Here is a 387396-nt window from a genome sequence, read left to right as displayed (position 1 = left end):
TTGGCTGTGCAACTGATCGCGCGGATGCGCCAGGTTGGTCTGGTCGCCGACGTACAGGCGCTGTTCGGCGAAACGTCGCTGTCGGGGCTCGCGCAACAGACCGTCTCGAGCCAACAGGCCGGCTCTATCGTGCCGGCAAACCGGATCGACCCGGCCGCCACGGTGATCACACCGGATATGTTGCCGCTGTTGAGCCTGAGCCAGGCGGAAATCGACCGGGTCGTCGCCACGGTCGAAGGCGGTGTTGCCAATGTGCAGGACATCTACCCGTTGGCGCCCTTGCAGGAGGGAGTTCTCTATCATCACCTGCAAGCCAGTGAAGGGGACCCTTACCTTGTGTGGACCACCCTGACGTTCGACAGTCGGGGCTTGCTGATGGCCTTCGTAGCGGCATTGCAGGAAGTGATCGACCGTCACGACAGCCTGCGCACAGGCGTAGTCTGGGAGGGGCTGCGCGCGCCGGTGCAGGTCGTCTGGCGCCGTGCCCGGCTGGAGGTCGGGCAGGTTCACCTGGCCGCCGAGGAAGGTCCTGCCGCGCAACAGCTGCAACGTCGCTTCGATCCACGGCACTATCGCCTGTCGCTGCAACAGGCGCCGTTGATGCAGGCCTGGATGGCGCAGGACGGTCAGAGTGACCGTTGGGTATTGCACTGGCTGCTCCATCACCTGGTGGATGACGCGGCCTCGGTGCGTCTGTTGATGCAGGAGATGAGCTGGATCATGGCGGGGCAACGGCAGCGGCTGCTGCAACCGATGCCGTACCGGAATTATGTGGCCCAGACCCGCCAGGCTGACAGCATCGAGGCCCATGAAGCGTTCTTCCGTGGCCTGCTGGGCGATGTGGACGAGCCGACCCTGCCGTATGGCCTGGCCGACGTGCAGGGTGATGGCTGCCAACCCGACGAGGCGCGCCTGCTGCTGTCGCCCGGGCTGAGCAAGCTCCTGCGCGATAGGGTGCGGGTACTGAAGGCCAGCCCTGCTGGCCTGTTCCACCTGGCCTGGGGGCTGGTGTTGGGTGCCGTCACGGGTGGCCGGGACGTGGTATTCGGTACCGTGTTGCTTGGCCGCATGCAATCGGGTGCTGACGCTGACCGCGCGCTGGGCATGTACATCAACACCTTGCCGCTGCGCCTGGCGCTTGACGATACCGGCGTGACCGCAGCCCTGCAGCGTACCCAGGCGCTACTGGCCGAGCTGGTCAAGCGTGAGCAGGCGCCATTGGTCCTGGCACAGCGTTGCAGTGGCGTGCGGGCGCCGTTGCCGCTGTTCGGTGCCATCCTCAACTACCGTCATGACGCCGAGCCGGCTGCGACCGACGAGGTGGATCCGCTCGCGGGCATCGAAGTACAAGTGGACGAAGGGAGGACGAACTATCCCCTGGCCCTGGGCGTGGATGACCTGGGTGAAGGCTTCGCACTGATGGTACAGGCCGCGTCCCCCATAGATGCCCAGCGCATCTGTGGCTATCTGCAACACACCTTGGAGGGGCTCGTCGAGGCGCTCGAGCGCACGCCACAGATGCCTTTGAACCAGTTTGACAGGTTGCCGCCCGACGAGCGCAAGCTGCTGCTGGAGGACTGGAATCAGACGCGGTTCGAACACCCGACGCAGGATTGCCTGCAGGATGCGTTCGAGGCCCAGGTGCTGCGCACCCCGGACGCGACGGCGCTGGTGTTTGGCGAGCAGCAGCTCAGCTACGCTGAGCTCAACGCACAGGCCAACCGTCTTGCCCGTCACCTGCGTGGGCTTGGCGTTCAGGCGGATACGCGTGTGGCGGTCTGTGTCGAGCCTTCGTTGGCGATGGTGGTGGGGCTGCTGGCCGTTCTCAAGGCCGGTGGTGCGTACCTGCCCATGGACCCCTCGTATCCGTTTGAGCGGCTGGCCTACCTGCTCGGTGACTGTGTGCCGATTGCGGTGCTGGCACACGCCGCGACCCGCGAGATATTGCCGGTGACGTCGTGCCCTGTGGTGGATCTGGACGTCGACGCTCCCCACTGGTGTCGCCTGCCCGACGACAATCCGCGCTTCGCCGGTCTGGGCCCACGGCACCTGGCCTACCTGATCTACACATCAGGCTCGACCGGGCAGCCCAAGGGCGTGATGGTAGAGCACCGCAACGTCGTCAACCAGAGCCGCTGTGTGGCCCGGCATTATGGCCTGGGGCAGGGCGACCGGGTGCTGCAGTTCGTTTCGTTCGCCTTCGACGTGGCGGTCGAGGATATCTTCGCCAGCCTGCTGTGTGGCGCCGCCGTGGTGCTCCGGCATTGGCCGCAGACGGACGTCGAGGCGTTCTTTGCCGGTTGCGCGCAGCAGCGCATCACGGCGGTCAACCTGCCGGCAGCATTCCTGCAGGGCCTGCTGCGTGGCGGGCGCTGGTCGAGCTGGCCGGGCCTGCGGCGGGTCACCATTGGCGGCGAGGCGGTCGATGCCTCGACGCTTGGACAGTGGTTCGCGCAACCCCAGGCCCCGGTGCTGTTCAACGCCTACGGCCCGACCGAGACGACCGTCTGCGCGACCTTGCAGCGGCTGTCTACCGGCGATGACAACCCGCTGGTTATCGGGCGGCCGATCGGCAATACGCACCTCTATGTGCTGGACACGCAGGGCAACCCGGCGCCCCTGGGGGTAACGGGCGAGTTGTGGATCGGTGGTGCGGGCGTGGCGCGTGGCTACCTGAACCGCGAGTCGTTGAGCGCAGAACGCTTCGTGGCGAGTCCGTTCATGACCAGCGACCGGCTCTACCGTACGGGCGACCTGGTTCGCTATCTGCCCGACGGGACGCTTGAGTACCGTGGGCGTGGCGATTTCCAGGTGAAGATCCGCGGGTTCCGCATCGAGCTGGGCGAGGTCGAGACGGTGCTACTGGAGCACGCCTGGATACGTGAGGCGGTGGCACTGGTGTGTGAGCCCGTGCCGGGTGACAAGCGCCTGGTTGCCTATGTGGTGCCGGCACCGGACGCTCCCCGGTCCTTCGTCGACAACCTGCGCCAGTATCTGCAGGCGCGTCTGCCGGCCCATATGGTGCCGGCGGCATTGATCAGCCTGACGGCATTGCCACTGACCTCCAATGGCAAGCTCGACCGCCGCGCACTGCCGGCGCCGGACGACAGTGCCCATCCACAGTGTGATTACCAGGCCCCGCAAGGTGACACTGAAATGCGGCTGGCGCGAATCTGGCAGGAGGTCCTGCAGGTGCCGCGACTGGGTCGTCACGACGACTTCTTCGAGGCAGGGGGGCATTCGCTGCTGATGATTCAAGTGGCGGGACGTGCCGTTTCCGAGGGCCTGGAACTGTCCATCAACGACTTGTTCACGCATCCGAACGTGGCGTCGCTGGCTGCCTGGTTGGACGATCCATGCAGGGCCCGGGGCAGCGAGGTGATCGCTGTGCGCAAAGACGGTACGTTGCCACCCTTGTTCCTGATCCATGAGGTGTCGGGCCTGGATGCCTACTACAGCCGTCTCGCCCGCAACATCGAGGCGCAGGTGCCGGTCTGGGGTCTGTTGGCGGTGCCTGAAGGCGAGCCGCAGCTGACTCGCATCGAGGTCATGGCCCGGCGACTGGTCGGCAATATCCGCGCGATCCAGGCCGAAGGCCCCTATCGCATCGCTGGCTATTCCTTTGGCGGAGTACTGGCCTACGAAGTGGCTCAGCAGTTGTCTGCGACCGGCCAGGGCATCGCCTTTCTCGGCCTGATCGATACGGTTGCGCCTGGTACGCCGGAGCGCCTCGCGCCCCAAACTTCTTTGAGCGATGGCCAGTACCTGGTGAGTCTCTGCCTGATGGAGCTCGAACGCGACAGCGGGACGTTGAACGGCCTCGACCTGGACGCCTGCGAGCAGATACGTCAACGCATGGGCCAACTGATGGTTGAGGGTGCCGAGTGGCCGTTCAACGAAGTGCTCGACGCGTTGCGCGCCATGCCCGTCCATTGGCAACTGCTAGCAGATAATGCGGCAAAACCGCTGCAACGCATCGTGGGACGCGTGCGTGTGCATGTCGAGGCTATCCCGGAGTACATTGCGGGGCCTGCACCGGCCGCTGTCACGCTGTTCGTCGCGAGGGACGCGGGGCATGGTGATCCATGGCTGGGGTGGGGGGCTGCGTGGCGCGATCAGCAGCACCGGCGTATCGAGGTCGCAGGCGACCACTATTCGATTATGAACGAGCACTGCACCGCGTTGGGCCAGGTGATTTCGCAGGCTTTGCGCAACGCTGCGGAGTAAGTGAAAGGAGAGGCATGATGGAAGCTGGAGCAACGATGGCGAACGACGCCGTCGCTGACAACGGTCCGGGCGCAGCGTGGCGGCTGCGTTTCTGGACGGTCTTCGTGGGGCAACGGTGTTCGCTGATCGGGGGCGCACTGGCACAGTTCGTCCTCTCCTGGTGGATTGCCGGCGACTCCGGCAGTACCGGGGCGCTGGCGGCGATGAGCGTTATGGCGATGTTGCCAGCGGCGCTTTTGGGGCCGTTGGGGGGGCTGCTGGCGGACCGCTACAACCGTCGCCTGATCATGATCAGTGCCGGTCTGATGCGCGCCCTTTGCATGGTGGTGCTGATGGCGCTGTTCTTCGCGCAGCTCGCCGAGCTGTGGCACGTCGGCCTGCTGTTGCTGATACGCGGGCTCATGAGTGTGCTCCAGCAGTCGGCCGCCTCGGCTAGCGTGTCGATGCTGGTACCACGGCGTTTTCTTGCCCGCGCGGCAGGTCTGGACCAAGTGATCGCCGGGGTCTCGATGATTGGTGCCGCACCGCTGGGCGCGTTGATGCTGAGCTTCATGCCGCTGGGCTACATACTCGGCGTCGACCTGTTGGTGACCTTGGTCGGTATCATCAGTGTGCTGGTATATAGAGTTCCGCAGGAGCCCGCGCCTTCCACTGTCGGAACTCATCCGTGGGGCCTGCTGCGTGAAGGGTTGCAGGTGATCTGGAGCGACCGGGGGTTGCGCCACCTCCACCTGCTGCTCGCGGCGGTGTCGATCTGCACGGTGCCGGCCTTCACCCTGATGTTGCTGCTGGTGAAGGAGCATTTCGCCGGTAGCGCCATTCAGGTCGCGCAATTCAGTAGCGCGAATAGCCTGGGGATGATTGCCGGAGGCTTACTGGTAGGCGTGTTGTCACCGCGCAAACGTGTCGGATGGGTGCTCGGTGGCTTCGCTGCATCGTGCTTGATGATGGGGTTGACCGCGCTGCTACCCCGCGAGCTGTTCTGGCTCGCGATCGGTTGCTGGTTGCTGTGCGGTGTGGCTTTTGCACTGAGTGATGCGTTGTTCGTGACACTGCTGCAACTGCGCGTGTCGAGTACTTTGCAGGGGCGGGTGCTATCGATCTTCAATACCCTTTTAGGCTTGGCTGGGCCCATCGGTCTGGCATTCGCGACCATTCTTGACGGCGTTATCGGTGTACGTTGGGTGTTCGTAGCGATGGGCTTGACCGGGACTCTTATAGTACTCCTAGGGTTGCATTCCAAGGCGATCAGCTCGCTGGAGTCATAGGCGCACTCGGAGCTGGATGGAGTACCTGCCGATTTCTATCGTATGCCACCGCGCCGTAAAGCTTAGGGTATCGCGTGCCTGCACACCGAACACTCCAGCATGATGGCGAATAGGTGTCCGTTGGGAGGCGAGTAGCTGTCGCTGCAGCAGTGCAAGGTGCGCGCCTGCTGAGCCGGGTCGCCGATTTGATCATCGAGCGTGCCCCTCAGCTGTCGGCTCAGCAAATGCGCGAAAACGGCAAACTGCTCAGTGAATGTACGTTTCAGGCTGCGGCAGCAGCAGGGGCTTTTCGCTACTTTGCGGGCATCTGCGAAACCATGGTCTCGGAAGTCGCGCCCTCACGTGGGCAATACCTGTCGACTGTGGTTTACGAACCCTTTGGTGTCCAGCGCAATCAGTGACGCTAGTTAAAAAAGGTATACTTAATGACACACTAATGGACAACAAGACGGCTAAATTTTTGGGCAGGAATAGCAATGGTCATGGAAGAAGAACCACACTCAACTCTCCGATCCTTCCGAGGATGGCGAGTACGGTATTGCAAAATGGCATGGAATCGCTTGAAAGTTTGATTTCAGATATTGGATCTGGAATTCTTTGTGTCGGCGCATGGGTTGGAGGCTCACAGGGAGAAACGTTCGTGCTACGACCCTGTTATGGACGGCTAATAATCGATGGGCTATTAACGGATGTTATATATAGAAGATTCGATCTGACAGGTGACAAATTTGATACATTAAGGCGTATTGATGGCGTTGGTGATGACTGCAAGATATTTTATCCCGCATTAGGGTGTGACAAGGACGGACAGAACCGACTCCCTATATCAATGGGCGCGCCACATTTACGACTCCGCGATGTATCTCTTAAGAGCTATTAAAATGATTCGAATCAGGATGTCGAAAGATCTTTTGTTTATCATGATTGTTTCTAGCGCGGTAATTCCAGGCATCATGTCCACGGCTATGCTTTCCTTAGCTTTTCCAGATGTAGCAAATTACTTTGGTATCAGCTATCAAACTTTGCAGTGGAGGAATGTTATTTTTTTTGGTGTTTTTTCAATTAGTATTCTTTATTTCGGCTCTACGGTGCGCAGATTCGGAGCTCGCCGATTAATTCTCTGTGCACAAATGATTTTTGTGATTTCAGCGATCGTATCCAGCTACACGTCCAGTTGGATTTTTTTCCTAATAGCGCAAAGTTTACAGGCTATCGCTGATGGAATTATGGTCCCGTCGCAGATGTCGTTGATACGTAACAAGATTGATAAGGAACGCTGGGGATGGGCTTTTGGTTGGTTTCATGGAACGTTTGCTATGGCTCCATTGATCGGGCCTATTTTAGGAGCCTATTTGATAAAAAATTACTCTTGGCAAGCCGTACCAGCGTTGGTCGGCCTACTACAATTCATCATTTTTGTGGCATGCCTAAGACTATTGCCTGAGGATCAGACCATAAATGAGCCGTTTTCACCGCCTCCAGTTAGAAGTGCCTTGACGCTTCTTGGAATTTTATGCCTTGGCCAGCTAACGCTGGGCTTTGCCGAGGAGGGGTCTTTTGGATACGTGAGTGTAGCTTCCGGGGGCCTAATAGGTTGCGTGGTTCTATTCTCTTTAATCGAACGCTTGCTCATCATGAAAAACAAGTTGTCCCTCGTTCCCTGGAGATCTTTCATGGAGGTAAAATTTACACTGGCTTTGTTTCGAATATTCTGTGTTTTTCTAGTATCCAACGCGTTGTCTCTACATTTGCCATCTGCGTTACTCGCTACATCTGATGTATCAATTAAGTCAATAGGAATTATCTTAACCGTTGCGGCGGTTCTTAATATAATATTCGAACCCGTGCTTGGGCGTTTGGCAGACCGTTGGGATAGTTTTTCTCTAAATGCAGGATTAGTCCTTATGCTGATATCTATTTCGGTGTATTTAGCTATGCCGTCGATTAGTACAACGACCATTTTTTTGTCTGCAACCGTCATGGGTGTTTTTGCCGCTGCGCTTTTTGGTCCCGCACAATTGCGTGATGTGTCACTCGCAGTGTGTGAGGCCGACCGAGACCGATTCATGGGGTTTTACATGTTTTGTCAGTTCGTTAGCGGGGCTTTTGCTGCGACCATCTTTGGTTCCGTGTTATTAGATAGTTCGACCGGACAAATATCAAACGCAACTTTTCATCAATATATTATATGGTGTTTGATTTTATTGACCGCCGCACTGTTTTCAGGCTTCGCGTCAACCACCCTAGGTTTAAAGCTCTTCCAAAAAGGTCAACCATCTGACTCGGCAAGCTAACATACTGTCATTAATATCTCTGAATATCTGATAAAAACGATGCACTGTGTACTCCGCAGTACTGTCATATATAGACTTGTTTGTAAGGCAATTACCTTAGTGGTCTTCTCGGTAAATCAGGTGGGTGTCGCAAATAAGACACCCGGATCACGCTCCTCAATAACCCGATAGAGCGCGTTTACATCGACGATGTCCATTGCGGGCTCTACTTTTCTGAACGAATTGGATAAACCAAAGCTAGAAGGGCACCGCTATGGTCGGCATAACTTTATTGGGACGTAAATCCGTACCGTTGTTTGAAGAGCATGGCGAAGTGCTTGCGCATTGCAGAAAAATACACTGTCATTACCTGCACTGGCTAAGGGCTTCAGAACAATTGGCCAGCAGTGGCCTGAGGCCCATTCAGTCAACGTGTGTAAATTGTCTGTGCGCAGAAAATAAGGTGTGGCTAACCCCGCCTCTTTAAGCGCGCAGGCCATTGCGTATTTATCTCGCCGAACACGCGACGTCTCCGTGGAGTTTCCCTCCACGCCGAGTTCGGCGGCTAGCAGATCCGCAAGTTCAATACCCGTTTCGGCGCCGGCCAAAACACAAATTGGCTTGATGCCGTTCAACCATCGATTCATTTCGACTAGGCATTCGGCCAAACCGTTAAATACCACGTTGGCGATAAAGTCGCCGGGCCTGAAATCGTTGATATAAAAATCAATGATGGGCGAGGCACTTTGAACGTGCAGGACCGCTACGCCCTCTGAATGAAACTTAGCGGCCAGTTTCGCGCCAGTGGAATACGCATCGACGATTACTGCAATGTTGTGAGTCATGGTCACATTCCAATCTATTTAGAGAGCCGCCGCAGTGCGTCAGCGTCAAGCGTTGTCCAAGCCACATAATTCGTGAGCCACTAAATCTTCATGAGTCTCACGAGCCCGTATTAACTTGGCATCGATTCCCTCAACTAGGACTTCGGGTGGGCGCCCACGGGAGTTGTATTGACTGGCCATACTCATGCCATACGCACCACATGAAAAAATCGCCAATACACTGCCATTGTCAAACGCCGGTAATGCTCGACCTAATGCAAAGTGATCGCCGGTCTCACAAATAGGCCCAACAATATCGGTCTCCTCCAGGTGAGTGACGTCGGACTGCTGAGCGCTCTGGGTTAACGCAGTCCAATGGCCAGAAAAATTGTCGAAATGGGTTGGCCAAATAACATGGTTGGCACCATACAGGGTGGGCCGCAGCAGTACGTTCATGCCCGCATCGACAATAGCGATCTTTCGATCCCAGCCTTGTTTAATGTATTCGACGGTGGTCAGCAAAATACCGGCATTTGCGCTGATCGAACGACCCGGTTCAATGATGAAGCGGATACCGCGCTGTTTCAGCCCTTGCAGACGCTGACAAATAAGTGCTCCCGTTTCAGTTAATGAGCCAACGGGATTGCTTTCGGTCCCGTACTGCGCTGGAAAACCTCCGCCAATGTTGACAAATTCGATCGCGCAATCAGCCGCCTTAAGTCGGTTGATCATGTCCTCGATCTTATCGATGGCAGACAAATAGGTCTGAGCCGATGGAATCGGCGATCCAAGGTGAATATGGATCCCAACGACATCGACGCTTGAGTAACGCTTCGGCTCGAAGAGTTCATAGGCGCGTTCCATCGGTATGCCAAATTTTGTCTGGCGGCCGCCTGTTGAGGTTTTCTCAGGGGTGCCAGCATCCGCCACATCCGGATTGATACGAATGGCCACTTTTATACGCTTACCGGCCGTCGTGGCGACCTCATCCAGACGCAGCAGCTCGCCTTCAGACTCCACATTAAAAAGGAAAACGCCAGCTTCAACCGCGTAGCGAATTTCTTCACGCGACTTGCCGACCCCGGCAAACACAATCTTGTCCGCAGTCACTCCCGCCATCAGTGCCCGGTAGAGCTCACCGCCACTGACCACATCCAGCCCTGATCCTTGATCGACCAAGAGCTTAAGGATGCTGAGATTACTGCAGCTTTTAACTGAGAAACAAATCAACGGCGAGAGGGCGGAAAAAGCATCTTTCAGCACGGTGTAGTGATTTTTCAGGGTGTGTGCTGAATAGACATACACGGGGCTTCCATGCTGTTCGACTATCTGACGAACATCAAGGTGCTCCACATGTAAATGACCGTCGACAAAATTAAAATGGTCCATCTTGCTTCCTCCAATTGATGAGCTTAACTGCGTGCACTGACATGCTCGCGGGATAAGCAGTCATCCGTTGATTCCAATAATAACCGACCCGTGCTGTACAAATAGTTGACAATCTTTTCAGCGCAAGCAATTGCGGTTTGAGTGTCAGTATTGATGATGAGTTCGGGATGTACCGGTGGTTCATACGGAGAATCAATGCCGGTAAACTCGGCGACCTGTTTCTCCCTGGCCTTTTTATAGAGCCCTTTTGGATCGCGTGCCTCGCACACATCAAAAGAGGCATTGATAAAGATTTCCACGTAATCACTGTCGCCAATCAGCGCTCTTACCAAGGCACGATCATGTCGAAAAGGAGAAATAAACGCGGTCAATACAATTAAGCCCGCGTCAGCAAGCAACTTGCTGACTTCACTCACCCGTCGAATATTTTCACTTCGCCCTTGGTGGGTGAAATCCAGGTCACGGCATAGCCCATGACGTACGTTATCCCCGTCCAACACGTAAGTCAGGTAACCTTTCTGGAATAACAGCGATTCTACAAGACCGGCCACGGTGCTCTTTCCAGCCCCACTCAAGCCCGTAAACCAAAGCACACAAGGTTTTTGTTTCAATCTAGCGCTGCGCATAGATTGTTCCACGGGAAATAATTGCCAGGTCAGGTCACAGGACACATCAGTTATATGCATTTCGTTCGTTACCCTAGGTCGCCAAGGTGCTTGTTTAGTACAGCCTCCCTTTCACGCTTCAAATACTCATAATGCGGCATATTTTCTAAGTAGAATTCATGCAGTACCGGGTGGTTGTCGACGCGCGTGCTGTATTGCTTTTTGATCGGCGCAATGCCTGTGCTGTTTGCTGCATCCAAGTGCCAATGCTGGGTTCGCTCCCACACATCCAAGTGTCCGCTCTGCCACTGGAGAGCAGAGGGCAGGTGCTGCAAGTTAGCATCCCTGCAAAAGTTCGAAATTGCACACTCAGGGCTCAGGATCATGTCGTCCGCATCAACGAACAATGGCGAATGTATCGACTCCGCCTTCACGGCATCATAGAGTTCAGCCAAGTGTTGGTGGCCCACCTCGCTGCAGGTAAGGTCTGGGTTAATATAGTAGTGTGAGTTAATAACCTTTTCCGGATTGCGCAACATGAACACATGTTGCGCTTCGCGCATATAAGACGTTCCCGTCAGTCGATGACGATAGTCAAACTCACAGGTGTCCTTGATGAACACAGCACGTTGCGCGCGCAATGCCTGTACATAATTGAAAAGCTCCGTTGAGTTTTTCAACGTCTGAGTTGAATGATCCGTCTGCGGATGGCTGTATATACCACGCGCCGACAGATCGCACAGAGGCTCATGCAAGATAGTGAAGTCACCACGCGCGGCGATCACACGTACAAGTGCGGTGGAAAGCGAGCGTGGAGGGGCCCACAAAACAATTAGTCTGTGCTGCATAGTTAACCTTTATTTCAACAATATGTGCAGGATGCCAGGACAGTCAGCCCCTCATGGCTTAAACGGATTCAGTAATCCACTTTTGCCCGCCATGAGCGAAACGGAATTGCTGTGCGGTAAAGCGCGACTTGGAGTATTCGCGTACGCGGTCAACCATGTAGTTGCCTTTATAAGCGATCACATCGACGGTGCCATTCGCCTGTTCAGTCAATACGGCTACGTTGGCCAATGCGGCCTGCGTGGCGGGGTCATACAAACGACCTGCATACGATTGACGTGCGATAAAGGGTGACAAAAACCGCAGGACCTCCCATGAGTCCTTGTCGACCGTTGCTTGCAGTAGATGTTTCGCTGCGATGCCGAGCATGTCCAGCCCCGGAGATTCGTATAAGCCACGGCCTTTAGTGCCGTTCATTCGGTTTTCCAATACGTTCTTCAAGACCACCCCATTGCGGCCCGCGATCCTGTTGGCTTCAGCGAGTGCTTGGTAGTAACTCACTGACTGACCATTAATCTCAACGGGAATACCTTGCTTAAAGGTGATACTGCAAGTCTCTGGCACGTCGGGCGCATCCATGACCTTGACGCCCATGATCGGGCTGATCATGTCGGGTGAATTTGAGAGCACCTCAACTTCGCGGTTCTCATGCGACACACCGCCGACGTTGGCATCAACGGAGTGATGGGCTTTCGTACGCATCATGGTTTCGTCGGCGTCGGCAACAAAGTCGCCCATGTCTACGCGGGTTCGAAAACGATCTGACGTGGTTGGGTCTTCCCAGGGAGAAAAGGGCGTGATCTCTGGCGCAAACATTTTCAGATAGTAATTGAAGCGGAATTCATCGTTGCCGCCATGAACGGCGCCATGGGCCAATACACTGCACTGACGGTCGCGCAATGCATTAACCAGGCCTTTAACAGTTACGGCTCTGGCTATGCCAGTCGTGTTCCAGTAGCCACCGTCGTACTGCGCCTGGGCACGTACAGCGTGGAGAAAGCTGAGCGCAATGTCTTCCTTCAAATCAATGACATTAACGGCCTGCATCAATTCGATGTTGTCTGCACAAAACTCGTGTGCTTCATCGCCCGGTTGACCAATGTCGACAATGAACTGTTCGACGTCAACGTGCTCCTCTTTCAAACGCTGCGCGATGAATAAGCTGACCAGGCCACCGGAGGCACAGATGCCAACTTTCTTACCTTTCAAGTCCGAGAATTTCACGCGGTAGTCCTTTAGAGAGTTGTTGTTATTAACAGTTTCGCTTCACGCCTGTTACTGCGACCACGCGGTCGGTTCACGGTCCCATCGGTGCTGTCGTAGTAGCGTCATTAACGCAGGCTCTATCTTGCCCTTGTCAGAACACGCCAAGTTCGCTTCGACATGTGGAATAGAGCGCATGCCAGGAATAGTCGTTGCGACGTTATCGTTGGACAGAATGAACCTCAGCGCGACGTCCGATAGCTGAGTATCGGGGGGAAGAGCCCGTCTCAAAGACTCGACCCGCGCCACCGTCGCTGCCAGGTTTTCTGGCACGAAATAGCTGCTTCTCCAATCACCGGCAGGCCACGTGGAGTCGATCGTTAAATTCCCCGTCAGAGAGCCTTCGTCGAAGGGCACCCTGGCGATGACGGCAATGTCCAGTTCGCGGCATAACGGAAGTAATTCATCGTCAGGCCCTTGATCAAAGACGTTATAAATCACCTGTACCGCGTCGATCATTCCTGTTTTCAGTGTGTCGAGTACGTTGGTGGGGCCCCAGCGATTGACACTGATGCCGATGCCGCGAATCAGGCGTTGCCGTTTGAGGTCATCTACCACGCGCATCCAGGATTCATCATGAGCCCACGCATCTTCCCAGACATGAAATTGCAGTAAATCCAGGGACGCCAAGCCTAGTGACTGCAAACTTTTCTCGACATATTCTTCAATATGGTCGGGCGGGAAAATTTGGTCTAAACGGTCACCCCGGTGAGAGGGCCACTCGCGGTTCTTGGGGGGAACTTTAGTGGCTACATATAAGGTTTTGCCTGGGTGGTTTCGTAATGCTTCCCCAAGCATTTTTTCGCTGTGGCCACGACCATAAATCCACGCGGTATCTTAAAAATTGCAGCCTAGTCGAATCGAATGTTCCAACGCCGCCATGCCGCTGACATCGGATGAGCCGGTCCAACCCCCTTCACCTCCCGCGACCCCCACATTCCATATCCAACTTCAGAAACATTCCATTCCAGTCGTCCAAATCGCCGGTATTTCATCGCCCGCTCGCTATAGGGTTATTTTATTCAGGACGCGATAAGCGCACTCATGTAGCGATCACCCCGATCATTAAAGTCTCGAGTACCTGGAAAGTATGCTCAGCAAAAAAACAAAGTAAAAATATCAATTTAGTGGCTGGCTATTCATTTCTGATATGGTATGGCTTGTTCGATTCATCGCGGGGTTGGCTCATGAATTTCAGTTTTCGCCATGTGGAAGTATTTTGGGCGGTAATGACGACAGGCAGCGCGACGGCTGCCGCTGAACTTCTGCATACCTCGCAGCCCACCATCAGCCGAGAGCTCAGCCGGTTCGAAGCGCTGACTCAGTTGACGTTGTTCAAGCGCGCGGGTGCAAAGTTGATTCCGACTGAGCATGGGCTGATGTTGTTCGATGAAGTTCAACGCAGCTATGTGGGGTTAGCCCGTGTGAAAAATGCCGTCGAGGCCATCAGGCATTTTCGGCAAGGGCAAATTTCGTTGACGTGCATACCGGCTTTCTCGAATGCCTTGTTGCCGCAGGTCTGCCAGGATTTCTGCAGTAAATTTCCTGGCGTCAGCATCAATATCACGCCCCAGGAATCGCCGGCCCTCGAGGAGTCGCTAACTGCTCAGCGTTATCACCTGGGGTTGACTGAAACCCTGGAAACCCCCCCGGGCACCTACATCGAAACACTCTTGAACCTCGACGTGGTGTGTGTTTTACCGTCTTATCACGAATTAAATGCGAAAACAGTCCTCACGCCACAAGACTTCGAGGGGCAAAATTTTGTTTACCTTGCGGCGGATGATCCCTACAGAAGAAAAACGGACGCCATCTTCCACCAGTCAGGCATTGAAAGACGGCTGGTGGTAGAGACACATAACGCGAGCGCCGTGTGTGCGACCGTTAACCTGGGGGTGGGCGTTGCCATTGTGAATCCGATCACCGCCCTCGACTATGTCGGGCGGGGTTTGCAGATTCGTCGCTTTTCACATTCAATTTCTTACTGTGTAAGTGTCGTACGGCCGTTGCACCGACCCGAATCGTCTACCGTGGAACATTTTGTTGATTCCCTTCGGGAAAATTGTCAGCAGATAAGTGCTCGGTTAGAGGGTTTAGACAAAATCAAGTGGTAAGCCGGCGAGCAAGCATGTGAGCCTCGGCCAGCCACACCCACGCCTCAATCACATCGAGTAGCCGATCATGGTGCATGATCAACCGTCTGGCTCGCTCATTCCAGGCATGGGCCCCCCCCGGTGTCAGGATAGTTGTCGCCTCTCCGATTTTTCCTGAAAAACATATCGGGTGCGGGAAGAGGCTGTTCGTGCCGTAATATTCACTTGAACGCAAAGCCGCACTACTCAAGATGATGCTTCCCCCCGACAACCAGGACAACTGACCGCCTTACCGGAACGGCTGTTGCTCGTGACCTAGTTAAGTGAAGCCAGGGTACGAGGCAAGTACTACTTCCTGTACCTGATCGAGGATGTTTACAGCCGCAAGGCCGTGGGCTGGGAGGTTTACGAAGAAGGCTGCGGCACTACTGCAACGTAGCGTGGTCAACGAGCAGTGTTTATACGACCCACTGGTGTCGCACTCGGACAATGGTGCACCGATGAAATCGCAGAAGCTGTTGAGCAAAATGCACGACCAAGGCATCACGCCGTCGCGTGGACGACAAAGGGTCAGCAACGACACCCCTTATCTCATCGGTGTGATGCTTCCTCGGTAGGCTGTCCTGTAGAGGCTTTGGTTCTCCGATTCGAGCCTCTGTAAACTTCATCATTTTGTGACAACCTTTATTTTTTGCAGCCGGCACTTCTTTTGGAGTGCATGGAAATTTGTGACAATCTTTATTTCTATGAACCTTCCCTTTATACCTTCAGAACCCGCAGAACCCGCGGAATCCGCGATACGCTGTGACAATCTTTATTCTTTCTCCACAATTTCTAATCATCACTGATAGCAACGCCGAATGCTCCAACTGGGTTGAACAGGAAGAGGGCGCTGACCTAGCAGAGAGCTACGGTGACTGGTATCCCAGAGAATGCCATTTACCCACCTCTCACGCTTACGTAGTAACCGAGGCAGACGGTGAAAATTTGTACCGTCAAATCCTCTCAGGTGGCGACTGGCACCAACTTGAAGGTAAAGAGTTGCTTCACACTTTTACCGACCAGATTTTGGCCGGTGCCGAACCTCACGCGGTTCTGTTACGGCTGCGCGCTCATGGACATTCGACCGCCGCGTCAAGTTGAGGGAAAAGAATCTCCGGCACCCCGCCACAAGTGCGAAACAGGACGTACAGGGGCGCCATGCGTACCCGAAACCGGTGACTGAAACTCCCCTGTTTTGTAAGGGAGACGGAGTGACCGCTTTTGGCCCAGAGTGTGTAAAAACGCCATAGGGTCATACTTGGTGGTTTTTCACCTGTCGAAAATCAATAAGCCTTGTGTCCCCGCACTCATATCGTCTTGACGTTAGCAGCCGCGCCGATGGAGCCTCTGGAAACAGATACGATGTAGTCGGCCGCTCTTTGGCAGAGGATGGCGTGCGATGAGCGGATTACCAGCGTAAGAGGCATGAGCGAGATTGGGTCAATGTCGAGGCGTTCTCCTGATGTGCCGCGAAGCGACAATGTCAGTTCCGTCCATTGGTGATCATCTGAACCTGTGCAGTCACCGTCAGAGTCAACATCGCATCCTGTTCCCCATAGATGTTCAGCAATGCAATAGAAGGCCGGCAATGGTCCCTCCGGCGTGATTTGAATGGAGTAGTGAGTAGACAAAATTTGTTGGCTTCGCCTATTAGGAGGGGAAAGGGTATCTCGGAGCCTGAGGCGTCAGCAATCAGATTCACTGCAACCCCCAGACCGTCTATATAGAGGACATCCATTGGTGTCCGCTATTGGCCCAGTGTATGTAGAAAAGACTCCGTGATCCCTTGCTATGATTTCTGAGGATTTTATCGCAGGGATAGCCCATGAAGCGCTTTATCCAAGGTGAACATCGAGGGCAAGGCACCTTACTTCCCGAAAGCCTCGACGACTACGTCAGCGATACCAATCCGGTGCGCGTAGTCGACGCTTTTGTCGACGAACTCAACCTGGTTTCCTTGGGTTTTGACGGTGCTATTCCGGCTGACACAGGCCGTCCCGCTTACCACCCCGCAGTCCTGTTGAAGATCTACATCTACGGCTATCTCAACCGCATTCAATCGAGCCGACGCCTGGAGCGAGAAGCCCAACGCAATGTCGAGTTGATGTGGCTGACCGGGCGTTTGACACCTGATTTCAAGACCATCGCCAACTTCCGAAAAATAGCAAGGCGATCCGAGGCGTCTGCCGTCAGTTCGTTGTGCTCTGTCAGGAGTTGGGACTGTTCGGAGAACATCTGGTCGCCATCGATGGCAGCAAATTTAAAGCCGTCAACAAAGAAGGCATGAAGGTCTTCGCTTCGATGAATCCGCTCCAGCGCATGGCCGATCCGGCGGAAATCGGAGCAGCGGCCGCGTTTCTCGCATCGCAGGACAGCAGCTTCATGACCGCCAGTGAGGTCGCCGTCGACGGCGGTCTGGCGCAAATCTGAATCGCTACGCCCGGCCGACCCCTCCATCGATATTCGGAGCCCGTTGGGCGTGCTAAAACCTGAGGAAAATATATGAGCTACGCAATTATCGGCTTTGGCAAACTCGGCCAGGCGCTGGGTAAAGGGCGGCCCTAGTCTGATTGAAGCGAGGTCGATGCCGGCGGTAAGCCGCGCTCCTCTCACTGAGTTTTGAGAAAAATTCAAACTTTTGGCAAATACGCAAGTCAGCTATGAAGAGCATTGATTCCGACGACGCTTGGATATGACCGATGACAAGCCCGTCTTTTGCGCTGAAATACTCCAGTGCTTCTACCGTTTTTTTGCCGTGAGGCACGCCAGTTATCTATTGGCGTGCAGCATAAGAATTTTGCAGGCGATTGTAGGCGTCTGCTGCGAGTTTCTCTCAGGCACAGTTGCTATTGCTGACCGACCTATCCAGTCAATTGTCGCTGTGTGACTCCGAAATACTTCAGGAGATATACGACCATGACCGACTCACCAACAAATCGCGCTGAAAAAATATTTACCTCGCCGTTCAAATTTGGACTCGGCGGCGTGGCTATAGGTAACGAATTCAACAAGGTGACAGACAAGGATGCGCAAGCGACTCTGGAAGCAGCCTGGGCGGTCGGCGTCCGCTACTTCGACGTAGCCCCGTGGTACGGATTAGGTCTTTCAGAGCGACGCTTCGGCCATTTCCTGCATAACAAAAATCGCGAGGACTACATTCTCTCCTCGAAGGTTGGCAAGCTCATGCGGGCGTCGAAGGCAAACCGGCATGAAGATACCTTCCCGCTATCGGACTCCCCCAACGATCCAGTCTATGACTATACCGCTTCAGGCGTGCGGCGATCGGTTGAGGACAGTTTGCAGCGTTTGGGAGTCGACAGCCTTGATGTGGTCTTCGTCCACGATATCTCTCCCGACTTTCCGTACTTCCCGACGCCTTGGGAGGAGCAGTTCGCCATTGCCCAGAAAGGTGCATTTCCTGAGCTAACTCGTATGAGGGAAGAAGGAATCATCAAGGCTTGGGGGATTGGTGTGAACCGCCCTGAACCGATCCTGCGCGCCCTGGAAGTGGCGGACCTGGATGTGTGTCTTTGCGCATCGCAATATTCACTCATCGATCATGCGACTACCGTTAGCGACGTACTGCCCGCCGTGCGTGCAAAGAACGTTTCGCTGATAATGGGATCGGCGCTGAACGCTGGCTTCATCTCTGGCAGCGCACGCTATAACTACGGCAAGGACAACTTCAAAATAGCCCGGGCAGCTACTGAGAAACTTGAGCGACTGCGTGCGATTGCTGCGAGTTACGGCGTCGATCTACGCACCGCAGCTCTCCAGTTCTCCGCTGCAGTCGATGTTGCTGTGGCGATCGTCGTTGGCGCGAGCACTGATCAACAGGTTTTGGCGAATTACAATTCGATGCAAGCCAAGATCCCAGTCGAATTTTGGGATGAATTAAAGGCTCAAGGCTTGGTCGAGCAAGCAGCGTCAACACCCATTCTGGACGCATAAAGGAACTTCGGATCTTATTAGTACATCTTTCTTGAATCAGTTGGCTCCTCCTATTAGGGACTTGGTTGTTAAGCGCGTTGAAGAAGGGGTTCTGGGATACTCGGTGCGGATCCCTGTCACACCTCTGATGCTGGAGAAGCTGGAGAGGAGCGCTTCTATGGATATGTTGGCCTGCTTGATATGGCTGTTGCGTGAATCAGCCGAGAGCAGAAGTGTCGATACCGTTCGGATTGGCCATGCTCTACACAACGTGTTGATCATAATGGCCTTGGAACTGTATTCGCTTAGGATTGCCTTGCCGTTATTGCAGTTGTTAATTCAATACATACTTCCGTTAGGGCTTCCACTTTATCATCGAATGGGTATGAGTTCGTTTGACTATTTGTCTGCATCTGGGCATCTTAATCGAATAGCATATGAATCGCTAAAAGCTCCAAAGCAGTCGCTTGAGTGGGGTGAAAGAGCAAAGATAATGCAGCAGTTGATAAATGGTAAATTTGGTGAGGATGTTCGGTTTGCTATGCTTCCTAAGTTTGAACTAGATGGTGCTGCTGGCGGGATACCTATCAACGTTCTCGAAGTGCACGAAAATGTCAGTCGGTTGAGTAAGTGGGGTTGGACGTGCGTGCTATCATACGAACGGTTGCCAGGTCCAGCTAATATGGGTGGCTGACATGCTGGAGTCGTATAATAGGTATGTGTCACCAATGTTTTTGCGCATGTTATGCACGAGATATTTATTTTCTTGGCATAGTTAGGTGGGTTTGTCAGTCGTGATTGAATTTGGATTCGCATTTTTCGGTTGTTGAAGTGCTTCTGGCACTTACGACCATTGAGCCCCCCTCGGTTATCGATAGATCATTATCTGCATGCTGTAATCTACCATAAATGAGGCATTACACATTGGCGCACTTGAGGGGAAGGTGTAGCAAAGTTTACACTCGACCAGTGGTGATCGTGATGGAATTCATGCGGTATGTTAAGATGCGCCAATTGTTTAGAGACGGGTAGGCGATGACGGTTTACAAACAAGCTGCTAACAGGATGGTAGTACTCGATACCGAAACCACCGGCATGCCGGTGACCGACGGCCACCGGATTATCGAAATCGGTTGTGTCGAGTTGATCGGTCGGCGCCTCACGGGCCGGCACTTCCACGTCTACCTGCAACCGGATCGCGAGAGTGATGAGGGCGCCATCGGCGTCCACGGCATCACCAACGAATTCCTGGTGGGCAAGCCGCGTTTCACCGAAGTGGCCGATGAGTTCTTCGAATTCATCAAGGGCGCGCAGCTGATCATCCATAACGCGGCGTTCGACGTTGGCTTCATCAACAACGAATTCGCGCTGATGGGCCAGCACGACCGTGCTGACATCACGCAGCACTGCTCGATCCTCGACACCCTGATGATGGCCCGGGAGCGTCACCCGGGGCAGCGCAACAGCCTCGATGCCTTGTGCAAACGTTATGGCGTCGACAACTCCGGCCGTGAACTGCACGGCGCCTTGCTCGACTCCGAGATTCTCGCCGACGTTTACCTGACCATGACCGGCGGCCAGACCAGCCTGTCCCTGGCGGGTAACGCGTCGGACGGCAACGGTTCGGGCGAAGGCGCGGACAACTCCGCCACTGAAATCCGTCGCCTGCCGGCCGATCGCAAGCCGACCCGGATCATCCGCGCCAGTGAAGATGATTTGGCGCAACACCTTGTGCGTCTTGACGCGGTGGCCAAATCCGCCGGTGCGCCAGCGTTGTGGCAGCAGTTGGTCGAGGCTGAGGCTCAGGCATAGTTTTCGCTAAAAGATCGCAGCCTCGTTTCACTCGTCAGCTCCTACACAGGAATGCGAAACCCTGTAGGAGCTGACGAGTGAAACGAGGCTGCGATCTTTTGATTTTTAATTAACCACGCCGCACCCGATGACCCATTTCAGTGCATCCGCACTCGCCACATCCGCCTCAACCCTCTACCCTGAGGGAATTGGCAGGCCACGGTCTGCCGCCTCAGGACACTGAGCCCCATGTATAAAGATTTGAAATTCCCGGTCCTGATCGTCCATCGCGATATCAAGGCCGACACGGTTGCCGGCGATCGCGTGCGAGGCATCGCCCGGGAGCTGGAGCAGGAAGGTTTCAGCATTCTCAGTGCGGTGGATTACACCGAAGGGCGGCTGGTCGCCTCGACCCATCACGGCCTCTCATGCATGTTGATCGCCGCCGAAGACGCCAGCGCCCATTCTCATTTGTTACACAATATGGCCGAGCTGATCGGTCTGGCGCGGGTGCGTGCGCCGGACTTGCCGATCTTCGCCCTGGGCGAGCAAGTCACCCTGGAAAACGCCCCGGCCGACGCCATGGCCGAGCTCAATCAACTGCGCGGCATTCTGTATCTGTTCGAAGACACCGTGCCGTTCCTCGCCCGCCAAGTCGCCCGCGCGGCGCGCAAGTACCTCGATGGTTTGCTGCCGCCGTTCTTCAAGGCGTTGGTGCAGCACACTGCCGATTCCAACTATTCCTGGCACACCCCCGGCCACGGTGGTGGTGTGGCGTATCACAAGAGTCCGGTGGGGCAGGCATTCCATCAGTTTTTCGGCGAAAACACTCTGCGTTCGGACCTCTCGGTGTCCGTCCCGGAACTCGGTTCGCTGCTCGATCACACCGGTCCCCTGGCCGAAGCCGAGGCTCGGGCCGCGCGCAATTTCGGCGCCGATCACACCTTTTTCGTGATCAATGGCACCTCAACGGCCAATAAAATTGTCTGGCACTCCATGGTGGCCCGGGATGACCTGGTGCTGGTGGATCGCAACTGCCACAAATCAGTGTTGCACTCGATCATCATGACTGGCGCCATCCCGCTGTACCTGTGCCCGGAGCGCAACGAGCTGGGGATTATCGGCCCGATCCCGCTGAGCGAATTCAGCCGTGAATCGATCCAGGCCAAGATCGATGCCAGTCCGCTGACCAACGGCCGCGCGCCGAAGGTGAAGTTGGCGGTGGTGACCAATTCAACTTATGACGGCCTCTGCTACAACGCCGAGCTGATCAAGCAGAGCCTGGGCAACAGCGTCGAGGTCTTGCACTTCGACGAGGCCTGGTACGCCTACGCGGCGTTTCACGAGTTCTTTGCCGGACGTTACGGCATGGGCACAACCCGTAGTGAAGACGGCCCGTTGGTGTTCTCCACCCATTCCACCCACAAGTTGCTGGCGGCGTTCAGCCAGGCGTCAATGATCCACGTGCAGGACTGTGGCGCGCGGCAACTGGATCGCGACCGTTTCAACGAAGCGTTCATGATGCACATCTCCACCTCGCCGCAATACAGCATCATCGCCTCGCTGGACGTGGCATCGGCCATGATGGAAGGCCCGGCCGGGCGTTCGTTGTTGCAGGAAATGTTCGACGAAGCCCTGAGTTTCCGCCGGGCGCTGGCCAATTTGCGCCAGCACATTGCGGCGGATGACTGGTGGTTTTCCATTTGGCAGCCGCCGTCGGTGGAAGGCATCACCCAAGTCATCACTGAAGATTGGCTGCTGCAACCCGACGCTGACTGGCACGGTTTCGGCGGCGTGACCGATGACTATGTGCTGCTCGATCCGATCAAGGTCACCCTGGTCATGCCGGGCCTGACCGCCGGCGGCGCCTTGAGCGAGCGCGGGATTCCGGCGGCGGTGGTCAGCAAATTCCTCTGGGAGCGTGGCCTGGTGGTCGAGAAGACCGGGCTGTATTCGTTTCTGGTGCTGTTTTCCATGGGTATCACCAAGGGCAAATGGAGCACGCTGTTGACCGAGTTGCTGGAGTTCAAGCGCAGTTACGACGCCAACACCAGTCTGGCCAGCTGCCTGCCGTGCGTGGCCCAGGAAAACCCTGTGCGTTATCAAGGCATGGGCCTGCGCGATCTGTGCGATCAACTGCACGCCTGTTACCGCAGCAATGCCACGGCCAAACATCTGAAACGCATGTACACCGTGCTCCCGGAAATCGCCATGAAGCCCGCCGACGCCTATGATCAATTGGTACGCGGTGAGGTTGAGGCGGTGTCGATCGATGCCCTGGATGGGCGCATCGCCGCCGTGATGCTGGTGCCGTACCCGCCGGGGATCCCGTTGATCATGCCCGGCGAGCGCTTCACCGAATCGACTCGATCGATCATCGATTACTTGTCATTCGCCCGTACCTTCGACAGCAGCTTCCCGGGATTTGTCGCCGATGTGCACGGATTGCAACACGAAGATGAGGGCAATGGGCGGTGTTACACCGTCGATTGCATCAAGGAATGAGGACCTTTCCCAGTATGCAACCGGTCATGAATCCGAAATACCCAGGGCTGTCGGTGCGCGTTGCCGACGATGGTTTTGCGGCCTACATCTGGGGCAGCGATTTCAGTTTTGAAGTCGCCGCCTACGGTGCCGCGCAAATTGGCAAGCCGGTGGCGCAGTGGCCGGTGACGCCAATCACCCCTTATCGAAAGTGCTACGGCATCGATCCGGAAGAGTTCAGCAGCTTCCGCGATGCCGCCGACAGTGCGATTTTCATGGCGTATCTGGACGACGAACCGGTGGGCCACCTGGTGATCAGCACCAACTGGAACGGCTTTGCCCATATCGACGAACTGGCGGTGCATGCGCCGGCCCGGCGGCATGGCGTGGCCAAGTCGCTGCTGGATGTGGCGCAGTTCTGGAGTCGCAAGAAGAAACTGCCGGGCGTCATGCTCGAAACCCAGAACAACAACCTCGGTGCTTGTCGGCTCTATGAGCGCTGTGGCTATGTGATTGGCGGGATCGATCACCTGCGTTATCGCGGCATTGACCCGAACACAGCCGAAGTGGCGCTGTTCTGGTATCGATTGTTCGATAACCCGCTGGAAAACCCGGTCAGCTCGCCAGCATCGCCACGGCTTGTTCCGTGATGATCGCCAGCAACGCCTGAACGGCGGGCGAGGGCTCGGCGTTCTTTAGGGTCAGGGCATAGAGGCTGATTGGCACCGCCGGCGCCAAGGGGCAGGCATCCAGCCCGGAGGATTTGGCGCCGAGGGCGGTGAAGGGGTCGACGATGGCCAAGCCTTCTCCGGCCTCGACCATGCTGCGCATCATTTGATGGGTCTGCACGCGAGTCTGGATCACCAGGGCAGGGCGCAATGCCTGCAGTTTGGTTTCCAGCGCCGGGCTCAACGGGTCATGACCGTCGAGGCCGACCATCGACTGCCCGGCCAAATCCTGCACCGACACATATTTCTGCTTGGGTTGCAGCCAGCCGTGGGGCGCCAGCAATTGGAGTTTGCCTTGGGCAATCACCTGGCAATCGATGTCGGCGTGGTCGGGGTCGTGCAGACTCAGGCCCAGATCGCTTTCGCGCAGCAACAGGCTGCGGACGATCTCGCGGGTCGGTTGACTGAGGAGGGTGCACGGCGCATCGGGAAAACGTCGGCGCAGGGCCGCGATGCTGTGGGGCAATAGCTGTTGGGCCAGCGGCGGGGTGCCGATAACGCGCAGCGGTGGTGCCAGGTATTGCTTGAGGCTGTTGGCCAATCGCTGGACCGGCTCGAGGGCTTCATAAACGTGGGCGATCTCGACCTGCAACTCCCGCGCCTCGCGCGTAGCCTGCAAGCGGCCGCGCACGCTGGAGAACAGCATGAAGCCCAACTGACCCTCGGCGTCGCGCAAAATCTCTTCGACCTCGGCCACCGGCAACTGCAGCCATTCGGCGGCGGTGCCCAGGTGACCGGTCTGCAAGAGCGCCTGGATCACTTCGATATGACGTAAACGCATGCGTGAAGTCCATGTTCAGCAGGTGAGGGAGTCAGTGGCTGAATCCTAACTCAAGTGCGCGCATATGACTTCTGCTCATAACACAGGGTTATGAGGCGACGGTGGTTTCCGGCAGGCTACCGATGTAAGTGTCCGGCTCGCGAGTGAGGGTGATATCGGACTGGATCAACTGGAACCGGTTGTCATCGAGCTTCTTCATGCGATCGCCGATGGCCAGTTTGTAGGTGGTGACAGGCTCCGTGCCTTCGACACCGTCTGCCGACGGGGTGGATTCCTGGAACTCATGCACCGAATAAACGCGGCCTTCCGCGTCTCTTGCATGGAACTGACCGACGAGTACTGCTGCCATCTGCTTAGAACCTCTGGAGATAAATCACTCAATTTGCGGTTCTGTAGACCGTGGTTGGGCGAAGTAAGTTTTCCTACAAGAAAAAAATAGTCAGGGGCGTCGATTTTCGCTCGCCCGCTGATCGAAACGTCATCTATAACTACAGGCTCTTCCCATCGGACAGTCGAGAATCTTCCATGAGCAACGTCTATACGATCGCCGTTGTGGTCGGCAGCTTGAGAAAAGAATCGATCAACCGCAAGGTCGCATTGGCCCTGGCTGATCTGGCGCCTGCCAATTTGAAATTGAACATCGTCGAAATTGGCGACTTGCCGCTCTACAACGAAGACATCGATGGCGCTTCACCGCCGGCAGCCTACAGCACTTTCCGACAACAAGTGAGCTCATCCGACGCAGTGCTGTTCGTGACCCCGGAATACAACCGTTCGGTGCCGGCCCCGCTGAAGAATGCGATTGACGTCGGGTCGCGTCCCTATGGCAAGAGCGCCTGGAGCGGTAAACCGGGGGGCGTGATCAGTGTGTCGCCGGGTGCTATCGGTGGTTTCGGCGCCAACCATCACTTGCGCCAGTCCATGGTGTTTCTCAATGTGCCATGCATGCAGCAGCCGGAAGCTTATCTTGGGGGCGCCGGGACAGCGTTCGATGAGGCGGGCAAGTTGAATGAATCAGTGAAGCCGTTCTTGCAGAGCTTTATCAATGCCTACGGGCAGTGGGTCGAACAACACAAAAAGCTCTGACACCCGACAAACCTTGTGGGAGCGGGCTTGCTCGCGAAGGCGGCGTGTCAGTCGACATTTGCATCGCCTGACACAACGTCTTCGCGAGCAAGCCCGCACAGGGGATTTGTGCCAATCGACACGTCCGCTTCCAAGGCGACCATCGCGGATGGACAATCCCGGCCGGGCAATTGGTTTACAGCTGTTTCGCCGGTTCCGCCCAGAGCACCGGACAGGCGCAGTTGAGCGCGATACCGGGCCGCAGCCGGTGAGGCTATGAAGCGGCGCAACGTGTAATATCGCGGCTGTTTCATGGGCAGGTTGCGCCGGTCGAGGGGCATGTCATCAAGTTGTAATTTCTGACCCAACAACAATCCCCTTGTGGGAGCGAGCTTGCTCGCGATAGCGGTGTATCAGTCAACAATAATGTCGTCTGACACGCCCTCATCGCGAGCAAGCTCGCTCCCACAGGGGGTTGTGGCGCGGGCAATATTTTATCTGCTGCGACGGAATTATCCCCCCGACCCTTCACTCTGTTGCATGTCCCCCAACCCGATTGTCCGTTCAAGGCTGCTGTGCATGCTCATTGCGTCGTTGATTTTCCTGCTGACCATTACCCTGGTGATCTGGCAACCCAAAGGCCTCGGCGTCGGCTGGAGCGCGGTGTTCGGCGCGGTGTTGGCGCTGCTTTTCGGGGTGGTGCACCTGAGTGATATTCCGCTGGTATGGCAGATTATCTGGAACGCCACCGGTACTTTTGTCGCGCTGATCATCATCAGTTTGCTGCTGGATGAGGCAGGATTCTTTGCCTGGGCGGCGCTGCACGTGGCGCGCTGGGGCAAGGGCAGCGGACGCAAACTATTTGCCTTTATGGTGTTGCTCGGGGCGCTGGTGTCGGCGTTGTTTGCCAACGATGGTGCGGCGCTGATCCTCACGCCGATCGTGATCTCGATGTTGCTGGCCCTGCGTTTCTCGCCCGCCGCGACCCTGGCCTTCGTGATGGGCGCGGGTTTCATCGCCGACACCGCGAGCCTGCCGCTGGTGGTGTCGAACCTGGTGAATATCGTCTCTGCCGACTTCTTCCATATCGGCTTCAACCGCTATGCGGCGGTGATGATTCCGGTCAACTTCGTCAGCGTCGCCGCCACGCTGGGTATGCTGATGTGGTTCTTCCGCAAGGACATTCCCAAGGCCTACGACCCGGAGCAACTGGAAGACCCGGCTACGGCGATCCACGACAAAGCCACGTTTTATGCCGGTTGGGCGGTGTTGGTGATTTTGCTGGTCGGTTGCTTTGCCCTCGAACCGTTGGGCATTCCGATCAGCGCGATTTCCGCGGTGTGCGCCGCGTTGCTGCTCGGAATCGCCGCTCGCGGTCACAAGATCTCCACGCGCAAGGTCATGAAAGAAGCGCCGTGGCAGATCGTGATTTTCTCCCTGGGCATGTACCTGGTGGTCTACGGCCTGCGCAATGCCGGGCTCACGGACTATCTGGCCGGTTGGCTCAACGGTTTTGCCGGTTATGGGGTCTGGGGCGCGGCCATGGGCACCGGGGTGCTGACGGCGCTGTTGTCGTCGATCATGAATAATTTGCCGACGGTGCTGATTGGTCTGCTATCGATCGACGCGAGCCAGGCCACAGGCGTGATCAAGGAAGCGATGATCTATGCCAACGTCATCGGCAGTGACCTCGGGCCGAAAATCACCCCGATCGGCAGTCTGGCGACGTTGCTGTGGCTGCATGTGCTGGAGCGCAAGAGCATCAAGATTGGCTGGGGGTATTACTTCAAGGTCGGGATTGTGCTGACGGTGCCGGTGTTGTTGGTGACGTTGGCGGCGTTGGCTTTGCGGTTATCCATTTAGGCCGAGTTGGCCCCATTCGCGGGCAAGCCCGCTCCCACATTGGATTTGTGTACGCCGCAAATCCCCTGTGGGAGCGGGCTTGCTCGCGAAGAGGCCAGACCTGACAACACAAATCCTCAACCTGTACCCGGCACATTCGGCCAAAGATCCGCCACCAAAAACAACCGCTCGGCCTCTTCCCATTCCCCACTGGCATTCTCGGTCAGCCGCACCATCAACTGCGCCGGCGCCAAGGGCTCTAATTCATCAAGCCAGGCCTCCAACTGTTCCGTGTTCCAGGTCTGCTCTGCTGGATAATGCGCCGGCGCCAGCCAGGCATGCCGGGGCAGGGGTTGCCAGCGACCGGGCGGCCGTTGCACGACAAAATCCGCCCAATCCTTCTGATGCAGCCAGCTACCACGCAGGTGCTGCGGATGCGCGCCGTTCGGCGACGCAGACTGTCCCGGCCACGGATACAGCAAGTAACCGCCCAGCCACAAATGCGCACTGAACTGCTGGATATCCAGCGCCGCCAGCACTTCGCGGCTTTCCGGCCGGGCGGAAATCGGCAATTGATGCTGGCTCAGGTGCGCCAGTTTACGGTCCAGTCGATCGTGGCAACCCGGGCCGAGCCACGTCGCCGTGTCATGGCCATCGCCGTTTTGCGGGCCGAGGTAGAGCTTGATCGCCAGTTCCAGGTGATGCACACCGTCGCGATCGCGCAGCAGCATGTCCAGCTCGCCCAAGGTGTGACCTTCGCGGCGGATCGGCAGATTGGCAGCGATCAACTCGATGCCCGGCGCATGCCGCACTGCGTATTGCCACAGGCGTTCGTAATACAGACCCAGGCGCCGGGTCCGCGACTGTGCGAGCCAGTGCAGCAAGTCATAGCTGTCGCGATCCAGTTCCCGCAACCAGCGCTCCAGGCCTTGCGGCGCCTGCACCCAGTCGCTGCCGGCCAGCGGATGACGCTGCGGCCAGGGCGGCTCGGCGAGCATCGGCGGCGCGAGGATGACCCAGGCCAGGTCGCGCACTTCGGGGTGGCGCAACTGGTGGGGTAACTGGAGCAAATCCGGGAATAAGATCATTCTGCGAGCATAGCCTCTTAAGTCGCGGCTTAAAGGATTTTGTCTATCCCGCGCTTTCGCCCATAATCGTCGCTTTAGCCCGACGCAGAACCTCGCAGGAGCCCCATGGAGCAATTTCGTAATATCGGCATCATCGGTCGCCTGGGCAGTTCGCAGGTGCTGGATACCGTCCGCCGACTGAAACGGTTTCTGCTCGATCGTCACCTGCACGTGATCCTCGAAGACACCATCGCCGAAGTCCTGCCGGGGCATGGCCTGCAAACCTCGTCGCGCAAGATGCTCGGCGAAGTGTGTGACATGGTGATTGTGGTCGGCGGTGACGGCAGCCTGCTCGGCGCCGCGCGCGCCCTGGCCCGACACAATATCCCGGTGCTGGGGATCAACCGTGGCAGCCTCGGTTTCCTGACCGACATTCGCCCCGATGAGCTGGAAGTCAAAGTCGCCGAAGTGCTCGACGGCCATTATCTGGTGGAAAACCGCTTCCTGTTGCAAGCCGAAGTCCGTCGCCACGCCGAGGCCATTGGCCAGGGCGATGCGCTGAACGACGTGGTGCTGCACCCCGGCAAATCCACGCGGATGATCGAATTCGAGCTGTACATCGACGGCCAGTTCGTCTGCAGCCAGAAGGCCGACGGCCTGATCGTCGCCACGCCGACCGGTTCGACCGCTTATGCGCTGTCGGCGGGCGGGCCGATCATGCATCCCAAGCTCGACGCTATTGTGATTGTGCCGATGTACCCCCATACCTTGTCAGGCCGGCCAATTGTGGTCGATGGCAACAGTGAGCTGAAAATCGTCGTGTCCAAGGATATGCAGATCTACCCGCAAGTCTCCTGTGATGGGCAGAACCATTTCACCTGCGCGCCGGGCGACACCATCACCATCAGTAAAAAAGCCCAGAAGTTGCGGCTGATTCACCCCCTCGACCACAACTACTACGAAGTGTGCCGGACCAAGCTCGGCTGGGGCAGTCGGTTGGGTGGTGGAGGCGACTGATGCTCGATCCCGCGCGTAGCTACGACCTGATCGGTGACGTGCACGGTTGCGCTCTGACCCTTGAGCACTTGCTCGACCGGCTCGGTTACCACAAACAGGGCGGTGTCTGGCGGCATCCGTCGCGTATGGCGGTGTTTGTCGGCGATATCATCGACCGCGGCCCGCGTATTCGCGAAGCGCTGCACATCGTCCACGACATGGTCGAGGCCGGCCAGGCGCTGTGCATCATGGGCAACCATGAATTCAACGCCCTCGGCTGGAGCACTCCGGCGCCACCCGGCAGCGGCAAGCAGTTTGTGCGCGAGCACACGCCGCGCCATGCCCGTCTGCTGGGGGAAACCCTGACCCAATTCGAAGACCATCCGGGCGATTGGCATGACTTCCAGCAATGGTTCTACGAACTGCCGTTGTTCGTCGATGCCGGGCGTTTTCGCGTGGTGCATGCCTGCTGGGATTCGGGCCTGATCGAGCCGTTGCGCGCGTTGTTTCCCGATGGTTGCGTCGATGAACACTTCCTCCAGGCCTCGGCCGTGCCGGGCAGTTTTGCCTGCACCGTGTTCGATCGCCTGCTGCGCGGCACCGACATGCGCCTGCCCGATGGCCAGACCATGACCAGCGGCGATGGCCTGACGCGTTCGTTCTTCCGCACCAAGTTCTGGGAAGACGACCCGCAAACCTACGGAGACATTGTGTTCCAGCCCGACGCCTTGCCGGAACCGGTGGCCCGTACGCCGCTGTCGTCCACCGAGAAAAACACCTTGTTGCGCTACGGCATCGACGAGCCCTTGCTGTTCGTCGGCCATTACTGGCGCAGTGGCAAACCGGCGCCGATCCGGCCGAACCTGGCCTGCCTGGATTACAGCGCGGTGCTCTACGGCAAACTGGTGGCTTATCGCCTGGACCAGGAAACCCGTCTCGACCCGCATAAATTTGTCTGGGTCGACGTCGAACGGCCGGAGGCCTTGCAATGAGTACGGTGGCGGTATTGCGTCTGCCCCTGGCGGTGGATTTGAGCGGCTTCGTCAAGTTGCTGCAACGCATGCAAGTGCCCCATCGCGTCAGCGAAGAGGCGGGCGAGCAGGTGCTGTGGGTGCCGGCCAACATCAGCGAGGACGTGCGCTCCCTATACGAACGCTTCCCGGCGGGTGATCCCGATCAGCAACTGGACATCCCGGTGGCGCAGACCATGCGGCGCCCGGGTTTCGTCGAGCAGTTGCGCCATAGCAAGGCGACCGCGGGCATTCTGTTGCTGTGCCTGATCGTCGGTGCCGTGACGGTGCTGGGGGAAAACCTCAACACCCTGCACTGGTTTACCTTCCTCGATTTCCGCGTGCTCGGCGACTACATCGAGTTCACGCCGCTGGACGAAGGCCTGGCGGCGGGGCAGTGGTGGCGTCTGGTGGCGCCGATGCTGATCCACTTCGGCTTCCTGCACCTGGCCATGAACGGCATGTGGTACTGGGAACTGGGGCGACGCATCGAGGCGCGCCAGGGCAGCATCAACCTGATCGGCCTGACCTTGCTGTTCAGCCTGGTTTCCAACTACGCCCAGTATTGGTTCAGCGGCGCGACGCTGTTTGGCGGCTTGTCCGGCGTGCTCTACGGCTTGCTCGGGCATTGTTGGATCTTCCAGTTGCTGTCGCCGAACCCGGCTTATCGTTTGCCTCGCGGTGTCCTGGTGATGATGCTGGTCTGGCTGGTGTTGTGCATGTCCGGGCTGATCTCGATGATCGGCTTCGGCGAAATTGCCAACGCGGCCCACGTCGGCGGGCTGCTCATCGGATGCTTCACCGGTTTGTTGGGCGGTTTGTACAACCGTCGTAAACTCGCCGTCTAAAACAGACATGTAAATAAAGAGCGCGGAGACCTTGATGTCCTCTTTTAACGAAATGATCAAAAACATCACCCCCGATATCTACCAGAGCCTGAAACTGGCGGTGGAAATCGGCAAATGGTCCGACGGTGGCAAACTTACCGCCGAACAACGCGAACTGTCCCTGCAAGCGATGATCGCCTGGGAAATCCAGAACCTGCCCGAAGAAGAGCGGACCGGCTACATGGGCCCGCAGGAATGCAGCTCCAAGTCGATCAGCGTGCCGAATATCCTGTTCAAGTCGGATGCCATCCATTGATTGAGATTGGCCGCGGTGCAATCAGCAAAATGTCGGCGCGCCTGGACGGGCCGAACGTGCAGTACGCTTTTCGTCTGGGCGACACCGAGGTGCCGGTCAATCCGTTGATCGGTACGACCGTGCGCCTGGAATACCTGGGGGCGATTTTCTGTTCCCATTGCGGACGCAAGACTAAAACCAGTTTCAGCCAGGGTTATTGCTATCCGTGCATGACCAAACTGGCCCAGTGCGACATCTGCATCATGAGCCCGGAGCGTTGCCACTTCGACGCCGGTACGTGCCGTGAGCCGGAGTGGGGCCAGAAGTTCTGTATGACCGATCACATCGTCTACCTGTCCAACTCGTCGGGGGTGAAAGTCGGGATTACCCGCGCCACCCAGTTGCCGACCCGCTGGATCGACCAGGGCGCCCGTCAGGCGTTGCCGATCATGCGCGTCTCGACCCGTCAGCAGTCGGGCTTCGTCGAAGACCTGTTCCGCAGCCAGGTGGCTGACAAGACCAATTGGCGTGCTTTACTCAAGGGCGACGCGGTGTCGGTGGACCTGGCCGAGGTTCGCGATCAACTGTTTGATAGCTGCGCCGAAGGTTTGCAAGGTTTGCAGGAACGATTTGGACTACAGGCAATCCAGACTATTGCCGATGTAGACGTCCTCGAAATCCGATACCCGATCGAGCAATACCCGGCCAAAATCGTCAGCTTCAACCTGGACAAGAACCCGATTGCCGAAGGCACGCTGCTGGGGATCAAGGGCCAGTACCTGATTTTCGACACCGGCGTGATCAATATTCGTAAATACACGGCCTATCAGCTCGCCGTGCATCAGTAAGGACTCCAGTATGCGCACCGAACAACCGAAGATGATCTACTTGAAGGACTATCAGGCGCCCGAGTACCTGATCGACGAGACGCACCTGACCTTCGAGTTGTTCGAGGACCACAGCCTGGTCCATGCGCAACTGGTGATGCGCCGCAATCCCGAGCGCGGCCCGGGCTTGCCGCCGCTGGTCCTCGATGGCCAGCAGCTTGAGCTGTTGACGGTGAACCTGGCCGATCGCGAACTGAGCGCCGACGACTACCTGTTGACCGAAAACCACCTGACGCTGCACCCGCAGAGCGAGCGCTTCACGGTCGACACCAGCGTGCGCATCCACCCGGAAACCAACACCGCGCTGGAAGGCTTGTACAAATCCAGCGGCATGTTCTGCACCCAGTGCGAGGCCGAAGGTTTCCGCAAGATCACCTATTACCTCGACCGCCCGGACGTGATGAGCAAGTTCACCACCACGGTGGTCGCCGAGCAGCACAGTTATCCGGTGCTGCTGTCCAACGGCAACCCGATTGCCTCGGGCCCTGGCGAAGACGGCCGGCACTGGGCGACCTGGGAAGACCCGTTCATGAAACCGGCGTACCTGTTCGCGCTGGTCGCCGGTGACTTGTGGTGCGTTGAAGACACCTTCACCACCATGACCGAGCGCTCCGTGGCGCTGCGCATCTACGTCGAGCCGGAAAACATCGACAAGTGCCAGCACGCCATGAACAGCCTGAAGAAGTCGATGCGCTGGGACGAAGAGGTCTACGGTCGGGAGTACGATCTGGACATCTTCATGATCGTCGCGGTCAACGACTTCAACATGGGCGCCATGGAGAACAAGGGCCTCAACATCTTCAACTCCAGCGCCGTGCTGGCCCGGGCCGAAACCGCCACCGACGCCGCGCACCAGCGGGTCGAGGCGATCGTCGCCCACGAATACTTCCACAACTGGTCGGGCAACCGCGTGACCTGCCGCGACTGGTTCCAGTTGTCGCTCAAGGAAGGCTTCACCGTGTTCCGCGATTCCGGCTTCTCCGCCGACATGAACTCGGCCACGGTCAAGCGCATCCAGGACGTCGCCTACCTGCGCACCCACCAGTTCGCCGAAGACGCCGGCCCGATGGCCCACGCCGTGCGCCCGGACAGCTTTATCGAAATCTCCAACTTCTACACCCTGACCGTGTACGAAAAGGGCTCGGAAGTGGTCGGCATGATCCACACCTTGCTTGGCGCCGAAGGTTTCCGTAAGGGCAGCGACCTGTACTTCGATCGCCACGACGGGCAGGCCGTGACTTGTGACGACTTTATCAAGGCCATGGAAGATGCCAACGGTGTCGACCTGACCCAGTTCAAACGCTGGTACAGCCAGGCCGGTACACCGCGATTGGCGGTGAGCGAGTCTTACGACGCGGCGGCGAAAACCTACAGCCTGACTTTCCGTCAGTCCTGCCCGGCCACCCCGGACAAGGTCGAGAAACTGCCGTTCGTGATTCCTGTGGAATTGGGCCTGCTGGACTCCAAAGGCGCGGCGATTGCGCTGCGACTGTCTGGCGAAGCTTCGGCGCAAGGCACTTCGCGGGTCATCTCGGTGACTGAAGCCGAGCAGACTTTCACTTTCGTTGACATCGCTGAACAGCCATTGCCTTCGTTGCTGCGTGGTTTCTCGGCGCCGGTGAAACTGAGTTTCCCGTACAACCGCGATCAACTGATGTTCCTGATGCAGCACGACAGCGACGGCTTCAATCGCTGGGATGCCGGTCAACAACTGTCGGTGCAGGTGCTGCAAGAACTGATCGCCCAGCAGCAGAAGGGCGAAAAACTGGTGCTGGATCAGCGACTGATTTCGGCATTGCAAACCGTGCTGAGCGACGAGACGCTGGACCAGGCCATGGTTGCGGAGATGCTTTCGCTGCCGGGCGAGGCGTACCTGACTGAAATCAGCGAAGTGGCTGACGTCGATGCGATCCACACCGCTCGTGAGTTTGTGCGCAAGCAGTTGGCGGACAACCTGTTCGAAGCATTGTGGCTGCGTTACCAGGCCAACCGCGACCTGTCGAAGAAAACCCCGTACGTGGCCGAGGCCGAACACTTCGCCCGTCGCGCATTGCAGAACATCGCGCTGTCGTACCTGATGCTCAGCGGCAAGCCGGAAGTGTTGGCAGCGACGCTGGAACAGTTCGAAACCAGCGACAACATGACCGAGCGTTTGACCGCTTTGGCGGTATTGGTCAATTCGTCGTTTGAAGACGAGAAAGCCACAGCGTTGGCCAGTTTCGCCGAGCACTTCAAGGACAATCCGCTGGTCATGGATCAGTGGTTCAGCGTTCAGGCCGGCAGCACGTTGCCGGGTGGTTTGGCGCGGGTGAAGGCGTTGATGGAGCATCCGGCGTTCAACATGAAGAACCCGAACAAGGTGCGGGCGCTGGTGGGGGCGTTTGCCGGGCAGAACCTGATCAACTTCCATGCGGCTGATGGTTCGGGGTATCGGTTCCTGGCGGATCTGGTGATCGAGTTGAACGGGTTTAACCCGCAGATTGCTTCGCGCCAACTGGCGCCGTTGACTCGCTGGCGCAAATACGATGACGCGCGTCAGGCATTGATGAAAGGGGAGCTGGAGCGGATTCGGGCTTCGGGTCAACTGTCCAGCGATGTGTTCGAAGTGGTCAGTAAAAGCCTGGCCTGATTTTGGCTCGCTCTCCCGGGGTTCACCCTGAACCCCTGTGGGAGCGGGCTTGCTCGCGAAGGCGGCCTGGTAGCCGACCTGGTATTTGTTGACTGGGTACATATCCATTCCTGCGGTAACGGCGACTTATGGTTTCGCCCTTACGGCGACTCACTTTTTTTCAAACGCCAAAAAAAAGTAAGCAAAAAAAGGCTCGCCCCGAGCGTCCGGCCCCTCGCTTAGGCTCGGCGTTCCTTCGTTCCGGAATCCATCTGGGGGCATTGCCCTCCGGTCTGCTTCGCTACGACCTACATGCAATGTGTTCGACTGCGTTGAACGGCGCTGCGCGCCAATCCCCAGATGAACACCTCCACTCAGCCTTCCGAAGGGGCGGGTAGATCAAGATCAAAAGCCAAAGCCAAAGCCAAAGCCAAAGCAAGGCAAAATCAAGATCAAAAGATCGCAGCCTTCGGCAGCTCTACGGGTGTACGCGCTGGCTTTAAGGAATCAGGCCGGCCGGCAGGCCGCCTCGCGGTGCGATACACGCCCCCTCGAGAGGCCGAGTGGAGGTTCTGCGCAGTGGGCAACCCGGCATGGATGCCGGGTTAGCCGCCCCCGGCCATGGATGGCCGATGGCGGCGGGTCCACGGAGCAGGACCGGAGCGAGGGCATGCCGAGCCTCAGCGAGGCACCGAACGAAAGGGGCAAAAGCGCTTTGGTTACTTTCGCGCTCTTCGAAAGTGACCCGCTGTAAGAGCGGAACCAATATCCGCCGTTACAAAAGAAACGGATATTCACACAAAACCCAGAACCCCCAATCACCCCACCTAATACCCAATCATTCACCCACAACCCCAAACCCCCAGGTTAACAAAACATAACGTGGCGTCGATTGTCAGACCTTTCCAAAGCCCGATAGGATAAGCCAGCTTCCGAAGGGGCTCTAGATTGCAGGTTTCAGGACTATGCTCCAACCAGTCAATCACCACGAGCACCCTTACGGCGCCCTGAAAGGTTGAACGACCTAACAATAATAATGGGGGAAGGTCTATGAGTGAGCCTGTCATGGGTGTGGGTATCTGCCGCCCGCCGGCACTACGCAAGTTCGCGTTGCTGGCTACAGCGCTCTCGCTGTTGGGCTGTGCCGTGTGGTCGGCACCGGTGATCGCCGCCGACGCGCCGGCTGCCGACGCGGTTTATTCCGTTGAATCCGCCAAGGCCGCCAAAAGCCTGATGCTTGATGTCGTCCACGCCGGCAAGCGCCTGGTGGCGGTCGGGGATCGTGGGCACATTCTGTATTCCGATGACCAGGGCGCAACCTGGACCCAGGCCAAGGTGCCGACCCGGCAACTGCTGACCGCCGTGTTTTTTGTCGATGACAAACACGGCTGGGCCGTCGGGCATGACGCGCAGATCCTCGCCAGCGAAGACGGCGGGGTCACCTGGACCAAACAATTCGAAGACCTGAAACGCGAATCGCCGCTGCTCGACGTCTGGTTCAAGGACGTCAACAGCGGCTTTGCCGTGGGCGCGTATGGCGCGTTGCTGGAAACCACCGACGGCGGCAAAACCTGGGAAGACGCCAGTGACCGCCTCGACAACGAAGACCAGTTCCACCTCAACGCCATCACGGCGGTCAAGGATGCCGGGCTGTTCATCGTCGGTGAGCAGGGCAGCATGTTCCGCTCCGCCGATGAGGGCCAGACCTGGGAAAAACTCGAAGGCCCCTATGAAGGCTCGCTGTTCGGCGTGATCGGTACGGCCCAACCCAACACGCTGCTGGCCTATGGGCTGCGCGGCAATCTCTACCGCTCCACGGATTTCGGCAGCACTTGGGAACAAGTTCAACTCCAGGCCGCACGCGGCACTCTGGAGTTCGGCCTCTCCGGCGCCACGCTGCTGGACGACGGCTCCATTGTGATCGTCGGCAACGGTGGCTCGGTGATCAGCAGCAGTGACAACGGCGAAACCTTCACCGTGTTCAACCGCCCGGACCGGATTTCCGTGTCGGCGGTCACTGCGGCAGGAAACGGCAATCTGATTCTGGCAGGACAGGGCGGCGTTCGCGCCACTTCGCCAACCGGCGCTGAGCTTGGCAAGTGAACCGGGCAAATAATAAGAAGGGCGAAGCTATGACATCATTGACCAGTCATCACCAAGACAAGGCGACGTTTCTAGAGCGCCTGATTTTCAACAATCGCCCGGCAGTGATCGTCATCTGCCTGCTGGTGAGCATCTTCCTGTTCTGGCAGGCGACGCTGATCCGGCCGTCCACCAGTTTCGAAAAAATGATCCCGCTGGAACATCCGTTCATTCAAAAGATGATGGAGCACCGCAACGATCTGGCGAACCTGGGTAACACCGTGCGGATCTCCGTCGAAGCGACTGACGGCGACATCTTCTCCAAGGAGTACATGGAGACCCTGCGCCAGATCAACGACGAAGTGTTCTACATCTCCGGCGTCGACCGTTCCGGCCTCAAGTCGCTGTGGAGCCCGAGCGTGCGCTGGACCGAGGTGACGGAGGAGGGCTTCGCCGGTGGTGAAGTGATCCCGCAGAGCTATAACGGCTCTCAGCAAAGTCTCGACCTGCTGCGCAATAACGTGCTCAAGTCCGGCCAGGTCGGGCGTCTGGTGTCCAACGACTTCAAGTCGAGCATCGTCGACATCCCGCTGCTAGAGTCCTACCCGGACCCGCAAGACCAGGGCAAGTTGCTGGCCCTGGACTACCGCAAGTTCTCCCACGAACTGGAAGACAAAATCCGCGACAAGTTTGAAAAACAGAACCCCAATGTGCAGATCCACATCGTCGGTTTCGCCAAGAAAGTCGGCGACCTGATCGATGGCTTGGTGATGGTGGTGATGTTCTTCGGCGTCGCCTTCGTCATTACCCTGATCCTGCTGTACTGGTTCACCAACTGCATGCGCAGCACCGTGGCGGTGTTGAGCACGACGCTGGTGGCGGTGGTCTGGCAACTGGGGTTGATGCACTTTTTCGGCTTCGGGCTCGATCCGTATTCGATGCTGGTGCCGTTCCTGATTTTCGCCATCGGTATTTCCCACGGCGTGCAGAAAATCAACGGGATCGCCTTGCAGTCCAGTGAGGCCGACAACGCCCTGACGGCGGCGCGGCGCACGTTCCGCCAACTGTTTCTGCCGGGGATGATCGCGATTCTCGCGGATGCGGTCGGCTTCATTACGCTGCTGATCATTGATATCGGCGTGATTCGCGAACTGGCCATCGGCGCGTCCATCGGCGTGGCGGTGATCGTGTTTACCAACCTGATCCTGCTGCCGGTCGCTATTTCCTATGTCGGGATCAGCAAACGTGCGGTCGAGCGCAGCAAGAAAGACGCGCACCGCGAACACCCGTTCTGGCGCCTGCTGTCGAACTTCGCCAGCCCGAAAGTCGCGCCGGTGTCGATTGCCCTGGCCCTGATCGCTTTCGGCGGCGGCCTCTGGTACAGCCAGAACCTGAAAATCGGTGACCTCGACCAGGGCGCGCCGGAATTGCGTCCGGACTCGCGCTACAACAAGGACAACAATTTCATCATCAGCAACTATTCCACCAGTTCCGACGTGTTGGTGGTGATGGTCAAGACCAAGCCTGAAGGCTGTTCGCGCTACGAAGCCATGGCGCCGATCGACGAATTGATGTGGAAGATGCAGAACACCGAGGGCGTGCAGTCGGCGATCTCGTTGGTGACCGTGTCCAAGCAGATGATCAAGGGCATGAACGAGGGCAACCTGAAATGGGAAACCCTGTCGCGCAACCCGGACGTGCTGAACAACTCCATCGCCCGGGCTGATGGCCTGTACAACAACAGCTGCTCCCTGGCGCCGGTGCTGGTGTTCCTCAACGACCACAAGGCCGCGACCCTCGACCGCGCGGTGCATGCGGTGCAGGACTTCGCCAAGGAAAACAACAAGGACGGCCTGGAATTCATCCTCGCCGCCGGTAACGCCGGGATCGAAGCGGCGACGAACGAAGTCATCAAGGAATCGGAGCTGACGATCCTGATCCTGGTGTACATCTGCGTCGCGACCATGTGCATGATCACCTTCCGTTCCTGGGCGGCGACCTTGTGCATCGTGTTGCCGCTGGTGCTGACCTCGGTGCTCGGCAACGCATTGATGGCGTTCATGGGCATCGGCGTGAAAGTCGCGACTCTGCCGGTGGTGGCGCTGGGCGTGGGGATTGGCGTGGACTACGGCATCTACATCTATAGCCGTCTTGAAAGCTTCCTGCGTGCCGGCCTGCCGTTGCAAGAGGCGTACTACCAGACGCTCAAATCCACCGGTAAAGCCGTGCTGTTCACCGGTCTGTGCCTGGCCATCGGCGTTTGCACCTGGATCTTCTCGGCGATCAAGTTCCAGGCCGACATGGGCCTGATGCTCACCTTCATGCTGCTGTGGAACATGTTCGGCGCGCTGTGGCTACTGCCGGCGCTGGCGCGGTTCCTGATCAAACCGGAGAAACTGGCGGGGCAGAAGGGCAATTCGTTGTTTGCTCACTAACCACCGCTGGCACTGAAAAAGCCGCAACCCAGGTTGCGGCTTTTTCATGGACGCCGGATCAGCTCGGCTCGAAAGGCAGTAAATACCGGTCGGCAACCGGTCTGCTGATCAGACCACGATAGATCTCGATCTTCTGCTTCGGCTCCTTGGCCTTGGCCAGCGCCGACTCATAGGTTTCGTAGCGCTGCGCTTTGGTTTTCAGGTGAGCGGTGGTGAAGTCGGCTTTGTTGTCCGCTAGTTCGGCGTAGTGGAAGTGCGCATACCACACGGCTTTCCTGCGGCTGTCCAGCAGGGCGTATTCCTGCATGAAATCCTTGCGTCCAGTACTCAACGGGGCGCGGCGGCCAACGGGCTCGACATGCAACACCTGTTTTTGCAGCAGGTATTCGATACCCTCATCTGTCGGTAGCCGGGTCAGGGTCATGTTCTGGCGCAAGTGCGTGGCTTTGCTTTCAAGGACACGCGCCTTGTCCCGTAGCGCGGTGATCAGTGTGACATCCTTGCCGCTGCCCCGCGGCGCCTGCTCGTGGGTGTCCAGCTTATCGGCATAGCGGGTAAGTTTCTGCGCTTCGCGTTGCAGTTGTTCTTCTATTTCCTTGGGCGAACTTGCCTTTTCGACATAGCTTTCGATCTTGCGGATCTGTTCATCGACCTTCGCCAGGGCTTTTCGCGCCTCACCCTTGATTTGCGGATAAGGCAATGCCGAGGGCTTGGGGGCGGATGCCTTGGCTTCGACGATCTCGACCCAGACATTGGGCTCGTGTTCATGGAAAGAGGCCAGGGGTTGGTCCTTCATCGGGTCCTTGATGTCGACGATGTCCCCGTCCTGATCGGCAACGCGCGGACGAACCTCGCCGATCAAGGTGCCTTTGGAGGTCTTGATGACCTTTCTCCGACTGTTCGAACTGAGCGGTTTTTTGCTTGGGCCGGGGACTTTGGAGGATCCGGCCACGGGCTCTGACGTGGAAGTCCCTGGCGCATCGGAGGGGGGTGGTTGATCCGGGACGAGCTGTTGAATCTCCTGAACCAGACGCTGCTCGGCATCCAGATGCAGTTGGTGGATGATCATCCGCAGGCGGTTGAAGGCCGGCATCTGCAATTCATCGGCACTGAAAATCGCAATACTGCCTAGGGCATCCTGTGCGTTGCTGTAATGGTCAACCAGGTTATTCAGCACGGCGATACGATCGCTGCGCTCATAGACATGACGGGTGTGTAATTCAGCATGTGACTGCGACAGCATCAGCAGAGGATCGATGGCTGTTTCCAGGGCCGTGGTGGTGTCGGTTCCCAGGCTCTTGACACTCAGGATCCGCAGCACGGTCAGTTGGAAGGACTTGAGTGCCAGAGCGGTCAGTTCATTTTCCGGTCGATCGTGATTCAACCTTTTGATGGCCTTTGCACCGAACAGAGGGATCTCGGCCAGTTCCTCCATCCGTTTGTTCACTTCCTCGTAGTCCTTGATCATGGACTCGTTGATTTCGCTGGTTTCGCGCATGTATTCGAAGTAGCGTTCCACCACGGCCATGCCTTCGGCTTGCATCGCGTCATGGATCTGTTGTTCGCCCTTATTGAAGTCGCTGTATTTTTTTTCTGCGGCAAGACGTTCCAGGTCGGCGATGACTACCCGCTTGCGGGTGTTTTTGATGATGAATTCCAGCAGGTCACTGATCAGCGAATGGTCCGGGGGGACGTCGGTCAATGCGCTCAGCTCCTTGAGTCCGGCAATGAGCGAGACGTAGGTTTGGGTCTGATTGTCGAGCTCAAGGCCAAACCGTTGCCTGGCCTCGTGACGCTGCTGTTGCGCGCTGGCAGGGTCTCGCTCTTTCAGTACCATCAGGTTGTCGGCGATGTCGACACGCTTTTGTACCCGGGCCTGCTGCTTGACGAACTCCTGGTGTTGCAGCACCAACTCTTGAACGCGCTCACGCCGGTTTTCCCGTGCCTCGGCCATCCGTTGTCTGCGACCGCCACCCACCAGTTGCAGACCCTGGTCCAGCGTCCAGTGACCCCGCCCGTTGGATTTCAGCTTGATGCCCGGGTTGTCCGGATGTTCCCGGGTTACCAGGAACACTTCACCGAAGCCCGGCACGATGCGCACTCGAAACAGCAGGCCGGCGATGCTGGTGTGCCATTGGCCGTTGATCCGGAACAGGCCTTGGAAAACGCCAGCTGAAACGGGTTCTGGCAACGGCGTCGGCCAAGGCACTCGAACCGGCTTGAGTTGTTCGATCAGCCGGGCGGTGGCTGAGTCGCGTGCGGTCGACAGGTTGAAGTCGAGCAAGGTGTGGCCGCTGCCGGGTGGTTCGGACGCCAATCCGGGGGGAGCCTCGGTGACGGGGCCTTCGGCGAACAGGTGAGGAAGTGCTGACGGCCGGCGTAGTGAGTCGAGCGCGACGGGAGTTGGCGGCGGTTCGCTGGCGTGCCGGATTTCGCCGCCGGAACCGCGGTTCTGCGCCACGTGCAACATGATCAGCCCAAGGTTCAGCAACACATCGACCCAGGCTTGTTGACGGGCTGTCGTGTCCGTGCTGTCCAAGGCAGGCAGGTCCTGAATCAGGCTGTGGGTGACCTGCACCAGCCAGCCCACCAGCATGGCCGGGCCGCTTAACATGGGCAACAAAAGGTTGTTGAAGAGCAGCCAGCCTCCTTCGAGGATGATCACCCAGCGACTTTCGATATTGGACACCGACTGCCGATCGCCCTGTTGCACCAGCGCCCGGGCATTGCTGTCGAACAGTCGTGCCAGCAACTGACCTTGTTGCAGGGCGGCGAGCCAGTCGGCGGCGGCTTCGTCGCCCACTAGCGTCGCCGGTGCTGGTGTGTCCGGGCGAGCGAATTCGTCGCCGGGAAGGAAACGCACGATGTGCGGTTCGTTGAAGCCGTTGTTGTCGTAGATCGGACGTGCGCGGTCCTCCAGCCAGGTCAGCACACTGGTTTGCAACGGACCTGCCTGGGCGATGGCCCTGAGCAGGGCTTGGCGGCTGGGGTATTGCTGCAGCGCCGGGGAATACAGCGGTCGATAGAGGATGCGCGGCCCGTCGGCCTTCAGGTCCCGAGGCTCAATGATGAACATGTTGCCGACCACGTCGCACTCGGCGCCGGTTTTTCGTTGGAAGGCCAACGGGCGCAGGACGATTTCCTGTCCGTTGACATGCCGTTCTGCGTTGGTCTTGTGCATCACGGCGGCGACGTAGCGATAACCCTGCCGCGTGAAACCCTGTTCGGCCTTGATCGAGTGTTCGAGCGCCAGCAGGGGCAGGCTGATGGCCAGCTCCTGGCCGAACAGGCGCGCCCGCTCATGGGCTTCCGGCGTGTCGGCCAGCAACGCGGTCTGGATCATTTCGGGATAATGCTTGCCGATGTCGACCTTGCTCACCAAGCCCAGCAGGTAGCTTTCGCTGGTCCAGTCCTGGATGAGCTGCTCCTCGGTGTGGCGGATGGTCATTCGGCCCTTGGGCCTGCCGGCCAGGTTTTTGATGGCCAGCTCCGTCAACGACATTTTGACCGGCTCCAGATAACCGCTGCCCAGGTCGCCGACCGGGACATGGAAGGTCAATTCCAGCTGGTCGGCGTCATAGCCAGGCGCCAGCGGCTGATCCTTCAGCATCTGCTCGTGCAGTGCTTTTTTCGCAAAGGTATGGAGGTCGTCAACGCCAGCCTGGAAGGTGCGCCTCAGGTTTTGTTGGGTAACGCTGGCGTACTCCACAACCTGCTTGCGGTAAGCCATGCGATCAACGGCGCTGGCGTTTTGCAGCCATGTTGGAGTGTTCGACTCCAAGTGCTGGAACAGCATTGGGCTAGGTGCCTGGTCGACGAACATGGCAGCTACATCGGTGATGGCGTCGTAGCGTTGTTCCAGGACGTCGAGGCGCTCGCTGGCGGGCAGCCTGACCGCGGTCAGGTCGTCCAGTTGCTGATTCAGCAACAGGGCGGCCTGGGTATCGAAGAAATTGCCGTCCGGCTCGAAGCGTTTCCAGGTGATCGCCTCGGTCATGAACACCTGCTGGAATCTCGCCGCCCAGGCTTCTTCGAAGGCCTCCCTGGACGCGAAGGCTTCAATGTTCCCGGTCACGCTGCACAACAACAGAGTTTCTCCATTGATCACCAACAGATCGGGACTCTGTAGCTTGAACGTACCTGCATCGCCGACCAAGGTCGTTTCAAGGGTATGCGCATGGATCACGCCGTTTGCCCACGGCGCCTGTTGACGTTGCTGTTTATCCGGGTGGCGGGTGAGTTCGATCAGCAGGTCGGACTGCTGTTTGTTTTGGCTCGCATGGCGTACGGCTGCGGTTTTCAGAACGCCATTGAGCAAATCACCCAGCCATTGCCAGCGGCTGGCGCCAGCGTCGATATCGGAGTTCCAGTAGTCGGCCAGCATTTCCTGAAAAGCGATGGGCACCAGGGCGGGCAGTTCACGGATGACCTCGGCGATCAGGCTCATGTCCTGCTCGCGGGCCGTAGTACTTCGCGTCAGTCGCGCCGGGGCTCTGTTGGTCAGGAAACATGACTGGCCAAATTGTTCGATGAGCGAGGGTGGCTTGCCGCTGGCCAGGTACTCCAGGGCCAAGTCCAGCAATAAACCGATACGCCAGCCGCCTTCAGGCAGGGGTTGGGCGATTCGCGTCATTTCGGGGTCGAACGCCAGCGGTGGGAGTGTGTCCAGCAGACGCTCCTTGAGCAGGCTGGCGGTGACTGAACGCAAGGTCGGACGGGTGCTGAACCGGGCACTGATGCTGCGGGCGATGACGTTCGGTTCGGCCGTCGCGGGACGGTTTGATGGGGGTACAGGCATGATGCAGTCCTTTGCATGGTGAGCTCGCGAACATAAAGCGTTGGTGCGTGGGACGTGCGGTATCGGGTTACCGCACGGGCGTCGATTGAATGGGGTAGGCGCGCGGGCGCAGAAACAAAAAAGCCGCGACCCGAGGGTGGCGGCTTTTCAAATTTATAGGATCAAAAGATCGCAGCCTTCGGCAGCTCCTACCGGGGATCACTTTCCAATGTAGGAGCTGCCGAAGGCTGCGATCTTTTGATTTTGCTCTATGACAAATCAGCGCCGAGCACCACATTCAGCGCACTGCGCGCATCGTCGAGCTGTACGAGGGTGGCATGCCGCGCGCCCAGCGCATCACGGTTTTCGATGGCGGTGAGGATCGCCTTGTGCCGGGGCAGTGCCAGTTCATGCAGGTTCGGCCGCTGGTTGGAGTGCTTCAACGCCTCGGCAATCGCCACCGAGAGCATGTTGCACAGGTTCGCCAGCAAGTCGTTGTGGGTTGCGTCGGCGATACGGCTGTGGAAGTCGAGGTCCGGTTGCAACAGCGCTTCCGGGGTCGGTGCGGCTTCCATCCGTTGGTAGGCTTCGCCGATGGAGGCGATGTCGGCGTCGGTGGCGTATTGCGCGGCGAGGGCGGCAGCGGCCGGTTCGATGATGCTGCGCACGCTGGTCAGCAGGCCGAAGAATTCATTCTGCGGACTGCTTTGCATCAACCAATGCAACACGTCCGGGTCGAGCATGTGCCATTCCTTGCGCGCCTTGACCACCGTGCCAACTCGCGGACGGGAATACACCAGCCCCTTGGCCACCAGTACCCGAGTGGCTTCGCGCAACACCGGCCGGCTGACCGCGTACTCTTCGCACAACAGGGCTTCGGCGGGCAGTTTGTCGTCGGGCTTGAAGCGTCCGGAGACGATCTGCATGCCCAGTTCCTGGACAATGCGCGAGTGCATGCTTTTGCGGTCGGAGGGTTTACGGTAATCCATGGGGAACGGCGCAATCCTGGGCGGGTGGGGGTGTGGCGCATGATAGCAGGCGTGGACACAGTCCTGAATCAGATGGAGAACCAATGTGGGAGCGGGCTTGCTCGCGAAAGCGGTCTATCAGCCAACTAATGTGTTGGATGTTAAGCCGCCTTCGCGAGCAAGCCCGCTCCCACAGGGGGGATGGGTGGGGTCAGTGGGAATGACGCGGCACTTCGGAACCGCGGCAACCGACCAGGAAGTCAAAATCGCAACCCTGATCTGCCTGCAACACATGGTCGATGTACAACTGACGATAGCCACCCACGATCAATTGTTTCGGCGGTTCCAGATCAGCCATGCGCGCCGCCAGTTCGGCGTCCGGAATGTCCAGGTGCAGACGCCCGCTGGCGCAGTCAAGCTCAATGAAATCACCTTCCTGCACCACCGCCAACGGCCCGCCAGCCGCCGCTTCTGGCGCCACGTGCAAAACCACCGTGCCGTACGCCGTGCCGCTCATGCGCGCATCGGAAATCCGCACCATGTCCGTCACGCCCTGGGCCAGCAGCTTGGCCGGCAAACCCATGTTGCCGACTTCAGCCATGCCCGGATAACCCTTCGGCCCGCAGTTTTTCATCACCAGAATCGAATTGGCATCCACGTCCAGTTCCGGGTCGTTGATCCGTGCCTTGTACATGTCGAAGTTCTCGAACACCACCGCGCGGCCACGGTGTTGCATCAGTTCGGCACTGGCGGCGGAGGGCTTGAGCACGGCACCGAGTGGCGCGAGGTTGCCGCGCAGCACGCAGATGCCGCCGTCGGCGCGGATCGGGTTGTCGAGGGTGCGGATCACTTCGTCCTGGCCGTAGATCGGCGCGTCCTTGGTGTTCTCGCCGAGGGTCTTGCCGTTGACGGTCAAGGCAGTCGGGTGCGGGATCAGGTTGGCTTCACCGAGGCGACGCAACACCGCCGGCAAACCACCGGCGTAGTAAAACTCTTCCATCAGGAAACGCCCGGACGGTTGCAGGTCGACGATGGTCGGCATGCCGCGACCGATGCGGGTCCAGTCGTCGAGCTCCAGCTCAACGCCGATGCGCCCGGCGATGGCTTTCAAGTGAATCACCGCGTTGGTCGAACCGCCAATCGCGGCGTTGACCCGAATCGCGTTTTCAAACGCTTCTTTGGTCAGGATTTTCGACAGCCGCAAGTCTTCGCGCACCATCTCCACCGCACGCATGCCGGACATGTGCGCCAACACATATCGCCGCGCATCCACCGCCGGAATCGCCGCGTTATGGGGCAGGGACGTGCCGAGAGCTTCCGCCATGCAAGCCATGGTCGACGCGGTGCCCATGGTGTTGCAGGTGCCAGCCGAGCGGGACATACCGCCCTCGGCCGCGAGGAAATCGTCAAGGGTGATGGTGCCGGCTTTCACTTGCTCGCTGAGCTGCCACACCACCGTGCCCGAGCCAATGTCCTGGCCTTTGTGCTTGCCGTTGAGCATCGGCCCGCCGGTGACGACGATGGCCGGCACGTCGCAACTGGCCGCGCCCATCAGCAGCGCCGGGGTGGTTTTGTCGCAACCGGTCAGCAGCACCACGCCATCAATTGGGTTGCCGCGAATGGCTTCTTCAACGTCCATGCTCGTCAGATTGCGGGTAAACATGGCGGTGGGGCGCAGGTTCGATTCACCGTTGGAGAACACCGGGAACTCGACCGGCCAGCCACCTGCCTCGATCACCCCGCGTTTGACGTGCTCGGCAATCTGCCGGAAGTGCGCGTTGCACGGGGTCAGTTCCGACCAGGTGTTGCAGATGCCGATGATCGGCTTGCCGTGGAACTGATGGTCGGCGATGCCCTGATTCTTCATCCAGCTGCGGTACATGAAGCCGTTCTTGTCGGCGGTGCCAAACCATTGGGCGGAGCGCAGGGTGGGTTTCTTATCAGACATGATCGATTCTCTTATTGTATGACTATATTGTTCTACTTGATGGATAACATAAGCGCAAAATCGACGCTTTGGAAGCGTTGTTGCTTAATTAGTAATACTATATAGTCGGTTTCAACGGAGGGATCGACCCTGGCGGTTTTCCGCGAGAGGTGTCCCCCGAGGTTCTATAAAAACAACAATCGGAGACCGATCTCATGAGCCAGGAACTGCGGCTTATTCGTCGCATCACGCTGAAACTGATTCCCTTCCTGATCCTGCTGTACCTGATCGCCTACGTGGATCGCTCCGCCGTCGGCTTCGCCAAGCTGCACATGGGCGCGGACATCGGCATCGGTGATGCGGCCTACGGCCTCGGTGCCGGGCTGTTCTTCATTGGTTACTTTCTGCTGGAAATCCCCAGCAACCTGATGCTAGAACGCTTCGGCGCACGGCGCTGGTTTGCGCGGATCATGGTCACCTGGGGCGCGATCACCATCGGCATGGCCTTCGTCCAGGGACCGCACAGCTTCTATGTGATGCGTTTCCTGCTCGGTGCCGCCGAAGCCGGGTTCTTCCCCGGCGTTCTGTACTACATCACCCAATGGTTCCCGGTGCGCCATCGCGGCAAGATCCTCGGGCTGTTCATCCTCTCCCAACCCATCGCGATGATGATCACCGGCCCGGTGTCCGGCGGTTTGCTCGGCATGGACGGCACCCTCGGCCTGCACGGCTGGCAGTGGTTGTTCATCGTCATCGGCACCCCGGCGATCCTGCTGACCTGGCCCGTTCTGCGCTGGCTGCCCGACGGTCCGAAACAAGTGACATGGATGGACCAGGCCGAAAAGGACTGGCTGACCGGCGAGCTGAAAAAAGACCTTGAGGCCTACGGCCAGACCCGCCACGGCAATCCGCTGCATGCGTTGAAAGACAAACGGGTTTTGCTGCTGGCGCTGTTCTATCTGCCGGTGACCTTGAGCATCTACGGCCTAGGCCTGTGGTTGCCGACGCTGATCAAACAATTCGGCGGCACGGACCTGGTGACCGGTTTCGTGTCATCGGTGCCATACATCTTCGGGATCATCGGTTTGCTGATCGTGCCGCGCAGTTCCGACCGCTTGAACGATCGCTACGGCCATTTGGCGGTGCTCTACGTGTTGGGTGCCATCGGCCTGTTTCTCAGCGCCTGGCTGACCCTGCCGGTGGCGCAACTGGCGGCGCTGTGTCTGGTGGCATTCGCGCTGTTTTCCTGCACGGCGGTGTTCTGGACCTTGCCGGGGCGGTTCTTTGCCGGCGCCAGTGCGGCGGCGGGGATTGCCCTGATCAACTCGGTGGGCAACCTCGGCGGCTATATCGGGCCGTTCGTGATCGGTGCGTTGAAGGAATACACCGGCAACCTGGCGTCGGGGTTGTACTTCCTGTCCGGGGTGATGGTGTTCGGGCTGGTGCTGACGGGAGTGGTGTATCGGTTGCTGGAGCGTAGGCATGTGTTGCCGGCTGACCAGTTTGCCGCTAGCGCTCGCTGAGGGTCGATCCCCGATCAACTGTGGGAGCGAGCTTGCTCGCGATAGCGGCCTGACATTCAACATTGATGGTGACTGACATTCCGCCATCGCGAGCAAGCTCGCTCCCACAGGGGGCCTGCGCTGAATTTGAGATCTGAGACAGGAGAAAATCATGCGTTTAGTTCAGTTCGAATTGATTAACGGCGAGCGCCGCATCGGCGTAGTCGAAGAGGGTCTGGTGCGTGAAGTACAGGACGCACGCACGGTCCGCGACCTGGCCCTGGCGGCGATCGAGGCCGGCGTCAATCTTGAGCAACAGGTGCAACACCTCGGCCTGGGCATCAGCCACGATTACGCGGAACTGCTGACCCAGCTGCGCATCCTGCCGCCGCTGGATCATCCGGACCCGGCGCACATGCTGGTCAGCGGCACGGGTCTGACCCACTTGGGCAGCGCCTCGGCCCGGGACAAAATGCACCAGCACGTCGGCGACGAAGCTGCCATGACCGACACCATGCGCATTTTCAAGTGGGGCGTGGAGGGCGGCAAACCGGCGGCGGGGCAGGCCGGTGTGCAACCGGAATGGTTCTACAAGGGCGACGGCAGCATTGTCGTTCGACCGGGCCAGTCGTTCCCGCTGCCACCGTTTGCCGAAGACGCCGGGGAAGAGCCGGAGCTCAGCGGCCTCTACGTCATCGGCCATGACGGCAAGCCGTATCGCCTCGGCTATGCAGTGGGCAACGAGTTCTCCGACCATGTGATGGAACGCAAGAATTACCTCTACCTCGCCCACTCTAAATTGCGCAGTTGCAGCTATGGCCCGGAACTTCGCGTCGGTGAGCTACCCCAACACTTGGCAGGCACCAGTCGCATCCTGCGTGACGGCGAGGTGCTGTGGCAGAACGAGTTCCTCAGTGGCGAGGCCAATATGTGCCACAGCCTCGAAAACCTCGAGTATCACCATTTCAAGTACAGCCAGTTCCTGCGACCGGGGGACGTGCACATTCACTTCTTCGGCACCGCGACCCTGTCCTTCGCCGATGGCATCCGCACCCAACCGGGTGATGTGTTCGAAATCAGCCAGGCCGAATTCGGCGCGCCGTTGATCAATGGCATTGCGCCGGTAGACGCGGCATTCGAACCCGGCACCGTCGGCACCCTTTAAGGAGAACCGCATGACCCAGATTCTTGGTCACAACTACATTGGCGGCCAGCGCAGCGCGGCCGGCCCAGTCAAACTGCAAAGCGTCGATGCGACGACCGGCGAGAACTTGCCTGGCGATTTTTACCAGGCGACCCCGGAAGAAGTCGACGCCGCCGCCAAGGCTGCCGCCGCTGCTTACCCGGCGTACCGCAGCTTGAGTGCGGAACGGCGGGCGCAGTTTCTCGACACGATTGCCGATGAACTCGATGCACTGGGTGATGAGTTTGTCGCCGTGGTTTGCCGCGAAACCGCGCTGCCGGCCGGGCGCATTCAGGGCGAACGCGGTCGCACCAGCGGTCAGATGCGCTTGTTCGCCAAAGTCCTGCGTCGCGGCGATTTCTATGGCGCGCGGATCGATCAAGCCTTGCCCGATCGCCAACCGTTGCCACGCCCGGATCTGCGCCAATACCGCATCGGCCTCGGCCCGGTAGCGGTGTTCGGTGCGAGCAACTTTCCGCTGGCGTTCTCCACGGCCGGTGGCGATACCGCCTCGGCACTGGCCGCCGGTTGCACGGTGGTGTTCAAGGCTCACAGCGGCCACATGGCCACCGCTGAACTCGTCGCCGATGCGATCATCCGCGCCGCAGAAAAAACTGAAATGCCGGCCGGTGTATTCAACATGATCTTCGGCGGCGGGGTCGGCGAAGCGCTGGTCAAGCACCCGGCGATTCAGGCTGTCGGCTTTACCGGTTCCCTCAAGGGCGGTCGCGCCTTGTGTGACATGGCCGCAGCACGTCCTCAACCGATCCCGGTGTTCGCCGAGATGTCGAGTATCAACCCGGTGATCGTGTTGCCTCAGGCATTGGCGGCTCGGGCGGAAACCGTGGCGCGTGACCTGACGGCGTCGGTGGTGCAGGGCTGTGGTCAGTTCTGTACCAATCCGGGGCTGGTGATCGGGATTCGTTCACCGCAGTTCAGCGCGTTCGTGCAGCAGGTAGCCGCATTGATCGCTGATCAACCGGCGCAAACCATGCTCAATGCCGGGACGTTGGGCAGCTATGGCAAGGGCCTGCAAAAGCTGCTGGCGCATCCGGGCATCGAGCATCTGGCCGGTCGCGAGCAACAGGGCAATCAGGCGCAACCGCAGTTGTTCAAGGCCGATGTCAGCCTGCTGATCGACGGCGATGAAGTGTTGCAGGAAGAAGTGTTTGGTCCGACTACGGTGTTCGTCGAAGTCGCGGATCAGGCGCAGCTCAGTGCAGCGTTGAATGGCCTGCACGGGCAACTGACGGCGACGATCATCGGCGAGCCGGCGGACTTCGAACAGTTCGGTGAATTGACCGCGTTGCTGGAACAAAAGGTTGGGCGGATCTTGCTCAATGGGTATCCGACCGGTGTGGAAGTCTGTGATTCGATGGTGCATGGCGGGCCATATCCGGCGACCTCCGATGCGCGCGGCACGTCGGTGGGCACCCTGGCCATCGACCGTTTCCTGCGCCCAGTGTGCTTCCAGAACTACCCCGACAACTTGCTGCCGGAAGCGCTGAAGAATGGCAATCCGCTGCGGATTCAGCGGTTGGTGGATGGCAAGCCGTCCCGCGATGCGCTCTAAAGGCTAAACACCACCCCTGTGGGAGCGGGCTTGCTCGCGAATGCTGAGTGTCAGGCGCTATTGATTTCGACTGACCCACCGCATTCGCGAGCAAGCCCGCTCCCACACTGGTTCGGTGTTGTGCATGAGTTTTGCGTTCGACGCTGGTCTCCCCTTGTGGGAGCGAGCCTGCTCGCGAAAGCGGTGGGTCAGCTTGCATTGATGTTGGTTGAGCCGCCGTCTTCGCGAGCAGGCTCGCTCCCACAGTTGTTCAGTGTTATGCACGAGTTCAGTGTCCGACGCTGGCCCCCTGTGGGAGCGAGCTTGCTCGCGATGGCGGTCTGCCAGTCGCCACGATGTTGAACGGGCCGCCCTCTTCGCGAGCAGGCTCGCTCCCACATTGAGCTATCATTGCGTCTTTCCATTTGAATGATTGATTGCCATGACTGCCGTAACCGACACCTTGCTCAACGCCCTCGAAAACTGCGACATGCTGGAAATCGATGGCTTGCACGCCTTCGATTTCTCCCTCGATGAAGACGATAACCTGCACATCGAATGCATGGACGGCCGTGCGGCCAAGCGCTGGGCGTTCAGCATGGCCCAGATTCAGGCAGCGACTTTCGATCCAACCCTGCAGAGCTGGCTCATTACCGGGGATTCCGGCGAGCATCGGCTGGTGTGCATGGCCGCCATCGGCGGGCATGACGACGAGGAAGAAGAGCATGAAGATGCGTAATTTCTGGCCACTGTTGATGGCGGGCAGCGTCGGCGCCATGGGCGTTCAGGCGGCGACCGTCGACGATTATCAATTGCTGGTCGGTTCCTACACCGCAGGTCAGAGTCAGGGGATTTATCGCCTGAACTTCGACAGCGCCACCGGGCAGATTGCCGCCAAGCCGCTGCAAGTGGTGAAGAGCGAAAACCCGTCCTGGCTGACGATCTCCAAGGACCAGCAGCACCTGTTCGTGGTCAACGAAAACGGCCCGGGACAAACCGATCCGGTGGGCAAGGTCAGCAGCTACGCGATCAACCCCAAGACCCATGAACTGAGCCTGATCAGTCAGGTCCAGAGCCTGGGCAACGAGCCGACCCATTCAAGCCTCAGTGGCGACGGCAGCCATTTGTTCGTCAGCAACTACTCGGTGCTCGAAGATCCGGGCGGCACCCTCGCGGTGTTGCCGGTGGGCGCGGACGGCAAGCTCAAGCCTGTGGTGCAACTGAGCAGCCACCCATCGAGCCGGGTCAACCCGCAGCGGCAGGCCTCGGCGCACGTGCACTCGACGATTTCCTCGCCGGATGGCCAATATGTGTTCTCCAATGACTTGGGCGCGGACAAGATCTTTGTCTACCGCTTCAATCCCAAGGCCAACCCGCTATTGCCGCTGACGCCTGCGACTCCGGCCTCGGTGGCGTTGCCGGCGGGCAGCGGGCCGCGTCATCTGCTGTTCAGCGCCGATGGCAAGCACGCCTGGCTGACCATGGAAATGAGCGCCCAGGTGGCGGTGTTCGACTATCAGGACGGCGCGCTCAAGCAAACGCAGATGGTCGATCTGGCGGCGGGGCAACCCACGTCCGACAAGGCCGGCGCCGCGCTGCATGCCTCGGCTGACGGCAAGTTCCTTTACGTCAGCAACCGTGGCACGGCCAATCAGTTGCTGGTATTTGCCATCGACCCGGCCACCGGTCAGCTCAAGGAAGTGCAGCGGCGCTCCGTCGAGGGCGATCACCCGCGCGAGTTCAGCCTTGATCCGAGCGGCAAGTTTCTGCTGATTGCCAACCAGAAAAGCAACGAGATTGTCGTCGTCGAGCGCGATGCCAAGACCGGTCTGCTAGGCAAAACCGTGCAGAAATTACCGATGGATGCCCCCAGCGACCTCAAGTTTCTGGTGCGTCAATAGGTGCGGCAATAGGCCGCAGGCCCCGGTTGATGGGGCCTGCGGCCTTCTATTAATGAGACTGATATCCGCTAATGCTACAAAGCATTTCAAGGCGCGGACCTCGGACGTTAAGTTTGCTCCACGGCCTAACCGGGCAAGCAAGCCAACTGACTCCGAGGAACACACCATGAACTTCAATCTCTTCTCCATCATCGCTGCATCCGCTATCTCTGCCACCGTTGCCCTGCCAGCCAGCGCCAACGTTGAAATCAACAGCAAAAAATCCCACACCCAGAGCTACACCCAGAAATACCTGCAACAAAGCGCCAACTTCTACGCCGCGCTGGATCACAAAACCCAAGCCTGAAAGCTAAGCCCTGCACCTTTTATGCAGGAGCGAAGTCACTTGTTTTGATCGACGCCAACGCCTCGAAAAACAATGAGTGATGTCGCTCCTGCATAACGCGTTTACGACAGCATCACATTGATATCAGTGTCCAGCTTGATATCAGGTAGCCATCAGTTTAAATTTGACGCTGATTTTTTGACTCCTTCATTAGAAAAGGATCGGCAGCATGGCGATGCGTCTGGCAGTGGTTCTTCTGTTTCTCTATTCCACCCCGATTCTCTCGGCTGCCCAGCCCGTTTTAGACGAGCCGGATGCGGCCCGCGAGCGTTTGATGAGTTTTATCGAGGACTGAATACGCTGGATCCATGATCAATAAAACTGATGGCTACTATGCATAAAGGTGGCTAGGTAACTTCGGTTTTTTGATCGATTCTGTGGGCACTGAAACATGCCTACGGAGAACACCATGGCCAGCGCAATCCTCACTTCTGCCAAACACGGCGCCTACCTGGCCATTGGAATCTACGTGGCCATGGTGCTCGTGGTGAGCCTTTCGGCTCAATCGCAACACGACCTTCAAGCGCCGATTCAGGTCGCTTATCCCGCCATCCAGTTCGAACACCGCGCGCAAAACGTCGTGGTGGATCACGACGATGTGTTGGGAGCTGTCGGCGCATGAAGGGACACAGACTCTGGGTCATCGCCTTTTTGGCGTTCATGACCAATGGTGCTTCGCTGCTGGGAATAGGGCAGGGCTCGGCGGGATCGGTGGCCCGGGCCATCGAATGCAACCACAACATCGCCCACAACATTCAGACGGCCAAGGCGTTGGGGTTGTTGGTGGGTAATCCGCCGCTGAAGGCGCGGGCCGGGTTCCTCGGACCGTTTCAGGTGGATTGCTCGGTGTTGGGGATGTGCTCGGTGCTGGCCTGACACCGCCGAACTCTGTAGGAGCATGGCTTGCCCGCAATGGCGTCCTTGAAACCGCCATCGCGAGCAAGCTTTGCTCCTACAGCGGTGTCTTGAGCATGATTGAGGTAAACAGGTCGGAATCGAGGAAGCGCTGCAGCCACACTTGCAATCGCCCATAAGACGTCTGCCCAAACCACTCCCGATCCACATGCGCAAACTGGCGCACAAACGGCATCAATGCCACGTCCGCCAAGCTCATGTGCCCGGCTAGCAAATAATCACGCCCCTCCAGCAACTCATCCAGCTTGCGCAAGAACACCTCACCCTCGGCCCGATAATGTTCCATCGGCTGCTCGGGATAGCGCTCGGCATATTTGTAGCGATTCAGATGCACCTTGAACGCCTGATCGTTTTCGTCGATCAGTTCCGCGATACGTTGTTGCCCCACAGGATCGTCCTTGAGCAACCAATCCTCGGGATCGTTCTGCGCCAAGGCCCAGCGCATGATCGCCAGGCTTTCATCAATCACCCGACCCTCAACCGCCAACACCGGCACCGTGCCCTTGCTCGACAGCGCAAGCATTTCGGCGGGTTTGGCCTTGAGGCTGACTTCGACAATCTGCACTTCAACCCCCGAGTAACGCAGGGCCATGCGGGCGCGCATGGCGTATGGGCAGCGGCGGAAGGAGTAGAGCGTGGTCATTTCACCTCCAGGGTGCTCAGGCCGTTGCCCTGGCGGCGGACCTGGATCTGCACCGGAATCCGCTCATGCATTTCCTGCACGTGGGAAATCACCGCGACCTTGCGGCCCTGGGCCTGCAGGCCGTCGAGGGCGTCCATGGCCAGTTGCAGGGATTCCGGATCGAGGCTGCCGAAGCCTTCGTCGATAAACAGCGATTCGATCTTCAGCGTGCTCGACGCCATCGACGCCAGACCTAGGGCCAGCGCCAGCGAGACCAGGAACGTTTCGCCGCCGGACAGCGAATGCACCGAGCGCAGTTCGTCGCCCATCTCCGTGTCCATCACCAGCAAACCGAGCATGCTGCCGCCGCGTTTCAGGCGATAACGGCGCACCAGTTGCCGCAGTTGCACGTTGGCGTGATGCACCAGCAGGTCGAGGTTGTAGGCCTGGGCGATCTTGCGGAAAGTGTCGCCGGTGGCCGAGCCGATCAAGGCACTCAAGCGCGCCCAGCGCTGGTACTCGGTGTAGGCGTCGGCGATTTGCTGGGCCAGGGCCTGATTGGCGTTCTGCCGGCGTTGATCCTCGGCCTGTTCGGCACGCAGTTCGGCGCAGCGGTGTTCGCTGGCGGCAAACAGGTTTTGCAGTTCCGTCAGCGCGGCGGCCAGTTGTTCGGCGTCGAGATTGCCGTTGTGCTGGGCTTGATGCTTGAGCAGACGCTCATCGCGCTCCTGCAACAACACCTTCGCCTGTTCGATGGCTTTTTCGCTGTGCTGCAACTGTTGGCGCAGGTCGCTGACCTGTTGATCGTCGACGCTCAGCAAAGCCTCCAGACCGCCGTCGTCCAGTTCCGGATGCCGCGCGCGCCAATCGCCGATCTTACTGCTCAACTCGCGATCTTCATGCTCCAGCGCCTGTGACCGTTCCTGCTGCGCCTTGAGTTCAGCCGCCAGTTGCACCAACCGCGTGCGCACGGTTTGCAGTTCCTGATTGGCCGTCGCTTCGGCATGCCGCGCTTGTTCGACGGCTTGATCGAGTTGCTGCTGCCACTGCTCGGCGCTGCTGTGTTCGCCGAGCAATTGCGCGAGTTTCTGTTGGCAAGCCTGTTGCTGCTCGGCCAGCACCGTGAACTGCTGTTGCGCGGTTTCCAGTTGTTGGACGCGGGTGAGCTGGCGATCCTGTTCTTTCTCCAGCGTCTGTTGGCGTTGTTGCTGCTCGCCGAGTTCGTCACGCTGCTGGTCGAGTTGTTCCAGGCGCTGGGCGATCTGCCGGTCGAGCTGCATAAAGGTCGCGGCCGGCTCGTTGCGCAAGGCTTCCAAGGTATCGGCCGGGAGCAACGAGCTGAACGCCGTCAGTTCTTCGTCGAGACGCTGGCGATCGCTGCTCAAGGCCTGCTGCTGAGTGCTCAGATGCTGGGTCGCTTGCTGGCTAGCGGTTTCGGCGCTACGCAGTTGTTGGGCGAGGCGCGCGGCGTCCTGTTGCAGGGTGAGCAGGGCGGTCTGGCGTTGTTCGTCCTGGGTGATGCTCTGGTTCAACTGACTGTTTTGTTGCGCGAGCCAGGCATCGCGTTTGGCGGCGTCCTGGTTCAGCAACTGCGCGGACAGCGGATGGGCTTCGAGGCTCGGTGTCAGGCCTTGTTGCTGGGTGGCGAGGTGTTCCTGCTGTTGCAGCAACTCTTTTTGCTGCGCGATTAGTCCACCGACTTCGGTGCGCAGATCGGTGAGTTTTTCCTTCAGCAGCTCAACGGCTTTCTGTGCGTTGGTCAGCTCGCTTTCGTCATGGCGACCGAGGCTTTGCAGCAGTGCTTCGGGCTGATGATAAGGATGATCCGGGCTACCACAGACCGGGCAGGGTTGGTCGTCCTGCAACTGCGCGCGCAGTTCTTCGACGCTTTCACTTCGGGCCAGGCGCTGGCGTTCCAGCAGTTCCCGGGTGACGCTCAAGGTCTGTTCGGCGACGGTCAGGTCGGCCTTGGTTTTCACGCCGTCCTGCGTCAGGCGCTCCCGTTCTTGCTGGGCTGCCAGTTGCCGTTGTTGAAGCTCGGCGCCGCGCTTGTCCAGTTCCTGCTGACTGGCCCACAGCCGTGTCAGCTCTTCGAAGGCCCGCAGTTGCTTGCGGTTGTCCTGCAACAACGTGCTCAACAACTGGATCTGCTCGGCCACGGCTTCGGGTTCGGCGCCGGCCTCTTTGTACAGGACTTCCAGATTCTGTTTTTGCGCAGCCAGTTCTTCCGCGGCGCGGGTGGCGCTTTGCTCTAAAGCGGCCAGTTCATCCTGGCCCTTATTCAGGCGATTGCCGATCAACATCAGTTGTTGCAGGCGATCGCGGTAGGCGTTCCAGGCATCGCTCAATGGCGCCAGATGGGCGCTTTGTTCAAGCTCCCCGGCGATACGCTGCAAACGTTCGGCGACCTGTTTCTGCTGGTCGAGCAAACCTTGAATCGTGGTCTGGCCTTGGCTGCTGGCCAGTTCCGCTTGTTGCTTGAGATCGGCACTCAGACTGGCCTCACGCACCAGACGGGCGAGGGTGCTTTGCTCTTCAAAGGCTTGACGCAGCAGCGGCGCGCCGGCGCTGTGCTGATTTTGCGCATCGGCCAACGCGGCATGGGCGCTGCTCAGGCTCTTTTCGAGTTGGGTCTGGCGTTCGGTCAGTTCCAGTTGCTGTTGTGTGTGCTGCTGAATCTGCGCGGCCAGCGGTGTGAGCTGGGCGGTGAGTTCAGTCTTGCGCGCGAACTGATGCCGCTGCGGCGCCAATTGCTCCAGGCGCGTCAACTTCAGCCGCTCACCGGCCAGGCTTTCCCAGTGTTGCTGGGCGGATTGCAGTTGCTCGGTGGCGCTCTGTTGTTCGTCCTGCAATTGGCGCAGGTTCTTCAGCCAAGTGTGTTGCTCCTCTAGCTGCTTGAGCTGCGCCTGCTGGGTCTTGAGTTGCTGCTGGGCTTCGTTGAAGCGCTCATCCAGTTCGGCGCGGGCTTCCGGGGACAGCGGCGTGACGCCGGTGGCCTGATCCTGCAGCAGTTTGTGCGCTTCCCGGGCCTCTCGGGTCTTGTCGTAAGCGCGACGGCCGAGGCGCGTATAGAGCGCAGTGTCAGTGAGTTTTTCCAACAGCTCGCTGCGGTCGTTATCGTCCGCCTTGAGAAACGCGCTGAACTCACTCTGGGCCAGCAACACGGCGCGGGTGAACTGTTCAAAGTTCAGGCCCAGCGCGGCTTCGAGCTGAGTCTTGTACTCGCCTTTCTGACTGGCCAGCAATTGATCCTGATCGATATCCCGCAGACTCTGACGACTGGCCTGCAACTTGCCGCCAGCCTTTTCCCGAGCGCGATTGGCTTCCCAACGGGCGCGGTAGCGACGCCCGTCGATGCCGACGAAATCCACTTCGGCATAACCTTCGCCGGTGCCGCGACGTAGCAACGTACGCGGGTCGCCGGTGCCGATTTCGCCATCGGCGTCTGGCACTTTGGCGTCGCGACCGGTGTTGTTCAGGCGCGGCACGGCGCCGAACAACGCCAGGCACAAAGCGTCGAGCAAGGTGCTTTTACCGGCGCCGGTCGGCCCGGTGATCGCGAACAATCCAGCGCTGGCCAGCGGCTCGGCAGTGAAGTCGATTTCAAACGGCCCGGCCAGGGACGCGAGGTTTTTCAGGCGGATCGCGAGGATCTTCATGGCTGTTCGCTCTCCATCTGCACGTCTTGCAGCAGCTCGGCAAAGTCCTTGAGGGTTTGCTCATCGACCTCGCTGCCATAGTTGTCTTGCCAGGCGCGGCTGAACAATTCCTGGGGCGAGAGTTGATCCAGTTCGATCAGGGCCGCGCCGTCGTCGGTTCCGTCCTGGCTGCCGTTGCCCGCGTACTCGGCGGCGATTCGCACCAGGCGCACGGCTTTGCCTTGCAGCGCGGTTTCCACTTGATAGCGAAGGTCCGGTTGCGGTTCGTCGAGACGTACTCGCACCTCCAGCCAAGGTTGGCGTTGCAGGTCTTCGAGCAAGTCGATATTCGGCAGGTCCGCCAGTTGCAGCAGAATCTCGGCCAGCGGAGCCGGGCCGATGCGTTGCAGGTTGACCGCGCGCGGGATCAGTTTCGGTTCGACGCTGATCAGGGTTTCGCCGTCGAGGGTGACGTCGAGAATCTGATGCTGATAGTTGATCTCGGAAAACGACAAGGGAATCGGCGAGCCGCTGTAGCGGATGCGTTCCTCACCGTTGACCTTCTGCGGCTTGTGCAAATGACCGAGGGCCACGTAACTGATGCTCGGCCCGAACAGGCTGGCGGGCAGGGCCTCGGCGTTGCCGATGATCAGGCTGCGCTCGGAATCTTCCGACACCGAACCGCCGGCCATATGCGCGTGGCTGATGGCGATCAAGGCTTGGCCCGGCGTGCGCTTGGCGTTGGCCGCTTCGATCAGCCATTCATGCACTTGACCAATACCGCGCAAATAGTTGTCGCCCAACTGCGCACCCGTCACTTCGGCGGGGCGCAGGAACGGCAGCGCCAGGCACCAACCGGCAATCTCGCCGCTGGCATCGGGCAGCGGCAACAACAGGCGTTCGGAATCGAGTTGCCCGTCGTCGAGCCACAACACTCGGCCCAGCGCATGAGTGCGCAAACGCCGCATCAACGGCGCCGGCAGTTCGATCCGTGAGCCGGAGTCATGGTTGCCGGCGATCATTACGATGGTCAGCAACGGTTGCTGCTCGTGGGCGCTGACGATGAAATCGTAGAGGCGTTCCTGAGCTTTGACTGGCGGGTTGACCGTGTCAAAGATATCGCCGGCGATCAGCAGCACGTCGGGCTGGTCCAGCTTCAACTGGCGCAACAGCCACTCAAGGAAACAACCGTGCTCGAAATCGCGGTCCTGGCCGTGCAGGTTCTGCCCAAGGTGCCAGTCGGAGGTGTGGAACAGACGCAAGGCGTACTCCGTGGGAAATAAGGTGATGGCCGCGTGGGAAATGATGAGCGGCTAAAGGGGAGGGAGTTTACTGGCAAACACGCAGTCTGTGGTCAGACACTGACTTTGTGGCAAGGGGGCTTGCCCCCGTTGGGGCGCGAAGCGGCCTGCTTTTTCCTTCAGATACACCGACGTATCCGGATTACGACTGCTTCGCAGCCGAATGGCGGCAAGCCCCCTCGCCACAAAAAGCTTCTTCAGCCGGTCATGCGCGACGTTTGTCTGTTGAATTCAACTGCCGCACCTCAGCAAAAATCTCGGTAATCGGTTTCCTGGGTTGGCGTTTATGCATCTGCCGAGCCTGCTCACTCATTCGCACAAGTTCTTCGCTGGGCTTGGCCCATTGTTCTTTCGGCAACGGCTCGGACCATTGCTGCATCACTTCGGGCATCGTTTGGGGGCCCAGCTTCTGGATGCGGCGGACTTCCCATTCGGTCAGGCGGTTGGGGATCGTCCACAGGGTCATCACGTGGTACAGGTACCAGAAAAACCCCGAGACCCGGTTGCGTGAGCCGTCGCGGATTTGCTGGTGCATGCGCGCTCGGGCGTTGTGGAAGGTGTGCAGGCCTTCGTGGGGCGGGTCGTTGGGGAGTTGCAGGTCTTCAAGGTCCTGGATGGCTTTGAGGTCGTGGATCTCATATTCCATGTAGCCGCGAATCGCTTCCCAATGGCTGATGGCGATGGGCAGGCCGAAGCAGGGGAATTCGACGCTGGTCAGGGTTTCGCCGTGCTGGAAACCGATGCCCATGCCGTATTGGCGCTGGATGCCGTATTGGGTGGCGCCCTGGGACTCGATGACCCAGGCGGAGAGGGACTCCCAAGGGACGAAGAGCGGTTCGGTGGCGCCTTCGGGCATGAAACAGACTTCGCGGCGTTGACGGTTGAAGCGGGTGGGGAAGATATGGAGGCGTTTTTTGTGGTTGTGGTGCCAGACGAAGAGGCCGATGAGCAACATCAAAAAGCCAGTCTGTAAAGCTAGGCCATAAGATTCATGGAAGATCCCTTCAATGGAGTCCCAAGTATCTTCCCAGCTGTATGCAAGCACGAGTCCAAGGAAGCCGCCAATGAGTGGAAATAGAAATGCAACAGAGAAGGCAACGCTGAATGCGCCACCTAATATTACCTGCCATGAAAATATCTGAGGCCACCCCAGTCCGAACTCCATGAACACATCATTTAATTCCCCAATGTGAGGACCATGCGGAGGCATCGGGGTCGGCAATGGCAATGGCGCGAGATAAGTGATTCTTCCACCGGGGAACGGTTCGACATCGCCTGCCTTGCGGGATTGCTTGAGGTGTGGGGGCGGCAGCAGGCTTTCAATCTTGGTGGGCATGGTCTGCCATCTCCAGCAAATGGGTTTCAACCAGCAACATCGGTGGGTGCTCGGTAACAACTTGAGAGGGCGATACAGGGAAATGGCCCTCGGCACGGGGGGGCAGGCATATGACACGATTGCGAGAAACCCACTCGCTGTTGGCACTCATGGTCAGCACGTAGTCGCCCAGACTGAACACTTCATGCACGTCGTTTGTCCGTCGGATTCAACCGCCGCACTTCAGCAAAAATCTCGGTGATCGGTTTCCTTGGTTGGCGTTTGTGCATCTGCCGAACCTGTTCGCTCATTCGCACGAGTTCTTCGCTGGGCTTGGCCCATTGTTCTTTCGGCAACGGCTCGGACCATTGCTGCATCACTTCGGGCATCGCTTGGGGGCCCAGTTTCTGGATGCGGCGGACTTCCCATTCGGTTAGGTAGTTGGGGATCATCCACAGGGTCATCACGTGGTACAGGTACCAGAAAAACCCCGAGATCCGGTCGCGGGAACCGTCGCGGATTTGCTGATGCATGCGCGCGCGGGCGTTGTGGAAGGTGTGCAGGCCTTCGTGGGGCGGGTCGTCGGGGCCTTGCAGGTCTTGCGGGTCCTGGATGGCTTTAAGGTCGTGGATTTCATATTCCATGTAGCCGCGAATCGCTTCCCAATGGCTGATGGCGATGGGCAGGCCGAAGCAGGGGAATTCGACGCTGGTCAGGGTTTCGCCGTGCTGGAAACCGATGCCCATGCCGTATTGGCGCTGGATGCCGTACTGGGTGGCGCCCTGGGACTCGATGACCCAGGCGGAGAGGGATTCCCAAGGGACGAAGACCGGTTCGGTGACGTCTTCGGGCATGAAACAGACTTCGCGGCGCTGGCGGTTGAAGCGGGTGGGGAAGATATGGAGGCGTTTTTTGTGGTTGTGGTGCCAAGTGCAGAGGCCGATGAGTAGAGAACAAAAGCCGGCTACAAGAGCGTAGCCATATGACACTAGAAAAACTCCCTGTATGGCGTCAGTAATATCTTCCCACCCCATTCCGAAAAGAAAAAACAGGATGCCGGCAAGTAGCGGGAACAGAAACATAACCATGAAGGTGCCGCTGAAAGGTCCGCCTAATATGACCTGCCATGAGAATACCTGCGGCCATCCCAACCCGAAGTCCATAAACACATCATTTAATTCCCCAATGTGAGGACCATGCGGGGGCATCGGTGTCGGTAATGGCAAGGGTGCCAGATAAGTGATCCTTCCACTTGGAAACAACTCGACATCACCAGCATTTCGGGAATGGTCAAGATGCGGGCCAGGGACGAAGCTATCAATCTTGGTGGGCATGATCGGCCAGCTCCAGCAAATGGGTTTCAACCAGCAACATCGGTGGGCGCTCGGTAACGGATTGAGAGGGCGACACAGGGAAGTGACCCTCACCACGGGGGTTGAGACGAATGACGCGATTGAGAGAAACCCACTCGCCGTTGGCGTTCAAGGTCTGTAGGCAGACCGTCAATTCCAGTGTTTCGGACGCGGGGGTAAATTCCGCATCAATGTCCAGTGGATATTGCAGGCACAACACCAACCGATCCGGTCCTGTTTCTACGATGCGCAGACTGATCGTCACTTCACTGCTAATGGCGTCCTTGCGCTCTCGCGGCGTTCCGCGACTGTGAAGGGGAACGGAAATGCGGTGGGCGCCAATTCCCAGGCGTCGTGCTGGTTGACCGTTCAAGGGAGGCTGAAAATCATTGAGTGTGAGCCCTGGCAGCACCAGATGAATGTCCTTGGGTTTGGCCTTTAACAGTAGGTTTTTCAGCCACGAATCATGTTCGTTCGGACCCAGTTGGGCATAAGGCGCATGAAGTAAAAAGACCAGATAGCTTTTGTATTCATCCAGCGTATGGTCGCCGCGCTCCTCCGCATCCAGGCTCCACGGCGTGGTTTTGAGCCATTTGTCGTGGGCGCTGATGTTGTAGCGGTTGTAAAGCCAAGTACCGCCTAGTTCCAGTACGGTGAACAACGCACCTGCCAAATTGAACCGAAAAAATACTGTAGAGAGGCGCGTGCCTGCCGCCGCCCAAGCGGCTGTTCGTGCTTCGGCACTCCGTGCAGTCAGAACTCTAAAAGTGGCATGGACGGTATGGCTTAAGCCGTAGGCATTAACGGTTGTCATCCCACCTGCGCCCAATGTGGCAAGCGCCGCGCTGTTCTGTGCCGAGCTATCTCCGCTGCGCGTCGCCCGCTGCCAATTCTGAAATTGGGAATTGAGGCTGAACAGTGACGATGTAAAACCTAAAAGGTAGGTAAAGAATCCCAACCCAACATGCATTTTCCCCATCTGGACGTGAACAGTTTGTAACGCGTGACGCTGAAGCCCCGCGACTAAGTCCGCGCTCCGCGCCTTCAAGGCTGTATCAGCCAAACTCTGAGCCGCAGTGAATCCCGCGGCTCCAGTAGCAGCCAGCGCACTGGCCAAAGGCATCCATGTTCGCTTGTTCCTCGATTGGTTGGTCAATTCTCTTATGACCGAAACCAAATTCACCCCCTGCACCAAAAACACCAACAACCCCATCCCCTCACTTTTAATCAACCCCGCATTCGGCACCGCCCCCACCCCTAACCGAATATTCCTCAGCAACCCTCGCACCTCCTGTTGCTGCGCCGGCGGAAACACCACTGTCACCCCCGCCCGAGCCTGCGTCGCGCCATAAAGCCGCACAGCCTGATCCGGCAACTCGGCAATCGGGCTCAATGCCCCGGCCAACCGTCCCTCAAGTTGCGTCAATTGCCCGCGCACGCGCGCGATTTCTCCCTGCAACTCAATCGCCCGTGGCGTCTTATGCCCCTGGCGGTTTTTGTTGTGGGTGATCTGGTTGCGTTCACGGGTCAAGGTCTTGAGGTAGTCACGCTCGCGGATCATTTCCTTGAGGTTGGTTTGCAGCGCCGCGTGTTCCGCCGGTGTGGCGACGGTAAACGTCACCCCGGTGGTTTTTGCCGCATCCAGCAGTCGCATGTGCAGCGCTTTGGGCAGTTGCCGGAACAGTTCGTCGAGGTCGGGGATTTTTTTCCCTGTCAGGTCGAACCCTTCCAGTGCCCGACTCAAGCCCAGGTTCAGCGCCGGGCTGAGGCTGTGCTGGGCCGCGTCAGCCACGGCGCGGGTGTGTTCGGGCAAGTCGTCGAGGGCCGGCAGGTGCGGTTGTTCGATTTTCTTCAGCTCGCCGAGCCAGTGCGGCAGGTTGTTGAACACGCCCATGCCGGCGTTGAACAACAGCGTGTATTGCACGGCCTGTTCTGGCTGAAGGCGCAGCGGCAAGGTGTAGAACAATGGCCGGGTCAGTTCCGGGTGTTCTTCCAGATAACCGAGCAGTTCCTTGCTCGCGTGGTCGCTGCGGCAGATGTCTTTGATACAGGCGTATTCAGCGCTGAACGCCTGGCCCAGCTGCATTGGTTCGTGCGCGTCGTAATACCACGCCGAGCGGTGGTAGCGCCCGGCACACACCAGTTGCGTGCGGTCGGCGGTAATGCGCTCGAGCAGGCGATTCCAGCGGCCAAGGTCGGCGCGGTACTGAAACAGTTCGTTGTCCATGGCCTGGCGATCAATGAGGTCGTTGACCCCGCGTTTGCCGCTGAGCAAAGGGCCGTCGAGCAGGTCCCGGATGCGTCGGTTGTTCTCCTTGCCGAGGTCGACCAGGGTCTGCAAGTGACGCTCGACGAAGTCGGCCGGGGCGACCGCGAAATGCTGGCGCGTGTAGTAACGAAGGTCCGCCTCATCACTGGCCCGGCGATAGGCCGTGGCATCCGGCGCGAGGCCGTCGAAGCGGTTCATCTCATACGCCTTGTCCACGGCCTCCCGACGGGTGTGCTCCAGTTCGGGCGACACCGGTGCGTCCGGCGGCACGACTTTGCCGCCTCTATTCAAGTAGTCGAGCAAGGCTTTGCGGGTCTGTTCCCCCTCCGGTTCGGGTAACTGTTCCAGATCGGTGAACAAGGCCTTGGTCCGTGGGTTGTCGCTGGCCTCGGCCAGCTTATCGACATCCGCCGGGCTGAGCTGGCTCAACGACTCGATGTAACACGCCAGCAAGTAATTGCGCTCGTTGTGCTCGGCATTGCTCCAGTCATCGACCCAGCCGACCACAGCGTCTTGATAGTCGGCGAGGTCGCGCAGCACGCCGAGGTCGTCCTGCACCACAAGGAACAGCGTGTCGTCCTGATACGCCGGGCGCACCCGCCCGAGAAACTCGCCGATATGGGCCTCGCGAAAGCGCTGGGGTTTTTCCCACAGATAAGGTTCAAGCTCATGGGCGGGGACGTTGCTGACCTGCACCGTCGACAGCAGCACGGCATCCGGTGACGCGTCTTTTTCATGTTCGGCGTGGTCCTTTTCGGCTTGGGCCTGCTGGGCCGGAACCGTCGCAATCTCCGCCAGCCACTGCCTGGCTTGCGCGACCGTCAACAAGTGTTCGCCACCGGTTTCGCAATTCACCGGGCCGAGGTCGACGGCTTGCATGAAGTGCTCGCGCTCCTCGCGGCTGTCGGTGACTTGAGCGCATTTGGCGGCGGTCCACTGCACTTCGGCGAAGCACACGTGCAAGGTGCTGCGCCGGGAAAACACCAGGGCCGGGCGTTCTTCGATGGCCGAGCGCTGATCCTCATCGACCTTCGCACCCTTGTGCAGCAAAGCGCTGACCACGCCGTTAAGCACGCGGTATTCATGCATGTCACCGGAAACGCTGTCGATCACGTACAGCCAACCGTCGCGCAGCATGCGAATGCCCAACGGTCGGGTCTGGAGGGCGTAGGGCAATTTCAATGTAGCGCTTGGGTCGACGGCTTTTTCCACCAGGCCATAACGCACGGGCAGGAGTTGCACGTGGGTTTGCATCAGAGGACAGGCACCGGGCGAGCCAAAGGCGGTTTTGGGGGCCGCGGCTGCGGCGAGGTTGGCGGGTGAAGTCATGGGCGGCCCCGTTGAATGGCCCATTGGTGGGCGAGGTCAGCGGCCAGCGCAACGCGCTCACCGGGAGATTGCAGTGACGGCGTATGCAGCAATCGGTGGATGTGCGGATGCTGATCGAGCGATGTGCCGTCCAGCGAAGCCATGACGTTGGCGTAATAAAACAGCTCGGATTGGCAACTCAAACCCAGCGCGCCAGCATCGGCTTCCAGCTGTTCAAGCATCGGCCAGCGCTCGGCCACGGTTGCGCCGTGTTGGCGTTCGGGGAAAAACCTCAGCAGATGAGCGTCGAGTTCCAGCAGAACGCGGCGCCGATCAGCGTGTTCCAGCGCCGAATTCTGTTCGGCGCTCAGGCGATAGGGCGTCGGCAAATCAGGGCACTCGGCCAGGCGAGTTTGATGACGCTGCCAATCAGCCTCGACGCCATCGGCCGTTACCACACAGGACAGCGGCCCAAACAAACGCTGATCGCCGCTGCCGAACAGGATTCTCGCCACGGCGGCGTCTGCCAGGCGCAGGAAGACCGGTAACCCCTCTGGCAACTCAACGGTCAGCAATTTTCGCAAGTGCTGGGCGACGTCGTGGGTCGAACTCGAGCCGAACAGCAACACGCCCCATTCCTCATGGGCGTGTTCCAGATAGAACTGAACAAGCGGCTCGTCAGGCTGTTGAACGGCAACCAACAGCGGTGATATATCCCGCAGCGAGTTGAACGACGAGCAGTCATACAGCGCGACGCTGTTGGAGCCTGGGCTCAAATTTTTCACGCGCTGCGGCAGATCGCTTAGGGTCGCGCCATCGAGCAACACAAAAGCTTGTTGCTCGTTCCACTGCAGGTCGGCGGGTAAAGAGGTCGAGAGTTTCATGCTTGGGCTGCCTCGCAAATCAGGCAACGCGAGCTGCGTGTTGAAACCAGTGCCCGACGCTGTTTTACGGCGTCGAACGTCACCTTCAACAAGGGCAATGCGCCCGGCATCAACGGCTCTGCCGGCAAACCGTCGGCCGGAACTCCGCCCTGCACAATCGGCACGCTGCTGAAAATGCCATCCGGCCCCAATGTCAGCCATTGCCCGCCAGCCTTGACCGTCAGATGTGCTCCGCCATCAATGACGACCTGTTGCCCGGCGCTGAGGTGAATTTGCTGTGTGGCGTTGAGTCGCTGACTGGTGACGCGGATGTGTTGGTCGCCCAGCACCAGCAGGTGATCGTCCTGTTTGAGTTCAGTCAGGCGATTGCCGTGGGTGAGGTGGTGTTCTTCGCTGCGCAGCTCGTGGCTGGCGATGCCGCCGACCACGACGGTGCGTTGGTTGTCGACCTGAATACGTTCGTCGTTGAGCACCAGCTGGACGAAATCCCGCTGGGCCCGCAGGGCGATTTCCTCCGAACCTTTACGGTCCTCAATGCGCAACTCGTTGTAACCGCCGCCGCCGGGGCTGCTCTGGCTGCGCAAAATGCTTTGTGTGTGCTGAGTGGGCAGATCCAGTGGCACGGGCGTCGCCGCATTCGGCAAGCAGCCAACTATCAACGGTTTGTCGGGGTCGCCTTCGCTGAAGCCCACCAGCACTTCCATACCGACTCGCGGGATCAGCACACTGCCGTAGCGGTCATTGGCCCAACCCGTGGCAACGCGTAGCCAGCAACTTGAGTGCTCGTTTTTTTGGCCGTCCCGGTCCCACGCCATATGGACTTTTACCCGGCCGTACTCATCGCAGTAGATCTCTTCACCGGGAGGTCCGGTCACCACAGCATGCTGACTGCCGATCATTCGCGGTTTGGGGTGTTCAAGGGGCGGTCGGAATATCACGTCCCATGGCGTTGCGACGAACTGGTTGCGGTAACCCTGGCTGAATCCGTCCTCCGGATGGCTGTCGATCATTGAGTCTTCCAGCACTTGAGGTTGTTTGCCGACATGCTCGACCTCGGTCAGCAGCCACAAACCATTCCAGTCGCGACGCGGGTGTTCGGTCAGGTGAACAAAGTGTCCGCTGCGCAAGGCACTTTGATCACCGCGCCCGCGGGCTTGCCGGTAATCGGCGCGATGGCGTTCCAGCGCTCGCCGGGCCAGATGCTTGCCGCGTTCGCGCTCGGTGAATTGCCCTGGGAATGCGTAATCCTCCAGATGAGGCAATTGCGGGGTCTTGCTGTCGCTATCGAGTGGCAGGCGCGGCTTTTCGAAGTTGTAATCGCGGCGACTGACGTGGGTGGTGCGGGTTTCCAGGCTGACTTGGAAGCGATCAATCACCGGGGCTTCGGCGACCATACCGCTGCCCTGGACATACGCCGTCGGACTCTTGGGTTTGGGGAATATCGTCTGATCATCGCCGAACACCAACACATGCCCGGAGGCACTGTGTTGAAAATGAAAATGCAGGCCTTCTTCCTCACACAGCCTTTGAATGAAGTGCCGGTCTGATTCGTTGTATTGCACGCAATAGAGCCGTGGCCGGTATTCTGCGCTGAGCTGGAAACGCCAGGTATCCGCTTGAATCCCGTGGTCCGTCAGAACTTTACCGATGATTTGCGGCACGCTCAGGTGCTGGAAAATACGTTGGTTGCGGCGATGCGCGAGATAGGCGAGGCGAGGTGCGAGGGTGATCTGATAGTGCGTCAGGCGTTTGCCCGAGTCGCCTTGCGCGACTCGATAGACATGGCCGTGAATCCCGGAGTTGTCGGGGCCGAACGTCAAAAAGGCCGGGCGATGCAGCAGCGACTCGAGGTCAATATCGGGCCGTTCGCTCACCAGTTCAAGATTGACCGCGTAGGCTCGGTTCAGCGCTTCCTTGGCGCGGAATTCGAGGACCTGAAGGTCGTAGGAAAACCCTGCAATGTCGAGTGTGAAAACAACGTCGTTGGCTGTAGAAAACATCCTCGCATCCCTGTGTCTTTTAAGGCACAGGACTCTGAGTGAATCTACAAGTTAGCGAAGTCAGTCGATTCGATATCAGTTGTAGGACATATCCGGGAAGCAGAACTTCAACACGGACAGTGACGTTTTCTGACAGCTACTTCGGATAAAGCGGCGGCAACCCGCTATCACCCACCGGATCCTGCACCCGCTCCGCCAGCGGAATCGCCCGGGTCGCGCGCCACAGGTCTTCGCCTTGCCAATGCTGGCCGGTTTCGCTGTACAGCGCGCCGTTCAAGCCGTCGAGGGCATCTGACAACGGCACAAACCGCGCCGCCATGTCGGCCAGGGTTTCCGGTTGTTGCCGGGCCCAGGCGTCGAGGGCCTGGCGGGTGGCGTGGGGGTCGTTGGCCTGGCAGGCGCGCTTGAGCTCGTCGAGCACGGTGCGCGGGCTCGGGCCGGTTTGCGCGGCACGCAGGATCGCCGGTTGCCAACGAGCGCGCCACCACAGGCCAAAGCCGAGCAGGGTGGTGCAGGCCAGAATCACTGTGCTGAGCTTCCACCACCACAGGGCTTCGCTGTCGGCGGCGTAATTCACTTGGGCGGTGCCTGCCGGGGTGTCGACCATCAGGCTCGGATTATTCGTCACTTGCAGCGTCCGGGCCGGCAGGCTGCTGCGTTCCAGGTGATCTTCGAAGGTGTTCCACCACACCACGTCCACCGTCGGCAATTCGATGGCGCCGCTGTGGGCGGGCACCAGCGCTTCACGGTCTTCGCGACTGCCGATCAGCCCGCGTTCGCTGTTCTGGTTGCCCAATACCGGTTGGTCCGGGTAGCGGCGCAAGCCGTTGATGTCGGTGGCGGGCAGCGGCGGCAACTGTGAACTGGCGAGGCCTTCGGCTTTCAGGGTCAGGCTGCGGGTCAGGGAATCACCGACCTGCGTGTGATTCGGCTCCGGGCTCCAACTTTCGCTCAGGCTTAGGCTGCGCGCTGGCAGCCACGGCGCGTCGGCCGGGTAGGTGGCGGGTTTGGCCTTGACCGTCAGCGGAATTTCGGCGGAGCTGACGCGCAGCAACTTGCCCGGTTTCGGCCCTTGGGAGGGCACGTCCGGGGACGGCTGCACGTCCACCAGCGTGGCGCTGAACGTCTGCGTGGGAATGCTCAATACGCCGCTGTGCTGGGGAAAGATCGCGTAGCGCATTTCGATCACGCCATGACGCAGGCCATTGATGACCTTTTCATAGGTGCGCGACTCGCCCAGTTGCTCGATGCGCGCGTCGGGGATCTGCAATGGCGTCAGGCTGCTGTCGTCGTACAGCGACACCGAATGGTAGATGCGCAACGTCAGGATCGCCTGGGCCTGCACGTACACGCTGGCCTGATCGAGACTGGCCTCGATAAATACCAGCGCCAGAGTGTTCTGGGTGTCCTGGGTTTCGCTTTCGATCACTTGAAGGGTAATCGGCTGACTGCGCACTTCGCCCAATTGCAGCGACGGGATCTCCACGCTGCCGTTTTGCTTGGGCAGCAGGGTGATGATCCAGCGCGTGGTCGCGCGGTTGTCGCCGTTGATCGTGGTCAACTGGTTGACCTGGCGGGTGCCGCGCACTTCGAACGCCGGTTCCAGCGGCGTCAGGTCGGGTTTGCCGAACAGCGTCACGTCGTTGGATTCCAGGGTCAGTTCGACGGTTTCGCCGGAACTCAGGCGGCTGCGATCGACACTGGCGACCAGGTCCGCAGCCTGGGCCTGAATTGTCCAGAAGAGCAGGGCGAGCAAGAGAGCGGTGAAGCGGGTCATCGAGTTTTTCCCTGATCCTGATGTTGTTGCTGTTCGTACCAGAATTTGCGCCGCAGCAGTTCACCCGGATCATCCGGGATCTTGCGCAGCCATTGCTCCAGCGCCTGGGCCTGTTCGCCTTCAAGGCTGTCGTTGGCCGGACGTCGCGGTGGCGTGGTGCTTTGTTCGTCCCCGAGTTCGCTGCCCGGCACTTCGTTGGCTCCCGGTTGCGGCGGGCTGGTGGACGGTAGTTCGGTGTCCGGCGCGTTGGGCTGGGCATCGGTTTTCGCTTCGCCACTGCTCGACGGCTGGGTCGCGTCGCCGGGAGCCGGGCTGTCGCTGGCGGTTCCAGGCTCGTCACCTTCGGATTTGTCCGGTTCAACCGCCGGTGGCGTGGCTTTCTGTTTGATCAGGCTTTCCACCAGCGCCTTGTTGGTCAGCGCCGGACGCAAATCCGGCTGCCGCTCCAGGGCTTGATCGTAGGCGTCCAGCGCGGCTTCCAGTTCGCCGCTCTTGGCCAGGGCGTTCCCCCGATTGTAGTGCGCTCGCGCATCATTGCCTTGGGCGAAGCGCTGGGCGGCGCCACTGTAGTCGCCGGCCTCGTACAGCGCCACGCCTTGCCATTGCGGGTCTTCGAAATGTTGCGCGGCCTCGGCCGGATGCTCCTGGTTGAGCAAATGCAGGCCCCGTTGATCGGGTCGCAGCCACAAGTCTTCAAAGTCGAAGGCGTAACTCGGTTGCGGCAGCAGGAACAACAGCGGCAGGCAGAACAACCAGCCCCGGCGCCCGGCAAAGGACGCCAGCAACAGGAGTGGCAACAACAGCCAGTAACCCTGATCGGCCCAAGTGTCGAGGCGCAGGGTCTGGCCGTCGTTGCGCAGGTTGCGTGGGCCATCGAGCAGGCCTAGGGCGCCCAGGTCGGCGTCGTCCAGTCGTGAAGCGTGATAGCGGCCGCCCAGATCAGTGGCGAAGGCTTTCAGGCCCGTATTGTCCAGGTGCGGCACCAGAATCGCGCCTTGGGCGTCCTTGAGGAAACTGCCGTCCTCCTGCGCCACCGGCGCGCCTTCGGGCGTGCCGACGCCGAGCATCAGAAACTCCGTGGACTTGCCGTTCAGCGCCCGCTCGATGCCGAAGCGTTCCTGCTCGGTCAGGGACGAACCGATCAGCAGGATCCGGCCCTGACCGAGCGCACCTTGATCCAACAGCGCCAAGGCTTTGATCACCGCCAGATCGGCGCGATGACCGACCTCGGGCATCAATGAAGGCTTGAGCGCGTCCAGCAGATTACGGCTGGTGGACAGGTCATCCGACAGCGGCACCAACGTGTGGGCGCTGCCGGCGTAGACGACAATCGCGGTCTGGGCATCGCTGCGACTTTGCAGCAGGTCGAACAGCTTGCGTCGCGCCTGTTCCAGTCGGGTCGGCGGGCTGTCGGTGGCGAGCATTTCCGGGGTCAGCTCCAGCAGCACCACCAACGGATCGGCGGGTTTCTGGCTGGTCTGTTCGACCCGCTCCCAACTCGGCCCGAGCAACGCACCAATGGTCAGCACCCAGGCCAGACCCAGTACCACCCACGGCAGTTTGCTGTCGTGACCTTTGCCGCCGCTCAGTAACGCGGCGTGGAAGGCTGGCGGCAGAATCATCTGCCAGCGCCCGGCGCGTTTCTGTCGATGCCAGAGTTGCCAGAGCAACCAACCGAGCACCGGCAACAGCAGCAGCCACCAGGGCCGGAACCAGTAAGGCCAGAGCGCGCTCATCGACGCCTCCGCAGGCGCAGGCGGTTCAGCCGTTGGCGCCAATCTGGCAGTTGGCTTTGCAAAAACAGGTCCTTGCTCAGGAAACGTTGCAGCGGATTGTCCGGCCAGCGCTCGCGCGCCACCAACAACATGCTCAACAGCAGCGCCATCGCCAGCGGCCAGTGATACAACGCCTGAGCCGGGCGGGCCTGGGTCGGTTGCTGGGTGACCGGTTCCAGTTTGTCGAGGGTGTCCTTGATCGCCTGCAACTCTTTGCCATCGCGGGCACGGAAATACTGGCCACCGGTGGCTTGGGCGATCACTTTCAGCGCCGGTTCGTCAAGGTCCAGGCTTGGATTGACGCCGAGGAAGCCCAACGTGCCGCTTTGCTCCGGGTCGGCGCCGATGCCGATCGGGTAGATTTTCACGCCTTCGCTGGCGGCCAGACGCGCGGCGGTCAGCGGGTCGATTTCGCCGCCGTTGTTGGCGCCGTCGGTGACCAGGATCAGCACGCGGCTTTGCGCCGGACGCATCCGCAAGCGCTTGAGGGCCAGGCCGATAGCGTCACCGATGGCGGTGTTCTTGCCGGCGATGCCGATTCGCGCTTCATCCAGCCACACGCGCACGGTGCGCCGGTCGAAGGTCAGCGGTGCTTGCAGATAGGCCTGACTGCCGAACAGGATCAGACCGACCCGGTCGCCTTCGCGGCTTTCCAGAAAGTCCCCGAGCAGATGCTGGACCAGCGACAAGCGACTGACGTCTTCGTCCTGCCATTGCATGTCGGGGAAATCCATCGAGCCGGACACGTCCACCGCCACCAGCAAGTCGCGGCCACTGGCGGCAATCGGCAGCGGTTCGCCGAGCCATTGCGGGCGCGCGGCGGCCATCAGCAGCAACAGCCACAGCAGAATGAACGGCGCTTGCTGCCGCCAGGCCGGCAGGTTGGCGCGGGCGCGGCGGCGGGCCAGGCCTTCGAGGTCGCTGAGAAAACTGACTTTGAGCGCCGGTTCGCCGCTGTCGGCCACCGGCAGCACCAGGCGCATCAGCCATGGCAGCGGCAGCAGGGCGAACATCCAAGGCCAGGCGAACTCAAACATGTTTGCGAATCCAGGTGTCGACGGCTTGGGTCAGGCCGGCAATGGCCTTGTCGTCGAGTTTGCATTCGGGCTTGTAGGCGCCTTCCACCAACACCATCCAGCGTGTCAGGCCGGCGGCCGGGCATCGGTTGTCGAGGAACGCCAGCCATTTGCGGCCATTAAGCGTGTGGCTCTGGCTGTAGGGGTAATGGTTGCGGCACAGGCGCTTGAGCAACCCGTTGAGCTGCTGCAACCAGGCACCGGCCGGGGCGCCGTCGTAGGGCTTGGGCATTTGCGCGAGTTCGGCCAGGGCGGCGAGGCGCACCGGGTCAAGCGGCTGTTCGGCGCGCACGATAGGGCGCTTGTCCGGAATCAGGTGCCAGACTTTCCACAAAGCGAAACCGATCAGCGGCAATAGCAGCAGCAACAGCCACCATCCCGGCGCCGGAGGCCAGAAACTGATCGGCGGCGGGATCATCAGCGGCTGCAGTTGTTCCAGGCTGCTCATCGACCTTTCCCCGGTTTCTGTGGGTTCAGGTATTCGCGCAACTGCTCCACCATCTCGCTCTGGGTGCTCAGGGGCATCAACAGTACCCGCAGCTTCTGCGCGAGCAGTTCCCAGCGCGCGATTCGTTCCTCAGCCTGGGCGCGGTAAGTCTGGCGCAGGTCGAAATTCAGCGTGTCGAGTTCCAGTTGCGCGCCACGTTCCGCGAAACGCAGAAGCCCAGCGGCGGGCAGGGCGTGGTCCAGCGGATCGGACAGCGGCAGCAACAACAGGTCGCAATGGCGTGACAACAGGCTCAGTTGCTGTTCAGAACCTTCGGTCAAGGCACGCTCGTCGCAGATCACGATCACCAGACTGCCGGGGCGCAACACTTCTCGGGCGCGGCGCAGGGCCATGTTCAGCGAATCGCGGTTCTGCTCGCTTTCGGTGTGCAGCGACTGGTTGACCCGCACCAGCCGGTTAAGCAATTGCAGCAGGCTTTGCTTGCTGCGCCGGGGTTTGATTTCGTAGTGCTCGTTATCGCCGAACACCAGCCCGCCAACCCGATCGTTGTGCCCGAGCGCCGCCCAGCCGATCAGGCTCGCAGCTTGCGCGGCCAGCACTGATTTGAACATCAGCCCCGAACCGAAAAACAGCCGACGGCTTTGCTCGACCATGATGAAAATCGGTCGCTCGCGTTCTTCGTGAAAGAGCTTGGTGTGCGGCTCCTGGGTGCGGGCGGTGACGCGCCAGTCGATGGTGCGCACGTCGTCGCCGGCCTGATAGACCCGCACCTGATCGAAATCGACGCCACGCCCGCGCAGTTTGGAGTGGTGCAGGCCGATCAGCGGGCTGCGCTGGCTCGGCGTGGAGAACAATTGCACTTCGCGTACCCGATGGCGCATCTCGATCAGCTCGGCGAGGCTGACACGGATGCCCGGCTCGGGCGGCAGGATGGCGTTCATCGGGGTCAAGCGACGGCTACGACGTCGAGAATCCGCTGGACCACCCGGTCCTGGTCGATGCCCGCCGCTTCGGCTTCAAAGGACAGGATGATGCGGTGGCGCAACACGTCGAACAGCACGGCCTGGATGTCTTCCGGGCTGACAAAGTCGCGACCGGCGAGCCAGGCGTGGGCCCGGGCGCAGCGGTCGAGGGCGATGGAGCCACGCGGGCTGGCGCCGTAGGCGATCCACTCGGCCATTTCCGGGTCGAACTTGGCCGGCGTGCGGGTGGCCATGACCAGTTGCACCAGGTATTCCTCCACGGCGTCGGCCATGTACAACCCGAGGATTTCCTTGCGCGCGGCGAAAATCGCCTGCTGGCTGACCCGGCGCTCGGGCTTGGTTTCGCCGTTGAGCGCTTCGCCGCGAGCCTGTTGCAGGATGCGCCGTTCGACGGCGGCGTCCGGGAAACCGATTTTCACGTGCATCAGGAAGCGGTCGAGCTGGGCTTCGGGCAGCGGATACGTGCCTTCCTGCTCGATCGGGTTTTGCGTGGCCATCACCAGGAACAGCGGCGACAACTCGTAAGTGCTGCGCCCGACACTGACCTGACGCTCGGCCATGGCTTCGAGCAGCGCCGATTGCACCTTGGCCGGGGCGCGGTTGATTTCGTCCGCCAGCACCAGGTTATGGAAGATCGGGCCTTGCTGGAACACGAAGCTGCCGGTTTCCGGGCGATAGATCTCGGTGCCGGTGATGTCGGCGGGCAACAGGTCGGGGGTGAACTGGATGCGATGGAATTGCGCTTCGATGCCTTCGGCGAGCTCTTTGATGGCCTTGGTCTTGGCCAGCCCCGGGGCGCCCTCGACCAGCATGTGGCCGTCGGCAAGCAAGGCGATGAGCAAGCGCTCGATGAGTTTTTCCTGGCCGAGAATCTGCGTTGAAAGAAAGGTTCGCAGCGCTAGCAGCGCTTCACGATGTTCCATCGATGACTGTTCCTGGAAAGGGTGACCGAAGACGTTCGAATAACGCCAGGGCTGGGGGCGTTACTTTAATGCATCGCAGGGGGTGGCGACTAACGGCATTTTGTAGAAATGTGCGGATCAGCGCTCGTTAACACGCCTTATGACCGATCGTTCCCACGCGTGGGAACGATCGAGGACAGTGGTGTTCTTTCGGACGCCTTCGCGGGCAAGCCTTGCTCCTACAGGTGACCGCGTCCTGTCAGGTGCATGCGGTCATTGTAGGAGCGAGGCTTGCCCGCGAAGAGGCCGGTACAGGCGCCGAAAATCACAGCTCGCTTATATAAGTGCCAATCCCCTCAAGAATGTTCTGCAACGTTTCTTCCACTTCCGGCAGGTCACTGGCATCAGTGCTGTGAATGATTTCCAGGGAGTCTTCGCCGTTCAGCGCATCGGCGTCAGTCGCCGCGATTTCGATCAGCAGGCGGGTAGCGCTCAGGGTGACTTTCACGCCGTCCAGCGCCGAAGGCTTGTCCTGAAAGATGATCTCCAGTTCGTCCTCGTCCGGGAAACGGCTCATCAGGAACAATTCGCCATCGTCGCTGGTGCAGCAGAGCATGGCCAGGTTGTCTTCTTCGTCATCGCACGGGTTGACGATCAACAGTTCGGTGGTGATTTGCATGGTTGATTCCTGGCTCGACGAGCATCGTGAAGACAAACAAAGGGCGATTCTGCCAGTCGCCGGGAATTTCTGCTCGCCTGAGTGTCAGAGGATGTGTCGTGAACATCCGGTGTGTTGCTGGTCATTTCGGGTACGGACGTGCCGCAAAACCGGGGTTAAACTCCCCGTCTTGCTGTGCGGCTGCTAGTGTTATTCGGTGCGCAAGGCGCAAGCTGCGTGCCGATGACCGAATATGTCGCAGCGCCGCAAGCAGGCACGTTGTCGCACTCGTTAAGCTGCGCATCGAATGGATACCCGTCAAGGCATTGTGCAATTCATCGTACAGTCGTTTTTGCAGATACCCATTCTTGGAAGGTGAATGTGACCTGAGTGTCTCGTCCAGCTTCACCCACCTGTCACCCTGTTTCCTCTGCCCGAGAATCAGGAACAGGGTGACGGATCGCCCCGAAAGGGGTTTTGCACGCGACGCTTCCATCAATAACAAGCCCAAGCGGAGTACCACAGATGGCGTTCTTCACCGCAGCCAGCAAAGCCGACTTCCAGCACCAACTGCAAGCGGCACTGGCGCAGCACATCAGTGAACAGGCACTGCCACAAGTGGCGCTGTTTGCTGAACAATTTTTCGGCATCATTTCCCTCGACGAGCTGACCCAGCGTCGGCTGTCCGACCTCGCTGGCTGTACCCTTTCTGCGTGGCGCCTGCTTGAGCGCTTCGATCACGCGCAACCGCAGGTGCGCGTCTACAACCCCGATTACGAACGCCACGGCTGGCAGTCGACCCACACCGCGGTCGAAGTGCTGCACCACGACTTGCCATTCCTCGTGGACTCGGTGCGTACCGAGCTGAACCGTCGCGGCTACAGCATCCACACCTTGCAAACCACTGTGCTGAGCGTGCGTCGCGGCAGCAAGGGCGAGCTGCTGGAAATCCTGGCCAAAGGCACCCAGGGCGAAGGCATCCTGCAAGAATCGCTGATGTACCTGGAAATCGACCGTTGCGCCAACGCGGCCGAACTGAATGTACTGAGCAAGGAACTGGAACAGGTTCTCGGCGAAGTCCGCGTCGCGGTCGCCGATTTCGAGCCGATGAAAGACAAGGTCCAGGAAATCCTGACCGGTCTGGACAACAGCCAGTTCAAGGTTGACCCGCAAGAAAAAGCCGAAATCAAAAGCTTCCTGGAATGGCTGGTGGGCAACCACTTCACCTTCCTGGGCTACGAAGAATTCGTGGTCAGCGACCAGGCCGACGGCGGCCACATCGAGTACGACCAGAGCTCTTTCCTGGGCCTGACCAAACTGCTGCGCACCGGCCTGACCTACGAAGACCTGCGCATCGAAGACTACGCCGTGAACTACCTGCGCGAACCGACCCTGCTGTCGTTCGCCAAGGCTGCGCACCCAAGCCGCGTACACCGTCCGGCGTACCCGGACTACGTGTCGATCCGTGAAATCGACGCCGACGGCAAAGTCATCAAGGAATGCCGCTTCATGGGCCTGTACACCTCCTCGGTGTATGGCGAGAGCGTGCGGGTCATCCCGTACATCCGCCGCAAGGTCGAAGAAATCGAACGCCGCTCCGGCTTCCAGGCCAAGGCTCACCTGGGCAAGGAACTGGCGCAGGTGGTCGAAGTACTGCCTCGCGACGATCTGTTCCAGACCCCGGTGGACGAGCTGTTCAGCACCGTGATGTCGATCGTGCAGATCCAGGAACGCAACAAGATCCGCGTGTTCCTGCGCAAAGACCCGTACGGCCGTTTCTGCTACTGCCTGGCCTACGTGCCGCGCGACATCTACTCCACCGAAGTGCGCCAGAAGATCCAGCAAGTGCTGATGGATCGCCTGAAAGCCTCGGATTGCGAGTTCTGGACGTTCTTCTCCGAGTCCGTACTGGCCCGTGTCCAGCTGATTCTGCGGGTTGATCCGAAGAACCGCCTGGACATCGACCCGGTCCTGCTGGAAAAAGAAGTGGTCCAGGCCTGCCGCAGTTGGCAGGACGACTACGCCAGCCTGGTAGTAGAAAGCTTCGGCGAAGCCCACGGCACCAACGTGCTGGCCGACTTCCCGAAAGGCTTCCCGGCCGGTTACCGCGAGCGTTTCGCGGCGCATTCGGCCGTGGTCGACATGCAGCACCTGTTGAGCCTGACCGAAAAAAACCCGCTGGTGATGAGCTTCTATCAGCCGCTGGGCCAGGTGTCCGGTCAGCGCGAGTTGCATTGCAAGCTGTATCACGCCGATACCCCGCTGGCCCTGTCCGACGTGTTGCCGATCCTGGAAAACCTCGGCCTGCGCGTGCTGGGTGAATTCCCGTATCGCCTGCGTCACAACAGCGGCCGTGAGTTCTGGATTCACGACTTCGCATTCACTGCCGCTGAAGGCCTGGAACTCGACATCCAGCAACTCAACGACACGCTGCAGGACGCGTTTGTCCACATTGTGCGTGGCGATGCCGAGAACGATGCGTTCAACCGTCTGGTGCTGACCGCCGGCCTGCCATGGCGTGATGTGGCGCTGCTGCGTGCCTACGCTCGCTACATGAAGCAGATTCGTCTGGGCTTCGACCTGGGCTACATCGCCACCACCCTGACCAACCACACCGACATCGCTCGCGAGTTGACCCGGTTGTTCAAGACCCGTTTCTACCTGGCGCGCAAGCTCGGTACCGACGACCTGGAAGACAAGCAGCAACGCCTGGAACACGCGATCCTGGCTGCGCTGGACGACGTTCAGGTGCTGAACGAAGACCGGATCCTGCGTCGTTACCTTGACCTGATCAAGGCAACCCTGCGGACCAACTTCTACCAGACCGATGCCCGTGGTCAGAACAAGTCCTACTTCAGTTTCAAGTTCAATCCGCACCAGATTCCCGAGCTGCCGAAGCCAGTACCGAAGTTCGAAATCTTCGTCTACTCGCCTCGCGTCGAAGGCGTGCACCTGCGCTTCGGTAACGTCGCGCGTGGCGGTCTGCGCTGGTCCGACCGTGAAGAAGACTACCGCACCGAAGTGCTGGGCCTGGTAAAAGCCCAGCAAGTGAAGAACTCGGTGATCGTGCCGGTCGGCGCCAAGGGCGGCTTCCTGCCGCGTCGCCTGCCACTGGGTGGCGGTCGCGACGAAATCGCGGCCGAGGGCATCGCCTGCTACCGCATCTTCATCTCGGGCCTGTTGGACATCACCGACAACCTGAAAGACGGCGCGCTGGTTCCGCCGGCCAACGTCGTGCGTCATGACGACGATGACCCGTACCTCGTCGTTGCCGCGGACAAGGGCACTGCGACCTTCTCCGACATCGCCAACGGCATCGCCATCGACTACGGTTTCTGGCTGGGTGACGCGTTCGCTTCCGGTGGTTCTGCCGGTTACGACCACAAGAAAATGGGCATCACCGCCAAAGGCGCGTGGGTCGGCGTACAACGCCACTTCCGCGAACGCGGCATCAATGTCCAGGAAGACAGCATCACTGTCGTGGGCGTCGGCGACATGGCCGGTGACGTGTTCGGTAACGGTTTGTTGATGTCCGACAAACTGCAACTGGTCGCAGCCTTCAACCACCTGCACATCTTCATCGACCCGAATCCGCAACCGGCCAACAGCTTCGTCGAGCGTCAGCGCCTGTTCGATCTGCCGCGTTCGGCCTGGACCGATTACGACACCAGCATCATGTCCGAAGGCGGCGGGATCTTCTCCCGCAGCGCGAAAAGCATCGCGATTTCCCCGCAGATGAAAGAGCGCTTCGACATCAAGGCTGACAAGCTGACCCCGACCGAACTGCTGAACGCCTTGCTCAAGGCCCCGGTAGACCTGTTGTGGAACGGTGGTATCGGTACTTACGTCAAAGCCAGCACCGAAAGCCACGCCGATGTCGGCGACAAGGCCAACGATGCACTGCGCGTGAACGGCAACGAACTGCGCTGCAAAGTCGTGGGCGAGGGCGGTAACCTCGGGATGACCCAACTGGGTCGCGTCGAATTCGGCCTCAATGGCGGCGGCTCCAACACCGACTTCATCGACAACGCCGGTGGCGTGGACTGCTCCGACCACGAAGTCAACATCAAGATCCTGCTGAACGAAGTGGTTCAGGCCGGTGACATGACCGACAAGCAACGTAACCAGTTGCTGGCGAGCATGACCGACGAAGTCGGCAATCTGGTGCTGGGCAACAACTACAAGCAGACTCAGGCCCTGTCCCTGGCGGCACGCCGCGCTTTCGTGCGGATCGCTGAGTACAAGCGCCTGATGAACGATCTGGAAGGCCGCGGCAAGCTGGATCGCGCCATCGAGTTCCTGCCGAACGAGGAAGTGCTGGCTGAACGCATCGCGGCGGGCCATGGCCTGACCCGTGCCGAACTGTCGGTGCTGATCTCGTACAGCAAGATCGACCTCAAGGAAGCGCTGCTCAACTCCCTGGTGCCGGACGACGATTACCTGACCCGCGACATGGAAACCGCTTTCCCGCCGAGTCTGGTGAGCAAGTTCTCCGAAGCCATGCGTCGTCACCGTCTGAAGCGCGAAATCGTCAGCACCCAGATCGCCAACGATCTGGTGAACCACATGGGCATCACCTTCGTTCAACGACTCAAAGAGTCGACCGGCATGAGCCCGGCGAACGTGGCGGGCGCCTACGTGATCGTGCGTGACATTTTCCATCTCCCGCATTGGTTCCGTCAGATTGAAGCCCTGGACTACCAGGTTTCCGCTGATGTGCAACTGGAGCTGATGGACGAGCTGATGCGTCTGGGCCGCCGGGCGACCCGCTGGTTCCTGCGCAGCCGTCGCAACGAGCAGAACGCTGCCCGTGACGTCGCGCACTTCGGTCCACATCTGGCAGCGCTGGGCCTCAAGCTCGACGAACTGCTGGAAGGCCCGACCCGCGAAGGCTGGCAGACCCGTTATCAGGCCTACGTCGCTGCTGGCGTGCCTGAGTTGCTGGCGCGCATGGTTGCAGGTACCACGCACCTGTACACCTTGCTGCCGATCATCGAAGCCGCCGACGTCACCGGTCAAAACCCGGCCGACGTGGCCAAGGCGTACTTCGCCGTGGGCAGCGCGCTGGACATCACCTGGTACCTGCAACAGATCAGCGCTCTGCCGGTTGAAAACAACTGGCAGGCCCTGGCCCGTGAAGCCTTCCGCGATGATGTGGACTGGCAGCAACGTGCAATCACCATCTCGGTCCTGCAACAGGGCGACGGCACCCAGGACGTGGAAACACGTCTGGCGCTGTGGATGGAAGAGCACGAAGGCATGATCGAACGCTGGCGCGCCATGCTGGTGGAAATCCGTGCCGCCAGCGGTACGGACTACGCCATGTATGCAGTGGCCAACCGTGAACTGCTGGACTTGGCGTTGAGCGGGCAGGCGGTTGTGCCTGCTGTTGCGGCGCTGGAGCTGGAGCCGGCGGCCTGATTTTAGGCGCTGAATGAAAAAACCCGCTTTGAAAGAAGCGGGTTTTTTTATGCACGACAACCAGGATCGTCAATGTTGATAGCGAACTACCGCACATTTTGGCCGCGTACCAACTTCAGCCTCCAGCAAGCCGCACGCCAGGATTTGTCCATTTTTTTGCAAGGCGACTCGGTTTATTTGACGATGGTCCGGTATTGGCACAATCCCCGTGATATCGCCGAAGGTTTCGTCAGGTTTGCCGTCTTTCAAAAAACGAGCAATCACTCCACGCATTTCATAGGTAGGTAAAGGTTGATAGTGTCCTACAGCGACTATTTTGCTGTCGGGCTGTTCTACCGCTGCCCACCATATCAGCGCATAGCCCTTATTGCTAAGTAGTGGCCTGCCACCATTGAACATCGCGTTGAAACTGCCCGTATGATTCAATTTTGCCAATAGGCCCTCGGTCGGAGCGCCTAACGGTGCTTTACATCCGACGAGCAAAACCTGATTGTTTTTTTGCAAGGGCAAATCCCATAGTTCTGCCTGAAGGTCAGGTTCAAACTGGACCCAGCCCTGCGACCCAAACCCGGGCTCAAGCATCCCATCTTCTTTGTAGCGCAGGCAAATCGGGTACGTTCTCCTGGTCCCTCCACCAGGGATCGAACGGAAACCACTGACAACAATGTGGTTTGCATCCTGCGCGTTGACACAGGTGAAATGGATACTATCGATGGGGTGATGCACGTTGGTGTAGCCCGTACCGTTGAAGGTTTTGTCGAGGCGGCCATCGCTGTTGAGTCGAATCACTGAGCCTCCGAGGTCGAAAAGCCAGTCATGGGCACACAGCACAATTTTTCCGTCCGCCAAAACCATGTGCTCGGATGCCCCGAAACCGGCCTGTTCGAGTAATTCGCGTGGTTCGGAGGGCTGGGCGGCTGGCTTGGGGGGAGGCAGCAACACCCGCCCGCGAAGGCCAAAGCTTTCATCCAGTTTTCCTTTGGCGTCATAGCGTGCCGCTCCTGGCCAGCGTATGAACTGATTCGCTATGCTGCGACCCTGTCCTGTGACCAAAATTTGGTTGCCGTCCTCCGAGACCGAAATGCCCGAGGGTATGGAGCGAAATGCTTTGTCGAACGTTTCGCTGACATATCCATGCAAACCAAATCGAGTATCGATCACGCCGTCGGGCGTCATGCGCGTGAGAATGAAGTTTCCTTCGTTATTCGAATGTGCTCCTGCAATGTAGACATAGCCATTGAGATCCTGTGCCATAGCCGATGGGGAAACCATGTGTTCAATCACGCAGCTGCCGCGCGTGCCGAAAGAAAAATCCCTTTCTCCCGGTGCGAGCGTTGTTTGAGTAGAGGATCTGCTCATTTTCAAGTCTCCTGCATGCATGATAATCGGACCAAGTCTAGGAACAACGCTGAGCCGAGAACTGCCTTGGACTTTCGAGTAAATGAGCTATTGCGTGGAATGTCTACTGTCAGAGTTGACAGTTGATTAATGGTGTCTTGAGGCAAACGGTGGGTATTTCTGAGTTCGTTGAGTGTTTGAGAGGGACGCTTCGCGGGCAAGCCTCGCTCCTACATTGGAATGCGATCAACTGTAGGAGCGAGGCTTGCCCGCGAAGAGACCATCCGCCTCAATACAACTTTTGATCTCTATTAACACTGATCATCGACACATTACTTGTCGGCCTGGCCAACAAATTACTGAGCGACTGGTCAAACTTCTGCAATGCCCGAACTTGCACATCCTGTTGCTGATTAATATCCGCGACAATCTCTTCGCTGCGTTTGAAGTCAGCCCAGACAGGACTTAGCGATTTGCCGTCGTGCCCCTTCGCTGTGCCGATGTAGTTGAACTTCGCATCATAGAAATCGGCACTGATATCAGCCTTGATATCCGAACTGCGCGACGTCATCAGTTGGCTGTGGGTGTCGACGATGGCGGCCACATCCGGCCGGGCGGCTTGCAAGCTTTGCAGGTCGGGATAGACCGTCACCGAGCCGAACTGGCGCTGCAGCGAGGCTTTGACCCCGTCCACGGCAAAGTCCGGATTGGACGTGGCCACGTAGGCGTCGCGGATCGGCTGCACCATCAGGCTCTGGCCGAAACCGGTGCCGGCGTTGGCCTGGTAGTGGCGCAGGTATTCACGGTTGGCCTGAGTGGAAGGGCTGAAGACGATGCCCAGGGAAACATCGCCGCCATTGGCCACGCGGGTGGCACTGGAACGGCCGACCGGTGCGCTGAACATCGTGTCCAGGGACGACACGGCGTTGGGGGCGGTGGGCACCGAGCAACCGGCTAATAGCGCGGCAATCGTCAACGTACTGACAAACGCAAGTTTCATGGTGTTTCTCCAGTGAAACAACTTGAGTCGAAAAGTTGATAGTTGCCGGTACTGGCCGGCAGTGGTTCCAGCCTAAACCCCTATGGCCTGAATGAAATCGTCCATGAATACACTTATAGACTGATCCATAGTTTTGTTTGATGTAAAAGTTTTCATCTAAGTGCTCGCGGTAATAAAAAGGCCCGAATCATCGATTCGAGCCTTTTTATTTATGGCTGATGCACTAGCGATCAGTTTTTCAAGGGGACCAATACTTTCTCGTCCGGCGACAACACCATGAACACCAGCAACTTGGCGGGTTTGGTGGCGCTGGCGTTTTTTGAGATCAAATGCTCGGAGCCGGCCGGTTCATACCAGAATTCACCGGTCTTGTAGGTGATCGCTTTCTGGCCCTTGACCTGGGAAGTGACCTGGCCTTGCAGCACGTAAGCCATGGCCGTGCCGTCATGTTTGTGGGCGATGGAGGATTGGCCCGGTTTGTAGTCGACCTCGATCATCATGGCTTTTTTACCGGGCACGTTTTGCAGCAGTTCGTCCTGCAATACCGTGACTTTTTCCGAGGGGTCGTGGGCGAAGGCCGAGGCAGAAACGCTCAGGGCGAGGGCGGCCAGTAAACGCAAAGCTTTCATGGTTGATCACCTGGGGTGGTTAGTCGTCAGGGACCACAGTAAGCCGCGGGTTCGGGCAATAAAACGGCCAATTTTCGGGAAGGTGAGGGGACCAATCAATGAAAGCAAAATCGATCCACGTAGCAGCTGTCGAGCAGCGCGAGGCAGCTGCTACGGGGCGGCGCACGGTTTAAACGATCGGGAAGCTGTTGAAGTCCACGGCATTGGCCAAACGGCTATCAATCAAACCAATAAAACCCTGCACTTCCGGGCAGTTGAAATGTGACTGCATCGCCGCTTCCGATTGCCAGCGGGCGCTGACGTTCCAGCGGTTGCTGTCCTCGGGGCAGCGGTCGACCATGTAGGAATCGCAGCCCGGAAGTTCGCGCAGGGTGTCTACAATCTTTTGCAGTTGCTTGCCCAGTTCTTCCGAGCGGCCGGCGGCGGCCTGCACCCTGACGGTATTGATCACTTCGTTGGACATTACTCACACTCCTGAATCAGGCCGGACGAATCCTGCTCATTGAGGGATAACGCCCCTGCAGAATAGGCCTGCGGGGCGGGACCGCCAATAGCCAATCGCCGGATAAACTCGCAGACCAATCGTCAGGCGACCTGCTGCAAAATGTCGCGCACGCGGTCCAGCGCGGTGTCGATGTCCAGGGTTTCAATCGCGCCAAACCCCATGAGCAGCCCGGCGCGCGGTGCTTGCTGATAGAAAAAGCCCTCAATCGAATAGAGCCCGACTTCGACTTTTTTCGCCAGTTCGATGACCAGCGCGACATCGATTGGCACCTTGCACAGCGCCACCATGTGAAACCCGGCGACCGTCGGCACGGCTTCCAGCCACGGTGACAGGTCACCGGCCATGCGCGCCAGGATCCGCTCGCGACGCCCGGCGTAGATGGTGTGGCAGCGGCGGATGTGCTTGAGCAGGCAGCCCTCGGCGATGAACTTGGCCAGCGCCCATTGCGGCAGGGTCGAGGTATGCAGGTCGGTGAGTTGCTTGGCGCGGATCACCGCTTCAAGGATCGCCGGCGGCAGGATCGCGTAACCGAGTCGTAGCTCCGGCAGCAGGGTTTTCGAGAAGGTGCCGACGTAGGCGACGATGCCGCGCTCGTCCATGCTTTGCAACGAATCGGTGGGCCGGCCTTCGTAGCGGAATTCGCTGTCGTAATCGTCCTCGATAATGATCGCGCCCAGCTCATAGGCTCGTTCCAGCAGGGCTTCACGGCGTGCCTGGCTCATGGGCATGCCCAGCGGGAACTGGTGGGACGGCGTGACATATATCAGCCGCGTCCCGTCCGGAATCAAATCGACCTGAATGCCTTCGGCGTCTACCGGCACCCCGACCACCGTGGCCCCGTGGCTGCCGAACAACAGACGCGCCGGCGGATAACCTGGGTCTTCCATTGCCACCAGACTGCCCGGCCGGATCAGCACCCGGCCAATCAGGTCCAGGGCTTGTTGCGCACCGTTGCACACCACCACGTCTTCATCCTGGCAATTGACCCCGCGGGAAAACGCGATGTGCCGGGCAATCGCATTACGCAGCGCCGGCAGGCCTTCGGGCAAGCTGTAGAACCCCTTGGAACCGGCTATCTGCCGCAACGCGTGGGAGGTGCAGCGCCGCCAGTCGTCTTGGGGGAATTGGCCCTTGCTGGTGGCGCCGCCGATAAAGTCATAGCGCAGCGAGCCTTCCAGCGTCGGGTGGCGCAGGAACACTGGCAGGTTGCGCCAAGACTCGATGACCTCGCTGCCGGCCAGTTCCGAATGGCTCTGCTTGCGCTGGATTTTTGCCGGCCGCGCGTTGACGTAGGTGCCTTTGCCGGTCACGCCAGTGAGGAAGTTTTCGTAAGTCAGTTGCGAGTACGTGTCGGAAATGGTCTTGCGTGAAATCCCCAGTTGTTCGGCCAGCAAACGGCTGGGCGGCAACTGCGTGCCGGCTGCCAGGCGACCGGTTTCGATGGCGCTGCGCAGTTGTTGGTACAACTGGCCTGCCAGGTCCTTGCGGCCGTTGATGACAACATGAAGTTCCATACCGGCGGGGCTCCTGGGGCGGTGAGGCGACTGTGGGTCGCGCCAGATTACCCTCATTGCGTCGCTGCATAGAAGTTGCGTGGGCAAAAAGCGCCGGATTGGTCTGTTGTCGGGTGGTCCATGGGTTTTTCGTGGAATTGGATCTGTAACGCGGCTGCATCAACGCCTACCTTGGCAAAACACATTCGCGCTTCGAGGCCACGCCATGAATCCCCGCCTGGACTACTACAGCGCCTCGCCCAAAGCGATGAAAGCCATGATTGCCATGGAAGCGCTGACCAGCAACCTGAGCATCGAGCCGGCGCTGTTGCACCTGATCAAAATCCGCGCCTCGCAACTCAACGGCTGCGCGTTTTGCACCGACATGCACTCGGTGGATGCGCGTCGTTTGGGCGAGACGGACCGGCGTTTGTATTCGATTGTGGTCTGGCGCGACAGCGGCTTCTTCAACCCTCGGGAGCGGGCGGCGCTGGCCTGGACGGAAGCGGTGACGTTGCTTGCCGAGAGTTATGTGCCGGACGAAGTTTATGCACTGGCGCGTGAGCAATTCAGTGAAGGTGAACTGGTGGATTTGACCATCGCCGTGACCACGATCAATAGCTGGAATCGGTTGGCGGTGAGCTTCCGCCAGACCCCCAGCGACTGAAAATCCAGTGCCAGGCACAAAACATTGTGGGAGCGGGCTTACTCGCGAATGCGGTGTATCAGTCACCATCAACGTCGCCTGACACTCCGCTTTCGCGAGCAAGCCCGCTCCCACAAGGGGATGATCATTTGCCAATGATTAGCGGTGAACCACCACCCGTAGCCGCCGGCCGCTGCGGCTTCACCGATGTTCCAAACGTATTGCCCATCCGCGTTCCGGTCGCCGCCGGCGTCGCTAACCCCAGCTGATTCGGTGGTCGCTTGTTCACCGGCACATTCATCGCTTCCTGATTCTTCTGCACCGCCGCCGCGCCTTCGGGATTGTTGCCCATCTGCTGGCTCAGGCAATTGTAGTCCGGCGCCTTGTAGCCGCCGACACTGACCTCGACACAACCCAGCGGTTCTTCAGCCAGCGCCGTGGTCGCGCCCACCGTCAGCAGCACGCCTGCCGTCACGTTCAATAGGTGTTTCATCACTGGCCTCCTGGCCGGCCCGGTCGGGCCGCTCTGGGGGTGAGTCTAGTGCATAGCGCTTGGCCATCCCGTGATGGTTTTTTTGCACCGGCCGTCACACCAGAGTCATATACAGCCCTCAGGATGACGGTTTTCAGGGGTACGTCAGCCGTGCAGCGAGGCAGAGCCAGGGACGGACGTCGAGATTCAGAAATGGGGGCTCGGGGCTTGTTGCGCGGTGCTGTGTGCCTGTGGCTGTTGATCTGGCTGCTGCCGGCCTGCGCGGACGTCGCGCCGCCCCAAGCCTGGAACACCTACGACATTTCGGCCCAGGAACTGAGCGGCGCCCTCGAAGCGTTCAGCCGCAGCAGTGGCATGGCGGTGCTGGTGGATCGCCAATTGACGCGCGGTCGGCGTTCGATCGGGGTGCAAGGCCGACTGACCGCCACTCAGGCCTTGAACACCTTGCTCGTCGGCACCGGATTGATGGCGCGTTACGCCCGGGCGGATGCATTCACCTTGCAGGTCGCGCAAGTTGCGCCGGTGCCGTTGCCACCGGGGATTTCGGCCGGTGGCAGCCAGGTCGGCAGTAGTTACGCACTGGCGATTCAATCGGCCATCGAGCGTCGTTTGTGCTCCTCACCCTTGACCCGGCCCGGTGATTACCGCGCGCTGCTGCAAGTGTGGATCGGCCGCGATGGCGCGGTGCAACACAGCCGCCTGGTCACCTCCAGTGGCGATACACAACGTGATGCAGCGCTGGTGGACAGCGTGCAACACCTCAGGATCGAACGGTCGCCGCCCAGCTCATTGCGCCAACCGGTGACCCTGCTTCTCGTACCGAACTTGTCAGGAAAACGCATGGAATGCACACAGCAGCAAGGAGCCTTCGGGGCATGAAAGACAGCGGACAGAGTTCGATGGTCAGGCTGTTTCTGACGTCCTACGACGATTTCAAGGTGCGCCTGCGACGCCGTCTCGGCTCCGAGGACCTGGCCAACGACGTGCTGCACGAAACCTACTTGCGGGTCGACCGCATGGAGACGCCGCCGAATATCGTGCAGCCCAACGCCTACCTCTATCGCATGGCCCTGAACATCGCCGCCGATCGGCGTCAGGCTGATGCTCGTTTGCTCACCGGCAGTGAAGTGGAGGAGCTGTTGCAGATGTCCGACGACGCCCAGGACCCGGCGCGGGTGGTGGGCGGGCAGAAAGAGATCCAGACCCTGCTCAAGGCCCTTTACGAACTGCCGGCGCGGCGGCGCAAAATCTTTATCGCCGCGCGGCTGGAAGAGGCGCCGCACCTGGAAATCTCCCAGCGTTTCGGCATTTCCACGCGCATGGTCGAGAAGGAAATCAAAGCCGCGTTGGGGCACTGCGCGGCACGTCTGGAAAGAAAAGTGATTCAGCGGTTCGGTCCCGGGGCAGGAAAACCGTCTTGAAAGTAGAGAATGAACTAATCCGTGAGTATCCCCGCGCTTGAACATCTTCCGTTTCCCATCGCCTGAGCCTTCACCCGAAGATCGCTTGCACTGCGAAGCCCGGGACTGGCTGATCCTGCTGACCTCCGGCCAAGCCACTGCCGCCGACGCCCGGGCCTTGCGTCAGTGGTGCGCGCAAAGCGCCGAACATGCCCAGGCGTTTGAGCGGGCCAAGGCGTTATGGCACGGCTTGAAACCGGCGGCCGAGGCCTTGCAGGCGCCGCGGCATTTCGGCCGTCGGGCGTTTCTCGGCGGTGCGGTAGCGGCCTCGGCGGCGTTCTTGCTGGTGCGATACAGCGTGCCGGGCGGTTTCTCCGGGATAGGCGCGGATTACATCACTGAAGTCGGCGAACAGCGCCGGTTTGACCTGGGCGACGGCGTCAGCCTCGAACTCAACACCCAGACCCGCGTCAGCCGCCGGACAATGGCCGACGGTGCACAAGGCATCGAGCTGTTGAGCGGCGAAGTCGAAGTGTTGGCGCGGCAGACCACACCGCTGAAAGTCCAGGCCGGGGCCGGTTGGTTGAGTGCCAGCCAGGCGCGTTTCAACCTGCGCAACACCGACCAGAGCGTGTGTGTGACCTGCCTCGACGGCACCTTGCAAGTGGACGTGCAAGGCCAGCGGATTCGCCTGGAATCAGGCCAGCAACTGACCTACACCGCCCAGCAAGTCAGCGCCCCGAAAACCGTCGACACCTCGGCGGTAATCGCCTGGCGTCAGCAAGTGCTGGTGTTCAACGACGCGACGCTGAGCCAGGTGATCGATGAGATCAACCGCTATCGGCCGGGGATGTTGCTGCTGCTCAACGCCGAGTTGGGTAAACGCAAGGTCCAGGCGCGGTTCAGCCTGGACCAACTGGCCGGAGTGGCGTTGTTGATCCGTGATGCGTATGGCGCGACGTGTACGGAATTGCCGGGTGGGGTGGTGGTGCTCAGTTGATTCTGTGCGGACTGAACTGACCCCTTCGCGAGCAAGCTTTGCTCCTACAGAGGTTTTGCGTCATACACAAAATTCTCATCCACCGCAGATCCCCTGTGGGAGCGGGCTTGCTCGCGAAAGCGATGGGCCAGTCACCATCCATCCTGCATGTGAAACCGTCTTCGCGAGCAAGCTTTGCTCCTACGGAGGTTTTGCGTCATACGAATATTTGCGTACACCGCAGATCCCCTGTGGGAGCGGGCTTGCTCGCGAAAGCGGTGGGTCAGTCACCATCCATCCTGAATGTGAAACCATCTTCGCGAGCAAGCTTTGCTCCTACAGGGGCGTGTGTAGCCCAAGCCTGAGATGAAGCTTTCATGACAAAAGTTCGGTAGCACATCGCCAGTCCGGTCATGCCTATGTGACGCGCTTGAGGGGGCCTTCGGGCCACTTTTTTAAGCCGAGGCGGGACGCCGGGAGTGAGGCAATGGGGACTATGGAACGCTACTCGAAAGTGGGCATGCAAGAGCTCGATCAACGCTTGTCGAAGATCGTCGAAGCGGCGCGCAAGAAGCCGGTTTCGGTGTATCGCTACGGCGCGCCGTGGGTCTGGATCGTGTCGCAGGATGACTGGCAGGGCGCTCTGAAAGAGGTGTCCAGCTACATTCCGCCAGGTCATTCCCTGGTGCTGCTGCGCCCACAAATCGATGACCTGCTCGATGACCATCGCGACGTGTTGGCCGGCCTCAACGCCGAGCCCGGCATGCTCATCGCCCCGCAAACAGTCATGCACATCCTGCTGTTGCAGCTGCTGTATTCGGTGCCCAGCGAGCAGCAACTCTACGAGCAGCTCAATTACAACCTGCTGTTCCGCTGGTTCGTCGGCCTGGACCTGAATCAAAAGGTCTGGAGCTTCAACGTGCTCAGTCACGACATCGCCACCCTGCTGAACAACCCGCGGGCGGTGCAACTGATCCAGAAAATCATTGGCGAAGTGTTCTGCGGTGCCTTGCTGCAAATGCCCGAGTTCTCCTTGAACTTCGCGCTGCTGCACACCTGGCTGGGCAAACACGCCGCGACATCGACAGCAAGCAATTGAGTGGGCCAAACGCCGGACAAACGGCGACGGTCATTTCGAATTCAGGGGGTGGTGTGGAGCATCTTTTCAAGACGCGGCTGGCGCTGTGGGGCTGGCTGCTGGTGACGGCGAGCGCGCAACCGGCATGGGCCGAGGACGCCGTGCCGGCCAAATTGGTCGATGTGAACGAGTACTTCGTGCGCGGCAACACCGTGCTCGATGCCCGGGCCATTGAAGAAGCGGTGTATCCGTTTCTCGGCCCGCAAAAAGCCCTGACCGATATCGAAGGCGCCCGCGAGGCCTTGCAAAAGGCCTATCAGGCGCGCGGCTATCAATCGGTATTCGTCGAATTGCCGGAGCAGAAAGTCGAGGACGGCATCGTCTACCTGCACGTCAGCGAAACCAAGGTCGGCCGTGTGCGCGTGGTCGGCGCCAAGCACTATTCGCCACTGGATATCCGCGAAGACGTGTCTGCATTGAAGGAAGGCGAGGTGCCGGATTTCAGCAAGGTCCAGGGCGAACTGGCGCAACTGAACAAGACCCCCGGCCGTCAGGTGATGCCACTTGTGCGTGAAGGCCAGCGCCCCGGGACCATGGACGTGGACTTGCAGGTCGAGGACCAGAGCCCGTGGCAGGCCAGCATCGGCCTGAACAACGACTACAGCGCCGACACCGAGAAGCTGCGCACCGTCACCAGCCTGGGCTACAACAACCTCTGGCAACTGGGGCACAGCATTTCCCTGACCTTCTTCACCGCACCCCAGGACACCGACAACGCCAAGGTCTGGTCCGGCTCCTACACCGCGCCATTGAACGAGCGCTGGAGCGTGCAGTTCTCCGGCTACCAGTCCGACAGCAACGTTGCCACCATCGGCGGCAGCAACGTGTTGGGCAAGGGCCATTCCTACGGCGTGTCGGCGATCTACACGCTGCCGTCCAGCGGCAACTGGTCCAACTCGCTGTCCGCCGGCATCGACTTCAAGGACTTCGACGAGCAACTGACCCTCGGCGGCGAAAGCGACAAGGTGCCGCTCAAATACGCGCCATTCACCTTCGCCTACAACGGCTTTCGCTACACCGAAAGCAGTCAGTTGGGACTCGGCCTGAGCCTGGTGGCCGGCACCCGCAGCCTGTTTGGCTACGGCAGTTCCGACGAAGATTTCGACTACAAGCGCTACCGCGCCAGCCCCAGTTTCGCCGTGCTCAAGGGCGACACCAATTACACCTACACCTTCGCCAGCGACTGGCAGACCGCGAGCAAAGCCGCGTTCCAGTTGGCCTCCGGGCCACTGGTTTCCAACGAGCAATTTTCTGCCGGTGGCGCGACTTCAGTGCGCGGTTACCTGGCCGCTGAACGCACCGGTGATGACGGCGTTTTGCTGAGTCAGGAGCTGCGCACGCCATCGCTGGCCAAGTACCTCGGTCCTTACGTTCAGGAGTGGCGCTTCTATGCCTTCGCCGAAGGCGCCCAGTTGTACCTGCGCGACGAACTGCCTGATCAGGACGCCGATTACGCCTTGGCCAGTGTCGGCCTGGGTACCCGCGCTAGCCTGAGCAAGTGGCTGTCCGGCAGCGTGGATTGGGGCTATCCGCTGCTCGAAGGGCCGAACACGCAAAAACACGATTCGCGCCTGCATTTCAACCTTCAGGCCACATTCTAAAAGGAGCATTTTCATGCAGCGCTTATTCATCGCTTTCTTCATCTGCCTGGGCTTCGTGCTCCCGGCCACCGCCCAGGCCTGGTGGCAGGACGACTGGCACTACCGCAAGCAGATAGCCGTGGACACCACGCCCCAGGGCGCGGCCATCAACGAAGCCCTGGGCCGCACGGCGCTGCTGGTGCGCCTGCACACCGGCAACTTCACCTTCGACGGAGTGAAGGAGGACGGCTCGGATCTGCGCTTCGTCGCTGCCGATGACAAGACCGTGCTCAACCACCAGATCGAAAGCTTCGACCCGTTGATGGGCATGGCGCTGATCTGGGTCGATGTGCCGAAAGTGGAGGGCGGCCAGCGCCAGGACATCTGGATGTACTACGGCAACCAGAAAGCCCCGGCCACCGGTAACGGTCAGTTGACCTTCGATCCGAATTACACCGCTCTCTACCACTTCGACGGCGCCAACGGCACCCCGGCCAAGGACACCACGGCCTACGGCAACACCGCGCAAAGCGCCACCGGCGCGAGCATCGACGGCGTGATCGGCCGCGCCTTGCAGTTCAGCGGCCAACCGTTGCTGCTGCCGGGCAGTCCATCGCTGCAACACAACGCCGGCAGTGCGTTCACCTTCAGTGCCTGGTTGCGCCTGGACCAGGCCAATGGCGAGCAGCTTGTGCTCGCAAGGCGTGAGGGCGCCAACAGCCTGCTGCTGGGGTTGAACCAAGGTATGGCGTTCGTGGAAATCGACGGTCAGCGCGCCGTCTCCACGCAACCGCTGAACCCCGGCCAATGGCAGCACTTGGCACTCACCGCCGAAGGCAGCAAAGTCTCGCTGTACGTCAATGGCCGCGAGATCGCGAGCCTCCCGGTGTCGATGCCGGCGTTCAATTCAGTCATGGCCATCGGCGCCGACCTGTCCGCCAGCGCTTACTTGCCGTTTGCCGGGGCCATGGATGAACTGCGGTTGTCCAAGGTCGCTCGTCCGGCGGCGTTGTTGTTGGCCGATGCCAACTCCCAGGGCGCCGAGTCGAAACTGGTGGCCTACGGCGTCGATGAAGAACAGTCGGGCTACGGCTTCGGCAGCCTCGGTTTCCTGCTCAACGCGGTGCCGCTGGACGCCTGGGTGATCATCGCCGTGCTGGTGCTGATGATGTTCCAGTCGTGGGTGATCATGATCCGCAAGAACCGCATGGTCAGCCGGGTCAGCGCTGCCAACGAAGGCTTTCGTGAGCAGTTCGCCAAGGTCGGCACGCGTCTGGAAATGTTCGCCGACGACCAGGAATTGGCCCAGCGCCTGCAGCATTCGTCGCTGTGGCGTTTGTATCTGGTGGCGGTGAAGGAAATCCGTACTCGCCGGGAGCAGGGCGCCGACACCTCGTCGGTTTCCGCCGCGACCATCGAAGCGATCCGCTGCTCCATGGACGGCGTGCGCACCCGCGAAAACCAGGCCCTCAGCTCGAAACTCTCGACCTTGTCCAACGCCATCGCCGGCGGGCCTTACATCGGCCTGCTCGGCACCGTGCTGGGGATCATGGTGGTGTTTCTCGGCACGGCGATGGCTGGCGACGTCAACATCAACGCCATCGCCCCCGGCATGGCCGCCGCGTTGCTCGCCACGGCCATGGGCCTGTTTGTCGCGATCCCGGCGCTGTTTGGCTACAACCGGCTGATCACCCGCAACAAGGAAGTCAGCGCCGACATGCGGGTGTTCGTCGATGAGTTCATCACTCGCCTGGCGGAGATGCACGGCGAGAGTCAGTTCAGCGAATCGGCCCATCGCCGTGGCAATCACACCAACGCGTCCGTACCGGCCTGAGGAGCAAAAAAAATGGCTTCCGTAAATGCCTCCCATGACGACGAAGACGACGCAGCGGTGGACACCATCAACATCACGCCCCTGGTGGACGTGCTGATGGTGGTGCTGGTGATGTTCATCCTCACCGCCACCGCCCAGGTCTCGGGTATCCAGATCAACCTGCCCAAGGCCAGTGCCTCGGTGTCGTTGTCCGAAGCCAAGACCAAGGCGATTTCGGTCAACGATGGCGGCCAGGTGTTCCTCGATGCCTACCCGGTGACGTTGGCCGAACTCGAAGATCGGCTGCGCATCGAGAAAGCCCTGAGCCCGGACTTCCCGGTGATCGTGCGCGGTGATGCCCAGGTGCAGTACCAGAAAGTCATTGAGGTGCTGGACCTGTTGCGGCGCCTGGAACTGTCCCAGGTCGGTCTCGTCACCGGCAAACCGAGCCAGGGCTGACCATGACCGCACAACAACCCTTCAAGCCGTTGCCGGTGAAAAGGCCGTCGCCCGTGCGCTTCGTCAAGTGGGGCGCCGGGCTGCTGCTCGGTGCCGTCGCGGCGTGGTTCCTGTGGCAATGGGCCAATGACATGAGCGGCATCCGTCGGGAAGCGCCGAAGGTGCCGACGATTATCCCGTTGCCGCCACCGCCACCACCGCCGCCGGAAAAACCGCCCGAGCCCGAGCCACCGGTGGAAGAAAAAATGGTCGAGCCGCAACCGACGCCAGAGCCCGAAGAGGTCAAGCCAGCCGAAGAAGCACCGCCATCCCCGGCGGATGATCTGGCCAACCCGATGCAAATGGACGGCGATGCGCAGTCCGGCAACGACGCCTTCAACATCGGCGCGGGCAAGGGCGGCGGCATGGCTGGGGCCGGCGGCGGTCGTTTGGGCAACGGCACCTACAGCCAGTTTTTGGCCTTCACCTTCCAGCGCTTGCTGCGGGATAACCCGGACCTGCGCAACCTGGCGTTTTCGCTGCAGGCCGACGTGTGGCTGAGCAGCGTCGGCGAAATCACCCGGGTCGAGTTGGTCAAGTCCAGCGGCAAGCCCGAGATCGACACCCAAGTACTCGCGGCCCTGCGCAACGCGCCGCACCTGAGCGAACGGCCACCGGCCTCCATGACTTTACCTGTACGCCTGTCCTTGCAAGGGCGGCGTCCGGGTTAACCGAATTCTTAACAGTTTGCCTAAAGGAGTTGTGTGCAGATGATTTCCAACGTGAATCGATTGTCCCTGGCGGTCGGCATGGTCATTGCGACCCTGGTCGGGCACGCAGCGGCAGCCCCTGCGCCCTCGGAAAACGCCACGATCAATCTGATCCGCTTGCTGGTGGAGCAGGGCATTTTGAAGCAGGACAAGGCCGACGCGCTGATCGCCCAGGCGCAGAACGAAGCGGCCCAGGCCCGGCAGGCGGCGAGTGCGCCAGCGGTGGTGGCGGCCGGTCCCGTCGCGGCACCGGGGGATGTGCGGGTGCAATACGTGCCGGCCGCTGTGCGCGATCAGATCCGTGATCAGGTCAAGGCCGAGGTCATGGCCACCGCCAAGCAAGAGAACTGGGCCCAGCCCAACACATTCCCGGACTGGGTGTCGCGCATCAGCTTCGACGGCGACATTCGCCTGCGGGATGAATCACGCTACTACTCCGGCACCAATAGCAACGAAATCGTCGACTTCGCCAAGCTCAACAACAATGGTCCGTACGACGTAAACCCCAACAGCAGCACCAACCTGCCGCCGTTGCTCAACACCCGGGAAGACCGCGAAAACCTGTTCCGCCTGCGCGCACGGCTGGGCATGAAAGCGGTGCTCGCGCCGGACTGGACCGCCGGCATCCGCATCGCCACCGGTTCCGACAACAACCCGGTGTCGACCACGCAAACCCTGGGCGGCGGCTTCGGCAAGAAAGACATCTGGCTCGATCAGGGTTACCTGACCTGGAAGGCGACGCAGGACGTGACATTGACCGGCGGGCGGATCGCCAATCCGTTTTTCTCCACCGACATGCTGTATTCCAACGACCTGAACTTCGATGGCATCGCGGCGATTTTCGACCACAAGCTCAGCCGCGACTGGGGCGTGTTCGGCACCGTCGGCGCGTTCCCGGTGGAGTACACCAACGACACCAGCACCAGCAATGGCCTGGACAAGGAAGACAGCGACAACAAGTGGCTGTATGGCGCGCAGATCGGCGCCAAATGGGCGATCAACAGCGACAACCGACTCAAGGGTGCCTTGGCCTACTACCGCTTCGACGACATCGAAGGCCAGCGCTCCAGCCCTTGCGAACCCTGGGCCGGCGCGCCGGGTTGCGACAGCGACGGCAGTCGCTCGGCGTTCATGCAGAAGGGCAACAGCGTGTTCCTGTTGCGGGACATCACGCCCAACCCACTCAACCCGGCCACCACGCCACAACCCCAATTCGTTGGCCTGGCCTCGGAGTTCAATCTGCTGGACCTGAACCTGGTGTGGGACGCCGATCTGCCCGAGGACTTCAAGTTACGCAGCCAGGGCAACTACATCCACAACCTCGGTTACGACGAAGGCGACATGCGCAAGCGCTCGGCGGGGCAGATCGTCAACAACCTCGACAGCAGCGGCGGCATCGAAAGTGGCGCCGACGCGTGGATGGTGCAATTCACCCTCGGCAATGCGCTGGAGCTGAAGAAGCAGGGCGACTGGAACTTCTTCGCCGGCTACAAATACATCCAGCCCGATGCCTTGCCGGACGGTTTCAACGATTCGTCGTTCCACCTGGGCGGGACCAACGCCAAGGGCTACTTCCTGGGCGGCAATTACGGCTTGGCCAAGAACGTCTACGCCACCGGCCGCTGGTTGAGTTCCGAAGCGGTGTACGGCGCGCCGTTCGACATCGATGTCTTGCAGCTGGAAATCAACACGCGCTTCTAGGGCGCAGGGAGGGCTTCATGAAATCACTATTTGCGCTGCTGACGCTGGGGCTGTTGATCGCCCAGGGCGCAAGCGCCGAAGGCATGGAAGAGCGTCTGCGCACCCAGTTGCGCAGCACCACCCAGCAACTGCAGGCCCTGCAAAGTCAGCAGGCCCAGGCCAGCGCCGCGCAACTGGCGGCTCAGGGCGAAGCGAAGGCTGCTCAGGCGCAGATCAAGCAATTGACGACCGAACTGACGAAGGCCAAAGGCATGGCCGAGCAACTGGCCGGCCAGCAAAGCAGCCTGCAAAGCCAGGCCCAGGCGCAGGTAGCGGCCAGCAGTGAGCAGATCGGCAAGTTCAAGAAAGCGTACGAGGAGTTGTTGGTCATGGCCCGTGCCAAAGAGGCAGAACGGGCTAAGCTCCAAGCGCAATTGGCTGAACGTGACACGCAAGTGCAGCAATGTTCAGTCAAGAATCAGCAGATGTATGGCGTGGCCAAGGAGATGCTCGCGGCCTACGAAAAAATCGACGTCGCCGAGGTGATGAAGATTCGCCAACCGTTCGCCGGCAGCGCCCGGGTCAAGTTCGAAGAACTGGCCCAGGGCTTTGGCGACGAGCTCTACAAGACGCAATACGACGCGCCCCAAGCGGCGCTCGCTCACTAATCCAAGGATGAACTTCATGACTCAATTGATCAGCCACGTATCGCCGCAATCCCTGACCGACGTGCTGCAAGCCGCCGGTTACCGGGTCAACCAGACCGAACAGAACGGCATCGTGCAACTGCTCAGCGCCAGCCAGGGCATCGGCTACGCCGTGCGTTTCGGCAACGTGGCGCCGGAGGCGGGCAGCTACGTCGACTTCACCTTCAGCTGCGCCTTGCGCGTGCAGGGCGAGTTGCCGGCCGGGCTGGCGGAAATCTGGAATGCCTCGCGCCGCTTTGCCCGGTTGTCGGTGCAGGGCGAGTTCCTGGTGATGGAAATGGACGTGGTGGTGGCCGCCGGTGTCAGCGCCGATCACCTGAAGGGCAACCTGGAGTTGTGGGATCGTTTGCTCCAGGAATTCATCGTCTACCTGCGAGAGTACAGCCAGAACGCGGCGAACTTGCAGGCCCAGGCGCAAACCGCCGAGACCACCGCAGACGAGGTTCCAGCGCTGTGAAAAAGCGAACGGCAATGGTCAGCGCCGGTGCGCTGACCGTGCTGGTGGTGGCTGTCGGGTTGGGCTTGCGACCGGGGAATGACCCGGTCGCCGCTCAACAGCCTGCGCCATCGGCAGTGAAGGTGGACGGGGCGGCGGTGGCGCGGTTGGGCAATCAACAGGTCACGCCGCAGGAGTTGAAGGATTTGCTCGCCACGGTGGCGCCTGAGGTTCGCAAACAATTGCGCGGTAATCGCGGGGCGCTGGAAAGCTGGATTCGTTCGCGTCTGGCCGAGAAGGCCGTGCTTGAACAGGCGGATGCCCAGGGCTGGCGCCAGCGGCCGGAAGTCGAGCAGCAAACCCGAGCGGCGACGGAGCAGATTGTCTTTCGCGACTATTTGCAGTCGGTCAGCCAGGTGCCAGCGGATTATCCCAGTACGGCGCAACTGCAGCAGGCGTATGACGCAGGGAAAGCGGGTTGGGTGACGCCAGCGCTGTATCGGGTGAGTCAGATTTTCCTGGCGGTGAATGATCCGCAGAACCTTGATAGCGTGCGCAAACAGGTCGTGGAACTGAGCAAAAAAGCCCAGGCCGCGCCGGGGGAATTTGCCGCGTTGGCGGGGGCGGGTGGCGTCAGCGATACCGGGCTGCAACCCTTGCAGCAATTGGTGCCCGAGGTGCGAGGCGCGGTGTCGCGGCTCAAGGTTGGCGCCGTCTCCGACCCGGTGCAAAGCGCAGCGGGTTTCCACATCATCAAACTCACCGAGCAACAACCGTCCCGCCTCGCCACCCTCGACGAACTGCGCGAACGCCTGACCTTCGCCCTGCGCGCACAACGCCAGGAACAGATCGCCAAGGCGTACCTGGAAGGCATGCTCAACACCGCGACGTTGAGTATCGATGGCGCGCAGGTGAACAAAGTGCTGGAGGAAAAACTTTAAACGGCCCGACACATCACCCCTGTGGCAGGGCATGGACATTGTGAACAGCGCAGAACCCCATGTGGGAGTGGGCTTGCTCGCGAAGGGGCCAGCACATTCAACATTGATGTTGCCTGACCCACCGCTTTCGCGAGCAAGCCCGCTCCCACAGGGGATTTGTGGCAGGGCACAAAAAAGGTAATCAACACCTATCCAATGCAGGAGCAAGGCTTGCCCGCGAAGAGGTCATCAGATCCAGCGTTGCCTGACCCACCGCTTTCGCGGGCAAGCCTTGCTCCTACAGGGGATATTGCCGGGTCAGTGGGAACGCAATCAAACAAAGATCGACAGGGAGTCATCGATGTCATTCACAGAAACCGCAGGACGCCAGGCCATCACCGAGTATCGTTCACCGCCGCCCACCTCCGAGTCCTGGCTGTCGCTGGCCGCCGGGATTGAGGATGAGGTGGCGCAGTACTTTCTGGTCAGCGCCCGGTGTGGTTGTTTCATGCAGGCGGCGCGCAGTCTGAATGTGCGGGCGACGTTGCTGCGCAAGCAATTGGCGCAACTGGAGGCGCGTTTGCAGCGGTCGTTGTTCAGCTTCCAGGGCAGCGCCCTGACGTTGAGCCGGGAAGGGCAGCAGTTGCACGCGCAGTTGAGCGTCCTGGCCCGCGAACGCCGCTTGCCGGTGGTCGAACAACCTTGCATCCGCCTGGCGGTGGCGGAATCACTGCTGCATGACATCCTCGGCCGCGACCTGATCTCGCTGCTGCGCCGCAACGCCAGCATCCGCCTGGAAATCATCTCCTTGGACAGCGAACTGGCCCTGCAAACCATCAGCGCCGATGTGGTGCTGTGGCTGGCCACCGGGGATAGGCCGCTGCCCGGCCCGACCTTCGCCACCACCGAGCCGCAGCACCTCGCGCAACTGAGCTACCTGCCGCACATTGCCAAACGCTATTCCCGGGTCACGGCCCGGCCGGACAGCGTCGATGACCTGGCGGATTTCATGTTGGTGCAATGGCAGCACGATCTGCAAATCGAGAGTTTCCGGCCCTGGAACAACCTGGTGGAGCAGCGCCTGGCCGGAGTGGTGAAGTTGCAATCCTATGAGCTGATGCTGGACATGATTCGTTGCAGCGCCTGCATCGGCCTGTTGCCCGCCTACATGACCCGCTACGACCGCAGCCTGATTGCCTTGCCGGGGCTGTTCCGCGAACCGATGCAACATCAGGTGTGGCTGGCGGTGAGTGCCGATGCCGATGAAGTGGCCGAGGTGCAGATGCTTGCCCGGTTGATCCGCAACACCTTTGCCGAGCGGCGGGATTGGTTTGAGTTGTAGGGGCAGGGGGTGTGGGCGATGGCGTTCTCAGGGACGCCTTCGCGAGCAGGCCCGCTCCCACAATGGATCTACGGCGTTCACAAAAAACCTGTGGGAGCGGGCTTGCTCGCGAAGGGGCCGTCACATTCAACATTGATGTCGGCTGGCACACCGCTTTCGCGAGCAAGCCCGCTCCCACATGGGTTTTATGTTGTTCACGATTTTCATGTCCAACACCAATCCCCTGTAGGAGCGAAGCTTGCTCGCGAAGGGGCCATCACATTCAGCATTGATGGGACTGACACACCGCTTTCGCGAGCAAGCTTCGCTCCTACAGGGGATGGGTCAGTCCAGTGGGCCCATGACTTGCCGGTATTTCTCGACGCCCTGCGGCGTCTTGCGGGTCAGGCTGATTTCGATGCCCTGGGGATTTTCCTTGCGGTTGCCGCTCAACTTGCGCCAGCCCTTGTCCACCTCCCAGACCCGCAAAGTCGCGTCACTGACGTCTGTCAATACCGCCACCCCCTCCGTTGGCGCGGGCAACGGGTATTGGCTGCGCGTCGGGGCAATTGCCCGGAACAGCACGTCACCCTTGAGCCACCAGCGCACCCGTTGTATACCGCCGCTGCCGTCCGCCGCCGCGCGAATGACATCCAGGCGAAAACCCTTGCCTTCGGTACTGCGTACGGTCAGCGCAGGCGGGGCGTTGACCGGTTCATCCTCGTTGCCCGGCCGCACCGGTTCCGCCAATTCGATGCTGGCGCGCAGGGCGACGTCGCGCTCCAGTTGATTCAGCGCCCGCAGCAGCACTTCGCTCTGTTCGGTGCTGGCCTGCAAATGCGCATCGGCGCGGGTCACGCTGTCGAGCCCGCGCCAGGCAATCAGGCTGACCACCGCCATCAGCATGATCGCGACCATCACTTCGATCAGGGTAAAACCTTGTTGAGCTTTCATTGCACGCTCACCTGGCCAGCCGCGTTGCGTTGCACGGCGATGCTGTTGAGGCCATCAGACAAGGTCAATTGAAGCGGCGGGTTGATCCACTCCGCGTTCAGCACGATTTTTTGCCGCACCTGCATCCCCGGGGTTTCCCAGGGCCGAGGCTTGAGTTGCGGATCATTGCCGAAGTGATCAAACCCCTTGCCGCTGTCATCACGCCGACTGAAACGAAACCCCTTGGCATCCGCCCGCCAGGTAATCGGCCGGCCATCGGCCCGGGCTTCGGCCTGGGCCACTTGCAGCAACTGCGCCACCCGCGCGGCGTCCTTGCGCAGCAAGTGCAGCGGGTCGGGTTTGATGCTCAGGCTGATCGCCGCGCTGGCGATGCCGATGATCACCAGCACCACCATCAACTCAATCAGGGTAAAGCCCTGTTGTCTGAAACCATTCATCCGCTGCGCGCTCCTTTGCGTCGATTTTCATCCTGCACGGTGAAGATGATGAGTGTGTGAAATAAAAACGTGAACATTGCGCTGTAGGCTCGGGGCAGGGACTACAAGGAGATTCAGCCCATGTCATTTATCGAACGCTTCAGCGCGCCGCAGTGGGTGCAATCCATTGCCTTGCTGGCGGCGCTGGCCGGTGTTGTCACCTGGTCGTCGCTGCTGCTGACTTCCGCCGAATCACGCACCCCGGACGCCGCCCCGCAACTGCTCGCAGCCCGCAGTGATAACCCGGCGTTGCAGTGGTTTTCCAACCAACCGGCGGCCGTCGAGATCAAGGTCAGCGGTGTCCTGGCCGGTAGCCGTGGCGCGGTGGCGATCCTCAGCCTCAATGGCGGCGCGCCGCGCAGTTTCCTGGTCGGAGAAAGCGTCAGTCATGGCGTCAAAGTCATCGCCATCGAAGGGAATGCGGTGGTGATCGAGCGGGGCGCGGAGAAGAGCCGCATAGAACTCGGCAAACTCCCCGACTTACCTTTCTTGCCGACACTCACAAAACCCCTGTAGCAGCTGTCGAGCGCAGCGAGGCAGCGTTCGGCGGCGAAGCCGTCGCACACCCGGCGATTGCGGCATATCAGGTACACCGCGTATACCGATTTCACGACGGCTTCGCCGCCGAACGCAGCCTCGCCGGGGCTCGGCAGCTGCTACGCGGTTATTTCGATGCAGGCCGACTCAACAAGGTATCGAGCCGCGCCAACGGCGGCGCCTCGCGGCTGCGATCAAATACCTGCAACCCGACCTGCAACAACCGCCCCTGTTGCGCGCTGCCAATGACCTGTTCGCAGCGCAGCAACAACCGCCCCTGATCGCATTCAACCGCCCGCGCACCCGAGGGCAAGCGCCCCTCAAGGCGCAGCTCGGCGAGGCGACTTTGCGCCGCCAGCAACGCGATCGACCGATCCCGCAGTAACCCGTTGCTCTGGGTCATCAACCCGGCCACGCGCACGGCGGCGGACATCGCCACGGCAATGATCGCCAGCGCCACCAGCACTTCGATCAGGGTAAAACCGGCTTGTCGGGGAGGGCGGCGCATCGGGCACTCGGGCACAGAGAAGAGGGTCGAGGCTAACCCCCCGGGCTTGACCGCTTGACGACCAAAGCTCCCGAGGATTTTCAACGTCACTGACATATCTTCTTGCAACACTGCGCGTCGAATCGAATCAAGCCAGGGAATGACGAGATGGATATCGCGCAGAGCAACGCCCCCAGACACAACCGCCGCCGGTCCCATGGACAGGCCGGTTTCACCCTGATCGAAATCATGGTCGTGGTGGTCATCCTCGGGATTCTCGCCGCCATGGTGGTGCCCAAGGTGCTGGACCGTCCGGACCAGGCCCGGGCCACGGCCGCCAAACAGGACATTGGCGGCTTGATGCAGGCCCTGAAGCTGTATCGCCTCGACCACGGCACCTACCCGAACATGACCCAGGGCCTGAAAGTATTGGTGGAACGTCCCGCCGATGCGAAAAACAGCAACTGGCGTTCGTACCTGGAACGCCTGCCCAACGACCCGTGGGGCCGGCCTTACAACTATCTGAATCCGGGCGCCAATGGCGAAGTCGACATTTTCTCCCTCGGTGCCGACGGCCAGCCTGACGGCGACGGCGTGAATGCCGATATCGGCTCCTGGCAGCTCTAAGGCCGGTCATGAAAACCTATTCGCTGAGAGCGGCGAAGCAGCGCGGCATGGCGATCATCAGCGCCTTGCTGATCGCGGCCGTGGTGGCGGTGATTGCCGGGGGCATGCTCACCCGCCAGACCGTGTTTACCCGCAGCCTCGAAGCCGAACAGGCGCGAGTGCAGGGCGCCTGGGTGCTGAACGGCGGGCTCGAAATCAGCCGCCAGTTGCTCTGGGATGCCCGCCAGCGCGACCCGCTGACCCGGCTGGATCAGCCATGGTCGCAGCCCATCGTGAGTCGCGTGGCGACGCGTACGTTCGACGGTCGCCTGGAAGACGAGCAAGGCAAGTTCAACCTGCGCAACCTGATCGCCAACGAGCGGATCGATGACGAGCAGTTGCGCAATTTTCAGCGTCTGTGTGAGCTGATCGGCGTGAGCTCGACCTTGAGCCAGCGCATCAGCCAACGGGTGATCGCGGCGTATCCGCGATTATTCAATCCAGGACTGGCAGACAACGCCCCGGCCAGCAGCGGCCTCAACAGTGGCCGCAGCACTTCACCGAATGCCGTGCGTAAACCCGAAACCGCCAAGCGCCCGATGTTGCGCAGTGTCGACGATTTGCGCGGTGTCGAGGGTGTGACCGAGGCGCTGCTGGTGAAGATCAGTCCCTTCATCACCATTCTGCCGGCCAACACCTGGCTCAACGGCAACACCGCCAGCGCCCCGGTGTTGGCGGCGTATGTGCCTGGGCTGTCGATCGAGCGTGCCCAGGCCCTGGTTGCCGAACGCGATGGCGGCCAGTGGTTTATCAATCGCGGGGATTTCGTCAATCGCCTGCGCATGCCTGAACTGGAGCTGACGACGATCAAGGTCGGCATCACCAGCGACTGGTTCCGCCTGCGCGGCCAGGCCCGCAGCGAACAAAAACGCGTCAGCCTCGACGCGTTGTTGCGGCGTACCGAGGACCGTTTGCCTCAGGTGATCTGGTCGCGGGTGGGCGTATGAGCCAGTTGCGCGTGGCGTTGCCGCCCCTGGCGCAACTGACGCTCGACAGCGCGGTGACGTTCGTCCGGCTCGACCGCCAGGGCCAGGTTTCTCGCGAGGGCCAGAGCACGCTGCTGCAACTGGGCCAGAGCGGTAAAACCCCGGCGATTACGTGCTTCCTGCATCCCCAGGACAGCCTGCTGGCGAGCATCGATCTGCCGCTGCTGCCCTCGGCAAAAACCGCTGCGGCGGTGCAGTGTGCAGCGCAGTCGCTGATCCTCGGCGCCAGCGAGCAGATGCACATCGCCCATAGCCCTCGGGATGCCCATGGGCGAGTGCATATCGCCTGGTTGTCGCGGCAATGGTTGGGCGAGTTCGGCCAGTTGTTGCGCCTGGCGGGATTGACCCTGCGCGGCGTGTACCCAGCAGCGTATGGGATGCCGGTCAACAGCGCGGGCCTTTACGAAGAACATTTGCTGGTGCGCCACAGCCTGGAACACGCCGTGGTGCATCCGCATTTCGACGAAGCCCTGAGCGATCTGTTGCTGGAAGCCGGCAGCGGTTTGCAATGGCTGGGCGACGCGGCTCCGGATGCTGTCGCTAACCGGTTGCCCGAGGCACAACGCTGGACCGGTCCTTTGCCCGGTTGGGGCTTGCACGCCGGCGTTCAGCAACGCAGCGCCAATCAGCAGGGCTGGGGCAGGGCGGCGGTGTGTTGCGCCGTGGCGCTGGCGGTCTGGACCCTGGGCCTGAACCTGTACGCCGCCCGGGAAGCAGCGCAAGGGCAGCAGCTCAAGGCGCAGATGAATCAACGGGTAAAACAGGCGTTCCCCGAATTGCCGGTGATCCTCAACCCGCTGCAACAGGCCCGTCAGCAACTCGCCGCCCGTCAGGCCAGCGCCGCCACCGACGCGACCCAGCGTTTCGCCAGTCTGGTGTTGCAGGCTGGCAGTGGCATGCCGTTCATGGCCGGCAGTGTGCAGAGCCTGGTGTTCGAAAACGGTGAGCTGCAACTAAGTCTTCTCGACGATGCGCGGCGCAACGCGACCGACAAAACCTGGCAAACCGCACTGACCCAGGCCGGCATCGCCGTCAGCGCTACTGATCAAGGCTGGGCGCTGAGTCCTGCCGCCGAATCCACCGCCAGCGAAGATGAAAAGAGCACCGGAGCCGAAGATGAATAAGCAATCGTTGAGCCTTTTCAGCGCTCGCGCCCGAGTGTTCTGGCAAGCCCTGGCCCTGCGGGAAAAGCGCATGGTCGCAGGCACGGCGCTGGCGCTCGGAGGCCTGTTGACCTGGCTGCTGCTGATTCAGCCACCGCTGAAGAAAATCGATTACTGGCAAGCCGAAACTCCCAAGCTGCGCTCGCAAAACGAAGCGCTGGAACTGCTGCTGCGGGAAGTGGCGACGCCGCCCGCCGGGCAGGGCCTCGAGCAATCCTTACGGCAAACCCTCGACGCCAGTGGCCTCGCTGGGCATTACCAGTTGCAGGCGATGGACGCGGCCTGGCAGTTGACGTTCGAAGAGGCCCCGGCCGATGCGGTGATCGGTTGGCTGCTGGGCAACCCGAGGCAATTTTCTCTGGACGTGATCGAGGCGCGTTTGCAGCGTGCTGGCGCGGCCAGGGTCGATGACACGGCAGGCACCCTGTCGGGAACCGTTCGCATGGATCAGGCGCTGGGCGCTAAGGAAGCTTCATGAAGTGGTCAGGTTCCAACTACGTACGCAAGTCGGCACGCACGGCCGCGCCGTTTCTGCTGCTGGCGCTCGGCGCGTGCAGCACCCCCCCGACGAATCAACCGCCGTTGCTGGTGGACAGTGAGCTCGGCCGGCCCCTGGCCAATACCCGGCAAAGCGGCGATTTGCTGGCGGAACGGCAGCGGGCCCAGGCACAAATCCAGCAGCAGCCACGACCACAGCACAAAGTCACCAACCCCGGCCGCAGTGGCACTTCAAGCCCCAGCAGCACCGTGGCGAGCAATCCCCTGGGCAACCAACCGGTGACGTTGAATTTTGTCGACGCCGACATCCAGGCCGTGGTGCGGGCGTTGTCCCATTCCACCGGGCAGCAGTTTCTGGTGGACCCTCGGGTCAAGGGCAACCTGACCCTGGTGTCCGAAGGCGAGGTGCCGGCGCATCAGGCCTACGACATGTTGCTGGCGGCGTTGCGCATGCAGGGTTTCAGCGTGGTCGATGTCGGCGGCGTGTCCCATGTGGTGCCGGAGGCCGACGCCAAGTTGCTTGGCGGGCCGATCTACAGCCCCGGCAAACCGGCGGGCAACGGCATGCTCACCCGCACCTTTCGCCTGCAATACGAAAACGCGGTGAACCTGATCCCGGTGTTGCGTCCGATCGTCTCGCCGAACAACCCGATCAACGCCTACCCCGGCAACAACACCATCGTCATCACCGACTACGCCGATAACCTGACACGGGTGGCGCAGATCATCCAAGGCATCGACACGCCGAATGCGATCGACACCGATGTGGTGCAGATCCAGAACGGCATCGCCGTGGACATCGCCGGCATGGTTTCGGAGCTGCTGGAACAACCCGGCAACGACCCGACCCAGAAAATCTCGGTGATCGGCGACCCGCGTTCCAACTCCATCATCATTCGTGCCGGCAGCCCGGAGCGCACGGAGCTGGCGCGCAACCTGATCTACAAACTCGACAACGCCCAAAGCAATCCGAGCAACCTGCACGTGGTGTACCTGCGCAACGCCCAGGCGGCCAAACTGGCCCAAGCCCTGCGCGGCTTGCTCACCGGGGAAAGTGACAGCGGCGGCAGCGACTCCGCCCGCTCGGTGCTCAGTGCCATGGGCGGTGGCAACGCCAACGGCGGGCAAAATGGCCAGAGCCAGGGCACCGGCAGCCAGACCTCGACCTCCGGCACCACCAACAGCGGCGGCACGGCTTACGGACAGGGCGCCAGCAATTCGGGTAGCCAAACCGGGGGCCAACAGGCGGACCAGAGCGTCGCCTTCAGTGCCGGCGGCGTGACCATCCAGGCCGACGCCACCACCAACACCTTGCTGATTTCCGCGCCAGACCCGCTGTACCGCAATCTGCGGGAGGTCATCGACATGCTCGACCAGCGCCGCGCCCAAGTGGTGATCGAAAGCCTGATCGTCGAAGTCGGCGAAGACGATGCCAATGAATTCGGCGTGCAGTGGCAGACCGGCAACCTGGCGGGCAACGGTGTGATCGGTGGGGCCAACCTCGGCGGTTCGGGGATCAACGTCAACGGCAAGACCAGCATCGACGTATTGCCCGGCGGCCTGAGCGTGGGCTTTCTCAACGGCACCGTGGACATCCCCGGCATTGGCAAGGTCATGGACCTGAAAGTGTTGGCCCACGCGCTCAAGAGCAAGGGCGGCACCAACGTGCTGTCAACGCCGAACCTGCTGACGCTGGACAACGAAGCGGCGAGCATTTTCGTTGGCCAGACTATCCCGTTTGTCAGCGGCAGCTACGTCACCGGGGGCGGCGGCACCAGCAACAACCCGTTCCAGACCGTGACCCGGGAGGAGGTCGGTTTGAAGCTCAATGTGCGGCCGCAGATTTCCGAGGGCGGCACGGTCAAGCTCGACATTTATCAGGAAGTCAGCAGCATCGACGAGCGCGCCTCCAACAGCGTGACCGCCGCCGGCATTGTCACCAACAAACGGGCAATCGACACCAGCATCCTGCTCGACGACGGGCAGATCATGGTCCTCGGCGGCCTGTTGCAGGACGGCTACAGCCAGAGCAACGACGCGGTGCCGTGGCTGTCGAGCATCCCCGGTCTGGGCGCGCTATTTCGCAACGAACGCCGGGCCACCACCAAGACCAACCTGATGGTGTTCCTGCGCCCCTACATCATCCGCGACAGCGCCGGGGGCCGGGCGATTACCCTCAACCGCTACGACTTCATGCGCCGCGCCCAGGGCGGACTGCAACCGGAACGCAGCTGGGCCATGCCGGACATGCAGGCGCCGCAATTGCCAGCGGCGGCGCAAGGCGTACCGGCGGTGAATGCGCTGCCACGGGCGACGATTCGGGCGGTGCCGATCCAATGAACACACCACTGGTAGCCGCTGGCGAAGCCTGCGTTCGGCTGCGAAGCAGTCGCAAAACCTTCATGTGCGGTGTGACAGATAAACCGCGTTCGCTGGTATTACGGCTGCTTCGCAGCCGAACGCAGCCTCGCAGGCTCGGCAGCTGCTACAGGGGCCGAGCGTCGAGCAGGGAGGAATGGTCATGAGCGCTTTGCCCTACGCCTGGGCCAAAGCCCAACGCATCCTCCTGCGCGATGGCGAGGAGGGCGCCGTGTTGACGGTGTGCCCCTCGACCCCCGGCTGGTCGATCAGCGAAGTCCATCGTCAGTTCGGCCCGGCACGGCTGGAGCGGGTGCGCGATGAAGAACTCGACGGTTTGCTCGCCAGTGCCTACGCCGATACCGGCAGCGCGGCAGCGGTGGTCGGGGCGGCGGAGAACGAGGTCGACCTCGACCGCTTGATGCAGGACATCCCGGAAATCACCGACCTGCTGGACACCCAGGACGGCGCGCCGGTGATCCGCATGATCAACGCGTTGCTCACCCAGGCTGCGCGGGACGAGGCCAGCGACATCCACATCGAACCCTATGAAAGCCATTCGGTGGTGCGCTACCGGGTCGATGGCACCCTGCGCGACGTGGTGTCGCCGCGCAAGGCGTTGCACGGCGCACTCGTGTCGCGGATCAAGATCATGGCGCAGCTCGACATCGCCGAAAAACGCCTGCCCCAAGACGGGCGCATCGCCTTGCGCGTGGCCGGGCGACCGATTGATATTCGCGTGTCCACGGTGCCCACCGGCCACGGCGAGCGGGTGGTGATGCGTCTTCTGGACAAACAGGCCGGGCGCCTGCAACTGGAAACCCTCGGCATGGATCCGCAGGTGCTGGCCAAGCTCGATACCTTGATCCGCCAGCCCCACGGCATCGTGCTGGTCACCGGCCCCACCGGCAGTGGCAAAACCACCAGCCTCTATGCGGCGCTGGCGCGACTGGATGCCAGCACGAGTAACATCCTTACCGTCGAAGACCCGGTGGAATACGACTTGCCGGGCATCAGCCAGATCCAGGTCAATGCCAAGATTGACATGACCTTCGCCCTGGCATTGCGGGCGATCCTGCGCCAGGACCCGGACATCATCATGATCGGCGAAATCCGCGACCTCGAAACCGCACAGATCGCCGTGCAGGCGTCGCTCACCGGACACCTGGTGCTGGCAACCCTGCACACCAACGACGCGGTGTCGGCGGTCAACCGCTTGATCGACATGGGCGTCGAGCCGTTTCTGCTGGCCTCGTCAATGCTCGGCGTACTCGCGCAACGGCTGGTGCGACGCCTGTGCAACCAGTGCAAACAGGAAGACCCGGCAACCCCGGGCACCTGGCGCCCGGTCGGCTGTACAGCGTGTAACCACACCGGCTACAGCGGCCGCACCGGTATTCATGAATTGTTCTGCATCGACGATGACATCCGCACCCTGATCCATCAGGGTGCGGGTGAACAGGCGTTGCGCACACAGGCGCGCGAGGCGGGCATGTTCAGCATGCGCGAGGACGGCGAGCGTTGGGTGCGCAGCGGGGCCACCGCGCCGGAAGAAATCCTTCGTGTCACACGGGACGCCTGATGAATCGCTACCGTTTCGAAGCCGCCGACGCCACGGGCAAGATCGAGGCCGGGCACCTGGAAGCCGACAGCCAGAGCGCGGCGTTCGGCGTGTTGCGCAGTCGCGGCTTGACCGCGTTGTTGGTGCAGATTGAAAACAACACGCCGGCCGGGTCGGGCGGTGGCCTGTTCAGTGCCAAGCTCTCGGACAACGACCTGGCCTGGGCCACCCGGCAACTGGCGAGCCTGCTCGGCGCCAGCCTGCCACTGGAGGCGGCGTTGAGCGCCACGGTGGAACAAGCGGAAAAAAAACACATCGCCCAGACCCTGAGCGCGGTGCGCGCCGACGTGCGCAGCGGCATGCGCCTGGCTGAAGCCCTGGCGGCGCGGCCCCGGGATTTTCCGGAAATCTACCGCGCGTTGATTGCCGCAGGGGAAGAGTCCGGCGACCTGGCCCAAGTGATGGAACGCCTGGCCGACTACATCGAAGAACGCAACAACCTGCGGGGCAAGATCCTCACGGCGTTTATCTACCCGGGCGTGGTCGGCCTGGTGTCGATCGCCATCGTAATCTTCCTCCTCAGCTATGTCGTACCCCAGGTGGTCAGCGCGTTTTCCCAGGCCCGCCAGGACTTGCCGGGGCTGACCCTGGCGATGCTCAATGCCAGTGACTTCATTCGCGGCTGGGGCTGGTTGTGTTTCAGCGTCATGGCCGGCAGTTTCTGGGGCTGGCGCCTGTACTTGCGCAACCCGGCGGCGCGCTTGAGCTGGCACAGCCGCATCCTGCGCCTGCCGTTGTTCGGGCGCTTTGTGCTGGGGCTGAACACCGCGCGGTTCGCCTCGACCCTGGCGATTCTCGGCGGCGCCGGAGTGCCGTTATTGCGCGCCCTGGAAGCGGCGCGTCAGACCTTGTCCAACGACCGCTTGAGCCTCAGCGTCAGCGACGCCACAGCCAAGGTCCGCGAAGGGGTCAACCTTGCCGCCGCGTTGCGCGTGGAGAAAGTCTTCCCGCCGGTGCTGATCCACCTGATTGCCAGCGGCGAGAAAACCGGCTCGCTGCCACCGATGCTCGAACGCGCTGCGCAAACCCTGTCCCGGGACATCGAACGCCGGGCCATGGGCATGACCGCGTTGCTTGAACCGCTGATGATCGTGGTCATGGGCGGGGTGGTGCTGGTGATCGTGATGGCGGTGTTGTTGCCGATCATCGAGATCAACCAGTTGGTGCAGTAAAAGCTTCGCGGGCAAGCCTCGCTCCTACAAGGGATCGATGGCGCTCACAAATCCTTTGTAGGAGCGAGGCTTGCCCGCGAAGACGCCCTCAAGAACACCATTTCCTACAAACTTTTTTCCCTCCATCGGAACATCACCCGAGCGATCCTCGGGTTCTCCATCCTGTCATGTTCAACGGCAAATCAACCCCTGCAGCCCACCTCCGTCAGATCTCGCGAAAACCCCGCCCCAGACGCCTGGAATCCAGGTGCAAACACCCGAGAATTTCGCCAGAAATCACGCGCTGGCTCCCGAGGTTTTTTCCTTTATCTGTCACTGGAAGCTGCGAACTTCTAACCCATGGCCTCACCCCGGACGACCTTCAAGGCAAGGCGAGGACTTGAGCGCCATGGCGTCATTAACGAGCACATCACCCCCACGTACGAACACGACGAAAGGAGCTTCTTCATGTTTAAGCGCACTATGATCGCAGCCTCGTTGGCTGTTGCCGCACTGGCCTCGGCCCAATCCATGGCCGCTGTTGTCGGTGGCGGTGCAACCCTGCCGGAAAACCTCTACAACGGTACCTCGACCCTGCCACGCCTGTTGCCAACCGACTTCAGCTACACCGGTGTCGGCAGCGGCGCTGGCAAAACGGCTTTCCTGACCAACGCTCCGGGCTCGATCAACCAGCCTGCCGGTACTCCGGTTGATTTCGCCGGTAGCGACTCGGTGTTGACCGCCACTGAACTGGCCAACTACAACGCCGCCAACGGCGCCACCTTCGGCAAGCTGATCCAGGTGCCAGCCGTGGGCACGTCGGTGACCATTCCGTACAAACGTACCGGCGTGACTACCTTGCAATTGACCGGCACACAGCTGTGCAACGTGTTCTCCGGCACCACGACCACTTGGGGCCAATTGCTGGGCACCGCTGACACCACCGCGATCAAAGTGATCTACCGTTCCGGTTCGAGCGGCACCACTGAACTGCTGTCGCGTTTCCTCAACGATTCGTGCCCGGCCAAGTTCAGCGTCAACGGCACTTTCACCACCGCCAACATCGGTGCCGAGCCTGCCAACTGGCAAGCCGTGGCCACCAGCGGCGACGTGGTTACCGCGGTCAACGCTAACGATGGCGCCATCGGCTACGTCAGCCCTGACTACGTCACCACCACCAGCAACGCTGTGGTTGCCCGCGTCAGCAAAAACGCAATGACTGCCGGCGCTGCACCGCTGCCAACCTTCGCCAACGCCCGTACCGCCTTGGGTACTGCTGTCGCGCCAGCCACGGCGACTGACCGTGCCAACCCACTGAAATGGGTACCGACTTTCGGTAGCAACACGGCTGCCGGCGACACTGCCATTCCAACCGCCGCCAACGCTTACCCAATCGTTGGTTACACCAACTTCCTCGTCGGTCAGTGCTACGCCACCGCCGCCGATGCCACCGCTGTGCGCAACTTCTTCAACGACCTGTACACCGGCGCCAAAGCCACCGTCGTGACCCAGCACTCCTTCGTCAGTCTGCCAGCCGCATTCGCTGCCGAAGTCAAGAAAACCTTCCTGGACAACACCTACGCCGACGGCTTGAACATCGCCAACGTCAGCGTCTGCAACGCTGTTGGTCGTCCATAAGGCAAGCGTCTGAAGTCACTTCGCCAAGGATCGGCGAAGGCAATAACGATCGGCAGCGGCCTGTAGGGCGCTGCCGATTTTTGCGTGGTACGGCGCGGCCTTACCCGACCTATATGAACTTTGCATGACAAGCGTTCGGTCCCGACCGACGCCAACCGCCTTATCCCATATCAGCAGCGCCCGCCGTTGCAGCAACCTGTTTCCGAGAATTGCAAAAGGAAGAGTAGTGATGCCTCGCGGTAAAACCACGCCTGATCTGAATGTCCCTGTGCGCTCGCTGGAGCCCCCCTTGTTGCGCTTGAAACCGCTGGCCCAGGCCATCGCGTTGCTGATGATCGCCGGCAGTGCCGAGGCGGCCACGGCCTTCAGTTCCGGTTGGTTCGCCGCCAAGGGCGCGGCCCAGGCCAGTGGTGCCGCACGCCCCGGCGCCCAGGTGCCTGGCGCGCCGCCGCCATTGGCCCAGCAGCAGCGGGTCAATCAGCAATTGCAGCGTTCGCTGGATAATCTGAACAACACCGTGGCGGCGATTGCCGCGCAACAGGCCGCACAAGCGGCGGGGCGCCAGTTCGCCCTGGGGCAACCCCAGAGCATTCCCAACGGCTTGGGTGAGGGCGGGCTCAAGGTCGATGACAACGCGCTGACCAAGGGCTGGATCAACGCCAACGCGCCGCAGCAGACCCAGGCCGACGGCAAGACCACCGTGCGCATCCAGCAGACCGCCGACAAGGCGATCCTCAACTGGGAGACCTTCAACGTTGGCCGCGACACCACGGTCGAATTCGCTCAACAGTCGAACTGGGCGGTGCTCAACCGCGTCAACGATCCCAACGCCCGCGCCAGCGTGATTGCCGGCCAGATCAACGCGCCGGGCACGGTGCTGCTGGTCAACCGCAACGGCATCCTGTTCAGCGGCAGCAGCCAGGTCAACGTGCGTAACCTGGTGGCCGCCGCTGGCAACATCAGCGATGATCAGTTCAGCAAGAACGGTCTGTACGTCGACCAGAATGGCACCCAGCCGACCTTCAGCGAAGCGTTCGGCAAGGTCGAGGTACAACGGGGCGCCGTGCTGCAAACCCTGCCGGCCGCGTCGTCAACGCAGTCCGGCGGCTATGCCTTGTTGCTCGGCAGCGAGGTGCACAACGACGGCTCGATCATCACGCCCAAAGGCCAGGCAACCCTGGCCGCTGGCGACAGCTTTTACATCCGCCGCGGCGCGGGCACCGAGGGCAACCAGCAATCGACCACGCGCGGCAATGAAGTGGCGACCAGCCTCAAGTCGGGCAGCACGGCGGGTACGGTGATCAACAGCGGCTTTATTCAAGCGGCCACCGGCGACATCACCCTGACCGGGCACCAGATCGAGCAAAACGGCGTGCTGCTGGCCAGTACTTCGGTGGACACTCGCGGCACGATTCACCTGCTCAACGCCGCCAGCGATGCTACCGGCAGCGTTACGCTTGGCCAGGGCAGCGTCAGTACGATCCTGCTGGAGCAGGGCGCGTCGGCGCTGGACAGCCAGCGTCAGGCCGCGATCAATAACCTCAACGGCGTGCTGCCGAACAACGCCACCGGGCGCTTCGACAACCTGAGCAAAGTCAGTGATCGCACCGATCAGTCGCGGGTGGAAATCGTCAGCGGCGGCACCGTGGATTTTGCGGGTGGCTCGATCGTGCTGGCCACCGGCGGCCAGGTCGCGGTCAGCGCCGGCAAGCGCAGCCTGGTGCAGGAGGGCACGATCATCGATGTGTCCGGCGCGGTCGGCGTCAAGGTGGCGATGGAAGCCAACAGCATCAAGGTCAACATCCAGGGCAACGAACAGCGCGATGCGTCGGGCAACCGTGACAAGGGCAGCCTCAATAGCACGGACGTGTGGGTCGATGTGCGGGATCTGGTGCACGTGGCCGCCGGGGTCAACGGCTATGCCACGGACCGTTGGTACACCGCCGGTGGCTTGCTGGAAGTCGGCGGTTACCTCGGCACCCGCAACCACAGCGTCGGCGAATGGATGGCCCAGGGTGGCAGCCTGACCTTTACCGGCAATGACCTGGTGACCCGCCAGGGTTCGCAGATCAACCTGTCCGGCGGCACCCTCGATGTGCAGGGCGGCGTGGTCCAGCAGAGCTGGCTCAAGGGTGCCGACGGTCGCTTGTATGAAGTGTCGAAAGCCCCCGGTGATCTGCTCTACACAGGCGTCTACAAGGGCTATGAAAACCACAGCCAGCGTTGGGGCCAGACCGACTATTTCTACAACCCGCTGATCGCGCCCCGTGAGCGTTACGAAAGTGGCTACAGCGTCGGCCGCGATGCCGGGCAACTGGTGGTCGCGACCAACAACGCCGTGCTTGACGGCGAACTGCTGGGCAAGACCTTCCAGGGCGACCGGCAAACCCAGGCGCCCCAGGCCGGGCTCGACGGTTACCAGCAAACCCAGAACAGCGCCGCCCGTGGCGCGCAGTTGATCGTCGGCAGCTACGTGCCGCGCTATCTGCCAAGTACCGGCACTCTGAATAATCAGTTGGGGGCGGTGCTGGACACGGTCAGCTTCAGCGACGAACAGACGCCGCTCGGTGACACCATCGCGCTGGACGACACGGTGGCCGCCGAACGCAAAGGCCACCTGACGTTGAACAGCCGTGTGCTGAATGACTTCGAACTGGGCGCAATCAAAGTCGCCGCCAAGGACCGGATTGTGGTCGATGGCGCGTTGCAGGTGGCCCCTGGTGGCGACATCACCCTGTACGGCCCAAGCATTGATGTGAACGCCGACCTGATGGCGCGCAGCGGCAGCATCCGCGTAGGCAACGTGCTCAATCAACTGAATCTCGACAAGATCGAAGACACGCAACTGAACGCACCGGCCGGCAGCAAAGCCGCGGTCGTCGTGGCCAAAGGCGTGCAACTGGATGCCAGCGGCTTGTGGCGCAATCAATCGTTGAGTGATGTGCAAAGCGACGGCCTGGCCTATCGCAACGGCGGCACGGTGTCGTTGCGCAGCAGTGGCGACGTGCTGTTGCAACAGGACAGCCGGATCGACGTGTCATCGGGCGCAACCTTGCTCAGCAACAATAAATTGCAGGGTGGTCGCGGTGGCGACATCACCCTGGCAGCGAATGCCAACAGCAGCGATTCCACCGGCCGATTGCTGATCGGTGCCGAGCTGCTGGGGTTCGGCGTCGATGGCGCCGGCACCCTGGATATCCAGGCTGGAAAAGTGCAAATCGGCAGCCCGCCAGCGGCTGTGGACGACGGCTCGCTGATCCTGGCTGCGGACTTTTTCAACAAGGGCTTCGGCCAGTATCGGGTAAGCGGCAACCAAGGCCTGACGGTGCTGGCGGACAGTCAGGTGAATGTCACCCGGCCGGTGTATCGCCTGCGCCCGGACGTGCAGGGCAACGACAGTTCCCAGACCGGGCAGTTGCTGGAAGTGTGGACCCCGGAGCTGTATCAGGAAGACCCGATCAAAGGCGTGCTCAGCCAACGGGCGGGCGCGGATTTAAGCCTGAGCGCCGGTACATTGCTGTCGCCATTGAGCGACCGGCCAAACGTCAGCCTGACCATTGAGAAAGGCGCGGTGCTGAACGTCGATCCGGGCCGCGCATTGAGCCTGGCGAGCATCGGCCAATTGACCGTCAACGGCCAGCTCAACGCCTGGGGTGGCTCGGTGAACCTGGGCCAGATCAACCCGGTGACGATCGCCAATGGCCTCGACGAGGCGGCGCACCAACGCTCGATTCGCCTGGGCAGCAGCGGTGTGATCGATGTGTCGGCGCGGGCAGTGACGGCCCTCGATGCCCAGGGCCGGCGTTACGGTCGGGTGGGCGCGGGCGGCAGTATCGTGATTGGCGGCGAGATCAACGCCGATCAGGGCACGGCCAAGGCGCCGGACCTGTTTGTGGTGTTGGAACAGGGTTCGCGGCTGCTGGCTGACGGTGCCCGGGCTGAGCTGGACATTCGTGACCAAGGCCCGCGCTCGATAGCCAGCGCCGGTGGCAAGATTGCCTTGAGTTCCAACAATGGCCTGGTGCTCGACGGCCAGCTCAGCGCGGCATCCGGTGGCGCAGGCGCGGCGGGAGGCAACTTGTCGGTGGCGCTGGAGACCGGGCTGTACCTCAAGCGCACCATCGACGATGGCGTGCGGGTGCCGCGGGAATTGATCCTGTCGCAGCAACCGGGGGCAAGTGCAGACCCGTCGGCGCCGCTGGCCTACGGTCAAGGGCGGCTGGACGTGGCGCGGATCGTCAACGGCGGTTTCGACAACCTGTCATTGCTGAGTAACGGCATCCTGTCCTTTGACGGCGATGTGAACCTGAGCCTGAAACAAAGCCTGAACCTGTACGCGGGCTCTCTGGCCCTGGCGGAAAACGCCGCACTGGACAGCCGTGTGTCGTTGCAGGCGCCCTACCTGCGCCTGGCCGGCGCGACGGCCACCGGCTCGACCACGGGTTCCGATGCGGCTGTGCGCCCGACGGTGCAGGGCGGCCTGTCCACCCGTGACAGTCAGGCGCAATTGCTGTTGAGCGCGAACCTGCTGGATGTGCGCGACAACGTCACGTTCGGCGCCCACGGCACCCTGGAGCAACATCAGGAAACGGGCTTGCTGGTGGACCGTCGAGGCTTTGCCCTCACCACGTTGCGCAGCGAAGGCGACCTGCGCTTGCTCGGTGCTACCGCCCTCAACGTTTCGGGCTTCACCCAACTGCAAAGCAATGCCGACCTCAGCCTGTTGGCGGCGCAACTGTCTCCGGTCACCGGGGCCAAGACGCGGATTCAGACCACTGCCGATTCCACCCTGACTATCGGCCGCACCACTGACAGCCTGCCCGCCGTTCCGTACTCGGCATTCGGCCAATTGAGCCTGGACGCCGGCACCATCAAGCAGGGCGGGGTGATTCGCGCGCCCCTGGGCAACCTGGCGCTCGGGGTCGACACTGCGCTGGTGCAGAACGTCGAGTTGTTGCCCGGCAGCGTGACCTCGGTCAGCGGCGCGGGTCTGTTGATGCCTTATGGCGGCACCGTCGATGGCTTGACGTACCAGTACAACGGCAAGACCGTCGAGCTCAAAGGCGTGGGCGGTGCCGATGCCAACAGTGTGCTCACCGTGGGCATTGGCTTGACCGGCCAGCACATCGACGTGCAGTCGGGCGCGGTCCTGGATTTGTCCGGCGGCGGCGAGTTGACCGGTGCCGGGTTTATCTCCGGGCGCGGCGGTTCCACCGATGCCCGTTACAACCCGTTGGTCCAGAACGGCGTGGATGGGCGGTTCACCTTGCCCGGCCTGGGCACCAACCCGGTGTACGCCATCGTGCCCGGCGATCCATCGGTTTACGCGCCGCTGGCGGGCGAAAGCGGTGTGCGAGATCCGGCGATCGGCCAGCGCATCACCCTCGATGCCGGGGTACCGGGTTTGCCGGCGGGCACCTACACCTTGATGCCGGCCAGTTATGCCTTGCTGCCCGGCGCGTTCCGGGTCGAACTCAACGGCCTGGCCAGCGCCGGCACCCAGGGCAAGAGCCTGGCCCTGCGCAACGGTTCGTGGGCGACCTCGGGCAGCCTGTCGATTGCCAACACCGGAATTCGCGACCCTCTGTCCAGTCAGTGGATCGTGACGTCGGCGGACGTGCTGCGTCGCTATTCGCAATACAACGAAACCGGTTACGCCGCGTTCGCCAAGGCCGACGCCGCGCTCAAGGGCGTGCCACGACCGATGATCGAAGCGGACGGCAAAACCCTGTTGCTCAACTTCACCGGTCCCGGCACCGACACCGACGCTTTTGCCCAGGCTTTCAACTTCAAGGGCCGGGCCAACTTTGCCCCGGTCGGCGAAGGTTTGGGCGGCAGCGTCGGGGTGCTCGCCCTGGGTGGCAGGCTGGAAGTGGTAGCCGCGGGCAACGCTGCCACGCCGGGCTTCAGCGGTGTGTCGATCCTGGACAGTGAACTCAATGCGCTACAGGCACCGCGACTGGCGATCGGTGGATTGCCGAGCGTGCAATACGGCCAGGGCGGCAATCTGGTGCGACTCGACGGGCGGCTCCAGGACCTTTACCTGCGCCAGGGCTCACAGCTCAAGGCAGGCGAAGTGTTCCTGGTGTCGAACGGGCAAGCCAGCGACGGCATCGTGGTCGAACAAGGGGCGGGGATCAATACCTTGGGGCAGGGCAAGGCGCCGTACGATTCACGTTCGGGGTTCATTTACGATCCGGGTAAGAACGGCGTGTTGGCCGTGTCCAACGGCTGGCTCGACATGTTGCCGCCAACCGCCGAGCCTTCGAGCCTGACCGGGCCGAGTCCGGTGCGCATCGGTCTGTGCACCACGTTGACGTGCACCGGCACCACCGAGCTGTATTCCGACGGTTCCATCACCGTGGCCACCGACAACACCTTCAGCCTCGATGACTCGGTGCGTTTCGGTACCCGCAACCTGGTGTTGGCGGTGGGCGGGGTGAACATCGGTTCGGCCCAAGCCCTGGCGGCCGCGCAGCAACGCAACGCCTTGCCCCAGGGCCTGACGCTCAATCAGCAGGTGCTCGATCGCCTGTTGCGGGGCGACACCGCCAAAGGCGCGCCGGCCCTGGAAAACCTGGTGCTGAACGCTCGGGATTCGGTGAACTTCTACGGCACCGCCGAACTCAGCACCCTCGATCAGAACGGCCAGTCGCGCCTGCAACGGCTGGTGCTCGGCACCCCGGCGATTTACGGCGATGGCGCGGCGGGTGATCGAGCGACGATCCGCACCGGCACCCTCGTCTGGAACGGTGCCAGCTCGACGCCGGTGACCCCGATTGCCCACGGCGCAGGCACCGGCAGCGGTGTGCTCGATATTCAGGTCGGCACCCTGGAATTCGGCTATGGGCCGAGCAGCCAGGCGCACAACAACGACAGCCAACGCCTGGCCCTGGGCTTCAATCAGGTCAATCTCACGGCGACCCAGCGCATCACGGCCAACCACACCGGTGGCCTGAAGGTCTATCAATCCCAAGGCGATTACGTGGCGGGAAGCGGCTTTACCTACAGCGGCGGCGACCTGCGGGTCAGCACGCCGCTGTGGACCGGCGAGGCCGGTTCGGTCAATCGTATCCAGGCCGGGGGCGACATCACGGTGTCCGGCATCGCGGGCCTCAACGCTGGCGCCGTGGATGCTTCAGCCCTGGGCGCGGAACTGGCCCTCGACGGCCAAAACGTGCGGCTCGACAGCACCGTGCGCCTGCCCAGCGGTAAGTTGACCCTGACCAGCAGCGGCGACCTGACCCTTGGCGATGCCGCACAAATCGATATGGCCGGTCGCGAGCTGCTGCTCAACGATGTGCGCAAATACAGCTGGGGCGGCGACCTGATCCTCAAGAGCGCAACCGGCAACATCCGCCAGGCCGCCGGGTCAGTCATCGACTTGAGTGCGCGCAATAACGACGCGGGCCAGTTGAGCGCCTATGCCCTGGATGAAACAGCGGGCCTGGTGGACTTGCAGGGGCAGATCCTCGGCAGTGCCAGCGGTGAGTACAACGCTGGCGGCACGCTGGTGCCTTACTTGGCGGGCGGGGTGGATATTCGTGCGCAGAGCGTCGGTGATTTTGCCGCGCTCAACCAGCGCCTGAATCGTGATCAGGTGTTTGGCTCGCGCAGCTTTCAGCTCAAGCGCGGCGATCTGGTGATCGGCAATGAATTGAAGGCCAACCAAATCAATGTCTCGGTGGACAACGGTAGCCTGACGGTGCTCGGCACGGTGGACGCCAGTGGTCGCAAGGTCGGCAGCATTCGTCTGGCGGGCAAGACCGGTTTGACCCTGGCGAGCACCGCGCTGCTGGATGCCCATGGCACGCAATTGCGGGTCGACAGCTACGGCAAGATCATCGATTCGCCGAACCGCGCGTCCATCGAATTGACCGCGCAGGACGGCCCGTTGGTGTTGGCGCAAGGTGCAAGGATCGACCTGCGCCACGGTACCGATGCGCCGCTGGGCAAGGCCGCCGGGCAAAACGATGGGCGCCAGCGCGGCACCCTCGAACTGAATGCCCGACGTCTGGGCGCGGATGACATCGATATCGATGCCCGGGGGCCGCTGATGATTCAGGGCGCGCGGGACATTACCCTCAATGCCGTGCAGCGCTACACCGACGCGCCGATGGGCAGTGGCAACAACGCCGACGGTCGTCCGTATCAGGTGATCGATCAGGCTTACCTCAATGGCAAACACGCCGAAAGCACTGCGTTCATCGACGCCGCGCTGGTCAACACCGCGTTGGTCCATGGCAAGCTCGCCGGGTTGAATAATGCGACCTACGCCGATGCCTTCCACTTGCGTCCGGGCGTGCAGATCGCCAGTGCCACCGCTGACGGCGACATGGTGATTTCCGGTGACGTCGACCTCTCCGGTTACCGCTACGCCAGCCTTAACCCGCACAGTCAGAAAACCGCTGTCTATGGTTCCGGCGAACCGGGCAGCCTGGTGATTCGTGCCGGGGGCAACCTGGATGTGTTCGGTAGCGTCACCGACGGCTTCATGCCCCCGGACGCAGCGGATGCCGAAGGGCGTACCGATGGCAACGGTTGGTTGCTGATTCCGGGCAAGCAACCGTTCGGCGGCGATGTGGTGGTGCCCCGTGGTGGCGTTGAACTGGCCGACGGCACCCAGTACCCGGCGGGCAGCGTGCTCAACTATGACCTGCCGTTCAAGGCCATGACCCTGAACGCCGGCACTCTGTTGCCGAACGCGCTGGTGCTGGATACCCCGCTGAACCTGGCGGCCGGCACCTTGCTCAACGCCGCCGTGCGTGACGCCAATGGCAACCTGTTATACGCCGCCGGGACGATCCTGCCCGAGGCGGTGACATTGCCAGCCGACACACGTTTGGACGCGGGCAGCCGCTTCAACGTGGCGGTTGCCGTGAAGTCCGGTGTCTGGCCCAAAGGTGTGGCGTTGCCGGACGTCGGCCTGGTGCAATCCGGCGCCAATACCTTGCCGATTGGCGGGGTGATCCCGGCCGAAACCGACGTCAAGTTGGCCGAGGGTACTGACCTGATCGAGTTGCGCCCCAGTGTCAACGGGCAACAGGGTCGCAACTGGGCGGTGGCGACGATGCTGCCGGACGGTTCGTTGTCGTGGTCGATGCGCCTGGTGGCGGGGGCCGATACCGAGGCGGCGGACACCCGCAGCACCCGGGTGACGGGCAGCGAAGGGCATCTGCGTCTGGCGGACGGGCATTACATGGCCAAGCGTGTGGTCACCGGGGATGATCCGGGGACCGGCATGGTGTGGGGGCCGGATAACCCGATCGGGATGGAACCGGGTACGCCGGTCGACCCCGCTGATATCGGGTTTTGTGATGTCGCGGGTTGGTGTGAGCCGGCGCCGCCCAAAGTCGTTTGGGTGTGGGGGCCGGATAACCCGATCGGCATGGAGCCGGGCTCGCCGGTCGATCCTGCGGATATCGATGCCGGGCTCTGTGGCATCCCGGATTGGTGCATCGCCATGCCGGTGCCGTCGGAACCCCAGCGCACCACGGTCACGCCAAGTACCCAGCTTTACAGCGTATTGCGCACCGGTACCGGCGACCTCGACTTGCTCAGCGCCGGCGACTTCAATATGCAGTCGCTGTTCGGTATCTACACGGCGGGCACTCAATCGGCGTCCCTCGTCAGCGATGGTCCTGACCCGTATCAGCAAGCCCGTGGGCACGGCGCCGACGGCACGGTATTGGGCGTCGATGCCAGCGCCTACGAACCCTTGACCCAGGGCGCGGCGTATCAGGCCTGGTACCCGGAGCAGGGCGGTAACCTGCGGTTGAATGCTGGCGGACAATTGCGCGGCGACACCCTCGGGCGCATGGCGGAGACCAATGGCGACGTGCGCCAGCAATTGGCATCCGCGGCAGTGGGCAACTGGTTGTGGCGCCAGGGCGATGGTTCGGCGATTCCGACGGCCTGGTGGATCAACTTCGGCACGTTCATCGGGCAGCCAAGCGGCGACCCGGCGCTGGTGGGCTTCACCGGTATTGGTACGCTGGGCGGTGGCAACCTCGACATCCGCGCGGGCGCGGACGCCGGTTTGTTGGGCTACAGCGGTACGCTGAATGGGGCCGACATCCAGCGCAGCCAGGGTGTCACGCTGGCCGTGGGCAGCACCGGCCGGGTGGCCAGTGACGGCAACCTGGTGTTGACCGGTGGCGGCGACATGCAGGTGCACATCGGTGGCCGGCTCAACCCGTCGGAGGCGGCCCGAGCGGCGGCCAACGACAGGACCACTGACCTTAAAGGCACCTTGGTCAACCTGCGCGGGGCCTTGCAACTTCAGGCCGGTGCCGTGGGTGCGCTGGACCTGACCTATGGCAGCGTGAGTTCGCAACAGGAGCCGAAAGAGTCCCGCGCCTATGACGCCTACACGGCGACCCTGGCCAATGCCCAGGGCGGCGTGAGCGTGGTGGCCGGTGATGCCGGCGTGCGCCTGAACAGTCGCGGCGACCTGGTGCTCGATGGCGTCGGTGACCCTGGCCGTCTGGAGATGCGCAACGCCACCGCTTTCACCGACGCGGACGGTGTCGAGCATGACGGTTTTGGCTACAGCGGCTTCTCGTTGTGGACGCCGAACACCGCCATCGATCTGTTCAGTGCGGGCGGCAACCTGACGCCGTTCTTGAAGAGTGAAATCCAGCCAAGCCTGAACACACCCGCCGTGGGTGGACGCATGTTCTACCCGTCGATCCTGCGCGCGGTGGCGGCCAATGGCAGCCTCTATTACGGTGCTTCGGCATCGGGTCGCAGTGGCAACTCATCGGCTTACTCGCTCATGACTGCGCCGTCGGCCAATGCCGAGCTGCAACTGATTGCCGGCGACTCGATCTACGCCGGCGGTTATGCGGTGACGCAATCCGGCGCCGACCCCGCGAGCATGCCCACGCCGTTCAACCCGGCTTTTGCCGGTACGAATGCCTTCGGCACCGTCCTCTATAGCAATCTCAGCGCGGACGTCTACAAAGAAGCCAACGCTTTCTCGTTGTTCACCTTCGGTGCCAACACCTTTACCCAACAGGCGTGGCCGGCTCGCCAACCCGTGCGTTTTTACGCCATCAACGGCGACATCATCGGCTTACGCACCGGTGAAATTCTGCGCTACCCAGGGTCGGGTAACGAAGTGCGCTACGAGGGCAGTGGCCCATTACGGGTCATGGCCGGGCGCGACATCGTTAATGCGGGCACGCCGTTGGCTACCTTCACCGACGTCCCTGCCAGTATCAATGGCCAGTCGTTTGGGCAGTCCACCGGCAACCTGATCGTGCACAGCCGGGCCGATGACATTTCCGTGGTGTCTGCCGGGCGCGATATTCGCCTGAGCACCTTCAACGTCGCCGGGCCGGGTCTGCTGGAAGTCAGCGCCGGGCGCAACCTGTACGGCGCCGGTTCGGGCGTGGGCCAGGTCTATCAGGAAGGCGGGTTTAACAGCATCGGCAACGTCGATGCGCGCTCTGCGGTGAACGAGGGCGGTGCGTCGATTTCGCTGATCGTCGGTGCCGGCGCCCAAGGGCCGAATTATCAAGGCTTGTTGGCGCGGTATCTGGGGCAGGGGGCGATCAAGAACTACAGCACCGACCTGAATCAGTGGCTGCGCGAGCGCTTCGGATTCAAGGGTGACGACACTCAGGCGCAGGCGTACTTCGCGGCACTGCCGGCCGAGCAACAACGGGTGTTCGCCCGCAAGATTTACTTCGCTGAGTTGAAGGCTGGCGGTCGCGAATACAACACCGTCGGCGCCACCCGCAGCGGCAGTTATGTGCGCGGACGCGAGGCGATTGCCGCGTTGTTCCCGGCGAAGGACGTGGCCGGCAATACCATCAACTACGACGGCGACGTCACGCTCTACGGCGGCGCGGGCATTCACACCGATTTTGGTGGCGACATCCAGGTGCTGACCCCGGGTGGGCGGCAGATCTACGGCATCGAAGGCGCGGCGCCTCCGTCCACGGCGGGGGTGATCACCCAAGGCTCCGGCGACATTCAGCTCTACGCCCAGGACAGCATCCTGCTGGGCCAGAGCCGGATCATGACCACGTTTGGCGGTTCGATTTTCGGCTGGTCGGCCCAGGGTGATATCAACGCCGGGCGCGGCTCGAAAACCACTGTGGTGTATACGCCGCCGAAACGCGTCTACGACACGTGGGGCAATGTGACCCTGTCGCCATCGGTACCCAGCACCGGCGCCGGGATCGCGACTTTGAACCCGATCCCGGAAGTGCCGCCGGGGGACATCGACTTGATCGCGCCGCTGGGCACCATCGATGCCGGCGAGGCGGGGATCCGGGTGTCGGGCAACGTCAACATCGCCGCGCTGACCGTGGTCAACGCCGCGAACATCCAGACCCAGGGCAAATCCTCCGGCGTACCGGTGAGTGCATCGGTGAACACCGGGGCCATCACCTCGGCCAGCTCGGCCGCGACCTCAGCCACCCAAGCGGCGGAAGACGTGGCCCGCCAGCAGCAAGCGGCGGCGAGACAGAACCAGGCCTCGGTGTTTACCGTGCAGGTGCTGAGCTTCGGCTCGGAACAACTGGCCCCGTCCCGGGACGGCGCGAGCCTGGCACCCACCAAGGCCTACAACCCCGACAGCCCGGTGCAAGTCCTGGGCGCCGGGGCACTGGACGACCAGGCGCGGCAGCAATTGACCGAGGAGGAGCGGGGGCAGCTGACCTTGTAGAACGGCAGGTACATCCGATTGTGGGAGCGGGCTTGCTCGCGAATACGGTGTGTCAGGCGACATGAATGTTGACTGTCCGGCCGCTTTCGCGAGCAAGCCCGCTCCCACAGTGGTTTGGGGCGGTACACAGCATTTGCGTACACCGCAGACCCCCTTGTGGGAGCGAGGCCGCTCGCGAAAGCGGTAGATCAGTCACCGATGTTGAATGTGAAACCGCATTCGCGAGCAGGCTCGCTCCCACAGGTTGATGGGGGTCTATCAGTCAAAACGCATACGGAATGCTGACCTTCGCCCAGAGCATTTCGCCTTCCGGGCGGTTTTCCACGTCGAACTCCTTGGCCCAGCGGATTTCGGCGCTGGCGTATTTGAGGAAGGTCCAGTGCAGCGCCGGGCCGATGGCGAAGACCTGGCCGCGCACGCCGTCGTTGACGTCTTCGCCGTTGAATTGCACGGTGCGGCCGAACTGTTTGTCGTCGGTGGTTTGCTTGAGGTAGTAGCCGTTGATGCCGAGCATCAGGTCGTCGGTGATCTTGTAGCTGGCGGAATAATCGAAGTGGAAAATCTGCCCCGATTTGTAATCGGTGTCCTTGTTTTTCTCGTTGAAGCTGTACGTCGTCTTCATCGACACCTCGGTGCGCTCCGTCGGCAACCAGGTGAAGGAGAACAGCGGCTTGTAGGTGTAGAAATTGTTGCTGGTGTTGGCCAGGCGATCGGTGCTGTATTCGCCGGTGGGCACGGTGACTTCCACGGCGGCGCCGAGGGTCAGGTTCTTGCCCATGTCCCACAGAATGATCGGCGCAATGGTGGTGTCGCCCATGCCTTCGCGGGTGTCCTGCAAGCCGAATACCGAGATTTCCTGCTTGAGCCAGGGTTGCGCGATGTATCCGGCCAACCGCCCGCCGAAAACGCGCACCGGGCTCAGGTAATCCAGGCGCGGGATCACGGCGGTGGATTCGATTTCGACCTTCGGCACTTTGCCGCCGAGGGAGCTGATGTTGAATTTTGTGGCTTTGTAGTGGTTGTAGTAGATGTTGAACGCCACCATGTTGTCCGGAAGGCTGTCGACCTCCAGCGGCAGCATGAAGAAACCATCGGTGCCGGTGCCGATATTGTCCACGCCGGTTTCGGTGGCCAGGGCCGGTAAATGAACGGCGCAGACGCCGGCCAGGCTGACGGCCAGTCGCAAGCAGAATCTTGTGCGGGTCGGGTTCATGTGTGTGCTCATTATTATTGTTAGGGGCCAACCGCCGGCCGTTGCATAGAAATAAGCGGTTCGGGCCTGGCCGGGCAGGGTATTGGCGGCCACATAGGGGGACTTCTGCGGACAGCCGCCAAACCCTGTGCTAACTTCTTTCGACATAACCGGTAACAAAAATAAGAATTCAGCTTGATCCGGGATGTCCTGCCCCATGCAAATGAAAGTCGTCGATCCTACCTACGAACTGGCGCTCGTCTCGCCATTCCTCCTGCAAACACTGGCCGAAGTCGCCGAACTCAACGGGGTCAATCCCGAGAGCCTGTGCCGTGGGCTGGGCTTTACCCTGGAAGATCTGCAGGACCCGGCGCAGCGCATTTCCTATCGACAAGCCGTGGCGATGATCCAGCGTGCCCTCAAGGTTTTGCCCAATCGCGGGCTCGGTTTGTGGGTTGGCGCACAGAACGTGCTCGGCACCCTCGGTTTGCTCGGGCATGTGTTGTCGCTGTGCAAGACCCTGCGCGATGCGTTCGAACTGGGCATCCGCCATCAGCACACCTCCGGCGGCATTGTGGTGTCGAGCGTGGAAGAGGCGGGGGATCGAGTGTTTGTCGATATCGAATGCCGCTTGCCATTCGCCGATGTGCAGTTGTTCGGGGTGGAGGAGTTTTTCGCCAGCCTGTTGGTGTATGGCCGGGCGTTGGTCGGGGCCGATTTCAAGCCGATGGCCGTGGAATTCGTCCACGCCGCGCCGGATTACGTTGCCGAATACGAGCGATTGCTGGGGCCGGACGTGCGTTTCGGTTGCCTGCAAAACCGCATGGTGATCGCCGCGCATTGGCTGGACGTGCGACTGCCCAATCACCATTCGCTGGCGTTGCGTCAGGCGGTCAAGTTGTTGGAGCTGGAAGCGGCGCAGGTTCACCAGAAAATCGACCTGATTCAAGCCGTGGAGCGGGCGATTGCCCGGGATTTGACGCGGGGCAGCCACATCGAAAAAATTGCCGGCGACCTGAACATGAGCAGCCGTACCTTGCGCCGGCGCCTGACTGAGCATGCCCTGACGTTCGAAACCTTGCTGGAGCAGGTGCGCCAGGCGCGGACGTTGAGTTTGTTGGCCAACCCTGAAATGTCGATTGAGCGGATCACCGAAGAAGTCGGCTACAGCGATGTGCGCAGCTTTCGCCGGGCGTTCAAGCGCTGGACCGGGATGAGCCCGACGGCGTTTCGTAATGATAGCCCGAACATTTCCTCTTCGAACGTGTGAACACCGGACCCTGTGGGAGCGAGCTTGCTCGCGATGGCGGTGTTTCATTCAGCGCAGATGTTGACTGACCCACCGTCATCGCGAGCAAGCTCGCTCCCACAATGGACCGCGTTCAACCCTTTGCATTGCCTGTTTCCTTACCCCTGAACCTCCTGCAACGGTTAAACTCCGCGCTTCTTTCCTAAGGAGTTCATATGAGTTATTACCAGCCGGGCATTCTCGCCACCCCTGTTCCGCCTCAAGCCCGTCATATGTTCTTCGCCCTCGAATCCGCCGCTACGCTGCCGGCCGCGCTCGACAAGTTGATGCAGCTGGTGGACGGGCAGTCGGCGGTGGTCGGTTTCGGTGAATCCCTGGTCAAGGCCCTGCACGGTCAGATCGAAGGCCTGCGGGCGTTCCCGGCCATGACCGGCGTCGGCGTCGACAATCCGTCGACCCAACACGCACTGTGGTGCTGGTTGCACGGCGTGGATCGCGGTGAGTTGCTCAATCGCAGCACCGCCATCGAAGCCGCACTGGCCCCGGCGTTTCGCCTGGTGCAGATGAATGAAACCTTCCGCCACCTCACCGGCCACGACCTGACCGGCTACGAAGATGGCACCGAAAACCCTCACGACGAAGCTGCCGTGGCCGCCGCGTTGGTGGGCGCGGGCGCTGACGGCACGGTCGGTGGCAGCTTCGCCGCGATCCAGCAGTGGCAGCATGATTTGAAAGGCTTCAACGCCATGCCGTCCCATGAAAAGGACAACATCATGGGCCGTCGTTTGAGCGACAACGAAGAACTCGACGACGCGCCGATCTCCGCCCACGTCAAACGCACCGCCCAGGAAAGCTTCGCTCCTGAAGCCTTTGTGGTACGTCGCTCGATGCCGTGGATCGAAGGTGATCGCGCCGGCCTGATGTTCCTCGCATTCGGCTTTTCCCTCGACGCGTTCGAAGCGCAACTGCGGCGCATGAGCGGTCTGGAAGACGGCATTACCGATGGTTTGTATCGCATGAGCCGGCCGATCACTGGCGGCTATTACTGGTGTCCGCCACTGAAGGACGGTCATCTGGACCTGCGCGCATTGCGTATTGGCTAAACCCATCAAGGAGTGAATATGAGCGTGGTGCGCTGGGGCATGATTGGTTGTGGGGATGTCACCGAACGCAAGAGCGGACCGGCCTTCTACAAGGCGCCGGGCTCGGCGCTGGTGGCGGTGATGGGGCGACGGTTGGAGGCGGTGACTGACTATGCCGCGCGCCACGGCATCGCCCGGTTCTACACCGATGCCGAATCGCTGGTCAACGACCCCGAGGTGGACGCGGTGTACATCGCCACGCCACCCGACAGTCACCACGCTTACGCCCTGTTGGTGGCGGCTGCCGGCAAACATTGCTGCGTCGAAAAACCGATGTCGCTGAATGCCGGGCAAAGCCGTGAGATGCAAAAGGTCTTCGCCGAGGCCGGGCTGCACCTGTTCGTTTCCTACTACCGACGTTCGCTGCCGCGCTTCCAGCAAGTGCGGCAATGGCTGGCGGAGGGGCAGATCGGCGAGGTGCGGCACCTGACCTGGACCCTGACCAAGGCGCCTTCCCCAGCGGATTTGGGGGGGACGGATAACTGGCGCACTGACCCGGCGATAGCTGGCGGCGGCTACTTTGCCGATTTGGCCAGCCATGGTTTTGACCTGTTTCAATACCTGCTGGGTGACGTCGTCGAAGTCGCCGGTTTCACCGCGCAGCAGGCCGGGTTGTATGCGGCGGAAGATGCGGTCAGTGCCAGTTGGCGCTTTGCCTCTGGGGCATTGGGCATGGGCTGCTGGAACTTCGTGGCGGACCGGCGTGAGGATCGGGTCGAGGTGATTGGCAGTAAAGGGCGGATCAGTTTTTCGGTGTTCGATGAGCATCCCGTGGTGCTCGAAGCCGAGGAAACCCTCAGTCTGCACATCGACCATCACGAGCACATCCAGTGGCACCACGTGCTGGGCATGAACGCGCATATCCGGGGTGAAGCGCAGCATCCGGCGGTGGCGCAAGAGGCGTTGAAGACCGATTGGGTGATGGACCAGATTCTCAAGCGCACCTGAACCTGTGGGAGCGGGCTTGCTCGCGAATGCTGTGTGTCAGCCAGCATTGATGTTGACTGACACTCCGCTTTCGCGAGCAAGCCCGCTCCCACACTGGATCGCTGCCAGACACAAATACTGCGCCCAGCCCAGACCCCCTGAGGGAGCGAGCCTGCTCGCGAAGGCGTCGGCACCTTCAGCAATGATGTTGGCTGACACTCCGCATTCGCGAGCAGGCTCGCTTCCACAGGGGATGGCACCGCGAATCTAACCTTATGCCTAAACAGTATTTCTCAACCCCCGCATCGCCTCTCTAAGATCACGTCATAACTCGTTATAACAAGTGATCTCCGATGACCGATAACGTTCTATCCCTCAGCAGCGTCCCGTTGCACACCCAGCTCCGCGACGTGTTGCGTGCCCGGATTCTCGACGGTGAATACCCGCAAGACAGCCAGATGCCCTCCGAAAGCGAACTCGGCGCGTTGTTCAAAGTCAGCCGCATCACCGTACGCCAAGCCTTGGGCGACCTGCAAAAAGAAGGGCTGATCTTCAAGATCCACGGCAAGGGCACCTTCGTCGCCAAGCCGAAAACCTTCCAGAACGTCAGTACCCTGCAAGGCCTGGCCGAGTCCATGGCCGGTCGTGGCTACGAGGTGATCAACCGCCTGCGCAGTTTCAAATTCATCGCCGCCGACAAACTGGTCGCCGAGCGCTTGCAAGTCGCCGAAGGCGAAACCGTGGCGCAGATCAAACGCGTCCGGCTGATCAACCGCGAGCCGATTTCCCTGGAAATCACCTACCTGCCCAAAGCCATCGGCGAGCGGCTGGAAAAAGCCGACCTGGTGACCCGCGACATCTTCCTCATCCTCGAAAACGACTGCGGCCTCGCCCTCGGCCACGCCGACCTGGCCATCGACGCGGTGCTGGCCGACAGCGACCTGACCCAGGCGCTGAACGTGGAACCCGGCTCGCCGATCATGCGTATCGAGCGCCTGACCCACGACGCCGATGGCCAGCCTGTGGACTTCGAACACCTTTACTACCGTGGCGATGCCTTCCAGTACCGCTTGCGGATCGATCGGCAAAAAGGGGATCAGGCATGAGTCACGCCTCTGTAACAAGAAGCACTCTGGAACAGGAATACGACATCGTCGTGATCGGCGGCGGCACTGCCGGGCCAATGGCGGCGATCAAGGCCAAGGAACGCAACCGTGATTTGCGCGTGTTGTTGATCGACAAGGCCAACGTCAAGCGCAGCGGCGCGATCAGCATGGGCATGGATGGCCTGAACAACGCGATCATTCCCGGCCACTCGACGCCGGAGCAATACACCAAGGAAATCACCATCGCCAACGACGGCATCGTCAACCAGGCCGCGGTGTATGCCTACGCGACCCACAGCTTCGAAACCATCGAGCAACTCGACCGCTGGGGCGTGAAGTTCGAGAAGGACGAAACCGGCGACTACGCGGTGAAAAAAGTTCACCACATGGGCGCCTACGTGCTGCCGATGCCGGAAGGGCACGACATCAAAAAAGTCCTGTATCGCCAGTTGAAACGGGCGCGGGTCAGCATCACCAATCGCGTGGTGTGCACCCGTTTACTAACGGACGAAGAGGGCGCGGTCAACGGCCTGATGGGCTTCGATTGCCGCACCGCCGACTTTCATGTGATCAAGGCCAAAGCGGTGATCCTCGCCTGCGGTGCCGCCGGGCGCCTGGGCTTGCCGTCCTCGGGCTACTTGATGGGCACCTACGAAAACCCGACCAACGCGGGCGACGGTTATGCCATGGCGTATCACGCCGGGGCGGAACTGGCGAACCTCGAATGCTTCCAGATCAACCCGCTGATCAAGGATTACAACGGCCCGGCCTGCGCCTACGTCACTGGCCCGCTGGGTGGCTACACCGCGAACAACAAGGGCGAGCGTTTTATCGAGTGCGACTACTGGAGCGGCCAGATGATGTGGGAGTTCCACCAGGAACTCGAAAGCGGCAACGGCCCGGTGTTCCTCAAACTCGACCACCTGGCCGAGGAAACCATCCAGAACATCGAAGAGATCCTGCACAGCAACGAACGCCCGAGTCGCGGCCAGTTCCACGCCAATCGCGGCACCGATTACCGCACGCAGATGGTCGAGATGCACATCTCGGAGATCGGATTTTGCAGCGGGCATTCGGCGTCGGGCGTGTGGGTCAACGAACGGGCCGAGACGTCGGTGAAGGGCTTGTACTCGGCGGGGGACATGGCGGCGGTGCCGCATAACTACATGCTTGGCGCGTTCACCTACGGCTGGTTTGCCGGCACCAATGCGGCGGATTTTGTGGCCGGGCGCGAGTTTTCGACGGTGGATACTCAACAGATCGAAACTGAAAAAGCTCGGGTTTATGCACCTCTGGACCGCGAACACGGCCTGCCGCCCGCGCAAGTCGAATACAAGTTGCGACGTTTCGTGAACGACTACCTGCAACCGCCGAAAGTGACCAAAAAGATGCAAATCGGCCTGCAACGCTTCAGCGATATCCAGCGCGACCTCGATCAGATCAAGGCCCACAACCCTCACGAGCTGATGCGAGCGATGGAAGTCAGCATGATCCGCGACTGCGCCGAAATGGCCGCCCGGGCTTCGTTGTTCCGCGCCGAAAGTCGCTGGGGGCTTTACCACTATCGGGTCGATCACCCGCAACGCAACGACAGCGACTGGTTCTGCCACTGCCACCTGAAGAAGGGCGACGACGGCCAGATGACCAGTTTCAAGAAAGCCGTCGAGCCCTACATCATCCCGCTCGACGCCGAAGAAATGCAGGCCTACGACCGGCTGCGGGTCGGCGCGTTTGCGGCCTGAGTATTAAAAAAGAGAGAACCGTGAAATGGCCTATCAACCCCAGGAAATCTTCTTCCGCTCCAACGCGCCGGTCACGGTCGACGAGGAACTTTGCATTGCTCACAAAGGCTGCACCGTGTGCGTCGACGTCTGCCCGATGGACCTGCTGGCGATCAACCCGGCCACGCAAAAGGCCTACATGGCGTTCGACGAATGCTGGTACTGCATGCCGTGCGAAAAGGACTGCCCGACCGGGGCGGTGAAAGTCGAAATCCCTTATTTGCTCCGTTGAAATGCAAGCCAGTGTGGGAGCGGGCTTGCTCGCGAAGAGGCCGGCACAGCTTGCATCTCCATTGACAGACAGGACGCCTTCGCGAGCAAGCCCGCTCCCACAAGGGATCGAGACCCGCCACAAGTTTTGCGAAGAGGCCAGCCCAGACAACAAAAAAGCCATCCGGCCACCCCCGGACGCCAGTTTCAAAACACCCCTCGTTTCCCACCACGCCCTGATCGTGGCGGAGACGAACATCCAATAAATGATTCGAGGGGATACACCCATGTTGCGTGCAGCGTTAGCCGGTCTGGTACTGGCCTCATTCACCCTGTCGGCCTCGGCCGAAACCATCCGCATTGCCATCGGCACCCAGGACACCACCATCAACTGCGCCGCCGGTGGTTTGTTGATCCGTGAACTCGGTCTGCTGGACAAATATCTGCCCCACGACGGCCAGTACAAAGACGCGAAATATGACGTGGAGTGGAAGAACTTCACCAGTGGCGCGCCCCTGACCAACGAGATGGTCGCCGGAAAACTCGATTTCGGCGCCATGGCCGATTTCCCCGGCGCGTTCAACGGCGTGGCGTTCGAAACCGCCGGCAAGCACAGCCTGTTTATCAGTGTGCTGTCGGGCAGCATCAAGGGCAGCGGCAACGGCATCGTGGTGCCGAGCGCATCCGGCGTGCAGTCGTTGGCTGAGCTGAAAGGCAAGACCATTTCCGTGCCGTTCGCTTCGACCGCCCATGGCATGTTGTTGCGTGCGGTGGCGGCTCAAGGCTGGGATCCGTTGAAGGATGTAAACATCATTGCTCAGCCGCCGGAAGTTGCCGGTTCCGCATTGCAGGCCGGCAAAATCGACGCCCACGCCGACTTCGTGCCGTTCGCCGAGCTGTTCCCGAGCCGGGGTTTCGCGCGCAAGATTTATGACGGCGCCCAGGCCAACGCGCCGACGTTCCATGGTGCGCTGGTGGATCAGGCGTACGCGAAGAAGTACCCGGAAATCGTCGTGGCTTACCTGCGGGCGAGCATCGAGGCCAATCAGTTGCTGGCCGCCGAACCGGAGAAATACAGCGAGTTGATCGCCAAGGTGACCGGGGTCGATGCCGAGGTGAATTACCTGTTCCACGGTCCGCTGGGCGTGCAAACCCGTGACCTGAGCTGGAAACCGGAATACCGCCAAGCCGTCGGCACCGCCATCGATACCCTCAAGTTGTTGAAGAAGGCTGATCGTGGTTTGGATCTCAACACCTTCATCGACGACCAATACATCCGCGCCGCATTCAAGGCCTCGAACCTGGACTACACCGCGCAACTGGCCAACTACGGGCAGACACCGCTCAATACGGTGGATGCGGTCAGCGGCAAAGCCATCACCGATGTCAGCCATGTGGCGGAGATTTGGGTGCGCGGCGAGCCGAAAGTCCGGCAGTACGCATCGGCGGAGTCAGCGTTCACCGCGTTGGCCGGGTTGAAGGCCGAAGGCAAAAACATCCGCGCGGTGTATGCCCAGGCGAGTGACAGCGGGATCAAGTTACTGGCGGATCAGGCGTGGTTTGCCAGCGATGCGAAAGGGCGGCTCAGTGCCTTCCTGCTCAAAGGCCAGGCCCAACAATTCGCCACGGCCCAGGGCGGCAAGGTGTTCGACTTCACCGATGCCACTACACAGGCCGTTGCGGTTCGTTAAAGAGCCCTGACACCTGTTACCTGTAGGAGCTGTCGAGTGAAACGAGGCTGCGATCTTTTGATCTTGCTTGTGATCTTCATCAGCACTGAAAAGATCAAGATCAAAAGATCGCAGCCTTCGGCAGCTCCTACAGGGCGATGTGTTCGCCAATTGGAAGTTATGTATGTCCAGACCATATTCACGCTGGCTCCCCCGAGTCGCCTCACTGCTGTTCTGCCTGCTGTTCTGGCAACTCGCCGCAAGTGGGCACTGGAACCTCGGCCTGGTGACTTTCGCCAACGTCCCGACTCCACTGGCCGTCATCCAGGCAGCCTTGGGCCTCGGCGACTCCGGCAAACTCGCTCAGCACCTGGGCAGCAGTCTCAGCCGGGTCTTCGCCGGTTACCTCGCGGCGTTGGTCATCGGCATCGCCCTGGGCCTGGCCATCGGCCGTTCGAAGTGGGCCGAAGATTTGTTGCTGCCACCGTTGGAAGTCCTGCGACCGATCCCCGCCGTGGCATGGATTCCCCTGGCGATCCTGATGTTCCCGTCGTCAGAACTGTCGATGGTCTTCATCACCTTCACCGGCGCGCTATTCCCAATCCTGCTCAACACCATCCACGGCGTCGAAGGCGTCGACCCACGCTTGATCGCCTCGGCCAGAAGCCTCGGAGCAGGGCGCCGCGCAATCCTGCTGGAAGTGATCCTGTCCGGCGCCGCACCAAGCATCATCACCGGCCTCGCCATCGGCATGGGCACCTCGTGGTTCTGCCTGGTCACCGCCGAAATGATCTCCGGCCAGTACGGCATCGGTTATTACACCTGGGAGTCCTACACCATCCAGAACTACGCCGACATCGTTGTCGGCATGTTGCTGATCGGCGTCCTGGGAATGGGCAGCAGCCTGCTGATCAAACGCCTTGGTGGGTTGTTCACGCCTTGGCATCGACCGAAAGGAAAAGCCTGATGAGCGTTTTTCAACACCCGGAAGGGCACATCGATATTCGCGGTTTGTCGATCAGCCTGGGGGAGGGTAATGCCGCGTTTGAAGCCGTCCAGAGCCTCGATTGCCAGATCGAACCCGGGCAGTTCGTGTGCATTCTCGGGCCGTCCGGCTGCGGTAAATCCACCTTGCTCGGTGCCTTGGCCGGGCATCTGCAACCGCGTATTGGCACCCTGAACGTCGATGGCGCACCGGTTTCGGGACCGTCACCGCAACGGGGCATGGTGTTCCAGCATCACACGCTGTTTCCTTGGCGTACGGTGCGCGACAACGTCGCGTTCGGCCTGAAAATGCGCGGCATCGGCAAGACCGAACGCCACCAGGCCGCCGATGAAATCCTCGCCCTGGTGGGCCTCGAAGGCTTCGCCGAGCGTTGGCCGGACCAGCTCTCCGGCGGCATGCAACAACGGGTCGAAATCGCCCGGGTGCTGATCAACCGCCCACGTCTGTTGCTGATGGACGAACCGTTCGGCGCCCTCGATGCGCTGACCCGCCTGAACATGCAGGAACTGCTGCTGGACATCTGGACGCGGATTCGCACCACCGTGGTGTTCGTCACCCATGACATCGACGAGGCGCTGTTCCTCGCCGATCGCCTGTTGGTGATGAGTTCGCGGCCCGGCCGGATCATCGAAGACCTGCGGCTGGATTTCCCTCGACCGCGCACCACGGAACTGGTCACCAGCCACGAATTTTCCCGCTTGAAGCGTCACTGCCTCGAGTTGCTGCGTCACGAGGACGGTCGGCAATTACCGCGCCTGAACCCCCTCGGACTTCCCCTAGAAAACAAACTGCCGCGATTTGCCCTATGACCTCTCTATTCGATACAACCGAAAACGACGACATCCTGGCCCTGCAACCGCGCCTGACCGACGAAGACCCCGGCGTGCGCCGCATTGCCCTGATCGAACTGGCTGACCTTGAAGAACCGGAAGGTTTGCTGTGGCTGGTCAATCGCCTGGCGCAAGACCCGACCGAAGAAGTTCGCGCCGAAGCCGCGCGCCTGCTGGAAGCCTGGGAGGATGAGCCTGTGGTCGAGGCGCTGTGTCAGGCGCTGACCGATCCATCCTTGGCTGTGCAATCCGCCGCCGCGCAAAGTTTGAGTCTGCTGAAAAGCGAAGCGGCGGGCCGGGTGATTTTGCCGTGGACCGGGCATGCCGATATCAGCGTGCGGGTGGCGGCGTTCAGGGCCTTGCGCGAGTTGCGTTTTCCCGATGCGGCTGACGCGGCATTGGTGGCGCTGAAGGACGAAGACGCCAGCGTTCGCCGCGAAGCCGTTGGCGTGCTCGGCTGGCTCAAACAACTCGACGCTTTGCCTGCGTTAGCCCGACTGGCCAGCGACGACCCGGACACCGAAGTCCGCCGCGCCGCCACCGGCGCTCTTGGCCTGGCATCCGACATTCAAGTGTTGCCGGCCCTGCGCCAGGCCTTGCAAGACCACGCCTGGCAAGTGCGCGAAGAAGCCGCGACCACGCTGGGCAAGGTCGGTCACAGCGATGCCGGCCCGGCGCTGGTCGAAGCCCTGAGCGATGACTACTGGCAAGTGCGCCTCCGCGCCACCCGCAGCCTCGGCCGCTTGCGCTATGCCCCGGCCCTGGAAGCACTGATCGAAACCCTCGGCCACCGCATCAGCAACCTGCGCAAGGAAGCGGCCCTGGCCCTCGGTGAATTGAATGACCGAGACGCAGTGGCCGCCCTGCAAGCCGCGCAAGATGACGGTGACCCGGAAGTGCGCAAAGCCGTGCGCATCGCCCTGAGTCAACTGCAATGAACCCGCTCGCCGTCGGTAATTCCCAGAGCAAACAACAACTGCGGCTGAGCTGGCCGGATGGTCGCGAGCAATTGCTCGATCACGCCGAATTGCGCCGCCAATGCCCGTGCTCGCAATGCCGGGCGTTTCGGCTGCAAGGGCTGACGGTGAAGGTGGATTCGCGCATCCGCGTAGTCGAGTTGAATCCCCAAGGCTACGGCCTGCAACTGATCTTCAGCGACGGCCACGAGCGCGGCATCTACCCGTGGCCCTACCTCTGCGGATTGCCTCAAACCCCGTAGGAGCGAGGCTTGCCCGCGAAGGCGGCGTACCTGACACACCGTCTTCGCGGGCAAGCCTTGCTCCTACAAGGGATTTGCGCCGTGCACAGGATTTGTGGATGCCCGAGATCAACATGTGGGAGCGGGCTTGCTCGCGAAAGCGGCGGGTCAGTCAATATCGATGTTGAATGTGAAATTGCCTTCGCGAGCAAGCCCGCTCCCACAGGGGATTTGCGCCGTGCACGGGATTTGTGGGTGCCCGAGATCAACATGTGGGAGCGGGCTTGCTCGCGAAAGCGGTGGGTCAGTCAATTGGGATGTTGAATGGATCTGTGGGGGTCAGAAGGATTTGCTGATGCTCGCCACTACCGTAGCGGTGCACACATCATCAAACCCCCAGTTGCTCGCGCACTGGCTTTGAGAAAGGTCGGTATCGATGTAGCTCAACCCCAGCATCACCCCGGCCAGTTCGTGGCTCAGTTTTACTTCCCATTCGTGGTACGCATCCTCTGCGTGGCCGTTGGACGCGTACAAGTGCGGTTCCTTGAAATCCATTTCACCGTAGCGCAGTTTCAGGCCCAGCCCATAAGGCAATTCGGTTTCGTAGCCGACGTAGGTGTAGAGCGAACTCTGTTTGCTGTCGATCCCCGGCGCATCCGCCGAGTAATAGGCCCCGAGTTTCACCCCGTAAACGCTGAGAATCCCATAGGTCTCGCTCTGATTGAACTGGCCTTCCTTGGGGTAGGCGTATTTCAGGTAACCGAGGTCCAGGCTCACGGCATCGGTCGCCTGCCAGAGCCAACCGGCGTAATAGTCGATTTCCTGCCGGGTCTTCAGGCCGCCGCCGAAATCGACGTTCGAACTCCAGACCCCCGCATACAAACCACTGCTATGGGCCAAGGTAACGCCGGCCTGCACGGCAGGGTCGTTCTGGGTTTGCGAGATGCCACGCGTGCGGTAATCGCTGGCCAGGGTCAAATCCACCAGCACGTTGAAATCGTCATTCAAGGGGATGGCCTGGCTGCTCAACGGCAGCACGCTCAAGGAACCGAGGGCGAACAGGGTGAAAGCTTTCATGGGTGAATGCCTTTGTTTTGATTGTTTTGGGCAGATTTCGGACAAGGCTGCGCCGCACCCCGACGACGGGCGCGGGGCGGGCAGCAAAGGGTTTTTTATAGGGTAGGGGCGTAGACCTGACGACCGGCAAACCAGGTTTGCAGCACTTGGGTGTCGTGCAGCGCTTTGTTATCGACCTTGAACACATCGCGATCCAGCACGATGAAATCCGCCTGCTTGCCGGGGCTCAGCGAACCGATCTGCTGCTCCAGCCCGATGGTGCGCGCGGCATTCAGGGTGTAGGCGTAGAACATCGTTTCCCGGTCCAGACGTTCATCGGCATTCAGCACGCCCAACGGGCCGACGCGGGTGATGGCCTGGGCCATGGCGTTGAATGGATTGGGCGAAGACACCGGCCAGTCACTGGCGCCAGCAATGGTCGCGCCCTGTTTCAGCAGCGAGTGCGCCGGGTATTGATATCGGAAGGCCAGGGCGCTGACGTAGGGCTTGATCATATCCGTGGTGTAATCGTCGGCGCTGGCCCACAGCAGTTGCATGGAGGCGATCACGTTCAGCGGTTTGAATCGCGCAAATTCCTTCGGGTTGACCATTTGCAGGTGCGTGATCGAATGGGTCACGCCGCTCTGGCGATCCTTGCGCGCCTGCTCGATGCCGTTCAGGGATTCACGCACCGCGCGGTCGCCGATGGCGTGGATATGCACCAGCCAGCCGCGTTTGTCGATGGCGCTGACCAGTTCGCCGAAATGCTTGGGATCGATCAGCAACTCGCCCGGTTTGTGCGAGTTGGTGTATGGATCGATCATCGCCGCGCTCTGGGCCGGAAACTCGATCACGCCATCGGCGAAGATCTTGATCCCGGGCAAGGTCAGGTTCGGGATGCCCTGGAACTGCTGGCGGACCTTGTCCAGGGTATCGAGATCGGCCGGTACACTTTTCGGATTGGCCACCAGCAGTGCGGCGACGTGTACCGTCATGTCGCCACTCTCGGACAACGCTTTATAGGCCGGCAACACACCGACGGTTTTTTCCGTGGGCTTGAGGGCGAAGACCGGCTCGCCGGGTGCGGCATTGGCGGCCGGGTCCATCCACGCGGTGATGCCGAGGCTGTTGTTGTAGCGCACGGCGGATTGCGCGGCTTTGAGCATGTCGGCGGCGCTCGGCACCGGCATTTTCGAGGCGACCCGGTCCCAACCCGCGTCCACCAGAAAACCGTTGGGTGTGCCATCGGCGCGTTTGCCGATCGTGTCTTTCTCTGCATCCGGCAAGCTTTTCAGCAGCGCGGTATCAATGCCCGCGCGTTCCAGCATCACGTTGTTGGCCCACGCGGTGTGGTGGTCGCTGCCGGTGAACACCACGGGCACCTTGGCCCATTCGCCGCTGTTGAATGTTTTACCCAAGGCTTCGGCTTGTGCCCAATACGCCGAGCTCATGCCGGCCACGCTCAACACATCGCCATGTTTGGCCTTGCCGTCGTCACGCCAGCCGCGCAGGCGTTTTTCCAGTTCGTCGAGGCTGACCACCTCGTCTTCCATATTGGCCGAGACCATTTCCAGGCCACCGAAAATCGCATGGGAATGGCTGTCGATCAGGCCGGGCATCAGGGTTTTGCCGCCGAGGTCGACGACACGGGTGCCGGACTCGATCAAGGCTTTGATCTGCGCATCCGTGCCGACTTTCAGCACCTTGCCGTTTTCTACCGCCAGGGCCTGCACCTTCGGTTGGGCGCGGTCGGCGGTGAAAATCTTGCCATTGAGCAGCACCAGATCGGTGGCGGCCATGGCTTCCATCGAGGCAAAACTAACAGCGGCTATCAACAGATTCGGGATGAATCTTTTCATTGAATGTTTCCTTGTTATTGCGTCTGATGGCCAGATTAGTGGCTGCCTGCACTCAGCAGAACGCCTGCCTCACGAAAAACGTTTTTGCCGGAATGGAAAAAGCATGGACAAGTTGGGTGCATTGAAAATGTTCGTGGTCACCGCGCAACTGGGCAGTTTCAGTCGCGCCGCCGAGCAACTGGGCAAGACCCCGTCGGCGCTGACCAAAGCGGTCAATCACCTCGAAGCCGAACTCGGCGCACGATTATTCGAGCGCAGCACCCGACGGATTTTGCTGACGGAAGTCGGGCGGCTGTATCTGGAAACCGCACGTCAGGTGTTGCAGCGACTTGAGGAGGCCGGCGAGGAAGTCGAGCAGATGCAACATGGCCTGCGCGGCAGCCTGAAAATCACTGCGCCGCTGGCGTATGGGCAGGCGTTTCTTGATCAGGTGTGCGGTGGTTTCCTGGAGCAATACCCGCAGATCAACCTGCAAGTGGATTTGTGCGACGAGTTCGTCAATCTGCTGGAAAGCGGCTACGATCTGGCCCTGCGCGAGGGGCATGACGACTTGCCGGGGCTGATTGCCCGGGTCGTCGGCAGCAATCGCCTGGCGTTGTGCGGCAGTCCGGCCTATCTGGCGCGCAAGGGCTTGCCGGTGACGCCGCAAACCCTCGATCAGCACGAATGGCTGTTGTATCGCCATCCGTTGCTCAGCCGCGAATTCTGGTGGGCCGAGCGCGATGGCCAGCGCCTGAGCCTGCCGCAACCCCGGTCGCCACGGCTGCGCAGCGACAATTACGATTTGCTGCTGGCCAATGCCCTGGCCGGACGCGGTTTGCTGCACACGCCATTGTGGAGCGCCGCGCCGTACATCGCCGACGGACGGCTGGTGCGGCTGATGGCCGACTACGACATCGACCCGGACAGCTTCGGTGCGCACATTCTGGCGGTGTACCCGAGCCATCGGCGGGCCACGGCCAAGGTCGTGGCGTTTATCGATTACATCGCAGAGTTTCTGGCGGCCCGTGGATTGGGTGATGGCTGCGCTCGTCACTGACTTGGTTTCTCCGTACGTGACTGCGATCTTTTGGTCTGGCCTGGATTCCCTGTACGTGACTGCGATCTTTTTGGCCTGACTTGGATTCCCTGTAGGGGCTGACGAGTGAAACGAGGCTGCGATCTTTTGATTTTGATTTTTTAAGATCAAAAGATCGCAGCCTCGTTTCACTCGTCAGCTCCTACACAGCTCCTACGCGGTGCCTACACAGCGTTTACCGGATTGACGGTTGTTGCCAGAAAAACGCCAAAAGAGTACAAATGTACTCCATGACGACTCTCACTCCCCGCCGTACCGCCATCCTGACTTTTATCCGTGATCGAATCGCGGAGCACGGTCAGTCCCCGAGCCTCGCTGAAATCAGCGAGGCGTTTGGTTTCGCCTCCCGCAGCGTGGCGCGCAAGCATGTGCTGGCGCTGACCGAAGCCGGTTTTATCGAGGTCAACCCGCATCAGGCCCGGGGCATTCGCTTGCTCGGGCAACCGGCGCGGCTCGAGTTGCTGGATATTCCAGTACTCGGCCGGGTGGCGGCGGGCGCGCCGATTGGTGCGGATGCCGAGGTGCACAGCCGTTTGCTGTTCGACCCGTCGATCTTCTCCCGGGTGCCGGACTACCTGCTGCGGGTCCAGGGCGATTCGATGATCGAGGACGGTATTCTCGACGGCGACCTGGTGGGCGTGCACCGCAACCCCGAGGCACTCAACGGCCAGATCGTGGTGGCGCGGCTCGACGGCGAAGTCACCATCAAGCGTTTCGAACGGGTCGGCGATACCGTGCGGCTGCTGCCGCGTAACCCGGCCTATAAGCCGATCATTGTCGAAGCCGATCAGGACCTGGCCATCGAAGGGGTGTTTTGCGGTCTGGTGAGGCAAGGGTGATGGGCGCCGTCGTTGCGTTGGATACGCTGTTCAATGGCGGCCAGGTCTGGAAGGGCCGGCCTGCGCCCCCGGCCGTCAGCCCGCAACCCACCGGGCATGCCGCGCTGGATGCGGCGTTGCCCACCGGGGGCTGGCCGGAAGCGGCGCTGAGCGAAATCCTCCTGGCCGGGCAGGGCGTCGGCGAATTGCAACTGGTGTGGCCGGCCCTGGCGCGGCTGTCGGCGGCGGGCGAGCGTATCGTGCTGATCGCGCCGCCGTACGTGCCGTATCCCCAGGCCTGGCAGAACGCCGGGGTCGATCTGCGCCAGTTGTCGATCATCCAGGCCAGCGAACGCGATGCGTTGTGGGCGGCGGAACAATGCCTGCGTTCGGGCAGTTGCGGCGCGGTGCTGTGTTGGCCGCACAAGGCCGATGACCGCGCATTGCGACGCTTGCAGGTGGCGGCGGAAACCGGCTCGACCCTGGCGTTTGCCTATCGCTCGCTGGCCGAGACGGTCAATCCTTCGCCGGCCGCCCTGCGCATAGCCATCGACGCCCGGCCTGCGCAGTTGCGGGTCTTGAAGTGCCGGGGCGGATTGGCGCGTACGGCGCCGATTGCCTTTGCCATGGGACATTGAGGTTGCCATGCGCTGGGTGTGCATTCTGTTCCCGCAATTGGCGCTGGACGCGGTACTGCGTCAGCGCCCCGACCCCGATGAGCCGTTGGCGCTGCTGACCGGCCCGGCCCAGCGCCGGGTGTTACAAGCGGTCAACGGTTCGGCGCGAGCGCTTGGCTTGCGCCCCGGCCAATCCATGACCGCAGCCCAGGCCTTGACCAAAGGCTTTGCCACCGCCGAGTACGATTCCGCCGAAATCGAACACTGGCAACAGTTTCTCGCAGCCTGGGCCTATGGCTTCAGCTCCCAGGTCAGCGTGCATTACCCGCGCGCGGTGGTGTTTGAAATCGAATCGAGCCTGGGCCTGTTCGGCGCCTGGCCGCAGTTCGAAGCGAGGTTGCGCCGCGAACTCACCGGGCTGGGCTTTCGCCATCGGATCGTTGCCGCGCCCAACCCGGTGGCGGCGCGGGTGCTGGCCAATGTGTATGACGGTCTGGTGGTGCCGGATGATCAGGCTTTGCACTATCACCTGGGGCAGTTGCCCATCGACCGGATCGCCCTCGAACCTTCGGTGTCCACGGCGCTGACGCGCATGGGCCTGCGCACCTTGAGCCAGGTGCAGGCGCTGCCCCGGCATACCCTGGCCCGGCGTTTTGAAGCCCAGGTGCTCAAGCATCTGGACGCCTTGCTCGGTTTACGTCATCTGGCCCTGGCGTTCTACCTGCCACCGGATCGCTTCGATGTGCGTATCGAGCTCAACTTCGACGTGCAATCCCATCAGGCACTGCTGTTTCCATTGCGCCGGTTGACCGGTGACCTGTCGGCGTTCCTCTGCGGCCGGGACAGCGGTGTGCAGCGTTTCGACCTGCATCTGGAGCACGCCGGGTTGCCGGACAGCGTGATCAAGGTCGGGCTGCTCAGCGCCGAGCGCGATCCGGCGATGCTCTTCGAACTGGCCCGGGGCCGGTTGGAACAGGTGCAGGTCGAGGCCCCGGTGCGCGGTTTTCGCTTGCGCGCCGAAGACCTGCCGAGCTTCGTGCCCCAGCGCCAGGAACTGTTCGACGACCGCCCGCAGCAGTCCTTACCCTGGGAGCAGTTGCGCGAACGCTTGCGCGCCCGGCTGGGGGACGAGGCGGTGCAGGGTTTGCGTTTCCAGGCCGATCATCGCCCTGAGTGCGCCTGGCAGACCAGTGTCGACAGCCAGTTCTGCGGCGGATTGCCGGGCGTGCAACGGCCGGGCTGGCTGCTGACCGAACCGCTGGCGGTGCACGAAGCTTCCACGCGGATTCTCATGGGGCCGGAACGCATCGAGTCCGGTTGGTGGGACGGCGCCGATGTGCGCCGGGATTACTACCTGATCCAGACCCGTTCCGGCCAACAGGGCTGGGCCTATCGGGCGGTGGGTGAGGACGGCCCCTTGTGGCTGCAGGGTTGGTTCGCATGAACGTCGAATATGCCGAGCTGCATTGCCTGTCGAATTTCAGTTTCCAGCGTGGGGCTTCCAGCGCGCTGGAGTTGTTTCAACGGGCGAAACACCAGGGTTATCAGGCCCTGGCGATCACCGATGAATGCACCCTGGCCGGCATTGTTCGGGCCTGGCAGGCGGCCAAGTCGGTCGAGCTGCCGCTGATCATTGGCAGCGAGATCCGTATCGAGGACGGGCCGAAACTGGTGCTGTTGGTGGAAGACCTCGAGGGTTATCAGGCGCTGTGCCGGTTGATTACCCGCGCGCGCCGCCGTGTGCAAAAGGGCCAGTATCAAGTGCTGCGGGAGGACTTCAACGAACCCTTGCCGGGGTTGCTGGCGTTGTGGGTGCCGGACGCGGTCGATGATGTTGAGAACGGCCTCTGGCTCAAGCAGACGTTTGCCGAACGCCTGTGGCTGACGGTCCAGTTGCATTGTGGGCAGGACGATAGCCGACGATTAAACGCATTGCTGGCGCTGGCCAGGGAACTGCGAATCCCGGCAGTGGCCAGCGGCGATGTGCACATGCACGCCCGTGGCCGACGGGCGTTGCAGGACACCATGACCGCGATCCGTTATCACGTGCCGGTGGCCGCGGCCGGCTTGCGTTTGCATCCCAATGGCGAGCGGCACCTGCGCTGCCTCGACGTTGTAGGCGAAACCTATCCGCGAGCCTTGCTCGACGAAACGCTGGTCATCGCCCGGCGTTGCACCTTCGATCTCGGTCAGTTGCGTTATCAATATCCTCGGGAGCTGGTGCCGGAAGGGCATACCGCCACGTCCTGGCTGCGTCATTTGACCGAAGAGGGCATCCAGTGGCGCTGGCCAAAAGCGCCGAAACCCGCAGTGCTGACGCAGATCGACACAGAGTTGAAGCTGATCGCCGAGCTGGGCTACGAAAGCTATTTCCTGACGGTCCACGACATTGTGCGTTTCGCCCGCGAGCAAAAAATTCTTTGTCAGGGCCGGGGTTCGGCGGCCAACTCAGCGGTGTGTTTTGCCTTGGGTATCACGGAAATCGACCCGGATCGCACGACGTTGCTGTTCGAACGTTTCCTCTCCAAGGAACGCAACGAGCCGCCGGACATTGACGTGGATTTCGAACACGAGCGCCGTGAAGAAGTCTTGCAGTACGTGTTCCAGCGTTATGGCCGCACCCGCGCCGCGCTGACGGCGGTAGTCAGCACGTACCATGCGGCCGGCGCGGTGCGTGATGTGGCCAAGGCCTTGGGCCTGCCGCCGGATCAGGTCAATGCCCTGGCCGATTGCTGTGGCCACTGGAGCGACAAGACTCCGCCGGTCGAGCGCCTGCTGGAAGGCGGGTTCGACCCCGAGAGTCCGGTGTTGCACCGGGTCTTGAGCCTGACCGGGCAATTGATCGGTTTTCCTCGGCATCTGTCCCAGCACCCCGGCGGCTTTGTGATTTCCGAGCAGCCGCTGGACAATCTGGTGCCGGTGGAAAACGCGGCGATGGCCGAGCGCACCATTATTCAGTGGGACAAGGATGACCTCGACGCGGTCGGGCTGCTCAAGGTCGATATCCTCGCGCTGGGCATGCTCAGCGCGATTCGCCGCTGTTTCGATCTGCTGCGCCGTCACCGAGGCCGTGACCTGAGCCTGGCGACGATCCCGTCCGAAGACGCGGCCACCTACGACATGATTTGCCAGGCGGATACCATCGGCGTGTTCCAGATCGAATCCCGGGCACAAATGTCGATGCTGCCCCGGCTCAAGCCCCGCAAGTTCTATGATCTGGTGATTGAGGTGGCCATCGTTCGCCCCGGCCCTATTCAGGGCGGCATGGTGCACCCCTATCTACGGCGCCGAAACAAGGAAGAGCTCGAAAGCTATCCCTCCGAAGAGTTGAGGGAGGTGTTGCAACGCACGCTCGGTGTGCCGCTGTTCCAGGAACAAGTGATGCAGATTGCCATTGTCGCCGCCAGTTACAGCCCTGGCGAAGCTGATCAGTTGCGCCGTTCCATGGCCGCGTGGAAACGCCATGGCGGACTTGAGCCGCATAGGGATCGTCTCGCGGCCGGCATGAAAAAAAAGGGCTACACGGAGGAATTCGCCGCACAGATCTTCGAACAGATCAAGGGCTTCGGCAGCTACGGCTTCCCGGAATCCCACGCCGCCAGTTTCGCTTTGCTGACCTACGCCAGTTGCTGGCTCAAATGCCACGAACCGGCCGCGTTCGCCTGTGCGCTGATCAACAGCTGGCCCATGGGTTTCTACAGCCCGGACCAGATTCTGCAGGACGCGCGTCGGCATCATTTGCAGATTCGCCCGGTGGATGTGCGCGCCAGTGACTGGGATTGCAGCCTGGAGCCGATCAACGGGGCGCAACCGGCGATTCGCATGGGCTTGCGGATGATCAAGGGCTTTCGCGAGGACGATGCCCGGCGTATCGAAGCCGCACGTTCGAGGGGCGTATTTGCCGACATCGCCGACCTCGGCGAACGGGCGCAGCTTGACGCCCGCGCCCAGGAGCAACTGGCCGATGCCGGGGCCTTGCGCGGGTTGGCCGGCGATCGCCATCGGGCGCGCTGGGAAGTGGCGGGGGTACAGAAGCAGCTCGGGTTGTTCGCCGGGTTGCCGCGTCAGGAAGAACCTGAGGTGTGTTTGCCCAAACCCTCCGTGGGCGAAGACCTGCAGGCCGATTACGCGACCGTCGGCACCACCCTCGGCCCGCATCCGTTGGCGCTGTTGCGTGCCGAATTGAAAGCCCGGCGTTGCCGCAGTTCGAAGGAGTTGCTCGACGTCGAGCACGGCCGGCCCGTCAGCGTCGCCGGTCTGGTGACCGGCCGCCAACGACCCGGCACCGCCAGCGGTGTAACCTTCGTCACCCTCGAGGACGAGTTCGGCAACCTCAACGTCGTGGTCTGGCGCGACCTGGCCGAACGGCAGCGCCAGGTCCTGGTCGGCTCGCAACTGCTCAAGGTCGACGGACGCTGGGAAAGGGAAGGCGAGGTGCGGCATTTGATTGCCGGGCGTTTGAGTGATTTGAGCTTTTTGCTGGATGGCATTAGCGTGCGTAGCCGGGATTTCCGTTGAGCCTCGCCACCCTTGTGGGAGCGGGCTTGCTCGCGAAGGGGCCATTACATTCAACATCACTGTTGGCTGACACATCGCCTTCGCGAGCAAGCCCGCTCCCACAGAGGAAAGCCAGAATCAGCTATACCTCTATGAAACCATTGGCATCCGCAGTGCTCGAAACAAACGGGCGCCATTACAGGACACAGAGTCAGTCAATGCAGTTTCTATCAGATAGCCACGGATGTGCCGGCTGGACTGGCGAAATGGCCGGACGTATTCGCGCGTTCGACTGGAGCCTGACCGAGCTTGGCCACATCGACGACTGGCCCCGCAGCCTGTGCAGTACGGTGCAGTTGATGCTCGCTTCGCCGCTGCCGATGGTGATGCTCTGGGGACGGGCGGGCTACATGATTTACAACGACGCCTACTCGGTCTTCGCCGGCGGCCGCCATCCCTATCTGCTGGGTTCTCCGGTGGAACTGGGCTGGCCGGAAGTCGCCGACTTCAACCGCCATGTGGTCGATACCTGCCTGGCCGGTGGCACGTTGTCCTTTCACAATAAAGAGCTGGTGCTGCTACGCGATGGCATCCCGGAAGACGTCTGGCTGGATCTTTATTACAGCCCGGTCGCCGATGATGACGGGCGCCCGGCCGGGGTCATGGCGATGGTGGTCGAAACCACCGACCATGTGATTTCCGAACGCCGCCGCCAGGAAGCCGAGAACGCCTACCGCGCCGACAACGAACGGGTACGCCTGGCGCTCAATGCCGGGGCGTTGCTCGGCTCGTTCGTCTGGGACATCGAGGCCAATGTGCTGTCCGGGGACGAACGTTTCGCCCGCACCTTTTCCTACCCCGCGAGCCACGACTTGGCCGATCTGCCCACTGATATCGCCGAATCGCGGATTCACCCCGACGACTTCGACTGGGTTCAGGAACAAGTCAATCAATCGGTGAAAACCGGCGCGCCCTATAACGCCGAGTACCGCGTCTTGCGCCCCGACGGCACCTATCTATGGGTGCTGGCCAGCGGCTGCTGCGAGTTCAATGAACAGGGCAAACCGTTACGCTTCCCCGGCGTGTTGATCGACATCCACGAACGCAAAATCGCCGAAGAATCCTTGCTCAAATTCACCCGCAACCTGGAACAACGGGTAGCCGATGAAGTCGATGCGCGGCTGGCGGCGGAGGAACAATTGCGCCAGGCACAGAAGCTCGAAGCCATCGGCGGCCTCACTGGCGGTGTGGCCCATGACTTCAACAACCTGCTGCAAGTGATCGCCGGCAACCTGCATTTGCTGGCCCGGCATGAACCGGACAACGCCAACGTGCAGCGCCGGGTGAGTGCCTCGATTGCTGCCGTGGAGCGCGGGGCCAAGCTGTCGTCGCAACTGCTCGCGTTTGCCCGACGCCAGCCACTGTCGCCAGACGTTTGCGAACCCCGGCAGATCTTCGACGGCCTCGGGGAGTTGCTGCAACGGGCGCTGGGAGAAACCATTCAGATCAACGTGGCCGTGGCCGACGATGCCTGGCGTATTCACGTGGATCGCAATCAACTGGAAAACGCCATCCTCAACCTGGCGATCAATGCCCGCGACGCCATGAAGGGCGAGGGCACCATTGGCCTGAGCGCCGAGAACATCGTCCTGGACCAGCGGTTTTGCGCTGGCAAAGACATCGTCGCTGGCGATTACCTTCGTGTCACGGTGACCGACGCCGGCGCCGGTATGGCGCCCGAGGTGCTGGCCCAGGCGTTCGAACCATTTTTCACCACCAAGGCCGACGGCCACGGCACGGGGCTTGGCTTGAGCATGGTGTTCGGGTTCGTCAAGCAGAGTGGCGGGCATATCGAGATGTCCAGCGTGGTCGGCGAGGGCACGCGGGTGCAGCTGTATTTTCCGCGCAGTCTGCGACCGTTGCCCAATGAAACACCGTTGCCGGGCCCCCAGCAACGGGGCGGGAATGAAACCATTCTGGTGGTCGAGGATAACGAAGCGGTGCGCGCCTCGGCGGTGGAATTGTTGCGTGAAGAGGGCTATCAGGTGCTGACCGCCGCCAACGGCGACACGGCCATGCAGATGTTGCTGGAGGGCGTGGCCGTGGACATGATCTTCACCGATGTGGTCATGCCCGGCCTGATTAAAAGCTCGGACCTCGCGGCCTGGGCCAAGGTGCAGAATCCGCCGGTGGCGGTGCTGTTTACCTCCGGCCACACCCGAGACATTATTTCGCGCAATCACCAGTTGAGCCCGGATACGCATTTGCTCAGCAAACCGTACGGGCCTGAGGCGCTGACCCGGATGGTGCGCATGGTTCTCAATGGCTGACACAATAGCTCTTGTAGGAGCAAGGCTTGCCCGCGATAGCGATCTCAAAGACGCCATCGCGGGCAAGCCTTGTTCCTACAGGTAGTGTGTCCATTCCAAATATGCATCTTGAATTAAGGCTGGCCCATGACTTCAAACCGCACCTCCAACCCTCCCTCCGGCATGGTCAGGGTGCGCGGCGCCCGGGAACACAACCTCAAGAACGTCGATGTGGACATCCCCCGGGATGCCCTGGTGGTGTTCACCGGCGTGTCCGGTTCGGGCAAGTCTTCGTTAGCGTTTTCGACGCTCTACGCCGAAGCGCAACGACGCTATTTCGAATCCGTGGCGCCGTATGCCCGACGCCTGATCGATCAGGTCGGGGTGCCGGATGTCGACTCCATAGAAGGCCTGCCGCCGGCGGTGGCCCTGCAACAGCAACGGGGCACGCCGAGCACGCGCTCTTCAGTGGGCAGCGTAACGACGCTGTCGAGCCTGATCCGCATGCTCTATTCCCGGGCCGGCAGTTATCCGCCGGGGCAAGTGATGCTGTACGCCGAGGACTTTTCACCGAACACACCGCAAGGGGCCTGCGCGGAATGCCATGGCCTGGGGCGTGTCTATGAAGTGACCGAAGCACTGATGGTCCCAGACCCGAACCTGACCATCCGCCAACGGGCCGTCGCTTCGTGGCCGCTGGCCTGGCAGGGGCAGAATCTGCGGGACATCCTGGTGACCATGGGCATCGACGTCGACATTCCCTGGCGCAAACTGCCGAAAAAACAACGCGACTGGATTCTCTTCACCGAAGAAACCCCCACCGTGCCGGTGTACGCCGGGCTGACCCCGGAAGAAACCAGAGTCGCGCTCCAGCGCAAAATGGAACCGAGTTACCAAGGCACCTTCACCGGCGCCCGGCGCTACATCCTGCATACCTTCAGCCAATCCCAAAGCGCATTGATGAAGAAGCGAGTTTCGCAATTCATGCTCGGCAGCCCGTGCCCGTTGTGCGACGGCAAACGGCTCAAGCGCGAAGCGTTGTCGGTGACCTTTGCCGGTTACGACATCGGCGAGTTGTCGCAGATGCCGTTGCTGCAAGTGGCCGAAGTGCTGCGGCCCGTGGCGGCGCACAGTTACCTCGAACAACCGGATCAACCCGGCGAAGTGCTGACCCATGAGCAAACTCGCGAGGCCCGTGAACAGCGGGTTGCCCACGGCGCCAGTGGTCACACCAATGCGCCGGACGTGCGTCACACGCCGAACCTGTCCGTGGAGAAACGCCTGGCCGCGCAGCGCATCGCCCAGGACTTGCTGGAGCGGGTCAGCACCCTGACCGATCTCGGCCTCGGTTACCTGGCCCTGGAGCGCAGCACGCCAACCCTGTCGTCCGGCGAGTTGCAGCGTCTGCGTTTGGCGACGCAATTGGGCTCGCAATTGTTCGGCGTGATCTACGTGCTGGATGAACCGTCCGCTGGCCTGCACCCGGCGGATGGCGAAGCGTTGTTCGAAGCGCTGCAACGCCTGAAAGCGGCGGGCAACACCTTGTTTGTGGTCGAGCACGATCTGGAAACCATGCGCCGCGCGGACTGGCTGATCGACGTCGGTCCGGCGGCGGGCGAGCACGGCGGGCACATTCTTTACAGCGGTCATCCTTCAGGGCTGGAGCACATCAGCGATTCCCAGACCCGCGCCTACCTGTTCGCCGAGCAGGTCACCGCCACCCGCGCGGTTCGCAAGGCGAAGGACTGGCTGAAGCTGGAAGGCATCACCCGCAATAACCTGAACAACCTCAGCGCCGAGTTTCCCTTGGGCTGTTTTACGGCGGTGACTGGCGTGTCAGGTTCCGGCAAGTCGAGCCTGGTCAGCCAGGCGTTGCTGGAATTGGTGGGCGCGCATTTGGGTCGACCAACCACGGCCGCCGAGCCTGAAGAATTGAGCCTGGAAGACGACGCGCCGCAAGTCAGCGGCGGTCAGGTCACGGCGGGGCTGGAGTCGATCAAGCGTCTGGTGCAAGTCGATCAGAAACCCATCGGCCGCACGCCGCGCTCGAACCTCGCGACCTACACCGGGCTGTTCGACAACGTGCGCAAACTGTTCGCCGCCACCCCCGAAGCGCAGGCTGAGGGCTACGATGCGGGGCAGTTTTCCTTCAACGTCGCCAAGGGTCGCTGCCCGACCTGCGAAGGCGAAGGCTTTGTCAGCGTCGAGTTGCTGTTTATGCCGAGCGTCTATGCGCCATGTCCGACCTGCCACGGCGCGCGCTACAACCCGCAAACCCTGGCCATCACCTGGCAGGGCCTGAGCATCGCCCAGGTGTTGCAGTTGACGGTGGACGATGCGGTCTCGGTGTTTGCCGAGCAACCGGGGATTCGCCGTTCCCTGGAAGTGCTGCGGGATATCGGACTGGGTTACTTGCGACTGGGCCAACCGGCGACCGAATTGTCTGGCGGCGAAGCCCAGCGGATCAAGCTGGCCACCGAACTGCAACGCAACCAGCGCGGCGCAACCCTGTATGTGCTCGACGAACCGACCACCGGGTTGCATCCGCGGGATGTGGATCGGTTGCTGGAGCAGTTGAATAACCTGGTGACGGCGGGGCACACGGTGATTGTGGTCGAGCATGAAATGCGTGTGGTCGCGCAGAGTGACTGGGTGATCGACATCGGGCCGGGGGCAGGGGATCAGGGCGGCAGGATCGTGGTGGCGGGTACACCGCAGCAAGTCGCCAAAAACAAGAAGAGCCGGACGGCGCCGTTTTTGGCCAGGGTGTTGGTTTGAGATAGCGGTGTCAGGGCGGGCCTCTTCGCGAGCAAGCCCGCTCCCACATGGGGTCCCAGGTTGTACACAAAAAGTGTGTTCACAGCCAATCCCCTGTGGGAGCGGGCTTGCTCGCGAAGGGGCCATCAGCCTCAACATCAATGTCTTCAGATAGACCGCCATCGCGAGCAAGCTCGCTCCCACAGGGGTGCATTCCAAATGTGGGAGCGAGCTTGCTCGCGATTCGGTCTGTCAGGCGCCGTCGAGGCTGCGCCGGACCTTATCCAGCAATTCACTGATCTGAAACGGCTTGACCAGCATGTCCATGCCTTCGCCCAGGAACGCTTGGCGATTCAGCGCATTTTCCGCGTAGCCAGTCATGAACAGGATCGGCAAGCCTTCGCGCCAGCCCCGGGCCACGTCCGCCAATTCCCGCCCGCTCATGCGCGGCAGGCCGACGTCGGTGAGCATCAGGTTGATCGACGGATCGTTCTGCAACCGTTCCAGCGCCGTTTCGATGTCTTCCACCTGGGTGCAGCGATAACCGGCGTCCACCAACACTTCGGCGACGAACATGCGCACCGAAGGCATGTCTTCGACAATCAGCACATGCTCGCCCGAGCCCTGGGAATCCACCGCCTCTTCTACCATTTCGGCCGCCATCGCCTCGGCGCTGGCCGGGAGCATGATGGTCACTTCAGTGCCGCGCCGGGCCACGCTGCGGATGTGCGCGTCACCGCCGGACTGACGGGCGAAGCCGTAGATGGTCGACAGCCCCAGCCCGGTGCCTTGGCCCAGCGGTTTGGTGGTGAAGAACGGGTCGAATACCTTGTCGATCACGCTGTGGTCGATGCCGGTGCCGTCATCGCGCACCGCCAGGGCGATATAGGCGCCATCCGCCATATTGGGATCGCCGTGGGAATAGGCGGCATAGGTGCTGACCCAGATATTGCCGCCTTGGGGCAACGCATCCCGGGCGTTGATCACCAGGTTGAGCACCGCGCTTTCCAACTGGATCGGATCGACCAAAGCGATGGCCGGCTTAGAGGTCAGTTCCAGTTTCAAGGCAATGCGTTCGCCGATGGTGCGTACCAGCAATTCTTCAAGCGAACGGATGTTCTCGTTGATGTCCACCGGCCGGGTATCCAGCGGCTGCTGACGGGCAAACGCCAGCAGGCGATGGGTCAGGGACGCGGCGCTCATGGCCGAGCTCAACGCGGCTTCGGCGTAGAACTGAACCTTGTCGGTGCGCCCGTCGGATACCCGCTTCTGGATCAGCTCCAGGCTGGTGATGATGCCCGTCAGCAAATTATTGAAGTCATGGGCAATGCCCCCGGTGAGCTTTCCCAGCGCGTCCATTTTCTGCACCTGCAGCAACTGCGCTTCGGTGCGCACCCGTTCGGCGACTTCCTTGGCCAGTTGCGTGGTGGCGTCGTCGAGCCGGGCCAGGTGCGAGCGTTCGCGGTGGCGATGCTCGGTGACATCTTCGACGAACACCAGGCTCAATTCCGGGGTTCGATAGGGCGAGATCTGCCACTCGGTTTCCCGCACCTGGCCTTCGACGCGCATGCTCAGCGTGCCTTTCCAGCGCTCGCCGTAGGCCAGGCGCAAGCGCAGCTCATCAATCACCGCGCCTTGATCGTCGGCAAAACATTCGCGCAGGCTGTCCGGGTCGAGGTTGTCCTGAATCAATTGGGCGAAGGCGTGATTGCATTCATGGACTTTCAACGTCTCATCCATCACCGCGATGGGCGCCGAGACGTTGGTGAAAATCTCGCGGAACCGCGCCTCGCTCTCGCGCAAGGCATTTTCGGTGTCGCGCACCCGCAGCAGCGTGCGCAGGGTCGCCAGCAGCACGTCCGGGTCCACGGGGTGGATCAGGTAAGCGTCGGCGCCGGCATCGAGGCCGGTGATGATGTCGCCGGTCTGGATTGAAGCCGCTGACACATGAATCACCGGCAGCAGGGCGGTGGCCGCGTCGGCGCGCAGTTTACGCACGATGTCGAAGCCGCTCATGTCCGGCAGGTTGACGTCGAGGATCAGTGCATCGATCCGTTCGCTGTCGATCAGCGCCAGGCCGTCGCTGCCGGTGCCGGCTTCGAGGATATCGTAGCCGTGGCGTTCCAGGCGCCGGCGCAGGGCGTAGCGGGTGGCGACGTTGTCATCGACGATCAACAAACGGATGTCACGTTTCATCGGCGGGCTCCACGGCAATGGCCAGCGGGATGATCACGAAAAAGGTTGAACCGGCGCCCGGCGTGCTTTGCACCCCGACTTCACCCCCCAGCAGCTCGGCGAAGCGTTTGCACAGGGACAGACCGAGCCCGGTGCCGCGCAGGCGTTTCTGCAGCGGCGAATCGACTTGGGAGAAGTCCTCGAACAATGCGCCATGTAGCTCCGGGGCGATACCTATTCCGGTGTCGCTGACGGCGAAGCGCACGTGATCGCGGTTTTCCAGACGTGCCGAGACCCGCACTTCACCGCGGGTGGTGAACTTCAGCGAGTTGGAAATGAAGTTGCGCAGGATCTGCGCGAGTTTCTTGTCGTCGGTGAACAGCCGTGGAATACCGACCGGCTCTTCGAAGATCAGGTCCACGGCGCTGCCATCGACAATCGGCCGGAACATGCCGCGCAGGGCGGCGAACAGGTCGAACATGTCGAACCAGGCCGGGGAGATGGTGATGCGTCCGGCCTCGATTTTCGCCAGGTCGAGCAGGTCGTCGACCATATCGCTCAATTCCCGCGCGGCACCGCTGACAAACGCCACTTGCTTGTGCTGCTCGGGGCTCAGAGGGCCGTCGAGTTCATCGCTCAGCAGCCCGGTAATGCTCAGGATCGAGCCCAGCGGCGTGCGGAACTCATGACTCATGTACGACAGGAAACGGCTTTTCAGGTCCGAGGCCTGGCGCAGTTGCTCGGCTTGTTCATCGAGTTCGGCGTACAGCGCCAGCACGCCCTGGTTGGTTTCATCGAGTTCGTCGCGCAGGGCGCTGGCTTCGTTCTGCAATTGCGCGATCAGCATCGACTGTTCGTCGGGCGTCAGGTTGGGTGACTCAGCCATGGGCGGCCTCCAGAGCAACGACCAATACCGTTACATCGTCCCGCCCGCGACAGAAATCGCGGTGCAGCACGGCGGCAATCACGGCGGGATGACGGTGCACCAGGCCGGGGTAATCTTGCAGGTTCCAACGGGACTGCAGGCCGTCGCTGTACATGATCAACAGGTGTCCATTCACTTGAGCATAGTCAAAGGGTTGCGCCTTCCGGTATTGGCCGCCGACGATGCCGGGGTGGGAGGCCAGGCCACGGGATTTGTCCGGGCCGATCAGGCTGGCGCCAATGTTGCCGATACCGGTGAACTTCAAGGCATCGCCGTTGAATTGCGCGAAGGCCACGGCGCCGCCCCGGGTGCCGGTCATGGCTTGATGCATGTCTTCGAGCAGCAGCGTCGGCGAGGCAAACGGCGCCAGAGCAAAGGTTTTCTCACCGGCGCGGGCGGCGCGTTCGGCTTCTTCACCGTGGCCGAGGCCGTCGATCACCAGGGCGCTGATGCAGTTGCCGTCAAACGCCAGATGCCAGACATCCCCGCACGCCGGGTCGTCGTGCAATGAATGCTGGCTGACGCCGATGCGTCGATCCGGCGCTTTGTCGCTACGCGGGTATAACCGGGTCAGCAGCACGGCGCCACGGTGATCGGCATACACATCGAACACTTCAGTCTGGCGCGACACCGCGCCGAGCCCGATGCCCTGGGTGCCGCCGGTAGAAAAGCCATCGGTCAGGCACGCTTGCAAGTCGAAGCCTGCGGCGCGGTCCACCGCGAGGATTTCGATCCCGAAGCCTGACGGGCGAGGCAAGGTCCGCAGGTGCAGTTCACCCCGGATCGCATGCTTGAGCACGTTGCTCGCCAGTTCGGTGACCACCAGGGCGACACGCCCGGCATCGGTGGCGTCGAAGCCGTGTTTCTCCGCCAGTTGTTGCGCGGTGCGCCGGGCGTGCCCGATCTGGCTGCTGTCCTCGATCGGCAGGACCAGCGTCAGCGTGCCGCCAATGTTCATGTCCATCGGGTGATCGTTATGCGAGTGCCTTTGCCAGGCTCGGTTTCCAGCTCGAACTCTTCCACCAGGCGCTTGGCCCCGGTCAGGCCCAGACCCAGGCCGCTGCCGGAAGTCCAGCCATCGGTCATCGCCAATTTGATATCGGGGATGCCCGGCCCTTCGTCACGGAACACCAGGCGCAACCCGGTGCGAGCGTTCTCATCGAGGATCTGCCAATCCATGTCGCCGCCACCGCCGTAGACCATGGTGTTGCGCGCCAGCTCGCTGACGGCGGTCACCAGTTTGGTCAGGTCGATCAGGCGCATGCCACATTCCTGCGCGAGTTTGCGCGCGGTCTGGCGGGCCAGCACCACGTCCTGTTCGATTTGAATCGGTTGGCTGCCGCTGCTGAGCACGGTCATTGTTCGCGTACTCGGGCCTGCAGCAGTTTCATCCCGCGCTCGACGTTCAACGCCGTGCTGACGCCGGGCAGGGTCAGGCCCAGTTCGACCAAAGTAATCGCCACGGCCGGTTGCATGCCGACCAACACGGTCTGGGCGTCCATGATTCTGGACAGGCCGGAAATGGTCCCGATCATCCGGCCGATGAACGAGTCGACCATGTCCAGCGCGGAGATATCGATCAGCACGCCTCGGGCCGAGGTTCTGCTGATGCGCTCGGACAAGTCGTCTTGCAGCGTGAGGGCGAGTTGGTCATGCATGTCGACCTGGATGGTCACCAGCAGGAAGTCGCCCATTTGCAAAATCGGAATACGCTCCATCGGCTTATACCGCCTTGCTGACGGTCAATCCCAAACGGGTCAGGGCCAGTTTCAGGGCATCGGCCAGGTTGGCCTTGGTGACCACGCCTTGCAGGTCCAGGCCCAGGTGCACGATGGTCTGGGCGATCTGCGGACGCACGCCGCTGATGATGCAATCGGCGCCCATCAGGCGAATGGCGGTCACGGTCTTGAGCAGGTGTTGCGCCACCAGGGTGTCGACGGTCGGCACACCGGTGATGTCGATAATGGCGATTTCCGAACCGGTGTCGACGATCCGTTGCAGCAGCGATTCCATCACCACTTGGGTGCGTTGCGAGTCGAGGGTGCCGATCATCGGCAGCGCCAGCACGCCATCCCAGAGCTTGACCACCGGGGTCGACAGTTCCAGCAGTTCTTCCTGCTGGCGCTTGATCACCGCTTCACGGGACTTCTGGAAGGTGCGGATGGTGTGCATGCCCAGGGCGTCGAGCAGCTCGGAGATTTCCCAGAGTTGTTCGGCGAGCAGCGCTGGATCTTCGCGATAGTGAGCTTGCAGCAAGGTAAACAGCGGGCCTTTGAGGGCGAAGATGAAACTGGCGGTCTGTTGCGAGTCCTGGCCCAGTTGGGCACGGCTCTGGGACAGTTTTTCCAGGAACTGGCGAATCTCGTCCCAGCCCGGAGCGGCGACGTTCTGGCCGTTGCCTTGGTCCAGCCCGGAAATGATCAGGTGAAGGAAGTCCGACGTCTGTTGCTTGAGGTCGAGTTCCTTGATGTTGCGCGTGGCACCACTGGCCTCGAGGCTGCTCGTCCATTCGGCGAGCAGTGGCGTCTGGTTATTTTTGATCGCTTCGAGTGTGTTGCGTTGCAGTGCCGCCATGTGCCTTGACTCCCTGAAAATGATAGTCCGATTCCGTGAAAATGGATCGGCGCAACTCAGTGACATTTGCCGTGCGAAATAGTTGTTCGCTGACGACAGGATTTTTCATCCTTGAGGGACAACTCTAGTAGGCGCTGCCGAAGGCTGCGATTTTTTGATCTTGATCCCGCAAACGCATTTGTAGGAGCAAGGCTTGCCCGCGATGGCGATCTCAAGGGCGCTATCGCGGGCAAGCCTTGCTCCTACAGGGATTGCGTTTTTTCATGGGATTGAACGTTGCATCGCAGATGGCTTCGAATCTTCAAGGCCCGACTGTTTCAGCCGCGCACATGCACTGACGAACGAGGTACCTATGAAAAATGAATCAATGAGCCAGCAGCAGGATCAGACGGTCGATCGCAATGACCCGGCGATCGACCCGCAGACGCCGGGAGAAGGTGACAGCAAAACCCCTGAACCGGACAGTGCCAACAACGCCGTCGACCAGAAAAACCGCCACACCGACAATGACAACGAGTTCAGCCCGGGCTTCAAGCCGAAGCCTGACCGGGCAACGCCTGGTGAGGAAACCGATGCGGATATCGACACTGACGGGGGCTAGGCGTCTGGCACAAAACAACTGTGGGAGCGGGCTTGCTCGCGAAAGCGGTGGATCAGTCAAAGTGGATGTCGACTGGTCCACCGCTTTCGCGAGCAAGCCCGCTCCCACATGGGTTTTGTGTGTTATTTGCTCGGGTGAGCCGCTTGCAGTTCTTTCGCCGCTTCCAGGTGCTTTTGCAGCGCCGGCAGCATTTTCTGCGCGAAGCCTTTTAGCTCCGTGGCACCCGGTTTTTTGTCGTCGGTCACCGTGTCCGCTTCTTTCTTGAACAGGGCAATGGTGTCTTCGTGGGCCTTCACCTGATTATTGGCGTAGGCCGCATCGAAGGATTCATCGCGCAGGTCGAGGATTTTCGCCTTGGCCTGCTTCACCAGCGTCGTGCTGTCCGGCACCTCGATGTCATGCTTTTTCGCCAGTGCCGCCAGCTCTTCGTTGGCCTTGGTGTGGTCGGTGATCATCATGTTGGCGAACGACTTGATGTCCGCCGATGAGCTTTTTTCCAGGGCCAGTTTGCTGGTTTCGACCTCAGCGATACCGCCTGCGGCAGCGTTATCGACAAAGTCATTGGAAGTGGCCGCGAACGCGGTGCCCAGGCTGGTGCTCAGGGCAACGGCCAGGGCGAGGTGGCGCAGGGTAAATCCGTCCATTGGTTATTCTCCACACGAGTTTTATAAGCGATCGAGGTGATCGTTATTCAATGGAGGCGGGCGCTCGACGAAAGGTTTGATCGCAAATGCAAATGGACGACGAACGGGCACCGCTGGTCTGACAGGAGGTCGACAGAACCGGGTAACCGAGGCCATTCTGATGGTTGGTGAACGCAATTGATCGCGTTTGCTGCCGATTAACAAACGGAGGTGTTCCATGCCGGTGCCACACGATCTTTACCAGGACCTGAAAGTTTCAAAGGAAGATATCCAGCAAAAACGCACCAAGGATCCATTATTGGATTCACTGATCAACAAGTATTCACAAGCGGACGCCGAGGTGGTCAAGGCTGAAACCGCCAAAACGGATGCACCCAGCGATGATGCCCTGAAAAAGCTCAAGGAACAGCGCTTGCTGGTCAAGGACAAGATCGTCAAACAACTCCAGGCGTCGTCCTGAGTCACCGACGACCGGTGACTGAAAAATTGGAACGGCGATAAAGACCGGCACCTCGAACGTACAGAGTCTGACCATCCAATGACTCGCTGAGAGGTGCCTTTAATGACACAGCCCCGATTCTCCAACGAAAAGTTCCCGAGCGAAGAGCAGGGCGGGTATGACCCGATCCCGACGCATCCTGAGCCGTTGAGTCCGCAGCACAATACTGTTGAGCCTGAAGAACCGGATGTCGACGGGGTTCCGGATGATGAGAAGGGTAAGCCTTCCGAGCGGCGTGACGAGTTGAAACCCTAAGATCAAAAGATCGCAGCCTTCGGCAGCTCCTACAGGGTATTGCGAACACCCGTAGGAGCTGCCGAAGGCTGCGATCTTTTGATTTTGATCTTCAGTGCAACGCCTTTTCCAACGGCAACCGCACCATGTGCTGCTCTTTCAACGAGCCGAAATACAGCCAGTCTCCATATTCGCGAACGGTGGTGATCGGCGAGTAATTGCCGCTGCCGGCATCCTGCAAATTGGCGATCACCTTGCCGTCCAGATCCAGGCCCAGCGCGAACGCGCGTTTCTCCACCGGTTTGGGCAGGACCATCAACGCCCGCACGATCATTTTGCGTACGAACGGGTGCTGCGCCGTGGCATCGAGCAATTGATTGCGCGGGGCATACAGCGCCACCCAAAACCGGTCGCGGCCATTGAAGGCCAGGTTGTCCGGCAGCCCCGGCAGGTTGTCGACGAAGACGTCATGGGTCCCGGCTTTCGGCCCGGTTAGCCAAAAACGGCTGATCCGATAAGCGCCGGTTTCGTTGACCAGCACAAAGGCATCGTCCGGCCCGAGGGTCACACCGTTGGCGAACTCCAGTTTGTCCAGCAGCGTGGTGGTCTTGCCGGTCTGGAAGTCATAGCGCAGCAAACGACCGTCGCCGCCGTGCTCGATGATCGCCTCGCCATCCTTGCCGTAACCCCAACGACTCGACGCATCGCTGAAGTAGGCGTAGTGCCCGGGTTTGTCGATCACCACGTCATCGGTAAAACCGAACGGCACGCCATTCGCCGCGGTGGTCAATGGAATCACCCGACCTTGGGCATCAAGGGACAGCAAACCCTTGACCCCGTCCGCAATCACTAGCAAACCGTTGGGGTGCCGGGCCAGTCCCAAAGGCCGGCCACCGGTATCGGTCAGCACTTTGCTGACCTTGCCGTCGAGGCTGCTGCGAAGCACCCGGCCATCATGCAGGCCGGTGATCAGCGTGTCGTTTTCCAGCAGCAAGGCTTCGGGCCCGTCGATGTCCGACGCACCGACGCGCTCCACGTCCTTGAGCCGCTGATTCTCGGCATACACGCCGCTGGTCAGGGATGGCGCCGGTGGCGGTGTCCAGGCCACCGGTTGCACCTTGTTCGGCATCAACAGCAAAAACGCAGCAATGACGACAATCAGCAACAGCAGAACCCTGAAAACGGCTCTCACGCGCTCACTCCTGCGGGGGCCAGGTGCCGTTGCGCCATGTCGCGCAACGCCCGCATCGACGCCGCCGATTCATGCTCGATCCGTCGTTTGAGCAACAGTTGATTGGCAATGCGCATGCCCAAACCGCTGAACCGATACTCCAGGGTGCGAACAAACCGGGTGCCGTCACCCAGTGCCTCGCATTCGTAAGTCACCACCAGCGACAACCCATGATCGCCGCGAGCCTGGGCACTCCAGCGCCGCCCTGGCAGGTACTCCTCGACCTCCCAACTCAAGTGCCCGTCACGCCCGCCCGCGCGGATGTCCTCCTCGAAGCGCGACCCGGCATGCAGCGGGCCAGCCTGGCCATCGACCTTGAGCGACGACGGATGCCACTCCGGCCAACGGGTCACGGTGCTGGCGTAGGCGAGCACGGCAATCGGGTTACCGGCAATCTCGATCTGATGTTGCATGCGGGTCATGGGCGTTCTCGTCGGGTGCGGGTTGGCGTGCTCCGGTTCCCAGTACAGGGTGCCGAACAGGTAATCCATCAGCGGAAACACGATATTGAAGTTGCGCTCCTGCATCAGTTCGCGGCGGTGGTGCAGTTCGTGCAGGCGCCGCATCTGACGAATCCACGGCAAGCGTGTAATCGGGTTGCGCGGCGGTAAGTGTTCGCAGGCGTGGAACACCTCATAGGTCAGGTAACCCAGGACCATGCAGCCACCGAACAACCCGGCGACGTTGGCGTTGACCTGTGAAAACAGCCACCACAGCGGCAGGGTGATGACCAGCGTGTGCAACACAATGAGCCAGGCCGGAAACAGAATCACCCGCCAGTCCCGGGCGCTGTCGTAGGTCATGTGGCCGGGGGTGAAAAAGCTGTGATGGTCGCCGGCATGCCGGGTATAGAACATCCGCGCGAAGCTTTTCTTGTGATGCCCGAGGTGCCGATGCACCACGTACACGCCGAAGTTGAAGAACAACAGCGTCAGCGGCACCGCCAGCCATTCCAGCGGCTGGACTTGCTGCACGGTGCGCCAGAATCCGCCGATGGCGAGGATGCCGAACAGCAGCACAAACGCGCCGTGCAGCCATGGGTTGTAGCGCCGATGAATATCGGCGCGATAACGGGTGCGAAATGCCTGGGTGGTCTGCCTCACTGCGCTCACCTGTGATTATTGTTATCACAGCAGATTAGCCGATCCCGTCGCGCAGGCCCGGCGAACCTTGAGGGCACAAGCGCCACTTGATGGACTCAGCCCAACGGGTTCCAGCGCTGGGACCAGTCATCGTCGGTCTTGATCACGCCCCGCAGCAGGTCGAACGCCTGTTGCAGGGTCGCCGAATCCCGGTCGCGGGAGTAAACCAGGTAGGTCGGGTAACTGAACTCCGGGGCCTTGGACACGGCTTCGAGCACGCCGCTTTCCAGGTAACTTTGAACCACCCGAGTGCGGAAATAACCGCTGCCGCCGTGTTCCAGCAGGTACTGCAAGGCCAGTGGGCCGAGGTTGAAACTCAAGGCTGCCTTGGCTTTTTCCGGCAGGGCCGCATCGTGTTGGCGACGGAAGTCCGGGCCCCAGTCGATGTACACGTACGGGTCGGGTTGGCCGGCCAGGCGCACGAGGATCAGTTTTTCTTCCAGCACTTGCTCGACTTGCAGGCGCGGCCAGTATTCGGGCTGGTAGACCAGCGCGGCGTCGAGCACCCCCAGTTCCAGTTGGCGCAGCAGGTTTTCGCCGTCGCGGATTTCCATGCGCAGGGCGTGGCTGGGGATCTTCTCCCGCAACTCGGCGGCCCAACTCAGCATTAGCGGGTTGCACAGACTGACTTCGCCGCCGATGTGCAACACGTCGCGGTAGCCTTCGGGCAACGGCAGGTCGCGGCGGGCGGCTTCCCAGGTTTGCACCAGTTGATTGGCGTAGACCACAAACGCCTCGCCGTTCGGCGTCAGGCGTGCGCCGGCGCGGTTGCGCACGAACAGCGTGCTGCCCAATTGGCTTTCGAGTTTCTGCACCCGCGCGGTGATCGCGGTCTGGGTGACGTGGAGTTTTTCCGCCGCGGCGGCGAGGCTGCCGTGACGGACGATTTCCAGGAAGGTGCGGGCGAGGTCGATGTCCATGGGGCGGCCGGAGTCAGAGGTGCCTGCATTGTAAGAGCCGCGAGGGCCTTCGCCTATCTCGAAGCGTGCCTTTGTAGCAGCTGTCGAGCACCGCGAGGCAGCGTTCGGCGGCGAAGCCGTCGTCAAACCGAAGCACGCGGTCTAGCTGAAACACCGCGATGGCTGATTTTGCGACGGCTTCGCCGCCGAACGCTGCCTCGCGGTGCTCGACAGCTGCTACGGGAAGTTTTAGGTAATTCCAACGTGTCAGAGTTTTCACGTTCTACCCAATTCCCGCGCACTACACTGCAACCGTCTCCCGCCCCAACGGACCACCCCATGCCGGCAAAACCCGTCACCAACATTCTCGACACCCCTGAAGGCCAGCGCCTGGCCGGCAGCGAGGCTCAAGACTGGCGCGAGTGGGGGCCTTATTTGAGCGAGCGGCAGTGGGGCACGGTGCGTGAGGATTACAGCTGCGACGGCGACGCCTGGCGTTATTTCCCCCACGAACATGCACGCAGCCGCGCCTATCGCTGGGGGGAGGATGGCCTCGCCGGGTTCTCCGACAAGGCCCAGCACTGGTGCCTGGGACTGGGCTTGTGGAACGAGCGCGACCCGATTCTCAAGGAGCGTCTGTTCGGCCTGAACAACAGCGAAGGCAATCACGGTGAAGACGTCAAGGAGCTGTATTTCTTCGTCGACGGCGTGCCGAGCCATGCCTACATGCGCATGCTCTACAAATACCCGCAGGCCGGGTTTCCCTACGCCGATCTGGTGGCCGAAAACGCCCGTCGGGGCCTGGCCGAGACCGAGTACGAAATCCTCGACAGCGGTGTGTTCGACGACAATTGCTATTTCGACGTGACCGTGGAATACGCCAAGCACACTGCCGACGATATTTTCATGCGCGTCACCGTGCACAACCGCGCCGATCAGCCGGCACGTTTGCAAGTCTTGCCGCAACTGTGGGCGCGCAATACCTGGAGCTGGGTGGTCGATGGGCAGAAACCAAACCTGAGCCTGAATGGCGATCAGATCCTGGCCCAACATCCGCAAGTGCCGGACCGACAAGTGACCGCCTGGGGCGAGGCCGATTGCGAATGGCTGTTCTGCGAAAACCAGAGCAACTTTCCCAAACTCGACGGTGTGCCGGCGGAGGGGCCGTTCAAGGACGGTATCAATGACTTTATCGTCGATGGCGCCACTGAGGCGGTGCGGCATGACCGCGGCACGAAAGTCGCCGCGCATTTCATCCTGAACTTCGACGCCGGCCAAACCCGCAGCGTGTTCCTGCGCTTTGCCCCGGCCGGTTCGCCGCAGATTAACGCTCGCACCTTGTTCGAACGCCGCCGCGCCGAAGCCGATGGTTTCTACGCCGCACTGCAAACCGACATCAAGGACGCCGACGCGCGCAATGTGCAGCGCCAGGCCCTGGCCGGGTTGCTTTGGTCGAAACAGCTCTACTATTTCGACGTCAACCAGTGGCTCGACGGCGATCCGGCGCAACCCGCGCCGCCGCCCGAGCGCACACACATTCGCAACACCCATTGGCGGCACCTGTCGAATTTCGACATTGTCTCGATGCCCGACACTTGGGAATACCCGTGGTATGCCTCGTGGGATCTGGGCTTTCAAGCGGTGGCGTTTGCGCTGATCGATCCGGGGTTCGCCAAGCATCAATTGTTGCTGCTGGTCAAAGACCGTTTCATGCACCCCAACGGCCAGTTGCCGGCCTACGAATGGCGCTTCGACGACGCCAATCCGCCGGTGCACGCCTGGGCCTGCTGGCGCGTGTATCAGCAGGACAAGGCGCTGACCGGGGCAGGGGACATGGACTTCCTCGAACGGATCTTCCACAAGTTGCTGCTGAATTTTTCCTGGTGGGTCAACCGCAAGGACGCCGAGGGTCGCAACCTGTTCCAGGGTGGTTTTCTTGGGCTGGACAACATCGCGCTGTTCGACCGCTCGGCGATTCTGCCGCCCGGTTATCAACTCGATCAGGCCGACGGCACGGCGTGGGTCGCCGCGTATGCCCTGGACCTGATGCGCATCGCTTTGGAACTGGCCAAACGCAACAGCGTGTACGTCGACATCGCGGTGAAGTTTTTCGAACACTTCCTCTACATCGCCGGGGCGATCAATAAAATCGACTCCGACGCTGAAGGCTTGTGGGACGAGCAGGATCAGTTTTTCTACGACGTGTTGCACCGTCCCGACGGGGTAAACGAACCGCTGCGCTTGCGCTCGATCGTCGGTCTGATGCCGCTGTTTGCCGTGCAGGTTCTGGAGCAGCACGAACACGAAGGCCTGCCCGGCTTGCGCGAGCGCTTGCTCGGGTTTATGCGCCATCGCCCGGACCTGGCCAGTCTGGTGTCACGCTGGACGGAACCTGGCGAAGGCAATCGTATGTTGCTGGCGCTGTTGCGCGGTGAACGGACCAAGGACTTGCTCAAGCGCATGCTCGACGAGGGCGAGTTTCTGTCAACCTTCGGCATTCGCTCCTTGTCCAAGGCCTTCGCTGAACAACCCTTCGGCATCCGCATCAACGGCGACAGCCTGTGCGCCCATTACGAACCGGCGGAATCCGAATCGCGGCTGTACGGCGGCAACTCTAACTGGCGCGGGCCGGTGTGGATGCCGATCAACTACATGCTGATCGAATCCTTGCGCGAGTTTCACCGTTACTACGACCAGAACTTCTCGGTGGAATACCCGACGGGGTCGGGGTTTCTCGCTTCGTTGGAAGAGGTGGCGGACAGCTTGAGTCAGCGGCTGACCAGGCTGTTCCTGCGGGATGAAGAGGGCAATCGGCCGTCGATGGCGGGGTATGCACAGTTACAGGCCGACCCGGCGAGTCGCGACCTGGTGTTGTTCCATGAGTATTTCCATGGCGAGACCGGGCGTGGGTTGGGGGCCAGTCATCAGACGGGGTGGACGGCGTTGGTGGCGCTGCTTTTACAGCCCTGAATCCGCGTTATCGTTCTTCGCGAGCAAGCCCGCTCCCACATTGGATCTGTGGCATTCACAAATCCCTTGTGGGAACGGGCTTGCTCGCGAAGAGGCCATCACAAGCGCCGAAAAATCACTCGGCTAACTCAACCTCCTGAGCCCACTGCGCCACCAACCTCCGCGGCGTCCCACACACCGTGCGCTTCGACACAAAATTCCGGCACTTCTCGGCAAACTGCTTCCTGTTCTGCACCATGTCCAAATGCATTTCCTCCAATTCCGCGTTCCGGCAATGCTGCATCAACTGCGTATCGCCGCGCCCCTTGCGCTCGCGAATCGCCGCATACGCCGGATCGTTCAACGCCCCATTGGCCCGCTGCAACAACCACAAACCAAACTCATCCGGGCAACGCGGGCCAATCTCCTGGAGCATGCCCAGTTGCAACGCCTGGGTCGCGCTGACCGGCAGGCATTCTTCAGTGAGTTTTTCCGCCATGGCCCGGCCCACCGCGCGAGGCAGGCTGTAGGTCCAGTATTCGGAGCCGTACAAACCCATGGTTTTGTAGTGTGGGTTGAGCACGATTTCGGCGCGAGCGAAGACGATGTCGGCGGCCAGCGCCAGCATCACACCGCCGGCTCCGGCGCTGCCGGTCAGGCCGCTGATCACCAGTTGCCGGGCAGTCAGCAGTTCCTCGCAGACGTCATCGATGGCCTGAATATTCGCCCAGGCTTCCAGCCCCGGTACCTCGGCAGCTTGAATCACATTCAAATGCACGCCATTGGAAAAACTGCCGCGTCCGCCCTTGATCAGCAAAACCTGGGTGTCCCGAGCTTTGGCCCAACGCAAGGCGTCCACCAGCCGTTGGCACTGCTCGGTGCTCATGGCGCCGTTGTAGAACTCGAAGGTCAGCTCGCCGACCTGCCCGGATTCGCGGTAGCTGATCGGTTGATAGGACTCGGTGTTGAACGGGTGGGACGCAATCGACCAGGCGAGGGTGGGCACTTCGCGCAGTTGTTGCGCGAGCACGTGCCGGGCCGGGCGTTTGAAGGTTTCTTCGCCGGGCAACGGTTTGCGCCGCAACGAACCGATCCACAGGCTGTGATCACCGGTCGCCACCAGCACCGCGTCGTCGTGCACCGCCAGAATCTCCCCCGGCGTACCGCTGCGGGAATCCAGATGCGCGTCATACACGTAGTACTGACCGCCCGCCAGACTGGCCAGCACCCCCGGCTGACCGTCGGCCGCGTCGATGCTGCGTTTGATAAAGCGTGAGCAGTCATGCCAACTGAACGTGCGGTCGGCCTGTTTCATGTTCGGCTGTAAGCGGCCCAGCACCTGGCGCTGGCTGTAATCCACCGGCACTGGTACGAAACCGTTGATGAATTTTTCCACGACCTCGCGGATGCAACGAATCGCCGCGTCGCTGACCCGCCCGTTGTACAGCTCGGATTTGCGCAGGCCTTGGGGCAGGTTGAACTCGCACGTGGCCCAGACCGGCCCGGCGTCCATTTCTTCCACCGCTTGCAACGCGGTGACGCCCCAGCGTTCCAGTTCGTGGGTGATGGCCCAGTCCAGGGCGCTGGCGCCGCGATCACCGACGATGCCCGGGTGGATGATCACCACCGGGCGCCGGGTGTTGCTCCATAGCTGTTGCGACACCCGGTCCTTGAGGAACGGGCAGATCACCAGGTCGGCGCCGCTATGTTCGATTTGCTCGCACACCGCGCCTTCGTCGGTAAACAGCACCACGCTGGGACTGTGCCCGGCCTGACGCAATTCGAGCCAGGCCCGTTGGGTCAGGCCGTTGAAGGCGGATGACAGCAGAATGATCTTCAGTGAACGCATGAGTGCCTCTTCCTTGAAAATGTTCAGCCGTGGGCTCGTAGTGAGCCGTCCCTGGCTTTCGATGGAAGGGCGATAGTAGAGAGTGCGGGGAGGCGGGCTACTGACGGGGATCAAACATTGACAGAACAAAGCAGGACTCGTGTGGGAGCGGGCTTGCTCGCGAAAGCGGTGTGTCAGTCAACATTTGCATCGACTGACCTGACGCTTTCGCGAGCAAGCCCGCTCCCACAGGGGGGATTATGAATGTCAGTGAAACCGGTGTTCAGAAAGCAAAACAGGAGCACCCAAACGCGCCCCAGAATCCCTGGAAGTCGCTGACCGGCGCTGCCGACAACCGCGCCCGTTCATGGCTATGGGCATGCACCGCACACGCCCCGACGCACTGGTGAACCTGCGCCGTCAGCGGCGCCAGCGGTTGCCAGTGCCCTGGCACTTTGGTCACGGGCGACCACTCGGGCACCACCGGGATCGGTGGCGGTGACAGTTTTTCAAACTCGACGCTGCCGTAGACGATCTTGCCATCGACGATGGTCAGCACCGATTCGATCCACTTGATCGCTTCGTCCTCGATGTGAAAGTAGTCCGCTGACAGCGCAATCAAGTCCGCCAGTTGCCCGACCTTGATCTGGCCTTTCTTGCCTTGCTCGGAGGAGAACCAGGCGCTGCCGTGGGTGAACAGCTCCAGCGCCGTGTCGCGGCTAAGGCCTTGCGGGTACAGTTCCAGACCACCGACGGTGCGGCCGCTGACCAGCCAATACATGGAGGTCCAAGGGTTGTAGCTGGAGACCCGCGTAGCGTCGGTGCCGGCGCCGACCGGAATGCCCTCGGCCAGCATGCGGGCGATCGGCGGGGTGTGTTCGGCGGCTTTGGCGCCGTAGCGATCGACAAAGTACTCACCCTGAAACGCCATCCGGTCCTGAATCGCAATGCCGCCGCCGAGGGCTTTGACGCGCTCGATATTCTGCGGGGTGATGGTTTCGGCGTGGTCGAAAAACCATGGCAAACCATCGAACGGAATGTCGCGATTGACCTTCTCGAACACGTCGAGCATGCGGCTGATGGATTCGTTGTAGGTCGCGTGCAGGCGGAACGGCCAGCGCTGTTCGACGAGGTGGCGCACCACCGGTTCCAGTTCCTGCTCCATGGTTTGCGGCAGGTCCGGGCGCGGCTCGAGGAAGTCTTCGAAATCCGCTGCCGAAAACACCAGCATTTCCCCGGCGCCGTTGTGGCGCAGGAAGTCGTCGCCTTGACCGTAATGGGAGGTGTTGGTCCAGTTCTTGAAGTCGGTGAGTTCTTCCTTGGGTTTCTGGGTGAACAGGTTGTAGGCAATGCGCACTGTGAGTTGCTGGTCTTTGGCCAATTGCTGGATGACTTGGTAATCGTCGGGGTAATTCTGATAGCCACCGCCAGCATCGATGGCGCTGGTCAGGCCGAGACGATTGAGTTCGCGCATAAACTGGCGGGTCGAGTTGACCTGATATTCCAGCGGCAACTTCGGCCCCTTGGCCAACGTCGAGTAGAGAATCATCGCATTGGGCCGTGCGATGAGCATGCCGGTCGGGTCGCCGTTCGAATCGCGGACGATTTCTCCGCCGGGTGGGTTCGGCGTGTCACGGGTGTAGCCGACCACTTTCAGCGCGGCGCGGTTGAGCAGGGCGCGGTCGTAGAGGTGCAGGACGAACACCGGGGTATCCGGCGCAGCCTTGTTCAATTCTTCAATCGTGGGCAGGCGTTTTTCGGCGAACTGGAATTCGTTCCAGCCACCCACCACTCGGACCCATTGCGGCGTCGGTGTGCGGTCCGCCTGGTCCTTGAGCATGCGCAAGGCATCGACCAGTGACGGCACGCCTTCCCAGCGTAGTTCAAGGTTGTAATTGAGGCCGCCGCGAATCAGGTGCAGGTGCGAGTCGTTGAGGCCGGGGATCACCGTGCGTCCGTGCAGGTCGATGATCTGCGTGCCGGGACCTTGCAGGGCCATGGCCTGGGCGTCGCTGCCGACCACCACGAAGCGTCCGTCCTTGATCGCCACCGCGCTGGCCTGGGGTTTCTTGCGGTCAACGGTGTGCAAGCGACCGTTGTACAGAATCAGATCGGCCGGGGCATCGGGCATGGTTTTACTCCCTGCGAAAAGTGGGCTGACCCAGGCACCGACGGCACCTGCCGAAAGGCCTTGCAGTACACGGCGGCGGTTGAATCCGTCGTGGTCGTCAGGTGGGCTCATGGCAGCGTTCTCCGCTCGGTGGTTCATCAAAGAACAGCCGATGTCTGACGCATGCGGCCAGAAGGAATATAGACCGCAAAACCGATTCCCGACGCCCAGACGCACGAATCCCGCCATATAGACGGGATTCGCTTGCAGCCAGAGAGGCTCCCCGATCAGGGAGCCGTCATCTTACGAAGGGAACAGCTCGGACAGTTTCATCGCCAGCATCATGTCGCCTTCAGCGCGCAGTTTACCGCCCATGAACGCCTGCATGCCGTCGGTCGAACCGTCGACGATGCCTTCCAGGGTTTCGCCGTCCATCACCAGCGTGACCTGGGCGTCCGGGTTTTCGCCTTCTTGCAGCTCGCAGGTGCTGTCTTTGACGATCAGCGAGAAGTTCTTGGTGTCGTCGATGCGGAAACCGAAGACCAGGTCCAGACCGGCAGCGGCGGCTGGGTTGAACTTGGCTTTCATTGCTTGTACGGCATCAGCTACGGAGGTCATGGTTTGATCCTTTCTTGGGTAATTAGAGCTGGGTGATTACAGCCAGGGTCACAATAGTCCGGACTCAGCGAAACGTGATGAGTTCCGGGGCCTTCAGCAGTTGCAGGTGCGCATGACTGTTGAAGGAAGCCAGAGCCACCTCGCGACCACGGAACTTCAGTTGGTTGAGCGAGGTGTTGACGATTTGCCAGTTGAGCTCAAAGGCCTGCCGGGCAGGCATTTGCGTAATGAGATGGAGCAGGGCGGTGATGGTGCCGCCGGAGGTGAACACGGCGATTTTCTGCGTGTTGTCGGCCTGCTCCAGAATGCGATGCAGACCGGCCTGTACGCGCTCGACAAAGCCCAGCCAACTTTCCAGTCCCGGCGTGTCATAGGTGCCGGCCAGCCAGCGTTCGATGATCAGGGCGAAGATGCGCTGGAACTCGGCGCGGTTTTGCGCGGCGTTGCGCAGGATGTCCAGGGCGTGCGGCTCGTCGTCGAGCATGGCCGGGAGCAAGGCGCGGATCACCGCGTCGGCGTCGAATTCGTTGAAGGCGGAATCGGTTTCCAGGGTCGGCACCGGCAGGCCCACGGCGGCGTACTGTTCCAGTGCGCTATTGGCTGTATGTTGCTGGCGACGCAGGTCCCCCGAGAGGCAGCGATCGAAGCTGACACCCAGCTCAGCGAGGTGCTGGCCGAGGATTTCTGCCTGGCGGACACCGGTCGGCGACAGGACGTCATAGTCGTCTGCACCAAAGGAGGCCTGGCCATGTCGAATCAAGTAGATGCTGCCCACGTCCGCGTCATCCCGGTACGTTGAAGGTTTGGCGAGGTTATGAGGATGACCGTGAGCTGTCAATGAAAAAACATACGCTTGTTTGAAATGCCCGTTACAGGCCTGTTTCCAGAGGTTTCATGGCTGGCCCCAAAGGCGGGGCATGGGTATGCTGGAGTCATTCCGCGCAAGTGTTTCAGCCGCGCATCAGTATTAAAGGAGTCCTGTGTGGAGTTTTTTGCCGAGTACGCCAGTTTCCTGGCCAAGACCGTGACACTGGTGATCGCCATTCTGGTGGTCCTGGCCAGTTTCGCGGCATTGCGCAGCAAGGGTCGGCGCAAGTCAGCCGGTCAGTTGCAGGTCAGCAAACTCAATGATTTCTACAAAGGGCTGCGCGAACGCCTGGAGCAATCCCTGCTCGACAAGGATCAGCTCAAGGCCCTGCGCAAGTCCCAGTCCAAAACCGAAAAAAAACAGAAGAAGAAACCCGAAGCCAAGGCCCGGGTGTTCGTGCTGGATTTCGATGGCGATATCAAGGCGTCCGCCACTGAAAGCCTGCGCCACGAGATCACCGCACTGCTGACCCTCGCCACGCCCAAGGACGAAGTGGTCCTGCGCCTGGAAAGCGGCGGTGGCATGGTCCACAGCTATGGCCTGGCGTCGTCGCAACTGGCGCGTATCCGTGACGCCGGCGTGCCGCTGACCGTGTGCATCGACAAGGTCGCCGCCAGCGGTGGCTACATGATGGCGTGCATCGGCGAGAAAATTATCAGCGCTCCGTTCGCCATTCTCGGCTCCATCGGCGTGGTGGCGCAGTTGCCCAACGTCAATCGCCTGCTGAAAAAGCACGACATCGACTTCGAAGTGCTGACCGCCGGCGAGTACAAGCGCACTCTGACCGTGTTTGGCGAAAACACCGAGAAGGGCCGCGAGAAGTTCCAGGAAGACCTGGACATCACCCACGCGCTGTTCAAGAACTTCGTGTCGCGCTATCGCCCGCAACTGGCCATCAATGAAGTGGCCACCGGCGAGATCTGGCTCGGTATCGCCGCGCTGGATAAACAACTGGTGGACGAACTGAAGACCAGCGACGAATACCTGTCCGAGCGGGCCAAGAGTGCCGAGTTGTTCCACTTGCGCTACGCCGAACGCAAAAGCCTTCAGGAACGGGTCGGCCTGGCCGCCAGCGGTTCCATCGACCGCGTGTTGTTGAGCTGGTGGAGTCGCCTGACTCAACAACGCTTCTGGTAAACCCGACATGAGCCCGGCCACTGAGTGGCCGGGTTTTTTTATGGGCGCCGTTCGGTAGTTTAAGTCGCGGGTCGATGGTGTGGCACAAACAATTAATGAGTGGGCGGTATATAAATATTGTTGGAACTTGAATTGTTGATGTGTTGGCAAAGGTTGTTATCGGTTATTAGCGCTTTTAATTGAAGTGGCTACCGATAGACTCAGTGCCTCTTATCAGTCGCAAGGGTTCACTGGATATGTCGTCAACTTCAACTGCTAATACAACCCTGGATATGACGCCTGAAGAACAAGGGGTTTTTTTCGACTTTTTCAAGCGTAAGGAACTTCCACGCTGGTTGTTACAGGCTGCCGCACCAACGCGCAACGCGCTGCATGCCAGCCTGGTTGCCAGCCATCACTCCCGTGCTGAAGTCTGCAATGCAATGGCCGGGCTGAAAGGCCCGGAAAAGTTCTGCGCCCCTCTATTAGTCAAAGCCATGTCTGATCAGTTGGGAGAACCCCTGGATATAAGAGGTGTTGTTTTTCAACATGTTCGTTCCACTTCAAGTTTGCTTGGGCTAAGGAAAAAACTCACGTTACCCATCGACAGGGATTTACTGGTCGCCGCCTGTGAAAACTTTGAAAGCAGTGAAACACTGGCCAGTAACCAACATGAAAGTTCCTTGATTTACCAACCGGAACGAGTAAATGGAAGAGGCAATAAAGTACTGGCAATCCAGCCCCATGAGTTTGCTCAACTGTGTCGCAAGCTGGATTTGGGCAAGCAATACCAGACGTATCTCGAGAGCGTATTCCAACCTTACGCCACGATCGGCGAGGTTCGAAAAAAATGCGCGGCCCACTCCTTGCGTCAACTCGATGTCGATCGGCACACGGGGTTAATGAAAGGGCACATTGGCGAGGCGGTTTTCCAGATGCTTGGAGAGCTCCTGGAAAACAAGCCGTCGATCAAGCTCGGGCAACAGACCATTGTTCTTAAACGCCTGGAGTTGATGGGACATGCCCTGCATGGCGCCATGCTGATCGTCGCGGCCAACGGTGGGGAGTACGCCGACAACCCTTGCGTGTTGTATTTGCCTGGCGATCCGGACGAACCCTTGAGGGAGTACCCGACCTTCAGGCGATTTGAATCCGGTTTTAGCCAACGACTGCGCTCGGATGGGTTCCAGTCGTTTATCACGGGGTTTATTACGCTGGTGGATCGCGCAGGCTTTCAAGCCATGCTCAAAACCCGTTTGCTCAGGCCGACTAACGGCTGGCTGCTCCCATCCAGCACCGCCTACATCCCCGTGACCGCCGTCACGGTCAATGCCGATCTGTTCACCGAACTCTATCGCCAGCGCGTGATTCGGGTGATGTCGGATGCGCGGCAACTGGTAGTGCCGACCGATGACGAAGACGAGAAAACCCGCGTTGCCCGACTGGAGGGTTACAAGGAGTTGGGTCTCGATATTACGTTGTTCGCCGCCTCGTTCATCCCGGTGATCGGTGAGGTCATGATGGCGGTCGCTGCGGCCCAGCTATTGCTGGGGGTTTACCACGGAATAGAGAGTTGGGCCGCCGGGGAGCAGGAGCAGGCCACGGATTATTTTTTCGACACACTGGAGAATCTCATCGTCACGGCTGCGCTGTCCGCCGGCGCGAGAGCAATGAAAGCATCCTTCCTGAAAGTCCGGGGCTCGAGCTTTGTTGAAACCTTGCGGCAGATCAGGCTGGCCGGTGACGAGGAACGCTTGTGGAAACCGGATTTGCTGCCCTATCGCCAGGACATGACGCTGCCGGCCTGGCTCAAGCCCGACGAAAGAGGGCTGCGCTGGATCAATAATCAGGCGTATCTGGCGATGGGCAAACATGTGTATGCCGTTCGACCGCAGCCAGACAGCGGGTTATGGGAGGTTCATATGCCATCGGCCCGGGAAGGTTACTCGCCGAAGCTCGAAACCAACGATGCGGGTGCATGGCGCCACGATTCCGAGCTGCCCCAGGAGTGGAATCGACTGCAATTATTCCGGCGCATGGGTTACTCGGAGCAGGATATTGCGGATACCAGGGCGCTACAGATTCTTTCGGTCAGTGCCGTCAATGAGTTCGTTTTGCGTCGAGCGTTGATTGATCGCATAAATCCTCCTGCGCTGTTGGTCGATACCGTTCGACGTTTCGCGACCGATCAATCGGTGAGTCAGTTTATCGAACAGTTGCAGGGCGTAACGTCTGCGGCCCTGGCCGATGCCAACCTACAGTTTCGGCTGTTGATGACGTTGAAAAAATGGCCCGCACAGGTCAGCCTCAAGGTCGTCGATGTCGTCGGCCAGACGCTTGAGGCGTTCACTCACGTGGATGCCATCGCGTCGAAAACAACCATCACCCTGACCCAGGCCCAAGTTCAAGAGGGGGGCTTCCATTCGCGCTTGCTGGCAGGGCTCAGTGCTGGCGAAAGGGAACACCTGCTGGGGGCTGCGACCACGGTAGCTGACAAGCAGGTCGAGGCGTTGGTGGGGCTGCTGGCTCAACAGGCTGATCGCAAACGGTTGGAGCTGTTCAACTGGATTTACCAGCGCGGCGTGTCTGCCGATGCCAGCCGTTCCACGCCTTTGCGTAATGAATTTCCCGACCTGCCCAACAGCGTCCTCGATGAACTGGTCCACTACGCCGAAACCAGTGAATGGGATGAGCTGGATGACGGGAAAGTGCCATTGCGTCTTGCCGAAGAAGCGCGTCGATTCCAGCAGGTGGTGCGCATCACTCGGGCCTATGAAGGACTGTACCTGAGCGCTGCCGGCGGGATCGACACCGACCGGTTGGTGTTCAGTGCCCTCCAGCATCTGCCCGGATGGAAAAGCGACATTTATCTTCGTGTGCTGGAGTGGTCATTCCCCACCGAAGAATTTGCCAGCATGGGGTCGGACAATGCCTCGCAAAAACTGCTGATCAGCGCCCATTCTGATCGCTACGAGGCCATGAACGAGGATTACGACGTCCTCAGCTATCTGCCGGGGCGCACCCGCGAGCATTATTTCCAGGCGCTCTGGGAAGGGTTGACGCCTGGACGTCGAGAGGCGTTGGGTGTGACGACTGATGAGCGTGGGGTGGCGCTCAGGGAAAAGATCAGCGCAAAGGCGCTGGAGCGCCACGCAATGGCCGGAGAGACCTTGGGTATCCCTTTCACTCGCGCAGGCTATGTCTCGCCCATGCGTTTGGCTGACCCGTTGCTGGGCGGTGCTGTTAATGCAACGCCGTCCAAACCCGTGACACCGCCGGTCAGGTCTCGCGCATTGATCCATCGGGCTCAAGAGCTTTACCCCACTCAATCAGGGGAGCAGATCAATCTGTTACTGGCAGGGTTGGGACACGTCGAGGTACTGGCCGCCAGAACGCTGGAGAACCTCAGGCTCGAGTTCCTGAAAATCATCGAAGTGCTGCAAAGCTGGGTCGGGCGCGAAACCTGGTATCACGCGCCGGACGGGCAGCGCCTCAAAGTCTCGACGCTCGCCAAAAACCGGATCGCCGGGGAAATCATCCGTTGCTGGCGCAAAGAGACCCCGAGCACGCTGACCCTCGACGGCAGGCTGTATGAGCTGACGTTGTCGCCGCTGCAAGTGGGGGACATGCCCGTGATCACGGGCGATTTCAGCCATGTCGGCACGCTGGTCATGGATCGCATCGGCAGCAGCGCCGGGCTGAACAGCTTTCTGCACAACTTCAAACAACTGCGACACCTGTCTATGGCCGGCAATCAGCAAACCCGGCTGGCGCAGGCTATTGGCAACATGTCCCGTCTCGAAACCCTGGACCTGAGTGACAACCAGATTCAGCTAACGCACGCTTCAGTCGATCAACTGGCGGGATTGACCCGCCTCAAGAGCCTGAACCTGCGCAATAATCCGACCCTGGGCCAGACGCCCAATGTCGCGCAAATGGTGCAACTCGAGCGACTGGACCTGTGTAATACCAAGATCAGTCAGTGGCCTGAAGGGGCGAGCGGGCTGAACCACTTGCGTGTCCTGGACCTGCGTTACAACCGTATCAGCAAGATCCCCGAAGACGTGTTTGCCGCTGCGGGCCGGTTGAACAGAGGCACCGATATCGCCGGCAATCCATTGACCCCCGAGACGCAGCGGCAGGTGGCGGCTTATCAGTTGACCGCCGAAATCAGTCTCGGCCTGATGATGACGGGGCAATCCCTGGAGCTGGCGGAAGCGGTGGCGGACATGAGCATGAGTTCGACCTGGCTGACCGGCGTCACCAGCGAGGAGGCGGTGCGAAAGCGTTTGTTATGGAGTGCGTTGCTGGCCTACCCGGAAGGTCAGCCGTTCTTTTCGCTGCTGACGCGGCTGCGCTATACCGCGGATTTCCGCATGGTCTATCGCTCGTTGAGCCTGCGGGTCTGGGACGTGGTGTCGGCGGCGGCCGAAGACGATGCGCTGCGTCGAACGCTGTTCCGCATGGCCAGCACCGGCCGCAGCAGTGCCGACGGGATTTCACTGTTGTTCAGCGACTTGCATGTACGGGTGTTGTGCTACCGGGCCATGAACGCCGCCAGAACCGGGATCAATGCGCTGGAAGGTGAGCTGGCCATGTTGCTGCGCGGGCTGTTCCGGTTGCAGGAAGTCGAGCGGTATGCGCTGAGAAACATTCTCTCGCGCCGCCGAACCGGCCCGTTGACCGGCGAACATGCCATGGAGATCAGCCTGGCCTTTCGGGTGGGCCTGGCCGAACGCCTGAATCTGCCCGCGCAGCCCCGGGAGATGAACAATCGCCTGAATGTGGATGTGATTCCACCGACCCTCGATTGGGTATACGCCGAGGTGGTGAAGGCCGAGCATTCAACGCTGTTGACCGATTGGATCACCGATCAGGAGTTTTGGACCGAATACCTGGAAAGTACGCATCGCGAACACTTTTCCGAAATCCTCATCAACGCCGCGCGCGCCTTTGCGCAACTTGACGGCCAACTGCATTACACCCGAGAGCAGTTCAACCAAAGCATGAACGCCATCGTCACCAACTACGCCAATGAGCGCACCACGTTGATCAGGCAGTTCACGACGCAAGCGTTGCAACGTCACCCGGGCCTTGAACTGCCGGTGGTTGCCGGATAACGCAGACGATAGCGAACCCATAAACGGAGCCTGATCAATGCAAGGATTGCACATGAACACGGTTGAAAAACGCAGCACGCAAACCGGGATTTCCAGCCTGGCGCTGGACGCTGTCCTGCCCATGACTGTTACGCAGTACGCGGCAAAATTGATCCGCCAGCGCTGGGGCGACGAGCCTTCGAAGGCGCTGTTGGTGGACCTCAATTACGATTTTTATGGCTACCCGGCCGTCGGCAACGTTCATTTGGGCCGGGTCAATACCTCGCAACCGCTGGTTCAAGCCTTGCTCGATAATTACCAGACCGTGGGCGCCGGGCGATTCGGCGAGACTGCCTTTGGTTTGTACACGCCGCCGGTGGTGGGGCCTGCGGTGCGTGTTGTCAGCATTGATGAATCGATCAACCCCGGCGGCGGCTTTCGCGACTACGAAGGCATCTACCGCCGGACAACGCCCCAAGCCTACGGGCCGCAGACGCAATTGGCGCTGCAACCCGCCGAATTCAAGCGCTGGGTCTGGGAACTGGAATTCAAGGACCTGTACAGCGCTTATGTGCGGGCGGCGTGGCCCAGCGACGAGACCATGCTCGGTGCCGCAGCCTATCCGCTGCGCACGGCGGTCAAAGCCGCTTTTGTCATGGCGGCCTGGTTGCAGCGGCAGGAAAACAGCTTGAGCGAAGCAGGGCTCGGTCTGGCGCTGCGCGCCGCTGGGCTAGAAGGACACCAGGCATGGGCGCAATTGACGGTCGAGCAAATGCAGGTGCGAGCGCCGATTGCGCCCTCCGTGGAAGCGGCGCGGCTGCTGATCTATCGCTACACCTCCAGCGATATCTGGAGTTTCAAGGACCGGGCCAGCGGCCGGATTGTGCTGTACGTGCCGGGGAACTCCTCGCCGTTCCATGAGTTTGCCGATCTCCACGCCTTGCACGAATGGCTGGTCGATATCGGTCGGGACAGCCGCCGGCGTCAGGCGTTGGCTGCGCATTTTGCCGAGGATGATCGCGAGGACGGCACCTTTCATGCCGGCGTACTGACCGCACTGGAGGGCATGGCCACCTATCCTCGGCAATACCAGATGAAAAAGGGTCATGGCTTCTTCAACAACGACGGTTACTGGGCGGCGGCGGATTACATTGCTCTGCAAGCGCCAGAGCACGCGACAGATCCGTTTGCTGATTGGGTGCAGGGCATGAAGCAAGCGGCCGAGGCCAGCATCGAGCGTATTCGGGACAATGCCCAGGTCAATCGGGACAACCTGAGTGCCGTGGTCGAGCCGATCGCCCAATGGATCGAGAAGTTCGCTCCGCTGGCCCTGTTCGTTCCCGGCGGTGAGGGCTTGCTGGCCCTCGCCGGGCTGATCGATGCCGGTTACGGATTGGCGCAAGCGGTGGAGGGCAAGACCTCCGAGGAACGATCGGCCGGGGTGACCCGCACGGTCTTCGGTTTGCTCAATGCGCTGCCGATTGCCATGACGGGCGCGGTGGCGAAGACCGAAGAGAGCGCAGTGGCGGACACGCTTCGAGTGCCGGAGCAGCGCGTCGTGCCCGAGGTGATCGATACTCCGGGGGGCGTTTCGGCACCGTCGATGGCCCTCGGCGAGCGCCTGCGCCTGCTGCGTGGTCTGGGGCCTGCGGTCGAGTCCTTCAGCGATGAGGTGTTGAGTCAGATCGGTCGTGTCAGCGATATCGACAATAACCTGCTGGCCCAGATGCAGACCGGACGTCGTCCGCCGACACCAATCCTGGCGGACACGCTCATGCGCTTTCGCATCGACCAGGAAGTGCGGCAGGACGCCGGGCTGTTCGCGCAACGCTACGCGGCTCTTCAGCACTCGGAAAATGCGTGGGTAAAGCTGTTCCAGCAGCACTATCCCGGCCTGCCAAAAAGCGCCATCGAACAGATACTCGACCGCGCCGGCGTGGACATCGAGGCGCCGCATTCCCTGACTGACGCCAAGCGCGTACTGAGCCAATTGAGCGCCAAGGCCACGCAGTATGAGCTGCATGTCCGCTTGAGCCGGGCCTATGAAGGTTTGTATCTGTCCTCGGTCGAACAGGCCGACAGTGATGTGCTGGCCTTGCATTCGCTGGCGCGGCTACCGGGATGGCCGCCACTTGCGCGCCTTGAAGTCGTTGACGGCGCCTCGGGCGATGCGCCAGTGCTGGACAGCATCGGTCCGCGCGGCGGCCGCACGCGTCAGATCATCAAGCACGGTTCGCGCTATCAGGTTAACCCGCCGTTCATGGGCCAGACCGTGGACTTCCCGACCGCACTGCTGGAAGCGCTGCCAGCCGAACAACGCGCGGCGCTGGGTCTGCGTCTGGACAGTGCGCTTGAGGATTTGCGCTTGAAATTACGGGACGGCGCCTTACCCCGCGCTGAGCTGGAAACGGGTTTGCGTCGGATGGATGCGGGCATGCCCTTCGAGAGCAACGGTTTGCGCGGCGGCGGCTTTCCGCAGACGCCCCAAGGCGAGGCGCTGTCCCTGGATATCATGAAGCTGCAACTGCAAGAAATTTACCCAGGCATGCCGTCGCAAGAGGCCGAGATGCTCCTGCAAGGCTGGGGCGCCAGCGCGCAGTTCCGATTGGCGAGCCTCAATCTGCAGTTGCAGCAGTTACGCATCAATCTGGTGGAATGGATCGAACAGGCCGACGCCGATGCCGAAGACATGGACATCGATTTGCTCGAGCCGGGTCAGGAGCAAGCCCGGGGCTTGGACCCGGCCGACATCCAAGAGGAAAACGACCAACGTGTCGGCGATGCGGCGGAGTATGAACGCCGTACCCGAATCGAACTGGCGACGGAACTGGAAGCCCTGTGGCAGAAGCGGGGGGCGTCGGCCAATCGTGTGTATGCCGACGGCCAATTTGTCGGCTTTCGCCTCGATCTGGACCACGAGGAGTTTCACCGCTTGCCCAGTCTCAACGTCAAGTTGCTGGATGTCGTGGAGTTGTCAGCCTCGAATTTGGACCTGGGTCGGCCTGAGACCTTGTCGGGATTTCTGGAGTGTTTCCCCAACCTGCGCGCGCTGGACCTGGAGGCGACCGATTTGCGGATCCCGCAGCCGGACGGCGGGTTCAGCGCTGGTCTGCCTGACGCTGTGAGGCAACTGACCGGGCTCACCCGCCTGAACCTCAAGGGCACCCATTTGAGGTTCACCGAGCCAACGGCCGGGAGCCTGAGCCAACTGAGTCGCCTCGCAGAACTCGACCTGAGCGACAACCCGCTGGGCGTGCCGCCGCTGGTGTTGCAGATGCCGGCCTTACGGCGGTTGAACCTGCGGGCCAGCGGCATTCGTGTCTGCCCGGTGGGTGTCCTCGATCACCCGTACTTGCAGCGTCTTGATCTGCGGGACAACCTGATCAACCGGGTGCCCGACGCGATCAGAAAGCAGTCCGTGGCCCCGGATATTCTGTGGCTGGCGGGCAACCCGTTGAGCGATGAGGACTCGTTGCGCTGGGTGATGACCCATCGGCAGCAGTCTGGGATCAACGTCTGGATGGGGCCGCTGAACCGCGATATGAACCGGCCGCAGGCCTGGTTGGCCGGGCTTTCGCCGCAGGAGGCTGGCGTGCGGATCGAGCGTTGGGATCGGCTGCTGACGAAGGTCGGCAGCGAGCGCTTTTTCGACACGCTGGAGGCCATGCGGCGCACGGCTGACTTTCAAGTGGACTACGTGCCGCTGCAACAACGGATATGGCGGATGGTGGACGCCATGGACGCGTCACCGACGCTGCCTCAGCGCCTGTTTTTGGAGGCGCAATGGGCGCCCGTTAGTCGGGATGACCCATTTACCAGCCTGGCCAGGCTGGAAGAGCGCATCACGGCGTATCAGGCCTCGGTGCCGGGGCAGTAGGTTTGCGGCAGGCGAAAAAAAACCTTGGGTCCCGGCGCAATGCCAGGGCCCAAGGCCTTTTAGCCATCAGCGGCGACGGAACAACGGCAGCGGTTCGTCAGTGGCGGCTTGGTACGTCACCGAGAAATCCTTGAGGCTTTCAAGGGCTTCGTACGGGTCTTTGTCGGCGCGCAACGCAAAAGCGTCGAAACCGCAACGGCGCAGGTAGAACAACTGATCGCGCAGCACATCGCCAATCGCCCGCAGTTCGCCTTTGAAACCATAACGGTCCCGCAGCAGACGGGCGTTGGAGTAGTTGCGGCCATCGGTGAACGCCGGGAAGTTCAGGGCGATGACCTGGAAGTTCTCCACGTCGTCACCGATTTCCTCGGCTTCTTCATCGGCGTCCAGCCACACACCCAGGCCGCCATCGCGGGCCTTGAGCATACGGCCGTGTTCGCGCCACAGCGCCAGCGGCACGATCAGGTCGTCGCAGTTGCTGATCTCGTCGATGTTGAAATCCTTGGGCAGCAAGTGCCAGGTTTCGTCGACGACTTCGTTGTTCTTAATGATTCGCTGCATAGACGCGCTCCTTGAAGAGGTCGATGCCAATACGCTGATAGGTGTCGATGAAGCGTTCGTCTTCGTGACGTTGTTCGATGTACACGTTGATCAGCTTCTCGATCACATCAGGCATGGCTTCCTGGGCGAAGGACGGGCCGAGGATCTTGCCCAGGCTGGCGTCACGGCTGGCGCTGCCGCCGAGGGAAACCTGGTAGAACTCTTCGCCTTTCTTGTCCACCCCGAGGATGCCGATGTGGCCGACGTGGTGGTGACCGCAGGCGTTCATGCAACCGGAGATGTTCAGGTCCAGCTCGCCGATGTCGAACAGGTAGTCCAGGTTGTCGAAACGACGCTGGATCGATTCGGCAATCGGGATCGACTTGGCGTTGGCCAGGGAGCAGAAATCGCCGCCAGGGCAGCAGATGATGTCGGTCAGCAAGCCAATGTTCGGCGTGGCGAAACCTTGCTCGCGCAATTCGCCCCACATCGCGAACAGTTGCGACTGTTCAACGTCGGCCAGAATGATGTTCTGCTCGTGGGAGGTGCGCAGTTGACCGAAGCTGTAACGCTCGGCCAGATCGGCCACGGCGTCGAGCTGCTTGTCGGTGATGTCGCCCGGTGCAACACCGGTCGGCTTCAGGGACAGGGTCACGGCCACATAACCCGGCTTCTTGTGGGCCAGGGTGTTGCGGGTGCGCCAGCGGGCGAAGCCCGGGTGTTCTTTGTCGAGCGCGGCCAGTTCGGCAGCCTGGTTGTCCAGTGCCTTGTAGTCCGGGTCGACGAAGTGCTTGGCCACGCGATGCACTTCGGCCTCGGTCAGCGTGGTCTGGCCACCGCGAAGGTGTTCCATTTCCGCATCGACTTTTTGCGCGAAGACTTCAGGGGTCAAGGCTTTGACGAGGATCTTGATCCGTGCCTTGTACTTGTTGTCGCGACGGCCGTAGCGGTTGTAGACCCGCAGGATGGCGTCGAGGTAGCTCAACAGTTCCTGCCATGGCAGGAACTCATTGATGAACGCACCCACCACCGGCGTACGGCCGAGGCCACCACCGACCAGCACACGGAAACCCAGTTCGCCAGCGGCGTTGTGCACCGGCTCAAGACCGATGTCATGGACTTCAATGGCCGCACGGTCGGAGGTCGAACCGTTGATGGCGATCTTGAATTTGCGCGGCAGGTAGGCGAATTCCGGGTGGAAAGTGGTCCACTGACGGACGATTTCGCACCACGGACGCGGGTCGATCAACTCGTCGGCAGCGACGCCGGCGAACTGGTCGGTGGTGACGTTGCGCAGGCAGTTGCCGCTGGTCTGGATCGCGTGCATCTGCACGGTGGCCAGTTCGGCAAGGATGTCTGGAATGTCTTCCAGTGCCGGCCAGTTGAACTGCACGTTCTGCCGGGTACTGATGTGGGCATAGCCCTTGTCGTAGTCACGGGCAATCCTGGCCATCATTCGCGTCTGGCGCGAAGTCAGTTGGCCGTAAGGCACCGCCACCCGCAACATCGGGGCGAAACGCTGGATATAAAGGCCATTTTGCAGGCGCAGGGGGCGGAATTCTTCTTCGCTCAGCTCGCCTGCCAGATAGCGTCGGGTCTGATCACGGAACTGCTTGACGCGGTCCTCGATGATCCGCTGATCGTACTCGTCGTATACGTACATATAAGTCCTGTTCTCAGGCTTGGGCCGGTCGGTTCCAGTTGCGTTTTTCGCTTGCTGAAGTCTCCGATACTGCCTCGGCAATTCTGCGCGCACGGCCGCGCACTCCCTACGGAGCCGGGGCAAGATACCAGTTTGCAGTTATGCGCAAAAGTGATGTTTGAGTATATGTAAAGAACCAAAACGACTAACGAGAACCGTTATTACTAAACCCCTATTTGTGGTGAGGGCAATCGTCGTCTTTACTGTGGTCGAGTCTTTATGCAATCACCGATAAAACCGACAAGAGGCGATGCAATGAGCAACCCTACCAAAGCAAGGAAAAACGATAGTACCGTTGACGCTTGGGCGATTTTGTTCCTGATTATCCTGGTCGTAGGAACCGCCGTTTTCTGGGTCAGCCACCAATAGCGACCCCGTCCGGGCCCGGTTCCGACGATTGTCGGACAAAAACCGGAATAAACCCCGTTTTTCGGGCGTTCGCTGGCTATAATGCGCGGCGAATTTCCGGGGCTCGGACGATTAATGTTGAAGTTTCTGTGTGGTGTGCTGCTGACGCTTGGCTCGGTCCTCGGACCCTGCGCCCAAGCGGCATCGGTGCTGTTCCTGAATCCGGGAAGTAACACCGAAGCCTTCTGGATCAGCTATTCGCAATTCATGCAGGCAGCGGCCAAGGATTTGGGCATGGACCTGCGGATTCTCTATTCCCAGCGCATGCCCGAATTGACCATCGCCCAGGCCCGCACAGCGTTGCAGGGGCCGGATCGTCCGGACTATCTGGTGTTCGCCAACGAACAATACGTCGCTCCGCAAATCCTGCGCCTGGCCCAGGGTAGCGGGGTGAAGCTGTTCATGGTCAACGCATCGCTCACCGACAATCAATTGAGCCTGCTGGGTGAGCGCCCGGATCGCTTGGGCAGCCTGGTGCCCAACGACGAGGAGGGCGGCTACTTGATGCTCAAGGAACTGATCCGTCAGCATCCACCCGCGACCCCCGGCCAACCCATCGAGTTACTGGCGTTTTCCGGCCTGAAGATCACGCCTTCGGCGCAGCTTCGGGAAAAAGGTATGCTGCGGGCCTTGGCCGAACACCCGGAAGTGCGCCTGCGCCAACTGGTGTACAGCGGCTGGACCCGTGAACGGGCTTATGAGCAGGCGAGAATGCTGTTTCACCGTTATCCGAAAGTGTCGCTGGTGTGGTCAGCCAATGACGAGATGGCGTTCGGCGCCATGCAGGCGTATGCGGAGATGGGCGGCACGCCGGGCAAGGATGGCTTGTTCAGCGCCTTCAATACCTCACCCGCCGCGTTGAAGGCCGTGGTTGATGGCCGCTTGAGTGTGTTGTTGGGCGGGCATTTCACCCTGGGTGGCTGGGCGATGGTGGAGTTGCATGACATTGATCAGGGCGTGGAGCTGAACCAGTACGGTGGCCGTGACCGGCAGATTCCGTTGCTGCAACTGATCGACAAGGCCCAGGCCCGGCGGATGCTGGCCATGGGCGATTCGCCGGACTTCGGCGTGGACTTCCGGCATTTGTCGGCCAAGGGGCGGCCGACGTCCTATCGTTACCCGTTCAGCCTGCAAACGTTGATGCGCTGATCGCGCTCAAACCCCGGCCAAGGCCAGCACCAGTTTCACGATGCCAAACAGCGTCAGCACGAAGATTGCCGTGAACAAAACCCCCAGAATCACGAAATGACTCGGCTTGCCGTGGGTAAAGTCGCGAGCGCGATTCTTCCCGCTCTGCACCCCGAACGCCGCCGCGACCACGCTGTGCAACATTTGCCATAAAGTGGGCGGCTTGTTGTCGACCGGATCGTCCATAAATCCCTCGTCATATTGGTGTGAGCCGTAAGCATAGCCAATCACCACGAAACCTGTAGGAGCAAGGCTTGCCCGCGAGGGGGCCATCCCAATCAACATCATCGTTGACTGACACACCGTCATCGCGGGCAAGCCTTGCCCCTACAGTTGATCGGTGTTGAACCGGGGGTTTATGAACGCCCCAAAACCCCTGTGGGAGCAAGGCTTGCTCGCGAAGGGGGCATCACATTCAACACATTCGCTGACGGTTACACCGCTTTCGCGAGCAAGCTCGCTCCCACACTGGTTCGGGGTGGAACCGGGTATTTGTGATCGACCACAAAACAACTGTGGGAGCGGGCTTGCCCGCGAAGAGGCCATCACATTCAACATCTTCGTTGACTGTCACACCGCATTCGCGGGCAAGCCTCGCTCTTACAGGAGATTTTTTTTAGTTGTCGTAACCGAGGTTCGGCGCCAGCCACCGCTCGGTCACGCTCAGTTCCTGGCCTTTGCGCGAGGTGTAGCTCTGCACCTGGTCTTTGTCGATCTTGCCCACGGCGAAGTATTGCGCCTGCGGGTGGGCGAAGTACCAGCCACTGACCGCCGCGGCCGGGAACATCGCGTAGTGCTCGGTGAGGAACACGCCGCTGCGGCCAGCCTGCATTTCGCTGGCTTCGGGGTCGAGCAGGGCGAACAGCGTGCCTTTCTCGGTGTGGTCCGGGCAGGCTGGGTAGCCGGGGGCAGGGCGGATGCCGGTGTATTGCTCTTTGATCAACGCTTCGTTATCCAGCGTTTCATCCTTGGCGTAACCCCAGTGCTCTTTCCGCACTTGCTGGTGCAGCCACTCGGCGCAGGCCTCGGCCAAACGGTCGGCCAGGGCCTTGACCATGATCGAGTTGTAATCGTCGCCCGCGTCTTGATAAGCCTTGGCGACTTCTTCCGCGCCGATGCCAGCGGTGGTGATGAACCCCCCCACGTAGTCGGTGATTTCACTGTCTTTCGGCGCGACGAAATCGGCGAGGGAGAAGTTTGGCTTGCCGTCGGTCTTGATGATCTGCTGACGCAGGTGATGCAACTTGGCAATCGGCTTGCCGTCATCGCCATAGACTTCGATGTCATCCTCGCGCACCTGGTTGGCCGGCCAGAAGCCGAACACCGCCCGGGCGCTGATGAGTTTCTCGTCGATCAGCTTGGCGAGCATTTCCTGGGCATCGGCGTACAGCGAGGTAGCGGCTTCACCCACCACTTCATCCGTCAGGATGCGCGGGAATTTGCCGGCCAGGTCCCAGGAGATAAAGAACGGCGTCCAGTCGATGTATTCGGCCAGGACTTTCAAGTCGATATTGTCCAGCACGCGAGAACCGGTAAACGTCGGCTTGACCGGCGCGTAAGTGCTCCAATCAAACTGCGGCTTCTTGGCGATGGACGCCGGGTAGCTCAGGCGTTCGGTGCGGGCGCTGCGGTTGGCGGTGCGCTCGCGGACTTCGATGTATTCCAGGCGCGTCTTCTCGATGAACGCCGGCTTCAATTCCTTGGACAGCAACTGCGTCGCCACGCCCACGGCACGGGAAGCGTCGGTAACGTAGATCACTGCGTCATTGCTGTACTTCGGCTCGATCTTCACCGCCGTGTGCGCTTTCGACGTGGTCGCGCCACCAATCATCAGCGGCAGGTGGAAGTCCTGGCGCTGCATCTCGCGGGCCACGTGGACCATTTCATCCAGCGACGGCGTGATCAAACCGGACAGGCCAATGATGTCGCACTTCTGCTCCTTGGCCACCTGGAGGATCTTCTCCGCCGGCACCATCACGCCGAGGTCGACGATGTCGTAGCCGTTACAGCCCAGCACCACGCCGACGATGTTCTTGCCGATGTCGTGCACGTCACCTTTAACGGTGGCCATCAGGATCTTGCCCTTGGCTTCCGGTTTGTCGCCTTTTTCCAGTTCGATGAACGGGATCAAGTGGGCCACGGCCTGCTTCATTACGCGGGCGGATTTCACCACTTGCGGCAGGAACATTTTGCCGGCGCCGAACAGGTCGCCGACGATGTTCATGCCGGACATCAGCGGGCCTTCGATCACCTCGATAGGCCGGGTAAACGACTGCCGGGATTCTTCGGTGTCTTCGACAATGTGCGTGGTGATGCCTTTGACCAGCGCATGTTCCAGGCGCTTGTTGACGGGCCAGCCGCGCCACTCTTCGGTCTCGGCTTCCTTGACGCTGCCGTCGCCCTTGTACTTGTCGGCGATGGCGAGGAGGGCGTCGGTGCCTTCCGGGGTGCGGTTGAGCACCACGTCTTCCACGGCGTCGCGCAGTTCGGCCGGGATCTGATCGTAGATTTCCAGTTGACCGGCGTTGACGATGCCCATGGTCAGGCCGTTGCGGATCGCATACAGCAGGAACACCGAGTGAATCGCCTCGCGCACCGGGTTGTTGCCACGGAACGAGAACGAGACGTTGGACACGCCGCCGGAAGTCAGGGCATACGGCAGCTCGTCGCGGATGTAGGCGCAGGCGTTGATGAAGTCCACGGCGTAGTTGTTGTGTTCTTCGATGCCGGTGGCGATGGCGAAGATGTTCGGGTCGAAGATGATGTCTTCCGGCGGGAAGCCGACTTCGTTGACCAGAATGTCGTAGGAGCGCTTGCAGATTTCTTTCTTGCGCTTTTCGGTGTCGGCCTGGCCAGCTTCGTCGAACGCCATCACCACCACCGCAGCGCCGTAGCGTTTGCACAGTTTGGCGTGATGAATGAACTGCTCGACGCCTTCCTTCATGCTGATCGAGTTGACGATGCCCTTGCCCTGAATGCATTTCAGGCCAGCTTCGATCACTTCCCACTTGGAGGAGTCGATCATGATCGGGACGCGGGAGATGTCCGGTTCGCCGGCAATCAGATTGAGGAAGGTCACCATGGCCTTCTTCGAATCGAGCATCCCTTCGTCCATGTTGATGTCGATCACCTGGGCGCCGGCTTCAACCTGTTGCAGGGCGACTTCCAGGGCTTCGGTGTAGTTGTCTTCACGGATCAGGCGGGCAAATTTGGCCGAACCGGTGATGTTGGTCCGCTCGCCGACGTTGATGAACAACGAGTTGCGGTCGATGGTGAACGGTTCCAGGCCCGACAGGCGGCAAGCCTTCGGAATCTCCGGAATCACCCGCGGGGCGTAACCGGCCACGGCTTTGGCGATGGCTTCGATGTGCCCCGGGGTGGTGCCGCAGCAACCGCCGACAATGTTGAGGAAGCCGCTTTGGGCGAATTCTTCGATGACCTTGGCGGTTTCCGCCGGCAGTTCGTCGTACTCGCCGAATTCGTTCGGCAGGCCGGCGTTCGGGTGCGCGGAAACGTGGGTGCTGGCCTTGTTCGACAACTCTTCCAGGTACGGACGCAACTCGCTGGCGCCGAGGGCGCAGTTCAGGCCGACCGAAATCGGCTTGGCGTGGGCCACGGAGTTCCAGAACGCTTCGGTGGTCTGGCCCGACAGCGTCCGGCCAGAGGCGTCAGTGATAGTGCCGGAGATCATGATCGGCAACTCGGTGCCCAACTCTTCGAACACCCCTTGCACGGCGAAGATCGCGGCTTTGGCGTTTAAAGTGTCGAAAATGGTTTCGATCAGGATCAGGTCGGCGCCGCCTTCGATCAGGCCTTTGGTGGCCTCGGTGTAGTTTTCCACCAGTTCATCGAAGGTCACGTTGCGGTAGCCGGGGTTGTTCACGTCCGGCGACAGCGAGCAGGTGCGGCTGGTCGGGCCCAGCACGCCGGCGACGAAGCGCGGCTTGTCCGGGTTCTCGAGGGTTTTCGCATCGGCAACCTTGCGCGCCAGGCGAGCGCCTTCTACGTTCAGTTCGTAAGCCAGTTCTTCCATACCGTAGTCGGCCATGGAAATCCGGGTGGCGTTGAAGGTGTTGGTTTCCAGAATGTCGGCGCCGGCATCCAGGTAGGCTTTCTCGATGCCACCAATCACGTCCGGACGGGTCAGTATCAGCAGGTCGTTGTTACCCTTGACGTCGCTCGGCCAGTCGGCGAAGCGTTTGCCACGGTAATCCTGTTCTTCGAGCTTGTAGCTCTGGATCATCGTGCCCATGCCGCCGTCGAGAATCAGGATGCGCTCTTTGAGGGCGTGCTTGAGAGCTTGAAGGCGAACACTGCGATCGGACATTTGGACTACTCGGAAAGACCATGACGAAGGGCTGGGATAATAGCAAACCTGCGCGCTTTTAGCGCATGCCAAGGTTTTGCATGAATATCGCTCATGTTGGTGGCGACGGCAGACCGGTAGAATCGCGACGTTTTTTCATGATCGGGACCAGGGACATGTCGTATCGCGTCGTCAGCGTTGTTTTGCTGTTTCTAAGCTGGGGCGCCGTTGCGCAGGAACCGGCCATTTCCTACACCCGTGACATTCAACCGATCTTCACCGAAAAGTGCGTCGCCTGCCACGCCTGCTACGACTCCGCCTGTCAGCTCAATCTGGGCAGTGGCGAAGGCGCGGCGCGGGGCGCGACCAAGACGCCGGTCTACGACGGCGAACGCAGTGTGGCCGCTGCGCCGACCCGCTTGTTCTATGACGCGTTCGGCAAACGCGCCTGGCAGCACAAGGACTTCTATTCGGTGCTCGACGCCCAGGGCAGTCAGGCGGCGTTGATGGCGCGGATGCTCGAACTCGGCCACAAAACCCCGCTGACGCCCAACGCCAAGCTACCGGAAGACATCGTGCTGGGCCTGAACCGGGAAAACATGTGCGCGATGCCGGCAGAGTTCGATGGTTATGCCGGCGCCCACCCGAAAGAAGGCATGCCGCTCGCGGTGACTGGCCTGACCGATCAGCAATACCAGACGTTGCAGCGCTGGCTCGCGTCCGGTGCGCCGATTGATGAACAAGGCCTGGTGCCTTCTGCGCAGGAAGCCTTGCAGGTGGTGCAATGGGAAAACCTGCTCAATGCCAGCGGCTCTCGCGGCAGCCTGGTGGGACGTTGGCTGTTCGAACACTGGTTCCTGGCGCACATCTATTTCAAGGATGGCGAACCGGGGCATTTCTTTCAGTGGGTGCGCTCGCGCACGCCGACCGGCCAGCCGATTGACCTGATCAACACCCGCCGTCCGAATGATGATCCGGGCACTCAGGTGTATTACCGGTTGTGGCCGGTGCAGGGCGTGATCGTGCAAAAGACGCATATCACCTATCCCCTCAGCGCGGCAAAGTTGGCCCGGGTCAAAAGCCTGTTCTTCAGCGGTAACTGGCAGGTCAACGCTTTGCCGGGTTATGGCCCGGAACGGCGGGCCAATCCGTTTACCACTTTCGAAGCGATCCCGGCCCAGGCGCGCTATCAGTTCATGCTCGATAACGCCGAATACTTTGTGCGCACCTTTATTCGCGGCCCGGTGTGCCGTGGGCAGATCGCGACGGACGTGATTCGCGACAACTTCTGGGCGCTGTTCCAGGCCCCGGAACATGACCTGTACATCACCGACCCGAACTATCGCGGCCAGGCCACGCCACTGTTGGCGATGCCGGGGCAGAACGATGATGTGGGCAGCGTCCTGAGCCTGTGGCACGACTACCGCAACAAACGCAACGAATACGAAGCCCTGCGCCGGGACAGCTACGCCGACGCGCCCGCGCCGAGCTGGTCGACGTTGTGGGCCGGAAATGACAACGCCTTGCTGACGATTTTCCGCCACTTCGACAGCGCCTCGGTAAATAAAGGCCTGATCGGAGATGTGCCGCAAACCATGTGGCTGTTCGACTTTCCGCTGCTGGAGCGCACCTATTATCAGTTGGCGGTCAACTTCGACGTGTTCGGCAACGTCTCCCACCAGGCCCAGACACGGCTGTATTTCGACCTGATCCGCAACGGTGCCGAGCAGAACTTCCTGCGCTTGATGCCGGCCGATTCCCGGGATGGTTACCTTGACGATTGGTACCAGAGCGGCGGCAAGTTCAAGATGTGGCTGGATTACGAAGCCATCGACAACGACAAGCCAACGGCGCTGAAACTCGACGAAAAAGACCCGAAACGCGACTTTGCGCTGCAGTTGCTGACCCGTTATGGCGACCTCAACGCCAAGCCTGACCCGATCAACCGCTGCGACGGCGCGTACTGCTCGCGACCGAATATTGATCCAGCGTTGCAGAATGCCGAGCAGGCCTTGAGTCGCCTGACCTCAAGGCCGGCAGCCGGGTTGAAAGTCATCGACCAGTTGCCCGAAGCGACGATGCTGCGCATCGAAACGGCCAGCGGCAAACGCGAGATCTACAGCCTGCTGCGCAACCGCGCCCACAGCAACGTGGCGTTCCTGCTCGGTGAATCCCTGCGCTACCAGCCAGGGCTCGACACCTTGACCATCTATCCGGGTGTGCTCAGCAGCTATCCCAACTTCATGTTCAACATCCCGGCCGAGCAAGTGCCGGCGTTTGTGGACGCCATGGAAAACGCCAAGGACGCCAATCGCTTCGAGAAGATTGTTGAGCGTTGGGGGATTCGACGTAGTCATCCGCAGTTCTGGTTTTACTTCCATGACCTGAGTACTTACGTCCACGAAACCGACCCGGTGGAAGAGGGGGTGTTGGACATGAATCGGTACGAGAATCTTTGATCGACTTTTGAATCGCAGCTGCTGTCCCAATCCAGAGACACCACAAAACCCTGTGGGAGCGAGCTTGCTCGCGATAGCTATCTGACAGTCAACAAATGAGGTGACTGACAGGCCGCCATCGCGAGCAAGCTCGCTCCCACAGGGGATCTCTGGTGATTTGGGGAGATGCGATCAGGAGGGCCATCCATGTTGATTTCAGTACAAGCCCTGCGCGCCATCGCGGCCTGGGCGGTGGTCTGCCACCATTTCATGCAGATTTTCTTCGACTTTCAGGCCCGCGGCCCGGTGGGCCAGGCGTTTATCGACAAGGGCGCCGTGGGCGTCGATATCTTCTTCGTCATCAGCGGCCTGGTGATCTTCCTCTCCACCGAAGGCAAATCCCTGCCGCCAGCGCGGTTCCTGTTGTATCGACTGTTTCGGATCGTCCCGGCGTACTGGCTGTACACCGTGCTGATGGCGCTGGTGGTGGTGTTTGCCCGGCCGGTATTGCCGGATCAGACGGTCGACTGGTCGCATTTCCTGCTGTCGTTGTTATTTATTCCTACGCAGAACCCTGGCGGATATGGGATTTATCCGACACTCAACGTCGGCTGGACGTTGAACTACGAGATGCTGTTTTACCTGCTGTTCGGCTGGGCGCTGTTGTTCCGCTTGCACTTCAGGCTGTTGATCGTCGCAGCGCTACTGTTCGCGGTGTGCCAGGCCTGGACCGGTTATGGCTGGGTCAGCGAGTTCTACCGTTCAGACATCGTGTATGAGTTCCTGCTGGGGATCGCCATCGGCATGCTTTACCGGCGGGGCTGGATCAAACCGGGGTTGTGGCTGCCGTTGCTGGGGATCGGCGGTGCGTTATTGGCGATTTATCACTGGGCGCCGGAGCCGCGATTTCTGACGTGGGGCTTACCGAGCGCGGTGCTAGTGATGGCGTGCATTGCGCTGGAACGTTATTTCGAGAGCAACCGGGTGTTTGAGCTGCTGGGCAACTGTTCCTACTCGGTGTACCTGATGCATGTGCTGGTGCTGTCCGCCGGTGGATTTGTCGCACAGCGCTATGGCGTGAATCCCTACGTGATGTTCGTTGTTTGCGCGGCGACTATCGGTCTGGCGTCGTGGGCAAGTTACGAATGGGTGGAAAAACGCAGCTATCGGTGGCTTAAAGCCAGGATTGACGGCGAAACGGTCGCTCAACCGGCGCTGGCGCTTTCCCGACAAAAATACTAGGACTTTGTGTGGCGCGATGATTGGCGTAAACTGCGCCCAAGCCTGCGAGGAGTTTCCATGACCGCTATTACCATCACTGACGCCGCCCACGATTATCTGGCTGATCTGCTCTCCAAGCAGAACACCCCAGGCATCGGCATCCGCGTCTTCATCACCCAGCCTGGCACCCAGTACGCCGAAACCTGCATTGCTTACTGCAAGCCGGGCGAAGAAAAACCTGAAGACACCGCGTTGGGGCTCAAAAGCTTCACCGCGTACATCGATTCGTTCAGCGAAGCGTTCCTGGACGATGCGGTAGTCGACTACGCCACCGACCGCATGGGCGGGCAACTGACCATCAAGGCGCCAAACGCCAAAGTCCCGATGGTCAACGCTGACAGCCCGGTCAACGAGCGCATCAACTACTACCTGCAAACCGAGATCAACCCGGGGCTCGCGAGCCACGGCGGTCAGGTCAGCCTGATCGATGTGGTCGAAGACGGCATCGCCGTGCTCAAGTTCGGCGGCGGTTGCCAGGGCTGCGGCCAGGCAGACGTCACCTTGCGCGAAGGCATCGAGCGCACCTTGCTCGAGCGCATTCCCGAGCTCAAGGGGGTTCGCGACGTGACCGACCACACGCAGAAAGAAAACGCCTACTACTAAGGTGTTCGTCTGCTGAAAGAAAAAACGGCGCCCCGTGAGCGCCGTTTTTTATGGGTGATCGCTTCACCCCTGTAGGAGCTGCCGAAGGCTGCGATCTTTTGACTTTGATTTAAAAAAACAAGATCAAAAGATCGCAGCCTTCGGCAGCTCCTACAGGGACCGCATTATGGTCTGTAAAGATGCGCATGCCCGGCACGGTAGAGCGACGACTCACTAAACTGATCACTCCCCAGCACCCGACCCACGAGAATCAACGCTGTACGCCGAAACCCCTTGGCTTCAACCTTCGCGGCAATGTCCTCAAGCGTCCCGACTACCCAATCCTGATCCGGCCACGTCGCCCGGTGAATCACTGCGATCGGGCAGTCCGCGCCGTAATGCGGTAGCAATTGCGCCAGGATCTTCTCCAGATGATTGACCCCCAGATGAATCGCCATGGTCGCCCCATGTTGCGCCAGGCTACCCAGTTCTTCACCGGCCGGCATTGCCGTTTTATCGGCGTAGCGGGTCAGAATCACGCTTTGCGAGATATCCGGTAACGTCAGTTCGGCCCCCAGCAGCGCCGCACAAGCGGCGGTAGCGGTCACGCCGGGGATGATTTCAAAGGCAATGCCAAGCTCACGCAGGTAACGAATCTGCTCGCCAATCGCGCCATACAAACTCGGATCACCAGAATGCACCCGCGCCACATCCTGGCCGTTGGCGTGGGCGGTCTTGATCAGGTCGATGATCTGTTCCAGGTGCAACTCGGCGCTGTTGACTACCGTTTCCGCCTGGTGGCCTTCCAGCACGGCGGCGGGCACCAGGGAGCCTGCGTAGATGATCACCGGGCAACTGCGGATCAGCCGTTGGCCCTTGACGGTGATCAGTTCCGGGTCGCCGGGACCTGCGCCAATGAAGTAGACGGTCATCGTCGGTTCCTGTGCAAAAAAGCTATCAAAAAAGGGCTTGGGCAATGCTTCAGATGAAGATTGCTCATGATCGAGGCGGGGATTATCGGGGTTTTCAGGCGGCGCTGGCCAATGCGAGGGTGGCCTGGGCGTATTTTTGTCGGGAAATCAGCAGCTTTGCCGGTGCCTGGGCCAAATGTTCCGCCAGGGCTAGTGCGGCGCTTTCCGCAACGCCGTAGCAGCCAGTGCGTTCAAACGCGATCTGCGACTGGTGGCTGAGTTGCAGTTGATAACCGGCCAGTTGCTCGCTGCTGAAATACATCACCTCCAGCCCCAGTTGCGCGGCCAGCTCAATCAGGCCCGGCTCATCACGCTTCTGGTCGATGCTGGCCAGGGCCTTGATCTGCCGAAGTTCGATGTGGTGCGCCTGCAATGCCTGATCGAGCAGTGCCCGCAATGTGCTGGCAGGGCAGCCGCGCTGGCAGCCCAGGCCGACCACTAGCGTCGGCGCTGTGCTGGTATCGGTCATGCGTGGTATTGGCCATCGCTTTTGCGGCGGAACAACCAGGCGCTGATCAGGCCCAGGGCCAGCCAGAACACCACGTTGGTCAACTGCGAAGCGATTTTGAACTGAGATTCCAGGGCTTCCGGGGCCAGCATCGAGTGGACTTCCGGTTGCGGCGCGCCAATCACATGCGGAACCGCCAGAATCGCTACGCCGAGGATCTTCATCAGCCAGTGACGGCTAAACACGATCAGCGCGATGCCGACAGCGGTCGACGCGGCGGTGCCGATCCACCAGATCTGCCGTTGCGCCAGATCGGCCGCCGCAGTGCCTGGCAATTCAGGCGGCAGGCCGAGGGTCGGCGCCAACACGAAGGTCGCATAACCGGCCAGACCCCAGAGCAGGCCCTGAGCGGTTTTGGTCGGCGCGCGCAGGGTGTAAAGGCCGGCGAGCATCAAGGCGAAACCAACGGCGACCACCAGGTTGCCGCCCGTGGTGGACAGCACGCGTTGCCAGCCGTCTTCCGGCTCCCAGGCTTCGGCGTCGTGGGTGTGCGCGGCCATGGCGCCTTCGGTGTGCTCGTGAGCGACAACGGCGGCAGGCTCGGATTTTTCATAGGTTTCCGCCTGAAGAATCAGCGGGGCGACCCAGAAACTTTGCAGCAGGGTCAGCAGCAGGGCGGCCAGCAGCCCCGTGAAACCTGCGGTTTGCGCGATACGCTTGATCATGTCGGCAGGTCTCAATGGCACGGGAACGCGGAGCTGTGACGGGTATCGTGCGCGGCATTGTGCACCGCTTCGATGTGCGAGAAACCGGCGAAGTACACCAGGCACGCACCCAGGATCGACGCGCAAACGGCGGCGGTCAGGCGTTGGCTCAGGGTTGTGGTGCTGCTGGCGGTGTTGCTGTGGTCGGTGCTGCTGATGATCGACATGGCGCTTCCCTCTGGTCTGTCAGCGGGTGAATTGAGCGCATGCAAACCCCTGCGAGCGTGCGCAGAGGTTCAAACAGCGCCCGCCCACCGCGGGTTTGTTATTCAGTGATCGTAGTGGTCACTTTGTGTTGCGGGCCGGTCTCCGGGCTCACGAGGGGGGAGGGCTTGCGCCTTGACCTGCAAGAATCACCTTCCCATGCCTAACTGCCGGCACAGTGGATCTGATTCTTCGCTCGCTTACCGTTGCGGGGGCAGCACCGGACTGACATGACTTTAGAGTAAAGCACATGATTCACCGGTTTCCCGTTTCACCCTGTGAAGGGCACCCGTAACAAGGCGTGTAGGAGAGCATGGGCGGGGCAGGGGAGTCAATTGGCAGGGGTTCTCAGTTGGAAGCCGAGGTGTGGCCATCGCGGGCAAGCCTTGCTCCTACAGACGTCGGCCTCCTGTAGGAGCAAGGCTTGCCCGCGATGGCGTCCTGATGGCCGCCACAAGACATTGACCCGCCCCCAACCGATGCGTAGCCTTGCGCTTTCGAGGTTCTTCGGCGTTTGCCGAAGCTAAGAAGGGAACGCGGTCGATGCCGCGGCTGCCCCCGCAACTGTGAACGGTGATGTTCGCTGCCACGCCACTGCAAACCCCTCCAAAAGGTTCGCGGGAAGGCGCAGCGAATGCCAGGCCCGCAAGGCCGGCGCACTGAAAGCCAGGAGACCTGCCTCGAAACGAATTCTCACTACAACCGGGCGGGGTGATCCGGTGGCGAAATCTTCCGCGCGCAGATTGCAGCGGTCGTCGTCCCGTATGCCCGCCACCTTGCCAAAGGGCATCCGATGAAAACACTGGCCAAACTCCCCGTCACCATCGTCACCGGCTTCCTCGGCTCGGGCAAAACCACGTTGCTGCGCCATATGCTCGACAACGCCCAAGGTCGGCGCATTGCGGTAATCGTCAACGAATTCGGCGAGCTGGGCATCGACGGCGAAATCCTCAAACAGTGCTCCATCGGCTGCACCGAAGAAGAAGCCAACGGCCGTGTCTATGAACTGGCCAACGGCTGCCTGTGCTGCACCGTCCAGGAAGAGTTCTTCCCGGTGATGCGCGAATTGGTCGCCCGTCGCGGTGACCTCGACCATATCCTGATCGAAACCTCGGGCCTGGCGCTGCCAAAACCCCTGGTGCAAGCCTTCCAGTGGCCGGAAATCCGCAGCGCCTGCACCGTTGACGCGGTGATCACCGTTGTCGACAGTCCGGCCGTGGCCGCCGGCACCTTCGCTGCATTCCCGGATCAGGTCGACGCCCAGCGCAAACTTGACCCGAACCTGGACCATGAGTCGCCGCTGCACGAATTGTTCGCCGACCAACTGGCCAGCGCCGACCTGGTGATCCTGAACAAGGCCGACTTGATCAGCCCGGAAGACCTGGCCCGCGTGCGCCTGGAAGTCGCCGAAGAACTGCCGCCAGCGGTGAAAGTCATCGAAGCCAGCAGCGGCCGCGTGCCCCTGGACGTGTTGATCGGCCTCGGCGCCGGTTCCGAAGAACACATCGACAGCCGTCACAGCCATCACGATCATCACCATGAAGGTGAAGACGGCCATCACGATGAGCATGACCACGACGCATTCGATTCCATTTCCATCGAACTGCCGCAAGCCGACGAAAGCCTGCTGATGGACGCGTTGACCCAACTGGTGGTCAAGCACGGCATTCTGCGGGTCAAAGGTTTTGCCGCGATCCCGAACAAACCGATGCGCCTGCTGATCCAGGGCGTGGGCACGCGTTTCGACAAGCATTTCGACCGTCAGTGGGGCGCCGATGAAGCGCGCACCACGCGTCTGGTGCTGATCGGCCAGGAACTGGACGCTGTGCAACTCGAAGCGCAACTGCGCGCCGCGCTCAGCGTTTAAGCCATGCACCTGCTCAGGACCCAGCCCGGCGGTTTCGTGTCGGATGACAACATTGCCGACCTTGGACAAACCCCCGCCGAACTGGTGATCCTGTGCAGCGGCGATTCCAGCCTCGCGCTGCTCGCCGAAGCCGCGCAGCAACTGCCCGACGACTACCCGAGCGTGCGCCTGGCCAACCCGATGCAGGTGCAGAACCACGCGTCGGTGGATTTGTACGTCGATGAAGTGCTGCGTCACGCCAAAGTCATTCTTATCTCGCTGCACGGCGGCATCGCCTATTGGCGCTATGGCGTCGAGCGCTTGGTCGAACTGTCCGAGCGCGGCGTGCAACTGATCCTGGTGCCCGGCGATGACCGTTCGGACCCGGAACTCAGTGACCTGAGCACCGTGGGCGCCGAAGACCGTGACCGACTCTGGCAGTTTTTGCGTCAGGGCGGCATGGGCAATGCTCTGGATTTCTTCCGTTGTCTGGCCAATCGCTGGCTGGCTCGCGACTACGCCTGGGCCGAGCCGCAAACCCTGCCGCGCACTGCGATTTACCACCCGCATAAAAGTCCCGCCGCACTGACGGATTGGCAAGCCGATTGGCAGGCCGATCAACCGGTGGCGGCGGTGTTGTTCTATCGCTCGCATTTGCAGGCGGCGAACACCGGTTTTATTGATGTGTTCTGCCAGCGTTTACAGGCGGCGGGGTTGAACCCGTTGCCGATTGCGCTGGCCAGTTTGAAAGAGCCCGGCTGCCTGACGGTGGTTGAGGACTTGTTGGATGAAGTCGAAGCGGCGGTGATTCTCAACACCACCGGGTTCGCCCAATCCAGCCCCGAAGCGCCGCACTTGCGACCGTTTCGCCGCAATATCCCGGTGATCCAGGCGATTTGCGCCCAGGACAACGAGCCTGGCTGGCGCGCCAGCGAACAGGGCCTTGGCCCGCGCGACTTGGCGATGCACATCGCGCTGCCGGAACTCGACGGACGTATTATCAGCCGGCCGATCAGCTTCAAGGACCTGGCCTGGCGCAGCGAGCGCAGTCAGTCCGACGTGGTCTGCTACCGCCCACAACCGGAGCGCATGGACTTCGTCGCGGAACTGGCGCGACGCTGGATCGATCTGGCGCGGGTGCCCAACGGCGAGAAACGTATCGCGCTGATCCTCGCCAACTACCCGACGCGCGACGGTCGCATCGGCAACGGCGTTGGCCTCGACACCCCGGCGGCAGCGCTGAATATCCTGCGTGCGTTGCATCAGGAAGGTTATCCGCTGCCCACCGAGTTGCCGGACAGCGGCACCGCCTTGATCCAGCAATTGCTCGGCGGCGTCAGTAACGACCTCGACACCCTCGACCAGCGCCCGTGCATGCAAAGCCTGGAGCTGGACGCCTACGAACTGATGTTCAACGCGCTGCCAGAGGCCAATCGCCAAGCGGTGCTGGAACGCTGGGGCCCGCCGCAAAACGATCCGATGTTCCGTGGCGGGCGGATGATGATCGCCGGTCTGCGCTTCGGCCTGACCTTTGTCGGCATCCAGCCGGCCCGGGGTTATCAGGTTGATCCGAGTGCCGTTTATCACGATCCCGATCTGGTGCCGCCTCACGGCTATCTGGCGTTCTACTTTTGGCTGCGCAACACCTACGGCGCCCACGGCGTGATCCACGTCGGCAAGCACGGCAACCTCGAATGGCTGCCGGGCAAGGGCGTCGGGCTGTCGGAAAACTGCTGGCCGGATGCGCTGCTCGGGCCGCTGCCGAATATCTACCCATTTATCGTCAACGACCCGGGCGAGGGCGCCCAGGCCAAGCGCCGGACCCAGGCAGTGATCATCGATCACCTGATGCCGCCGCTGACCCGCGCCGAAACCTATGGACCGCTACGCAATCTCGAGTTGTTGGCGGACGAGTATTACGAAGCGCAACTGCTCGATCCGCGCCGCGCCCGGGAGTTGCAACGCGACATCCTGCAACTGGTGCGCGACACCCACATCGACCGCGAACTGCAACTGGACGAAAAGCTCGACAGCGATGCCGATGCGGCGATCTGGCTGCCGCGCCTGGACACCTATCTGTGTGATTTGAAGGAATCGCAGATTCGCGATGGCCTGCACATCTTTGGCGAATCGCCGGCCGGGCGCTTGCGTATTGATACGTTGCTGGCGTTGCTGCGGATTCCTCGGGGCGATGGACGCGGCGCTCAGTCGAGTTTGCTGCGGGCGTTAGCCAAGGCGTTTGCGCTGGGCTTTGATCCTCTGGATTGTGAGTTGGCCGAACCGTGGATCGGGCCGCGTCCCGATGCGCTGCAATTGATCAGCGATGAAGTGTGGCGCACGGCGGGGGATGCCCGTGAGCGTCTGGAGCTGTTCGCTGCGCAACTGATTTCGCAGACGTTGAGTCCAAACCCCGAACCCTGTGGGAGCGGGCTTGCTCGCGAATCGGTCAACCATTCAACATCAATGGTGACTGACCCACCGCTTTCGCGAGCAAGCCCGCTCCCACAGGGACCGAGTTGGGCAGAGGTGTACGCCATTCTCGATAATCTGTGCGAAGTGGTTGCGCCAAGACTGGACGCCTGCGGCCCCGCCGAAATGCGCGGTTTGCTCGACGCCCTCAGCGGCCGCTTCGTCCCGGCCGGCCCCAGCGGCGCACCGAGTCGCGGTCGCCTCGACGTACTGCCCACCGGGCGCAATTTCTATTCGGTGGACGTGCGCAACCTGCCGACCACCACCGCGTGGCGCATCGGTTTCCAGTCGGCCAACCTGATTCTCGAACGACACTTGCAGGACCACGGCGACCACCTGCGCCAACTCGGCCTGTCGGTCTGGGGCACGGCGACCATGCGCACCGGCGGTGACGACATCGCCCAGGCTATGGCGCTGATGGGCGTGCGTCCGGTGTGGGCCACCGGCAGTCAGCGGGTTGATGATTTCGAAATCCTGCCGATCAGCTTGCTCGACCGTCCGCGAGTGGACGTGACCTTGCGTGTGTCCGGGTTCTTCCGCGATGCGTTTGCCAACCTGATTCGGCTGTTTGACGCCGCCGTGCAAGCGGTCGCCGAACTGGATGAACCGGACGATCTCAACCCGCTGGCGGCCAAGGTGCGTGCTGAGCGTGAAGCTTTGCTGGCCAGCGGTCTGGATGAAGAGGCGGCGCGACGTCAGGCAGGCTGGCGCATTTTCGGGGCCAAACCCGGTGCCTACGGCGCAGGTGTGCAGGGTGCTATCGACGGTCGCCTGTGGCAAAGCCGCGAGGACCTGGCCGAGGTGTATTTGAACTGGGGCGGTTACGCTTACGGCGGTTCCGATGAAGGCACCGCCGCCCGTGAGCAGTTCGCCCAGCGCCTGAGCCAGGTGCAAGCGGTGCTGCAGAACCAGGACAACCGCGAGCACGACTTGCTCGATTCCAACGACTACTACCAATTCCAGGGCGGTATGCTCGCCGCCGTGGAAAGCCTCAGCGGTGAAGCGGCGGCCAGTTATCACGGCGATCACAGCCAGCCGGACCTGCCGAAAATCCGCACGTTGAAGGAAGAGTTGAACCGAGTGATACGTTCCCGGGCGGCGAATCCGAAGTGGATCGACGGCGTGAAGCGCCACGGCTATAAAGGTGCGTTTGAATTGGCGGCCACGGTGGATAACCTGTTTGCCTTTGATGCGACCACGCAGTTGATCGACGATCACCAATACGCGTTGCTGGCGGACGCCTATTTGCTCGACCCGGCGACGCGGGAGTTTGTCCGCGAGCACAATCCCCATGCCTTGCGCGATATGACGGAGCGGATGCTGGAAGCGCAGCAGCGGGGGATGTGGAAGGAGCCGGGCGAGTATCGCGAGGCGCTGGAGAATTTGTTGCTGGATATAGAGGAAGAGGGTTGATCACCTCAAGAGCCACCCCTCACCCCAACCCTCTCCCCAAGGGGGAGAGGGGGAAAGGGAGCCGATCTTCATGCTTTTCAAATCCGGAGTTCGACTCGATTTCTCAGGTCGATGTAGCTCGCAAGACACCTCGGTCAGTCCCCTCTCCCCAAGGGGGAGAGGGGGAAAGGGAGCCGATCTCCATGCTTTTCAGATCCTGAGTTCGACTCGATTATTCAGGTCGATGTAGCTCGCAAGACACCTCGGTCAGTCCCCTCTACCCTTTGGGGAGAGGGTTAGGGTGAGGGGTGGTTCTACCTGACACGCCACAATCATCAATAACACCGAAAACCCAAGACCACGAACAGAGACAACTTCAATGACCGACACCCCCCATTTCCCGCTCTCCGCCGTGGTCGGCGCCGATGACTTGAAACTCGCTCTGTACCTCACCGCCATCGACCCGAAAATCGGCGGCGTGCTGATCGAAGGCCCGCGGGGCATGGCCAAGTCGACCCTGGCCCGGGGCCTCGCGGACCTGCTCGCCAGCGGTCAATTCGTCACTTTGCCCCTGGGCGCCACTGAAGAACGCCTGGTTGGCACCCTCGACCTCGACGCCGCCCTGAGCGAAGGACGCGCGCAGTTTTCCCCCGGCGTGCTGGCCAAAGCTGACGGCGGCGTGCTGTACGTCGATGAAGTCAACTTGTTGCCTGATCACCTGGTCGACCTGTTGCTCGACGTGGCCGCCAGCGGCACCAACCTGATCGAGCGCGATGGGATTTCCCATCGGCATTCGGCGAAGTTTGTGCTGATCGGCACCATGAACCCGGAAGAGGGTGAACTGCGCCCGCAATTGCTCGACCGCTTCGGCCTAAACGTCGCCCTCAGCGGTCACACCGCACCCGCCGAGCGCGGTCAGATTATTCGGCGACGGCTGGATTTCGACAGCGATCCCCAAGGCTTCTGCGTTGAGTGGGAAAGTCAGCAACACGCATTGCGCGAACGTTGTCAGCAGGCGCGCAGTCTGTTGGCGAGCATTCCCCTGGATGACGCCACGCTCGCGCAGATCACCGAACGCTGCTTTGCCGCCGGCGTCGATGGCTTGCGCGCCGATCTGGTCTGGCTGCGTGCTGCCCGCGCCCATGCGGCGTGGCGTGGTGCGAAGGCGATTGCCGAGGAAGATATCGACGCGGTGGCCGAATTCGCCTTGCGCCATCGCCGCCGCGAGCAGTCACCCCCGGCGCCGCAACACAGTCAGCCGCCGTCGACCCAACAGTCCAACCCCAGCGAAGGCCAGGGCCAGTGGGGCGAAATGCCCGCCCAGGCGTTGCCGGTCGGCGCGCGACGTGAAGTGCCGAGCTGGCCAAAAAAGCCCTAGGCATTCGCCCTCGATCTGACGCGGGGGCGAATGCCAGACCCCGTGCCGGACGCTTGGACAATGGCCGACAAGGCAAACGCCGCGCAGCACCGCAAGGCTCGATCAACTGGCCGGGTACGTTGCTCAACGGGCGCCCGCGTTTGCATGAAGATCTGTTGTTTCACCTGCGCACCCGTTCGGCCCACGAACTGTGGCTGGTGATCGTCGACGCCTCGGCCTCGACCCAGCGGCATCAGGCGTTGAGCGATGCCAAAGGCTTGCTCGCGCAACTGTTCGATGACGCGTATCGGCAACGGGCGCGTCTGGCCTTGCTGACCGCCAGCGGCAATGCACCGAAGTGGCAAGTGCAAGGTCTGAAGGCGTCCAGCGGTCTGCGCACCTGGCTTGATGGCTTGGGCGCCAGCGGCGGCACGCCGATGCTGGCGGCGCTGCATGAGGCAGGGCAGTGGTTGGCCGCGCGGCAGAAGCGTTTTCCGGCGGAGCAGCAGCGCTTGTTGCTGGTGACCGACGGGCGGTTGAAAGAATGGCCGGGGTTGCCGGTGCTGGGGTGTCCGGGGTTGTTGATTGATATTGAGCGCGGGCCGATTCGGCTGGGGCGGGCTAAGGTGTTGGCTACTGAGTTACAGGCAGACTATCGGCATATCGATGAGCTGATTTCAGGCTGAAAGTTGTGTTGTCCGGGTTGGCCTCTTCGCGAGCAAGCCCGCTCCCACAGGGAATTTTCGGTGTGAAAGAGGTCCAGTGTGGGAGCGGGCTTGCTCGCGAATGCAGCGACGCGGTTTCGGATCATCAAGGCAAATCCGCATCACTGCCCTATGCTCAGCAAGCCAACCCCTCACAGGAGTGACCCATGCGCGTTCTAGCCGCCAACCCTCAGGACGATTTCCGCGTCAAAGCCTACGCCGGCACCAACGGCGTGCTGTTGGCCATGGACCTGGCCGAACCCCGTCGCAAAGGCCTGCTCGGGTTTGCCATCGAAAAACAGTCAGGCAGCAAACCCTGGCTGTTCCTGTTCAACAGCCTGACCTTCCCCGGCAAGGTCCACACCTTCGCGCAATACCACGCGACCCCGAGCGATATCGCGCCGCTGCAGAAGTTTCGCTGGGCCGATTACGCGGTCAATCCCGGGACGACCATGCATTACCGGATCCACCTGGCTTACGGCACACCCGATGCGCCGCAACTGGGGGAGTTTCTGGAGCTGACGATCACCTCCGACGACGGCCATCCCACCCACCAGAGCGTGATCTTCAACCGCGCCGTGGCGGCGAGCCAGGCGTTCCAGCGCAAGTTTCCCGACCTCGATGCGCAGATTAGCGCCAATCGCAATCTGCCCATCGAAGCCTGGCCGATAGCGGCGCAGCAATGGCTGGAAAATGGTTTGCTCGGGCGCTTGCTGGGGTTTATCCAGCGTGCGACGGACGATCAATGGGCGCTGGATATCGCGATTTACGAGTATCAATTGCAGTCGATCGTTGACGAGGTGAACGCCGCGTTCGCCCGTGGGGTCAAGGTGCGGGTGTTGTATCACGCACAACCGAACGATGAAGACACCACGATGAACGAGGCCAGCCTGGAAAAAATCCCGGCGGCGAACAAGCGCGGGCGGGTCACTCACAATATCTTCCACGACAAATTCATTGTCCTGAGCAAACTGGAGGGCGGCGAGCACCGACCGCAAGCGGTGCTTTGCGGCAGCACCAACTTCACGCCGAACGGTGTTTACCGTCAGGCCAACGTGGTGCATGTGCTCGACGATGCGCGGGTCGGCGCCAGTTACCTGCAAACCTTCGAAGAGGTGTGGGCGAACCCGGCGGACGTCGGTGCGACGCGTACCTGGCTGACCAAAAACAACCCAATGGACCCGACGCAGCCACTGTTCGCCGGATTTTCACCGCGCACCGGCCAGGGCGACTTGCACGAGTTCGTCGAGATCATCAATGGCGCGAAAAAGGACATCCTGTTCGTGACTGCGTTTGCCCTGCCCAACGACATCCTCAACGCGTTGCTCGGTCAGCCCCACGACGACATCCTGCGTTACGGCCTGCAAAACACCGTCAGCCGCATCACCGGTTTCCATGCCGACCGCACCGCCGAATTCGCCGCCACGGCGCTGCTCAATACCGGGCTGGAAGGCTGGCTCAAGGAAAACATGAAAGGCCAGAAGGGCAACCTGCTGGTGCACACCAAAGCCGTCGTCACCGACTTCACCACCGATACGCCGACGATCATCAGCGGCAGCCACAACCTCAGCGCGGCGGCCAGTAATGGCAATGATGAGAACTACCTGGTGATTCGGGGTGATACGGATCTGGCGGACCGATACGGGTTGGAGTTGTTGCGGTTTTATGAGCATTACCGGTTTCGCTATTTTGCGAAGAAACTGGCGTTGAAAGAGGTGCAGCCGTTGGCGGCGGATGACCGTTGGACCAATGATTACTATGTGGCGGGGGATTTGCGGGAGTTGTCGCGGCTGCGATTCTCGGGCCGATAAAAATCCCCTTGTGGGAGCGGGCTTGCTCGCGAAAGCGGTGGGTCAGTTGACATAAGTCCTGACTGCCACGACGCCTTCGCGAGCAAGCCCGCTCCCACAGGGGATCTTCGCAAGTCTTAGCGAAACCAGTTGGTCCGCGCCAACTCGATCACTTCATCCCCACGCCCACTCATCACCGCTTTAAGCATGTACAGACTGAACCCCTTGGCCTGTTCCAGCTTGATGGTCGGCGGCATCGCCAGTTCCTGAGTCGCGGTGATCACGTCCACCAACACCGGCCCGTCATGGGCCAGCGCCCGGCGCAGCGCCGGTTCCAGGTTTTCCGATTCTTCAACCCGAATCCCGAGAATGCCCATGGCATTCGCCATTGCCGCAAAGTCCGGGTTGTGCAAATCAGTGCCGGTATCGAGCAATCCGCTGGACTTCATTTCCATGGCGACAAAACCCAACGAGGCGTTGTCGTAGACGATGATTTTCACCGGTAACTTCAGCTGCGCCAGGGAAATGAAATCCCCCATCAACATGCTGAAACCGCCATCGCCCGACAATGAAATGACCTGCCGATCGGGGAACGTTGCCTGGGCACCGATGGCCTGGGGCATGGCGTTGGCCATCGAGCCGTGGTTGAACGAGCCCAGCAACCGGCGCTTGCCGTTCATTTTCAAATAGCGCGCCGCCCACACCGTTGGCGTGCCGACGTCGGCGGTGAAGATCGCATCTTCATCGGCCAGTTCGCTGAGCAGTCGGGTGAGGTATTGCGGGTGAATCGGTCGGCCCGGCGCGGAAGGCTTGGCGAGGTCATCGAGGCCTTGGCGCGCCTTCTCATAATGCTTGAGCGACGACTCCAGAAAGCTCCGGTCGCCCCGATACGGTAGGCGCGGCAGCAGCGCGGCGAGGGTTTCGCCGACGTCGGCGGCGATGCCCAGGTCCAGCGTGGTGCGGCGGCCCAAGGCCTCGGGGTTGTGGTCGATCTGAATGATGGTGGCGTCGGTGGGGTAGAACTGCCGATACGGGAAGTCGGTGCCGAGCAGCACCAAGGTGTCGCAGTTGAGCATCGCGTGATAACCGGAGCTGAAGCCGATCAGCCCGGTCATGCCGACGTCGAACGGGTTGTCCCATTCCACGTGTTCCTTGCCGCGCAACGCATGCACCACCGGGGCGCCGAGGGCATCGGCCAGCGCCACCACTTGATCATGTGCCCCGGCGCAACCGGCGCCGCACATTAGCGTCACGGCTTTGCTTTGGCTCAGCAGCTCCACCAGGCGATCCAGATCCTGAGGCGCGGGCAGGGTGCGCGGCTGGGAAAGAGTCGGCCAGGGTTTGAGGTTGTCTTCGACTTCCTGCAACGCCACGTCGCCGGGAATCACCACCACCGCGACGCCGCGATTGAGGATCGCACTGCGCATCGCCCGGTGCAGCACCTGCGGCATCTGCGCCGGGTTGCTGACCAGTTCGACGAAGTGGCTGCACTCCTTGAATAGTTCTTGCGGATGGGTTTCCTGAAAGTAGTTGAGGCCGACTTCGGACGAAGGAATCTGCGCCGCAATCGCCAGCACCGGCACATGGTTGCGGTGGCAGTCGAACAGCCCGTTGATCAGGTGCAGATTGCCCGGCCCGCAACTGCCGGCACACACCGCCAGTTCCCCGGTGACCGCCGCTTCTGCCCCGGCGGCAAACGCCGCGACTTCTTCGTGGCGCACGTGCATCCACTCAATGCTGTCCATGGTGCGCAACGCTTCGGTCAGGCCGTTGAGGCTATCGCCGGTCAGGCCCCAGATGCGTTTGACGCCGGCCTGTTCAAGGGTGGTTGCCAGTTGCTGGGCAATGGTGATTTTCGCCATGGGGTGCTCCAGTGATCGATGAGTTGTCCTCGGGATAGAAAAAGGGACAACTCAACGGCTGGCATGACTCAACCCGATCTGCGATTACTTGCTATACAACACAACGTAACAGCTACCGAGTTCGCGTCCGCCCGTAGCAGCTGCCGAGGCACGAGGCTGCGTTCGGCTGCGAAGCAGTCGTGAGATCAGACCGCGCGGTGTTTCAGGAATACCGCGTGCCCAGGTTTTACGACTGCTTCGCAGCCGAACGCAGCCTCGTGCCTCGGCAGCTGCTACGGGGTTCAGGTGTTCATGGCTTGTTTGTATTGGCGGGTGCGCTTGGCGATGTACACCTGATCGCGGATCAATGCCCAGAGCGCCGACACCTGCGGCCGAGGCTGGTGTCCGCGACTCATCCGATGCAACTGGAATTTCACCACCGCCATGGTCGCCAGCGCCGCCAGGGGTTTGCGCTTCCAGAGAATCGGTGGCAATTGCGGATGGGTGTTCTTGCCCTCGCGCCAGTGTTTGACCAGGTGCGGCTCTACCGCCATCGCAGTGCCGATCCCGGCCATGGCGATGCCGCTGTCGAGCACCTGTTCGACGATCGCCAAACGACGGATGCCGCCGGTGACCATCACGGGCATGCGCGCGACACTGGCCAGTTCACCGGCCATTTCCAGAAAGTAGGCTTCCCGCGCCAGCGTCCGACCGTCCCGGGCTTCGCCTTGCATGGCCGGGGCTTCGTAGCTGCCCCCGGACAATTCGAGCAAGTCGATTGGCTGCTCGTTGAGCCACTGGATCACTTGCCTTGCATCGTCGGCATCAAAGCCACCGCGCTGGAAATCCGCCGAGTTGAGCTTCACCGAAACACAGAAGTGCGGCGACACTGCGTTGCGTACGGCGCTGACCACATTGAGCAGCAGGCGCGCACGATTTGCCAGGGAGCCGCCCCATTGATCGGTGCGGCGATTGGTCAGCGGCGACAAAAACTGGCTGAGCAAATAGCCGTGGGCCGCGTGAATCTGTACCCCGGTAAACCCGGCCTTTTCCGCCAGGGCCGCGCTGCTGGCAAAGCGCTGGATCACCTCATTGATATCGCTTTCGGACATCGGTTTAGGCTCGGCGAACATTTTCGAGAACCCGCCCAGGTCCAGCGCCACCGCCGATGGCGCCAAGGCTTGCTGGCCGAGATTGGCCATGGTCTGACGACCCGGATGGTTGAGCTGCACCCAGAACTGCGCGCCACCGGCCCGGCCAACCGTCGCCCACTGGCGAAAACGCTCAAGATGCCGCTCATCCTCCAGCACCACGCCGCCGGGGCCGGTCATGGCGCGCCGGTCGATCATCACGTTACCGGTCAGCAACAACCCGGCTTCGCCCTCGGCCCAGGCTTGATACAAACGCAACAGGGCATCCGAAGGCGCCTGTTGCCGGTCCGCGAGGTTTTCTTCCATCGCGGCTTTGGCAATGCGATTGCCGAGGGTCTGGCCGTTGGGCAAATTCAACGTTTGGAAGGGCGACATGACTTGACTCCTCATCAGTAATGCGTGGAGGCTAAGCTTAAAGTTAACTTTAATGTCAAGCAGGCAAATGAGGTTGGGATGAAGATTGGTGAATTGGCGGAGTTAAGTGGGTTCAATCCATCGCGCATTCGGTTTTACGAGGCCCAGGGACTGATCCAGAAAGTCGAACGTCGGGCCAATGGTTACCGGCATTACCCCGAGCAGGTGTTGCAGACGCTGTACCTGATCCAGTGCGCCCAACAGGCCGGTTTCAGCCTCGAAGAATTGAAGCTGTTGATGCCGGACGCGGCGACCGGTGAGTTCAAGCACGACGAGCTGCTGGCGGGCCTGACGCGCAAAGTCGAGCAGATCGAAGAAATGCAGCAACACCTGGCGCAGAGCAAGGCGAAGCTGCTGGCGGTGATCGACGACATCCAGGCGAAGCCCGAAGGCATGGCCTGCGATGCCAATGCCGAGCGGGTGTTGGCGTCGTTCAAGCAGCGGCGCTGATCGCCGCATGCGGTGATTGATAGGCCCCTTCGCGAGCAAGCCCGCTCCCACAGTGGATTTGCGTCGTACAAAGTTTCCGCGCTCACCGCAAATCCCCTGTGGGAGCGGGCTTGCTCGCGAAAGCGGAGTGTCAGGCACCATCAATGTTGAATGTGAAACCGCCTTCGCGAGCAGGCTCGCTCCCACATGAATGGGCGTCGAACACAGATGCCGTGTTCACCGAAGATCCCCTGTAGGAGCGAGCTTGCTCGCGATGAGGCTCTCACAGCCAACATCAATCTCGGCGATTAAACTTGCGCCCGAATCCGCCGCCCCAACACATCCATCACATCACACCCATCGCGCAACAACATCGCCGCCGCGTTGGCCAATTGCTGCACGTCAGCTCCTTCGGCTCGTGTGATATCCAGACTGGCCAGGCTTTCCATCATCTGCGTCACCGCCAGAAACCGCGTGGCGGCGTTGCTGTGCAAAACATCCAACGGCGCCTGGGTGGCCACCAATAACACCGGAATGTCGCACTCATTGTTGGTCATCGGCATGTGCGCATTCATGCTTCACCACCCGCTTGCGCGGCATGCATGCCGTCGATGGAGGCCTGGAGCAATGAACGCGCAGTGCCGAGCATTTGCTTGCTGGCCCAACGCAACGTCGCGATGTGTTCCGGGCGGGTGGCCTGAGGGGCTTGATGGGCGAGGGCTTCGGCGCAGCTGAGGTAGACGGAAGCGTGTTCCAGGGCGTCGAGCAGGGGGATGCCGGGTTGTACGGCGAAGAGGTAATGGTCGACGTGGTCGCAGGGGGCGAAGGGGGTGGATTTTGTGGTTGGGTTTTTCACTGTTGTGGCTCCTTGATGGTGGAGCCGCCACGATTCGCTGCTAAACGAAAAGGTGGCGACTGTACGCGGGTTAGCAGACCAGGGATCAAGGAACCCGGCGCACCGAAGTGCCCCACGCACAGCCGCCATAACGCAGACCAACTGACGAAAAAATAGTCGTTGGTCGACAGGCTGAACTAGTGCGCCTTGATATTTACCGAGCTGCTAAACCCGATCGCTGATTGGTCAGCGACCGGGAAACGATAAAACCCAGGCCCGAGGCGCACAAGCCGGCGGATTCTGGCGTAGCTGTAGGCTACGACGCAAGGATGTGTAGGGCGAGAGCGTGTCTGGAGATGTCGAATTAAACATTCATGTTTATTGTTGTAGGACAGGTGTCTCCGATAGAGGGCTTGAGGGATTTGGAATCGGATTACGCATCAACGTCCCCACCACCAACGCCCCCAGCAGCGCCAACAACCCCGCGACCAACAGCAACAAACTGAACCCACCAACGAATGCCTGCCGAGCCAACGGTTCGACCACGTTACGCGCAGTGTCCGGCAGCAGTCCCAGCGCCGCCGTCATGTCCCCGGCCACCACCCGCGAGGCGATACCGCGCGTCTGATCCACCCATTGCCCCGACAGGCTGTCACGCAGCAACAACTCGGTGTGACTGGCCAGCAACGCGCCGTACACGCCGATGGCCAGCATGATCGCGCTGAAGCGCATGGTGGTGCTCATGCCCGAGGCCATGCCGGCGCGGTCCCGTGGCACGCAAGCCATGATGTTTTTCTGGGTGTCGCCATTCAGTAGCCCGGCGCCGGCGCCCGTGACGGCAATCGCCAGGGCGAAGGGCAGGTAGCCACCGCTGGTGACCGCCCACGCGCTGAGCAAATTGCCGCAGCCGACCAGGGTCAACCCGGCGGCCATCAGCGTGGCGGGGGCAAACCGGCTCGCCAGTCGTGCGCCGATGCGCGGGCAGATCAGCATCGTCAGGGCAAACGGCAACATCCCCAACCCCGAGGCGATGGCCGAGAAACCGAGGCCGTTTTGCAGGTAGAACGGCAGCAACGTCATCATCACCTGGGCGCAACCGGCGTAAGCGAACATTCCCAACAGTGCGCCGATAAAACGCGGATGCTTGAACAATTGCAGATCGACCATGGGCCGCTGCTGCATACGCTCGATCACCACAAACAACCCCAGCAACAGAGCACCACCGATCAGTCGGGCGTAGGTGAGTGGATTGCTCCAGCCGATGCGGTTGGCTTCGATCAGGCCCCAGATCAGGCACAACAGACTCGCACTGAAGGCCAGGCTGCCCCACGGATCGAGGCGAGCGGACTGGGTGTCCCGGGATTCCGGCACGTTGCGCCAGACCATCGCCATCAGCAGCAAACCGACTGGCAAGTTGAGATAGAAAATCCAGCGCCAGCCAATGTACTCGGTGATCAACCCACCCAGCGTCGGCGCAGCAGTCATCGCCACACCCATGCACGCGCCCCAGAACGCCCAGGCCTTGGCGCGTTCCACTTCATCGTGAAAGGCATGGCCAATCGAGGCCAACGCCGAGGTCAGCAGCAACGCTGCGCCAACACCCTTGACCGCCCGTGCAATGTCGAGAAACAACGCCGTCGGCGCCGCACCGCAACCGAGGGAGGCGAGGATGAAAATCCCCAGGCCCCAGAGCAGGGTTTTCTGCCGGCCAAAGCGGTCGGCGAGGCTGCCCGCCGGCAGCAACAACGCGGCGAAGGCCAGCATGTAGGCGCTGACCACCCACTCGATGTCGGCAAAATTGGCACCCAGGTCCCGGGCGATGGTCGGCAGGGTAACGGCGACAATATTGGTGTCGAGGACAATTAGCGAACACACCCCGGAGGCGGTCAGCAGTGTCAGGCGTGGGCTGACCCGGTTCATAAGGTGATTGCCTTTTGAGTAAGGTGTTTGACGGACATGGTTTCGGCTCTCTACTGTGGCTGCACCGAAAGCTTATCCCGGTCGATGTCAGGCTTTGTTAGCTGGCAGTCGAGACTTCATTACCTTTGAGCTAATCCACTGATGGATATACGCCATTTTCGCTACTTTCTGGCCGTTGCCCGGCAGCGCAATTTCACCCGCGCCGCCGAACAACTGGGCATTGCACCGCCAACCTTGAGCCGGCAGATCCAGGACATGGAAACCGAACTGGGCACCCGGTTGTTCCTGCGTCAGCAACGGGAAGTCAGCCTGACCGAGGCCGGCGCCGCGCTGGTGATCGAGGCCGAAGCCACGGTGCGCCAATTCGAATTCGCCCAACGCAACGCCCAGCGCGCCGGGCGTGGCGATATCGGTCATATCGAACTGGGTTACGTGGCCTCGGCGGTGTATTCGGGGTTGTTGCAAAAACAGGTGCAAGCCTTCAGCCGCGAGTGCCCGGACGTCAGCCTGAATGTACGGGAAAGTCCGATGGCGGCGTTGCCGGGCCTGGTGATCGAGGGCCGGTTCGATATCGGTTATGTCCGCTCGCCCATGACCTTGCCCGATGGATTGGAAGCGATCCGGCTCGATGCGGAAGGCTTCGTACTGGCCGTATCCAGCGAGTCCTGGCTGTGCCGCCTGCCGAAGATCAACCCGGCGCATTTGCAAAACGAAACCTTCATCCTGCCGGAGCAAATCAACGGCACCTTGCAAGTCGCGGCCCAGGGCGGATTCGCGCCGAAGCTGGGGGCGCAGCCGGGCGGGTTGGTGGCGGTGATTGCCTTGGTGTCACTGGGGCAGGGCGTGGCGGTGGTGCCTGAATCGGTGGTTGGGCATGTCGGGTTGCCGGGTGTGGTGTATCGGGCAATTGAAGCGTGTGAGGCGAGCTCGTGGTTGTCGATGGTTTATCGGCGGTTTGAGAAGTCGCGGGCGGTGGTCAGGTATATCGAGCGGGTCAGGAAGATTTAAGAGCAAAAGCTTCGCGAGCAAGCCCGCTCCCACAGGGGATCTTCAGCGTTCACAAATCCCCTGTGGGAGCGGGCTTGCTCGCGAAGGCGTCCTCCCAAACAACGCTTTTACAGATCTTGTAATAATTTCCCACTGTAGGAAAAGTCTCCGCCACCTGTACGCTCCAAGTCCTTTTTCCTTTCAGGACCTGCATGAACACCCTCTCGGAGCCTCCCAGTCAGCCTTCCATTTCGCGCATTCGCGCAACTCTGACGCGCGCCAAGCACCCGGTTTTCCGACCTCTGTCTCTCCCTGTCATCGAAGCCCCACGGCCCCCGCGCCGCGCCTTGCCGTGTACGGCATTCTGAATTCGCTGAAGAGATCGAGACATTTTTATGGAATGGATAGCTGACCCCGCCGCGTGGCTGGGCCTGTTGACGTTGATTGTGCTGGAGCTGGTGCTGGGCATCGACAACCTGGTGTTTATCGCGATCCTCGCGGACAAGTTGCCGCCGCATCAGCGTGACCGTGCGCGGATCATCGGTTTGTCCCTGGCGCTGCTGATGCGCCTGGGCTTGCTGGCGAGTATTTCCTGGTTGGTGACCCTGACCCAGCCGCTGTTCGAGGTGTTCGACAAGAGCTTCTCCGGGCGTGACTTGATCATGCTGTTCGGCGGTGTGTTCTTGTTGTTCAAGGCCACTATGGAGTTGCATGAACGCCTTGAAGGCCATGTTGGCCAGCGCGCGGGCAATGCGGCGTATGCGCTGTTCTGGCCGATCGTGGCGCAGATTGTGGTGCTTGACGCGGTGTTCTCCCTGGACGCGGTGATTACCGCCGTAGGCATGGTCGACGAACTGGAGGTGATGATGATCGCGGTGATCATTTCCATCGGGCTGATGATCGTTGCGAGCAAGCCGCTGACCCGATTCGTCAACGAACACCCGACGGTGATCATGCTGTGCCTGGGCTTCCTGATGATGATCGGTTTCGCCCTGACCGCCGAAGGCCTGGGGTTCCACATTCCCAAGGGCTACCTGTACGCGGCCATCGGTTTCTCGATCCTGATCGAAGTGTTCAACCAGATCGCCCGTGCCCGACGCAAGCGCTCGGCGCAGGGCTTGCGGCCGATGCGCGAGCGTACGGCTCACGCGGTGTTGCGTTTGCTGGGTGGCCGCACGTTGGCGGTGGAAGAGGTCGGCGAGGAGATTGCCGACTTGCTGGACAACGGTGAAGCGCCCAGTGAAGTGCTGTTCGACCGCCGTGAGCGGGTGATGATCAGTGGCGTGCTGCAACTGGCCGAGCGGCCGATTCGTACCTTGATGACGGTGCGAGCTGACGTCGATCACATCGATCTGGCCGACGATCCCGAAACCATTCGTACACGCCTGATGCACTCGTCCTACTCGCGCTTACCGCTGATACGCGATGGCGCGGTGGATGAACCCTTGGGTTTCGTGCACAAAAAGGAACTGTTGAAGGATTACCTGGCCGGCAATGAGCCAGACCTCGAAGAGCTGGCGCGCACGACCATCAACTTGCTCGACAGCTACTCGATCCTCAATGCCCTGGAACAGATGCGCCAAGCCTCGACCCACATTGCCTTTGTGGTCAATGAATTCGGTGATTTCGTCGGCGTGCTGACCATGACCGACATTCTCGAATCCATTGCCGGCGAACTGCCGGATGCCAGCGAAATCGAAGGCCCGGACGTGGTTGAAGAGCAGGGCGGGTTTATGGTCAGCGGCGCGTTGAACCTGGCGCGGGTGCGACAGCTGACCGGTTTCAGTGCCGAGCCTACCGAGGATTACCAGACGTTGGCCGGCTGGGTGATGAGTGTGCTGGATCGGTTGCCGATCGTTGGCGACAGCCATGAACGGGATGGCTGGACGATGACCGTGATGGGCGTTGAAGAGCGGCGGGTGGTGCGGGTGTTGCTCAAGCGTGTCGACTAGTGATTTGTGCTGGATTCAAGGGCCCCTTCGCGAGCAAGCCCGCTCCCACATTTTGTTCGAGGTTGACCACGAAGCCTGTGGTCGCCGACAAACCCTGTGGGAGCGGGCTTGCTCGCGAAGGCGATCCACCCGATACCAAATATCTCAAACCCTGGCCCGAATTCGCGCCCGAGGCACCATACACAGCCCACGCAACGCCCGCCGCAACCAAGCCAAATCATGCCCCGGTTTCCGAGCCACCTGCCGGGGCTTCACCTTGCCCACATGCGCCGCAAAATCCGCCGCCAGCGTCTGCGCAGTCCCAATCCCTTTAAGCTTCTTCAGCAATTTCCCATCCTGGTAAAACAACACCGTCGGCGTGCCGGTTACGTTCGGATGCCGGGGCGATTCGCTGGTATTCAACATATAAATGTCCGCCCGATGCCGATATGCCTCGGCAATCGCCCGAAATATCGGCCCGGCCTCTTCACAGGCAGGACAGTGCTGATTGCCAAAGTACAGGATCACCGGGCGCCAGGTTTTCAAGGCTTTGCGGTAGGTCGGCGCCAATGCCGTTTGCGAGGTGGTCGAGTTCATCGAAGTCTCCTTTTCACAACGATCATCGAAGATTTGTCGACGTTAAAGGAGGGTGTGGATGGGGTCTACTGTCAGAAATTACAGGTGGGAGTCACTCCGTTCTGCATAACATCGTTGTGCCACATTTTGAATCGTCGCGTTTCAAATGTGGTGCAAGTACCCGCCTACTGTGGCCCCCGGTAGCGCTCGCTCCCCCGTGCGTTTGGTAACGCTTTTCCCCCGCCAACACGCATCCCTCTGATTCAAAACACATTTCAATCTCTCCAACATCATCCTTGCATCCTGTGGCACACTTTCTGCTGTCTATTCCGTTGTTACACACTCATATCCGGTATAACGGAATACACAACACTCTGGAGTGCTTGCCATGCATCGCCGACCTTCCTTGTTCAAAGCGTGTGTTTTTATCCTCGCGGCTTCGGCCGCTGCCATGGGTGTTGCCCAGGCGGCGGACAGCAAGCTCGATAGCGTGCTGGCCCGTGGCAAATTGATCGTGGGTACAGGCAGTACCAACGCGCCATGGCATTTCCAGGGAGCGGACGGCAAGTTGCAGGGGTTTGATATTGATATCGGGCACATGATTGCCAAGGGTCTGTTCAATGACCCGAGCAAGGTCGAGTACGTGGTGCAGTCGTCCGATGCGCGGATTCCGAACCTGTTGACGGACAAGGTCGATATCAGCTGTCAGTTCATCACCGTGACGGCCAGCCGTGCGCAGCAAGTGGCCTTCACCCTGCCGTACTACCGCGAAGGCGTCGGCCTGTTGCTGCCAGCCAACAGCAAATACAAGGAAATCGAAGACCTGAAAGCTGCCGGCGACAGCGTGACCGTGGCGGTGCTGCAGAACGTGTATGCCGAAGAGCTGGTGCATCAGGCACTGCCGAAAGCCAAGGTTGATCAGTACGACAGCGTTGATTTGATGTATCAGGCCGTGAACTCCGGCCGTGCCGACAGCGCCGCCACCGATCAGTCCTCGGTCAAATACCTGATGGTGCAGAACCCTGGCCGCTATCGCAGCCCGGCTTACGCCTGGAGCCCGCAAACCTACGCCTGTGCCGTTAAACGTGGCGATCAGGATTGGCTGAACTTCGTCAACACCGTGTTGCATGAAGCCATGACCGGCGTTGAGTTCCCGGCCTACGCGGCGTCCTTCAAGCAGTGGTTCGGTGTCGATCTGCCTACCCCAGCCATCGGTTTCCCCGTCGAATTCAAATGAAAACTGCTGCGCTCAGAAATACTGCGTTGAAAACAGACTCGAAATGCTCATTGGCTAAAGCCAACTCCGCTTTCTCGCCTGTTTTCGCCTTGTCTTTCTTTCGCTCGCGACGTTTCCATCTCTTGAATGATGAGCGGGGCGGCTATAGAGCGCCCCGTTCAAGGTACTGCTGACCATGAACTATCAGTTGAACTTTGCCGCCGTGTGGCGCGATTTCGACACCTTGCTGGCAGGGCTCGGTCTGGGCCTGGAGCTGGCGCTGGTGTCGATCGCCATCGGCTGCGTGATCGGCCTGATGATGGCGTTTGCTTTGTTATCCAAGCATCGCGCGTTGCGGGTGCTGGCGTCGGTGTACGTGACGGTGATCCGTAACACGCCGATTCTGGTGTTGATTCTGTTGATCTACTTCGCCTTGCCGAGCCTGGGCATTCGCCTGGACAAGATCCCTTCGTTCATCGTCACCCTGTCGCTGTATGCCGGGGCGTACCTGACCGAAGTGTTCCGTGGCGGGCTGTTGAGCATTCCCAAGGGCCAGCGCGAAGCAGGGCTGGCGATCGGGCTTGGCGAGTGGCAGGTCAAAGCCTACGTCACCGTGCCGGTGATGCTGCGCAACGTGCTGCCGGCGCTGTCGAACAACTTCATTTCGCTGTTCAAGGACACTTCGCTGGCGGCCGCGATTGCGGTGCCGGAGCTGACCTATTACGCGCGCAAGATCAATGTCGAGAGCTACCGGGTGATTGAAACCTGGATGGTGACCACAGGGCTCTATGTTGCGGCTTGTTACCTCATTGCCATGATGCTGCGATACCTCGAACAGCGTCTGGCGATCCGCCGATAGGAGCCTCCCATGTACGAATCCCCGAGTTGGTTGCATGAGCTATGGGTGGCGCGGGAAGTCTTGTGGCAAGGCTTTCTGACCAGTGTCCAGTGCTCGGCGCTGGCGATTTTGCTCGGCACCTTGATCGGCATCGTCGCCGGGCTGGTGCTGACCTACGGCAATGTCTGGATGCGCGCACCGTTTCGTTTCTACGTTGACCTGATCCGTGGCACGCCGGTGTTTGTGCTGGTGCTGGCCTGCTTTTATATGGCGCCGGCGCTGGGCTGGCAGATCAGCGCGTTTCAGGCCGGGGCCTTGGGGCTGACGCTGTTCTGCGGCTCCCACGTCGCCGAGATCGTGCGCGGCGCGCTGCAAGCGTTGCCACGCGGGCAGATGGAAGCGAGCAAGGCGATCGGCCTGACGTTTTATCAATCCCTGGGCTACGTGTTGCTGCCCCAGGCGTTGCGGCAGATCCTGCCGACCTGGGTCAACTCGTCCACCGAAATCGTCAAGGCGTCGACCTTACTCTCGGTGATCGGCGTGGCGGAGTTGCTGCTCAGCACGCAGCAGATCATCGCCCGGACCTTCATGACCCTGGAGTTCTACCTGTTCGCCGGGTTCCTCTTTTTCGTCATCAACTACGCCATCGAATTACTCGGCCGGCACATTGAAAAGCGGGTGGCTTTGCCATGACTCAGACTTCTGTTGCACCCAACGGCCAGGCCCTGCTGGACATTCGCGGCCTGCACAAACAATACGGCAAGCTCGAAGTGCTCAAGGGCGTCGACCTGACCATGCAGCGCGGCAACGTGGTCACGCTGATCGGCTCCAGCGGCTCGGGCAAGACCACGCTGCTGCGTTGCGTGAACATGCTCGAAGAATTCCAGGGCGGGCAGATCCTGCTCGACGGCGAATCCATCGGTTATGACGAGGTCAACGGCAAACGCGTGCGCCACGCCGAAAAAGTCATCGCCCGTCATCGCGCGATGACCGGCATGGCGTTCCAGCAGTTCAACCTGTTTCCGCACCTGACCGCGTTGCAAAACGTCACCCTCGGTTTGCTTAAGGTCAAAAAGCTGCACAAGGACGAAGCCGTGGCCCTCGCCGAAAAATGGCTGGAGCGCGTCGGCCTGTATGAACGCCGCGATCACTACCCCGGCCAGTTATCCGGTGGCCAGCAACAGCGCGTGGCGATTGCCCGGGCGATTGCGATGAACCCGAGCCTGATGCTGTTCGACGAAGTCACCTCGGCCCTCGACCCGGAACTGGTCGGTGAAGTGCTGAACGTGATCAAGGGCCTGGCCGATGAAGGCATGACCATGTTGCTGGTGACCCACGAAATGCGGTTTGCCTTCGAAGTCTCGGACAAGATCGTGTTTATGAATCAGGGGCGGATCGAAGAGCAGGGGCCGCCCAAGGAATTGTTTGAACACCCGAAATCGCCGCGTTTGGCAGAATTTCTCAAGAACACCCGTTTCTGATTTTTTAAAAGAATTTTTAAGCAGGAGAAACACTCATGAGCATTACTCGTTACGGCACCGGCAGCACCGCCGCTGGCGGTCAGCCTCGTCCTTTCGCCCGCGCCGTTGAAGCCGATGGCTGGCTGCACGTGTCCGGGCAGGTGCCGGCGCTGGACGGCGAGATCATCACTGGCGGTATCGTCGAACAGACCCGCCAGACCATGAAGAACCTGATCGCGATTCTCGAAGAGGCCGGTTATGGCCTGGAAGACGTGGTGCGTGCTGGCGTGTGGCTGGAGGATCCGCGGGATTTCACGAGTTTCAACAAGGTCTTCTCCGAGTACTTCAAACCCGAACACGCCCCGGCCCGAGCCTGCGTGCAGGCGAACATGATGGTCGATTGCAAGGTTGAGATTGACTGCGTGGCGTACAAGAAAAAGGCTTGAGATGTGGGGCGGTCTTGAGGGCCACCCCTCACCCTAACCCTCTCCCCAGAGGGGAGAGGGGACTGATTTGTATCGATGCCAATGTTGATGTCAGACAGAAATTCCCGCATCGATACGGTCAGGCTCCCTCTCCCCCTTGGGGAGAGGGCGGGGGGTGAGGGGTGGATCTGACTGACATCAACACTGCGGCCCGTTACTATCCCGGCGACTTTGAATGGGAACCTGAAGAAATGACCGAAGACACCATCAAGCGCCGGGCTCGCGGTCTGGACCGGGCGTTCGATATCCTCGATTTCCTCAAGGAAATCGGCCAGCCCCTGCGCCCAAACGAAATCGCCAGTGGCATCGGCAGCCCGAAATCCACGGTCTACGAACTGGTGGCCTCGCTGCTGGAACGCCGCATCCTCGAACCCGTGGGTAAGGATGGCCACGTCTACCTGGGCCGTCAGCTTTACTTTCTCGGGCAGGCGCATTTGCGTCATTTTGACCTGACCCGCGAGGCCGATCACGCCTTGCAGGAAATCGTCAGCCAGACCCGCGAAACCGCGCAGATGTGTTTGCTCAACGGGCGCAAGTACACCGTGGCGCTGATGAAAGAGGGCGAACGGCATTTCCGCATTTCCTCGGACATTGGCGAAAACGCGCCGATTCCCTGGACCGCGTCCGGGCGCCTGCTGCTGTCGCACTTGAGCGACCAGGCGATCGTCGACCTGATCGACCACGACGATTTCATCCTGCCCAACGGCGAACGCCTGCCGCTGGAGGTGTTTCTCCAGGAAATCCGCCAGGCCGGTATCGATGGGTTTTTCTCCTTCGATAGCGTCGCCGACACCTTCACCCATTGCTTCGCCGCCCCGGTCAAAGACCCCAGTGGCATCGCTATTGCGACCCTGTGCATCGTCGCCCCAAGGGCGGATGCCAAGAACAATTACAACGACTATCGTCGGGTACTGATCGACAGCGCCAACAACCTGGCCCGACGTATCAACGAATAACAGCGGCTGCCTGCGGCCGCGAATGTAAGGAGTTCGAACATGTCTTCTGCCGAGTCCACTGCTGCCGTAGATAAAGGCTTTGCGCAAACCGGCGCGCACCTGGTGCGCGACGTCAGCCTGCCGGCGCTGGTATTGCACCGTGAAGCGCTGGAACACAACATCCGCTGGATGCAGGCATTCGTCAGCAACAGCGGCGCAGAGCTGGCGCCCCACGGCAAAACCAGCATGACCCCGGCGCTGTTTCGTCGCCAACTGGACGCCGGCGCCTGGGGCATCACCCTGGCCAGCGCCACCCAGACCCGCGCGGCCTATGCCCACGGCGTGCGTCGCGTGTTGATGGCCAACCAATTGGTCGGCACGCCGAACATGGCGTTGATCGCTGATCTGCTGGCGGACCCGACTTTCGACTTCCATTGCATGGTCGATCACCCGGACAACGTCGCCGATCTTGGTGCCTACTTCGCCTCCCGTGGCGTGCGTTTGAACGTGATGATCGAGTACGGCGTGGTCGGCGGCCGTTGCGGTTGCCGCACCGAAGCCGAAGTGGTGGCGCTGGCCCAGGCTATCTCTGCGCAACCGGCGCTGGCACTGACCGGCATCGAAGGTTACGAAGGCGTGATTCACGGTGACCACGCGGTCAGCGGCATCCGTGAGTTCGCCGCGTCTTTGGTGCGCCTGGCCGTGCAGTTGCAGGACAGCGGGGCGTTCGCGACTCCCAAGCCGATCATCACCGCGTCGGGTTCGGCCTGGTACGACTTGATCGCCGAATCCTTCGAAGCGCAGAACGCTGGCGGACGTTTCCTCAGCGTGCTGCGTCCCGGCAGCTACGTGGCCCACGACCACGGTATCTACAAAGAAGCGCAATGCTGCGTACTCGACCGTCGCAGCGATCTGCACGAAGGCCTGCTCCCGGCGCTGGAAGTCTGGGCGCACGTGCAGTCGTTGCCGGAGCCGGGCTTTGCGGTGATCGCCCTCGGCAAACGCGATGTGGCGTATGACGCCGGTTTGCCGGTGCCGTTGTTGCGTTACAAGGCCGGTGTGATTCCGGCTGTTGGCGACGATGTCAGTGCCTGCAAAGTGACGGCGGTGATGGACCAGCATGCGTTCATGACCGTGGCGCCGGGGGTTGAATTGCGGATCGGCGACATCATTTCGTTCGGCACTTCGCATCCGTGCCTGACGTTCGATAAATGGCGCACGGGATGTCTGGTGGATGAGCGGTTGCAGGTGATTGAAACCATGGAGACCTGTTTCTAAGGCTTGAGACCGAGGCGCGGCCTTCGCGAGCAAGCCCGCTCCCACAGGGGACCGCATTCCAAAATGTGGGAGCGGGCTTGCTCGCGAAGAGGCCCGTCCAGCCACCACCGAACCACCAGAGACTCAACAATGAACACCATCAACACCCTCGGCCCCAACACCCCGCGCATCGCCCTGATCGGCGAGTGCATGATCGAGTTGCAGCAACGGCCCGACGGCAGCCTGCAACAAAGCTTCGGCGGCGACACCCTGAACACGGCGGTCTACCTGTCCCGGGAACTGGGGGGCGGCGCCACGGTGGATTACGTCACGGCGCTGGGCGATGACAGCTTCAGCGACGCCATGTGCCAGAGCTGGGCGGCGGAGAACATTGGCCTGGAGATGGTCCAGCGCTTGCCCGGTCGCTTGCCGGGTTTGTATTGCATCCAGACTGACGCCGCCGGCGAACGACGCTTTCTCTACTGGCGCAACGAAGCGGCGGTGCGCAGTTGCTTCACCACCCCGGCCGCCGCACCGATTCTGGCGGCGTTGCCAGATTACGACGTGCTGTATTTCAGCGGCATCACCTTGGCGGTGCTGGGCGAGCAAGGTCGGGGGAAGTTATTGGAAACCCTGATCGAAGCCCGGCAGCGCGATGCGCGCATCGTCTTCGACAACAACTATCGACCGCGTTTGTGGGCGTCGCTTGAGGAGGCTCGGGCGGCGTATCGCAGTGTGTTGCCGTACGTGGACCTGGCGCTGCTGACCGTTGATGACGAACAGGCGCTGTTTCATTTTGCCGACAGCGACGCGGTGTTTGAGGCTTACGAGCAGATCGGCACGCCGGAAGTGGTGCTCAAGCGCGGTGCCGAGGCTTGCTTGATTCGCTGCGACGGTGAGTCATTCGAAGTGCCGGCGCAGAAGGTCGAGCGCGTGGTGGACACCACGGCGGCGGGGGATTCGTTCAGTGCGGCGTATCTGGCCAGTCGGCTCAAGGGTGGGAGCCCGGTTGAGGCAGCCGAGGCGGGGCATCGGATGGCGAGTCGGGTGATTCAGGTGCCGGGGGCGCTGATCCCGAGGTAAGCGGAGATTGGCCGCTTGCTGCGCAATCGGTTCGCGAGCAAGCCCGCTCCCACATCGAAATGCGATCTCCTGTGGGAGCGGGCTTGCTCGCGAAGGGGCCCTAAAGCCAACCGATCAATCCCGATAAAACACCTGCACCAGGTGATACCCGAACTTGCTCTTGATCGGCCCATGCACCACCCGCAGCGGTTTTTTGAAGATCACTGCATCGATCACCCCGACCATCTGCCCCGGCCGCACTTCACCCAAATCGCCGCCGCGCTTGCCGGACGGGCAGGTGGAGTACTTTTTGGCCAGCACATCGAAGGCTTCGCCCTTGGCGATGCGTTGTTTGAGCTGTTCGGCTTCTTCCGAAGTTTTCACCAGAATATGGCGGGCTTGAGCTTTCATTGAGGCAGACCTTGTAACGGTGGTGGCTATGTTGGGGCGAGCAGGGGCGCGGGATTATGCCCTAACTCACTCCGGTTGGCCGATCATCGTGCGAATCTTGTTGGCCAGCAGGTCGATGGAAAACGGTTTGGCTACCATGTCCATGCCTTCCTCCAGGAAGCCCTGCCGTTCGGCGGCTTTCTCCGCGTAACCGGTCATGAACAGTACTTTCAGGTCCGGCCGGTGCTGCCGGGCGATTTCCGCCAGTTGCCGGCCGTTCATCCCCGGCAGCCCGACATCCGTCACGAGCAAATCCACACGAAGATCGGATTCAAGCAAGGGCAGGGCGGCCCGGGCGTCTTCCGCTTCGTGGGCGTGATAACCCAGCTCATTGAGCAAGTCGAGCACCAGCATGCGCACCGCCGGATCGTCCTCCACCAGCACCACGGTTTCCCCGGCAATCGCCGAGGGGGCTTCGCCGGTGACCGGCATCAAGGTGTCCTGCGCCGCGCCGAGGTGCAGGCGCGGCAAGTACAGACGCACGCAAGTGCCCTGGCCGGGCACGCTGTCGAGGCTGACATGGCCGCCCGACTGCTGGGCAAAACCGTAGATCATCGACAACCCCAGGCCCGTGCCCTGGCCGATGGGTTTGGTGGTGAAGAATGGATCGAAGGCCTTGGCCAGCACCGACGCGGTCATGCCGGTGCCATTGTCGCTGACGGCGATCATCAGATAGTCCCCGGCCTTGACCGACTCCAGGCTGGTGAGGTCGCTGCCGTCGAGGTAAACGTTGGCGGTTTCGATCAGCAACCGGCCACCATCGGGCATCGCGTCCCGGGCGTTGATCACCAGGTTGAGCAACGCGTTTTCCAGTTGACTGACGTCGGTGCTGACCGGCCAGACCTCGTTGGCCAGTTGCAGCTTGAGCTCGATAGGGTCGCCCTTGGTGCGGCTGAGCAAGTCTTCCAGGGAATGAATCAGGTCATTGGCATTCAGCGGTTTGCGGTCCAGCGACTGACGCCGGGAGAACGCCAGCAGGCGATGGGTCAGGGCGGCCGCGCGGTTGGCCGAGGACACCGCCGCTTCAGTGAAACGGCCGATCTCGGCGGTGCGCCCGTCGGCGATGTAGCGCTGCATCAGGTCGAGGCTGCCGATGATGCCGGTGAGCATGTTGTTGAAGTCATGGGCGATGCCGCCGGTGAGCTGGCCGACCGCTTCCATTTTTTGCGCGTGTCTTAATGCGTCTTCAGCGCGCTCGCGCTCGAACATCTCGTTTTGCAGGCGCTGATTGGCTTCGGCCAATTGCTGGGTGCGGGCGATCACCCGTTCCTCAAGGGTTTCATTGAGGTTGCGCAGGGCTTCTTCGGTCTGTTTGCGCTCGGTTTCATCGATCACAAAGATGTAGAAACCGTTCACCGCGCCGTCCGCACCGTGGCGCGGCAGGTAGTTCATCAGGGCGCTGCGGATGCTGCCGTCACGGTGCGCGGCATCGATGCTGAACGAACAGGGTCGGCCTGCCAGCGCCTCGGCAATGTGCTCGGCGCGCAGGACGTAGGCTTCTTCGCCAAGCACTTCACGGATGGTTCTGCCGAACAGTTCCTGGGGCGTGAGGCCGTACCAGTCGAGGTACGCGGCGTTGTTCAGGCGAAAGCGTTCCTCGCGGTCGACATAGCTGATCAGGATCGGCATCGCGTTGATGATCAACTGCAACTCAGTCTGGCTCTGGCGCAGGGCCTGTTCGGTGAGTTTGCGTTCGGTCAGGTCGAGGGCGGCGCCGAGGAAACGCACCGGCCGGCCATGGTGATCCTTGTAGCAACGGCCCCGGGCAAACACCCAGCGCAATTGGCCGTCGGGTTGCAGCAGGCGGTATTCCTCGGCGTATTCGGTGCCGTGGGTGATGCAGTGCTTGATGCTGCGGGCCACCATGCCGCGATCTTCCGGGTGCACGCCGTGCAGGTATTCGCTGATGGGCAACTGGTTGGCCATCGCCGGATCAACGCCGTGCAGCTGCGCAAAGTGGGCGTCGGCGATGAAGCGGTCTTCGCCAATGTCCCAGTCCCAGGTGCCGACCGCGTCGGTGGCGGCCAGGGCCAGTTGCAAGCGTTGTTCGGTTTCGTGTTGGGCCTTGAGGCTGGCGGCGGAGCGCTGTTCGAGTTCGAGGGCGATGCGTCGTCGCTCGTTGGTTTCGATGGCCGTGACCAGGATCCCGGCCACTTCGGTGTTTTCATCGCGGATCGGGCTGTAGGTCAAATCCAGCCAGAAGTCAGAATCGCGCCCATCGCGCTGTAGGGTAAAACGCTGTTCGCTGTAGGTCCGCACCTGGCCTTGTAGGACGGCGCTGTAGATCGGGTCGGTAAATTCTTTTAATTCCGGCCAGATCAGGTGTGTCGGCTGTCCGAAAGCGTGCGGATGCTTGCTGCCCGATAGCAGGGCGAAGCCGTCGTTGTAGATCTGCGTGAGCTGCGGGCCCCACAGCAGGAGCATGGGCATCGGCGAATGAATCACGATGTCCACCGCGGTGCGCAGGCTCTGCGGCCAGGTACTGGCGGCGCCCAAGGGGCTGCGGCTCCAGTCCAGTCGGGCGATCAGGGCCTGGGCATCGCTGCCGGTCGGTGATGCGTTCATCAAGATGTCCTGCACGTCAGTCGGTGTGGCTACGTCTACTATCCTTGCAAGGCGGTAGACGCTGGATGGTCCGATGGGTCACGGGGTTCGGGCCATATCTGTTCATTGAATGCTTCGCGGGTGCTTTTTGCCATGGAAATCGATTTATTGTTGCGGCAACTGGCCAGCCAGGAGGGCTCCGATCTTTACCTCTCCACCGGTGCGCCGCCCAGTGCGCGGTTCGATGGGGTGCTCAAACCCTTGTCCGATCAACGGTTCCAACCGGGGGAGATCGCCGCCATCGCCGAGTCCATCATGGACGCCGAACAGCGACTGGAGTTCGATCGGGAACTGGAAATGAACCTGGCCATTTCTTTGACCGGTGTCGGGCGCTTTCGGATCAATCTGTTTAAACAGCGCAATGACGTGTCGATCGTCGCGCGCAACATCAAGCTCGACATCCCGCGTTTCGAAGACCTGAACCTGCCGCCGGTGCTGCTCGAAACCGTGATGCTCAAGCAAGGCCTGATGCTGTTCGTCGGCGCCACCGACTCGGGCAAATCCACATCCCTGGCGGCGCTGATCGATTACCGCAACCGCCACAGCAGCGGCCATATCATCACCATCGAAGACCCGGTGGAATATATCCATCGCCACAAAAAGTCGATCATCAACCAGCGGGAAGTCGGCGTCGATACCCGCAGTTTTCACGCCGCGTTGAAAAATACCCTGCGCCAGGCGCCGGATGTGGTGCTGATCGGCGAAATTCGCGACCGCGAAACCATGGAGCACGCGCTGTCGTTTGCCGATACCGGCCATCTGGTGATCTCCACCCTGCATGCCCACAACGCCAATCAGGCGCTGGACCGCATCATCAATTTCTTCCCGCAGGAGCGCCGCGAGCAGTTGCTGCATGATTTGGGCAACAACCTCAAAGCGTTCGTTTCCCAACGCCTGGTGCGCACCCTCGATGGTCAACGCCGGGCGGCCGTGGAGGTGATGCTGGGGACGCCGACCATTGCCGACCTGATCCGGCGTAATGAATTCGATGAACTCAAGGGGATCATGGAGAAGTCGGTGGAGCTGGGGATGCAGACGTTTGATGGGGCGCTGTATGCATTGGTGGTGGAGGGGGCGATCAGCGAGGACGAGGCGTTGAAGCATGCGGACTCGGTGAACAACTTGCGGTTGCGGTTGAAGTTGCATGCTGATGCATCGCCCAATCCCCAACCGCCGCCCGGCGAATGGGGCCTCATGGATTGACCCAAATCCCCCTGTAGGAGCTGCCGAAGGCTGCGATCTTTTGATTTTGCTTTTTTAGATCAAAGTCAAAAGATCGCAGCCTTCGGCAGCTCCTACAGGGGATTGGGCTTCAGTCTTGGAGCTCAGGGCGATTGCGAAACTGTTCCAGCGCCTCAGGATTGGCCAGCGCATCGGTGTTTTTTACCGGCTGCCCATGCACCACGTTCCGCACCGCCAACTCCACAACCTTGCCGCTGATGGTTCTTGGAATGTCCGTCACCGCGAGGATTTTCGCCGGCACATGCCGGGGCGTGGTGTTGGCGCGGATGACTTGGCGAATCTGCTGTTGCAGCGTTTCATCGAGGGTGATGCCGTCCTTGAGGCGTACAAACAGCACCACTCGCACGTCATCCTGCCATTGCTGACCGATGGCCACGCTGTCCAGCACTTGAGGCACTTTCTCGACCTGGCGGTAGATCTCCGCCGTACCGATACGCACGCCGCCGGGGTTGAGCACGGCGTCGGAGCGGCCGTGAATCAGCATCCCGCCGTGGGGCAGTTGTTCGGCGTAGTCGCCCTGGGCCCAGACGCCGGGGAACTGGCTGAAATACGAGGCGCGGAGTTTTTGCCCCGTCGGGTCGTTCCATAAACCGATGGGCATCGCCGGAAAGTGTCGGGTGCAGACCAGCTCACCTTTTTCGCCGATTACCGGTTGGCCGGCGTCGTTCCAGACCTCGACCGCCATGCCCAGGCTCTTGCCCTGGATTTCGCCACGGCGCACCGGTTGCAGCGGATTGCCGACCACGAAGCACGACACGATGTCGGTGCCGCCGGACATCGAGGCCAGACACACGTCCGGTTTGAAGTCGCGATAAACGAAATCGTAACTCTGCGGCGACAGCGCCGAGCCGGTGCACAGCAGGGTTTTCAGGCTGCCCAGGTCGTGGCTGTGTCGAGGTTTCAGGCTGTTGCTTTCCAGGGTCGCGAGGAACTTGGGGCTGGTGCCGAAGACGTTGATACGTTCGTCGTCGATCAGGTCGATCAAACGCTCGGGGCCGGGATGAAACGGCGAGCCGTCGTACAACACCACGGCGCTGCCGACCGCCAGGGCCGAGACCAGCCAGTTCCACATCATCCAGCCGCAAGTGGTGTAGTAGAACAAGCGGCCGCCGGGGCCGAGATCGCAATGCAGGCCGTGTTCCTTGGCGTGTTGCAGCAACACGCCGCCGGCGCTGTGGATGATGCATTTCGGCACGCCGGTGGTGCCGCTGGAGTAGAGGATGTACAGCGGATGGGCGAACGGCACGGGGACGAAATCCGGTTCGCCGCCCATGTCGTAGAAATCATCCCACAGCGTCACGTTGGCCTGGGTGTGGAAGTCTTCCCGGTGCGCGTGTGGCCGGGCGTAAGGCACGACGATCAATTGCTGCAAGGACGGCAGGCGTTCGAGGATTTCGTTGACCTTGGCGGTTTGGTTGATGTCCTTGCCAGCGTAGCGATAACCGGCGCAGGTGATCAGGACTTTGGGCTCGATCTGGCCGAACCGGTCGATGACGCCTTGGGTGCCGAAGTCCGGCGAAGAGCAGGACCAGATCGCCCCGAGACTGGTGGTGCCGAGCATTGCCACCAGGGTTTGCCAGGTGTTGGGCATGCACGCCGCCACCCGGTCGCCGAGGCCGACGCCCGCGGCTTTCAAACTGTTCTGAAACCCGGCGACATGGTTGGCCAGTTCGGCCCAGGTCAGTTGTTCGCGCTGACCGTTTTCAGCGATGGCGACCACCGCCACGGCATCATCGCGACGCCGCAGCAGGTGTTCGGCGAAGTTCAGGGTTGCGCCGGGGAACCACTCGGCGCTGGGCATCTGCGGGCCTTCACGCAGCACCGCGTCGGGTTGGTCGTGGAAGCGGAGATCGAAGAAGTCGACAATCGCCTGCCAGAACGCTTCCCGCTGCTCGATCGACCATTGGTGCAGCGCGGGGTAGTCGTCGAGCTTGAGGTGATGGCGCTGATTGATGAAGTGCCGAAAGGCCTCCATGCGGGTCTTGCCGATGCGTTCGGTGCTGGGTTGCCAGAGGATGTCGGACATGGCTTGCCTCTTGTTCTGTCTTCAGGCCCATTCGCGAGCAGGCTCGCTCCCACATTGACATGCGATCCACTGTGGGAGCGAGCCTGCTCGCGAAGAACGATAACTCGGTCTGTCGGCGGATTACTGCGCCAACCACCCACCATCAATATTCCACGCCGCGCCACGCACCTGGCTGCCGGCCTCGCTGCACAAAAACAACACCAGTTCCCCCAGTTGCGGCGGCGTCACGAATTCCAGGGACGGCTGTTTCTCCGCCAACAAATCATGCTGCGCCTGCTGCGGGTCGATGCCGGTGGCCGCGCGATCGTCGATCTGCTTCTGCACCAGCGGCGTCAACACCCAGCCTGGGCAGATTGCATTGCACGTGACTTGGGTGGTCGCGGTTTCCAGCCCTACCACTTTGGTCAACCCGATCACCCCATGCTTGGCCGCGACGTAAGCGGCCTTGCCCACCGAACCGACCTGGCCATGCACCGAGGCAATGTTGATGATCCGCCCCCAGTTCTTGGCGCGCATACGCGGCAGGCACAGACGCGTGCTGTGGAACACCGAAGACAGGTTGATCGCAATGATCGAATCCCAGCGTTCCAGCGGAAAGTCTTCCACCGCCGCCACATGCTGAATCCCGGCGTTGTTCACCAGAATGTCCACGCCACCGAACTCACGCTCGGCGTAGGCGATCATCTCGGCGATCTGTTCCGCGTTGCTGACATCGGCCGGGTGATGTCCGACCTTGCCGCCAAACTGTTGCACTTCGGCAATCACCTTGGATACATCGCCAAAACCATTGAGGACTACGTTGGCGCCGGCCTTGGCCAGGCTGAGGGCAATGCCCAGGCCGATGCCGCTGGTGGAGCCGGTGACCAATGCGGTCTTGCCTGTAAGAGTCGTCATGAATACCTCACACAATGCCAGTGGCGTAGAAAGTACCGATCACCACAAAAACCGCCAGGGTCTTGATCAGCGTAATACAGAAAATGTCTTTGTAGGCTTCGCGGTGCGTCAGGCCGGTGACTGCGAGCAGGGTAATCACCGCGCCGTTGTGTGGCAGGGTGTCCATGCCGCCGCTGGCCATCGCGGCTACCCGGTGCAGCACTTCCAGCGGAATATTGGCGGCGTGGGCCGCCGCGATGAAGTCATTGGCCATCGCCGCCAGCGCAATGCTCATGCCGCCCGACGCGGAACCGGTGATGCCGGCCAGCAGGGTCACGGTAATTGCTTCGTTGACCAGCGGGTTGGGAATGCTTTTCAGCCAGTCGGCCAGGACCAGGAAGCCTGGCAAAGAGGCGATCACCGCACCAAAGCCATATTCCGACGCGGTGTTCATCGCCGCCAGCAAGGCGCCGCTGACCGCACTTTTACTGCCTTCGGCCAGTTTGCTTTTGATCGCGCGGAAGCCGAACGCCAGCACCATAAGGATGCCGACCAGCAGCGCCGCTTGAACCGCCCAGATTGCCGTGAGCTTGGCGATTTCGGTGGTCACCGGCGTGGCCATGCCCGGCAGCGAGAGGCTGTGGGTCTTGCCGTACCACAGTGGAATCCACTGGGTGAACAGCAGGTTCATGATGCCCACCGCCAATAGCGGCGACAGCGCGATCCATGGATTGGGCAGCTTGATGTCTTCGGCGGTTTCCGGCTCGTTGCGCAGTTCGGTGCCATAACCTTCCCCGGCGCGCTGGGCCTTGTTGCGTTGGCGCTGCAGGAACAGCATGCCGGCGCAGAACACGAAAATCGTGCCGATCAGCCCGAGCCATGGCGCCGCCCAGGCGGTGGTGTTGAAGAAGGTGCTGGGGATGATGTTCTGGATTTGCGGGGTGCCGGGCAGGGCGTCCATGGTGAAGGAAAATGCGCCGAGGGCGATGGTCGCCGGGATCAGGCGTTTCGGGATATTGCTTTGGCGGAACATTTCGGCGGCAAACGGATAAACCGCAAACACCACCACAAACAGCGACACGCCGCCGTAGGTGAGCAGGGCGCAGACCAGCACGATCACCAGCATCGCCTGGCGGGTGCCCAGCAGCTTGATCGCGGCCGCGACAATGGAACGGGAGAAGCCTGATAACTCAATCAGCTTGCCGAACACTGCGCCGAGCAGGAACACCGGGAAATACAGTTTGATGAAGCCGACCATTTTCTCCATGAATACCCCGGTGAAGGCGGGGGCGACGGCGGAAGGGTCGGTAAGCAGGACAGCACCGAGGGCGGCAATCGGGGCGAAGAGGATAACGCTATAGCCACGGTAAGCAGCCAGCATCAGCAGCGCGAGAGCTGCCAAGGCAATGATCACACTCATGGGAGTGTCTCCTGGGATTGTTATTTTTGTAGGGTGGATCTTTTGTGGGAGAGGGCTTTAGCGGGAATCGTGCCAGATGGTTAACTTGTTGAAATATAAGGAAATTTTGTTTTTGTTGGACGGTGTTTTTGGTTTTTTGTCTCTGTTTTGAGATTGGTGGCGATTGGACTGACGCCTTCGCGGGCAAGCCTCGCTCCTACAGGGGGAGGTGTCGTTCGCGGATAGCTCGTACGCCTTGTACCTGTAGGAGCGAGGCTTGCCCGCGAAGAGGCCATATCTACCGATAGAGATTAATATCTCTTTATGGAGACTCTGCAATCCCCAACGCCACCATCTTCTTATACAAAGTCGACCGTCCGAGCCCCAGCCGCGCTGCTGCCTCAATCACCTTGCCCCCGCATTGCGCGAGGGCAGACTCAATCAACTGCCGGTCAAACCGCTCCCGAGCTTGACTGAATGTCTCATGATCCACCGATTCAATCGTCTGATGGGGCTCCCGCTCAACCGGCGTAAACGTGCCAATCGCCGCGCGAATGTCCGCCGGGTTCAACATCAAGTCATCACTGAGCAGCGCCGCGCGCTCCAGCACGTTGCGCAGTTCGCGAATGTTCCCCGGCCAGGCGTGTTGGCCGAGTAGCGCCAGGGCTTCGCGGTTCAATTCGTGCTGACTGCGCAGCTCTTCAAGGATCGCCTCGCTGAGGGCCGGGATATCGTCGAGCCGGTCGCGTAGCGGTGGAACCTGTATCGGCAGGACGTTGAGGCGGTAGTACAGGTCCGCGCGAAACTCGCCACGTTTGATCGCCGCTTCCAGGTCCGTGGAGGTGGCGGCAATCACCCGCACATCGCTCTGGATCACCTCATTGGAGCCCACCGGTTCGAACTCCTTTTCCTGCAACACCCGCAGCAACTTGCTTTGCAGGGGCAGGGGCATGTCGCCGATCTCATCGAGAAACAGCGTGCCACCCTGGGCAATCTGCAACTTGCCGACCCGGCCTTTGCGATCCGCGCCGGTAAACGCGCCGGGCGCGGTGCCGAAGAACTCCGCTTCCAGCAATGACTCGGGAATCGCCGCACTGTTGATGCTGACAAACGCCTTGTGCGCCCGGGGCGAAGCACCATGGATCGCCTGGGCCAATAGTTCTTTGCCGGTGCCTGTTTCACCGAGCAGCAGGACCGGGGATTCGGCACTCGCGCTGCGTCGGGCCCGGCGTTTGACTTCCAGGCTGGCAGCGCTGGTGCCGATGAAGTGGGCGAAGTTGTACTTGGTCTGCCGCGCGCGCAGCAGGGAACGGGTCGAGGCCAGTTCTTCCTGCATGCTCAGGTAGCGCTTGAGCATCGGCGAAAGGCTGTGCAATTCATCGAACAGGGCAAAACCGATGGCGCCAATCACCGCGCCGGCGTCGTCATGAATCGGCAGGCGCATCACCACCAGCGGTTCCTTGGGCGTGTCCTGCATATCCAGCAGGATCGGCCGGCCGGTGCGTACCACTTCGCGCAGCAGACTGCCGGGGATCACGCTTTCACAGGCCTTGCCGATCGCGACTTGCGCCGATTCCAGGCCGAAGCGCCGGGCGTAGCGTTCGTTCATCCAGACGATATTGGCGTCACGGTCGACAATCACCGTGCCTTCGCTCGACTGCTCGATGATCTCGAACAACGAACGGATCGCCAGCATGCGAACGCGCTGGTAGTCCTTGAGGCTTTCGGTGGTGTTCATGTGGGTTATGTCCGGAATGTGTGTTGTCTGTCAGGGCCCTTTCGCGGGCAAGCCTCGGTTCAAAGGCCTACGCCGGATGCGCCGCCGCCAACAGCTCCTTGGTATACGGATGCTGCGGCGAGTCAAACACGTCGTGGCTCGCACCGCTTTCCACCACTTTGCCGTCCTTGATCACGATCATGTCATGGGCCAGGGCGCGCACCACCGCCAGATCATGGCTGATAAACAGGTAGGTCAGGCCGTGTTTTTCCTGGAGATCCCGGAGCAGGGCGACCACTTGTTTTTGCACGGTGCGGTCCAGGGCCGAGGTCGGTTCGTCCAGCAGAATCAGCGCCGGCTTGAGCACCAGGGCCCGGGCGATGGCTATACGCTGTCGCTGGCCGCCGGAAAATTCATGGGGATAACGGTGACGGCTTTGCGGGTCGAGGCCGACTTCGACCAGTGCTCGAATCACTTCAGCCTTGCATTCCTCGGCGGTCAACTGGCTATGAACTTCAAGGCCCTCGCTGATGATCTGCGCCACGGACATGCGTGGGCTCAGGCTGCCGAAGGGGTCCTGGAACACCACCTGCATTTTCTTGCGCCACGGTCGTAGTTGCTTTTGCGTCAGACCGTCCAGCGCTTCGCCCTGAAAGCGAATGCTGCCTTCGGAGTCGAGCAAGCGCAGGATCGCCTGACCCAAGGTGGACTTGCCCGAGCCGGACTCACCAACGATGCCCAGCGTCTTGCCACGCTGGACATTCAGGCTGATGCCATCCACCGCATGCAAGTACGTCTTGCGCTGGAACAGACCGCCGCCAAGGGCGAACTTGACCTGCAGGTTGTCGACTTCCAGCACCTTCTCGCGTTCGTCCCGGGGCAGGGCTTCGCCGTCCGGCTCGGCGTTCAGCAGCACGCAGCTGTAAGGATGCTTCGGCTCGGTGAACAACGTCTCGCAAGGGGCCTGCTCGACGATTTCCCCGGCCTTCATCACGCACACACGCTGGGCAATGCTGCGCACCAGATTCAGGTCATGACTGATCAGCAACAGCGACATGCCGAGCCGTTGTTGCAGGGACTTGAGCAGCAACAAGATCTTGCGCTGCACCGTCACGTCCAGCGCGGTGGTCGGTTCGTCGGCGATCAGCAACTCCGGTTCACAAGCCAGGGCCATGGCGATCATCACCCGTTGCCGCTGACCACCGGACAATTGATGCGGGTAAGCCTTGAGCCGTTCCTTGGGTTTCTTGATGCCCACCAGTTCCAGCAGTTCGAGAATTCGCGCCTGTGCGGCTTTGCCCGCGAGCCCTTTATGGATCAGCAGGGTTTCGCCGATCTGTTTTTCAATGCTGTGCAGCGGATTCAGCGAGGTCATCGGTTCCTGGAAGATCATCGCGATCCGGTTGCCGCGCAACTGACGCAACACCTTCGCATCGGCACCGACCAGCTCCTGACCGTGATAACGAATGCTGCCACGGGTTTCAGTGCCTTCTTCGGGCAGCAATTGCAGTATCGAGTGCGCCGTCACCGATTTGCCCGAGCCCGATTCGCCGACCAGTGCCAGGCATTCGCCGGGACGGATGTCCAGGCACAGGTTGCGCACCACGGTCTGGCCGCTGAAGGCCACGCTGAGGTCACGGATTTCGATCAGGTTGTCACTCATATCAATGGTCCGCTTCATGAACGTGGGTCAAAGGCATCGCGCAACGCCTCGCCGATGAACACCAGTAAAGAAAGAATCAGCGCCAGGGTGAAAAACGCCGTCAACCCCAGCCACGGCGCTTGCAGGTTTTGCTTGCCCTGACCGATCAATTCACCCAGGGATGCACTGCCGGCCGGCATGCCGAAGCCGAGGAAGTCCAGGGCGGTGAGGGTGGAAATCGCCCCGGTCAGGATAAATGGCAGATAACTCAAGGTCGCATTCATGGCATTCGGCAGGATGTGACGGACGATCACTTTACGGTCGCTCAGGCCAAGGGCTCGGGCGGCCTTGACGTATTCCAGGTTGCGTCCACGCAGGAATTCGGCGCGCACCACGTCCACCAGGGCCAGCCAGGAAAACAGCGCCATGATTCCCAGCAACCACCAGAAATTCGGCTCGACGAAGCCCGACAGAATGATCAGCAGGTAGAGCACCGGCAGCCCCGACCAGACTTCCAGCAAACGCTGGCCGAGCAAGTCAACCCAGCCACCGTAATAGCCTTGCAGCGCGCCGGCGGCAATGCCTATCAACGCACTGACGAAGGTCAGCATCAAGGCAAACAGAATCGACACCCGTGCGCCGAAAATGACGCGGGCCAGCACATCTCGCGACTGGTCGTCGGTGCCCAACCAGTTGACCTTCGACGGCGGGCTCGGCGCCGGTTTGTTCAGGTCGTAATTGGGGGTGTCGTCGCTGAACGGGATCGGCGGGAACAGCAACCAGCCGCCATCCTTCTTGATCAGCTTCTGCACATAGTCGCTGCGGTAATCGGCCTGGAACGGTAGTTGTCCGCCAAACTCCTGCTCGGTATGGCGCTTGAACGCCGGGAAGTACAGCGAGCCTTCGTAACTGACGATCAAAGGCTTGTCGTTGGCGATCAGTTCGCCGCCGAGGGTCAAAAGGAACAACCCGATAAACAGCCACAGCGACCACCAACCCCGGCGGTTTTTCTTGAAGCGTGCGAAGCGGCGACGGCCCAGCGGCGAAAGCTTGAACATCAGGCATTCCTCGCGGCGAAGTCGATACGCGGGTCGACGAGGGTGTAGCAGAGGTCGCCGACCAGTTTTATCAGGAGCCCGAACAAAGTGAAGATGAACAGCGAGCCGAACACCACTGGATAGTCCCGTGACACGGCGGCTTCGTAACTCATGCGACCGAGACCATCGAGGGAGAAGATCACCTCGATCAACAAGGAACCGGCGAAGAACACGCTGATGAAAGCCTGGGGAATCCCCGACACCACCAGCAACATCGCGTTGCGAAACACATGGCCGTACAGCACCCGGCGCTCGCTCAAGCCTTTGGCTCGGGCCGTGACCACGTATTGGCGGGTGATTTCATTGAGGAAGGAATTTTTGGTCAGGATGGTCAGGGTGGCGAATCCGCCAATCACCAGCGCGGTGACTGGCAATACCAAGTGCCAGAAGTAATCGGCGATTTTGCCCACGGTCGACAGCGACTCGAAGTTGTCCGACACCAGCCCGCGCACCGGGAACCAGTTCAGCGACGTGCCACCGGCAAACACCACGATCAGGAACATCGCGAACAGGAACGCCGGCATGGCGTAACCGATGATGATGGCGGTGCTGCTCCAGATATCGAAGTGACTGCCGTGATGCACCGCTTTGCGAATGCCCAAGGGGATCGACACCAGGTAAGTGATCAGCGTCGCCCAGAGCCCGAGGGAAATGGTCACCGGCATTTTTTCCAGGATCAGGTCGGTGACCGTGGCGCCGCGGAAGAAACTCTTGCCGAAGTCCAGCCGCGCGTAGCTTTTAAGCATCAGCCACAGGCGTTCCGGCGCCGGTTTATCGAAGCCGTATTGTTTTTCGATCTCTTTGATCAGTTGCGGGTCGAGGCCACGGCTGGCCCGGGAACTGCCGTGCATCGTCTCACCGGAACTGACGCCGACCGTGGCGCCGCCGATGCCTTGCAGGTGCGCGATTGCCTGTTCCACCGGACCGCCGGGCGCTGCCTGCACAATGACGAAGTTGACCAGCAGAATGATCACCAGCGTCGGAATGATCAGCAGCAAACGCCGCAGTATGTAAGCCCACATCAGCGCGGCCCTCCGGATTTGCCGCGCTTGATCAGTTCGGCGGTCATCTGTTCATTGGTCAGGGGCGTGGAACTCACTTCCCACCAACTTTCGATGGCTTCGTCATTGCTCGCTTGCACATTGGGAATACCGAAACGGTTCCACCACACAGTCGAACTGCCAGGTGGGTAGTAGTTGGGAATCCAGTAGTAGTTCCATTGCAGCACCCGGTCCAGGGCATGGGCGTAGCGCAGCATATCGGCTTGGGTGTTCGCGCGGATCAGACCGTTGATCAGCGTATCGACTGCCGGGTTCTTCAGCGCCATGTAATTGTTGGCGCCGGGATCGTTGGCCGACGCCGAGCCGAAGTAGTTGATCAACTCGCCGCCAGGAGACGTGGTCACCGGATAGCCGGTGATGACCATGTCATAGTCCCGAGACATCAGGCGGTTGACGTACTGGGACGAGTCGATGCGCCGGATATTGAGGTCGATGCCGATCTGCTTCAACGTGCGTTTATAAGGCAGCAGCAATCGGTCAATGCCGTTCTGGCTGGTGAGGAAGGTAAAGCTCAGCGGCTCACCCTGGGCATTCACCAGTTGGTCGCCGTCGGGTTTCCAGCCGGCCTGTTCGAGCAGGTCCAGGGCTTGCAACTGCTTGTCGCGGATGACACCACTGCCATCGGTCTTGGGTGCTTCAAAGACCTGGGTGAAAACTTCGTCGGGGACCTGCCCGCGAAGCGGTTCAAGAATCGCCCGTTCCGCCGCATCCGGAAGCTTGCGCGCGGCGAGGTCAGTGTTGGAAAAGAAGCTCTGCTGGCGGATGTACAGGTCGCGCATCATCTGCCGGTTGCTCCATTCGAAATCCCAGAGCATGGCGAGGGCCTGGCGCACACGACGGTCCTGGAACATCGGGTTTTGCAGGTTGAAGACGAAGCCCTGGGCCGTTTGCGGTGCGTCGGTGGCCAGGTGCGCCTTTCGCAGGCGACCGTCGCTCAGGGCCGGGCTTTCGTAGCCGATGGAGTAACCCGTGGCGGAGAACTCACGGTTGTAGTCGTAGGCGCCTCCGCGCAATACCTGGCGGGCAACGTCGGTATCGCCGAAGTACTCGATGCTGAAATGATCGAAATTGTAGAGGCCACGGCTGACCGGCAGGTCCTTGCCCCACCAGTCGGCATTGCGTTCGAAGGTGATGCTGCGCCCGGAATCGACCTTGCTGACCCTGTACGGGCCGCTGCCCAGTGGTGGTTCATAACCGCCGCCGCTGGCGAAGTCGCGGGTCTTCCACCAGTGCTCGGGGAATACCGGCAAGGTCGCGATGTCCAGGGGCAAAGTGCGGTTTTCATTGCTCTTGAAGTCGAACCGGATGGTCAGGGGCGACTCGACTTCAGTGCCTTTGACATCAGCGAACTGGGTGCGATAACGCAGGCTGCCCTGGGTCATCAGCAGGTCAAAGGTGTAGCGCACGTCCTCGGCGGTGATCGGCTTGCCATCGGCAAAACGCGCCTTGGGGTTCAGGAAGAAGCGCAGGGTCAGACCGTCGTCAGACCGTTCCATCTTCTCCGCGACCAGGCCGTACACCGTATACGGTTCATCCAGCGAACGCTGGGCCAGGGGCGAATAAAGCAGGCCGTCGATCTGGTTAACGCCGATGCCCTTGTCGATGTAGGGCAGGACATGGTCGAAATGCCCGATCTCGATGGCCGAGCGCCGCATCGTGCCGCCCTTGGGGGCTTGCGGGTTGGTGTAGGCGAAATGACTGAAGCCAGCGGGATATTTCGCCGGTTCGCCATACACGGTCAACGCGTGTTGCGGTGCTGCATTCACACCTGCGGCGCTCAACAGCAGGGCCACGGCAGTGAATATCAAAGTGGGGAAAAGCAGTCGCATTGTCAGCCTTAGAGCCGGGTGATCGATAAGCACAATTTGTACGCTAGCGGCGCGTCACTCGCCAGCCGAATCACGTAACCAAATACACAACGGCCCACCAAAAGGCGGGCCGTTGTATTGAACGTTCACACGTCAGATCAGTCCTGACGGCTGGTCACTTCCAGCAGGTGATAACCGAACTGGGTCTTGACCGGGCCTTGCACGACATTGATTGGTGCGCTGAAGACCACGGTGTCGAATTCCTTGACCATCTGGCCTGGACCGAACGAACCCAGATCCCCGCCCTGACGGCTGGACGGGCAAGTGGAGTTGGCCTTTGCAACTTCGGCGAAATCAGCGCCGCCCTCGATCTGGGCCTTGAGTTCGTTGCACTTGGCTTCGCTGGCAACAAGGATGTGACGGGCAGTGGCTTTAGCCATGGGAAAATTCTCCATTCAATGTTCAGTAAAGTGGTGAGCCTACCGGATTCAGTGGCCTATTTCTTCTCAAAGTTCCATCCGGAGCCGGTCGGGCCATGGCGGATCCGTATAAAGGAAAGGTTTACAGGCCGGCATTTCTCAAGCGCTCGGCGTGCACTACGTACAAGTCAATCGGGTTCACACCTTTGCGGCCACGCCCGGTCGCCTGGCTGAGGCTGTCCATGTGGTCCATTGGGTAGTCGGAGCGGATCACTTTGCCCAGATGGGAGCTGTATCGACCGACCAACCCGTCGTTTTGCCCGGCCTCGGTAATGAAATACTCGGAGAAGGCCCGGCAAAAGGCGTGTGTCGGGTCGAGGGCACCGAGCCCTTCATTGAGAAGGGTCCCTTGCAGGGTGCCGCTCCAGGAGTAATACCGCACCCCATTGACCAGCTCTCGACCCTTGCCGCCCCAGTTTTTTGGCAGACCTTGAGGGTACTTGTCGTTGAAAGCGCCAACGCCTTCGGTCGTCAGGGCGTTGAGTGCGGCAATTGCGTTTTGCGGCAAGTGAAGATTGCCGCTGAGCAGCGACAGGAAATCAGCAAACAGCGTCGCGACCTTTCTGGCCACATGCTCTGGTAAACGCCCCGGTGTCAGGGCCTTTCGCAGAAAATCTGCCAGTTCCGAGCCGTGATTCGGGCCGCTGACGGACGTCACCGACGCGACCCGCTGCGGCGCGACGGCGGCGGCGTATCGTGCGGCCAGTGCGCCCTGACTGTGACCGATCAGGTTGACCTGGCGGGCGCCGGTGCCTTCCAGTACCCGTTCAATCTGGGTCAACAACTGATCGCCGCGCACTTCATTGCTATGGGTAGCTGAAAGGTGGGGAACGAAGACTCTGGCCCCATGACTTCTAAGGGACTGCTTGACGTCATGGAACAGTTCATATTTGCCGATGCGGTCGAAGCCGAAGAGCCCATGTACCAACAAGATTGGGTGTTGAGTTGTTGCATTCCGTTGCATGATCGTGCCTTTTTCGCAGAAGTTCGTGGATGTGAGCAGGGGTCCACTCTAAAACACTCCCGTAGGCAGGCGATGTATGAAAAAGCCGCTGTATTCGAAGGAAAGCGGTATAGAAAAGGTATGAAAATTCGGATCTGGGCGAAGCTTCTGTCGGAACATATCGACATCTTTTTATGCGCTCAAGAGCAATTCCCACCAATGGCCTACTTCATTGGCAGCATTTGCCCGGCCCATCTGACGTGATCACCTGACATCGCTGGGCAGCGCGACAGGTTTAAATAGGCCTTGTTCGACGCCGACCTGCGGGACGGCCCATATTTCCAAGGAATGGAGTAAGTGAATGAGCACATATGAAGTCGATGCAGGAGCAATTTCGCTAGCGGCTCCGCAGTTGGCGCAGGCGGATAACGCCGTTCTCGATCCGGCCTGCCAAAAAGCGGTGGTCAAGGTCTTGCCTTATCCGGGCATGGCGAGCGGAGACAGGCTGGTGCTGCACTGGTCGGGGCTCGACGATGAGGGGCAGGTCTATCTGCACGAGGTTTCGCGTTTTGTCAGCGAGGGCCAGGTGGGCAAGGAGGTTATCTTTATCGTCGCCAGCACTCACATCGGCGTGTTGGACGGTGGTTCGCTGGAGCTCTACTACACACTCACCAGCCGTTCTTTGCCCGAGTCCGTACAGTCTCGACGTCTGCAGTTGAATGTGGGTGATACCCAACCGTCGCCGTTGCCGTTGATTGTGAATGATGCCGTGGGCGGGGCGCTGGACCCGGACCGGGTGATCGAGGGCGCGAGCATAACGATTCGACCCTATGCCAGGATGGCGGCGGGTGACCGGGTGGAGCTGTTCTGGGAAGGCGCTACACCAGAAACAAGTTTCAATGACCGGTTGAGTATCGAAGCCTTTGCAGTGGGGCACGAGCTTTCGTTCTGGGTGAATCCCGAGTTCATTGCGCCTGACCTCGGGTCATCGGTGACGATCACGTATTGCATCGAGCGGCATGGGCAGGCGCCGCTTTATTCGGAGCCGACGCGATTGTCCATCGGACCTTTGGAGCGCGCGCCGCTGCTGGCCCCCGTCATACTGGAGGCTGATGAAGGCTGGCTGGATCTGCAGGACTCGATTGATGGTGTCACCGTCGTGATTGATGATGCCCGGACCGAGGAGGGGGAGTTGGTGTACCTGAGGTGCGACGGCATCAACTTCAGTCATCGGGATGAGCGGGACATATCCCGGGAGATGGCGGGTGAGCCACTGGTGTTTGTTGTGCCTTACCGGTTCTGGAGAGAGCACCAGGATTCGACGGTTCGTGTCAGTTATTCGGTTGAACGACTGGATGACGTGAGTCAGCTGTCGGATGTGGCACTGGTGCAGGTGCAAGGGTAAGTCGTTTCGAGGCCTTCCAGTCTTCGGCTGAAGACTGGAAGGTCGTTGGTCATGCCGGCTGCTGTGCGCGGTGCTGAGTTCGAAGTCGCTCAGTTGCCTTGCGCAGTAACTGTTCGGTCCCGCTCCAACCGAGGCAGCCATCCGTTACCGATACCCCGTACTGCAGGGATGAACTCAACGGCTGGCAGCCCTCGAACAGGTGACTTTCGATCATCATGCCGATCAGCGAGTGATCGCCTTGCAGGCGTTGCTCAAGCACGTCGTTGAACACGGCTGGTTGACGCAACGGGTCTTTACCGCTGTTGGCGTGACTGCAATCGACCATGATCCGTGCCGGGATCTTCAGTTCGGTCAGGTCGTGATTAATCCGTGCGACGCTGTCGCGGTCGTAGTTTGGCCCGTGATGCCCGCCGCGCAATACCAGATGGGTATCCGGATTGCCCGGTGTCTGGATGATTGCAGGATGGCCCTGGCTATCGACGCCGAAATGTCGATGGGGGTGAGCCGCCGAGCGCATGGCATCGCTGGCAACGGTGACGCCGCCATCGGTGCCGTTCTTGAAGCCCACTGGCATGTTCAGGCCACTGGCCATTTCCCGGTGGATTTGCGATTCGGTGGTGCGCGCACCGATGGCGACCCAACTGAGCAAGTCATCGAAGTAACCGGCCGCCATCGGTTGCAGCAGTTCGGTGGCAATCGGCAAGCCGAGGCGGAGCATTTCACGCATCAGTTCCCGAGACAGGGTCAGGCCACCGGCCATGTCATCGCTTCCGTCGAGTTGCGGGTCGTAGGCCAGGCCTTTCCAGCCAATGGTGGTGCGGGGCTTCTCGACGTAGGCGCGCATGACCAGAAGCATTTCATCGCTGACTTCAGCGGACAGGCGGGCAAGGTTGGCGGCGTATTCGAGGGCAGACTTGGGATCATGAATGGAGCAGGGGCCGACGATGACCAGCAGACGGGAGTCTTCACCGTTGAGGATCGCGCGTACCGCGTGGCGGTGGGCGGCGACTTGCTGGGTCAGCGCGTTGCTCAGTGGCAATTGCTGCTTGAGTTGCAATGAGCTGGGCAGACGCAGGGTCAGCGCTTCATTGGCCGGGCTCAAGGTGGACAGTGGCAAAGCAGAGACGGACGAGTTCATATTCAGGCTTCCTGGGCTGGCAGCGGGTTCATTCCCGCGTACTCGGCCCTACTGGGGTGTTCGACAATTGGCCGGATTGGCTGCGTGTGTGTGCTTGCCACCTGTGGGTGACCGATCGGAGGTGGCAGGCTGTCCCGAGCGGAGGCTGGTAAATCGCCAGGCGGTAAAACTGTCGTGACGGTAATAAGTGGCGTAGTTCATTGCGTGAATCCTCAGTTGTCTGGTGTCGCTAAAAATGTTGGGGCTGAAAAAACAAAACCCCCGGTCGGGAAGCCGACCGGGGGTTGAGAATTCTCTGGTGGCGACCCGTTTAAAGTGGGCGCCGTGTGGGTATCAGGCGCGCCAGTGGCTAAACCAATACCCAAAATAAAAGCTGACCGGAGCGCAAACGTCATTCGCCCGGGCAGCCGCCACCGAGCGCAGGGCGCTGACGGTACGAAGCTTTGAGAGGGCGTTGAACATGGTCTGTCTCCGATGAATGCGCCGAGCTTACTAGAGGGCGGTAGGCGGGTTCAATCAGAAAATGCTATCGGGCATCAATGGCGTTTTCTATCGCTTGAGTACCTGAAGGGGTGTGACACACTCGGCGCTTCGCTAACAACAGTGACCATTTCGGAGCGTTGATGCTGTTCGAATTACGTCAGGCGACATCCCTGGATCTGAATTTCGCTCGGGACCTGACCTGTCAAAACATGCTGTCCTATTACATTCAGTACGAACTGCCTTGGCTGGATGAAGCTTTCGACGTGGCTTGGGCGGGGCGCGAAAACTGGCTGATCATGCAAGGCGACGTGCCTGTGGGTTATGTCAGTCTGAGTCGGGATGCCAGGGCCTTGTACATCCGCGAGCTGCACGTAGCTGCAGCCTTTCAGGGGCAGGGCGCCGGTTCCTGGGTGATCGATCAGGTATGGGCCATGGCCCGGGCGGAACGACGACCTGCTTTGCGCCTCACCGTCTTCAAAAATAATCCGGCGCAGGCGCTGTATCGGCGAAGGGGGCTGGAGGTGGTCGGCGAAGACGAGTGTTTCCTGAGAATGCAGCGTGAAATCGATATCCCTCATCGCTGAAACACGCGGGGGGCAAGCGTTGAAAGATGAATTGAAACTTTTTATATGACGCTTGCCGCTAGGTCTGTCAGTTGCTTTTTGCTAAGGTGTTCGGCAACCCAATACGACCATATCGCGAGGTGTCTGCTTGATTAGGGTGCTAGTAGTCGATGACCATGATCTCGTTCGTACAGGCATTACACGAATGCTGGCTGACATCGATGGCCTGCAAGTAGTCGGCCAGGCCGAGTCAGGGGAGGAATCCCTGCTCAAGGCGCGTGAGTTGAAGCCCGATGTGGTTCTGATGGACGTCAAGATGCCCGGGATCGGCGGTCTTGAAGCCACGCGAAAATTGCTGCGCAGTCATCCCGACATCAAGGTTGTCGCGGTCACTGTGTGCGAGGAGGATCCGTTTCCTACACGGCTGTTGCAGGCCGGGGCGGCGGGTTATCTGACCAAGGGCGCAGGTTTGCCGGAGATGGTCCAGGCCATTCGTTTGGTATTTGCCGGGCAACGCTACATCAGCCCGCAGATTGCCCAGCAACTGGCGATCAAGTCGTTCCAGCCGACCAATGATTCTCCTTTTGACGCCTTGTCGGAGCGCGAGATCCAGATCGCCTTGATGATTGTCGGCTGTCAGAAGGTCCAGATCATTTCCGACAAACTTTGCCTGTCGCCGAAAACCGTGAATACCTACCGTTACCGCATTTTCGAGAAGCTTTCGATCAGCAGCGATGTCGAGCTGACACTGTTGGCGGTTCGTCACGGCATGGTTGATGCCAATCTCTGAAAATGACTGAAGTCTTCGATCCGAGTGCATTTCTGTCGACAGTGAGCGGACGCCCCGGCGTCTATCGCATGTTCGACAGCGACGCGCGCCTGCTTTACGTCGGCAAGGCCAAGAATCTCAAGAAACGCCTGGCAAGCTACTTCCGCAAAACCGGTCTGGCGCCCAAGACCGCCGCGCTGGTGGGACGTATCGCTCAGGTCGAAACCACGATCACGGCCAACGAAACCGAAGCCCTGTTGCTTGAGCAGACGCTGATCAAGGAATGGCGTCCGCCCTATAACATTCTGCTACGCGACGACAAATCCTATCCTTATGTCTTCCTCTCGGACGGCCAGTTTCCACGCCTGAGCATCCACCGCGGCGCAAAAAAGGCCAAGGGCAAGTATTTCGGGCCTTATCCAAGCGCGGGCGCCATTCGCGAAAGCCTGAGCCTGCTGCAAAAGACCTTTTTTGTTCGTCAGTGCGAAGACAGTTATTACAAGAACCGCACGCGGCCTTGCCTGCAATACCAGATCAAGCGCTGCAAGGCGCCGTGCGTCGGGCTGGTAGAGCCGCAGGTGTATGCCGAGGACGTGCGCCATTCGGTGATGTTCCTCGACGGGCGCAGCAATGCGCTGACGGATGAACTGTCTGCCGGGATGGAAGAGGCGGCGATCAACCTCGAGTTTGAACGTGCGGCCGAGCTGCGCGACCAGATTTCCTTGCTGCGTCGGGTCCAGGACCAGCAAAGCATGGAAGGCGGGACGGGCGACATCGATGTGATCGCCGCGTTCGTCAATCCGGGCGGCGCCTGTGTCCACCTGATCAGCGTGCGTGGCGGCCGGGTACTGGGCAGCAAGAACTTCTTCCCGCAAGTGGGGATTGAAGAGGACGTTTCCGAAGTCATGGCGGCGTTTTTGGGTCAGTACTTCATCAGCAGTCCCGAACGGGATTTGCCGAGTGAGCTGATCGTCAATGTGGTTCACGACGATTTCCCGGTGCTGATCGAGGCCATCCACGAGCTGCGCGGTCGCGAATTGTCCATCAGTCATCGGGTTCGCGGTACGCGCGCACGCTGGCAGCAGTTGGCGGTCACCAATGCCGAGCATGCGCTGGGCGCGCGGTTGGCCAATCGTCAGCACGTCGCAGCGCGTTTCGATGCGCTGGCCGAAGTGCTGAACCTGGATGAGCCACCTCAGCGTCTCGAGTGTTACGACATCAGTCACTCCAGCGGCGAGGCCACCGTGGCGTCCTGCGTGGTGTTCGGTCCGGAAGGCCCGATCAAGTCGGACTACCGTCGCTATAACATCGAGGGTGTGACGCCGGGCGATGATTATGCCGCGATGCATCAGGCCCTGACCCGTCGTTTCAGCAAGCTTAAGGACGGCGAGGGCAAGTTGCCGGACATCCTGTTGGTGGACGGCGGCAAAGGGCAGCTCTCCATGGCCCGGGACGTACTCAATGAGCTGGCGGTGCCTGACCTCATTTTGTTGGGCGTGGCCAAGGGCGCGACGCGCAAGGCCGGTTTTGAAACCTTGTACCTGAATGACGCAGCACACGAATTCACGTTGCGCGGTGATTCCCCCGCGTTGCATTTGATCCAGCAGATCCGCGACGAAGCCCACCGTTTCGCCATTACCGGGCACCGGGCACGGCGGGGCAAAACCCGCCGCACGTCCACGCTTGAGGGGGTTGCGGGCGTCGGGCCGACACGTCGGCGCGATTTGTTGAAACATTTTGGTGGATTGCAGGAGCTGTCTCGTGCCAGCATCGAAGAGATCGCCAAAGCACCCGGGATCAGTAAAAAGCTCGCTGAGTCGATTTATGCAAATCTACACAGCGAGTAGAATGCCAACTCACCTCGTAGCCAGTTGTGCCGATGAATATCCCTAATCTGATTACCGTTCTACGCGTCCTGCTCATCCCGATCTTCATTTTACTGTTCTACCTGCCTTACCAATGGAGCTACCTGGCCTCCAGTTCGGTCTTCGCATTCGCCGCTGCCACTGACTGGCTCGACGGATACCTGGCTCGCCGTCTGGAACAAAGCACACCATTTGGAGCTTTCCTCGATCCAGTGGCCGACAAGTTGATGGTCGCCGTCGCACTGGTGTTGCTGGTGCAAGAACACGGCAACCTGTGGCTCACGCTGCCGGCCGCGGTCATTATTGGTCGCGAGATCGTCGTCTCTGCGTTGCGAGAGTGGATGGCCGAACTCGGCGCCCGCGCTCATGTCGCTGTGTCGAACCTGGGTAAATGGAAAACCGCCGCGCAGATGCTCGCACTGGTGATACTGCTGGCCAATCCGTCGGACTTCACGTTCTGGGTTCTGGTGGGTTACGCCTTGTTGCTGGTGTCCGCCGGTCTGACATTGTGGTCCATGGTCCAATATCTGCGGGCTGCGTGGCCACATCTGAAGACCGACGTAGAAAAGAAATAAAACTTTTTTGAATCAAAGGGTTGACGGGGCTTCTGGATTCTATAGAATGCGCCACACCAAGACGCGGGAATAGCTCAGTTGGTAGAGCACGACCTTGCCAAGGTCGGGGTCGCGAGTTCGAGTCTCGTTTCCCGCTCCAAGCATTAAAAAATGGATCTCTGAAAAGAGGTCCATTTTTTTCGTCCAAAGAAAAGTCTTTCTTTGATTTTTGCCGCGCCCACCCTGGAAAACACTCAGAACCAGCCCCAAGATGCTACAAGCAATCCAGGTGTCTAAAGATCTAATACGATGACCTTGGCTTCCGTGCGGTCGCCATCCCGTATTTTCCTGGTGTTTTGCAAATCTTCGCGCTGCCAGCCTCCGCCCAACGCTTTGAATGTGGCCACTGCGGCGCGAACCGATTCAGTCTGTGCCTGGGCTCTACCATCAGATGCGGCTAGCTTCGCCGATGCGAGCATTCGATGCCGCCAGTCGGCGCTCAGCGACGATCAAGTCTGGACGCCGACGCAGTAGATCGGCCGGAGAGCCTGTGTCGGCGATACTTGGCACATCAGGGATGCGCGCTGACTTAATCAATTGCGCGCTGTAAGTACCCGGCGGTTTGCCTAACATGACATCCAGCGCATTCATCGCAGCTGCAAGGCCAGCCTGCAGTACCGGCACGGTGGCCTGTGCTTGATTCAGCGACCCTTGGGTCTGGTTCAACTGTAGTTCAGCAGCTAATCCTTTTGCGTGCAGGTGCTCGATGGTGGTGAGCAATTGTTGTCGCGTGTCTACTTGTTTTCGGGCAATTTCCAGGCGTGCTTGCAGGCCACGGATGCTGATGTAAAGGTCTGCAGTCTGCGCTACCACCGCGAGGCGTGTGGCAACCGCTCCGGCTTGGGAGGCCTGATAGTCGAAGAAGGCTGCCTCTTTGCCTCGGCGTAGTCCGCCAAATACGTCCACAATCCTTTTGTCTGACCGCATTGCCTCAACGGTAGGCGAAGGGAGCGCTGTTGCGTGCCCGGGTTTTGCCGACGGCCTTGTAAAAGTGCCGTGCAGGTGAGCGTCAGTTGGTGACCAGCAGTTCCGGGCCGAGGTAGTTGTTGATATGGTCGATATCGTCGTCGCCCAGACTGCCCACCGAAGAGGCCAGGCGCAGGCGCGACATCAGGTAGCGCAACTTGGCTTCGACCAGATCGTGGCGCGCAACGAAGAGCAGCTCTTCGGCATTGAGGACGTCCGAGTTGGTGCTGGTGCCACCTTCCTTGAAGCCTTTACGAGTCGAAGTCAGTGAGCGCTCGTTGGACTCCACGGCCCTCTCCAGCGCGTGAATACGTGTGGCGCCGCTCTCTACGCCACGATACTCGCGGGTGGTGCCGGAGATGACTTCCTGGCGCGTGGCGTCGAGTTCGTCCAAGGCCTTATAGCTATTGGCACTCGCCTGGCGTGTCAACGCGCTGGTGCCGCCACCGTTGTACAACGGAAAGTTTACTTCCAGCCCGATTGAGCCGTAGTGGTTGCGTTGATTCAGCTCGGAAATTGATTGGCTGTCGCCCGCGGTGTAACCGGCAACGAAATCCAGTGTTGGCCAGTGGCCGGCCCTGGCGCGCTTTACTTCTTCTTCGGCGAGGTCGCTGCTATGACGGCGCGCATGGATCAGCGGGCTGTCGGTCTGGGCTTTGACCAGCCAGTCTTGCAGGTTGCTCGGTAGCAGCGGTGGCGTATCGAAGCTCGGACGCAAGGTGGTCAGCGATTCGGGGGTTTCTCCGATGTATTCCTCAAGCTTGCGGCGCGCATTGACCAGGTTGTCCTGCGCTTCGATCAGCTCAACCGCGGCGAGGTCGCGGCGAGCGGCCGACTCGTCGATGTCGGTGACCGTGCCGGCCCCCAACTCCATGCGCCGTTTCGCCGAAGCGAGCTGCTCGTCGAAGGCGTTCAGTTTGGACTTGGCAAGGGTGATGGTTTCGCTGGCCAGGAGCACGTCGAAATAGCTTTCAGCCAGGCGCACCGCGGCGTCCTGACTCTTGGCATCGAACACCGCGACGCTGTAGTCGGCACGCTGCTTGCCTTGGCGGTACTCGGACATCTTCTGTTTGTTGAACAGCGGCTGGCGCAGGCGCACGTTAGCGCCCTTGGAGGTGTAGTCGAGATCCCTTTCGACGCCGCTCTGGCGTTGGGCGCCATTGACCTTGTTGTCGTAGGCCGAGGCATTGATTTGCGGTAGCAGGCCGGCCATGCCGATGGCGCGGTTTTCCACACCGGCCTCCTTTTCATGCACAGCGGCGCGATAGACGGGGCCTTGATACTGCAACAGATCCCAGGCTTGTTTGAGGTCCATGGCGCTGACCGGGAGGGACAGCGCCAGCAGGCAGAAGAACAGGCAATGACGGTCCATTTCATTGTTCCTTGAAGGAGCTGTCAACACGCTCAAGCATGGGTTTGAGAAGATAGCTCAGCATGTTGCGCTCACCCGTCTTGATGGTGACGCTGGCGGGCATACCCGGACGAATGTGATTGCTGCCAAGAAGGCTCATGCCATCGGGCGTGACCTCTACTTGAGCCAGATAGAACGGTTGCTTGCTTTCCTCGTCGAGCAGGCGGTCGGCGGAGACGGTCTTCACGCGGCCTGGAATGTTGGGCGTCCGGGCATGGTTGAAGGCCGGGAAGGCGATGTCCACGGCCAGGCCGGGAACCATCTTGTCGATGGCCTGCACGGGAATCATGGCGTCGACCTGCAGCGGTTCGTTGTCCGGAACGATTTCCATGATCTTGAAGCCGGGCTGAATGATCCCGCCGATGGTCGCAATGCTCAGGGACTGGACCATGCCATCGATGGGCGATCGAATCACCGTGTGGGTCACTTCATAGTCCAGCGCACGCAAGCGGTCGGCCAAGGTGGTATTTTCCTTGGCGGTGTCGGTGAGCTGCGATTCGACTTCCTTCAGGTAATCGTGCTGGCGCTGCAGGATGCGCAGCTTGATTTCGGTGGACTGGCTGCGCACGCGAGCGATGTTGTTGAGGTTCTCGGCCTGGCCGGCGGAGAGGTCGGCATTGCTGCGTTCCAGCTCAAGCAGACGGTTGCGCGGGACATAGCCTTCGGCCGCCAGCATGCGGGTGCCTTTCAGTTCCTGGTTGAGGAAGTTGATCTGCGAGGCGCGGGCGCCATAGACCTGTTGCAGTCCCTTGAACTGCACCGCCGACGCCGCGAGGTTTTCCTGCAGGATGCTGATTTCGCCAGCGAGGCCGGCACGCCGGGTGTCCAGCAGGCGTTGTTGCAGATCCATGGCGGCCAGCAGGCGGTAGTCATTCCCGAAGCGCTTGAGCAATTCGGGATCGTAGTTCACCACATCGCGGCCGTCACGTTCCGCTTCCAGGCGGTTTTCCACCGTTTTGCTGACGATGTACTGGGCGCTGACCGCACCCTGTTCGGCCGCGGCACGCAGCGAGTCGAGGCGGACCACCTCCTGGCCTTTTTTCACTGCATCGCCTTCGCGAACAAGAATAGCCTCCACGGTGCCGCCGCTCAGATGCTGCACGGCTTTGCGATTGCTGGTGATTTTGACCGTGCCTGTCGCGACCACGCCGGCATCCAGCGGCGCCAGCCAGGACCACAGGAGGAAACCACCGAAGCCAGCGAGCATCAGCAGCATGCCCCAGCGCACGGGTTTCCCGACGTCCAGATCCACTACGTTTCTGGGGTCGGTGAGAATCATGTCGGTGTGTTGGCTCATTTGCATGATCGTTTACTCCCGTGCTTTGACGGAGGCGAGCGGAGTTGACGTGCCGGCAGGCATCACACTGGCCTTGCGCAGCGCTGCGAATACTTCGTCGCGAGTGCCGAGCATCTGCACGCCACCGTCGCGCAGCATCAGCACCTTATCGACGGCGCAGAGCACATTGGGACGGTGGGAAATCAGAATGACGGTGGCGCCGCGGTTTTTGAGTTGCGCCAACGCATCGACCAAGGCCTTTTCACCGACGTCATCGAGGTTGGCGTTCGGTTCATCCAGCACAATCAGATTGGGTTCTCCATACAGCGCGCGGGCCAAGGCGATGCGTTGTTTCTGGCCTCCGGAAAGCGGGCTGCCATCGGTGCCCAGACGGGTCTCATAACCCTGCGCCAAACGCAGGATCATCTCGTGAACCCCTGTCGTCCTGGCGGCGCGGATGACCGCATCGCTGTCCACTTCGCCAAAACGCGCAATGTTGTCGGCGATGGTGCCCTCGAACAGCTCCACGTCCTGTGGCAGGTAACCGAGCCAGGGGCCCAGTTCACCCTTGTTCCAGGTGAATATGTCCGCGCCGTCCAGGCGTACCTTGCCGGCCTGCGCCGGCCAGACGCCAACCAACAGGCGGGCGAGGGTGGATTTGCCCGAGGCGGATGGACCGATAATGCCAAGGCTTTCTCCGGGGGAAAGGTTCAAGCTCACCCCACGCACAATCGTGTTGCCGGTGCCGGGGGCGCCGGCATACACGTTCTCCACTGCCAACATGCCCAGCGGCCGCTGCAGCGACATGCTCGGTGGCCGGCGCGGATAGTCGTTCAGCATCTCGTTCAACCGTCCCCAGGCCGAACGGCAGCCAAGAAGCTGCTTCCACGACGCGATGACCTGTTCCACCGGGCCCAGCGCGCGACCGGTGAGGATCGAGCAAGCAATCATCATCCCGGGGGTGATCTTGCCTTCGATCGCCAGCAGCGCGCCGGCGCCGAGGATCAGCGACTGTAAAGTGATACGCACGAAGCGCCCGGTGCTGCTGATCAGGGCGGCACGATCGGAGGCCAGGGTCTGCATTTCCAGTATGCGCAAATGGCTTTGGTACCAGCGCTTGCCGATCGACGGCAGCATGCCCATGGCCTCGATGACCTCGGCGTTGCGCAGGTTGTTGTTGGCGTAGCTGGCGGAGGAGAGGGCGGCCTGATTGGCTTCGGCCAGCGGCTTTTGTGTCGCCTTCTCGGTGAGATAAGCCAGACCCACCAGAATCAGTGAGCCGATCAGTGTGACCAGGCCGAGCAGCGGATGGATCAGATAGGCGACCACCAGGTAGATCGGGGTCCATGGCGCATCAAAGAAAGCGAACAGGCCATTGCCGGTGAGGAACTGTCGCACCTGCGCGAGATCCTGCAGGGCCTGGGCCGGATTACCACCGGCGCGGCTCAGATTGCGCTCGAACGCTGCGGTGAAAATGCGTCGATTTAGGTCCATGTCGAGGCAGTTGCCGACCCGGATCAGCACGCGGGTGCGGAACATTTCCAGCGTGGCCATCAGCAAGAACAGGCCTATCACCAGAATGGTCAACATCGTCAACGTTGTGACGTTGCGGCTGACCAAGGCCCGATCATAGACCTGCAGCATATAGACGGCTGGCGTCAACATCATGACGTTGATGACGCCACTGAACCCTGCCAGCGAATAAAAGCTGCGGCGCAGGCGAAAAATCGCGTCAGCCAGTTCGGATCGGGTGCTCGAGAGCTTGTGCATTTGATAGTCCCTCACCGAAAAAGCCGGTTGTGCTTGCGGCAAAAAAACAGCAGCAAATGTTATGGAAAACCATAGATGTAGTTGCGAATGCTTATCGTGGACACAAGCGATAGCGTTCTTGAAAAAGTTCCATAAGTTTTTATGTTCACATGCAGCAGCGTAGGTGGCGTTTGTCTCTCTAGCGATACAGCTTGAAATAACATTTCGCTCTAGAAGTTCATCTGAATCTATATATCTCGTTTAATAACAGTAAGTTGTCGTGTCAAATGCTGAATGTAATTTTTTACGTCGTAATATTGACAGCGCATGGCTATGCAACTTTAGTCATGTGCAAGGGCGCCCGTCTGAAGCCTGCCATCGCTTCGAAAGTGCAAGGCACGGTGGTCCTGAAGGAGCACGGCATGTCGATCATTTCGTTCTGTAGCACCGCGACGGAGCTGTTCAGGAAGTTCGCTTCGACTTCCCGATTCCATGGCCCACCAGTGGCCCGGAATCGCTCTGCCTAATCGCTTAGCGATCTTTCATTTCGCGAATTCCAGGCGCGCATTTCCGGGCGCAGGGGAACGGCTTTGCCTCACCCACGCCTGCTCTCGCCAAACAACCGAACCAACGAACTGCGCAAGCCAGCACCTGACTGGGCGTGGGAGGGTTTCATCGTCCCGTGCCTTTCTCACAATTAGATCGAGGACACCGCAATGGCCAATTTCAACAAGTCGGACCTGGAATTCATCCTCAAGCAAATCTTCATCGCAGAAGCGCATGCCGACGGCGCCAGCCTCAGTGATTTGCTACCCAACAGTCAGGTGCCCTTCGGCCTGCGCACCGTCGATGGCAGCGACAACAACCTGGTCGCCGGGCAAAGCGAGTTTGGCGCCGCGGACAATTCCTTTCTGCGCCTGCTTGATGCCCAGTATCGAGCGGCCTATGCCGCGTCAGGGACGGTGGTCGACCCGCAGCCACGGATTATCAGTAACCTGATTGTCGACCAGACCGCCAACAACCCGGCCGCAGTCGCGGCGAATGGCGGTGCAGACCCGGTGATCAGCCCCGGTCTGGATGGCGTGTTCGGCACGGCCGACGACAAGGAAGTGTTCTTCATCCCCAACGTGTCGGCGGACGCCGGTCTGACCGCCGGCTTCAACTCGTGGATGACCTTCTTCGGCCAGTTCTTCGACCACGGCCTCGACCTGGTCACCAAGAGCAGTACCGACATCGTATTTATTCCGCTGCAGCCAGACGATCCGTTGTTCGTACCGGGTAGCCCGACCAACTTCATGGTGCTGTCACGTGCAGTGCATACAGCCGGCGCGGACGGAATTCTCGGCACTAGCGATGATGGCCAGCCCAACACCACCTCGCCGTTCGTGGACCAAAGCCAGACTTACAGTTCGCACCCCTCGCATCAGGTGTTCCTGCGCGAGTATGTCCTCAACGCGGCCGGTGACCCTGTTGCAACGGGACGCTTGATTACCAACCGCGATCTCGGCGCCGACGGCAAGTTCGGCACGGCCGACGATGGCGACGGCGAAAATGGCGGCATGGCGACCTGGGCAGTGGTCAAGGCCCAGGCCCGTGACATTCTCGGTATCAACCTGACCGACGCCGATGTGCATAGCGTGCCGCTGCTGGCAACCGATGCGTATGGCAACTTCATCCGGGGTTCGAGCGGCATGCCGCAGGTGGTAATGCGCGTCAGTAACGGTGCTGACGGGATCGCCGGGACAGCAGATGACGTCACGCAACTGGTCGAAGGCAACCGGGATGCTCCGATCAGCCTGGCCAGTGCCGTGAGCACCGGGCATGGCTTTCTCGATGACATCGCCCACAATGCTGCGCCGGTAGTCGTCGGCGGGGTTCTGCAGGCGGATGCTGACACTGATATAGGTAATGCGCAGCCGGTTGGCGCAGGTGGCAACAACCTGACCTACGACAACGAACTGCTCGACGCGCACTACATTGCCGGCGACGGTCGGGTGAACGAGAACATCGGCCTGACGACCGTGCACCATGTGTTCCACTCTGAACACAACCGCCTGGTCCAGCAAACCAAGGACACCCTCCTTGCCGCCGGCGATCTGGCCTTCCTGAATGAGTGGCTGGTGGACGACGTGGCCGCGATACCGACTACACCCGCCGAGATCGCGGCGTTGGTGTGGGACGGCGAACGCCTGTTCCAGGCCGCCAAGTTCGGCACCGAGATGCAGTACCAGCACCTGGTGTTCGAGGAGTTCGCGCGGACCATTCAGCCGCAGATCGATGAATTCCTTGCCCCCAACGGGTATGACACTTCGATCAACCCGGCCATCCTCGCCGAGTTTGCCCACGTGGTGTACCGCTTCGGTCACTCGATGTTGACCGAGACCGTGGATCGCTTCGACCCCGAATTCAATCCGCTCCTCACTGACCCGAACAATCCGGACTCCCAAATGGGGCTGATCGCGGCCTTCCTCAACCCGCTGGCGTTCGCCGGCAGCGGGGCGACTGCGGACGAAGCGGCAGGGGCGATCATTCGCGGTGTGACCCGCCAACTCGGCAACGAGATCGACGAGTTCGTCACGCAAGCGTTGCGCAACAATCTGCTCGGTCTACCGCTCGATTTGCCGGCCCTGAACCTGGCGCGTGGTCGCGACACTGGTATCCCCACGTTGAATGAAGCGCGCCGTGAGATGTACGCATCAACCGGCGACAGCCAGCTCAAGCCGTACATCAGTTGGGCTGACTTTGCGGACCACCTCAAGCACCCCGAGTCGTTGGTCAACTTCATCGCGGCCTATGGCACGCATGACACGATTACGGCGGCGACCACACTGGCAGACAAGCGCGCTGCGGCCTTGGCGCTGGTATTCGGCGGTGCCGGTTCACCGGCTGACCGCCTGGACTTTCTCAACAGCACCAATGCCTATGCCAACGTAACCCTGGCCGGCAAGGATGGGCTGCCGGGGACTGCCGACGACGTGATGGGTGTGACGATCACGGGTCTCGACGACATCGACTTCTGGGTCGGTGGCCTCGCCGAGCAGAAAATGCCGTTCGGCGGCATGCTCGGCTCGACGTTCAACTTCGTGTTTGAAACCCAGCTGGAGGCGTTGCAGAACGGCGACCGCTTCTACTACCTGTCGCGTACCGCGGGCCTGAACTTCGGCACCGAGTTGGAGAACAACTCCTTTGCCAAGTTGATCATGCTCAACACCGATGTCACCCACCTGTCGAACACCGTGTTCCTGACGCCGACGTTCACCCTCGAAGTGAATCAGGCCAATCAGTTCACTAACCTTGGCGCGGACGGCAGCGCCGATCCAACGGGCGGCCTCATGATCAACGGCGTGGAAATCGTGCCGCTGGTGATCCGCGACAACCCCAACACCGTGGGTGCGGACAGTAATTATCTGCAATACACCGGTGAAGACCATGTCGTACTCGGCGGCACCGCCGGCGATGACATCATCGTCTCCGGTGAGGGCGATGACACCCTTTACGGCGACGGCGGCAACGACCGCCTTGAAGGGGGCGCCGGCAATGATGCGGTACTGGGCGGCGCGGGCGATGACATCATCACTGATTCGTTCGGCGACAACCGTCTGGAAGGTAATGCCGGTAACGACGTGATCGTGGCCGGTAGCATGGGTGTTGCAGGCAACCTGATCCTGGGGGGCGATGGCCAGGACTTCATCATCACCACCGAAGACATCAGCACCACCTTTGGCGGTCAGGGCGACGATTTCATCCTCGGCGCCAAGACCAACCTGCCAGCTACCGGCAACGAAGGTGATGACTGGATCGAGAAGGGCACCCAGGACGGCGCGCCTGGCGATAACGCTTCGGCGTTGCTCAATGACGATGTGATCGGCAACGACATCTTTGTTGGTGGTGGTGGCTTCGACGAAATGATCGGCGAGGGTGGCGATGACATCTTTGTCGGCAGCGATGCCCAGGACAACATGGACGGCATGTCCGGTTTCGACTGGGTGACCTACAAAAATGACAAGATCGGCGTGACCGTTGACCTGAGCATGGCCGAGCTGGCGCAGCCACACGGCAATGCGCCAAACCAGAACACCGGTGTGTTCAATCCGGTCGGCGCCTCGCCGGCCTCGATTCTCGACCGTTTTGCCGAGGTCGAAGGCTTGTCCGGTTCGAAATTCGCCGATGTGCTCATTGGCGATAATGTTGATGCGGACACTATCATCAACCACGGTGGTACCACGGGCAGTGCCCTGACCAATGTGGCGTTGATTCGCGGACTGGAGCAGTTTCTGTCCGATGCCGGTTTGCCAACCACCGGCTTTGCCACTGGCAACATCATCCTCGGTGGCAATGGCAGTGACCTGATTGAAGGCCGCGGGGGCGATGATCTGATCGATGGCGACAAATGGATCAACGTCAGAATTGCAGTCTATGCTCCCGGCGACGTCAACCATACCGGCCCTGAGATCGCCAGCTTCGACAGCATGGTCGATATGATTCCGTTCATGCTGGACCGCACGTATAACCCGGGACAGCTCAAGGCCGTGCGGGAAATCCTGCCCGGCACCTCGACGGGCGGGTCGGCCTTTGACACCGCCATTTTCTCCGGACTCCAGTCTGAGTATGTGGTGACGCAGGACACACGCGGCACCGCCAATGTGGCGGACGATGTCTGGACGGTGACCGATACTGAAGTGGGGCGCGACGGCACCGATACCTTGCTGCATATCGAACGCCTGCAGTTCGCCGATACCCAGCGGGTGCTAGTGCCGGGGCTTAATGCGCAACCGACGGGCAGGCCGACCGTCGCAGATGGCAACGGCGGCGAGATAACGGTGGGCGACACACTGACCGTGAGCATGGCCGGTGTGCGCGATACCAACAACATCGCGGTGGGTAACCTGCAGGGTTTCGTCAACAACGCCTCGGTGTCCTACTATTGGCAATTCGAAGCCGACCCTGGCACCGGCGTGTTCGAAGACATCATCCTCCTGCCTGCGGGTGACCTGGGGTTCCAGAGTGCCGACGGCACCACGTTCAAGGTCTCCCCGGATCTTGCCGGGCTGGTATTGCGGGTCAAGGCGATCTACCAGGATGGTCATGGCACGACTGAAGTGGTGTTCTCACAGCCGACTGACGTGGTGGTTCCTGGCGAGCCGGTCGTACCGACGGCGCAGGCACCGGTAGTCGATGCCACCGCGGGTGGCGCGGGGCTGCACATGGTCCGCTCCGACCTCAACTTCATTCTTGATCAGATCAAGATTGCCGAGGCAGACGCGGGCGGTCAGGACATCCTCTCGCTGATCCCGAATATCCGCGCGCCGTTGGGCCTGCGTGCGGTCGATGGTTCGAACAATAACCTGATGAACCTCAACGGTATTAACAACACCGAATTTGGTGCCGCGGATAACACCTTCCCGCGCTTGAGCGATCCAGTCTTCAATCCGGCGGAAGGTGCACCTGCCGGGTTCTTTGGCCCCGGCTCGCCGGCCACTCCGGGATCGTCGTACCAGCAGACCAGCGGCTCAGTGTTTGACTCGCAGCCGCGCACCATCAGTAATCTGATCGTCGACCAGACGTCGAACAACCCGGCAGCTTATGCCACGGCTTACGACGTGGGCGCGGACGGTGTGCTCAACTTCGGCACGGTGGATAACGACGACGTGCTCAAGGATGGCGTACGGATTGTCGCCAGCCCCGGCATGGATGGTCAGTTCGGTACTGACGACGACCACGATGTGTACCTGTTCGAGAACACCACGGCGGATGCGGGATTGTCCGCGCCGTTCAACGCCTGGATGACCTTCTTCGGGCAGTTCTTCGATCACGGTCTGGACCTGGTGACCAAAGGTGGTTCGGGCACCATCTTCATCCCGCTGCAACCGGATGATCCGCTGTATGTGCCAGGCGGCCACGCAAACTTCATGGTGCTGACCCGCGCGACCAACCAGCCAGGGGCGGATGGCGTTCTCGGCACGGCCGACGACATCCATGAACACACCAACACCACGACGCCGTTCGTGGACCAAAACCAGACCTACAGCTCGCACCCATCGCACCAGGTGTTCCTGCGCGGTTATGAGTTGACCGACAACGGCCCCATCGCGACCGGCAGGCTGATCACTAACCGTGACCTGGGGGCGGATGGCAAATACGGTACCGCGGACGACAGCGAAATCGGTGGTATGGCGACCTGGAAAGTGGTCAAGGCGCAGGCCAACGACATTTTGGGTATCCACCTTACCGATGCCGACGTCGAAAACGCCCCACTGTTGGCGACTGACGCCTATGGCAATTTCATCAAGGGGCCGAACGGCTTCCCGATGGTTGTGATGAAGGGCGCTGACGGTCTTGGTGGCACGGCTGATGACGTGCTTGTCGAAGGCAATCCGCTTTCGCCCATTAGCCTGACCAATGCTGTGCGCACTGGTCACCAGTTCCTCGTCGACATTGCCCACAATGCAGCGCCGGTGTTCAGCGGTGGCGTGCTCGTGCCTGACGCGGATACCGACGTTGGCAACGCAGTGCCGTTCAATCCGCAGACCGGGGCCAACCTGGCCTACGACAACGAACTCCTGGATGCGCATTACATCGCTGGCGACGGCCGGGTCAACGAGAACATCGGCCTGACCGCGGTGCATGCGATCTTCCACTCCGAGCACAATCGGCTGGTCGCGCAGACCAAGGACACCGTGCTCGATTCGGGTGACGTGGCCTTCCTCAACGAGTGGTTGCTCACGCCGGTAAGCGGGTTGCCAGCCAACCAGGCTGAGATCGATGCGCTGCTGTGGAATGGCGAGCGCTTGTTCCAGGCTGCCAAGTTCGGCACCGAGATGCAGTATCAGCACCTGGTGTTCGAGGAGTTTGCCCGGACCATCCAGCCCAGGGTCGACCTGTTCTTCGCACCGACCCAGGTCTATGACGTTGACCTCGATGCCTCGATCGTCGCCGAGTTCGCCCACACCGTGTACCGGTTTGGCCACTCGATGCTGACCGAGACTGTCGATCGCTTCGACGTCGATTTCAACGTGGTCGGCGATCCGAACAGTGCTGGTCCTGATCAGCAACTCGGCCTGATCGCGGCGTTCCTCAACCCGTTGGCGTACGCCGCCAGTGGTGTAACGCCCGAGGATGCGACCAGTGCGATCGTGCGTGGGATGACTCGGCAAGCCGGTAACGAAATCGACGAGTTCGTCACCGAGGCGCTGCGCAACAACCTGCTCGGCCTGCCGCTCGACCTGCCGGCGATGAACATCGCCCGTGGCCGCGACGTCGGGATTCCTTCGCTCAATGCGGTCCGCCGCGAGATCTACAGCCAAACCGGTGATACCCAACTCACGCCTTACATCAGCTGGGTCGACCTGGTGCAGCACCTTAAACATCCAGAGTCGTTGATCAACTTCATCGCGGCCTATGGCACCCACGACACGATCACGGCGGCGACCACGCTGGAAGGCAAACGCGCCGCAGCCCTGGCGCTGGTATTGGGTGGTCCTGATGCGCCGGCTGACCGCTTGGATTTCCTCAACGGCACCGGTACCTGGGCCAATGTAACGCTGGCCGGCAAGGATGGGTTGCTGGGGACTGCCGACGATCTGAAGGGAGTGACGGTCACGGGGGTCGATGCCATCGACCTCTGGATCGGCGGCCTGGCCGAAGAGAAAACGCCGTTCGGCGGCATGCTCGGCTCGACGTTCAACTTCGTGTTCGAGAATCAGCTGGAAAAACTGCAGGACGGTGACCGCTTCTATTACCTGGAGCGTACCGCTGGCCTGTCGATGAACGCCGAACTGGAAAGCAACTCGTTCGCCAAGCTGATCATGGCCAACACTTCGGCCACGCACTTGCCGGGCCTGGTGTTCTCGGACCCTGGGTTCTATCTGGAAGTGGACAAGACCAAGCAGTACAACGATGGCCTGGGCAACGCCGATCCGCTTGGCGAGAACGGCGAGCAGGTGGTGTTCCGCGACAACCCGCTGACCGCGGGGCCGGACACCAACTACATCCGGTACTCGGGTGGAGAGCACATCGTGCTGGGCGGCACCAACGGCGCAGACATCCTCATTTCGAGTGAAGGTGATGACACGGTCTGGGGTGACGGCGGCAACGATCGCATTGAAGGCGGTTATGGCAACGACCAACTGCGCGGTGGAACCGGTGACGACATCATTACCGACCTCGGCGGCGACGATAACATTCAGGGCGGCGACGGCAACGACGTGTTGCACGGTGGCAACGGCGTCAACCTGATCATTGGCGGGTTCGGCAATGACTTCATCGTGACCGGTGAGGACGCTTCCGAGGCCATCGGTGGCCAGGGCAATGACTTCATCCTGGGCAGCAAAGCCAACGAACAGGACATGGGTAACGAAGGCAACGACTGGATCGAGAAGGGCACTTCGGACGGTGCACCTGGCGACAACTTCGACCCGGCTGGCAATGACCCGGTGATCGGCCACGATGTGTTCATCGGCGGTAACGAGAACGATAAGTTCAACGGCGAAGGCGGCGACGACATCATGGTCGGCAGTCTCGGCCTGGGTGACCGCTATATCGGCGGCTCCGGCTATGACTGGGCAACCTTCAAGGGGCTCGCCCAGGGCGTGACCATTGATTTCACCGACCGCTTTTTCGATGTTCCGCCGATGCCGGGTTCGGGTGCTTCGGCGCTGGTGCGGTTCGACATCATGGAAGGTCTGTCGGGTTCATCTCACGGTGACTTCCTGCGCGGTGATAACGAAGATGCCACATCGCTGCCCACTGCGGGCGCAACCGGCAGCGTGCTGACTAACATCAACCTGATCAACGGCCTGGCGGATCTGCTGCCAGCCGGAGCGACGTTCTTCGACGGCGGCAACATCATCCTCGGTGGTAGCGGCAGCGACCTGATCGAAGGTCGCGGTGGTGACGACATCATCGACGGTGACAAGTGGCTGAATGTACGCATCAGCGTACGGGCGAACGCTGATGGCACTGGCCCGGAAATCGCCTCGTTCGACAGCATGGAACCGATGGTGCCGTTTATGCTGAACGGTACTTACAACCCGGGCCAGTTGGTCATCGTGCGGGAGATTCTGACCGGCGATAACAGTTTCGACACCGCGTTGTACTCCGGTAATTTTGGGGAATACGGCATCGAGATCGATGGCGACACGGTCATCGTGACCGATTCGGTGGCAGGGCGTGATGGCGTCGATCGCCTGACGGGGATCGAGCGTCTGCAGTTCGCTGACGTTGCGCTGTCGTCCGGAGTCGGCACCGCTCAAAACAACGACCCATTGGGTCATCTGGCAATCCTCGATGCTGCTACGGGTGTGCGTGACGATACGCCTGTTGCCGGCCAGTTGCTGCGCGTCAGTGATTCGGCGGTACACGACGCGGACAACCAAAGCGTGGTCAACCCGACCGGTACGGTGACCGGCGCGGTGGCTTACTACTGGCAGGTCGAAAACATTGCCGGCTCGGGCATCTATGAAGACATCACCACCCTCGCCGCTGGCGAGGCAACGCGGGCGACAGGCACCACCTTCCGGGTGGGAGCCGATGAGGCGGGACTGAACATCCGCGTCCGTGCGGTGTATCAGGATACCAAGGGCACGCTGGAGATCGTCGACTCGTCCGGGAACAGTACACCGACCGAAGGGCCGACCATTACCGGCCTTGCCGTACAGAACCAGGTGTTGACCGCTGACCCGTCGAGCATCATCGACCTCGATGGCCTGAGCAGCAATCCGCAGTTCACCTACCAGTGGCAGGCGAACGACGGGCTTGGCTTCGTCAACATCGCCGGCGCTACCGGTGGCACGTTCGCGCTTGGCCAGGCTCAGGTCGACCAGGAAGTGCGCGTGGTGATCGGTTACGTGGATGCCTTCGGTGTGGCCGAAAGCGTTTCGTCCAACATCGTGGGGCCGGTGGACAACGTCAACGATGCACCGACTGCAGGGCCGACCGTAACCGGACTTGCAGTGCAGAACCAGGTGTTGACTGCTAACCCGGCGAGCATCATCGACATTGATGGCCTCAACAATCCGCAGTTCACCTACCAATGGCAGGCGAACAACGGGCCTGGCTTCGTCAACATCGCCGGCGCTACCGGTAGCACGTTCGCGCTTGGCCAGGCTCAGGTCGGCCAGGCAGTGCGCGTGGTGGTCGGTTACGTGGATGACTTCGGTGCGGCCGAAAGCGTTTCATCCAACATCCTGGGGCCGGTGGCCAACGTCAACGATGCACCGACAGGTGTGTTGCTGATCAGCGATACGACACCGGATCAAGGGCAGGTGCTGACCGCGCTGACGGGTGGGATTGCCGATCGGGATGGGCTAGGCTCCTTCAGCTTCCAGTGGCAGCAAGGTACCGGCGCGTCCTTCACTAACATCAACGGCGCGACGGCTGCGACCTTCACCCCTGGTGCGGCGCAGGTCAATCTGCAACTGCGAGTGATCGTGCGCTACACCGATGGCTTCGGCGCGCTGGAGTCGGTGACCTCTGCGGCGACGGCGGCGGTTGTGATACAGGGCGTGGTACTGCTGGGCAATGCTTTGGCGAACACCCTCACCGGCACCGCGGGTAACGATGTGCTGTCTGGCCTGGGCGGGAACGATACGCTGAATGGCCTCGCCGGTATCGACCAGTTGTTTGGCGGCACTGGCAACGACATCCTCAACGGCGGAGACAACGACGACGTCCTCAATGGCGAGGACGGCAACGACACCCTCAACGGTGGGCTCGGCGCGGATGCCATGAACGGCGGTGCCGGCAACGATACGTTTGTGGTCGACAACGTCGCAGACCTTGTCACCGAGGTGCTGGGCGGTGGTACCGATCTGGTGCAAACCAGTCTGACGAACTACCTGCTCGGTGCCAACGTCGAGAACCTGACCTATACGGGCGCCGCTAACTTCACCGGTACCGGTAACGCGCTGGCCAACACCATCACCGGCGGGGTGGGTAACGACCTCCTCAATGGCGGTGCGGGTGCTGACCGGATGGTGGGGGGCGCTGGCAACGATACCTACGTTGTCGATGCAGCCGCAGACGTGGTGGTCGAGGTGGCGGGTGGCGGTACGGACACCGTGCAGACTTCGCTGGCCAGCTACACGCTGGGCGCTAATGTCGAAAATCTGACCTACACCGGAGCCGGCAACTTCGTCGGCATCGGCAACGGGTTGAACAACTCCATCACCGGCGGGGTGGGTAATGACACCCTCAATGGTGGCGACGGCAACGACATCCTCACCGGCAATAGCGGCAACGACACACTGAATGGCGACGCCGGTAACGACCAACTGTTCGGTGGCCTTGGCACGGATACCCTGAACGGTGGCACTGGCGACGACAGCCTCGATGGCGGTGACGGGGCGGATGTCTTGAATGGTGGAGCAGGCAACGACACGCTGCTCGGTGGTGACGCAAACGACACATTGTTGGGTGGTATCGGCAATGACTTTATCGATGGCGGTATTGGCAACAATACGGTCACTGGCGGTGCCGGCAACGACGTGATGGTTGCCAGCAGTGGCAACGATATCTTCATGTTCGCAGCGGGCTTCGGGGCCGATCAGATCATCGGCTTCGATGCCAACGCGGTGGGAGGCCAGGACCGGCTCGACATTTCCGCGTTCGGCGTCACTGCTGCGACCTTTGCCGGCATCGTCATCATCACCGATATCGGTGCGGATACCCTGATCAGCTCCGCAGGACCTGAGTCCATCCGCCTGGTCGGTGTGGCCGATGCAACAACCGTCACTGCCGCAGATTTCATTCTCGCCACTTGAGGTCCTGATCAGTACGGTCGCAGACGCGTGAAAGCGGAGGGGAGGGCATGGATGCCCTCCCTTTTTTTCTTTAAAAAACTGGCTGTTTGTTGAGCTGAAAATGGGTACTTACTGCCGAGAAGAATCGTCAACGCTCTGGAAGTATCAGGTGTTGGATCTAGAGCAGCAGGCAACGATCCAAATTGGCTGAATGCGATCTTCGACGGTTTATCAGCGAATGATTCTTAACTGCTGAACAAGCTGAAAAGACTCCATGCGGCCCCGATCGAAAAAATGAAAAGAGTCAGTGCCAACGTGAGGATTAGCGGTTCGATGCGCATGAAAGTGACTCCTCAAAAGGGCAAGTAATGCACGCACTGAGAGTGCCCCAGGAAAGTTGTTTTTCCAGTGGCAGCAACTTCAAACTCCCAATTAATGCGCTAGTGAACTCACAGCATTCTCTATGCCAAAAAATTCAATAGCTTATAATTCCCCGCCAGTGGGGGCGCTGGATTCTGTGTCCAGTTTTCCATCAAAAAAGTTGAAATTGGATATGGGTAATACAACCCATTTATGGGGGATTTATTTCAACGTGGGTATAACAATATTACAGGTGACTTTAGTTGGGTATTGGGGGTTGTTTCTGCCGGCCGTTTAAATGGGTTTCCTGAAAACGGGTGTGAACTTTACCCGTTAACGGGTGACATCCCCCAGTTGTTTTCCCCGGTCACGGCAAGTGATGCTGATAACACGTTAGTTTGTTCAGTATTAATACTTTCTTAAAAAAGGCTACAAGTCTGGCGAGGTACTTGCACAACCCCCATTACCCCTTCACAACTTCGAGGCGGCTGGTGATGGACACAAAAGCGCGGCACCCCTGCAAGTGGTTCGGCCTGTTGACGCCTCTGAGCGTCCTACTGACAATGACGCTGGGCACAGCGACTCTGCGTGCCAGCCCCATCGATGACGAGCGACAGCCAGAACCTTCCGACCCCTCGGCTTACCACGATGAACCGGCTGACAAAGCAGGAGCCTTGAACGCCATTTTGACCATGCCCCCGGCTAACCTCGATTCCTTCGACTTGCCGGCGGGCGTCAAAGGCAGCAAAAGCACCACACGCCAGGAAAACATCCTGCCGCCGGCGGTGCAGACCAGTTTCAATTACCCTACCAACGGAAAACCCAGCCCACTGTACGGGGCTCTGCCGTTCACTCAGCAACTGGTGCTGTTCGAAGAATTCGGCCCGGAAAAACTCGACCCCACCACCCCGGCGGCGCCATTGCCGTTTCCGCCGGCGGCCATTGGCCCGCTGCCGCAACAAGATCCCACCAGCGCCGCTCGTAGCGCCCCGTCGAGTGCGGCGCTCGACGCTTTCATGCGTCAACCGGGCTTGACCCCGTTCCCGAACCAGTACTCCAACGTGGTCGACCGTAACCCGTGGCAGAAGCAGATCGAATTTTTTCTCAACCGCCGTATCGGTTCGTCGGCTGAAGGCCGTCCGCCAGGAAAAGGCTGGTCGCACCAGCGCTGGAACGAGTTTTACCCGCAAGTGGCCTACAAAACCGTGCAAACCGGCGCACGGTTGAATACCGGTGGGCGTGATAGTCGTCAGATGCACGGCTATGCCTTGGGCGAGTTTGGCCCCGGCGGCCTCTATCACAACGTGGCTGGCGTACCGGCGACCGATGGCACCGCCAAGGGCGTCAGTCCGCGTTTCCACCCGAAAATGCCGATACAGAATCACAACTCGGTGTGGACCTTCGACGGCACTGTGCCGCCCAAATTGCTGATGGTGCGTTACGGGCAACCCGTGTTGATGCGCCACTACAATGGCTTGCCGATCGACCCGTCGGCCAACATGGGTTTTGGCCTGCACACCATCACCACCCACGAACACAACGGTCATGCACCGGCGGAAAGCGACGGTTATGCCAATGCGTTTTTCTTCCCGGGGCAATTTTACGACTATCGCTGGCCGATCCAGTTGGCCGGTTACGACAGCATCAACACCAAGGCTGAAGACCCGCGTGCAGCATTTCCATGCTCGCCGGGCGAAACCCTGTGGACCAACGACCTCACCCCCAGCCGCAAGACCTGCAACAACGGCACGATCAAGATCCGCGGTGACTGGCGCGAAACCATGAGCACTCACTGGTTCCACGACCACATGCTCGATTTCACCGCGCAGAACGTCTACAAGGGCAACGCGGCAATGATGAATTACTACAGCGCCCTGGACCGCGGCAACGAATCGGTAAACGACGGCGTCAATCTGCGTTTCCCCAGCGGCAGCGCCTTGCCGTGGGGTAATCGCGACTACGACGTCAACCTGCTGTTTGCAGACAAGGCGTGGGATAAGAACGGCCAACTATGGTTTAACCCGTTCAATACCGACGGCTTCCTCGGTGATCAGGTGCTGGTCAACTGGCAGTGGAAACCGAGTCTGGATGTGCGTGCCCGCAGCTATCGGTTCCGCATGCTCAATGGCTCAGTGTCGCGCTACTTCAAACTGGCTCTGGTGCGCGAGATCAAGGGCACTGGCGGGGAGTTTCAAGGGCCCGCCGGGTCGGGCGTGTCGTTTGCCCGCGTGCCGTTCCACATGATTGCCAACGACGGCAACATCATGGAACACAGCGTACCGTTCGACGGCAGCATGGACCTGGATGCCGACGGCGATAAACAGAACCACAACGCGATCCTGCCAACCATGGGCATCGCCGAGCGTTTCGACATCATCGTCAACTTCGCGAAAAACGGGATCAAACCGGGGGACAAGCTGTTCTTCGTCAACCTGCTGGTGCACGAAGACGGCAAGGGCCCGGAAGAGCCCGCCTCCCTGGCTGACGTGCTGTCCGAGAAATACCGGGCGATCCTCAAGCAAACCAGCAAGGGGCCGAAGTGGGAGGACGGTGATCCAGCGGTAGGCAAGGTGTTGCAGTTCAACGTCAAGGCGTACACCGGCCAGGACCTGGCCATGGACCCGGCTGCTTATGAACCAGCCAAACCGGGCAAGGCTGAAGGCCTGGTGATGATCCCGCTGAAAATCCATCGCGACAACGCCGCCGATAAGGCGCTGCTGGCTCAAGCCCGTCACCGCACATACACATTCGGCCGTTCCGACGGCACCGATGAAGCACCGTGGACGGTCAAGACCGATGGCGGGTTCGGTTTCAGCATGGACCCACGGCGTTTGAACACCTCGACCCAACTGGCCAGTGGCCCCACCGATGCCGGTGTTACCGGTTTCGGCACCCTGGAGGTGTGGAACATCAAGCTCGGCGGCGAGGGCTGGAGCCACCCGGTGCATGTGCATTTCGAGGAGGGGATCATCCTCAGTCGCGGTGGTAAGGTCCCACCGGAATGGGAAAAATGGGCACGCAAGGACGTGTACCGCATCGGCCCGGAAAAGGATGGCCTGGACAACGTCGAAATAGCGATCAGCTTCCGCGAATTCGCCGGGACGTACATGGAGCACTGTCACAACACTCAGCATGAGGACAACTCGATGCTGCTGCGCTGGGACATTGAGAAACCCGGGCAATTCCAGTTAATGCCGACACCGCTGCCGAGTTGGGACGGGGTGCGTTACGTGAACTCCGCTGCGCTGCCAACCTTCCGCACTGGCGACGGCTACGGCCTTAAAGCGGTGGTCAAACCATGAACTGCGAGGGAGCCGACATGAAAATGCATATGCCGCGCTCCCGCGCCCTGGGACTGCACTATTTCCGAACTCCTTGCTGACCGATCGGGAGGTCGGCAGGTGCGTTTCTTCAAGGGCCACAACCTGAGCCTGATCGTCGGCAAACAGGCCACGGGCGCTGGATGAAAGCTTTGTCTGCCGATCTGCCGCGCATTGAAGTCATCCACGAACTGATCTGTACCTGTGGTTGCCGCAAGCATGTGATCAGTGAATAAACCAGCGAGCGGTTGGATATCGTCAGTTGAGAGGGACCAAGCGCTGGTAGTTTCTTTCTTCTTGGTTAAGTAAGCCGGACGTGCGCAACGGTGAATGAACTTGGCGAGCGGTCGGCACAGACTGTGCGCCAACCACCGATCCATCTGCTGATACGGGCCCGGAAACGGGCTCAGGCCTCATCCTTTGAGCACTCGACAACCGTCTCTTCCGTTTCGGGAATGACAGGCCACCCATTGATGACTGACTGCAGGATCTGTTCGGACAACTCAGGGTTGTCCAGCGCTCTGGCAATCAGGATTGCACCCGCTATGGAAGACAGGATGCGCAGTGATTCCTGGTACTTCGCGTCTTGGTCTTCCCCCTCGATCAGCGCCATCAACGTTCCGATCAAACGCTCGACGCCTTGGGTGAAGGACTTGCTGACAGTTCCCCCCGTCCGGGCCACATCGGCGCCTAGCGCGGGGATGGGGCAGCCTTTGGACCAGTTATCCAGATGCGCTTGCGTCAGGTAGCCCTTGATCAGTTCGGGAATGGATTTGGCGTTTTGCCAGTCCTGGATATTGGACTCGAACGTCCGGCTGACGGCCTCTGAGGCCAGTTGTTCCTTGCCGCCCGGAAACTGTCCGTAGAAGCCGCCATGGGTCAGGCCCACCGAACGCGACAGTTCAGCAATGCCGATGCCGTCGATACCTTTCTCCCGATACAGCCGCGACGCGGCCGCAAGAATGGCTTCTTTGTTCGCGGCGGCCTGGTCTTTCGTGACTTTCATGAGACTGCTCCTGTGGCCAGTTCGGCGTTGCTTGGGAAAAGCTTTGCTGAGAGGCTGGTAATGATTATGTTCGTAATATAAAGTCGCTGCAATGGCTTTGCCCGTATCGGCGCAAGTCTGGGGGATCCCGAGCTTGTGGCTCAAGTCGAAAATCTCTACGTGGACCGGACTCATGAAACGTAATGATCTGCGCAGTATCGATCTGAATCTGTTGGTGGTGTTCGAGACGCTCATCCAGGAGCGCAATCTCACCCGCGCGGCCAAGCAATTATCGCTGGGACAACCTGCGGTCAGTGCGGCGCTGGTGCGTTTGCGAAAGCTGTTCAACGACCCTTTGTTCGAGCGCATCGGTCGCAGGATGGTGCCCACCGAGCGGGCATTGAATGCGGCGCAGACGCTGGGGCCGGCGCTGGATTGCGTTTGCACGGTGCTCACGGATACCAGGGTTTAAACGAGTCAATCCCTTTTTTTGCCCTTAAACATGACGCATATCATTAATGATGATAGCCAACTTCACTCCGATCAATTCGTCGCGACCTCGCGCGAGGCTGAGAATCCGGAAATTCCTAAACCGTCTGGCGGACACTACCCCCATGGAACAGTCACTCAAACCTTTGCGTTATCCCCTTGCTGCGTTGGCGCTGGTGGTGCTTACCGCCTGTGAACGTTCACCTACTGCCGCCCAGGCGCCGGGTGCGCCGCACGTTACCGTGGCCAAAGTGCTTGAGCAGCCCATTACCGAATGGGACGAAGTCACCGCTCGCCTGGAAGCCCCGGAAACCGTAGAAGTTCGTCCACGGGTAACCGGGCAGATTGATCGCGTAGCCTTTACTGACGGCGCGCTGGTGAAGAAGGGCGATTTGCTGTTCCAGATTGACCCACGTCCTTTTGAACACGAAGTGCATCGCATCGAAGCGCAGCTGCAACAGGCGCGCGCCACCCTGGTCCGCACCGGCAACGAAGCGCAGCGCGGCCAACGGCTGTTGAGCAGTAACGCGATTTCCGCCGAACTGGCCGACACCCGAACCACCACCGCGCAGGAAGCCAGGGCCGGTGTCGATGCCATTCAGGCGCAGTTGGACCTTGCCCGCTTGAACCTGAGTTTCACCCGCGTCACTGCGCCGATCACCGGCCGTGTCAGCCGGGCGGAAATCACTGCCGGCAACATCGTGACCGCCGACACCACAGCGCTGACCAGCGTGGTTTCCACCGACAAGGTCTACGCCTATTTCGATGCGGACGAACGCATGTTCCTCAAATACAGCCAACTATCCCGCCAGGGGCTGCGCGGTCAATCCACGCCGGTGTACATGGGGTTGTCGAACGAGGAGGGCAACAGTCACCTCGGGCAGATGAACTTTGTCGACAATCAGGTCAACCCGAAGACCGGCACTATCCGTGGTCGCGCGGTGTTCGATAACGCTGACGGCCAGTACACCCCCGGTCTGTATGCGCGGTTGAAACTGGTGGGCAGCGCCGCCTATCCCGGCCTGCTGATCAAGGACGAAGCGGTGGGCACCGACCTCGGCAAAAAATTCGTGCTGGTGGTCGACCAGGACAACAAAGCCGTTTATCGCAGCGTCGACCTCGGGCCGAAGCTCGAAGGCTTGCGCATCGTGCGCAGCGGCCTGCAAAAAGAGGATCGTATCGTCATCAACGGCTTGCAGCGTGTGCGTCCCGGCGCGGTGATCAGCCCTGAGGATGCGCCGATGGCCAGTCCCGAAGTCGTGGCGATCCTGACGCAAAAACGTCAGGCCATCGAAGCCTCCAATCCACCTGTTTCCGCACAATCACCTGCACTGGTGAAAGCCGATTCAGCCGCTGCGCCTCGCGGATAAGGAGCACCGACATGAAGTTCTCCCAGTTCTTTATCACGCGCCCGATCTTCGCGGCAGTGCTGTCGCTGCTGATCCTGATTGCCGGCGCCATTTCGCTGTTCCAGTTACCGATCAGCGAATACCCGGAAGTGGTTCCACCTACCGTGGTCGTTCAAGCCAACTATCCCGGCGCCAACCCGAAAGTCATCGGCGAAACCGTGGCCGCCCCCTTGGAGCAAGCCATCACCGGCGTCGAGAACATGTTGTACATGTCCTCGCAATCCACGGCGGACGGCCGACTCACTCTCACCGTGACATTCGCTTTGGGCACCGATCTGGACAACGCCCAGGTTCAGGTGCAGAACCGTGTGACCCGCACCGAACCCAAGCTGCCCGAGGAAGTGACGCGTATCGGTATCACCGTCGACAAGGCCTCTCCGGAATTGACACTGCTGGTGCATTTGGTGTCGCCGGACAAGCGCTACGACATGCTCTACCTGTCCAACTATGCGATCCTCAACGTCAAGGATGAGCTGTCGCGCCTGGACGGTATCGGTGACGTGAAGATGTTCGGTATTGGCGACTATTCGCTGCGTATCTGGCTCGATCCGAACAAGACCGCTTCGCGCAATCTGACCGCGACCGACGTGGTCAATGCAGTGCGCGAACAGAATCGTCAGGTCGCCGCCGGGCAACTGGGTTCGCCGCCAGCGCCGAATGCCACGAGCTTCCAGATGTCGATCAACTCCCAAGGGCGGTTGGTCAGCGAAGAAGAGTTCGAGAACGTCATTATCCGCAGCGGTCCGGACGGCGAAATCACGCGCCTGAAAGACATCGCCCGGGTCGAACTGGGGTCCAATCAATACGCCTTGCGCGCCTTGCTCAACAACGAGGAAGCGGTGGCAATGCCGATCTTCCAGCGCCCCGGCTCGAATGCGATCGACATCTCCAACCAGGTGCGGGCGAAGATGGCGGAGCTGAAGAAAAGCTTCCCGGAAGGCATGGACTACGAGATCGTTTATGACCCGACGATCTTCGTGCGCAGCTCGATCGAGGCGGTGGTCCACACCTTGTTCGAAGCACTGATCCTCGTGGTGCTGGTGGTGATCCTGTTCCTGCAAACCTGGCGCGCCTCGATCATTCCGCTGGTCGCGGTGCCGGTGTCGCTGATCGGTACATTTGCCGTGATGCACCTGTTCGGGTTCTCGTTGAATGCGCTGTCGCTGTTCGGCCTGGTTCTGGCGATCGGGATCGTGGTCGATGATGCGATCGTGGTGGTGGAGAACGTCGAACGCAACATCGAGTCGGGACTTGAACCGGTCGAGGCGACCAAAAAAGCCATGGGCGAGGTGACCGGTCCGATCATCGCCACGGCGCTGGTGCTGTGTGCGGTATTCGTGCCCGCCGCGTTTATCTCGGGCCTGACCGGGCAGTTTTACAAACAGTTCGCGTTGACCATTGCCATCTCCACCGTGATCTCGGCGTTCAACTCGTTGACCCTGTCGCCGGCATTGGCCGCTGTGTTGCTCAAGGCCCACGGTGCGCCGAAGGACCGTTTCTCCAAAGTGCTGGATCGCCTGTTGGGCGGCTGGCTGTTCAAACCCTTCAACCGCTTCTTCGATAAGGCCAGCCATGGCTACGTGATTGCCGTGGCCAAAGTCATTCGTGGCAGCAGCGTGGCGTTGCTGGTTTATGCCGGCCTGATCGCGATGACGTACCTGGGTTTCAGCACCACGCCCACCGGTTTTGTACCGACCCAGGACAAAAAGTACTTGGTGACCTTCGCCCAATTGCCGGATGCCGCCAGCCTGGATCGCACCGAAAACGTGATTCGCCGTATGAGCACCATCGCCATGAACGAGCCGGGCTTCGACAGCGCCGTGGCGTTCCCGGGCCTGTCGATCAATGGCTTTACCAACAGCCCGAATGCCGGCATCGCCTTTATCGGCTTGCGGCCGTTCGATGAACGCAAGGATCCGAGCCTGTCCGCCGGGGCGATTTCCGCTTCTCTGAACGCCAAATTTGGCGGCATCCAGGACGCCTACATCGCGGTGTTCCCGCCGCCGCCGGTGCAAGGCCTGGGCACCATCGGTGGGTTCCGCTTGCAGATCGAAGACCGGGGCAACCTGGGTTACGACGAGCTGTACAAAGAGACCATGAACATCATCGGCAAGAGCCGCACTGTTCCGGAACTGGCCAACCTGTTCACCAGCTACACGGTCAACGTGCCACAGGTCGAAGCCGCCATTGACCGTGAAAAAGCCAAGACCCACGGCGTGGCGATCAACGACATTTTCGACACATTGCAGGTGTACCTCGGTTCGCTCTACGCCAACGACTTCAACCGTTTCGGGCGGACCTATCAGGTCAACGTGCAGGCCGAACAGCAATTCCGTCAGGAGCCGGAGCAGATTGGCCAGTTGAAAGTGCGCAATGACCACGGGGAAATGATTCCGCTGGCCACCTTCGTCAAGATCAGCCCGACGTCCGGACCTGACCGCGTCTCGCACTACAACGGTTTTGTCACCGCGGAAATCAACGGCAGCGCAGCGCCCGGCTACAGCTCCGGCCAAGCGCAGGCGGCGATTGAAAAGCTGCTCAAAGAAGAGCTGCCCAATGGCATGACCTACGAGTGGACCGACCTGACCTACCAACAGATTCTGTCCGGTAACACCGCGTTGCTGGTGTTCCCGCTCTGCGTGCTGTTGGCGTTCCTGGTCCTGGCGGCGCTGTATGAGAGCTGGAGTTTGCCATTGGCGGTGATCCTGATCGTGCCGATGACCCTGCTGTCGGCGATTGCCGGGGTGATCATTTCCAAGGGCGACAACAACATCTTTACCCAGATCGGTTTGATCGTGCTGGTCGGCCTGGCGTGCAAGAACGCGATCCTGATCGTCGAGTTCGCCAAGGACAAGCAGGAGCAGGGCATGTCGCCGCTGGACGCGGTGCTGGACGCCTGCCGCATGCGGCTGCGGCCGATTCTGATGACCTCGTTCGCCTTCATCATGGGTGTGATCCCGCTGGTAACGTCCAGCGGTGCCGGTTCGGAAATGCGCCGGGCGATGGGGGTCGCGGTGTTCTCCGGGATGCTCGGCGTGACCTTCTTCGGGTTGCTGCTGACGCCTGTGTTCTTTGTTCTGATCCGTCGTTCCATCGAGCGCAAAAACGCGCGCAAAAGCACCGAGCTTCACCCGGCAAACGCATTGAATCCGGAGGCACGTTAATGAACACCCTGAAGCTCTTTTTACCCAGCCTGTTGGTCGTTGCGCTCGCCGCTTGTACCGTTGGCCCAGACTACAAAACCCCCGACACCGCGCCGGCCACTCTCGTGTCGGTACAAAGCGGTCACTACGATCAATCGCGTTTTGAAACGGTGTGGTGGCAGCAATTTGATGACCCCACGCTCAACCAGTTGGTGAGCAAATCCCTGGAAGGCAACCGCGATCTGCGCGTCGCGTTTGCCCGCTGGAAAGCGGCCCGGGCGATTCGTGATGACGTCAGCAACGACAATTTGCCGGTGGTCACCAGCCGCGTTAGCAGCCAACAAGGAAAGGGACAAGTGCCCGGCCAGACCGAGAGCCGGGTCAATCAGGAACGCTACGATCTGGGGCTGGACATGGCCTGGGAAGTCGATCTGTTTGGCCGCATCCAACGCCAATTGGAATCCAGCGACGCCCAGGAAGACGCCGCCGCAGCGGACTTGTATCAGCTTCGCGTGACCATGATTGCCGAGTTGGTCGACGCCTATGGGCAGCTACGAGGTGCGCAACTGCGGGAAAAAATTGCCTTGGCCAACCTGAAGAATCAGCAGGACTCGCGCACGGTGACGGTCAGCCTGCGCGACGCCGGCGTGGGTAATGAGCTCGACGTGGTGCGTGCCGATGCACGTTTGGCGGCGGTAGAAGCCACGGTACCGCAACTGCAAGCGGAGCAGGTGCGGCAGAAAAACCGCATCGCCACGCTGTTGGGTGAGCGCCCGAATGCCTTGAGTGTTTCGTTGAGTCCCGCTGAGTTGCCGGCCATCGCCAAAGCGCTGCCGATCGGCGATCCCGCCGAACTGCTGCGCCGGCGCCCCGATGTGCTCGCCGCCGAGCGCAGGCTGGCGTCCGCCACGGCTGAAATCGGCGTGGCCACTGCCGACTTGTTCCCGCGCGTGAGCCTGAGTGGTTTCCTTGGTTTCACGGCGGGCCGTGGTTCGCAGATCGGTTCCAGCGCAGCCAGAGCTTGGGCTCTGGGCCCAAGCATTACCTGGGCGGCATTTGACCTGGGCAGCGTGCGGGCGCGTATCCGGGGGGCCGACGCCAATGCCGAAGGCGCCCTGGCGACCTATGAGCAACAAGTGCTGCTGGCGCTGGAAGAGTCTGAAAACGCCTTCAGCGACTATGGCAAACGCCAACAGCGTTTGTTGTCGTTGATCAAGCAGAGTGAGTCGAGCCGTGCCGCCGCCGACCTCGCCGCGATCCAGTACAAGGAAGGGACCGTGGATTATCTGGTGTTGCTGGATGCGCAGCGCGAGCGGCTCAACGCCGAAGATGCCCAGGCACTGGGTGAAACCGACCAGTACCGTGGCATTGTCGCGATCTATAAAGCGTTGGGTGGCGGCTGGGATAGCAGCGGAGGTCGGGTCGCGGGGATTAATTGATAGCCCCGCGCGCAGATATCAGAGCAGGCTCCACGACACCCCGAGATACACGCCCAAACCTTCGCCCGGCGTAGAGCGTGCCGCGTCCTGGCCTTTGTCGTCGTAGCCTGGCGTCACGGTCGCGGCGTAGTACTTGTTGGTCAGGTTGCGCAGGTCCATCCAGGTCTGCCAGTCGCCCTTGGGCGCGTTGTAACCCAGGGTCGCGCCGAACAGGGCGTAAGGGTCGGCGTCGTAACTGTTGGCGTAATCCACCGCCACCTTGGACACTAACTGCGTGTTGAGCGCAGCGAAGAAACCTTGGGGCCAGTCGTAGCGCAGTTCGCCTTGGTAGTAGTGCATCGGCAGGCCCGGCAAGCGGTTGTCGCCGAAGCGGTCATCGTCACGGTAGTGGAAGTCGCTGAAGGTATAGCTTTGGCGCAGGCTCAACTGGCCGCCATCGTCCCGCGACCATAGATTGCTCTGCAGGCTGGCTTCCACACCTTGATGCACGGTGGGGCTGGCGTTGAGTTCGTAAGGCGTGGTGGCGTTGGCATCCGGCAGCACCGAGAGCAATTCGTGGCGCACCTGGGCGTAGTACCAGGCCAGGCTCCATTGCCCCATCGCACTGTCGCCACGGCCGCCGAGTTCCAGGGTGGTGGCGGTCTGGTTTTGCAGCGTGACCGGATCGCGTTGGGCACCTGTGGCGGCACCGCTGCCGGCCGGGAATCGAATGTTGGAGCTGTAGATCAGCGACCAAGGGTGTGGCGCTTCGACCGAGCGACTGAGGTTGCCGAACAGTTGCAGGTCCGGCGTCAGCTGGTAGCGCAAGCCGAGGCGCGGGGCATAGTCCCAGTCGTTCTGGCTGGTTTTGCCACCATCTTGCGGGTAGGTCACGGCGCTTTCGCGGCGGGTGTAGATAGCGGCGAGGCCGGTGGTCAGCCACAGGTCGTCGGCGATTTCCAGGTCATTGCCCACATGCAGGACAGTGTCCGAACCCTGATAAGTGAAGTTGCGAATGTGCGTGCCCGGCGCGTAGCCGGCGGTGTTGCCGGTGGGAATGCGCACCAGCTCACTGGCACCGTCATTCGGCAGGTGTTTGGTCACGCGCAACCCCACAGTGCTGCGGCTTTCCAGGCCCCAGAGGGTGTCGCGACGTTTATAGTCGAACGTGCCGCTGACATCCGTGTAGGCGACCTTCAGCCGGTTCGGCCCTTCGCGCAAGTCCATCGGATAGTCGTGGTAGACGAGGCCGGTCTGGATGCTCGAATCGTCATCGATGTAGTAAGTCGTCTTGTTGCCGAAGAACGTGCTGCCGGGCTGCTCACGGCGGTCGTCCCGTGACACATAAGCGGGGTTGGCGGCGCGTGGGTCGTGCTCGATGGAGTGCTTGGTCACCCGCCCGGCGAGATCATTGTCAGTCTGGCGATAGCGCAAGTAGAAGCGCGTTTCCAGGTTTGGGTTGAAGCGATAACCGAAGTTGGCGATCACGCCCTGGCTCTCGCTGGCGGTGTGATCCTGGTAGCCATCGGCGTTCGCGTCGGTCATGGACACGTAATAGTCGAAGTCGCCCAGCACTTGCCCGGAGCTGACCTGGCGCTGCTGATAACCGTGGCTGCCCATGGCGTAGCGCACCTGCAACTTCGGTGCGTCGTAGCCGGTGTGGCTGACGTAATCGATGGCCCCGCCCAAGGCCAGGGCGCCGCGGTCGAAACCGTTGGCGCCGCGCAGTACTTCAACATGGTCGAGCCACAGCGGTTCAAGCAATTCATAGGGCGTGCCGCCGGGGCCGGTCAGGGGCAGACCGTCGAGCATGGCGTACAACCCCGAAGCATGGGCGCCCGGTGCACGGTTGATGCCCGAGCCCCGAATCGAAATCTTCACCCCTTCATTCCCCGCCGACTGGGCATAAACGCCTGGCTGATAAGCCAACACGTCCTGGTTGCTGGCCACGCGGCCTTGCAATGGACGCCGCAGGTCAACCACATTGGTGCCGCCGGGGACTTGGGCGAGCCGGATTTTGGCATCCTCAACCGACGCGTCTTCACCGCTGCGATCCTCCGCCCCGATCAGCACCTGTCCAAGCTCCAGACCTTCGGCTTCGGCCATCGCCGGACAAACAAGGGCCAGGCCCAGTAGCGCGGCGGGCAGGGATTTGGGCGAGGGCATGGGGAAACTCCAGACGTGCAGGAACGGGCAGTGAAGAACTGCGACGTAGGGAAGAACGAAGGAAACACATGGCGATTTTGTTTTTTGGCCAAATAAACAGGCGTTCAGCCGCCGGAGGTGTTCCCGTTGGTGGTTGTCCGGCGCCCACGCCAACGGTTGCACAGATTTTGCAACAGTACGGAGAGGGGGGCGGTAATTCCGTTAATTCCTGGCGGCAGACCCTGGGCAAGCCGAGCGGCCTCCCTCATCATTTTCGACGGATAACTGCGTAATTTCGCCCCATGCTCTCTTGCTCCCTCACTGAGTGATTCCCTCTATGCACACGGTGTTACCTGATACTCCTGGCTATTTTTTTGGTGTCTCGGTTGTCGACTTGGGCAAACGTCTGCGCAAAAACGAGTTGACCTCGGTGCAGCTGACTCAGGCGGCATTGGACAGCATTGGCCGGCTCAATCCACTGCTTAATGCCTTTGTTCACGTCAACCGAGAAGGTGCGTTGGCTCAGGCTCGCCAGGCCGACCAAGCGCTTGCGTCAGGTGCCGACGCCGGTCCGCTGCACGGTATTCCGGTGGCGATCAAGGACAATATCGACACGTTCGACATGCCGACCACTTACGGCTCGGCCCATTTCGCCAAGCACCGTCCGCCGATAGATGCTCGATGCGTTGCGCGTTTACGCGAGGCCGGTGCCGTTATTCTGGGCAAGACCCTGACTCATGAATTCGCTTATGGCCCCACCGGGGATCGCTCGTTGCAGGGCGCCGCTCACAACCCGTGGAATCTTCAATGCATGACCGGCGGCTCCAGCGCTGGCAGCGCGGCAGCCGTGGCGGCGGGGCTTGTGCCGTTAGCGGTTGGCACTGATACCGGCGGCTCAATCCGGATTCCGTCAGCCCTGTGCGGCACGGTCGGGTTCAAGCCCAGTTTCGATGCGGTGTCGGTTGAGGGCGTGTTCGCGCTTTCAAGCAGTCTCGATCATGTGGGGCCCATCGCCAACCATGTCGAGGATGCGGCGTTGCTGTTTCAGGTACTGAGCGGTCAGGCGCCAATGCCTTCTGGTCAAGTGAGATCGGCTTTGCGCCTGGGCTGGATCGACGGCCATGCCTTTTGTGGTGTAGATCCACGCATTGAGTCACAGGTAAGGCGTATCGCCGGTGAGCGCTTTGCCCAAGAGCTCAAGCCCGTCAACGGATTTGAACAGCTCGTTCCAGACTTGCGCGCAACGCTGATCGCGCTGCAGCGTGCAGAGGCTTATGCCGTACATGCTGAGCGAATGAAAGAGCATCCTGGACTGTTTGAGCAAGAGGTAAGAGAGCGCCTCGAACTGTCGGCGCAGGTACGCGGCTGGGAGTACGTTCGTGCGTTACAAACGCAGCTAACGCTTAAGCGGCGTATGGCTGAGCTGTTCGAGCATTACGATTTGTTGGTCATGCCGACCCTGCCAGTCACCGCGCCGCTATTGGACCAACGAGAAATCGAGATTGCCGGTCAGTCTATAACCGTACGCGATGCGTTACTGAGTCTGACAAGCGCTTGGAACGTCACCGGCCTGCCGGCGATCAGCATTCCAGCCGGTAGAGTGGCCGGGCTTCCTGTAGGTCTGCAAGTGATAGCGCCGGCGCAACAGGATGCCTGGTTGCTGGGCGTAGTGGCCTGAGGTGATGGGGGTGGCCCACCTGATCCGGGTGGGCGCCCCGGATGCTGTCTTTTTTGCACCGACCTGAAGCGCTTCGTGCCAGATTTGCGCAAATCTGGCACAGATTTATTCCTTTGAATCTCATTCAAGCCACTTGAATCATCATGTTTTGGCGTTGGCATGTTTCATGCCTTTGTATTTGTATTCAAGTTACTTGAATATAAATCTCGTCGATTCAAGTGGAGGCAACACCGATGAAACGTCACGCACTCAAAGCACTGTCCCTGTCGCTGGTCACCTTGTTCGTAGCCTCCATGGCCCACGCGGACGATTTGTTGCAGCGGGTTAAAGAGAAGAAGGAGATTATCGTTGCCACCGAGGCGCGTTTTGCGCCTTTTGAATCAGTAGAAAATGGCAAGATCGTCGGTTACGGCGTTGACCTCATGCACTATGTCCTCGACGCCGATCTGCCTGGCGTGACGGTGCGCCAGTTGGACCTGCCGTTCCAGGGCATCCTCCCGGGCCTGGACACTCGCAAGTTCGATTTCGTGGTGACCTCAGTGACGGCGAACAAGGCGCGCTACGACCAGTTTGCCTTTACCTTGCCGATTGCCGAGTCCACCGTCGCGCTGCTCAAGCGTGCCGACGCCAACGACATCAAGTCACTGTCAGACCTCAATGGCAAGGTCGTCGGCTCACAGGCCGGTTCCGGTCAGTTGGCGGTGCTGCAAGCCTTCGATGCCAAGCTCAAGGCCCAAGGGCAGGCGGGAATCAAACGCATCAAGGAGTACGTTGGTTTCGATGAGGCTTACGCCGACCTGGCCGCTGGTCGACTCGATGGTGTGGCGCAGTCGTTGTCCAATCTTGGGCCTCTGATGAAGTCCCGCCCGGGTGTGTTCGCGACACTGCCGGATATGGTCGGCCCGACCACTTATTTCGGTTGGGTCGGTCGTAAAGACGCTGACAGTACCAGCCTGGTGAAACTGTTCAGCGACGGCATCGCGCGCGCCAACGCTGACGGAACCCTGAAGAAACTGCAGGAAAAATGGTTCGGTTTCACCATGGCCCTGCCGACCGATGCCATGCCCGTTCCGACCATCTGAGTGGCGTGTCGATGAACGACTTCAGTACACGCTTCGCGCTTTACTGGCCCGCTTTGCTTGATGGTGCGCTGACCACGTTGTGGTTGTGTGCCGTCGGCATGGCCCTGGGTTTTGTCATCGGGGTGCTGATTCACCTGATCAGCAACAGCCACAGCCGCACGGCGGTGGCGTTTGCCAGCGTCTATGTCAGCTTCTTCCGTGGCACGCCGATGCTCGCGCAACTACTGCTGTTGTTCTATCTGCCGTCGGCGTTGAACGTGGACGTGCCGCCGTTGATGGCTGCTGTGCTGGCGCTGGCATTGAACACGGCGGCTTACCAGTCACAGATTCTGCGCAGTGGCTTTGCGGCGATTCCCAAAGGGCAGCTTGAGGCCGCTTCGGTGTTTTCCATTGGTAAATGGAAAACCCTGATGCACATCCAGTTACCGCAGGTGTTGCGCCTGACATCGCCTGCGCTGATCAGCGAGCTGATTGATGTGATCAAGGTGTCCGCGGTGGTGTCGGTCATCTCAATCACCGACCTGATGCGGGTCAGTCAACAACTGGTGTCTCAGACCTACCGTCCGCTGGAAGTTTATGGGGTCGCCGCCTTGTTTTATCTGGCGCTGACCAGCCTGCTCAGCGTGCTGGGCCGGATGCTCGAACGCCGTTGGCAGGAGCGTGCCTGATGCAAGAACTCATGACGTATCTGCCGGATTTCGGTGAGGCATTGTTGGTGACGCTGGGGCTCAGTCTTACCGCTGCGTTGTTTGGACTGGTGTTGGGATTCTGGCTGAACGCCTTGCGTCTGGCAGTGCCGCTTTTTTCCGGATTTTATCGGCTGTACATCTGGCTGATTCGTGGCACGCCGTTCCTGGCCCAATTGGCGGTTGTCTATTTCGGCTTGCCGGTTTTAGGCCTGCGGCTGGAAGCGGTCGAGGCCAGCATTCTTTCACTGGGGCTGTACAGCGCGGCCTATTTTGCCGAGCTGTTTCGCTCTGCCTGGGCCAGCGTGCCCAAGGGGCAAATTGAAGCTGCGCGGGTCCATGGCGTGTCCGCGCGTCAAGCGTTCTGGCACATCCAGGCGCCCCAGGCATTCGCCTTCGCGCTGCCATTGTTGGGCAATCAGGTGATGCTGACCATCAAGGAAAGCGCGGTCACTTCAATCATAACGGTGCCCGAGTTGACCATGACTGCCGGGCGGATCGTTTCCACCACTTTTTCCTACGTCGTGCCTTACGCCCTGTTGGTGCTGAGCTATTGGTTGCTGACCTCTTTGGTTGCAATCCTGGCCGAGTACCTGGGACGACGTGCGACGCGTTATCTGCGAGGTTGATGCCATGAGCACGTTACCCCTCCTTCAACTGCACGGCGTCGGCAAATCCTACGGTGCCAACTGTGTGCTTAAAGGTTTTGAGCTGTCGGTGCAGGCGGGCGAGATTGTCTCGCTGATCGGCCCCTCAGGCTCCGGCAAAACCACCGCGTTGCGTTGTATGAACTTCCTCGAAACCTATGACGAGGGTGAGATCTGGATTGACGGCCAGTTGCTCGGCTACAGCGGTCCGGGCCGCAGCGCCAGGGATCGTGACAGCGAAGCCACGATTGACGAGGTCCGCAAGCCGCTGGCGATGGTGTTTCAGCAATTCAACCTGTGGCCGCACATGACCGTGCGCGAGAACGTCATGGCTCCGCTGGTGTTGGGCAAGCGCATGAGCAAGGCCGAGACTCGGACGTTGGCCGATGCCGCACTGGCGCGTGTCGGTCTGACCGCCAAGGCTGATGCTTATCCGGCGCGCTTGTCCGGCGGTCAACAACAACGGGTTGGCATTGCCCGCGCCCTGGCGGTCAAGCCGCGTCTGATGTTGCTGGATGAGCCGACATCGGCGCTCGATCCCGAGTTGGTTGAGGAGGTGCTGCAGGTGATTCGCAGCCTGGCCGATGACGGCATGACCATGGTGATGGTCACCCATGAAATGAGTTTTGCAGCGCAAATTTCCAATCAGGTGGTGTTCATGGAGGCGGGACAGATCGTCGAGACCGGCCCGCCCTTGTCGCTGTTCCAGACACCCAAGACCGAACGCCTGCAACGCTTTCTCACGCCGTGGTTCAACCGCAGCCTCATGCCTCGCACGCAGGTCACGCCATGATTGAACAACGTGTTCTCGACGCAGTATCTGCCGAACGTCTGCATGACTTGCTCGACAACCTGGCGCGCTTCGGGCCGGGAGAGCGTGGCGGGATGAATCGTCAGGCGCTGTCTGAAGAAGATTTTCAGGCGCGTGCCTGGCTGATCGATAAGGCGCGACAGCTTGGATGCCAGGTCTGGACCGACGGTTGCGCCAATCTTTTCATTCGTCGCGAGGGCAGGGAGGACCTGCCCCCTGTGATGACTGGCAGCCATATCGATACTCAGCCTACCGGTGGGCGTCTGGATGGCTGCTATGGCGTGATGGCTGGAATGGAGTGTCTTTACTCGCTGGAAGAGGCGGGTATTCGCACTCTTCGCCCGATTGAAGTGGTGGTCTGGACCAATGAGGAGGGCAGTCGTTTCAGCCCCGGCGCCATGGGGTCCAGCGCTTATGTTGAACCGGCGCGGCTGGAGGCTTACCGAAGCCATCGTGACGCCGCCGGGATTTCGCTGGGCGAAGCGCTGGACCTTCATTCGCGACGTTTCGCTGATCTGCCATTGCGCGCCAGGATTGACGCTCATGCGTTTGTGGAACTTCACATCGAGCAAGGCCCGGTGCTTGAGCAAGCGGGCATTCCATTAGGCGTGGTCGTCGGTATCCAAGGTGTGCGCTGGTATCAGGTGGTTTGCAGCGGTGCGTCGGCCCACGCGGGGACCACACCGATGTCCATGCGCCGTGACGCGATGCTGCTCGCCATCGAAACCGTCCAACGCATCGATGCCTTGGCGAACCTGATTGCCGGTGACGAAAAACGCCTGACTTTCGGGCGTTGGAACGTGTCGCCCAACGTCATCAATACCATTGCCAACGAAGCCACGTTCAGTATCGATTTTCGCCATGCCGACCCTGCGGTGCTGGCGGCTTTTGATGACGGGATTGCGGCCTGCCTGCCGGCGGATGCCCAGTTGCAACGCTTGTTTAGCCACGCGTCGACCGAGTTCTGTCCGGCAGTGGTTGCGGTACTGGAACAGGCCTGTGACGCCACTGGCCTGCAACGGTTGTCGATCCGTTCCGGCGCCTTCCACGACGCGATGTACCTCGCCGGTCATTGCCCGACCGGCATGCTGTTTGTCCCCAGCCGTGACGGTATCAGTCACAACCCATTGGAATTCACTGAACCCGCGCAGTTGGAAGCAGGTACCCGGGCGCTTGCCTGGGCCCTGGTTTCACTCGCAGAACAACCGTAAACGAAGGAGTTACCATGACCAACATCACCCACGCCCATGACTATCCGGCCTGCTGCCATCCTGACAATGGCTCTTCCCTGGGCGTCAACGCCACCCTCAACGAGCCGATTTCTGTAGACGGTACCCCGGTGCTCGGCGAGCTCTACACCGTGCCGGCCCGCAGCGGTCGTGCGGTTCGTGTGAAGGCCGGTCAAATCATCAGGATCGTCAACACGCACGGTACTCAAGTCTGCGATACCTGGCTGTTCAATGCGCAGGACATGAGTGAGTTTCTCTCCATGGAACACGCCCGTGCCCACTGCAACAGCATTATTCCGAACGTCGGCGATGAGCTTTACAGCAACCGTCGCCGTAGCATTGGCACACTGCTGACCGATACCTCGCCGGGCATCCACGACACGCTGATGGCCGCCTGCGATCTGTATCGCTACACCAATCTTGGCGTTGAGGGCTACCACGACAGTTGCGCCGATAACATGCGCATGGCATTGCAAGCCATCGGCCTGCGTTCACGCGAAGTACCGCAGCCGTATAATTTGTGGATGAACATCCCAGTCAAGCCGGATTACAGTGTCGAATGGCTGCCGCCAGTGTCCGAGGCCGGTGACTACGTCGAGATCCGTGCCGATATCGATGTGGTGGTGGTAATGTCCGCCTGCCCACAGGACATCGTGCCGATCAACAACCTGAATCCGGTTGAGGTCCATTTCTCGGTTCACGGCTGATCGTTGTCGCGTCAGTGGACGACAGGCATCCGCGCGACCTAGGATACCTGTCGTCACGCTTGCTTATATTTTCCATGAGGGACGCATGTCCAAACCCAGCAATACACCCGCCAAGGCGTTGCATACCAACGGCCTGCCGAGCCTCGGTGTCCGTCTGCGTCACGCGCGCAAGGTCGTGGGCCTGACGTTGAAACAGGTCGCCGAGGCCGCCAGTTGTTCCGAAAGCCTGATATCCAAACTGGAGAACGACGCGGCTTCACCGTCGCTGGCCATGTTGCACCGTTTGGCCCAGGCACTGGGCAGCAACGTGTCCGAACTGACGTCCGAAGACTGGGGCTCGGAAGAGCCTGTACTGCGTGCCGGATCACGCCAGGTCAACCGCTTCGCCAAGGGTGGCAAATCTGGCTACATCGATCTTGAGCGCGTAACCCATCCGCAGAAAGGCAGCTTGCTGCAGGGTGATATCCATATTGTTGCGCCGGGCATGGTCAGCGAGATGATCGAGCATGTCGGTGAAGAGATGGGCTATGTGATCGACGGTAGCCTCGAACTGACCTTGGGTGAGATGACCTACACACTGAACGCGGGCGACTCATTTCACTTTCCCAGCAATGTGCCCCATGGTTATCGCAATACCACCCGCGAGATCGTGCGGATTTTGTGGATCAACACACCGGCCACGTTCTGATCCCCAGTCTGCGGTTCAACGGCCTGGAGGACACGGGAAAAGGGCCAAGCCGTTCGAGTTTTTCTGAGGCTTCGGCCTCTTTTTTGTGCCCGGCAAATAACCCAAGACGATCCGGCACCCACCCATTTGGAGTATGGCGCCGCTATGCAATCGGCTGAATGATCGGCATGACAACAATTCGAGAAGGAAGCGTTCATGCCGATTTCAAAACCAGCCGTTTTGACCCCTGCCGAGCAGGCGGAACTGACCCGCGCGGACAAGGCGCATTACATGCACGGCTATCACGTGTTCGATGACCACGCGGAGCAGGGTGCCCTGAACATTGTGGCCGGCGAAGGCGCGTACATCTACGACGCCGATGGCAATCGATTCCTCGATGCGGTCGGCGGCATGTGGTGCACCAACATTGGCCTGGGCCGTGCAGAAATGGCCGACGCCATCGCCGATCAGGTTCGTCAACTGGCCTATTCAAATCCGTTCTCCGATATGGCCAATACCGTTGCCATTCGCCTGTGCGAGAAACTGGCCAGCCTGGCGCCGGGTGATCTGGACCACGTATTTCTGACTACCGGTGGTTCGACGGCGGTGGACACCAGTTACCGGTTGATTCAGTACTATCAGAACTGCCGGGGCAAGCCTGAGAAAAAGCATGTGATCGCGCGGCATGGCGCCTATCACGGCTCCACGTGCCTGACGATGTCGATCGGCAACAAAGCCGCGGATCGGGTCCCCGAATTCGATTATGCCCACGATAAAATCCATCACGTTTCCAGCCCCAATCCCTATCGGGCGCCGGAGGGCATGGACGAAGCGCAACTGCTGGAGTTCCTGGTGGGCGAGTTTGAGGACAAGATCCTGAGTATCGGCGCGGACAAGGTCGCCGCGTTCTACGCCGAGCCGATCATGGGCTCCGGCGGTGTGATCATTCCACCGGAGGGGTATTTGCTGCGGATGTGGGAGGTCTGCCAGAAGTACGACATTCTGTTTGTCGCGGATGAAGTGGTGACCTCGTTTGGTCGCTTGGGCAAGTTCTTTTCCTCCCTCGATGTGTTCGGTGTGCAACCCGACATCATCACCACCGCCAAAGGCCTGACGTCGGCATACCTGCCACTGGGCGCCTGCATCTTTTCCCAACGCATCTGGGATGTGATCAGCGAGCCGGGCCAGGGACGCTGTTTCACTCACGGTTTTACTTACAGCGGCCATCCGGTGTGCTGCACGGCCGCGCTGAAGAACATCGAAATCATCGAGCGGGAAAACCTGCTGGCCCATGTCGATGAGGTGGGTGAGTACTTTGAGCGGCGGCTGAAGACCCTGGAAGGCTTGCCGCTAGTGGGGGACGTGCGCTGCAAGAAATTGATGGCCTGTGTGGAGTTCGTCGAAGACAAACGCACGAAAAAACTGTTCCCGGAGGCCTTGAACATTGGCGAGAAAATCCATCTGCGCGCCCAGTACAAAGGCTTACTGGTGCGGCCGATCGTGCACCTCAACGTGATGTCGCCACCGTTGACGATCAGCCACGCGCAAGTCGACGAGATCGTCGAGACGCTGCGCGAATGCATCCTCGAAGTCGCCGTGGAGCTTCAATGCAGCGGTGATTACGCCGGGCAATGAAGCGCCGTTTCGCACCTTTGCGCGGGGAGGGGGCAATCGCTAGACTGGCCGGCATGAACTCATCGGCTCCCCCTCATTCGATCACCCTGGCCCTGCATGCCCTGCACCAATGGCATGTGGAACTTGAGCGCGCGTTCCAGCATGGCGCCGAGCCCGACGCGCTGCGCCATCTAGTGGTGGCGTTGACCGCGCTGGCGCCGGTCGAGTCAGTGATGATCAGCCTGGAACGCAAGGACTGTCCGCCCAGGTTGCTCTATCAGCACGGCATTCCCGAGCAGCACCTCGACGCGATCCTCAATCGCTACTTTTCGGTGGGCTATCTGCTCGATCCGTTTTGCCTGGCGGTGGACGGCGGTCTGGCCCAAGGCTTTTATTCGCTGGCCGAGATTGCCCCAGACGACTTTTTCGACAGCGAGTATTACAAGACCTATTACCTGAATCTGGGCTGCACCGAAGACAGCTATTACATCGTCAACCTGGACGACCACAGCAAGATTTCCGTCAGCCTGTTCCAGGGCATGGGCGCCAGTTGCCTGAGCGTCGACCAGTTGGATGTGCTGCGGGCCGTCGAGCCGATGGTGCGGTTGTTCATCCGCCAGTGCGGCTACATTGACCAGCAACGGGATTCAATCATGGCATCCGCCTCGCCGGATGCGTCAACGGTGGTCAACCAGCGTATTCAAGTCGCGATGCAACAGTTCGGCTGCGACGTGTTGACCGAGCGCGAGCGAGAGAGTGCGCACATGGTCCTGCGCGGGCACTCGATCAAATCCACCGCGCGGGAAATGGGTATCTCCCCCGAAACCGTGCGCATGCACCGGAAAAACCTGTACTTGAAGCTGGGCATCAACTCGCAGTCGGAGTTGTTTGCGCAGTTTATCGAGTGGTTACAGAAAGCCTGACGTTGCTTCAGCAACCCCATCTTGTCGGCACCTCAGTGCACCTACCCATTTGGAGTATGGTGCCGACCCCTCAATGGCTAAATAGTAAAGGCGCACGCTTCCTTCAGAAGAAAAACACCAAAAGGTGAATAGAAATGCGAACTGCGCTAGCCATCCTTTCCAGTCTGTTGCTTTTCCCTGTGTGCTCGGCGATTCATGCGGCGGAGGCGGATGACACGCTGCGCATTTACAACTGGTCGGATTACATCGGCGAACACACCCTGGCGGATTTCCAGAAGGCCACCGGCATCAAAGTCATCTACGACACCTTTGATGGCTACGAGACGGTCCAGGCCAAACTGCTGACCGGCCACTCCGGTTATGACCTGGTCATGCTGAACGCTTCGCTGGTTCCGCCCTTGATCAAGGCGAACGTATTCCAGCCGCTGGACAAAAAACAGTTGCCGGGCTGGAGCAACCTGAACCCGGAGATTGTGCAAAAGTTGCAGGCTTACGATCCGGGCCTGATCTATTCAGCGCCTTACACGTGGGGCAGTAACGGGGTGACGTACAACGTCGATATGATCAAGGCGCGAATGCCCGATGCGCCGCTCGGATCATTGGCCATGCTCTTCGACCCAAAAGTGGTTTCGCGCTTCGCCGATTGCGGCGTCACTTTGCTCGACGCTCCCACCGAAGTCCTTCCGCTGGTTCTGCAATACCTTGGCCGCGACCCGCAAAGTGCTTCTGCCGACGACCTTAAAGCCGCGCAGGACGTGCTGTTGGCGGTCCGCCCGTACATCAAGAAGTTTGACTCGGTGAGTTACCTCAACAGTTTGCCCAACGGCGACACCTGTCTGGCCATGACCTGGTCGGGGGATGCCGCCACTGCCCAGGCGCGGGCGAAAGAAGCGGGGCTCAAGACCAACTTGGCGTATTTCGTGCCCAAGGAAGGTTCGCTGATCTGGTTCGACGACCTGTACATCCCGAAAGATTCCACGCATGCCGCCAACGCGCACAAGTTCATCGAGTTCCTGTTGCAGCCGCAGAACATGGCCGACGTCACTAACCTGATTCACTACGCCAACAGCAACTCGGCGGCGACCGCGTTAGTCGATGCCGATGTGCTGGCCACGGCGGCGATCTACCCGGATGACGCGACACGCCAGCGCCTGTTCACGCAAAAGACCCACGACGCCCAAGGTATGCGGGCCATGACCCGGGTGTGGAACAACGTGAAAACCGGCAAGTAAGACAGGCTCGCTCTAACGATGGATCAGGCAGGGAGTTGTTCGAAGATGTAACAACTTCCACCGTCGCCATCCTCTGTTTCTTGAAAAACCAGAAATTAATCAATGAATTAAGTCCTGTAGCGTGTGTTACAGGGCCTTTTGGCACGGGATTGCCGCCTTACTGAACACTTGTTTAGTATCGGCAGCAATTCAACTCCCGCAACTCAAAAACAATAAGACGAGGGCCTTTCATGACTTCTCATTCGACACTGCTGAGCCGGGTAGAAAACGGCATCGCCTGGGTCACGCTCAATCGCCCCGAACAACGCAACGCATTGGATATTCCGACCCTCAAGGCATTGATCGGCCTGCTCGACGAGCACGATGCCAACCCCGACGTCCGGGTGCTGGTGTTGACCGGTTCTGGCAAAGGCTTCTGCGCCGGCGCCGACGTGGCCGAATGGGCCGATGCCGAAAGCCGCGGCATCCTGGAAAGCTATGGCTGGACCGAGACGGCCCACACCTTGATGAACCGCCTCCACGGTTTCAGCAAACCGACCATCGCCGCCATCAACGGCATCGCTGTCGGCGCCGGGATGGATTTGACCCTGACCTGCGATTTTCGCCTGGCCGCCCAATCGGCGCGGTTCAAGGCCGGCTACACCAGTCTGGCCTACTCGCCGGATGCGGGCGCGAGTTGGCATTTGCCGCGCTTGATCGGCGCCGAACAGGCCAAGCGTCTGCTGTTCCTCGACGAAATCTGGAGTGCCGATCGTGCGCTGGCCACCGGGTTGGTGAGCGAAATCTGTGCCGATGATCAGTTGCTCGGCAGCGCTGCCGAACTGGGCGCGCGACTGGCCAGCGGCCCGACGTTCGCCTTCAAACAGACCAAAGTGCTGATACGCGACGGCGCCCAGCGCAGCCTCGCCGAACAGCTTGAAGCCGAACAGGCCGCTGGTTTGCTCTGCGGTCGCAGCCACGACGGCGCCGAAGCCCTCAAGGCTGCCGTGGAAAAACGCACGCCTCACTTTATCGGCCGCTAATCCAACAGCAGAGACGTACAGCCATGAATTTCCAACTGACTCAAGAGCAGGACATGCTGGTGGAAGCGGTGCGGCGTTTTGTCGAGAAAGAGCTGCTGCCCCACGAAGAAACTGTCGACCGCGCTGATGCCGTGCCGCCGGAACTGGCCGCGCAGATTCGCGCCAAAGCGCTCGCCGCAGGCTTCTATGCCTTCAACATGCCGGAAGAGGTCGGCGGTGGTGGCCTCGATTACCTGTCCCAGGCGCTGGTCGAGCGTGAGCTGTCCAAGGTGTCGTGGGCGCTGCACGTGTTCGTCGCGCGTCCGTCGAAGATCCTCATGGCCTGCACCGGCTCGCAGGTCGAGGACTATCTGTTGCCCTGCGTGCGCGGCGAAAAGGTCGACTGTTTTGCCCTGACGGAACCGGGCGCCGGCTCCGACGCCAACGCGATCAAGACCCGCGCCGTGCGTGACGGCGATGACTTCGTGATCAACGGCAGCAAGCATTTCATCAGCCACGCCGGGCATGCCGACTTCGCGATTGTGTTCGCGGTCACCGACACCTATGAGCACAACGGCCGCCAGCGCAACGCGGTGACGTCGTTCCTGGTGGATCGCGATACGCCGGGAATGACTATCCGCCGTGGTCCGAAATGCGTGAGCAATCGCGGTTATCACACCAGCGAGATCTTCTTCGACGATTGCCGCGTACCAGCCTCCAAAGTGCTGGGTGAAGTCGGCAAAGGTTGGGACGTGGCCAACGCCTGGCTCACCGCCGGCCGGGTGATGGTGGCCGCCAACTGTGTCGGTCAGGCCCAGCGTGCGCTGGATGTGTCGCTGCAATGGGCGGCGGATCGCAAGCAGTTCGGCCACGCCATCGGCACGTATCAGGGCATTTCGTTCAAGTTGGCGGACATGGCGACCGAAATCCGCGCCGCTGAACTGCTGGCGTTGCACGCGGCGTGGAAAATGGACCAGGGCACCATGACCGACGGCGAGGCCGGCATGGCCAAGCTGTTTGCCAGCGAAGTACTGGGCCGCGCTGCCGATGAGGCGGTGCAGATTTTCGGCGGCATGGGCCTGATGGACGAGGGGCCGGTGGAGCGGATCTGGCGCAACGCGCGGATCGAGCGGATCTGGGAAGGCACGTCGGAGATCCAGCGCCACATCATTTCCCGCGAGCTGCTGCGGCCGCTGCTGCGCTGATGGGTCAAGGAGAATCCCATGTCAATCAGAGACAATCTCAAGCGCATGCTGGCCCCGCGTCATTTGGCGTTCGTCGGTGGGCGCAGCATGGCGCGGGCGTACAAACGCTGCGCTGACGGTGGCTTTCAGGGGCAGATGTGGCTGGTCAATCCGCAGCACGAGAGCCTTGAGGGCATTCCGTGCGTGGCGTCGATTGCCGATTTGCCTTGCGGGCCGGATGCGGTGTTTATCGCCACCAATCGCGAACTGACACTGAGTTGCGTTGCCGACCTCGCGGCCAAGGGCGCCGGTGGGGCGATCTGTTATGCCTCCGGTTTCGCTGAAACCGGCGAGGAAGGGCTGGCCATGCAGGCGCAACTGTTGCGAGCCGCCGGCGACATGGCGCTGCTCGGGCCGAACTGCTACGGCTTGCTCGACTACCTGCACAGCGCTGCGTTGTGGCCGGTGGCCCATGGCGGTAAAGCCGTTGAGAAGGGCGTCGCGATCCTGACCCAGAGCGGCAATTTTGCCTACAACCTGAGCATGAGCGATCGATCGCTGCCATTGGCCTATATGGCCTCGGTGGGCAATCAGGCGCAGTTGGGCGTGGCCGAATTGATGGACGTGCTGCTCGACGAACCGCGCGTGACGGCCATCGGTTTGCACCTTGAAGGGCTGAAGAACGTCCCCGGTTTTGCCCGCGCCGCGCACAAGGCACTGGAGAAAGGCATTCCGGTGATCGCCCTGAAAACCGGCGTGTCGCAGATCGGTGCCGAACTGGCGTTGAGTCACACCAGTTCCCTGGCCGGTTCCGATGCGCTGTACGACAGCCTGTTCGAGCGTCTCGGTGTGATCCGGGTCAGCGGGCCGGTGAGTTTTGTCGAAACCCTCAAGGCTGCGGCGTGCGGTCGTTTGCCAGCCGGCCCGAGCCTGACGGCGCTGGCCTGTTCCGGTGGTGACGCAGGATTCATCGCCGACTACGCCGAACGCAACGGCCTGACCCTGCCCAAGTTTGACGACAGTCAGCGCGCCGCACTGGCGCAGGTCTTGCCGAGCTACGCCAATCTGGTCAATCCGCTGGACTTCACCACGGCGATCTGGGGCGATCGCGATGCGCTGGGAAACATGCTCGACAACGTGTTGCGCACGCCTTCGGATGCGGCATTGCTGGTGCTGGATTACCCGGCCGAATCCACCGGTGAACGCAAGGAATGCGACTTGCTGCTGGAGTTGTTTTGCGAACGACTGGAGCGGCATGGCAAGACTGGCGTGGTGGCGTCGGCGTTCCCCGAGTTGCTCCCGGCCAGTGCCCGTGATCGGCTGCATGCCCGTGGCGTGGCAGCACTGCAGGGCATCGAAGATGGATTGGCGGCGTGGGGGCGGATCGCTCGCTATCAGACGCGCCGTCAGGTGTTGCTGGCCAAGGGTGAATCGGTGCTGGCGCCGATCTGTCCGGTTGCATTGGTTTCTGAAGGACTGCTGTTGGATGAGTGGCAATCCAAACAGGCGTTGCGTGCGTTTGGCCTGCCCTTGCCGGAAGCGCGTTTGTGCAGTCCCGAACAGGCGCTGGACGAGGCCAGCAACCTCGGTTACCCCTTGGTCCTCAAAGTGGTCAGCGCCGACCTGCCGCACAAAACCGAAGCCGGCGGCGTCGCGCTCAACCTGAAAGACCCAACAGCGTTGAAGTCAGCGCTGGAAACCATGCGCGGCAATCTCGCAAAGCATGTGCCGGGTCTGGTATTCGATCAGGTGTTGCTCGAACGCATGGCACCGCCGCCCTTGGCTGAGTTGATCGTCGGGATCAAACGCGAAACCGGCTTCGGCCTGGCGCTGGTGATCGGCGCTGGCGGCATTTTGGTCGAGCTGCTCAAGGACAGTCGCAGCCTGTTGCTGCCGACCACCGACCAGGCCATCCACGATGCGCTGCTGAGCCTGCGCTGTGCACCATTGCTCACGGGTTTTCGCGGCGGGCCGGCGGTGGATATGCCGGCGTTGGTCCGGGCGATTCGTGCGGTGGCGGATTACGCCGGCGAGAACGCCGACCGCTTGCTGGAGCTGGATGTGAACCCTTTGCTGGTCAATGCCCAGGGCGCCGTGGCGGTGGATGCACTGATCCGCCTCGCCTGAAACACTGACCAAATCACCGATTGCATAAGGCTGCCCAAATGAATGTTCTGATTCTTCACGCCCATCCCGAACCGCAATCCTTTACCAGCGCTTTGCGCGATCAGGCTGTGCAGACCCTGCACGCTCAGGGTCACGAGGTTCAGGTTTCCGACCTCTACGCCATGCACTGGAACCCGGTCGCCAGCGCCGAGGATTTCTCTGATCGGGACAACCCCGAGTATCTGGTCTACGCCCTCGAACAGCGCCTGGGCGTCAAGACCAAGAGCCTGGCCCCGGACATCCAGCAGGAACTGGACAAGTTGCTCTGGGCCGATCTGCTGATCCTCAATTTCCCGATCTATTGGTTCTCCATGCCAGCGATCCTCAAGGGCTGGATCGACCGGGTATTGGTCTCCGGCGTCTGTTACGGCGGCAAGCGTTTCTATGATCAGGGCGGGCTGGCGGGCAAGAAAGCGCTGGTCACCGTAACCCTCGGCGGGCGCGAGCACATGTTCGGCGAAGACGCGATTCACGGCCCTCTGGAGGATATGTTGCGACCGCTGCTGCGCGGCACGTTGGCGTATGTCGGCCTCGACGTGTTGCCGCCGTTTGTGGCGTGGCATGTGCCTTACATCAGCGCCGATGCGCGCGGACAGTTTCTGCTTGATTACCAACAGCGGCTGGCACATTTGGACCAAGATGCGCCGCTGGTCTTCCCGCGCCTGGCGCAGTTTGACGAGGTGCTGTATCCGATCCGCTGACGCTTTTAAGAGAGGGCAGGAGCACCATGGCCGAGGAAGCGCGTTTTTTGCGAATGGACCCCGAATTGCGCAAGGCCAATCTGGTGGCGGCGACACTGACGTGCCTGAAAAAGTACGGTTTTGTCGGCACCTCGATCCGCAAGATTTGCGCGCAGGCCGGGGTGTCGGTGGGCTTGATCAGTCATCACTACGCCGGCAAGGATGAACTGGTCGCCGATGCCTATCTGCACATCACCGGGCAGGTGATGAAGTTGTTGCGCGAATCCGTGGCCGCCTCGGGCAACGGTGCGCGACGGCATCTGTCGGCGTTTTTCGAAGCGTCGTTTTCCTCGCGCATGCTTGATCCCGAACTGCTCGAAGCCTGGCTGGCGTTCTGGGGCGCGGTGAAAACCGCCGATGCGATCAATCGCGCCCACGATCATTCCTATGGCGAGTATCGGACCATCATGGGCGAAGCCTTGACGTTGTTGGCCCAAGAGGAGGGCTGGGAAGGTTTCGACAGCAGTCTGGCGGCCATCGGCTTGAGTGCGTTGCTGGATGGTTTGTGGCTGGAATGCGGGCTCAATCCCAGCACGTTTACCCCGGCCCAGGGCGTGCTGATTTGTGAGGCCTGGGTCGATGGCCTGCAAATGGGCGGGTTTCGGCGTTTCATCGCGCAATGATCTCGGCTTGTTGATCAACTGTTCAGCAGTCGCTACAGTGCAGGTCTTCGCGCTTCGTAAAATTCCAAAAAAATCGGCCGTTCGCGGCACGAACAGGAGCCAGGTCATGAAGCTGATGCCATGCGTACTGGTGGTGAGTGAAGAGCCGCTGTTGCGGGAATCGTTGCAGGGTTTTTTGGACAGGGAAGGGTATGAGGTCCACTGTGCCGACAGCGCCGATCAGGCCGATGCGTGCCTTGAGCGTTTCCCGGTAGGGTTGGTGTTGCTGGACGTGCATTTGCCGGGCAGCAAAGCCCTGGCCCTGACTCGCCAATGGCGCGAGCGTTCGGAGGTCGGGATTATCCTGATGGGGGACGATGACGTCGAACGTCTCGCGGGCCTGGAATGCGGCGCCGATGATTACCTGACCCAACCCCTGGCCCCTGCCGAATTGCTTACCCGCGCCCGCAACCTGCTGCGGCGCGTGCACCACGCTCAATTGCTCGTACAACCTGCGGTGCAACCCGACGCGCACCTCAAGCGTTTCGCCGACTGGACCCTGGACACCGACCGCCGCCGACTCAAGTCCTGTGACGGTCACGAAACCCTGCTCAGCCATGGCGAGTTCCAGTTGCTCAATGTGTTCATGCGCAACAGCGGCCACACCTTGAGCCGCGACCAGTTGATGGACCAGTTGCGCAACCGCGAATGGCTGCCCAACGATCGCTCCATTGATGTGCTGGTGGGGCGACTTCGCCGCAAGCTGCATGACGACCCGGCCGAGCCGGAATTGATCATCACCATTCACGGTGCCGGCTATCTGTTTACCGCTGGTGCCTCGCTGGCGGCCTGAGTATTCAGGAATGTTCGAAGATGTAACATCTGTCAGCCGGCTATCCATTCTGGCTGAATAAAGGCGTTTAAAAACAAATAATTAATTGATCTTTGTGATGTGTTTTCGCAGATAAGTAAACGCTTGCCTCTCTGTTGAACGAGTGTTTAGTATCAACACCATCCTTCATCACTTCAAAACAATAAAACGAGGGCTGGCATGAGCTTTCAATCGACTCCGCAACCTGTTTCTCCAAGTCTCACCGGCGGCCAGGCATTGGTGCGTCTGCTGGCCAATTACGGCGTCGACACCGTGTTCGGTATCCCGGGCGTGCACACACTGGAGCTCTATCGCGGCCTGCCTGGCAGCGGCATTCGTCACGTGTTGACCCGCCACGAGCAGGGCGCCGGTTTCATGGCTGACGGCTATGCCCGGGTCAGCGGCAAACCGGGCGTGTGCTTCATCATCACCGGCCCCGGCGTCACCAACGCGGCGACCGCTATCGGCCAGGCCTATGCGGACTCGATTCCAATGCTGGTGATCTCCAGCGTTAACCACACCGCCAGCCTCGGCAAAGGCTGGGGCAGCCTGCATGAAACCCAGGATCAACGGGCAATCACCGCGCCCATCACCGCGTTTTCGGCGGTGGCCCTGAACACTGACGATTTGCCTGAGCTGATTGCCCGCGCCTTTGCCGTGTTCGACAGCGAGCGGCCACGCCCCGTGCATATTTCGGTGCCGCTGGATGTGCTGGCCGGGGCGATCAGCCGAGACTGGAGCGCCGAGGTGGTGCGTCGGCCCGGGCGCGGTCTGCCTGAGGTTGGTGCGCTGGATGAGGCGGCCAAGCGTCTGCAACAGGCCAGGCGTCCAATGATCATTGCGGGTGGCGGAGCATTGGCGGCGGGGGCCGAGTTGCAGGCCTTGAGCGAACGTCTTGCCGCGCCGCTGTTCACCAGTGTCGCCGGCAAAGGCCTGCTGGCGCCGGATGCGCCGCTGAATGCCGGTTCCAGCCTCTGCGTGCAACCCGGTTGGGACTTGATCGCGCAAGCGGACGTGGTGCTGGCCGTCGGTACGGAAATGGCCGACACCGATTACTGGCGCGAGCGCCTGCCGCTGAGCGGTGACGTGATCCGGGTCGATATCGATCCACGCAAGTTCAACGATTTCTATCCTTGCGCCGTTGCGTTGCGCGGCGATGCCCGGCAAACCCTCGGGGCCTTGCTGGCACGCGTGCCTGACGAGGCCCGCGATGCTCATGAAGCGGTCACGGCGGTGAGCGCTTTGAAAGCGGCCATCCGCAGTGGCCACGGTGAGTTGCAGTCGATCCATCAACAGATTCTGGATCGCATCGCCGCCGCGATGCCCGCCGACACCGTCATCAGCACTGACATGACCCAACTGGCCTACACCGGCAACTACGCGTTCGCCAGCCAGGGTATCCGCAGTTGGCTGCATCCCACCGGCTACGGCACCCTGGGTTATGGCTTGCCGGCGGGTATCGGTGCGAAATTCGGCGCGCCGCAGCGACCCGGCCTGGTGCTGGTGGGGGACGGCGGTTTTCTTTACACCGCGCAGGAGCTGGCCACCGCCGTCGAGGAACTGGACAGCCCGCTGGTGGTACTGCTCTGGAACAACGACGCCCTGGGGCAGATTCGCGACGACATGCTCAGTCTGGACATCGAGCCGGTGGGTGTATTGCCGCGTAATCCGGATTTCCCGCTGTTGGCCAAAGCCTTCGGTTGCACGGTGCACGAGCCGCAAAGTCTCGATGAGCTGGAGCGCGATCTGCGCCGCGGTTTTGCCCATGCCGGCGTGAGCTTTATCGAACTCAAACACGCCTGCGCGTGCCGATAAACCCAAGAAAATTTCCGTAGTAGAAAACGGCTCGACTGTCGTGAAAACGACCTGTTTACGCTGAACGCGCACCACCGTGAGTTTTCTGTTGAACGACTGTTCAGCGTCGGCTATGTTGGCTCCACCACCCCCGGTTGGTTGCGGGCTTGCGTTTCTTCCCTTCGAACGAGGCACTGGCATGCGGTTTTCACCCTTTGTTGAGCGGATTTCAGGCGATGGCGTTGCCGCTTGGGATATTCACAATGCAGCGTTCGAAGCCCGGCGCCGTGGCGAAGACGTGATCATCCTCAGTGTCGGCGACCCGGATTTCCCCACCCCGGATTTCATCACCGACGCCGCAATCCACGCCTTGCGTGAAGGCGACACCCACTACACCGAAATCGCCGGCCGCCAGGCCTTGCGCGAAGCCATCGCCACCCGCTACAGCGGCTTGTTCGACCGTGAAGTGAATGCGTCCAACGTGATCATCGTTGCCGGGGCACAGAACGCGTTATTCGCCACCTCGATGTGCCTGCTCAATGTCGGCGATGAAGTGATTGCGCTGGACCCGATGTATGTCACCTACGAGGCGACGCTCAAGGCCTCAGGTGCGACGCTGGTCCGCGTGCCGTGCTCGGCGGACGCAGGTTTCCGCCTCGACGCCGCCGTCCTCGCCAAGGCGATCACCCCGAAGACCCGGGCGATTTTCTTCTCCAATCCCAACAACCCAACCGGCGTGGTGCTCAGCCGCGAAGAGCTGCAAGGCATCGCCGACCTCGTCATCGCCCATGACCTGTGGGTCGTGGTGGACGAGGTCTACGAAAGCCTGACGTTCGAACGCGAACACCTGAGCCTGGCGTCATTGCCGGGCATGGCCGAGCGTTGTGTGGTGATCGGCAGCCTGTCGAAATCCCACGCGATGACCGGCTGGCGCACCGGCTGGATCGTCGCTGATGAAACGATGGTCGCCCATGCGGAAAACCTGGTGTTGAGCATGCTCTACGGCTTGCCGGGTTTTGTCATGGAAGCGGCGCTCAAAGCGGTGGAATCCCACGACGAAGTCACCCAAGGCATGCGCGAAATCTATCGCCATCGCCGGGATCTGGTGGTGGCCGGTCTGTCGGATTGCCCGGGCATTTCAGTGCTCAATCCCGACGCCGGCATGTTTGTTCTGGTGGATGTGCGTGACACCGGGCTGACTTCATTGGAATTCGCCTGGCGTCTGCTTCGCGAAGCAAAGGTTTCGGTATTGGATGCCGCTGCATTCGGTGAGCCGGCCCAAGGCTTTGTGCGACTCTCATTCACGCTGGGCGAAGAACGACTGGCCCAGGCCTGCCAGCGCATTCGCGACTTTGTCCTGGTGCTCAAAGGCGAAGCGCCTCGGCCGGTGATCGCCCGTGTCACCAGCGCTGCAACGGCTGAGCCGGTTGCGGCCCGGACCATGATCGAAGTCGATCAACTGCACAAACGCTTCGGCAATATCGAGGTGCTCAAGGGCGTTTCATTGACCGCCCGTGAAGGCGACGTGATTTCCCTGATCGGCGCCAGCGGCTCGGGCAAAAGTACCTTGCTGCGCTGCATCAACATGCTCGAAGTGCCGGACCAGGGGCGCATTTTGGTGGACGGCGAAAGCATTCACCTGAACTTCGATCGTCCCGGCGCGCCGCTGGTGTCGGATGCCAAGCAACTGGTGCGAATTCGTTCGAGCCTGGGCATGGTGTTCCAGAACTTCAACCTCTGGCCCCATCGCACGGTGCTGGAAAACCTCATCGAAGCGCCGACCCAGGTCCTGCGTGAAAGCCGTGCCGAAGCCACTGAACGGGCCGAAGCCTTGCTGGAACGCGTGGGGCTTGCGGCCAAGCGCAACGAGTACCCGGCGTTTCTCTCCGGGGGACAGCAGCAACGGGTGGCCATCGCCCGCGCCCTGGCCATGCGCCCCAAAGTCATGCTGTTCGATGAACCCACCTCGGCACTCGACCCGGAACTGGTCGGCGAAGTGCTGCGGGTGATCCGCTCCCTCGCGGAAGAAGGCCGGACCATGATCCTGGTGACCCATGAGATGGCTTTTGCTCGCGATGTGTCTTCCAAAGTCGCCTATTTGCATCAAGGGCTGATTGAAGAAACCGGTTCGCCGGATGAAGTGTTTGTACACCCACGCAGCGAACGTTGCCGGCAGTTCGTCAACGCTCATCAGACTCGCTAACGCATCATAAAAAGACGGGGAAAAATCATGGGAAATCGACGTTTGGCAAACTGGTTGACCGGCGTGGCGTGCGTCATGCTGACCGGCATGAGCGCGGCGCAAGCCCAACCGATCCGGTTCGCGGTCGCGGCAGAACCTTATCCGCCGTACACCGAGAAACAGGCCAACGGTGAATGGAAGGGCTTTGAAGTCGACCTGATTCACAAGCTGTGCAGCGAAATGAAAGCGGAGTGCGAAATCAAGGAAGTGGCGTGGGACGGGATCATTCCGTCGCTGCTGGCGAAAAAGATCGATGTGATTTTCTCCTCCATGTCGGTGACCGAAGAACGGGAAAAACAGATCGCGTTCAGCAAGGCCTACTACGACTCGGTGATTGCGATTGTCGGTCCGAAAGACGCTTCGGTGAAAAAGTACCCGGATGACCTCAAGGGCAAAACCATCGGCGTGCAGAACTCGACGGTGAGCGCGAGTTTCCTGAAGACCTACTACGAAAAAATTGCCGACGTTAAGTACTACGACACTCAGGACTCGGCCAACGCCGACCTGATTGCCGGTCGCATCGACTTGATGATGGCGGACGGCACGGCCATGGCGGCCTTCGTCAAGACCCCCGATGCCAAGGACCTGGCGTACCTCGGCCCGGTGCCTTATGACCCGATCTTCGGCAAAGGCGTGGGCGCCGGTCTGCGCAAGGACGACACCGAGCTCAAGGCCAAACTCGACAAGGCCATCACCTCCTTGCTGGCCAGCAAGGACTACGACGACCTCTCCGAGCATTACTTCGGCACCAGCGTGAAACCTGCGTTCTGACGCCACATAGAACCTGTGGGAGCGGGCTTGCTCGCGAAGGCGGCTTTTCATTCAGCAATGATGTCGGCTGACCCACCGCCTTCGCGAGCAAGCCCGCTCCCACAGGGGATGTCTTGTTTTCAAGGTCGCTGACTGGAGAATGAAATGCCAGCAATGTTCGAGTTGATCAATTTCAGCGAAACCGGGTGGGGCGGTGCGCTGCTCAAAGGGCTGTGGATGACCCTGCAGATTTCGGCCGGGGCCTTTGTGCTCGGGCTGGCCATCGGGCTGGTCGTGGCCTGCCTCAAGCTCAATGCGCCGAAACCGATTGCGACGCTCATGCGCGGCTACACCACGTTATTCCGCGCGGTGCCGGAGTTGTTGCTGATCCTGCTGCTGTACTACGTCGGCTCCATGCTGCTCAACTCGCTGATGACCCAGTTGGGTTACGGCGTGGTGAATGTCAGCGGACCGCTGGCGGCGATCGTGGTGTTGGGGCTGGTGCAGGGCGCGTATGCCTCGGAGATTTTCCGCGCGGCGATCCAGGCGATTCCGTTCGGCCAGATCGAAGCGGCGCGGGCGTTCGGCCTGAGCGGGTTCGGCCTGTTCCGGCGCGTCACGTTGCCGATCATGGCGCCCTTCGCGATGGCGGGGATGGCGAACCTGTGGATCAACCTGATCAAGGACAGCGCATTGATCAGCGTGGTCGGCACCAACGAGCTGTTGTACACCGCCAAGCAAGGCGCGGGTTCCACGCGTCATTATCTGTTGTTCTACCTCACGGCCGCGGCGATGTATTACGCGGTGACGTTAGTGTCCAACTACCTGTCGGGACGGCTTGAGCGACGCATTCGTCGCTGGATGCCTTTGGCTGAGTGATTGAAATGATTCCAGCGTGGATAGTTGAATACGCAGCGCTGTTGGGCCGAGGGTTGCAAACGACCGTTACCCTGCTGTTGCTGTCCAGTGTGTTCGGTTTCTTGTTGGCCATCCTGGTGGCGCTGGCGCGGATCTCCAGATACAAGGTGATCGCCAAGGCCAGCCTGTTCTATACCAGCGTGTTTCGCGGCACGCCGTTGTTGATCCAGATTTACATCTTCTATTACGGACTCGGCAGCCTGTTTGCGCAGTTTCCGCTGATTCGCGGCAGCTTTCTCTGGCCCTACCTGCGTGACGGCTACTGGTACATCGTGTTTGCCCTGGTGCTGTCGATGGGTGCCTATGTCGGCGAAGTGATTCGCGGTGGCCTGCTGGCGGTGCCACGGGGTGAAATGGAAGCCGCGTCGGCGTTCGGCATGACCTCGCGCCAATCCCTGTTGCGAGTGCGTTTGCCCCGGGCGATGCGCTTGTTGTTGCCGACCCTGGCCGGTGAAACCGTGATGTTGCTGAAGTCCACGGCGCTGGCCTCGACCATTGCGGTGATCGATTTGCTGGGCGCCGCCAACGTGGTCCGGGCGCAAACCCTGCAAGTCTATGAGCCGTTGCTGCTGGTGGCGGGGGTGTATGTGTGCCTGACCTTCCTGATCGAGGCGCTGTTTGCCTTCGTCGAGCGACGCGGGACGCCCGTGCGCAGGTCGGTGTAATGAGTTCGCCAACAATCGTCGACCGCTCGCTGCAAGGCATTGGCCTGTGCACCCTGGGCTACGCGTTCCTGGCGCTGCAAGACGCCGGCATCAAGTGGCTGGTGGCCGGCTATTCGGTGGTCACCATCCTGTTCTGGCGCAGCCTGGTGGTGGTCGTGGCGTGTTTGCTGGCGGGGCGCCTGCGGCTGGTGCAGCGGGCCTGGCGTTCGCCGAGTCGGCGTTTGTTGGTGGTGCGCGGTTTGTTGTCGATCGTGGCGTGGCTGCTGTATTACACCGCCGCGCGGGACCTGACCCTTGCCGAGATGACCACGCTGTATTTTTCGGCACCGATCATGGTCACGGTGCTGGCGGCGATGATCCTCAAGGAACGCGCCAGTGGCTGGCAGTGGTTCAGTCTGATCCTCGGTTTTGTCGGGGTGATCATCGCCTGCCGCCCGAGCCATATCGCCGATCCGCTGCCGATCATCCTCACGCTGCTGGCGGCGATGTGCTGGGCGTTCACCTACATCCAGTTGCGGCAGGTCGACGACCAGACCTCGGTGCTGGAACAGATGCTGATCACCAACGTGGTGTTTGTCATTTGCATGATGGTGGCGCTGCCCTGGACCCACACCCCGGCGCCGACTCCCGCTTGGCTGGGCATGCTCGCGGCCGGGTTAGTGGGCGGTATCGGTCAGTTCCTGTTGTTCGCCAGTTTTCAGCGGGCGACCGCGACCTTGCTGGCGCCTTTCGAGTACACCGGGCTGATCTGGGCGTTCGCGCTTTCCAACCTGATCTGGGGCACGCTGATGGACGTGTCACTGATGATCGGTGCCGGGCTGATCGCGGTCAGCGGCACCCTGGCCATGATCTTCGGGCGCCACGCTTCCCAGGACGTCGTCGGTGCTGAATGCTCCGTGACGCAACCCCTTTATCCAGCAACGACAGATGTGGAGGCCGTTGGCGGGGCTGAAGGTTTCGGGGTTCAGGCACCACTCGATCCAGAGTCCGTCGAGCATCGCCGATAAGCCAATAGCCGCCAGGCGCGTGTCGTGGATCACGAAACCCTCGCTGGCCGCCAGATCGTCCAGCAGTTGGCGCAACAGATCGAGGTAGGCGCGGTAGCTTTTTTCGTGGGTCTGGCTGACGTGTTCCGAGTGCCGGATCAGGCTCCAGAACACCACCCAGACCCCAAGCAACTGCGGGTCCATGACCCGTGGCGAAAACGAGCCGACGAGGAAGGTGTCCATTTTTTCGGCGGGTGTATTGGCCTGCTGGACTTCCACGAGCAGGGCGCTAGTCAGCTCGCTGGCGAGGGTCTGGTAGGTGTCGGCGATCAGCACATCAATGCTGCCGAAATGGTGATTGAGCAAGCCGACGGACACCCCGGCCTCGGTCGCGATACGGCGCACGGAAATACCGGCGTGGCCGTCGCGGGCCAGGCAACGCAGGGTGGCGGCAATCAGTAGTTCGCGGCGCGCGTCGGCTTCAACGCGACGGAATTTTGGAGCGTCGGTGGTCACAAGCGAATCCTTGGGTGCAGTGCCTGGTTGGCGAGCTTAGTTGAACGTGCGTTCAGGTTCCAGCGTCGGCGACGGCAATCCAGGGTTTTTTAACGATCAACACGGGAGGACAAACGGATGGCGCAGGATATTTCGTTCAATGTTCGCAACAACAACGGCGACCCGGTACGGGTCGGTGCCTGGCGTTTTCAGGGCGATGGCAGCGGGCCGACTGTGCATTTGCAGGCCGGCGTGCATGCCGATGAAATCGCCGGAATGCTGGTGCTGCACCTGTTGATGCAGCGTCTAAAAGTCGCCGAGGCCGAGGGCCGGCTCAAAAGCCGGGTGACGGTGGTGCCGCAGGCCAATCCCCTGGGCATCGGGCAGTTTCGCCAAGGGCGGATTCTCGGGCGTTTTCACGACGCCACCGGACATAACTTCAACCGCTCGTTTGATCTGTCGGCAGCGCTGGAGCGACCTTCGACCAACGTCCAGGAATGGCAAAAAAGCCTGGTACAACTGGCGGCCACGGCAGACGTGATGCTGGATTTGCACACTGATGACGAGGCCTTGCCATACCTCTACGTGCACCGCAGTTTCTGGCCCCGTGGCCGCGAATTGGCGGCGGCGATGAAAATGGACGTGGCGATCATCTGGGATGACGGCGGCGACGGTTCCTTCGAGGAAACCATCATTGCGCCCTGGCTGCGCGATGGCGTCACCGAGCAGAAAATGGCGGCGACCCTGGAGTTGCGCGGGCAGGGCGATGTCAGCGATCACTTCGCCGAGCAGGATGCACAAGGCTTGTACGCCTGGCTGTGCGTGATCGGCGCCATCGACGAGGCCACGACGCCCATTGACTGGCCCGTCGAAGCCATGCAAATGAGCCACATGGAAACCCACCTCGCGCCGCAGCCCGGGGTGCTGATTTTCGAAAAGGAACTGGGCGATGTCGTCGAGGCAGGGCAACGCTTTGCGCGGATCCTCCAGCGCCCCGGCGATCCTTCTTCCGAAGTGGTGTTGTACGCCGAACAGGCAGGGCGAATGGTGACGCGCTATCGGGATCGGCTGGTGTCGCAAGGCATGGTCGTCGCCAAATTCACCGGCAGCCGGGAATCGCGGCATTGGAGCGGCGGGTTGCTGGATCCAAATTGAGGCCGGACCCCGAGCGCATACAAGCGCCGCTCGAAGGCTTTACGGCGGTGCTTTCCGTCCGATGGCGTTGCGGGAATGAAGGAAATATCTGAAAGATATTTTTCACTTTTGTAACTTTTTGTTTGCTTCACCGCCAAAATCCATGGTTATTATCCGGCGGCGCACCAGGCCAAAAGCCTGGCGCCAAAGGATTGCCATGTGTCCACAGACCCGGCAATCGCAGCCGATCGGGTCCACCCTAGCGCTGTCACCCCTGCGCAGGCCGTTCCCCGTCGTTGACCCTCAAACGAAAGGTGAGGTTTCAAGTGGTCAAGCGGTATGCATTCGTCGGTGTAGTGGGCAGGGCGACCGAAGTCGCCGATGTCCCCGTCAGATCCCCAGCTGTTTGCGATACACGCCTTGCAGCGCTGTTCGCCAGCCAACTCCCCCGCAACTCCCTGCGCGCCACGGCGTCCGCCCATGACGTGAGTCCGCGAGCACGCGCCGCGCCATCCCCCTGATTTCGCATGATCGACCCGGCACGCAGTGTCGGGCCTGACTGGCGGGTGATGAACGTCCCAGCCAACACACAAAAATAATGTAGTCATGGACGGTAGCCTGATGTTCGACAAATCTTCCTCGCGTGGGACGACCTCCGCGCAGCCCAACGCTTTACCCGAAAATCCATCCACCCCTTCGACACTGACCGGACCGCTCGCCTACTGGCGCGACCGGCTGGCCGATGCCCCGACGTTGCTGGAGTTGCCCACTGATCGGCCACGGCCGGCGGTGCAGGGCGATCAAACCGCTTCGCACGCGCTGACACTGGATGCAACGATAACCCAGGGCCTCAAGGCCCTGAGTGTGAGTCACGGCAACAGCCTGTTCATGACCTTGCTCGCCGGTTGGGCCGTGGTGCTGGCGCGGTTGTCCGGTCAGCATGAGGTGATGATCGGTGCGCGCACTGGAGATCTCGACAACACGCGGCCACTGCGCCTGTCGCTGGCGGAGGCGCCCACTACGCGCCAACTGCTCGGTCACACCCGCGAGGTAATGCTCGGCGCCGAGGAACATCAGGACCTGTCGTTCGAACAATTGCTCGCGCTGCTCAAGCCTGAACAAAGCCCGGCTTATCATCCGCTGATCCAGGTGCTGTTCGCCTGGGAACACGCGCAATTACCACGGCTTGCAGGGTTCGACCTGACGCTGGTCCTGAGCGAAACCGAAGGGTGTATCAGCGGCCATCTGCAGTACGCCTCGGCGCTGTTCGATGCCGCGACCATCGAACGTTTTGCCGGTTACCTGAACACGGTTTTGCAGCAGATGCTCGCGCAGCCCGACGTTTCGGTGATGGCCCTGGAGATGCTCGGCGACGCCGAACGCCAGTGCCTGCTGCGCGAGTGGAACAGCGCCGTGCAACCGTTCGACGCCAACCAATACGTCCACGGTTTGTTCGAAGCCCAGGTCCAGCGCAACCCCGACGCCATCGCCGCACGTTTGCACGATGACGTCTTGAGCTACCACGACCTCAACACCCAGGCCAATCGTCTTGCCCATCACCTGCGTAGCCTCGGCGTCGGGCCGGACGTGCGCGTCGGGCTGTGCCTGAAGCGTTCGCTGGACATGCTGGTCGGCGTACTGGCCGTGCTCAAGGCCGGCGGCGCTTATGTGCCGCTGGACCCGGCCTATCCGCCGGCTCGCCTGGCGCACATGCTCGCCGACAGCGCTCCCGCCGTGGTGCTGAGCCACGGCCCGGCCACGGTGAGCCTTGAGCATTCGACGGTGCTGGACATCACCGACACCCGCCCATGGGCAGCGCAGTCGCCGGACAATCCCGACCCGCTTGCCGTCGGGCTGACACCTCGACATCTGGCGTACGTGATCTACACCTCGGGCTCCACCGGCACCCCGAAAGGCGTGATGGTCGAGCACCGTGGTCTGATCGCCGTGAGTGCGGCCTGGGAAAAACTCTACGCCTTGGGCGCGCCCCTCAATCACCTGCAAATGGCCGGTTTTTCCTTCGACGTGTTCAGCGCCGACCTGATCCGAGCGCTGGGCTTTGGCGGCACGTTGGTGATGTGCCCACGTGAAGCACTGATGGACCCGCCAACGCTGTATCGCCTGCTGAGCGAGGCGCCCATCGGTTTTGCCGACTTCGTGCCGGCGGTGCTTAATCCGTTGCTGGCCTGGGTCGAAGAAAGCGGCCACGACCTGTCGTTCATGCGCACCGTGGTTTGCGGCTCGGACATCTGGACCGCCCACAGCGCCCGGCAATTGCGCCGGCTGTGTGGCGAACGGACGCAGATTGTCCAGGCCTATGGCGTCACCGAAGCGAGCATCGACAGCACCTGTTTTGAATACAACGCCGCCCGCGTGGCCGACGGCGTGTTGCCCATCGGCCGGGCGCTGGCCAACACGCGGATTTACCTGCTCGACGCCTTGGGCGCGCCGGTGCCCGTGGGTGTCGCGGGCGAGTTGCACATCGGTGGCGTTGGCGTGGCCCGGGGTTACCTGAACCTGCCGCAACTGACCGCTGAACGTTTTATCGACAACCCGTTTGTGGCGGGTGAGCGCCTGTACCGCAGTGGTGACATGGCGCGCTATCGGCCCGACGGGAATCTGGAGTTCCTCGGACGCAATGACTACCAGGCCAAGCTGCGCGGCCTGCGTCTGGAACTGGGGGAAATCGAAGCGCGGCTGGCGGACATCGCCGGGGTGCGTGAAAGCCTGGTGCTGTTGCGTCAGGATGCGGCCGGTGAATCGCGACTGGTCGCCTATTACTGCGAAAGCAAAGATGCTTCACTGAGCCCGCGTTCACTGCGCGAGCAGTTGCACGTCAGCCTGCCGGATTACATGGTGCCCACGGCGTTCGTGCGTCTGGATGCACTGCCGCTGACGGCCAACGGCAAGCTCGATCGCAGCGCGTTGCCGGCGCCCGGCGTCGAGGCTTTCGATCAACGTGACTATGAGCCGCCGCGCACAGAACTGGAAACCGCACTGGCCAACATCTGGGCCGAGGTGCTCGGCGTCGAGCGCGTCGGGCGTCAGGATCAGTTCTTTGCCCTCGGCGGTCACTCGTTGCTGGTGATGCGCGTACTGGCTCAAGTTCGGCACCAACTTGGCCTGGAAGTGGCGCCTTCGGCGCTGTTCGCCGCGCCAGTGCTCGAACAGTTCGCCGAACGCCTGAAACTCAACCAGGACAAGGCTCGCGTGGCGATAGCGGCTGTTGAGCGGTCGGGCGCGCAAACGTTGTCGTCTGCCCAGCAACGCCTGTGGTTCCTCGCGCAAATGGAGGGTGGCAACGCGGCGTATCACATGCCATTGAACCTGCGCCTGCGCGGTCCGTTGCAGGTCGCCGCCCTGGAACGCAGCTTCAATCAACTGGTGGCGCGTCATGAAGCGCTGCGCACCACGTTCATCACCGTCGAAGGGGAAGGGCGGCAACTGGTCGCGCCGCTTTGGCAGTTCATCAAACTGTCGGCGATCGACCTGCAAGGTCACCCCGAGGCACGTCTTGCACAGTTGATCGAGGAAGAGGGCGCCAAGCCGTTCGACCTGACCCATGGGCCGTTGATGCGCGTCAGCCTGCTGCGGCTGGCGGACGACGATCACGTGCTGCTACTGACCCAGCACCACATCATCTCCGATGGCTGGTCGATGGGCGTGCTCACCCGTGAACTGGGCCTGTTGTACGAAGCCGCGATCCACGATCGCGCCGATCCACTGCCGCCACTGCCCGTGCAATACGTGGATTACGCCGTGTGGCAACGGCAGTGGTTGACCGGTGATGTGCTGGCCGGCCAGAGCCGCTACTGGCGCGAGAACCTCGGCGGCGCGCCGGTGCTGCTGGAACTGCCGGCCGATCACAAGCGCCCGCCGGTGCAGGATTACCTCGGCGGTTTTGTGCCGCTGGTGTTCGACCCGGCGTTGACCGCGCAGTTGAAAGCCTTGTGCATGCAGCAGGGCACCACGCTGTTCATGACCTTGCTCGCGGCCTGGTCGCTGGTGCTGTCGCGCCTGTCCGGGCAACCCGACGTGGTGATCGGTGTGCCGTCGGCCAACCGCACCCAACAGGAACTGGAAGGGCTGATCGGTTTCTTCGTCAACACCTTGGCGTTGCGCATGACCCGCTCGGGCTCGCCGTCCGTGGCGCAATGGCTGCAACAGGCACGCCGCGTGGCGCTGGGTGCCCAGGAACATCAGGACCTGCCGTTCGAGCAAGTCGTCGAATTGCTCAACCCGCCCCGCAGCCTGGCTCACAGTCCGTTGTTCCAGGTGCTGTTTGCCTGGGAGCAGGATCAGGACTCAGACCTGATGTTGTCCGGCCTTGAAGTGAGCCCGGTCGAGAGCCATCAGCACGTGGCCAAATTCGATCTGCAACTGGCGCTGCACGAGCGTGACGGGCAGATTGTCGGTGGCCTGGAATACGCCTCGGGCCTGTTCGAGCCGGGGACGGTGGCGCAGTTCGGCGAGTACCTGCGTCGGGTGCTCACCCAGATGGTCGAAAACCCCGAACAGCCGTTGACCACGGTTGATTTGCTCAGCGCGGAACAGCATCAACAGATCGTCCACGAATGGAATCGCACCGAGCGCGACACTTCGGCCATGCCCGATTGTGTGGCGCGGTTTGAAGCCGTGGCCCGGCAAACGCCTGGCGCGGTGGCGTTGCTCGCGAATGGTCGGTCACTGAGTTATGGCGAACTGAATCAGGCGGCCAATCGCCTGGCGCATTACCTGATCAAACAGGGCGTGCGTCCCGAGCATCGAGTCGGGCTGTGCCTGGAACGCTCGCCGGAGATGGTCATCGGTTTGCTGGCGATCCTCAAGGCAGGCGCGGCGTATGTGCCGTTCGATCCGGCGTACCCGAGCGAGCGTCTGGCCTTTATGTTCAGCGACGCCGCACCTGCTTTGGTGCTGACTCAGTCAGCGTTGCGCGAGGTGGTCATCCACGACCTGACGATCTGCTGCATGGACACCGATGCGCAGCAATGGGCGCACTGTCCGGGCACTGATCCGCAGGTCACCGTCAGCCCCGACAATCTGGGCTACGTGCTTTACACCTCCGGTTCGACCGGGCGCCCGAAAGGCGTGGCGCACAACCGCCGCGCGCTGGATAACCTGATCGCCTGGCAGCTCGATCAAGCGACGACTCCCGGCCGGGTGCTGCAATTCGCCTCGCTGAACTTCGATGTCTCGTTCCAGGAAATCTGCAGCACCTTGTGTTCGGGTGGCAGCCTGTTGCTGATGACCGAAGACAGTCGCAAAGACCTCGCTGCGTTGCGTCCGACCCTGGTGGCCGAAGGCGTGCAGCGCGCGTACCTGCCGTTTGCCGTGTTGCAGCAACTGGCCGGCCTGACCGCGTCCGACGCGCCGATGCCGGCCGGTGGCTGCGAGGTCATCACCGCCGGTGAAGCCCTGCAAATCAACGATGAACTGCGCGGGTTTGTGCGCGGTCTCGGCGGGTCGCACTTGCACAACCAGTACGGTCCGACCGAAACCCATGTGGTCAGCCAGTTCCGCCTCGCGTGCAGTGAGGCGGAACACTGGCCGGATGCGCCGCCGATTGGCCGCCCGATCGCCAATGCGCGGTTGTACGTGCTGGACGTCGACATGAACCCGGTGCCCGTCGGTGTGGCGGGGGAGTTGTACATCGCCGGCACCTGCCTGGCCCGAGGCTACCTGAACCGTCCGGACCTGACCGCCGAACGTTTTGTGCCGGACCCGTTCAGCGCCAAACCCGGCGCGCGCATGTACCGCAGCGGTGACCTGGCGAAGTTCCACGCCGACGGCAACGTGCAGTACCTGGGACGGATCGACCAGCAAGTCAAATTGCGTGGCTTCCGTATCGAGCTCGGCGAAATCGACAGCCTGCTGCAACAGCAACCCGGTGTGCAGGAAGCCGCGGTGCTGCTGCGTGAAGACGTGCCGGGGGACAAACGCCTGGTGGCCTACGTGGTCGGCCCGGCGTCCGGCGAAACCCTGCGCACCGAGCTGCAACGGCATTTGCCGGAGCACATGATTCCGAGTGCCTGGGTGTCGCTGGCGCAGTTGCCCTTGACCCGCAACGGCAAGCTCGATCGCCAGGCGTTGCCCGCACCGGAACGCAACGCCGGGGCGACTTACGTGGCCCCGCGCGACGTCACCGAGCGACAAATGGCCGAGATCTGGGCCGAAGTGCTCAAGTGCGAGCGAGTCGGGATTCACGACAACTTTTTCGAACTCGGTGGGCACTCGCTGCTGGCGACACGGATGATCTACGCGATCAATCAGCGCATGGGCGCGCAACTGTCCCTGAGCAGCCTGTTCAAGACCCCGGTGCTGATGGATTTGGCGGCGCAAGTGCAGGCCGGGCGCAGCGATGACGTGCAAATCGTGCCGGCCTTTCTTGAGATCGAGGCGGATCGCGATGCCCGGCATCAGCCGTTCCCCCTGACCGATATCCAGCAAGCGTACTGGTTCGGTCGCGAAGCCACGGTCAGCCTTGGCGGCGTCAGTGCCCACGGCTACGAAGAGCTGCGCATTCCCGATTTCGATGCAAGTCGCTTCGAGTTGGCGCTGAACCGCATGATCCAGCGCCATGACATGCTGCGCGTGGTGTTTCTCAGCGACGGTACGCAACAGGTGCTGGAGCAGGTGCCGACGTACTGCATGCCCCGCAGCGATTTGCGTGGCGTGCCCGCCGAGTTCGCGCAACAGACGTTGCAAGCCACCCGCGAGCGCCAGTCCCACCAAGTGCTGGATGCCAGTCGCTGGCCGCTGTTCGAGTTCAGCCTGTCATTGCTCGATGACGGCCTCACCCATTTGCACATCAGCCTCGATGCGCTGATCGTCGATGCCGCGAGTACGCAGATTCTCGCCCGCGAGCTGATGGCGTTTTATGTCGATCCGAACCTGGCCCTGACGGAGCCGGGCCTGACGTTCCGCGACTACGTATTGGCCGAACACCAACTGCGCAGCGGCACGCGCTATGAACAGGCCCTGAGTTACTGGCGCGAACGGGTCACCACCCTGGCGCCGGCGCCGGACCTGCCGCTGGTGCGCCAACCAGACAGCATTGCCAACCCGCACTTCACCCGCCGCGACCGCGACATGCCGGCGGCGCAATGGGCGCGACTCAAAGCCGTGGCCAAACAGTTCGCGGTCACGCCGTCGGTGATGCTCTTGACCGCGTTCAGCGAAGTGCTGGCGCTGTGGAGCCGACAACCGCGCTTTACCCTGAGTCTGCCGTTGTTCAACCGCTTGCCGTTGCACCCGGATGTCGACGAAATCATCGGCGACTTCACTTCCCTTGTGCTGCTGGAAGTCAACATCGCCGGGGCCATGAGCTTCACCGATAAGGCCCGGGCGGTGCAGGCGCAGTTGTGGCAAGACATCGATCACTCGGTGGTCAGCGGCGTGCGGGTGCTGCGGGAATTGTCCCAGGCCCGGGGCGTGCAGCAGACGGCCATGCCGATCGTATTCAACAGCACCTTGTCCGAGGCCGCGCCGGAACTGGCGGAGTTCAACCTGGCGGACGCGTTGAACGCCAGGCACATGCACAGCATCACCCAGACCCCGCAGGTATGGCTCGACCACACCTTGCTGGAGCTGGAAGGACGCTTGCTGTTCAACTGGGACAGCATCGACGAGTTGTTCCCGCAAGGCATGATCGAAGCGATGTTCGTCGCCTATAACGCGCTGCTCGATCGCTTGCTGGAACCGGCGGCATGGGACGCGAGCACACCGCAACTGTTGCCGTTGGCGCGCCTGCCGGCACCCCTCGATACTCAAGAAGCGTTGCCATTGATGCACGAACTGTTCGAGCGTCAGGCCCTCATCACGCCGGACGCTGTGGCGGTGATCGCTGCACAGCGGCAACTCAGCTACGGGCAATTGCGCACGGAGGCGCGGTCCCTGGGGGCGCTGCTTCAGGCCGAGGGCGTGATGCCTAATCGGCTGGTCGCAGTGATGATGGAACGCGGCTGGGAACAAGTGGTGGCGACCCTGGCGATTCTGTACGCCGGTGGCGCTTATCTGCCGATTGACCCGACGCTGCCGGCGGAGCGGGTGCGGCATATTCTTGAACGCGCCGAAGTCAGCCTGGTGCTGACTCAACCATCTCTGCTCGGCGTGGTCGAGTGGCCTGTGCAGGTCAGCGCCATCGCTGTGACCGATGACGTCTTGCCCGAACACGCGCCGCTGCAACCGGTCAACGTCGCACCGACCGATCTGGCCTACGTGATCTACACCTCCGGCTCCACCGGCATGCCCAAAGGCGTGGTCATCGACCACCGGGGCGCGGTCAACACTTTGCTCGACATCAACCGACGCTTCACCGTCGGCCCGGCCGACCGTGTGTTGGCAATCTCGTCCCTGAGTTTCGACCTCTCGGTCTATGACTTCTTCGGCACCCTGGCGGTGGGCGCGGCGGTGGTGGTGCTTGAGCCGCAACTGGCCCTCGATCCGGCGCACTGGCGGGATTTGATCGAACGCCACCGGGTGAGCCTGTGGAACTCGGTGCCGGCCCTGCTCGGCATGTTGCTCGAATATGTGGAGGGCGCGGGCGGCACGTTGCCCACCAGCCTGCGGGTGGCGATGCTGTCCGGCGACTGGATTCCCCTGACCCTGCCGCAACGGCTGTGGGCGTTGCAGCCGTCGGCGCTACTGTTCAGCCTCGGCGGGGCGACCGAAGCCTCGATCTGGTCGATCTGTTACCCGGTGCAGCACGTCGATCCGGCGTGGCGCAGCATTCCCTACGGCAAGGCCCTCGATCACCAGCGTTTCTACGTGCTGGACGAAGCGCTGCAAGTGCGCCCGACCTGGGTCGCGGGACAGCTGTACATCGGCGGGATCGGCCTGGCCCAGGGTTACTGGCGCGATGAAAAGCTCAGCGCGGGCAGTTTCTTCCCGCACCCGCTGACCGGCGAGCGCCTGTACCGCACCGGCGACCTCGGACGTGTGTTGCCAGACGGCAACATCGAATTCCTCGGCCGCGAAGACAATCAGGTCAAGGTCCAGGGTTATCGCATCGAGTTGGGCGAGATCGAAGCGGCGCTCAATCGCCACCCCGGCGTGCAAGGGGCCGTGGTGCAAATCCTCGGCAGCACATTGGGAGAAAAACGCCTGGCCGGCTATGTGCTCAAGGCCGATCCGGCGTTGCAGGCCAGCGACTTCGCCCAGTACCTGGCGGACAAACTGCCGGCGTACATGGTGCCGTCGTCGTTTACGTTTGTGGAGGCCTGGCCGTTGTCCTCCAACGGCAAAGTCGACAAGAAACGCCTGCCGGAACCGTCGCAGGAACAGGCGTCCGGCCCGGCGCTGGAAGTGGAAGGCGCGCAGGAACAGCGTCTGGTGTCGATTGTGCAGGGCGTGCTCAAGCGCGATGCCATTGCTGGCAACGCCAACCTGCTGAACCTCGGAGCCACCTCGATCGACATCGTGCGCATCAGCAATGCGCTGTCCAGTGAGCTGCGCTTTCGGCCGCATGTGGCACAACTTTTGGCGCAACCGACGTTGCTGCACCTGATCGGCATGTACCGCCAGAGCCTGGCGCGCCAGGAACTCGTCAGCAACGCCCAGCAGCGAGGGAGCAACCCCGAGGAGGTCATCGAAGACCCGCACCAACGTGCGCAATTCAAGGCTGACCAGCGCGGGCGCCGCCGTTTTGGCCGGGACTTGCCGGCCGTCGCGCTGACGCTGCCGCAAACCCCGGCGTTCGCCCAACGCTTCAGCGACTACCGCTCGGTGCGTCAGTACGGCGCGCAACCGATCGAGACCCGCGCCTTTGCCGAACTCTTAGCGGCACTAGCCCAGGGCCAACTCGACGGCGAGGTGAAATACCAGTTTCCGTCGGCGGGTGGCTTGTACCCGATCCAGGCGTACCTGTACGTCAAGCCGGACCGGGTGCTCGGCGTACCCGCTGGTGCGTACTACTACGACCCGCGCCAGCACCAATTGCTGGCCCTCGCCAACACGCTGCTCGACCCGGACACCTACGACTACTTCGTCAACCGCCCGGTGTACGAGAACGCCGCGTTCTCGCTGTTTTTCATCGCCGACATGGCCGCGATCCGCCCGCTGTACGGCGAACGCAGTCGCGACTTCTGCCACATCGAAGTCGGCGCCATGGCGCAATTGCTGAGCATGACCGCCGTCGAGCAAGGCCTGGGCCTCTGCGGCGTGGGTTCCATCGAGGAGGCGCAACTGCCGGCGCTGTTCGACCTGGGGCCGAGCCATCAATTGATCTATTCGATGGTCGGTGGCCTGCGTACCACGGATGAGCAGCACCACGCACAGGTCGAGGCCTTTGCCCCCGACCAGCCCGGTGACGACAGCGACATGGAGGAGATTGAAGTATGAACGCCTATCAATTGCTGGAGCTGTTCGCGCGTCATGCCGTGGTCCTCGAAGTGGACGGCGACAAACTGCGCTGCAAGGCGCCCCGTGGTTTTCTCACTGAAGAAATGTTGCAGGCGCTGAAGCTGCACAAGCTTGAATTGATCGGGTTGCTCGGTGGCCATGACGCCGGGGCGATTCCATTGAGGGCTGGCGCTGAAGCGCACTCGCCACTGTCGTTTTCACAACGGCAACTGTGGTTTCTCGATCAACTGGAACCGGGCAATGCCTTCTACAACGTGCCCTCGGCGGTGACCCTCAAGGGATCGCTCGATGTGCCGCTGCTGGAACGGGCGTTGAACGAACTGATCCAGCGCCACGAAATCCTGCGCACGACGTTTTGCAGCGTGGAGGGCGAACCGCGTCAAGTGGTGCACCCGGCGATGTCGCTGGCACTGAATGTAACCGATCTGCGAGAAATGCCAGCCGCCGAGCGCGAACAGCAGGTCCGGGCGGCAGTCGATCACGATGCCCGGGCGCCGTTCGGCCTGGCCACCGGTCCGCTGTTGCGGGCCGCGTTGTTGCGCCTGGCCGACGACGAATACCTGTGGCTGTACAGCGTGCACCACATCATCGCTGATGGCTGGTCGATGGGCGTGATCCTGCATGAAGTCGCCACGTTGTATGGCGATTACCGGCGCGGCGAACCGTCGAGCCTGGCACCCTTGCCGGTGCAATACGCCGATTACGCCTGCTGGCAACAGCAACGTCTCGGTGGTGACGCGTTAACCCCGCAACTCGATTACTGGCGGCGCACCCTGGCCGATGCGCCGGCGCTGTCGAGCGTGCCCACCGACCGGCCGCGACCGCTGGTGCAGCGTTACGCCGGGGCCACCTTCAGTTCATCCCTCGACGGCAACACCCTGCGCGAACTGAACGCCTTGGCCCGGCAAACCCAGGGCACGTTGTTCAATGTGTTGCTGGGGGCGCTGGCCGTGTTGCTGTGGCGGCACAGCGGTCAGCAGGACTTGTGCATCGGTACGCCGTTCGCCAACCGCAGCAGCCCGGAAATCGAGCCGCTGATCGGTCACTTCGTCAACACGCTGGTGATCCGTCAACATTTGGATTCGCAGCAAACGTTTGCCGAATTGCTGCGTGAAGTGCGCGGGCAGATGCTCGATGTGCACGCGCATCAGGACGTGCCGTTCGACCGAGTGGTCGAGGCGGTCAACCCGCCGCGTGATACCGGTCATTCGCCGTTGTTCCAGGTGATGATGGTGTTGCAGAACACTCCCGGTGGCGCGGTGCAAATGCCCGGTCTGGACCTTTCGCCCTACAGCACCAGCAGCGCCACGGCCAAGTTCGACCTGGCGTTTGAGTGGGTCGAACGGGAAGGGCGCCTGAACCTGCTGGTGGAATACAACACCGACCTGTTCGACGTCATGACCATCGAACGTTTAAGCGGTCATTACCGGCACCTGCTCGAACAGATTGCCCTGGACCCCAAGCAACCGATGGGTGGGTTGTCGCTGTTGGCCGAGGCCGAGCGCGAACACATCCTGGTGGACTGGAACCGTTCCGCGCCGCTGACGCAAGCGGTCGATTGCGTGCACCGCTTGTTCGAAGCGCAAGTCGCGCGCCATCCTCAGGCCTGTGCGGTGGCGTTCGAGACCGAAACCCTGAGCTACGGCGAATTGAATGCCCAGGCCAATCGTCTGGCGGCGTATTTGCGCAGCCTCGGCGTTGGCCCTGACGTGCGCGTGGCGGTGTGCCTCGAACGTTCGCTGGAATTGCCGGTGGCCTTGTTGGCGGTGCTCAAGGCCGGTGGCGCTTATGTGCCGCTGGACCCGAATTACCCGATCGGGCGCCTGAGCCATATGCTCAGCGACAGCACCCCGGCGGTGCTGCTGACCCTCGGTTCGGCGCACGCAATTTTGCGCCAGGCGCAGCAAGGTTCCACCTGGGAAGCGCCGGTGCTCGACCTTCAGGCTGACGCCACACGCTGGGCCGGGCTGTCGCCGGACAATCCCGATCCGCGCAGCGTCGGTCTGACCCCCGATCACCTGGCTTATGTGATTTACACCTCGGGCACCACCGGGTTGCCCAAGGGCGCGATGGTCGCCCATCGCGGCCTGAGCAATCTGCTGCTGTGGTGTTCGCAGGTCTGCGGTGAAACCGGGGTGATGCTGCACAAGATTCCCTTCGGTTTCGACGCCTCGGCCTGGGAGACCTTCTGGCCGCTGGCCACGGGCGGGCGTTTGGTGGTGGCGCGTCCCGGCGGTCATCTGGAGCCGGGTTACATGGCGAAGGTGGTGCGCGAGCAGCGGGTCACGGCGTTGGTGTTTGTGCCGGCCATGCTGCAACTGTTTCTTGAGGTCGACGAAGTCAGCCTCTGCACCGAACTGACTGACGTCTTCAGCGGCGGTGGCGAGCTGTCGCCCGCCCTGGCCCGGCGTTTTCAGGAACGGCTGCCCCATGCCCGCTTGCATAACGTCTATGGCCCGACGGAAACGACGGTGATCAACAGCGTCTGGACCCTGGAGCCCGGCGCCGAGGTGCCGGCCCTGCAAGTGCCGATTGGCCGACCCATCGCCAACAACCGTTTCTACGTGCTGGATGAGCGCGATGCGCCCGTGCCGGTGGGCGTCACCGGGCAATTGCACATCGGCGGTGTCGGCGTGGCGCGCGGTTATCTGGGACTGGCACAACTCACGGCCGAGCGCTTTATCGATAACCCGTTCGTGCCCGGTGACCGGTTGTATCGCAGTGGCGATCTGGCGCGCTATCGCCCGGACGGTCAGCTGGAATTTCTCGGCCGCAACGACTTCCAGGTCAAGTTGCGCGGCGTGCGTCTGGAACTGGGCGAGATCGAGGCACGCCTGGAAGCGTGCGCCGACATCCGCGCCGCCGTGGTGCTGATGGTCGGCGACACGGCGCAGAACCAGCGGCTGGTGGCCTGCTGCGCGGTGATGGAGACGCCGGATGAGTCAGCGGTGCACGCGCACCTGGCGGCGACGCTGCCAAGCGCGGTGTTGCCCAGCGCTTACCTGTGGCTCGACACGCTGCCGCTGACTGCCAATGGAAAAGTCGATCGCGTGGCCCTGACGACGCTGGCCGATCAAGACTTGGCCAATCGTCAGGTCAACCTCAGCAGCCCTCGGGACCACATCGAACTGACCCTGTACCAAATCTGGAAAGGTTTGTTGCTGGCGACCCAGATTGGCATTCGCGACAACTTTTTCAATGTCGGCGGGACGTCCATCGCGGCGATCAAAATGGCCCACCAGATCGGTCAGGCGTTCTGCGTCGAGGTGCCGGTGCGCGTGGTGCTCGGCTACCCGACCATCGAAGCCCTGGGCGGCTGGTTGCGCGCCGGGGCCAGTCCGGCAGCGGTGCAAAGCAACCTGATCGAATTCCGTCGCGGGGCGGGCCAGCGCAATGTGGTGTGCATTCACCCGGCGGGGGGCACCGCATTTTGTTACCTGTCCCTGGCCAAGGTGTTGCCGGAGGCGGTCGGCGTCTACGGCGTGCAGTCGCCGGGGTTGAATCCTGGGGAAGCCACCGAGCCGACGGTCGAAGCCATGGCCGAGGCCTATTTGCGCCTGATCGAACCGCTGATGACGCAGCCGCTGGTGCTCACCGGGCTATCGTTCGGTGGTCTGGTGGCCTATGAAATGGCCCGACGTTTGACGGCGGCCGGGCATCGTCACGTAACGGTGGTGCTGCTCGATACCCAAGGCTCGGATGATCCGAGTTTCCGCCAGCAGATCGGCACCGTGGACATGGCCGAGTTCCGCGACAAACTGGTGCGCTTCAATGGCATGTACCCCGGCATCGAAGACGCGCAGGTCGAGCGCTATTTCCACCTGTACAACCACAATCGCCTGGCGATGGCCGGCTACGAATGCGAACCGCGCGCCGGTCGCGTGGTACTGATTCAGGCCCGGGAAGGTTTCAGTCGCCAGCAGTTGCATGAGCTGCGAGGTTTCTGGCGGCGGCGGGCCGGCGACGGCTATCTGGCGAAACTGGTGAACGGCGGTCACTGGGACATGCTCGAAACCGCTGAAGTGCACCGGGTCTCGCAGACCCTCAAGCAGGAGCTGCAGCGCTTCGACGCGCAGGAGGCGAAATGATGAATTCGCAGAAGCCACAGATGCTCACATTGCTCGCTCAATTTGCCGGGCAAGTGCGGCGCGATCCCGAAGCCTTGGCGGTCATCGATCAGCAGGTGCAGCTGACTTACGCCGAACTGACCAGTGCCAGCGAGCGCATCGCCCAGGGCTTAAAGGCGCGCGGCGTACAACCGGGCCAGTCAGTGGCGCTGTGCATGCCGCGTTGCTGGCAATGGCTCGCGACGATACTCGGTGCGCTGAAAGTCGGCGCCGTGCTGGTGCCGCTGGACCGGGCCAGCCCGGTCCAGCGCCGGGACCTGATGCTCGCCGATGCCGGTTGCGTGGGGCTAATCACCCTGGATGATGCGTGGACCCCGATTCCGTCGCTGTGGCAGACCAGCGTCGAGGCGCTGCTCGATCATCCGGATCACCCGCCGCAACCCTTGGTTGAGACCTTTGCCGAAATCAGTTTCCTGTTTTACACCTCAGGCACCACCGGCACACCGAAAGCGGTGGAAGTCGGCGAACAGGGCCTGCTGCGCCTGACGCAAACCGAAGGTTACATCGAGATTCGTCCGGCGGACCGTTTTGCCTGCCTGTCGAATCCGGCTTTCGATGCCTGCAGTTTCGAACTGTGGGCACCGCTGCTGAATGGCGGTTGCTGCGTGATGATCGCCGATCACGACCTGCTGGACGCACAACATCTGGCTCGGGTATTGGAGGAACAGCGGGTCGATAACTTGTTCATGACCGTTTCGCTGTTCAACACCTTGAGCGCGGAGTGTCCCGGGTGTTTCGCCAGCCTGCGTCAGGTGCTGATTGGTGGCGAGCAAATCAGCGCTGCGGCGGTACGCGCCTGGTACCGGGCCAATCCCGACAGTCAGTGCCAGATATTCAATGTCTACGGCCCGACCGAATGCACCACATTTGCGTTGTGTTATCCGATTGCCCGGGACTTCAGCGGCCTCTCGGTGCCGATCGGCCGGCCATTACCGGACACCGGTGTGCGGGTACTGGATGAGCAACAACGCCCGGTGGCGAGCGGTGAAGTCGGCGAGCTGTACCTGAGTGGCAGTGGCGTCGCCCGTGGCTACCGCAACCGTGCCGAAGACACTGCCCGCAGTTTTGTGCGCCTGCCCGAACTCGACGCCGGCGCCCAAGTGCATTACCGGACCGGAGATCGGGTGCGAGTCAACGCCGAAGGGCTGATCGAGTACATCGGACGGGTTGATCGCCAGGTGAAAGTTCGAGGTTTTCGCATCGAACCGGGGGAAGTGGAGCTGCAGATTCTGGAGCATCCGCAAGTGGCGCAGGCGTATGTCTGCACCCGACGCCTGGCCGCCGAAGATCATCAGTTGCTGGCGTTTATCGTGCCGCGCGAGGGTTTGGATTATTTGGAATTCGACGCCCATTTGCGGGCTCGACTGGCGTCCTACATGCGCCCGCACCAGTTGTTTTTGCTGGAACGCCTGCCGTTGACCGCCAACGGCAAGATCGACCGCGACAGCTTGCTCGCACAGCCGTTGACGCCGTGGCGGCCGGCAGTCGAGCTGCATGATGGTGATGTTTCGCCGGCCCTGGATTGGTTGCTGGCGCAGGTTCGTTCGCTGTTGGGGCAACCAGCCCTCAATGCGCATGACGACTGGCTCGGCAGTGGCGGCGATTCGCTCAAGGCCATGCGCCTGCGTTCGGAGATTCGCACGCACTGGCAGCGCGAGATCGCCATCGCCACGTTGCTCAATGAACCATTCTCGGTATTGGCCGAGCAGCTAAGCGCTGAGCAGGTCGACGCGCCGGTCTATCCTCCCGCGCCGCCCATCGGCAACGCACGACGTCTGCCGGCCACCGCCGAACAACGCCGCTTGTGGCTGATGCAGCAACGCACACCCACCTCGACGGCCTATAACGTGCCACTGATTTTGCACTTGGCGGCCGGTGTCGACGTGCCCGCATTGGCGCAGGCCGTGGAGCAACTGGTGACGCGTCATCCGGGATTGCGCACGGCGTTTGTGTCTGGCGCTGATGGTCTCGATCAAGTGATTGCCGAGCAAGGTCCGGTTTGCCGCACGTTCGAACCGGGGCATTTTGCCGAAGACACCTGGCAAGCCTTCGCGGCGCTGGTGTTCGGTACGCCGTTCGACCTGGCCACACCGACGCTGTTCCAGGCCTGGGTGCTGCCCTTCGCCGATGGCAGTTGCCGGTTGTTGCTGAACCTGCACCACATCATTGTTGATGGCTGGTCGATGAACCTGTTGTTCGACGACCTGACGCAACTGTATGAAGACGCCGTGCACGGTCGCATCAGCCCCGAACCGACGCCACGGCTCACCACCCTTGAGTTTGGCCTGTGGCAGGGCCAATGGAGCGTTGACCCGCATTATCGCGACCAGCGCCGGGCCCTGGCGCAATTGCACCGCCAGCAGGAAGCGCCGTCACCTGCGCTGCTGCCAACCCGCGCCGTCAGCCCGGACGCCAGGCTGTATCGCCAGCCCTTGGGCGATCTGCGCAGCGCCGTCCTTGAGGGGTTTTGCAGCCAGCAACGCCTGACCCGTTTCGAAGTGCTGTTCAGTGTCTTCACCTGGAGCCTGTACGCTCTGGCCGGGTGTAAACGGCCACGGATCGCCAGCCCGGTCTCGAACCGGCCGCTGGCGGAATTCGAAGCGACACTCGGCATGTTTGCCAACACCGTGCTGATCCCGACCGCCGTCGACAATGCCCTGGCGCTGGGCGAGCAATTGCGTCGCCAGACCGCCACCGTGCGCCAAGTGCTGGCGTTGCAGGACGTGGCCCTGGCGGATCTGGTGGAAGACCTGCGGCTGTCGTCGAGCACTTCGTTGTTCGATTTCATGTTCGTGCTGGAAAACACCGATTACGCCTCCCTGGCCGGTTCAAGCTTGCAGGCAACGCTGGAGTTCAGCGAACCGTTGCAGGGCAAATGCCCCTTAACCTTGCTGGTGGTGGGCGCTGAATGTTGGTGGGAGTATCAGGGCAGCTACTTCGATGAAGCGCAGATCCGGGCGATCAACGAGCTGTTCTGCCGTGGTCTCGACCTGCTGCTGGACACCCCGGCGGCAACCCTCGACGATCTGCTCAATCCTTATCGCCGCCTCCTGCCACCGGCCAGCGAAGGCAGCAGCGGCACCGCGCCGTTCACTACCGTGGCAGACTGGTTCGAGCATCAGGTCCATTGCACGCCGAATGCCACCGCACTGGTCGCCGGCTCGCAGCGCCTGAGTTATGCCGAGTTGAATGCGCTGGCCGACACCTTGGCGCTGACCTTGCTGGCGCGCCATCCGCTGCCGACCGAGGACCACACGCCACGGCATGTGGTGCTGTTTCTGGAAGCGTCGGTCGAGCACATTGTTGCCTTGCTGGCCCTGGCCAAACTCAACCTGACCGCCGTGCCGCTCGATCCCGGTTATCCGCTGGCCGTGCAACGCCAGGTTTTGGAACAGGCGCAACCCCATTGCCTGTTGTTCAGCACTGCGACCGAGGCGGCGCTGGAAAACCTGGATGCCACGCGCTTTGCCCGGCATCGGGTTGACCTGAACGCCGATGCCCGAGCGTTTTCACGCCCGCGTCATGCCGGCGAACGGGCGTTGTACACGCTGTTTACCTCCGGCTCCACCGGCACGCCCAAAGGTGTGCAAGTGCCGGATCGCACCCTGTGCAACCTGCTGCAATGGCAGCGCACCGAGGGCCAGTTGCCGGCGAAATCGGTGACCTTGCAGTTTTCCATGTTGTCGTTCGACGTGTCGTTTCAGGAGATCTTCGGCACCCTGTGCGGCGGTGGCACCTATCACCTGATCACGCCGCGCTGGCGCCAGGACGCCCAGGCGTTGTTGGCGTATCTGCTGGAGGCGCGGATCGAGCGCCTGTTCCTGCCATGCGTGGCGTTGCAGCATCTGGCGCAAACCGCCGTCACCCAAGGTGTGTACCCGCCGGCGCTGCGCGAAGTGGTCACGGCCGGGGAGCAACTGCTTTGCACCGATGCGCTGAAAACCTGGTTCAGCGGTTTGCCGTTGGCCACGTTGTTCAATCACTACGGCCCGACGGAAACCCACGTGGTCAGCGCTTATCGCTTGCCGGCAACGGCCCGTGACTGGCCGTTGCGCGCACCGATCGGCCACGCGGTCAGCAATGCCCGATTGCTGTTGGTGGACGAGCACGACCGCCCGGTGCCGAACGGCAGCCGTGGCTACCTGCTGGTGGCGGGGCCGATGATTTCCCGCTGCTATCTCGCCGACCCGACGCTGAACGCGACGCGGTTTATCGAACAGCCCCAAGCCGAGGGTCAAGCGCGGTTGTTCTACCGCACCGGCGACCTGGCCTGGGCCGATCCCCAAGGCTGCCTGCATTATCTGGGGCGGGATGACCAGCAGATCAAACTCAGCGGCCATCGCCTTGAATTGGGGCAGATTGAAGCGGCGCTAATGCAGGTTCCGCAAGTGATCAACGCGGTGGTGACGGCCCAGGCCGATCCGCCGAGCCTGATCGCGTACCTGCAATTGGACGGCGAGCCGGCGACGGCACAGACGCTGGATCGTCAGGTCGCCCGGCAACTGCCGGCCCACGTGCGCATTGACGAGTACCGACGGATTGACGCCTGGCCACGCACGCCCAGCGGCAAAATCGACCGCAAGGCCTTGAGCGGGTTGGGCGAGGCGTTGGAGCGCCGTCGTTCGACAGCTCCGGCCATTGCGCTGAGCGCGCTGGAGCAGCAACTGAGCGCGCTGTTCAGCGCCGTCATCGGCCGGGACATCGAGCCCGATCAAACCTTCTTCGAAGCGGGCGCCACCAGCCTCGGCTTGATGCGCCTGCACGCCCGTTACAACCAGGAATTGCCCCACAGCGTGGCGATGGCTGATCTGTTCGAGCAAGTGACGGTGCGGCGGTTGGCAGCGCATTTGTCCAGTGCGCCATCGACGCCGACCGAGCGGGTGCGCCACGCCGATGTCGGCCAGCAACCCATGGCAATCATCGGCATGGCGGTCAACGTCGCCGGGGCGCCAAACCTCGATGAGTTCTGGGCGATGGTTCAGGGCGGCGGGTTGGGCATCGAGCATTTTCCGGCGGCGGAAGGGCGCGTGGGCGCGCGCAGTCAACTGGCCGGAATGCTGGATTTCGACCCCGAGTATTTCGGCATCAGTCGCCAGGAAGCGCGGTTGATGGACCCGCAACAACGGCATCTGCTGATGGCTTGCGTGCAGGCGTTGCAACACGCGGCGATCACGCCGTCCGCCGATGGCCCGCGTATCGGCCTGATTGCCAGTTGTGGCGAAACCACCTACTTCCAGCAGATGTTGCGCGAGAGTGCCGACGGTGATTTACCGGACGGTTTCCAGATGGCGTTGCACCACGACAAGGACTTCCTGGCGACCAAAGCCGCTTACCACCTCGACCTCACCGGCCCGGCCATGAGCGTGCAAGCGGCGTGCGGCAGTTCGCTGATCGGCGTGCACCTGGCCAGCGCCATGCTGCGCCAGGGTGACAGTGATGTGATGCTGGCCGCCGGTGTGCTGATCGACCCGACCCTGACCGAGGGTTACCGCCATCGCTCGCAGCACATCTTTTCCAGTGATGGCCTGTGCCGACCGTTCAGCGACGACGCGAGCGGCACCATCGGCGCCAGTGGTTATGGTGTGGTGGTGCTCAAACCCCTGGCCCGGGCCCGCGCCGATGGCGACCGGATCTATGCGCTGGTCGAAGCCTCGGCGCTGAACAACGATGGCCGCGACAAGATGAGCTACACCGCACCTTCGGTGGCCGGGCAGAGCGCGGTGATTCGCGAAGCGTTGTCCAAGGCTGGGTTGACCGGCGCGGACATTGGCTACATCGAAGCCCACGGCACCGGCACCTTGCTCGGTGACCCGATCGAGGTCGCGGCGTTGAGCAAGGCGTTCGGTGATGCCCCGGCAGGCCACTGCGCGTTGGCGTCGGTGAAAAGCCAGATCGGCCATTTGGGGGCAGCGGCCGGGGTGGTCGGGTTGATTCGCGCCAGCCTCGCGGTGTTCCATGGCGTGGTGCCGCCGAACCTCGGTTTTGGTCGGATCAATCCGCAAATCGACCTGGCGCATTCGCCGTTTTACATCCCGACCACGTCGCGGCCATGGCCTGAAGGTCGGCGGCGTCTGGCGGGGGTCAGCAGTTTTGGCATTGGCGGCACCAATGCCCATGTGATTGTCGGCGCCGCGCAGCAGGATGAAGTCGTGGCTGAGGACACGTTGCCGCTGCTGATGCTCTCGGCCCACAGCCGTTCGGCGTTGCTGCGGGATATCGCGGCCATTGAAGCGTATGTGAACGCTTTTCCCGAGCGTCACACGGCGCTGCTGCGTCACTTGCAATCCGGTCGCCGTCAATTGCGCTGGCGTTTTGCGATGGCGTACCGGGTGGGTGACGTGTTGAACACGTCGTCGATCAAGGAAGTGATCGCTTCCGGCGTGCGGCTGGAGGCTCACGAACATTCAACTCAGGCGCTGATGGACGCGTGGTACGCCGGTGCAACCCTCGACTGGCCACGACGCGCGGCGCCACCGCCGTGGGATCTGCCGCCGTCGTCCTTCGATCTGGAGACGTTCCGCTTCCAGACTGCGGCGGTGGCCGAGCCCGAAACGACGCTGGCGATTGAGCGACAACCGTTGGCCGACTGGTTCTACCAACGGCAGTGGCTGCGCGTCCGACGCCTGGACACAATGGCTGTGACTGCCCGGCGTGAAACCCTGGTGGTCTGCAGCAACGAGGCGCCTGACGCGATGTTGCTGGAGGGTCTGAATGGCATCTATCAGCGGGTGATTCAGGTGCGCGCGGGCAACGGCTTCAAGCGAATCGGCCCGGACCGCTTCGAGCTTGATCCGCTGGACGTCCCGGCCATGAGCCGTTTGCTCGATGAACTGGCCGTGCCCGCGCTGGGTGAACTGGATTGGCTGCATGCCTTGCCGTTGTCGGTGACTGGCCCGGTCAATGAGCAGAGCCTGGCGGCGGCGCAGTGGGCCGGTCTGGACACGGTCAGCGCCTTGATGCAGGCCTGGGGACAAACCCCACGGACGATGAGGTTGCGGCTGTGGCTGATGTCGTCGCAGGCGTGTCCGGTGGACGGCGAAGTGGCGCGTCCCGAACTGGCGGCGCTGGCCGGCATTACCGAAGTGGTGCCCCAGGAATACCCGGTGCAGTGTCACTGGCTGGATTGGCCGTCGTCCCGAGTGGCTGCGCTGGAACTGGCGACGTTACTGGCCGACCCGGCGGCATTGCCACGGCGCATGGCGGTGCGCGGCGGTTACCTGTGGCAGCCACGGTTGGTGGCCAGCCCGTTGCCGGCCACGGTGTCGCTGTCGAACAGGCTGCCCATGGACGGCACGTTCCTGGTGCTGGGCGGCACGGGCGGTATCGGTCGCACGTTGGCCGAGCACTTGTTGCAGGCGCCACTACGGCGGGTGGTCGTGCTCTCGCGTGGCGGTGAATTGCCGGCGGCATTGGCGGCGTATGGCGCGCGGGTTGACTGCGTCCAGGCCGACATCGCCGACCTGGCCAACTGGCCCATCGCGCTCGACCGACTGGCCCAGCGTTATGGTCGTTTTGCCGGGGTGATTCACGCCGCCGGTGTCGGTGCGGGCAGTCTGATTCGCCAGCGTGACGCCCGCCAATTGGGCGAGGCGATGGCGGCCAAAACCCGGGGCATGCTCGCGGTCGAGGCCTTGATCGCCGAGATGAAGCCTGGATTTGTGCTGTATTGCTCGTCGATGTCGGCATTGTTCGGCGGTGCCGGGCACCTGGATTACTCCGCCGCCAGCGCGGTACTGGACGGCTTCGCCCATTACCGCCCGGACGCCACCCGCGATTGCGTGCGCCTGGGCATCAACTGGGACATCTGGCGCGACATCGGCATGGCCACCACCAGCGGCGCTGGCGATGCCGCGCATCAGGAACACTTGACGGTCGGTTTGTCGGCGCAAGAGGGCTGTCGGGTATTCGACCTGGCCATGGCGACCCAACTGCCGCAACTGCTGATCTCGACCACCGGTATCGACAGCGCACGGCGTTTTTATCCGGTGCGTCATGGGGCTGTGAGTGCGCCGGTCAATGTGCCAGACGTGTTGGATTTGCATCGCCATCTGCACGACTGTCTGTGCAAATGGCTGGGCGTCACCACCCTCGAAGACGACGATTCGCTGTACGAGCTTGGGGCGGATTCCCTGACGTTGCTGGACCTGATCGATGAACTGCAAGCAGCGACGGGCGAAGTGTTCCAGCTCTCGCAATTCAGTCACAAGGTCAGCCTGCAAGAAATCCTTGCGCTGGTGGATGCGGCGGCGGTGTGTATGACGACCACCGCGCCAGATACCTGGGCCGATGCGGTGCAGATTGATCAATGGCATGCGGGGGCCGGCCGTAAGTGGCTGTACCTGATCCACCCGGTGGGCGGCGATGTGCAGGCCTATCGGGAGCTGGTGTCGGCGCTGCATCCGGATCTGGGCGTATGTGTGATCGCCGATCCGGCGTTGCGCTTGCCGGATTTGCCGAACATCAGCCTCGCCGAGCGCGCCGCCTTTTACCTGAAGGCGGTGCAGGCTCGGGAGCCTGACGGCGGTGCATGGCGTCTGGCCGGTTGGTCGTTCGGCGCCTGGGTGGCGCAGTCGATGTGCAGCCTGGCGCAGGCATCCGGATTCAGGCAACCGCTGCTGTACCTGATCGACCCGCCGGCGCCAGATGCCGGGGCGGAACTGGCGAGCATTGATGATCAGGCCATCGAACAGGTGTTCCAGCGCGAGTTTGCCCAGCGTTGGCCCGACGCCGTCGGCCGGGCAATGCCTGAAGAGCGGCAGGTCTATTTGCAGCGCCTGACCCGTTGCTGCAACCACAACATCGCGAGTATGACGGCGTTCCAGCCACCCGCGCTGCCGACCACGTCCGTCCGTATGTTCATCGCGGCCCACGCCAATCCCTATGGCGTGGGCACAGCCTGGAACACCGAAGACCTGAAACACACCTGGCAGGGATTGCTCCCGCGATTGCTGAGCTGGCAACTGCTGGACACCGATCACTACGGCATCGTCGCGGGCCAGTGGGCGCGAGTGCTCGCTGACATCATCAATACCGATTCGCAACCCGAGGAGGGCGAACAGCATGAGTGAAACCAACCCGCATTTCGAGGTGGTCCGCAACGAGGAAGGCCAGTACGCCCTGTGGCCGGTGGGCAAGCCGATGGCCAATGGTTGGACTGAGGTGGGGCAGCGCGGGGAGCGGCAGGTTTGCCTGGATTACGTTGCTGAACACTGGACTGATATGCGGCCACGGTCGCTTCAGGACGTGTCAGCTCAAGATTGAACACAGCCCCCTGTGGGAGCGAGCTTGCTCGCGATAGCGGTCATGCATTCAACTTAAGTATTGGCTGGACTGACGCTATCGCGAGCAAGCTCGCTCCCACAGGGTTTGGTGATCGGACATACAAATAATAAGGTGAGGGAACATGGATCAATTGGCATTGAAGGCTATCGAGCGCATCGCCGGGCAATCCCGGGCACCCTACAACAGCATCACGGTGGATCGTCTGACACCGATCATCGGCGCCGAGGTCAGCGGGGTCGACCTGTCGCAACCGTTGAGCGAAGAACAGCTCGCCGAGGTGCGCCGGGCCTTCCTGGAGAATCATGTCCTGGTGTTCCGCGACCAGCACCTGACCGTGGATCAGCACAAAGCCTTCGGCCGATTGTTCGGTGAACTGCGGGCGCTGCCGGTGGAGGACATCGATGGCGATGACCCGGAACTGGTGGTGATCCGCGCCAACGCGCAATCACGGTTCGTCGCCGGGGAAACCTGGCACACCGACGGCACGGCGGACCTGGAACCGTCCATGGGCTCGATGCTGTATGTCAAGGAAACCCCGGCCATCGGCACGGGCGGCGATACGCTGTTCGCCAACATGCACCTGGCGATTGAAATGCTGTCGCCGACGCTGCAGCAGTTCCTGGGCGAATTGACCGCGATCCATGATGGCGAGATTCCGTGGAAAGGCTTCACGCCACCGGCCAATCTGCCCAAGACCGAACACCCGGTGGTGGTTCGCCACCCGGAAACCGGGCGCAAGACGCTGTTCGTCAATTCCGGGTTTACCTCGCACATCGTCCAGTTGTCCGGCGGCGAGAGTCAGATGCTGTTGAACATGCTGTTCGATCTGATCGCACGGGAACCGATCCTCAGCTGCCGCGTGCGCTGGGCGCCCAACACCCTGGTGTTCTGGGACAACCGCTGCACCCAGCATCACGCGGTCTGGGACTATTTTCCGCACTCGCGCTACGGCGAACGCGTGACCATCCTGGGCAAACAACCCAAGTCTTGAAAACCACACAATCCCCTGTGGGAGCGGGCTTGCTCGCGAAGGCGGTGTATCAGTCGACATTAATAGCGTCTGGCACACCGCCTTCGCGAGCAAGCCCGCTCCCACAAGGGGCAAATTTCACACCGTGGAGGTGGCTGGCACGACCTCAGGCTGACCAACCCGCAACACCCGATACCCCAACAACCCGATCGGAATACAGGCCAGCGCCAACCCCCAGAACAACACCGCACCACCAAAATGGGCAATCACCACCGCGCCCAGCAACGGCGCCAAGGCCGAACCCAACCCCGCCAGCATCGAGATGCCGATAAAACTGCCGCGCATGCCCGGTGGCGCGAGGCGATCGATGAGGGTCCCGAACAGCGGCATCACAATGATCTCGGCAAACGTGGCGAAGACCACCGCGGACAGCCAGCCGGCCCACCACGCTCCGGTATTCAACGCAATGATCGCGTGCGCGACCATCAGGCAACCCAGCGCCATCAGGTAGGCGGTCTTGTCGGCCAGCGCGATCAGCCAACTCATCAGGAACAGGTGCACCACCAGCACCACGGCGGCGTTGGTGAAACTCATCATGGCGATGATGTGGTTGATGTCGTCGACGCTCAATTGCAGCAGGTAGAAGGTCAGCGGTTCATCGATTTGCGCGTAGACCAGCACCAGGAAAAAATTGGCGACGATGATCGACAGGAACAACTTGCTGCCGAGGATGGCGCGGAAAATCTCCCGCAGTGGTGGGGAAGCGGTTTTCGTCAGGTGCGGGTTGCGCAACTGTGCGCGGGCAGCATTGAGAATGGTCAGCGTCAGCACCGCGTAGACGCACACGGCAATCGCAAACACGCCATCGCTCTGGTGGTTGGCAAACCACAGGCCGATCAACGGGCCGGTCGCCGCCGCGCAATTGACCACGTAATAACGGATATGGAACAGGAACGTGCGCTGGGCATCATCGACCGCCGTGTCACTCAACAGCATACGCAGCAGCGGCTCGAGAATGCTCTGGGACAACGCCATGCCGATGATCGCCACGAAGTAGCTGGTTTGCCCCGGCAGCAGGCCCATCAGCAGGTAACAACTGGCACACAGCGCGCAGCCGAACAGCATCAAGTTGCGCGAGTTGAAGCGATCACCCAGCAGGCCGCTGAGCGGTGACAAGGCAATCGATATCAACGCACCGAGGGCCAGTTGCGCGCCAATCTCGGTGATCGGCGTACCGAAGCGCTTGTTCATCGCCACGGCAATGAATGGCCAGATCATGAAAGAAGCGACGCGGGCCAACCCGATCCCGAACAACAGCCAACGGGTCGGATGGGGAAGGGCACGCAGGGAGGCCACGGTGCTCGGGCGTTGACTCATCAGGTGAGCCGGCGCTGATAGATCAAGTCGTCAAACCATTGATCACCAATCTGATAGGCCTGGGGCACGCGGCGGTCAAACACGAAACCGCATTTTTCCAAAACCTTGCACGAAGCAATGTTGCCATCGGTGACGGTCGACTCCAGGGAGTCGAGACCGATGGCGATGGCATAGTCGATGATCGCGCGCCGGGACTCGGTGCCGAAGCCCTTACCCTGAAATTCCGGCAGCAGCAGGGTGCCGACTTCAGCGTGACCCGGCGACAGAATGCGAAAGCCGCTGACCCCCAGTTCCTGCTCGCTGGCCTTGTCGATCACCACCAGGCATAACCAATGATCAGACTGCGGCGTCCACTCTGGAAGCCGGTGATCGAAGCCTTTGCGAATCTGTTCCTCGGCAATCTCGCCGAACACGAATTGCATGGTCTGGGGTTCGGAATGCAGCCTGAGAAACAGTGGCCAGTCAGACTCGACCATGGTCCGGAAATACAGCAGCTCGGTGTGTAACGCCAGCATCCAATGCTCCTTGCGCAATCGATAAGGGACAGGCTTTTTTACGCGGGGCGCCTGCAAAGATCAATGCAAAGGTGAAACAACCGCGAGGTGCTTTACCCGGCGTTGAACAGCGCGGTTTGCATCGCCTGTGGTGCTTGTCCGAAGGCCCGCAAAAACGCCTGACGCATGCGTTCGCGATCGCCGAATCCGGTCGCCCTGGCGATGACTTCAATGGGATGGCGGCCGGTTTCCATCATGATCCGCGCCGCTTCCACCCGCAGGCTTTCGATGGCCTTGGCGGGTGTTTTCCCGGTTTCTTCTCTGAACAAACGACTGAACTGGCGAGGGCTGAGTCGCGCCACGGCGGCGAGCGCTTCGACAGACAGATCATCGGTCAGATTCTCCCGTGCGTAGGCCATCGCCAACTGCACGCGATCAGACTTGGGGTCCAGTTCCAGCAGTGCAGACAGTTGAGATTGTTCGCTGCCACGGCGCTGATAGATCACCAGTTTGCGCGAGATCCGCCGCGCCAGGTCGCTGCCCAAATCGTTCTCGACCATGGCCAGCGTCAAGTCCAGCGCGGCGCTCATTCCCGCGCCTGTCCACACCTGGCCGTCCACCACGAACAGCTTGTTTTCCTCAAGGCGAATGTCCGGGTAGCGCTTCTGGAAGGCCGGCGCGTGAAGCCAGTGCGTGGTGGCGCGTTTGCCAGTCAGTAAACCGGCTTCAGCCAGCACAAAGATGCCGGTGCACAGCGAGACCACCCGCCGCGATTGCGCGGAGGCGGCCCTGACGAATTCGAGCAGGCTGGTGTCCGGCAACTGGAATTCAAGGTAGCCGCTGACAATCAGGGTGTCGTAACCCTCAGCACGGATCGGCGTACTGTTCACCGAAAAGCCCTGGGAGGACATGACGGCGCCGCCGGTTTCCGACACGAGATGAAATTCGTAGGCCGGTTCATCGTGCAGCAGGTTTGCACATTCGAATACCGAGCCTACGGACAGGCTCAGCGGTTGAAAGTTTGGATAAACCACCAGTGCAACGCTGTGCATTCCATCTCTCCAGGGGGCGACAAGTCGGTGATTGTCGGGGTTGGTCCGGCAAACGGCAACTGACATCGTGACGGCCATGTCCGAAATCCTTGCGGATTTGACATTGTGCAACTTTTACCCGGCTCCTAACATTCAACTCAACGAGCTAGACGACTGGTCTACTCAGACAGTTGGATATGAAGATGAACGTCAGTAACAGTGTAAGGCAGCATATTCTTGATACCGCACAACTGATTGTGAGTCATAAAGGTTTTACTGCAGTGGGTTTGAATGAAGTGCTTCAGGCCGCCGATGTTCCCAAAGGCTCGTTTTATCATTACTTTGGTTCAAAAGATGCGTTCGGTGTGGCACTGCTGGATAACTTTTTTGAAAGTTATTTGAACGAAGTGCGGCAGATTTTTCAGGAGCCGAATGCGTCGGAACACCAGAAGTTATTGCGGTATTGGCAGTGCTGGGTCGACAACCAGACCCAGCAAACAGATGCCGGCAAGTGCCTGGCCGTCAAACTCGGGGCCGAGGTGGCGGATCTTTCCGAACCCATGCGGCTCGCCCTGGATCGCGGCACGTCGCAGATCATCAACGTGCTGGCGGCCGCGCTGGATCGCGGCATTAAAGATGGATCACTGACGATTGATGAAGCTCCCGAGTGCATGGCGCTGCGCTTGTACGCGTTGTGGCTGGGGGCGAGTGTCATGGCAAAGATAACCCTTACAACCGTTGCATTCGATGAAGCCATGCTGATGACGCGAACGTTGTTGGGATGCGCTGACAAACACTGATACCCACACCCTCCGAGGAAGCAGACATGAAAGTATTAATGGTATTGACCTCCCACGATCAACTGGGCAACACCGGCAAGAAAACCGGTTTCTGGCTCGAAGAGTTCGCCGCGCCGTACTACGCGTTTACCGACGCGGGTGCTCAAGTGGTGCTGGCGTCGCCGGCCGGCGGGCAACCACCGCTGGACCCGAAAAGTGATCAGTCCGAGTTCCAGACCGAATACACCGAGCGCTTCAAGGCCGACCCGGCGGCGCAGCAGGCCTTGGCGTCTACCGTAACCCTGGATTCGGTTTCGCAGGCGGATTTCGACACGGTGTTTTACCCAGGTGGTCACGGTCCGCTGTGGGATCTGGCGGAATCGAGCACTTCGATTGCGTTGATCGAAGCCTTTGAGCGCGCCGGCAAACCCATCGGCTTCGTATGCCATGCGCCGGGCGCGCTGCGTCACGTCAAGGCTGCCAGCGGTGAACCGCTGATCAAGAACCGCCGCGTCACCGGTTTCACCAATTCGGAAGAGGCCGGCGTCGGTCTGACTGAAGTGGTGCCGTTTCTCATCGAAGACGAATTCAAGGCACTCGGCGCCCGGTATGAAAAGGGCAGTGACTGGGCGTCGTTTATTGTCGAAGACGGTCTGTTGGTCACCGGGCAGAATCCGGCAAGTTCCGAGGCAGTTGCAAAAGCACTGCTCAAGTTGCTGGCGTGATTTAATCCGCTAACGCTTACCTTTCTAAAGTTTATAAGTCGCGTGCTGACGATTCGTTGGCATGTCGGCCAACTATTGCCTGAAAAGTTAATACTTTGGAGTTGATGTCATGAATAACGTGTCGCGTAGCATTGCGCCGGCCCATTTATTTAACGGAACTTATTATCTGAGTATCGCTGGCGAACTTGTCGAGTCAAAGGACTCATTCGCTGTAATCAATCCGGCAACAGGCCAAGTACTGGCTAACGCGCCGGCCGCAACTTCCGAACAACTTGATCAGGCCGTGGCGGCGGCCAAATCTGCGTTCAAGAGCTGGTCGCTGCTCAGTTATGACGAACGCCAGAACTACCTGAATGCCTATGCTGACGCCCTGGAAGTTCACCGCGATGAACTGGCCCGTTTGCTGACGTTGGAGCAGGGTAAACCGCTCAAAAGCGGAGCCGAGCCGGAAGTCGACCAGTCGATTTCCTGGATTCGCCAGATTGCCGCCCGACGCATTCCGGTCGAAATCCTCGAAGACACTGACAGCCACATTGTCGAACTGCACCACACACCGCTGGGTGTGGTCGGCGCGATTACACCGTGGAATTTCCCGGTGCTGCTGGCGCTGTGGAAGGTCGCTCCGGCGTTGCTCACCGGCAACACCATGGTGATCAAGCCATCGCCGTTCACGCCGCTGACCACATTGCGCTTCGGGCAAATTGCGCAATCGGTCTTCCCGCCGGGCGTGCTGTCGATTGTCTCCGGCGGCAACGAACTCGGGCCGCAAATGACGGCTCATCCGGACATCGCCAAGATCAGCTTCACCGGCTCGACGCAAACCGGCAAGCATGTGATCCGCTCGGCTGCCGGCACCGTCAAGCGCCTGACCCTGGAAATGGGCGGCAACGACGCCGCCATCGTCCTGCCCGATGCCGACTGGGAATCCGCGATTCCCCCGCTGTTCTGGGGCGCGGTTGGCAACTCGGGACAATGGTGCGTGGGCATCAAGCGCCTGTACATCCATCGGTCTTTCCATGAGGAGTTCGTCGCGGCATTCGTCGAGTACGCCCGCCGGCAGAAGCTCGGCGACGGCCTCGATCCGGACGTTACGATTGGCCCGATGCAAAACAAGATGCAGTACGACAAGGTCCGCACCTTCCTCGACGACATCAAGGCCAACGGTCAGAAAATCGTGCTGGGCGGTGAGGTGGACGAGGCGCGGCCGGGTTATTTTATTCCCGTCACCGTGGTGGACAACCCGCCGGAGAACTCGAAGATCGTCCAGGAAGAACAGTTTGGCCCGATCGTGCCGATCATCGTGTATGACGAGGTGGACGATGTGATCGAACGCGCCAACGACAGCCCGTTCGGCTTGGGCGGCTCCGTGTGGGGACGCGATACCCGGCTGGCCGTGGCGGTGGCGAATCGTCTGGAAACCGGCATGGTGTGGGTCAACGAAATACACACCCAAGGCGTGGACATTCCGTTCGGCGGCCACAAACAGTCCGGTGTGGGCACCGAGGGTGGGCATGAAGGTCGCCTGCTGTTCACCAACCCTAAAACGCTGTTGATCAAGAAGTAAGTCGGCAGCCGTTCCCGATGGCATCAATGAAAAATCCCGGAGACATTCATGTGTCCGGGATTTTTTCAGATTCTCGTCAAAATGAGCCGCAAGCGGGGCCACAAATGGATGACATTGCTTGAACTCATGGCGCCAGCGGCCGAATCGCGTAAACCCGATCCGGCCGCCGAACTGATCAGCTAAGCCAAATCATCCGCCTGGTGCCGCTCAGGCACTTGGCTCGCCTCATCGCCCCACGTGCGGTTGACGCGCTGCCCACGAATGACCGCCGGCCGATTCGCAATGTCCTCCGCCCAGCGCTGCACGTGGGTGTATTCGTGGGCCGAAAGAAACTCGGCCGCCGAGTACACGTTGCCCCGCACCAGTTGGCCGTACCAGGGCCAGACCGCGATATCGGCGATGGTGTAAGTGTCACCGGCCAGATAAGGGCTTTCGGCCAGTCGGCGATCGAGCACATCCAACTGACGCTTGGCCTCCATGGTGAAGCGGTTGATCGGGTACTCAAGCTTCTCTGGCGCATAGGCGTAGAAATGCCCGAAACCGCCGCCCAAGTAAGGCGCTGAGCCCATCTGCCAGAACAGCCAGTTCAAGGTTTCGGTGCGTCCTGCCAGATCGGTGGGGAGGAAGGCGCCGAACTTTTCCGCCAGATACAGCAGGATCGAACCGGACTCGAAGACGCGGAGCGCCGGCTCCACGCTGCGATCCAGCAACGCCGGGATTTTCGAGTTGGGGTTGATCTCGACAAAGCCGCTGGAGAACTGGTCACCCTCATTGATGCGGATCAGCCAGGCGTCGTATTCGGCTTCGCTGTGCCCGAGTGCCAGCAGTTCTTCAAGCAGGATGGTGACCTTTACGCCGTTGGGTGTGGCCAGCGAATAAAGCTGCAACGGATGCTTGCCGACGGGCAATGTTTTTTCATGGGTCGGCCCGGCGGTCGGGCGGTTGATGCTGGCGAATTGTCCGCCGGACGCGGCATTATTTTTCCAGACTTTGGGAGGAACGTAGGACGCTTTGCTCATGAGACGAACCTTATGGGTTGCGGGCTGTGATCACGAGAACCGCGGATGGACAGTTCTCGTCGCGAACAGGCTTTTTTACGCGGCACCTCTGCAAAGATCAACGCAGTGGTCGAAAGAACGCCCGGATATCCTCAGCCAATAACTGCGGTTGCTCCATCGCGGCAAAGTGGCCGCCCTTGGGCATGGCTGTCCAGCGCTGCACGTTGAAACAGCGCTCGACCCAACTGCGCGGCGGCATCGGCAATTCGGCGGGAAACAACGCCACTCCGGTAGGCGGCTGCACCCGTTCCCCGGCGGCAAAGGCCAGCGGACGGGCGCGACCTTCGACATACGGCCGCAGCGACGAACCGATGCTGCCGGTAAACCAGTAAACGCTGATGTTGGTCAGCAACGCGTCGAGGGCCACGGCGTGTTGCAGATCGCCCGAACCATCGGTCCACGCCTGGAATTTTTCGACCATCCATGCCGCCAATCCGGCGGGCGAGTCGTTGAGGCCGATGGCGAGTGATTGCGGCTTGGTGCCGTGGACTTTGGCGTAGGCGCCCTCGGCATCGGCAAAGGCTGCGCCGCGATCGAGAAAGGCTTGTTCTTCGCTGGAGATCGCTGGTTGGTCCGGGCCCAGCGGTGGACGATAGGAACCGGGCACGTAGTTCAGATGAATCCCTGTAACCTGCTCGGGGAAACGCCGTCCCAGCCAGGTCGACACCCCGGCGCCCAGATCGCCGCCTTGAGTGCCAAAACGTTCATACCCCAAACCAGCCATCAACGCCGCCCACAGTCCGGCCACTTCATAGGGCCCGACGCCCTTATGCTTCGGCGCAGGGGAGAAGGCGTAACCCGGCAGCGAGGGCACGACCACATGGAAGGCATCCGCCGCGTCGCCGCCATGGCTGGCCGGGTCTGCGAGCAATGGGATCAGGCGCTGCATTTCCACAAATGAACCCGGCCAGCCGTGGGTCAGGATCAACGGCAGCGGCGCCGGGCCCGTGCCGGGTTGATGCACGAAATGCACCGTTTGCTCGCCGATGTGGGCGAGGTATTGCGGCAGTTGATTGAGCTGCGCTTCCTGGGCACGCCAGTCAAAATCATCGGCCCAGTGCGCGAGCAACGACTGCAAAAAACCAAGGTCCGTGCCCTCGCTCCAGCCCTGGCCTTCGATGGCGTTCAGCCAACGGGTACGCCGCAAACGGTGGTGCAAATCGGCGATGGCATCGTCGGGGATGGCGATCTTGAACGGCTGCAGTTGCATAGAGCGTTCTCTTTCCTGGCGGGGGAGTAAGGCAGCTCGTAACTTACGCCAATTCCGAAAATCCTGTTGGCCGATGCAGGTGTCTCGGCCCTTCAAGGCGTTGCACGTCATTCAATCGTGGTCCGGCTTATGCCTTTGCTTATTCTATAAAGATATTTAAATATTTATTTAATATCGTTTTAGAGTATATCGCCGGTCAACTGGATCCAATATAAATTCGATTGATGACCGCCACCGTCCGCCGCACGGATCGCTCGTCTGAGTTCCAGGCTTTTAGCCATGGATTTAGAGCAATAGGGAGCGGTATGGGGAGCTACACACGACACCTTCTGTCCACGGCAATCATCTCGGCCAACGTGCTGAGTGCGGCAGTCTGGAGCACCGGCGCATTCGCCGAAGAGACCATTAAAGACGACACCACGCAAACCCGGCTCGACACGGTGATCGTCACCGGTACACGGGCCCAGGAACGCACGGCCAGCGCCTCGCTTTCACCCATCGATGTGATTTCCGGCGACAGTCTGCGCAGTTCCGGTTCCAACGAACTGGGCACGGTGCTGGCAAGGCTGATCCCGTCGATCAACTTCCCTCGGCCCAGCCTGGTGGATGGCGCCGAACTGACCCGACCGGCGCAATTGCGCGGATTGTCACCGGACCAGGTTCTGGTGCTGGTGAACGGCAAACGCCGTCATACCTCGGCGTTCGTCAACCTTGGCGGCGCAGTCGGGCGAGGCTCGGCGCCGGCGGATCTGAACGCGATACCGCTGTCGGCCATCGACCACATCGAAGTACTGCGCGACGGCGCTTCAGCGCGCTATGGTTCGGACGCCATCGCCGGAGTCATCAACATCATCCTGAAAAACGCCGACCATGGCGGCTCGATATCGACCAAGTACGGCGAATACAAAAAGGGCGACGGGATTCAGCGCCAGGTTGCCGGCAATAGCGGTTTCGCGCTGGGGGCCAACGGTTTTCTGAACCTGTCCGCCGAAGGCGCGAACAATGATTACACCGATCGCGCCGGTGACGACTTTCGTACCGCCAGTATCGGTTCCACTACCTACGGCCAGCATGTCTTTCGCCAGGGCGAGCCGGAAACGGAGGAGGGCAAGTTTCAGTTCAACGCCGAGTACAGTTTCAACGATGTCGCCGAGCTCTATACCTTTGGCGGCTACAGCAAGCGTCGGGGCGAAACCGCGGCGTTTTATCGCGCCAGCAATGCCTCGAACAACAACCCGGCGATCTACCCGAACGGTTACCTGCCGTTGATCAACGGCGTGCTGGAAGACACCAGCCTGGTGGTGGGCTTGCGCGGTGAGTTGATCAACGACTGGCACTACGACTTGTCGGCCAACTACGGCAAGAATTCGTATGAGTTGGGCACCAAAACCATCAACACGTCACTGGGCCTGGCCACTCCGCACTCGTTCGACAACGGTACGTTGACCAACGACCAGAAACAACTGAGCCTGGACCTGTCCCGGGAATTCAGCCTCGGCTGGTTGCCGTATCCGGTGTCGGTGGCTTTCGGTGCCGAGTACTTGCATCAAGGCTATCAGATCGAGGCAGGGCAGCCTGAGTCCTACTACCAGACCGGCAGTTCCGGGTTGGGTGGTTTCCGCGACTCGGATGCGGGGAGTTCGTCCCGGCACAACATCGCCCAATACCTGGATCTGGAAACCAACTTCACCGAGAAACTGGCGGTGTCGGCGGCGGTGCGTCACGAGGACTACAGCGACTTCGGCTCCAATGTCAGTGGCTCACTCTCGGCGCGCTACGATTTCACGCCCCAGGTCGCGTTGCGCGGCAGTGTCTCCACCGGGTTCCGCGCGCCGTCGCTGGCGCAGCAGAACTTCGCGTTCACTTCGTCGCAGTTGATCGGCAACACGATTCAGGAGGCCGGCACCTTCCCGGCCAACAGCCAGGTGGCCAAGCTGTTGGGCGCGGAGGATCTGGAGGCCGAGAAGTCACGCAACTACAGCCTCGGACTGGTGCTCGAACCGCTGGATAACCTGACGGTGACCGCCGATGTGTACCGCATCGATATCCGTGACCGGGTGTCGCTGTCCTCCAACCTGGTGCTGAACAACGCTGCGATCAATTACCTCAAGGATAACGGCGTCGGCAACATCAACTACACCAGCGCGCGGTACTTCACCAATGCCACCGACACCAGCACCGATGGGGTGGATCTGGTGGCCAACTATCGCTATCAACTGGATAACGGGGTCCGCTGGAACAGCACCGTGGGCTATAACTACAACCACACCAAAGTCACCGATGTGAAAGCCAATCCGGCGATTCTCGATCAACTCGGGGTCAACCTGGTGCGCGTCGATCGGCGCGAGCGCATTGGGTTGTTGGGCGACACCACGCCGCAGCACAAGCTGAGCCTGGCGAACGACTTCAACTATGGCAACTGGGCGCTGCATTCCAATCTGGTGCGGTATGGCGAGTTCACCAGTTACCAGGCGGACAAGATCAACGATCAGACTTTCAGTGCCGCGTGGCTGTTGGACCTGGCCGTCGATTACAAACTCAAGAACTGGCTGTTCACCCTGGGGGGCGACAACGTCACCGACAAGTACCCGGAGAAGGTCAACGCGTACGCTTCCAGCGGCGGCAATCTGGCGTACAGCACCTTTTCGCCTTACGGCTACAGCGGGGCGTTTTACTACGGCAAGGTTACTTATAACTGGTAGTCGGAGAGGGGGCACAAGCGGTCGTTCTAACGGCCGCTTGTGGATTTGAACACGCCGCTGAGGACGAAGGCGTAGCGTTCCGGCCGTATGAAAAACGTGGTGCGGTCGCAGCAGCGACCGTCGGCGAAATAAGAGGTGCGCTCCATGACCAGCAGCGCTGCGCCGCGTTTGACGTGGAGGGCGCTGGCCAGGCTTTTGTCGGCTTCCTGGGCACGGATCGCCAGGTCGGCGCGGGTGACTGCCAGGCCGGTGATCGACTCCAGGATGGAGTAGATCGGTTGATGCTCGACCTCAGTCCAGACCACGCTGGCCAGTTCGGCCGGTAGATGACTGCGGCCCAGGGCGATGGGTTCGTCATCGACGAAGTGCAGTCGCTCCAGCAGCAGGCAATCGTCCGCTGCTTCAAACAAACCCCGCAAGGCTTCCGGAACGGGCTGCAGCGTATGGCTGATCACCTGCATGCTCGGTTTGAGCCCTTGCAACAGCAAGGCTTCATGAAAACTGCGCAACGCGTCCAAGCCATGCCGAACCTGTTTCGCCGCCACGAACGTGCCTTTGCCTTGCTTGCGCTCCACCACGCCGTCGTCACTGAGCTTGCCCACCGCGAGGCGCACCGTGACGCGGCTCACCCCAAAGCGTTGGCCCAATTCGGCTTCCGACGGCAGTTTGCCGGTGGGCTCGAAGTCACCGCGCTGAATCTCTTCCAGCAATCGATGGGCGATCTGTTCGTAGAGCGAGGTGGTGCTGTCGCGAAGAATGGACGTGGACACGGTCGGCTTCCAGGGGCCTTGGAGTGGGGCGATGTGCCTTCACTTCTAAGGTTATAAAAATAGGTTATTGGGACAACTTGTATTAATACGTATTATGTCAGGCATCCCCATTGTAAACGACCTGACGACACTTGCCATGCCCGAATCCTTGCCTTACGCACCGCAGCAAGCCGATGCCCTGACGGTCGATGACATCAATTTCAGCTACCCCAACGGACATCGGGTGTTCAGCGCTTTCAGCCTGAACGCGAAACCCGGCGAATTTGTCGCGATCCTCGGGCCATCGGGTTGCGGGAAAACCACCTTGCTGAATTTGTTGTCGGGTTTTCAGCAACCCCAGAGCGGTCAGATCACGATTAACCAGACTGCGGTGCGTCCGGAGCGATCGGAGTTGGGCTATGTGTTTCAGGCGCCGCAGCTGTTTCCCTGGTTGAGTGCGCTGGAAAACGTGCGTTTCGGCCTGCGGATGACAGCGCAACTCAGCGAAGCACAACAGCGTGCGCAAGCCTTGCAGTACCTGCGTCTGGTCGGTCTGGAGAATGCGGCGCATCGACTGCCGCATCAGCTGTCTGGCGGCATGCAGCAGCGGGTTTCCCTGGCCAGGACTTTGGCACTGGAGCCTGGCGTGTTGCTGATGGACGAGCCCTTCGCCGCGCTGGATGCCATCAGTCGCAACAGCATGAATGAAGAGACCTTGCGTATCTGGGCCGAGCTGGGCCAGACGGTGCTGTTCATTACCCACGATATCGACGAAGCGGTGTTCCTGGCGGATCGGGTCATCGTGCTCAACATCGCCCCGGGCGGTATCCATAGCGAATTGAATATTCATCTGCCGCGCCCGCGCTCCAACCTGAAAACCCGCCGCTTGCCGGCCTTCCTCGATTACCGCAATGAGCTGATGGAGCGCATTTCCCACGTCATGGAAGTGTCCGAAGCCGTCGCTAACCCAACCCGTCAACCCGAGTTAACCGCATGATCAAACGTTCGCTGCTTGCCCTTTCCTTGTCTGTTGCCGCCCTGGCAAGCAGCCCATTTGCCGTGGCCACCGAGGAAAAACCCCTGCGTGTGGGTTATGTCTTCGCCATGGCCAACGCCCCGGCGCTGATCGCCGACAAACAGGGTTACTACCGCGAGGAAGGCTTGAATGTCGATCTCAAGGCCCTGGGCGATGGCCCGGTTATCCAGCAGGCGCTGGCCGCCAATGAGCTGGATGTGGCCTATGTCGGCACCCCGCCGGTGTACCAATGGTTTTCCCGAGGGCTGCAAAGCCGGATTCTGGCCAAGGTCAATTACGGTCAGGCGGCAGTGATTGTCGATGCCAAAAATCCGATCAGCAGTCTGGATCAACTCAAGGGCAAAAAACTTGCCGGGGTCAAGAAGGGCAGCGGCATGGACGTGCTGCTGCGCGGCTATGTCCTGAAAGAAAAGGCCGGGCTCGATCCCGACAAGGACCTGGACATCATCGACATGCCCCCCGGCAACATGAACGCGGCGCTGGAGCGCGGCATTGTCGACGCGGCGTTTTCCTGGGAACCCTTTGTCAGCCAGTCATTGCTGCGCGGGTCGAGCCGGATTCTGCTCGACGTCAACCAGGCGCTACCGAATTACCCATGGTACGTGGTGATCGCGCTGCCCAAAACCTTGCAGGAGCGCCCGGACGATGTGGTCAAGCTGTTGCGTGCGCACCGCAAGGCCATCGCGTTCCTCAACGAGCATCCCGATGAGTCGAATCGCATCATCGCCGAGGTGTTCAAGCTTGAAGCGGTACAAGACCCGGATGGCAAGACCATTGCCCCGGAAACCATCGTCGCCCAGGCACGGACACGACTGGGCTGGTCAGCCGACTTGCAGGGGTCGGACCTTCAATTTATTCAGCGCCTGATGAATTACTCCCACGACCTGGGCTTTATCGACACCACGCTCAAGACCGAGCAGATCGTGGATACCTCCTACCTGGAAAAAGCCTCGCGCTAAGTCTGAGCCTGTCATGTCCTTGCCAAAACCGAATTGGGGATGGGCTTCGCTGCCATTCCTGCTGTTGATCTGGATCGCCCTGGCCAGCCGTTTTCCCACTTACATCCTGCCGCAGCCTTGGGATGTGGCGCGCGAAGCCGTGCGCTGGCTCAGCGACAGTTCGCTGTGGCAGCACCTCAGGGCAAGTGTCCTGGAAGAGGTCGGCGGCTTCTGCGCGGCGGTGCTTGTTGCGATTGTGCTGGGCACGGCCGGTGGCTTGTCTTCACGTTTTCGAGATTTCATCTCGCCGCTCAACAGCCTGTTCATGGCGATCCCGCCGATCGCCTGGGCACCGCTGATCATGATCATTTTCGGCCTGGGTTATGTCTCCATCGTGCTGGTGATTTTCATCGCTGCAGTGTTTCCCATGGCGGTGACCCTCCAGGAAGGCGTGCAGAGCATTCGCGGCGGTGAAGTCCGCGCGGCACGCACCTTGGGTGCCAATGCCTGGCAACTGCTGGCCCACGTTTATCTACCCGCTTCATTGCCCTTTGTGACGGCGGCCTTGCGCATCGGTTTCAGCCAGGGGTGGCGGGCTTTGGTCGCTGCGGAAATGATCGGCGCGTCCCAGGGCATTGGCTGGATGGTGTCCACGGGCGGGCAGATCGGCAACAGCAGCCAGGTGCTGCTGGGCATTGTGCTGATCGGCCTGATTGCCTGGCTGATGGAGAGTTTTGTGTTCCGGCGCATCGAGCGTCACTACCAGAAATGGCGCGTCCAGTAGCAGCTGTCGAGCAACGCGAGGCAGCGTCCGGCGGCGAAGCCGTCGCAAAATCAGCCTATGCGGTGTGTCAGGCAGACCGCGTATGCAGGGTTTACGACGGCTGCGCCGCCGGACGCTGCCTCGCGGTGCTCGACAGCTGCTACAGGGCGTGTTTTGAAGCCTTTTCATCCACTGCACGAGGTGTCATGTGAGTAACGTTTTCGATCCCCGCGAAGCCGGGCATTACATCGCCCCCCAAGGCCTCTACGAACGCAACAAGAAACGCCCGTTCCTCGGTAGCATCGACTGTGATCGAGACACGCTGATTGCCGGGCAATGGGATGAAATCACCCTGGTCTACGAGGTCGGCGGCAGCGGTCTGGCGGACGGTGCCTGGCTGAAACTGGCCTTCAAGTTCTACTCCGACTGGGCCTTGTTCCAGACCTCGAATCCGGCCGGTCCCAACTACGTCAGCGCCGAGTATCAGGCCGGTGAATTAGTCCCCGGCCAGAGCCAGGCCACCGTGCAGCATTTGAAAGTGCGCTTCGACCAGAAGGGCCACGAACGGCCATTCCAGAAAGCGATCATCATCGACATCATCGACGGTTACCTGAATCCGGGCGACAAAATCACCATTCGTTTGGGCGACCGTCGCCAGGGCGGCGCGGGGACGCGGGTGCAGAGTTTCGTCGAGAAAGACTTCCGCTTCCGGTTGTTCATCGATCCGCTGGGCAGCTCGAAATTTGCCGAGGTGCCGGGCGATCCGTTGCTGAATATCGTGCCGGGGCCGGCGCAGAGCGTGCAGCTGATTGTGCCGCGTCTGGTCAGCGCCGGTGAGGCGTTCGATGTGCTGCTGCGGGTGGACGATGCCTGGGGCAACACCTGCCGCAACTTGCCGCTCACCGGCGTCCTGACTCTCGTTGATCCTGAAGGCGGCGAGCGCCAGCAACCGTTCACTTTGGCGAATGAAGGTTGGGCGACGGCGCGGCTCGAGGGTTTTGATCTCGGCGCGGTGGGGGAATGGCGATTGTCGGCCGAGGTGGAGACGCCAGGCGTGCGTGGCGCCCAGGCTTTCGTCAACGTCGACCCGGCGGGCACGGCATTGCGTCCGCTGTACGCCGACTTGCATGTGCATTCCGATGACACCGTGGGCACCAATGACACGCTGTACAACCTCAGCTACGGCCGTGATGTTGCCGGCCTCGATGTCCTCGGCTACACCGCCAACGACTTCAACATCACCGAGCAGCGCTGGGATCAGGCGGTGAAACTGATCCACGAACTCAACGAACCGGGTCGATTCGTCTGCTATCCCGGCACGGAATGGTGCGGCAACTCCTGCGCCGGCGGCGACCGCAATGTGGTGTTCCTGCATGACCGCAAGCCCGAATTCCCCTTCGACAATCAAGGACGGCTGGTGCGCTCCTTCGAATGGAACGAGTTCACCGCCGGCACCATCAAACCGGGCGCCTGGCCGGTGGACGAGTTATACGCCGCCTATGCGAAAGACCCGGAAGGTCACCTGATGATGCCCCATGTCGGCGGGCGCCGCTGCAACCTAGACTGGCATCACCCGGAGCTGGAGCGCTTGATCGAAGTCGGCTCGGCGTGGGGGCAATTCCATTGGGTCTACGCCGAAGCCCTGCAGCGTGGCTATCGGGTGGGCGCGGCTGCAAACAGCGATGAACACCAGGGCCGTTGCGGCGGCGGGGTGCCGGCCACGGCGGTGTTCGGTTCTCGTGGCGGGTTGACCGGTGTGGTTGCCGACGGCTTCGACCGCGCCAGTGTCGGCAAGGCACTGCGTGCCCGGCGCACCTTTGCCACCACCGGTGAGCGTTCGTTTGCCAGCCTGCGTCAGGGCGGGCATTTTATGGGCGAGGTGTTCACGGCGGATTCGACGGCCACGCTGGACTATCGATTGCTGGGCGAGGCGGGCTGGGAGCAGGTCGATCTGTTCGATGGCGAGACGCTGATCTGGTCGCGCAACCTGCACCAGGAACTGGGTTTTTCCGCCCAACGCATTCGTCTGCGCCTGGGCGGCGCGCGGATCAAGGACCGCTATCGCGGCGCCTATTGGACCGGCGAGATTCGGGTGACCGGGGCGGTGATCAATGGCTTTCGCGCCTTGGGCCTCGACCACCCGGAGCAAACCGTGTGGCGCCAGGACGCGACGTCGCTGGCGTTCCGTACCGACACCAATGGCGACACCGACAGCATCGAAATCGACCTGTCGCAACTGGCCGGTGCGAGGTTGCAGATCCGCAGCCGCATCGACAACTACATCAAGGTCGGCGACCCGTCCGAACCGCAACCCAACGTGCATGCGCCGACGGTGTTGATCGAGTTGTCCGGCGAAGCATTGCTGGCGCAATCCCAAGTGGTCGAAGAGTTGCCGGGGGCCGAGCTGAAAGTCTCCCTGGAAAGGACTACCGCTGCGCCGCTGCCTCGCGAGCTGCAAGGGAAGATCGAACTGGCGCAACTCAATCTGCAACCGGGCCGCGAGCATCCGTTGTTCATCTGTGCGCGTCAGCGGGATCAGTCTCGTGTCTGGACGTCGGCGTTGTTCCTGACGCTGGCCTGAGGGCGCAGCCCAGGCGTGCGCCTGGCCAGCATCCTGGAGGCGGGCGCACGCTGAGCAACTCAAGGGCACGTTGAAACGGGAATAACCTTAGAGTTATATGATTCTTTCATAATCTCTCGTCATTAATATAATCGCTGTTGCCTTCGGTTTCGGCCTTCGTGCCTCGCTGGAGGCAACACCGCTGACTCGGTTTTCCCTCTTCAGCCTCGCCGACCCCACCCATTCCAGGGCCTTTCATGACGTTGAAAAAACTCATCATCGCCACCAGCCTGTTGTTCGCCGCAGCGGGGGCTCATGCCCAACAAGCCATCGATATCAGCTACCAGCGTTCCTCGACCTTGTGGATTTTGCTCAAGCAAAACGGCCAATTGGAAGAGCGCCTGAAACCCTTGGGCTTCACCGTCAACTGGCATGAATTCAGCACCGGCCTGCTCAGTTCCCTGAACGCGGGCAGCGTCGACTTGCATGCCGACGTCGCCGACGCCTTTGCGCTGTTCACCCAGGCCGCCGATGCGCCGCTGACCTATTACGCCCGGGAAAATCCATCTTCCGGCGCCCAGGCCATCATCGTTCAGGACAATTCACCGATCCATAGCGTCGCCGACCTGAAGGGCAAGACTGTTGCCGTTTCCAAAGGCTCGGGCAGCAACTTCCTGTTGATTTCCGCGTTGAAACAAGCCGGTTTGACCCTCGCCGACATCACCCCGCGTTACCTCGAAGCACCGGACGGCGGGGCGGCATTCGCCAATGGCAGTGTGGATGCCTGGGCGATCTGGGACCCGTTCCTGGCGACCCAACAACTCGATCATCACGTGCGCGTGCTGGCCGATGGCAAGGACGGGGTGGCCAATTACAACCGCTTCTACCTGGCGACGACCACGTTCGCCAACGCGCACCCGGACGTGTTGCAAGTCACTTTCGATACCCTTCGTGAAACCGGGCAGTGGGTCAAAACGCATCCGCAAGAGGCGGCTAAAATACTGGGCCCGCTGTGGGGCAACATTCCACCCGCGACGGTCGAGCTGGCCAACACCCGCCGCAGCTACGACATCGTCCCGGTCAAGGTAGATGAACTGGCCGAGCAACAACGAATTGCCGATACCTATTACGCCGCGAAGCTGACGCCCAAGCCGCTGAAGGTTTCCGATATCGCTGTCTGGACGCCGAAGGCGAAGTAAGGGAGCGCTGCCATGAGTCGCCAAATTCACCTGTCTGCCTTTTTGCTGACGGGACCGGTCATCCACAGTCATTCGGTGTGGCGTCATCCGGAAACCGTCGGCAACTACCTCGATCCCGAGTACTACGCGCGCGTCGCCAAGGTCGTGGAAGAAGGGTTGTTCGACTTTCTGTTTTTCGCCGATCGCCTGGCGGTCGGTGACCAGATGGGCGGTTCCCGGGATCTGGCCCTGCGTTATGGCGCCCAGGACGCGACACGTCTGGACCCGTTGCCGATCCTGTCGTACCTGGTGGGGCAGACCCGCAAACTGGGTCTCGGTGCCACGCGCTCCACGACCTATTACGAACCCGCGCACATCGCCCGGGAGTTCGCCACCCTGGATCACCTGTCCAAGGGCCGGGCGGCGTGGAATATCGTGACGTCCATGAACGACAGCGAAGGGCGGTTGTTCGGCAAGGACAAGCACCTGGAGCATGATTTGCGTTACGACCGCGCCGACGAGTTCGTCGAAGTGGCGTTGAAGCTGTGGCGCAGTTGGGGGCCGGACGCGCTCAAACTGGACCGCGAAAGCGGGGTGCTGGCCGACCCGGCAAAAATCCAGTCGGTGCAGCACCAGGGCGAGTGGTTCAAGGTCGAAGGACCGTTGAATATTCCGCGCACGCCCCAGGGCCGACCGGTGTTGATCCAGGCGGGCTCGTCCGGTCGCGGTCGGCGTTTCGGGGCGCGTTGGGCCGAGGCGATCTTCACCATCCATCCGCACCTGAACGCCATGCGCGCGTTCCGCGATGACGTGCGCGCGCAGGTCGTGCAACAGGGGCGCGAGGCCGACAGCTGCAAAGTGCTGACGGCGGTCATGCCGTTCATTGGCGGCACCGAAGCCGAAGCGCGGGCCAAGCGCGATCGCCACAATGCCCTGGCACGTCCTGAATTGGGTCTGGTCACGCTGGCGTCGCAACTGAATGTCGACTTGTCACCGTTTCCGTTATCGGCGACGCTGGCCGAGATCGCCCAATCGCCGCTGATCCATCCTGCCGCCGCCGAAAAGCTGTTGATGCAAGGCGCGGATACCACGCTGGAGCAACTGGGGCGGATTTTCGCCAGCAGCGTGCGCGTCCCGCAACTGGTGGGCACCGGCGCGCAAATCGCTGATCAACTGGCCGAGTTGTTCCTGGGCGAAGGCTGCGACGGTTTTGTGATTTCGCCGGGTTACCTGCCGGGTTCGTTCAGCGAATTCGTCGAAAGCGTGATTCCGCATCTGCAACGCAAAGGCCTGTTCCGCCGCGCTTACGAGGGCTCGACCTTGCGTGAGCATTTGGGGCTTGGCGAATTGAAGGATTGAGCACCTCTCTATTTGAATGAAGATCCAATGTGGGAGCGGGCTTGCTCGCGAAGGCGGCTTGCCGGTCAACATTGATGTCGACTGACACTCTGCCTTCGCGAGCAAGCCCGCTCCCACATTCCGAACGAGGTTGATCGCACCATGAGTTTCACTTCGTTGCATTGGGGCGCGTACCGCCCTCAGGTTGTCGATGGAAAACTGGAGGCCATGGTCCCGGTGGAATGGGACACGGATCCGTCGCCCATCGGAGCGTCGATTCCTGAAGCCATTACCTCGCCAACGCGAATTATGCGGCCTGCGGTGCGTCGCAGTTATCTCGCCGAACCTGGCGCGCATCCCGAGCTAAGGGGGCAGGAACCCTTCGTCGAAGTGTCATGGGACGTCGCGCTGGACCTGGTCGCCAAAGAGCTGAAACGGGTCAAGGCCGAGCATGGCAATCAGGCTATTTTCGGCGGCAGCTATGGCTGGGGCAGTGCCGGGCGTTTCCATCATGCGCAAAGTCAGTTGCACCGCTTCCTCAATCTGTTCGGTGGCTATGTGTTCAGCATGGACAGCTACAGCCTGGGCGCCGGGCGGGTGCTGATGCCGCACATCGTCGGCAACATGGATTGGCTGCTGGCGGCGCATACGTCATGGAAGAACCTGGCGCAGCATTGTGAATTGTTCGTCGCCTTCGGTGGTTTGCCGGCGAAAAACGCCCAGACCAGCCCCGGTGGTGCCAGCGAACACCTGTTGACCCGTGCGCTGGACGCCATGTCCGAGGCCGGCGTGCAATTCGTCAATATCAGTCCGTTGCGCGACGATCTGATCGGGCCGGAAAAAAATCAATGGCTGCCGGTTCGCCCCGGCAGTGACACCGCGCTGATGCTGGCTTTGGCCTACGTACTGGTCAGCGAAGGGTTGCACAACGAGGCCTTCGTTCAGCGCTACACCGTGGGCTACAAGCGCTTTCGCGAATACCTGCTCGGTTATATCGACGGCCAGCCCAAAGACCCGCTGTGGGCGCAAGCGCTGACAGACATTCCAGCGCAGCAAATCAGCGAACTGGCCCGGCGCATGGCCAGTCAACGCACCCTGATCAACATTGCCTATTCCCTGCAACGTTCGGTGCACGGCGAGCAACCGTTCTGGATGACCGTGACCCTGGCCGCGCTGCTCGGGCAGATCGGTTTGCCGGGAGGCGGCTTCGGCCTCGGTTATGGCTGCATGAACAACACCGGCAGCGGTCGCAAGGCGTTTTCCGGGCCGCGCTTTTCCCAAGGGGTCAATCCGGTCAGGGACTTCATTCCGGTGGCGCGGGTGACCGACATGTTGCTCAATCCGGGCGCACCGTTCGACTACAACGGCAAACAGATGCAGTACCCGGATATCCGTCTGGTCTATTGGGCGGGTGGCAATATCTTCCACCACCATCAAGACCTGAACCGTTTGCTGGAAGCCTGGAAACGTCCGCAAACCATCGTTGTTCATGAGCAGTTCTGGACGGCCCAGGCCAAGTACGCGGACATCGTGCTGCCGGCCACCACGGCCCTGGAACGCAACGATATCGGCAGTTCCGCCTCGGACCGCTTCATGATCGCAATGCAGCAGGCGATCAAACCGGTGGGTGAATCACGGGATGACTACTCGATTCTGGCCCAGGTCGCCGAACGCCTGGGGTTCGGCGAAACCTTCACCGAGGGGCGTGATGCCGAGGCGTGGCTGCGTTTTACCTATGACGAATCTCGGGGCAGGGCGCAGGAACACGGGATTGAACTGCCGGATTACGACACGTTCTGGCGAGACGGCCTGTTCGAAATCGCCTACCCCGAAACCGATACGGTATTGCTCAAGGCCTTCCGCGAAGACCCGGACGCCCATCCGTTGCCAACGCCGTCGGGGCGGATCGAAATTTTTTCCGAGCGCATCGCAAGCTTTGGCTACGCCGATTGTCCGGGGCATCCGGTATGGCTGGACAAACCGCTGGAGCGGTTTCCGTTGCAACTGCTGTCCAACCAACCGAAAACCCGCCTGCACAGTCAATACGATCACGGCGCCTACAGCCGCTCTTCGAAAATCCGTGAGCGTGAACCGTTGACCCTCAACCCCGTGGATGCCAGCGCCAGAGGTCTTGTCGATGGCGATGTGGTCAAGGTGTTCAACGAGCGCGGCGCCTTTCTGGCCGGGGTGATTGTCTCCGACGGAATCCGCCCGGGTGTGGTGCAAATCGCCACCGGGGCCTGGTTCGATCCGTGTGTGCCCGGCGAGCGAAACAGCCTGGATAAACACGGCAACCCGAACATGATTACCGCGGATATTGGCGCTTCAAAGCTGTCCCAGGGCTGCGCCGCACAAACCGCCTCGGTGGAGATTGTGAAGTGGGATCAGGCGTTGCCTGCCGTCACGGCTTTCGAGCCACCGTTGATGGTTTGAAGGTACAAGCCACGGCCCGTGAGGGGTGTGGCTTTATATGCAATAGTTAAATATATAAAAATAATATGATCATTGTTTTTCATAATTAGGATAGATCAACAAAGCATTTCACAAGCGTATTCCCAACGCCTAAGGTCGAGCTTCAACGGCCAGCAGAGCTGCCATCTCCGGGGGAATATCCAGATGTCCACTTCATCACGACAACTCAAATTCGGCGCCATTCTCACCGGCGTCGGTACCGCTCAGAATGAATGGCTGCACCCGGAGATTCCCGGTGATGCGAGCATTGATATCGACTGGTATCGCCAGCAGGCGCAACAAGCCGAGGCGGCGAAATTCGACTTGATCTTCATCGTCGACAGCCCGTACATCACCCCGGATTCGGCCCCGCATTTTCTCAATCGCCTGGAACCGCTGACGTTGTTGTCCGCCGTCGCGGGGGCGACGTCGAAGATTGGACTGGTCGCCACACTGACGACGTCCTATACCGAACCGTTCAACGTGGCCCGCCAATTTGCTTCGCTGGACCTGATCAGCGGCGGTCGCGCCGGCTGGAATGTGGTGACCACCGGGCTTGAAGGCGCCGCAGGGAATTTCGGGCGCGAGCAGCACATCGATCATACCGAGCGCTATCGTCGGGCCGGTGAGCATCTGCACGTGGTGCAAGGGTTGTGGGACTCCTACGAAGACGACGCCTTCGTGCGCGACAAGCAGAGCGGGGTGTTTCTCGATCCGCAACGCCAGCACCGTCTCGATCACCAGGGCGAGTTCTTTTCCGTAACTGGGCCGTTGAACATCGCACGATCTCCCCAGGGCCAACCGGTGATTTTCCAGGCCGGGATTTCCGAGTCCGGGCGCAACCTGGCGGCGAACGTTGCTGAAGGGATCTTCGCTGGCGTGGACAATTTCGAGGATGCTCGTGCCTACTATCAAGACATCAAACAACGCACCGCTGCTGCCGGCCGCAACCCCGATCATGTGACGATTCTGCCGGGCATCGCGCCGATCATTGCCGACACCGACGAGCAGGCCCAGGCCATCGACCGCGAACGCCACGGTGAGCTGGATCTGAACAAGGCGCTGGTGCAACTGGGGCGGCCGTTCAACTATCACGATTTCTCCCAATACCCGCTCGACGAACCCTTCCCGGATCTGGGTGATCTGGGCAGCAACGGTTATCGCGGGCATGCCGAACACATCAAGCACGTTGCCCGCGAACAAGGGCTGACCCTGCGTCAGGCAGCCTTGCGCTTTGCCGCACCGTTTTCGAATTTTGTCGGTTCGCCGAAAACCGTCGCCGACGAGATCGAGCGCTGGTTTGTCGAAGGGGCGGTCGATGGGTTCAACATCCGTGTCGGTGCGCCGGGGGAATTCGCCCGATTCACCGACGAAGTCCTGCCATTGCTGCGTGAGCGCGGCCTGTTCCGCAGTGAGTACAGTCACAGCACGTTACGTGGGCATCTGGGGTTGCCGGTGCCGGTCAATCGCCATAGCGCCGCCCGTGCCGCGCAAGCTGTTACTGTCAGTGAACCTTTACAAGCAGTGGGTGCATAAATGTCTTCATCGTTGAACAGCCGCTACCGACACGGCGAGTGGCCGCAAGGCGCGCCGTGGAATGACATCATCGAGTCACTGTTGCAGCACACCAGTGTGCGCAGCTACCTGGACAAGCCGCTGCCGGAAGGCACGTTGCACACGTTAGTGGCGGCCGCGCAATCGGCGGCCACCTCGTCCAACCTGCAAGCCTGGAGCCTGCTGGCGATCGAGGACCCGGCCCGCAAGGCGCGCCTGGCCGAGCTGGCCGGCAACCAGGCGCATATCCGTCAGGCACCGCTGTTTCTGGTGTGGCTGGCGGACCTGTCGCGCATTGACCGCCAGGCTCAACGGCAGGACATCGAGCTGGGCGCGCCGGCCTATCTCGACAGCCTGTTGGTCAGCAGCATCGATGCGGCACTGGCGGCGCAAAATGCCGTGGTGGCGTTGGAATCCCTGGGTTTGGGCAGCGTGTACATCGGTGCATTGCGCAACAATCTGGCGGCGGTCATCGACGAGTTGCAGTTGCCACCGCTGGTGTTCCCCGTTTTTGGCCTGTGCGTCGGTTATGCCGATCCGACGCGCCCGGCCGCCGTCAAACCGCGTCTGCCGCAACAGGTCGTGCTGCACCGCGAAACGTACGGACAGCCAGTGGAGCAGCAGTTGGTCGACGACTATGATCAGCACATTGCAGCGTTCTATCGGGAGCAGGGGCTCAGCACGCCGAGTTGGTCGCAGCAGGCCGTCGAACGTCTACGCAGCATCCACACGTTGAATGGGCGTGAACACATCAGCGCCGTACTCAAGGGGCAGCGTTTCGAGCAGAAATGACGATTGGCGAGCACGTCAGTCAGCGTAAGGCGCCGCTGGCGCCGCCTCGATCGCGGTTTACCATAGGTTTTGCGTATGTTTTTGTTCCGTTAATAGGAATATACCTATCAAGATTCCCCTGTGAAGCTGGAGCCTCTCTCACAACAGGGGCTCACCCCATGACACCCTCCAATCCGCTTCAGCGCCTGGCTGAACTCGATACCAATACCGTCTCCGATGCACTGGATTTTTTTCAGCTTCCGGGCGCTGCCGTGGGGATCAGGCCGTTATGGAACTGCCCCAAGATCGTGGGCCGGGCCAGCACGGTGAAGATCGCCCCGAAAACTCAAAGTGCCCCGGCCGTGCACATGATTTCCCCGGTGATTGATGCAATCCGCAGCGACGATCGAGTCTTGGTGATCGCGGGTGGCATCGAGGGGGTTTCCTGTTGGGGAGACATCATCGCCAACGCCGCTGTCGCGAAAAAAATCCGTGGAACGGTGATTGACGGGTTCAGCCGGGATATCGATGGCAGCGAATCCATCGGATACCCGGTCTATGGCCGCGGTGTGACCATGGTCAGCGCGCGTAACCGGGTGGTGCAGGTCGACGCTGGCGTGACCATCAGCGTGGCGGGTATCAGCGTGTCGGAGGACGACTACGTCATTGCCGACCAGTGCGGAACGGTGTTCATCCCGGCGGCACACATCGAAAAAGTCCTGAACCTGGGGGAGCGTATCGCCAAGCGTGAAGCGGGCATGGTGGCGGCTATCCGTAGCGGACGCTCGGTGGCCGATGTGATGCACGACACCCACTTCGAAGCGATTGCCGTGGAGTCTGCTCAATGAACACCGAAGATCAGCAACTCGTGGCCCTGTTTGAAGGGCTGGATACGCCAGGCGTCTCGGATGCCATGGATAAACTGGGACTTCCAGGTCAATGCCTGGGCGTCATGGCCCTGGATAATTACCCGACGGTGACGGTCGGGCCTGCCTTCACGGTCCAGTACGTTGCCGCCGGTGTTCCGCCAGGTACGGTGGGTGATTTCATCGAGGACGTTAGCCCGGGTGATGTGGTGGTGATTGCCAACCAGGGCAGGACGGATTGCACGGTCTGGGGCGACATCATGACCCAGTACGCCGGAGCGCGAGGCATCGCCGCCACTGTGATTGATGGCGTATGTCGCGACGTGAACAAAGCCCTTGGCGATGGCTACCCGCTGTTTACCAAGGGGCGCTACATGCGCACCGGCAAGGACCGGGTCGAGGTGGCTGGGGTCAATAAACCGGTGTCCATCGGCGGCGCGCGTGTCTGCGCCAGGGATATCGTGGTTGCCGACGCCAACGGCGTCGTCGTGGTGCCACGGGCTCGCGCGGCCGAAGTCGCTGGGCGTGCCCGGCAAATCGAAGCGGTGGAAAGCGAAATACGTGCGCTGATCAGCCAGGGCAAAACGCTCAAGCAAGCCCGGGCGGCGTTGGGTTACCACACCTTGCAGAGGAAGGAACAATGAGCCCGATCATGCAGGCGCGCCTGAAGGTACTCGGCTCGTCGACCCTTTACGAAGCGTCCCGGTTGCCCTGCGCGGTGGACCCCGCCATCCGGCCCGTCTGGGACGGGGCTTTTATCGCGGCACCGGCTTACCCGTTGGAATGTGCACCGGGTGACAACCTGTCCATCCACATTGCTTTGGAACGGGTGCCACGGGGCAGCGTCCTGGTGGTATCGACCGGCAATCACCTGGCAGGTTATTGGGGCGAAGTGCTGACGGTGGCCGCCGAGGCCGCTGGCGTCGTAGGGCTGGTGATAGATGGTGGGGTTCGTGATATCGCCGCGCTGGTCTCCCGGAAGTTCCCGGTTTTCGCTCGCGGCATCTCCATGAAAGGTACCGTGAAAGCCAGTTCGCCCTCGGTCGGGCAGCCCTTCAACTTCAACGGAGCCCAGGTGGCGGTCGGCGACCTTGTGGTGGCCGATGACGATGGCGTGCTCATCATTGCGCAGGGCTCGATTGCGCAGACCCTGGCCGAAGCTGAGGCGCGGGCGGCAAAAGAAGCGCAAATGATGATCGCGCTGAGTCAGGGGCGCTCGACGTTGGAACTGATGAATCTGACACGTTGGAGGGCCAGCCATGAATCGTGATATCCAGCGGCTCAATGTTCGACTTGCGCAAGCGCAGCCGTCCGCCACTTACCGCATCATGGATCGGGTGGCCGCGCGCCGGGCCGAAGGGGCGCACATCATCTCCTTGTGTGCGGGCGAGCCGGATTTCGATACGCCAACGCATGTGTGCCAGGCCGGCATCGAAGCCATACAAAACGGCCATACACGTTACACGCAAGTGGCGGGCGTTCGTGCGCTGCGCGAAGCGGTAGCCGCCAAGTTTCGCAACGAGAACGGCCTGAACGTCGGTTGGCAGGACACGATCATCTGCAATGGCGGCAAACAAGTCATCTACAACGCCTTGGCGGCGACCCTCAATCAAGGGGATGAAGTGATTGTCCCGGCGCCTTATTGGGTCAGTTACCCGGAAATGGTTGAATTGTGCGGAGGTACGTCAAAGATCCTCGTGTGCAGCAGTGACGATGACTTCAAACTTTCACCGGCGGCGCTGAACGATGCGATCAATGACAACACCCGCTGGTTGATTCTGAACTCGCCGTCCAATCCCACCGGCGCCGTTTACAGCCAGGACGAGTTAAGAGGGTTGGCACAGGTTCTATTGGCCCACCCTCATGTGCTGGTGCTCGCGGATGACATTTATGAACACCTGTTGTTCGACGGGCAGGTTTTCCATACGTTGGCGCAAGTCGAACCCGCACTCGCGCCACGGATCCTGACCATGAACGGTGTGTCCAAGGCCTATGCCATGACCGGCTGGCGCATCGGTTTTGCAACGGGGCCACGCTGGTTACTGGAGGCCATGGAAAAGCTCCAAGGCCAGCAAACCTCAGGCGCCAGTGCCATCTCGCAACAAGCCGCGATCGCCGCGTTGACCGGGCCACAAGACTTCATCGTCCGATCCCGTGGGGTATTCGCAAAGCGACGGGATTGGGTGGTTGCGCACCTGAATGACACGCCAGGTCTGGAGTGCCTGAACCCGTCCGGGGCGTTTTATGCCTTCGCTTCATGCGCCGGACTGTTGGGGCTGACCACGCCCGCCGGGACGTTGCTCAATACGGATGAGGACGTGGCCCTGGCCTTGCTCGATGAGGCCAGTGTGGCCGTCGTGCAGGGCAGCGCGTTTGGCCTTGCTCCGTATATCCGGATTGCCTACGCCCTGGATGACGACTCGTTGCGGCGAGCGTGCGAAGCCATCCGCCAGTTTTGCTTATCGCTGAGTCCTGGAACCATCGAGCGGTTGATGGTGCCGAGGCGGGAAGATTCTTGAGCTACCTGAATGAAGTGTTCGCTGATTTCAGGAGGGTATCGGTTTAAGCTGCGCTGAACTATGGATTAATCATGATCAATTTCCGTCTGATCCGTCACCTCTGGTTGTTCCTGGCCGTTGCCGAAGAGCAGAATTTCGGCCGCGCCGCCAAGCGTCTGGGGATGTCCCAACCGCCGCTGAGCGAGCAGATTCAGGTGCTGGAACAAGCGCTCAAGGTCAAGCTCTTCGAGCGCTCGCGGCGCGGAGCGAAATTGACTCCGGTGGGCGCGGCGATTTTGCCGGCGGTGCGCAAATTCGCCGAGCAACTCGAACGCTTGGAACTGGCCGTGGAAGAGGCGGTGGCGGGGCAGTCGGGAATGCTCACCATCGGCGCCATCTCCACGGCGATGTTTGACGTGTTGCCGGGGTTGATCGAGCAACTCAAACACGACTATCCGCACCTGACCGTCTCCGTGCGGGAAATCGACAGCGTCGAGGCCGTGCCGGCCCTGGAGTCCGGGGATATTGACCTGGCTTTCGCCCGACTGGACGGTGATCTGGGGGCTTCGATCAAGTCGTTGCCGCTGCTGGAGGCGCGCCTGGTGGTGGCGCTGCCCAGTGATCATCCCTTGGCGACGCGCTCGCGGATCAGCCTGTCGAGCCTCGCCAACGAGACGTTGGTGATGTTTTCCAGAAAGGTCAGCCCGGTCTATTTCGACAATTTGATCGCGACCTGTCGGGCCAGCGGTTTTTCCCCTCGGGTGCTGCACGAAGTGCGTTCCGTCGCCTCACAAATCGCCTTTGTCAGCTATGGGCAGGGCATCGCGCTGGTGCCGGCGTCGTTGAAAAAACTCGCTCCGGACAATGTTGTGTTTCGACCGCTCAGCCAGAAGCTCAACGTGGTGACGACGGCGGTGGCCTGGAATGCGGATCGGCCCAACCCGCTCATCGAGGAGGTCATTGCCCGGTTCCGTGAAAAGGCATGACACGGGCCGCGTGATGATACGTTTGGCGTATGAAAGCGTTAGCCGATCAGTCATTTACACAGCGCTCAATCTCCTTGAAATTGCGCAGGCTACCGACTACTGAAGCGGTGGCAGTCTTTTCGCTCAAGGAGTCATTCCCGTGGTTTCATCCGACACGTTCATTCACACGCAACTCCCTCTCACCGTAGAAGGGGTCCAGCTGAACGTCGCCGCCCTTCACCGCGATGGCGTCCTGGCGCCGATTGTGTTCCTGCATGGCTTTGGTTCGACCAAAGAGGACTATGCCGACATCGTGCAGCAGGCAGCGTTCGCCGGTCATCCGTTCCTGGCCTACGATGCACCGGGTTGCGGCGAAACCCGGTGCAGCGACCTTTCAAGCATCTCCATCCCGTTCTTGATGCAGACCGCGTTGCAAGTACTGGAGCATTTCGATATCGAGCGCTTTCATCTGGTCGGCCACTCCATGGGCGGACTCACCGCGTTGATGCTCGCCCATCGGTTCCCGGAGCGGGTCCTCAGTTTTGTCGACATCGAGGGCAATATTGCCCCCGAAGACTGCTTCCTCAGCCGTCAGATCGATGACTATCCGAGCGATGATCCGGAGGTCTTTTTCACGGCTTTCATCGAACGTGCCCGGCAGGCCCCGGCGTACGCCAGTGCGCTCTATTCGGCGAGTTTGCGGCATAAGGTGCGTGCCGGGGCGGTGCGGGGGATTTTCCGCTCGATGGTCGAGCTCTCCGACAACGCCGACCTGATGGGCAAGTTTCTCGGTTTGAAATGCCCGCGCCTGTTCATGTACGGCGAACAGAACGCGTCGCTGTCCTATCTGTCGCATATCGCGAGCCAGGGTGTGCGGTTGGCGCCCATTCCGGCCTGTGGGCACTTCCCCATGTATTCCAACCCGCTCGAGATGTGGCGGCAGATCGCCGATTTCCAGGCTTCGGCAGGTGGTGCTCAAAAACGATCGAGCCTGTAGGGTTCGATAGCCGGAAGCGCAGGGGCGGTGTGAGTGGTCCCGGGCGCAGCGATTCGAGCGATCAGCTCGGCAGTGATGGCCGCCTGAGTCAGCCCCAAGTGCTGATGACCAAAGGCGAGCAACACCTTGCCATCGCACACCCGGTCGATGACCGGTAGCGAGTCCGGCAAAGATGGGCGAAACCCCATCCACGGCGTGGCGGCCTCCGCGTTCAGGTCCCGGCTAAACAGGCCCTGGCTCAGGCGGTGCAACTGCCAGGCGCGCTCCATGCTTGGGGGACGCTCGAGTCCGGCGAATTCGACGGTGCCGGCCAATCTCAGGCCATCGGTCATCGGCGTCATGATGAACTTGCGTTCCAGCGAGGTCACGGCGAACGGTAACCGGCCATGCTCATGGGGCAACATCAGGTGATAGCCGCGTTCGGTGTCCAGCGGGACTTTCTTGCCGGTCAGCGCGGCGGTGAGCTTCGCCGAATGGGCGCCGCAGGCGATCAGGACCTGGCGGGCAGTCAGTCGGCCCTGGTCGGTGATCAGCGAAATGCCGTGTTCGTGCACCTGTCCGCCCTGGACGTATTGTTTGAGGAATTGCACGCCGCTGGTTTTGGCGGCATGCACCAGCTCGCAGACGACGCGAAAGGGGTCGAGAACATGCCCCGTACTCGGAAAGAACAATCCACCCTGGAGATGCTCGCTCAGTTGCGGCGCCGCTTCGCGGACATCCTTGGCCTGCCAGACATCGACCGGCACTGCTTGCTGGCGCATCCGGGCGTGTACCGCTTCGATTGCCCGACGCGATTCGGCGCGCTCGAACACCAGCAACGATCCATCTTCCCTCATCAAATCAGCGCAACCGATGCCCTCCAGCAACCGCCGCCAGGCGCCGAAGCTGCTCTCGTTGAGCGCGCGCAGGCCGGCCACGGTGCGTTGGAACGGCGCCGGGCGCAGGTTCAATAACAGCCGGGTGAACCAGGGCAGGGCGCGGGGCAGGTATTTCCAGTCCAGGCGCAGCGGGCCCATCGGGTCCATGAGCATGGCGGGGAGGCGTCTGATAATCGACAGGTCCGCGATGGGGAAGACCTGCTCGGTCGCCAGGTGCCCGGCATTGCCGAATGAGGCGCCGTGCCCCGGCTCCTGCTGGTCGACAACGATGACGCGCAATCCCTGACGCGCCAGTCTGAGCGCGCAGGCGACGCCGATGATGCCGGCGCCGACGACCGCAATGTCGGGAGGCTCGGTGGCGTGCTCAGACATCGTTCTGCTCGGCCGACCAGTGTTCGTACCACTGGCGGAACAGCGCGTACTGGTGCTCGGCGTATCGGCGCTGGGCGTCGCTGAGAACATCGGTTTCGTTGAAATGCAGGGCGTATTCCTGGTCACCGTTGAGCACCATCAGGTGCTTGTAATAGAGCACCAGGTCACAGCCTTCATCGAACGACGACAGGACGGCCAGCGCAGATTCCAGCTCCCGGGCCAGGCGTCGGGCCTTGGCGTCGCCGTTGGCCGCGTGCTTGCTCAAAGCCACCAGTTGCAGCACTTCCCGGGGCAGTGCGTTGCCGATGCCGGTGATGGCGCCGGTGGCGTTGCAGTTGACGAAACCGTGGACCACTTGCGTATCGACACCCACCATCAGGCTGACGTTATCGTCCTGGGAAGTGATGTTTTCGGCAGCGTAGCGCAGGTCGGCGGCGCCACCGAATTCCTTGAAGCCGATCAGGTTCGGGTGTTCGCGGCGCAGTTCGAAGAACAGGTCGGCGCGGGTGGCGAAGCCGTAGTAAGGGCTGTTGTAGATCACCGCAGGCAGTTTCGGCGCGGCGTTCAGAATGGCGGCGAAGTGGGCTTTCTGCGCGGTGGCCGAGGCGCCGCGAGACAGGACGCGCGGGATCACCATCAAGCCGTGGGCGCCGACTTTTGCGGCATGGGCCGCGTGAGAAATCGCCTCGCGACTGTTGACGGCACCGGTGCCGACGATGGTCGGGACACCCGCAGCGACCAGACGCGCCACGCCTTCCTGGCGTTCGGCTTCGGTCAGCAGCGGCCAGTCGCCCATGGAGCCGCAGTACACGACCGCGCTCATGCCGATATCGATCAATTCGCGACCCTTGGCCACCAACTTGTCAAAGTCCGGTTTGCGCCCGGCCGTGCATGGGGTCATCAGCGCCGGGATGCAGCCAGTGAAAATGTTATCGCTCATGGTGATCACTCCAGATTTATGGATAGGGCGCGGTGGCTTAAATGCCCCAGGCAAAAGGATCCTGCTCGTCGATCAGCAGCGTGCAATCAGCCGTCATGAACGCCTGGCCGGTGATGAACGGGCGGACACGTTCGCCTTCCCATTCGTAGCTGCCAATGAACTGGCTGGCGGTGATGCTGGCCTGAATCCAGGTTTCACCGGCGGCCAGTTTTCCATCCGCTGCCAGGCACGCGATTTTGGCGCTGGTGCCGGTGCCGCAGGGCGAGCGGTCGTAGGCTTTGCCGGGGCACATGACGAAGTTGCGGCTGTCGGCTTGATCGTCATCGGCAAACAGCTCGACATGGTCGATGAGCGCGCCGTCTTCACCGTGGATGCCTTGGGCTTCCAGGGCCTTGAGCATGGCCCAGGTGAACCCGGTCAGGGCTTCGACGTTGTCGAGTTGCAACACCTGGCCGTGATCGGAGACCAGGAAAAACCAGTTGCCGCCCCAGGCGATGTCGCCGTACACGCGGCCGTGCCCCGGCACGTCGACCGGCACCTGTTGGCGGTGGCGATAGGCGGGCACGTTACGCAGGGTCACCGTGCCGTCCTCATGCAGCGTGGCGCTGACCGGGCCGACCGGCGTGTCGATTTTGTGCACGCCGGGGTTGATATGTCCCAGGTAATGCAGCGAATTGACCAGGCCGATGGTGCCGTGGCCGCACATGCCGAGGTAGCCGGCATTGTTGAAGAAGATCACGCCGCAGGTGGCATCCGGCGACACCGGTTCGCAATACAGCGCGCCGACCAATACATCATTGCCGCGCGGCTCCAACAGGCAGGCACGACGCCAATGGTCATGCTGGTCGCGCAGGGCGTCGCGTTTCTCGACCATGGTCTGGCCGGGCAATCGGGGGAAGCCTTTGATCACCAGGCGCGTCGGTTCGCCGCCGGTATGGGAGTCAATCACATGAACCAGTTTCATAAACCTATCCTTTAGAGGTGCGCATGCAATGGCCGTAGCCTGGACTTCCCTGCACCCCGGCGATTGATGTTTTCAGTGGGTGCGCATGACGAAATCAGCACAATGCGCGAGTACTCGACACGGCTCCCGCAACGGGGCAATCTCACTTCGAATATTGAGAGGGCGAGACTGATGATGCAGAACGCGTTGGCGATGCTGTGCGAGGGCAGCGACGCGAGTCGTCCTGAAACCATCGAAGCGTTACTGGCGGGCGTGGCGCCGCTGTTGCCGATGCTGGACGTCATTCCCAATGCGACGATTTTTATCAAGGACGTCCAGGCGCGCTATGTCATGGCCAACCTGACGCTGGTTCAGCGCTGTAGCTTGAAACAGCTGCAAGCCTTGCTCGGGAAAACCAGCGCCGAGGTGTTTCCAGCACAATTGGGGCCGGGTTATACCGAACAGGATCGACGTGTTCTGGAGCAAGGTTTGGTCCTGGAGGATCAGTTGGAACTGCACCTGTACGGCAGTCGTGAACCGGGCTGGTGCCTGACGCACAAGCGGCCGCTGTATAACCGTCACGGCGTAATCATCGGCCTGGCGGGGATTTCGGTTGATCTGCAATCGACCAGCGATACGCACCCGGCCTACCAGCGTCTGGCGGCGGTAGACGACCACATTCGCGCGCACTTCAATCGGCGCGTCACCTTGGCTGAACTGACGCGGATCGCCGGCATTTCGGTTGCGCAATTGGAAAGGTACTGCAAGCGTGTGTTCCACCTGACGCCACGGCAGATGATTCAAAAGATTCGTCTGGAACATGCGCATCGACTGCTGCATACCGAGATTCCCATCACCGACGTCGCGTTGCAGTGCGGCTATACCGACCACAGCGCGTTCACTCGTCAGTTCAAGGCATTGACCGGGTTTACCCCGCGCCAGTATCGGCAGGCCACCGGACATTGAATGGACCCGCCAGAACGGCGGGTCCGAAAGGGATCACAATTTCGGCAACTGCCCGACACGCCCCATCATCTCGGTCACGATCTGCAGGTCCAGCAGGAACTGATCGACAGTCTTGAACTCGTTGTCAGTGTGGCCGGTGTACTTGACCTCTGGCCGCGCCAGGCCGAATTGCACGCCGTTGGGCAGTTCATGCACCGACGTGGCACCGGCGGAGCTGCCGTACTTGTGTTCCATGCCCAGGTTTTCCGTGGACACGGCCAGCAACGCCTTGACCCATTCACCCTCGGGGTTGCGGTACATCGGCTCGGCGATCGAGTAGTCGAAGGTCGCCGCGACGTGGGTTTTCTTGCTCCAGGCGCCAATCTTGTCCGCGATTTTCGCCTTGAGCGTTTCCGGAGACTCGCCCTTCGGCACGCGCAGGTTGACCGCGAGCTTGAGGGTCTGCTCATCCAGCCCGACGAAGGTCAACGAAGTGGTCAGCGGCCCCATGAACGCATCGGAGAAGCCGACACCCAATTTGCCTCCCAGGTAATCCAGGCCCCAGTTGTCGGCGGCGTAGCGGGCGGCGTCGGTAATGTGGTTGTGCTTGAGCGCAACCTTACCGTCGAGGCTGTGGATGAAGACCAGCATCCGGGCGACCGGGTTGACGCCGGACTCGGGCTCGGAGGAGTGCGCGGACACGCCGGTGACCGCCAACTTGACGTCTTTGCCGTCGACCTTGGCGCTCACCTCGAAGTTGCCGCCATTGCGCGTGGCGTACTCAGTCCCGGCCTTTTGCAGGCTGGCCGCCAATTCGGCGGGTTTATCCGTCACCAGCACGGCAACCGACGCGGAAGGAATCTGGTTGGTGGCCTTGCCGCCGGTCAGCGAGATGATTTCAGCGCCTTTGCCTTCACCTTTACGGACCGGGAAGTTGCCCATCACGGTGCCGTAGCCTTTCTCGGCGATCACCACCGGGTAGCCGCCATCCAGCGCCAGGTTGTAGTTGGGTGTCGGGTTGTGTTCGAAGTAATAAGGAATGGCGTCGCCGGTGGTTTCTTCGGTGGTGTCCACCAGCAGCTTGAAATTTCGCGCCAGCGGCAGTTTCTCTTCCTTGATGACCTTCATCGCGTACATCGCCACCACGATGCCATTCTTGTCATCCTCGGTGCCCCGGCCATACATGCGGTCACCGATCAGGGTGACCTTGAACGGGTCGAGTTTGGTGCCGTCCTTCAGGACCCAGTTCTCCGGCGTTACCGGCACCACATCGGCATGGGCGTGAATGCCCACGACTTCATCACCACTGCCTTCCAGGGAGATTTCATAGACACGGTTGTCGATGTTGCGGAAGTTCAGGTTGAACGCCTGGGCCAGGGTCTTGATCTTGTCGGCGATCTTGATGAATTCAGGATTGTCGTGCTGGGCGACGCCGGCCACTTGGAAGGTCGGGATTTCCACCAGTTCGCGCAGGGTTTCGGTAGCGGCGCTGCCGTATTTCACCCGCGCATAAATCCCCAGCAGGCGATTGATTTCGTTTTGCTGGTCTGCGGACAGGGTCTTGTTGTCGAGGAAGGCACTGATGGCTGGGCCGAGGTTGGCGGTTTTCGCCAGGTCGCTCTTGGCCACGCTGCCCAGGAACTGCCGGAAATCCGTGACCGGGGCGGCACTGAAGGTCTTGAGGATGATCGCGCTTTGTTGCGCACTGATGTTGGCCTGCGCTGCGGTGGTAAACGCCGAAAGGCTGGCCAGAATCAAAGTGGTCGCGGCCAGGTGCTTGAGTGAAAATTCCATTGCTGGGGACATTCCTTTGCAGATTGGTAGGTATGAAATATCTGATCATTGCGTCAGAAAGGTTCACAAACTAACACCACGACGCGGCGATAGGGGAGCCCCTGAAGTGGGATCTGTCGCACAGAACTGCAAAAGCGGCGCACAAACGAAAAAGCCTCATCAGCAGGTTCTAAGGTTATTCCTGTCCTGTGGGGTGGAGGTTTCTGCTTATTTTTCGGTGCGCTCTCGTCATTGTGTGAGCAGGCTAGAAAGCGTCCAATCATGACGCAACAACACATATACGCACTTCCGAAAGACCTGGCGCACTTGTTTAAACACAAGGCCAGCGTCTCTTCTAATAATAAGATTTTGGATGCGACGATGAAAACACACGTGGCGAGCGGCTGTTCCTTAAATACCCTACCTTTACTTTGCGCATTAACGGTAAGTGCTCCAGCATTTGCCGTGAATTTCAATATTGGTGAAATAGAAGGGCGTTTTGATTCTTCTCTGTCAATCGGGTCAAGTTGGGCTTTGCGTAATCCAGACTCACATTTGATTGGCGTCAATAATGGCGGTAAAGGTTCGGCGTCGACCGGGGACGATGGTCGGTTGAATTTCAAGAAACACGAAACCTTCTCCAAGATATTCAAGGGTGTACATGACCTGGAATTGAAGTACCAGGATGTAGGCGTGTTTGTTCGCGGTAAATACTGGTACGACTTTGAGTTGAAAGACGAAAACCGGCGTTTTCGGGACATCGACGACGCTGGCCGCAAAGAAGGCGCCAAATCGTCCGGCGCGCAGCTCCTGGATGCGTTTGCTTATTACAACTACGTGATCAGTGATCTGCCCGGGTCTTTCCGTGCGGGCAAGCAAGTCGTCAACTGGGGCGAAAGCACCTTTATCCCGGGCGGGATCAACGTGATCAACCCCATCGATGTGGCTGCGATCCGCCGTCCGGGGTCGGAGGTCAAGGAAGCGCTGCTGCCGGTCAACATGCTCTACCTGTCGCAAGCGCTGACGGATGACCTGGGGTTTGAGACGTTCTACCAGTTGGACTGGGAGCAGACGGTCGTGGATAACTGCGGCACGTTCTTCGGCAGTGACATTCTGGCCGATGGCTGCAACTTTGCCACGGTCGGCCCTAACCTCACGACCAACGCCAGTGCGGTCAGAGGCCTGACCCCGCTGGGCATCGGGCTCGATAAACAGGGCATCATCCTGCCGCGCGGCGACGACAGAGATGCGCGTAACGGTGGCCAGTGGGGCGCGGCCATGCGCTATATGTTCGAACCGCTGGACACGGAGTTTGGCGCGTACTTCGTCAACTACCACAGTCGCAGCCCTTACCTCAGTTCGCAAACCAGTGCCCATGCCACCGACCTGGGGTTCGCCCCGCAGTTGTGTGCGAATCTGGGAATCGCCGCTAATTCCGCTGGTTGTGGCACTGCGGTGGCAGGCCTGGCGCCGGCGTATCGTTTCGGGACGGCTAACTACTTTATCGAGTACCCGGAAGATATTCAGATGTACGGGTTGAGTTTTGCCACCACGTTGCCGACGGGGACGGCGTTGTCCGGTGAGATCAGCTACCGACCGAACTTGCCGCTGCAGTTAAATACCGTTGATCTGCTGCAAGCCACCATCGGCGCCGCAGCGCAATCGCCAATCCTTTCCAGTGGCGACATGACGGTTGGCAACTCGACTGACATGACCGGCTACAAGCGCAAGGACGTGACGCAGATGCAAGTCACGGCCGTGCACTTCGTTGACCAGGTACTGGGGGCCAGTCGCCTGTCGTTGGTTGGCGAAGTTGGCGCGGTCTACGTGGCCGGGTTGGAAGGCAACGGCGGCGTGCGTTACGGTCGCGACAACGTCTATGGCCTGGGTCAAATCTATCCGGACAACAGCAAGTGTTCGAATGCACAGCCGAAGTTCTGTAATAACGACGGGTTTGTGACCACGACTTCATGGGGTTATCGCGGTCGCGCCTCACTGGATTATCCAAGCGCTATTGCCGGGATAAACCTGCAACCCAGTATTTCCTGGTCCCATGACGTCAAGGGTTATGCGCCGTCGCAAAGTGCCGGTTTCAACGAGGGCAGTAAAGCTATCAGCCTTGGATTGACCGCTGATTATAAAAATACTTACACGGCGACCCTCAACTACACCGACTTTTTTGGTGGCACTTACAACGCACAAATTGATCGTGACTTTGTCGCCCTGAGTATGGGTGTGAACTTCTAGTTATAAAAATAAAGTCTGCCAAGAGGTTTATATGAACGTTATTGCTTATTCAATAGGTGTCTCCGCGCTCGGCCTGTGTTTGGCCAGTGGTCATGCATTGTCTGCTGTTTCGGAAGTTGAAGCGGCCAGGTTGGGTAAAGACCTGACGCCGGTCGGCGCTGAAAAAGCCGCGAATGCCGGCGGCAGCATTCCGGCGTGGACCGGCGGCCTGCCGAAAAATGCCGGGGCGGTGGATGCCAAAGGTTTTCTGGCCGATCCCTTTCCGCAGGAGAAACCGCTGTTCACCATCACCGCGAAGACCCTGGACAAGTACAAGAAGAATCTGACGCCCGGACAGCTTGCATTGTTCGCGCGCTACCCTGACAGCTACACGATGCCGGTCTTCACCACGCATCGAACCGCGAACTTGCCGGACGATGTGTTGGCGGCTATTCGTCAAAATGCGTTGAAGGCCAATCTTGTTGAAGACGGTAATGGTCTGGACGGTTTCAGCACCGCCATTCCTTTCCCGATTCCGCATACGGGCCTGGAAGTGATCTGGAACCACTTGACGCGTTATCGGGGAGAGGGCGTTTCGCGTTTGATTACCCAAGTCACTCCACAAACCGATGGTTCGTATTCCCTGGTGCGCTTCAAGGATCAGATGACTTTCTCGCGAGGGCTGAATGATTTTGATCCGGTCAAACAATCGAACCTGTTGTTTTTCTTCAAGCAGGAAGTCATATCGCCGACACGTTTATCCGGATCGGTTGTCCTGGTTCACGAAACGCTGAATCAGGTAAAAGAGCCGCGCATGGCCTGGGTGTATAACGCCGGGCAGCGTCGGGTGCGGCGTGCTCCGCAGATTGCCTATGACGGCCCGGGTAGTGCCTCCGATGGCACCCGCACCTCGGACAACTTTGACTTGTATAACGGTTCCCCGGATCGATACGACTGGAAGCTTGAAGGGAAAAAAGAGGTGTACATCCCTTACAACAGTTATCGCCTGGACTCACCGAAATTGAAGTATGACGACGTGGTCAAGGCCGGCCATATCAATCAGGACCTGACACGCTACGAGTTGCATCGGGTATGGCATGTCGTGGCCACCCTTAAACCGGGCGCCCGGCATATTTATTCCAAACGCGATTTCTACATCGACGAGGACACCTGGCAGGCCGCGACAGTCGACCACTATGACGGCCGCGGTACGTTGTGGCGTGTGGCCGAAGGGCATCCGCAGTTTTACTACAACCAGCAGATTCCGTGGTTGACCGTGGAAACACTTTACGATTTGATCTCCGGGCGCTATCTGGCCCTCGGGTTCAAGAACGAAGAGAGCCAGGCTTATGACTTTGCGTTCAAGGCCAACAACATTGACTACACCCCGACAGCGCTTAGACAGTCTGGCGTTCGTTAAGTAAACGGTCCCGCGGTAGTCGAAAAATCCCGGGCAGGGTTCTCTGCCCGGGATCAGTCAATGCGCCGATAATCCCCAGGTGTCACACCCGTCCATCCTTTAAACGCGCGGATAAAAGCACCCGGTTCAGTGAAGCCGACTTTGATCGCGATCTCATTGATGGGCAGGTTGCGTTGCGTCAGATGGAAGATGGCGAAGTCGCGGCGGATGGTGTCCTTGATCGTCTGGTAGGGCGTGCCTTCCTGGGCCAATTTACGTCGCAGGGTTTGTGGCGCCATGTTGAACTCGCTGGCCACTATCGTGAAATCAGGAAAACCTTCTTCCATTCGGCTTTCGATCATCAGGCGGATTCGCGTGCTGTAGCTGTCATCATTTTCCAGCTTCATCAGCATATCGATGGGCGTTCTATGGAAGTATTCCTTCAGCGCGCTCTCGGACTGGATCACCGGTAACTGAAGATACTTTTTATGAAAGGCCAGGCTGTTGACGGGTTCCGAGAAACTTTGGTCGCCGGGAAACAGGAATTTATATTCGTCGACATGGGGCGGTGGCGGGTATTTAAACGTGCTGTGCCCCAACAGAATATATTTGCCCACGAGCCAACTGAAAAAGCGGTGCCAGACAATCATCAGGAATTCGGAAAATAAATGGTGGGGGTCGAGTTCCGGATTGTTGAACGTAAAGATCAAGCGAACTTCATCGCCGTCTTTTAACAGTTCTATCTGGTAGTTATTTTCGATGGTTCGATAGAAACGGGTGGCAATTTTCAATGCCATTTCCAGATTAGGCTCATGCAGCGCCAGTTTACCCATCAGGTACAACGTGCCGATTTTACAAGGGGTCAGGGTAAAACCCAGATATTCGTCTTGAAGGGCTTCCCAGGTCTTTTGCACCACTCGGGCCAACTTGTCCACGCCAATGCGGGCTTGAGGACTGTGCAGCAACTCTTCGGAAATATCGGTTTCACGCAGCAGGTCGGCGGTATCGAGACCTTTGGCAGCCACTTGCCCCAGTAAAACGGACAGGTAGTGATTGCTGGCAGTGTATTTTTTCATTGCGCTCCCGATGGGCCGGCTCATTGTGCGGAAATGTTCATTTCACTGTTGCTTTAGGGCATTGTTCTACGAGGTGGATAAAAATTAGTATCGATGTGTCGGTTGCACGAAGTCAATGCATATCAATGATTTAACCGGTTTAGCAAGATCAGAAACATCAATGTGTGAATGTACCTTTTATGTGGTCTATCGCTGATATTAGTCTGGAAAGCTTCTATTCTCTGTTAGCCCGGCGCAAGGCGTGTTAATACCCAATAATTATAAAAAGAGGCTCCCATGTACCTGTTCCAGTCGATCAAACGCAACGCGCAAGTCACTCCCAACCATATCGCTACAGTGGACGGCGTTCGGCGGCAAACATGGGCAGAACTCCACACGCGCGTGGCCAGGTTTGCTGGTGCGTTGCTCGCTTCAGGCGGGCAGGCGGGGGACCGGGTGGCGATTCTGGCGCTGAACTCGGATCGTTACTTTGAATTGTGTTTTGCGGTGCCATGGGCCAATCGCGTGGTGGTGCCTTTGAATACGCGCTGGTCCGTCAAGGAAAACGTCTATTCCCTGCGCGATTGCGGGGCGACGGTGCTGGTGGTCGATGAGGCATTCAAAGGCATTGCCCATGAGATTTTTCATCAGGTGGATAGCCTCGAAACCCTTATCTACATGGGGGGCGGGGACACGCCTGAGGGCATGCTGAATTATGAAACGTTGCTCGACGCCGCGGAGCCGGTCGAGGCGTCCCAGGCCAATTACGCTGACCTTGCCGGGATCTTCTACACCGGCGGCACGACGGGTTTTCCGAAAGGTGTGATGTTGTCCCATCAGAACCTGTGGAGCAGCGCCATATCGGTCATGGCGGGGATTTCGGTGAATGAACCCGGCACCGTCTATCTGCACGCCGCGCCCATGTTCCATCTGGCCGATCTGGCATTTTCGATTGCCAATTCGATTGCCGGGTCGACCCATGTGTTTGTTCCGGCCTTTGAGCCTGGAAACGTGCTCTCGACCATTGCCGAGCACAACGTCACGGACGTGTTGCTGGTGCCGACCATGATCTCGATGTTGTTGAGCCATCCCGCACTGGCCAATGCCGATGTTTCGTCCCTGCGCAAGATGGTCTACGGCGCCTCGCCAATGCCGGAAGGCACTTTACTGCGAGCCATCGAGGGTTTCGCGAATGTGGATTTCTACCAGGCTTACGGGCAAACCGAACTGGGGCCCATCGCGACTATTTTGAAGCCGCAATACCACGTCATCGAAGGGCCGAATGCACGCCGATTAAGGTCTGCGGGGCAGGCCGCCTATTGCGTAGAGTTGAAAATCGTCGGCGATAAAGGCGAAGCGCTGGCGGAGGGTGGCATCGGTGAAGTGGCGGTACGCGGCCCCAATACCATGCTCGGCTACTGGAACAGCCCAGAGCAGACCAGGACTGCGTTGGTTGATGGTTGGGTCATGACCGGCGACGCCGGTTATCTGGATGACGAAGGTTTTCTGTTTCTGGTGGACCGGGTCAAGGACATGATCGTCTCCGGTGGCGAGAATGTGTTCTCCGCTGAAGTGGAAAGTGCCATTTCCAAGCATCCGGCCATACACGAAGTGGTTGTCATCGGCATTCCCAGCGAACAATGGGGCGAGTCGGTGCATGCCATTGTTCGTTTGCGTGAATCAGCCGGTACAACGGAACAGGAAGTCATCGACCATTGCCGACAATACATTGCCGGTTATAAGTGTCCGCGCAGTGTCGTGTTTCGTGAAGAACCTTTCCCGATGACCGGGGCTGGAAAATTACGAAAAGTAGAGTTGCGCGAAGTGTATTGGCGTGATCGCCAGCGTGCGATCAATTAATTAATAGCGTTGGATAAACCTGTCGCAACGATGGGTTATCCAGAAACTTCAAGCGGCACCCAAGCGCGTTATTGTTAATTTAGTTGGTCTATGTCGGCATTGTTTGCCGACAAGACCGCCGGCAAAGTACATCCAGTTACCTATCAATAAGAACAATCAAGGCACTCCTAAATGAATCAGATACGATTTGACGGGCGAGTTGTAGTTGTGACTGGCGCGGGCAACGGTTTAGGCCGCGCTTATGCGTTGGAGTTTGCCCGCCGTGGCGCACAAGTTGTGGTCAATGACTTGGGCGGCAGTGGTCACGGCGAAGGACAAAGTGCTACGGCCGCTGATCTGGTGGTCGCGCAAATCCGCAGCGCCGGTGGTCAAGCGGTAGCCAACTATGACTCGGTGGAGTTCGGCGAAAGAATTATCGAGACCGCGCTGGATAACTACAGCCGGGTGGACGTTGTCATTAACAACGCCGGTATCTTGCGCGATTCCAGTTTTGCCAAGATGACCGATACCGATTGGCAGTTGATTTACCGCGTGCATGTGGACGGCGCTTATAAAGTGACTAAAGCCGCTTGGGCAAGCATGCGCGAGCAGGGTTTTGGCCGGATCATTTTTACAACGTCTGCTGCCGGGCTCTACGGCAACTTCGGCCAGGCCAACTACAGCTCGGCCAAATCCGCGTTGCTGGGCCTGGGTCGCACCCTGGCCATTGAAGGCGCGCGCAACAACATCTACTCCAACGTTATTGCGCCGATTGCCGGTTCCCGTTTGACCGAGACAATTTGGCCCGAAGAAGTGCTCAAGGCGACCAGCCCGGATTATGTCGTGCCGTTGGCGATCAAGTTGTGCGCCGAAGACAGCACCGAAAACGGTGGTGTGTTTGAAGTCGGCGCCAGTTGGTTCGCGAAAGTCCGCACCGAGCGTAGTAAAGGCGTGGCCTTCGGTATCGAGCACGCCGTCAGTGCCGAACAAGTTGCCGAGCGCTGGAGTGATATCTGTGACTTCGGTGAGTCCGAGCCGGCGGAAGATGTTTTGAGCACCTTCAACGCCGTTGGCCGTATGGTCGGCATCGACTTGTTGGCCACTAAAAAGTAACCCACCCGCAAGAGGAAACAGAGATGTCCAATGTTCGGATTGCCGGTGTGGGGATGGTCAAGTTTTGTAAACCAGGCACCCAGGAACCGTACCGGGTCATGGCTACCAAAGCGGTGCAAGCCGCCCTGGAAGATGCCGGTATCGACTACCGATTAGTGCAACAGGCGTATGCCAGTTATGTCTACGGCGACAGCACCTGCGGGCAACATGCCTTGTATGGCGTCGGCATGAGCGGCATCCCGATTATCAACGTCAATAACAACTGCTCCTCGGGTTCGACGGCCCTGTTTCTGGCGCGCCAGGCTGTAGCGAGCGGCGCTGTCGAGTGTGCGTTGGCGGTGGGTTTCGAGGAGATGCAGCCGGGCGCATTGGGTTCGGTCTGGAATGACCGTGAGTCGCCGTTCGATCCGATGGTGCAACGTCTGAATGAAGTCGCCGATGCGCCCGAGGGGCCTTTGGCGTTGCGGATGTTCGGCTCGGCGGGAACGGCGTATATCGAGAAATACAGCGCCAACCCTGACATCTTTGCCCGCGTCTCGGCCAAGACCCGCAGCCATGCGATCAAGAATCCGTTCTCGATGTTCACCACACCACTGACCGTGGCAGAAGTGATGGCAGCGCCGATTATCTACAAACCCTATTTGACCCGCCTGATGGCATGTCCGCCGAGCTGTGGCGCGGCAGCGGTCATCGTCTGCAGCGAAGCATTTGCGCGCAAACACGGCAGCGCTGGCGGCGTGGAAATCATCGGGCAATCGATGGTCACCGACCTGCAGGACAGTTGGACCGATCCGATCAACCTGATCGGCGCAAAAATGACCCGCAAAGCCGCGCAGCAGGTTTACGAAGAGGCCGGCCTGGGTCCTGAAGCGGCCCAAGTGGTGGAATTGCACGACTGCTTCACCACCAACGAAGTCATTACCTACGAAGGCTTGGGCCTGTGTGACGAAGGGCAGGCCGAGCAGTTCATTCATGACGGCGACAACACCTACGGCGGGCGCTACGTGGTCAATCCATCCGGCGGGCTGATGTCCAAGGGGCACCCCTTGGGCGCGACCGGCCTGGCCCAATGCACCGAACTGGTCTGGCATCTGCGCGGCACGGCCGGCGCGCGTCAGGTCGAAGGGGCGCGAGTGGCCTTGCAGCACAACCTGGGCCTGGGCGGAGCGGCAGTCGTCACGATGTACCGCAGCGTTTAGCCCTGCGCAGTCCAATAACAAAAAAGGAAGATCGCCATGTTGGATCGCACCAAGATCGGCACCGAATTCAAGCCGTTCGTTGTCTCCGTTGAAAAGGGTCGGCTGGCGTTTTTCGTCAAAGCCATTGGCGAGCGCAATCGCATCTATCTGGATGCGCCGAGTGCCCAGGCCGCCGGTTATCGCTCGATCCCCGCGCCGCCCACCTATGCGTCAGTGCTGGACATGGACGGTGAGAGTGATCTGCCGCCCGAAGTGCAAGCGTTGCAACTGGAGGTCGGCCGCATTCTTCATGGCAGCCAGTCCTTTGAATACTTCGAGCCGATTTACGCCGGGGATGAAATCACCGTCGCGCGCAAAATCATCGATATGTACGACAAAAAGGACGGCGCCCTGGAGTTTGTGGTGACGGAGAGCACCTACACCAATCAAAACGGCAAGTTGGTCGCCAAGGCCCAGTGCAACCTGGTTTATCGCAATTAAGGAGGGATGTCTTTCATGTCGAATATTCAAGTGGGCAGTGCAATAACGCCCTTGCAGTTGCCGCCGGTTTCTCGCCACACGTTGGCCCTGTACTGCGGCGCTTCGGGCGACCATAACCCGATCCATGTCGATTCCGACTTCGCGGTAAAAGCCGGCATGCCCGATGTGTTTGCCCACGGCATGTTGTCCATGGCTTACCTCGGACGCATGCTGACGGACTGGCAGCCGCAGTCGAAATTGCGCACGTTCACCAGCCGTTTCGTCGCGATCACCCACGTGCATGACGTGATTACGTGCACGGGCACGGTGGTCGAGTTGTTTGAAGAGCAGGGCGTGCAACTGGCGCGCCTGAGCATTGCCGCCACGACCGCCAACGGCACTCAGACGTTACTCGGTGAAGCCGTAGTGACGCTTTAACCTGCCGGTCGATAAATTCGCCATCTCTCCAGCGGATGGCGCACAACAATAAGAGGCAAGTCATGGGCATCGAGACGGATAAACCGGAACTGCAATTGTTCCGCCACAATGTGCGGCGCTTTGTACAAAACGAAGTTGTTCCCCACTACGAACAGTGGGAAAAAGCCGGCATCGTCCCGCGCGACTTCTGGAACAAGTTAGGACGCACCGGGCTCTTGTGCGTCGATATTCCCGAAGACTACGACGGTGCCGGCGCGACGTTTGAATTTTCCATGGTGGTGTCGCAAGAACTGGGCCTGGCCGGTTGCTCCGCGTTGGCCGGAAGCCTGGCGGTGCACTCCGACATTGCGGCGCATTACATTCTCAACGTCGGCACCGAACAGCAGAAAATCACCTACTTGCCGAAGATGGTCACGGGCGAGCGCATCGGCGCCATCGCGATGACCGAACCCGGTGCAGGCTCCGACTTGCAGGGCATCCGCACCAGTGCGAAGCCGGACGGCGATCACTACGTCATCAACGGCTCCAAGACCTTTATCACCAACGGCCAGCATTGCGATTTTGTGATCGTGGTCGCCAGGACCAATCCGGACGTGGCCGGCGCCAAGGGGCTGTCACTATTTATCGTCGACAGCGACAGTCCGGGGTTTGAGCGCGGGCGCAATCTGGACAAGATCGGCTGCCATTCTGCGGACACCTCCGAGCTGTTTTTCCAGGATGTTCGAGTGCCCGCCACGGCCATGTTGGGCGAGTTAAACAAAGGATTCGTGGTGTTGGCGAATGAGCTGCAACGCGAACGAGTGAGCCTGGCGACCATGGCGGTGGCGGCTGCCGAGGGCGCACTGGCGCTGACCGTGGACTACGTCAAGGAACGAAAAGTGTTCGGCGGACCGCTCGCGGAACTGCAGAACACCCGTTTCAAACTGGCGGAAATGCACACCGACATGCGCGTGCACAAAGCCTTCGTCAACGAGTGCCGCGAGCGCTTCGAAGCAGGGACGCTGGACGTCGCGTCGGTGAGCATGGCCAAGCTGGCCTGCACCGAAATGCAGGGGCGGGTGGTCGACGGTTGCCTGCAACTGTTTGGCGGCTATGGCTACATGAGCGAATACCCGATTTCCCGGGCTTACGTGGATGCGCGGGTGCAGCGGATTTATGGCGGCGCTTCCGAGATCATGAAAGAGATCATTGCCCGGGAGGTGTTGAAGTAACAAAAGCGCTCATCGGCGTTCAGCCTGGGTGAGCGCTTCAACACGTCTAAGCTCATTCCATAACAGTATTTATATTAATTTTTATAGATCATTATCCTCTAAGCAGATCGGCGCCTCTGAAGTCCAGAATTGTGCTGTTCACGCCTATTTGCTCAGGAATCCATACCAATGAAAACGCTTAAACGGGCGAGATATCTCATCTCGGCTTTGGGGCTCGCTGTACTTTCTTTGAATGCTCATAGCGCCGAACTGACCATTGGCTACATCAATGGCATCGACCCCATCAAACGCGCGATTGCGGATGGGGAATATGAAAAGGGCATCGGCGAGAAAATCGACTGGCGCAAGTTCGACGCCGGCCCGGCCGTTCTGGCGGCCATGGCCTCCGGGGATGTGCAGATCGGCAACCTGGGTTCAAGCCCGCTGGCTGCTGCGGCGTCGCGCAACATGCCGCTCGTTGCGTTCATTGTCAGCGCGCAGATTCGCAGTTCCGAAGCGTTGGTCGTGCGCGATGGCAGTGGCATAAAAACACCTGAAGACCTGCTCGGAAAAACCATCGCGGTGCCGTTTGTTTCGACTTCGCATTACAGCCTGCTCGGCGCGCTGAAGCACTGGAACCTGGACCCGCGCAAGGTCAACATCGTCAACCTGACGCCGGCGCAGATCACCGCCGCCTGGGCGCGTGGCGACATCGACGGTGCCTTTACCTGGTCGCCTGCGCTGGGTGAAATTCGCAAGACCGGCAAGATCCTGACCGACGCGGCTGAAGTGTCAAACTGGGGCGCCCCGACCTTTGAAGTGTGGGTGGCACGCAAGGATTTCGCGGAGAAGAACCCGAAGGTCGTGGCCGATTTTGCCAAAGTCAGCCTGGCGGCGATTGCCGACTACTCGGCGCACAAAAAAGACTGGACCGTCACCTCTGAACCGGTGAAAAGCATTGCCCGGCTCACCGGCGCGAATGCGGCGGATATTCCTGAACTGCTCGATGGCTCCTATTTCCCCACGGCCTCGGAACAAAAGACCGCGCAATTTCTCGCCGGCGGCACCGCGAGCGAAATCGGCAAAACCGCCGAGTTTCTGAAAGAGCAGGGGAAAATCGAAAAGGTCTTGCCTGACTACTCTGCCTTCGTCAGTGACAAGTTTATCGGGGAGTAATCATGAGCCTTACTCTTCGCCCCCTCGGCCCCACGATCGGTGCCGAGGTTGAAGGTCTGGACATGCGCCGGCCGTTGAGCGATGAACAGCATCACTGGGTCGAGCAGGCGTTGCTGCAGCATCAGGTGTTGTTCTTTCGCAACCAGACGATAACGGCCGCCGAACACGTGGCGTTTGCCGCGCGCTTCGGCGATTTGCACCGGCATCCCATTTATCCGCATGTCGAGCAACATCCGGAGCTGTTGTTGATCGACACCGCCGTCACCGACGTGCGGGACAATGCCATCTGGCACACCGACGTGACCTTCCTCGCCGAGCCGGCGATGGGCTCGGTGCTGGCGGCCCGGCACGTGCCTGCTTACGGTGGCGATACGTTGTGGGCCAATGGCGTGGCCGCTTTCGAGGCGTTGTCTGCGCCGCTCAAACAGCTGCTTGATGGCCTGACTGCGACTCATGAACTGACCAAGTCGTTTCCCACCGAGCGCTTTGGCAGCACGCCCGAAGCGCTGCAACGCTACGAAAAAGCCCGGAAGGATCATCCGCCGCTGTCCCATCCGGTGGTCAGGACGCATCCCGCAACGGGCCGTAAGGCACTGTTCGTCAATGAAGGCTTCACCACGCGCATTAATGAACTGGAAGCGAAGGAAAGTGACGCGCTATTGGCCTTGTTGTTCAGCCATGTGAGCCGCCCCGAATTCACGGTTCGCTGGCAGTGGAAAGCCAATGACGTGGCCTTTTGGGATAACCGGATCACCCAGCATTACGCCATCGATGACTACCGCCCAAACAGGCGAGTCATGCACCGGGCGACTATTTTGGGGGACGCGCCGTTTTGAGGTCGGCATCATCAAAAAGGTTTGTTGATGACCAGAAAAACGATGGCGGACGTCATGGCCAGCAGGCTCGGGAACACCAGGCGCAGGTTGGAGGAGGGGGCTTCAGTCGGGCATTCCAGGCGTCGCCGCAGCGCGCCCGATAGCCAGCCATGCATCGCTGACAGCGCCAGGACGAAGGCCAGCTTGAGGATCAACCAGTGCTCGCCGGTCCAGCCGCCGAGCGTGGCGATGGTCAGGCCGCTCAGCCAGGTGAGGGCCATCGCCGGTACGGTCATGCCGCGACACCATCGACGCAGCATTCGCAGCCGCGTCAGTTCCAAAGGTAATACCGGCCCGGACATGTTGCGACCCGCGAGCAGCAACAACGACTGCAGGAACATGCCGCTCAACCAGAAGATGACCGCGCAAACGTGCAGGGACTTGATCAACAGATAAGTCATGACGCTGCTCGCTCAACGGAAGCGGCCTGGGCATGCAGCTTTTTTGCCTGTTTGCGAAAGTACTGTGCGGCAAAAAAACCACCCAGCGGTATCAGCGCCGAACCTAGCGCCCGGGCCAGATCGCTTCGCTTCCATTTTTCGCTTTCCGCTGCGGTGATCACCAGCCAGCAATAAAGCAAAAACACCAGGCCATGCAACGGACCGATGATCTGCACCGCTGCGGGCCAATTGAAGACGTGCTTGAGCGGAACAGCGATGCCAAGCAGCACGACCAGCGTGGTGCCTTCCAGAATGGCGGCGTAGCGCAACTGTCGCAGGGTGCCAAGGGACCGTGAAGTCAGGTCATTCGTCATGGGTAGGTTTCTCCAAAGCGGAGCCTGAGTATGTCGACCTTGTGCCACCTCGCCAATTGGCTAAAATGCCACTCATCGACGGATTCAAGCCAAGTGAATAATCATCATGTCGCTACAGCCCAAACCCCATAAAGTTGCCATTCTCGCGTTTCATGGCGTGGTTTCGTTCGACCTGACCCTGCCGATTGAAATGTTCGAGCGCGTTCGCCTTGGCGCCGGGCAACGCGCTTACAACGTGATGGTCTGCGCGCAGTCGCGGGTGGTCAGAACGGAACACTTCGACCTTCAGGTGAAGTGGGATTTGAGCGACCTGATCCACGCCGATACGGTTATCGTGCCTGGCCTGGTTGATACCACGTCACCCGTGCCGCAGGCACTTTCAGACGCACTGAACGCGGCGGCAGCAGCGGGGGCGAGGATCGCATCGGTGTGTACCGGGGCGTTCATCCTGGCCGCCAGTGGCTTGCTCGACGGATTAAGCGCAACGACCCATTGGTTGGCGGCGCCCGCACTCGCTGCGCGATATCCCGCCATTACGGTCGATCCGAATGTACTGTTTATCGATAACGGGCAAGTGCTGACGTCGGCGGGCGCATCTGCCGGTCTGGATTTGTGCCTGCACATGATCAGGAAGGACCATGGCGCCGTGGTGGCTGCGGCCACGGCCCGGCTCGCGGTGATGCCACTGGAACGGGCGGGCGGACAGGCGCAGTTCATCGTTCATGAACCCATCGAATCAACCGGGACGTTGCACCCGTTGCAGCAGTGGATCGAGCAACAACTGGACAAGCCGTTGACCCTGGAGCAAATGGCCGCCAAGGCCTCGATCAGCACCCGAACCCTCAGCCGGCGCTTTCGCGAACAACTCGGTGTTACGCCCTTGCAGTGGCTATTGCACGCACGGGTCCGGCGAGCGCAATGCATTCTTGAGACCACCGAAATGTCTGTTGAACAGGTCGCGTTAAAGGCCGGATTCGGTTCGCCAACCTCCCTGCGGGAGCACTTTCGACGCGTGGTTGGAACGAGCCCGCAGGCGTACCGCAATGCATTCTCCGACGCGCTATCGCGAAAGGGCGGGCGGTAACCGCCGTGTCTTGAACCGTCTCCTATACTGTTTCGCGTCACAGGTTCAACGCAGTTCCTGAACACCGTTGAGCTTCCCTACGAACTCACAGTAAGGAGAACGAACATGGCAATCCGTATTGGCGACGAAGCACCGGACTTTACCGTCGAAAGCACCGAAGGCACGCTGCATTTCCATGAGTGGATCGGCGACAAGTGGGCGATTCTGTTCTCGCACCCCAAGGACTTCACCCCGGTGTGCACCACTGAGCTCGGCTACATGGCCGGGCTCAAACCGGAGTTCGATAAACGCAACACCAAGGTCGTCGGGCTCAGCGTCGACCCTGTCAGCAACCATGCGAGCTGGGCGAAAGATATCGAAGAAACCCAGGGCCACGCCGTCAATTACCCCATGATCGGCGACGAAAACCTGGTGGTGGCCAAGCTCTACGACATGATTCATCCGAACGCCAGCGGCGGCAATCGGACCGCCGTGGACAACGCCACCGTGCGTTCGGTGTTCATCATCGGCCCGGACAAAAAGGTCAAGGCGATGCTGATCTACCCGATGAGCGCCGGGCGCAATTTCGATGAAGTGCTGCGTCTGCTCGATGCCCTGCAATTGAACGCCAAACACACCGTCGCCACCCCGGTGAACTGGCGTCCGGGTGAAGACGTGATCATTCCGACTTCAGTCTCCGATGAAGACGCCCGGAAGAAATACCCGGACGGCTTCAGGACGGTGAAACCTTACCTGCGCACGGTGGCGCAACCGAAGTAAATCACCTGTTTGTGGTCATGGGTTGGACACCGGTAGCGCCGGGAGCGATGTTCTGTCTCCCGGCGCTTGCTGTTCACTGCCAGAGTCGCCCGCCAGCTCCAACGGAATCTCCAGGGTAAACACCGCGCCCCGTTCCGGTCCTTCACTGTGTACATGCAAGCGTCCGTTCATTTCCACCGCCGCGAGGGCGCAACTGTGCAGGCCAAAACCATGGCCTTCCTTGCGGGTGGTGAAGCCATGATTGAAGATGCGCGACAGGTTTTCGGCGGCGACGCCTTCGCCCTGATCCTTGACGCTGAAGCGCAACGTTGAGCGGTCGATGACGCTGACGCTCAAGGTCATTTCCCGTTGCTGCTCGGTGACCCTGGACATCGCATATTTGGCGTTGCTGATCAGGTTGATCAGGATCAGCAGCAACCGGTGCTTGTCGCCAATGATGGTTGGAACGTCGTGGTAGTCCTTGACCACCGTTACATGGTGACGGCTCAGGGCGCCGGAGTTCATCCGCAAGGCGTCCTCAAACAGATTGATGACGTTCAGCGGCTCGACTACCCGGGCCGCGCCGGCATAGGCCTGCTGGGTGGAAACGATGTCCTTGATGTGATCGATACTCTTGGTCAGTTGCGACAGTTCATCGACGATGCCCGATTGCTCGACAGCGATGGAATCCACCAGTTGATTGAAGTAAAGCGGCAGAAGTTTGCCTTTCTCATCGAGGGTGATGAATTGCCCCAGGTCTTCGGCATGATCGTTGATCATTTTCACCGCTTTACCCAGGCCTAAGGTTTTGCTGGTCGACAAGCGATGGGCAATGACATCGGCGGAGACGTTAACGCTGTTCAACACATTGCCTACGTTGTGCAGCACATTGGTGGCGATCTCGGCCATGCCGGCCATTCGTGCGGCATCCACCAGTTCGCGCTCGGCCTCGATCAGTTCCCGTGTGCGTTCTTCGACGCGTTGCTCAAGACGCTCGTTGGCAGTTTGCAGTTCATTGTTGATGTTGTTGATCACGGTATAACTGCGAATCAAACGACCGGCCAGGTACACCAGCAGGAATGCCATGAGGCTGGCGCAAATGGCCAGGTAGATATGGTATTGGCGGTCCTGGGCTTCCGTTCGCCGCTGGGTTTCGTTCAATAACTCATTGATGCTGTCCAGTTGCTGCGCGACGGGAATGACATTAATGCGGTCGAGCAGGTCATTCACGATGGGTTGTTCCCGGACGATGGTGTTCACGTGAGTGGCATAGGTATTAAAAGGTGCCTGGCGCTCGGGAGGGAGTTGGCTCATGTACTGGTTGAGGATGGCCAGTTGATTGTCGATTTCCTTGGCATTGTCCCTGGAGCTATATAAGGCGTATTCGAGGGTGGTCAGCGTCAGATTCAGAATATTCCAGGAGTTGGCCAGGTATTCCAGTTGTTGTTTATCAGTGATCTCTTTCAATAAGTCTTGAACGGTGTCTTCTACATCGGGCAGGGCATCAAGGGCGGCGCGCAGTGCGGCGTTGTGCTGCTTGAACTGATCAACCAGTAGCGTCTTGTTTTGTACGGCGTTCAAATAACCCTGTCGGCGATCATTCCATAAGTTGGACAGTGGGCCTGAGTTGTTCAATTTGTCCAATTGATCCCAACGGTTAGCTGATTGCGCAGGGGCTCCCAGTTGCAAACTACTGTTGATGCCGATTTTTGCCCTCAGGATTTTCACCGCCCAATTGGCATCCAGTTGTTTGAGTTGACGCACAAAGTCTCGGGATTCGAAATAAGTGGCCGTGTCATAGGTGTAAGACTTGATAAGAAGGAATATCAGCGCCGCAAAAATACTCAGTGTTATGGCGGTCAGGGTGGTCCATTTATAACGGCTGCTGATTTGCATAATGTTTTTCTACTCCCTGAAAACACAAAATTCCTACATCATGCAAAGGCCAACGTAGCAGATTCTAGTCGTGCACCGGGAAACTGCTTGTGGCGACACTAAAAAGCCCCGATGCCTTAAAGGTATCGGGGCTTTTTATTTCCTCAAGGTAATGAAGATCCCTATGTGGGAGCGGGCTTGCTCGCGAAGGCGTCGTGTCAGTCGACACTAATATCAGCTGACACACCGCCTTCGCGAGCAAGCCCGCTCCCACAGGGTGTTTGCAGTGGGTTCAGGCGCTGGGCTTGAACGACAGGATGTCGAGGTTCTTTTTACGAAAACTGCTCTGCGGAGTCAGGCGGAAATACCATTCCCGCAGCCAGCAAGCGAGTTTCGATTCGGCCTGTTCGATACCGCTCATAAACCGTGCAGCCTTCACCACCCCGTTGGCGCGCGGGTGCCGGAAGGCCTGGTACTGCGCCAGCGCTGCATTCAGGTCAGACGTTTGTGTCAGGTAGTGCGCGAGCACCACCGCATCCTCAATCGCCTGCGCCGCACCCTGGCCGAGACTCGGCAACATCGGATGCGCCGCATCGCCCAACAGCACCACGTGGCCGTCGCAGAATTGCTCCACCGGGTCGCGGTCCCGGGCGTGCATTTTCAGAATGACGCTTTCGGGCGTGGCTTCGATCGCCGCGACAACTTCCGGCGCCCAGCCGCTATAAGCGTCGAGCACCTCCTGTTTGCTGATGCTCAACGCGGCATCCGCCGCGTTGGCGTGGTTGCAGGTGCCCCACCAATACGCTTGGCCGTCGCCCACATCGCAGAGCCCGAAGCGTTTGCCGCGACCCCAGTAATGCGCCACGTAGCCTTCGCTCATCACCGGGTGGCTGAAGGGCGCGACCGCCAGCCAGGCGATGTAGCCGCTGGGGCGGGTCGGCGTGTCGCCGAGCATCTGCTGGCGAATCACCGAATTCAAACCGTCAGCGCCAATCAGCAGATCTGCGTGCCGGGTGCTGCCGTCTTCAAACGAAACCTGCACGCCCTCCGGTCGACTGGCATAACCCACGCAACGCAATCCGGTGGTCAGGCTGTCCGGCGCCAATTGTTGCGCCAAGGCCCGCAGCAGAAGAGGGCGCTGGATATTCACGCTCGGGTGACCCAGTTGTTCGCCGATCTCGTGGATCGGCATGCGGGTGATGGGATCGCCATTCTGCGTCTTGAAATAAAACTGTTTGATCACCTGGCCCGCGTGTTCCACCGGGACATGGGCACCGATGGAATGCAGCGCCGCCATGGCGTTGGCCATGACCGACAAACCGCTGCCGCCGGTGCGCAGGGTCTCGGCCGCTTCGAAGACCTCGACCTGCCAACCCGCCCGTTGCAGCGCGATGGCGGCGGTGAGTCCGCCGATGCCGGCGCCTGCCACGATGGCTTTCTTGAGTGCTGTCATACCGTTTCACCTGTATCGAGCCCGGCATCACCGGGCGTGGAATGGAGACCGTCGGTGACGGCTATGCGAATGCAGCAACGGTGTCGGCGCTTCTGACCCGCGCCGTATCGATGCGCGACTTGATGACTTCACCGACCCTGCGGATATGCGGCTCGCGCATCATGGTCAGATGGTCGCCCTCGACGGCGATGCGCTCCACGTGTGGCGCCACCGTGCGCCAGCCGCGATACGGGTCGCGGAATGCCGTGCCGACCAGTTCATGCGGGGCTTGCAGCACATCGGGCAACTCGACGTCCGCCGCGAACAGCGTCAGTGGCAAATCCAGGGGCGGGAAGCGGTAATCCAGCAGCGACTGCCAGTTGGCATGAAACACCCGGTACAGCTGATCCAGCGTCTGCAAGGTGATGCTCCGGTCGAAAATGCCCTGGGCCACGCCGTGCTGCTTGATCGCTTCGAACGCTTGCAGGTCGCTCAGCGCAGCGAAGTCGAGGGCGTGGTAGGCGTAATCTTTCTGGCCATCGCCGCTGAGCAGTTCCCACATAAACCAGTTCATGAACTCGCTGCGTTCAATCTGCACCTCGCCCTGGCTGATGCGCACGATGGTGTCGAGCAAAAACACGTTGTGCAGACGCCGCCCGCGCCGCTTCAACTCGCTGGCCAGTTCATACGCAACGACACCTCCATAGGACCAGCCGCCAATGTTCAACGGACCGGTTGGTGCGACCTGTTCAATGGCATCGGCGTAGTGCATGGCCTGGGCCTGCACCGATTGCAACGGCGCGCGGCTGTCCCACGTGCCCGGTGCTTGCAGGGCGTACAACTGAACCCGGTCCTTGAGCACTTGTGCCAATGCGGCATAACACAGCACGTGCCCACCGATGGGATGCACCAGGAACAACGTCGGCACACGCTTGGCGTTTTTGAAATCCACCAGCGCCCCGGTTTGTCCGTGGCCGGCCTCGCTCTGCTGCAATACCTGGGCAAATTCGGCGATGGTCGGGGCCTGGATAAAGTCGGACAACGACGGCTCGCAGCCTTGGTGCCGGGCCAGCATCGCAATCAAGCGCACAGCCTTGAGCGAGTTGCCGCCCAGCTCGAAGAAGTTGTCATGAACGCTGATGTCTTCCAGCTCCAGGGTTTCTTGCCAATAGGCCTGCAACAAGTCTTCCCAGGTATTGCGCGGCGCGGTAAACGGCCGCTGCAACGTGGTTTGCACGTCGACCTTTTGCAAGCGTTGGCGATCGATCTTGCCGGTCGGGCCCAGGGGTAACTTGCCGATGCTGACCAGGGTGCTGGGTAGCATGTAATCGGGCAGGGTCAGGCGCATTTCGGCCTTGAGGCGATCCAGGTCCAGCTCGCGCCCCGGCATCACCTGAACGAAACCGACCAGATTGCGGCTGCCATCCGAGGCCTGCTTGTCGATCACCGCCACTTGCTGAATGTCCGCTCCGAACTGAGGGGAGCCAAGCATGGCCACTTCGATCTCGCCCAGCTCGACGCGATA

General features: G+C 60.6%; 275 protein-coding genes, 1 tRNA gene, 5 pseudogenes and 2 riboswitches (1 of these 283 cut by a window edge). Of the genes and pseudogenes, 176 read left to right on the top strand and 105 right to left on the bottom strand.

What is annotated here, in order from left to right; all coding sequences use genetic code 11:
* Window positions 1-24 precede the first annotated feature (24 nt).
* The 4 genes from HB680_RS09500 (at window position 25) to HB680_RS09485 (ending at window position 7789) form a co-directional block, all read left to right on the top strand.
* Window positions 25-4227: a non-ribosomal peptide synthetase gene (locus HB680_RS09500; RefSeq protein ID WP_213938235.1), complete on the top strand. Its 4203-nt coding sequence runs from the start codon at window positions 25-27 to the stop codon at window positions 4225-4227.
* 35 nt (window positions 4228-4262) lie between these two features.
* A complete protein-coding gene (locus HB680_RS09495) occupies window positions 4263-5495 on the top strand; it encodes an MFS transporter (RefSeq protein ID WP_213938234.1) in 1233 nt (410 codons plus the stop codon).
* Between the two features lie 113 nt (window positions 5496-5608).
* The gene (locus HB680_RS09490; protein ID WP_346657367.1) at window positions 5609-5896 is read left to right on the top strand and encodes an aldehyde dehydrogenase family protein; all 288 of its coding nucleotides are present in this window, start codon (window positions 5609-5611) and stop codon (window positions 5894-5896) included.
* Window positions 5897-6391: 495 nt separating this feature from the next.
* Window positions 6392-7789 (top strand): MFS transporter, encoded by a 1398-nt coding sequence (locus HB680_RS09485; RefSeq protein WP_213938233.1) that lies wholly within the window; start codon window positions 6392-6394, stop codon window positions 7787-7789.
* A 251-nt stretch (window positions 7790-8040) separates the two neighbouring features.
* Here the strand turns inward: HB680_RS09485 and HB680_RS09480 are convergent, their stop codons facing one another.
* From HB680_RS09480 to HB680_RS09455, 6 genes are read right to left on the bottom strand one after another with little or no spacing between them, the layout of a single operon-like run.
* Entirely contained in the window at window positions 8041-8613 is a 573-nt protein-coding gene (locus tag HB680_RS09480) for a hypothetical protein (protein WP_213938232.1), read from the bottom strand.
* Between the two features lie 45 nt (window positions 8614-8658).
* Entirely contained in the window at window positions 8659-9981 is a 1323-nt protein-coding gene (gene lysA, locus HB680_RS09475) for a diaminopimelate decarboxylase (RefSeq protein WP_213938231.1), read from the bottom strand.
* Window positions 9982-10004: 23 nt separating this feature from the next.
* Window positions 10005-10667, bottom strand: coding sequence for an adenylyl-sulfate kinase (cysC, locus tag HB680_RS09470; protein WP_213938230.1), 663 nt, complete (start codon window positions 10665-10667; stop codon window positions 10005-10007).
* A gap of 8 nt (window positions 10668-10675) precedes the next feature.
* A complete protein-coding gene (locus HB680_RS09465) occupies window positions 10676-11434 on the bottom strand; it encodes a hypothetical protein (protein WP_213938229.1) in 759 nt (252 codons plus the stop codon).
* A gap of 58 nt (window positions 11435-11492) precedes the next feature.
* Window positions 11493-12656 (bottom strand): argininosuccinate synthase domain-containing protein, encoded by a 1164-nt coding sequence (locus HB680_RS09460; RefSeq protein ID WP_213938228.1) that lies wholly within the window; start codon window positions 12654-12656, stop codon window positions 11493-11495.
* 51 nt (window positions 12657-12707) lie between these two features.
* Entirely contained in the window at window positions 12708-13493 is a 786-nt protein-coding gene (locus HB680_RS09455) for an aldo/keto reductase (protein ID WP_213938227.1), read from the bottom strand.
* 389 nt (window positions 13494-13882) lie between these two features.
* Here HB680_RS09455 and HB680_RS09450 point away from each other — a divergent pair, with 389 nt between their 5' ends.
* On the top strand, window positions 13883-14809 hold the full coding sequence (locus tag HB680_RS09450; protein WP_213938226.1) for a LysR family transcriptional regulator: 927 nt from the start codon (window positions 13883-13885) through the stop codon (window positions 14807-14809).
* On the opposite strand, the pseudogene HB680_RS09445 reads toward HB680_RS09450, so the two are convergent.
* Window positions 14799-14918, bottom strand: a pseudogene (locus HB680_RS09445) (IS5/IS1182 family transposase); the annotation flags it as partial. The gene HB680_RS09450 and the pseudogene HB680_RS09445 overlap by 11 nt on opposite strands.
* A gap of 198 nt (window positions 14919-15116) precedes the next feature.
* Between HB680_RS09445 and HB680_RS09440 the strand changes: the two are divergent.
* From HB680_RS09440 to HB680_RS09405, 7 genes and pseudogenes are all read left to right on the top strand, one after another.
* A pseudogene (locus HB680_RS09440) lies at window positions 15117-15378 on the top strand (DDE-type integrase/transposase/recombinase); the annotation flags it as partial.
* A gap of 1277 nt (window positions 15379-16655) precedes the next feature.
* Window positions 16656-17233 (top strand): annotated as a pseudogene (locus tag HB680_RS09435) (SDR family oxidoreductase); the annotation flags it as partial.
* Between the two features lie 513 nt (window positions 17234-17746).
* Window positions 17747-18781 (top strand): aldo/keto reductase, encoded by a 1035-nt coding sequence (locus HB680_RS09425; RefSeq protein ID WP_213938225.1) that lies wholly within the window; start codon window positions 17747-17749, stop codon window positions 18779-18781.
* Window positions 18782-18938: 157 nt separating this feature from the next.
* Window positions 18939-19454, top strand: a complete 516-nt coding sequence (locus tag HB680_RS09420; RefSeq protein ID WP_213938224.1) for a hypothetical protein — start codon at window positions 18939-18941, stop codon at window positions 19452-19454.
* Between the two features lie 371 nt (window positions 19455-19825).
* Window positions 19826-20572: a DNA polymerase III subunit epsilon gene (gene dnaQ / locus HB680_RS09415; protein WP_213938223.1), complete on the top strand. Its 747-nt coding sequence runs from the start codon at window positions 19826-19828 to the stop codon at window positions 20570-20572.
* A 228-nt stretch (window positions 20573-20800) separates the two neighbouring features.
* Window positions 20801-23056, top strand: a complete 2256-nt coding sequence (locus HB680_RS09410) for an Orn/Lys/Arg decarboxylase N-terminal domain-containing protein (RefSeq protein ID WP_213938222.1) — start codon at window positions 20801-20803, stop codon at window positions 23054-23056.
* A 14-nt stretch (window positions 23057-23070) separates the two neighbouring features.
* Complete coding sequence (locus HB680_RS09405) at window positions 23071-23685, top strand: GNAT family N-acetyltransferase (RefSeq protein ID WP_213938221.1); 615 nt, start codon at window positions 23071-23073, stop codon at window positions 23683-23685.
* On the opposite strand, the gene HB680_RS09400 is transcribed toward HB680_RS09405, so the two are convergent.
* Entirely contained in the window at window positions 23651-24544 is an 894-nt protein-coding gene (locus tag HB680_RS09400) for a LysR substrate-binding domain-containing protein (RefSeq protein WP_213938220.1), read from the bottom strand. The genes HB680_RS09405 and HB680_RS09400 overlap by 35 nt on opposite strands.
* 88 nt (window positions 24545-24632) lie before the next feature.
* Window positions 24633-24893, bottom strand: coding sequence for a hypothetical protein (locus tag HB680_RS09395; RefSeq protein ID WP_213938219.1), 261 nt, complete (start codon window positions 24891-24893; stop codon window positions 24633-24635).
* Window positions 24894-25069: 176 nt separating this feature from the next.
* On the opposite strand from HB680_RS09395, the gene HB680_RS09390 reads away from it, so the two are divergent.
* On the top strand, window positions 25070-25630 hold the full coding sequence (locus HB680_RS09390; protein ID WP_213938218.1) for an NADPH-dependent FMN reductase: 561 nt from the start codon (window positions 25070-25072) through the stop codon (window positions 25628-25630).
* 47 nt (window positions 25631-25677) lie between these two features.
* On the opposite strand, the gene HB680_RS09385 is transcribed toward HB680_RS09390, so the two are convergent.
* On the bottom strand, window positions 25678-25977 hold the full coding sequence (locus HB680_RS09385) for a hypothetical protein (RefSeq protein ID WP_213938217.1): 300 nt from the start codon (window positions 25975-25977) through the stop codon (window positions 25678-25680).
* Window positions 25978-26188: 211 nt separating this feature from the next.
* Here HB680_RS09385 and HB680_RS09380 point away from each other — a divergent pair, with 211 nt between their 5' ends.
* Window positions 26189-27472 carry an arsenic transporter gene (locus HB680_RS09380; protein WP_213938216.1) on the top strand — a complete coding sequence of 428 codons (1284 nt, stop codon included), beginning with the start codon at window positions 26189-26191 and terminating at the stop codon, window positions 27470-27472.
* Window positions 27473-27588: 116 nt separating this feature from the next.
* On the opposite strand, the gene HB680_RS09375 is transcribed toward HB680_RS09380, so the two are convergent.
* On the bottom strand, window positions 27589-28539 hold the full coding sequence (locus tag HB680_RS09375; RefSeq protein WP_213938215.1) for a DUF1853 family protein: 951 nt from the start codon (window positions 28537-28539) through the stop codon (window positions 27589-27591).
* A gap of 105 nt (window positions 28540-28644) precedes the next feature.
* Between HB680_RS09375 and HB680_RS09370 the strand changes: the two genes are divergently transcribed.
* From HB680_RS09370 to HB680_RS09335, 8 genes are all read left to right on the top strand, one after another.
* Complete coding sequence (locus HB680_RS09370; RefSeq protein ID WP_010459816.1) at window positions 28645-29535, top strand: NAD(+) kinase; 891 nt, start codon at window positions 28645-28647, stop codon at window positions 29533-29535.
* Entirely contained in the window at window positions 29532-30506 is a 975-nt protein-coding gene (locus HB680_RS09365; RefSeq protein WP_213938247.1) for a metallophosphoesterase, read from the top strand. Before HB680_RS09370 ends, HB680_RS09365 begins: the two co-directional genes overlap by 4 nt.
* On the top strand, window positions 30503-31372 hold the full coding sequence (locus tag HB680_RS09360) for a rhomboid family intramembrane serine protease (protein ID WP_213938214.1): 870 nt from the start codon (window positions 30503-30505) through the stop codon (window positions 31370-31372). Before HB680_RS09365 ends, HB680_RS09360 begins: the two co-directional genes overlap by 4 nt.
* A gap of 34 nt (window positions 31373-31406) precedes the next feature.
* Window positions 31407-31667: a DUF1315 family protein gene (locus tag HB680_RS09355; RefSeq protein WP_133836178.1), complete on the top strand. Its 261-nt coding sequence runs from the start codon at window positions 31407-31409 to the stop codon at window positions 31665-31667.
* Entirely contained in the window at window positions 31664-32494 is an 831-nt protein-coding gene (locus tag HB680_RS09350) for a DUF2797 domain-containing protein (protein WP_213938213.1), read from the top strand. The genes HB680_RS09355 and HB680_RS09350 overlap by 4 nt, the downstream gene beginning before the upstream one ends.
* A 10-nt stretch (window positions 32495-32504) precedes the next feature.
* Window positions 32505-35162, top strand: a complete 2658-nt coding sequence (gene pepN / locus HB680_RS09345; protein ID WP_213938212.1) for an aminopeptidase N — start codon at window positions 32505-32507, stop codon at window positions 35160-35162.
* Window positions 35163-36191: 1029 nt separating this feature from the next.
* Window positions 36192-37244: a YCF48-related protein gene (locus tag HB680_RS09340; protein WP_213938211.1), complete on the top strand. Its 1053-nt coding sequence runs from the start codon at window positions 36192-36194 to the stop codon at window positions 37242-37244.
* Between the two features lie 29 nt (window positions 37245-37273).
* Window positions 37274-39658, top strand: a complete 2385-nt coding sequence (locus tag HB680_RS09335) for an RND family transporter (RefSeq protein WP_213938210.1) — start codon at window positions 37274-37276, stop codon at window positions 39656-39658.
* A gap of 58 nt (window positions 39659-39716) precedes the next feature.
* On the opposite strand, the gene HB680_RS09330 is transcribed toward HB680_RS09335, so the two are convergent.
* The 3 genes from HB680_RS09330 to HB680_RS09320 form a co-directional block, all read right to left on the bottom strand.
* The gene (locus HB680_RS09330; protein ID WP_213938209.1) at window positions 39717-44456 is read right to left on the bottom strand and encodes a DUF6543 domain-containing protein; all 4740 of its coding nucleotides are present in this window, start codon (window positions 44454-44456) and stop codon (window positions 39717-39719) included.
* 248 nt (window positions 44457-44704) lie between these two features.
* The gene (locus HB680_RS09325) at window positions 44705-45424 is read right to left on the bottom strand and encodes a FadR/GntR family transcriptional regulator (RefSeq protein ID WP_213938208.1); all 720 of its coding nucleotides are present in this window, start codon (window positions 45422-45424) and stop codon (window positions 44705-44707) included.
* A gap of 190 nt (window positions 45425-45614) precedes the next feature.
* On the bottom strand, window positions 45615-47351 hold the full coding sequence (locus HB680_RS09320) for an IlvD/Edd family dehydratase (protein ID WP_213938207.1): 1737 nt from the start codon (window positions 47349-47351) through the stop codon (window positions 45615-45617).
* Between the two features lie 194 nt (window positions 47352-47545).
* Between HB680_RS09320 and HB680_RS09315 the strand changes: the two genes are divergently transcribed.
* The 9 genes from HB680_RS09315 (at window position 47546) to HB680_RS09280 (ending at window position 54729) form a co-directional block, all read left to right on the top strand.
* A complete protein-coding gene (locus HB680_RS09315; protein WP_213938206.1) occupies window positions 47546-48853 on the top strand; it encodes an MFS transporter in 1308 nt (435 codons plus the stop codon).
* Window positions 48854-49004: 151 nt separating this feature from the next.
* Complete coding sequence (gene araD1, locus HB680_RS09310) at window positions 49005-49997, top strand: AraD1 family protein (RefSeq protein ID WP_213938205.1); 993 nt, start codon at window positions 49005-49007, stop codon at window positions 49995-49997.
* A 10-nt stretch (window positions 49998-50007) separates the two neighbouring features.
* On the top strand, window positions 50008-51588 hold the full coding sequence (locus tag HB680_RS09305; protein ID WP_213938204.1) for an aldehyde dehydrogenase (NADP(+)): 1581 nt from the start codon (window positions 50008-50010) through the stop codon (window positions 51586-51588).
* Window positions 51589-52009: 421 nt separating this feature from the next.
* On the top strand, window positions 52010-52306 hold the full coding sequence (locus tag HB680_RS09300) for a DUF5629 family protein (RefSeq protein ID WP_054047586.1): 297 nt from the start codon (window positions 52010-52012) through the stop codon (window positions 52304-52306).
* On the top strand, window positions 52293-53468 hold the full coding sequence (locus HB680_RS09295; RefSeq protein WP_213938203.1) for a lactonase family protein: 1176 nt from the start codon (window positions 52293-52295) through the stop codon (window positions 53466-53468). The genes HB680_RS09300 and HB680_RS09295 overlap by 14 nt, the downstream gene beginning before the upstream one ends.
* A 166-nt stretch (window positions 53469-53634) precedes the next feature.
* Window positions 53635-53814, top strand: a complete 180-nt coding sequence (locus HB680_RS09290; RefSeq protein ID WP_123514418.1) for a hypothetical protein — start codon at window positions 53635-53637, stop codon at window positions 53812-53814.
* A gap of 208 nt (window positions 53815-54022) precedes the next feature.
* Window positions 54023-54148, top strand: coding sequence for a hypothetical protein (locus HB680_RS32720; RefSeq protein WP_256735487.1), 126 nt, complete (start codon window positions 54023-54025; stop codon window positions 54146-54148).
* Window positions 54149-54262: 114 nt separating this feature from the next.
* Window positions 54263-54475, top strand: a complete 213-nt coding sequence (locus HB680_RS09285) for a hypothetical protein (RefSeq protein ID WP_213938202.1) — start codon at window positions 54263-54265, stop codon at window positions 54473-54475.
* Window positions 54472-54729, top strand: coding sequence for a hypothetical protein (locus HB680_RS09280; protein WP_213938201.1), 258 nt, complete (start codon window positions 54472-54474; stop codon window positions 54727-54729). The genes HB680_RS09285 and HB680_RS09280 overlap by 4 nt, the downstream gene beginning before the upstream one ends.
* A gap of 76 nt (window positions 54730-54805) precedes the next feature.
* Here the strand turns inward: HB680_RS09280 and HB680_RS09275 are convergent, their stop codons facing one another.
* From HB680_RS09275 to HB680_RS09205, 15 genes are all read right to left on the bottom strand, one after another.
* Window positions 54806-55411, bottom strand: coding sequence for a glutathione S-transferase (locus HB680_RS09275; RefSeq protein WP_213938200.1), 606 nt, complete (start codon window positions 55409-55411; stop codon window positions 54806-54808).
* A complete protein-coding gene (locus tag HB680_RS09270) occupies window positions 55408-59049 on the bottom strand; it encodes an SbcC/MukB-like Walker B domain-containing protein (protein WP_213938199.1) in 3642 nt (1213 codons plus the stop codon). The genes HB680_RS09275 and HB680_RS09270 overlap by 4 nt, the downstream gene beginning before the upstream one ends.
* Entirely contained in the window at window positions 59046-60290 is a 1245-nt protein-coding gene (locus HB680_RS09265) for an exonuclease SbcCD subunit D C-terminal domain-containing protein (RefSeq protein WP_213938198.1), read from the bottom strand. Before HB680_RS09265 ends, HB680_RS09270 begins: the two co-directional genes overlap by 4 nt.
* A gap of 244 nt (window positions 60291-60534) precedes the next feature.
* Window positions 60535-61665 (bottom strand): SoxR reducing system RseC family protein, encoded by a 1131-nt coding sequence (locus tag HB680_RS09260; protein ID WP_213938197.1) that lies wholly within the window; start codon window positions 61663-61665, stop codon window positions 60535-60537.
* 182 nt (window positions 61666-61847) lie between these two features.
* Window positions 61848-62498: a hypothetical protein gene (locus HB680_RS32715; RefSeq protein WP_256735486.1), complete on the bottom strand. Its 651-nt coding sequence runs from the start codon at window positions 62496-62498 to the stop codon at window positions 61848-61850.
* Window positions 62499-62961: 463 nt separating this feature from the next.
* Complete coding sequence (locus tag HB680_RS09250) at window positions 62962-66594, bottom strand: toxin VasX (protein ID WP_213938195.1); 3633 nt, start codon at window positions 66592-66594, stop codon at window positions 62962-62964.
* Window positions 66591-67457 (bottom strand): DUF4123 domain-containing protein, encoded by an 867-nt coding sequence (locus HB680_RS09245; RefSeq protein ID WP_213938194.1) that lies wholly within the window; start codon window positions 67455-67457, stop codon window positions 66591-66593. The genes HB680_RS09250 and HB680_RS09245 overlap by 4 nt, the downstream gene beginning before the upstream one ends.
* Entirely contained in the window at window positions 67454-69457 is a 2004-nt protein-coding gene (locus HB680_RS09240) for a type VI secretion system tip protein VgrG (protein ID WP_213938193.1), read from the bottom strand. Before HB680_RS09240 ends, HB680_RS09245 begins: the two co-directional genes overlap by 4 nt.
* Window positions 69458-69593: 136 nt before the next feature.
* Window positions 69594-71234, bottom strand: coding sequence for a BatD family protein (locus HB680_RS09235; protein WP_213938192.1), 1641 nt, complete (start codon window positions 71232-71234; stop codon window positions 69594-69596).
* On the bottom strand, window positions 71231-72970 hold the full coding sequence (locus HB680_RS09230; protein ID WP_213938191.1) for a tetratricopeptide repeat protein: 1740 nt from the start codon (window positions 72968-72970) through the stop codon (window positions 71231-71233). Before HB680_RS09230 ends, HB680_RS09235 begins: the two co-directional genes overlap by 4 nt.
* On the bottom strand, window positions 72967-74046 hold the full coding sequence (locus HB680_RS09225) for a VWA domain-containing protein (protein ID WP_213938190.1): 1080 nt from the start codon (window positions 74044-74046) through the stop codon (window positions 72967-72969). Before HB680_RS09225 ends, HB680_RS09230 begins: the two co-directional genes overlap by 4 nt.
* Window positions 74039-74533 (bottom strand): DUF4381 domain-containing protein, encoded by a 495-nt coding sequence (locus HB680_RS09220; protein WP_213938189.1) that lies wholly within the window; start codon window positions 74531-74533, stop codon window positions 74039-74041. The genes HB680_RS09225 and HB680_RS09220 overlap by 8 nt, the downstream gene beginning before the upstream one ends.
* A complete protein-coding gene (locus HB680_RS09215; protein ID WP_213938188.1) occupies window positions 74530-75474 on the bottom strand; it encodes a DUF58 domain-containing protein in 945 nt (314 codons plus the stop codon). The genes HB680_RS09220 and HB680_RS09215 overlap by 4 nt, the downstream gene beginning before the upstream one ends.
* A gap of 5 nt (window positions 75475-75479) precedes the next feature.
* Window positions 75480-76439, bottom strand: coding sequence for a MoxR family ATPase (locus HB680_RS09210; protein WP_003218556.1), 960 nt, complete (start codon window positions 76437-76439; stop codon window positions 75480-75482).
* A 304-nt stretch (window positions 76440-76743) separates the two neighbouring features.
* Entirely contained in the window at window positions 76744-77097 is a 354-nt protein-coding gene (locus HB680_RS09205; RefSeq protein ID WP_213938187.1) for a hypothetical protein, read from the bottom strand.
* 504 nt (window positions 77098-77601) lie between these two features.
* Between HB680_RS09205 and HB680_RS09200 the strand changes: the two genes are divergently transcribed.
* Window positions 77602-82497 carry an NAD-glutamate dehydrogenase gene (locus HB680_RS09200; RefSeq protein ID WP_213938186.1) on the top strand — a complete coding sequence of 1632 codons (4896 nt, stop codon included), beginning with the start codon at window positions 77602-77604 and terminating at the stop codon, window positions 82495-82497.
* A gap of 69 nt (window positions 82498-82566) precedes the next feature.
* Here the strand turns inward: HB680_RS09200 and HB680_RS09195 are convergent, their stop codons facing one another.
* The 5 genes from HB680_RS09195 to HB680_RS09175 all read right to left on the bottom strand — a co-directional run bounded on the left by HB680_RS09195 (window position 82567) and on the right by HB680_RS09175 (window position 87483).
* On the bottom strand, window positions 82567-83856 hold the full coding sequence (locus HB680_RS09195) for a hypothetical protein (RefSeq protein ID WP_213938185.1): 1290 nt from the start codon (window positions 83854-83856) through the stop codon (window positions 82567-82569).
* A gap of 268 nt (window positions 83857-84124) precedes the next feature.
* A complete protein-coding gene (locus HB680_RS09190; protein WP_213938184.1) occupies window positions 84125-84835 on the bottom strand; it encodes an ATPase in 711 nt (236 codons plus the stop codon).
* A gap of 230 nt (window positions 84836-85065) precedes the next feature.
* Entirely contained in the window at window positions 85066-85464 is a 399-nt protein-coding gene (locus HB680_RS09185; protein ID WP_213938183.1) for a cupin domain-containing protein, read from the bottom strand.
* Between the two features lie 169 nt (window positions 85465-85633).
* Complete coding sequence (locus HB680_RS09180) at window positions 85634-85927, bottom strand: antibiotic biosynthesis monooxygenase family protein (RefSeq protein ID WP_213938182.1); 294 nt, start codon at window positions 85925-85927, stop codon at window positions 85634-85636.
* 122 nt (window positions 85928-86049) lie between these two features.
* Window positions 86050-87483 carry a PLP-dependent aminotransferase family protein gene (locus HB680_RS09175; protein ID WP_213938181.1) on the bottom strand — a complete coding sequence of 478 codons (1434 nt, stop codon included), beginning with the start codon at window positions 87481-87483 and terminating at the stop codon, window positions 86050-86052.
* Window positions 87484-87688: 205 nt separating this feature from the next.
* Here HB680_RS09175 and HB680_RS09170 point away from each other — a divergent pair, with 205 nt between their 5' ends.
* Complete coding sequence (locus HB680_RS09170; protein ID WP_213938180.1) at window positions 87689-88129, top strand: carboxymuconolactone decarboxylase family protein; 441 nt, start codon at window positions 87689-87691, stop codon at window positions 88127-88129.
* Between the two features lie 124 nt (window positions 88130-88253).
* Here the strand turns inward: HB680_RS09170 and HB680_RS09165 are convergent, their stop codons facing one another.
* Window positions 88254-88601, bottom strand: a complete 348-nt coding sequence (locus tag HB680_RS09165) for a hypothetical protein (RefSeq protein WP_213938179.1) — start codon at window positions 88599-88601, stop codon at window positions 88254-88256.
* Window positions 88602-88808: 207 nt separating this feature from the next.
* On the opposite strand from HB680_RS09165, the gene HB680_RS09160 reads away from it, so the two are divergent.
* From HB680_RS09160 to HB680_RS09100, 13 genes are all read left to right on the top strand, one after another.
* Window positions 88809-89480: a secretin and TonB N-terminal domain-containing protein gene (locus tag HB680_RS09160; RefSeq protein WP_256735484.1), complete on the top strand. Its 672-nt coding sequence runs from the start codon at window positions 88809-88811 to the stop codon at window positions 89478-89480.
* Window positions 89477-90022: an RNA polymerase sigma factor gene (locus HB680_RS09155; RefSeq protein ID WP_213938177.1), complete on the top strand. Its 546-nt coding sequence runs from the start codon at window positions 89477-89479 to the stop codon at window positions 90020-90022. Before HB680_RS09160 ends, HB680_RS09155 begins: the two co-directional genes overlap by 4 nt.
* A 37-nt stretch (window positions 90023-90059) precedes the next feature.
* Complete coding sequence (locus tag HB680_RS09150) at window positions 90060-91001, top strand: FecR domain-containing protein (RefSeq protein WP_213938176.1); 942 nt, start codon at window positions 90060-90062, stop codon at window positions 90999-91001.
* A gap of 466 nt (window positions 91002-91467) precedes the next feature.
* Window positions 91468-92079 carry a transposase gene (locus HB680_RS09145; protein WP_213938175.1) on the top strand — a complete coding sequence of 204 codons (612 nt, stop codon included), beginning with the start codon at window positions 91468-91470 and terminating at the stop codon, window positions 92077-92079.
* A 53-nt stretch (window positions 92080-92132) separates the two neighbouring features.
* A complete protein-coding gene (locus tag HB680_RS09140; RefSeq protein WP_213938174.1) occupies window positions 92133-93719 on the top strand; it encodes a ShlB/FhaC/HecB family hemolysin secretion/activation protein in 1587 nt (528 codons plus the stop codon).
* A 13-nt stretch (window positions 93720-93732) separates the two neighbouring features.
* Window positions 93733-95532, top strand: a complete 1800-nt coding sequence (locus HB680_RS09135) for a MotA/TolQ/ExbB proton channel family protein (protein WP_213938173.1) — start codon at window positions 93733-93735, stop codon at window positions 95530-95532.
* A gap of 12 nt (window positions 95533-95544) precedes the next feature.
* A complete protein-coding gene (locus HB680_RS09130; protein ID WP_213938172.1) occupies window positions 95545-95970 on the top strand; it encodes a biopolymer transporter ExbD in 426 nt (141 codons plus the stop codon).
* Window positions 95971-95972: 2 nt separating this feature from the next.
* Window positions 95973-96680, top strand: coding sequence for an energy transducer TonB (locus tag HB680_RS09125; RefSeq protein ID WP_213938171.1), 708 nt, complete (start codon window positions 95973-95975; stop codon window positions 96678-96680).
* Window positions 96681-96719: 39 nt separating this feature from the next.
* The gene (locus HB680_RS09120; RefSeq protein ID WP_213938170.1) at window positions 96720-98420 is read left to right on the top strand and encodes a putative porin; all 1701 of its coding nucleotides are present in this window, start codon (window positions 96720-96722) and stop codon (window positions 98418-98420) included.
* 17 nt (window positions 98421-98437) lie between these two features.
* Window positions 98438-99067: a DNA repair protein gene (locus HB680_RS09115; protein ID WP_213938169.1), complete on the top strand. Its 630-nt coding sequence runs from the start codon at window positions 98438-98440 to the stop codon at window positions 99065-99067.
* Between the two features lie 16 nt (window positions 99068-99083).
* Window positions 99084-99563, top strand: coding sequence for a YbjN domain-containing protein (locus tag HB680_RS09110; RefSeq protein ID WP_213938168.1), 480 nt, complete (start codon window positions 99084-99086; stop codon window positions 99561-99563).
* A complete protein-coding gene (locus tag HB680_RS09105; protein ID WP_213938167.1) occupies window positions 99560-100483 on the top strand; it encodes a peptidyl-prolyl cis-trans isomerase in 924 nt (307 codons plus the stop codon). The genes HB680_RS09110 and HB680_RS09105 overlap by 4 nt, the downstream gene beginning before the upstream one ends.
* Before the next feature lie 340 nt (window positions 100484-100823).
* Window positions 100824-101804 carry a LysR family transcriptional regulator gene (locus tag HB680_RS09100; protein ID WP_213938166.1) on the top strand — a complete coding sequence of 327 codons (981 nt, stop codon included), beginning with the start codon at window positions 100824-100826 and terminating at the stop codon, window positions 101802-101804.
* 324 nt (window positions 101805-102128) lie between these two features.
* Here HB680_RS09100 and HB680_RS09095 read toward each other — a convergent pair whose 3' ends face one another.
* Window positions 102129-102737, bottom strand: a complete 609-nt coding sequence (locus HB680_RS09095; RefSeq protein WP_213938165.1) for a prepilin-type N-terminal cleavage/methylation domain-containing protein — start codon at window positions 102735-102737, stop codon at window positions 102129-102131.
* Window positions 102734-103174, bottom strand: coding sequence for a type II secretion system minor pseudopilin GspH (gspH, locus tag HB680_RS09090; RefSeq protein WP_213938164.1), 441 nt, complete (start codon window positions 103172-103174; stop codon window positions 102734-102736). The genes HB680_RS09095 and gspH overlap by 4 nt, the downstream gene beginning before the upstream one ends.
* 120 nt (window positions 103175-103294) lie before the next feature.
* On the opposite strand from gspH, the gene HB680_RS09085 reads away from it, so the two are divergent.
* Window positions 103295-103729, top strand: coding sequence for a general secretion pathway protein GspC (locus HB680_RS09085; protein ID WP_213938163.1), 435 nt, complete (start codon window positions 103295-103297; stop codon window positions 103727-103729).
* Window positions 103730-103877: 148 nt separating this feature from the next.
* Here the strand turns inward: HB680_RS09085 and gspI are convergent, their stop codons facing one another.
* A complete protein-coding gene (gene gspI, locus HB680_RS09080) occupies window positions 103878-104258 on the bottom strand; it encodes a type II secretion system minor pseudopilin GspI (protein ID WP_213938162.1) in 381 nt (126 codons plus the stop codon).
* Window positions 104259-104405: 147 nt separating this feature from the next.
* On the opposite strand from gspI, the gene gspG reads away from it, so the two are divergent.
* From gspG to HB680_RS09035, 9 genes are all read left to right on the top strand, one after another.
* Window positions 104406-104864 carry a type II secretion system major pseudopilin GspG gene (gene gspG / locus HB680_RS09075; protein ID WP_213938161.1) on the top strand — a complete coding sequence of 153 codons (459 nt, stop codon included), beginning with the start codon at window positions 104406-104408 and terminating at the stop codon, window positions 104862-104864.
* An 8-nt stretch (window positions 104865-104872) separates the two neighbouring features.
* Window positions 104873-105850, top strand: coding sequence for a type II secretion system minor pseudopilin GspK (gspK, locus tag HB680_RS09070; RefSeq protein WP_213938160.1), 978 nt, complete (start codon window positions 104873-104875; stop codon window positions 105848-105850).
* Entirely contained in the window at window positions 105847-107013 is a 1167-nt protein-coding gene (gspL, locus tag HB680_RS09065; RefSeq protein WP_213938159.1) for a type II secretion system protein GspL, read from the top strand. The genes gspK and gspL overlap by 4 nt, the downstream gene beginning before the upstream one ends.
* Entirely contained in the window at window positions 107006-107530 is a 525-nt protein-coding gene (gene gspM / locus HB680_RS09060) for a type II secretion system protein GspM (RefSeq protein WP_213938158.1), read from the top strand. Before gspL ends, gspM begins: the two co-directional genes overlap by 8 nt.
* Window positions 107527-109890, top strand: coding sequence for a type II secretion system secretin GspD (gene gspD, locus HB680_RS09055; RefSeq protein WP_213938157.1), 2364 nt, complete (start codon window positions 107527-107529; stop codon window positions 109888-109890). Before gspM ends, gspD begins: the two co-directional genes overlap by 4 nt.
* Window positions 109891-110071: 181 nt before the next feature.
* The gene (gene gspE, locus HB680_RS09050) at window positions 110072-111490 is read left to right on the top strand and encodes a type II secretion system ATPase GspE (protein WP_213938156.1); all 1419 of its coding nucleotides are present in this window, start codon (window positions 110072-110074) and stop codon (window positions 111488-111490) included.
* On the top strand, window positions 111490-112701 hold the full coding sequence (gene gspF / locus HB680_RS09045; RefSeq protein WP_213938155.1) for a type II secretion system inner membrane protein GspF: 1212 nt from the start codon (window positions 111490-111492) through the stop codon (window positions 112699-112701). Before gspE ends, gspF begins: the two co-directional genes overlap by 1 nt.
* Window positions 112702-113148: 447 nt before the next feature.
* Entirely contained in the window at window positions 113149-114318 is a 1170-nt protein-coding gene (locus HB680_RS09040) for a substrate-binding domain-containing protein (protein WP_213938154.1), read from the top strand.
* 229 nt (window positions 114319-114547) lie between these two features.
* Entirely contained in the window at window positions 114548-126997 is a 12450-nt protein-coding gene (locus tag HB680_RS09035) for a filamentous haemagglutinin family protein (protein ID WP_213938153.1), read from the top strand.
* A gap of 262 nt (window positions 126998-127259) precedes the next feature.
* On the opposite strand, the gene HB680_RS09030 is transcribed toward HB680_RS09035, so the two are convergent.
* Window positions 127260-128210 (bottom strand): transporter, encoded by a 951-nt coding sequence (locus HB680_RS09030; protein WP_213938152.1) that lies wholly within the window; start codon window positions 128208-128210, stop codon window positions 127260-127262.
* A gap of 196 nt (window positions 128211-128406) precedes the next feature.
* On the opposite strand from HB680_RS09030, the gene HB680_RS09025 reads away from it, so the two are divergent.
* The 11 genes from HB680_RS09025 to HB680_RS08975 all read left to right on the top strand — a co-directional run bounded on the left by HB680_RS09025 (window position 128407) and on the right by HB680_RS08975 (window position 139329).
* A complete protein-coding gene (locus tag HB680_RS09025; RefSeq protein ID WP_213938151.1) occupies window positions 128407-129459 on the top strand; it encodes an AraC family transcriptional regulator in 1053 nt (350 codons plus the stop codon).
* A 194-nt stretch (window positions 129460-129653) separates the two neighbouring features.
* On the top strand, window positions 129654-130541 hold the full coding sequence (locus HB680_RS09020) for a Dyp-type peroxidase (protein ID WP_213938150.1): 888 nt from the start codon (window positions 129654-129656) through the stop codon (window positions 130539-130541).
* Window positions 130542-130559: 18 nt separating this feature from the next.
* Window positions 130560-131528, top strand: coding sequence for a Gfo/Idh/MocA family oxidoreductase (locus tag HB680_RS09015; protein ID WP_213938149.1), 969 nt, complete (start codon window positions 130560-130562; stop codon window positions 131526-131528).
* Between the two features lie 332 nt (window positions 131529-131860).
* Window positions 131861-132613, top strand: a complete 753-nt coding sequence (locus tag HB680_RS09010) for a GntR family transcriptional regulator (protein ID WP_213938148.1) — start codon at window positions 131861-131863, stop codon at window positions 132611-132613.
* Window positions 132610-134355, top strand: a complete 1746-nt coding sequence (locus tag HB680_RS09005) for a fumarate reductase/succinate dehydrogenase flavoprotein subunit (protein ID WP_213938147.1) — start codon at window positions 132610-132612, stop codon at window positions 134353-134355. Before HB680_RS09010 ends, HB680_RS09005 begins: the two co-directional genes overlap by 4 nt.
* Before the next feature lie 25 nt (window positions 134356-134380).
* Window positions 134381-134626, top strand: a complete 246-nt coding sequence (locus HB680_RS09000) for a ferredoxin family protein (protein WP_130905700.1) — start codon at window positions 134381-134383, stop codon at window positions 134624-134626.
* A gap of 265 nt (window positions 134627-134891) precedes the next feature.
* Window positions 134892-136295, top strand: a complete 1404-nt coding sequence (locus HB680_RS08995; protein WP_213938146.1) for an ABC transporter substrate-binding protein — start codon at window positions 134892-134894, stop codon at window positions 136293-136295.
* Between the two features lie 163 nt (window positions 136296-136458).
* Complete coding sequence (locus HB680_RS08990) at window positions 136459-137241, top strand: ABC transporter permease (RefSeq protein ID WP_213938145.1); 783 nt, start codon at window positions 136459-136461, stop codon at window positions 137239-137241.
* Complete coding sequence (locus HB680_RS08985) at window positions 137241-138089, top strand: ABC transporter ATP-binding protein (RefSeq protein WP_213938144.1); 849 nt, start codon at window positions 137241-137243, stop codon at window positions 138087-138089. Before HB680_RS08990 ends, HB680_RS08985 begins: the two co-directional genes overlap by 1 nt.
* Window positions 138086-139048 (top strand): HEAT repeat domain-containing protein, encoded by a 963-nt coding sequence (locus HB680_RS08980; protein WP_213938143.1) that lies wholly within the window; start codon window positions 138086-138088, stop codon window positions 139046-139048. Before HB680_RS08985 ends, HB680_RS08980 begins: the two co-directional genes overlap by 4 nt.
* Window positions 139045-139329 carry a DUF971 domain-containing protein gene (locus tag HB680_RS08975; protein ID WP_213938142.1) on the top strand — a complete coding sequence of 95 codons (285 nt, stop codon included), beginning with the start codon at window positions 139045-139047 and terminating at the stop codon, window positions 139327-139329. The genes HB680_RS08980 and HB680_RS08975 overlap by 4 nt, the downstream gene beginning before the upstream one ends.
* Before the next feature lie 318 nt (window positions 139330-139647).
* On the opposite strand, the gene HB680_RS08970 is transcribed toward HB680_RS08975, so the two are convergent.
* Both HB680_RS08970 and HB680_RS08965 read right to left on the bottom strand, forming a co-directional pair.
* A complete protein-coding gene (locus HB680_RS08970) occupies window positions 139648-140385 on the bottom strand; it encodes a TorF family putative porin (RefSeq protein WP_213938141.1) in 738 nt (245 codons plus the stop codon).
* Window positions 140386-140480: 95 nt separating this feature from the next.
* On the bottom strand, window positions 140481-142223 hold the full coding sequence (locus HB680_RS08965) for an amidohydrolase (RefSeq protein WP_213938140.1): 1743 nt from the start codon (window positions 142221-142223) through the stop codon (window positions 140481-140483).
* A gap of 103 nt (window positions 142224-142326) precedes the next feature.
* Between HB680_RS08965 and HB680_RS08960 the strand changes: the two genes are divergently transcribed.
* The 7 genes from HB680_RS08960 (at window position 142327) to HB680_RS08930 (ending at window position 154320) form a co-directional block, all read left to right on the top strand.
* A complete protein-coding gene (locus HB680_RS08960; protein ID WP_213938139.1) occupies window positions 142327-143262 on the top strand; it encodes a LysR family transcriptional regulator in 936 nt (311 codons plus the stop codon).
* 260 nt (window positions 143263-143522) lie between these two features.
* Window positions 143523-144140 carry a transcriptional repressor LexA gene (gene lexA / locus HB680_RS08955; RefSeq protein WP_213938138.1) on the top strand — a complete coding sequence of 206 codons (618 nt, stop codon included), beginning with the start codon at window positions 143523-143525 and terminating at the stop codon, window positions 144138-144140.
* Window positions 144140-144757, top strand: coding sequence for a translesion DNA synthesis-associated protein ImuA (imuA, locus tag HB680_RS08950; protein WP_213938137.1), 618 nt, complete (start codon window positions 144140-144142; stop codon window positions 144755-144757). The genes lexA and imuA overlap by 1 nt, the downstream gene beginning before the upstream one ends.
* Window positions 144758-144764: 7 nt before the next feature.
* Entirely contained in the window at window positions 144765-146180 is a 1416-nt protein-coding gene (locus tag HB680_RS08945; protein WP_213938136.1) for a DNA polymerase Y family protein, read from the top strand.
* Window positions 146156-149254 (top strand): error-prone DNA polymerase, encoded by a 3099-nt coding sequence (locus HB680_RS08940; protein ID WP_213938135.1) that lies wholly within the window; start codon window positions 146156-146158, stop codon window positions 149252-149254. Before HB680_RS08945 ends, HB680_RS08940 begins: the two co-directional genes overlap by 25 nt.
* Window positions 149255-149451: 197 nt before the next feature.
* Window positions 149452-151563, top strand: a complete 2112-nt coding sequence (locus tag HB680_RS08935; RefSeq protein ID WP_213938134.1) for a PAS domain-containing hybrid sensor histidine kinase/response regulator — start codon at window positions 149452-149454, stop codon at window positions 151561-151563.
* Between the two features lie 126 nt (window positions 151564-151689).
* Window positions 151690-154320: an excinuclease ABC subunit UvrA gene (locus HB680_RS08930; RefSeq protein WP_213938133.1), complete on the top strand. Its 2631-nt coding sequence runs from the start codon at window positions 151690-151692 to the stop codon at window positions 154318-154320.
* Window positions 154321-154551: 231 nt separating this feature from the next.
* On the opposite strand, the gene HB680_RS08925 is transcribed toward HB680_RS08930, so the two are convergent.
* The 6 genes from HB680_RS08925 to HB680_RS08900 are packed head-to-tail and all read right to left on the bottom strand — an operon-like array spanning window position 154552 to window position 159973.
* Window positions 154552-156495: a response regulator gene (locus tag HB680_RS08925; protein WP_213938132.1), complete on the bottom strand. Its 1944-nt coding sequence runs from the start codon at window positions 156493-156495 to the stop codon at window positions 154552-154554.
* Window positions 156485-157360 (bottom strand): ATP-binding protein, encoded by an 876-nt coding sequence (locus tag HB680_RS08920; protein ID WP_213938131.1) that lies wholly within the window; start codon window positions 157358-157360, stop codon window positions 156485-156487. Before HB680_RS08920 ends, HB680_RS08925 begins: the two co-directional genes overlap by 11 nt.
* The gene (locus HB680_RS08915) at window positions 157353-158357 is read right to left on the bottom strand and encodes an ATP-binding protein (RefSeq protein ID WP_213938246.1); all 1005 of its coding nucleotides are present in this window, start codon (window positions 158355-158357) and stop codon (window positions 157353-157355) included. Before HB680_RS08915 ends, HB680_RS08920 begins: the two co-directional genes overlap by 8 nt.
* Entirely contained in the window at window positions 158354-158758 is a 405-nt protein-coding gene (locus tag HB680_RS08910) for an anti-sigma regulatory factor (protein WP_213938130.1), read from the bottom strand. Before HB680_RS08910 ends, HB680_RS08915 begins: the two co-directional genes overlap by 4 nt.
* Window positions 158755-159117 carry an STAS domain-containing protein gene (locus tag HB680_RS08905; RefSeq protein WP_213938129.1) on the bottom strand — a complete coding sequence of 121 codons (363 nt, stop codon included), beginning with the start codon at window positions 159115-159117 and terminating at the stop codon, window positions 158755-158757. Before HB680_RS08905 ends, HB680_RS08910 begins: the two co-directional genes overlap by 4 nt.
* Window positions 159118-159121: 4 nt before the next feature.
* The gene (locus HB680_RS08900; protein ID WP_213938128.1) at window positions 159122-159973 is read right to left on the bottom strand and encodes an STAS domain-containing protein; all 852 of its coding nucleotides are present in this window, start codon (window positions 159971-159973) and stop codon (window positions 159122-159124) included.
* Window positions 159974-160325: 352 nt separating this feature from the next.
* On the opposite strand from HB680_RS08900, the gene HB680_RS08895 reads away from it, so the two are divergent.
* Window positions 160326-160574 (top strand): hypothetical protein, encoded by a 249-nt coding sequence (locus tag HB680_RS08895; protein WP_213938127.1) that lies wholly within the window; start codon window positions 160326-160328, stop codon window positions 160572-160574.
* A 122-nt stretch (window positions 160575-160696) separates the two neighbouring features.
* Here the strand turns inward: HB680_RS08895 and HB680_RS08890 are convergent, their stop codons facing one another.
* Entirely contained in the window at window positions 160697-161218 is a 522-nt protein-coding gene (locus HB680_RS08890) for a DUF4142 domain-containing protein (protein WP_213938126.1), read from the bottom strand.
* Window positions 161219-161435: 217 nt separating this feature from the next.
* On the opposite strand from HB680_RS08890, the gene HB680_RS08885 reads away from it, so the two are divergent.
* Together HB680_RS08885 and HB680_RS08880 are read left to right on the top strand one after the other, a co-directional pair.
* Window positions 161436-161678, top strand: a complete 243-nt coding sequence (locus tag HB680_RS08885) for a DUF465 domain-containing protein (protein WP_213938125.1) — start codon at window positions 161436-161438, stop codon at window positions 161676-161678.
* A gap of 102 nt (window positions 161679-161780) precedes the next feature.
* Window positions 161781-161972: a hypothetical protein gene (locus HB680_RS08880; RefSeq protein WP_213938124.1), complete on the top strand. Its 192-nt coding sequence runs from the start codon at window positions 161781-161783 to the stop codon at window positions 161970-161972.
* A gap of 91 nt (window positions 161973-162063) precedes the next feature.
* Here HB680_RS08880 and HB680_RS08875 read toward each other — a convergent pair whose 3' ends face one another.
* The 3 genes from HB680_RS08875 to HB680_RS08865 all read right to left on the bottom strand — a co-directional run bounded on the left by HB680_RS08875 (window position 162064) and on the right by HB680_RS08865 (window position 165244).
* Window positions 162064-163143, bottom strand: a complete 1080-nt coding sequence (locus tag HB680_RS08875) for an SMP-30/gluconolactonase/LRE family protein (RefSeq protein ID WP_346657366.1) — start codon at window positions 163141-163143, stop codon at window positions 162064-162066.
* Window positions 163140-164285 carry an SRPBCC family protein gene (locus tag HB680_RS08870; protein WP_213938123.1) on the bottom strand — a complete coding sequence of 382 codons (1146 nt, stop codon included), beginning with the start codon at window positions 164283-164285 and terminating at the stop codon, window positions 163140-163142. The genes HB680_RS08875 and HB680_RS08870 overlap by 4 nt, the downstream gene beginning before the upstream one ends.
* A gap of 95 nt (window positions 164286-164380) precedes the next feature.
* Window positions 164381-165244: a LysR family transcriptional regulator gene (locus HB680_RS08865; RefSeq protein WP_213938122.1), complete on the bottom strand. Its 864-nt coding sequence runs from the start codon at window positions 165242-165244 to the stop codon at window positions 164381-164383.
* 318 nt (window positions 165245-165562) lie between these two features.
* Here HB680_RS08865 and HB680_RS08860 point away from each other — a divergent pair, with 318 nt between their 5' ends.
* Window positions 165563-168193: a glucosidase gene (locus tag HB680_RS08860; RefSeq protein ID WP_213938121.1), complete on the top strand. Its 2631-nt coding sequence runs from the start codon at window positions 165563-165565 to the stop codon at window positions 168191-168193.
* Window positions 168194-168308: 115 nt separating this feature from the next.
* On the opposite strand, the gene HB680_RS08855 is transcribed toward HB680_RS08860, so the two are convergent.
* The 4 genes from HB680_RS08855 to HB680_RS08840 all read right to left on the bottom strand — a co-directional run bounded on the left by HB680_RS08855 (window position 168309) and on the right by HB680_RS08840 (window position 173503).
* On the bottom strand, window positions 168309-170021 hold the full coding sequence (locus tag HB680_RS08855; protein WP_213938120.1) for a hydrogenase maturation protein: 1713 nt from the start codon (window positions 170019-170021) through the stop codon (window positions 168309-168311).
* Between the two features lie 262 nt (window positions 170022-170283).
* Complete coding sequence (locus HB680_RS08850; protein ID WP_213938244.1) at window positions 170284-172131, bottom strand: amidohydrolase; 1848 nt, start codon at window positions 172129-172131, stop codon at window positions 170284-170286.
* Between the two features lie 282 nt (window positions 172132-172413).
* On the bottom strand, window positions 172414-172728 hold the full coding sequence (locus HB680_RS08845) for an SCP2 sterol-binding domain-containing protein (RefSeq protein ID WP_008015934.1): 315 nt from the start codon (window positions 172726-172728) through the stop codon (window positions 172414-172416).
* Between the two features lie 64 nt (window positions 172729-172792).
* Entirely contained in the window at window positions 172793-173503 is a 711-nt protein-coding gene (locus HB680_RS08840; RefSeq protein WP_213938119.1) for a histidine phosphatase family protein, read from the bottom strand.
* 207 nt (window positions 173504-173710) lie between these two features.
* Here HB680_RS08840 and sohB point away from each other — a divergent pair, with 207 nt between their 5' ends.
* From sohB to HB680_RS08825, 3 genes are all read left to right on the top strand, one after another.
* Entirely contained in the window at window positions 173711-174733 is a 1023-nt protein-coding gene (sohB, locus tag HB680_RS08835; protein WP_213938118.1) for a protease SohB, read from the top strand.
* Between the two features lie 236 nt (window positions 174734-174969).
* Window positions 174970-179832 carry an NEL-type E3 ubiquitin ligase domain-containing protein gene (locus HB680_RS08830; RefSeq protein ID WP_346657365.1) on the top strand — a complete coding sequence of 1621 codons (4863 nt, stop codon included), beginning with the start codon at window positions 174970-174972 and terminating at the stop codon, window positions 179830-179832.
* 52 nt (window positions 179833-179884) lie between these two features.
* Window positions 179885-183688 carry a DUF6543 domain-containing protein gene (locus HB680_RS08825; RefSeq protein ID WP_213938116.1) on the top strand — a complete coding sequence of 1268 codons (3804 nt, stop codon included), beginning with the start codon at window positions 179885-179887 and terminating at the stop codon, window positions 183686-183688.
* A 66-nt stretch (window positions 183689-183754) separates the two neighbouring features.
* On the opposite strand, the gene HB680_RS08820 is transcribed toward HB680_RS08825, so the two are convergent.
* Window positions 183755-184249: a DUF934 domain-containing protein gene (locus HB680_RS08820; protein ID WP_213938115.1), complete on the bottom strand. Its 495-nt coding sequence runs from the start codon at window positions 184247-184249 to the stop codon at window positions 183755-183757.
* The gene (locus HB680_RS08815) at window positions 184233-185891 is read right to left on the bottom strand and encodes a nitrite/sulfite reductase (protein WP_213938114.1); all 1659 of its coding nucleotides are present in this window, start codon (window positions 185889-185891) and stop codon (window positions 184233-184235) included. Before HB680_RS08815 ends, HB680_RS08820 begins: the two co-directional genes overlap by 17 nt.
* Before the next feature lie 522 nt (window positions 185892-186413).
* Here HB680_RS08815 and HB680_RS08810 point away from each other — a divergent pair.
* Window positions 186414-187487 (top strand): ABC transporter substrate-binding protein, encoded by a 1074-nt coding sequence (locus HB680_RS08810; protein ID WP_213938113.1) that lies wholly within the window; start codon window positions 186414-186416, stop codon window positions 187485-187487.
* A gap of 6 nt (window positions 187488-187493) precedes the next feature.
* Here the strand turns inward: HB680_RS08810 and HB680_RS08805 are convergent, their stop codons facing one another.
* Complete coding sequence (locus HB680_RS08805) at window positions 187494-187712, bottom strand: DUF2970 domain-containing protein (protein WP_213938112.1); 219 nt, start codon at window positions 187710-187712, stop codon at window positions 187494-187496.
* A gap of 430 nt (window positions 187713-188142) precedes the next feature.
* The gene (gene metH, locus HB680_RS08800; RefSeq protein ID WP_213938111.1) at window positions 188143-191853 is read right to left on the bottom strand and encodes a methionine synthase; all 3711 of its coding nucleotides are present in this window, start codon (window positions 191851-191853) and stop codon (window positions 188143-188145) included.
* A gap of 155 nt (window positions 191854-192008) precedes the next feature.
* On the opposite strand from metH, the gene HB680_RS08795 reads away from it, so the two are divergent.
* From HB680_RS08795 to nfuA, 3 genes are all read left to right on the top strand, one after another.
* Window positions 192009-194291 (top strand): fatty acid cis/trans isomerase, encoded by a 2283-nt coding sequence (locus tag HB680_RS08795; RefSeq protein ID WP_213938110.1) that lies wholly within the window; start codon window positions 192009-192011, stop codon window positions 194289-194291.
* A 186-nt stretch (window positions 194292-194477) separates the two neighbouring features.
* Window positions 194478-195512, top strand: a complete 1035-nt coding sequence (locus tag HB680_RS08790) for an acyltransferase (RefSeq protein WP_213938109.1) — start codon at window positions 194478-194480, stop codon at window positions 195510-195512.
* Between the two features lie 57 nt (window positions 195513-195569).
* Window positions 195570-196154, top strand: coding sequence for a Fe-S biogenesis protein NfuA (nfuA, locus tag HB680_RS08785; RefSeq protein ID WP_007898222.1), 585 nt, complete (start codon window positions 195570-195572; stop codon window positions 196152-196154).
* Between the two features lie 164 nt (window positions 196155-196318).
* Here the strand turns inward: nfuA and cobM are convergent, their stop codons facing one another.
* The 4 genes from cobM to HB680_RS08765 form a co-directional block, all read right to left on the bottom strand.
* Window positions 196319-197065, bottom strand: coding sequence for a precorrin-4 C(11)-methyltransferase (gene cobM / locus HB680_RS08780; protein ID WP_213938108.1), 747 nt, complete (start codon window positions 197063-197065; stop codon window positions 196319-196321).
* Between the two features lie 94 nt (window positions 197066-197159).
* A complete protein-coding gene (locus tag HB680_RS08775; protein WP_213938107.1) occupies window positions 197160-197573 on the bottom strand; it encodes a cobalamin biosynthesis protein in 414 nt (137 codons plus the stop codon).
* Complete coding sequence (locus HB680_RS08770; RefSeq protein WP_213938106.1) at window positions 197570-198277, bottom strand: CbtA family protein; 708 nt, start codon at window positions 198275-198277, stop codon at window positions 197570-197572. Before HB680_RS08770 ends, HB680_RS08775 begins: the two co-directional genes overlap by 4 nt.
* 11 nt (window positions 198278-198288) lie before the next feature.
* Complete coding sequence (locus HB680_RS08765; RefSeq protein ID WP_213938105.1) at window positions 198289-198483, bottom strand: CbtB-domain containing protein; 195 nt, start codon at window positions 198481-198483, stop codon at window positions 198289-198291.
* Between the two features lie 115 nt (window positions 198484-198598).
* Window positions 198599-198828, bottom strand: a riboswitch (cobalamin riboswitch).
* Window positions 198829-199003: 175 nt separating this feature from the next.
* Window positions 199004-199218: riboswitch (cobalamin riboswitch) on the top strand.
* Between the two features lie 95 nt (window positions 199219-199313).
* Here HB680_RS08765 and cobW point away from each other — a divergent pair.
* From cobW to HB680_RS08740, 5 genes are all read left to right on the top strand, one after another.
* Entirely contained in the window at window positions 199314-200387 is a 1074-nt protein-coding gene (gene cobW, locus HB680_RS08760) for a cobalamin biosynthesis protein CobW (protein WP_213938104.1), read from the top strand.
* A 3-nt stretch (window positions 200388-200390) separates the two neighbouring features.
* Window positions 200391-204248, top strand: coding sequence for a cobaltochelatase subunit CobN (cobN, locus tag HB680_RS08755; RefSeq protein ID WP_213938103.1), 3858 nt, complete (start codon window positions 200391-200393; stop codon window positions 204246-204248).
* Window positions 204249-204606: 358 nt separating this feature from the next.
* Window positions 204607-205605, top strand: coding sequence for an AAA family ATPase (locus HB680_RS08750; RefSeq protein ID WP_213938102.1), 999 nt, complete (start codon window positions 204607-204609; stop codon window positions 205603-205605).
* Window positions 205606-205658: 53 nt separating this feature from the next.
* Complete coding sequence (locus tag HB680_RS08745) at window positions 205659-206270, top strand: VWA domain-containing protein (protein ID WP_346657364.1); 612 nt, start codon at window positions 205659-205661, stop codon at window positions 206268-206270.
* 185 nt (window positions 206271-206455) lie between these two features.
* Window positions 206456-208099 carry a phospholipase D-like domain-containing protein gene (locus HB680_RS08740; protein ID WP_213938101.1) on the top strand — a complete coding sequence of 548 codons (1644 nt, stop codon included), beginning with the start codon at window positions 206456-206458 and terminating at the stop codon, window positions 208097-208099.
* 116 nt (window positions 208100-208215) lie between these two features.
* On the opposite strand, the gene poxB is transcribed toward HB680_RS08740, so the two are convergent.
* Both poxB and HB680_RS08730 read right to left on the bottom strand, forming a co-directional pair.
* Window positions 208216-209940 carry a ubiquinone-dependent pyruvate dehydrogenase gene (poxB, locus tag HB680_RS08735; protein ID WP_213938100.1) on the bottom strand — a complete coding sequence of 575 codons (1725 nt, stop codon included), beginning with the start codon at window positions 209938-209940 and terminating at the stop codon, window positions 208216-208218.
* A gap of 281 nt (window positions 209941-210221) precedes the next feature.
* Entirely contained in the window at window positions 210222-211445 is a 1224-nt protein-coding gene (locus HB680_RS08730; protein WP_213938099.1) for an NADH:flavin oxidoreductase/NADH oxidase family protein, read from the bottom strand.
* A 78-nt stretch (window positions 211446-211523) separates the two neighbouring features.
* Here HB680_RS08730 and HB680_RS08725 point away from each other — a divergent pair, with 78 nt between their 5' ends.
* Window positions 211524-211934 carry a MerR family transcriptional regulator gene (locus HB680_RS08725; RefSeq protein ID WP_213938098.1) on the top strand — a complete coding sequence of 137 codons (411 nt, stop codon included), beginning with the start codon at window positions 211524-211526 and terminating at the stop codon, window positions 211932-211934.
* Window positions 211935-212221: 287 nt separating this feature from the next.
* On the opposite strand, the gene HB680_RS08720 is transcribed toward HB680_RS08725, so the two are convergent.
* The 3 genes from HB680_RS08720 to HB680_RS08710 all read right to left on the bottom strand — a co-directional run bounded on the left by HB680_RS08720 (window position 212222) and on the right by HB680_RS08710 (window position 214668).
* Entirely contained in the window at window positions 212222-212488 is a 267-nt protein-coding gene (locus HB680_RS08720; RefSeq protein WP_213938097.1) for a short-chain dehydrogenase, read from the bottom strand.
* Window positions 212485-212769 (bottom strand): DUF3077 domain-containing protein, encoded by a 285-nt coding sequence (locus HB680_RS08715; protein ID WP_213938096.1) that lies wholly within the window; start codon window positions 212767-212769, stop codon window positions 212485-212487. Before HB680_RS08715 ends, HB680_RS08720 begins: the two co-directional genes overlap by 4 nt.
* A gap of 357 nt (window positions 212770-213126) precedes the next feature.
* Complete coding sequence (locus tag HB680_RS08710; RefSeq protein ID WP_213938095.1) at window positions 213127-214668, bottom strand: MFS transporter; 1542 nt, start codon at window positions 214666-214668, stop codon at window positions 213127-213129.
* 141 nt (window positions 214669-214809) lie between these two features.
* On the opposite strand from HB680_RS08710, the gene HB680_RS08705 reads away from it, so the two are divergent.
* Both HB680_RS08705 and HB680_RS08700 read left to right on the top strand, forming a co-directional pair.
* On the top strand, window positions 214810-215676 hold the full coding sequence (locus HB680_RS08705; RefSeq protein WP_213938094.1) for a LysR substrate-binding domain-containing protein: 867 nt from the start codon (window positions 214810-214812) through the stop codon (window positions 215674-215676).
* Window positions 215677-216050: 374 nt separating this feature from the next.
* Window positions 216051-217607, top strand: coding sequence for a TerC family protein (locus tag HB680_RS08700; RefSeq protein ID WP_213938093.1), 1557 nt, complete (start codon window positions 216051-216053; stop codon window positions 217605-217607).
* A 144-nt stretch (window positions 217608-217751) separates the two neighbouring features.
* Here HB680_RS08700 and HB680_RS08695 read toward each other — a convergent pair whose 3' ends face one another.
* Window positions 217752-218183, bottom strand: a complete 432-nt coding sequence (locus HB680_RS08695) for a thioredoxin family protein (protein ID WP_213938092.1) — start codon at window positions 218181-218183, stop codon at window positions 217752-217754.
* 367 nt (window positions 218184-218550) lie between these two features.
* Here HB680_RS08695 and HB680_RS08690 point away from each other — a divergent pair, with 367 nt between their 5' ends.
* From HB680_RS08690 to HB680_RS08655, 8 genes are all read left to right on the top strand, one after another.
* Window positions 218551-219399 (top strand): transporter substrate-binding domain-containing protein, encoded by an 849-nt coding sequence (locus HB680_RS08690; protein ID WP_213938091.1) that lies wholly within the window; start codon window positions 218551-218553, stop codon window positions 219397-219399.
* A gap of 175 nt (window positions 219400-219574) precedes the next feature.
* Complete coding sequence (locus HB680_RS08685; RefSeq protein WP_213938090.1) at window positions 219575-220237, top strand: amino acid ABC transporter permease; 663 nt, start codon at window positions 219575-219577, stop codon at window positions 220235-220237.
* A gap of 9 nt (window positions 220238-220246) precedes the next feature.
* Window positions 220247-220909 carry an amino acid ABC transporter permease gene (locus HB680_RS08680; protein ID WP_054046640.1) on the top strand — a complete coding sequence of 221 codons (663 nt, stop codon included), beginning with the start codon at window positions 220247-220249 and terminating at the stop codon, window positions 220907-220909.
* On the top strand, window positions 220906-221697 hold the full coding sequence (locus tag HB680_RS08675) for an amino acid ABC transporter ATP-binding protein (protein WP_123407719.1): 792 nt from the start codon (window positions 220906-220908) through the stop codon (window positions 221695-221697). The genes HB680_RS08680 and HB680_RS08675 overlap by 4 nt, the downstream gene beginning before the upstream one ends.
* A gap of 35 nt (window positions 221698-221732) precedes the next feature.
* The gene (locus HB680_RS08670; RefSeq protein ID WP_213938089.1) at window positions 221733-222122 is read left to right on the top strand and encodes a RidA family protein; all 390 of its coding nucleotides are present in this window, start codon (window positions 221733-221735) and stop codon (window positions 222120-222122) included.
* Window positions 222123-222352: 230 nt separating this feature from the next.
* Complete coding sequence (locus HB680_RS08665; RefSeq protein ID WP_213938242.1) at window positions 222353-223117, top strand: IclR family transcriptional regulator; 765 nt, start codon at window positions 222353-222355, stop codon at window positions 223115-223117.
* A 39-nt stretch (window positions 223118-223156) separates the two neighbouring features.
* Window positions 223157-224374 carry an amino acid deaminase gene (locus tag HB680_RS08660; protein WP_213938088.1) on the top strand — a complete coding sequence of 406 codons (1218 nt, stop codon included), beginning with the start codon at window positions 223157-223159 and terminating at the stop codon, window positions 224372-224374.
* Between the two features lie 129 nt (window positions 224375-224503).
* Window positions 224504-225436 (top strand): sugar kinase, encoded by a 933-nt coding sequence (locus HB680_RS08655; protein WP_213938087.1) that lies wholly within the window; start codon window positions 224504-224506, stop codon window positions 225434-225436.
* Window positions 225437-225550: 114 nt separating this feature from the next.
* Here the strand turns inward: HB680_RS08655 and HB680_RS08650 are convergent, their stop codons facing one another.
* Together HB680_RS08650 and HB680_RS08645 are read right to left on the bottom strand one after the other, a co-directional pair.
* Window positions 225551-225856 carry a peptidylprolyl isomerase gene (locus HB680_RS08650; protein WP_256207501.1) on the bottom strand — a complete coding sequence of 102 codons (306 nt, stop codon included), beginning with the start codon at window positions 225854-225856 and terminating at the stop codon, window positions 225551-225553.
* 36 nt (window positions 225857-225892) lie between these two features.
* Window positions 225893-228430 carry a PAS domain S-box protein gene (locus HB680_RS08645; RefSeq protein ID WP_213938086.1) on the bottom strand — a complete coding sequence of 846 codons (2538 nt, stop codon included), beginning with the start codon at window positions 228428-228430 and terminating at the stop codon, window positions 225893-225895.
* Between the two features lie 132 nt (window positions 228431-228562).
* Between HB680_RS08645 and HB680_RS08640 the strand changes: the two genes are divergently transcribed.
* Entirely contained in the window at window positions 228563-229672 is a 1110-nt protein-coding gene (locus HB680_RS08640) for a PilT/PilU family type 4a pilus ATPase (protein ID WP_213938085.1), read from the top strand.
* Between the two features lie 109 nt (window positions 229673-229781).
* Here HB680_RS08640 and HB680_RS08635 read toward each other — a convergent pair whose 3' ends face one another.
* From HB680_RS08635 to HB680_RS08590, 10 genes are all read right to left on the bottom strand, one after another.
* Complete coding sequence (locus HB680_RS08635; protein WP_213938084.1) at window positions 229782-231737, bottom strand: acetoacetate--CoA ligase; 1956 nt, start codon at window positions 231735-231737, stop codon at window positions 229782-229784.
* 120 nt (window positions 231738-231857) lie between these two features.
* Complete coding sequence (gene hbdH / locus HB680_RS08630; RefSeq protein WP_213938083.1) at window positions 231858-232631, bottom strand: 3-hydroxybutyrate dehydrogenase; 774 nt, start codon at window positions 232629-232631, stop codon at window positions 231858-231860.
* 7 nt (window positions 232632-232638) lie between these two features.
* On the bottom strand, window positions 232639-234030 hold the full coding sequence (locus tag HB680_RS08625) for a GntP family permease (RefSeq protein ID WP_213938082.1): 1392 nt from the start codon (window positions 234028-234030) through the stop codon (window positions 232639-232641).
* Between the two features lie 301 nt (window positions 234031-234331).
* Window positions 234332-235747 (bottom strand): sigma 54-interacting transcriptional regulator, encoded by a 1416-nt coding sequence (locus HB680_RS08620; RefSeq protein WP_213938081.1) that lies wholly within the window; start codon window positions 235745-235747, stop codon window positions 234332-234334.
* Between the two features lie 67 nt (window positions 235748-235814).
* Window positions 235815-237389, bottom strand: coding sequence for an ABC transporter ATP-binding protein (locus tag HB680_RS08615; RefSeq protein ID WP_213938080.1), 1575 nt, complete (start codon window positions 237387-237389; stop codon window positions 235815-235817).
* A 14-nt stretch (window positions 237390-237403) separates the two neighbouring features.
* A complete protein-coding gene (locus tag HB680_RS08610; protein ID WP_213938079.1) occupies window positions 237404-238426 on the bottom strand; it encodes an ABC transporter permease in 1023 nt (340 codons plus the stop codon).
* On the bottom strand, window positions 238426-239487 hold the full coding sequence (locus HB680_RS08605; RefSeq protein WP_213938078.1) for a microcin C ABC transporter permease YejB: 1062 nt from the start codon (window positions 239485-239487) through the stop codon (window positions 238426-238428). Before HB680_RS08605 ends, HB680_RS08610 begins: the two co-directional genes overlap by 1 nt.
* Window positions 239487-241355, bottom strand: coding sequence for an extracellular solute-binding protein (locus tag HB680_RS08600; RefSeq protein WP_213938077.1), 1869 nt, complete (start codon window positions 241353-241355; stop codon window positions 239487-239489). The genes HB680_RS08605 and HB680_RS08600 overlap by 1 nt, the downstream gene beginning before the upstream one ends.
* Window positions 241356-241492: 137 nt before the next feature.
* Complete coding sequence (locus tag HB680_RS08595; RefSeq protein ID WP_008150918.1) at window positions 241493-241774, bottom strand: peptidylprolyl isomerase; 282 nt, start codon at window positions 241772-241774, stop codon at window positions 241493-241495.
* 121 nt (window positions 241775-241895) lie between these two features.
* Window positions 241896-242777, bottom strand: a complete 882-nt coding sequence (locus HB680_RS08590; protein WP_213938076.1) for a triacylglycerol lipase — start codon at window positions 242775-242777, stop codon at window positions 241896-241898.
* On the opposite strand from HB680_RS08590, the gene HB680_RS08585 reads away from it, so the two are divergent.
* Window positions 242688-243020, top strand: a complete 333-nt coding sequence (locus HB680_RS08585; protein ID WP_213938248.1) for a hypothetical protein — start codon at window positions 242688-242690, stop codon at window positions 243018-243020. The genes HB680_RS08590 and HB680_RS08585 overlap by 90 nt on opposite strands.
* Before the next feature lie 97 nt (window positions 243021-243117).
* A complete protein-coding gene (locus HB680_RS08580; protein ID WP_213938075.1) occupies window positions 243118-244161 on the top strand; it encodes a hypothetical protein in 1044 nt (347 codons plus the stop codon).
* Window positions 244162-244210: 49 nt separating this feature from the next.
* Here the strand turns inward: HB680_RS08580 and HB680_RS08575 are convergent, their stop codons facing one another.
* On the bottom strand, window positions 244211-245299 hold the full coding sequence (locus tag HB680_RS08575; protein ID WP_213938074.1) for a 3-deoxy-7-phosphoheptulonate synthase: 1089 nt from the start codon (window positions 245297-245299) through the stop codon (window positions 244211-244213).
* A gap of 623 nt (window positions 245300-245922) precedes the next feature.
* On the opposite strand from HB680_RS08575, the gene HB680_RS08570 reads away from it, so the two are divergent.
* The 5 genes from HB680_RS08570 to HB680_RS08550 all read left to right on the top strand — a co-directional run bounded on the left by HB680_RS08570 (window position 245923) and on the right by HB680_RS08550 (window position 249693).
* Window positions 245923-246366 carry a GNAT family N-acetyltransferase gene (locus HB680_RS08570; protein ID WP_213938073.1) on the top strand — a complete coding sequence of 148 codons (444 nt, stop codon included), beginning with the start codon at window positions 245923-245925 and terminating at the stop codon, window positions 246364-246366.
* A gap of 127 nt (window positions 246367-246493) precedes the next feature.
* A complete protein-coding gene (uvrY, locus tag HB680_RS08565; RefSeq protein WP_082356623.1) occupies window positions 246494-247135 on the top strand; it encodes a UvrY/SirA/GacA family response regulator transcription factor in 642 nt (213 codons plus the stop codon).
* Between the two features lie 2 nt (window positions 247136-247137).
* Window positions 247138-248961 (top strand): excinuclease ABC subunit UvrC, encoded by a 1824-nt coding sequence (uvrC, locus tag HB680_RS08560; RefSeq protein WP_213938072.1) that lies wholly within the window; start codon window positions 247138-247140, stop codon window positions 248959-248961.
* Window positions 248962-248993: 32 nt separating this feature from the next.
* Window positions 248994-249554, top strand: coding sequence for a CDP-diacylglycerol--glycerol-3-phosphate 3-phosphatidyltransferase (gene pgsA, locus HB680_RS08555; RefSeq protein WP_054046593.1), 561 nt, complete (start codon window positions 248994-248996; stop codon window positions 249552-249554).
* Window positions 249555-249617: 63 nt separating this feature from the next.
* Window positions 249618-249693 (top strand) — tRNA-Gly (locus HB680_RS08550).
* Between the two features lie 133 nt (window positions 249694-249826).
* On the opposite strand, the pseudogene HB680_RS08545 reads toward HB680_RS08550, so the two are convergent.
* The 4 genes and pseudogenes from HB680_RS08545 to HB680_RS08530 form a co-directional block, all read right to left on the bottom strand.
* Window positions 249827-250499, bottom strand: a pseudogene (locus tag HB680_RS08545) (TolC family protein); the annotation flags it as partial.
* Between the two features lie 103 nt (window positions 250500-250602).
* On the bottom strand, window positions 250603-251931 hold the full coding sequence (locus HB680_RS08540; RefSeq protein ID WP_213938071.1) for a TolC family outer membrane protein: 1329 nt from the start codon (window positions 251929-251931) through the stop codon (window positions 250603-250605).
* A 1-nt stretch (window position 251932) separates the two neighbouring features.
* On the bottom strand, window positions 251933-253273 hold the full coding sequence (locus HB680_RS08535; protein WP_213938070.1) for an HlyD family type I secretion periplasmic adaptor subunit: 1341 nt from the start codon (window positions 253271-253273) through the stop codon (window positions 251933-251935).
* 6 nt (window positions 253274-253279) lie between these two features.
* The gene (locus HB680_RS08530; RefSeq protein ID WP_213938069.1) at window positions 253280-255016 is read right to left on the bottom strand and encodes a type I secretion system permease/ATPase; all 1737 of its coding nucleotides are present in this window, start codon (window positions 255014-255016) and stop codon (window positions 253280-253282) included.
* Window positions 255017-255711: 695 nt separating this feature from the next.
* On the opposite strand from HB680_RS08530, the gene HB680_RS08525 reads away from it, so the two are divergent.
* Entirely contained in the window at window positions 255712-266754 is an 11043-nt protein-coding gene (locus HB680_RS08525) for a peroxidase family protein (RefSeq protein WP_213938068.1), read from the top strand.
* Between the two features lie 833 nt (window positions 266755-267587).
* Window positions 267588-270395, top strand: coding sequence for a multicopper oxidase domain-containing protein (locus HB680_RS08520; RefSeq protein WP_213938067.1), 2808 nt, complete (start codon window positions 267588-267590; stop codon window positions 270393-270395).
* A gap of 424 nt (window positions 270396-270819) precedes the next feature.
* Here HB680_RS08520 and HB680_RS08515 read toward each other — a convergent pair whose 3' ends face one another.
* Window positions 270820-271419 carry a helix-turn-helix domain-containing protein gene (locus HB680_RS08515; protein ID WP_213938066.1) on the bottom strand — a complete coding sequence of 200 codons (600 nt, stop codon included), beginning with the start codon at window positions 271417-271419 and terminating at the stop codon, window positions 270820-270822.
* Between the two features lie 172 nt (window positions 271420-271591).
* Between HB680_RS08515 and HB680_RS08510 the strand changes: the two genes are divergently transcribed.
* The 4 genes from HB680_RS08510 (at window position 271592) to HB680_RS08495 (ending at window position 277878) form a co-directional block, all read left to right on the top strand.
* Window positions 271592-271870: a LysR family transcriptional regulator gene (locus HB680_RS08510; RefSeq protein ID WP_213938065.1), complete on the top strand. Its 279-nt coding sequence runs from the start codon at window positions 271592-271594 to the stop codon at window positions 271868-271870.
* 142 nt (window positions 271871-272012) lie between these two features.
* Window positions 272013-273257, top strand: coding sequence for a multidrug efflux RND transporter periplasmic adaptor subunit MexE (gene mexE, locus HB680_RS08505; protein WP_213938064.1), 1245 nt, complete (start codon window positions 272013-272015; stop codon window positions 273255-273257).
* A gap of 11 nt (window positions 273258-273268) precedes the next feature.
* Window positions 273269-276460, top strand: coding sequence for an efflux RND transporter permease subunit (locus tag HB680_RS08500; protein ID WP_213938063.1), 3192 nt, complete (start codon window positions 273269-273271; stop codon window positions 276458-276460).
* Window positions 276460-277878, top strand: coding sequence for a TolC family protein (locus HB680_RS08495; RefSeq protein ID WP_213938062.1), 1419 nt, complete (start codon window positions 276460-276462; stop codon window positions 277876-277878). The genes HB680_RS08500 and HB680_RS08495 overlap by 1 nt, the downstream gene beginning before the upstream one ends.
* An 18-nt stretch (window positions 277879-277896) precedes the next feature.
* Here the strand turns inward: HB680_RS08495 and HB680_RS08490 are convergent, their stop codons facing one another.
* Entirely contained in the window at window positions 277897-280023 is a 2127-nt protein-coding gene (locus HB680_RS08490) for a TonB-dependent receptor (RefSeq protein WP_213938061.1), read from the bottom strand.
* A gap of 316 nt (window positions 280024-280339) precedes the next feature.
* Here HB680_RS08490 and HB680_RS08485 point away from each other — a divergent pair, with 316 nt between their 5' ends.
* The 23 genes from HB680_RS08485 to HB680_RS32695 all read left to right on the top strand — a co-directional run bounded on the left by HB680_RS08485 (window position 280340) and on the right by HB680_RS32695 (window position 305218).
* Window positions 280340-281680, top strand: a complete 1341-nt coding sequence (locus tag HB680_RS08485; protein WP_213938060.1) for an amidase — start codon at window positions 280340-280342, stop codon at window positions 281678-281680.
* Window positions 281681-281913: 233 nt separating this feature from the next.
* Window positions 281914-282762: a transporter substrate-binding domain-containing protein gene (locus HB680_RS08480; protein WP_213938059.1), complete on the top strand. Its 849-nt coding sequence runs from the start codon at window positions 281914-281916 to the stop codon at window positions 282760-282762.
* 11 nt (window positions 282763-282773) lie between these two features.
* The gene (locus tag HB680_RS08475) at window positions 282774-283430 is read left to right on the top strand and encodes an amino acid ABC transporter permease (RefSeq protein ID WP_213938058.1); all 657 of its coding nucleotides are present in this window, start codon (window positions 282774-282776) and stop codon (window positions 283428-283430) included.
* Complete coding sequence (locus HB680_RS08470; protein WP_213938057.1) at window positions 283430-284077, top strand: amino acid ABC transporter permease; 648 nt, start codon at window positions 283430-283432, stop codon at window positions 284075-284077. The genes HB680_RS08475 and HB680_RS08470 overlap by 1 nt, the downstream gene beginning before the upstream one ends.
* Before the next feature lie 4 nt (window positions 284078-284081).
* Window positions 284082-284888 (top strand): amino acid ABC transporter ATP-binding protein, encoded by an 807-nt coding sequence (locus HB680_RS08465; RefSeq protein ID WP_213938056.1) that lies wholly within the window; start codon window positions 284082-284084, stop codon window positions 284886-284888.
* The gene (locus HB680_RS08460) at window positions 284885-286117 is read left to right on the top strand and encodes a M20 family metallo-hydrolase (RefSeq protein WP_213938055.1); all 1233 of its coding nucleotides are present in this window, start codon (window positions 284885-284887) and stop codon (window positions 286115-286117) included. The genes HB680_RS08465 and HB680_RS08460 overlap by 4 nt, the downstream gene beginning before the upstream one ends.
* Window positions 286118-286131: 14 nt before the next feature.
* Window positions 286132-286842 (top strand): urea carboxylase-associated family protein, encoded by a 711-nt coding sequence (locus HB680_RS08455; protein WP_213938054.1) that lies wholly within the window; start codon window positions 286132-286134, stop codon window positions 286840-286842.
* Between the two features lie 85 nt (window positions 286843-286927).
* Entirely contained in the window at window positions 286928-287530 is a 603-nt protein-coding gene (locus HB680_RS08450) for a cupin domain-containing protein (protein ID WP_213938053.1), read from the top strand.
* 195 nt (window positions 287531-287725) lie between these two features.
* Complete coding sequence (locus tag HB680_RS08445; protein ID WP_213938052.1) at window positions 287726-289144, top strand: aminotransferase; 1419 nt, start codon at window positions 287726-287728, stop codon at window positions 289142-289144.
* Window positions 289145-289197: 53 nt separating this feature from the next.
* On the top strand, window positions 289198-290046 hold the full coding sequence (locus HB680_RS08440; RefSeq protein ID WP_256735480.1) for a LuxR C-terminal-related transcriptional regulator: 849 nt from the start codon (window positions 289198-289200) through the stop codon (window positions 290044-290046).
* 134 nt (window positions 290047-290180) lie between these two features.
* The gene (locus tag HB680_RS08435) at window positions 290181-291278 is read left to right on the top strand and encodes a polyamine ABC transporter substrate-binding protein (protein WP_213938050.1); all 1098 of its coding nucleotides are present in this window, start codon (window positions 290181-290183) and stop codon (window positions 291276-291278) included.
* A 230-nt stretch (window positions 291279-291508) separates the two neighbouring features.
* Window positions 291509-292300, top strand: coding sequence for an enoyl-CoA hydratase-related protein (locus HB680_RS08430; protein WP_213938049.1), 792 nt, complete (start codon window positions 291509-291511; stop codon window positions 292298-292300).
* A gap of 23 nt (window positions 292301-292323) precedes the next feature.
* A complete protein-coding gene (locus tag HB680_RS08425) occupies window positions 292324-293484 on the top strand; it encodes an acyl-CoA dehydrogenase family protein (protein ID WP_213938048.1) in 1161 nt (386 codons plus the stop codon).
* 18 nt (window positions 293485-293502) lie between these two features.
* Window positions 293503-295590 (top strand): acetate--CoA ligase family protein, encoded by a 2088-nt coding sequence (locus tag HB680_RS08420; RefSeq protein ID WP_213938047.1) that lies wholly within the window; start codon window positions 293503-293505, stop codon window positions 295588-295590.
* Between the two features lie 38 nt (window positions 295591-295628).
* Window positions 295629-296330 carry an NAD(P)H-dependent oxidoreductase gene (locus HB680_RS08415; RefSeq protein ID WP_213938046.1) on the top strand — a complete coding sequence of 234 codons (702 nt, stop codon included), beginning with the start codon at window positions 295629-295631 and terminating at the stop codon, window positions 296328-296330.
* A gap of 26 nt (window positions 296331-296356) precedes the next feature.
* Window positions 296357-296992 (top strand): TetR family transcriptional regulator C-terminal domain-containing protein, encoded by a 636-nt coding sequence (locus tag HB680_RS08410; RefSeq protein ID WP_213938045.1) that lies wholly within the window; start codon window positions 296357-296359, stop codon window positions 296990-296992.
* Window positions 296993-297104: 112 nt separating this feature from the next.
* Window positions 297105-297824, top strand: coding sequence for a winged helix-turn-helix domain-containing protein (locus tag HB680_RS08405; protein WP_213938241.1), 720 nt, complete (start codon window positions 297105-297107; stop codon window positions 297822-297824).
* A 198-nt stretch (window positions 297825-298022) separates the two neighbouring features.
* Entirely contained in the window at window positions 298023-299657 is a 1635-nt protein-coding gene (locus HB680_RS08400; protein ID WP_213938044.1) for a 5-guanidino-2-oxopentanoate decarboxylase, read from the top strand.
* A gap of 178 nt (window positions 299658-299835) precedes the next feature.
* The gene (locus HB680_RS33025; protein WP_213938043.1) at window positions 299836-301839 is read left to right on the top strand and encodes an aminotransferase class I/II-fold pyridoxal phosphate-dependent enzyme; all 2004 of its coding nucleotides are present in this window, start codon (window positions 299836-299838) and stop codon (window positions 301837-301839) included.
* Between the two features lie 27 nt (window positions 301840-301866).
* Window positions 301867-302649 (top strand): transporter substrate-binding domain-containing protein, encoded by a 783-nt coding sequence (locus HB680_RS08390; protein ID WP_213938042.1) that lies wholly within the window; start codon window positions 301867-301869, stop codon window positions 302647-302649.
* A 144-nt stretch (window positions 302650-302793) separates the two neighbouring features.
* The gene (locus HB680_RS08385) at window positions 302794-303507 is read left to right on the top strand and encodes an ABC transporter permease subunit (protein WP_213938041.1); all 714 of its coding nucleotides are present in this window, start codon (window positions 302794-302796) and stop codon (window positions 303505-303507) included.
* A gap of 5 nt (window positions 303508-303512) precedes the next feature.
* Window positions 303513-304211, top strand: a complete 699-nt coding sequence (locus HB680_RS08380) for an ABC transporter permease subunit (protein ID WP_213938040.1) — start codon at window positions 303513-303515, stop codon at window positions 304209-304211.
* Window positions 304211-305218 carry a DMT family transporter gene (locus HB680_RS32695; RefSeq protein WP_256735478.1) on the top strand — a complete coding sequence of 336 codons (1008 nt, stop codon included), beginning with the start codon at window positions 304211-304213 and terminating at the stop codon, window positions 305216-305218. Before HB680_RS08380 ends, HB680_RS32695 begins: the two co-directional genes overlap by 1 nt.
* Here HB680_RS32695 and HB680_RS08375 read toward each other — a convergent pair.
* A pseudogene (locus tag HB680_RS08375) lies at window positions 305174-305602 on the bottom strand (TetR family transcriptional regulator C-terminal domain-containing protein); the annotation flags it as partial. The gene HB680_RS32695 and the pseudogene HB680_RS08375 overlap by 45 nt on opposite strands.
* Before the next feature lie 228 nt (window positions 305603-305830).
* Between HB680_RS08375 and HB680_RS08370 the strand changes: the two are divergent.
* The 6 genes from HB680_RS08370 to HB680_RS08345 all read left to right on the top strand — a co-directional run bounded on the left by HB680_RS08370 (window position 305831) and on the right by HB680_RS08345 (window position 331585).
* A complete protein-coding gene (locus tag HB680_RS08370; protein WP_213938038.1) occupies window positions 305831-306847 on the top strand; it encodes a succinylglutamate desuccinylase/aspartoacylase family protein in 1017 nt (338 codons plus the stop codon).
* Window positions 306848-307447: 600 nt separating this feature from the next.
* The gene (locus tag HB680_RS08365) at window positions 307448-317164 is read left to right on the top strand and encodes a non-ribosomal peptide synthetase (RefSeq protein WP_213938037.1); all 9717 of its coding nucleotides are present in this window, start codon (window positions 307448-307450) and stop codon (window positions 317162-317164) included.
* Window positions 317161-321273 (top strand): non-ribosomal peptide synthetase, encoded by a 4113-nt coding sequence (locus HB680_RS08360; RefSeq protein ID WP_213938036.1) that lies wholly within the window; start codon window positions 317161-317163, stop codon window positions 321271-321273. Before HB680_RS08365 ends, HB680_RS08360 begins: the two co-directional genes overlap by 4 nt.
* Complete coding sequence (locus HB680_RS08355; RefSeq protein ID WP_213938240.1) at window positions 321273-330380, top strand: non-ribosomal peptide synthetase; 9108 nt, start codon at window positions 321273-321275, stop codon at window positions 330378-330380. The genes HB680_RS08360 and HB680_RS08355 overlap by 1 nt, the downstream gene beginning before the upstream one ends.
* Window positions 330373-330573, top strand: a complete 201-nt coding sequence (locus tag HB680_RS08350; RefSeq protein WP_213938035.1) for an MbtH family NRPS accessory protein — start codon at window positions 330373-330375, stop codon at window positions 330571-330573. Before HB680_RS08355 ends, HB680_RS08350 begins: the two co-directional genes overlap by 8 nt.
* Window positions 330574-330715: 142 nt before the next feature.
* The gene (locus HB680_RS08345; protein WP_213938034.1) at window positions 330716-331585 is read left to right on the top strand and encodes a TauD/TfdA family dioxygenase; all 870 of its coding nucleotides are present in this window, start codon (window positions 330716-330718) and stop codon (window positions 331583-331585) included.
* Between the two features lie 117 nt (window positions 331586-331702).
* Here the strand turns inward: HB680_RS08345 and HB680_RS08340 are convergent, their stop codons facing one another.
* The 3 genes from HB680_RS08340 to HB680_RS08330 all read right to left on the bottom strand — a co-directional run bounded on the left by HB680_RS08340 (window position 331703) and on the right by HB680_RS08330 (window position 334487).
* Window positions 331703-332941 carry an MFS transporter gene (locus HB680_RS08340; RefSeq protein ID WP_213938033.1) on the bottom strand — a complete coding sequence of 413 codons (1239 nt, stop codon included), beginning with the start codon at window positions 332939-332941 and terminating at the stop codon, window positions 331703-331705.
* Window positions 332941-333456 carry a GNAT family N-acetyltransferase gene (locus tag HB680_RS08335; RefSeq protein ID WP_213938032.1) on the bottom strand — a complete coding sequence of 172 codons (516 nt, stop codon included), beginning with the start codon at window positions 333454-333456 and terminating at the stop codon, window positions 332941-332943. Before HB680_RS08335 ends, HB680_RS08340 begins: the two co-directional genes overlap by 1 nt.
* 92 nt (window positions 333457-333548) lie before the next feature.
* Window positions 333549-334487: a GlxA family transcriptional regulator gene (locus HB680_RS08330; RefSeq protein WP_213938031.1), complete on the bottom strand. Its 939-nt coding sequence runs from the start codon at window positions 334485-334487 to the stop codon at window positions 333549-333551.
* 182 nt (window positions 334488-334669) lie between these two features.
* Here HB680_RS08330 and HB680_RS08325 point away from each other — a divergent pair, with 182 nt between their 5' ends.
* The 3 genes from HB680_RS08325 (at window position 334670) to HB680_RS08315 (ending at window position 337534) form a co-directional block, all read left to right on the top strand.
* On the top strand, window positions 334670-335266 hold the full coding sequence (locus HB680_RS08325) for a TetR/AcrR family transcriptional regulator (protein ID WP_213938030.1): 597 nt from the start codon (window positions 334670-334672) through the stop codon (window positions 335264-335266).
* Window positions 335267-335292: 26 nt separating this feature from the next.
* Window positions 335293-335970 (top strand): type 1 glutamine amidotransferase domain-containing protein, encoded by a 678-nt coding sequence (locus tag HB680_RS08320; RefSeq protein WP_213938029.1) that lies wholly within the window; start codon window positions 335293-335295, stop codon window positions 335968-335970.
* A gap of 109 nt (window positions 335971-336079) precedes the next feature.
* Complete coding sequence (locus HB680_RS08315; RefSeq protein ID WP_213938028.1) at window positions 336080-337534, top strand: aldehyde dehydrogenase family protein; 1455 nt, start codon at window positions 336080-336082, stop codon at window positions 337532-337534.
* 179 nt (window positions 337535-337713) lie between these two features.
* Here HB680_RS08315 and yghU read toward each other — a convergent pair whose 3' ends face one another.
* A complete protein-coding gene (gene yghU / locus HB680_RS08310) occupies window positions 337714-338553 on the bottom strand; it encodes a glutathione-dependent disulfide-bond oxidoreductase (protein ID WP_213938027.1) in 840 nt (279 codons plus the stop codon).
* Between the two features lie 97 nt (window positions 338554-338650).
* Window positions 338651-339802: an epoxide hydrolase family protein gene (locus tag HB680_RS08305; RefSeq protein ID WP_213938026.1), complete on the bottom strand. Its 1152-nt coding sequence runs from the start codon at window positions 339800-339802 to the stop codon at window positions 338651-338653.
* A gap of 305 nt (window positions 339803-340107) precedes the next feature.
* Here HB680_RS08305 and HB680_RS08300 point away from each other — a divergent pair, with 305 nt between their 5' ends.
* Window positions 340108-342504 (top strand): TonB-dependent receptor, encoded by a 2397-nt coding sequence (locus HB680_RS08300; RefSeq protein ID WP_213938025.1) that lies wholly within the window; start codon window positions 340108-340110, stop codon window positions 342502-342504.
* A 26-nt stretch (window positions 342505-342530) separates the two neighbouring features.
* Here HB680_RS08300 and HB680_RS08295 read toward each other — a convergent pair whose 3' ends face one another.
* Window positions 342531-343274, bottom strand: coding sequence for a UTRA domain-containing protein (locus tag HB680_RS08295; protein ID WP_213938024.1), 744 nt, complete (start codon window positions 343272-343274; stop codon window positions 342531-342533).
* A gap of 136 nt (window positions 343275-343410) precedes the next feature.
* On the opposite strand from HB680_RS08295, the gene HB680_RS08290 reads away from it, so the two are divergent.
* From HB680_RS08290 to HB680_RS08220, 15 genes are all read left to right on the top strand, one after another.
* A complete protein-coding gene (locus HB680_RS08290) occupies window positions 343411-344250 on the top strand; it encodes an ABC transporter ATP-binding protein (RefSeq protein ID WP_213938023.1) in 840 nt (279 codons plus the stop codon).
* Window positions 344247-345248 (top strand): ABC transporter substrate-binding protein, encoded by a 1002-nt coding sequence (locus HB680_RS08285; RefSeq protein WP_213938022.1) that lies wholly within the window; start codon window positions 344247-344249, stop codon window positions 345246-345248. The genes HB680_RS08290 and HB680_RS08285 overlap by 4 nt, the downstream gene beginning before the upstream one ends.
* Window positions 345249-345261: 13 nt before the next feature.
* Window positions 345262-346011 carry an ABC transporter permease gene (locus HB680_RS08280; protein WP_213938021.1) on the top strand — a complete coding sequence of 250 codons (750 nt, stop codon included), beginning with the start codon at window positions 345262-345264 and terminating at the stop codon, window positions 346009-346011.
* Window positions 346012-346198: 187 nt separating this feature from the next.
* Window positions 346199-348571 (top strand): DUF3604 domain-containing protein, encoded by a 2373-nt coding sequence (locus tag HB680_RS08275; RefSeq protein ID WP_213938020.1) that lies wholly within the window; start codon window positions 346199-346201, stop codon window positions 348569-348571.
* Between the two features lie 236 nt (window positions 348572-348807).
* Window positions 348808-349749 carry an aliphatic sulfonate ABC transporter substrate-binding protein gene (locus HB680_RS08270; protein ID WP_213938019.1) on the top strand — a complete coding sequence of 314 codons (942 nt, stop codon included), beginning with the start codon at window positions 348808-348810 and terminating at the stop codon, window positions 349747-349749.
* 12 nt (window positions 349750-349761) lie between these two features.
* Entirely contained in the window at window positions 349762-351087 is a 1326-nt protein-coding gene (locus HB680_RS08265; RefSeq protein WP_213938018.1) for an LLM class flavin-dependent oxidoreductase, read from the top strand.
* Window positions 351088-351228: 141 nt separating this feature from the next.
* Entirely contained in the window at window positions 351229-353499 is a 2271-nt protein-coding gene (locus tag HB680_RS08260; protein ID WP_213938017.1) for a molybdopterin guanine dinucleotide-containing S/N-oxide reductase, read from the top strand.
* A gap of 183 nt (window positions 353500-353682) precedes the next feature.
* Window positions 353683-355053: an LLM class flavin-dependent oxidoreductase gene (locus HB680_RS08255; protein WP_213938016.1), complete on the top strand. Its 1371-nt coding sequence runs from the start codon at window positions 353683-353685 to the stop codon at window positions 355051-355053.
* Entirely contained in the window at window positions 355054-355863 is an 810-nt protein-coding gene (locus HB680_RS08250) for an NADPH-dependent oxidoreductase (protein WP_213938015.1), read from the top strand.
* A gap of 158 nt (window positions 355864-356021) precedes the next feature.
* On the top strand, window positions 356022-356690 hold the full coding sequence (locus tag HB680_RS08245) for an RraA family protein (RefSeq protein ID WP_213938014.1): 669 nt from the start codon (window positions 356022-356024) through the stop codon (window positions 356688-356690).
* The gene (locus tag HB680_RS08240; protein WP_213938013.1) at window positions 356687-357352 is read left to right on the top strand and encodes an RraA family protein; all 666 of its coding nucleotides are present in this window, start codon (window positions 356687-356689) and stop codon (window positions 357350-357352) included. Before HB680_RS08245 ends, HB680_RS08240 begins: the two co-directional genes overlap by 4 nt.
* On the top strand, window positions 357349-357978 hold the full coding sequence (locus HB680_RS08235; RefSeq protein WP_213938012.1) for a dimethylmenaquinone methyltransferase: 630 nt from the start codon (window positions 357349-357351) through the stop codon (window positions 357976-357978). The genes HB680_RS08240 and HB680_RS08235 overlap by 4 nt, the downstream gene beginning before the upstream one ends.
* The gene (locus tag HB680_RS08230; RefSeq protein WP_213938011.1) at window positions 357968-359227 is read left to right on the top strand and encodes a pyridoxal phosphate-dependent aminotransferase; all 1260 of its coding nucleotides are present in this window, start codon (window positions 357968-357970) and stop codon (window positions 359225-359227) included. Before HB680_RS08235 ends, HB680_RS08230 begins: the two co-directional genes overlap by 11 nt.
* A 71-nt stretch (window positions 359228-359298) precedes the next feature.
* The gene (locus HB680_RS08225; RefSeq protein ID WP_213938010.1) at window positions 359299-360192 is read left to right on the top strand and encodes a LysR family transcriptional regulator; all 894 of its coding nucleotides are present in this window, start codon (window positions 359299-359301) and stop codon (window positions 360190-360192) included.
* A 139-nt stretch (window positions 360193-360331) separates the two neighbouring features.
* The gene (locus tag HB680_RS08220) at window positions 360332-361168 is read left to right on the top strand and encodes an alpha/beta fold hydrolase (RefSeq protein ID WP_213938009.1); all 837 of its coding nucleotides are present in this window, start codon (window positions 360332-360334) and stop codon (window positions 361166-361168) included.
* Here HB680_RS08220 and HB680_RS08215 read toward each other — a convergent pair.
* The 3 genes from HB680_RS08215 to HB680_RS08205 are packed head-to-tail and all read right to left on the bottom strand — an operon-like array spanning window position 361147 to window position 364322.
* Window positions 361147-362418, bottom strand: a complete 1272-nt coding sequence (locus HB680_RS08215) for an FAD-dependent oxidoreductase (protein WP_213938008.1) — start codon at window positions 362416-362418, stop codon at window positions 361147-361149. The genes HB680_RS08220 and HB680_RS08215 overlap by 22 nt on opposite strands.
* Window positions 362411-363358 carry a dihydrodipicolinate synthase family protein gene (locus HB680_RS08210; RefSeq protein WP_213938007.1) on the bottom strand — a complete coding sequence of 316 codons (948 nt, stop codon included), beginning with the start codon at window positions 363356-363358 and terminating at the stop codon, window positions 362411-362413. The genes HB680_RS08215 and HB680_RS08210 overlap by 8 nt, the downstream gene beginning before the upstream one ends.
* A gap of 37 nt (window positions 363359-363395) precedes the next feature.
* A complete protein-coding gene (locus HB680_RS08205; RefSeq protein WP_213938006.1) occupies window positions 363396-364322 on the bottom strand; it encodes a 4-hydroxyproline epimerase in 927 nt (308 codons plus the stop codon).
* Window positions 364323-364493: 171 nt separating this feature from the next.
* Here HB680_RS08205 and HB680_RS08200 point away from each other — a divergent pair, with 171 nt between their 5' ends.
* Window positions 364494-365267, top strand: coding sequence for an AraC family transcriptional regulator (locus HB680_RS08200; protein WP_213938005.1), 774 nt, complete (start codon window positions 364494-364496; stop codon window positions 365265-365267).
* 33 nt (window positions 365268-365300) lie between these two features.
* Here HB680_RS08200 and HB680_RS08195 read toward each other — a convergent pair whose 3' ends face one another.
* Complete coding sequence (locus HB680_RS08195; protein ID WP_213938004.1) at window positions 365301-367040, bottom strand: dipeptidase; 1740 nt, start codon at window positions 367038-367040, stop codon at window positions 365301-365303.
* Between the two features lie 360 nt (window positions 367041-367400).
* Between HB680_RS08195 and HB680_RS08190 the strand changes: the two genes are divergently transcribed.
* The gene (locus HB680_RS08190) at window positions 367401-369266 is read left to right on the top strand and encodes a DUF1302 domain-containing protein (RefSeq protein WP_213938239.1); all 1866 of its coding nucleotides are present in this window, start codon (window positions 367401-367403) and stop codon (window positions 369264-369266) included.
* A gap of 31 nt (window positions 369267-369297) precedes the next feature.
* Entirely contained in the window at window positions 369298-370665 is a 1368-nt protein-coding gene (locus HB680_RS08185) for a DUF1329 domain-containing protein (protein WP_213938003.1), read from the top strand.
* A gap of 53 nt (window positions 370666-370718) precedes the next feature.
* Here the strand turns inward: HB680_RS08185 and HB680_RS08180 are convergent, their stop codons facing one another.
* The gene (locus HB680_RS08180) at window positions 370719-371720 is read right to left on the bottom strand and encodes an AraC family transcriptional regulator (protein WP_213938002.1); all 1002 of its coding nucleotides are present in this window, start codon (window positions 371718-371720) and stop codon (window positions 370719-370721) included.
* A gap of 276 nt (window positions 371721-371996) precedes the next feature.
* Between HB680_RS08180 and HB680_RS08175 the strand changes: the two genes are divergently transcribed.
* The 8 genes from HB680_RS08175 (at window position 371997) to tauD (ending at window position 379949) form a co-directional block, all read left to right on the top strand.
* Window positions 371997-373559, top strand: coding sequence for a long-chain fatty acid--CoA ligase (locus tag HB680_RS08175; protein WP_213938001.1), 1563 nt, complete (start codon window positions 371997-371999; stop codon window positions 373557-373559).
* Between the two features lie 171 nt (window positions 373560-373730).
* Window positions 373731-374651 carry an SDR family oxidoreductase gene (locus HB680_RS08170; RefSeq protein ID WP_213938000.1) on the top strand — a complete coding sequence of 307 codons (921 nt, stop codon included), beginning with the start codon at window positions 373731-373733 and terminating at the stop codon, window positions 374649-374651.
* A gap of 23 nt (window positions 374652-374674) precedes the next feature.
* A complete protein-coding gene (locus tag HB680_RS08165; RefSeq protein WP_213937999.1) occupies window positions 374675-375850 on the top strand; it encodes a lipid-transfer protein in 1176 nt (391 codons plus the stop codon).
* A 36-nt stretch (window positions 375851-375886) separates the two neighbouring features.
* Entirely contained in the window at window positions 375887-376330 is a 444-nt protein-coding gene (locus tag HB680_RS08160; RefSeq protein WP_213937998.1) for a MaoC family dehydratase N-terminal domain-containing protein, read from the top strand.
* 6 nt (window positions 376331-376336) lie between these two features.
* Window positions 376337-376747 (top strand): MaoC family dehydratase, encoded by a 411-nt coding sequence (locus tag HB680_RS08155; protein WP_213937997.1) that lies wholly within the window; start codon window positions 376337-376339, stop codon window positions 376745-376747.
* Between the two features lie 62 nt (window positions 376748-376809).
* Window positions 376810-377958: an acyl-CoA dehydrogenase family protein gene (locus HB680_RS08150; RefSeq protein WP_213937996.1), complete on the top strand. Its 1149-nt coding sequence runs from the start codon at window positions 376810-376812 to the stop codon at window positions 377956-377958.
* Window positions 377959-378126: 168 nt separating this feature from the next.
* Complete coding sequence (gene tauA, locus HB680_RS08145) at window positions 378127-379113, top strand: taurine ABC transporter substrate-binding protein (protein WP_213938238.1); 987 nt, start codon at window positions 378127-378129, stop codon at window positions 379111-379113.
* 2 nt (window positions 379114-379115) lie between these two features.
* On the top strand, window positions 379116-379949 hold the full coding sequence (gene tauD, locus HB680_RS08140) for a taurine dioxygenase (protein ID WP_213937995.1): 834 nt from the start codon (window positions 379116-379118) through the stop codon (window positions 379947-379949).
* 11 nt (window positions 379950-379960) lie between these two features.
* On the opposite strand, the gene HB680_RS08135 is transcribed toward tauD, so the two are convergent.
* Together HB680_RS08135 and HB680_RS08130 are read right to left on the bottom strand one after the other, a co-directional pair.
* Window positions 379961-380389: a CopD family protein gene (locus tag HB680_RS08135; RefSeq protein ID WP_213937994.1), complete on the bottom strand. Its 429-nt coding sequence runs from the start codon at window positions 380387-380389 to the stop codon at window positions 379961-379963.
* Complete coding sequence (locus HB680_RS08130) at window positions 380386-380742, bottom strand: DUF3817 domain-containing protein (protein ID WP_213937993.1); 357 nt, start codon at window positions 380740-380742, stop codon at window positions 380386-380388. The genes HB680_RS08135 and HB680_RS08130 overlap by 4 nt, the downstream gene beginning before the upstream one ends.
* Window positions 380743-380848: 106 nt before the next feature.
* Between HB680_RS08130 and HB680_RS08125 the strand changes: the two genes are divergently transcribed.
* Entirely contained in the window at window positions 380849-381826 is a 978-nt protein-coding gene (locus tag HB680_RS08125) for a helix-turn-helix domain-containing protein (protein ID WP_213937992.1), read from the top strand.
* 105 nt (window positions 381827-381931) lie between these two features.
* The gene (locus HB680_RS08120; RefSeq protein WP_054050904.1) at window positions 381932-382585 is read left to right on the top strand and encodes a peroxiredoxin; all 654 of its coding nucleotides are present in this window, start codon (window positions 381932-381934) and stop codon (window positions 382583-382585) included.
* Window positions 382586-382600: 15 nt separating this feature from the next.
* Here the strand turns inward: HB680_RS08120 and HB680_RS08115 are convergent, their stop codons facing one another.
* The 3 genes from HB680_RS08115 to HB680_RS08105 form a co-directional block, all read right to left on the bottom strand.
* Entirely contained in the window at window positions 382601-384460 is a 1860-nt protein-coding gene (locus HB680_RS08115; protein WP_213937991.1) for a DAHL domain-containing protein, read from the bottom strand.
* 271 nt (window positions 384461-384731) lie between these two features.
* Window positions 384732-385892 carry an FAD-dependent monooxygenase gene (locus tag HB680_RS08110; protein ID WP_213937990.1) on the bottom strand — a complete coding sequence of 387 codons (1161 nt, stop codon included), beginning with the start codon at window positions 385890-385892 and terminating at the stop codon, window positions 384732-384734.
* 61 nt (window positions 385893-385953) lie between these two features.
* Window positions 385954-387396 carry the 3' portion of a non-ribosomal peptide synthetase gene (locus HB680_RS08105; RefSeq protein ID WP_213937989.1) on the bottom strand. The gene runs 5796 nt beyond the window's last position, so only the last 1443 of its 7239 coding nucleotides appear in the window; its start codon lies off the right edge, out of view; the stop codon is at window positions 385954-385956.

Origin of the sequence: Pseudomonas sp. dw_612 (assembly GCF_018449725.1) — a bacterium.
In the GTDB taxonomy this organism is placed as follows: Bacteria; Pseudomonadota; Gammaproteobacteria; order Pseudomonadales; family Pseudomonadaceae; genus Aquipseudomonas.
Note: the sequence above shows the minus strand (reverse complement) of the source record. Positions and strands in the feature narration are given on the sequence as shown.

Bases quoted from the DNA above. Each gene is read 5' to 3' on its own strand.
- HB680_RS09500 (WP_213938235.1), top strand. From the start codon at position 25: ATGCGCCAGGTTGGTCTGGTCGCCGACGTACAGGCGCTGTTCGGCGAA.
- HB680_RS09495 (WP_213938234.1), top strand. From the start codon at position 4,263: ATGGCGAACGACGCCGTCGCTGACAACGGTCCGGGCGCAGCGTGGCGG.
- HB680_RS09485 (WP_213938233.1), top strand. From the start codon at position 6,392: ATGTCGAAAGATCTTTTGTTTATCATGATTGTTTCTAGCGCGGTAATT.
- HB680_RS09480 (WP_213938232.1), bottom strand. From the start codon at position 8,613: ATGACTCACAACATTGCAGTAATCGTCGATGCGTATTCCACTGGCGCG.
- lysA (WP_213938231.1), bottom strand. From the start codon at position 9,981: ATGGACCATTTTAATTTTGTCGACGGTCATTTACATGTGGAGCACCTT.
- cysC (WP_213938230.1), bottom strand. From the start codon at position 10,667: ATGCATATAACTGATGTGTCCTGTGACCTGACCTGGCAATTATTTCCC.
- HB680_RS09465 (WP_213938229.1), bottom strand. From the start codon at position 11,434: ATGCAGCACAGACTAATTGTTTTGTGGGCCCCTCCACGCTCGCTTTCC.
- HB680_RS09455 (WP_213938227.1), bottom strand. From the start codon at position 13,493: ATGCTTGGGGAAGCATTACGAAACCACCCAGGCAAAACCTTATATGTA.
- HB680_RS09450 (WP_213938226.1), top strand. From the start codon at position 13,883: ATGAATTTCAGTTTTCGCCATGTGGAAGTATTTTGGGCGGTAATGACG.
- HB680_RS09425 (WP_213938225.1), top strand. From the start codon at position 17,747: ATGACCGACTCACCAACAAATCGCGCTGAAAAAATATTTACCTCGCCG.
- HB680_RS09420 (WP_213938224.1), top strand. From the start codon at position 18,939: ATGGATATGTTGGCCTGCTTGATATGGCTGTTGCGTGAATCAGCCGAG.
- dnaQ (WP_213938223.1), top strand. From the start codon at position 19,826: ATGGTAGTACTCGATACCGAAACCACCGGCATGCCGGTGACCGACGGC.
- HB680_RS09410 (WP_213938222.1), top strand. From the start codon at position 20,801: ATGTATAAAGATTTGAAATTCCCGGTCCTGATCGTCCATCGCGATATC.
- HB680_RS09405 (WP_213938221.1), top strand. From the start codon at position 23,071: ATGCAACCGGTCATGAATCCGAAATACCCAGGGCTGTCGGTGCGCGTT.
- HB680_RS09400 (WP_213938220.1), bottom strand. From the start codon at position 24,544: ATGCGTTTACGTCATATCGAAGTGATCCAGGCGCTCTTGCAGACCGGT.
- HB680_RS09395 (WP_213938219.1), bottom strand. From the start codon at position 24,893: ATGGCAGCAGTACTCGTCGGTCAGTTCCATGCAAGAGACGCGGAAGGC.
- HB680_RS09390 (WP_213938218.1), top strand. From the start codon at position 25,070: ATGAGCAACGTCTATACGATCGCCGTTGTGGTCGGCAGCTTGAGAAAA.
- HB680_RS09380 (WP_213938216.1), top strand. From the start codon at position 26,189: ATGCTCATTGCGTCGTTGATTTTCCTGCTGACCATTACCCTGGTGATC.
- HB680_RS09375 (WP_213938215.1), bottom strand. From the start codon at position 28,539: ATGATCTTATTCCCGGATTTGCTCCAGTTACCCCACCAGTTGCGCCAC.
- HB680_RS09370 (WP_010459816.1), top strand. From the start codon at position 28,645: ATGGAGCAATTTCGTAATATCGGCATCATCGGTCGCCTGGGCAGTTCG.
- HB680_RS09360 (WP_213938214.1), top strand. From the start codon at position 30,503: ATGAGTACGGTGGCGGTATTGCGTCTGCCCCTGGCGGTGGATTTGAGC.
- HB680_RS09355 (WP_133836178.1), top strand. From the start codon at position 31,407: ATGTCCTCTTTTAACGAAATGATCAAAAACATCACCCCCGATATCTAC.
- pepN (WP_213938212.1), top strand. From the start codon at position 32,505: ATGCGCACCGAACAACCGAAGATGATCTACTTGAAGGACTATCAGGCG.
- HB680_RS09340 (WP_213938211.1), top strand. From the start codon at position 36,192: ATGAGTGAGCCTGTCATGGGTGTGGGTATCTGCCGCCCGCCGGCACTA.
- HB680_RS09335 (WP_213938210.1), top strand. From the start codon at position 37,274: ATGACATCATTGACCAGTCATCACCAAGACAAGGCGACGTTTCTAGAG.
- HB680_RS09330 (WP_213938209.1), bottom strand. From the start codon at position 44,456: ATGCCTGTACCCCCATCAAACCGTCCCGCGACGGCCGAACCGAACGTC.
- HB680_RS09325 (WP_213938208.1), bottom strand. From the start codon at position 45,424: ATGGATTACCGTAAACCCTCCGACCGCAAAAGCATGCACTCGCGCATT.
- HB680_RS09320 (WP_213938207.1), bottom strand. From the start codon at position 47,351: ATGTCTGATAAGAAACCCACCCTGCGCTCCGCCCAATGGTTTGGCACC.
- HB680_RS09315 (WP_213938206.1), top strand. From the start codon at position 47,546: ATGAGCCAGGAACTGCGGCTTATTCGTCGCATCACGCTGAAACTGATT.
- araD1 (WP_213938205.1), top strand. From the start codon at position 49,005: ATGCGTTTAGTTCAGTTCGAATTGATTAACGGCGAGCGCCGCATCGGC.
- HB680_RS09305 (WP_213938204.1), top strand. From the start codon at position 50,008: ATGACCCAGATTCTTGGTCACAACTACATTGGCGGCCAGCGCAGCGCG.
- HB680_RS09300 (WP_054047586.1), top strand. From the start codon at position 52,010: ATGACTGCCGTAACCGACACCTTGCTCAACGCCCTCGAAAACTGCGAC.
- HB680_RS09295 (WP_213938203.1), top strand. From the start codon at position 52,293: ATGAAGATGCGTAATTTCTGGCCACTGTTGATGGCGGGCAGCGTCGGC.
- HB680_RS09290 (WP_123514418.1), top strand. From the start codon at position 53,635: ATGAACTTCAATCTCTTCTCCATCATCGCTGCATCCGCTATCTCTGCC.
- HB680_RS32720 (WP_256735487.1), top strand. From the start codon at position 54,023: ATGGCGATGCGTCTGGCAGTGGTTCTTCTGTTTCTCTATTCCACCCCG.
- HB680_RS09285 (WP_213938202.1), top strand. From the start codon at position 54,263: ATGGCCAGCGCAATCCTCACTTCTGCCAAACACGGCGCCTACCTGGCC.
- HB680_RS09280 (WP_213938201.1), top strand. From the start codon at position 54,472: ATGAAGGGACACAGACTCTGGGTCATCGCCTTTTTGGCGTTCATGACC.
- HB680_RS09275 (WP_213938200.1), bottom strand. From the start codon at position 55,411: ATGACCACGCTCTACTCCTTCCGCCGCTGCCCATACGCCATGCGCGCC.
- HB680_RS09270 (WP_213938199.1), bottom strand. From the start codon at position 59,049: ATGAAGATCCTCGCGATCCGCCTGAAAAACCTCGCGTCCCTGGCCGGG.
- HB680_RS09260 (WP_213938197.1), bottom strand. From the start codon at position 61,665: ATGCCCACCAAGATTGAAAGCCTGCTGCCGCCCCCACACCTCAAGCAA.
- HB680_RS32715 (WP_256735486.1), bottom strand. From the start codon at position 62,498: ATGCCCGAAGACGTCACCGAACCGGTCTTCGTCCCTTGGGAATCCCTC.
- HB680_RS09250 (WP_213938195.1), bottom strand. From the start codon at position 66,594: ATGACTTCACCCGCCAACCTCGCCGCAGCCGCGGCCCCCAAAACCGCC.
- HB680_RS09245 (WP_213938194.1), bottom strand. From the start codon at position 67,457: ATGAAACTCTCGACCTCTTTACCCGCCGACCTGCAGTGGAACGAGCAA.
- HB680_RS09240 (WP_213938193.1), bottom strand. From the start codon at position 69,457: ATGTTTTCTACAGCCAACGACGTTGTTTTCACACTCGACATTGCAGGG.
- HB680_RS09235 (WP_213938192.1), bottom strand. From the start codon at position 71,234: ATGACCCGCTTCACCGCTCTCTTGCTCGCCCTGCTCTTCTGGACAATT.
- HB680_RS09230 (WP_213938191.1), bottom strand. From the start codon at position 72,970: ATGAGCGCGCTCTGGCCTTACTGGTTCCGGCCCTGGTGGCTGCTGCTG.
- HB680_RS09225 (WP_213938190.1), bottom strand. From the start codon at position 74,046: ATGTTTGAGTTCGCCTGGCCTTGGATGTTCGCCCTGCTGCCGCTGCCA.
- HB680_RS09220 (WP_213938189.1), bottom strand. From the start codon at position 74,533: ATGAGCAGCCTGGAACAACTGCAGCCGCTGATGATCCCGCCGCCGATC.
- HB680_RS09215 (WP_213938188.1), bottom strand. From the start codon at position 75,474: ATGAACGCCATCCTGCCGCCCGAGCCGGGCATCCGTGTCAGCCTCGCC.
- HB680_RS09210 (WP_003218556.1), bottom strand. From the start codon at position 76,439: ATGGAACATCGTGAAGCGCTGCTAGCGCTGCGAACCTTTCTTTCAACG.
- HB680_RS09205 (WP_213938187.1), bottom strand. From the start codon at position 77,097: ATGCAAATCACCACCGAACTGTTGATCGTCAACCCGTGCGATGACGAA.
- HB680_RS09200 (WP_213938186.1), top strand. From the start codon at position 77,602: ATGGCGTTCTTCACCGCAGCCAGCAAAGCCGACTTCCAGCACCAACTG.
- HB680_RS09195 (WP_213938185.1), bottom strand. From the start codon at position 83,856: ATGAGCAGATCCTCTACTCAAACAACGCTCGCACCGGGAGAAAGGGAT.
- HB680_RS09190 (WP_213938184.1), bottom strand. From the start codon at position 84,835: ATGAAACTTGCGTTTGTCAGTACGTTGACGATTGCCGCGCTATTAGCC.
- HB680_RS09185 (WP_213938183.1), bottom strand. From the start codon at position 85,464: ATGAAAGCTTTGCGTTTACTGGCCGCCCTCGCCCTGAGCGTTTCTGCC.
- HB680_RS09180 (WP_213938182.1), bottom strand. From the start codon at position 85,927: ATGTCCAACGAAGTGATCAATACCGTCAGGGTGCAGGCCGCCGCCGGC.
- HB680_RS09175 (WP_213938181.1), bottom strand. From the start codon at position 87,483: ATGGAACTTCATGTTGTCATCAACGGCCGCAAGGACCTGGCAGGCCAG.
- HB680_RS09170 (WP_213938180.1), top strand. From the start codon at position 87,689: ATGAATCCCCGCCTGGACTACTACAGCGCCTCGCCCAAAGCGATGAAA.
- HB680_RS09165 (WP_213938179.1), bottom strand. From the start codon at position 88,601: ATGAAACACCTATTGAACGTGACGGCAGGCGTGCTGCTGACGGTGGGC.
- HB680_RS09155 (WP_213938177.1), top strand. From the start codon at position 89,477: ATGAAAGACAGCGGACAGAGTTCGATGGTCAGGCTGTTTCTGACGTCC.
- HB680_RS09145 (WP_213938175.1), top strand. From the start codon at position 91,468: ATGGGGACTATGGAACGCTACTCGAAAGTGGGCATGCAAGAGCTCGAT.
- HB680_RS09135 (WP_213938173.1), top strand. From the start codon at position 93,733: ATGCAGCGCTTATTCATCGCTTTCTTCATCTGCCTGGGCTTCGTGCTC.
- HB680_RS09130 (WP_213938172.1), top strand. From the start codon at position 95,545: ATGGCTTCCGTAAATGCCTCCCATGACGACGAAGACGACGCAGCGGTG.
- HB680_RS09125 (WP_213938171.1), top strand. From the start codon at position 95,973: ATGACCGCACAACAACCCTTCAAGCCGTTGCCGGTGAAAAGGCCGTCG.
- HB680_RS09120 (WP_213938170.1), top strand. From the start codon at position 96,720: ATGATTTCCAACGTGAATCGATTGTCCCTGGCGGTCGGCATGGTCATT.
- HB680_RS09115 (WP_213938169.1), top strand. From the start codon at position 98,438: ATGAAATCACTATTTGCGCTGCTGACGCTGGGGCTGTTGATCGCCCAG.
- HB680_RS09110 (WP_213938168.1), top strand. From the start codon at position 99,084: ATGACTCAATTGATCAGCCACGTATCGCCGCAATCCCTGACCGACGTG.
- HB680_RS09100 (WP_213938166.1), top strand. From the start codon at position 100,824: ATGTCATTCACAGAAACCGCAGGACGCCAGGCCATCACCGAGTATCGT.
- HB680_RS09095 (WP_213938165.1), bottom strand. From the start codon at position 102,737: ATGAAAGCTCAACAAGGTTTTACCCTGATCGAAGTGATGGTCGCGATC.
- gspH (WP_213938164.1), bottom strand. From the start codon at position 103,174: ATGAATGGTTTCAGACAACAGGGCTTTACCCTGATTGAGTTGATGGTG.
- HB680_RS09085 (WP_213938163.1), top strand. From the start codon at position 103,295: ATGTCATTTATCGAACGCTTCAGCGCGCCGCAGTGGGTGCAATCCATT.
- gspI (WP_213938162.1), bottom strand. From the start codon at position 104,258: ATGCGCCGCCCTCCCCGACAAGCCGGTTTTACCCTGATCGAAGTGCTG.
- gspG (WP_213938161.1), top strand. From the start codon at position 104,406: ATGGATATCGCGCAGAGCAACGCCCCCAGACACAACCGCCGCCGGTCC.
- gspK (WP_213938160.1), top strand. From the start codon at position 104,873: ATGAAAACCTATTCGCTGAGAGCGGCGAAGCAGCGCGGCATGGCGATC.
- gspL (WP_213938159.1), top strand. From the start codon at position 105,847: ATGAGCCAGTTGCGCGTGGCGTTGCCGCCCCTGGCGCAACTGACGCTC.
- gspM (WP_213938158.1), top strand. From the start codon at position 107,006: ATGAATAAGCAATCGTTGAGCCTTTTCAGCGCTCGCGCCCGAGTGTTC.
- gspD (WP_213938157.1), top strand. From the start codon at position 107,527: ATGAAGTGGTCAGGTTCCAACTACGTACGCAAGTCGGCACGCACGGCC.
- gspE (WP_213938156.1), top strand. From the start codon at position 110,072: ATGAGCGCTTTGCCCTACGCCTGGGCCAAAGCCCAACGCATCCTCCTG.
- gspF (WP_213938155.1), top strand. From the start codon at position 111,490: ATGAATCGCTACCGTTTCGAAGCCGCCGACGCCACGGGCAAGATCGAG.
- HB680_RS09040 (WP_213938154.1), top strand. From the start codon at position 113,149: ATGTTTAAGCGCACTATGATCGCAGCCTCGTTGGCTGTTGCCGCACTG.
- HB680_RS09035 (WP_213938153.1), top strand. From the start codon at position 114,548: ATGCCTCGCGGTAAAACCACGCCTGATCTGAATGTCCCTGTGCGCTCG.
- HB680_RS09030 (WP_213938152.1), bottom strand. From the start codon at position 128,210: ATGAACCCGACCCGCACAAGATTCTGCTTGCGACTGGCCGTCAGCCTG.
- HB680_RS09025 (WP_213938151.1), top strand. From the start codon at position 128,407: ATGCAAATGAAAGTCGTCGATCCTACCTACGAACTGGCGCTCGTCTCG.
- HB680_RS09020 (WP_213938150.1), top strand. From the start codon at position 129,654: ATGAGTTATTACCAGCCGGGCATTCTCGCCACCCCTGTTCCGCCTCAA.
- HB680_RS09015 (WP_213938149.1), top strand. From the start codon at position 130,560: ATGAGCGTGGTGCGCTGGGGCATGATTGGTTGTGGGGATGTCACCGAA.
- HB680_RS09010 (WP_213938148.1), top strand. From the start codon at position 131,861: ATGACCGATAACGTTCTATCCCTCAGCAGCGTCCCGTTGCACACCCAG.
- HB680_RS09005 (WP_213938147.1), top strand. From the start codon at position 132,610: ATGAGTCACGCCTCTGTAACAAGAAGCACTCTGGAACAGGAATACGAC.
- HB680_RS09000 (WP_130905700.1), top strand. From the start codon at position 134,381: ATGGCCTATCAACCCCAGGAAATCTTCTTCCGCTCCAACGCGCCGGTC.
- HB680_RS08995 (WP_213938146.1), top strand. From the start codon at position 134,892: ATGTTGCGTGCAGCGTTAGCCGGTCTGGTACTGGCCTCATTCACCCTG.
- HB680_RS08990 (WP_213938145.1), top strand. From the start codon at position 136,459: ATGTCCAGACCATATTCACGCTGGCTCCCCCGAGTCGCCTCACTGCTG.
- HB680_RS08985 (WP_213938144.1), top strand. From the start codon at position 137,241: ATGAGCGTTTTTCAACACCCGGAAGGGCACATCGATATTCGCGGTTTG.
- HB680_RS08980 (WP_213938143.1), top strand. From the start codon at position 138,086: ATGACCTCTCTATTCGATACAACCGAAAACGACGACATCCTGGCCCTG.
- HB680_RS08975 (WP_213938142.1), top strand. From the start codon at position 139,045: ATGAACCCGCTCGCCGTCGGTAATTCCCAGAGCAAACAACAACTGCGG.
- HB680_RS08970 (WP_213938141.1), bottom strand. From the start codon at position 140,385: ATGAAAGCTTTCACCCTGTTCGCCCTCGGTTCCTTGAGCGTGCTGCCG.
- HB680_RS08965 (WP_213938140.1), bottom strand. From the start codon at position 142,223: ATGAAAAGATTCATCCCGAATCTGTTGATAGCCGCTGTTAGTTTTGCC.
- HB680_RS08960 (WP_213938139.1), top strand. From the start codon at position 142,327: ATGGACAAGTTGGGTGCATTGAAAATGTTCGTGGTCACCGCGCAACTG.
- lexA (WP_213938138.1), top strand. From the start codon at position 143,523: ATGTACTCCATGACGACTCTCACTCCCCGCCGTACCGCCATCCTGACT.
- imuA (WP_213938137.1), top strand. From the start codon at position 144,140: ATGGGCGCCGTCGTTGCGTTGGATACGCTGTTCAATGGCGGCCAGGTC.
- HB680_RS08945 (WP_213938136.1), top strand. From the start codon at position 144,765: ATGCGCTGGGTGTGCATTCTGTTCCCGCAATTGGCGCTGGACGCGGTA.
- HB680_RS08935 (WP_213938134.1), top strand. From the start codon at position 149,452: ATGCAGTTTCTATCAGATAGCCACGGATGTGCCGGCTGGACTGGCGAA.
- HB680_RS08930 (WP_213938133.1), top strand. From the start codon at position 151,690: ATGACTTCAAACCGCACCTCCAACCCTCCCTCCGGCATGGTCAGGGTG.
- HB680_RS08925 (WP_213938132.1), bottom strand. From the start codon at position 156,495: ATGAAACGTGACATCCGTTTGTTGATCGTCGATGACAACGTCGCCACC.
- HB680_RS08920 (WP_213938131.1), bottom strand. From the start codon at position 157,360: ATGGCTGAGTCACCCAACCTGACGCCCGACGAACAGTCGATGCTGATC.
- HB680_RS08915 (WP_213938246.1), bottom strand. From the start codon at position 158,357: ATGAACATTGGCGGCACGCTGACGCTGGTCCTGCCGATCGAGGACAGC.
- HB680_RS08910 (WP_213938130.1), bottom strand. From the start codon at position 158,758: ATGACCGTGCTCAGCAGCGGCAGCCAACCGATTCAAATCGAACAGGAC.
- HB680_RS08905 (WP_213938129.1), bottom strand. From the start codon at position 159,117: ATGGAGCGTATTCCGATTTTGCAAATGGGCGACTTCCTGCTGGTGACC.
- HB680_RS08900 (WP_213938128.1), bottom strand. From the start codon at position 159,973: ATGGCGGCACTGCAACGCAACACACTCGAAGCGATCAAAAATAACCAG.
- HB680_RS08895 (WP_213938127.1), top strand. From the start codon at position 160,326: ATGAAAAATGAATCAATGAGCCAGCAGCAGGATCAGACGGTCGATCGC.
- HB680_RS08890 (WP_213938126.1), bottom strand. From the start codon at position 161,218: ATGGACGGATTTACCCTGCGCCACCTCGCCCTGGCCGTTGCCCTGAGC.
- HB680_RS08885 (WP_213938125.1), top strand. From the start codon at position 161,436: ATGCCGGTGCCACACGATCTTTACCAGGACCTGAAAGTTTCAAAGGAA.
- HB680_RS08880 (WP_213938124.1), top strand. From the start codon at position 161,781: ATGACACAGCCCCGATTCTCCAACGAAAAGTTCCCGAGCGAAGAGCAG.
- HB680_RS08865 (WP_213938122.1), bottom strand. From the start codon at position 165,244: ATGGACATCGACCTCGCCCGCACCTTCCTGGAAATCGTCCGTCACGGC.
- HB680_RS08860 (WP_213938121.1), top strand. From the start codon at position 165,563: ATGCCGGCAAAACCCGTCACCAACATTCTCGACACCCCTGAAGGCCAG.
- HB680_RS08855 (WP_213938120.1), bottom strand. From the start codon at position 170,021: ATGCGTTCACTGAAGATCATTCTGCTGTCATCCGCCTTCAACGGCCTG.
- HB680_RS08850 (WP_213938244.1), bottom strand. From the start codon at position 172,131: ATGCCCGATGCCCCGGCCGATCTGATTCTGTACAACGGTCGCTTGCAC.
- HB680_RS08845 (WP_008015934.1), bottom strand. From the start codon at position 172,728: ATGACCTCCGTAGCTGATGCCGTACAAGCAATGAAAGCCAAGTTCAAC.
- HB680_RS08830 (WP_346657365.1), top strand. From the start codon at position 174,970: ATGTCGTCAACTTCAACTGCTAATACAACCCTGGATATGACGCCTGAA.
- HB680_RS08825 (WP_213938116.1), top strand. From the start codon at position 179,885: ATGAACACGGTTGAAAAACGCAGCACGCAAACCGGGATTTCCAGCCTG.
- HB680_RS08820 (WP_213938115.1), bottom strand. From the start codon at position 184,249: ATGCAGCGAATCATTAAGAACAACGAAGTCGTCGACGAAACCTGGCAC.
- HB680_RS08815 (WP_213938114.1), bottom strand. From the start codon at position 185,891: ATGTACGTATACGACGAGTACGATCAGCGGATCATCGAGGACCGCGTC.
- HB680_RS08810 (WP_213938113.1), top strand. From the start codon at position 186,414: ATGTTGAAGTTTCTGTGTGGTGTGCTGCTGACGCTTGGCTCGGTCCTC.
- HB680_RS08805 (WP_213938112.1), bottom strand. From the start codon at position 187,712: ATGGACGATCCGGTCGACAACAAGCCGCCCACTTTATGGCAAATGTTG.
- metH (WP_213938111.1), bottom strand. From the start codon at position 191,853: ATGTCCGATCGCAGTGTTCGCCTTCAAGCTCTCAAGCACGCCCTCAAA.
- HB680_RS08795 (WP_213938110.1), top strand. From the start codon at position 192,009: ATGTCGTATCGCGTCGTCAGCGTTGTTTTGCTGTTTCTAAGCTGGGGC.
- HB680_RS08790 (WP_213938109.1), top strand. From the start codon at position 194,478: ATGTTGATTTCAGTACAAGCCCTGCGCGCCATCGCGGCCTGGGCGGTG.
- nfuA (WP_007898222.1), top strand. From the start codon at position 195,570: ATGACCGCTATTACCATCACTGACGCCGCCCACGATTATCTGGCTGAT.
- cobM (WP_213938108.1), bottom strand. From the start codon at position 197,065: ATGACCGTCTACTTCATTGGCGCAGGTCCCGGCGACCCGGAACTGATC.
- HB680_RS08775 (WP_213938107.1), bottom strand. From the start codon at position 197,573: ATGACCGATACCAGCACAGCGCCGACGCTAGTGGTCGGCCTGGGCTGC.
- HB680_RS08770 (WP_213938106.1), bottom strand. From the start codon at position 198,277: ATGATCAAGCGTATCGCGCAAACCGCAGGTTTCACGGGGCTGCTGGCC.
- HB680_RS08765 (WP_213938105.1), bottom strand. From the start codon at position 198,483: ATGTCGATCATCAGCAGCACCGACCACAGCAACACCGCCAGCAGCACC.
- cobW (WP_213938104.1), top strand. From the start codon at position 199,314: ATGAAAACACTGGCCAAACTCCCCGTCACCATCGTCACCGGCTTCCTC.
- cobN (WP_213938103.1), top strand. From the start codon at position 200,391: ATGCACCTGCTCAGGACCCAGCCCGGCGGTTTCGTGTCGGATGACAAC.
- HB680_RS08750 (WP_213938102.1), top strand. From the start codon at position 204,607: ATGACCGACACCCCCCATTTCCCGCTCTCCGCCGTGGTCGGCGCCGAT.
- HB680_RS08740 (WP_213938101.1), top strand. From the start codon at position 206,456: ATGCGCGTTCTAGCCGCCAACCCTCAGGACGATTTCCGCGTCAAAGCC.
- poxB (WP_213938100.1), bottom strand. From the start codon at position 209,940: ATGGCGAAAATCACCATTGCCCAGCAACTGGCAACCACCCTTGAACAG.
- HB680_RS08730 (WP_213938099.1), bottom strand. From the start codon at position 211,445: ATGTCGCCCTTCCAAACGTTGAATTTGCCCAACGGCCAGACCCTCGGC.
- HB680_RS08725 (WP_213938098.1), top strand. From the start codon at position 211,524: ATGAAGATTGGTGAATTGGCGGAGTTAAGTGGGTTCAATCCATCGCGC.
- HB680_RS08720 (WP_213938097.1), bottom strand. From the start codon at position 212,488: ATGAATGCGCACATGCCGATGACCAACAATGAGTGCGACATTCCGGTG.
- HB680_RS08710 (WP_213938095.1), bottom strand. From the start codon at position 214,668: ATGAACCGGGTCAGCCCACGCCTGACACTGCTGACCGCCTCCGGGGTG.
- HB680_RS08705 (WP_213938094.1), top strand. From the start codon at position 214,810: ATGGATATACGCCATTTTCGCTACTTTCTGGCCGTTGCCCGGCAGCGC.
- HB680_RS08700 (WP_213938093.1), top strand. From the start codon at position 216,051: ATGGAATGGATAGCTGACCCCGCCGCGTGGCTGGGCCTGTTGACGTTG.
- HB680_RS08695 (WP_213938092.1), bottom strand. From the start codon at position 218,183: ATGAACTCGACCACCTCGCAAACGGCATTGGCGCCGACCTACCGCAAA.
- HB680_RS08690 (WP_213938091.1), top strand. From the start codon at position 218,551: ATGCATCGCCGACCTTCCTTGTTCAAAGCGTGTGTTTTTATCCTCGCG.
- HB680_RS08685 (WP_213938090.1), top strand. From the start codon at position 219,575: ATGAACTATCAGTTGAACTTTGCCGCCGTGTGGCGCGATTTCGACACC.
- HB680_RS08680 (WP_054046640.1), top strand. From the start codon at position 220,247: ATGTACGAATCCCCGAGTTGGTTGCATGAGCTATGGGTGGCGCGGGAA.
- HB680_RS08675 (WP_123407719.1), top strand. From the start codon at position 220,906: ATGACTCAGACTTCTGTTGCACCCAACGGCCAGGCCCTGCTGGACATT.
- HB680_RS08670 (WP_213938089.1), top strand. From the start codon at position 221,733: ATGAGCATTACTCGTTACGGCACCGGCAGCACCGCCGCTGGCGGTCAG.
- HB680_RS08665 (WP_213938242.1), top strand. From the start codon at position 222,353: ATGACCGAAGACACCATCAAGCGCCGGGCTCGCGGTCTGGACCGGGCG.
- HB680_RS08660 (WP_213938088.1), top strand. From the start codon at position 223,157: ATGTCTTCTGCCGAGTCCACTGCTGCCGTAGATAAAGGCTTTGCGCAA.
- HB680_RS08655 (WP_213938087.1), top strand. From the start codon at position 224,504: ATGAACACCATCAACACCCTCGGCCCCAACACCCCGCGCATCGCCCTG.
- HB680_RS08645 (WP_213938086.1), bottom strand. From the start codon at position 228,430: ATGAACGCATCACCGACCGGCAGCGATGCCCAGGCCCTGATCGCCCGA.
- HB680_RS08640 (WP_213938085.1), top strand. From the start codon at position 228,563: ATGGAAATCGATTTATTGTTGCGGCAACTGGCCAGCCAGGAGGGCTCC.
- HB680_RS08635 (WP_213938084.1), bottom strand. From the start codon at position 231,737: ATGTCCGACATCCTCTGGCAACCCAGCACCGAACGCATCGGCAAGACC.
- hbdH (WP_213938083.1), bottom strand. From the start codon at position 232,631: ATGACGACTCTTACAGGCAAGACCGCATTGGTCACCGGCTCCACCAGC.
- HB680_RS08625 (WP_213938082.1), bottom strand. From the start codon at position 234,030: ATGAGTGTGATCATTGCCTTGGCAGCTCTCGCGCTGCTGATGCTGGCT.
- HB680_RS08620 (WP_213938081.1), bottom strand. From the start codon at position 235,747: ATGAACACCACCGAAAGCCTCAAGGACTACCAGCGCGTTCGCATGCTG.
- HB680_RS08615 (WP_213938080.1), bottom strand. From the start codon at position 237,389: ATGAGTGACAACCTGATCGAAATCCGTGACCTCAGCGTGGCCTTCAGC.
- HB680_RS08610 (WP_213938079.1), bottom strand. From the start codon at position 238,426: ATGTTCAAGCTTTCGCCGCTGGGCCGTCGCCGCTTCGCACGCTTCAAG.
- HB680_RS08605 (WP_213938078.1), bottom strand. From the start codon at position 239,487: ATGTGGGCTTACATACTGCGGCGTTTGCTGCTGATCATTCCGACGCTG.
- HB680_RS08600 (WP_213938077.1), bottom strand. From the start codon at position 241,355: ATGCGACTGCTTTTCCCCACTTTGATATTCACTGCCGTGGCCCTGCTG.
- HB680_RS08595 (WP_008150918.1), bottom strand. From the start codon at position 241,774: ATGGCTAAAGCCACTGCCCGTCACATCCTTGTTGCCAGCGAAGCCAAG.
- HB680_RS08585 (WP_213938248.1), top strand. From the start codon at position 242,688: ATGGAACAGTTCATATTTGCCGATGCGGTCGAAGCCGAAGAGCCCATG.
- HB680_RS08590 (WP_213938076.1), bottom strand. From the start codon at position 242,777: ATGCAACGGAATGCAACAACTCAACACCCAATCTTGTTGGTACATGGG.
- HB680_RS08580 (WP_213938075.1), top strand. From the start codon at position 243,118: ATGAGCACATATGAAGTCGATGCAGGAGCAATTTCGCTAGCGGCTCCG.
- HB680_RS08575 (WP_213938074.1), bottom strand. From the start codon at position 245,299: ATGAACTCGTCCGTCTCTGCTTTGCCACTGTCCACCTTGAGCCCGGCC.
- HB680_RS08570 (WP_213938073.1), top strand. From the start codon at position 245,923: ATGCTGTTCGAATTACGTCAGGCGACATCCCTGGATCTGAATTTCGCT.
- uvrC (WP_213938072.1), top strand. From the start codon at position 247,138: ATGACTGAAGTCTTCGATCCGAGTGCATTTCTGTCGACAGTGAGCGGA.
- pgsA (WP_054046593.1), top strand. From the start codon at position 248,994: ATGAATATCCCTAATCTGATTACCGTTCTACGCGTCCTGCTCATCCCG.
- HB680_RS08540 (WP_213938071.1), bottom strand. From the start codon at position 251,931: ATGGACCGTCATTGCCTGTTCTTCTGCCTGCTGGCGCTGTCCCTCCCG.
- HB680_RS08535 (WP_213938070.1), bottom strand. From the start codon at position 253,273: ATGCAAATGAGCCAACACACCGACATGATTCTCACCGACCCCAGAAAC.
- HB680_RS08530 (WP_213938069.1), bottom strand. From the start codon at position 255,016: ATGCACAAGCTCTCGAGCACCCGATCCGAACTGGCTGACGCGATTTTT.
- HB680_RS08525 (WP_213938068.1), top strand. From the start codon at position 255,712: ATGGCCAATTTCAACAAGTCGGACCTGGAATTCATCCTCAAGCAAATC.
- HB680_RS08520 (WP_213938067.1), top strand. From the start codon at position 267,588: ATGGACACAAAAGCGCGGCACCCCTGCAAGTGGTTCGGCCTGTTGACG.
- HB680_RS08515 (WP_213938066.1), bottom strand. From the start codon at position 271,419: ATGAAAGTCACGAAAGACCAGGCCGCCGCGAACAAAGAAGCCATTCTT.
- HB680_RS08510 (WP_213938065.1), top strand. From the start codon at position 271,592: ATGAAACGTAATGATCTGCGCAGTATCGATCTGAATCTGTTGGTGGTG.
- mexE (WP_213938064.1), top strand. From the start codon at position 272,013: ATGGAACAGTCACTCAAACCTTTGCGTTATCCCCTTGCTGCGTTGGCG.
- HB680_RS08500 (WP_213938063.1), top strand. From the start codon at position 273,269: ATGAAGTTCTCCCAGTTCTTTATCACGCGCCCGATCTTCGCGGCAGTG.
- HB680_RS08495 (WP_213938062.1), top strand. From the start codon at position 276,460: ATGAACACCCTGAAGCTCTTTTTACCCAGCCTGTTGGTCGTTGCGCTC.
- HB680_RS08490 (WP_213938061.1), bottom strand. From the start codon at position 280,023: ATGCCCTCGCCCAAATCCCTGCCCGCCGCGCTACTGGGCCTGGCCCTT.
- HB680_RS08485 (WP_213938060.1), top strand. From the start codon at position 280,340: ATGCACACGGTGTTACCTGATACTCCTGGCTATTTTTTTGGTGTCTCG.
- HB680_RS08480 (WP_213938059.1), top strand. From the start codon at position 281,914: ATGAAACGTCACGCACTCAAAGCACTGTCCCTGTCGCTGGTCACCTTG.
- HB680_RS08475 (WP_213938058.1), top strand. From the start codon at position 282,774: ATGAACGACTTCAGTACACGCTTCGCGCTTTACTGGCCCGCTTTGCTT.
- HB680_RS08470 (WP_213938057.1), top strand. From the start codon at position 283,430: ATGCAAGAACTCATGACGTATCTGCCGGATTTCGGTGAGGCATTGTTG.
- HB680_RS08465 (WP_213938056.1), top strand. From the start codon at position 284,082: ATGAGCACGTTACCCCTCCTTCAACTGCACGGCGTCGGCAAATCCTAC.
- HB680_RS08460 (WP_213938055.1), top strand. From the start codon at position 284,885: ATGATTGAACAACGTGTTCTCGACGCAGTATCTGCCGAACGTCTGCAT.
- HB680_RS08455 (WP_213938054.1), top strand. From the start codon at position 286,132: ATGACCAACATCACCCACGCCCATGACTATCCGGCCTGCTGCCATCCT.
- HB680_RS08450 (WP_213938053.1), top strand. From the start codon at position 286,928: ATGTCCAAACCCAGCAATACACCCGCCAAGGCGTTGCATACCAACGGC.
- HB680_RS08445 (WP_213938052.1), top strand. From the start codon at position 287,726: ATGCCGATTTCAAAACCAGCCGTTTTGACCCCTGCCGAGCAGGCGGAA.
- HB680_RS08440 (WP_256735480.1), top strand. From the start codon at position 289,198: ATGAACTCATCGGCTCCCCCTCATTCGATCACCCTGGCCCTGCATGCC.
- HB680_RS08435 (WP_213938050.1), top strand. From the start codon at position 290,181: ATGCGAACTGCGCTAGCCATCCTTTCCAGTCTGTTGCTTTTCCCTGTG.
- HB680_RS08430 (WP_213938049.1), top strand. From the start codon at position 291,509: ATGACTTCTCATTCGACACTGCTGAGCCGGGTAGAAAACGGCATCGCC.
- HB680_RS08425 (WP_213938048.1), top strand. From the start codon at position 292,324: ATGAATTTCCAACTGACTCAAGAGCAGGACATGCTGGTGGAAGCGGTG.
- HB680_RS08420 (WP_213938047.1), top strand. From the start codon at position 293,503: ATGTCAATCAGAGACAATCTCAAGCGCATGCTGGCCCCGCGTCATTTG.
- HB680_RS08415 (WP_213938046.1), top strand. From the start codon at position 295,629: ATGAATGTTCTGATTCTTCACGCCCATCCCGAACCGCAATCCTTTACC.
- HB680_RS08410 (WP_213938045.1), top strand. From the start codon at position 296,357: ATGGCCGAGGAAGCGCGTTTTTTGCGAATGGACCCCGAATTGCGCAAG.
- HB680_RS08400 (WP_213938044.1), top strand. From the start codon at position 298,023: ATGAGCTTTCAATCGACTCCGCAACCTGTTTCTCCAAGTCTCACCGGC.
- HB680_RS33025 (WP_213938043.1), top strand. From the start codon at position 299,836: ATGCGGTTTTCACCCTTTGTTGAGCGGATTTCAGGCGATGGCGTTGCC.
- HB680_RS08390 (WP_213938042.1), top strand. From the start codon at position 301,867: ATGGGAAATCGACGTTTGGCAAACTGGTTGACCGGCGTGGCGTGCGTC.
- HB680_RS08385 (WP_213938041.1), top strand. From the start codon at position 302,794: ATGCCAGCAATGTTCGAGTTGATCAATTTCAGCGAAACCGGGTGGGGC.
- HB680_RS08380 (WP_213938040.1), top strand. From the start codon at position 303,513: ATGATTCCAGCGTGGATAGTTGAATACGCAGCGCTGTTGGGCCGAGGG.
- HB680_RS32695 (WP_256735478.1), top strand. From the start codon at position 304,211: ATGAGTTCGCCAACAATCGTCGACCGCTCGCTGCAAGGCATTGGCCTG.
- HB680_RS08370 (WP_213938038.1), top strand. From the start codon at position 305,831: ATGGCGCAGGATATTTCGTTCAATGTTCGCAACAACAACGGCGACCCG.
- HB680_RS08365 (WP_213938037.1), top strand. From the start codon at position 307,448: ATGTTCGACAAATCTTCCTCGCGTGGGACGACCTCCGCGCAGCCCAAC.
- HB680_RS08360 (WP_213938036.1), top strand. From the start codon at position 317,161: ATGAACGCCTATCAATTGCTGGAGCTGTTCGCGCGTCATGCCGTGGTC.
- HB680_RS08355 (WP_213938240.1), top strand. From the start codon at position 321,273: ATGAATTCGCAGAAGCCACAGATGCTCACATTGCTCGCTCAATTTGCC.
- HB680_RS08350 (WP_213938035.1), top strand. From the start codon at position 330,373: ATGAGTGAAACCAACCCGCATTTCGAGGTGGTCCGCAACGAGGAAGGC.
- HB680_RS08345 (WP_213938034.1), top strand. From the start codon at position 330,716: ATGGATCAATTGGCATTGAAGGCTATCGAGCGCATCGCCGGGCAATCC.
- HB680_RS08340 (WP_213938033.1), bottom strand. From the start codon at position 332,941: ATGAGTCAACGCCCGAGCACCGTGGCCTCCCTGCGTGCCCTTCCCCAT.
- HB680_RS08335 (WP_213938032.1), bottom strand. From the start codon at position 333,456: ATGCTGGCGTTACACACCGAGCTGCTGTATTTCCGGACCATGGTCGAG.
- HB680_RS08330 (WP_213938031.1), bottom strand. From the start codon at position 334,487: ATGCACAGCGTTGCACTGGTGGTTTATCCAAACTTTCAACCGCTGAGC.
- HB680_RS08325 (WP_213938030.1), top strand. From the start codon at position 334,670: ATGAACGTCAGTAACAGTGTAAGGCAGCATATTCTTGATACCGCACAA.
- HB680_RS08320 (WP_213938029.1), top strand. From the start codon at position 335,293: ATGAAAGTATTAATGGTATTGACCTCCCACGATCAACTGGGCAACACC.
- HB680_RS08315 (WP_213938028.1), top strand. From the start codon at position 336,080: ATGAATAACGTGTCGCGTAGCATTGCGCCGGCCCATTTATTTAACGGA.
- yghU (WP_213938027.1), bottom strand. From the start codon at position 338,553: ATGAGCAAAGCGTCCTACGTTCCTCCCAAAGTCTGGAAAAATAATGCC.
- HB680_RS08305 (WP_213938026.1), bottom strand. From the start codon at position 339,802: ATGCAACTGCAGCCGTTCAAGATCGCCATCCCCGACGATGCCATCGCC.
- HB680_RS08300 (WP_213938025.1), top strand. From the start codon at position 340,108: ATGGGGAGCTACACACGACACCTTCTGTCCACGGCAATCATCTCGGCC.
- HB680_RS08290 (WP_213938023.1), top strand. From the start codon at position 343,411: ATGCCCGAATCCTTGCCTTACGCACCGCAGCAAGCCGATGCCCTGACG.
- HB680_RS08285 (WP_213938022.1), top strand. From the start codon at position 344,247: ATGATCAAACGTTCGCTGCTTGCCCTTTCCTTGTCTGTTGCCGCCCTG.
- HB680_RS08280 (WP_213938021.1), top strand. From the start codon at position 345,262: ATGTCCTTGCCAAAACCGAATTGGGGATGGGCTTCGCTGCCATTCCTG.
- HB680_RS08270 (WP_213938019.1), top strand. From the start codon at position 348,808: ATGACGTTGAAAAAACTCATCATCGCCACCAGCCTGTTGTTCGCCGCA.
- HB680_RS08265 (WP_213938018.1), top strand. From the start codon at position 349,762: ATGAGTCGCCAAATTCACCTGTCTGCCTTTTTGCTGACGGGACCGGTC.
- HB680_RS08260 (WP_213938017.1), top strand. From the start codon at position 351,229: ATGAGTTTCACTTCGTTGCATTGGGGCGCGTACCGCCCTCAGGTTGTC.
- HB680_RS08255 (WP_213938016.1), top strand. From the start codon at position 353,683: ATGTCCACTTCATCACGACAACTCAAATTCGGCGCCATTCTCACCGGC.
- HB680_RS08250 (WP_213938015.1), top strand. From the start codon at position 355,054: ATGTCTTCATCGTTGAACAGCCGCTACCGACACGGCGAGTGGCCGCAA.
- HB680_RS08245 (WP_213938014.1), top strand. From the start codon at position 356,022: ATGACACCCTCCAATCCGCTTCAGCGCCTGGCTGAACTCGATACCAAT.
- HB680_RS08240 (WP_213938013.1), top strand. From the start codon at position 356,687: ATGAACACCGAAGATCAGCAACTCGTGGCCCTGTTTGAAGGGCTGGAT.
- HB680_RS08235 (WP_213938012.1), top strand. From the start codon at position 357,349: ATGAGCCCGATCATGCAGGCGCGCCTGAAGGTACTCGGCTCGTCGACC.
- HB680_RS08230 (WP_213938011.1), top strand. From the start codon at position 357,968: ATGAATCGTGATATCCAGCGGCTCAATGTTCGACTTGCGCAAGCGCAG.
- HB680_RS08225 (WP_213938010.1), top strand. From the start codon at position 359,299: ATGATCAATTTCCGTCTGATCCGTCACCTCTGGTTGTTCCTGGCCGTT.
- HB680_RS08215 (WP_213938008.1), bottom strand. From the start codon at position 362,418: ATGTCTGAGCACGCCACCGAGCCTCCCGACATTGCGGTCGTCGGCGCC.
- HB680_RS08210 (WP_213938007.1), bottom strand. From the start codon at position 363,358: ATGAGCGATAACATTTTCACTGGCTGCATCCCGGCGCTGATGACCCCA.
- HB680_RS08205 (WP_213938006.1), bottom strand. From the start codon at position 364,322: ATGAAACTGGTTCATGTGATTGACTCCCATACCGGCGGCGAACCGACG.
- HB680_RS08200 (WP_213938005.1), top strand. From the start codon at position 364,494: ATGATGCAGAACGCGTTGGCGATGCTGTGCGAGGGCAGCGACGCGAGT.
- HB680_RS08195 (WP_213938004.1), bottom strand. From the start codon at position 367,040: ATGGAATTTTCACTCAAGCACCTGGCCGCGACCACTTTGATTCTGGCC.
- HB680_RS08190 (WP_213938239.1), top strand. From the start codon at position 367,401: ATGAAAACACACGTGGCGAGCGGCTGTTCCTTAAATACCCTACCTTTA.
- HB680_RS08185 (WP_213938003.1), top strand. From the start codon at position 369,298: ATGAACGTTATTGCTTATTCAATAGGTGTCTCCGCGCTCGGCCTGTGT.
- HB680_RS08180 (WP_213938002.1), bottom strand. From the start codon at position 371,720: ATGAAAAAATACACTGCCAGCAATCACTACCTGTCCGTTTTACTGGGG.
- HB680_RS08175 (WP_213938001.1), top strand. From the start codon at position 371,997: ATGTACCTGTTCCAGTCGATCAAACGCAACGCGCAAGTCACTCCCAAC.
- HB680_RS08170 (WP_213938000.1), top strand. From the start codon at position 373,731: ATGAATCAGATACGATTTGACGGGCGAGTTGTAGTTGTGACTGGCGCG.
- HB680_RS08165 (WP_213937999.1), top strand. From the start codon at position 374,675: ATGTCCAATGTTCGGATTGCCGGTGTGGGGATGGTCAAGTTTTGTAAA.
- HB680_RS08160 (WP_213937998.1), top strand. From the start codon at position 375,887: ATGTTGGATCGCACCAAGATCGGCACCGAATTCAAGCCGTTCGTTGTC.
- HB680_RS08155 (WP_213937997.1), top strand. From the start codon at position 376,337: ATGTCTTTCATGTCGAATATTCAAGTGGGCAGTGCAATAACGCCCTTG.
- HB680_RS08150 (WP_213937996.1), top strand. From the start codon at position 376,810: ATGGGCATCGAGACGGATAAACCGGAACTGCAATTGTTCCGCCACAAT.
- tauA (WP_213938238.1), top strand. From the start codon at position 378,127: ATGAAAACGCTTAAACGGGCGAGATATCTCATCTCGGCTTTGGGGCTC.
- tauD (WP_213937995.1), top strand. From the start codon at position 379,116: ATGAGCCTTACTCTTCGCCCCCTCGGCCCCACGATCGGTGCCGAGGTT.
- HB680_RS08135 (WP_213937994.1), bottom strand. From the start codon at position 380,389: ATGACTTATCTGTTGATCAAGTCCCTGCACGTTTGCGCGGTCATCTTC.
- HB680_RS08130 (WP_213937993.1), bottom strand. From the start codon at position 380,742: ATGACGAATGACCTGACTTCACGGTCCCTTGGCACCCTGCGACAGTTG.
- HB680_RS08125 (WP_213937992.1), top strand. From the start codon at position 380,849: ATGTCGCTACAGCCCAAACCCCATAAAGTTGCCATTCTCGCGTTTCAT.
- HB680_RS08120 (WP_054050904.1), top strand. From the start codon at position 381,932: ATGGCAATCCGTATTGGCGACGAAGCACCGGACTTTACCGTCGAAAGC.
- HB680_RS08115 (WP_213937991.1), bottom strand. From the start codon at position 384,460: ATGCAAATCAGCAGCCGTTATAAATGGACCACCCTGACCGCCATAACA.
- HB680_RS08110 (WP_213937990.1), bottom strand. From the start codon at position 385,892: ATGACAGCACTCAAGAAAGCCATCGTGGCAGGCGCCGGCATCGGCGGA.